Origin of the sequence: Rhodospirillum rubrum ATCC 11170 (assembly GCF_000013085.1) — a bacterium.
Classification (GTDB): Bacteria; Pseudomonadota; Alphaproteobacteria; order Rhodospirillales; family Rhodospirillaceae; genus Rhodospirillum; species Rhodospirillum rubrum.
The window spans coordinates 310,137-771,509 of the sequence record NC_007643.1 but is presented as its reverse complement, the minus strand read 5'-3'; the positions used below and the strand labels follow the sequence as shown (position 1 = coordinate 771,509).

Sequence of the window (461,373 nt, the reverse complement as noted above, 5' to 3'; positions counted from 1 at the left end):
GGCGCGGTCGACCATGGGGTGCGCCTGTTCGCCCATCCCGGCTGCCTGCACCGGCCCGAGGTGATCGGTGGGATGGCCGAAAGCGCCGCCGCCACCCTGCTTCGCGGCTTTTTCCAGGCCCTCCGATGATCCATAAAGCCCCATCCCGCCCCCCGCCCCTTTCCGTTGCCCGGCGGACGTGGCATTTTGGGCGAAGCCTTCCGTCAGCGAGGTCGTCCATGCGACGCATTGCGCCCGTTCTTGTCTCTCTCCTGGCCCTGACCCTGGCCGTCCCCCCGGTTCTGGCCGAAGAGGGGGCGCCGCCGAGTGAAGGCGCCGTCAAGAAAGACAAGATCGCCAAGCGGGCGCGCAATGACGCGGCGCTGACCGGCGGCGAGATCATCGAATTGGAAACCCTGTGGATTCCAACCGCCGGCAACCGTCAGCCCCGCCGCTATATCGGCGTGACCGCGCGGCTGGTCGCCAATACCACGCGGCTGGAGGAGGCCTGCTACACCGCGCCCTGGGTCAACGAGGCGCTGATCATCTATTTCAACGACCATCCCTTGGCCGGCACCGAAGGCGCCCTCGCCGTCCCGGCCCTGACCAAAGCCTTGAAGACGCTTGCCGATCAGGTTGCGGGCAAGGATGTGTTCAAGGTGGTGAAAATGATCGACGGCCCCGGCGACAAGCTGGCGCCGGCCGATGCGGAACTGACCCTGTCGTGCGGGTGACCCATGGACGAAGATGATCGGCGCGTCGCCGGCCTTTATGCCCAATTCCTGGCTGAAAACGGCCCGACCTACCGGGCGCTTGATTGGTCGAGCCCGCGCTCGCAGACCGATCGCTTCGCCCGCTTGGCGGCGGTGGGACTGGCCTCGGGCCATTCGGTTCTCGATGTCGGCTGCGGCCTTGGCGATCTGCTGCCCTGGCTCGACGCCGCCGGGCTGGCCGTCGATTACACCGGCCTCGACATGACGCCCGAGATGATCAGCCATTGCCGGGCGACCTATGATCACGGCCGTTTTCTTGAAGGCAATCTGCTTGACGCCAGCGCCGGCTTCGCCCCGCGCAGCTTCGATTGGGTGGTCGCCAGCGGCATCTTCGCCCACCGCAAGGAAAAGCCCTGGGAGTATATGACGGCGTTGATCAGGGCGATGGCCGATCTGGCCAAACGCGGCATCGCCTTCAACGCCCAGTCGCTCAGCGGCCCCAACCCGCAAACATGGCTGCTCTACCACGCCGATCCCGATGAAACGATCGCCTTTTGCGAGTCGTTGGGCTGGTCGGTCAGGCTGACCCACGACTGGCGCAAGACCGATTTCACCATATGCATGTGGCGCCCGGAAGACGAGGCCGCCGCCTCGGGAGGCTGAGCGGGAAGCAAATCGCCGTCACGCTCAGGTCCAAAGCGCCAGGGGATTTGCCCTAATCCCCGGCCAGCACGCTCGCGAAGCGGCCGGGATCGACATTGCCGCCCGAGAGCACGACGACGCTGAGGCGATCGGCGGTCTCGACCTTGCCGGCCAGGGCGGCGGCCAGGGCCACGGCGCCGCCGGGTTCGGCCACCAGCTTGAGATGAACGAAGGCTTGGCGCATGGCGTGGCGCACCATCGCCTCGTCCACGCTCACCGCCCCGGCCAGCAGATGGCGATTGAGCGAGAAGCTGAGGGTGCCCGGACACATCGCCTGCAAGGCGTCGCAGGCCGTGGCCGTCAGACCGTCATTGGCGACGATAGCACCGGCGGCCAGGGAGCGCTTGGTATCGTCCCAGCCCTCGGGCTCGACGGCGATCACCGGCACGCCGGGCAGCAGCCGGTCGATGGCCAGGGCCACCCCGGCGGTCAGACCGCCGCCGCCACAGCAGACCAGCACCTGATCGGGCACCACGCCGATGGCGGCGCATTGCTCGACGATTTCCAGGCCCACCGTCCCCTGGCCGGCGATGACGGCGGGGGTCTCATAGGGATGGATCACCACGGCGCCGCTTTCGCCGGCTAGCCGGGCCACCGTCTGCTCGCGGGCGTGGCGCGGACAGAAGACCACCTCGGCGCCATGGGCCCGGGTCAGCTCGATCTTGAGGGCGGGCGCGTCATCGGGCATCACCACGGTCGCCCGCAGGCCGAAGGCCCGGGCGGCCGAGGCCAAGGCCTGACCATGATTGCCCGACGAATGGGTGATGACGCCGCGCGCCCGCGCCGCGTCGTCCATCTGGGCCAGGGCGTTGGTCGCCCCGCGCATCTTGAACGATCCCGTCCGCTGCAGGCATTCGGCCTTGACCAGCAGCCGGCCACCGATGCTGGCGTTGAGCACCGGGCTTTCGACAAGCGGCGTGGTGACGACAAGACCCTTCAGGCGGTGGCCGGCATCGACCACGTCCTGGGCGCCGACCCCGGGAGTCTCGGGCAAGGGCCGGGTCATCGTCCGCCCTCCTCGCGGGCCAGGGCCCGCCACCCGATATCACGCCGGCAAAAGCCGCCCGGCCAGTCCAGGGCGTCGACCGCCTGATAGGCGCGGTCGCGGGCCTCGCGCACGCTGCCGCCCGTGCCCGTGACGCCCAGCACCCGGCCGCCGGCGGCCACCACCCGGCCCTCGCCATCGGCGCGGGTCCCGGCATGGAAGACGACGGCGCCGCGAACCTCCCCGGCCGCCGCCAGCCCGCCGATCACGTCGCCCTTGGCGTACTCGCCCGGGTAACCCTTGGCGGCCATGACCACGGTCAGCGCCGTTTCCGGCGACCAGACCAAGGGCGCGACCCTATCTAGACGCCCCTCGGCGGCGGCCAGCAGCACCGGCAGCAGGTCGCTTTCCAAGCGGGCCAGCAGCACCTGACATTCGGGATCGCCGAAGCGCACGTTGAATTCCAGAACCTTGGGGCCAGACGGAGTCACCATGATGCCGGCGAACAGCACGCCGGTGAAGGGCCGGCCCATGTCGGCCATCACCCGCAAGGTGGGGGCGATGACCTCGGCCATGACCTGGGCTTCCATCGCCTTATCGAAGACCGGAGCGGGCGAATAGGCGCCCATGCCGCCGGTATTGGGGCCGGTATCGCCCTCGCCCACCGCCTTGTGGTCCTGGGCGGCGCCAAAGGCGATCGCCCGGGTGCCGTCGCACAGCGCGAAGAAGCTGGCCTCCTCGCCGACAAGGAATTCCTCGATCACCACCTCGTCGCCGGCCTCGCCGAAGGCGCGCTCGCCCATCAGGAGATCGATGGCGGCGCCCCCCTCCTCAAGGGTTTGGCACAAGATCACGCCCTTGCCCGCCGCCAGACCATCGGTCTTGACGACGATCGGCGCGCCCTTTTCGCCAATGAAGGCCTTGGCCGCCCCGGCATCGGTGAAGCGCCCGTACCAGGCGGTGGGGACGCCGGCCCGGGCCAGCACATCCTTCATGAAGCCCTTGGAGCCTTCGAGCAGGGCGCCGGCCCGGCTTGGCCCGAACACGGCGATTCCCGCCTCGGCCAGCTTATCGGCCAGCCCCAGCACCAGCGGCGCCTCGGGACCGACGACCACCAGCCCGACCGCCTCGGCCTTGGCCAGGGCGACCAGGGCGTCGATCTCCTCGACCCCGACGGGCAGGCAGCGGGCCACATCGGCGATTCCGGCGTTCCCCGGCGCGCACAGCAGATCCGCACAGAGCGGCGAGGCGACGAGTTTCCGGCAGAGCGCATGCTCGCGCCCCCCCGATCCGACGACAAGAACCTTGATCGGCGTGGCTCCGGGCATCGGCGAGTCTCCGAGGTCTGGGGGAAGGATCGAAAAAACAAAAAAAGAAGGAAGCGCCCGCCAGCGGGGCGGGCGCCGCCGGTCGGCTTAGTTGAACAGGCTCGACACCGAGGCTTCCTGGCTGATCCGGCGCATGGCCTCGGCCATCAGCGGCGCGATGGAAATCTGGTGGACATTGCGCGCAAGGCGCATGGCTTCCGTCGCCTGAATGCTGTCGGTGATGCACAGGCTGTCGAGCGGCGAGCTGGTGACGCGGGCGACGGCGCCGCCCGAAAGCACGCCATGGGTCACATAGGCGGCCACCGAGGTGGCGCCGGCGTTCTTCAGGGCCACGGCGGCGTTGCACAGCGTGCCGGCGGAATCGACGATGTCATCGACCAGGATGCAATCGCGGCCGCGCACGTCGCCGATGATGTTCATCACCTCCGACACGCCGGCGCGCTCGCGCCGCTTGTCGATGATCGCCAGATCGGCCTCGATCCGCCGGGCCAGTTCACGGGCGCGGACCACGCCGCCGACATCGGGCGAAATGATCATCGGCCGCGTGCCCTTGAAGTTCTCGATGATGTGCTTGGAGAACACCGGGGCGGCGTAGAGATTATCCAAAGGAATATCGAAGAAGCCCTGGATCTGGCCGGAATGCAGATCCAGCGTCACCACGCGGTTGGCGCCGGCGCTGGTGATGAGATTGGCAACCAGCTTGGCGGTGATCGGGGTGCGCGGGCCGGTCTTGCGATCCTGACGGGCGTAGCCGAAATAGGGGATGACGGCGGTCACCCGACGCGCCGAACCGCGCTTGAGGGCATCAAGGGTGACCAGGGTCTCCATCAAATGGTCGTTGGCCGGATAGCTGGTCGACTGGACCACGAACACATCCTCGCCGCGCACATTTTCGAGGATCTCTACCCAGACCTCCATGTCGCTGAACCGCCTGACACTCGCATGGGTCAGCTCGAGGTTGAGATAGGTAGCGATCGCCTCGGCAAGCGGGCGATTGCTGTTGCAGGCCAGGATCTTCATACCGGGCTCTCCAGGAATACGGCGGCGGCGTCAGGGGCCGGGTCGATGGTGGTTGGACGGGAGGAAAAACGCGCCGGCTGTCAGGAGGCCCGGCGCGAACGGCCGGAGTCTTAGCAACATGTCATGGGTCTGTAAACCACAACGGGCCGCATCCCGTGCGCTAGAGTTAAGGCTTGCGGGGATTTTGCAACACATCGCCGATCCCTTCGAGGGCTCCCCGGGCGATGTCATAGGCCAGACGCCCCCATACCCCATCAAGCGCGCCCTTGGGCACCACGTTTTGCTGGCGCACCGTGCCAACCACGGCGCCGCTGCGCGGATCGGTGACCTCCCAGACCAGTTCGATCTTTTCCTTGCCCGCCGCCGCCGGGGTAGCGGTCACCCGGCCGAGGATGCCAAAGGTGGCGGTCTTGGGATTGGCCGTCAGGCTGACCCCGGCGGCCTGGATCAGGGTGGTCATCGCCTCGGTCAGGGCCTTGACGCCATCGCCGGGCGCGGCGGTGATCCGCGGCGCCAGCGCCGTCACCTTGGCCGCCTCGGCCGAGACCACCTCTTTGGCCAAAGGGGACTCGGGCAAGACCGGCTTTGGGGGAAGCGCCTTGGCCGGCTTGGCGGGCGGGGACGGCTCGGTTGGCGAAGCGGCCGACGCGGTCGCGGCCGGTGGGGCGGCGCCGGGGGGCGCCTCGCCGTTCCCGCCCGCCGCCTCTTGCTCAAGGGCGGCCCAGCCGCCGGTGCTCAGCGCCCGATTGACCCGGCCGACCACCGGGCCGCCAACGCGGCGCGCGGCTTCAGGCGCGGCGGTTTGCCACTCGCGGGCGTCAACGCTGACCCGGTCGATATCGCCCGCCAGCACGGTGCCGTCGTCGGCCGTCAGCCTCCATACCGTCTCGATCTCGAGTCGCCCCTGGTCCGTCGCCGCTCCGGGCGCGGCGCGCAGGCGCAAGCTGAGATGATGACCAAGGCTGTCGCCGCCGCCGATCTCGGCGGGAATGCCCTGGTCGCGGAGCATCTCGGCGGTTTCCAAAGCGACCAGCCGATCCCAGGGCGCGGCCACCCCGGCCGCCGGTTCCACCGTCACCCCGGTTCCCGAACTGAGCGCGCTCAGCGGGTTGGGCGCGGCCAAGCCATTGGCGTCGCGGGCGAAGGGCCGGGGCACCTCGCCACATCCGCCAAGGATAACGACCAAACCGAGCACGAGACCACGGGCGACGGACAGGGAGGGGGCGGGGGACGGGGAGGCCGTGGAGGACAAGGGGGGCGGGCGTGACAAGGGAAAGCTCAGCGTTCCAGGGCAATGGCCGAAAGCATGCGGCCGTAATCGCTTTCCCCGCGCAGAACCGAGCGGCGATAGCTGAAAAAGCGCGCCTCCTCGCGGAGGGTGTCGCAAGGGGTGGGCATGACATCGGTCACGCCGACGCGGACCAGACGCTTGGCGACATAGCCGGGCAGATCGAACAGGAAATGCCCCTCGCGCCGGGCAGGGGCGAAGAACATTTGATTGGCTTCGTCCTCGGCCAGGAAAACCGCCGGAAATTCCGGCCCGACCTCATAGGAACGCTGAACGATGCACGGACCGATGCCAGCCAGGATATCGCGCCGCCGCGCGCCAAGCTTCTCCATCGCCGCCACCGTGTTATCGAGCACGCCGCCCAGCGCCCCGCGCCAGCCGGCATGGGCGGCGCCGATCACCTTGGCCTTGGGATCGACCAGCAACACCGGGGCGCAATCGGCGGTCAGGATGCCCAGCACCAGCCGTGGCACCTTGGTCACCATGCCATCGGCGGTGGGCGCGTCGTCGGGACGCCAGACGCGGGTGACCTCGATCACATCGGCGGTATGGCGCTGATTGAGGGTGACCAGGGCCTCGGGCGGCATTTCGATCTCGGCCAGCGCCTTTTCACGGTTCTGCCGCACCGCCTCGGGCTTGTCGCCCGAGCCCCGGCCGCAATTGAGTGACTTGTAAATCCCCTCCGAGACGCCCCGGTTACGGGTAAAAAAGCCGTGCCGGACATTGGTCAGGGCGTTCAACGAGGAAACGGTGATCATCGGGGCAATTATCCCTTGAAACGGGTGTCAGAATCCCGGAAGGCGGGCCATGCTTGGAGACCGCAGTCCCAAGACCTTAAATAAAGTGCCCATTTCCGAAGAATCAATCAGGCGACGGACGGCAAATCGTATCTCGCGCTTTTGGTCGGTAGCCGCATTGGCCATCAGAACACCGGCCCGCGCCTCCAATCCGAGCGATTGCAAGAACGGCCCTTGCTGAACGATGCCGTCCACCGCCGCCCCGGCGGCGGCGGCCACCCGGGCCATCGCCTGGAAATCGACATGGGCGGTCAGATCGACCGCCCCGGGGTTTTCAAGAACGGCGGCGAAGCGGTGACGGCGCAGGGCCTGCAGGCTGTCGCCCGGGGCGCTATGGGCCGGACCATAATCCAGGAACAACCCGGCCCCGCCATCGGCGGCCAGCCGCGCCGCCACCTGGGCGACCACCGCCTGGGCTTGCGGACAAACCTCGATCTCCTCGCCGACCCGCGCCTGCAGATGGGCCGGTTGGGCCAAGGGCGGTGGGTCGCCCAGCAAAGGTCCCTGGGTAAACGTCAGGGCGGGCCCCTCCCCGGCCAAGCCGACCAGCCGCTCGCGCCAGCCCTCGGCGTCGCGCAGATACTGGCGGATGGGCAGGGCATCTAGGAATTCATTGGCGAGCACGATCATCGGCCCCGACGGCACGGTGTCGAGGCGCTCGTGCCAGAAAACCGTCACGCCGCTGGCGCGCAGCTTTTGCTTCTGGCGGGCGCGCAGGCCGGGGCTGGTCTCCACCAGATGGACCGACAGGGCGCGGCGAAAAGCCGGGACCGGCGCCAGGGCGCGCAGGGCATCGGCCATCAGCGTGCCGCGCCCGGGCCCCAGTTCGACCAGATTGATCCGCTCGGGGCTGCCCATCGCCTGCCAGACCACCGCCGACCACAGGCCAAGCAGTTCACCAAAGATCTGGGTGCATTCCGGGGCGGTGATGAAATCGCCGCCGGCGCCAAGCACATCGCCCCGGGCGTAATACTCGCCCAGACAGGCCGCCATCCAGTCTTCGACCGGCAGCGGCCCGCTGCGCAGGCGGGCGATCAGCGCCTCGACTGCGGCGCCCGGGGGCCGGGACGGCTCAGCGCCCACCGGGAACCGCCAGCGGCTTGGCGCGGCGGGCCACCACGAAAACCACGATACCGGCCAGGATCATCGGCAGCGACAGAATCTGGCCCATGGTCACGCCCAGGGCCAGAAAGCCGATCTGGGCGTCGGGCTCGCGGAAGAATTCGGCGGTGATCCGCGACAGTCCATAGCCGATCAGGAACAGGCCGATGATCTGGCCGGGCTTGCGCGACAACGCCGTGAAACGCCACAGCAGACCGAGCAGGCAAAACAGCACCAGCCCCTCCAGCGTCGCCTCGTAAAGCTGGCTGGGATGGCGCGGCAAAGGGCCGCCATGGGGAAAGACCATCGCCCAGGGCACATCGGGGGCCGGACGGCCGAACAACTCGCCATTGATGAAATTGGCCAACCGGCCGAAGAACAGGCCGAGCGGCGCCACCAGGGCGACCAGATCGCCCACCCGGGCGACCGACAGCCTGCGGCTGCGGCAAAACAGCACGGTGGCGGTGATGACGCCGACCAACCCGCCGTGGAAGCTCATCCCGCCATGCCAGAGCATGGGGATTTCCAGGGGATTGGCCAGGAAATGGGCGGCGTTGTAGAACACCACATAGCCCAGACGCCCGCCCAGGATGGTGCCCAGCGTCGCCCAGACCAGAAGATCGTCGACGTCGGCGTCGCTCATCACCGGCGGCCGCGAGCGCCGCGACAAAAAGCGCGTGTACCACCAGCCGCCAAGCAGACCGACGATATAGGCCAGCGCGTACCAGCGGATGGCAAAGGGGCCGATCTCGACGAGAACCGGATCGATGGCCGGAAAGGGAAGAGCGAAAAGCATCAGCCGGGCGTCCCTGCGGTGTTGGGCCTGTGCGGTGTTGGGTGGCGCCCCTTCTAGACCATTTCGCGGCGCAAGGAAATCCGCTCGCCACCCATCGCCCGGTCGCGACCGAGGCTCAGGCCTTCAATTTGTAGCCGGTGCGGAACATCTGCCAGCACACCGCCGCCAGCACCACATTGAACCCGCCCACCACCACCAGCCCGGTGATCGGCATCGCCTGATCATGGCCGATGAAGCCAAAGCGGAAGCCGTCGATCATGTAGAAGAAGGGGTTGAGATGGGCAAGGAAGCGCAGGCTCTCGGGCAGGCGGTCGATGGTATAGAAGGTGCCCGACAGGAAGGACAGCGGGGTGACGATGAAATTGGTCACCGACGCCATATGGTCGAATTTATCGGCCCAGATGCCGGCGATCATCCCCAGAAGCGACAGCATCAGCGAGGCGGCGAAGGCGTGATAGACGATAAAGAAAACGCTATGGATATGCAGGGTGACGAAGGCCATCATGCCCAGGGCCACGAAGATCCCGACCATCACCCCCCGGGTCACGCCGCCCAGGGCATAGGCCAGGGTTAGTTCGGTGGCGTTGAGCGGCGGCATCAGCACATCGACGATATTGCCCTGGACCTTGGCGATGATCAGCGAGCTTGAGGTATTGGCGAAGGCGTTCTGAACCATCGCCATCATGATCAGTCCGGGCGCCAGGAATTCCATGAATCCCAAGCCGCCCTGCGCCGTCTGCGGCCCAACCGACAACGCGAAGATCGCCAGAAAGATCAGGGTGGTGACCAGCGGCGCGGCCAAAGTTTGCAGGTAGACCTTGAGGAAGCGGCGCACTTCCTTCAGATAGAGTTCCCACAGGCCAAGCCAGTTGACCGCCCCGATATGACGGGGTTGGGGGATGGAAAAGCCAGCGCTGGCGTCCTTCACGGGGATCGTTCCTTCTTATTGCGGCTTGGATTTGGCGGGACCGCCGGCCGGGCTGAAAACCGGCCCCTGGCGCCATCGCGCCGATCGCGACCCTTCCATTAGGGGGCGCGGCGGCGAAAAGCAAGGGAGACACCTTTTTGGCTACAGACTATTCGCAAGGCCGTCCCGTCGCCAAACCGGTCACTCCGGCCCGTCTCGAACGCATCGCCCTGTTCTATCTGGAGCGTTTTCCCGCCAGCACGGAAGGTCTACGCCGGGTGCTGATGCGCCGGGTCGAGCGCTCGGTCCGCGCCCATGACACCGATCGCGCGCAAGCCGCCACCTGGGTCGAGGCGGTGCTGACCCGCCTCCAGGCCTCGGGATTGCTTGATGACCGGGTTTTCGCCGAGGGCAAGGCCCGGGCCCTGTTCCGTCGCGGCGATCCGCCCGGGCTGATCCGCCGCGCCCTGACCGCCCGGGGAGTCGGCACTGAGGCCATCGACGCCGCCCTGGCCGAAGTCCTTGAACACAGCGAGGACCCCGAACACGAGGCGGCCCTGGCCTATTGCCGGCGCCGGCGCCTGGGCCCCTTCCGCCTTGATCCGGCCAGCCGCCCGGCCAACCACCGCAAGGATTTGGCCGCCCTCGCCCGTCACGGCTTCTCGCGCGCCGTCGCCCTGCGCGTCCTCGACCTGGACGATGACGGCGCCGGCGGCGAGGGAGGCTTAACGATTACTCCATCTTTTTGGGCGTAGCCTGGACGGGACCGGGGATGCGACACGATCCACCCCTCCCCCCCTTTTCGGCAAATGGAAACAGGGCGTCAGCATGACCGATGACCTATCCAGAACCATTATACAGCTCGCGGGAACGGTGCGCCTGGGTGGATCGGCCATCGAGCGCAATATCTTGTCGAGCATCCATTCCGCCAGCCAGAAGACCGGGGTCAGTTTCGCCTTCATGCTGGCCAAGGCCCGGCGTGAAAGCAACTTCCAGGCCGATGCCAGCAATGCGTCAAGCTCGGCCCAGGGCCTGTACCAGTTCACCCATCAAACCTGGCTGGAGCAGGTCAAGCTCCACGGCGCCGACTATGGCCTAGGCGATCTGGCGGCGCATATCATCCGCACGCCAAGCGGCCGCTATGACGTGGACAGCCCCGAGGTGCGCAAGCAGATCCTAGCCCTTCGCCACGATCCCGACACCTCGGCGGCGATGGCGGCGGAATACGCCAGCGACAACCGCCGCCTGCTGGCGGGGGCCCTGGGGCGGCCGGTGACCGATACCGATCTCTATTTGTCGCATTTCTTCGGACCCGGCGGCGCCATCGAGTTCCTGCGGGCGATGGACAGCCAGCCCAATGCGACCGGGGCCGAGGTGCTGCCCAAGGCGGCGCGGACCAATCCCGACACCTTCTATGCCGCCGATGGCCGGGCCCGGCCGTTAACGGAAATCTATGCGATCGTCGGTCACGGCATCGACAGCTCGATGCGGCGCTTCGCCGGGGCGGCGACGGCGGCGGCGATGAGCGGCAAGGTTCCGCTGGCCCCCGAGGCCAAGCCCGAGGGATTCCAGGTCGCGACCCTCGCCGAAGACATGGCCGGCGAGACCGCCACCGCCTCGGCGGTTCTCGGCGCCCCCCTTCCCCTCGAGACCAAACCGGCGTCCCCGGCGGCCGAGGATATCGGGCGGACGCGCCAAATCGCCGAGGCCACTCCGCCAAGGCCGATGGTCTTCAAGCCACTGGCCGAGGATATGAGCCGCCAGCCCGTCGCGCCGACGCCACCGACGCCGCCGGCCGAGATCCTGGTCGCCGAGGCGACGGTTCCTTCGCCCGCGCCGCCCGCCGCGCCGCCCGCCGCGCCGGTCGGGTCGGCCTATCGGGTTTCCGCCGCCGCCCGTTCCGCCGCCCTCGCCCGTGCCCAGGCGGCTCAAAGCGATCGCACGGTCGCCGGAGCCCGCAGCGATCAGGTGACCCCGGCCGCCGAGCGGTTGGTCGCGAGCACGACCGTCGAGCGGCTGGTCGCGAGCACGACCGTCGACCGGTCGGTCGCCGCCAGCCGGGGCACTCCGGCGCCCGGAACGACCCTGATGGCCAGCGCCTTTCCCAGCGAGGAGGACCGCGCCCTGGCGACGCGGGTTCTGGTGGCGACCGAGCGCGCCGGCTTGCGCCGCGAGATGGCCACCGCCGACATGGCCCATAGCGCCGCCCGGGTTTTCGCCGCCCTGGCCGCCGCCGACCTGCCGCCGGGATCGGCGACCCCGATCAGCGACTCCCTGGGCGAGGACGCCCTCGCCCATCAGGCCGCCCCCTCGGGCAGCCTGCCCCATCCCGATATGCTGGCCGATCTGATGCTCGCCGACGCCGCGGACAAACCCGACGACGCGCCCCTCGTCACCGCCGAGGCCACGACCCAGGCCCGCGAGACCCTTCCCGATGAAAGCTTGCCCGGCATCGACGCGACCAAGCCGCTGCCCGCCGTCCCGCCCCTGGGCACCACCACCTATTCGGTGCTGGCGGTGGTGGAAAGCTTCGATCCCACCCGTCACCTGACCGAGATCAGCGGCCAGATGCCCGGTCTGACCACGGCGCCCCACGTTATCCCGGTCCGGACCACCCCCGCCCCGGAAGCGACCGGCCGGGCGACCACGGCCGCCCTCGCCCCGCCGCCCGCCGCCCCCGGCCAGACCACCCTGGCCGCCTCCGAAGGACCGATTCTGCGCTGGCTGCGCACCATGACCGGCTAACTCCGAAAAGGTGGCGATCGGCGGACCATCCCACCATCAAAACGTCCCAATCCGCCGTCAGGATTGCCCTTCACCCTACGTCTTTCCCATCACGTCCCCCGAAAGGGGAGAGGTTGACAGGCAGAGGGACGGACCGCAGGTAGAAGCCAATCGCCGGTCTGTCCGAGGCGTCCCCCGGGACCGTTTCGTTTTCCAAAGAGTCGAGAGAGGGATCTTCCTCAATGCAAACTTCCATTCGCCTGCTGGGCACCGCCGCGGTGCTGTCACTGCTCGCCGCCTGCGCCTCGCATACCCCCGTGATCGATTATCGGACATCGAACAAAACCCAGGCCGAATACGAACGCGATCTGGCCGAATGCCAGTCCTATGCCGAAGATCGCGGCTGGGCCGGTGACGCCGCCGTCGGCACCCTGGGCGGTGGCGCCCTGGGCGCGGCGCTGGGCGCGGCGACGGGCATGATCGTCGGATCGCCGGGCACGGGCGCGGCGATGGGCGCGGCGATCGGCGGCGTCGGCGGTGGCGCCGGCGCCGGCGGCAATGCCGCCTATGAGCAAAAGCGCATCATCAACACCTGTATGAGCCGACGCGGCTACAACGTTCTCGAGTAGCCGAAAAGGGGGAACACCCCCCTTCCGCGTCTTGTTTCTTGTCATGAAAAAGGGATGCCCCAGTCCGGGCGTCCCTTTTTTCATGGGCGGAGACGGAGCCCGCCAGGGGAGCGGCGGCGTTTCATGCAAACGCCTCAAATCATGGCGTTTCGTCACGAAGGGGACCTCCCCTCTCCCGGCTAGCTATCTGTTTTGCTAGGTCATTTCCCTCTATAGGGGAAATTTCTTCAAAAAAACGATTCCGCTGGCGTTTCCGTACGCGTAAGGTATCGTCATATCGCATACCAGCCATACCGCTGGCGCAAACTATCGCACGTCCTGAAGAAGCCGGTTTTTCAAGCCGGCCGCGGAGCGCCCCGGTAGTCGGATCAGAGTCTAGTAATTTAGTCAGGCAGAAATCTGCGGGAGGGTGATTTGTCTCGGAACGTCTATGACCGGGTTCGCGCGAATCCGAAATTCCATGAGCTTTGTGCGAAGCGCGGCCGCTTCGCCTGGAGCCTCGCCATCATCATGCTGGTGATCTACTACGGCTTCGTCGTGGTCGTCGCCTTCTGGCCGACGTGGTTGGGGACCCCGCTGAGCAGCGGATCGGTCACCACGATTGGCATTCCCATCGGCCTTGGCGTCATCCTCTCGGCTTTCCTGCTGACCGGCATCTATGTGCGCCGGGCCAATAGCGAGTTCGACGAATTGACCCGCCAAATTGTCGAGGAGTCGAAATAAGTGATGGATCGTTTGCGCCATTCCCGAGCGGCGGCCGCCGCCTTTCTTGCCCCTCTCGCCTTTCCGGCCCTCGCCCTCGCCGCGCCCGCCGTGGAAGGCCCGGTGGAAAAGCAGGCGGTGAACGTAACCGCCATCGCCATGTTCGTGGCTTTCGTCATCGGCACGCTTTTCATCACCTATTGGGCGGCGCGCCGCACCAAATCGGCCAAAGACTTCTATGCCGCCGGCGGCGGCATCACCGGCTTCCAGAACGGCCTCGCCATCGCCGGCGACTACATGTCGGCGGCCTCGTTCCTCGGCATCGCCGGTCTGGTGTTCACCTCGGGCTTCGACGGGCTGATCTATTCGATCGGCTTCCTGGTGGGCTGGCCGGTGATCATGTTCCTGGTGGCCGAACGCCTGCGCAACCTTGGCAAATACACCTTCGCCGACGTCGCCTCGTTCCGCTTGGGCCAGGGACCGATCCGCTCGATGGCGGCTTCGGGCACGCTGGTCGTGGTCATCTTGTACCTGATCGCCCAGATGGTCGGCGCCGGCAAGCTGATCGAACTGCTGTTCGGCCTGGATTACTCCACCGCCGTGGTGCTGGTCGGTGTGCTGATGGTCTCCTATGTGATGTTCGGCGGCATGCTGGCCACCACCTGGGTGCAGATCATCAAGGCCGTGCTGCTGCTCTCGGGCGCCTCGTTCATGGCCATCATGGTTTTGGTGTCTTTCGGCTTCTCGCCCGAGGCCCTGTTCGCCAAGGCCGTCGAGGTCCACGCCAAGAAGACCCTGTTGATGGCCCCGGGCGGTTTGGTGTCCGATCCGATCGACGCCATTTCGCTGGGTATCGCCCTGATGTTCGGCACCGCCGGCCTTCCCCACATCCTGATGCGCTTCTTCACGGTGTCCGACGCCAAGGAAGCCCGTAAATCGGTGTTCTATGCCACCGGCTTCATCGGCTACTTCTATATCCTGACCTTCATCATCGGCTTCGGCGCCATCGTCATGGTGCTGAACCAGCCCGAATTCATGGCGGCCGACGGCAAGGGTATCGCCGGCGGATCCAACATGGCGGCCATCCATCTCGCCCATGCCGTGGGCGGCAACATCTTCCTCGGCTTCATTTCGGCCGTGGCCTTCGCCACCATCCTGGCCGTGGTGTCGGGGCTGACCCTGTCGGGCGCCTCGGCGGTGTCCCACGACCTTTACGCCTCGGTCTGGCGCAAGGGCCGGGTCTCGGAACGCGACGAAATCCGCGTCTCCAAGATCACCACCGTCGGCCTGGGCGTCGTCGCCATCCTTCTTGGCATCGCCTTTGAAAGCCAGAACATCGCCTTCATGGTCGGATTGGCCTTCGCCATCGCCGCCTCGGCCAACTTCCCGATCCTGTTCATGTCGATGTTCTGGAAAGGCCTGACCACGCGGGGCGCTTTCATTGGCGGCTTCGCCGGGCTGATCAGCGCCACGGTGCTGGTGATCCTTGGTCCGCCGATCTGGAAGACCGTGCTCGGCCACCCCGAAGCGATCTTCCCCTATTCCAACCCGGCGATCTTCTCGATGCCGCTGGCCTTCCTGGTGACGTGGCTGGTGTCCAAGGCCGACTCGTCGATGGGCAGCCGGTCGGAAGCCATCGCCTTCGAAGATCAATACGTGCGCTCGCAGACCGGCCTGGGCGCCGAAGGCGCGGCCGACCACTAAACCGCGGCGCGGCGGCCGCCCTTCCCAAGCCGAAGGGCGGCCGCCCCCCGAAAAAAGGATCCCCGATCCAACGATACCTGCTGTTTCAGCCCCCCGACGCCAGGACGCGCCGGGGGGTTTTCTTCAAGAGCGGCCGGCGCCGCGACCCGCCGAGGGGAACACACCATGGGAACCTTCGATTTCACCATCTCGCCCTTCGATCTTCTCGCCCCCGCCGAGCGCGACAAACTGCAAGGCGGCGCCGATATCGCCTATTTCACCGCCGGCGAGCGCCTGACCGGACCGGACCGGCCGGGGGATGCGCTTTTCGTGGTGATGAAGGGGCTGGTCGCCGAACGCGAGGGTGATGACCTGCTGACCGTGCATGGCGCGGGCGATTGCGTCGGCGCCCTGGCCCTGATCCACGGCACGCCAGCGCTGATCTGCGAGGCCCAGGAGGAAACCATCGCCCATGTCATCCCGCGCCAGTTGGTTTTGGATCTCTGCCGGAGCAACGCCGCCTTTGAGCGCTTCTTCGCCACCTCGCTTGGCGATCGTCTGGCCAGCCACGCCCAAACCCGGCATCTGCGCGGGGTCGCCGGGTTCATGGTGGCCAAGGTTGGCGAGGCCTATCTCCACCCGCCGATTTTCGTGTCCGGCACGCTGGGCCTGCGCGACGCCGCCTTGCTGATGAAGCGGCATCGGGCGACCAGCCTGCTGGTCACCGGCGCCGACGGCCGGGTGGGGGTGCTGTCGGGATCGGACCTGCGGGAATGGGCGATCATCCGCGAGCAACCCCTGAGCACCCCGGTCGAGGCCTGCGCCACCTTTGACACCGTCTTTGTCGATGTCGATGACTTCCTGTTCAATGCCCAGGTGCTGATGACCCGCCACGGCATCCGCCGCTTGCCGGTGCGCCGCGACGGCGCGGTGATCGGCGTGCTCGAAATGATCGATCTGCTGGGCTATATGTCCAGCCACGCCCATCTGGTGGCGCTGCGCATCGACCGCGCCGACACCCTGGACGATCTGGCCCTCGCCGCCCAGGCCCTCGATCCGCTGATCCAGGGGATGGGCGGATCGGGGGTGCGCCTGCGCGACGTGGCGCGCATGGTTTCGGATCTGTCGCGCAAACTCCAGCGCAAGCTGTTCTCCCTGATCGCCGATCCCGAAATCGCCCAAAGCTGCTGTCTGGTGGTCATGGGATCGGAGGGGCGGGGCGAACAACTGGCCAAGACCGACCAGGACAACGCCCTGATCATCAAGGATGGCATCGATCCCGAAAGCTTGCGCGGGCTGTGCAACCGGTTCACCGAGGCGATGCTGACCTTTGGCTATCCGCCGTGTCCCGGCGGCATGATGGTGTCCAATCCGGCCTGGGCGAAAAGCGAAAGCGCCCTGCGCGACGATGTCTATGGCTGGATCACCAGCCCCAGCGAGATCGGTTTTCTCAATCTGGCCGCCTTCATCGATGCCGAGGCGGTGGCCGGCGATGGCGCCATGCTCGCCCGCCTCAAAACCCTGCTCTTTGCCCGCCTGCGCGGCAACAGCGCCTTCCTCAGCCTGTTCGCCCGGCCGATCCTCGCCTTCGACACCCCGCTTGGCTTCTTCCATCAGTTGCTGATCGACCATGGATCGGCCGGCGGCGGCCTTGATGTCAAAAAGGGCGGCATCTTCCCGATCGTTCACGGGGTGCGGGCCCTGGCCCTGGAACACGCCATCACCGAGACCAGCACCTTCGACCGCATCGAAGCCCTGCGCGGCCTTGGCGCGCTCGACGACGGCGTCGCCACCGATCTGGTCGAAGCCCTGCAGGCGCTGATGGCCCTGCGGCTCGAGGCCCGCCTTGGCCGCTCGCCCCAGGACGGAGCGGTGGCCGACACCCTGATCCGCGCCGGCAGCCTGACCCGCTCCCAGCATACGGCGCTGCGTGACGCCCTGCTGATCGTCAAACGCTTCAAGGCCCTGCTGACCCACCATTTCCATCTTGAGTCGTTTTAAGGGACGCCGCCATGCTCAGCCGATTGCGCCGCGCCCTCGCCCGCCGCCGTCTCAAGGACCCTGCCTATGATTTCCTCTTCCACCCCGCCCCCGAGGGCGAGGTAGTCAGCGTCGATTGCGAAACCACCGGCCTTGACCGCCACAACGACGACATCATCACCCTGGCCGCCGTGCGGGTGCGCGGCAATCGGGTTCTGACCAGCCAGAAGCTTGATCTGGTGGTCAAACCCAGCCGACCGATCCGCCGCGACGCGGTCTGCATCCACCATCTGCGCGAGCAGGACGTCGAACGCGGCCTGGCCCCGCGCGAGGCGGTCGCCCGCTTCTTGCGTTTCGCCGGCTCACGCCCCCTGATCGGCTATTACCTGGAATTCGATGTCGCCCTCATCGACCGTCTGGTGCGGCCCTGGCTGGGCATCGGCCTGCCCAACCCGCGCATCGAGGTGTCGGAGATGTTCTACGACTGGCGCACCCGGGGGCGGGAGGAGCTTTATACCGGCACCGTCGATCTGCGCTTCGCCACCATCCTCGAAGCCCTCGACATCCCCCCCCTTCACAACCATGACGCCTTCGAAGACGCGGTGATGACCTCCCTGGCTTATCTCAAACTCCGCGCCCGGGCCGGCCGCCAGTCGCGCTGACCCGGGCCGGGATCAGGCGCTGCGGCGCAGGGTGGGAGTGGCCTGCCGGCGGCGCACGAAATGGGCCAGTTCGGTGTCATAGATGCGGATATGGGTCTCCCACCAACTGCCAAGCAGGCCCATCAGTTCAACCGCCGCCGTATCGGCGCCCCGGCGATAGGCCTCGAACAAGGCGTCGCTGCGTCCCAGGAAATGCTGGTGCTGACGGCGATGGGTCTCGGCCTGGGGGAAATTCACCGTCGCCATGAAGGCTTCCTCTTCGGCGAAATGCTCGATCGAATAGCGCTTCAACTCGCCGAAGGACGCTTCGAGGGCCGCCCCGGCCTCGCCCTGTTTGACATGGCCATAGACCGAATTAACCAGGGCCATCAATTTCCGGTGATCCTCGTCGACATGGGCGTCACCGGTCGCCAGATCGTCGCTCCAGGTGACCAGGGCGTGGTCCTCGCCATCGCCAAGGCGAATACCTTGCAGGAATTCGGCGACCTCGCCCTTCAGAACCTCGGCCTGATGGCCAAGATCGCGGCTGGCGCGCTCCATATCGCCGGCTTCGGAATTGGCTTCCTCGGCGGCGGCGCGCACCCGGCCGATGGCCGAGGACACGCGGTTGGTTCCGGTGGCCGCCTCATCGACATTGCGGGCGATTTCGCGGGTCGCCGCCCCCTGTTCCTCGACCGCCGCCGAAATTGACGCCGAAATCTCGTGAATCTCGCCGATCACCTTGCTGACATCGCGAATGGCCTCCACGCTGCGCGTCGTCGCCTCTTCGACATCGGCGATTCGGCCGGTAATGTCCTTGGTCGCCTTCTGGGTCTGATTGGCGAGGTTTTTCACCTCCTCCGCCACCACGGCGAATCCCTTGCCGGCATCGCCGGCGCGGGCAGCCTCGATCGTCGCGTTCAGGGCCAGAAGATTGGTTTGGCTGGCGATGTCAGAGATCAGTTTCACGATATCGGTGATCTGACCAACCCGCTCTTCCAACTCGGCGATGCCCTTGGTCGCCTCTCCCGTCTCTTCCACGGCGCGACGGGCAACGCCCGAAGACTGCTCGACCTGACGGGCGATTTCCTGAATCGAGGCCGAAAGCTCCTCGGCGGCGGAGGCGACGGTCTCGACATTGGCCGAGGCGTGCTCGGCCGAAGCCGCCACCTCATTGGCCTCGCTCATGGTGTCGCGCGCTCCATCGACCAAGCGGGTCGTCGTGCTGCGCACCGATTGATCGGCGCTGACCAGACCATCGAGCAGGCGGACCACCGTCATCTCGAAGGCGCGGATCTGCTCGTCGACCTGCTGGCGACGGATGTGCTTTTGCTCCTCTTCGTGCCGATGCTCCTCGGCCAGTCGCTTGGCATCGCGCAGGGTTTCGCGGAAGACCACCAGGGCGCCGGCCATCTCGCCAACCTCGTCGCGCCGCTGATCGGCCGTGGCTTCCCCGGGGATGGCCGTTTCAAGATCGCCCGACGCCATCTTGCGCATCCGCCCGGTCATCGCCACCAGCGGGCCGGCGATCCCGCGCCCGATGACCAGCGACAAGCCCAGCAAGACCGCAACCACGGCGGCGACCACGGCGGCGAAGATCAAGGCCTGACGGGTGAAGGCGGCCTCGACGTCATCGATGTAGATCCCCGAGCCGATGACCCAGTCCCATTGGGGCAGTCTGCGCACATAGCTGATCTTGGGACTGGCCGTTCCCTGGGCGCCGCGCTGCCACTCGTAGGCGAAAAAGCCGCTGCCCTGGCTGACGGCGAGTCGGGCCATCTCGGCGAACATCGCCGTGCCTTTGGCGTCCTTCACCCCGCTCATGTCCTTGCCCTCCATCTCCGGGGCAAGGGGATGCATCACCGATCGGCCTTTCGTATCAATGATGAAAAGATACTCGCCGCCATCGTAGCGGGCGCGGCGCAAGATCTCGATCGCCCCGGCCTGCGCCGCCTCGGACGTGATCGCCCCGCGCGCGGCGCGATCGGCCAGATCGGCGGTCTGACTGAAAGCCAGATCGACGATCGCCCGCACCTTGGCCCGGCGGTCCTCCATCATGACATCATGGACCTGGGACAGGGCCAGAATGGCGGTGGCTCCGATCCCCAAAAGGGATACCAGAACCAATGCGAACAGCTTTCGCGATACCGGGAGACGGTCGAGGATCATGATCTTGTCCGAAATGACTTGAAAGGGATAAGGCAAGCGCTCCCGGAGGAGGGAGGGCTTTTTTCTACATACCAAAGACCACCATGTCTGTTGTCAGACATAATGCGCCCAATGGGGTTGTCATACTACTGAGGCTTTGGTCTAGAGCCCCAAGCGGAAATGAAAAAAATCCGGCTTTCCCCGCTATCGGCGCCTGGAAATATTGGATTTAGATAAAATTCGCCCGTTTTTTAGGGAACTTCCCTCGTCGTCGGGACTTTAATCGGGGTCCTTGGGACGAAACCTGTTGCGGTCCGTCCTTCTTAACACCCCTTTTTCGTCAATGCGAGCTTGGCTTGGGCGCTTTTAAGCGATAGCTCAAGCGATGGAGAAAACGGCGCGTCCCTTCCGCAGGGGCGATCCGCCGCCGCCCGCCGTTTCGCACAAGCTTTACCCCTATTGTTTCGGCTTTCTCCGAACGTATATAGCCACAGCGAATTTTCAGACGATCCGCCCTATAGGATATACCCGATGACCCTTGAGACGATCAGTTCCCTCCTGCCGATGTCCGCGGCGGGATTGGCAGCGGTCGTCTCCGCTCTCGCCGCCCTTGGTCTTGGCCTGGGGCTGTGGTGCGCCCGTCATCGCCTGCGTTTGCTGACGGCGGCGCTGGAGGCCTCGGGCTGCGGCCTGATCACCATCGAGGGGGGAACGCGGGTTTTCCAGGCGAACCGCCAGGCGGCCCGGCTTCTTGGTCGCCCCGAAGGACTCGCCCGCGACACCCAGGCGCGCAAGCTGTTTGGCGGCACCTTGACCGCCGCCGTGCAAGGCCCGGGCGATGGCCAACCGGTCCGCGGCACGGCCCACCGCCCCGATCATGGCTGGTTTCCGGCCACGCTTCAGTCCCTGGGCCCCTGCGGCGGCTTCGCCCGCCAGCGCCGCCTGTGGCTGTTGCGCGATCTGAGCGACGCCCAGGAACTTGAACGCCTGCGCGAAACCGAGGAACGGTTCAACGCCTCCCAACGCTTCGGCCGCATTGGGGTCTGGGACTGGAATACCGAGACCAACGAAGTCTTTTGGTCCGAAGAGGTCTTTCCGATGTTCGGCTTCACCCCGGCCGAGATCACCCCCACCTACGACCTATTCATCGCCATGGTCCATCCCGACGATTTTGTCGCCTTAACCGATTCGGAACGAGCCTGCCTGTCGGGAACGACCCTTCATGATCAGGAATACCGCGTGATCTGGCGCGACGGGTCGGTCCACTGGATCCGCGAGACCGCCGATGTCTTGCGCGAGTCCGACGGCACACCGCGCCGCATGGTCGGGGTTATCCGCGAGGTCACCGAAGAAAAGGAGGCCCAGCGCCAAGCGTTGCGCATCGCCATGCTTGATCCGCTGACCGGCCTGCCCAACCGCGCGACCTTCCTTGAGCGCCTGGAGGCCGACCTGGGTCAGGTCGATGAGACCGGCGTCGCCGTTCCCCTGGCCCTGGCCTTCATCGACCTCGATGATTTCAAGCCGATCAACGACACCTATGGCCACCTGATGGGCGACCGGGTGTTGATGACGATTGCCAAGCGTCTGAGCGAGGCGGTGCGCCCCCAGGACATGGTGGCCAGGGTCGGCGGCGACGAGTTCGTCGCCCTGTTGCGCGGCTGCCGGGATGGCGCCCGGGCGCGGACGGTGGCCGCCAGGTTGCTTGACGCGGTCACGGCGCCCGTCAGCATCGACACCGTGATCCACAGGGTCCGCGCCAGCATCGGCATCAGCCTTTACCCCTCGCTGGTTTCCACCGGCGACGACCTGATCGCCACCGCCGATCAGGCGATGTACGTGGCCAAACGCGCCGGCGGCGATCCCATCCGTCTTCACGGGGAATAAAACGGCGGCCCCGCCCAAGAAGGGGCTTCCCTCTCTTTTTAGCGCAGGCGCGAGTGACCGCCACGCCACCGCAGGGCCAGATCGCCAAGATGGGCGATCAGCCCAAGGCTCAGCCACAGGGCGGTTTCCGTCCAGGGCGCGCCGGTCAGCGCCGAGCGCAGGGCGATCATCAGCGCCGCCCCGGCGGCGATAACCCCCAGCAGCTGGCGCGGCGCGATCCCCCGGCCGGTCAGCCGATGCCAGAACACCAGGGCGACGACTTCGAGGATCATCAAAACGAGGATGGCGTCGATCACGCGCCCCGTCGCAAACAGGCTTTCCACAGCGGCGCTCCCTTGCTGCCGGACGAAGACCAGGACCCGGGCGACGGCCCAGCGGGCGCCGCGTCCCATCACACCGCGCGAAGCGGTCCCCTCAAGACTTGGCGATGCCGATCAGATGGGCGACATCCTTGAAGAAAATCCGCATGTAAGCCCCCATGTTGCCGCGCGCCAGATCCTTGGTCAGATAGGATTGCCAGACCAGACGCTGGACGTCGCGATCGGCGCAGATGGCAACGAAACTCTCGCGCCAGCGGTCGCTGCGGTACCAGAAGCGCTGGAGCAGGCCAAGCGACCAAAACGTCTTGCCATGGGCCTTGAGAAACCGGCGGCGAACCTGGGCCAGGGCGGCGGGACCGGCGCCGGCCAAAGCCTCGCCAAGCGCCTCGGCCGCCATCTTGCCGCTGGCCATGGCGTAATAGATCCCCTCGCCCGAAGCCGGGGCGACCACCCCGGCGGCATCGCCGATCAGCACGACATCGCGGCCGTTATCCCAGCGCTTGCGCGGCCGCAACGGAATGGGAGCGCCTTCGCGCCGCACCACCTCCAGTCCGTCCAATCCGGCTTCCCGGCGCAGCAGGGCGACAGCCTCGCGCAACGAGAAGCCTTTGACCGCCGTTCCCGACCCGATGCTTAACGTCTCGCCATGGGGAAAGATCCAGCCGTAGAAATCGGGCGAGATGTCGCCGCGATAAATCACATCGCAGCGCGCCGGGTCATAGGCCGGCCCCGCCGCCGTCGCGGGTGTCGGAGCACTGGCCGCGGGCGCGGCCGGGGCGCGGATGATTTCGTGATAGGCGGCGACGCAGGGCGGCGCGGCGCCGGCAACGGCGAGGGCAGCGACTTTCGAGCGCGCGCCATCGGCGCCAACCACATAGCGCGCCACGATCCTATTGGCCACCGCCGCCCCCTCGGGGCGCCAAAGCACCACCAGCGCGCCGTCCTCCTGGCGATCAAAGCCCTCGAAGCGGCCATGCAGGCGGCAGGCGCCGGCCTGATGGGCGCGGGCGCGCAGCCAGGGATCGAAAACGGCGCGATCGACCATCGACACCACCGCGCCGGTGATCGGCATATCGACCACCCGGCCCGAGGGCGCCAGGGCGCGGGCACCGCTGACCTGGGCGCAGGGCAGATCATCGGGGATGGCGAATTCGCTCATCAGCCGGGGGGGAATGGCGCCGCCACAGGGCTTGGGCCGGCCTTCGGGATCAAGCAGGGCGACACGCCGACCGGCCCGCGCCAGATCGGTCGCCGCCGTCGCCCCGGCCGGACCACCACCGACGACGACCACATCGAAGACCTCGGCCGGCGTTTGCGTGGCGACGACGGCGTCCATCACGGCCGCCCGGACTGGGGCAGCAGACGACCGCCGCTTTCATCCTCGCGCCGCGCCAGCCCCCGGCCAACCCGCGCCGCCAGCACCGCCGAAACGACGAACAGCACCGACTCGATGCCAAAGACGCTGGCATAGGCCACGGCCGGCGAGCCGAAGAGCGCGCGGGCCAGATCGGCCGCCGCCGTTCCCAGAAAACCGCCAAGACCGCCGGCGATCGCCTGGGCGGCGCCCCACAACCCCATGCGCAGGCCGGTGCGCCCCGGCGTTCCCTTGGCTGCCAGCCCCATCATCGAGCCGACGGCGGCGATGGCGAACAGACCGTTGGTCAGGCCAAGGGCGAAAACGGTTTCGCGCAGGGGCCAGTCGCCGCCAACCCGCGCCGCCACCACCAGGGCCGCCAGGGCCATGGCCGAGGTCAGGCAGCCGATGACGGTCCACAGCTTGAGCGAGCCGAAGATCGATCGCTTGCCCAAGGCCCCCATCACGCCGACGATCAACATGCCCAGGAACACCCCGCCATGCTGGATGCCGGCCAGACTGGTCGATTCGCCCGGCGTCAGGCCGAAGACCGCGCCGGCGAAGGGTTCAAGAATCAGGTCCTGGGCGCTATAGGCCAGCATCGAAACGAAGATGAAGATGGCGAACTGGCGGGTTTCCCCCTCGCCCCAGACCAGCCGCAGGGCGTCGCGGAAGGGCACCTTCACCCGCTCGGTCTGCGGGGCGGCTCCGGCCAGCAAGCGGCGCTCCACCCCCCAAAGGGCAAGCACGGTCACGAGAACGGCAAGGCCGGCGACCACCGCCGTCAGCCCGACCAGCCGGGTCGGCGTATAGGGATCAAGGAAAGGCCCGGCGGTTCCGGCGGTGATGGCGAAACCGGCGATCATCATCATCCAGACGATGGTCGCCGCCGGAGCGCGCCGACGATCGTCAACGCCGCCGGCGACCATCGCCAACAACGAGGTGCCGCAGGCGCCGACGCCAATGCCGATCAGCAGGAAGGCGGGAACGCAAAGGATCAGACCGGCGGTGGGATTGCTGCCGATCCAGGCGGTGGCGACGGCGGCCAGGATGCCGCCGGTGGCCAGAACAAGCATGCCGCCGATGATCCATGGCGTGCGCCGCCCCTGGCGATCCGATCCCCAGCCCCAGCGCGGCCGCAGAAACTGCAGGCTTTGATGGAAGGTGACCAGGGCCCCGGGAACCAGGGCGGGCAGCAGCAACTCGACCACCATGATGCGGTTCAGGGTCGAGGTGACAAGAACGACGATGGCGCCCAGCGCCGCCTGGACCAGCCCTAAGCGAACGATGCCCAGCCAGCTCAGACCCGGCGACGCCACGACCGCGCTCATGGGGCCGCCCCGATCAACGGCGCCAGTTCGACCGCCCCGATCAGCGGGGCGAGAGCAAAGGCGCTGACCATCATGCCGATGACATAGAGCGTGGTGCCGGTGGCGTTATACCAGGGGGCCAGTTCGCGCGGACGCTTGAGCAGGCGGGCCATCAGCACGAATTGGGCGAGCAGCAGCAGGCCGACGGCGCCAGCGTGATAGGGGCGGTCCCAGGAGGCGACCAGCCCGATCACCACCATCTGCGGCACGGCCATCACCGCACAGGCCAGACGGGCGGCGGGAGCGACGCCGAGCTGGACGGGCAGCGAGCGCACGCCCATGCGGATATCGCCTTCCACCGCCTTGAAATCATTAAGCGTCATGATGCCATGGGCACCGATGCTATAAAGCACGGCCAGCAGGACGATCCGCGTATCGGGCAGGGCGCCGGCGATCACGGCGGCGCCGGTGAACCACGGCAACCCCTCGTAGCACAGGCCGACGGCCGAATTGCCCCACCAGCCATTGCCCTTCAGGCGAAAGGGCGGCGCGCTATAGGCCCAGGCCAGGGCCAGCCCGAAGATCGCCGCGCCGAAAACCCAGGGACCAAGCACCCAGGCGACGGCCAGCGACAGCACCGTCCAACCGATGGCGATATAAAGACCGACCCGCCCGGGAATCCGTCCGGAGGGAATCGGCCGGTCGGGCTCGTTGATGGCGTCGACATGGCGGTCGAACCAGTCGTTGACCGCCTGACTGGTGCCGCAGACCAGCGGTCCGCAGAGCAGCACGCCAAGGGCGATCACCGGCCAACGGTCCCAGACCGGAAGACCCGAGGAAATCAGCCCGCAGCCGAACGCCCACATCGGAGCGAACCACGTAATCGGTTTAAGGAGCTGCACATAGGGCAGAACTGCGGTCCGTTGCATGGCTTGACCATAGGTTTGACAGAAAAGATCGTCAATTATAATTGACACTTAGGGATGAGGCGCGCGGGCCATCCCCCTCGGATTCACTCCTCGCGATCACCATCAAGATCGCCGATGCCGTGACGGCGCAGCTTGACGTAAAGGCTTTGCCGGCTCAAGCCCAGCATTTCGGCGGCCGAGGCCCGGTTGTCGCCGGTCAGTTCCAAGGCGGCCTGAATGCACAGGCGCTCGATGATGTCGTTGGTGTCGCGGATGATATCCTTCAGCGGCACCCGGCCCACCAGATCGGCCAGATGGTCGACCGAGCGGGTGAAATCGCCGCCGCCCTTCTGATCGGGGTCGTGGCGCTGGCTGACATCGCGGATGACGAAGCCCAGGCAGGGCTGCTCGGCCAGCGGCGCCGAAACCGCCGAAATCTCCACATCGGCCACCGATCCGTATTCCCCCTGCAAGGTGGTGTTCATCAGGGTGACCAGATCCATGTCGCGCAGATTGACCAGCAGGCTGTTGAACTCCATGCCGGCCCGCCCGAGGAAACGCCCGAGAAACTGGCCACGCGCCTGTTCCTGGGTGGCCAATTGGGCCAGATCGAGGAAACTGGCGTTGGCCGTCAGGATGCGTCCGTCGAGGTCGGTGACGACGAAACCATCGGGCATCGCCTCGACGGCGTCGAGCACCATGAACTTCGCCGGCGGCACGCCGTTGGTTTCGCGATCCCCGGCCTGGGGGGTCAGCCGCACCAGGAACTGGGTCGCCCGCTCCTGACGGAACAGGGCGGCGGAAACCAGCACCGCCCGGCTGCTCTCGGCCAGGGTGGCGACCACCGGATCGCCGGTGCCAATGGTCCGCACCCCGGCCAGCAGGGTTTCGATTTCCTGCGTGCTGGGCTGGGAGAAGCCAAAGGGGAAGGCCCGGCCAACGATATGGCGGGCGGTCTCGCCAAACAGCGACAGGGCGGCGGGATTGGCCTCGACCACCCGGCGGCTGGCGCCATCGATGAACAAAACCGCCTCGGTCGTCAGCTTGAACAGCAGCCGATAGCGGGTCTCCATGTGGCGCAGGCGGGCATAATGGCGCTCGAGCGAATGCTGGGCGTTGATCAGACGCTGCTGCAAGGTGGCGACCGAGCGCATGTCGCGGCCAAGGGCGACGATCTGTCCATGCCCGCCCGGACGCACGGTGGCATAGAGCACCGGAAACTCGACGCCGGTTTCGGTCAGGTGCATGACCTGCCGCCATTTCGTCGGATCGACGGCATCGGGCTTGCGCAGCATGGCCTCGACCTTGGGCCGGCTTTCCGCGCTGACCGTTTCGGCCCAAGGCCGGCCAAGCCAATCCTTGCGCCGAACCGGCAGACTGCCATCACCGCCCAGCGCGATATCCCGAATGACGCCCTCCTGGTCGATCACCAGGGTGACATCGGTCGCCGTTGTGACAAGGGTTACCGCAGTCTCGGGATCGAGACCTTCAAGGACGATTTCCGGGTCGCGCAACTGTTTCACAATATCAGTTCTAAGGAGTAAGGCCGGCGATGGACCGCGCGTCGAAAAGCGCTCGGCAACCGTCGCGTCGGCGTGTTTTCACCGGTGGAGGTGGTAAGGGGACCGTCTACACCCATTAAATCCCCCATCACAAGGATTGTCAGACCGCTTTTGTCGGAATTCCCGACCGGCGACCGAATGATGACAAATCAAAGCGCAAGCGCCGCGTTCGAATCGCTTCGAACAATCCCATAAAGATTGGTCTTCGTCTGGAAATCGCCCTCACGGGCGACGAATTCCCCTTTTGGCGGCCTCCCAGTTTTAGGAAACCACAAAATACACTCCGCTGCGGGGTACAAAGCCGCAGTGGTACCCTATTAATCCCCCGCGATGCCGGTCTCGGCGCCGGTCCCGGCCGCTGAGGACGCCCGCCACGACGGAACACCCTGGACCCGAACCCGCAACCGGAACGGGCCCAAGGCCCGTTCCTTCCGTGGTCGCTCGTCATCGTCTCGGGAAAAACCGACTGTCGCCCGCCCCCGCGGCCAACGGCTTTCCCCGAAAGCCTTATCCAAATCAAGCACCGCGGAGCCCCTCCGCGGCCTACCTGCAAAGACGGTCCCCCTTCCGGCGGACCCGGACGCCATCCCCTGGCGTCCCTCCCGGACGCCATCCCTCGGCGTCCCTCCCGGACAACGCCCGATCAGGCCCCCATAGACCGACGCATCGGGGCGGCGATCGCGGCGTCGCTGACCCGGCGGCGGGGCATCGTCCCGTCGTCGATCCAGCGTTTAATCTCACGCGCCACCAGTTGCACGTTCATCAGACCGATGGTGACGTCAACGAAGGCGATCTTATCGGCCGCGCCCATTTCCCGCAGACAGCGGGCGGCGGGCATCAGCAGGCGCTGATAGACCGAATCCAGCGGCATGCCCCGGAGAACCCGGCGCTCCACCTCGGACAGAACGGTGTCGATATCCTCGCCCAAAATCATCCGGGCAAAGACCTCGACATCGCGCGACTCCGCCGACGCCTCGGCTTCCTTGCGGGTATCCTGAACGGGAACCCCATGAAGCAAAAGAAGACGCGGAATAATCTCGTTCTCGATCACCTTGAACAGGGACTGACGACTATCGCCCCGTCCATCGCGCCCCCCCAGGCGCTGTTCTTTGGCCGGCGAAGCCACTTTTCCTGGCCGCCGGCGGGTCCATACCGACTCTGCTTCGACCAATTGCCCGGAGAAACTCATGCGCGATCTCCCATTCGACGCATAATAACCCGACCGACCGCTTAACCCGATCGGGCAAGGACGCCTCCCGCTGGAGCGCCAGACCCGAAGACCGCCTCCGTCCCGGATCATTGCGCCCAATTTGCTTCCCGGTCCCCGCCTCAGGGATCGACTGCAAACTTCCGAACCTTAAAAAAAGTGCGGGATTGAATTTACCGTACCGCGAGATCGACTCAGAGGCAAGCTTTGGACGCATCGCAGCAACAACCTCTCGGAACGGGAGAAACCGCCAGGGGAGGGTCGTCAATCCTGGTTTACGTCATGTTTGATTGACACATGGGAGCCTGCGGCCCTATGCTTCGGCCATAGGGCAAAGCGCAGGAGGAACGTGATGCGACACCTGGAATCCCAAGCGCTGGATAGGCACGCCTCCGCGGTTTCGGGTCGAAACGCCGACCCCGAGACGGGATTTGCCCTTACGCTGGGCCGGCTTGGCCGGCTTTTGGGTTCGCTCAACATCGACAGGATGATCGCCACGGTCGACGGATGTCCGTGGTCTGCCCATGCGGGAGTTCTTTGTGTGCACCGGCCCCATCTGACCCCCTCCGCGTCCCGTTCGCAAGCCGCACGGACTCCGTCCAAGGCCCTTTATACCGCCGAGGAGCGCGCGCGCCGCGACCGCTCGCCCTGGACCGTGGTCCAGGGCATTCTGGCGCCGGTGCAGTTCCTGGTGTTTCTGGTCAGCCTGTATTTCGTCTTGCGCTATCTGGCGACGGGCGCCGGCCTGGAGATCGCCAACGCCTCGGTGGTGGTGAAGACCCTGGTTCTCTATACGATCATGATCACCGGATCGATCTGGGAGAAGGTCGTCTTCGGCCGCTGGCTGTTCGCCCCCGTCTTCTTCTGGGAAGACGTGGTCAGCATGCTGGTTCTGGCCTTGCACACCAGCTATCTGGTCGCCCTGCTGGCCGGCGGACTCGCCCCCGCCCAGATGATGACGCTGGCTTTGGCCGCCTATGCCGCCTATGTCGTCAACGCCGCCCAATTCGTCATCAAGCTGCGCGCGGCGCGGCGTGGCGGCGTGGCCCTGGCCGAGGGCGCGCAATGACCTGCCGCCCCGCCCTGTCCGACTCCCACCCGCCCGAGCCGGGGACGCCTTCGTCCCCGAGCTTTGGTGTTTGCGGGGATCGTCCCTTGCTGCGCGAACGCGGCCAGCACGAGGTTTTCTGCGGCTTGGCCGGCATCATCTGGCTGCACCGCAAGATCCAGGACGCGTTCTTTCTGATCATCGGCTCGCGCACCTGCGCCCATCTGATGCAGTCGGCCGCCGGGGTGATGATCTTCGCCGAACCGCGATTCGCCACCGCCGTTCTTGAGGAGCAGGACCTCGCCGGTCTGGCCGACGCCCAGGACGAGATCGACCGCGTGGTCGCCCGCCTGCTCGAGCGCCGGCCCGACATCCGCCTGCTGTTCCTGGTGGGATCGTGCCCCTCGGAAGTCATCAAGATCGACCTGCAGCGCGCCGCCCTGCGCCTGAGCAAGGTCCACGGCGCCCGCACCCGCGTCGTCAGCTATTCGGGCAGCGGCCTGGAGACCACCTTCACCCAGGGTGAGGACGCCTGTCTGGCCGCCCTGGTGCCCGATCTGCCGAGCGCCGCCGCCGACGAGGCCCCCGATCTGCTGGTGGTCGGCACCCTGCCCGATGTCGTCGAGGATCAGTTCGGCCGCCTGTTCGCCGAAATGGGCATCGCCCGCACCGCCTTCTTGCCGCCCCGGCGCTCCACCGCCCTGCCGGCCATCGGCCCCAAGACCCGCTTCCTGCTCGCCCAGCCGTTCCTGGGCGACACGGCGCGCTGCCTGGAGGCCCGCGGCGCCCGCCGGCTCGCCGCCCCCTTCCCCTTCGGAGTCGAGGGCACCACCGGCTGGCTCGCCGCCGCCGCCCAGGCCTTCGGTGTCGATGACTTGACCTTCCGCCGGGTCACCGCCCCCGGCCGGGAACGCGCCGCCCGCGCCCTGGAACGCCAGCGGGCGACCCTGGAAGGCAAGCGCGTTTTCTTCTTCCCCGAGTCGCAGCTTGAAATCCCCCTGGCCCGCTTCCTGGTGCGCGAATTGGGCATGGAGGCCATCGAGATCGGCACCCCCTATCTGCACCGCGCCCATCTGGCCGAGGAACTGGCCCTGCTGCCGGCCACGGCCCTGCTGTCGGAGGGACAGGACGTCGATCGCCAACTCGATCGCTGCCGCGCCGCCCGCCCCGATCTGGTGGTTTGCGGCCTGGGTCTGGCCAATCCGCTCGAAGCCGAGGGGATCACCACCAAGTGGTCGATCGAACTGGTGTTCTCGCCGATCCACGGCTATGAGCAGGCCGGGGATCTCGCCGAGCTTTTCGCGCGCCCGTTGCTGCGCCGCGCGCTTTTGAAAGTTTAGGGCCATGCGCCTGACCGTCTGGACATATGAGGGTCCGCCCCAGGTGGGGGCGATGCGGGTCGCCACCGCCATGCGCGGCGTGCATTACGTCGTCCATGCGCCCCAGGGCGACAGCTACGCCGATTTGCTGTTCACGATGATCGAGCGGCGGCCCGGCCGGCCGGCCGTCAGCTACACCAGCTTCCAGGCCCGCGACCTGGGCACCGACACCGCCGCCCTGTTCAAGACCGCCGCCGCCGATGCCGTGGCCCGCTTCCAGCCCGAGGCGCTGCTCGTCGGCTCGTCGTGCACGGGCGAGCTGATCCAGGACGATCCCGGCGGTCTGGCCAAGGCGCTGGGGTTGTCGATCCCGGTCATCCCGCTGGAGCTGCCCTCTTATCAGCGCAAGGAAAACTGGGGCGCGGCCGAGACCTTCTATCGGCTGGTCCGCACCATGGCCGGCCCCGCCGCGCCGGCCCCGGGCACGCCCCGTGCGCCCCGCCCCGCCGGACAGCGGCCGCGATGTAATCTGTTGGGCCCGACGGCGCTTGGCTTTCGTCACCGCGACGATGTCCAGGCGGTGGTGGCCTTGCTGGGGCGCATGGGCGTCGATGTCGCCGTGGTCGCCCCGCTCGGCGCCAGCCCGGCCGATCTCGCCCGCCTGGGCGAGGCCGATTTCAACGTCGTGCTTTACCCGGAAATCGCCGATACGGCGGTGCGTTGGCTTGAGCGCGCCTTCGGCCAGCCCAGCGTGCGCACGGTGCCGATCGGCGTTGGCGCCACCCGCGCCTTCATCGCCGAGGTGGCGGCCGTCGCCGGCGTCGATCCGGCCCCGGCCCTGGCCGAAGAGTCCTTGCGCCTGCCCTGGTGGTCGCGCTCGGTCGATTCGACCTATCTGACGGGCAAGCGGGTTTTCATCTTCGGCGATGCCACCCATGCGGTGGCGGCGGCCCGGGTAGCGACCGAGGAGTTCGGCTTCGAGGTGGTCGGCCTGGGCACCTATGCCCGCGAATACGCCCGCGAGCTGCGCGCCTGCGCCGGCGCCCTCGGCCTCGAGGCGCTGATCACCGATGATTACCTCGATGTCGAGGCGGCGATCGCCGACGCCCATCCCGATCTGGTGCTGGGCACCCAGATGGAACGCCATATCGCCAAGCGCCTGGGCGTGCCCTGCGCGGTGATTTCGGCCCCCGTCCACGTTCAGGACTTTCCGGCCCGCACCGCGCCGCAGATGGGCTTCGACGGGGCGAACGTGCTGTTCGACACCTGGGTCCATCCCTTGATGATGGGCCTTGAGGAACATCTGCTGATGATGTTCCGCGACGATTTCGAATTCCACGGCGATGCCGCGCCCTCCCATCTCAGCGCCCATCGCCCCACCGGCGAAGCCGTCGGCGACGCCGTCGGCGAACCACCCGCCGCCCCCCGCGACCAGGCCGCCCCGGCGGCCACCCTTGACGGATCCGCCGCCCAAAGCGATCCGGCCAGGACGACGCCTCCGGGCGCCCCGTCCTGGGAAGACAGTGCCGAAAAGGAACTTCGCAAGGTCCCGTTCTTCGTCCGCGGCAAAGCCCGCCGTAACACGGAACGCTTCGCCGCCGAACGCGGCTTGGCCTCCATTTCAGTCGAAACGCTCTATGATGCAAAAGCACACTTCGGCCGCTGACACCCCCGTGAGGGTGGTGATCCTTACCCTGGACGGTCATCTGTCCAGCGCCGTTCACCGTGCGTGGCGCTCGCTGGATCGGGAGATGCCCGGGCTAACGCTGAGCCTGCACAGTGCCGTCGACTGGGTGAGCAACCCCGACGCCCTGGCGCGGTGCCTTGAGGACGTCGCCCGTGGCGACATCATCATCGTGACGATGCTCTTCATGGAGGAGCATATCCTGCCGGTGCTGCCGGCCCTTCAGGCGCGGCGCGACTCCTGCGACGCCATGGTCGGCTGCCTGGCCGCCGGCGAGATCATCCGCCTGACCCGCCTGGGCGGGTTCACCATGGATGGCGGCCAGCGCGGTCCCTTGGCCCTGCTCAAGCGCCTGCGCGGCGACAAGGGCAAGACGGCGAGCAGCGATTCGGGCGCCCAGCAGATGGCAATGCTGCGGCGGATCCCCAAGATCCTCAAGCTGATCCCGGGCAAGGCCCAGGATATCCGCGCCTATTTCCTGACTTTGCAATACTGGCTGGCCGGTTCGGACGAGAACGTCGCCAATATGGTGCGTCATCTGGTCGGCCGTTACGCCAGTGGTCCGCGCGCCGCTTTGCGCGGGCAGTTCAAGGCGGTCGCCGCCACCGAATATCCCGACATGGGGCTTTATCACCCGGACCTGCCCGGACGGGTGACCGAGCGCCTGGAACGCCTGCCCCGCCCGGTGAGCGCCGAGCGTGGCACGGTCGGGCTTCTGGTGATGCGCGCCTATATCCTGGCCGGCAACACCGCCCATTACGACGGGGTGATCCGCGCCATGGAGGCCAAGGGCCTGCGGGTGGTGCCGGCCTTCGCCTGCGGTCTCGACGCCCGTTCGGCGGTGGAGACCTATTTCATGCGCGACGGCCGGGCGAGCGTCGACGCCGTGGTTTCGCTGACCGGCTTCTCGCTGGTCGGCGGCCCGGCCTATAACGACGCCCATGCCGCCGAAGAGACCCTGGCCAAGCTCGATGTGCCCTATCTCACGACCATGGCCGTGGAATTCCAGACCCTTGAGGAATGGGAAGCCTCCGAGCGCGGCTTGATGCCGGTGGAAGCCACGATGATGGTGGCGATTCCCGAACTCGACGGGGCGACGGCGCCGATGGTCTTCGGCGGCCGCTCCGACGACGAGTCCTCGCCGAGCGGCGGACCCGGCGGACACGAAATGCGCGCCCATCCCGAACGGGTTCAGGCCCTGGCCGCCCGCGTCGCCCGACTGGTCGCCCTGCGCCGGGCCAAGCGGGCCGAGCGGCGGGTCGCCATCGTTTTGTTCAACTTCCCGCCCAATGCCGGGGCCACCGGCACCGCCGCCTATCTGTCGGTCTACGCCTCGCTGCTCAACACCCTGCGCGCCCTCAAGGCCGAGGGCTATACCCTGGACGTTCCCGAAGACGAGGATACCCTGCGCAAGGCGATCCTCGGCGGCAACGCCCAGCAGTTGGGCACGCCGGCCAATGTCCATGCCCGCATTCCGGTCGATGACCATGTGGCGCGCGAGACCCATCTCGCCGAGATCGAGGCGGCCTGGGGCCCGGCGCCGGGTCGCGAGCTGACCGATGGCGCCGATCTGTTCATCCTCGGCGTGCGTTTTGGCAATGTCTTCATCGGGATCCAGCCGGCCTTCGGCTATGAGGGCGACCCGATGCGGCTGCTGTTCGAACACGGCTTCGCCCCGACCCACGCCTTCAACGCCTTTTACCGCTGGCTGCGCGAGGATTTCTCCGCCCATGCCGTGGTTCATTTCGGCATGCACGGCGCGGTGGAATTCATGCCGGGCAAACAGGCCGGACTGTCGGCCGCCTGCTGGCCCGAGCGGTTGATCGGCGATCTGCCTAATCTTTATCTCTATGCCGCCAACAACCCCTCGGAGGGTCTGCTGGCCAAGCGCCGCTCGGCGGCGACCCTGATCACCTATCTGACGCCGCCGGTGACCCAGGCCGGACTGCACCGCGGCCTGCTCGACCTCAAGGCTTCGCTCGAACGCTGGCGCGCCCTGCCGCCCGACGACGACGAACGCCTGCGCATGATCGAAATCATCCAGGCCCAGGCCGCCGATCTCGATCTGGTCAGCGCCGAACCGGCCTGGAGCGTCGAGGCCGCCCCGGAAGAGGCCGCCAAGCTGACCGCCGCCGTGCTCGAGCTTGAATACACCCTGATCCCCCACGGCATGCACGTGATCGGCGAGCCGGTCTCGGTCGAGGCGCGGGTCGATCTGCTGGGCGCCATCGCCGAGGCCTCCCATGGCCAACGCCCCGCCCCCGCCGCCCTTGAAGCCCTGGTCGGCGGACGGCCCCTCGCCCAGATTCTGGCCGCCGGGGCGATGGACAATACCGAAGCCAACCGGGCGCTGATCACCGAACTGACGGCCATGGACGGCCATCTCAAGGTCGATAGCGAACTGCCGGCGCTAATCCGCGGGCTCGACGGCCGCTTCATCCGCCCCGCTCCCGGCGGTGATCTGCTGCGCACCCCGGCGATCTTGCCGACCGGGCGCAATCTGCACGGCTTCGATCCCTTCCGCATCCCCAGCGCCTTCGCCGTCGCCGATGGCGCCCGGCAGGCCGACCGCATCCTGGCGCGCCATTGCGCCGACGGGAACCCTCTGCCCGAAACCATCGCCATGGTGCTGTGGGGAACCGACAACCTGAAAAGCGAGGGCGGGCCGATCGCCCAGGCCCTGGCGCTGATGGGCGCCAAGCCGCGCTTCGACGGCTATGGCCGGCTGACCGGGGCGGCGCTGGTGCCGCTGGCCGATTTGGGCCGGCCGCGTGTCGATGTGGTCTTCACCCTTTCGGGCATCTTCCGCGATCTGCTGCCCTTGCAGACCAAGCTGCTGGCCGAGGCGGCCCAATTGGCCGCCGCCGCCGATGAGCCGCCCGAGATGAACTACGTCCGCAAGCACAGCCTCGCCTATATGAAGACCCACGACTGCGACCTGGAAACCGCCTCGCTGCGGGTGTTCAGCAATGCCGATGGCGCCTATGGCTCCAACGTCAATCAGTTGATCGACAGCGGGCGCTGGGAGGACGAGGACGAACTGGCCGAGATCTTCACCCGGCGCAAGTGCTTCGCCTATGGCCGCGACGGCAAGGCCGCCCCCCAGGCGGCGCTGATGCAATCGATGCTGGCCGATGTGCAGATGGCCTATCAGAACCTCGAATCGGTGGAATTGGGGGTGACCTCGATCGACCACTATTTCGATACCCTGGGCGGCATCAGCCGCGCCGTCGGCCGGGCCAAGGGCACGACGATACCGGTCTATATCGGCGACCAGACCAAGGGCGAGGGCAAGGTTCGCACCCTGGCCGAGCAGGTTTCCCTTGAAACCCGCACGCGCGCCTTGAACCCCAAGTGGTACGAGGGCATGCTGGCCCATGGTTATGAAGGCGTGCGCCAGATCGAGGCCCATGTCACCAACACCATGGGCTGGTCGGCGACCACCGGTCAGGTGGCGCCCTGGGTTTATAAGCAGATCACCGAGACCTTCCTGCTCGACGAGGAAATGCGCAATCGTCTGGCGGAGCTTAACCCCACCGCCTCGGCTCGGGTGGCCCACCGCCTGATCGAAGCCCACGAACGCCAGTACTGGACCCCCGACGCCGAAATGCTCGAACAACTGCGCCGCGTCGGCGAGGAACTGGAAGACCGGCTGGAAAACGTATCGGAAGGGGTCGCGGCCTAACGGCCGCGGTCTCTCGTGTCAGGGAGTACGTAGCGTGTTCGACGAAACCATGCGCCAGCCGCCCGACGGCGAAGGCAGCGTCCAGGTTGAAATGGACCCGGCGCTGCACATCGAGACGGCCAAGGTCTTCGCCATCTATGGCAAGGGCGGTATCGGCAAGTCGACCACCTCGTCCAATCTGTCGGCGGCTTTTTCCAAGCTGGGCAAGCGGGTGGTGCAGATCGGCTGCGATCCCAAGCATGATTCCACCTTCACCCTGACCAAGCGTCTGGTGCCCACCGTCATCGACGTCCTGCAGGCCGTGCATTTCCATACCGAGGAACTCCGCGTCGAGGATTTCGTCTACGAGGGCTACAACGGCGTGATGTGCGTGGAAGCCGGCGGTCCACCGGCGGGCACCGGCTGCGGCGGCTATGTCGTCGGCCAGACCGTCAAGCTGCTCAAGGAGCATCACATCCTGGAAGACGCCGATGTGGTGGTCTTCGATGTGCTGGGCGACGTGGTCTGTGGCGGCTTCGCCACCCCCTTGCAACATGCCGAGCGAGCCCTGGTGGTCGCCGCCAATGACTTCGATTCGATCTTCGCGGCCAACCGCATCGCCGCGGCGATCCAGGCCAAGGCGAAGAATTACGACGTGCGCCTGGGCGGCATCATCGCCAATCGCAGCGTCGCCACCGACCAGATCGAGCGGTTCAATGCCCGCTCGGGTATGCGGACCCTGGCCCATTTCCCCGATCTCGACGTCATCCGGCGCTCCCGGCTCTGCAAGTCGACCCTGTTCGAGATGGAGCCATCGCCCGAACTCGCCGCCGTCCAGCAGGAATACCTGCGCCTGGCCGAGGCTCTGTGGGAGGGGGTCGAGCCCCTGACCGCGACGCCGTTGATAGACCGGGAAATCTTTGACCTTCTGGGGTTCGACTGATGCCCACGATGTCCTATCACACCCGCCGCGGCCAGCTTGAAACCTACTTCGACCGCACGGCGGCCGACGCTTGGAAGCGTCTGACCTCGGATGCCCCGGTGGGCAAGATCCGCGCCACCGTGCGCGCCGGGCGCGATTCCATGCGCGAAACCCTGCTGTCCTGGCTGCCCGACGATCTGAGCGGAACCCGCCTTCTCGACGCCGGCTGCGGCACCGGCTCGTTCGCCGTGGAGGCGGCGCGGCGCGGCGCCTCGGTCGTCGCCATCGATATCTCGCCGACCCTGATCGATCTGGCCCGCGAACGCGCCGCCGAGGTGACGGGTCCGGGACGCATCGAGTTCCGCGTCGGCGACATGCTCGACCCGGCCCTGGGCGAGTTCGACCATGTCGTCGCCATGGATTCGCTGATCCACTATCAGGCGGCCGATACGGTCCAGGTTCTGGAACGGCTGGCGGCGCGCACCTCCAAGACCATGGTCTTCACCTTCGCCCCGCGCACGCCGATGCTGTCGGTGATGCATGCGGTGGGCAAGCTGTTCCCGCGCGGCGACCGCGCTCCGGCCATCCAGCCGCTTGGCGAGAAAAGCTTCCGCTGGAAGATCGTCGGCGAGGCCGGTCTGGCCGATTGGTCGTTGGGGCGGACGCAGCGGGTGAAGTGCGGCTTCTACATTTCCCAGGCGCTGGAGCTTGTCCGGGCATGCGCGGATTGAACGCTTCCCTGGCGCGGCGATGGCTAAGCGTCGCGCCCCGGTTTCTGCCCTTCGCCGATGCGGCAACCAAGGAATTGCCGCTGGGTCGTTTGCTGCGCCTGTCGCTGTTCCAGGTGACGGTGGGCATGGCCGGCGTGCTGCTGACCGGAACCCTGAACCGGGTGATGATCGTCGAGCTGGGGGTTCCCACCTGGCTGGTCGCCGTCATGGTCGCCTTGCCGATTTTGTTCGCCCCCTTCCGGGTGTTGATCGGCTTCCGCTCCGACACCCATCGCTCGGTGCTGGGCTGGCGACGGGTGCCTTATATCTGGATGGGCACGCTGCTGCAGTTCGGCGGCTTCGCGGTCATGCCCTTCGCCCTGTTCGTCCTGGCCGGGGACACCGCCGCGCCGCTGCCGCCCGTGGTTGGCGAGCTGTGCGCCGGCGTCGCCTTTTTGCTGGTCGGGGCGGGCATCCACACCACCCAGACCGCCGGTCTGGCCCTGGCCACCGATCTGGCCCCGGAAGCCAGCCGCCCGCGCGTCGTCGCCCTGCTCTACGTCATGCTGTTGATCGGCATGACGGTCAGCAGCTTCGGCCTGGGCGCCTTGCTTGAGGATTTCAGTCCGCTGCGGCTGATCCAGGTGGTCCAGGGGGCGGCCGCGCTCACCTTGGTGCTCAATCTGGTCGCGCTGTGGAAGCAGGAGGCCCGCCAGCCCGCGCTGACCCGGCCCGATGCCCCGCGCCCGTCGTTTTCCCAGCGCTGGGGGGCCTTTTCGACCCGGGGGCGGCCGGCCCGGCTGCTCTGCGTGGTCGGCCTGGGCACCGCCGGCTTCACCATGCAGGACATCCTGCTTGAACCCTATGGCGGCGAGATCCTTCATCTCAGCGTCGGGGCGACGACCATGCTGACGGCGATGATGGCCACGGGAACGCTCGTCGGCTTCGCCTTGGCGGCCCGCGCCCTTGGACGCGGCGCCGAACCCCACCGGCTGGCGGCTTACGGGCTGCTCGCCGGGATCGCCGCCTTTTGCGCGGTGATCTTCTCGGGCCCTTTGGGCTCTCCGGTGCTGTTTCGCGCCGGCAGTCTTCTTATCGGCTTCGGCAGCGGCCTGTTTTCGGTGGGCACGCTGACCGCGGCGATGGCGCTGGCCGATGAAACGGTCAGCGGAATGGCGCTCGGCGCTTGGGGCGCCGTGCAGGCCACCGCGACCGGCGCGGCCGTTGCCCTTGGCGGCGGCTTGCGCGATGGCGTTTCCTCGTTGGCGGCCCATGGCCTGCTCGGCGAGGCCTTAACCACGGCCCATACGGGCTATGGTTTCGTTTATCTGGTAGAAGTTGTTTTGTTATTTACAACCTTGGCCATCATCGGCCCGCTCGTTCGTACGGCCGGACACCGCGCGTCCCAGTCTTCGGAAGGACGTTTCGGTTTGGCCGAGTTCCCAGGATAGCACGTCACCCTCAGGAGGCCTTCTCATGAATAAAGGCGACATTACCGGCTACATGGACGTTGCCCAGGTCGTTCTTTACGCGTTCTGGATCTTCTTTGCCGGCTTGATCATCTATTTGCGCCGGGAAGACCGCCGCGAAGGATATCCGCTGGAAGATGCCATCAGCGGCAAGATCAACTCCCTGCAGGGATTGGGCTCCGTTTTCAGCATCGCCCGTCCCAAGATCTTCAAGCTGAAGACCGGCGCCACCTATGCGGCCCCGAACTTCAAGCGCGATGCCGTCGCGATCAAAGCCACGCGCACCGCGCCGACCGCCGGCGCTCCCTTCGAGCCCACCGGCAACCCGATGACCGACGCCGTCGGTCCGGCCGCTTACGCGCTGCGTGACGAGCTGCCCGATCTGACCCTCGGTGGTCAGCCGGCCATCGTTCCGCTGCGTGTGGCCCCGACCTTCTCGGTCGCCGCCGAAGACACCGATCCGCGCGGCCTGCCCGTCGTCGACCGCAAGGGCGCGGTCGCCGGCAAGGTCACCGACCTGTGGATCGACCGTGCCAGCATCGCCATCCGTTATCTGGAAGTCGAGCTGGCCGCCACCCCGGGCCGCAAGGTTCTGCTGCCCTTCGCCGCCACGCGCATCAACGCCAAGACCAAGTCCAAGACGGTCACGGTGCAGTCGATTCTGGCCCGTCATTTTGCTAACGTTCCGACGATCGCCAAGACCGACAGCATCACCCGTCGTGAAGAAGACAAGGTCATGGCCTATTATTCCAGCGGTTACCTGTATTCCGACCGCGTGTAATTGGGGGATTGCCACATGGATGAGTACGATTCCGAACCGATCCGTGGACTGCCTGCGGATCTGCCGCCGGGCGAATTCATCCTGTGGCAGGGCGCGCCGACACGGCGCGCCCTTGCCCTCCGGGTGTTTCACATTCGGCTGATCGCGCTTTATTTCGCGATTCTGGTGGCGTGGAACGTGGCCTCGGCTTTGTATGACGGCCATCCGCTGCCCATGGTTCTGACCGCCGGGGCGGTCCCGCTGATCCCCGGAGCGATCGTTCTCGGCTTGATCTGGCTTTATGCCCATCTGATCGCCAAAACGACGCTTTACACCATCACCAGCAAACGTCTGGTCTTCCGCTTCGGCGTCGCCCTGCCGCGCGCCGTCAATATTCCCTTCAAGGTCATCGCCGGGGCCGGTCTCAAGACCTACCGCGATGGCACCGGCGACCTGCCGCTGACCCTGGCGGGCAAGGATCGCATGGCCTATCTGCACATCTGGCCCCATGCCCGCCCCTGGAGGGTGAATAAGCCCGAGCCGATGTTGCGCGGCATCGCCGACGCCACCGAGGTCGCCGAGACCCTGGCCGGCGCCCTCAAGGCCTATATGACCGATCCCGACCCGGTGCGTTTGACCGAGGTTTCCGGGGCCGAGATTTCCGGGGCTCCGGCGCCGACCGCCGATCTGGCCGGCTCGCCGGCCCGATGACACCCCAGGCCCCTTTCCGTATCAGTCAGGATTTTTCTTCATGAGCGCCGGCCACCGTGACCCCATATTCCCCCGTGGGCTCAAGATCGCCACCTTGGGACTGGTTCTGCTGACCTTCGGTCTCATCGGGTTCAGCCGTCTGACCGATGTCGGTCATTCGACCCTGCCGGCGGCCACGGCCGAGGGCAGCGCCTGGATCTCCTTCCTGCCGCGCGAGAACGGTGATGTGGCGGTGGTCGAGCGCGACAGCGCCCGCGAAATCGCCATCCTGGCCAGCGGCGACAATAATTTCGCCGTCGGCATGTTGCGCGGGCTGGCCCGCCAGCGCGCGCGGATCGGCGTGGCGGCGACGGATCCTTATGAACTGACCCGTTGGACGGATGGCCGCTTGACCATGACCGATCCGGCGACCGGTCACATCATCGTCGCCAACGCCTTTGGCTCGAAAAGCGCCGCCCAGATGAATGGCTTCTATGACGCGGCGCAAGCGGCCCGGGACGGCCGCTAAGTCTCCTCTCCAGCGGCGGAACACTCGCGGAAAGCCAGCAATCGCGCTTTCCGCCCGCCGCCTGGGAGCCCTTTGCGTGAAAGCTTGTTCGCGCGAACGGACTCTTGGAGCCTGATCATCACGCAAATCGTCGTCGCGCTCTGAAACGGATCGCTAGGGGATTTGCTCCAAGCGCGCCTGCGGCGCAAGCCGCTCCCGCCGGAACTCCGGGGGAGCCACGAGTCAAGGGAGACTCCGGTGTCCGATATCGGCGTGCCGATGCTCTATACGCTGTTCGTCTGGTGGTTCGGCACCGGCGCGGTTCTGTTTCTCGATGGCCTGCCTCGCCATACCTTCAAATGGACGATGCTGGGGGCCACCGTGCTGTTTGGCGCCGGGCTCTGGGGGCTCCATGCCACCGCCGACAACACCTCGGTCGGCGCCACCTATTCGGCTTTCACCTGCGGCTTTCTGATCTGGGCTTGGCAAGAGGTCAGCTTCTATACGGGGTGGGTCACTGGCCCGCGCAAGGTGTGCTGTCCCCCCGGTTGTCGGGGTTGGAAGCATTTCCTCCATGCCCTTCACGCCAATCTCTGGCACGAATTATCGATGGCGCTCTCGGCCGCCCTCGTCGTCTGGCTCACCTGGGGCGCGCCCAATCAGGTCGGCACCTGGACCTTCATGGTCTTGTGGTGGATGCATGAAAGCGCCCGGCTCAACGTGCTGTTTGGCGTGCGCAATCTGAACGCCGAGTTCCTGCCCGAGCATCTGGCCCATATGAAGGGCTTCCTGACCCAGAAGCCGATCAATCTGTTGTTCCCGATCTCGGTCACCGCCTCGACCGTGGCCCTGGTGGTCATGGTGATGCAGGCCTCCGATCCGGCGACCAGCGGCCATCACACCGCCGGTCTGGCCATGCTCGGCGCCCTGCTCGGCCTCGCCATCATCGAGCATTGGTTTTTAATTTTGCCCCTGCCCTTCGCCGAATTATGGGGCTGGTACATGAGGTCGCGCGAGCGCTGGCGCACGACCGGCCCGACGCCGCCCGCCGCCCCGCCGCCGTCCTCTTTTGCCGGCGCCGCCGCGCCGGTCACACCCGGCCCTCGCGCCGCAGCCAAATGCCAGGTAAGCTCCGTCGAGTCCTGAGCGCTCCCCGTTCCCACCGCCCGAGGCTTCGTTCCGCCATGGATCCCTCCCCATCCGCCACCCCGATCCCCCCCCACGGCCGTATCGGGCCCAATGCCATCATCCGCGTCATTGACGCGCTGCGGACCACCATCGGCGAAACCGCCTGCGCCCGCATCGTCGAAGAGGCCGGGCTCGCCACCTATCTCGACCAGCCGCCCCAGGCCATGGTCGATGAAACCGAGGTCGCCAGATTGCACGGCGCCCTGCGCGCCAATCTTGACCGCGAGACCGCCGAGGCGGTCTGTCGCGACGCCGGCGAGGCCACCGCCGGCTATCTGCTGGCCAATCGCATCCCCGCCGCCGCGCAAAGCGTCATCAAGCTGTTGCCGCCGGGGCTGGGCAGCCGCGCCCTGCTCGCCGGCATCGGCCGTCACGCCTGGACCTTCGCCGGCAGCGGCCAGTTCACCATCCGCCATGGCACCCCCCTGGTGCTCTCGATCGCCCATTGCCCGCTGTGCCATGCCCTCGCCGGCCACGCCCCGGCCTGTTCCTATTACGCGGCGACCTTCGAGGGCCTCTACCGGGTTCTGATCAGCCCCCATGCCCGGGTGCGCGAAATCGCCTGCCAAGCCGCCGGCGCGCCGGCCTGCCAGTTCGCCGTCACCTGGACGCGGGCGGCGAGCGCGCCGTGAGTCCGGCAAAGGGCAGCAACCGGCCGCCCGACGCGCTGCGCGTCTCCCAGGCTGAACGACTGCGGCGCTCTTTCCCCCGATGACCCGCCGCCCGATTTTTTGTATTATTTCTAAAAAATCCCCCGCCTCCGCCTTTCCGCGTTGTTTTAGGTTTCCCCCGGGCAGGCCGCCGTTGACTTCCTGAGCCCGGGGATTTACCGGTGAGATAAAGACGCGGCGAAAACACCGCGGCAAAAAAAGCGAGCGGACGGGCGTGATCGCGCCACTGGGGGGGCAAAGATGAACGATCACGGCGCGGCGAAACCGGGATTTTCGGCTGATCCACGACCAACGGCATGCCCATGAAGCGCTGGGTCCTGGCTTTTCTTATCCTTGAACTTTTCGTCAGCTGCGTGCTTTTCCTTCAGTTCCGCGAGGAACGTCAGCGTCTTTTCGCCGCCCATGTCGATCGTACCCTGCTTGCCTGGGAGGCCGCCCGGGAAAGCCGCCTCGATCTGCAACGGATCATTCAGGGCGCCCTGCTCGCCGACGGGCGGATCGCCAGCCTGCTCTCCCAGGCGCTCGCCACGCCCGCCGATCGCCGCGCCCCCCTCCGCACCGCCTTGGCCGACCGTTTCGCGCCATCCCGGCCCGCGCTTCTGGCCCATGGCATCACCATGACCCAGGTTCTGCTGGCCGATGGCGCGACGTTCTTTCGCCTGAACAATCCCCAACGCTCGAACGCGGTCGAACCGATCCCGCGGCCGGCCCTGAGGGAAGTCCTGGCCTCGGCCCGCCCGGTCGCCGCGGTGGAAACAACCTCGCGCGCCACGGCGCTGCGCCTGATCTCGCCGGTCTTCCACGACGCCCGTCTGGTTGGCGTGCTGGAAACCGCCGTCCCCCTCGCGGAGATGCCCGCCCTCCTCGATCACCTGGACAAAACCCGCCGGCACAGCCTGCTCGGCCCCTTACCCGCCGGGGAAAGCGGCGGACGGCTGGCCCTGGCCCCGCTCCCCCCCGGGGCCGGCGCCGCTCCGGATCCCGAGACCGCCCGACTGGTCGCCGCTTTGGGCGATCTTGGCCAGCCTTTGGCCGACGGGCACCCCTTCGCCCGCTCCCTCGCCGGAGCCGATGCCGATCGGGTGATCACCATCGTGCCGATCAGCGATTACTCGGGGGAGAGCCACGGCTATCTCATGGCCAACGCCGTCGAGCCGGCCCTTGAGACAATTCGCCGCAGCCTGATCATCAGCGCCACCGTCACGGCGTTTTTGCTGCTCGCCGCCCTCTTGCTGCTCGCCCAGTTGGTCAACAGCCGACGCGCCCTGCTGCGCGAGCGCGAAGATATGCGCGCGATCACCGACACCATGGGCGAAGGGCTTTATATCCTTGATAACGAAGGGCTCATTGCCTTCGTCAACCGCTCGGCCGAAACCATGCTCGGCTATTCCCGCGAAGACCTGCTTGGCGCCAAGGCCCACAGCCTGTTTCATAGCCACGACGGCGACGGCCGGCCGCAAGACGCCGATGCCTGCGCCATACTCCGCGCCATGCGCGAGCGCCGCCATTTCACCAGCAGCGACGAGGCCTTCATCCGCAGCAATGGCACGCGCTTTCCCGTGGAGGTGCGCTGCGCACCGCTGACCGCCGATGACCCCCTGCTCAAGGCCCTGGCCCATCAGGCGCCCCCGGGCGGCCCCGGCGGCAGGCTGGCGGCCCGTCTGCGCGCGGCAATGGGCAACCGGCCCCGGCTCTCGGTCGCCCTCTCGCGGCTGTTCGGTCACGCCGACGCCTTGCTGCTGCCAACCAATCCCCGCGCCTCGGTCATCACCTTCGTCGACATCACCGAACGCAAGGCCAGCGAAGCAGCCCTGCGCAAGCTGTCGCGCGCCGTCGAGCAAAGCCCGGCCTCGGTGATCATCACCGATGCCCGGGGCACCATCGAATACGTCAATCCACAGTTCGAGAAATCCACCGGTTACCGCTCGTGGGAGGTCATTGGCGCCAATCCACGGATTTTGAAATCGGGCCATATCGCCGAGGCCACCTATGCCGAGATGTGGAAAACCCTGAACGAGGGCAGGGAATGGCGCGGCGAACTGCATAACCGGCGCAAGGATGGCACGCTCTATTGGGAATACGCCTCGCTGTCACCGGTCAAGGACCGCCGTGGGCGCACCACCCATCTGCTGGCGGTGAAAGAGGACATCACCGCCCGCAAGGAGACGGAAAACCGCCTGATCCGCCAAGCCAATTTCGATGAACTGACCGATTTGCCCAACCGCTCGCTGTGTTACAGCCGGCTTAAGGAGGCGATTGTCGAGGCCGAGGCCACCGCCAGCATCGTCGGCGTGCTGTTCATCGATCTCGATCACTTCAAGAACGTCAACGACAGCCTGGGGCATGCCGTTGGCGATAAACTGCTTACAGCGGTCGCCCAGCGTCTGCGCGAGGTGGCGAGACCGGGCGATACGCTGTCGCGCCAGGGCGGCGACGAATTCCTGATGCTGCTACCCGATCTGAACGGCTCCGAAGCCGGCCATGGGGTTGCCCAGGCCATCCTGACTGCCCTCGCCCCGCCCTTTTCCATCGATGGCCGGGAAATCTATATGGCGGCCAGCATCGGCATCACCTTTTTTCCGCGCGACGGGCGCAGCGCCGCCGAATTGCTGCGCAATGCCGATTCGGCGATGTACACGGCCAAGGAATCCGGTCGCAACGCCATCTGCTTCTTCTCGCCTGAAATGGAAATCCGCGCCGCCCAGCGGCTGGCGATCGAAGGGGCGCTGCGTCAGGCCCTGGCCCATGAGGAATTGCGCGTCGCCTACCAGCCGCTGGTGCGCACCTCCGATGCCCGGCCGATCGGCGCCGAAGCCCTGCTGCGCTGGACCAGCCCCACCCTGGGCGAGGTGTCGCCCACCGAGTTCATCAAGGTCGCCGAGGAAACCGGCCTGATCGTGCCGATCGGCGCCTGGGTTCTCGATCAGGCGGTGGCCGAGGCCGCCCGTCTGCGGGCCGAGGGCTACGGCGCCTTCCAAATCGCCGTCAATGTCTCGGTCCGTCAATTCCGCGGCGGCGATTTGGCCGGACTGGTCAGCGACACCCTCAAGCGCCACGATTTTCCCGCGGCCGGATTGGAGCTGGAACTGACCGAAAGCCTGCTGCTCGATGTCACTCCGGCGATCACCACCACCCTTCAATCGCTTTCGGCCCTTGGCGTGCGGCTGTCGCTTGATGATTTCGGAACGGGCTATTCGGCGCTCAGCTACTTGAAGACCTTTCCCTTCGATATTCTCAAGGTCGATCGTTCGTTCATCCGCGATATCTCAAGCGCCCCCGATAGCGGGGCCCTGGCGCGGGCGATCATTGCCATGGCCCGGGGTCTTGGCCTCGCCACCATCGTTGAAGGGGTGGAAACCGAAGAACAATGCGCCTTCGCCCGCGCCGAAGACTGCGACATCATGCAAGGGTTTCTGTTTGGCAAAGCGATGACGCCCGCTGATCTACGCCGAATGCTGGACGAGAAGGCGGCGGCGGAGTAGAAAGAACATGCCGATTCGGCGGTCTTTCGAGGAGTCGCTCCCCGGGTGCCGCGCCCCCGGATCCCACCTGCGGTGAAAGAGACCCTTTTGGCGCGGAGACGGTGATCTGGATCGAACAGATTAAAGTGGATCCCCGAGCGCTCTGGACCAGAGCGCGACGGAGATTTGCTTCCTTATCAAGATCCTAGAGCGGCGATCGCGCGGAAAACCGGTGTTCCTTTTTCCGCGCGCTGCTCCAGGGGTTCGTGAGTGATGGGTGGGGACTCCGTCATTCCGACCTGCTTCCACCGGAAGCATGGCGAACGGCAGCCGACGACCCCAAAGAAATGAACCACGTTCCCCCTTGCGGCCATGCCGGATGGGGGTATCCCCGTCGCTGATGGCCGAGTACCGTGAGGCAGCCCATGTCCAAAAAGATCGTCGTCCAGCCTGGCGACCGTTTCATCAAACACGGCAACCCACCCTCCACCTGGCTTGTCGACCAGACGCTGGAGTATCCCGATATCCCCCCGCACGTTCGCTTGATCGAACAGGGCGGCAATCACCGCACCGTCACGGTGGCGCTTTCGCGCCCTGCTTGACAACCGGTCTTACGTCCAGGCCCAGGGGGCGATGGACCCCTGACAAAAGGCGGGTTGCGCATGGCGTGGAGCGCTCCTAGATTTAATCTAAGATGCCGCTCCGCCGGAGCGGGGAACCGCCCCTTCCTGGGAGCGGTTGACCGGGGAGAAAACCATGACCGGGACCACCCTGTTCAACCTGTTCATTCTCGTCCTTGCCACGGGCGGCATTGCCCTTGCCGTACAGCAATCGGTCGAAGCCGCGCGCAAGGCCCGCTTGGTGCCCATTCCCATCCGGGCACGCCGCACGCGCCGCTAACCAACAGTTTTGGACCGGCGATCGGAAAGCCTCTGTTTTTTCCGATCGCCGCTCTGCCCTTCTTGTGAAAAATCGCCCGCTCCGGGCGTTTTTTTAGTGCCCCCAAAGCAAAAGGCGCCCTGTTCGGGCGCCTTTTTGGTAACAGACCACACGCCGCCTCAGGCGCGCAGATCTTACGCGCCTTAGGCGCGATCGTTCCAGGCCGGCCAGTCGGGAACGCCGCGCAGCACCCCGGGGGCGCCGGGCTGGGGGGCATTGCGCGAATCGCGGATCGGGATCATCTCGCTGGCGATCGCCCGCTGAATGGTCTCGAACGCCAGTTCCAGTTCTTCGATCTGTTCGCGCATCCAGCGCATTTCCTGGGCGTCGGCCCGGCTTGGCGGTTGGCGGTTGGTCGCCACCGCCAGGGACTGGCCAATATAGCGGGCCTTCAACTGACCCAGATTGCGCGCCATATCGATGATCTCGCCGGCCCCGACATCGCCGACATAGCGATCAAGGGCGCGGCGCGTCTGATCTTCGATCACCTGGGCGAGATGACGGCTGAACTGGGCGGCGGTCATGCTGGCGGCCAGATCGTCGCCGTCGGCCTGTCCATCGATCGACGGCGCTGCGGCGCGCTCGCGGCCGGCGACGCCCTCGAAGCGCGGTCCGGGTCGGCCGGCGGCGCGCAGGGCATCGCGCAGAGTGGCAACGGTCATGACAGTCTCCCTGGCTGGCGGGACGGAACCACCGACGGCCGGCGCTCCCCTTGGAATAGCCCTTCCCCTAGCAAAAGACAGGCCAAGCCCGAGCCGCCGGTAATCGGCCCCAAAAATCCCGCTTCGCCGTCGGCACCGGCCAGCACAGGGGATGGCGACGGGCAGCTTCTGCAGGGGATGGGGGCCATTTTTGCCGCCCCTCCTCCACGCAAGCGGGGTGATCTATTGGATGATGGTCGCATCCGAGGGAAGCTGGTTCATCTTGGCCAGAAGGTATTCAAGATCGTCGTGCTCGAATTCAACGCCAAGGTCGCCGTATTGGGTCAGGATGCGTTCGATCATCCGCCGGGCATAGCGGGCCCGATCGTTTTCGCGGCCGTCGTAGTCCATTTCATGGGCGACCGACAGCGCGGCATGGGTGGCGGGAAAAAGGGTTTCGGGCAGACTGGCCTTTTCGTAAATCCCCTTCAGTCCCAGCGGCCCGCCATCATGGATCAGCATGCGGGCGTTGATCACCGGGATCCCCGAGCGCACCGCCAGGGCGTATTCGAAGAATTTCAGATCCCCCATGCACAAGGAGCGCAGGATGATCGACGGAGTCAGGCGGTTGTTGACCGCCAGTTGCTCGACAAGGCGTTCGACCTCCTCCTCGGAACTGCCCAGGGAGTAGCTGAGCGTCGCCCGCTCGCGGCTTTGCAAGATCAGATCGGCGGCGAGTTCGGGCGACAAATCGTGACGGGAGGCCAAGGCGGCGCGCAAGTCTTCCGAAACCCGCGAAACCAGCTTTTCGGCGATGGCGGCGGGCAGATGGGGGCGGGCGACCAGCGGGCGCTGCACCGCCTCGCTATCGCCGAAGCGATCCACCACCCGTTCCATGGATTTATCGGAAATATGGGCGCCCTGATTGGCGACCAGGGTGGCGATGACGGCCTCGCCGCCCTCTTCGACCAGGGCCTCGGAAACCTCCTCGGAGACCTGGGAGCGCTTGGCGATGGCTTCCATCTTGGAGCCGCCATGACCGCGCACGATGTCGAGCAGATCGTGATCGTTGAGGACCGTCGAATACTCAAGAATGGGCAGGGACACCTCATCGACGTCGCCGGCCAGAGCCATGGCGATATCATGGGGAACGAAGGGGTTTTCCTTCAGATTGGTCGACAGGGCGCGGCGGACCTGGACTTCCACATCGCGGGCGAACAGGCGAAAAATCTCTTCGGCCAATTGGCGTTCCTGTTCGGTGAGCAGATGCTCATCGAACTGGCGGGCCAGTTTTCCGGCCGTGACCGCCCTGTTTTCCCCGGAAGGGTCACTCAGCAGCCGCTGGACATCGTCCGCCGTCAGTTTCGTCTCGGCCATCTTATGTCACCATTGCCCCATGGATGATGTTATTCCCCGAGCTGTGCCCAATCTTACATACAGCCAAATGGCGACGGCTCACAAGGGGTGTTCAGACAAACCCTTCGTCTATTCCCGAACGACCAGGACCGAACAGCTCGCGCGACGCACGACCCGCGCCGCATTCGGCCCAAGCAGGAAGTCCTTCAACTCGGGACGATGGGCGCCGATAACGATCAAATCGGCGGCGATCTGCCGACTGACACGAACGATGCTTTCATAGATCCGCCCTTCGCTTACCATATTCTGCACGGCCACGTCCTGCGGTACCGCCGAGGCGGTTCGGGCCTTGAGCGCCTCGAGCAGGCGCCCGGCAACGCCTTTCTCAACACCACCGGGAAAATACTCGCCAACGATGCTCGACCCGAAATCGGCCACCACCGTAATCACATGCAGTTTCGCCGAGCAGAACTGGGCCAGGGCGATCGCATGGGGCAAGGTATGATCCCAATCAAAGGTGCCACGCAAATCGACGGGCACCAGGATACGCTTATACATGAACAAACTCCCCGCCGGTGATCCTGACCCGGGTCCGGCCGCCCCCCAGACCCCGGTCCGTCCCCCGATCATCGGGCAGAACGGGGTTTTAGGGAATGGCCCGCGTGCGCTTGGCGGTGTATCGCGCCCGCTTGGGGGCCCGGGACTTTACCGTAAGCCGATTTCCTGGAAATAGCGTAAAGCCCCCGGGTGCACAGGCACCGTGGACTGAGCGGGCACCATGGACTCGCGGACCAGCCCGGCGAAGGCGGGATGGAGCTTGCGGAAATCGTCGAAGTTCTCCATCACCGCCTTGACCAGGGCATAGGCCACGTCATCGGGCAAGGCGGCGGTGGCGACCAAGGTGGCATGGACGCCGAAGGTCGGCGTATCGGCGGGGTTTCCCCGGTACAGCTTGGCCGGGATGACGGTCTTGGCATAGAAGGGGTTCTCGGCGATCAGGCTGGCGGTCCCGGCGTTGTCGACGGCGACGAAGCCGGCATCGCACGAGGTGGTTGCCTCGATGATCGCCCCATTGGGATGGCCGACCACATAGATGATGGCATCGACCCGGTCATCGCAGAGCGCCGCCGATTGCTCGGCCGGCTTGACCTCGGGAACGGCGGAAAAATCCTTCAAGGTCCAGTCCATCGCCGCCAGCAACACCTCGGCCGTCGCCCGCTGTCCCGATCCGGTGATCCCCAGGCTGACCCGACGCCCCTTGAGATCGTCGAAGGTGCGAATGCCCGTCGCCTTGCGCGCGACCACGGTGAAGGATTCGGCATGGAGTTCAAGCAGGGTGCGCAGACCGGCAAACGCCGCCCGGTTCTGGTACTTGGCACCGCCTTCCCAGGCGTGATGAACCCAGTCCGCCTGGGCGATCCCCAGATCAAGGTCGCCGGCGCGCAAGGATTCGAGGTTTTCGACCGAGCCATCGGTCGCTTCCACCGCACAGCGGATGCCATGCTCGGCCCGATGCTTGTTGACCATGCGACAGATGGCGCCGCCGGCCGGGTAATAAACGCCGGTGACCCCGCCCGTACCGATGGTGACAATCCGCGGATCGGCCGCCAGCGCCGCCCCTCCGCCAAATCCCGCAGGCATCGCCGCCACCGTCAGGGCGAAGAGCACAGCGAACGCGAACCTCATGGGACCTCTCCTCCGGGGCCCAGGGGGCCGGGGGCCAAAAAGCGGACCACAACGGGACCGATGGCATCGGGATGGCTTTGAATGTGGAGCCATCCGCCGACCCTGACAACCCCCCCTTCGACAACGGCCCCAGGAACTCCGTGGATATTCAGGGTTTCGGCCCGCCCCCGGGGCGGTTAGGATCCGCTGCCGTCCCGTCGCCCCACCCGGAGAGTTCGATGAACCTTAAGGACCATATTCGTGAAGTCCCCGATTTTCCCAAGCCGGGGATTCTCTTTTACGATATCTCGACGTTGCTGGCCGATCCCGACGCCTGGCAGGTCACCATGGGGCGAATGGCCAAAGTGGTCGCCCCGCGCCTGCCCGATGTTCTGGCCGGCATCGAATCCCGCGGCTTCCTGGTCGCCGCCCCGCTCGCCCTCAAGCTTGGGCTGGGCTTCGTCATGGTCCGCAAGAAGGGCAAACTGCCCGGCGCCACCGTCCGCCACGAATACGCCCTGGAATATGGCACCGACACCGTCGAGGTCCAGGAAGGCGCCGTTCTGCCCGGCCAACGCGTGGTGATCCTCGATGACCTGCTGGCCACCGGCGGCACGCTCAACGCCGCCTCGGAATTGCTTGGCAAGATGGGCGCCAATGTCGTCGGCGCCGCCTGCATCATCGAGCTGAGTTTCCTCAAGGGCCGCGAGCGCACCAAGGTTCCCATCGACAGCCTCGTCGCCTACGACTCCTAACCCCCCCCTCCGGTGGCCCCTCTCCTGCCCTGGGGGGCCTACCGGCAGCCGATCATGGCCAGAAAGGCGTCCTCGGCCCGGCCATGGGCGCGATCGCCATGGCGCAGCGCCTGAAACCGTCGTTCGGGGAAGGCCAGCGGCAAAGCCACAAGGCTTCCGGCGCGCAACGACCGCCCAACCACCAGATCCGAGATCACCGTCGCCCCCGCCCCGGCTTCGACCGCGGCGCAGACCGCTTCGTTCGAGGGCAGTTCGAAAGCCACCTCCAAAGCGGCCATCGCCAAGCCATAGCCGGCCAGGGCCGCTTCGAAGACCTGACGGGTTCCCGATCCGCTTTCCCGGATGACCCAGGGGGTCGCGGTCAGATCCGTCGCCGCCAACGTCGTTCGAGCGGCCCAGGGATGGCCGGCGCCGACCACCAGCAGCAGGCGGTCGCCCGGAAGATCGGTGGGGGCGAGCAGCGGCTCGCTCACCGCGCCTTCGACGAAGCCGATATCGGCCCGGCCCTCGACCACCGCCCGGGCGACCGCCCGGCTGTTGCCGATGCCGATCCCCAGGGCGATCCGCGGGTAGCTCTGGTGAAAGCGATGGAGCAGCGGCGGCAGCCAGTGGTTGGCGATGGTCTGGCTGGCGTGCAGGCGCAGGCGGCCGCGACGCAGCCCCGACAACTCGCCCAACACCTCCTCGGCCCGGCCAACCCGATCAAGCACGGCCCGGGCCTCGCTCAGGAAGATCGCCCCGGCGGCGGTCAGTTCGATATGGCGGCCAACCCGGTTGAACAGCTTCTGGCCGCAGCGCTCCTCCAGCCTGGCGATCGAGGCGCTGGCCGCCGATTGGCTGATGCCAAGCTGGCGCGCCGCCGCCGTCACATGCAGGTGCTCGGCGACGGCGACAAAGGTGCGGAGTTGATCAAAGCTAAGCCGGGTCGCCGCCGTCGCCTCGCCCATCACGCCCCTCCGCCAGTGGTCAGGACCTTCACCAGCGCCAAGGCCCCCAGGCCGACGACCATCCACGATGCGGCCCCGAGCAGCAAGGGCCGCAGGCCGCGCGCGCGCAATTTGCCCAGGCTGGTTTCCAGCCCCATCGCCGCCAGGGCCACCGTCATCAGCACGCTGGTCAGGGTGGCCGCGCCCTGGCTGAGGGCGGCAGACGGATGGATAAGGCTGGAGACGCCGATCATGACGATGAACCCAACCACGAACCAGGGAATGGGCGGCCGCGCCCCTTTGGCCGACGTGTCCGCCCCTCGGCTCTTCCACAGGCCCATCGCCAGGACCAGAGGGGCGAGCAAGGCGATGCGGGCGAGCTTGGCCACGGTCGCCGCCTCGCCGGCCTGGGGACCGTGCTGGAAGCCGGCGGCCAGCACCTGGGCGATCTCGTGGATCGACGCCCCGGTCCACAGCCCATAGGCCGCAGGAGCCAAGCCAAGCGCTCCGGCAAGCAACGGATAGAGGATCATCGCCAGCGTCCCGAACACGGTGACGCAGGCGATGGCATAGGCCACGTCCTCGTCATCGGCCTGCGTCACCGTATTGGCCGCGACCACCGCCGAGGCGCCGCAGACCGCCGTGCCGACGGCGATCAATTCGGCCAAGCCCCGTTCGACACCGATCAGCCGCCCCAAAGCCTTGGTCAGCAAAAAGGTCAGAAGCAGGGTCAGGGCGACCACCGCCATCCCCGGGGCGCCCAACGCCCGCAGGTGATCAAAGGTGATCTGCAGCCCCAAAAGAACCACGGCCAGCCGAAGCAGGCGCCGCGACGCCACGCGCAGCCCCGGTTTGGCCCGCAGCGGCATCGCCCACAGGCTATTGACCGCCATGCCCAGGATGATCGACACGATCAGCGGGCTGATCCTGTCGAGCCCCGGCAGGCGATGGAGCAAAAACCCGCTCCCGGCCACGGCAAAGGCCAAGCCAAGGCCGGGAAGGGCGGCGAACATCCCCGCGATGACTCCGGCGGGGGGAACGGGCAAAACGGCGGCGGTGGAACGGAAACGCATCATCGGACCTTCTCCGGGGGGAACGGAGCGCGATCCTTGATCACTCTGACCAATCAGTCCAACAAATGGATCTGATAACTTCGATCACTGGAAGTTATCGATTCCTTTTTAAGCTCAGGCTTCGTCGGGGCGCGGTGCCAGGGGGCGGGCGGCGGCGGTCTCGGCGGCCAGAACGGCCGGGCCATGGGCGGTGCCGCGCTTCACGCGCGGCGCCTTGACGGGACCGGCCACGGCCTGGACCGCCTCCAGGGTTGCCAGATCGGGGCTGCTCCACAAGACGGTGACATGGGACATGGCGCGGACCCTCCTATTGGGAGAAGACGGGGTTGGTATCAAGCGCGTAGCCGGCGGCACGGACGGTGCGGATCAGATCGGTGCTGGCCTCGCCGTTGAGCGCCTTGCGCAGACGGCGGATATGAACATCAACGGTGCGGGGTTCGACGTAGATGTCGGGTCCCCAAACGGCGTTCAGCAGTTCTTCGCGGGAAAACACCGCGCCCGGGTTCTGCATCAGGAACTGCAGCAGACGGAACTCCGTCGGCCCGAGGTGGATATAGCGTCCCCCCCGGGTCACCCGATGGGCGCCCAGATCCATCACCACATCGGAATAGCTCAGCGTGCCCTTGGCGCTGGTCGGCTGGGCGCGGCGCAGCAGCGCTTTGACCCGGGCCAGCAGTTCGGGCATGGAAAACGGCTTGGACATATAGTCGTCGGCCCCGGTATTGAGGCCGCGAATGCGGTCACTTTCCTCGCCGCGCGCCGTCAGCATCAAAATCGGCAGATCGCGGGTGCGCGGCTTGCGCCGCAGCTGGCGGCAGACCTCGATCCCCGACAGCGACGGCAGCATCCAGTCAAGGATCACCACATCGGGCTGATCCTCGGCGACCAGGGTCATGGCTTCCTCGCCATCCATCGCCTCGGACACCCGGTAACCCTCTTTCTCAAGGTTATAGCGCAGCAAGGTCACCAGCGAGACTTCGTCTTCAACGATCAGCACATGGGATTTCATCGGTTCAGCTCTTGAATGTCATCAAGGGTGTCCCCGAACTCGCCCTGACCGCTTCCTTTGGGGCGGGCGGCGCGTAGCGGATTTCCCGAAACCAGGTAATGCACGGTCTCGGCGATATTGGTGGCGTGATCGCCGATCCGTTCGATGTTCTTGGCGATGAACATCAGGTGGGTACAAGCGGTGATGGTGCGCGGATCCTCCATCATGTAGGTGACGAGTTCGCGAAACAGCGAGGTGTAAAGCTCGTCGACCTCGTCATCGCGCGACCAGGCCATCACCGCCTTGTCGAGATCGCGCTCGACATAGGCGTCAAGCGTATCCTTGACCATGTCCTGGACCAGACGGGCCATGGTCGGAATGGTCGTGACCGGTTTGACCGGCGCCAGTTGGTTCAGCACAAGGGTGCGCTTCCCAACGTTCGAGGCGTAATCGCCGATCCGCTCCAGATCGCTGGAGATCTTCAAGGCGCCGACGATGCCGCGCAGATCGTCGGCCATCGGCTGGCGCAGGGCCAGCATGCGGATGGCGAAATCATTGATCTCCTGTTCGATGGCGTCGATGCGGCCATCGCCGGAAACCACCCGCCCGGCGAGATCGCTATCGCGCCGGACCAGGGCCTGAACCGCATTGGCAAGCTGGGCTTCGGCCAGCCCGCCCATGCGCAGCACGGTCTTGACGAGTGTTTTGAGTTCTTCGTCGAAGGACCGGACGGTGTGCTCGGTCGACATCCGTATTTCTCCTACCGGCCACCGAAAACAACCCGCTCCCCGGCAAGGGAGGGGCCGGCGGGGGATCAGCCGAAGCGGCCGGTGATATAACCCTGGGTCAAATTGTGCTGGGGATTGGTGAAAATCGTCTCCGTATCACCGCATTCGATCAGCCGGCCCAGGTGGAAGAACGCGGTGCGCTGGGAGACGCGGGCGGCCTGCTGCATGGAATGGGTGACGATGACGATGGTATAATTGGAGCGCAACTCGTCGATCAGCTCCTCGATCTTGGCCGTCGCGATCGGATCAAGCGCCGAACAGGGCTCGTCCATCAAGATCACCTCGGGCGAGACGGCGATGGCCCGGGCGATGCAAACGCGCTGCTGCTGACCACCCGACAAGCCGGTTCCCGGGCTCTCCAGGCGGTCCTTGACCTCTTCCCACAAGCCGGCGCGTTCGAGCGAGGATTGGACGATCTCGTCGAGTTCGGACTTGCCGCGCGCGATGCCATGGATGCGCGGCCCATAGGCGATGTTCTCGTAGATCGACTTGGGAAAGGGATTGGGCTTCTGGAAGACCATGCCGACGCGGGCGCGCAGTTCCACCACGTCGATATGGCGGTCATAGACATCCTCGCCATCCAGGCGGATGTCACCGGTCACCTTGCAGATGTCGATGGTGTCGTTCATCCGGTTCAGGCAGCGCAGGAAGGTCGATTTGCCGCAGCCCGAGGGGCCGATGAAGGCGGTGACCTCGCGGGCGACGATATCCAGACCGACGTTCTTGATCGCCTGCTTGGCGCCATAGAACACATTGACATCATTGACCGCCACCTTGACGTCCCGGTCGGGGATGCGGGGCTGGCCGGCGGTTCCCTCGAAGGGTGCGCTTTGGTTGGTCATTGGGGTCTCTACCATTTGCGTTCGAACTTTTTGCGAAGAAGCACGGCGCCGGCGTTCATCAGCACCAGGAAGGCGAGCAAGACGATGATCGCCGCCGAGGTGCGTTCGACGAAGGCCCGTTCCGGGCTGTCGGACCACAGGAAGATCTGGACCGGCAAAACGGTGGCCGGGGCCATCGGACCCGAGGGGATATCGGCGATGAAGGCGACCATGCCGATCATCAGCAGCGGCGCCGTCTCGCCCAGGGCCTGGGCCATGCCGATGATGGTGCCGGTCAACATGCCCGGCATCGCCAGCGGCAGCACATGGTGGGTGACCATCTGCATCTTCGAGGCCCCCACCCCGAGCGCCGCCTCGCGGATCGACGGCGGAACCGAGGTCAGGGCGGCGCGGCTGGCGATGATGATGGTCGGCAGGGTCATCAAGGTCAGCACCAGCCCGCCGACCACCGGCGCCGAACGGGGCATCCCGAAGACATTGAGGAAGACGGCGAGGCCGAGCAGACCGAAGACGATCGACGGCACCGCCGCGAGGTTGTTGATGTTCACCTCGATCAGATCGGTGAACCAATTGCGCGGGGCGTATTCCTCGAGATAGATGGCGGTCGCCACGCCGATGGGAAACGACAGCGCCAGCGTCACCAGCAGAACATAGACCGAGCCGACGACACCGCCCCAGATGCCGGCCAGTTCGGGCTGGCGGCTGTCGCCCTCGGTGAACAGGCCCGAGTTGAAGGTCTTGGTGATCAGGCCGCGCTCTTCCAGGCTGAGGAAATAGGTGATCTGGTTATCGGCGAGGCGGCGATCGCCCTCCAGGCTGTCGCGGTCGACCAGCCCCTTGGCCAGCATGTCGTAATCCGAGGAGACCGGCACGTTCAGGCGCACCGTCTGACCGATCAGCGAGGGATCGGCCATGACCTGGGCGCGCAGGCGGTAGGCCGCGCCATCGGACACGATGCCCATCAGCACCCGACGCTCGCGGCGGTCGGTAACCTCGGGGAACAGGGCGCTCATGGCGTCGGACACCAGCTTGCGATAATTCGCCGCCGACAGCACCGCCGGATCACGTGTTCCCTGGGGATCGACCTCGGCGGCGGTGACCGGCACGTCAAGCACCAGTTCGGTGGTGACGAACGCCGACACGCCGTTCGAGAAGATCGTCACGAACAAGGTGAGCAACATGGCCAAAGCCGTCAGGATCGCCGCCAGCCCCAGGCCGCGGAACCACCGCTCCTGGCGATAGCGCCGCTTCAATCCGGCCCGGACCAGCTCTGTGTTATGGGTAGCCATGCCTTATCCTCTCGCAACCCCGGCAAGGGGCACTAATCCCGAAGAACGCCGTCTCGTCGCCGTGATCGCCGTTAGTCGTATTGCTCGCGATATTTGCGGACCACGTGCAAGGCGATGATGTTGAGGATCAGGGTGACGAAGAACAGCACCAGGCCAAGGGCGAAGGCCGCCAGGGTCTTGGGGCTGTCGAATTCCTGATCGCCCACCAGCAAGGTCACGATCTGCACCGTCACCGTCGTCACCGCCTCGAAGGGATTGGCCGTGAGATTGGCGGCCAGTCCGGCGGCCATCACCACGATCATCGTCTCGCCAATCGCCCGCGACACCGCCAGCAAGATGCCGCCGACGATCCCGGGCAGGGCGGCGGGGAAGATCACCCGGCGGATGGTCTCGCTTTTGGTCGCCCCCAGGCCATAGGAGCCTTCGCGCATCGATTGGGGAACGGCGGTGATCACGTCGTCCGACAGCGACGATACGAAGGGGATGATCATGATCCCCATCACCAAACCGGCGGCGAGCGCGCTTTCCGACGAGACGTCAAGGCCGATCGACTCGCCCCAGCGGCGGATCGCCGGAGCGACGGTCAGGGCGGCGAAGAAGCCGTAAACCACGGTGGGGATGCCCGCCAGCACTTCCAGGGCGGGCTTGGCCCAGGCCCGGAAGCCGGGAGCGGCGTATTCGGACATATAGATCGCCGACATCAAGCCGATCGGCACGGCGACGACCATGGCGATGGCCGAGATCAACGCCGTTCCAACGAACAGCGGCACGGCGCCGAAAGCCCCCGACGAGCCCACCTGATCGGCGCGCATCGCCACCTGCGGGCTCCACTTCAAGCCGAACAGGAAATCAATCGGCGAGACCTGCTGGAAGAAGCGGAAGCTTTCGAAAACCAGCGACAGAACGATGCCGATGGTGGTGAGGATCGCCACCGTCGAACAGGCGATCATGAAAACCTTGACCACCTTCTCGACCGTGTTGCGGGCCCGCATCCGCGGGGCGATCGCCTTCAGCCCCCAGGCCGAACCGGCCACCGCCAGCGCCAGGGTCAGGGCGATCATGATCGCCCGGCCGGTCGATTGCAGGCTGGCCTGATAGGCGCCGGCCTGGGCGATCAAGGGATCGGTGCTCGACGAGATGTTTCCCGAGGCGATATTGGCGATATCGGTCATCAGCAGGCGAACCCGCTCGGGCGGCAGCGGCGTCCCGGCGGCGTCGAGCAGGGCCGAGGGCGGCAGCGAGGCCAGCACCAGGGAGTGGACAACGCTGGGCTCGAAGATCACCCAGGCGACCATCAGGAACAGCGCCGGCAGACCACACCACAGGGCCACGTAAAGGCCGTAGTAGCCGGGCAGCGAATGAAGGGTCTGAAGCTTGCCGCCCACCGCGCGCATCGACCGGCGCGTACCAGCCGCATAGGCGAAGGAGGACAGGGCAAGAACGGCCAGGACCAGCAGCAAGGAATTCATCGCGGCACGCCACCAAGAGAGGGCCTGGGAGACCCGGGGTCCCCGCAAGGCGAACGAAAGCGAAAGGAGACCGCCCTCAAGGACGGAATGCGGGCGGGGAATGACGAACCAGACCGCCAAGGGCCCGGAAAAGCCGATCCCGCGGCCGGAGGGTGGCCGGTCGCGGGACCCTGATCAACTCTCGGCGAAAGGTCTTACATGGTCAGCGGAGCAAAGGCATTGGCCTTTTTGGCGGCGTCGGCGCGGACGGCGTCGGGCAGCGGGATCAGGCCCTTTTCCGACAGGTAGCCCTCGGGGCCCCAGGCCTTCTCGGAGGTGAACTCGGCCACGTATTCCTTGATGCCGGGGACGGTGCCGACATGGGCGTTCTTGACGTAGAAGAACAGCGGACGCGAGACCTTGTACTTCGACGAGGCGATGTCTTCGAAGGTCGGAGCCACGCCTTCGATGTGCGAGCCCTGGATCTTGTCGCTGTTCTGGTCGAGGAAGGAGAAGCCGAAGATGCCCAGAGCGGTCGGGTTGCTCTGCAGCTTCTGAACGATCAGGTTGTCGTTCTCGCCGGCTTCGATGAAGCGGCCGTCTTCACGCAACGACGCGAACACCGAGGAGAACTTCTTCTCGTCGGCCTTCTTGAGGTCGGCGCAAGCGGGCAGTTCAAGGCAACCGGTTTCCATCACCAGCTCGACGAAGGCGTCACGGGTGCCCGAGGTCGGCGGCGGACCGAGAACCTCGATCTCCTCGTTCGGCAGCTTGGCGTCGATCTGCGACCAGTTGGAATAGGGATTGGCGACCCACTTGCCGTCGACCGGAACTTCCTTGGCCAGGGCCTGGAAGATCTGACCCTTGGTCAGATTGAAGGCCGGGGCGGTCTTGGTGTTGGCCAGAACGATGCCATCGAAGCCGATCTGAACTTCGGTGATTTCCTTCACGCCGTTCTTGGCGCAGGTCTCGACTTCCGACTTCTTGATGCGACGCGAGGCATTGGCGATATCGGGATGCTCGACACCGACGCCGGCGCAAAACAGCTTGAGACCGCCGCCCGAACCGGTGGACTCGATCACCGGGGTCTTGAACGACGAGGTCTTACCGAAATTCTCGGCCACGGTGGTGGCGAAGGGATAGACCGTGGAGGACCCGACGATGCGGATCTGGTCGCGGGCCTCGGCGGCGCCGGCGACGGCGACGGCCGCGAAGGCGGCCAGAGCGATGGTCTTCCTGATCAATGTAGCCTCCAATGAGCGCGAAAGGGCCCCTTGGACCCCCTAGGGTAGCTCGGCCGCCGGAGGTCCCGGCGACAGGAGGGACTCTAGTCAGGATCAGCGAAACGTTTGTGACAGAAGGATGAAGGTTCCGTGACATTCGCAAAATGCTAATTTATTGATTTTAAACTGTTTTTATCCTGTTGAAGCGCATTTATCCGCTCTTGGATCCGCCACATTACCGCCCTTCCCGTCACATTGGACCGCCACCCTATCCTTTCGGACTAAGGGATAATCACCCACGAAAAAGCCCCGCGAAGCGGTTTTGGGGTCTGGCGGAATACCCTGCGGTGAGGATCTGGGGGGCTGGAGAAGGATGGGAGTGGCCTGACGGGCATCGGCTCGGCGAAGCCTGACGTCACGGGGTGGGGGCTGGCTTGCGTTGCAGCATGTCCAGCACGTGAACCTGATGATTCGCCCTGACCCAGTTGGCGGTCAGCCGCGAGCGATAATCGATTAGGTTCATTATCCTCTGAAAATCGTCCTTAAGGGATCTCGTGAAGATCGGCTCATGATGTGCAATCCGGTTACGGAGCGTCCGGATTTCTTCAAGATCATCATAAATAGCTTTTCGCAGGTCACTGACCGATTTCGAAGGATCCAAGCCCGGTAGGACACGCAAGAGATGGGGATCCCAAACACGCGCATCGTGACGACTGGTGAACATGCGCTGCCAAAAGACAAATTTCAGCTCAGGAATGACTTTTCCCACCGTGTGCGCATTACGGCGAGCGTTGAAAAGATCTTGGCGAGGACTATAGGCGACCGATGGCGAAGGGAGACTTTGCTCAAAACCTGGCGACCACGGCCATCGGCTCCCATATTTGGCCTCTATCGCATCCGCGACGGCGTTGCGTACGACGACCTCGCAGATATGCAACGGCGCGAGGAATCCGCCGGAAACTTGCGCGTTCCATAGGTAGAGGTCGAGAGCTGACGAATCATCGTCGCCCCGCGTGTTCGCGGCAGCCTCGTAGGTGCTCAGGCGCGCAGCCGACAACGAGGCTTTGATAGCCAGGATTTGCTCACTCATTGACGCCCCCCCTAAAGAAACCTATCTTCACAAGATGAGCCTTGGGCTTTGTTGGCGCGAGCCTCCCCCCGAGGACAGACGATCGTTGAATGAAAAGCCCCGCCTTGTGCGGAGTTTTTCTATTCTCTCATCCTTTCCTTGGAGAGCAAATCCCCCGCACTCTGGACCAGAGTGCGACGACGCTTTGGCTTCACGCCCATGCCCATGAAAAAGCCCCGCCGGATCGGGCGGGGCTGTGTTGGCGGCGGCAGGACCGCGCCAGGGTGGTACTGGCCGGGTGTTACTGGCCAGGAGACTACTGAATGGTCGGGTCCAGGCTGCCGCTGGCGTAGCGCTTGGCCATGTCGGCCAGGGCGATCGGGCGGATCTTCGAGGCATTGCCGGCGGCGCCGAACTGCTCGAAGCGCTCGACGCAAACCTTCTCCATCGCCGTCATCGACGGCTTCAGGTACTTGCGCGGATCGAATTCGGCCTTGTTCTCGGCGAAAACCTTGCGGATGGCGCCGGTGATCGCCATGCGGCAATCGGTGTCGATATTGACCTTGCGCACGCCGTGCTTGATGCCTTCGACGATTTCCTCGACCGGCACACCATAGGTCTGGGGCATTTCGCCGCCATACTGGTTGATGATGTCCTGAAGGTCCTGGGGCACGCTTGACGACCCGTGCATCACCAGATGGGTATTGGGCAGGCGCTCGTGGATCTTCTTGACCACGCCCATCGCCAGGATGTCGCCCGTCGGCTTGCGGGTGAACTTATAGGCGCCGTGGCTGGTGCCGATGGCGACGGCCAGGGCGTCGACCTTGGTGCGCTTGACGAAATCGGCGGCCTGATCGGGGTCGGTCAGCAGCTGGGAATGATCGAGCGTGCCTTCGAAGCCGTGGCCGTCCTCTTTTTCGCCGGCGCCGGTTTCCAGCGAGCCCAGGCAACCCAGTTCGCCTTCCACCGACACGCCGACCAGATGGGCGCATTCGGCGACCTTGCCGGTGACCTCGTAGTTGTACTCATAGGTGGCCGGGGTCTTGGCGTCGGCTTCGAGCGAGCCGTCCATCATCACCGAGGTGAAGCTGGCGGAAATCGCCGACAGACAGGTGCCCAGCGAATTACCGTGGTCCTGGTGCATGCACACGGGGATATCGGGATACATCTCGGCCACCGCCATGATCATGTGCTTGATCATGATATCGCCGGCATAGCCGCGCGCGCCGCGGCTGGCCTGGAGGATCACCGGGCTGTCGGTCTTCTTGGCGGCGTCCATGATCGCCAAGACCTGTTCCATGTTGTTCACATTGAACGCCGGCATGCCATAGCCGTTTTCGGCGGCGTGGTCGAGAAGCTGGCGTAGGGAAATCGTAGCCATCGAAGGCGTCTCCTTACCTATAATCGGGCTTGTTGACCAAGGCCCTATGAAACCGGTTCCCGGCACTCTGCCGAACGATACAGCGTCCGCGCGGCGCGACCGAGCCCTTAAAACGAAAGCCCGGCCGCGCCACCATCGCGATGTCAGCCCTCGGCCCGGGCCTTGGCGACGCGGGCGACGGCTTCGGCGGTGATGCCGAAGTGCTCATAAAGATCGCCGATCGGACCCGAGGCACCGAAGCCCGGCATGCCGACCACGGCGGTCTTGTCTTCAACCCACCGCTCCCAGCCGAAGGCCGAGGCGGCTTCGACCGCCACCCGGCGGGCGCGCGGGCCCAGCACCGCCTCGCGGTACTCGGCCGACTGGGCCTCGAACAGCTCCCAACTCGGCATGGAGACGACGGCGGCGGCCAGGCCATCGGCGGCCAGCAGCTCGCGCGCCGCCATGGCGATGGTCACTTCCGAGCCGGTGGCGATCAGGGTGACGTCGCGCGGCCCCTCGCCGGCCACGACATAGGCGCCCTTGGCCGAGAGGTTTTCCTCGCCATAGGCCTCGCGCAGGGTCGGCAGATCCTGACGCGACAGGGCGAGCAGGCTCGGGCCATCGCTGCGACCGACGGCCAGGGCCCAGCATTCCAGGGTTTCCACCGCATCGGCCGGGCGGAAGGTCCACAGGTTGGGAATGGCGCGCAACGAGGCCAGATGCTCGACCGGCTGATGGGTCGGGCCGTCTTCGCCCAGACCGATGGAATCATGGGTCAGCACATAAATGGCGCGCAGGCCCATCAGGGCGGCCATGCGGATGGCCGGGCGCATGTAATCGGCGAAGACCAGGAAGGTGCCGCCATAGGGGATGACCCCGCCATGCAGGGCCAAACCGTTCATCAGCGAGCCCATGCCATGCTCGCGCACGCCATAGTGGATGTAATGGCCGCCATAGGAGCCGGGCAGGATATCGGCCTGACCCTTGACCTGGGTGAGGTTGGAGCCCGTCAAGTCGGCCGAGCCGCCGACCAGTTCGGGGATCTGCGGCACCAGAACCTCGAGCGCCATCTGCGAGGCCTTGCGCGAGGCGACCTTGGGCCGGGTCTCGATCAGGGCGCGCTTGGCGGCGAGGACGGCGTCTTCCCAGCCCGCCGGCAGATCACCGGCCAGGGCGCGGATGAGGGTGGCGCGCTCGTCGCCGGGCAGCGAGGCCAGACGGTCTTCCCAGGCAACGCGGGCAACCCCGCCGCGGGCGCCGGCGGTCCGCCAAGCCGACAAGATGGGCTCGGGCACCTCGAAGGGGGCATGGGGCCAGCCGAGCGCGGCGCGGGCGCCGGCGATCTCGGCATCGCCCAGCGGCGAGCCATGGGTCTTGGCGGTGCCCTGAAGGGTGGGCGCGCCCTTGCCGATGATGGTGCGGCAGGCGATCAGCGTCGGCCGGTCCGAGGTCTGGGCCTCGGTCAGGGCCCGGGTAATATCCTGGGGGTCATGGCCGTCGCAGGCCAGGGTGCGCCAGCCGCTGGCCTGGAAGCGGGCGGGAACGTCGTCGCTCGACGCCAGACCGACATCGCCGTCGATGCAGATGCGGTTGTCGTCCCACAACACGATCAGCCGTTCGAGCTTCATGTGCCCGGCCAGCGAGATGGCCTCCTGGCTGATGCCTTCCATCAGGCAGCCGTCGCCGGCGATCACATAGGTGCGGTGGTTGACCACGGCCTCGCCGAAGCGGGCGGCGGTCATGCGCTCGGCCAGGGCCATGCCCACGGCGTTGGCCAGCCCCTGGCCCAGCGGCCCGGTGGTGGTCTCGGCGCCGGCCACATGGCCGTATTCCGGGTGGCCGGCGGTACGCGCGCCAAGCTGGCGGAACGACTTGATCTGATCAAGATCGATATCGGCATAGCCGGTGAGGTAAAGCAGGCTGTAGAGCAGCATCGAGCCATGGCCGGCCGACAGCACGAAGCGGTCGCGGTCGGGCCAGCGCGGCGCCGCCGGATCAAAGGTCAGGAACCGGGTGAACAGAACCGTCGCCACATCGGCCATGCCCATGGGCATGCCGGGGTGGCCGGATTTGGCCTTTTGAACCGCATCGGCGGACAGAAAGCGGATGGCGTTGGCGAGATCGGCGTGGGGGACGGCGGACATGGGCGGAAACCTCATATCGATCAGGGGCACCGCGTTCGAGAGGACATTCCGGCCGCGCGCGGCTTAAGCGGGTTGTGAGCCAAAACGCCCGTAAAAGCAAGCCCCTGACCGTCAAGGTCTGGTTAAACCGCAGCCCCCGCCGCCCTGGGGCGCCGCCGCCCTAGGATGGGGCGCGACCGCTCCGGCGGCGGCGCACCGCCGGCACAAGGCGGACGGCCAGCAGCAGCCCCAAAATGCCGGCGAAGATCAGCGGCTCGCTCAGATCGGCTTTGACCATCAGCATGTAATGCAAAACGCCCAGGACGGCGGCCGGATAGACAAGGCGATGGAGGGCGATCCAGCGCTTGCCCCCCAACCGCCGCACCATCCCCCGCGTCGAGGTCACGGCCAGCGGCACCAGCAGCAGGAGCGCCGCCATGCCGACGGTGATATAGGTGCGCTTGACGATATCGGCCCAGATCGCCCCCCAGTCGAAGAACTGATCAAGGCCGATGTAAGACAGCAGGTGCAGGCAGACATAGAAAAAAGCGAAGAGCCCGACCATGCGGCGGCGGCGCAGCGGAAAGGTCCAGCCCCACAGCAGCCGCGCCGGGGTGGCGGCCAGCGACGCCAGCAGAAAAATCAGCCCCCATTCGCCAAGCTTGCGGGTGAAGGCCTCGATCGGATTGGCTCCGAGATCGCCACCAACGAAGCGCGCCCCATACCAGACAAGCGGCAGCAGGCAGGCGACGAAGACGGCGATCCGCCCCAGGCGGTCGCGGTCCTTCAAAACCGAGCCGCCCGTCATCAGTAATTGGTCCGCAGATCCATGCCGGCATAGAGGCTTGCGACCTCTTCGCCGTAGCCATTGAACATCACGGTGTCGCGGCGGCGGAATTCACCGATGCGGCGCTCGCGCGCCTGACTCCAGCGCGGATGGTCGACCTCGGGGTTGACGTTGGAATAAAAGCCGTATTCCCGGGGGTTAAGGGCGCTCCAGGTGGTTGGCGGCTGGTCGCGGACCAGGGTGATGCGGGTGATCGATTTGATCGACTTGAAGCCGTATTTCCACGGCACCACCAAACGCAGCGGCGCGCCGTTCTGATTGGGCAAAGCCTCGCCATACATGCCGCTGGCCAGGAAGGTCAGTGGATGGACCGCCTCGTCCAGGCGCAACCCTTCCCGATAGGGCCAGTCGAGCAAGCGGGTGCGTTGGCCGGGCATTTCGCTGGGGCGCAAAACCGTCTCGAAGGCGACGTATTTCGCCGAGGCCAAGGGAGCGGCGCGGGCGAGGACCTTGGCCAGCGGAATGCCCATCCACGGGATGACCATCGACCAGCCTTCGACGCAGCGCAGGCGATAGATGCGTTCTTCCAAGGCCGAGACCGCCAGCAGATCCTCCAGGCCGATCGTCTGCGGGTGCTCGACCTCGCCATCGATGGTGACCGCCCAAGGCGTCGGGCGGAAGGCGCCGCTATAGCGGGCGGGATCGCCCTTGTCGGAGCCGAATTCATAGAAATTGTTATAGGTGGTGGCGTCCTCGCGCGGGGTCGTCTCGTCGGCGGGGACGGCGGCCCGCGCGGAAGGGGCGGCAAGGCCCACCCCGGCGGAGAGGGCTAGGGCGCCGGCCACGAAACTCCGGCGACCCAGCACCAGGGACGAGGGGGTAACGGCGTTCTCGGAAAGCTGCCAGCGGCGGGGGCGTCGAAGGGGCATGTCACGGTTCCGCACCAGAAAAAGGAGATTCCGATATGGGGAGGAAAACCGGCGAATGCGCCCCTTTCCTTCGCTATACGTCCCCCCTTTCGCGACGCCCCTACCCCACTACCTTTGGTCGCGTTCCCCCTTGCCAAGATCTCGCCGATGCGATCACAGTCCCAGGCTGCAACCGACCGCCGCCGCGCCCGCGCGTTGGACGGGCACGGACCACAAGATCCTTTCATCAGGGGAGAAAACGACAGATGAGCGATCAGACGAAACGGACTCCACAGGGCAAACCCGGTTTTGGCGCGCTGGGCCGCGCCTTGGCCTTTGGGCTGGGATTGGCGGTTGTCGGCGGCGCGGCGGGCCCCTGGGCCCCGGCGGCCCAGGCGGCGGGCGTGCTACGCATCGGCAATGACGGCGAGCCGCAATCGATGGATCCGCATTTCGTCTCGACGGTTCAGACCTCGCGCCTGCTTGACGATATGTATCTGGCGCTGGTCACCTTCGGCGCCAAGGGCGAGGCGATCCCCGGCGCGGCGGAACGCTGGACGATTTCGCCCGATGGCCTGACCTATACCTTCACCCTGCGCGACCACACGTGGTCGGATGGCACCCCGGTCACCGCCGAGGATTTCGTCTATTCCTGGCGCCGCGTTCTCGATCCGGCGATGGGCGCCGAATACGCGTCGCTGGCCTATATCATCAAGGGGGCCGAGGCCTATAACAGCGGCCAGGGCAAGGTCGAGGATGTCGCGGCCAAGGCGCTTGACGCCAAAACCCTGGAAGTCACCCTGACCAGCCCGGCGCCCTATTTCCTGGCCCAGTTGACCCATCAGGTCTTCATGCCCGTGCCCAAGCATGTGGTGGAGAAATACGGCCGCGACTGGACCAAGCCCGAGACCTTCGTCGTCAACGGTGCCTATAAACTGGCAAGCTGGCTGCCCAACGTCGAAGCCAAGCTGGTCAAGAACGAAAACTTCTATGACGCCAAGGATGTCTTCTTCGACGAAGTGATCTATTACACTTACGAAGACCGTACGGCGATGCAGAAGCGCTATCGCGCCGGCGAGCTTGATATCTGCCGCGAGATCGCGTCCGAACAGATCACTTGGCTGCGCGACAATCTGGCCGATTCCTTGCGCATCGCCCCCTACGCCGGGATCTATGACTACGCCTTCAACACCACGCAAAAGCCCTTTGACGATCTTCGCGTCCGTCAGGCCCTGACCATGGCGGTCGATGTCGAGGCGATTTCCGAAAAGGTCCTGCGCACCGGCGAATTACCCGCTTGGTCCTTCGTGCCGCCGGGGGTCGAGAATTACACCACCCCGGCCACCGTCGCCTGGAAGGACGTGCCGTTCAAGGAGCGCCAGGAAAAGGCCCGCGCCCTGCTCGCCGAAGCCGGTTTCAGCAAGGACAAGCCGCTGACCTTCACCCTGCGCTACAACACCTCGGAAAATCACAAGCGCGTCGCCGTCGCCATCGCCTCGATGTGGAAGCAGATCGGCGTCTCGGTCGAGCTGTTCAACACCGATGGCAAGATCCACTACGCCGACCTCAAGCAAAAGGCCTTCCAGGTCGCCCGCGAAGGCTGGATCGCCGATTACAACGACCCGCAGAGCTTCCTGTTCAAGATGGAAGGCAAGACCGGACCGCTGAATTATTCCGGCTATGACAACCCGGAATACAACGCGCTGATGGACGAGGGCGCCCTGACCATCGATCTGGCCAAGCGCGCCGAGATCCTGAAGAAAGCCGAAGCCCTGGCCATGCGCGATGTGCCGGTTATGCCGATTTACTACTACGTCTCCAAGCAGTTGGTCTCGCCCAAGCTGGTCGGTTGGCACGACAACGCGCTCGACAAGCATGTCACGCGCTTCCTGTCGCTGAAGTAAAAGCTAGATCACCGTCTTTGGGGAAGGCCCAGGAGCGAACCGCGTTGAAAGGGCCCCCCTTTTGCGCGGAGTGTTCGCTCCGGGGTCGATGAGAGAGAGCGGCGATCGCCCGGACAACCGGTATCGCCTTTTCCGCTCAAAGCTCTCGCCTCCCCGAAGCGAAGCCGGGGCGTTGAGCCATGCTACGTTTTATCCTCAAGCGGCTGATGATCGCCGTACCCACCTTGCTGGTCATCATCACCGTCGCCTTTTTCATGATGCGCATCGCGCCAGGCGGTCCTTTCGATTCCGAACGCGCCCTGCCGCCCGAAATCGAAAAGAACATCCTGGCCGCCTATAATCTCGACAAGCCACTGATCGACCAATACGCCCTTTACCTGGGCGGCATTCTTCACGGCGATTTCGGTCCCTCGTTCAAGATCCGTGATTTTTCGGTCAGCGAGTTGATCCTGGCCGGGGCGCCGGCCTCGATCCAACTGGGGCTGGCGGCGCTGATCCTGGCCTTAAGCGTCGGCGTGACCCTGGGCACCCTAGCCGCCCTCCATCAGAACGAGGCCGGCGATTTCGCGGTGATGGGGGTGGCGATGGTCGGCATCGTCATTCCCAATTTCGTCATGGCGCCGCTGTTGTCGCTGGTGCTTGGCGTCTATTGGGGGATCTTGCCGACCTCGGGCTGGGGCGATGGCGCCTTACGCTACAAGATCCTGCCGATCTTCGCCCTCGCCCTGCCGCAGATCGCCTATATCGCCCGGTTGACCCGGGGATCGATGGTCGAGGTGCTACGCTCGAACTTCGTGCGCACGGCGCGGGCCAAGGGCCTGGGCGAGCGGCTGGTGGTGATGCGTCACACCCTGAAAGCCGGGCTGCTGCCCGTGGTGTCCTATCTGGGACCGGCGGCGGCGGCGGTGACCACCGGCTCGGTGGTGGTGGAGACGATCTTCGCCGTCCCGGGCATCGGCACCTATTTCGTCAATGCCGCGCTCAACCGCGACTATCCGGTGGTGATGGGGGTGGTGATCGTTTACGCCAGCCTGATCATCTTGCTCAATCTCGCCGTCGATCTGCTGTATGGCCTGATCGACCCCAAGCTGCGGAGAGCGCGATGATCGGGTTCCGCGCCCGGGCGGCCAACGCCCTTCTGCCCGCCGATCCCAGCCTGCCGCCGCCGCGTAGCCTGTGGAAGAACGCCCGCCGGCGCTTCTATGGCAATCGGGCGGCGATGACCTCGCTGGTCATCCTGATCGCCATCCTCGCCCTAGCGGTGGTCGGCCCGTTGCTGTCGCCCCATCCCTATGACGAGATCTATTGGGAGGCCATCCAGATGCCGCCCGATTTCGCCAATGGCTTCTGGTTCGGCACCGATGGCAACGGCCGCGACCTGTTCGTGCGCACGCTTTACGGCGCCCGGGTCTCGCTGGCCGTCGGCGTGATCGCCACCACGGTCAGTCTGGTCATCGGCGTCGTCTATGGCGCTATCGCCGGCTATTTCGGCGGGCGCGTCGACATGCTGATGATGCGCTTCGTCGATGTGCTGTATTCCCTGCCCTTCATGTTCTTCGTCATCATGTTGATGGTGGTTTTCGGCCGCAACATCTTCCTGATCTTCGTCGCCCTGGGCGCGGTGGAATGGCTGACCATGGCCCGCATCGTCCGCGGTCAGACCATGGCGGTCACCCGCAAGGAATTCATCGAGGCCGCCCACGCCATCGGCGTCTCCGACGCCACGATCATCCGCCGCCACGTCATTCCCAACATCCTGGGGCCGGTGATCGTCTATGCCACCCTGACCATTCCCCAGGTGGTGCTGACCGAAAGCTTCCTGTCGTTCCTTGGCCTTGGCGTGCAAGAGCCGCTGACCAGCTGGGGCGTGCTGATTTCGGAAGGGGCGAGGGTTCTGGAGGTCTCGCCGTGGATGCTGCTGTTCCCGGCCTTTTTCCTGGCGCTCACCTTGTTGTGCTTCAATTTCATTGGCGACGGCTTGCGCGACGCTCTCGATCCGAAGGATCGGTAATGACTGAGACCCCCTCACCCATCCTCGAAGTGACCCACCTCGACACCCGCTTTTCCACGCCCGATGGCGAGGTCAAGGCGGTCAACGACCTGTCGTTCACCCTCAATCGCGGCGAGACCCTGGCGGTGGTCGGCGAATCGGGCTCGGGCAAGACCCAGATCTTCCTGTCGCTGATGGGCCTGCTCGCCCGCAATGGTCAGGTGTCGGGCCGGGCGCTGTTTTGCGGGCAAGACCTGTTAAAGCTCAGCCGGCGCGAGCTGAATGCCATTCGCGGCAGTCGCATGGCGATGATCTTTCAAGACCCGATGACCGCGCTCAATCCCTTCCTGACGGTCGAGCGCCAGATGACCGAGGTGCTGATCGAACACAAGGGCCTGGGCCGGGCCGAGGCGCGGGCGCACTCGATCGGGATGCTGGAAAAGGTCGGCATCCCCGAGGCCGCCCGCCGCATCGGCCTTTATCCCCATGAATTCTCGGGCGGCATGCGCCAAAGGGTGATGATCGCCATCGCCCTGCTCTGCTCGCCCGAGGTGCTGATCGCCGACGAGCCGACGACGGCGCTTGATGTCACGGTCCAGGCCCAGATCCTCGCCCTGCTCAACACCCTGAAGGCGGAAATCGACACCGCCATCGTGCTGATCACCCATGATCTGGGGGTGGTCGCCGGGCTGGCCGACCGGGTTCTGGTGCTATATGGCGGACGGATCGCCGAAACCGGCACGGTCGATCAGGTGTTCTACGACGCCCGCCATCCCTATACCCATGGGCTGTTGCGCTCGATGCCGCGCCTGGACGGGGTGCCGGGGGAAACCCTTTACGCCATCCCCGGCCAGCCGCCCAATCTGCAGAACCTGCCGGCGGGCTGCGCCTTCCAGGACCGCTGTTCCAACCGCATGGCCCAATGCGCCGAGGCGCCGCCGCCGCCGATGCCGATCGGTGCGGGCCGGCTGTGCGCCTGTTACTTTCCCCATGACGGAGGGAGCGCGCGATGAGCGGGCCTTCGACAAGCACGTCCCCGATCCTCTCGGTCCGCGACCTGCGCGTCACCTTCTCCCTGCCGCCGCGCCGGCTGTTTGGCGGACCGGTCGCCTTGAAGGCGGTCGATGGCGTCAGCTTCGATGTGGCTGCGGGCGAGACCCTGGGCATCGTCGGCGAATCGGGCTGCGGCAAATCGACGCTGGGCCGCGCCCTCTTGCAATTGATCCCGCCGACCAGCGGCGAGGTGGTGTGGCTGGGGCGCGATATCGCCGGTCTGCGCTCGCGCGCCATGCGGCCCTTGCGCCGCGATCTTCAGATCATCTTCCAAGATCCCTTGGCCAGCCTTGATCCGCGCATGACCATCGGCGACATCATCGCCGAACCGCTGATCACCCATCACCCCGAGATGACGGCCGAGACCCTGCGCCAGCGGGTGCGGGCGATGATGGACGAGGTCGGCCTGCTGCCGCAGATGCTCAACCGCTATCCCCACGAGTTCTCCGGCGGGCAGTGCCAGCGCATCGGCATCGCCCGGGCGATGATCCTCGAACCCAAGCTGATCGTCTGTGATGAACCGGTCTCGGCGCTCGACGTGTCGATCCAGGCGCAGATCGTCAATCTGCTTCAGGATCTGCAAAAGCGCTTCGGCCTGTCCTTGCTGTTCATCAGCCATGACCTATCGGTGGTCCGCCATATCAGCCACCGCATCCTGGTGCTTTACCTGGGGCGGGTGATGGAGATCGCCGATCGTGACGGGCTGTATGACCGGCCCCGCCATCCCTATACCCGGGCGTTGATTTCGGCGGTGCCGATCGCCGACCCGCGCAAGGAGCGCGAGAAGCCCCGGCTGATCCTCGGCGGCGACCTGCCCAGTCCGATCGATCCGCCCTCGGGCTGCGTCTTTCGCACCCGCTGCCCCTTCGCCCGGGCGCGCTGCGCCAACGAGGTCCCCGTGCTGCGCCCCACCGGCCCCGGCCATCAGGCGGCCTGTCACTTCTTCGAGGATCTGACCGCAACCGCCGCTTAGATCAGGATGATTTCAGGTCTGATCGACCTGAAATCTGAATCCTGATCTAAATCTATATGTTAGAGCGGGATTTTAGGCGAAAACCGCGCACACTTTTCGCCATCCCGCTCTAGAGCTTGATAGTCAAGCAAATCGTCGTCGCAATCTGGTTCAGATCGCTTGGGATTTGCTCTGATCCCCCCCCTCACAATGGAAAAGGGCCGCCTCCTTGCGGAGACGGCCCTTTCCTTTGGCGCTTGGCGAGAGGCGGTTGGGCTTAGAAGCCCATGCCGCCCATGCCACCCATGCCACCCATATCGGGCGACGGCATGGCGTCCTTCTTCTCGGGGATCTCGGCGACCATCGCTTCGGTGGTGATCAGCAGACCGGCGATGGAGGCGGCGCCCTGAAGGGCAGCGCGGACCACCTTGGTCGGATCGATCACGCCGGCCGTGACCAGGTTCTCGTAGATGCCGGTCTGGGCGTTGTAGCCGAAATCGGTGTCGCTGTTCTCGAGCAGCTTGCCGGCGACCACGGCGCCGTCAACGCCGGCGTTCTCGGCGATCTGACGCACCGGAGCCTGCAGGGCGCGGCGAACGATCTCGATACCGACGTTCTGATCGGGGTTGGCACCCTTCACGGAGTCGAGCGAGCGGATGGCGTGCAGAAGAGCGACACCGCCACCGGCGACGACACCCTCTTCGACGGCGGCACGGGTGGCGTGCATCGCGTCGTCCACGCGGTCCTTCTTTTCCTTCACTTCGGTCTCGGTGGCACCGCCGACCTTGATCACCGCGACACCGCCGGCGAGCTTCGCCAGACGCTCCTGCAGCTTCTCACGATCGTAATCGCTGCTGGTGTCTTCGATGTTGGCGCGGATCTGCGAGCAACGGGCCTCGATGTCCTTCTTGTCGCCGGCGCCGTCGACCAGGGTGGTCTCTTCCTTGGTGATCGTCACCTTCTTGGCGGTGCCAAGCATGTCGATGGTGACGTTCTCAAGCTTGATACCCAGGTCTTCGCTGATCACCTGACCACCGGTCAGGATGGCGATGTCCTCGAGCATCGCCTTGCGACGATCGCCAAAGCCCGGGGCCTTGACGGCGGCGACCTTCAGGCCACCACGCAGCTTGTTGACGACCAGGGTGGCCAGGGCCTCGCCCTCGACGTCCTCGGCGATGATCAGCAGCGGGCGCGACGACTGAACGACGGCCTCGAGCACCGGCAGCAGAGCCTGAAGACCCGACAGCTTCTTCTCGTGAAGAAGGATGTAGGGGTTCTCGAGATCGGCGACCATCTTCTCGGCGTTGGTCACGAAGTAGGGCGACAGGTAGCCGCGGTCGAACTGCATGCCCTCGACGACGTCGAGTTCGGTGTCCAGACCCTTGGCTTCCTCGACGGTGATGACACCCTCGTTGCCGACCTTTTCCATCGCCGTGGCGATGATCTTGCCGACTTCCTCGTCGCCATTGGCCGAGATGGTGCCGACCTGGGCGACTTCGGCCGAGGTCTTGATCTTCTTCGAGCGCTTCTTGACGTCCTCGACGACGGCGAGAACGGCGAGATCGATGCCGCGCTTGAGGTCCATCGGGTTCATGCCGGCGGCAACCGACTTCACGCCCTCGCGGACGATGGCCTGGGCCAGCACGGTGGCGGTGGTGGTGCCGTCGCCGGCGACGTCAGCGGACTTGGAAGCGACTTCCTTGACCATCTGCGCGCCCATGTTCTCGAACTTGTCCTTAAGTTCGATTTCCTTGGCGACGGAGACGCCGTCCTTGGTGATGCGCGGGGCGCCGTAGCTCTTGTCGAGCACGACATTGCGACCCTTGGGGCCAAGCGTCACCTTGACCGCATTGGCCAGGATGTCGACGCCGCGCAGCAAACGGTCACGGGCATCGGTGGAGAATTTAACGTCCTTGGCAGCCATGTGCAGAAATTCCTCTGTAACGTCGTCGTCTATGTCCGGTCTTCACTAAGCCGGAGATCGGGCGGACAGGCTTCGTCAGTTAGGCGACGATGCCCATGATGTCCGATTCCTTCATGATCAGGAAATCGGTGCCATCGATCTTGACTTCGGTACCGGACCACTTGCCGAACAGGATGCGGTCACCGGCCTTCACGTCCAAAGCAACCACCTTGCCGTCGTCGCCGCGGGCGCCGGACCCAACCGCCACAACTTCGCCCTCCATGGGCTTTTCCTTGGCGGTGTCGGGGATGATGATGCCACCAGCGGTCTTCTCTTCGCCTTCAAGGCGCTTGACGAGGACGCGGTCGTGCAGCGGGCGGAACTTCATGGAATAGCCTCCGTCGGATTTGCAAATCTTGGATCTGCCGATAAAATGCGTCGTCGGCGGGGGCCTGTTAGCACTCCCACCCGGCGAGTGCTAAATACCTAGGCCTCTGGGGCCGTTTTGTCAAGTCGGCTGATCCGGATCCGACGGATTGCTATCGCCCGCACTCTCGCCCAGATAGACCGACCGCACCCGGGAATCGGCGCGAATCCGCTCTGGCGGGCCATCGGCGATCAACCGGCCGTGGTGGAGCACCATCACCCGGCGGGCGTGGCCGAACACCACATCCATGTCGTGTTCGGTGAACAACACCGTCACCCCCTCCTCGGCGGCGAGGGCGCCAACCAGCTCCATCAGGGCCCGGCGTTCGGCCGGGGCCATGCCGGCGGCCGGTTCGTCCATCAGCAGCAGCCGGCAGCGTCCGGCCAGGGCGATCGCCAATTCCAGCCGCTTGATATCGCCATAGGAAAGTGTCGCTACCGTGGCGTCGGCCAGACCGGTCAATCCCAGGCGGGCAATCAGATCGCCGGCCCGGCGGTCGGCCTCGGCCCGGGGCAGGCCGACCCGCGCCGCCGTGCGCGCCGCCTCGAAAACCCCCAGCGACGAAAAGGCCCGGGCGATCTGGAAGGTGCGGCCGATGCCATAGCCGGCCAGGGCATGGGCTGGGCGGCCGGTCAGCAGGCGCCCCTCCATCCGCACCGTCCCGGCATCGGGGCGTCGCTGGCAGGCGATCAGCGAAAACAGCGTCGATTTGCCCGCGCCATTGGGGCCGATCAGCGCCGCGCTCTCGCCCGCCCGCAAAACGAACGACACGCCATCGACGGCGCGCACCCCGCCAAAGGCCTTGACCAGCCCGTCGACCACCAGCAGCGGCGGCGCCCCCGTTGGCGCGGGCGGGATCATTGGGGCCGTCCCCGGCGCGCCAATCGCCCGGCGGCGCCGGCCACCCCTTGCGGGAAGACCAGCACCAGCCCGAGCACCACCAGCCCGACCACCAATTGCCAAAGATCGGTACGCGCCGCGACCACCGATTCCAGGCCCAAATACAAGAAGGCGCCGACCAGCGGTCCGGCCAGGGCATGCAGGCCACCCAGCAGCACCATCACCAGGGCGTCGACACTGGTTGGAATGGCGGTGATCGCCGGAAAGACGCTGCCCTTGAGGAAGGCGAACAGCCCGCCGGCCAACCCGGCGCCGGCGCCGACGATGGCGAAGGTGAGCGCGTGCAGGCGGGCGGCGGCAATGCCGCTGGCCTCGGCCCGGCTGCGGGCATCGCGCAGGGCCCGCAGGCGGCGGCCGAATTCGCCAAGGGCCAGGGCGCGCAGACCAAACAGCGCGGGCAGGCAGATCGCCATCACCAACCAGGCAAACACGGCGGGATCACCGGCCCAGGGCGGCGGCCAGACGCCGATCAGGCCATTGTCGCCGCCGGTCACCCCAACCGCCTGAATGGCCAGGGCATGGATGATTTCGGCGAAGGCCAGGGTCAGCATCGCCAGATAAACCCCCGACAGCCTGCTGATCAGCCAACCGACCAGCAGCCCGCCCAGCCCCCCGGCCAAGGGCGCGCAGGCCAGGGCGATGGGCAGAGACAGCCCGCCCTGAACCACCGCCACCGCCGTTCCGTAAGCCCCCAGGCCAAAGAACGCCCCATGGCCGAAGCTGACCATGCCGCCGGTCCCCATCAGCAGCTGCAAGGCGCTGGCCGACAGCGCCAGGATCAGCGCCTCGCACAGCAGCGACAGGCCATAGGCATCGAGAAACCGTGGCGCGGCGAGCACCAGGACCACGCCCAGGCCCCACAGCAGCCGGCCTTTGCCGCTCGCCGGACGCAGCCGGGGCCCCGGTCCCACGGCGGAAACGCCGCCCTCGCTTTCGATCCGGCCAAGAAGGCCGCGCGGACGCACGATCAGCACCGCCCCCATCACCAGCCCCATGGTCACCAGCGTGCCCTGGGGAAAGAAGGCGACACCGAAGGCGTTGACCAGCCCCAGCAGCACGGCGGCCAGATAGGCGCCGGGCACGCTGCCCATGCCGCCGACGACGACAACGACGAAAGCCTGAACGATCACCCCGGCGTCCATGCCATGGCCGATGGCCTCGCGCGGCAGGGCCAGGGCACCGCCCAGGCCGGCCAGCAGCGCGCCAAGAGCGAAGACCCCGGTGAACAGCCAGCGCTGATCGGTGCCGAGCGCCGCCACCATCTCGCGGTCCTCGGTCGCCGCGCGCACCAGCAGGCCCCAGCGGGTGCGGGTGAACACCAGCCACAGGGCGCCCAGAACCAGGGGTCCCAGGGCGATTAGGAACAGATCATACTCGGGAACCGCCCGGCCCATCACGCTTACGGCGCCGCCCAGGCCCGGGGCGCGCGGCCCCAACAGGTCCTCCGGCCCCCAGATCATCGGCACCACGTCGCTAGCGATCAGCACCAGGGCGAAGGTGGCGACCAGTTGGAAAAGCTCGGGGGCGCGATAGATCCGCCGCAGCAGGCCGATCTCGATCAGGGCGCCCAGGCCGCCGACGGCCAGCGGCGCCAGCAGCAGGGCCGGCCAGAAGCCAAGGCCCAGGGTCTCGGCCAGGGTATAGGCCAGATAGGCGCCGATCATGAACAGCGTGCCATGGGCGAAATTCACCACCCGGGTCACGCCAAAAATGATCGACAGCCCGGCGGCGACCAGGAACAGCGACGAGGCGCTGGCCAGCCCGCCCAGAAACTGAACGATAAGGAAATCGACCGACAAACCGCGCAAGCCCCAGGGTGGTTGAGCGCCCTTTTTACGCGCTCACCCGCTCGCGGTCCACGCGAACGTCGCGCCGCCCCCCGGCCACGGCTTCCCAGACATCAAGCAGATCGTGCTCGTAGATGTCGGTCCACAGGTGGCGGGTCCCCTCGACCGAGGCGCGGGCGGCGCGGCGTTTGGCCTCGCCATCGCCACTGAGCACCTCGACCAGGGCGCGACGCCAAGCCTCGACCACATTGCCGCCGCGGTCATCGACCACCCGGCCATTGGCGCCATCGGCGCCGACGAAACCGGCGCAACCGCCCGGCCGTCCGGAAACCACCACCGGCAAGCCCGAGGCCAGGGCTTCGAGCACCACATTGCCCGCCGTCTCGGACACGCTGGGAAAAACAAAAAGATCGCCGCAGGCCATCAGTCGGGCCAAGTCGTCCTGGGGCACGACGCCCGGGGCGACCAGCCGCGGCCCAAGCAGGGCCCGGGCCGGTTCAAGATCTTCCCCCGTTCCCGCCAGCAGCAGCCCCACGTCGTGGCCGGCCTCGATCAGGGTGCGCGCCGCCCGCACCGCGACCATCGCCCGCTTGCTGGCGTCGACCCGTCCGGCGAAGACCAGCAGCTTGCGGCTGGGCGGCACCCCATGGGCGCGCTCCAGCCAAAGGCGGTCGCGCAGGGCCGGATCGAAACGCTTGGTATCGACGCCGCGGCGCAGGAAGGAGACCGGCATCTCGGGACAGACCTTATGCACCCGTTCGGCATCAAGGGGGCGCGAGACGATGATATGGCGGCAGGCCGCCCAATGCTGGTGCAGGCGCCGCTCGATCCCCCCGGCGAAACGCCGCCCCAGGTGATAGTGCTTGACGATCCAGCCGCCCAGACGCTGGCCCAGCGCCCGGGTGACGATCCTCGGGCCGTAGATCTCGGTGAAATGGACGACATCGGTATGAACGGAATGGACCAAAGGAATGCCCGCCGAGGCGCAGACTCGTTCGGCGGTCCGCCCGAACGAAAACACGTCGGTCGACATCACCACATCGTAATCGGTCAATTCCCCGCCCAACCGGGGCAGGAATCCCGATAGATCCGTGTGACCGGCGCCTTGAGAGAGCAAGGGGATGCGGTCGGTGCCCAGGCGGGCGGGCAACAGGCGGAAGCGGGCCGCCCGATTGCGCACCACCGTCTGATCGGTGGGTCCCAGAAAATAAACGGTGAGCGACGCCCGGTCGGCGAAAGGCTCGGCGGCTTCGGCGAAACGCTCCCAGACCTTGACATGCCCCCCGGCATCCGCCGTCCAAGGAAGGGTAACAAGCACGGCGACCTTGATCATCGTCCAAAGAGCCTTTTACGACGGGAGGCGGCCCAGGATCAGACGGTCGATCAGGGCTTCGAAAGCCAGTGGTTCATCGAATACCACCCGCACCCCCACCACGTCCACCTGTGGGCGCTGATCGGGGGGAAGACGCACCGCGTCCTTCGAGGTCGTCACCGGCACCGCCCCCAGGCCATAGGCCTCGTCAAGGATCGGCTGAATATCGGCTTCGGCGTAAGGGTAATGGTCGGCGAAGGGGTGGCGGGCGACCACCCGGGCCCCCAAAGCCGTCAGGGTGGCGAAGAACTTTTCGGGACGGCCGATGCCGGCGAAGGCCACCACCTTGCGCCCGACCAGCCGCGCCGCCTCGGGGCCCGGTTCCAGGCGGGCGGTGAGCAGCGGCACCCCGGCCTTGAGGTGGGGCGGGATGCGCGCCGCCAGATTTTCGCTATCGGACCCGATCAGGATCACCGCCCCGGCCCGCGCCAGCCCGGCCTCGATCGATTCGCGCAAGGGACCGGCGGGGATATAGCGGCCATTGCCAAAGCCATAACCGCCGTCAACGACAACCAGCGACAGATCCTTGGCCAGGGAGGGGTTCTGATGGCCATCATCCATCACCACTGCCTGGGCCCCGGCCCCTTCGGCGACCAATCCGCCGCTCGCCCGGTTGCGCGAGACCCAGCAGGGCGCGCTATTGGCCAGCAGCAGCGGTTCGTCGCCGACATCTTCCGGGCCATGGCCCACCGGATCGACGGCGACGGGCCCTTCCATCTTGCCGCCATAGCCGCGCGACAGGAAATGCCCGACCACGCCGCGCCGGCGCAAGGCGTCCATCACCGCCAGGGCCACCGGAGTCTTGCCCGCTCCGCCGGCGGTCAGATTGCCGACGCAGACGACGGGAATCCCCAGGCGCACCCCGGGCGGACGGGCCACCCGGTGGCGGGTCAGCGCCGCATAGACCAGCCCGACCGGTTCGAGCAGGCGGGCGGCGAAGCCGTCCTTATGCCAGAACTCAGGGGCGCGCACCGCCGGCCTCGCGCAGGGAGGGGGTGGGGGCAAGCGGCGTCAGGACGTCGAGGAACGGGGCAAGGCAGCCAAGGACGCGGTCGAGAACCGCCCTTTCGCCCTCGGCCCACAGCCGGGCGGCGCGGGCCATGCGGCGACGGGCGACGGCATCGGTGAGCAGCAGCGACACCTTTTCCCCAAGCTCGGCCTCGTCGGCGACACTAAGGGCGGCGCCCACGGCCTGCATGCGGGCGGCGATCTCGGCGAAATTGGTCATTCCCGGCCCCCACAAAACGGCGGACTCCAGCAAGGCCGGCTCCAGGGGATTTTGTCCCCCGGTCTTGGCCAGGGTCTTGCCCATGAAAACCACCGGGGCCAAGCGCAGGTAAAGCCCCATCTCGCCCATGGTGTCGCCAAGCAGCACATCATCGGTGCTCGCCGGCCAGCCCTCGCTGCGCCGACGCACGCCCAGCCCCAAGGCGGTCAGTTCGGCGGCGACCTCGGCGGCGCGATGGGGATGGCGGGGAACGACGATGGTCAGCAAGCCCGGATGCTTGGCCTTCAGGCTTTTGTGCAAACGCCCGGCGATCCCCTCCTCGCCGGGATGGGTGCTGGCGGCGATCCAGCGCGGCCGGTCATCAAGGGCGGCCAGGGCAGCGGCCAGGGCGCGGGGCTCGGCCGGATCGGCGGGGTTGGCGAATTTCAGATTGCCCACGCAGCCGGTATGGGCGGCCCCCAAGTCGGCCAGACGGCGGGCGTCCTCCTCGGTCTGGCCCAGGCACAGGGCGAAGCCATCAAGCATGCGCCCGATCAGCCGGCGGTGGCGCCGCCACGAATCGTAGGAGCGGTCCGAGACCCGGCCGTTGAGCAGCACCATGGGGATCTGGCGCGCCCCGGCTTCGACCATCAGATTGGGCCAGAAATCGGACTCGCTCCACAGCATCAGATCGGGGGCCCAATGGTCGAGGAAGCGGCGGATGGCGCCGGGCTTGTCGACGGGCAGATACTGGTGAATGGCGCCGCGCGGCAGATGGTCGCCGACCACCCGGGCCGAGGTCACGGTGCCGGTGGTCAACAGCACGCCAAGACGCGGCCGCTCGGCGCGCAGCCGGGTAATCAGCGGCACGAGGGCCTTGGCCTCGCCCACACTCGCCCCATGCAGCCAGACCAGCGGCCCGACCGGCCGCGCCAGACCCGGTTCGCCCAGTCTTTCGCCCAGACGATCAACATCCTCCTTGCCGCGCGACCGTCGGTAGCGCAGCAAAAGATCGATACCGGGACCGCCGAGAACGGTTAGAAGCCGGTAAAAACTGTAAAGCGACATGATCGGGCCATTCTTGCCTGGGCGCGAGGCGATGTAGCACGCCCGCGAGCGAAGGGCAAAGGAAGAGCCCGCCAGCGGCCTTTCCCACCCCACCGGCAAAAGCATTCGGGCACACTGTGGTGGCACGATGGCCGACCACGGTGTGCCCGTCAAAAAATGGACCTGGGGGTCGCTTAGATCAATGTCGCCTTCAAAGTGATCTCGGGGACGGCGGCCAAAGCCTTCGACAGCGGGCATTCGGCCTTGGCGGTCGCCGCGATCGCCTGGAAGGTCGCGTCGTCGATGCCCGGCACGCTGGCCGACAGCGTCAGATCGATACGCTCGATGACGAAACCCTCGCCCTGTTTGGCCAGGGCGACACTGGCGGTGGTATCGACATGGGTGGTGGCCAGACCGGCCTTATCGCAGGCGAAGGAAAACGCCATGGTGAAACAGGCGGCATGGGCGGCGCCCAGGATCTCCTCGGGGTTGGTGCCCTGGCGATCGTCCTCGAAGCGGCTGGCGAAGCCATAGGGATAATTCGTCAGCGCCCCGGTTTCCGTGCTGATCTGACCCTGGCCGTGCTTGCCCTGGCCTTCCCAATGAACGCTGGCGGTCTTCTTGATCATGGTCTCGCTCCTCGGTGATCGGACCTTGACAGGGGGCGGACACCAGGGGGGCGGCCGCCGGTCAAGGCCCTTCGGCTCCTATAAGAACCGCTTAAGGGGCGCCGCGTTCCATGGCCGTTTCAAGGGGGGCCGTATCGGAGGGAAAGAAGTCCGCTGGCGGGAAGGGGTGGACATTGGCCAGGAACTGATCGACCGAGGTCTCCCACGACCGCGCCTGGGCGAAGGCCCGGCAGGCGGCCGGATCGATGGTCAGCGCCCGCAGGGCCGCCGCCTTGAGATCCTCGTCCAGGGCGCCGACCGGCGCATCGCCGATCACATCAAGGGGCCCGGGCACCGGATAGGCCGCCACCGGCAAACCCGAAGCCAGGGCTTCGAGCAAAACAAGGCCGAAGGTATCGGTGCGGCTGGGAAAGACGAAGGCGTCGCCGACCGAGAAATAGGTCGCCAGTTCCTCGCCCAGGCGTTCCCCGGCGAAATGAACCTTGGGATGACGGGCGCGCAGGGACTCGAGTTGCGGACCGCCGCCGACGACGATCTTGGTTCCGGGCAGATCCAGATCGAGAAAGGCGCCGATGTTCTTTTCCACCGCCACCCGCCCGACATAAACGAACCACGGCCGCGGTCCGGTGATCACGCCATCGAGCGAGTCCTTGGGGCGCGGGCGGAACAGCTCGGTATCAACGCCGCGCGTCCAGCGGCGGATATGGGAAAACCCCCAGCGCAGCAATTCGTCCTCGATGCCCTGGGTGGCGACCATGATGGTTTTGGACGGCCCATGGAACCAGCGCATGCCCTTGTAGCCCCAGCTGACCGGCACCCGGAAGCGGGCGTGGAGGTATTCGGGGAATTTGGTGTGGAAGGCGGTGGTGAAGGGCACGCCGCGCTTCAGGCAATAGCGCCGGGCGCTTAAGCCCAGGGGGCCTTCGGTGGCGATATGGATGACGCAGGGCTGAAAGGTCTCGATGGCGCGCGCCATCGTCCGCCCGGGCAGCACCGCCAGCCGGATCTCGCTATAGGTCGGGCAGGGAATGGTGCGGAAGCTTTGCGGGGTGACATAGATCAGATCATGCCCGCGCTCCTCCAACCGCGCCTTCAGGGTATCGAGGGTGCGAACCACCCCGTTGACCTGGGGGAACCAGGCATCCGTGACCACCAGGATACGCATGGGGTGTCCTCGACCTTGGTAAAGGGATCATCAGGGAAAGACATCGTCACTGGGCTGTTTCGGGCGCGCGGGCCGGAGGACCAACAGCCGCCTCGGCCCCCTCGTCCTCAAGACCGCCGCCACCGCCCGCCCGGGCATCGGCATAGGCCTGGAACATCGAGAAGCGCCGTTCCTCGGACCAGTGGATCAGTTCCATCCGGCCATCGAAATGCTCGACCAGGGCCGTACAGCTTTCCACCCAATCGCCATCGTTGCAGTAGAGGACATCCCCCATCGGCCGGATCTCGGCATGGTGGATATGGCCGCAGACGATGCCGTCCATCCCGCGCAGGCGGGCAACCTCGGCCATCGAGGTCTCGAAGTCGTCGATGTATTTGACGGCGTTCTTGACCTTGTGCTTGAGGTACTTCGACAGCGACCAATAGGGCAGGCCGATGCGGTGGCGCACGACGTTGAACCAGTGATTAGCCTCCAGCAGCCAGACGTAGGCCCAGTCGCCCACCTTGGCCAGCCACTTGGCGTATTTGACCACGCCATCGAATTCGTCGCCGTGAATGATCAGATAGCGCTTGCCGTCGGCGGCCTGATGGACGGCCTCGCGCATCAGCTTGATATCGCCGAAATCCGCATCGCAGTAACTGCGGGCGAATTCATCGTGGTTGCCCGGGATGAACACCACCCGGGCCCCCTTGCGCGCCTTGCGCAGCAGCTTCTGGACCACGTCGTTGTGCGATTGCGGCCAGTTCCAATGCTTGCGCAGGCGCCAGCCGTCAACGATGTCGCCGACCAGATACAGGGTCTCGGACTCGGTTTGCCTGAGGAAATCAAGCAGGATGTCCGCCTTGCACCCCCGCGTGCCCAAGTGAATATCGGACAGGAAGATGGCGCGATATCGCCGGGAGGAGTCCGTCATGGCCGTCAGTGCGCGTCCGTGTTCCATGCTCGCCGATCGACGATGGAGAGGGGCGGCGCCCGCCGGACTTGAGGGACCGGGCCACCCCTTGAGCGGGACCGCCCCGAGCATGACCACCCCCTAGACATCGCGTTCACCGCAGCGGGTTTTAGCCTTCCCCCCGCCCCGCGACCACCCTCATTCGGCCGGGAAACAAATAATTCACCCCCTTGTCTTTAAAGTGAAACATTACTTTGACTCGACAGTCCGTCTTTTTTCCTTCATGGACACCCTTGACGGCGGAGCTTACCCACCCCTTTTCTCCTATCCGCCCCGTTGATCCCTTGACAAGGTCCCCCCTCCCCGATGCGTGTCCTGCCGTTTGCGCCTGCCAACCCCGCTCCGGCCCCCGCCCAGCGGCGGGTGATGATTATCGCCAACCCGGCTGCGGGTTCCCTGAAGCAGCGGCGCTTGAACCGCACCCTGCTTGGCCTGGAGAAACTGGGCTGCACGGTGGGCTTGCGCGAAACCGCCAAGCCCGGCGACGCCACGCTGATGGCCCGCGAGGCGGCCCTGGCCGGTAATGTCGATGTGGTGGTCGCCGCCGGCGGTGACGGCACGATCAACGAGGTTGCCAATGGTTTGGCCGGAAGCGGCGTGGCCCTGGGGGTGATTCCGCTGGGCACCGCCAATGTGCTGGCGATCGAGGCCGGGATCCCCCGCGATCCGGGCAAGGCCGCCCAGGTCATCGCCACCGGCGTTCTCCGCAAGCTGTATCTGGGCGAGGTGCGGGCCAGCGCCGAAACGCCGTTGGCCGGTCCCCGCCGCTTCGTGATGATGGCCGGCGCCGGCTTCGACGCCCATGTCGTCGATACCGTCGATCTCGCCCTCAAGCGCAAGACCGGCAAGCTGGCCTATGTCTGGTGTACGGTTCAGCGAGCCTTCAGCTATGATTTCCCGCTTTGCGCCGTCGATATCGACACCCCCGACGGCCGGACGATCCATGCCGATGTCGCCACCGCCGTGGTCTGCAACGGCAAATATTACGGCGGGCCGTTCATCGCCGCGCCCTTGGCCGACATCTCGCACCCGACCTTTCAGGTGATCTTGCTCAAAAGCCCGGGCCTGCGCCATGTGGCGCGCTATGCCCTGGCCCTGGCCATGGGCCGCCTGCCCCGCCTGCCCGATGTCGAGATCATCGAGGCGACGCGCGTGCGCATCGCCCTGCAGGGCGCCCAGCCGCTGCAAGCCGATGGCGATACGGTCGCCCATATGCCCGTCGATATCGTCATGGCCGCCGAGCCGGTATCCCTGATCGTCCCCGCCCCCGCCGCCTAGACGGGAACGCGACGCCCAAGACCTCAGCCGGCGCGCAGCGAGCCGACGAAGGCGTCGACGGTCTTGCCAAGCTCGCCGACCCGCTGGTGCAGATCGGCGACATCGCGGCCCATGGCGCGGGCCGCCTCGCCGCCCTCGGCCGAGCGGGCGGCGACCCCCCGGGCGGTTTCACTTAAGCTGCCGGCGCCGCTGACCGTGGCGACGACGATCTGGCCGATCCCGGCCACGGCTTGCCCCTGATCACCGATGGCCTGGGCGACCTGGGCGTTGAGATCGCCGATGGCGCCGATCACCCCGGCGACGCTTTCGATCTCGCGGGCGGCATCGGCGGTTTCGCGCTGGATGGCCGCCACCTGTTCGGCGATCTGTTCGGTAGCCCGCGCCGTTTGATTGGCCAGGGTCTTGACCTCGCCGGCGACCACGGCGAAGCCCTTGCCGGCATCACCGGCCCGTGCCGCCTCGATCGTCGCGTTCAAGGCCAGCAGGTTGGTCTGGCTGGCGATGGTGGTGATCAGGGTGACGACATCGCCGATGCGATCGGCCGCGCCGACCAGGGCCGAGACCCGGCCGACGGCGGCGCGGGCGGAACTGCCGCCCTCGACGGCGATGGCATTGGCCCGCGTCACCCGCTCGCCGATGCCGGTCACGGCGCGCGCCATCTCCTCCACGGCTTCGGCGACCCGGCCGATATCGGCGGCCATTTCCTCGGCGGTCCGCGCCGCCTGATCGGAATAAAGGGCATTGGCCTCGGTGCGCTCGACCGACCGGCCGGCCCCCTTGGTCATCTGGTCGACGGCGGTCCCCACCAGGGTGACCAGCCCTTCGATCTCACGCTCGAAGCGGTCGGCCAGGGTGGCCAGATCGGCGCGGCGGCGCTCCTCGGCCTGACGTTTGGCCCTCTCGCCCTCCTCCTCCAGCGCGATCTTGGCCAGGGCGTTGTCCTTGAAGGTCTGAAGCGCCTTGGCCATCTCGCCGAATTCGTCGCCGCGTTCGGTTCCCGTCACCACCACGCCGGTATCGCCCGCCGCTAGCCGGTGCATCAGCGCCGTCATGCGGGTGATCGGCCCGACCAGCCGCCCCGAAAGCAGCCACAAGCCGATCAGCGACAGGGCGAGCACGCCCAGGCCGGCGAAGATCAGCCGGTTGCGGGTTTCGATCGCCCCGGCCATCACGGCGGATTCGGGAACGCTGAGGATAAAGGCCCAGGTTTCCGGCGCCCCCGAAAAGGCGATCGGCACCGCCACCCGCAGCAAAGGCTCGCCGGTCTGCGGATCGGACACCGTGTCTTGCAGGGCACGACCGGCGGCGGTGGCGGCGAGGATCTCGCCCACTTCGGCGTGATCGGCCGGCCGGCCGAGGCGGGCCGTGTCGGGATGGGCGACCCATTGGCCATCGGCCGACAAGACGGCGGCGAAGCCGGCGCCGAAGGGATGGATATCGGCGATTTGGCGTTGGATGGTTTCGAGCGCCATATCCAAGGTGGCCACGGCGACCGCCTTGCCCTCCTTGCCGATGATCGGCGCCGAGGCGGTGGTCATCAGCACCTCCACCCCGTTGACCGGGTAAAGATAGGGCGGCGTGACCGTCGGCCGGCCCTCGCGCAAGGGAAAGCCGTACCAGGACTCGGTGGATTGCACATCGTCCATGACCAGCGGCTCGAAGCCAATCTGACCATCGGCTTGGCGATAGAAATAGGGAACGAAGCGGCCCTTGGCGTCGGAGAAGGCCTTGCCCGGGAACGACGCGTCGGCCCCGTCGAAGCCATCGGCCGCCCAGCCGGTGCCGCCGCCGACCACGGCGGGGTTGATGCGCACCGTCTCGCGCACCAGCCGCCCCACGACCTCGCGGTCGCGCAGGTCATCGCCGACCAGACCGCTGATCGCCCCGGCCATGGTCCGCGTCGCCGTCAACACCTCGCCGACGAATTCGCCGGCGATCCGCGACTGGGCGCGGGCCTCCAGATCCAGTTCGGCGCGCCCGGTCCGTTCGGCCTCGTCGCGTTGGGTGATCCAGGCGATGCCGACCAGAATCCCGTAACCGATAAAGAATCCGACCAGAACGGTCGTCAGAGTCTTTGATCGCAATGACATCAGCCAAGCCCCCCAGGCCTTGTGGTCCCTGGGGAGTCTTGTAACGGGTCTTCCGCCCTCCGTCGCTGGCGGTTTTATGACACCCCCGGCAGCGGCCGGGGGCGGCCGGGCTCAGCCGCCGGCGATGGTCATCGCCGCCAGACGCACGGTCGGCGCGTCGGTGCCGTAGCGCAAATCGAGGTCATTGGCCGGGGTCAGCCCGGCGAACATCTCGATCAGATTGCCGGCAATGGTGATCTCGTTGACCGGCGTGGTCAGCACGCCCTTTTCGATGCGGAAGCCGGCCGCTCCCCGGCTGTAATCACCGGTCAGGCCGTTCACCCCCTGGCCGACCAGATCGGTGACATACAAACCATCCTCGATATCGGCCATCAGGTCCTGGGGGCTGAGCGGTCCGGCTTCGAGCCAGACATTGGTGGTCGACGGGCTGGGCGCCGAGCCGGTGCCGCGACTGGCGTGGCCGGTGCTTTCCAGACCCAACTGGCGGGCCGAGCGCAGATCGAGGATCCAACTGGTCAATCGGCCATCTTCGACCAGGGTGCGGCGGCGATTGGCCAACCCCTCGGCGTCGCAGGGCTTGGAGCGCAGGCCGCGCGGGCGGTGGGGATCTTCGATGATGCGAATGCCCGGGGCGAAGACCGCCTCGCCCAAACGATCCTTAAGGAACGAGGTGCCGCGCGCGATGCCGCCGCCATTGATGGCGCCAAGCAAGTGGCCGACCAGCCCGCGCGACACCCGGGGATCGAAAACCACCGGCAGGCGGCCGGTCGCCAGCCGTTTGGCGCCAAGCCGGCGGGTGGCGCGCCGCCCGGCTTCGCGGCCGACTTCGAGCGGATCGCGCAGATCGGCGAAATAAACGGCGGTCGAATAATCGTAATCGCCTTCCATGCCGGTCTCGTTGGTTCCGGCGACCACGGAAACGCTCATGCCCGAATGGCTGGCGTGATAGGCATGGGAGAAGCCGTTGGAGCCGACCAGGGCAACGGTTGACAGCCCCCAACTGGCCTCGGCCCCTTCGGAATTCGTCACGCCGGGAACGCTGCGTGCCTCGTCCTCCAGGGCGCGCACCAGTTCGGTCAGCGCCTCGGCCGAGGGTTCGGTCGGATCGAAGTTGTCGATGGCGGGCAGGTCGCGGGCAAGCTGGCCGGGCTCGGCCAAGCCGGCGAAGGGATCTTCGGGCACGGTGCGCGCCATCGCCACGGCGCGCTCGACCAGGGCGGCCAGGGCATCGGGGCGGCGATCGGCCGACGACACGATGGCCTGACGGCCGCCGATCAGCACCCGCAATCCGATATCGCCGCCTTCCGAGCGCTCCAGCTTCTCAAGCTTGCCCAAGCGATGGGTGACGGCCAGCGAGGCGCCATCGACCAGCACCGCGTCGGCCGCCGTCGCTCCGGCGGCCACCGCCTTGGCCACCAGATCCTCGAGCAGGCCCAGGGCATTGGCGGCGGTCTTGGCTAGATCGGTCATGGGAGCACTCCGAAAGGGAAACGAAAGACGCACGGGCGCGGCCGGGACGTCGCGCCCGTGCCCTTAGTTAGGTGGGCCGCGCGCTGGCCGGCGGCAATCGGAAAACTATGGCGCCAGGACGGACTACTTCCAGATCGGCTTGCCACTGCCGGGCAGGCCGTAATCGGTCCATTTGCGGGTGACGGTCTCGATGATCTCGTCGCTCATCCGCAGCTTGCGGCCCCATTCGCGGTGGGTTTCCGGGGCCATCTTGTCGGTGGCGTCCAGGCCGATCTTGCCGCCCAAACCGCTTTCCGGGCTGGCGAAATCCAGGTAATCGATGGGGGTGCCGGTCACCACGGTGATATCGCGCGCCGGATCCATGCGGGTGGAAATCGCCCACATCACGTCTTTCCAATCGCGGGCGTTAATGTCGTCATCCACGACGATGACGAATTTCGTGTACATGAACTGGCGCAGGAACGACCACACCCCCATCATCACCCGCTTGGCATGGCCCGGATAGGCCTTGCGCATGCTGACCACGGCGATGCGATAGCTACAACCCTCGGGCGGCAGCCAGAAATCGACGATCTCGGGGAATTGCTGGGTGAGCAGCGGAATGAACACCTCGTTCAAAGCCTCGCCCAGCACCGAAGGTTCGTCGGGCGGCCGGCCGGTGAAGGTCGACAGGTAGATCGGATCCTTGCGCATGGTGATCGCCGAAATGCGAAACACCGGAAAGGATTCGACGGCGTTGTAATAGCCGGTGTGATCGCCGTAGGGGCCCTCGTCGCCGTATTCGTCAAGCATGACGTGGCCTTCAAGCACGATCTCGGCGGTGGCGGGCACCTTCAGCGGCACGCTGACGCAATCGACCAGCTCGACCTTGCGCCCGCGCAGCAGGCCGGCGAACTGGTATTCCGACAGGGTATCGGGAACGGGGGTGACGGCGGCCAGGATGGTGCCGGGATCGGCGCCGATGACCACGGCGGCGGGCAGCGGCTCGGCGTGGTCGCGCTTCCAGCGCTGCCAATGCTGGGCGCCGCCGCGATGCTTGAGCCAGCGCATCAAGGCGGTATCGCGCCCGGTCACCTGCATGCGGTAGATGCCCAGGTTGAAGGCGTCCTCGCGGCGCGCCCCCTTGCCGCTGGCTTGCGGTCCCTGGGTCACCACCACCGGCCAGGTGATCAGCGGCGCCGGTTCGCCCGGCCAGCAGCTTTGGATCGGCAGCAGGCCAAGATCGATGTCCTTGCCCTTGAGCACCACCTGCTGGCAGGGCGCCTTCGACACGGTGCGCGGCTTCATCGCCAGCACGGTCTTGAGCAAGGGCAGCATCTCCAGGGCTTCGCGCCAGCCGCCGGGGGGTTCGGGCTGCTTGAGGAAGGCCAGCATCTCGCCGACCTCGCGCAATTGCGCCGGGGTGCGGTCCATCCCCAGGGCGACGCGCTCGACGGTGCCGAACATATTGACCAGCATCGGCATGGCATAGGCGCTGCCATCGGGGCGGCGGACGTTTTCGAACAAAACGGCCGGCCCTTTTTCGTCGAGCAGACGGGTCTGGATCTCGGTCATTTCCAGAACCGGCGAGACCGGCGCCCGCACGCGCACCAGATTATGCTCGCGCTCGAGCAGGGCCATGAAATCGCGCAGGCTGTCGAACGGCATGATCGCACCTCCAGGGCGGCTCGAAAACGAAGGGGCACTTAACCGACCCCCCTTCCCAGCGTCAAGCCATATGCCTGGATTTCCCGCGCAAAGCCGCCCGGCGCCGCCTCAGGGCAGCAAAGCGTAGACGGTGGTGCTGCGGATATCGCGGTCTTCCAGATCGCGGCTGACCGGCACCTCGTAGGTGGCAAGCGCGCTCAGCCCCGTTCCCGGCAGATAGGCCCGCCCCGGATCGGCCAGCAGCACCTTGGTGCCCCGCCCGGCCAAGGCGCGCAGCCAAGGGATCACCCGGTCGGCCATCGGCCGCTCGTAACAGACATCGCCGGCCAGCACCACGTCCCAGCCGCGATCGAGCGCGCCGATGACATCGCCATCAAGGGAAGTGACCGCCACCTTGTTGAGCGTGGCGTTAAGGGCGATCGCCGCCAGGGCGAAGGAATCGATCTCGGCGGCGTCCACCGCCTTCGCCCCGGCCAGGGCGGAGGCGATGGCGCAAACCCCACAGCCGGCGGCGAAATCAAGCACCCTGCGGCCGCGCACGATCTCGGGATGGTCGATCAGATGGCGGGCCAGGGCCTGCCCGCCAGCCCAGCAGAAGGCCCAATAGGGCGGCGGCACGCCGTGCCGCTCCAGGGCGACCTCGGTCGCCTCCCACAGCGGGGTGACCTCGGTCGCCAGATACAGGCTCATCTCGGGGAGGAGCGGCGGGGTGGTGATGGCGGTTCCGGCCAGAACGAAGGCGTTGGGGTCAGACGCCACCGGGCGCCCGCCCGGCGACGATCGCCGCCAGCAGGAGCCATCCGACGAACCGGTTGCTCTTGAAGATCATAAGGCAGACGGGCGAGTCATGAATATCGACCCGCCAGATCTGCCAAGCCAGATGGGCGGCGGGCAGACCCAGCAGCGCCCAGAACGGCCAGGACAAGCCGGCCTGCCAGCCGGCGGCGGCGACCAGCGCCATCATCAGGGTGGAAAACACCACCAGGGCCGGACGGGTGTTCGACCCCAGGGCCAGGGCCGAGGATTTCACCCCGACCAGCAGGTCGTCTTCTTTGTCCTGATGGGCATAGATGGTGTCGTAATGCAGGGTCCAGAAGAAGCAGGCGGCATAGAGCAGCAAGGGCGCCGGATCAAGCGATCCGCGCACCGCCGCCCAGCCCATCAGCGCCCCATAGGTGAAGGTCAGCCCCAGCCACGCCTGCGGCCAGTAGGTGATGCGCTTCATGAAGGGATAACCAAAGACCAAGATCAACGAGGCGACGCCCAGCCAGATCGAAAAGCCGTTGAGGCTGAGCAGCACCGCCAGCCCGACCAGCAACTGCGCGCCCAGAAAGACCACCGCCTTTTTGCGACTGACGGCGCCGCTGGGAATCGGCCGGGCGGCGGTGCGCGCCACCTGGGCATCGAAATCCCGGTCGACGATATCGTTGAAGGTGCAGCCCGCGCCGCGCATGACCAAAGCGCCGGCGGCGAACAGGGCGGCCAGCCACAGATCGGGCCAGCCCTGCGCGGCCATCGACTGGCTCCACCAGCAGGGAAACAACAGCAGCCACGTGCCGATCGGCCGATCAAGCCGCATCAGTTTCAGATAAGGCCGGATCACCCCCGGAGCCATCCGGTCGACCCAGCCATCCCGCGGCATATCGCCGATCAGCGTGTCGCTCGCGCCCATGCTCGTTCCGTCCGTTGTTTTTTCATCGCCTTGTCTGGCTAGAGCAGCTCTCAGCCCAGACTTGCCCCTTATAGCCGGTACAGTATGGTGTCCGCCACCCAGGAACAAGACCAAGAAAGCCGCTCGCCCCATGATTGCCCAACCCCCGCGCCACCGCCTGTATGTCGACGCCCCCCTGGCCGCCGGCCTTGATGTCCGCCTGGATGGCGCCCAGGCCCACTACCTGCGCGATGTGATGCGCCTGGGCCCCGGGGCGGCTGTCGCCCTGTTCAACGGCCGTGATGGCGAATGGCTGGCGACCCTCGACACCCTGGGCAAGGCCGGCGCCCAGGCGGTGGCGCAAACCCTTTTGCGCCCCCAGGGCGACGAGGACGGCCCGTGGCTGCTGTTCGCCCCGCTCAAGAAGGAAGCCACCGATTACCTTGTCGAAAAGGCGGTGGAACTGGGCTGCGGAGCCTTGCTGCCGGTGATGACCCGGCGCACCCAGTCGCAGAAGGTGCGCACCGACCGCCTGCGCGCCCAGGTGATCGGCGCCGCCGAGCAATGCGAGCGCCTGACTCTGCCCGCCGTCTTCGAGCCGCGCCCTTTGGCGAAGGTATTGGAGGACTGGCCGGCCGAGCGCCGGTTGTTCGTGCTGGCCGAGCGCCGCGACGCCCTTCCCGCCGCCCGGGCTTTCGCGGGCGCCCGCGCTCTAAAGGCCGCCCTTCTCGTCGGGCCGGAAGGTGGGCTTGATGACAAGGACCTTGACGCGCTGTTGGCCCTGCCCTCATCTACGCCCGTCGGCCTCGGCCCGCGCATCCTGCGCGCCGAGACGGCGGCGGCGGCGGCGCTCGCCGTCTGGCAGGCGGTCGCAGGGGATTGGGAGACCCGCTAAGGGGGCATGACCCCGCCGGCCTCCGCAGCCCGACCGATGCAAGACGGCCCGAGGGCCTCGCGCGCGAATGACCTCTGGAACGGAAGCCTGCCATGTCCTCCTTGACCGATGCCTCGATCCTTTCGGCGCCTTTGACCCGGGACGATCTGGTCGCCCATATGGCGGGCGGCAGCCGCCCAAAGGCCGATTGGCGCATCGGCACCGAACACGAGAAATACGCCTTCACCATCGCCGATGGCCGGCCCCTGACCTATGAGGGACCCCATGGCGTGCGCGCCCTGCTCGAGGGACTGACCCGCTTCGGCTGGAGCCCGGTCTATGAGGGCGAGACGGTGATCGCGCTGACCTGCCCGACCATGGGCTCGGTGACCCTGGAGCCCGGCGGTCAGATCGAGCTCTCGGGAGCGCAGCTGGAAACCGTGCATGGCACCTGCTGCGAGGTGACGACCCACCACCGCAACCTCAAGATCGTCGGCGGCGAGTTGGGCATCGGCTTCCTGGGTATCGGCTTCAATCCGAAATGGCGGCGCGAGGATATCTCGCTGATGCCCAAGGGCCGCTACAAGCTGATGTCGGAGTACATGCCCAAGGTCGGCTCGCTCGGCCTCGACATGATGCTGCGCACCTGCACGGTGCAAACCAATCTGGACTTCGGCAGCGAGGCCGACATGGTGCGGAAGTTCCGCGTCTCGCTCGCCCTTCAGCCGATCGCCACGGCGCTGTGGGCCAACAGCCCCTTCACCGAGGGCAAGCCCAACGGCTTTCTGTCCTATCGCAGCCATATCTGGACCGATACGGACCCGGCGCGCACCGGTATCTTGCCCTTCGTCTTCGAAGACGGCATGGGCTTCGAGCGGTATGTCGATTATCTGCTCGATGTGCCGATGTACTTCGTCTACCGCGAGGGCCGCTATATCGACGCCACCGGCCAGTCGTTCCGCGATTTCATGGCCGGCCGCCTGGCCGCCCTGCCCGGCGAGCGGCCGACGATCGCCGATTGGACCGACCATATGACCGTCGCCTTCCCCGAGGTGCGCCTCAAGCGCTATCTGGAAATGCGCGGCGCCGATGGCGGGCCGTGGCTGCGCCTGTGCGCCCTGCCCGCGTTCTGGGTCGGCCTGCTCTATGAAACCGCCTCGCTTGATGCCGCCTGGGATCTGGTCAAGGATTGGACGGCCGAGGAACACGCCCAATTGCGCGCCCAGGTGCCGCGACTGGCCCTCAAAACGCCGTTCCGCAAGGGCACCTTGCAAGACGTCGCCCTGCGCGCCCTGGAGATTTCCCAGGCCGGACTGGCGGCGCGCGGTCGCCTGAACAGCAAGGGCCGCGACGAGACCGGCTTCCTTGATCCCTTGTGGACCATCGCGCGCAGCGGCCGCACCCAGGCCGAAGACCTGCTCGAGTCCTTCCTGACCCGATGGAATGGCGAGATCGACCCCGTTTTCACCGAATGCGCCTATTAAGTCAGGCGCTGGCCGCGGCCTTACCGTCCGCCCGTCCGTAACCAGCCGGAGTTTTTCCCGTGACCCGACCCAACACCGTTTCCTCCTATCCCGCGGCCAAGACCGCGCGCCGCTGCGCCGATATGAGCGAAATTCGCACCGAGATCGACCGCCTCGACCGGCTGATCGTCCCTTTGCTCGCCGAGCGGCTGAACTACGTCGGTCAGGCCGCCGCCTATAAGCCAAACCGGGCCGAGGTCGTCGTCCATTGGCGGATCGAGGACGTGGTGACCAAGGTCCGCGCCCTGGCGGTAACCGAGAACGCCGACCCCGATACAGTCGAAAGAATCTACCGTGGATTGATCGACGCCTCCATCGCCTGGGAGGGCCGAAATTACGACCGGACCCGGAACGACCACCGCTGAGCGATCGCATAAACATCGGATAAAGGACGTTTTATCCGGGTGATCCCCGGGATGTCTGGATCTTGGGGTCGCAGTCTTGTAATGTCCTTCCTTAAGGTTCGCTGAGGGGAGCGATCGCCGAGACCACAGCCATCAAATCAGGTCGGGGAAAAGATACCACCTCAGGTCGTGAGAAAGGCCTTTATCCGAAAGACTGTAGCGCCGGCTTCCTACGCTCCCCCATAACAAAGACCGCCCCGGGACAGACGTCGGAAACGCGAATGCTCAAGAACATTTCGATCAAGGTTCGTCTATACGCCGGTTTTTTTCTCGTCCTGGCCCTGATGGGGGGCGTCGGACTGGTGTCTTATTCAATCTTCACCAGTTCGAACGACAAATTCGACGAGTTCTCCGAAGCATCGGAAGTGGCGCTCTCGGCCCTTCAATTGAACCGCTTGGTTCAATCCTTCGACACCGACGTATCGAAATATCTCGATACGGCCTCGTCCGAGGCCGCGGCGCGCTTGCACCAGGATCAGATCACCGTCCAGCAAGCCATCTCGGCCTTTGGCGCCCTCGTTGCCGGCACGCCCCAGCAGGAGGCGGCCGAACGCATCGCCGAGGCGTATCGCAAACATGAAGACGCCCTGAAGCCGGCGATCGGACTGGTCGGCCAGCGCGTCGATCTAATCTCGACCTCGCTGCTGCCCGCCGCCGAAGGTCTGGTGGAGTGGGCCGTCGATGTCCGCGACAAGGCCTTCGAGGCCGGCGACGCCCCCACCGCCCAACATGCGTCCAAGGTCATCGAGAACATGTTGCGCGCCCGGGTGGCGGCCGACGGCTATCTGTCGGACGGCTCGGAAGAGCAGTTCAACGCCATCTGGGAAGCGCTGTTCGCCGTCACCGAAAACCTTGATGGCATCCCCACCGCCGCCCAGGTCCAGGACCTTTATGGGCAGTACGAGGAGGCGCTGAATACCCTTTCGGGGATTCTGGGCGAAATCACCACGATGGAAACCGCCCTGCGCGACGCCGGGGCGGCGATCACCCGCGAGGGCGAGAACGTCAAGGACGCGGCGCTGGCCCGCCAGCAGATCATCCGCGACGCCACCCGCAGCCAGCTTGGCAACGCCAGTTCGCTGGTCGTCTGGTCCAATCTGGTGATCTTGCTGCTTGGTCTGGCCCTGGCCGGCTTTATCGGCCGCGGCATCAGCAAGCCGCTGGGCGCAATGACCGCCGCCCTCAAGAAGCTTTCCGAGGGGGATAGCGAGACCACCATCCCCGGCCTTGGCCGGGGCGACGAATTGGGCGCCATGGCCCATGCCGCCCAGGTGTTCAAGGAATACAACCACAAGATGGAGGCCCTGCGCCGCGATCAGGTCGAGGCGCAGAAACAGGCCGAGGCCGACCGCCATAGCGCCATCCGCAAGCTGGCCGACGACCTGGAAAACACCGTCTCGGGCGTCATCGGCGTCATCGGCGCCTCGGCCGGCCAGATGGAAGCCTCGGCCCGCTCGATGTCGGTCACCGCCGAGGATACGGCGCGACGGGCCGGTGACGTGTCGACCATCACCGATTCCGCCACCCACGATGTCGAGGAGGTCGCCGCCAGCGCCGAGGAGCTCAACGCCTCGATCAGCGAGATCAGCCGACAGGTCCACCATTCCTCGACGATTTCGCGCGATGCCGTCGAGCGAGCGTCGAAGGCCAGCCATCGGGTCTCCGACCTCAAGGACGCCGCCGAGCGCATCGGCGAGGTGGTGGCCCTGATCACCGATATCGCCGATCAGACCAACCTTCTGGCGCTCAACGCCACCATCGAAGCCGCCCGCGCCGGCGATGCCGGCAAGGGCTTCGCCGTGGTCGCCAATGAGGTCAAAAGCCTTGCCAACCAGACCTCGCGGGCGACCGACGAGATCGGCAAGCAGATCGGCGCCGTCCAGCTCGCCACCAACGAAGCGGTGGCGGCGATTTCGGGGATCGTCACGGTGATCGGCGAAATGGATCAGGTCTCGGCCGCCGTCGCCGCCGCCATCGAGGAACAGGACGCCGCGACCCGGACCATCGCCCAAAGCACCCAGCGCGCCGCGTCGGGCACCCAGCAGGCCAGCTCGACCATGGGCAATGTCACCCAGGCCGCCGCCAATACGGGCACCGCGGCGACGGAAGTGCTGGCCGCCGCCGGCGAGCTGACTCGTCAGGCCAGCGAACTGCGCACCCAGGTCGCCCGCTTCCTCGCCCATATCCGCAAGGGCGGCGAATCGGCGTAAGCCACCCGCGCCAACACCCTTCAAGGGGACGCTCACGCGCGTCCCCTTGGAACTATCCCGCTCTTTGAGGGGGGAGGCTCAGCCCCCCCTTCCCTCAGGCGGCGACCGCCGTGCCGCCGACCGTCAGGCTGTCGACCTTCAGGGTCGGCTGACCGACGCCGACGGGCACGCCCTGGCCTTCCTTGCCACAGGTGCCGATGCCGGGATCAAGGGCCAGATCATTGCCGACCATCGACACCCGGGTCAGAACATCGGGACCATTGCCGATCAGCGTCGCTCCCTTGACCGGGGCGCCGATGCGGCCGTTTTCGATCAGATAGGCTTCCGACGCGCTGAAGACGAACTTGCCGGAAGTGGTGTCGACCTGTCCGCCACCGAAGTTCACCGCATAAAGCCCGCGCTTGACCGAGCCGAGGATCGCCGCCGGATCATCGGCGCCGGCCAGCATGAAGGTATTGGTCATGCGCGGCAGCGGGTGGTGGGCATAGGACTGGCGCCGGCCGTTGCCCGTCGGCTTCATCCCCATCAACCGGGCGTTCAGGCGGTCTTGCAGATAGCCCGTCAGGATGCCGTCTTCGATGATCACCGTGCGCGCCGTCGGCGTGCCCTCGTCATCGATCGACAGCGAGCCGCGACGATCGGCGATGGTGCCGTCATCGACGATGGTCACGCCGGGCGCGGCCACCCGCTTGCCCAACCCTTCGGAAAAGGCCGAGGTACCCTTGCGGTTGCCGTCGCCTTCAAGCCCATGGCCGATGGCTTCGTGTAACAGGATGCCCGGCCAGCCCGGCCCGAGAACCACCGGCATCTCGCCGGCCGGGGCATCGATGGACTCGAGATTGACCAGGGCCTGACGCAGGGCCTCCTCGACGGCGGCCTTCCAGGTGCTCTCCTCAAGCAGGCCGTCATAGCCGACCCGGCCGCCCAGGCCGTGCGAGCCGGTCTCGCGCCGGCCGTTGGCGCCTTCGACCACCACCGAGACATTGAGACGGACCAGCGGCCGCAGATCCGAGACGTCACGCCCGCCCGCCCCCAGAATGCGCACGGCCTGCCACGAGCCGGTCAGCGAGGCCATGACCTGCACCACCTTGGGATCGCGCGAGCGGGCATGGGCGTCGATGGCCGACAGGGTTTCGACCTTGGTGGTGAAATCGATGCGATCAAGCGGGTTGTCGGGGGTGTAGAGCGCCCGGTTGGTGGCGGCGGGCGGCAGGGCCACCGTTCCCGAGGCGCCGCCGCGCACGGCGCGCACGGTCTCCACCGCCCGCTTCAAGGCGCCCTGATCAAGGGTGCTGGCATGGGCGAAGCCCACCGCCTCGCCGCTGACGGCGCGCAGGCCGAACCCCTGGGTGGTATCGAAGCTGGCGCCGCGAATGCGGCCGTCATCGAGGGAAAAGCTTTCGCTCTGGCGATATTCCAGGAACAATTCGCCGTCATCGCTGCCATCAAGGGCGTGATCGACCATGCGGGCGGTTTCCGCCCGGTCAAGCCCGCCCGCCCCAAAGAACAAGGCGTCGGTGGTGATGGTATCGGACATTGGAAACTCCCTGGCGGAACGGCGGACGGAGCGGCGGGCCGACTCCTTGACGATGCTGATTAGATTTGGTCTCGATCGCCCGGGTCAAGGGAAAGCGCCCAATCGGCGCCCTTTCGCTCAAAAACGCCGAAGCCTGGAATCTCCACAACTTTCCAGGGTTCTTTCTGTCGACGCCCGCGCCCGCCAGGGGGTAGAGTGAGGGCAATCGAGGTCGGAAACGCGACCCAGAACGGCTCCGCGCGACCGACCTGTCATCAGGGTAAGGACAGGACCCGGCCATGCGCGCGACTCCCGACGACACAGGCACCCCCCCCAGCCTTGCCACGCCGATCGGCCTGGGCTTCACCTTCGCCGATCTCTATGCGGACGACGGGCTTGAACGGATCGACGCCGCCTTCCTTGCCGATCTGGAGGCCTCCAGCCCCGCCCTGGCCCAGGAACTGGAAGACGCCCGCTCGGTCCCCGACGCCCTGACCACGGCGGCCGAGAGCGCCTTGATCACCGCCCTGGCCCCGGCCCTTGACGCCTTCGTCGGCAAGCTGTTCGCCATCAGCCCGGCCCTCGACGACAGCGCCGCCCGCCACCGGGCGCTTGAGCCCTTGTTTTCGTGCAAGCGCCTGTTCGTCCAGCGCATCGCCTGTAAGCGCCACCGCGCCGCCGAGGCCGAGACCTTCGACGGCGAAGCCCTGATCGAGGCCCTGACGCCCCTGCTTGGCGCCTCGCCGCGCGATGAAGACACCTTCGCCCGTCGCGTGACGGGCTGGCTTACGGACGAGGCGGCCAATGCCGCCGCCCTTGATCTCGCCGCCCGTTTCGCCGCCTGGGCCGCCCAGACCCAAGCCGGCCACGAGGCCTTTGGCGGCGGGATCTTGTTCCACCAGCCCCCCACCCACGACTACGCCCACCTTGTGCCCTTGGCCGCCGAAACCACCGAGGGGGTCACCCACCTAGCCCTGGCCGGCGAAGAGCGGCGCGAGCGGGCCGGGTTTGATCTGACCGATCGCGGCTGCGATCTGGCCCATGGCCTGGACGAGGCCCATTACTGCATCTACTGCCATCACCAGGGCAATGACAGCTGCGCCCACGGTCTGCGCGAGCGCAAGACCGGGGCCTTGCTCACCAATCCGCTGGGCCGCGAGATGCTGGGCTGCCCCTTGTGCGAACGCATCTCGGAAATGAACGAGATCAAGGCCAAGGGATTGCCGATCGGCGCCCTGGCCATCATCACCCTTGATAACCCGCTGTGCGCGGGCACCGGCCACCGGATCTGCAACGACTGCATGGTGGCCTGCATCTATCAGAAGCAGCAGCACAAGCCCGTCGATATCCCCGAGATCGAAACCCGCGGCCTCAAGGATGTTCTCGCCCTGCCCTGGGGCTTCGAGATCTATGGCCTGCTCACCCGCTGGAACCCGCTTAATCTGCAACGCCCCCTGCCGTTGCCCGACAGCGGCCGCAAGGTGCTGGTCGTCGGCCTGGGCCCGGCCGGCTACAGCCTATCCCACCACCTGCTCAACGAGGGTCACTGGGTTCTGGCGGTCGACGGCCTGAAGATCGAACCGCTCGATCCCGAACTCTCGGGCGTCGACGCCCTGGGCAATGCGGTGCCCTTCCATCCGATCCGCGATATCAACCAGATCCGCGAGCGCCTGGGCAATCGGGTGATGGGCGGCTTCGGCGGTGTGGCCGAATACGGCATCACCGTGCGCTGGGACAAGAACTTCCTGACCATCATCCGCCTGCTGCTTGAACGCCGCCGCAATTTTTCGATGATCGGCGGCGTGCGCCTGGGTGGCACCCTGACCCCCGATGACGCCTTCGCGCTGGGCTTCGACCATGTCGCCCTGTGCATGGGGGCGGGCAAGCCAACCATCGTGCCGATGCGCAACGGTTTGGCCCGTGGCGTCCGTCAGGCCTCGGATTTCCTGATGGGCCTGCAGCTGACCGGCGCGGCGCGCGGCGATTCGGTGGCCAATCTGCAGCTGCGCCTGCCGGTGGCGGTGATCGGCGGCGGGCTGACCGCCGTTGACGCCTGTACCGAGGCCCTGGCTTATTACCCGGTCCAGGTCGAGAAGTTCCTGGCGCGCTACGAGACCCTGGTCGCCGAGCGCGGCGAAGCCGCCGTGCGCGCCGGCTGGAGCGCCGAGGATCACGAGGTGGCGAGCGAATTCCTCGACCACGCCCGCCAGATCCGCGCCGAACGGGCCCTGGCCGAGGGCGAGGGCCGGCCGGCCCGCGTCCTTGACCTGCTGCGCCAATGGGGTGGCGCCAGCCTCTATTACCGCCGGGGCCTGACCGACTCTCCGGCCTATCGCAACAACCACGAGGAGGTGGCGAAGGCCCTGGAAGAGGGCATTACCATCGCCGAGCACCTCTCCCCGCTCGAGGTCGAGCTCGACGCCTATGGCCATGCCCGGGCCCTGCGCCTGCGCCACGGCCAGACAGGGGCCGAGGTCAGCGTGGCCGCCCGCGCCGTCATCGTCGCCGCCGGCACGGTTCCCAATACGGTGCTGGCCCGCGAGACCGGGGCCATCGTTCTCGACGGCAAGTATTTCCGCGCCGTCGATGCCAACGGCCGGCCGGTCTCCCCCGAGCGCCGCCCCAAGCCCAACGAGCCCCAGGTGCTGCTGGACGCCCGCGCCGATGGCACCGGCATCAGCTTCTTTGGCGATCTCCATCCGTCCTATGCCGGCAATGTCGTGACCGCCATGGCCTCGGCCAAACAGGGTTACCCGGTGATCGGCGCCCTGATGGAAAACCGCCCGCCGCCCAAGGGCGATGGCGCGGCCCTGCTGGCGGCGATGAACGCCACGCTGCGCCCCACCGTCCATGCCATCACCCGCCATACCCCGACGATCGTCGAAATCACCTTGCACGCCCCCCAGGCGGCAAGGCGCTTCCGCCCCGGGCAGTTCTACCGCCTGCAGAACTTCGAGCGCCAAGCCGCGCGCGTCGATGGCACCACCCTGGCGATGGAGGGACTGGCGCTGACCGGGGCCTGGGTCGACCGCGAGGCCGGCTTGCTGTCGGTGATCGTGCTGGAAATGGGCGGATCCTCCGATCTCTGCGCCCATCTGCGCCTGGGCGAGCCGGTGGTGCTGATGGGGCCGACCGGATCGCCCACCGAAATCGGCGCCGGCGAAACCGTGCTGCTGGCCGGTGGCGGGCTGGGCAACGCCGTGCTGTTCTCGATCGGCAAGGCGATGCGGGCGGAGGGGTGCAAGGTTCTGTATTTCGCCGGCTACAAGGGGCTGGCCGACCGCTACCGCATCGACGATATCCATGCCGCCGCCGACACCATCGTTTGGTGCTGCGACGAGACGCCGGGCTTCGTGCCCGAGCGCCCCGGTGATTTCACCGTCACCGGCACCATCGTCGACGCCATGGTCGCCTATGCCGAGGGCCGGTTGGGAACGCCGCCGATCGCCCTGTCCGAGGTCGACCGGGTGATCGCCATCGGCTCGGACCGCATGATGCGGGCCATCGCCGAAGCCCGCCATGGCGTGCTGGCCCCCCACCTCAATTCCCGCCACGTCGCCATCGGCTCGATCAATTCGCCGATGCAATGCATGATGAAGGAAATCTGCGGCCAGTGCCTTCAGCCGCTCACCGATCCGCAAACCGGCGAGACCCGCATCGTCTTCACCTGCTTCAACCAGGACTTGCCTTTGGACGAGGTCGATTTCCCGGCCCTGGCCCAGCGCCTGGGGCAAAACAGCCTTGCCGAGAAGCTGACCCGCGCCTGGATCGACCGATGTTTGCGCCACCTGGGCAAACGCGGCGCCCCCCCGGACGCCCCGCCCCCCCAGGCCCGGCGCGAACCCGCCGGCGTCGCCTGAAACCGCTTGCAGCGCAGACGCCCGGCGAAAGCGGCCGGGCGTCTGCGCCTTAAATCCCGCACCGTTTCGCCCCGGAAAAGACACACCCCTGGATTTTCAGGAACGGAAATCACCCTTTAAGGGTTAAGGACCCGGGTCTGTTTCGACAAGACCCATCCTTGACCCTCATCTCGGAGATTTCCCCCATGGTCCACAAAACGTTAGCCGCCCTCGGCCTGACCACCGCCCTGCTCGTGGTTCCCGCTCTGGCCCAGGACTCGGGAGGCGGCTCCTCGTCCGACATGAAGTCCGACAAACTCGCCGCCTGGGAGGCCCTGCCGGTCTTCGATCAGGCGGGCAAGAAAATCGGCACGGTCACCAGGGCCAATGCCGATGGCGTCGGCAAGATCACCGATATCATCGTGCAGACCGACGCCGGTCCCAGCCTGATGGTCGGCAACGAGCAGTTCGACCACGGCACCTCGGGCGTGACCCTCAAGGTTCCCCAAAGCCAGCTTATGGCCGCGCCCCAGTCGAAATAAGACCTCTCCAAAACGACGGCGGGCGGAGCCGGCCCCCCGACCCTCTCCGCTCGCCGCTGGTGGACGGTCACACCAGAATCGAGACCGTCGGCAAGGCCGCCGCGGCGCTCACATCGGGGGGCATGTCGACAGCGGCGACATCCTCGGCCGCGCCGTCAGCCTCGGCCATCCCCTCTCCTTCGCCCGCCTCTCCTTCGCCCGCCTCTCCTTCGGTAGACCCGCCCGCATCGGCGCCACTTGGCGACGCCACTTGCGCCAGCGCCGCCTCGACATCGAATCCGGCCTGCCGCATATCCTTATCGGTTTGGGCGAAGTCCTGTTCGCTGGCCCCCCGGCGCTGGGCCAGACGCTTGGCCAATGCGTAAAGGGCCTTCAACTCGCGCATCAGCCGCTTCACTTCGTCCTTGAACGACGGGTCGCCGCTTTTGTCGCTTTGGCCCAACGACGCCGTCGCCGCCTTGGCCTCGGCCTTGCCCGGCGCGGCCTTCTCCCCCGTGTCCTCGCCCGCCGCAGCCTCGCTCTTGTCGGCGCTCTCCGCCTGACCGGCGCTGGCCGGGGCCGGAGCGACGACGGCTGCGGAGGCGGGCGCCTCGGCCGCTTGCGCCTTCGCCGCCTCGGCCGCCTTGTCGGAGGTCGCGTTCGCCGCCTCCGATCCGGCGGAGGCGATGGCCGAAGGCGTGGAAGCGCCACCAGAGAGGGCGCCTTCGCCCGCGCCGCCGCCGCCGGCCGAGGAATACTCCTTGGCCGCCGAAGCCAGTTCCCGGGCAAGCTGGGCGACGCGCTTGGCCGTGCCCTTGGGATCGGCGGCAGCCAGGGCGCGCAGGGTCTGCAATTGCTGCTTGATCTGGCGGATGCGTTCCTTGGCCGCCTCTTTGCGATTATTGGCCAGCGACGCGCGGGTCGCCTTGGCCTGACGGGTCACCTCTTCGATGCCCTCCAACAGCTTGCGGCCGGCCTCCTTGGCCTTTTCCAGGCGCTCAAGCGCCGCCCGCTCGGCGATAAGCCGTCCCTGGGCATCATAGGCGCTTTGGATTTTGCTGGAGGCCGACTCGACGCGATCGCCTTGGGCGGATTTGCGCTGGTCGGCGGCCTGTTTGGCCTCTTTGGCGGCGGCGGCGAGAAGGGCCTTGAACTTGTCCGCCGCGCGCGCCGACACCCGGGCCGAAGCGGCCCCGTCAATGGACATCGTCATGGTTCAGTTTCCTCCGAACACCCGAGCGTAGATTACTTCAGCCATTCTGGCTTACCGCCTATGGTAGCGGTTCGCGGCCGCTTCAGCCAATCTTCTTTTGCGCGCGACCACCCCGCCAGCCTTGACAGTCCCCAACCAAGTGGAAATAGTCATTTTGAGCATTTCTTGATGGGCGGGGAAAACCGATCATGAACAAGCAGCCAGCCGCGCGGACGGCTTTGAAAAAACCGGCCTCCGGGGTGGGGCGACGGGCCTTTCTCGCCGGATCGGCCGCCGGCATTCTGGGGCTGGCCGCGCCGGCGATCCGCCGGGCCCAGGCCGCCGAGGCGATTCGCATCGGCGAGATCAACAGCTACAGCCAGATTCCGGCCTTCACCCTGCCCTATCGCAACGGCTGGCAACTGGCGGTGGAGCAGATCAACGCCGCCGGCGGGTTGCTGGGCGGCCGGCCGCTGGAGGTCATCAGCCGCGACGACGGCGGCGATCCGGGCAAGGCGGTGACCGCCGCCCAGGAGTTGCTGACCCGCCACGGCGTCCACGCCCTGGCCGGCACCTTCCTGTCCCATGTCGGTCTGGCGGTGTCGGATTTCGCCCGCCAGCGCAAGGTGTTGTTCATGGCCTCCGAGCCCTTGACCGACGCCCTGACCTGGGAAAAGGGCAACCGCTATACCTATCGCCTGCGGCCGAGCACCTATATGCAGGCGGCGATGCTGGCGGCCGAAGCGGCGAAGCTACCGATCACCCGGTGGGCGACCATCGCCCCCAATTACGAATATGGCCAGTCGGCGGTGGCCCGCTTCAAGGAACTGCTGCTGGCCGCCCGCCCCGAGGTGACCTTCGTCGCCGAGCAATGGCCCGCCCTTTACAAGCTTGACGCCGGCCCCACCGTTCAGGCCCTGCAGCAGGCCGAACCCGAGGGCCTCTTCAATGTGCTGTTTGGCGCCGATCTGCCGAAATTCGTGCGCGAGGGACGGGTGCGCGGGTTGTTCGCCGGCCGTCAGGTGGTCAGCATGCTGACCGGCGAGCCGGAATATCTCAACCCGCTCAAGGACGAGGCGCCCGAGGGCTGGATCGTCACCGGTTATCCCTGGTACGATATCGACACCGCGCCGCACCGCGCCTTCGTCGAGGCCTATCGCGCCCGCTGGAAGGAAGATCCCTTCGTCGGCTCGCTGGTGGGCTATAACACCCTAACGGCGATGGCCGTCGCCTTTGAAAAGGCCGGCGGCACCGAAAGTGAAACCCTGGTCGAGACCCTTAAGGACATGGCGTTTTCCACCCCGATGGGGCCGCTTTCCTTCCGCGCCAGCGATCACCAGTCGACCATGGGCGCCTGGGTCGGCCGCACGGCCCTGCGCGATGGCAAAGGGGTGATGGTCGATTGGCGCTATGTGGATGGCGGCTCCGTTCTGCCGCCGCCCGAAGTGGTCAGCGCGTGGCGCCCCGCCGGCTGATCGCCCCCCTGGTCCGGCCGCTGCTTCTCGCCCTGGCTTTTGGCCTTATCGGCGGAGCGGCGGCGGCCCAATCGGCGCGCGATCTGCCCGCCGAAAGCGACGCCGCCCTGCGCGCCCGCCTCAAGCCCGGCATCAAGGGCGCCGATGACCGCCGCGCCGTCGACGCCTTTTCCTGGCCATGGTCGGCGATCGGGCGGGTCAACCGCTCCGACGGCGCCTTTTGCACCGGCAGCCTGATCGGCCGGGCCGAGGTTCTGACCGCCGCCCATTGCCTGTGGAACACGCGAACCGGGGCCTGGATGCCGGCCTCTGGGCTGACCTTCGCCGCTGGCTACCAGCGCGGCGACTGGCGCTCGTTCTCCGCCGTCACCACGATCCGCCGCGCCCCCGGCTCGCGCCCGGGCGAGACCACCGGCGACTGGGCGGTGCTCGGCCTGGAAACCCCGCTGGGCCTCAGCGAGGGCTGGCTGGGAACCCAGGCGATCGCCGCCGCGCCCGCCGGACTGATCCAGGTGGGCTATGGCTTCGATCACCGCCATATCCAGACCGCCAATCTTGGCTGCGCGCTGACCGGCGCCCTGGCCAATGGCACCGTGCTCCATGATTGCGACGTGGTTCAGGGCGATTCGGGCTCGCCGATCCTGGCTTGGACGACCGCCGGACCGATGGTGGTGGCCCTGCATGTCTCGAGCGCCACCCTGGCCTCGGGCAAGGCGGTGGGGCTGGCCGTGCCGATCGCCGCGATCACCGACAAGGCCTATCCCCCCGGTCGCGGCACCCGCCCGCTGGACGCCCTCGCCGCCAAGACCCTGGAACGCCTTGTCGCCAGCTTGGCCGGGCAGCCCGTTCAGCCCGTCGACAGCACCCAGCGCAGAACCGCGGCAACCAGCCCCAAGGCGGCCAGCGATCCGCCGTAAAGGGCGACGAACCACAAAAGCCGCCGCCCGCGCCCGCCTTCGGGGGGCAAGGAGTTCCCGCTCAATGGCCGTACCCCTCGTGTCCGGTCTTGCCGCGGAACACCCAATAGGCATAGGCGGTGTAGCCCAGAATGATCGGGATCAGCACCAGGGCCCCGGGCAGCAGGAAGGCCAGGGCGGCCTCATCGGCGGCGGCGGCGCGGAAGGTGACGTGATCGGGGATGATATAGGGATACTTCGACAGGGCGAAGCCGATGTAGCAGGTGGCGAACAGCCCCAATCCCGAGAGGAACAGCGTCAGCTCGCGCCGGCGGGCGATGGCGCGCAGCAACACGGCGCCCAGCACCACCACGGCGATCGGTGCCGGGGCGTGCCACAGCATCTGCGGACCGAACCAGCGTTCGGCGGCAAGCGGCGCGACCAGCGGCGTCAGCGCCGAAACGGCGACGATGGCCACTAGGGTAACGACTCCGGCAAGCCGGGCGATGCGAAAGGCGAAATCGGCCAAGGGCCCATCGGTCTTGATCGCCAGCCAGCCGGCGCCCAGCAAGCTATAGCCGCAGACCACCGCCGCGCCCGTCAGCAGCGAGAAGGGGCTGAACCAGTCGAACCAGCCCCCGGCATAGCGCCCGTCCTCAAAGGCGATGCCCTGAACGAAGGCCCCCAGCATCATCCCCTGGCACAAGGCGGCCATCAGCGATCCGGCGAAGAAGCCGGCCGTCCAAAAGCGCTTGCCGCGTTTGGCCATGAAGCGGAATTCAAAGGCGACGCCGCGAAACACCAGAGCCAGCAGCATGGCGATGACCGGGGCGTAAAAGGCGGTCATCAGCACCGAATAAGCTTCGGGAAAGGCGGCGAACAGGCCGCCGCCGCCAAGAACCAGCCAAGTTTCATTGCCGTCCCACACCGGGGCGATCGAATTCATCGCCCGATTACGCTCGTCCTCGCCTCCCAGAAAGGGAAACAGGATGCCGATGCCCAGGTCGAAGCCATCGAGCACCACATAGGCGAAGACGGCAAAAGCGATCAGCATCCCCCAGATCAAAGGCAGGTCAATCGACATGGCGAGCCTCCTCGGCCGGACCCGGGGTGATGCCGGCGGCGCGGGTGAAGGGGACGGGATCATCCTTGGAGCGGGCCACCGGCTGGGCCATCATCTTGAGCAGATAGCGGATGCCCACCCCGAAGACGGCGAAATACACGACGATGAAGGCCAGCAGCGATGCCGCCACCCCGGGGGCGCCGATCGGCGAGACCATATCGCTTGTACGCATCAGCCCATAGACGACAAAGGGCTGGCGACCGACCTCGGTCGTCACCCAGCCGGCGAGAACGGCGATGAAACCGGCCGGTCCCATCAGCAGGGCGAAGCGATACAGCGCCGGGCTGTCGTAAAGCCTACCGCGCAGCCGGGCCCAAACGGCCAGGGCGCCCAGGGCGATCATCAGCAGGCCCAAGCCGACCATCACCCGGAATGACCAGAAGGGAATGACCACCGGCGGGCGATCGGCCTCGGGAAAGGCCTTGAGCCCCTGAAGCGCGCCGTCCAGGGAATGGGTCAGGATCAACGAGCCGAGATAGGGGATCTCGACGGCGTAGCGCGTCGTCTCGGCCTCGGCGTCGGGCAGGCCAAACAAGATCAGCGGCGCCGGGGAGATGGTTTCCTGCCAATGGCCTTCCATGGCCGCGATCTTGGCCGGCTGATGCTCCAAGGTGTTGAGGCCATGCAGATCGCCGAGAAAGGCCTGAAGCGGCGCGGTCAGGGCGATCATGCCCATGGCCATGGCGAAAGCCAGCCGCGAGGCCTCGCCCTTGCCCGGATCGTTACGGCCTTCGCCGCTTTTGCGCAGCAGCAGCAAACGCCGCGCCGCCGCCGCCCCCACCACCAGGGCCGTGGTCAGATAGGCCGCCGTGACCATATGGACCAGACGATAGGGGAAACTGGGATTGAAGACGATCTCCATCCAGTCGCCGGGTCGGAAGATGCCGTTTTCCAGGATATGGCCGGTCGGGGTATGCATCCAGGAATTGGCCGCCAGGATCCAGAAGGCCGAGATCAGCGTGCCGACGGCGACCATCAGGGTGGCGAAGAAATGCAGGCGGGGGCCAACCCGCGTCAGCCCGAACAGCATCACGCCAAGGAACCCCGCCTCCAGGAAAAAGGCGGTCAGCACCTCATAGCCCATCAAGGGCCCCAGGATCGAGCCGGTGGCCTTGGCGAAGGGCCCCCAGTTGGTGCCGAACTGATAGCTCATCACCAGCCCGGACACCACGCCCATGCCAAAGGTCAGGGCGAAGACGCGAACCCAGTGCTTATAGAGATCGAGAAACACCCGGCGCTTGGTGATCAGCCACGTCGCCTCGAGCACCGCCAGATAGCTGGCAAGGCCGATGGTGAAGGCCGGAAAGATGATGTGAAAGGAAACCGTGAAAGCGAACTGGATCCGTGCCAGCAGCGTCGCGTCGGGCCAGCCATCAAGCATGCCATCCTCCAAGCCGTGCGGGTGCCCCTCCTAGATAGGGACCATCCTCGCTATGGCAACGATCGGTTTTGGCCGGGGATGCGCGCGGAACTGGCAAAGCTCTGGCGGGAAAGAGGCCATGCGCCCATATTGAACCCCCCGCGCCCCCGCGCTCGCACCCACAAAATTCAGGAGAGCAGGTCCATGCATCTCGAAGTCTTGCGGGTCCCGCCAACCACCGCCGATCCGGAGATGGCCGACCGGCCACCGCTGGTTTTCGTCCATGGCGCCTTTGCCGGCGCCTGGTGCTGGCGGGAAACCTTCATGCCCTGGTTCGCCGCGCGGGGATGGGATACCCATGCCTTGTCGTTGCGCGGCCATGGCGCCAGCGACGGCGCCGAGCGGCTCGACAGCACCCGCCTTGCCGATTACGCCGACGATCTGCGCCGGGTCATCGACGAATTGGACCGCCCCCCGGTGCTGATTGGTCATTCGATGGGCGGAATGGTCGTTCAGAAGGTGCTGGAAGATACCCAGGCCGCCGCCGCCGTGCTGCTCGCCTCGGTTCCCCCCACCGGCTTGTTCAGCGGCAGCGTGCTGATGGCGCTGCGCCATCCGTTGCTGTGCATGGCGTTATGGCGCATTCAAACCTTCGGACCGGAAGAAGCCAGCCTGCGCATGGTCGAAGCCGGACTGTTCAGCACCCCCTTGGATGCGCGCGAGGCCGAACGCTACACCGCCCTGCTGCAAAACGAATCCTCGCGGGTGGTTCTTGATATGACGTGGTTCGACGTGCCGCGCCGCCGCTGCCCCCAGGAACTGCCCCTGCTCGTGCTCGGCGCCGAGGATGACGCCTTCGTGCCACCGATCGAGGTTCTGGCGACCGCCGCCTTCCATGGCACCACCGCCCAGCTGTTGCCCGATATCGGCCACGCCATGATGCTCGATCGCGGATGGGAAAAAACCGCATCGGTCATGGAGGAATGGTTGCGTTGCAGCGCATTTTAATTAAATTCCACCAATAAGGGATCGGCGCCGCCATAAAAGAGCGATAAGAGAATTTTTCATCGACCGGGGGCCGTGCCGTTAACCATGTCCGCCAGCCCGCAAGCCCCCACCCCGCCCGATCGTTCGTCGCCCTCCGTCTCCTCGAACCTTGGGGCGGAGGGCGCGGGCGGGCGTCGTCTATGCGGTTCGGTGGTCTTGTCGGCGGGGAAAATCCTCTCCGTCGATAAGACCCTCTGGCAAGCCCTAGGGCTTTCGGCCGAGTCGCTCAGCGGCTTGCCCTTCCTCTCGTTCCTTGAGGACCCCTCGCGCGAGGTGTTGGCCGCGCGCCTGCGTCTGGCCGGACCGCCCTGGGACCTGCGCACGGCGCTAAGGGTCGATGGCCGGGCCATTCCCGTCGTGCTACGCGGCGACGGAGCGGCCGATAGAACGACGGATACCCCCCTTCAGGTGATCCTCATCACCCTCGCCCCCCAAGAGGGAGAGGTCGAGCCCGTTTCCCAATCGGCGCTGTTTGACCATATCCCCCTGGGCGTGATGCTCAGCGATGGCCTTGGCCGGATCGCCTATGCCAATCCGGCCTTCCTGGCCGAGGACATCGCCGCCGTGCGCGCCCTTCTGGGGGCGACTCCCCAGGCCCTGGCCACGGGATACCTTCATGAGGGACTGGCGCGCACCCTGTGGGAGGATTTGCTCTGCGGGCGGGTCTGGCGAAACGACGTGGACCTGCCGACCGCGGACGGCCAGCGCACCCACAGCCGTCTGACCATCATCCCGCTGCGTCGCGATGACGGCGCGGTCGATCGCCTGATGACGGTGATCGAACCCCGCTCGCCGGCGACCGACAGCCAAGCCTGGCAGCAGGTCAACCACGACACCCTGACCGGCCTGCCCAACCGGGTTCTGTTCCAGGACCGTCTGCTCACCGCCCTGGCTTCGGCCCGCCGCCGCAACGATCAACTCGCCGTGCTCTTTGTCGATCTCGACCATTTCAAGACGGTCAACGACTCGCTTGGCCATTCCTTCGGCGATCAGTTGCTTCAACAGGTGGCCACGCGCTTGTCGCAGTGCCTGCGCGACAGCGACACCCTGGCGCGCATGGGCGGCGATGAATTCACCATCGCCCTGACCGGCGACGGCCACCAGCGCGACTATGCGATGATCGCCAACCGCATCCTTGAAACCCTGCGCCGGCCCTTCACCCTGGAGGGCGGGCACGAGGTGCTGATCGGCAGTTCGATCGGCATCACCCTTTTTCCCAATGACGCCGAAGACGTCGATACCTTGTTGCGCAACGCTGATACGGCGATGTATCGGGCCAAGGCCTCGGGGCGGAACGCCTTTCAGTTCTTCACCGAGGAAATGAACCGGGAAATCCAAAGCCATCTCGACCTGGAAAACGCCCTGCGCCGGGCCGTGCGGGCGATGGATTTGACCATCCATTACCAACCGGTGGTCGACAGCGCGACCCTGGCGGTGGTCTCGGCCGAAGCCCTGGTGCGCTGGCCCTTGGCCGACAAGGGGTTCATCCCGCCCTCGCGGTTCATTCCGGTGGCCGAGGAACTGGGGCTGATCGACGAGATCGGCGGCTGGGTGCTGTGGAACGCCTGCACCCAGGCCAAGGTCTGGCAGGCTCAGGGGGCGAAGGCCTTTCGCGTTTCGGTCAATGTGTCCTGGCGCCAGTTGCGCAATCCCGATTTCGCCCTGCGCGTCCGCGAGGCGCTAGAGGGAACCGGCCTTGGCGCGGCGTTCCTCGAGCTGGAAATCACCGAGGGGATGGTGCTGCGCGATCCCCAGGGCATCGCCCCGGCGCTGATGGCCTTATCCGAGATGGGGGTGGCCCTGGCGATCGACAATTTCGGCTCGGGCCACAGCTCGATCAAATGCCTGCGCCAGTTTCCCTTTTCCATCCTCAAGCTCGACCGCTCCTGCGTGGCCGATGTGCTGACCAGCCACGAGGATGCCGTTCTTGTGGAAACCGCCGCGATCATGGCCCGGCGCCTCGGCCTAACCGTCGTAGCCGAAGGCGTGGAAACCCACGCGCAACTAGAATTTCTGCGCGAGCACTATTGCGATCTGATCCAGGGTTATCTGTTCGGCCGGCCGCTGCCGCCCGAGGACTTCGCCCGTATGCTGTGAGCGGAGCCGGGCTCTCAGGCGCCGGCGCCCCGCGCCTTGCAGGCCTCCAGGGTATTGGCCAGCAAACAGGCGATGGTCATCGGCCCAACGCCGCCCGGCACCGGGGTGATCGCCCCGGCCACGGCGGCGGCCGAGGCATAATCGACATCGCCGACCAACTTCCCCTTCTCGGCCCCCGGGGCCGCGGGCAAGCGGTTCATCCCGACATCGATCACCACGGCGCCCGGCTTCAGCCAGTCGCCCTTGACCATCTCGGGCCGGCCGACGGCGGCGACGACGATATCCATGCGCCGGCAGAGATCGGGCAGATCGCGGCTGCGCGAATGGGCGAGGGTGACGGTGCAATTGGCCGACAGCAGCAATTGGGCCATCGGCTTGCCCACGATATTGGAGCGGCCGATGACAAGGGCGGTCTTGCCGGTCAAATCGCCGAGCACGCCCTTGAGCAGCATCAGGCAGCCCTTGGGGGTGCAGGGCACCATGCCGTGCTCGCCATTCGACTGGCCGATCGACAGCCGCCCGACATTGACCGGATGGAAGCCATCGACATCCTTGTCGGGATCGATGGCGAGCAGGATCTTGTCCTCGTCGATATGGGCGGGCAGCGGCAATTGCACCAAGATACCGTCGATCGTCGGATCGGCGTTGAGCGCCTCCACTTTGGCCAGCACCTCGGCCTCCGAGGTCGTGGCCGCCAGGCGGCAGACCACCGAATGCATGCCGACGGCGACGGCCATCTTCTCTTTCGAGCCGACATAGACCTGACTGGCGGCATCCTCGCCGACCAGCACCACCGCCAAGCCGGGCACCAAGCCGCGATGGGCCTTCAAATCGGCGACCTCCTGGGCGATGCGCTCGCGAAGCTGCTGGGCGATGGCCTTACCATCGATCAAATGCGCACCCATCGGCGGTCTCCCTGCTCGGCCAAAACGGCCCATTTTCGGAAAGGGGCGCACGATACTCCGCAAGTCGGGCCCGGTAAAGCCGCGCAAAGTCCACCCCGCACTGGACGAACACCCGTTACGGGAGGTACACACCCAAGCTTGCTTCGTCAGGACGAGAGATCATGTTACAGCCGCAGACACCACCGCCGCCCACCGATCCCCGCAAGGCGATTATTCTGACCATCACCTGCCCGGACGGTTTCGGTCTGGTGGCGGCGGTCTCGGGGTTTCTCAACAGCCAGGGCGCCTTCATCATCGAGGCGGCCTATTACAGCGATCCCGATACCGGGCGCTTCTTCATGCGCACGGTTTTCCGCTCCGACACCGCCGGTTTGCCGTCGCTCGGCGCGCTGCGCGAATGCTTCGCCCCCGTCGCCGAACGCTTCGAGATGACCTGGGATCTGGTGTCGGCCGAGCGCAAGCCCAAGGTGGTCATCGCCGTCTCGCGCTTTGGCCATTGCCTGTACGACCTGCTGCACCGCTGGCAGGCCGGCCAGCTTCATGTCGAGATCCCCGCCATCGTCTCCAACCACAAGGATCTGGCGCGACTCGCCGAATGGCACGGCATTCCTTTCCACCATCTGCCGGTGACCACCGGTGGCAAGGAAGCCCAGGAAGAGGCGATCTTGAAGGTGATCGATGACTCCAGCGCCGATCTGGTGGTGCTGGCGCGCTACATGCAAATTCTCAGCCCGGCGATGAGTTCGGCGCTGTCGGGACGGTGCATCAATATCCACCATTCCTTCCTGCCCAGCTTCAAGGGCGCCAAGCCCTATCATCAGGCCCATGCCCGCGGCGTCAAGATCATCGGCGCCACCGCCCATTACGTCACCGACGCCCTGGACGAAGGCCCGATCATCGAACAGGAAGTCGCCCGCGTCGATCACAAGTACCGGGTCGACGATCTGGTCGCCGCCGGTCGCGATCTGGAAACCGTGGTTCTGGCCCGCGCCGTCCGCTGGCATGTCGAACGCCGGGTGATGATCAACGGCACGAAGACCGTGGTCCTGCGCTAGCGGGACCACATCTTTTCGAGACTCCGGTCCTGCGCTAGCGGGACCACATCTTTTCGAGACTCCGGTCCTGCGCTAGCGGGGCCAAACTTTTTGAGACTCCGGTCCCGCTCAGGCGGGACCTCGTCCTTGCAGACCGACAAGAAACCGGCGGGCGGCGACGCCCAGGGGGATTTCCGAAGTCATCAGGCAACCGAACCGATCCGATTGGGGGAGGCACTCATGAAGCTGATCATGGCCATCATCAAGCCTTTCAAGCTCGACGAAGTTTGCGAGGCACTGACATCGCTTGACGTCCACGGACTGACCGTTTCCGAAGTGAAGGGATTCGGCCGCCAGAAGGGCCAGACGGAAATCTACCGGGGCGCCGAATATCAGGTGAACTTCCTGCCCAAGGTGAAGATCGAGGTGGCGGTGAGCGACGGACTTGCCGACCTCGCGGTCGAAGCCATCTGCAACGCCGCCCGGACCGACAGAATCGGCGATGGCAAGGTCTTCGTCTACGACCTGGACAAGATCGTGCGCATCCGCACCGGCGAAATCGACGCCGACGCTCTCTGAGGAGGATTTCTCCCATGACCAACCCCGCCCGCGCGCGGACCCTGCCAGCCGGTGCGTCCTTGCCCGCCCTGGCCCTGCTTGTTCTCGCCGGCCTCGGTCTCGGCGCCCCCGCCATCGCCCAGGAAAGCCTGGCTTCTCCTTTGCCCGGCCCGCTCACCGATCCCGCCCTGTGGCCGGTCCCGCTGCCTTTGCTCATGCAGGGCCTGCTGGTGATGGGGCTGCTCGCCGGGCTGACGCTGTTCCAAAGCGGGCTGGTACGCCCGGGGGCGAGCGGCGCCCAGGCCATCAAGGGCATCTGCGGCAGCGCCCTGGCCGTTCTCGCCTTCTTCTTCATCGGCAGCAATGTTCTGATGGTCGGAGTCAACGGCGGCTTTCACGGCACCTTCGCCTTTTTCCCGCTTCCGGTCGAAGGGGCGACACCGGACGCCATGGCCGAATGGTTCCTGCGCGCCCCCTTCGCCGCCTTGCCGGTGCTGATCGTCGCCGGAGCCCTGGCCGAGCGCTTGCGCCTATGGCCCTTCATGATCTTCGCCGTGGTGCTGGCGGCGGTTCTCGGGCCCATCGCCGGCTCGTGGAGCTGGGGCGGCGGCTGGCTTGATCGCCTTGGCTTCGTCGACATCGGCGGGGCCACCGTCTTGCATTCGGCCGCCGGCTGGGCCGCCCTGGTCGGGGCGGTGCTGCTGGGCGCGCGCAAGGGCAAATTCACCTCGAACGGCGCCATCCATGCCCTGCCCACCAATAGCTTGGCCTTGGCCACCTTCGGCACCTTCGCCGGCTGGATCGGCTGGTTTGGCCTGACCGGCGGGGCGGTGCTGCTGGCCGTGCCCGAAGCCGGTCCGGCGATCTTGGTGCCCACTTACGTCAACACCCTGCTCGCCGGCGCGGCCGGGCTGGCCGTCGCCCTGATCGTGTCGCTGATCGTCGGTCGCAACGGCGTGATGGCCCGGGGCCTGCAGGGCGCCCTGGCCGGTCTGGTCTCGATCTCGGCCGCCCCCCACCTGCCCATGCCCCTGGTCGCCCTGGCCATCGGCGCCATCGGTGGCTTGCTGGTGGTCATCGCCGTGCCGTTGATCGAGCGCCTGCGCATCGATGACGCGACCGGCGCGATCTCGGTGCATCTGATCTGCGGCCTGTGGGCCACCCTGGTGGTGTCGGTCATCGATCCGACCGTGCCGTTGACCACCCAGGCCCTGGGCGCGGCCGCCGTCGGCGGAGCGATGGTCCTTGCCAGCTTCGTCGTCTGGCTGGCGATCAAGCTGACCCTTGGCCTGCGCATCGCCTTTGAAGACGAATCGGGCGCGCAAGAGCACCGCGATCTGGGCCTGGACGTCTAGGCGTCGTTCGAAATCGAACAGCCCTGTCTTCCTAGCGGAAGGCAGGGCCGGCGTTTCCCGGGCGGGAGACGGCCTCTTGCACCCTTTGTTGTGTTTTTATTTTCAAACGCGCACACTTCGCTAACGGTACACTCCTGCGGAGAAGGTCCGCCCGGACGGGCACAGGCATGGCCAGATGAACGATCCCATCGGCGACCCCGATCTTCTCCTCGTCGAAGATGACCTTCCCGGAGAAGACCGCGTTTCCTCCCCGGCATCGGACCTGGGGTGGAAGGTTTTGATCGTTGACGATGATCTGGAAGTTCATCTGATCACGCGGACGGTTCTGGCCAACGTCACCTTCAAGAATCGCCCCTTGCTGCTGCTCTCGGCCCATTCGGCCGAGGAAGCCCGGACCGTTCTGGCAAACGAAACCGATATCGCCGCCATCTTGCTTGACGTCGTCATGGAATCCGACGACGCCGGCTTGCGGCTGGTCCGCCATATCCGCGAGGACCTGGGAAACCGGGCGATCCGCATCATCTTGCGAACCGGCCAGCCCGGTCAGGCGCCCGAGCGCGAGGTGATCGTCGCGTACGACATCAACGACTACAAGGCCAAGACCGAGCTGACCTCGCAGAAGCTGTTCACCACCATCGTCGCCGCCCTGCGCGCCTATTGCGATATCATCGAACTGGAAAACGGCCGCAAGCAGCTTGAGCGGGCCAATTCCATCCTTGAGCAACGGGTCGCCGATCGCACCGCCGCCCTCGCCCGCTCCAACGCCGAGCTTGAAAGCTTCGCCTACGGCATCTCCCATGACCTGCAAGAACCCTTGCGAATGGTGCGGGGCTATCTGCAGCTCATCCGCCGCCGCTTGGGGCCGGGGTTGGACAGCGAAACCCGCGACTATATGGCCTTCGCCGAAGACGGCGCGACGCGCATGGGAACGATGATCAACGACCTGCTCGATTATTCGCGCATCACCACCCAGCCAGCCCACTTCGAACCCATCGACTTGCGCCATCCCCTGACCCTCGCCCTGGGAAACCTGACCCTGGCGATCGCGGAAAGCGGCGCCGCCCTGACCCTTCCCGACGAGCCGGCCCTGATTTCGGGCGACGAGGGGCAGCTTGCCCGGCTTTTCCAGAACCTGATCGGCAACGCTCTGAAGTACCGCCACCCCGACCGCCGCCCCGCCATCGGCGTGGCGATCGAAGCCCTAGCCTTTGATCAGCGGCCGGGCTGGAAGATCACCGTCACCGACAATGGCCGGGGGATCGCCCCCAAGGACTTCGACACCGTCTTCAACTTGTTCCGACGGCTCGACAGCGGCGGTCCAGGCGGCGTGGCCGGATCGGGCGTCGGGCTGGCGCTCTGCCGGCGCATCGTCGAACGCCATGGCGGCCGCATCTGGGTGGACTCGGTGATCGACGAGGGATCGTCCTTCCGGGTTCATCTTCCCGCCGGCCTGGAAAACTCCGCCCCCCCGCCCGAGGCCGGCGACCCTCCGGTCTGAGCGCCCGCCGCCCGCCACCGTCGCCTCGGATCGCTTGACGGCGAAGGAAGGCTCACGGATTGTCTTTTTGTGGAAGAGATCGGGCTGGAAAAGATCGGGACGCGGCGAAAGGGGTGGCCCCAGGAGAGCAAATCCCGAGCGATCTAAACCAGACCGCGACGACGATTTGCTTCAATATCAGGATCTTGGAGCGGCGGACGGGGATCAGGATTCCCGCAAGCGGCTTTTAAGAGGCCTCCTTGACCGTGAAACGGATCCGGCCCGATGACGATGACGCCTGCCGCGGTGCCCGAATTTTCCCCGCCCGAATTTGCCCCAATCGAATGGCCTTTGACCGGTCGCCCCGGGCGGGCGACGGATCTGCCCTTCATTTTGCGCCAGGAAGCGCGCCCCGATTACGCCCCGTTCATCCTGCCCTGGCCGCGCGAACGCCATGGTCACGCCATGACGGAGTCCGATCACCAATATATCCTGTTCCAGGATTCGGGGGCGCGGCCGGTGGGCTTCGTCATCCTCGCCGGGCTGACCAATCCCCATCACGCGGTCGAACTGGTGCGGATGATCGCCGTGCGGCCAGGCTTGGGGATCGGCAAGGCGATGATGGAGGCGGTGATCGATCACGCCTTCTCCGGCCTCGGCGCCAATCGCCTGTGGCTGGACGTGTTTTCCGATAACACCCGCGCCCGTCAGGTTTACGCCGACATGGGCTTTGTTCACGAGGGCGACCTGCGCGAGGGGGTTCTCGGCGCCAACGGCTACCGTACCCTGGCCATCATGTCGATTCTGGCCCGCGAGTATCGGTCCCGCGCCGCAAGCCGGCCAGCAGAGCCGCCGCACGCGCCACCGGCGCCCGCCAGTCCCCGAGGCGTTCCTGGCGCAACAAGCGCAGGCTAGGATACCACGGGCTGGTCTCGCGGCCGATGCCCCAGCGCCAGTCGCAATGGGCCGCCAGTAGCAGCAGGCAGGGCCGGCCCAAGGCCCCGGCCAGATGGGCGACGCTGGTATCGGTGGTCACCACCATATCAAGCCGCGCCATCGCCGCCGCCGTCGCCGCGTAATCGACCAGCCACGGATCGAGATCGATGACCGGCAGGCCGCTCGCCGCCAGCTCGGCCACGGCCGGGCCCTTTTGCAGGCTGAAGAAGGTCAGCCCCTCGACGGCGGTCAAAGGGGCGAAGGCGGCCAGCGGCGCCGCGCGTACGGCGTTTTCGGTGAAATCGGGATTGCCCGACCAGCACAGGCCGACGCACGGGCCTTGGCCCCCCGGCGGCAGCGCTGGCGGCGTCGGCGTGCGAGGGGGAACGCGCAAGTAGGGCCCGGCGGTGGCCGCCAGATCGGCAAAGCGCAGGCCCAGCCGATAGGGCAGGCTGAAGGCGCGGATATGACACGTCGCCCGCGCCGCCGCCCACGCCCCGGGCGCCACCACCGACTCGACGCCATCGACGGTCGCCAGTAGACCGGCCAGGGCGTCGGGCGCCTCAACGATGACCCTGGCCCCGCGCCCGGCCAGAACCGGCAGGAAGCGCGCCGCCTGGATCATGTCGCCGGCGCCTTGCTCGAGGCCGACCAACAGCCGCCGACCGGCCAGATCCTCGCCCCGCCATTCGGCCAAAGGCGGATCGACCAGCCGCCACGGCGCGCGGCGCTTGCGCCATTCATAGCGGGCGAAGCCTTCGTCATAATCGTCCAGGGCCAGCAGCAGATTGGCAAGGTTCCACTGGGCGTCGGCCAGATCGGGGTCAAGAGCCACGGCCCGCCGCTGGCAGGCCAAAGCGCCGGCGGCATCGCCCAAGCGCCGCAGCACGATGCCCAGATTGGTCTGGATGCGGGCATCGTGCGGAGTGACACTCGCCGCCTTGCCCAGAACCTCGGCCGCCTGGGCGAGGGCGCCGCGCCGCGCCAGAAGGTTCCCCAGATTATAGGCGGCGTCGCTGGCCGCCGGATCGGCCAGACAGGCCCGCCGATACAGCGCCAAGGCCTCCTCGCCCCGGCCCTGGTCGTCGCGCAGGCGGGCCAGATTGAACAAGGTGGCGAAGCGCTGGGGGCAGCCCCTCAGAACCCCTTCCCAGGCGGCGGCCGCCGCATCGATCAGCCCGGCGCCGCGCAGGGCAACCCCCAGGTTATGGAGCATCAGCGGATCATCGCCACAGCGCGCCATCGCCCGGCGAAACAGCCCGGCCGCCGCCGCCGAGCGGCCTTCGGCTTGCTCAAAGGCGCCAAGAACGGCCAGCAGGCGGGGATGGCCGTCATCCTGGCCAAGCCCCAGGCGGGCCAGAGTCATCGCCCTGTGCCGGTCCCCCCGGCTCCAGGCGGCTTCGGCGCGCTCGGCGATCAGATCCAGGGGTCCGTCGGTGCTGTCCATGGCGGCAAGGTGACATGGCCGCCCGAGGGGGGGCAAGCGCGGGCTTGCCTCAATCGCCCGGGCAAGCGAGGCTGACCGGGTGGCGGCAGGAGCCAGAAGCGGTTTTCGCCCGTGGCCGCCGCGCTCTTGCCTGAACCAGGGTCCCCCTTTGCCGGAGCCGCGATGTCGCCGCCCCCCGCCCCGAACCCGATCCGCGATAGCCTGATCGCCCGCGCCGATGCCCTGCGCGAGGGCGGCGCCCCGGCCGAAGCCCGCGATCTCTATCGTCTGGTGCTCGACCGCCACCCCGGCCACGGACCGGCCCTGGCCGGTCTTGGCCGCATTCTGCTTGGCCTTGGCCAACCGACGGCGGCCCTTGAAAGCCTGGGCGCGGCGGTGGCTGCCGATCCGACGCGGCTGGACTGGCTGGCCGATCTGGCCGTCGCCCTGGCCGGGGCGCGCCGTCCGGCCGAAGCCCTGAGCGCCGCCGAGGGTCTTCCCGCCACCGCCGGCGCCTTGGGCTTTCGCGCCGACCGCCTGGAGGAGCTTGGCCGGCGCGACCAAGCCATCGCCCTGCTCGACGACGCCCTTCGCCGTCACCCCGACGAGGCGGAATTGCACCGCCGCCAGGGGGTGCTGCTGCGCCGGGCCGGCCGCGCCGCCCAGGCCATCGCTCCTTGGCGGGCGCTGGTGGCGCTTCGCCCCGGGGATGCCGCGGCGTGGTCGAGCCTGGGGGCCGGCCTGGGCGAGAGCGGCCTTGACGAAGAAGCCGAGAAGGCCTTGCGCCGGGCCGTCGCCCTGGCCGCCGACGAACCCGATTGGACCTATAACCTCGCCCATTTCCTGATCGAGCGCGACCGGCTGGAAGACGCCCTGCCCTTGCTGGACGCCGCCGTCGCCCGCGCCCCCGAACGGGCCCATTATCACACCAACCTTGGGGTTTGCCGGCTGGGATTGGGCGATATCAAGGGGGCGATCGCCGCCCACCGCCAAGCCCTAGCCCTTGATCCCGACGAGCCGGAGGCCCGCTATGATCTGGCCTGGGCCCTGCTGCTAGCCGGCGCCTGGGAGGAAGGCTGGGCCGCCCATGAGGCGCGCTGGCGGATGGGCCGCTTCACCGGACGCCGCGCCGCCGGCCCCGCGCCGACCGACTGGCCGATGCCGCTGTGGGATGGCCAACCGTTGGGCCCCGGGCGCACCTTGTTGCTCCATGCCGAACAGGGCTTCGGCGATAGCCTGATGATGAGCCGGCTGATCATCCCCGCCCTGGCCCGCGCCGGCGACGCGCAAGGCATTATCGAGTGCCCGCCGTCTTTGGTCGGCCTGCTCGCGCAATCCTTGGGACCGGCCCTGGGACCGGCGGTGCGAGTCGTCGCCCAGGCCGAGTCTCCCCCCGCCGCCGATGCCCATCTGCCCTTGATGTCGCTGCCCCACCGCTTAGGCGTCGACAGCGAGACCATCCCTGGCCCCGACCGCTGGCTCCGGGCCGAGCCGGCACCGCGCCCGCCCTCCTCCCCCCCCCGGGTGGGACTGGTCTGGGCCGGCGATCCGGGCAATCGCATGGACAGGCTGCGCAGTTGTCCGGCGACCGCGCTGCGCCCCTTGTTCGATCGGGTCAAAGACGCCGGGTTGGATATCGCCTGGACGGGACTACAACTCGGCCCGCCAGCCGCCGATCTGCCCGATTTGCCCGCGGCGCTAGCGCCGGGCGGCGATTTCGCCGCCACCGCCCGCGTCGTCGCCGCCCTTGATCTGGTGATCGGCGTCGATACCGCCGTGATCCATCTCGCCGGCGGCCTGGGCGTGGAAACCTGGGTGATGCTGGCCTATGTGCCCGATTACCGCTGGATGATGGACCGCGACGACAGCCCCTGGTACCCCTCGGCGCGGTTGTTCCGCCAATCCCGTCGCGGCGACTGGCGGGGAGTCATCGCCCAAGTGGCCGCGGCCTTGACCAAGCGTTTCGGATAAGCCTTGGCCGCTTTCGCGCGCCCATGTTATACTTTGGTCTCTGCACCTCCGTCTCGGCCAGGAAAGGCCCTGCGGAGAGGCTTTGTTATTTCGATCCGTGCCCGCCATCCCGCACCCGGCAGAACGCCGGCAGGAGGACGTCATGATCACCGCCTTGACCTCGGACAACAGCCTATCTTTCGGCTCCTACGAGCAGATCGCGCTCGATAACATGCAATCGCGCGCCGCCCAAGCCATCCAAAAGAAGCAGACCGCGCTTAACGAGACCTTCCAAGCCAAATCCAACTCGATCGACAAAGCGTCCGACCGCCTGATCAAAACCTCATCGGGCATCAAGACCGCCGAGATCGCCGTTGATAACAGCAGGGAAAGCCTCGACACGATCACCGAGAAGCTGAGCGCCATGCGCGCGGCCCTGGGCGAACTCGAGCGCAGCGACTATAAGTCCGACTACTGGCGCAACCAGTATGACGAAAACCTGCGCAGCCTGAATGTCGCGGCCGATCTTTACTCCCCCGCGTATAATCTGGTCGGCAAGGTCCGCGACCGCGCGACCTGGGCGCCCAACGAGATCAGCTACAACAGCGGGATCGGCAGTTCCCAGGCCACCCTGCGCGGCGCCTATGTCGGGTCGGATTTCCGCATTGAAATGGCTGACGGCACCGTCTGGGTTCCCGATCTGGGATCGCAGTCGATCAGCGAATACACCTCGTATAATACCGAAAAACCCAGCGACAGCGACGCCACGGGCCGAACGACCTCGCTGACCACCGGCATCACCAGCGTCACCGACAACGGCGATGGAACGATGACTTTCGCCATGATCCTTGATGGCGGGGTTTCCACCAATGTGACCGGCAAGTTGGTCACCGGCGGCCTTGGCGTGACCGGAAGCTGGAATCACAATTCCACCGGCGCCACGCCGCTGTCGACCGCCGAGGACGTGGCCGGCGCCCTAGCCGAATTGGACAAGGCCGACGCGGTGCTCACCGGCGCCAAAGCCCTGATGGCGGGAAACGCCAACACGGTGAAAGGCCACGAGGCCAATCTCAATCAGCAGATGAAGGACCTGACCACCCAGAAAAAAACCGCGATGCAAGACAACCTGACCGCGCAGCTCAAGCTTCAGCAGGAATTCGCCAATCAGGTGGAGGTCATGCAGCGCAACCTGGAGTCCATGTCCCAGCAGCAGCAGTCCTATCTCACCGTCTTCGCCAGCACGATCTCAGGCATGGACAACAACCCGCTTTTCGTCGACCAGATGGCCTGATCCCTTTCTTCCTTGGCCCGGGGGGTGGGAAGTTTTTTCCCCCGCTCGGGCAAAAGGGCTGCAGACTCCTCCCCCGCCCCGTCTCCCCCGCCCGATCCTCCGCGCGCTTCGCCTTCTCCATCAAGGCATTGCCCCCAACAGGGCCCTTGGCCCGGTCCTTGCATTTCACTCCTTAGCCGAGCCCCGTTCATCGTGGCCCCGGCCTCCGCTGTCGGCGCCTTGTCGTGGGGCGCGGAATCCAAGGGATGAAGACGCCATGGACGTGAACTCGGTCTCTCGCAAAAACCAGACCGGCTTCCCACTGGTCCCCGAAACCACCTCGGGCAAGACCACCGAGGGAACCGACGTCGCCGCGGAATTCGCCCGCCTACTCAAGACCTCCTCGGTCCAGTTGAACTCGGGCACCGTCTCGTCCGAGATGTCGCGCTCGTTGCTCAGAAATCTTGGTTCCAAGGCCAGCGGCCCGTCCGAAACCGAGACCACGGCCATCCCCAAATCCGAGCGCGAGAAGGGCACGACCCCCCGCGAGACCAAGACCGATACGCGCGATGACGCCGACCGTCCCACCCAGGTCGACTCGACGGCGCGCGATGACGAGGACGACAACGACAAGGCCCGCGCCGCCGCGGAAGCCGCCGCCGCCGCCGCCTCGCAGCCCCTGACTCCGCCGCCAACCACGCCGATCGCCCTCGCCTCGACCCCGGCTCTGGCCACCGCCGCCGCCGCCGCCGTGACCGGTCTTGTGGCCGAGACGGCCGCGACCGGTCTGCCGACCCAGGGCGAGGTCCCCCCCCTGGCGGCGACGGCCGGTGCCGCCCAGGCCAAAGCCGCCGAAGCCCCGCCGTCCACCGGGCCGACCGAGGCCCAAAGCGCGGCGATCGCCGCCGCCGCCGCCCTCAAGGCCGGGGAAGACGCTCCCGCTGCCCCGTCGGCCGCGGATATCGCCCAGGCGAGCGCCGCCCGAGCCGGCGCCTCGCGCGCCACCGCCGACAACGCCACGCCCCAGGCGCAGACCGCGATCACCGCGACTCCGGTGGCCGCCCAGGATCAGGCCGCCCAGATGGCCAAGAGCCTTGGTCCCGATACCGCGCTTGATGTGCGGGTGCGCGGCGCCACCCAGGCCTCCCAGGATCCAAAAGCCGCCCAGGCCCAACAGGCCGGGGCCCAGGGCGCCCAAAGCGTGACCGGCCAGGAAACCCTGGCGCAGAATACTAGCCAGGATGGCGGCACCGGCGCCCAGGCCCGCCAGCAAAACGCCACACCGGCGCCAGCCCAGCCGACGCCGACGGCATCCCAGACCCTTGATGCCCAAAGAAACGCCCCGGCCGCCCAAGCCCAGGTCGATTTTGAAAAGCAGGTGATCGAGCAGCAGCTCGCCGCCCGCCAGACCGGCCAGAGCGAAGCCCTTGGCCGGACCGATGCCCGCCAGACGGCGCAGCAGGCGGTCGCCCAGGCCGCCGCCGCCGCACCGGCCGCGACAGCGACGACCGCCACCACCGCCACCCAGGCCACCACCCTGCGCGGTGGAGCCGAGGCGATCGGCGCGACGGCGGCCACCACGGCGCCCCAGACCACCCAGAGCACCCGCGCCGCCGAGGCGGCCCCGCGCTCGGCGCGGACGCCGACCCAGGCCGAAAAGGTGGTCGATCAGGTCAAGGTGACGCTGGGCAAGGCCCTTGATCGCGGCATCGATCGCATCAGCGTTCAGCTGACGCCCAAGGAGCTCGGGCGGATCGAAGTGAAGATGGAGGTCAGCAAGGACGGGCAAGTCAGCGCCACCATCGTCGCCGACCGCCCGGAGACTCTCGATATGCTGCGCAACGACGCCCGGGGCCTGGAACGCGCCCTGCAAGACGCCGGGCTGAAAGCCGATTCGGGGAGCCTCGCCTTCAACCTGCGCGGCGATCCCAATGCCCAGACCGCCAACGGCGGCGAGGGCGGCACGGGCCGAAACACGCGCGGCGGCGCGACGGGTCAGGACGATCCGACCGCCGGCGATGGAAGCAACGATCCGGCGGCGCTTGATGCGGCGCGCGGCCAGCGGGCCAGCGCCCGCGGCGGCGTCGATATCCGCGTCTGACCCCGCTCGAACCCCAAGGGAGAATCCCATGGCCGATCTAACCGCCGAAGCATCGACCGCAGCGGGCGCCGCCGCGGCCACCAAGGCTGGAAAGTCGCGCGGCAAGCTGACCAGCGATATGAACACCTTCCTGACGCTGCTGACCTCGCAGCTCAAGAACCAGGATCCGCTGTCGCCGATGGACAGCACCGAGTTTACCAATCAGCTGGTGCAGTTCGCCCAGGTCGAACAGCAGATCAACACCAACGACAACATGGAAAAGCTGCTCGCCGTCTCGGGCAACAGCCAGGCGGCCATGGCGGTCGGCTATCTCGGCAAATATGTCGAAGCCGAATCCACCGTCGTCGCCCTGCAGGATGGTCAGGCGGTGTTCACCTATGGTCTGACCGCCGCCGCCGATAACGTCACCATCGCCCTTTACGACGAGAAGGACAATCTGGTGCGGGCCTTCCAAGGCGATCTGACCCAGGGGCTGCACAAGATCACCTGGAACGGCAAGGATTCCTACGGTGAGAAGCTCGACGACGGCACCTACCGTATCGCCGTCACCGCCACATCCAAGAAGGACGGCTCGATCGAGACCTGGTCGACGACCATCGGCAAGGTGACCGGCATCGCTTCGGATGGCAAAGGCGGAACCTTGCTGGGCCTGGGGTCGACCAGCGTCGATCTGACCAAGGTGCTGGGCGTGTTCAATACCCTGCCCAGCGACGAGCAATTGGCCGACACCCCGCCGGCGACCGACGAGAACAAAGCCTCGACCTGATGCCGGGGCTTCGGCTTTTAGGGCGGCGTGGGTGACACTTGGTCCCCGCCACCGCTCTAAACGACGGATATTGAAGCGAATCGTCGTCGCGATCGGCTCTGGATCGCTCGGGATTTGCCCTCGCTCCATACAGAAGACACATTGGCGACCCAAGGGCTTGAACCGGGCGCCCCTACCGCGAAAAAGGAGTCGATCATGTCCCTCTACGGTGCTCTTTTCTCGGGCGTCTCGGGGTTGCAGGCCCAGTCCAGCGCACTTGGCGCCATCGCCGACAACGTCACCAACGTCAATACGGTCGGCTACAAGGGCACCAAGGTGAATTTCCAGACCCTGGTCACCCAGCAGGTCTCGCTCACCGCCTATTCCCCCGGTGGCGTGCAGTCCAAGCCGCGCACCGGCGTCGATGTCCAGGGCCTGCTGCAGGCGACCACCTCCTCGACCGACATCGGCATTTCCGGCCAAGGCTTCTTCGTCGTCTCCGGTCAGGCGATCGACCCCACCGGCTACGCCTATAGCCGCGCCGGATCGTTCAAGGTCGATAAGGACGGCTATCTGATGAATTCGGGTGGCTATTACATGCAGGGCTGGCCGCTGGACAACTGGGACGGCACCGCCGCCGCCTCGACCGTCACCAAGAACGGCAATGTCTATATGAAGTCTTACAAAACCGGCAGCGGCGACACCTATTACATCAATCCCAATGCCGTCGATAACACCAATATGCGGCCGATCAACCTCAACACCATCGGCGGCACGGCCCGCGCCACCTCGACCCTGTCGATCGGCGCCAATCTGCCCTCGGCCGCTAATATCGGCAGCACGTCGAAAACCAACGCGCTGATCTTCGATAGCCTCGGCACCCCCCATAACATGAACTACACCTGGACCAAGCGGGCCCAGAACGTTTGGGACGCCGAAGTCACCCCGCCCCAAGGGGCGCGCCAAGTCGATATGCTGTCGCAGAACGGCGAGACCTATTTCGCCGCCGGTCGCCTGGATTTCACCAGCGTGCCCGATGCCGGGACCTCGGTGACGATCAACATGTCGGGCACCGCCTATACCTTCAATTTCGTGGCGGGCGCCGATTCGGCCAGCACAACCCTGGCCGCCGCCGGCGCGGCCTCGCCCTTCGATATCAGCGTCGCCGGTCGCACGCTGTCGCAGGTGCTCGACAAGCTGGGCGACGCGGTCGAAAACGCCAGCCGCAACGCCTATGCGGCCGAATATACCATACCGGCGCCTCCTGCCGATGGCTTGGTAGGAACCATCACCGGCAAGACCTTCCCGACGCGCTGGGCCGAGCGGGTGTCGGGCGAAAACGCCATCCTCTTCCGCCAGGGCTCGGAATCCGACACCATGACGGTGGATACCAGCTTGCTGAAAACCGGCAGCCAGCCCGCCGTCATCCAGACCAACCCCATCGATTCGGCCGGGCTGCCCCAGCCGTGGACGGTGCGGAAACTGGACGGGCCAGATGTGCTGGCTGCAGGCTTGCCGATGACCTCGCCGGCCCAATGGCGCGGCTCGTGGGTGAATTCCAACAGGGTCTCGGCCTCCGCCCGCGATTATCCCTCGGCCATCACCTTCAACGGCGACGGCACCCCCGATACCATGTTCGGCTATGACGAGATCGGTGCGGCCTCAGCCCGCAGCGAGGTCCGTCTGGATTGGGGCAACGGCGCGCTGAATATGGACGGATCCTCCGCCCCGCCGGGCAGCCCGGCGATCAGCCAGTTCTGGGGCAATTACAATTCGGGCGATGGCATCACCCAGCGTGATTCGGCCTATCAGCTCAACTACATCAGCCAGAACGGCAATAAGTTCGGCAATTATTCCGGCGTGTCGATCGGCGAGGATGGCGTGGTCACCGCCCTGTTCGACAACGGCGTGACCACCCCGATCTTCATGATCCCGATCGCCACCTTCGTGAATCCCAACGGCATGAATTCACTGTCGGGCAATGTTTTCCAGGAAACCGACAACTCGGGCCTACCCACCGTGCGCGCCGCCGGCGAAGCCAGCGCCGGAACGGTCAATCAGGCGACCCTGGAAGCCTCGACCGTCGATCTCGGCAGCGAGTTCACCAATATGATCACCACCCAGCGGGCCTATTCGGCGGCGGCCAAGATCATCACCACCGCCGACGACATGCTTGACGAGCTGATCCGCATCAAGCGGTAAGCCCTTCAACCGGGCACGGTTTGTTTTTCGCATCCCACCCCTCCGGTTTTCTGGCCGGAGGGGTTTTTTGTTATAGCCTTAAGATTATATAGGCGATGGACCGGAGCCCCGCGATCGTCCCCCTTGCGCATACCCGGATAATCGCCTTGGCAATGATTACTTGGCGTCTCTTCAACCTAAAATGGTTGATATCGAGAAATCGGCGGGCGCCGCGAAGTCCAGAAGGGCGCCCCCTCATAAAAAATGCGCGATTCGAGCAAAATGGCCTGAATTGTGTGGATATCGCGTAAAATTTTATCTATTCCGTAGGCGATCTCATTCCCCAGGATTGCCCGCCAGGGTCGGCAAACGCCACAGGGTACCGTAAGACCCCCTTCCCTGTTCACGGTGGGCAAATCTTGCCCATGCGTTAAGAGTCTTTTCATCCACCCTATCCTAAGGTCGGCAAAGTTGGGGACACAGCTACGGCGGACAAGGCCTGGGCCAGGGGACCGACACCACTAAGCCGAACGAGACCGGCCAAAAAAGGCGGGCGCAACGGGTCGACCAATCAGGCGACCGGTTCTTTTCGATGGATGGGGCACCGTGAACTCTTTCGTTCAGACCATGCGCAATCTGGGGCCTGTCCGCCTGGCCGCCTTGGCCGGCGTCGCCATCGCCCTGATCGGCTTCGTCATCTACGTCGCCTCGCGTTTGTCGGGGACGTCGATGGAACTGCTTTATGGGGATCTGGCTCCGGCCGACGCCAAGCAAATCATCGCCCAGCTCGAAGAGCGGAATATCCCCTATCAAATGGCCAATGACGGACGGTCGGTTTTGGTTCCGTCCGATCAGGTTTTAAAGCTGCGGGTTCAGATGGCCGAATCGGCCCTGCCCAGCGGCGCCACCGTCGGCTACGAGATTTTTGACAGCGCCTCGGCCCTGGGATCGACCCAGTTCACCCAGAATATCAATATGGTCCGCGCCCTGGAGGGCGAGTTGGCGCGCACCGTGCGCACCATCCAGGGGGTGGAGGGCGCCCGCGTCCACCTTGTCTTGCCCAAGCGCGAACCCTTCACCCGCGATCAGGTCGCCCCCAGCGCCTCGGTGGTGCTGTTGATGAAGGGACGGCGCCTGCAGCCCGAACAGGTCGTGGCGGTGCAGAACCTCGTCGCCGCCGCCGTGCCGGGCATGAAACCCGGTCAGGTGTCGATCATCGACGAGCGTGGCACGCTGCTGACGCGCGGCATGGGCGAGGAAGGGGCGCTGATCGCCCAGAACCAGGACGAGTTGCGCAAGGCCGAGGAACGCCGCCTCGCCCAATCGATCGAACAGCTTCTTGAACGCACCATCGGCGTTGGCAAGGTCCGCGCCGAGGTGGTCGCCGATATGGATTTCAACCGTATCGTCACCAGCCGCGAAAGCTTCGACCCCAATGGTCAGGTGGTGCGCTCGACGACGACGGTGGACGAACAGAACAAATCCTCCGACGCCGTCTCCAACGTCTCGGTCCAGCAGAACCTGCCCGAGGCCCAGTTCGCCGGCAACGGCGGGGCGCCGACCTCGCAGACCAGCGAAAATCGCACCGAGGAAACCGTCAACTACGAGATCACCAAGATCGTGACCAACGAGGTCAAGGAAGCCGGGGTGGTCAAGCGCCTGTCGGTCGCCGTGATGGTCGATGGTACCTCCACCACCAATGACGCCGGCGTCACCACTTGGCAGCCGCGCTCCGACGATGAAATGCAGAAAATCACTTCGCTGGTTCGCTCGGCGATGGGCTACGATCAGGCCCGTGGCGACCAGATCGAAGTGGTGAACATGCAGTTCATCGATCCGGGCGCCCTGTTCGACGATGCCGCCGCCTGGGAATTCCTGGGCTTCACCAAGGCCGAGGTCATGAAGATGGCCGAGGGTCTGGGCGTGGCGGTGGTCGCCATCTTGATCATCTTGCTGGTGGTACGGCCTTTGGTGCAGCGCGCCTTCGAGAATTTGCCCAGTGGCGCGGACCAGGGCGGCGCCGGCCTGTTGACGGCGGAGATGCAGAGCCATCCCCAGTTGACCGGTCCGGGGGGCGGGTCGATCCCCGCGGGCATGCTCGGCATGCCCGACGAGATGGACGACGCCGAAGAACTGATCGATATCGACAAGGTGGAAGGCCGGGTCAAGGCGTCAAGCCTGCGCAAGATCGGCGAGATCGTCGACAAGCACCCCGAAGAAGCGCTTTCCATCATCCGCAACTGGCTCTATCAGGAGTCCTGATGTCCATGCCCGGTGTCCTTTTCCTTTCCTCCACGACGCCCTGACCGGGAGATCTGATCCGTGTCGCGCATCAAGGAAGACTATCGCAGCCTGACCGGCCCGCAGAAGGCAGCTATCATGATGCTGTCCTTGGGCGAGGACCATTCGGCCAAGCTGTTTGCGATGATGGACGACGAAGAGATTCGCGAACTGTCGCAGATCATGGCCAACCTCGGCACCATCGGCTCGACGCTGGTGGAGCGGCTGTTCGTCGATTTCGCCGATGCCATTTCCAATACCGGTTCGCTGGTCGGGTCCTATGACACCACCGAGCGCCTGTTGATGCGCTCGCTGCCCAAGGACCGCGTCGACCTGATCATGGAGGAAATCCGCGGTCCGGCCGGTCGCACCATGTGGGACAAGCTCGGCAATGTGAACGAGCAGGTTCTGGCCAACTACCTGAAGAACGAATACCCGCAGACCGTCGCCGTGGTGCTGTCCAAGATCAAGCCCGACCATGCCAGCCGGGTGCTGTCGCTGCTGCCCGAGAACTTCGCCATGGAAGTCATCATGCGCATGCTCCACATGGAGGCTGTGCAGAAAGAGGTTCTCGACGGCGTGGAAAAGACGCTGCGCACCGAATTCATGTCGAACCTCGCCCGCACCGCCAAGCGCGACGCCCACGAGATGATGGCCGAGATCTTCAACAACCTCGACCGCAATACGGAAAGCCGCTTCATCACCGCCCTGGAAGAGCGCTCGCGCGAATCGGCCGAGAAGATCAAGCAGCTGATGTTCACCTTCGAGGACCTCAAGCGGCTCGACGCCCAGGGCGTTCAAACCCTGCTGCGCCACGTCGAAAAAGACAAACTGGGTCTGGCCCTCAAAGGCGCCTCCGATCCGGTCAAGGAAATGTTCTTCGGCAATATGTCCGAGCGCGCCGGCAAGATGCTGCGCGAAGACATGGAGGCCATGGGGCCGGTGCGCCTGCGTGAAGTCGACGAAGCCCAAAACTCGATCGTCACCCTTGCCAAGGAACTGTCCAATAGCGGCCAGATCGTTATTTCCGAGGGCAAGGAGGACGACGAGTTGGTCTATTAACCGGAAGCAGATGCGCCATGGGCACAATCGAGAAATTCCTGTTCGACCGGCGCTTCGACCAGATCTATGGGCTGGATGGCGAAGCCATCCCGGTCAGTTCATCGACCCTCGCCGTCGAACCCGAACCCGAGGAGCCGCCACCGCCGCCACCGCCGATGTTCACCACCGCCCAGGTGGAGGCCGCCCGCGAGGAAGGCTACATCGGCGGGCATACGGCGGCCCTGGACGAGGCGGCCAATGCCACCGAGCGCATGGCCGCCCTCGCCCTGGCCGAGATGGGCCGCCGCCTGGGCGAGCTTCAGCACCGTCACGACGCCGCCATCGATGATATCGCCCGCGACGCCGCCCGGCTGATCCTCGGCGTCTGCCGCAAGGTCCTGCCCGCCACCGCCGAGGATGGCGCGGTGGCCGAGGTGACCGCCCTGGTCAGCGAATTGCTGCCCAGCGTCTTCACCGAGCCCCGGCTGATCGTGCGCGTCCACCCCGCCATCGCCGATACCTTGCGCGAGCGTCTGGATGCGGTCGCCGCCGAAAGCGGCTATGAGGGAAAGCTGACGGTTTCGGCCGACCCCCGGGTTCCCCCCACCGATTGCAAGGTCGAATGGGGCGAAGGCGGGGTCGAGCGCGACAGCGCCCGGCAATGGGCCGAGATCGAAGCGCTCATCGACCGCCATCTGGCCGGCGCCGCCGCGCCGGTTTCCGACGCCCCCGAAGCGGACGAGCCGGCCGCTCCGACGACGACCGATCCTTAAAGGAACCAACCCATGGCCGACGAGGACTTCAACCTGACCGATCTCAAGAGCGGGGGCGCCGACGGCATGTCGGATGATTTTTCGCCTCCCGAAATTCCCGACAAGCCCCGCTCGGCGGCCGATCTGGAAGCCGTTTACGACATTCCGGTGCAGGTTTCCGCCGTTCTTGGCAAAGCCCATATGCAGGTCAACCAGTTGCTGAAACTGGGCCGCGGCGCGGTGGTCGAACTCGACCGCAAGGTTGGCGAGGCCATCGACATCTACGTCAACAATCGCCTGGTCGCCCGTGGCGAAGTGGTGGTGGTCGATGATCGCCTGGGCGTGACGATGACGGAAATCATCAAATCCGATCGCGGCTAAGCCGGCGGGCCGCCGGTCCCGCAGCGGGGCCGGGCTTGCCCCGGGCGACAGCGGGTCGTAAAAGGCCTTGAAACCGCGCGTCAGGTCCGGCGCGGGATCGCGATTGGTCGCAAAAGGGCCGACCGTTCGGAAAGGGCCGACCGTTCGGACTGGCCGCTCCCTTTTGTGGACTTCGCTTTGGGCCCGTTGAAAAAGGACGATCCTGTCTCATGGCCGATTCACGCGACATCGAAGGACCGGGGCCTTCGCGCAAGCTTCCCGATCTGGCGACCGTGGCCGGCATCGGCGGCGCCCTGGCGCTGATCGTCACCGCTCTCGTTCTGGGCGGTTCCCCCCGGGCCTTTTTCGATCTGCCCTCGATCCTGATCGTCGTGCTCGGCACCCTGGCGGTGACCGTCGCCTCGTTCACCGTCAAGGATATCGGGGTGACGGTGGCGATGTTGCGCCCGGCCCTGACCCAATCGACAAGGCCGCCCCGCGCCGCCGCCCTGAAGATCCTCGCCCTGGCCGACTTCTGCCGCAAAAGCGGCATCCTCAAGATTCAGGGGCCGATCCTCGAGTCGCTGCGCGACGAGCCGTTCTTGCACAAGGGCATGGGTCTGGTGGTCGACGGCCTGCCCGAACCCGATGTCGAAGCCATCCTCGCCCAGGATATCCACGCCACCCAGCAGCGGCTGGCCCGCGCCACCTCGGTGCTGCGCCGCGCCGCCGAAGTGGCCCCGGCGATGGGGCTGATCGGCACGCTGATCGGTCTGGTGCAGATGCTGGGCAACCTCAACAATCCGGCGGTCATCGGGCCGAGCATGGCCGTGGCCCTGCTCACCACCTTCTATGGCGCCATCATGGGCAACGTGGTGTTCCTGCCGCTGGCGGGCAAGCTCGAGCGCAACGGCGCCGATGACACCCTGGTGCGACGGATTTATCTGGTGGGCATCTTGTCGGTCGCCCGCAAGGAGAACCCCCGGCGGCTTGAAATGCTGCTCAACAGCGCGCTGCCGCCGGCCCAGCGCGTGGACTACTACGGATGAGAAGGCTTTCCCCCGTGCCAGACCCGGTCGCTACGAAAAGGATTCCGTCATGCGCTTGCTGATCGTCGGCTCGCTCGATGGACAGGTGGGCGAGGCCAGCCGCATGGCGATGGACCGGGGCGCCCAGGTCAGTCAGGTCGGCGGCATCGATCAGGCTTTGGCCTTCTTGCGCGACGGCAAGGGCGCCGATCTGGTGATGATCGACGTGCGTCTCGACGTCAATCGCCTGATGGTCGGGATGACCGAGGAGCGCATGGCGACGCCGGTGGTCGCCTATGGGGTGGGCACCGATACCCAGGCCGCCGTGCGGGCGATCAAGGCCGGGGCCCGCGAATACATCCCCCTTCCCCCCGACCCCGAGCTGATCGCCGCCGTGCTGGAGGCGGTGACCGAGGAAAGCCACGCCCTGGTCTATAAGGACCCGGCGATGGGCGCCCTGGTGCGCATGGCCGAACAGATCGCGCCCTCGGATGCCAGCGTGCTGATCGTTGGCGAATCGGGCACCGGCAAGGAAATCATCGCCCGCCACATCCACCGCAAAAGCCGGCGCGCCCAGGGCCGCTTCATCGCCGTCAACTGCGCGGCGATCCCCGAGGCCCTGTTGGAATCGGAACTGTTCGGCCACGAGAAGGGCGCCTTCACCGGCGCCGTCGCCCGCCGGCTGGGCAAATTCGAAGAGGCCAATGGCGGCACCTTGCTGCTTGACGAGATCAGCGAGATGGACGTGCGGCTGCAGGCCAAGCTGCTGCGCGTGCTGCAGGAACGCGAGATCGACCGCGTTGGCGGCCGCCAGCCGATCAAGGTCGACGTGCGCATCCTCGCCACCTCCAACCGCGATATGGAAGCCGAGGTGCGCGCCGGCCATTTCCGCGAAGACCTGTTCTTCCGCCTCAACGTCATCACCCTGGCCCTGCCGCCCTTGCGCAAGCGCCCGGCCGATATCGATCTGCTGGCGGACCATTTCGCCCGCAAGTTCGCCGATCTGAACGGCGTGCCCTACCGCCCGCTCGCCGACGAGACCCGGCAGAGCCTGCGCGGCCATTCCTGGCGCGGCAATGTCCGCGAGTTGGAAAACACCCTGCACCGCGCCGTCTTGCTGTCCTCGGGCCCGCGTATCCTGCCCGAGGCGATCTTGTTGACCGGGGGCGATACCGCCAACGCCCCGGCGGGCGAAAGCACCCTGACCGGCTCGCTGGTCGGGCGCACTGTCGCCGATGTCGAACGCGATCTGATTATCGACACCCTGCGCCACACCCTGGGCAATCGCACCCACGCCGCCACCATTCTTGGCATCTCGATCCGCACGCTGCGCAACAAGCTCAAGCAGTACACGGAAGAGGGCATTCCCGTTCCCGCCCCGGGCGAGGGCGAGGCGACCCATCCCTGACCGCCGATGACGGAGCGCTAAGAGCATGGCCGAGGATCTGAACCAGGGCAGGCTGACGCCGCTTCCCGTCAATGGCCCCGGCACGCCCGACGGACCGCCGCCCTTCGCCTTTGGCGCCTGGGCCCGCCGCATGCGCGAGCTGGTGGTCACCGGCGAATTCGCCCTGCCGTTTGGCCTGATCGCCATTCTGGTCGTGCTGATCCTGCCGATGCCGACTTGGCTGCTCGACATCATGCTGGCGATGTCGCTGACGCTGTCGGTGCTGATCTTGATGACCGTGGTCTTCATCCGCAAGGCGCTGGAATTCAGTACCTTTCCCATGGTCTTGCTGATCACGACGATGCTGCGTCTGGCGCTCAACCTCGCCTCGACCCGCTTGATCCTGGCCCAGGGCCACGAAGGCACGGCGGCGGCCGGCCATGTGATCGAAGCCTTCGGCGGCTTCATCATGGGCGGCAATTTCGTTATCGGCGTCATCGTCTTCTCGATCCTGGTGCTGGTCAATTTCATGGTCATCACCAAGGGCGCCACCCGTATCGCCGAGGTCACGGCGCGCTTCACCCTGGACGCCATGCCCGGCAAGCAGATGGCGATCGACGCCGATCTCAGTTCCGGCCTGATCGACGAGACCGAGGCGCGCCGCCGCCGCGAGGAGATGCAGAAGGAAAGCGACTTCTTCGGCGCCATGGACGGCGCCTCGAAGTTCGTGCGCGGCGACGCCATCGCCGGCATCATCATCACCTTCATCAACGTCATCGGCGGCATGATCATCGGCATCGCCCAGAATGATCTGACCTTCAGCGAAGCCGCCAACACCTATACCGCGCTGACCGTCGGCGACGGGCTGGTCAGCCAGATTCCGGCGCTGATCATCTCGGTGGCCGCCGGCGTCATGGTGTCGAAGGGCGGGCTGACGACCACCGCCGAAACCGCCCTGATCGGCCAGTTCACCGCCTATCCCAAGGCCCTGGGCATGAGCGCCTTCCTGGCCGGAGCGCTGGCCCTGGTGCCCGGCACCCCGGCCCTGCCCTTCCTGCTGCTCGCCGGTTTGACCGGGGGCGCGGCTTGGTGGCTTAATCGCAAGGCCTCCAACATCAAACGCGACGAGGCCGAGCACGCCCAGGAACTGGCCACCCAGGAAATTCCGGTGGCCGAGGAGCCGATCTCGACGGCGCTCAAGATCGACCTCGTGCGCCTGGAACTGGGCTATGGCCTGCTGTCGCTGATCAACACCGCCCACAACCAGCGCCTGACCGACCAGATCAAGGCGCTGCGCCGGGCCCTGGCCACCGATATGGGCTTCGTCATGCCGCCGGTGCGCATCCAAGACAACATGCAGCTCGCCGCCAATACCTATCGCATCTACATCAAGGAGGTCGAAGCCGGACACGGCGACCTGCGGCCGACCATGTTGCTGGTGATGGATCCGCGCGGCGACGAAATCACCCTGGCCGGCGAGAAAACCCACGAACCGACCTTTGGCCTGCCCGCCGTCTGGGTCGATCTGTCCAATCGCGAAGAGGCGATGTTCCGCGGCTATACGGTGGTCGATCCGCCAACGGTGATCACCACCCATATCACCGAGGTGGTGAAGGACCATATGGCCGAGCTTTTGTCCTACGCCGAGACCCAGAAGCTGCTCGACGATCTCGACAAGGAACAGCAAAAGCTGATCGCCGACATGATCCCCACCCAGATTTCCACCTCGGGCGTCCAGCGCGTCTTGCAGAACCTGCTGGCCGAACGCGTCTCGATCCGCGATCTGCCGACCATCCTCGAAGGCGTGGCCGAGGCCTGCGGCGCCACCCGCAACATCATGATGATCACCGAGCACGTCCGCACCCGCATCGCCCGCCAGCTGTCGGACGCCAATGTCAACGAGGACGGCATCGTTCCGCTGGTCACCTTGTCCCCGCAATGGGAAACCGCCTTCGCCGAGGCGCTGATCGGCCAGGGCGAGGATCGCCAATTGTCGATGGCGCCCTCGAAGCTGCAGGAATTCATCGTCGGCGTCCGCCAGACCTTCGAACGCTTCGCCATGCAAGGCGAATCGCCGGTCCTGCTGACCAGCCCGATGATCCGCCCCTATGTCCGCTCGATCATCGAACGCTTCCGGCCGATGACCGTGGTGATGAGCCAGAACGAGATCCACCCCAAGGCCAAGATCAAGACCCTGGGGCAGATTTAGGCGCAGAGAAAATCCCTCGCCCTCTGAACCAGAGCGCGACGAGGATTCGCTCCCCTATCAAGATCCTGGAGCGGTGTGGGGGGGACCAGATTTCCCGCATATCGCTCTGGACCTTCCGTCCTTTCTCGGCGCAGCGCTTGCGGCCCCTGCGCCAAATCACTTCGTATTAAATCCGGCACTTCTAAAAAAATCAAAATCCTTCATACATTTGATCCCGAAGTATGCGCATACGTCCGGAATTTTCCTGTTCGCCCTTTTCTTTCCAGGCCTTGAAACTTCTTTTGTGACGACGATTCTATCCTTCGCCGCCAAAGCATAGGCGATAAGGAACGGATCGCGGCCCATTTTCTCAAGCTCACTATCATCAAGATCAGGGGCATACCCCTCCCTCAGAACCCGATCGACGCAAGCCCCCTTCACCTCTTCATCCAGGATCAAGCGTTCTTTTGTCGTCTCCAGCTTGATCCAGGCGCTCAGCGGACCGGTGGAAACGGCGATTTCGTCATGGATCTCGAAGGGCATCTTGACGAGTCCAGCCTCGGCGACCGTCAGCAGCCAAATCCAGAACTGCGGCACCTGATCGATTCCGTAGTAGTCTTCGTGGGCGCGAATAAGAACATTGGCATCAATCAGGTAAAGCACGCCATCACCCCCGCGAATCGGGCAGAAAGACACCTTTTGTTTTCTCGAAATTTCGGATGAGAGGATCGACCGAACCGGGTTTCACACCCAGAACTTTCGCCGCTTTGGTATGGGTGATCAGGTTATCCCGAAGTGTTCGACGCACGACATCGACCAGGGCATCCCCCAGTTTGAACCGCTTCACCACGTAGTAACTCGGACCGCCTTCCTTTTTGTTCTCCTCAGCCCGGTCCTTGCGCGCCTGCCAGCGGGCGGCGAAGTCAGCCGCTAGATCCTGATACAGGGCGCCGCCGATCCAGCCTATCCGAGCAAGCTTATAAGCCATCATCGACTCGCTCACGCTCCACGTCCGCGCGAGATCGCTGACGACCCGATGGGCGGCGTCCTTGGTGGCGGCCTCAAGCATCTCGGGCCGGTCTTTAAATGCGGCGCTGGGAAGCAGGAATTCCCCGGCGACATCATTGCAAAATCGCTCGATCACCCCGACCCTCGAGGAAATCTCCGCCGTCTCCACCGCGCCGCTGACCCCGGTTTGCCCCAGCCACAGATGAGCAAGTTCGTGAAGCAGCGTAAAGGAGCGGGCCGCGCGGGCATCGCGATCATTGATGATGACAAAGGGCGCGATCTTGTCGGCGATCGTGAAACCACGAAAAACCGCCTCGCTGATCGTCGAGTGGCGAGATCCGAGGTCGCCCATCAGAAGAACGAAAATTCCGACCCCCTCGGCGCGGGTCCTCAGATCCTTAAACAGATCATCGACACCGGTACCCCGCCGGCCGCGCGGTTGCGCATCGGGATCATAGCCAAGGGTTTTGGCGATGGCGTTTACAACCGCCCCCACGCCATCCTCACGCTTGGCCGAGCCGACGAAAGGAAGCGGCCGCGCCTCTTCTTCATCTTCCAGCAGGCTTTTCACCATCTCTTGACGGGCGCGAACATCCCTCAGCAGGGCATCAAGAACGGCATTCTCCCTGCCTGAGACCGGTGTGGACAGCGTTCTAAAATCCTCGCCGCGCAGACCTTTGCGAGGCGGCTCCTTCATATAGAAGGTGATGAGCGGACGGCGATAAACGGCCGAAAACTTGCTGAGCAGAGCACGGGTGGGAAAGGTCTGTCCGGCCTCGATCTCTCGCAGCTTTTCCACAGCGGTCTTTCGCTGGCTTGACGGGATGCCAAGCCGATGCGCCGCCTCCTCCAGACCCAGCCCGGCCGACTCCCGCGCCCAGACAAGAATCCCGGGATTGATGTTTTCAGCTCTCGCCATTCACGCCGCGCCCGCTCTTCGCCCGTCTTCTCTACAGGCGCCATGGTATCATGACGAAGGGCCCAAAGATCGGGTTCTTAGAAAAGCAGATACCGGTTTTCCGCGCCACCCTCTCTCTAATCCCTTGATTTTAAAGAAATACATCAGAAACCAGACCACCGCCCTCCCGGGCGTAACGCCCGGGCGTCTGGCCGGTGGCTTGGCGGAAGCGGGCGGTGAAGTGGCTTTGGCTGGCAAAGCCGCAAAGCAGGGCGATTTCGGCCAAAGGCAGGCGATCGGCGCGCAGAAGGGTCTTGGCGCGCTCGATCCGCCGGCTTTGCACATAGGCATGGGGCGGCTCGCCCAGGGTGGCCTTGAAGGCGCGGGCGAAGTGGAAGGGGCTGAGATCGGCCACCGCGGCCAGATCGTCGATGCTCAGCGCCCGCTCGAGATTGGCTTCGATGAAGGCGCGCAGGCGGGCGACCACCCGGGGCGTCAGCCCGCCCATCGCCGGCAAGGCCCGCGCCCCGCGATCGGTCAGCCGCGCCGCCATATAGGCGATCAGCGCCCGCCCGGCATGGGTCAGCGCCACCCGCTCGGCCGGATCGTTCCACGACAGCGCCAGCATCGCCGAGCGGATCATGCCTTCAAGCACCGGGTCGCGCAGGAAGCTTTCATCGCGCAGGCTGACCCGGGCGGGATCGAGATCCAGGGTTTCAACCACCGCCCGGTTGAAGACGACGCGCGGGATATAAAAATGAAACAGGCGGACCGGACCGTCGACCGACCAGTCCGACGTCACCTCGGCGGGCATGACGCACAGGCTGCCCGGGCCGGCGTGATCGCCAATGCGCAAGCGCTCGCCCGCCAAGCGGCGAATCCCGGTTCCACCGTCGACATAAAGGCTCAGCGTATGGTGGTCGGGGGTTTCGTAGCGCTGAAACACATGCTCGTCGCGCTCCCATAAGGCGGCGGCCACGCCGTCGCCAAAGCGCGCCGAAGCCCGCAGCGGAACGCCGGCGCTGTGCAGATGCTCAAAAATCTTGAAGTCGTCCAGATCGGCCATGACCCGCGCCTCAGGCTCGAACGAAAACCCAGCTAAGCACTTTGGATCGCCTTGCCGCAAGGCCGCGATACGCCAAGCAAGGCGGTGACAGACCAGGGCGCCCGGGGGGTGCTAGGAAAGGTCCCCCTTCCCCCCATGATCTGGGCTGTCTCCACCATGTCCGTCATCTTATTTTGTGTCGTCGTTCTGTGCTGGGGGTTCACGTGGTTTGGCATCCACCTTCAGCTGGGAACCATCGCGCCCGAGGTGTCGATCCTCTGGCGTTTCCTGCTCGCAGCGATCGTCCTGGCTTTTGGTCTGGCGGCGAGCGGCCGGTTCAAGCCGGCGCCCTTGGCCCATCACCCCTGGTTCGCCCTGCTCGGGCTCTGCCTGTTCAGCACCAATTTCGTGCTGATGTATTCGGCCACCCAATACATCGCCAGCGGCATCGTCTCGGTGGTCTTCTGCATGGCCACCGTCTTCAACGCCGCCAATCAGTGGCTTTTCCTCAAGCGCGTTCCGGCGGTCCGGACGGTGGGCGGCGCCCTGATCGGCATCGCCGGGATCGCCTTGCTGTTTGGCGAGTCCTTTCTCCATGTCGAAGCCAGCGCCGACACCGCCCTGGGCGTCGCCCTGGCTTTGGGCGGCACCTATGTCTTCTCGCTGGGCAATCTGGTCTCGCTGCGCGCCACCGCCTCGGGAACCGACCTGCCCAACGCCGTGGTCCGCGCCATGGCCTGGGGCTCGGTCTTCCTCGCCCTCTTCGTTCTGGCGCGCGGGGTGCCTTTCGCCATGGACTGGTCGGCGCGCTATGTCGGCAGCTTGCTGTATCTGGCGATCCCCGGCTCGGTCATCGGCTTCACCGCCTATCTCTCGCTGGTCTCGCGCATCGGACCCGATCGGGCGGCCTATTCGGCCGTGCTGTTTCCGGTGGTGGCGCTGACGGTATCGACCCTATTCGAGGGCTACCAGTGGAGCGCCTGGGCAATGGCCGGGCTGCCGTTGATCCTGATTGGCAATCTGGTGATCTTCGCCCGCCTGCCCGCCCGCTGGCGCCGCGCGGCGGCGTAAAGGGCTGGCGCCGCTTGGCGGCGTAAAGGAAACGACAGAAAGAGGACACCGTAAAGGCGGGGGGGTGGGCCGCCCACCGCCTCAGGGCCCGTAACCTCAGCCCGTAACCTCAGGGAGTGGGCTGAACCAAGCCCTGGGCGACCGCCAGCACCGCCATCGGCGAGCCCCCCGACAAGCTGGCGATCTCCAAGGCGGTGGCCTGGGACGACGGCAGTCGCCAGCCGCGCGCCTCCAGGGCATTGACCAGAACCTGCGGATCGGCGCCCACCACCTGGGCGACCACCGGCAGGGGGGCGGCCATCAGCGAGCCGATCAGCGCCTTGGGCGAGCCCTGTTTGCCATCGGTCGAGGCCGTGGCCATCACCACGACCACGGCCAAAGCCGTGGCCCCGGCGAATCCCCAGCGCGGCAAAGGGCGCTTGAGGGCGGCGGCGACGGACTTGCGATGGGTCCAGAGATGCCAGCAGGCTACACCGATAAACCCCATACCCAGCCATTCGTGGGCATCCTTCACGAGGTGTTCGCCCTGATGCCAAAACAACATTATTCCGCTGATGGCGATCACCAGGAACAAGATGGCGGTAACGGGCGTTAACAAATCGCGCCGCACGAGGCGAGGCAGATCGCGTAAAGTCATCGGACCGGGTCCTTATCTTGGGGAGGGCTGCTCATCGCCGCCGTAAAAAGACCTTAAGTCCATGGCGGATATATCTCAATTTACCAATCCGTCATGATTCGGACAGGCTTTGGTAACATGATAAGCTAGGCGGACCGGCCCCCATGACCGACCCGTGAAAACACCTCCCGTTCGGTCTTGACCGGGTCTACGGTAAGGGGGAATTAACGCACCCGCCCTATGGTGGTCTGTCCTTTTCACCGAACCCATGCCCCGGGTCGCCCTCCGGCATGCCGTCCCAACTGGAAACCACGCCAACCCATGCGGCTTAAATGCTATACCGCTGACAGCATGGCAGATGCCATGGCCGCGATTCGCGCCGAGTTGGGCGATGACGCCATCATCGTGTCCACTCAGCGCGCATCCGATGGCAATGGCGTGCGCATCACCGCCGCCCTTGAAGGCGATCTGGTCGAGGACGATATCCACACCGCCCTGCATGGCACCCACCGCACCCCGGTGGGCGAGGCGGTGCGCGAGGCCCTGGAATTCCACGGCGCTCCGGCCCGCCTGACCGAGCTTTTGGTCAATCTGGCGGCGGTGACGCCGGCCCGCGACGCCATAAGCGCCTGCGCCAGCGCCCTTGATCAGGTCTTCCGCTTCGCCCCGATGCCCCAGACCGCCGCGCCCCGGCCGATCCTGCTGGTCGGCCCGCCGGGCACCGGCAAGACCATCGCCGTTGCCAAACTGGCCGCCCGCGCCCGGCTTTCCGGCCGGGCCGTTGGCGTCATCACCGCGGATTCGGTGCGCGCCGGCGCCCAAGAGCAATTGGCGGCCTTCACCCGCATCCTGGAGATCGACCTTAAAAAAGCCCGGGGTCCCGATGGCCTCGCCACACTCGTGCCCAATATGCAGCAGCAATTTGGGGTTATTTTCATCGATAGCCCCGGCCTCAACCCCTTTTCCCAGGACGACATGGACTACCTGCGGGCTCTTATCTCGGCCGTCCCCATGGATGCGGCGCTTGTGTTGAATGCCGGAACCGACCCGATGGAGGCCATGGAGATCGCCGAGGCCTTTGCCGAGGTCGGCGCCTCGCGCATCCTGGCCACCCGGCTCGACATGGCCCGCCGGCTTGGCGGCATCCTGGCCGCCGCCGAGGCCGGATCCCTGGCTTTCGGCGATGTTTCCATCAATCCCCATGTTGCCAACGGTCTTTGCCCGATCACGCCGCTGTCCCTGGCGCGGCTGATCCTGCCCTTGGAGGAGGAGTCGGCGATTGGCGCCTCCTCGGCAGGCGGCGCTTATCCCGATGATGACGATACGCCGTATTCGGAGGCCCTGTGACCGGCATGACCAGCGACGCACCCAGCTCCGAATCCCCCTTCCCGACGATGGCGCCCCGGGCCACCGGGCTGATGGCGCGCACCCGCAATATCATCGCCATCGCCTCGGGCAAGGGCGGGGTCGGCAAAACGTGGTTTTCGATCACCCTCGCCCATGCCCTGGCCAAGCGCGGCTGCCGGGCCTTGCTGTTTGACGGTGACCTGGGGCTGGCCAATGTCGATATCCAGCTTGGCCTGATGCCCAATCACGATCTGGGCAGCGTGATGTCGGGCAAGAAAACCCTCAATCAGGCGGCGACCGCCTATCCGGCGGGCAATTTCGATGTGATCGCCGGACGCTCGGGGTCGGGCAGCCTCGCCAATATCCCGCCCGGCCGTCTGCAGATCCTGGTCGAGGATCTGATGCTGATGTCGCAAAGCTACGACAAGGTCATCATCGACCTTGGCGCCGGGGTCGATAAATCGGTGCGGCTGCTCTCGCGCGCCGCCGGGTCGATGCTGGTGGTGACCAGCGATGAACCGACCTCTCTGACCGATGCCTATGCCCTGATCAAGATCACCGCCATGGAACGGCGCGACCTGGATATCCGGGTGGTGGTCAATGCCTGCAATTCGACGCGCGAGGGCGAACGCACCTATCAAACCCTGCTCAAGGCCTGCCAGGGCTTCCTCAAGATCAGCCCGCCGCTGGCCGGCATCGTCCGGCGCGATACCCGGGTGCGCGAGTCGATCCGCAATCAAACCCCGATCCTCACCCGCTTCCCCAGCAGCGAGGCGGCGATGGATGTCGAGGCGATCGCCGAGCGCCTGCTGCAGGGCTAAGACGGTCTTTCAGACGCTGTGACCGGCCGCGCCGCGCCCCCCGCAGGCGGCGCCGGGCGTCGTTCACAGCCCCGCAAGCGGAGATCGCCGGCATGAGCAGCGCCGTCCCCCCCTCCCTGCCGCCGACGCCGCCGGTCGTCCCCCCGCCGGCGCCGACCACCGCCGTGGTCACCGCCCCGCCCGCCGCCGTCGTCGCCCTGCCCCCGGGCAGCCAGATCGACGCCGTTGTTCAGGCGCTTGCCGGCCGGGGCGAGGTGACGCTGTCCTCGTCCTTTGGTGAACTCACCCTCAAAACACCGCTCGACCTGCCCGCCGGCAGCACGCTCAGCCTGACCCTGATCGGCCAGAACCGGGGGCAGACCCTGGTGAGGATTTCGGCGCTCAACGGCCGGCCGCCGCTTGCCGGCTTGAGCGGCGGAGCCGCCGGCGCGGCCAACCCGACGGCTGGCGCCTTGCCCGGATCCCTGGGGGGCGTGACCGGCGGACCGATCAATGGAGCGGGCCTGCGCCCGGGCGGAATGCTTGCCGGGCTTGTGGCCGGGGGCGACCGGGTCAGCCTGGGATCGGCCGGCGCCGGCCCGGCGGGCGGCGGGCTATCCGCCCTGCTGGTGCGCGGCCCGGCGGACGGCGCCCCGCCCACCGGCCTTGGCGGCCTGGAGATCGGCAGCCGATTGACGGTGCGTCTGGTCAGCGTCGGTCCGCCCGCCGGGGGGTTGACGGGCCCTGGCGGCGCGAGCCCGGGGGCCTTCCCCACCCCCCCGGGGATCCCCCCCCTTGCCGCTCCGGGCGGCGTGGCGGGGAGCGCGGGGGGCGCGGGACTGCCCGGCTCGCCGCCGATACCCTCGCCCACGGCGGCGCCGGCCCTGCCACCGGGTGTCGCCGCCAGCCCGATCCCGCCGGTTTCCGGCGGCGGGCTTGCCCCGTCGCCCGCCGCGCCGGGGCTGGCCGGGCAAACGCTGACCGGCACGGTGGTCACCCCGGGAGGCGCCGCTCAGTCGATGGTCGATACCGGGATCGGCCGTTTGGCGGTGAGCGGCCGCCTTGACGCCCCGGCGGGAAGCTCCGTCGTCCTTCAGGTGGTCGGGCGGCCCCTGCCGCCAGTGACCCAGGTTCCCCCGCCGATCCCACCGCTGACGGGAAGCGGCGCCGGCGCCAGCGGCTGGCCGGCCCTGGCCGAGGCGATCGCCCTGCTTGATCGGAACGCCAGCGAGGCGGAGGCGGCGGGCAATCCTTTGGTGGCGAGCACCCCCCGCCCCGGACCGATGTTGGCGGCGACCCTGACCTCGTTCGTCGGCGCGCTGCGCGCCGGCGGTGACGCGGCGAAATGGCCGGGCGAGGCCACCTTGCGCAGCCTGGAGAAGATGGGCCGTCGCGGCGTCGAACTGGCCGACAAACTGCGGGCGGACCTGGGCGATATGGCCGAACGCCCGACGACCGAGAAGCCGACGGCCGGGGAATGGCGCGTCCATACGGTGCCCTTCCTCAACGGCGCGACGATCGAACCGGTGCGCATCATCCTGCGCCGCCCGCCCACCGAGGATGGCGAGGGCGAAGAGGCCGGCAAGCGCCGGGAACGCGGCGAGCGCTTCCTGGTCGAGGTGGATCTGTCGCGGCTCGGCTTTTTGCAGTTCGACGGGCTGTATCGGCGCGGCGGACGCATGCTCGACATGGTGGTGCGCAGCCGCGAGGCGCTGACCCCGACCATGCGCGGCGATATCACCGTGTTGTTCAACACCGCCCTGGTCACCCTTGGCCTGGGCGGTCAGGTGATGTTCGAAGCCGGCGGTCCCTTTGTCCGCCCGCCCCCCGAAAGCCTCGCCCCGCCGCTGGCCGGCCCGCCGGGCGGCCTGATCGCCTAAACTCTTGCGCGCCTTAACCCATTTTTTTCATATGGTATTTACCAAGCAAGCCGCATGCCCTACATGCTGTAAAGGCATGTCTATGGGCGGCGTTTCGCTTTGCCTGAGCGCGGCGAATCGGCTATAGCCAACCATAATGATCGGATTTAATTCCCCGGAGTAGAACGCGCGATCGGCGGCATTTCGGGGACGGCAGAGGGATAGACAAGACCATCATGAGCACCCTGTTGAAGGAAACCGTTACCGAGGTTCATCATTGGACGGAGACGCTTTTCAGCTTCAAGACCACCCGTGACCAGGGCTTTCGCTTCGATAACGGCCAGTTCACCATGGTCGGCATCGAGGTGGAGGGGCGGCCCCTGCTGCGCGCCTATTCGATGGTCAGCGCCAATCACGAGGAGAACCTGGAATTCTTCAGCATCAAGGTGCCCAACGGCCCCTTGACCTCGCGCCTGCAAAACATCCAGGTCGGCGACACCATCTTGATCAGCCGCAAGCCGACCGGCACCCTGGTCGTTGACAACCTGTTGCCGGGGAAGATCCTCTGGCTGCTCGGCACCGGCACCGGCCTCGCCCCTTTCTTGTCGATCATCAAGGATCCGGCGGTCTATGAGGGCTTCGACAAGGTCGTTCTGGTCCACGGCTGCCGCTTCATCGCCGAATTGGCCTATGAGGAGGAAATCACCCATCTGTTGCCCGATAACGAATTCCTTGGCGACATGGTGCGCGAGAAGCTGATCTATTACCCGACCGTGACCCGCGAACCGTTCCGCAATCAGGGCCGCATCACCACGCTGATGGAAACCGCCAAGATCACGGCCGACCTGGGCCTGCCGGCGATGAGCACCGAACGCGACCGGGTGATGATGTGCGGCAGCCCGGCCATGCTGGCCGACATGAAGGCTTGGCTGGAGGCCCATGACTTCCGCGAGGGCAACACCGGCGAGCCTGGTCATTTCGTCATCGAAAAGGCCTTTGTGGAAAAATAGGTCCACCCGAAAAACTCCGGGAAAAAACCGGGCGATCCTCGCGCCATTAACCCTTTGCTCAGCCCTTGCGGATCATGGTTTGATCATAAGTCTGTAAGAGAGAGAAAGCGGCGCGAGGAGCTGTCGATGGATCCGCTTGCCCGCCGGGATGGGTTGCTTACCCGCCCCAATCCGGCGCCGCGTCATGACTATCTGGTCATCCTCGATGGCCGCCCCAGGGTCGACCTACCGGGATTGACCGATCCGCTGCTTGTCGTGCGTCTGGTGCCCGACCGCCTGCTGATCGATGGCCCGGCCTTCGCCGGCTATATCGCCGGGCTTGGTCGCTGGTCCTGGCCGGGACCCGAGGACCTGACCCTGGCCGTTCTTGACGACATCAACAACGAGGTGGTGCCGCGCTGGGTCCAGGTCGAAGTCCGGGCAAGCCAGACGGCGGGGCGGAGCGATGACCATGACCAGCCGGCGAACCGGGTGGCCGGGCTGCCCCATCGGGTGATCGCCGAGGATCGCCAGCCGCTGTGGCGCGGCCGGCCGCCGCTCTCGATCGGAGAGTCGTGAGCCCGCAAGCATGAGTATTCCCACCCAGGATCCCAAGGGCTATTACCGCATTCTCGGCCTCGCCCTTGATGCCGACGAGACGGCGATCAAGCAGGCCTATCGCCGCAAGGCCTTCGAGTTGCATCCCGATCGCAACCCCAGCCCCAATGCGGTCGCCGAGTTCCAGCGGATCAACGACGCCTATCACACGCTGTCCGATCCGCGCAGCCGCGCCCTTTATGCCACCCTGACCACCGCCCGCCCGGCCCCGCCTCCTGCGTCGACGGCGACAAGCGCCGCCCGCCCGGCCGCCGCCAGCGGCCCCAGGGCCTGCTCCTCCTGCGGTCAGGTGACCGCCCAGCCCCGCTACATCATTTTCGAGAAGGTCACCGGCCGGCTGTGGCGGACCGAGCGCACGCCGATCAGCGGTGTCTTTTGCCGGCGTTGCGCCGAACGCCTGGGCTTCGCCGCCAGCTTGCACTGCTGGCTGAAGGGCTGGTGGGCCTTCCCCCTCGGCCCGCCCCATACCCTGTCGGCGCTTTGGGTCAATCTGCGCGGCGGGGTCAAGCCCGATCGCGAAAACAGCGCCCTGCTCCTTCAGCAGGCCCGGGCCTTTCTCGGCCGGGGCGACCGTTCGCTGGCCCATGGGCTGGCGACCCAGGCCCTGGCCCTGGCCCCGGCGGAAGGCCGCGACCGCGATAACGCCGAACGCATGCTCAATGCCCTGGGCGCCGAACCGGGGCGACGCCTGCGCAATGTCTGGATGGGGCCGGGGATCGGTTTCTGGCTGCAGCTTCTGCCGCCGGCCGGTCTGGGGCTGGTGTTCGCCCTGGTCGCCCTGCCCTGGCTGCGCGAGCCGCCCCCCACCGCCCCCGGCTTGCCCGCCCTCAGCCCGCCGCCAGCGCCGCTGGCCCGCGACGGCGCCACCGGCGCCCTGCCCTCGGGCCGGGTGCATACGGTGGTCGCGCCAACGGTTGCCCTGCGCACCGGCCCGGGCAACCATTACGACGCCGCCGCCATCATCCGTCGCGGGACCTTCCTGGTGGTGCTCGACGTCGACCCCCGTCAGGTCTGGGCCCGGGCGATGACCGCCCAGGGACTGATCGGCTTCGTACGCCTCGATCTGCTGCGCCCGGTCGGGGTCACCGGCGCCCATGCGCCCCTCGCCGACGAGGCGGAGCCGACGAGCGCCCCCCTCGCCCCGCCGACGGCCTCGCCAAGCGCGGCCCCGGCGCCGCTCACTCCTCGGAGCGCCGATCCTCGGCCTTCCGCCGACGATAGAGAGTGAGACCGATTTCATCCAAGGCGGCCTGATCGCGGCGATCGCGTTCCTCGCGCTCGCGCGCGTCGCGCTGATCACGGGTGATCTCCAGGGTCTTCACCACCCGGAAAGCCTCGGCCAGGGCTTCGCGCGCCTCTTCGATGGCGAGGTCGAGCAAGCGCTTCTGCTCGGCCAGGGCGGCCTTGCGCGCCAGATAATGGGCCACGAAATTGCCCAGGGTAAAGCCAATGCCCGGGATCATCACCCCGGGATCGCGGGCGAAGGCCTCTTCCCGCGACCGCTCGGCCTCCAGCGCCGCGACACGCGCCTCCAGTTCGGCCTCGGCGGCGAACAACTCGCCCAGGGCCCGGCGGCATTCATCAACCTCGAACTTACGCAAACGGATCAGTGTTTGCAGGCTTTTGGCCAAGATCCCCCCCTATCGCCAAAGACCCCTCGCCGGCCTGGAATCTTGATAGTCAAACAAATCATCATCGCAATCCCCTTTAGATCGCTCGGAGATCTGCTCTAGTCGCGCTTGCGCGGCGGCGCGGGCGAGCGCGACGGCTGGAAACTGCGCGAGGGCGCCGGGAAGCCCTTGGCCGCCATCGGCGGCGGGCTCATCTCGATCTGCGGCGCCAGGGCGGCCTCAAGCATGGCATAGCCGGTGGCCAGATCGGTCCCTTCGGTTTTGGCCTGGGTCAAAAAGGCGTCGAGCGCCGGATGATAATGGATGGCGGTATCGGTCTCGGGGTCGGACCCCTTGCGATAGGCGCCTAGGCGGATCAACTCGGCCATATTCTCATAGGCTGCCATCAGCCGCCGCCCCTTGGCGACCAGGGCATTTTCCGCCGGACTGTTACAGCCGGGCATGGTTCGCGAGACGCTGCGCAAGATATTGATCGCCGGATAGCGCCCGCGTTCGGCGATGGCGCGATCAAGCACGATATGCCCATCGAGGATACCGCGCACCGCGTCGGAGATTGGCTCGTTGTGATCATCGCCTTCGACCAGAACGGTGAACAATCCGGTGATGGAGCCCGATCCCTCGACCCCCGGACCGGCCCGTTCGAGCAGCTTGGGCAGTTCGGCGAAAACCGTTGGCGTATAGCCCTTCGACGCCGGCGGCTCGCCGGCCGACAGGCTGATTTCGCGCTGGGCCATGGCGAAGCGCGTCACGCTGTCCATCAGGCACAGCACGTCCAGCCCCTGATCGCGGAAGTATTCGGCGACGGCCAGGGTCATATAGGCCGCCTGACGGCGCATCAGCGGACTTTCATCGCTGGTCGCCACCACGGTGACCGCCCGTTTCAGGCCCTCTTCGCCCAGATCGTCCTCGATGAATTCCCGCGCCTCGCGCCCGCGCTCGCCCACCAGCCCCATGACGATGACATCGGCGTTGGTATTGCGGATGAACATCGACATGACCGAGCTTTTACCCACGCCCGATCCGGCGAAGATGCCCATGCGCTGCCCCCGGCAGCAAGTGAGGAAGGTGTTGATCGCCCGCACGCCCAGATCCAGCTTGCCGCCGACGCGTTGGCGGGAATGGGCGCTGGGCGGCCGGCCGCGAATGGCTACGGCGCGTTCGCCGGCGGGCAGCGCCCCCTTGCCGTCGACCGCCTCGCCCATGGCGTTGATCACCCGCCCCAGCCAGTCGCGGGTCGGATAGATCGCCGGCACCCCCTCGATCACCTCGGCCCGGCAGCCCAGGCCGACTCCGTCCAGAACCGAGAAGGGCATGAGCAGGGCGCGGGCGGCGCGGAAACCGATGACCTCGCAGGTGATCGGCCGGCCGTCGCGGGCGATCACGGCGCAGCGATCGCCGACCGACAAATTGGTTTGGGCGCCGCCGATTTCCACCAGCATGCCCTGGACGCCGACCACCCGGCCGAAAATCCGCCGCTCGGGCAGCTTCGCCAGATCGTTCAGCAAATTGGAGAAAATCGCGCTCATCGGCCGGTCCGCCAGAATTAGGAGAGGGTCACAGTGCCCGAGCGGCCTTAACGGGCGATGAATCGGCGGCGACGCACAGCCGGACACAACCTTCCATGAAGCTAGAAGATCTACATGGAAGCATCAGATTTTTAACACGTATTCATTTTGTCGCTTGCGTGGCGACCCCTGCCCTTTTATCGTTAATGGAGGTTAACACTCCAGCAATTCTATCGGGATTGCCCCAGGATTGGAGACACGACCATGCGTGTTCTCGTCATTGAGGACGATGCCGCCACCGCCCGCAGCATCGATCTGGTGCTGAAGAAGGAGGGGTGGGTCGTCGATACCACCGACTCCGGCGAAGATGGGCTGGAGATCGGCAAGCTTTACGACTACGACATCCTGATCGTCGACCTGATGCTTCCCGATATGGATGGCATCGAGGTGATCCGTCACCTGCGCGCCTCGCGCATCAACACCCCGGTGCTGATTTTGTCGGGGCTGAACGAAAGCGATCGCAAGGTCAAAGGCCTGGGCGTCGGCGCCGACGATTATCTGACCAAGCCCTTTGATAAATCCGAACTGATCGCCCGTCTGCAGGCCATCGTGCGCCGCTCGATGGGCCACTCGCAATCGGTGGTCACCGTCGGCCAGATGGAAGTCAATCTCGATGCCCGCACCGTCTCGGTGGCCGGGGATCCGGTCCATCTGACCGGCAAGGAATACGGCATCCTTGAACTGCTGACCCTGCGCAAGGGCTCGACCCTGACCAAGGAACAGTTCCTCAACCATCTCTACGGCGGGATGGACGAGCCAGAACTGAAGATCATCGACGTTTTCATCTGCAAACTGCGCAAGAAACTGGCCCAGGCGACCGGCGGCACCAATTACATCGAAACCGTCTGGGGTCGGGGCTATGTGCTCCGCGACCCCGACGACACCCTGCCCAAGGACGGCGGCGTCAAACAGACCGCCTCGTGATCCCCGCCCGGCCCTTGCCGCTTGGCCGGGCGCTCAGGCTTCGGCGCCCAGGGATTTGACGTTTTCGCCCTTGGCCACCGCGTAGACGCCGCGTTGGCCGGGGATCGGCCGAAAGGCATTGGTGATCCCCAAAACGGTTTCCGCCCCACCCAGATAGAGAACCCCGTCCTCGGGCATCAGGGCGGCCGCTGCGTCCAGAACCTTGGTCTTGGTCGGCTGGTCGAAATAAATCAGAACATTTCGACAATAGACCACATCGAACTGACCAAGCGGACGCAGATCCTCAAGCAGGTTCCATTCCTTGTATTGAACCATCGCCCGGATACCGGCGTCGATTTCCCACATCTCGTCTTTCTTCTTAAAGTATTTGACGAGAAGGTTCATCGGCATGCCGCGCTGAACCTCGAACTGGGAATAGAGCCCCGAGCGCGCCTTCTTCAGGATATCGGTCGACAGATCGGTGCCGACGATTTCCACGCGCCAGCCGGCAAGGCGGGCGGCCTCTTCCTTGAGGATCATCGCCAGGGAATAGGGTTCCTGGCCGCTGGAAGCCGCCGCGCACCAAATCCGAAAGGACTTCTTGCTGGCCCGCGCCTTGAGGATATTGGGCAGGACCACCTGGCGGAACTGATCGAAGGGCTTGCTGTCGCGAAAGAAGAACGACTCGTTCGTCGTCATCGCTTCGGTAATCTCGCGCTCCAGCGCCAGATCGCGGCGCCGAAGTTGACCGATGAGTTCGTCCAATCCCTTGAAGCCGCGCTTCCGGGCCAGGGGCATCAGGCGGCTTTCGATAAGGTAGGACTTGTCCTTGGTCAGAACGAGCCCGGATTTATCTTTCAGCAGCTTGGAGATGAAGTCGAAATCTTCCGGTTTCATGCCATCAGCGCTTGTTCGCGGATCGGAGAACGTAGGCCGCAATGTCCTTGAGGGGAAGAACGGCGGAACAGGCCCCGATCTGGGCCGTCGCTCCGGGCATTCCCCACACCACACTGCTGGGCTCGTCCTGGGCGATCACGGTGCCCCCAGACTCTGCGATGATCTTGCCTCCCTTGGAGCCGTCGGCGCCCATGCCGGTCAGCACCACTGCCAGCACCCGCCGGCCATAGGCCTTGGCGACGGAGCGGAACAGCGGATCGACGGCGGGACGACAAAAGCTTTCCGGTGGGTCCTGGTTCAATCGCAGGATTTTTTCCGTCCCCCGGGTTTCCACGACCATGTGATAGTCGCCCGGCGCGATGTAGATATGGCCGCCGCGAATGGGATCGCCATCCTTGGCCTCGGCCGTCGGCACCCCCGCCACCCGTTCGATATGTCCGGCCAGAATGGTGGTGAAGGTCGCGGGCATATGCTGGGTGACGACGATCGGCTGACTGGGCCAACCGCCCTTGCGCATATCGCCAAAAACCGTGAACAGCGCCTGGGGACCGCCGGTCGAACTGCCGATGGCGATGATATCGGGGCGCTCCTCGGCCGCCGGACGCAGGGAGATCGGCTGCTGGGCGCGCTGGGCCATCAGCGAGGGCAGAGCCCCGACCTTGCGCTCGACCACGGCCCCGCCGGCCCGCGCCGTCGGCGCCGCCCGTCCCAGGGCGCGGCGCCGCGCCCCGCCCAAAGCCTTGACCTTCTCCACCAGATCGTGCCGGAAATCCGTCCCCCCCGAAATCTCGCGCGACGTCGTCGGCTTGGCCAGACATTCCGAGGCTCCCATCTGCAGGGCCTTGAGCGTGACCTCGGCGTTGCGCAGGGTCAGGGTCGAGGCCATGATCACCTTGAGATTGGGCGACTTTCGCAATAACTCGGGCAAGGCGGTCAACCCGTCCATCACTGGCATCTCGATATCGAGGATCACCACCTCGATGTCGTGCCGGTCGAGCGCTTGCACCGCCATCTGACCATTGCCCACCGAAGCGACGACCTGGATGGCCGGATCCTCTTCGAGCATGCGGGTTTCCAGCCCCCGCACCACGGCGGAATCATCAACGACCATGACCCGGATCGGTCCGCCGAGGGTATGGCTGGTCGCTTCGGACGTCGTTATCGTCACGCTTTGCTCTTTCCCACTGTTCCGAAAACGCTCATGCGTCCAGAAGACCGACCTGCTGGAATTTGGCCTGAAGGATCTCGCTGTCGAAAGGTTTCATAATATATTCGTTCGCCCCGTGGGCGATCGCTTCCTGGATGTGATCAATATCGTTTTCAGTGGTGCAGAACACCACGATCACCTGATCCCCCCCCGGCAACTTGCGTAACCTTTGGAGAAACTCGAGACCATTCATGACCGGCATATTCCAGTCGAGAAGAACGGCCGTTGGCAAAGCCTTCAGACAGGCGTCCAGAGCGACCTGGCCGTCCTCGGCTTCCAGCGTTTCGAACTGGAGTTCCTGCAGGATCTTTTTGGCAACCATGCGGATGACTTTCGAATCATCCACGATCAGACAGGATTTCATGAGTACTCCTTGCCCTTTTCAGAGAGGGCCCATCCGGGCGCGACACCCGCCAAGCGACGATAGACGTCATCTGGCGGGCAGCCGGGCCCCCACCCAACAAGGGAGGGCAGCCCGACGAGACGAACGCGAGGACACCGGCGAAGAGCCTTGGAAAGAAGCTTCCCCGATGAGCAGGACACTCAGCCCTCCTGGGCCACCAGAGCGGGCTGTCCGCCAACCAGTTGCCCGAGGACCTCAAGCAGGCTGTCCCGGTCGAACTTGGCGACATAGTCATCGAAGCCGGCTTCCCGGCCGCGCTGAAGATCGCGCTCGGTGGCGTGGCTCGACAGGGCGATCAGCGGCAGATTGCCCCACCGGCCATCGGCGCGGATGGCGGCGGCGAAGGAGAAGCCATCCATGCCGGCCATCTCGATATCGCTGATGATGGCTTCGAAGGAATGGCCCTTTTCACGCAGTTCCAGGGCCTTTTCAGCGGATTCGACGGCGGTCACCGCATAGCCCGAAACCGACAGCAGCGGCGTCAGCAGATTGCGGAAGAACGGGCTGTCGTCGACCAGAAGAACCCGGATCGCGCTCTTTTGCTCGCCGAAGGCATCGCTCTTCATCGTGCCGAACCAATCGCCGAAGGCCTTGGTCAGATAATACCCGGTATCGATGATATCGGTGGCCTTGCCGTTGACCACCGCCGTTCCGACGACGCCGCGCAGATCGGCGCGCAATTCCACCTTCAAGTGGTCTTCGACGATATCAACGATTTCATCGACGACCAGACCCATGGTGCGGTCACGGTCCGAGAAGACCAGAACCGGCTGGCGGCCTTCGCCGGCAAGGGTGAATTCATCGTGGATGCCGACCAGCGGCATCAACTGGCCCCGGTACTGAACCACCGGCTTGCCGAAGGAATGCTCGATCTTGTCGGTCTCGATTTCCTCGAGGCGGGCGACCAGGGCCAGCGGCACGGCCTTGAGATCCTTGCCCCCGGCGCGGAAGACCAGCAGCGAGGTGCGATCCTCGCCGACGAACTCGTGGGACTGGGCGGCTTCGGTGGTCCCCGACGCCGACCCCATGGTCACCTCGCCGGTGGCGCTGGCGATGCCGTTGGGATCAAGGATCATGATCACGCTGCCGTCGCCCAGGATGGTGTTGCCTGAGAACATCGACACATGGCGCAGGATCGGAGCGACCGGCTTGACGACGATTTCCTCGGTGTCGAAGACGCGGTCGACGATGATGCCGAAGGTATAGGTGCCAACCTGACTGACGACGATGAAGGTTTCATCGCGCCGTCCGGCCGTGGCGTCGGCGGTCTTGCCCAGTTCCTCGTCATCGCCGTCATCCAGGCGCAACAGGGCCGAAAGCGACACCAGCGGCATCAGGCGATCGCGCAGGCGCAAGACCGGCGCGGTGTTGATCTGCTCGATGGTGGTTTCCGAATTGGCCGTCACCCGCACCAGTTCAAGCACCGAGATCTGCGGGATGGCGAAGCGCTCGCCCGAGGCCTCGACGATCAGGGCGGAGACGATGGCCAGGGTCAGCGGAATCTTGATGACGAAGCGCGAGCCCTTGCCCGGCCAAGTCTTCAGCTCGACCGTGCCGCCGATCTTTTCGATATTGGTCTTGACCACGTCCATGCCGACGCCGCGGCCCGATACGGCCGTGACCTTTTCGGCGGTGGAAAGCCCGGCGCGGAAGATGTACTGGGCGATCTGCTGATCGGTCATATTCTCCAGTTCGGCCTCGGTGGCGAGGCCGTTGGAGAGCGCCTTGGCGCGGATGCGTTCAAGATTGAGGCCGCGCCCATCATCGCTAATCTCGATGATGATGTGGCCGCCCTCGTGATAGGCGTTGAGCTTGATGACGCCGGTCTCGGGCTTGCCCGCCGCCGCCCGCTCGTCGGGGAATTCCAGGCCGTGATCGCCGGAATTGCGCACCATGTGGGTCAGCGGGTCCTTGATCATCTCGAGAACCTGACGGTCAAGTTCCGTATCGGCCCCGTACATCTGCAGATCGATCTTCTTGTGCATTTCGATCGACAGATCGCGCACGATGCGCGGCAGCTTGGCCCAGGCGTTGCCGATCGGCTGCATGCGGGTTTTCATCACCCCTTCCTGAAGGTCGGTGGTGATATGGGAAAGCCGCTGGAGCGGCGCGACGAATTCCGAATCGTCGCTGCCGCGTACCATCTGGAGCAACTGGTTGCGCGTCAGCACCAGTTCAGACACCAGGGTCATCAGGTTTTCAAGCAGTTCCACATTGACGCGGATCGACTGCGAGGCGACCGAGCCTTCCTTCTGCTCGCCGCCACCACCGCCGTTGGGGCCGTTGGTGTCATGGGCGGCGGTCACCGCCGGCGGCTTGGCCGGCTGGACCACCGGAGTCGCGGCCTTGACCTCGGGAATGACTTCGGGAACGGGCGCGGCGACCGCCTGTTCGGCTTTCTCCGCCGCCGCCAGTTCGGCCGCCAGCTCGGCGGCCAACTCGGCCTCGGTCGCGGCGCGCTTGCCCTTGGCGACGGCCTCGCTCACCTCGGCCAGCAGCTCGGCGGCGACCGGATAGCCGCCTTCCGAAATCGCCGGACCCGAGCCCGCGGCGCGGGCCGGGGCCGGGGCCATCGCCGCCACGCTCGGCTGCTTGCCCTCGGCGAAGGCGTTCAGATGGGCTTTCAAATCCTTGTCGTCGCCCTCGGGCTCGACCTCATTGGCTTCCAGATGACCCAGGATTTCCTTGATGCGGTCGATGGTGTGCAAAATCACCGTCACCGCCGCCGGGGTCACTTCAAGATCGCCGTCACGGAACTTGCCTAGCACGTTCTCGCCGGCATGGGCCAAGCTTTCAAGGCGGGGCAGCCCAAGGAAACCACAGGTTCCCTTGATGGTGTGGACCAGACGGAAAATGTTCGAAAGGATACCCTTGTCGTTTGGATTCCGCTCCAAATTCACGAGTTCCACGTCAAGCGTGGCAATGCTTTCCGAGGTTTCCGTGAGGAACTCGCTGAGCAGATCGTCCATACTTGGACCTCCTTGGCGTTTTTCGGAAAAACGGCTCGCTCGAGACCGCTTCCGTCAAGACACACGCGCGTTAAAACACAGGTCCGATGCCCCGGAAGCGGTGCGATCGGTGTGACCCTTGACGTCTTTGCACGTTCCCCGTCCCGCCATCTGGCCGACCTTCCGGCCCTGATGGCGCCACAACCCATCTTTACCAGCAAGTGCGATGGGGCGAAAGGGCCAAGTCCACATACCTTAAGGCACGTATGCCCCCCTGGCCGAAAGTCAAGAGGCCGGGGCCTTACCGGCGTGTCAACAGCAGCGTTCCGGCCTGCGAGGACGGGATGAGGATCGCCATTCCCAAGCGGGCCGCCAGCCGTTTGGTCAACCACGCCTGAACCGTGCGCGGATCGGGGACGTCGTCCCCCCCGGCCAGGGCTTGATCCCAGGAGGCGCTTGGCGGACCGGCGGCGCCGCGCGCCCACACCCCATAGCCGTCCTCGGTCGCGCCCAGGGTGATCTCGGCGGCCTTGGGCCAAACATCGGCGGCCACCATCGCCAGATTGACCAGAAGCTGGACCGTCGGCGCGCCGGGGTCGCCCATGGCGGGGTCGCCAAGGGCGAAGCGACGGCCCGAGGCGGCCAGCAGGCCGCCCAGCCCCTCTGCCGCTTCGGCCAGAGTGGGTTGACGACCGCGAACCAGCCCCATCGCCATGCGCAGCACCTTCAGCCGCAAGGCGGCGCCACGGGCGCTGTCGGCGAGCAGGGCGAGGGTTTCGGGATCGAAGGCCTCGCCTTCTTCTTCCAGCAGTTCGGCCCCGGTATTGACCGCGCCGATCGATCCGGCAAGATCGTGGCATAGACGCGTACATAACATCAGGGCCAGATCAAGGTCTTCGGCCGCGCCCTCGGCCCGATCCGGCACGGACGGGGCGGAGGCGGCAAAGGAATGGGGCGAAAAAGGCGTCTCGCTCACGGTCGAGCTCCATCGACAGGAAAGGGACGGGCGGCGGGCGAAGGTCCGGCCGCAAGGCCAGGGGCTGGACCCGACGGTGCGTAAAGCCGATCTTGCAAGTAGTGTTACCAGCCACCCCGCTCGCCGACAAGGCGCCACCACAGCGGACCGCCTTGTCCGCCAAGACCTTAAGGAGGAAACCCCATGGCTTTCGGCATGGTTCCCGGCGCCTGGGTGCGCTTGCCCGGCCGCCCCGACTGGGGCGTCGGTCAAATCCAATCGGCGGTCGACAATCGGGTGACGGTGATGTTCGAGCATGGCGGCAAACAACTGATCCGCACCGATGTCGTCAACCTGGAGGCGACCGAGCCGCCAACCTCCCCCGGCGCCTAAAACCGCCGCGCCCGGGATCCTATTGCGGGGGCGCGCGCAGCCCCCACATGAAGGCCATGACCCGATCCTTCCCCCCCTTGCCCCAGGCCGCCGCCCGTCCCCTGGCCGAAGGCCCGCGACCGCAGGTCGAACCGCCGCGACCGCTGGTCGACGCCTTCGGCCGCACCGTGACCTATCTGCGGCTGTCGGTCACCGACCGCTGCGATCTGCGCTGCGCCTATTGCATGGCCGAGGACATGGTCTTCCTGCCCAAGCGTGATCTGCTGAGCCTGGAAGAGCTTGAAACCGTGGCGCTGGCCTTCATCCGCCGCGGGGTGCGCAAGATCCGCATCACCGGCGGCGAACCGTTGCACCGCCGCGGGCTGATGGGGCTGATCGAGAACCTGGGTCGGACGCTGCGCCCGGCCGAAAGGGAATGCGGCCTGGATGAACTCACGCTGACCACCAACGCCACCCGGCTGGCCGAGGTCGCCGGCGATTTGGCGGCAAGAGGCGTCCGGCGCATCAATGTTTCGCTTGATACCTTGCGCCCCGAGCGCTTCCGGGCGATCACCCGGCGCGGCGATCTCGACCGGGTGATGGCCGGGCTGGCGGCGGCCGACCGCGCCGGCCTTGCCGTGAAGATCAACACCGTCGCCCTGCGCGGGGTGAACGAGGACGAGATCGACGCCCTGCTGGCCTGGTGCGGGACGCGCGGCTATGACCTGACCTTCATCGAAACCATGCCGCTGGGCGACACCGGAACCGACCGCATCGACCAGTATCTGCCGTTGACCGAGGTCCAGGCCCGGCTGAAGCGCCATTGGACCTTGAGCGAAAGCGCCCATCGCACCGGCGGTCCGGCCCGCTATTGGGACTGCCGGGAAACCGGCACCCGCCTGGGCTTCATCACCCCCTTGACCCATAACTTCTGCGAGGGCTGCAACCGGGTACGGCTGACCTGCACCGGCATGCTTTACCTCTGCCTGGGTCAGGACGACAGCCTCGACCTGCGCGCCGTGTTGCGCGACGGCGGCGGCGCCGCCGCCCTGGACGAGGCCTTGGACCGGGCGATGACCAAGAAGCCCAAGGGCCATGACTTCATCATCGACCGTACCAGCCGCGCCCCGGCGGTCAGCCGCCACATGAGCACCACCGGTGGATAATCCCCCAGGCGGCACCGCGCGAAACTTTCCTTTTTCTTCATCCGCCGGCCTTGGCGGAGCCTTATAGTGGCCCCTCCCCTCCCGGCAGGCCGGACCGCTCTGACCATGCATTCCGTCGATAACATCGCCTTCGTCGCCTCCCAAACCCCCGAGGCCCAGGAGGCCCTGGAGCGCTTGAAGCAACGCTATCCCCATGTGCCGCCGGCCACCGCCGACGTGATCGTCGCCCTGGGCGGCGATGGCTTCATGCTTGAAACCCTGCACGCCACCATCAACCGCCGACCGGCGATCTATGGCATGAACCGGGGAACCGTTGGCTTCCTGATGAACGCCTATCGCGAGGATGGCCTGATCGAGCGCCTACGCGACGCTTCCCCGGTGCGCCTGCATCCCTTGCGCATGCGCGCGACCACGGCCAATGGCGCCACCGTCGAGGCCCTGGCGATCAACGAGGTCGCCCTGCTGCGCCAAAGCCGGCAGGCGGCCAAGCTGCGCATCAGCGTCGATGGCAAGGTGCGGCTTGAGGAAATGATCTGCGACGGCGTGCTCGTCTGCTCCTCGGCCGGCAGCACCGCCTATAACGCCTCGGCCCATGGCCCGATCCTGCCGATCGGCGCCAATGTCATGGCCGTCACCCCGATCAGCGCCTTCCGCCCCCGGCGCTGGCGCGGCGCCGTTCTGCCCGATACCGCCGAAGTGGTGATCGAGGTCAATGAAACCGACAAGCGCCCGGTCTCGGTCGCCGCCGATTTCACCGAGGTCCGCGATGTCGTGCGCGTCGAGGTCAAGGAACGCCGCCGCATTTCCCTGACCTTGCTGTTCGACCCCGAGCACAACCTCGAGGAACGCATCCTCAACGAACAGTTCTCGCCCTAAAGCAAGCAGCGCATCGCGCAGCGGCGGTCCCTTGGCAGGCCGGCTTCGACCTCCTTGGCAAGAAGGCCGCGCAACGCCTCGGTCAAATCCCCGGCGCTCAGGCTCACAAAGCCGAGCGAGCGATAAAACGGCTCATTCCAGGCGACCTCGCGGAAGGTGGTCAGGGTGAGGGCCGGGTAGCCTCGGGCGATCGCCCAGCCCTTGGCCACTTCAACCAGGGCGCGGCCAAGACCCCGGCCTTGGTGGTCGTGATCAACGGACAGTTCCCACAGATGCAAGGCGCTTTCGAGCCTCTGCGCGCTCAGGAAGCCGATCGGCGCATCGGTCGTATCGACCGCGACCCAGACCGCGCCCTCCTCAATCATCTGACGATGGCGGTCTTCCGATTGGACGGGCCCCTCGACGATCCAGGCGAGATCGGGGATCTGGCGAAACAGCACCGCCGCCGAGCGTTCAATCTGGGGAAGAAACGGCGCATCCCCGGGCCGCGCCGCTCTGATCAGGGTCATCGGATCTCTCCCAAACCGTCGACTCCGTCGGGCCGAAGGTCTTTGGCAGGGCCCCTACCAGACGAAGGCCGGAATGGCCATTTTCGGGGTCAGGGCGTGGGCGTCCAGCAGGGCGCGGACCTTGGCTTGGTCGGGCGCCTCGCCATGACGGATACCCAAAAGCTCGGCGTTCAAGCCTCCGGTGACGAAGACGGCGTCGACCCCGGCGGCCCGGGCGCCGGGCATATCCGTATGCACCCCGTCGCCGATCGCCGCCACCCGGGCGCCGGCCGGCAGATCCAGCCGCTCGAGGGCAAGGCGATAGATCGCCGGATCGGGCTTGCCGCGCGACACCACGGTTTGACCCAGCCCGGCATAGAAATCGGCCAGGGCGCCGGCGCAGATCACCGTCTTGCCCTCGCGCACCACCGCCCGGTCGGGATTGGCGCAGACCATCGGCAGTCCCTGGGCGGCGCAGGCTTCAAGCAGGGCAGCGTAATCGGCGACGCTTTCGTCGAACGACACCGGGCCGGTACACAAAACGAAGCCGGCCTTGGCCGGATCGGTGACAAGGGCGACGCCAGTATCGGTCAGAACATTGGTATCGCGCTCGGGGCCGACGAACAGGCAAGCCTGGCCGAGACCTTGGAAGAACGGATCATCGCGGCGCAGCAGTTCGGCGTTGACCGCATCGCCCGAGGTCATCACCGCATCATAGAGCGCGCGGCCCAGACCAAGTCCCTCCATCTGGGCGATCACCGATCCCGAAAGCCGGGGCGCGTTGGTCAACAGCACCGTGCGCTTGCCCTGGGCCTTCAGCGCGGCGAGCGCCGCGGCGGCGCCGGGATAGGCCTGGGTGCCGTCGTGGATCACCCCCCACAGATCGATGATGAAGGCGTCATACTCCTTGGCGAAAGCGGACAAACCAGGGGCGAAAAACGGCGCGGCGACGGGGGAGGTCATCGGTACGGGGTCCTTATGGAGCAAATCCCCGACGCTCTGGAGCAGAGCGCGACGACGATTTGCTTGACGATCAACAGCCTAGAGGGGCGAGCGGGGAGCAAGCTTCCCGCTTGCCCCCTTAGGATCGCGGTGGTCGGCGCCCACCGCTTCGGCGACGCTGGCGAAGCCATCGGCGCGCAGGCGTTGGGCGAGATCGCGCTTGATGCGGCCGACCAGCCCCGGCCCCTCATAGACCAGGGCGGAATAGATCTGGATCAGGCTGGCGCCGGCGCGGATGCGGGCATAGGCCTCGGCGCCGTCGCCGATGCCGCCCACGCCGATCAACGGCAGGGCGCCCTTGGTCAGACCATAAAGCCGGGCGATCACCTGACGGGCGCGGTAGCGCAGGGGCAATCCCGAAAGCCCGCCGGTTTCCCCGGCATGGTCGCTGACCAGACTCTTGGGACGGGCGATGGTGGTATTGGTGCAGATCAGCCCATCCAGGCCGCCCCCCAGGGCGACCTCGGCGATATCGGCCATATCCTCGTCGGTCAGATCGGGGGCGACCTTGAGCAGCAGCGGCGGCCGCAGCCCCGGACAGGCGGCATCGAGGGCGGCGCGGGCGCGGGCGATCAGCAGGGACAGCGGCTCGCGCCCCTGCAGGGCGCGCAGCCCCGGGGTATTGGGCGAAGACACATTGATCACGAGGTAATCGGCCAAGGGCGCCAGCTTGGCGATCCCCGCCTCATAGTCGCCGGCGGCATCCTCGGTGGTCTTGTTCTTACCCAGGTTGATCCCCAGAACGCCGCGCGGCCGGGCGCGGACGAACCGCGCCGCCATCGCCTCCATGCCCTGGTTGTTGAAGCCCATGCGGTTGATCACCGCCCGGTCCTGGGTCAGCCGGAACAGGCGCGGGCGCGGATTGCCCGCCTGCGGGCGCGGCGTGACCGTGCCGACCTCGACGAAGCCGAACCCCAGATCGAACAGGGCGTCGGCGACCTCGCCGTTCTTGTCGAAACCGGCGGCGAGGCCCAGGGGATTGGCGAAGCGCCGCCCCCACAGCGAGCAGGCGAGCACCGGATCATCGGCGGCGCGATCGTGCCCGGCCAGACCAAGGGCCAGGGCGCGAATCGCCAGATGGTGGGCGCGTTCGGGATCAAGGCCGCAGATCAGCGGCCAAGCGAGGCGATACCAATCAGCCATGGCGAAGCTCCGGCAAGCCGGGGGCCGGGGCGTGAAAGAGCCGCCGGCCCCGCTCGATCACCCCGCGGTAAGGGGCCTCGGCCAACACGAAGGCCGTGATCGAGAGTGAAGGGATAAGAGCGGCGAAGTCACGGAGACCCGGCATCGCCTGTTTCACGGGCCGCTCTCGCGGGATCTAGAATCTTGATAGTGAAGCAAATCGTCGTCGCACTCTGTTCCAGATCGCAAGGGGATTTGCTCTAAAGGGGGGTGTCGTCGGTGACCGACAGCCGGAACAGACCATCGCGGTCGGGCTGCCACGTCTCGGCGCTCAGAACGGCTTCGAGCGGGAGAACACCATAGACATGGGGGAAAAGCTCGCCGTCGCGGCTCGCGGCGGCTTCCCAGCGCAGATCTCCGTCGATCCGCGCCGGATTGATGGTCAGAAGCACCAGATCGGTCCGCCCGGCGAAAAAGCGATTGGCGGTCGCCTCGACCTGTTCAAGGGTCGAGCAATGGATGAAGCCATCCGACCGATCAAGGGCCGAACCCTCGTAACGGCCCTGGCTGGCGGCGGCCCGCCAAGCGTCACGGGCGCACAAATGATAAAGGCGTTGTTTGCTCATCCCTCACCTCTACACCAGGACCGCCGCTTTTTCCAGGGGGGCGAGAAGGGGGAGCGGTCGCAGTTGCTCAAAAAATTGTAGACGCGGCCATTCTAAAATCTTAGATTGACTTAATTAACCTATCACGTGGGGGATGGGTTGGGAGGTGGGGGCCCTTCTGTCGAAGATTACTGCAACTGATCTAGCGTCGACGCTGACTGGAGACCCGGAAGCCCTCCATGTCCACCTCACATTGGTTGCGCGCGATGTCTCCATCAAGGGCCATACCGTTAAGATCCATTGTCACTGCCTGACAGTGGATGGCAATGGACGAGTCCAGCCGCATCGACTTGCCGAATTCATGCGCAACGCTGTTGTCGACTATGCGATCCCCCGGTCGAAAGTAGCCGACGCCAAGGCTCGGGATCTGAAATATAACAGCACCGAGGCTACAACAGAGTTGGTCGAAAGGGCCAAACGCTCCTTCACCGACCTCGCAAATACCGGAGAAGGGGGCGAAATGCTGCTCTTCCTGTTAGCAGAGCGCTTCCTCAAGCTACCCCAAATACTGTGCAAAATGGACCTCAAGACTGACACCCGCATGCATTATCATGGTGCCGATGGAGTCTATGCGGGGGTCACCCCAAGCGGCACGCTCAAGCTCTATTGGGGCGAGTCCAAGATATACAAAAAGGTGGGTGACGCGATCCGCGACTGCCTTGCATCGCTGGCGCCATTCCTGATCGAGCCGGAACATGAGGATGCCGAACGCGAGCGCGATCTGATCCTTCTGAGTGACAAGGCCGATCTCACAAATTCGGAACTGACCGGCGCGCTCAAGCGCTATTTCGACCGCTCCTCAGAGATGTCGACGCGTGTCCAATATTGCGGGGTGGCCCTCGTCGGGTTCGACGCGCCTTTCTACCCAGCCAGCGATGTAAAGGTACTCGCCGACCAGATTGTAGATGGCTCCCGCCGGGCGCTTTCCGACTGGAGTGACAAGATTGGAGCACGGCTCGCTGCGGAAAAGCTCAGCGACATGGAAATCCAGCTCTTTTGCATCCCTCTTCCATCTGCGGACGGGTTCCGAGCTGCCTTTCTCAAGGCCATGGGGATCAAGGGCGGATGAGCCTCGCCGACCTGCAGTCCTGGCTGCGCGAAGAGGGCATCCGCGAGGATCTGGATGCGATCACACGTATGACAGTCCGCACCGAGATCGACAATCTTCAGCCGGATCCGATCCACCTTGAGATCGACTGGTCGCGCCTGCTGCTGGCAGGCAGCATATTGGCGCGTTCCGATCAACGGACCGACCAGGAGGCTGCACTTCGGATCGCGACAGGGGCGATCGCGCTAACAGACAAACAGGCCATCAGGGATGCCGGCGCCGTCCTCCTCGGCAAGCTATCCAATTTTCGCGCCGTCGCGCTAGCCAGCAAGCGCCACCTGCTTGCAGAAGATCTCGAAGGCCGATTGGGCGTGACATTGCGCCTAGAAGCGCAGCGTCGCGAGATGGAGCGCTCGATCCTAGTGGAGTCGAGCGGCACTTGGCTTCAGGTCAATGATTTCCAGCAGCGCTTCTGGACCAATGCCAACATGCCAAATTGGCTTTCGGCCTCCGCCCCGACCGCTTCGGGGAAGACCTTCCTTGTCCTCCAATGGCTGGTCGACCAAATGGTAGTGGGCGCGGCGACCATTGCCGTGTACCTCGCACCAACACGCGCCCTTGTCTCGGAGATTGAAGCTAATCTTCAGGCGCTACTCGGCAAAGGTGGACCGATCGAAATCTCCTGCCTTCCCCTGCGCGAAAAATATGACGCGGCACGAGCCGGTAGCCGTCGGCTGGTTCTAGTATTCACCCAGGAGCGCCTGCACCTTCTTGCCAATGTGCTCGGCAAGGATTTTTTAATTGATCTGCTCATCGTCGACGAGGCTCACAAGATCGGTGACAATCAGCGCGGCGTGATCCTCCAAGACGCTATCGAGCGAGCGACCCGAGCTAATCAGAAGCTCAAAATCGTCTTCATCAGCCCTGGTACGCAAAATCCCGAAGAGCTCTTGTCGGATGCGCCTGAAGGTGTGGAAACCGTCGCTGTCAACAGCGACGCCCCGACCGTCCTCCAAAATCTGATCGTGGCAGACCAAGTGCCACGCAAACCGAAGCTCTGGAACTTAGCTGTCCGGCAACAAGATGTACTGCTCCCGATCGGCACGCTCGAGCTTTCGAGTACACCAGAGGGGTCGCGCAAGCGGCTCGCCTTCATCGCGGCAGCCGCAGGACAGAGGGGCGGAACGCTAGTATATGCCAATACTGCGGGAGAATCGGAAAAAGTTGCTGATCTGATCAGCCAGTTGCTGCCGGCACCCGACGAGATTGATACCGAACTAGCTGCGTTGGCCGACCTCGCCCGCAAGGGCGTGCATCCCAATTTCCGGCTGGCACCGCTCGTCGAGCGCGGCGTTGCCTTTCACTTTGGCAATATGCCCTCGCTGATCCGCATCGAGATCGAAAGGCTCTTCCGATCGGGCAAGATCCGCTTCCTCGTATGCACCTCCACCCTGATTGAGGGTGTGAACCTCTCATGTCGCACTATCGTGCTGCGTGGCCCCCGCAAAGGAATCGGCCGTCCGATGGAGCCGCATGACTTCTGGAACCTAGCCGGCCGCGCGGGGCGCTGGGGCGATGAGTTTCAGGGTAATATCATCTGCATCAATCCACATGACAAGACCGCTTGGCCGACCGGGGTCCCCCAACGTGCACGATACCCCATCAAGCGCGAAAGCGATGCAGTTCTCGAACTCGGTGACGAGTTGGCTGACTATCTCTCCGGACGCGATAGCCATGACCTGTCGGCACTCGGCCCATCCGATAAGTTCGAGCCGGTGGGAGCATATCTGCTCACCACCTATATGCGCCTTGGTACGATTACGGCCGCAAACCTAGCCAAACGCCATGACGACGCATCGCTCGTAAAGCTCGACAAGGCGCTTGAGCGTCTGGCCACACAGATCGACATTGATGTCGACCTTGCCGCACGCCATCCCGGCGTGAGCGCGATGGGGCTACAGCGTCTCCTCGAAACGTTCCGCGCTTATTCAGGTGACGTGGAGAATTTGTTGCCGGCCGAGGTAGCAAGCATGGATAGCTACGATCGGTTTGTCGCCATCATGGGGAGAATCAACACACATCTCTTCCCTGCTTTTGGTCCTGAAAATTTTAACCGGCTCTACGCGCTCGTGGTCGTGAACTGGCTTCAAGGCCTCTCGCTGGCGACCATGATCCGCAGAAACATCGAATGGCATCAGAAGGTTGGCAAAGAGTTTCGGCTTCCCGCATTGATACGCGATACGATGGATCTCGTTGAGCAGATCGCAAGATTCAAGGCGCCGAAATATATCTCAGCCTATATGGACGTCCTCTATATGCATCTGCGTCAGATCAAGCGTGATGACCTGATTGATCATGATCTTGATATCGGAACTCAGCTCGAGTTCGGCGTTTCGTCCCGAACCTTACTGTCGCTCATGGAACTCGGCCTGTCCCGTATGAGCGCCGTCGCTTTGTATGAGAGGATCGCGAAAGACAATCTAAGCAAAGAAACGTGCATCGAGTGGGTAGCTGAGCGCCGTGATCGCCTAGAAGAGATGGATATACCGACGATCATCGTCCGCGAGTTGCGCGAGCGCCTTCTGCCACCAGATGATCAAGACATCCCCGTACAAAGCCGAGAATGAGGAGGAGCTTTTATGCCCGCAAAGCCCATTGACCTGGGACCCATGCATTTCGAGAAGAAAGAGGATGCGGTGGCCTATCTCCACAAAATGCTCCATCGTTATGATCTCGGCGACAAAGTGAGTGACGACGATGCCATTATCCTGCGGGCAGCACTTGCTCATCATCGGGATGCCGAAGTGAAGGTGGGTTGCGGCATCACTTATTTCAGCGTGCGAACCGCAGATTTTGGCACTCGATGCTTTTGGCTCAACCGAAATGATGGAACAACAGAAAAATTCTCTCACAAGACGTGCATCTACAGCACTTAAGAGAGCGTTTCTACACCCGATAGCCGTCACCCCTCGCCCATTCCCGATGCAAAACCGCATGCCCCAGTTCATGGGCGATCGTAAAGGTCTGACGAAGGGGAAATTCGTGCTTATTGACGTAAATTGTATTGTCTTCCGGATCATAGAATCCCGAAATCTTCGAATGTTCCCCCGTAAATTCAACGAAACGCACATCGATCCCAAGACCTTCGGCTATTTCGGCGGGATTGACCGGCGGATCTTCAATTGAAAACTGATCATGAATTTTGGAAACTTCGCGTTTCACCAAAGAATAGTTTGGCTTGAAGTTCTCCGGCTTCAGCAAGGCGTTCATATCCACCTCCCCTTTGCAGCCTTCCACGCTTGCGGGAAGATACCACACTCATAAACGCATCGACCTATCCCTAATATGGCGGCTCTCCCCCGGGGCGGCGAGGGGAAAACCGGACCCCCGCCAGCCTCGGCGCTTTCTCATCTCTCTGCCGGGGGCCTCTGCCGGTGGACAGATCCCCCGGCGGACGGCTACTCTCCTAGTCTTGCGATCCTTGCGGAAACCCGCAAGGTCAGCCAATTGGAAAAAATATCGGGAGAACGGACCATGGCAGCCCATCATGGCGCCCAGGCCCAAAGGCGGTCGTTGGTATATGGACAAGGGGATTGGCGCGAGGGCAATCCGGCCCTGATCGGCCCGGCCACCCATGGCCTATGGATGGCCTCCACCGTCTTTGACGGCGCGCGCTATTTCGAGGGCGTCGCCCCCGATCTTCTGGCCCATTGCGAACGCGTCATCCATTCGGCCCGCCTGATGGGGCTGGAACCCTGCCTGACCGGCGCCGAAATCGCCGATTTCGCCTGGGAGGGGATCTCCCGCTTCAAGGACCATTACGAAGACGCCGGCGATCTGTACATCTGCCCGATGATCTATGGTGAAACCGGCTTCATCATGCCCGACGCCGAGAGCGCCCAGTTCGTTTTGTGCCTGTGGGAAACGCCGATGCCCGAACCGGTGGGCTTCAGCGCCTGCCTAACGCCGTTCCGCCGCCCCGCCCGCGACATGGCGCCCACCGAAGCCAAGGCCAGTTGCCTGTACCCCAATGTCGGGCGGGCGGTGCGCGCGGCGAAAGAGCGCGGTTTTGAGACCGCCGTCATGCTCGATCCGGCGGGCAATGTGGCCGAGTTCTCCTATACCAACCTGTTTTTCGCCAAGGGCTCGCAGGTGATCACCCCCGCCCCCAACGGCACCTTCCTCAACGGCCTGACCCGTCAGAGGATCATCCGCCTGTTGCGCGACGACGGCGTCGATGTGGTCGAACGCGCCGTCGATTTCGCCGAAGTGCTCGATGCCGATGAAGTCTTCGCCACCGGCAATTACTTCAAGGTCGGCACCTGCGTGAAGATCGAGGATCGCACCTTCGAGCCCGGTCCCTATTACCGGAAGGCCCGGGCCCTTTATTGGGAATTCGCCCGCACCACCAACCAATAAGCTCAAAGCAACTCGCCGAGCACTCTGGAGCCGAGTGCGATGACGATTTGCTTGGCTATCAAGATCCTAGCGCGGCGGGCCTGAAGCAGATTTCAGGCAAGCCGCTCTAGCCCAGCAGCACCGCCACCGGCAGCCGGGCGAACAGCGTGGCGCAGGAGGGGAGATCGGCCAGCCGATCTCCCGACAGGCAATCCGTCCAGCCTTCCAGCGGCAGGCGGTCGGGCAGGACCAGGGTGGTATCGCCCCAGGCCTTGGCCACGGAAGCCCCCTCGCCGGAGAGCGTCATCGTCAGCCGGGGCACGGCGACAAGCAGCGTGGCCTCGCCGTGACGGCGCAGAAAGGCCACCACATGCCCGGCGGCCTTGCCGGTGACGGTCAAAGGCTCGTAGCCGCCTTCAAGGAACAGATCGGGCAGCCGTCGGCGCAAGGCGAGCAGGCGGGTCAGAACCAGCATCTTCGCCGCGCCCGCCGGATCGGCCAGCAGTTTTTCAACGGCGGCCCCGCCAACCCCGGCCAGATCGGCGGCCTTTTCCCGGCGCAGGGCGAAATCCACCGGCCGCCGGTTATCGGGATCGACCAGCGAATCATCCCAAAGCTCGGTCCCCTGATAGGTATCGGGCACCCCGGGAATGGTCAGGCGCAGGGTAAGCTGGGCAAGCGCGGTGGTCCGCCCCGGTCCCTCCAGGTGGGTGACCAGCTCGGCCACCTCGCGGCGGATCTTGGGCGCCGGCTCGCCGGTCAGCGCCCCCACCCCATAAGCCTCCAGCGCCGCTTCATAGTCCTCGTCGGGATCGGTCCACGAGGTATGGGTCTTGGCCTCGCGCGCGGCTTTTCGCATATAGGCCCGCAAACGGTCGAGCAGGGTCGGCGGCACCGGCGCCGTGGCGTCCAACCCCGCCGGCCAGATGCCAACCAGGGTTTGCAAGAACAAGATCTGATCGGCCGGGCTTGGCCAAACCTCGCCTTCGACCGTTTGGCAGAGCGGGGCCAGGATCTCGCGCCAGGCGCTTAGCCGCTCCGCCCATCGCTCGGGACATTCGCTCAGCCCATGCAGACGCGCCCGCACGTCTTCGCCGCGCTTGGTATCGTGGGTCGCCGTCGCCACCAGGGCGCGGGGCAGAAAGCGCTGGCGCTCGGCCATCCCCTGATGGAAGGCCGCCCCATCCAGGGGGGTGAGACCGGGACCACCGCCGACCTCGTTCAAGGAAACCAGCGGCATCACCCGGTAAAAGGTGGTGTCCTCCATGCCCTTGGCCATCACCGGGCCGGTATATTGCTGAACCTTGCGCGCCAGATGCAAGACCGCCACCCGGGGCCGTCCGCCCACTCCCTTGCCCCATTGGCCGGTCAGCACCTCGTCCAGCACGTCATAGAGCGCCCCATGGCTGACGGCGCGGGCCCGCCGCGCCCGGCGGATGGCGGTGGCGATCACCGCGCGGTCCTCGGGCGTCGCCCCCTTGGGCCCGATATAGCTGCGATAGACCGGGAACTGGGCGACGATCTCGCGCAGCGCCCGATTGATGCCGGCGCGGCTGAAATCGCGGGTCTGCGGATCGCGCTTGAGCAGACGGGTGCACTGATCGGTCAGCACCTCGAGCTCGGAGGCCAGTTCCTCGTCCATCACCTGACGCTTGGCTCTCACCGCCACCCGCACCGGATCGGCCGCCTCGTCGCCGACCTCGCGCCGCCACAGGGCGCGCAGGGTTTCCAGCCCGGGGGCGGCAACGAACAGCGTCGAGATTTCGTTCAGGGCGTCATAGCCGGTGGTGCCGGCGGTCGGCCAGTCGCGGCGCAGGGCTTCGCCGTGCTCCAGGATCTTTTCCACATAGACCGGAAAGGCCCCCGGCCGGAACCCCAGGGTCTCGGCAAAGGGCGCGACAAGGCCTTGAAGGCGATCAAGATACTGATGGGGGTCAAGCAGGCCGTCGATATGATCAACCCGCACCCCATGCACCCGGCCGCTGCCGACAAGGTCGCCGATCAGGGCGTGCGAGGCGTCGAAGACCTCCTTCTCCTCGACCCGCAAGCCGGCCAGATCATTGATCTGAAAGAAGCGGCGGTAATTGATCTCATGGCCGGCGATCCGCCAGAACGAGGGCCGGTAATGCTGGTTTTCGAGCAGGGCGTGCAGACGGGTCAGCCCCTTGCCGTCAGTGGCGGCCGGTCCGAACAGCGTGGTCACCGAGGCCAGGGCTGCGGCCAGGGCCGGGGTGGCGGCCGCCTCGCGCAGGCTGCGCTTGAAGGTCTCGCCCCGGGTGCGCTGGGCTTTGCGGCGAATATCGGAGCGCGGGGTGCCGCGCAGCCGCCGGGCCTCGGTCATCAGGGCCGCCGCCTCGGGCAGGGCGACCTCTTTCAGACACAGATCCAGAATAGTGGCATAGGTCGCCGGGCAGACCGGAAAGCGATGCTCGTGGTACCAGATGCTGAACGAGCCGTCGGCGTCATCGAAGCGCGCCACCAGATCGCCGGCATCGAGCACCCGGCCATAGAGATCGCCCAGCACCGGCAGCACCACCTTTTCGCGCAAGCCCGGGGTGGCGGGAAACCAGTCGATATCGAAATAGCCGGCGTAGCGTCCGCCGCGCCCCCATTCCAGCACGTCCAGCCACCAGCCGTTATCAGCCGCACCAATGCCCATGTGATTGGGCACGATGTCGATGATCAACCCCAGGCCGGCGCCGGCCAGCGCCTCGGATAACTGGGCGAAGCCGCGCTCGCCGCCCAGTTCGGGATTGAGCGCGCCATGGTCGATGATGTCATAGCCATGGGTCGATCCCGGCCGCGCCTTGAGAATGGGCGAGGCGTAAAGATGGCTGACCCCCAGATCGCGCAGATAGCCAACCTGGGCGGCGGCATCGGTGAAGGTGAACCCGGCATGGAACTGCAGCCGATAGGTGGCGGTCGGCGCATAGAGATCGGCGGTCATCGGCTCGTCTCCGGCACCAGGGCGAAAAGCACGCTCCACGGACCAAGGGGCGCTTCGGCCCGCTCGCCGCCGTCGCTGCGATAGATCAAATCGGCCTGCGGCGGGGCGCCGGGCAATGATCCGGCCTCGGCAAGCTGGGCCAGCATCAGCAGATCGCGCCCGTCGTCGATCCCCCAGCGCACCGCCAGACCGCCCTCGCCGATGCGCTCGCAGCGTCCGCCCCCCGGCCGCAGCCGGCCCAGCAAGGGCACAATCTTGGCAAAGCGCAGCTCCAGCAGGTGTTTGTGATGGGCCAGCACCGCCGCGCCCGTCGGCTGATCGCGCTCGGACCAGTCGAGCACGCAGGCCCGGGCGGTTTCCGGGGCATTGGGATCGGGAATGCGATCGCGGGTTTCCGGGGTGGAGAATTGGGGGAAGGCGGCGAATTCCCGCCGACGCCCCTCGCGCACCGCCTCGGCCAGATCGCCGTGGAAATCGCAAAAGAACAGGAAGGGCCGCGAGCTCGACCATTCCTCGCCCATGAACAGCATCGGGATCTGCGGCCCGAGCAGCAAGATCGTGCGCAGGGCGCGCAACCGGTCGGGCGCGGCCAGGGTGCTTAATCTTTCCCCCAAAGCCCGATTGCCGATCTGATCGTGGTTCTGCAGAAAGGCGACGAAGGCCGTCGGCGGCAGCGCCGTCGTCGGCTCGCCGCGCGCCATGCCGCCGCGATGGGCCGAGGACTCGCCTTGATAGGCGAAGCCTTCGGCCAGACAACGACCAAGATGGGCCAGCGGCTGGGCGGCGTAATCGGCGTAATAGCCGCCGGTCTCGCCGGTGGCCACCACATGGAAGGCGTGGTGGATATCATCGTTCCACTGGGCGTCATAACGCCCGCGCACCGCCACCACGTCGGTTCCGCCGATCAGCCGGCGGGCTTCATTGGCATCGTTTTCCAGCACCAGATGGACGTGGCGGTCCGCCGGCAAGGCCTCGCGGACGGCCACGGCGATCTCGCCCAGGATATGGCGTTCCTCGGCATCGAGGATGGCGTGGACGGCATCGAAGCGCAGGCCGTCGAAGCGATACTCCTCCAGCCATTGCAAAGCATTGGCCACGAAGAAATCGCGCACCTCGGGCCGTTCGAAATCGATGGCCGCCCCCCAGGGGGTCTGGTGGGCCTGGGTGAAGAAGCTTGGCGCATAGCGCCCCAGCCAATTGCCCTCGGGGCCGAAGTGATTATAGACGACATCAAGAAAAACCATCAGCCCCAGGCCGTGGGCGGCGTCGATCAACGCCTTCAACTGCTCGGGCGTGCCATAGACGCTGTCGGGGGCGAAGGGCAACACGCCGTCATACCCCCAATTGCGTTGACCGACGAAATCGGCCAGCGGCATCAATTCGATGGCGCTAACCCCCAGATCGACCAGATCCCCCAGGCGGGCCCGCGCCCCCTCATAGGTTCCCTTACGGCTGAAGGTGCCCAGATGCAGTTCGTAAAGCACCGTCTCCGCCCAGGGACGGCCTTTCCAGCCGTCGGTCTTCCAGGCATAGCCGCTCGCATCGACCACCTGACTGGGGCCGCCCACGTCCCGGGGCTGGAAGCGCGAGGCTGGATCGGGCACCAGATCGGCGCCATCAATGCGGAAGCGATAAAGCGCCCCGGCGCCGATGCCGCCGACCATGGCGCCAAACCAGCCCTCGCCGCCGGGCACCATGGCGACGGGGCGCGATTCGGCCGCGCCTTCGATAACCACCTCAACCCGTTCGGCGGCGGGGGCCCAGAGCGAAAACCGCACGCCATCGCCCTCGACCCGGGCGCCAAACCGTCTTGTCATGCCGATCTCCCATGGGCGGCGCGGCAGCGCAGCACCTGAAGGCTGCGCCCGGGCAGGGCGCGGATGGTCCCGCCATCCGCTTTGGGCAGACTCGACTGGCCATCCTCGTCCATGGTGTCGATAACGGTTTCCCAACGTCCGCCTTCGGGCAGGGTGAAGACGACCTCGGTGTGGCTGGCGTTGAGCACCAGCAGGAAGGTATCGTCGGTTTGCTGACGGCCCCGGCGATCCAGGTGGGTCAGGCCGGCTTCGCCCGAAAGACGGATGGCCAGGGCCTGACTGACCGAATTGCCCCAATCGGCCTCGGTCATCTCCTCGCCGTCCGGGCGCAACCAGACGACATCCTTGACCTCGGTTCCCGGAATCACCGAGCCGGTAAAGAAGCGGGTGCGGTGGAAGACCACATGTTCGCGGCGCAGGCGCAGCAGGCTGGTCACGAAGGCGATCTGCGAGCGCGCCTTTTCGTCGATGCCGTCCCAGTCCAGCCAGCTTAGGGCGTTGTCCTGGCAATAGGCGTTGTTGTTGCCATTCTGGCTATTGGCGAATTCGTCGCCGGCCAGCAGCATCGGCGTGCCCTGGGAGAGCAAAAGGGTGGCCAGCATGTTGCGCATCTGGCGGCGGCGCAGGGTATTGATCTCCTCGTCGTCGGTCGGCCCCTCGGCGCCGCAGTTCCACGAGTTGTTGTCGTCCGAGCCGTCGCGATTGTCCTCGCCGTTGGCCTCGTTGTGCTTGCCGTTGTAGGAAACCAGATCGGCCAGGGTGAAGCCGTCGTGGGCGGTGATGAAATTGACGCTGGCCCAAGGCCGACGGCCCCGGCGGTTGAAGACATCCGAGGAGGCCGAAAACCGCCCGGCCATCGTCGGCAACAGGCCGTCATCGCCCTTCCAAAACTTGCGAATGGTATTGCGATACTGGTCGTTCCATTCCGCCCACCCCGGCGGAAAGGCGCCGACCTGATAGCCGCCCAGGCCCGTATCCCAGGGCTCGGCGATCAGCTTGACGTGGCTGAGCACGGGGTCCTGGGCCACGGCGTCCAGAAAACCGGCGTGTTCGGTGAAGGGCCCTTCGACCCGGGCCAGGGTGGTCGCCAGATCGAAGCGAAAACCATCGACCCCCATCGCCGTCGCCCAATAGCGCAGCGAGTCCATCACCATGCCCAGAACGCGCGGGTGGCGCAGTTCCAAGGCGTTGCCGGTGCCGGTGAAGTTGTTGTAATGGCGGAGGTCTTCGCCCATCAGATAATAATACGAGCGGTTGTCGATGCCCTTGAACGACAGGGTCGGCCCCAGATGATTGCCCTCGGCGGTGTGGTTGTAGACCACATCAAGGATCACCTCGAGCCCGGCGTCGTGCATCTTCTGGACGAAGGCCTTGAAGGCGGAGGCGGTGCGGCCATGGCCAAGATAGGTGGCATGGGGGGCGAGGAAACCGATCGAATTATAGCCCCAGTAATTGGTCAGCCCGCGATCGATCAGGTGGCGATCTTGCACATAGGCATGGACGGGCAATAGTTCGATGGCGGTCACCCCCAGATCGGTCAGGTAATCGGTGACGCGACGGTGGGCGAGGCCGTCGAAGGTGCCGCGCAGCTCTTCGGGCACCCCCGGGTGGAGCATGGTGAAGCCGCGCGGATGCATTTCGTAGATCACCGTCTCATGCCAGGGATGCGGCTCCATCGACCGCCCCCAGGTAAAGGCCGGATCGACCACCTCGCATTTGGGCATATGGCGGGCCGAGTCGCGGCGATCGAAGGTCAGATCGCCATCGGGATGGCCGAGCTTGTAGGCGAACAGCGCGTCATGCCACAGGATCTCGCCCTTGAGCGATTTGGCGTAGGGGTCGATCAGCAGCTTATTGGCGTTGAAGCGGTGGCCGGCATTGGGATCATAGGGTCCATAAACCCGATAGCCGTACATCTGGCCGGGGCGGATGTCGGGCAGATAACCGTGCCAAATCTCGTCGGTATATTCGGGCAGAACGATGCGGGCGGTTTCCTTGCGGCCCGCCCGGTCGAACAGACAGAGCTCGACCTTTTCGGCATGGGCCGAGAACAAGGCGAAGTTGGTCCCCGATCCATCCCAGGTCGCACCCAGGGGAAAGGGCTGACCCGGCCAAACCAGGGGCGTCGACGGCGCGCTCATCGGGCACCTCGGCGACGGCCAGGGACACACAAGGCGATGCTTTGTGGAAAATTCGTCACGGTGGCCCCCTCGGATTGTTTGCGCGCCACCAACGCGTTTGGCGGTGCGGCGATCCGAAGAGTTGGCTATTTTTGATGAATTTTCCGAAAGGGAAAGGCTGGCGGCCTAATCCGAGCGGGCGGTGCGGAAGGGCAAGGCGATGGTGGGCTGGCGCGGATCGACCTGCCGGCCGTCCACGAACACCTCGTAATAAAGGTGCGGCCCGGTCGCCAGACCGGTTTCCCCGACATAGCCGATGATCTGGCCTTTTCTCACCCGGCTGCCCGGTCGTGCATCCTTGGCATAGCCATCGAGATGGGCATAGGCGGTGGTGACATGGGCGTTATGTTGAACGGTCACCAGCTTGCCGTAGTTGCCCTGATAGCCGGTGGAGAGCACCCAGCCATCGGCCGCGGCCAGCACCGGCGTGCCGGTGGGGGCGCCGAAATCGACGCCTTTGTGGAATTGCGGACGGTTGAGCACCGGATGGATCCGCCAGCCCCAGGTCGAGGTGATGCGCGCCCCGGGCAAAGGCGCGGCCAAAGCCATGGTATTGCCGGTATAGGACGGAGTGGCGCGTTCCGGGGCGAGGGCGGGGGCGGGCTTATGCGCCGGCGCCGGCAGGCCACCCCGGGCCACCACCTGGGTCAGCTTCAGGCGGCCGAAGGACGAATTGGCCGACACGAAGCGATGGAGGGTATCCTTGGGCGGCGCCGGACGGGGGGCGATCACGGCGGCGGTACGGGTGGCGTCGGCCAGCGAAGGGGCGGCGGCCACCGGGGACGGACGGGGCGGCGGCGGTGGCGGGGCGGCGGTCGCCGCCATCATCCTGGCCGGCTTGCCGGCGGCGGGCGGCACCACCGGGGCGGCGGCTAGGGCGGCGGGCTGGGCGGCGGGTTGGGGCGTCGGCATCGCCAAGGCCGGCGACGAGGCGGCGCGACTGGCCTTGAAGCGGCCGGTCTTATCCAGAACCAGGGTCAGCGGTTTCTGGCCGGCGCAGATCACCTTGGCCATCAGCAGCCGGGGCTTGGCCTCCTTTGACCATGTCAGGCTGACGGTATCGTCGCGATCAAGGCGCGGGCGGTCTTTTTGGGCATTGAAGCTATCGACCAGGGCGGCGCGGTCGTTGTTGTCGACCCCGGCCCGGGTGACCAGATCCCAAAAGTTATCGCCGGGGCGGACCACGAAATCCTTCTGGGTCGCCACATCCTTGACCGCCAGAGTCTTGACCACCGGCCCCTTTTTGAGCGGCGCCGGTTCGACGCCGACACCCTTGGCCGTGGGAGTCGATGGCGGAAGCGGCGGCACCTTGGCCGCGGCCGAAGCCAGCGTCGGGACAACAAGGGCGGCGGCAAGGGCGAGGCCCAGCAGAGGCGAAGAGGTCATGAGCGGCCCGGTGGTTGGATTCTGGGGGAAAACACGCGGAAGGCGCTACGGCAGGACTGACCCGCCAACCATACCCTTCCGCTTGGCCCCTGTCGACCGGGATGCACCCCCATCAAGACGGATATTCGACCAGAGCGCGTGGATGAAATCCAAGGGGAACAGGATTTTCCGGTCTTTCCTTCGCCAGATGGATGAAAGCCGCCCTCGCCTCGCCGATACCGGGCTGAAAACGCGAAAAAGGCCGGATTTCGGCGTCCGGCCTTTTTGCACTGATACTTAGGAGGAGGATAGCAGCTACGAAACGCTCAGTTTTGGCTCCCCCATGACATCGGAACCCGAAATGGCCTTGTCAAGGAGGTCCAGCATTTCTTCGATGCCAAAAAGTGCGATGAAACTTCCCATGCGCGGTCCCTGGTCCTGACCAAGCAGCACCTGATAGAGAACCTGGAACCAGGCCTTGAGATCGCCCAGCCCCTCGTGGCGCTTGCCCACCTCGTAAACGGCGGTCTGCGCCGCCTCGGCCTCGACCGGCCTGGGCAGGGCGGTGAGTACGGCCCGCAGATCGACAAGCGCGGTGATCTCTTCGGCCGTCGCCTTGCGATAGGCCTTCTGGGGCAGCACGAAATCCCGGTAATAGGTGATGGCGCGTTCGACCAGCACCGCCAGCATCGGAGCGCTTTCGGGCGTGGCGCCAGGCGCATAGCGGCTGATGTAATGCCAGAGCACCGCCGGATTGTCCGAATTGCAGACACTGACCAGATTGAGCAGGATCGAATAGGACAGATGGGCCTTTTCCACCGGCGGCCGGCCGCCGTGGATATGCCAAGCCGGGCTGGACAACTGGGTCTTCTCGTCCTGCCCGGGGAATTTCTCGACGAAGGTCAGATACTCGTCGACGGCGCGCGGGATCACGTCGAAGTGCAGGCGCTTGGCGGTCTGGGGCTTCTGGTACATGAACAGGGCCAGACTTTCGGGATTGGCGTAGCGCAGCCAATCCTCGACCGACAGGCCGTTGCCCTTGGACTTGGAAATCTTCTGCCCCTGACCATCCAGGAACAATTCATAGGTCAGGCTTTGCGGCGGCTCGCCACCCAGAATACGGCAGATGCGGCTCGACAGCTTGACGCTGTCGATCAGATCCTTGCCCGACATTTCGTAATCGACGCCCAGGGCATACCAGCGCGTGCCCCAATCGGCCTTCCATTGCAGCTTGCAGGCGCCGCCGGTGACCTTGGTCTCGATCTCCTTGCCGTCCTCGCGCCGGTAAACCAGCGTTCCGGCCTTCACGTCGGTCGACACCACCGGAACCTGAAGAACCACCCCGGTCTCGGGGCAGATCGGCAGGAAGGGCGAATAGGTGGCGCGGCGTTCCTCGCCCAGCGTCGGCAGCACCACGTCGCGGATGGCGTCGTGGCATTCCAGCACGCGCAGCAGGGCGCCATCGAAACGGCCCGAGGTATACCAGTCGGTGGCCGATTGGAATTCATACTCGAAGCCGAAAGAATCAAGGAAGGCGCGCAGCCGGGCGTTGTTGTGCTGGCCGAAGCTGGGATGGGTGCCGAAGGGATCGGGAATGCGGGTCAGCGGCTTGCCGAGATGGGGGCGCACGACCTCCTTATTGGGGATGTTGTCGGGAACCTTGCGCAGACCGTCCATATCGTCGGAAAAAGTGAACAGCCGGGCCGGCATCTCGGGGGCGATCACCCGAAAGGCGTTGCGAACCATGGTGGTGCGCACAACCTCGCCAAAGGTGCCGATATGGGGCAGCCCCGAGGGGCCATAGCCGGTTTCGAACAGAACATAGCCCTTTTCCGGCAAGGTCCCCTTCAACCGTTTTTCCAGCAACGCGCGCGCCTCCTGGAACGGCCAGGCGGAGGAGGACAGCGCCAGGGCGCGGTCCTGGGCGGGCGGAACAAGAGACATCATCGGCATGAAGGCGGTCCGCAAGTTCGAGAAAAGGGGCTGTAGAGGCTAGGGCTCGGCCGGCCAAGCGTCAAGGACCGGCGCGCGATCGCGGCGAATCGACATCACCCACGCCGTCCAGGCACGGGCCCAAACCCGGCTCACCGGCCGGGGCACAGAATTTCGCATAGTCTCGGCATACGCTCGTGGAGCCCGATCCCCACTCTGTTTGCGTAGCCGTTCGACACCGTTCGAGATCGTTTCGACATAGATCTCGAACAGAGGTGGCATCACATTGATGAGCTTGGGCAACTCGAAAATGCGATGTTTGATTAGATTCTGCAAAGCCAGATCTCGTGCCGGTCCGCTGACCCACGCAACTGTCGCGAGGGAGGCTGTAAAATGGAATTCGTCGGGTTGATCTAGAGCCATGTGTCCAATCGCTCGACGACGCCCTCTATGATCCGCCACATCGGAAGATATCGGACATTGCGTCTCTCACAATTGGCCGCGTCGAGGTGTCCGAATGGCAATGGAGCTGCGATGCTGCCAGCTCGAGTGATATTGAGGACGGCGACGATTTCGAGGTGAAAAATACAACAAAAAAGTGTACTCTTCATAGTGTGATATTTAGAAATATTTGATGAAAACCTCGGGGGCGGAAATGGCGCATAATATTGCAGACATGACTCTCGATGAGGTGGTGCTAGATCTGATCGGGGGAAAGGTCTTGCATATTGCTGGGGGAGAGGAATTTTCCCTACCGTTAAACGACAGCCGCGCCATCCTCGCCTTCTACAACAAAGACCGCAAAGCGTATTGGAATCCGGACAAGGACACTTCGATTCAGGACGGCGAAGTGGACCGTGTACTTGCCGCGCTAGATATTGTGCCTAAGGTCGTAGTCGAGCCAGCCAAGGCAGCGCCAATTTTTCAGAAATGGAAACTCGTAAGGATCGATGCACACCGCTTCCGCGGTCTGCATCGGCACTGTGCCGAAGGAGGCATAGATCCAAAGCCGTTCGAGCTTGAGCTTTCGGCACCTGCCACCCTGTTTCGAGGGTTTAATGGGGCAGGCAAGACCTCTCTCGTGAGTGCGGTTTGTTGGTGCCTGACGGGATTGGGGCACCGTTCGCAGGGGCTGCCGGCTCCGTTGCACGAATGCATTGCGGTGCAAGTCGCGAGTGACGACGACGAAGCGGAGAAGATCGGCTTCGACATCCCGACGATCGTGCCAATTCCGACAGAGCAAGAGCTGGTGGCTGTCGATGGCGTACCAAAGGTCGATACATGGGTTCGGCTCTCTCTCCGATCGCTAATCGATGGGCGGGAAGTCACTGTTGAGCGCCACCTACAGCGGGATGGGAAAAAAGCGTTCAAGACGGTCGCGGTAGGTTTGGAGAAATTGGGTTTGCCAGACTTAGCGCTTCAGGTCGGGACCCTGATGCCTGGAATTGCCGCTGCGACCCGTTTCGACGACAAGACCACGCTATCACAGGCTGTCTCGACGCTGACCGGTTTGCGGCCTTTGGCGCATTTCGGAACGCGTAGCGGGCGTCTGCACGATCGACTAACTGATAAGTATCAAAAGTTGGCAAAGCAGGAAAAAGAAACCAGCGAGACGGCGACTGAAGCGCAGAAGCGGACCCTCGACGATCTTCTTAAGAAAGGCGAAGATTTGCCGAATCTCGATTGCGTCGTCCTCCCTAACGACAGCGATCCTGAGGCTTGGGCGACCGGCCTCCAAGAAGCCGAAAAGCGTCTGAAGGCTGTTGAGGACAAGGCGGCCGAAGAGGCAGCGTTGATCCTGGGGACATTGCCGCCGCTAACATCAGATGCGGAGATCAAGCGGTTTGGTGACGCACTGACAGCCGCTAAAAACTGTTTCAGCGGTCCCGCCTTAAAGGGATTACCATCAATTCAGCTGGTCGCGAAGCTTGGTGAGCTTCAGGAAGCGGATCTCAGCGCAGCTGCAAGCGTGCTGGAAGGCGTTGAGAGTGAGGCGAAGAAACTGGTCGAGCGTCTATCTGACGCCGATCGCTCGGATCGGCTGCGTCTCTACGGTCTCGTGGCTAAATGGCATGAAACAGTGCATCCGGGGCACGCTTTTTCCGCGTGTCCGGTCTGCGATCGTGATCTCACCCAACCCGGGGCGATTCCAAGGGACGCCTTGCTCGACCAGTCCGTAGCGGACGCCTTAGAACAGGCGCGGAAAGCGGATACCGCGCTTATAAAGACTGCATCCGAATGGGAGCGAGACGCCATGCGCGCACTCCGCGGACAATTGCCTGCAGGTTTGCAGCCTTTTGTGTCCGACAACGTGCCGGATGATCTTTCGACGATCTATATGACTGGGCTCTCGAAAGAGATATTCGATCAACCAGATTTCCCTTCTGTCCTTCGCAGCATGGCTCCGAGCATTGCCGAACTGTGTCGTGTTGCTTGGGCGAAAGCCCCTGAGCGAGCACCGCTGCCGAATGCAGCGATACCGCCAGAGATTCCCGACAACGAAGGCCTACGAAACGCCATCAAGAAGGTCCGACGCGCTATAAACCTCGCCATGTATCGCGCCGCGAACGCGGATTTCGCAAAGTCGGCTGTCAGGGGCGTCATCCTCTCAGAGGTGCAAGAGACAGGAATCCAAGCCAATCAGCGTTCGGTGGTGGGACAGCTAAGCGTTCTCAAGGCTTACCTTGACGCGGCGACTGTTTTCGCCAGCGTGCGCCGTCAGCTTGACCAGATCAAGCTGACGTGCGGGAAGTGGAAGTCAGCTTGTGATCGGATCGAAAAGCTTGATCGAGCTGCGAAGGCGGTTGAGCCGTTCAAGCGTTTTCCGGCCCTTGTTCATGATCAGGTCTCCGGACTTATTCTCAGTCTCGATTCACAGGCGACCGCTTGGTCGCAACGGATGTACAAGGCGCAGTTTCTGCAGGCGCCAGCCTACGCTGGCTTGGATCCCGCCAAGAGCGATGGCTTCACGTTCCTGGCGGCACAGGGCAAGCATTTGGTAGAGGCGCATCATGTGATGAACGCCTCAGCTCTTCGAGCTTACCTATCGGCATTTGTGCTCGCGTTGTGGCAGCAGGTCTGGGCGAGATATGGAGGGATTTCGACAGTTTTGATGGATGATCCGCAGGATTTGCTCGATCCGGGCAATGTCGCCAATCTGGCCGCGACCATCCCGCACCTCATTGCGGCGGAAATGAACCCGCTTGTCTTGAGCAATGATTTTGGTTTTATCCCCGCCATTGAGGCATTTGTCTCCGCGAATGCTACAGTCGGCCAGAAGAAACGTACTGAGGTGTGGGAGTTTTCTGCGATATCGACTTCGAAATGCACCGTAAGTCTTGCGCCCGTTGCGGATGAAGCCCGGCTGCGCTGCGAGCACTGGCAGAAGACCGACGTGAACGATGTTACGCTTGCACGAGCATTCGTTCACCTCGTCCGTGTCCGCATTGAGATCAAGCTCTGGGATCTCCTGGCGTCAGATCCCGCGACCCTGAAAGATCCGACGCTGAACGATCTCCTCAGTAAGATCGCCAATGCGCGGAACCGAGGCGAACGGCCTTTCAATGAAGAGCCGTTCCGAAAGCTTATTAATCTACCTCAACTGAAGGCTGGTGCACCATTTCGAGATGCGATCAATAAGGCTCATCACGGCAAGGCGGATCAACTCACGCCAGTCGATGCGGATGTCGTCCGCCAAGGCTACGAGGATGTCTTTGCCGCAATTGACGCCTGTTGGCTTGCCTATGCCAGGTTCATGGGCCGTTTGCCGCCAGATCAAGCAGTGGCGGAGGCTACGAAAGCTCCTACCGGACCGAGCATCGTCCCTTTTTCGATCGCGCCTCTATCCGTTATTGGACGGCTTGCTGCTCACGAGAGCGGGGCACCGCTCACAAGCATCGAGGACGCAAAGGACAAGTTCGATCTTGCAGGAATGGGTGACGTTTCGCTTTTCACGCTTCGAGCGCCGACGCTGGGCCTGGTGGCTTTTCCCGGACAGACGTTAATCGTGTCGCTGACCGCTGATGTCCGCAACGGTGACTTCGCGGTTGTTCAAACTCCTGGCAAGACTTATGCGCGCCGAATCGGCATGGACAAGGCAGATCCGTCGAGGATTGCCTTGGAAAGCATGCCATCGACCAATTCGCGAGTGCCACAGACACACTTCGTTCAGAGGAGCAGCGCGACGCTGAACAAGATCGTCGGTGTCTTGTTCGACGAAACGGTACCGGCAAAATCCCAGGACGAAGCGATCCCGGCGACGACGTCCGCCATCCTCTCCCAAGTGATTGCTGCTGCGGTCGTTGCAGGCGATAGCGCCTTCCCGGTAGCGCCGGACAAAGGACATGTGCTGCTTGGACGGGCGCCTGAGATCTCCCAGTTGGCGGGACGAATTTTGGCTGTCGTAACGCGACAGGACGTTCATGCGTCGGAACACTTCGCCTATCTCAAACGGCTCGGGAAACAGATGCCGGGAAATTCCTCGGTCTACTACTTGGAGAATGTTGGTCAGACTGGTGAGGGCGAATTTGTGCAATTTCCGGGGTCGGGCGGCGGGGTCGTCGGCGTCTCCATTGTCGACGATATGTGGAAGGTGCATGGGACAATTTTCTGAAAATCGGGCCTTTTCCTGATTAATTAGTCGAGTGTTTTCGGCCTGTTTGGACAAACGGATGAAAGGCCGCGCACCGAGCGATTTGTTCGGCAAAGACGGCATTCTTTCGGCATTGACGAAAGCTCTGGACGAGGAGCGCGCAGTCCCATCCGATGACGGCGCCAGCCAAAAAACCGTGATAACCGACAGCGGTAAGGTGGTTCTGGACATCCCGCAGGATCGCAACGGCCCATTCGATCCCTTGTTGATCGGCAAGTATCAGCGGCGGCCATCCTGCCCGACGGGACGCGCGACGGTCTGGGCCTGTGGTTTCAGGCCAACGAAGGGGCGAAGTTCTGGGCCAAGGTGTTGAACGATCTGAGAAACCGGGGCGTCCAAGATATCTTGATCGCTGTCGTCGATGGGCTCATGGGCTTCCCCCAGGCCATCAAGGCGGCGTTTCCTCAAACCCAGATCCAGACCTGCGTGCTCCACCTCCTGCGCCATTCTCCATGAGTTTTGCCAGCGACAAGGACCGCAAGGCCGTCGCTGCGGCCCTCAAGGCCGGTCTACACCGCCGTCGACGCCGAGGCCACAGGGGCTGCCCTAGCAGCGCGCGGGAGCATTTTCCCAGCGATGACGCCGCCGCGAAGTTGATCTATCTGGCGCTCAATGCGACCAGCACCGAGTGGAAGCGAGCGGTCCTCGAGTGGCACGCCGTCAAAAGCTAGTTCGTCATCATGTTCGAAGATCGCTTACCGATGGCGTAACCGTCACGCCGGGGCACAGAATTCCGCACAGTCTCGGGGCAAGGGATCGCCGGTCATACCTTGCGCTCAAAGAGCGGATGAGCGAGTCGGCAAGAAGACGCGGCCCCTTGGAAACAAAACTGTCATATTTCACGGCCAAACCCGAGAGAGATCGGCACCTTTCTCAAAAGTGGTAAAACTACATTGACTTTACCGCTTTTTAGGCTTGGACTACGCCCGCCATCCTTACCATGCCACCGACGCCTTCCTTCCAGACTTCGACGACATATTCGTGACACTTGGGAGAAACACGCATGTTTCTGAAATATGTGCTGCGTTCAACGGTCGCGGTTCTTGCGCTGACCGCGGCGACGCAGGCCGCCTCGGCCCAGACCCCTGAGGCCCTGGTCGCCGCCGCCAAGAAGGAAGGCCAACTGACGGTCATCGCCCTGCCCCGCGACTGGTGCGGCTATGGCGCGCTGATCGACGGCTTCAAGGCCAAATACGGCCTTACGGTCAATGAACTCAATCCCGACGCCGGATCGGGCGACGAACTCGAGGCCATCCGCGCCAACAAGGGCAATACGGGCGCCCAGGCCCCCGATGTCATCGACGTCGGCCTGTCCTTCGGTCCGGCGGCCAAGGCCGAAGGCCTGCTCCAGCCCCATAAGGTCGCGACCTGGGACAGCATTCCCGATAGCGCCAAGGATGGCGAAGGCTTCTGGTATGGCGATTACTACGGCGTGCTGGCCTTCCAGGTGAACAAGGACCTGATCGAAAAGAGTCCGACCGACTGGAAGGACCTGCTTGATCCGGCCTATGCCAATTCCGTGGCTCTGGCCGGCGATCCGCGGGCGTCCAATCAGGCGATCCAGGCGGTCTATGCCGCCGGCGTCGAGGCCGGCGGCGGCGATGCGGTCAAGACCGCCGAGGAAGGGCTGAAGTTCTTCGCCGCTCTGCACAAGACGGGCAATTTCGTGCCGGTGATCGGCAAGGCCGCCTCGCTGGCCCAGGGCTCGACCCCGATCATCCTGCGCTGGGATTATACCGCCCTGGCCGATCGCGACACCTTGAAGGGCAATCCGCCCGTCGATGTGGTGATCCCGCAAAGCGGCGTGGTCGCCGGCGTCTATGTCCAGGCGATCAGCGCCTATGCCCCCCACCCCAATGCCGCCAAGCTGTGGATGGAATACCTTTATTCCGACGAAGGCCAAGTGGGCTGGCTGAAGGGCTATTGCCACCCCATCCGCTTCAACGCCCTGGCCAAGGCCGACAAGATCCCCGCCGATCTTCTGGCCAAGCTGCCCCCGGCCTCGGCCTATGAAAAGGCCATCTTCCCCAGCCTCGACGATCAGAACGCCTCGAAGGCGGTGATCACCGAAAAATGGGACAGCGTCGTCGGCGCCTCCGTGAAATAATCCCGTCTTGCGGGTGTCGGCCAGACACGACCTTCGCGGCCCCCGTGGCCTTGCGGTTGGTCTGGCCGACCCCGTTGGTCCTTGTCGTTCCTTTCCGGCGGTCCGCCCGATATGTCCGATCCCGCCACCAAAGCCCGCCAGGGATTGCGCTTCCTGGGCGTGGTCCCCTTCTTCGCCTATGCCGCCCTGTTCTTGTTGGCGCCCACCGCCTTTCTGGTGATCGGCGCCTTCCAGAACCAGGAGGGCGGCTTCACGCTGGACAACCTGTTCAACCTCGCCAATCCGACCATCGTCGCCGCCTATTGGATCAGCATCAAGGTCAGCGCCGCCTCGGCGATCGGCGGCGCGGTGATCGGCCTACTGATCGCCCAGGCCGCCGTCAATGGCGGGCTTCCCGGCTGGATCCGCCCGACCCTGTTCACCTTTTCCGGGGTGGCCTCGAACTTCGCCGGCATTCCCCTGGCCTTCGCCTTTCTCGCCACCCTTGGCCGCACCGGCCTAGTCACCGCCCTGCTCAAAAGCTGGTTTGGCGTCAACCTTTATGCCAGCGGCTTCAATCTGCTGGGCTTCTGGGGGCTGACGTTGACCTATCTCTATTTCCAGATCCCGCTGATGGTGCTGATCATCAGCCCGGCCCTGGAAGGCCTGCGCCGCGAATGGCGCGAGGCGGCGGCGACCCTGGGGGCGGGGGATATCGAATACTGGCGGCGCATCGCCTTGCCGATCCTGTGGCCGAGCGTTTTGGGGGCGACGCTTTTGCTGTTCGCCAACGCCTTCGGCGCCATCGCCACCGCCTATGCGCTGACCGGCAGTTCGCTCAATATCGTCACCATCTTGCTGTACGCCCAGATTCGCGGCGATGTTCTGCACGACAAGAACCTGGGCTATGCCCTGGCCCTGGGCATGATCTTCATCACCGGGCTGTCGAACGTGCTCTATATCTGGCTGCGCGGGCGAGGCGAACGCTGGTTGCGCCGCTCATGAAAAAGATCTGGCCCTGGCTCGCCATCGTCTTTGGCGCCTCGTATTTCATCTTGCCGCTGGTCTCGACCATCGAGTTTTCGCTGCGCATGCGCCGGGGGGAATATTCCTTCGATGCCTATCGGGTTATTTTCGACGATCCGCTGTTCATCGCCAGCTTCGGCTATTCCACCCTGCTCGGGCTGGCGGCCATCGGCGTCGGCGTCGGGCTTTGCCTGCCCACGGCCTATTGGGTTCAGCTCAAGCTGCCGCGCCTGCGGCCGATCGTCGAGTTCATCACGCTGATGCCGCTGGTCATTCCGGCGATCGTCATCGTCTTTGGCTATCTGCGCGTCTACAACAGCTCGTCGCTGATCCCCTTCACCGCCAGCGATCGCGGCACCGATATCCTGCTCGCCTTCGCCTATGTCACCCTGGCCCTGCCCTATATGTACCGGGCCATCGACACCGGGCTGCGCAGCATCGACATCCGCACCCTGACCGAGGCGGCCGAAAGCCTGGGGGCGAGCCGGCTCACCATCTTGCTGCGCGTCATCTTGCCCAATATCCGCACGGCGATCCTCAGCGGTTCCTTCGTCACCTTCGCCATCGTCATCGGCGAATTCACCGTGGCCAGTCTTCTCAATCGCCCGGGCTTCGGCCCTTATTTGCAGCTTATCGGCGCCAATCGCGCCTATGAACCCGCCGCCCTGGCGATGATCGCCTTCGCCGCGACCTGGGCGGCGATGGGGCTGATGCAATGGGTCGGCCGGCCGCCGCGGGCGAAAAAATCCAGCCCCTGAAAACCCCGACCGCCCTACCATACTGAGATTGAAGCAAATCGTCGTCGCAGTCTGATGCAGAATGCTCGGGATTTGCTCTAGCGGAGCCTCGACGAACAGCATGGCCTATCTCGATCTCAAGGACCTTCACAAAGCCTTCGGCGCCGCCCGGGTGGTTTCCGACTTCACCTTGGCGGTGGAGCGGGGCGAGTTCGTCTCGTTCCTTGGCCCCTCGGGCTGCGGCAAGACCACGGTCTTGCGGATGATCGGCGGCTTTGAAACGCCGTCCTCGGGCAGGATCCTAATCGACGGACAGGATGTCACCGCCCTGACCCCGGCGCGGCGCAAGGTCGGCATGGTCTTCCAGGCCTATGCGCTGTTTCCCAATCTGACGGTGGCCGAGAACGTCGCCTTCGGTCTGAAAGTGGCGCGCGAACCCGCCAGTCAGACCGCCCGGCGGGTCGATGAAATGCTGGAGCTGATCAAACTGCCCCAGCTCAAGGACCGCTATCCCTATCAGCTGTCGGGCGGTCAACAGCAGCGCGTCGCCCTGGCCCGGGCCCTGGCCGTGCGCCCGAAGATCTTGCTGCTCGATGAGCCGCTTTCGGCGCTCGACGCCAAGATCCGCGTGTCGTTGCGCGAGGAGATCCGGGCGGTTCAGCGCGAATTGGGGATCACCACGGTTTTCGTCACCCATGACCAGGAGGAGGCCCTGTCGATGTCGGACCGGGTGGTGGTCATGCACAACGGCCGGGCCGATCAGGTCGGCGCCCCCTTCGAGATCTACAACGCCCCGAAAACCCGCTTCGTCGCGTCGTTCGTCGGCACCTTGAACCTGCTCGAGGGCGTTGCCCTCGCCCCCGACCGCCTGACCATCGAAGGCCAGGGCATCACGACGACGCGCGGGCTGGCGGGCGCGGCGGTGGGGGCGACGGTCAGCCTCGCCCTGCGCCCCGAGGCCATCGGCCCGCTGCCCACGCCCGAGCGCACCAACAAGCTGGAGGCGACGGTGGTCGATGTCGGGTTTCAAGGGGCCCTGGTGCGGGTCAAGGTGGCGGTGGGGCGCCAGAGCCTAACCTATGTGACCTTCAACGCCCCCAACAGCCCGCCGCCCGAACGCGGCACGGCGCTGACTCTGTGGTTCGGTCCCGATGATGTTCTAGTGCTCGCCGACGAGGCATAGACCTGAGAGGCCAGCACATCGTCGTCGCGTTCTGGCTTTGGGCGCCTATTCGGCGCGGTTGGCCATGTCCTGGGCCAGGGTGCGCAAGCGATGGGCCATCTGGCGCATGACGCGGGCGATCACCGGGCTGGCCGATTTCAACTGGGCGCGGAAGGCCTCGTTGGAGACGCGCACCAGGGTCGCCTCCATCGCCACCCGCGCCGTCGCCATGCGCGGATGACCATCGATCAGCGCCATTTCGCCAAAGACCTCTCCGGCGCCGACGGTTCCGATCACCGCTTCGCTACCGTCGGGGCGGCGGACGATCATGTCGACAAGGCCCGATTCAACCAGATAGACGCCATCGGCGGCGTCGCCTTCGCGAAACACCACGGCGCCTTCGGGAAATTCGGCGCGATTGGGCCCGGGAACCTGGACCCCTTCGGATTGGGACAAGACTCGACCTCCGGGCTTGCGGGAGCGGCAGGCGAAAAGAGGATAGCGGTTTTCCGCGCCATCGCCGCTCTAAAATAAGGCCTCCGGGTTAAAGGGGCCCCCTTCAACACGGTTCGACCCAGGCTTTCTACTTGCGGTTTTTGGCGATGATCAGCAAATCAAGCGCCCGATTCAAGTGCCGGGGAAACTGCCACCACGCCGGCGGACCGCTCGGCGCTTCGTTCGTCGAAGGCCGATGCAGCGTATAAAGCTGCCATAGACACAAACCGATAACGCCGCCAAAGAACAAGACGAGTTCAATAATGATAAGGATATCCATTTTCTGGATCCTCTTGTTGCAAGGGAGAACGTCAGCCTGGGCGCCCGTTACACCACGTCCGGGGATACGATCGCATCCCGCGCCATCACGGCTCTCTCTGATAGATTTTGCTCTAGACCAAATTTCACAATAAGCGGGCGCCAAAAGTCTTCACAAACGCTGATGACGACTTTCAAGGGCGATCAAAAGATCGATCACCCAGGTCCAGCGTTCGCCGAAGTGCCACCAGGGAACCAGCGGCGAGCTTCGGGCCGGGGCCCATTGGCGGAGCGAGGCTTCGACCAGGAACCGGGTTTCGTCCAAGGGCGGGGCGTAATCAAGGGTCCGCCCCAGCAAGGTTCCACCCAGCGAGCGGCCGACCACCCTGACCTTGCGCACCGGGGGGACGACGGCGCGGCGCGAGATCGAGTCGAATTTGGCGCGTTCAACCTCGCGGCCGATCTCGGCATACAGATCGCACGCGGCGCGGATCGCCGGCCGACAGCTTGCCGGCAGGCCGCTGATGCCGGTGATCGCCCGCCGATACAACTGATCGGCCTCGTCGAGCAGGCGACGCACTACCCCGGCCAGTTCCGGGGTGAAACGCGGATCGGCCAACCAGATCGCCGGATCGATGCCGGCCTCGCGCAGCCAGTCGTGGGGCAGATAAAGCCGGCCGTTGCGGGCGTCCTCGCCGACGTCGCGGGCGATGTTGGTGAACTGCATGGCCACGCCCAGATCGCAGGCGCGGGCCAGAACCGCCGGCTCGCGCACGCCCATCAGCACCGTCATCATGGCGCCGACCGTGCCGGCCACCCGGGCCGAATAGGCCTGCAGATCCGACAGGCTTGGGCATTGCCGCCCTTCCAGATCCCATTCCATCCCTTCAAGCAGGGCTTCGGGCAGGGCGCGGGGAATCGAAAACCGCGACACCGTATCGGCGAAGGCGCGATCGCAAGGCAGCGGCAAGGGCCGGCCGGCATAGGCGCGGTCCAGGCGGTCGGTCAGAACGGCGATGGCGTTGCGATGGGCATCGGGAGCGTCCACCGCGTCGTCGGAGACCCGACAAAAGGCGTAAAGCGCATAGGCCGGATCGCGCAATTTCGCCGGCAACAGCAGCGAGGCGGCGTGAAACGTCCGCGAGCCGGTGCGGATAAGCTTGCGACAATACTCATAGTCGTCGGCGCTCGCCGCCAGCAACGAATTAGACCAGGACCGAGGCATCGGGCACCACCGTATCGAGGATTTTTGCCGAAGACAGGACGCCGGGCAGGCCGGCTCCGGGATGGGTTCCGGCCCCAACCAGATAAAGCCGGTCGATCTCTTCGCTTTTATTGTGGGGGCGGAACCAGGCGCTTTGGGTAAAGGCCGGTTCCAGACCGAAGGCCGCGCCGTTCAGGCTGGACAGTCCGTCGCGGAAATCAACGGGGGTCACCACCTTCGAGGTGACGATCTTGGCCCCCAGGCCGGGCAGAACGGTGCGTTCGAGTTCGGCCAGGATCGCCTTGCGATAGGGTTCTGCTTCAAGCGCCCAATCCTGACCGCCACCCAGATGGGGCACGGGCGACAGCACGTAAAAGGAATCGCAGCCTTCGGGCGCCATCGACGGGTCGGTGGCGGTGGGGCGATAGAGATAGAGGCTGAAATCCTTGGCCAGGGTCTTGGCCTGGAAGATATCGGCGATCAGCGTGTGATAGCGCGGCCCCATCAGAATGGTGTGATGGGCGACATCGGGATAGGTGCCCTTGGTGCCGAAATGCCAGATGAACAGGCTCATCGAATAGCGCGACCACGCCAGCCGCCGGTCGCTCCACCAGCGGCGATGGGCGGCGGGCAGCAGGTTTTTATAGGTGGCGGCGGAATCGGCGTTGGAGACGACGATATCGGCGGCGATCTCCTCGCCGGTCTCCAGCCGCACGCCGCAGGCCCGGTCGTTCTTCACCAAGATCTCGGCGACGCCGGCGTTATAGCGCAGGTGATTGCCCTGGCCTTCGATCAGCCCGACCAGCCCTTTGACCAAGCTATGGGTGCCGCCCATGGCGAAATGCACGCCCCAGCGCCGTTCAAGAAAGGCGATCATCGAATAGATCGAGGTCACGCTCAGCGGGTTACCGCCGATGAACAGCGGATGGAAACTCAGCGCGATGCGCAGGCGCGGATCGGCGACATGCTTGGCGACATGGCCCCAGACCGAGCGCAGGGCGCCCAGCTTGAGCATCTGGGGCACCACCTTCAGCATGTCGGTGATCGACGAGAACGGCTTGTCGGCCATCTGCTCGAAGCCGACCTTATAGATATCCTCGCTTTCGGCGATGAAGCGCTCGTAGCCCTCGACATCGCCGGGCGACAAGCGGGCGACCTCGGCGCGCATGGCCTCGGGATCGGATTGGGCGCGGAAGGTCTCGCCGTCGTTGAAGCGAATCGTATAAAAAGGTGTCAACGGCCGCAGGTCGACATCGTCGGACATCTGGCGTCCGCACAGGGTCCACAGCTCTTCGAACAGGCTGGGCAAGGTGACGATGGTCGGACCGGCATCGAAGGTGAAGCCGTCTTGCTTGAACACCCCGCCGCGACCGCCCGGTCCCCCCAGCTTTTCCAGAACGGTCACCCTGTACCCCCGGGCTCCCAAACGCACCGCGGCGGCAAGCCCGCCGAACCCGCTTCCGATCACGACCGCATGGGGCCGACGGTCTTGTGTCGGCACGGTAGGCGCTGGGTGGAGTTTCATGGGAAAGGACTACCTGGACAGAAAAGGTTTACAGTCGATACTGTAACAGCCGACTGACAGGGCGGCAATGCGGAAGCGACCACCGCTTCTCCGTCATCCCCCCGCCCCTCCCCTCTTCCGCTCTGGTTTTGGCGTTTTCATGACCTTCACCGTCGACTGCCGCCCGCCCCTGCTGGTCGCCCGTTTTGCGCGGCCCCAGCGCATGATCGGCTGGGCAATCAACCGCCCGGGACTGTGCCATGCCTCGGCCGTGGCCTGGGTTCAGGTCGACAATGGCGATCTTCCCTGTGGTATCGAGCCCCGCGCCGTTTTGGACGCGCGCCTTGAAGCCGCCGGGCTGGGCGACGCCGTCGGTCTGCTAACGGCGCGCACCATCACCCGTTACCATCAGGCGCGGCGCGACGTGGGCGGGGCCAGCGCCCAGGTGCTGATGACCCTGGGGCTGGGCAATGCCGAACGCATCGGCGCCCCCCCGGCCTTGGGCCGGCCGCCCGATGCCCCCCACCCGCCGGGTACGGTCAATATCCTGTGCCACGTCTCCACCCGACTCGACGACGGCGCCCTGCTTGAAGCCCTGTCGATCGCCACCCAGGCGCGCACGGCGGCGATCATCGAAGGCTGCCTGATCCGCGCCGGGCAAAGCCGCCCGGTCACCGGCACCGGCACCGACTGCCTGATCCTCGCCTGCCCGCCGGAGGGCCCGGCCAGCCCCTATGCCGGCCTGCATACCGGAGTCGGCCAAGCGATCGGCGCCGCCGTCTATGACGCCACCCGCGAGGCGATGGACCTGTGGATCAACGAAGGCGGGATTCTGGTGTAAGGCGATTGGCCACACGCCCGGTTGGCGTGACCAGCAGCCCGCCGGCGTCGCTGCGGATATCGGCCTCCACCCCATAGACCCGGGCCAGGGTTTGGGCGGTCACCACCGTGGCCGGCGGACCATCGGCGACCAGCCGCCCCCGATCAAGCAGCAGCAGGCGCGTACACCAGCGCGCCGCCAGCCCCAGGTCATGGAGCGACACCAGCACCGCCCGCCCCTCTCCGGCCAGGGCGGCGAAGGTTTCCATCAGGGCGATCTGATGGGCGGGATCCAGACCGGCAGCCGGTTCATCGGCCAGCAGCAGCGGCGCCTGCTGGGCCAGCACCCGGGCCAGCAGAACCCGCGCCCGCTCGCCGCCCGACAGGCTGGCGACCGGGCGCTTGCGCATCTCGGTCAGATCCATCCGCGCCAGGGCGCCCTGGATGGCGGCGGCGTCGTTCAGCCGTCCCCCCGTCGCGCCACCGCGATGGGGCAGACGGCCCAGGGCGACCAGGGTTTCCACGCTGACCGGCCAGACGATCTCGCGGTCCTGGGGCAGATAGGCGAGTTGGCGCGCCCGGGACGGGGGCGAAAGGGTGGCCGCGTCGCGCTCGGCCAGGGCGATGCGTCCGCCATGCCCCAAACGTCCGGCGATGGCGCGCATCAGGCTGGTCTTGCCCGCGCCATTGGGACCGATCAGACCAACGCATTCCCCCGGTTCGACGGTGAACGACGCGTCGCTCACCACCGGGCGCCCGCCCAGAACCACGCTGACCCTGGCGCAGCGCAGCAGGCTCATAACGCGTCCTTGCGCATCCGCGCCAGCAGCCACAGGAAAAACGGCGCGCCGACCAGGGCGGTGACGACGCCAAGCTTGAGATCGCGCTCGGGGGCGATCAGCCGCACCGCCAAATCCGTCACCAGCAGCATCGCCGCCCCGCCCAGGGTGCTGGCCGCCAGCAGGCGCGAGGGCCGGCCGCCGACCAGCGGCCGCAGCAGATGGGGAACCACCAGCCCGATGAAGCCGACGGCGCCGGCCACCGCCGTCGCCGCCCCCACCGCCGAAGCGGTGCCGAGCACGACCAGGGCCCGCGTCCGCCCCAGGGAGATTCCCAAGGTGGCGGCCGCCTCCTCGCCCAGGGTCAGGGCGTCAAGCGCCGGCCCCAGGCGGGCGAGCAATACCCAGCCCAAGGCGATGAACGGCCCGGCCAGCAGCACATGGCTCATCGAGCGGTTTTCAAGCGAGCCCAACATCCAGAACACGATCTCCATCGCCGCGAAGGGATTGGTCGACAGATTGAGCGCCAGCGAGGTCAGGGCGGTGGCCAAACTGGAGACGGCGATGCCGGCCAGGATCAGGGTCAGGGGATGGGCGGCCCGTCCGGCCAGGACGCCGACCAGAACCACGGCGATCAGGGCTCCGGCCAGGGCGCAAAGCGGCAGGGCCAGGGCGAAGCCGGCGGCCAGACCGCTATAGATCGCCACCACCGCCCCCAGGCTGGCGCTGGCGCCGACGCCAAGCAATCCGGGCTCGGCCAAAGGATTGCGCAAATAGCCCTGCAACGCCGCCCCCGACAGCCCAAGCGACCCGCCCACCAGCAGGGCGAGCAGGGCGCGCGGCAAACGGATCTCGCGCATCACCAGGGCGGCGGGGCTGGCGTCGCCGCTGATCAGGGCGACCAGGGCGGCGCGCGGCGCCAATCCCGCCGGCCCGACCAGCAGGGCGACGGCGAACAAGGCCACGACCAGCAGGCCGAGTCCGGCGAGAAGGGCTGCGAAGGCGCGATCACCGCCCATCGTCGGCTCCGGCCACCGCACCCAGGGCAAGGCGGGATGGCGGACGGGCGGCGGCCAGCCGGGCGACGGCCTCGACCACCATCGGTGTGCCGCAGAGCGCCAGCCGTGACTCGAGCGGCACGCGCACGGCGCCACGGCGTTCCAGACCGGCAAGGGCGGGATGGATCAGCACGCTTTCGGCCAGACTGCTGCCGGCGGCGCGCGCCAGGGTCGATCCGCCCTCCGGCTCCGCGCCGGGCAGGCGACGCCCGGTCACCACCATTTGCGGATCGGCCATCACCAGGGCTTCAAGCGACAGGGCGATCATGCCGCTGTGGCCCAGGCGGGTCGCCAGATTATCCAGGCCGGCCGCCCGCACCGCCTCGTCAAGCAAGGTGCCACTGCCAAAGGTATAGCCATTGGCTTCAATCACCGCGGCGCGCGGCCGCGCCGGCGACAGGGCTTTGGTGATCTCGGCAAGGTGGCGATCGAAGGCGCCGATCAGCGCCTCGGCCCGGGCGCTCCGGCCAAGCAGTTTGCCCATCCGGCGCAGGTCCTTGCGGATATCGTCAAAGGAGGTGGCCGGCGGGAAGACCTCGACCGCCATCCCCAAGCCGCGCAGCATCGTCACCGCGTTGCCGGCGCCAAAGGATCCGGCCAGCACCAGATCGGGCGCCATCAGAAAGATCTCCTCGGCCGCGCCATGGTTGGCCGGGATGGCGCGCGCTCGATCGGCCAGCATCGACAGCTCGGGCTTCGCCGCCAGCGGCGAGACCGAGCGCACCTGACCGGGGGCGGCCAACAACAGGGCCAGTTGATCGGTGCACAGATTGATCGACACCACCCGGCGCGGCGGAGGGTCGGCCGCCAGCGCCGCCGGCGGACCAAGAAGGGCGGCGATCACCGCCGCCCCCCCCAGAAGCCGCCGCAGCAGCCGATGAGGACGGCCGATCACCCCGATGCCCCCTAGAACCGGGCCCGCAGGCCGAAATAGCCGGTCACGCCCTGGGTGGCGTAGCCGTCCAGATCGGCATATTGGGTATCAAGGGCGTTCTCGATCCGGCCATAGACCTCGACGGCCTCGGTCACCTTGTAGCGTCCCCCCAGATTGAGCAGGGCATAATCATCAAGCCGCAGCCGGGCGCTCCCCATGCTCGCCGCCCGGTAATCGAAATCGTAATTGCCCGCCGCATAGACCACCTCGGCGTTCACGCCGGCGCGGTTGTCAAGGAAGCGGTAGTCGGCGGCCAGAGTGGCGCGGTGGCGCGGACGGCGGACCTCGATCTTGTCGTCGGGATCATAGGCGTCGGTCCAGGTGTAATTGCCCGTCAGGGTCAAAGCCTCGGTCGGCCGCGCCGTTAGCGTCAGTTCGATCCCCTGGCGGCGGCTGTCGCCATTCTCGTTGACCGCCGTCCCCAGGTAGCTGGGCGCCTTATAGACGGTGACGATCTCATCGGTCAGGGTTTCATGGAAATAAGTGGCGTCCAGGGTCAATTGATCGCCGAGGATGCGCTGCTCGATGCCGGCGTCCCAGCCGAAGTTCTTCTCGGGATCGAGGTTGGCGTTGCCGATGAACTGGCTGGGGATGAAGCCGAATTGCTCATAAAAGGTCGGATTGGTCACGCCGGTGCCAACCGAGGCGTGCAGACGCGACTGGGTTGGCCGCACCTCATAGGACGCGCTGGTGCTAAAGGTCGTCGAATCGGCGAAGCTGTCGTTGATGTCGTGACGGAGGGCTGCCTGCAGATCAAGATCTTGAAACAGCGTGCCGCGATATTCGGCGACCAGCCCGTAAAGATCGCGCTGCTGGCCTTCCACCTGCGAGGGATCGGAAACCAGATCGGCATCGGTGTTGCGGAAAGTCTCGCGCTGCCAATCCACCGCCGCCGTCAGCCGGTGATTGGCGCTGGTTAGCGTCGGCGCATCAAGCGCCAGCGTCGTCTGATAAGTCCCCTTGAAGCGCTGCCCCAGGGATTTGGCGGTGGACAGCCCATCAAGCAGGGTCTGGATATCGACCCGCGTATAGTCAAAACGCGCCTGATGGCTCAGCCTGCCGCCCAGGCTATCGACATCGACATGGCCCGATACCGCGACATCGCGCTGATCGGTGGCATAATCCCCGTCATAGACCAGATCGGAGCGCTTGGGGGCGCCAAAGGCGAAGCCGTCGTAATCGGAGCGGCGGTCGGCCATCCGCGCCGTGGCGCCAAAGCGCAGCCAGTCGCTGGCGTCGTAATTGATCTTGCCGTTCAGGGTGATGTTGCGGTCGCGGTCGATATCGCCGCCGGGATCGGCCGAGACATCCAGCCCGCCGGCCCGCAAGCCCGCCAGCGACAGGGCGGCGTCGAGATCCTCGGTGCCCGCCCCCATGGCGACCGATCCGCCGAAGGTGCCATCGCTGCCGCCGTCCAGGCTCACCTCGCCGCCGCTCTGGTTGCGCGTGCCGCGCCGGGTAACGATGCTGATGACGCCGGCGGTGGCGTTGGAGCCCCAAAGTGCTGATTGCGGCCCGCGCAGCACCTCGATGCGCTCGATATCGCTGGCCACCAGACCGGCGAAATCGTATTCGCCCGAAGCCGGCGACGATACGGCCACGCCATCGATCAGCACCAGAACATGGTTGGCCTCGGCGCCGCGAAGGCGCACCTGGGTCACGCCGCCGGGCCCGCCGGCCCGACTGACGGCGACGCCGGGCAATTGGCGCAGGGCGTCGGACACATAGCGCACGCCGCGTTCGCGCAAGTCCTCGCCGGTAAGGACGCTGACCGAGCGCCCGAGATCCTTCGCCGCCACCGGGGTCCGGCTGGCCGAAACGATCAGCCCTTCGGTGGTTTCCGGCTCGTCGGCCCAAGCGGCGGCCCCGCTGGCGCCGACCACCCCCGCCATCACGGCGGCGACGGCCACCCCAAACACTCCCATCCCCGCGCGCCACGCGCGATCAGGCGATCCATAACCCATGACACGTCCCCCCAACGCGGCTTCCCGATCCGGGAACGCCGCGCAGCCGATGACCATGGCCGTCCCGAATCCGGGCAGACCAGCGGATATGTGCCACCATTGCGGAGAAAAACCGCCCCATGGCGCGCCCCGCGCACAGGGTTAGGTGACGACCAGCCGGCAGGTCTCCTGACTCGTGGGTCCTGACCCTGATCTCCGCCTTCCCGGGACGACGCGCGCGAGCGCTGGTCCTAGTGGCCGAATGGAGAGGGGCTCACCACTCACAGTTGCGGGGGCAGTCACGGATTGGGCCCGCAAGGGGCCGCACCGTGTTCCCGTTTTAATCCAGCCGGGGCGTTATGCCCGGCCTGGAACCGGCAGTCCCCTTCGCTCTACTTCGGGCTGTGGGATCTGTCAAGACAGCGGGGGAAGCAAAGCGACCTCGCGGGCCGCCTGTTCGATCAGCCCGACCACCAGATCGGGCTGCTCCTCGTGGACGAGATGGCCGCCGCCGGGCACGACGTGCAAGGTCGCGGTGGCGACGCGGGTCGCCAAGCGCTTGGCTTCATCGGGCGAGACCGCCTTGTCCTCCTCGCCGACGATCAGATGCAAGGGGATGGTCAGCCGCCGCATGTCGCGATTGAGCGGCGCCAGATCCCAATGGGCCATCATCGACAAGGCGCTGCTGACATGGGCGGGCGAACGCATCAAGCGGCCGTAATAGGTCATGCCGGGCTTGTCGAGCAGCGAGCCGGTATCGCGGATGAGCCGTTCGACCCGCTGCTGATCGGCCGCCCCCCACGACATCATGTAAGGGGTCAAAGGATTGCAAAACAACACGCGGGCCATATAGGGAAACAGCGTGCCGGCCATGCCGGGAAAGGGCATGAAGGCGCCGTTGATCGACACCAGCATGCGCGGCGTCACGCTGCCATCCAGCACCATCCGCGCCAGAATCGCCGCCCCGGCCGAATGGCCGACCACCCCATCGGGGCTCAGGCCCTCGGCGGCCAGCAGCGCGCTCAGCGCCTTGGCCATGCTGGGCAGGGTCGGGCGAAAGCTGAAGGGCGCCCGGGTGAAGCCGTGGCCGGGCAGATCGATGGCGACCACCCGGAAGGATCGGGCCAAGGGCCCCATCAGATCGCGCCAGGAATGGGTGGTGGCCGCCGTGCCATGGACCAGCAAAAGAAGCGGCGCGTCGCCGCCTTTCCCATTGCCGCCGGCGGTGGGTCCCATGCTCTGGACATGCCAGTGGAAGCCGCCGACGGTCACGAAACGGCTGCAGTCCCGATGCGGCCAGGTCTTGCCCTCGCGCTCCCAAATCATTTTGCCACCCACACACATCATGCCACACACACCCTAGATGTCCCCCAAGGGTCGTCGGCGTGACCTGCTCAGGTCATCGCCGCACGAACGCCTTGCGATATAGCCATCGCATCGGCGTGGGGCAAGGCGAGGTAGCAAGCGTCAAGCTCTTCGGCCAGTTTGCGGGCGCGCGGATCGGGACGCGGCGCGGTATCGACCAACAGCACCCCCAGCCCCATGGCGCGCAGGGCGCGGGCCGCCGATTGGGCATCGGCTTCGGCCTTGGCCCGGCCGCCGGTGCCATCGCGCCCGACATTGGCCCGCCCATCGGTCAGCACCACCAGAACCGGGGTTTCCCCGCGCCGCTGGCACAATTCGGCCAGGGCGGTCGCGGCGTCGAGGCCCGAGGCCAGGGGGGTGCCGCCGCCGCCGGGCAGCCGCTGCAAACTGCGCTTGGCGCGCACCAGCGAGCGCGTCGGCGGCAGCAAGACATCGGCCCGCGCCCCGCGGAAGGCGACCAGGGCCACCTGATCGCGGCGCACATAGCAATCGGCCAGCAGCAGTTCCACCGCGCCCTTGGCCTCGGCCAAGCGGTGCAGGGCCGAGGATCCCGAGGCGTCGACGACAAAGATCGTCGTCGTCTGGGCCCGCTGGCGCAGGCGCGTCACCCGGAAATCATCGGGGCGGACCAGCACACGCGGACCGGCGGGGCCGCCCTCGGCTGGCGGAACACCCTCGTCGCCCAGGCGCGCGGCCTCCTCGTCGCGGCGCACCCGCTGCCAGGGGGCGGCGGCGCGCAGGGTATCGATGACCGAAAGCCGGGCGCCCGGTCCAGGCGCGCCTGGGCGGGTTCCGGCCGGACGGCCCCGGGTCTTGGCGGCCTTGAGCGCCCCGGCCTTGCCCGGTGGCGTGACCTTGCGGCGCAAGCCGCCGGCGGCGCGCAGGCGGGCCAGCATGCCCGCCGGCATGATGGCGGCGGCGGCGGCGACGGCCATTTCCTCAAGCGTCGGACCGCCCTGATCGTCCTGGTCCTTTTTCTGTTCGGGCTCGGACTCGGGGGGCTCCTCGGGCGGGGGCGGCGGGGGCGGCTGATCCTCGGCGTCGTCCTCGGGCGGCATCGGCAGCACCAGGGCGCGCGGCGCCAGCACCAGCCGCACCGCCGTCATGATATCGGCGTCCTCGACCGCCGTCCGCCCATCCAGGGCGGCGGCGGTGCGGGCCACCCGCAGCGCGAACAGCGGCACGCGCAGCGACAAAATGCCAAAGGCCGCCGCCGTGGCGCACAGCGTTTCGATCAAGGTCTCGGGAATGGTGACGGCGCCCAGGTTCTCGCGGGCGGCCTGAACCATATCGGCATCGGGCAGTTCGCCATCGTCGGACAGATCGCGCAAAGGTCCAAGATCAAGCGAGATCGCCAGACGATCGACCAGCGAGGCCAGGGGATGCTCGTCCTCCTCCAGTCCCTCGTCCAGCGCCACCACGCCGAGATGGGCGGGCGAGCGCAGGCCAAGGCCATCGCGTTCGGTGCGCACCTCGCCGCAATCGATCACCGAACACAGTTGGGCCACGGTGCCCACCGGGGCGCGCTCGGCCATCGCCAGCACGACGATGCCGTTATGGGCCTCGGCCAGCAGGCCGCGCTGGGCCACCGGCCGACCGGCGCGCAGGGTCGCGGCCAGATCCAGACCGCCGAGCAGGCGGTCGTCGGAGATATGCAGGGGCATCCGGCGCAAAGGCGCGTCGGCGGGCAGCAGCTCGCGCAGATAGGCCAGCCAGCGGTCGCGCGGCGGTCCGGGCAGGGCGCGGATCACCGCGCCGCCCAGGCCGACCGGATCGACGGCGACCATGGCCGCGGCGCGGGCCGCCTCGTCCCAGGTCAGCGGGTTAAAGGCGGCCGGCGCGGTCATGATCCGAGAACGGCCTCGATCCCGCGCTGAACGCGAATGGTAGAGCCGGCCTCGTCCAAAGGATCGCGCCGCAGGCGGTGACGCAGGGCCGAGGGGGCGACCCGCTTCAGATGGTCCAGGGTCACGGCCTTGTCGCCCTGCAGGGCGGCCAGGGCGCGGGCGGCGCGGACCAGGGTCAGTTCGCCGCGCAGACCATCGGTGCCCAGCTTCAGGCACAGCTCGGCGCATTTCTCGACGATATCATCGCTGACGCTGATCGATTTCAAACCCTCGCGCGCCGCGCTGATGCGGTTGCGCTCATCGCCATCGGCGGCTTGCCATTCGGCGACGAAGGCGTCGGGATCGCTTTCATAGGAATCCCGGCGGCGGACCACCAGAACCCGGGTCGCCAACTGATCGGGGGTGCGCACCTCGACCGACAGACCGAAGCGGTCAAGAAGCTGCGGCCGCAATTCGCCCTCTTCGGGGTTGCCGCTGCCCACCAGCACGAAACGGGCGGGATGGCGGATCGACAGCCCTTCGCGCTCGACGACATTGACGCCCGAGGCGGCGACATCGAGCAGCAGATCGACCAGATGGTCTTCGAGCAGGTTCACTTCGTCGATATACAGGAAGCCGCGATTGGCCCGGGCCAGCAGCCCCGGCTCATAGGCTTTTTCACCGCGCGCCAGGGCGCGTTCCAGATCGAGCGCCCCGACCACGCGGTCTTCGGTGGCGCCCAAAGGCAAATCGATCACCGGCACCGGCCGGCTTTCGGCCTGGGCGCCGCCCGGCCCATGGCGCGGACAATCGGGAACGCAGGTCTTGGCATCGGCCTCGGGGTCGCAGCCATAGGGGCAGCCGACCGTGGCTTGCATCGGCGGCAGCAGAGCGGCCAGGGCGCGCACGGCGGTGGATTTACCCGTACCGCGATCGCCAAACACCATGACACCGCCCACCGACGGATCAACGGCGGCGATCAGCAGCGCCAGCTTCATCTCATCCTGGCCGACGATGGCCGAAAACGGGAAAACCGCCATGATCAGATCACCCCGACCATCTGGAAACGGTGGGGATAGGCACGAAACGCAAACGAGGGAGCCATGGACACACCTGACTTGTTGACACACTGGACTGTCAAACGACCAAGACAGATCAAGTATGACGGTCCCCCTCCGGCCATGCAAGGGTGATACGGCCACGATCGATCAAGGGGCGAGGGGCGAGCTGTCCTCACCCCAAAGGCGACGGCGGCGCGGCGACGGAATTTTTCTGGCGCTCCCGGCCTTGGGGATGTTCTATGACCTGTGGACGAGGCGACCCCGACCGAATGGCCGGGTCTTAGGCCCTTGCGCCCGTCAAGACCGCTCAACCATATTGTCAGCAATTGGGAGTGCCGGTCTCGCGCGGGATCAGGCGACGAAGCCCCCAAAGGCTTGGAACCGCCCCTAGGGACGCCCGCCTTTTTTTGATCCTTGCCCCTTCGGGTTCCCCCGATCGCGGACAAGGCCCGAGGCCACCAAGGAGAGCGCAAGGTGCCGATCGAACCGTTCCGAAGCCGTCTTTTCCCGGGACAGGCGCGCCCCGGTCCATCGCAGTCCCGTCGGAGTGGTCGTTTCGCATGAAAACCAAGGAGTTCGCTTGGCCGGCCATCGGCCTTGTCGCCGTGGCCTTCTCGCTGTGGCTGCTTTACAAGGAACTGCGCGGCATCTCGCTTGACGACGTCATCGACAGCCTGAACGCCATTCCCTACAGCCATTGGGGCCTAGCCGCCGGCAGCGCCGTCATCGCCTATATGGCCCTGGCCGGCTATGACCGGATCGCCCTGCTCCACCTGGGAAAACGCCTGCCCTGGAGCTTCATCGCCCTCTGTTCGTTCACCACCTATGCGCTGTCGCACAATATCGGCGCCTCGGTGTTTTCGGGCGCCGTCGTCCGCTACCGGGCCTATACCTCGCGCGGCTTGTCGGGGGGCGAGGTCGGCCTGCTGGTCGCCTTCTGCTCGTTCACCTTCCTGCTCGGCGCCCTGCTGCTGGGCGGCGCGGTCTTGCTGTTCGAACCCGAATTGATGGCGCGCTATTTCCCCGACCTGCCCATTGGCGGGCCGATCGCCATGGGAGCGATCATGCTGCTGGTCGTGGCGCTTTATATTTTCGGCAGCGTCATGGGCTTCAAGCCCCGGCGGATCGGCCGCTTCCCGCTGGCCTATCCGCGGTTCTCGGTGGTGCTCCAGCAGCTCGCCATGGGGCCGATCGAACTGATCGGCGCCGCCGCCATCATCTATTTCGCCCTGCCCGAGGTCGGCAATCCGGGCTTCATGGTGGTGCTCGGCATCTTCCTCGCCTCGTTCTCGGTGGCCCTGCTCTCCCATGCCCCGGGCGGCCTGGGCGTGCTGGAAGTGCTGTTCCTAACCGGCCTGCCCGATATCAATCAGGCCGACGTGCTAGCCGCCCTGGTGGTCTTTCGCATGTTCTACCTGCTGATCCCCTTCGCCCTGTCGCTGGTGGTCATCTTGTTGTTCGAGCGCGCGCAGTTCCTGAACTGGGCCAAGCGCAAGGCCGAAGCGTCGGTGCTGGCCGCCCGGTCATCGCGGCAGCGCCCGCCGCCCGGCCCCTGAGCCGCCCTTGGCCGATGGCGCGCGGCCGAAAACACCGCGCGCCACAATTTACAGTATTGATCGCCCCGACCGGCCGTCCCACCTAAGAGAACGAGAGATTTTTCTCGAACGGTCAAAGGCGATCATCATGTCCTTCAAAGATTTTTCGGTGGCCAGCAAGAAAACCGCCGAAGCCCATCCCACGGACAAACCCCGAGAACCTTCGGATTCCGCCAAGCCGCTTCCAGAACCCGCTACCGCCGCCAAAGCCGCCCCCCCGAAGCACTAACCGCTATTTGACGTCTCGGCCCGGGACAATGGCGATCCCCGGCCCGGGCCCCCAAGCAAAGGGCCCTGAAAGCCGACCGCGTTAAAGGAAATCCCTTTAACGCGGGGACTTTCCTTCAAAGCCAATAAGATGGAGCGGCGCCGTCCCGACGGACGGTGGACTCCCTCGTCGTCACCCGCCCTAACGCCCCGTCGATCCCAGCCACCCTCGAAGCGCTTTGGGTCTATACGCGGTGGTTTCCCATCATGACGGCGCGGAACGTCCGATCCCGCGGGCGCGATCGCAAAGGCCAGCAAAGACAACTCCCAGACTCGCCCCGCATTATGGGCCCGGCTGCGCCAGCGGAGCGTCCTGTATGTCCGGGGTTTCCCATTGCATTATTGATCCCGATCTCAAACCACGCCCTTGTAATCGGATGACCGATATCGATCTGGGAAGCCTGAGGGAGGTCAGCGCATTGGAAATCTGGAACGCCGAGGCGATCGGCGCCCTCCTCACCCGTGACGAGCCGATATGCCCCAGGCCTGCCATGGCCGATCACGAGAGCGCTTACGCCGCGCCGCCGACTCTCGGCGGCTTGCCCATGGCCTTCATGACGAAAGGCGCCCAGGACATGCCCACCCCTACCAGCCTGCCGGGTCTGACCGGCCTCACCCTCGCCCTCTGCCTCGCCGCCGCGCCCCAGGCGCGGGCCCAGGAATGCGCCGCGCCGCAGACCCAGGCCGAGATGACGCTGTGCGCCGATCAGGCGCTTCGCCGCACCGATGGCGAGCTTAATCAGCTTTACAAGGATCTTGGCGGCCGCTTGAAAAACGATCCCGACACCAAGGCCCGCCTGGTCGGCGCCCAGAAAGCCTGGCTCGCCTTCCGCGATGGCGAATGCGCCTTCGCTACCTCGGGCGTCGAGGGCGGTAGCGCTTATCCGATGGCGCTGGCGACTTGCCGGGAGGGCTTGACCCAAAAGCGCGTCAAGGAGCTGAGAAGCTACCTTCGCTGCGCCGAGGGCGATCTGACCTGCCCGGTCCCCGCGCCATAGGGTCTCCCGAGCCTTCAGGAACTCCCTTCCCCATCCCCTTTTCCGCCACCCCGACCGGCGCTCCGCCGCAAGCCCGGGCCGGCGCCCCATGGCCGCCAAGAGCGCTTAAAACGCGAAAATAAATATTTTAAGTCGCCTTGGTTTTGTCGATGGCAAAATCCCTTAAAGGACGTATCGTTAAAGCTTAACCCCTTTAGGGGGCATACCCTTGACCCCCCTTCGGGCGTAGTGGAGGAGGATCGTCATGTCGCAGACCTATCACATCACCCCCTATCCGGATCCGATCGGAGAGCGCCCGCCAACCACCCCGGTTTTGGGGGTCTGCTTCTCGGGCGGCGGCTCGCGCTCGTTAAGCTGCACCTTGGGGCAGCTTTCGGCGCTTCTCACCCTTGCCGACCCGTTGACGCCAAGCCAGCCCCTGATCAAGCGGGTGGCTTATGTCTCGTCCGTATCGGGGGGAAGCTGGGCTGCGGTGCCCTTCACCTATCTGCCGCCGTCGATTGGCGGAAAGCCGGTCGCCGATACGGATATCCTGATCTCGCCGCAACCGCCCAATGCGCTGATCAGCGGCTCGCCCTCTTCCGCCTCGCCGGCCAATGTGTCCTATCTCGCGCCGCTCAGCCTGGGGCGGGTTCCGGGAAACTTCAATGATTTCAACATTGCCAAATTCGCCTGGACCTGGATGGTCCATTATCATCTGGACTGGTCCTGGCTGTGGATCACCGCGGTTGGCGAGTTCGTTCTCAAGGGCTTCGGTCTGTATCAGGCGGGAACCCAGACCCGTCTGACCCCAAGCACCTATTTCAGCCTGTCGGATGATTACATCGCCGCCCATATCCTGCCGGCCAATCCCTCGCTGACGACCTCGGATTTTTATAAGCCGCGCGCCGGCCGGCCGACGCTGATCGTCAATTTCAATCTGCTTCAGGACAAGGCGGAAGCGCCCCAGGTTCCGGTCCAGGCCACGCCCGTTTCGACCGGCTTGCCCGGGGCCAGCCCCGATGGCGCCCTTGTCGGCGGCGGGGCCTGCGAGTCGCTGGGCTTCGGAACGACGCTCGCCGGCGACGCCACCGCCAATCCGCTGAGCGTTACCCAGGCGGGGCGGTATTCGCTGTGCGATATCACCGGCTGCTCCAGCGCCTTTTTCGCCCAATGGCTCCAGCAACATCTAAGCCCGCATTTCCGGGCGATGGAAGACGAGTTGGCGGTATCGCCCGAAAAGCTCGCCGTCGCGCCGGCCGATATCGCCCAAACCAAAATCCGCCTGCGTTCGCTGATCGAGCAGGCGGACGCCCCCCGGGCGCGGGCCTTGGCCGACTCCTCCCTTCCCAGCCCCAAGACCAAGGCCGAGGTTTATGCCCTGGCGGCAAGGAACGCGCCGTTTCCGGTTATCCCCCAATACGATTATTGGCCGATCGCCCCCAAGGGGCAGCCTTCCTCGACCCAAAACTATGGCTTCACCGACGGCGGCACCTTCGACAATACGGGCCTGCTCGGCCTGCTGGCCCGTACGCTGGGCGACATCAAGGCCATCGCCTTCGTCAACTGTGAACAGCCCCTCGCCTTCACCCCAGGCAACACCGACCTCATCGTCGATGAACAACTCGCCCTGCTGTTTGGCTATGGCGCCTACGACAGCGCCAAGAACACCTATCCGTCCTATGGCGGCATGTCGCCAACCCAACCGATGAGCTATGTCCAGATCTTTGACGATTCGCAAGGCGGCGGCTTCAGCGGGCTGCGTCAGGCGTTGCGGCAGGCCAGTTGCGCCGGCGGATCGACCCTGGGCGCCGATATCGCCTGGGCCCGGCAATCTCTGGTTACGGTGGCCAATCCCGTGGCCGCCCTCGACGCCGGCCGCAAGGTCGATGTGCTGTGGGTCTATAATAACCGGGTCGACCGCTGGCAGAGCCAGATCCTGGACCGCACCCTCAAGGCCGACCTGAAATCCGGTCAAGCCTCTGATCCGTCAGGACCTTTGGCCAACTTCCCCAATTACTCCACGGCCTCCCAGTTAAGCCTCGATGCCGAGGCGGTGAACATGCTGGCCCAGCTTTCGGCCTGGACCGTCGGCCAGCTCTCGAACGAGATCGCCGCCCTTATGAACGCCTGACGCAAATTTCCCTAAACAGATAAGTAAGTTTAGGTTGATAAACGACATACAATCTAAGTATGGTTATTGTGCTCGAAGGCACGTCATGGTGGCGTCCCTTCGATGTAACCGGAGGGCTGTACAATGAGTTTGGAAAAGAGGCCGGCCTCCCAACAGGAAGCCGAGAAACTGGTTCACGAAATCCAGGAACTCATCAAAGCCAAGGGGCTGAAGGTCGACTTGGTGCCCAAGGAAGGCTTCAGGATCGTCACTCCTGAACTGGCCGACGGCTGTACGGGCTGCACGATCTGTCCGTGTATGATCTGCTGGTAATCTCTCAGAAGGCGATGCCGTCGCGCATATTCGCGACGGCATCGTCCTAAAACAGGGGGTGCTCATGGGTCAGGAGTTCACCATCGCGGCCGAGCAATTCGCCGCCCTTAGACGGGAATTCGTCTTCAAGATCGATGGCGACCGGCCGATTCTCTATCCGCTCGATTACATCAATACCCATATTCACATCCTCCAGCCGATCCAGGGCTTCGTTCTGTCGCTGCTTGATGGCCGCACGCGATTTTCCGACCTGGACCGCATGTTCCGCGCGCTGTTCCCCGAAAGCCCCCTGCCCTTGCTCGACCTTCTGGCCTCGGTCGACACCCTGGTCCGCAACAAGGTGTCGATGGCCGGCATCGGCCGCGATGGACTGATCGAGGTATCCGATGCGCCGATCCCCCACGCGCCACGCTTCGATTCCCGGCACTTCGTTGTCGGCGGGGACGATTTCAGGACGGTGATGGGCGATGTGAAGCAGCGCTTCCGCCTGCGCGCCCCGATCAACGTTTATACGGTGACCACCCACCGCTGCCATACCGACTGCCTGTATTGCTATGCCGACCGCAAGAAGCTGCCCGAGATGGCGCTGTCGCGCTGGCAGGAGATCCTGGCCGAGATGGCCGGCCTCGGCGTGCGGCTGTGCTCCCCCGACAACGGCGATACCTTCGCCCGCAAGGACGGGGTCGACATCATCGAAAGCATGTTGCGCAACGACATGCATTTCCTGCTTTCGACCAAGATCTTCCTGTCGAAGCCGACCATCGGCCGCTTGATGGAGGCCGGCCTTGGCGAGAAGGTCAACGGCGTCATCGACCGCCCGGTGCAATTGAGCATCGATTCCGTCGACGAGGCCCTGGGCATGCGCCTGCTTAACGTCACCAAACCGCGTCACCAGAAAAACGTCGAGACCTTCAATAATTTCATGAGCTTCGGCATCATGCCGATCGTCAAATGCGTAGTGACCGGGCTGAACGCCAACCAGCCGCTGCCCATCGTTGAACAGTTCTACGCGCTGGGCGGCCGCCGCTTCAGCTTCGTGCGCTATACCCGCTCGCTCCACCGCCATACCGACGATCTGTTCCTTGGCCCCCAGCACGCCGAAACCCTGACTCGACAGTTCGCCGAGATCCGCGAGCGTTTTCCCGACATCGTCCTCAATGAAAACGTCTCGCTTTCCGCCGGCGGGCCGATCGTTCTGACCGCCGAGCTCAAGCAAAGGCTGTGGGATGGGCGGATCGGCTGCGGCGGCGGCTGGCATTCGCTGGGCATCGGCCCCGACGGCAAGGCCTTCCTGTGCGAACAGATGGCCTATGAGGAGCCGTATTTCGTCGGCGACGCCAGCCGGCAAACCATCGCCGAGATCTGGAACAGTGACGCGATGATGGCCTTCATCCACCCCTCGCGCGACCAGTTCGCCGGTACGACCTGCGAGACCTGCCCGGGCTTTGAAAGCTGCATGTGGGAAAAGGGCCGCTGCTACCGCGACGCCTATTACTCCTACGGCACCATCTTCACCGCCCCGCCGCTCTGCCCCAACAACGAACGCCCCGGCGTCCGTTTGGGGTAGCCCCGCCCGGGGCACGGGCGTGACGCAAAGGACCCGGCGCGGGCGTGATGAAAAAGGGCCCGGCGTAAGCCTAAAGAAAGAGGATCGTCCCATGTTCGATGCCCGAGAGTGGAAACCCTCCGCCTTCAACCTTCTTTTGGAAGGCAAGGATGGACAGATTCTGTTCAACAGCGTCACCGGCCATGCGCTGTGGCTTGACGAGGGCCGCCGGGCGGCGATCGATCAATGCCTGACCGGCCTGGGGGGCGACGCAACCGCCTTGCCCGATCTGGCCGAGGCCCTGGCCAAGCTCGGCTTCGCCGTGCCGGCCCAGGCCGATGAATACGCCCTGGAAAAGGCCCGCTACCTTGCCCATCGCGATGATCCGCGCCGGCTTTATCTGACCCTGGCGCCGACAATGCAGTGCAACATGAAATGCAGCTACTGCTTCCAGCAGAACGTCGAGCACTCACGGGCCATGACCCCGGCGATCGCCAAGGGCGTGGTGGAGTTCGCCCGGCGCAAGGCCGAAACCGCCCAAGGCATGGTCGTGCAATGGTTCGGCGGCGAACCGCTGATGGCCTGGACCACCATCCAGACGATGAGCGCCCAACTGCAGGCCATCTGCGCGGCCAGAGGCATCGGCTATTACGCCGAGATGCTGACCAATGGCTTGCTGATGACGCCCGAGATCGTCGCCGCCCTGCCCAAAATGGCCGTGCGCGCCTTACAGATCTCGCTTGATGGCGCGGTGACGACCTATGCCGAGCGCCGCCGCGTGCCCCTGGACCGGGCCGAGGCCTATTACCGCTTCCTGATGGCGCATATGCCCGCCCTGATCGAAGGAACGGGCAGCGTCACCATCCGCATCAATGTCGACCGCCAGAACATCACCGAGGCCAAAGACGTAGTCAGGATGTTCAAGCGCCACGCCATCCTGGATCCCCGCCTGGATTTCCGCCTGGGCTTCATCAATACCAGCCGCGGCATCATCGACTGCATTCCCCACGACTGCTTCTCCAACTCGGAATTCGCCGATGAGGAAGACGACTTCCGCCGCTTCCTCAAAGACCAGGGCTATATGGTCTATGGCATGCCCCAGCCGGTGAACCATCCCTGCACCGCCACCTTGAGCAACGGCTTCACCATCGATCCCCAGGGCCGTATCGGCAAATGCGTGCCGGCGGTGGGCACCGACCAGTCGGTTTTCGCCCGCATCCACCCCGACGACATCGACCGCACCCTGGCCGAGGTCGAGAGCGCGACCATCCCCTATGGCGATTTCGACCCCTTCACCAGCGCCGGCTGCGCCGGTTGCACCCTGCTGCCGGTCTGCCTGGGTTCCTGCCCGAAACTGCACGAGGCCGGTCAGTTGCTGTCGTGCAGCATGAAGGAGGGCCTGGAAGACAAAATGGCCTTCTACGGCGCCTTCCACCACGAACGCGCCACGGCGCCGTGATCGATGCAATCAGCCGAATCGCAAAAAACCCAGCCGGTTAAGGCTGGGTTTTTTGAATTCTGTGCCAGAAAATATAATTAAATAAATTCAATTATTAACAAAAAAGATGAAGCTTTCCCAAAAAAACAGCGCGTATATTAGTTTTTTAATTTTTTGATTGTGAAATTAGTTGAGTCCATGCATAGGGAATCTTACGATAGTTAAAGGTAGATTCCACATTTTTCTCGGCTATTATATTAAGGCCAGCTTCAATATCATGAGAAAGGATATCTGAGTTAATCCATTTTGGATTGCATTGCCATAAAACATAATCGGCAATTGCCTTTCGACTTCTAGTTTTCCCTAATTTTTTAAAAGGCATAACTTCAAGCATAAGATAGCCAAAAAAATCTTCCAAATTATTTTCATCAATAATTTTTGATAAATTATTATCTTTTGCAAAACAGTAAAGAACATTTACAAGAGCCATTTCCAAGCACTTATTTTCGTCTTTTCCTTCACTCTGACCTCTTCGCCATCCTTCATCAAAATTCGAAAATGCCCTAGCACGAAAAACATAGGGAGCCTGTCCTTCGTTGCATATTAAGTAACGCCACTCTAATTCGTCATCAACACGTTTTGCTTGCTCGTGAGCTTTAAGACTTTCTTCTGTTCCCAGAGTCAGCGTTCGGATATACCGAGCGTGAAGACGCTGCTCCCTTTCCAATTGCTCCACTGTCTTTTTAGTGGGATCTTTACCCAATTTAGTACCGAACATAACAAACAGCAAAACCGCAAACCCAACGCCAATAGCGACCAGCACCATATCCATCAGATCGCCCCTCTTCGACTTAAATAACATGCAAAGATTAAAATACCCCCATAGAGAGAAAAAATAAATACAAAAGAAGCTCAGATAGAAAGGCGCCACGCCCCCTCTAATCGGCGAAAGCGCCCCGAATCGCAAAAAACCCAGCCGGTTAAGGCTGGGTTTTTTGAATTTGGTGGGCGCAGTAGGATTCGAACCTACGACCCGCTGATTAAGAGTCAGCTGCTCTACCAACTGAGCTATACGCCCTTAGGGTACTTTCTTCTCTCTCGACGCCGGGGCCGGTGCGCGGCCACATCGTCGGGAGGCGCGGTTTCTAACATCGGGTTCACGGGATGGGAAGCGTTTTTTTCATCCACCGGCGATTTTTTCCCGAGATCGCCGTTTTTCAGGGAAATTGTATTGCGCACGATAAAATAGCACACCACCTGTTAGGCCATCCCCCTGGCGGCCCACCCCGGCCCGCCCCCATCACCCAGGAGAGACCGATGACCATCGCCTACCGCACCAAAGCTACCGCCGTTGGCGGCCGGGAAGGCCGCGCCACCAGCGAAGATGGCCTGCTCGACGTTGCCCTCGCCCTGCCCAAGGAACTGGGTGGGCCGGGCAAGGCGACCAATCCCGAGCAGTTGTTCGCCGCCGGCTATGCCGCCTGCTTCGAAAGCGCCCTGCGTCACGTGGCGCGGGGTCGCAAGCTGGCCTTGGCCTCGACCACCGTCACCGCCGAGGTCGGCATCGGCCCGCGCGCCGATAAGGGTTTCTCGTTAGAGGTCGCCCTTGATATCACCCTGGGCGGCGTCGATCAGGCGACGGCCGAGGATGTGGTGGCCGAGGCCCATGAGGTCTGCCCCTACTCCCATGCCACCCGAGGCAATATCCCGGTCACTCTACAGGTTCATACCGCCTGAGGCTTGGCGGCTGCGCAGCGCCCGAGGCTTGCGACCAAGGGAAGCGGGGGGATATGCATTGACCCGGAGGCTGGCCACGCCCATCTGTTCGCCGGTCCCTTTGTCATGATCAGGGGGTGTTTCCCGGGGGCCCGATACCGTGGCCCCGGCGATCCTTGCTGACCCCCCACCCCCTTCGGCACGAAAGACAGTTCATGTCCAGCCCTTTCCCCCATCTTTTCGACCCCTTGGCGCTTGGCGATCTCCACCTTCCCAATCGCATCGTTCTCGCCCCGCTGACCCGCAGCCGCGCCCTGCCCGGCGAGGTCGCCGGCGCTTTGACCGCCCGCTATTACGCCCAGCGCGCCAGCGGTGGCCTGTTAATCAGCGAAGGAACCCAGATCTCGCCAAGCGGCCGGGGTTATCCGCGCACCCCGGGCATCCATTCCCCCGAGCAGATCGCCGGCTGGAAGGGCGTGACCGAGGCGGTCCATGCCGCCGGCGGGCGGATCTTCGCCCAGCTTTGGCATGTCGGGCGCATCTCGCACCGCTCGCTCCAGCCCGGCGGCGTTTTGCCCGTCGCCCCCAGCGCCATCCGCCCCAAGACCAAAATCTTCACCGAAAGCGGCTTGGTCGCCCTGGAAACCCCGCGCGCCCTGGACACCGCCGAAATGGCGGATATCGTCGCCAGCTTCCGCGCCGCCGCCGAGAACGCCCGCGCCGCCGGCTTCGATGGCGTCGAGATCCACGCCGCCAATGGCTATCTGCTCGACCAGTTCCTGCGCGATGGCACCAATCACCGCGACGACGCCTATGGCGGGTCGATCGACAACCGCCTGCGCCTGGTGCTCGAGGTTGTCGAGGCGGTGCTCGGCGTCTGGGACAAAGCCCGCGTCGGCCTGCGGCTGTCGCCGGCCAATCCCTTCAACGACATCCTTGATTCGACCCCCCAGGCCACTTTCGAGGCGGTGGTCAGCGCCCTTGATGGCTTCGGCCTGGGTTATCTGCATATGGTCGAAGGCAGCCTGGGCAGCGGCGAAGGCGCGCCCGAGATCGATTTCGCCGCGCTCCGCCGCCTGTGGCAGGGGGTCTATATGGCCAATGGCGGCTATGACGGCCCGCGCGCCGAAGCCGCCCTCGCCTCGGGCCATGCCCAATTGGTGTCCTTCGGCACCGCCTATCTGGCCAATCCCGATCTGCCCGAGCGCCTGCGCACCAACGCGCCGCTGAATACCCCCGATTCCACCACGTTCTACCAGGGCGAGGACAAGGGGTATGTTGATTACCCCACGCTCGCCGATGGCGCCGCCTAAGGACTCGCACGATGGCTCAAAGCCTTGCCGAAAATCGCCGGATCGTGCTTGCCCGCCGCCCGCAGGGGGCGCCGGTCGCCGAAGACTTCCGCCTGGAAACCGCCCCGCGCCCCATCGCTGGCGACGGCCAGATGCTGCTGCGCTCCCTGTGGCTGTCGCTGGATCCCTATATGCGCGGCCGCATGGACGATGGCCCCTCCTATGCCGCCCCGGTCGCCCTGGGCGCGGTGATGGTCGGCGGCACCGTCTGCCGGGTCGAGGATTCCCGGCTCGATGGATTCCTGCCGGGCGATCTGGTGCTGGCCTATAGCGGCTGGCAGGATTACGCCCTGTCCGATGGCACCGGCGTCGAACGCCTGGAACCCCATCTCGACAGGCCGTCCCTGGCCCTGGGGGCGCTGGGCATGCCGGGCCTGACCGCCTATGTCGGCCTGCTCGATATCGGCAAGCCCCAGCCCGGCGAAACCGTCGTCGTGGCGGCGGCCACCGGCGCCGTCGGCGCCACCGTCGTCCAGATCGCCAAGCTCAAGGGTGCGCGGGTGGTCGCCATCGCCGGTGGTGCTGAAAAGACCGCCTATGCCCGCGAGACCCTGGGGGCCGATGTCGCCATCGACCACCACGACCCGGCCTTCGCCCAGACCCTGGCCACCGCCTGCCCCAAGGGCATCGACGTTTATTTCGAAAATGTCGGGGGCAAGGTGTTCGACGCGGTGCTGCCGTTGCTCAACACCGGGGCCCGCGTTCCGCTCTGCGGCCTGATCGCCACCTATAACGGCGCCGGACCGGACAATGCCAAGCGCCTGCCCGAGCTGATGCGCAGCCTGCTCGTCCGGCGGATCACCCTACGCGGCTTCATCATCGGCGATCACCGCGACCGGATACCGGCCTTTCAGAAGGATATGGCCGGCTGGCTGGCCTCTGGCCAGATCATCGCGCGCGAAGACGTGGTCGACGGCCTGGAACGGGCTCCCGCCGCCTTCATCAGCCTGCTCAAGGGCGGCAATTTCGGCAAGCTGGTCGTCGCCGTCGGCTGATTTGCGGGCGGGAGAGCGAGCGAAGCTTTCGCCCTCCCCCCTACCCGTCGATCTCCTCGCTGCCCGGGGTCTCTTCGGAGTCTTCGGGCAGGCCGTCGGGGGGGAGCGGCGGGCCCATCGGCGTCGCCGCGGCATGGGCCTGGGCGACCAGGGCGCGGGCGGCGGGCGGCAGGTCGGCCATCTTGATCTCTTCGCCCGGGCGCTTGCGCGCCGGATCCAGGCGCAGGGTTTCCAGCATGATATCGCGCGCGATCGGGCCGGCGGCGCTCGATCCGCCGCCGCCATGCTCGACGCACAGCGCCACGGCGTAGCGCGGCGCGTCTTCCGGGGCGTAGCAGACGAACAGGGCGTGGTTGCGCAGTTCCCAGGGCAGTTGATCCTCGCGGCGGATGCCGGTTTCGCGTTCGCGCATGGAAATGCGCCGCACCTGGGTGGTGCCGGTCTTGCCGCTCATCTCCCAGCCGGCGACCGGGATGCCCGCCGCCCGCCGCGCCGTGCCACGATCGCCGTTCACCACCGCCCACATCCCCCGGCGCACGGCGTCGAGATGGGCCTTGGCGACCCCCAGAGGCGGCACCGCGGGCACTTCCTGGGCCGAGGCGGCCAGGAAGCCCGGGGAGTCGGGCTTGGCGGCGAAACGCGACAGCCGGGGCATGATCTTCAGCCCGCCATTGGCGATCCGCGCCGTCATCACCGCCAGCTGCAGGGGCGTGGTCAGAACATAGCCCTGACCGATGCCCGCCAGCAGGGTCTCGCCCTGGTGCCAGCCTTCGCCCAGGGTGGCGGCCTTCCAGGCGCGGGTGGGCATCAGGCCGCTGCGCTCGCCGGGCAGGCCGACATCGAGGATCTCGCCGATCCCGAAGCGCCGGGCCATTTCGGCGATGCGATCGATGCCGCAGCGCCGCGCCAGCTCATAGAAATACACGTCGCAGGATTCGGCCAGGGCGCCGACAAGGTTGAGCGACCCGTGTCCGCCCTTTTTCCAGCAGTGGAAGCGATGACCGCCCAGTTCCATATGGCCGGGGCAAAACACCGTCTGATCGGCCTTGATCACCCCGCCTTCCAGGGCGGCCAGGGCCACCACCATCTTGAAGGTCGATCCGGGGGAATACTGACCGGCGATCGCCTTGTTGGTCAGCGGCGAGCGCGGATTGCGCACCAGATCCTGCCATTCGGCGCTGGACAGCCCCCGGGTGAAGGCATTGGGATCATAGGCCGGCATCGACACCATCGACAGGATATCGCCCGTATGGATGTCGATGATCACCGCCGAGGCGCTTTCGCTGGCCAACCGGCGCGAGGCGAAGGATTGCAGCCGCATGTCGATGGTCAGCGGCAGCTCGGCGCCGGCGCTGGCGTCCTCGGTGGTCTGCTCGTCCATCACCCGGCCAAGGGCGTTGACCTCGACCCGGCTGGTGCCCCCGTGCCCGCGCAGGGCCAGATCATAAACCTTCTCCACCCCCTGCTTGCCGATGCGGAACCCCGGCAATTCCAGCAAGGGATCGCCGGTCACCTCTTCTTCGGACACGCTTGAAACATAGCCCAGAAGATGGGCGGCGAGATCGCCATAGGGATAATGGCGGCTCAGCCCCTCGTCGATGGTGATGCCGGGCAGATCGAGCTTGTGAACCTCGATCGCCGCCATCTCCTCCCAGGTCAGATTTTCGCGAATGGTCACCGGCACGAAACTGCGCCGACGCTTCATGTCGCGGAGCACCCGAGTCCGGTCGTAATCGCTCAAAGGCACGATCTTGCCGAGCGCATCAAGGGTGGCATCGATCGCCAACTGGCGTTCCTCGGCGGTGCGCACCTGCCGCAGGATATCCTCGGCGATGATGCTCACCCGGTAATTCTGGCGATTGACCGCCAGTTGGTCGCCGAAGCGGTCGACGATATGGCCGCGCGGCGGCGGCAGCAGACGCAGATTGAAGCGGTTTTCCTCGGCCAAGGTCAGATAGCGATCGGACTCGATCACCTGAAGATAGTACATGCGGGCGGCCAAGGCGCCGACCAGCCCGGCCTGGGCGCCGCCCAGCAGCACGGCCCTGCGGGTGAAAAGCTTCGCGCGGTCCACATCCCGACGCATGTCTATGCCTCGCGGAACAGCATGTGGTGAACCCGGCCGAACAGCCAGGCGAAAGGAGGATAGACCGCGACGGTGAACAAGGTGCTGAAGACCAGCGCCGTTCCATCGACAAAAGTGCCGTAGATCGCCGAAACCGCCAACCACTTCACCACGGCGGCGACGCCCGCGACCAGGGCGAAGGCCCACCATGTCACCAGGAACGGCTTATTGAGAAAGAACTTGTACTGGGTGGCGACCACCGCCTGGGTCAGCAGCAAGACCAGGGCCCCCACCCCCAGCGGCGCCCCGGTCAGGCTGTCTTCCACCAGCCCAAGGACGAAGGCGCTGCCATAGCCCATGACCTCGGGCCGGCAGACCGCCCAGTAATAGATGCTGATCAGGGCGATCATCGGCGCGATGTGGACGAAGCCGGGAAGCCGCGATGGCGCCACGCTCATCAGCAGCAAGAGCAGGGTCAACCCGACGGGAACCAGCCGTCGGGCAAGCCAGTCCAACCGCTGCCACAGGGTTGGCTGGGTTGGATCATAGGTGCTTTTGAGGCCGCCGCGCCGTGCCATGAAACCCGGGGTTCCCCCTGTGTTGGTCGCGCCTGGGGCGCGCTATGGAGTATCGCGCCCGGGGCGCGCTGTAATGTGTCGCGCCGGAAGCGCGCTCTAGAGTGTCGCGCCTGGGGCGCGCTGTCGATCGCCTCGCTGGACGCGCCGGCTTGATCCTGGGCTTTCGTCCCCCCGGATCACGCGGGATTTGCTCTAATCGGCCCCTTCGGAAAGCGGGTTGGGGATGCCGAAATTGGCGATGCGCACCACTTCCAGGCGGTCTTGTTCAACGAACAAATCAACCCGGATGCCCTTTTTCTCGTCAACGCTGGCGACCACGCCGATCGGAATGCCCGGCGGGAAAATGCGGGCGTCGCCGCTGGTCACCACCCGGTCTCCGGGCTGAACGGCGATGCGGTCGCGCAAGAAGCGCAATTGCGGCCGATCCTGATTATCGCCGGCGAGAATGGCGCGAACGCGGCTGTCTTCAAGCAGAACCGGAATCCGGCTGTTGATATCGGTCAGCAAAAGCACCCGGGACGACCGCTGGCCGGCCTCGGCCACCGTTCCGGCCAATCCTTCGCCCGAAATGACCGCCTGCCCCTTGTTGACGCCATGGATGGTGCCGGCGAGCACGACCAGGGAGCGGGCGAAGGTGCCGCCGGTATCGGCGACCACCCGGGCCGTCACATAGGAGGCCTTGGGCTCGGGCACATAGGTGAGCAGGCCGCGCAGCGCCTCGTTTTCGGCTTCCAGATGGCGGGCGGCGGCCTGCCAGCGCATCAAGCGGTCATTCTCGGTCGCCAGCCGGTCGTTCTCGGCGCGAATCGAAGTGAGCTGGCGCAGATTGGCGAAGATCGCCGCGACGTTTTCCGCCGGGGTCGACATGAAGTCGAGCACCGGGGCGGCGGCATCGATCACCGTCGCCCGCACCCGTTCAACCAGAACCGTATCGGCCTTGCCCAGCAGCATGAAGGCGAAAGCCAGCCCCGCCAAAGCCACGAAGGCCGATTTCTGGACGAAAACCCGCAAGGCGGTCAGCCGCGCGGTTTGTCCCGTCGGTTGCTTCACGGAAGCGTTCTCCCTCCCTGGAGAAACCGGAGCCTCATGGAATGACCACGGCGGGGCGATCAAGCCCCGCTGTCGGCACCCATACCCGGGGACCCCGCGTCGCCCGCCCCATGCCTGTCGCGGCGCCCCATCGATGCGATAGGGGCCGGGATCAATACATCGTGGTCAGGACGTTGCGCAGACGCTTCATTTCCTCAAGCGCCCGACCGGTCCCCATGGCCACGCAGGACAACGGATCATCGGCGATCGAGACCGGCAGGCCGGTGGAGGCGCGCAAGACGTAATCGAGATTGGTCAGCAAGGCGCCGCCGCCGGTCAGAACGATACCCTTGTCGACGATATCGGCGGCCAATTCGGGGGCGGTGTGCTCGAGCGCCACCTTGACGGCCTCGATAATGGCGCTGACCGGCTCGGCCAGGCTTTCGGCGATCTGCGCCTCGCTGATCACCAATTCCTTGGGCACGCCGTTCATCAGGTCGCGGCCCTTGATCTCGATGGTGCGGTTCGACCCGTCCTCGGGCGGACAGGCGCAGCCGATTTCTTTTTTGATGCGCTCGGCCGAGCCTTCGCCGACCAGCAGATTATGATTGCGACGGATATAGGCGATGATCGCCTCGTCCATCTTATCGCCGCCGACGCGCACCGAGCGGGCATAGACGATGCCGCCCAGCGACAGCACGGCCACTTCGGTGGTGCCGCCGCCGATATCGACGACCATCGATCCGGTCGGTTCGGTCACCGGCAAGCCGGCGCCGATGGCCGCGGCCATCGGTTCCTCGATCAGGAACACCCGGCGGGCCCCGGCCGCCTCGGCCGATTCCTGGATGGCGCGGCGTTCCACGGCGGTCGAGCCCGAGGGAACGCAGATGATCACCATCGGGCTGGCGAAGCTGCGCCGATTATGAACCTTGCGGATGAAATGCTTGATCATTTCCTCCGCCACTTCGAAATCGGCGATGACGCCGTCACGCAAGGGGCGGATGGCCTGGATATTGCCAGGAGTGCGGCCAAGCATCTGCTTGGCTTCATCACCAACGGCGAGGACCTGTTTCTTGCCCTTCACGTCGGCGATCGCGACGACGGACGGCTCGTTGAGAACGATCCCCCTGCCCTTCACATAGACCAGCGTGTTGGCCGTGCCGAGGTCGATGGCCATATCCGCCGAAAGCAGGCCGGTCATTCTGGAAAACATTGTTGCTCGCTCGCCCTTGTCAAACCACGCCTCGGGATCCCATCACCCCAACCATCACGGGCGCGGCGCCAGTTCCACGTCGTTCGCTTAAGGAAGCCCGACGGAACCAATTCGCCCGAATTGACCCCTGTGCCTCCCCCACTTTTTTCAGACCCCACCCCCGCCTGCGGCAGACCGCCGCGCGCGAGGTGTCGGGCCTTGAAACAGCCTCTCCAAGCCGTTCCCTTCCCCGCATCCGCCGGATCGACCGGGCGCGGAACCCCGCGACCAACCGATGGCCCCCGACGACGGGCGCGGCCACCACAATGCAAACGAGGCCGAGGACCGGCCCCGACCTTACCATCCGCCTGTTCTCACAGGACGATCGTCGATGCCCGATAACCCGGGCCCCTGCCTCCAGGCCTTCGGCCCAAGCTCATGGCTTGATTTCCGGCCCGGATTCCGAAGGAGGAGCGTCGACGAGGGAGGCACACCGCTTAGCGGCCACGCGTCCAATCGCATTGCTGCGGGCGCGCGGTTCGACAATGAAGCTTTGATCGCCCCCGCTTGTCAACGTCCAAGAGAGACCCAGGCCGCCCTTTCTGCGCCGAGCCCAGAAACAACCGACCAAAGGTGCACTTTGTGCCCAAAATGACCACCCCCCCGGAAGGGTCACTTCCGGAGGGGTGGGTCGCACGCCCCTGGGGGCGATCAATCACGCGCCCCTTTGGGGCGACCTATGACGCGCCCCTTTGGGGCGATGGATCACACGCCCCTTTGGGGCGACGGATCAGTTCTTGTCCTTGTCGACCAGCCGGTTGGCGGCGATCCACGGCATCATGGCGCGCAGCCGGCCGCCAACCTCTTCGATCTGGTGCTCGGCGTTGCGGCGGCGGGTGGCCTTGAACGACGGCTGACCGGCCTTGCATTCGATCATCCAGTCGCGGACGAAGCGGCCGGACTGGATGTCATCGAGCACGCGCTTCATCTCGGCCTTGGTTTCCGGGGTGACGATGCGCGGACCGGTGACGTAATCGCCATATTCGGCGGTGTTGGAGATCGAGTAGCGCATATTGGCCATGCCGCCCTCGTACATCAGGTCGACGATCAGCTTGACCTCGTGCAGGCACTCGAAATAGGCCATCTCGGGGGCGTAGCCGGCTTCGACCAGGGTCTCGAAGCCGTTCTTGATCAGCTCGGTCAGGCCGCCGCACAGCACCGCCTGCTCGCCGAACAGATCGGTCTCGCATTCCTCGCGGAAGGTGGTCTCGATGATGCCCGAGCGCCCGCCGCCGATCGCCGAGGCATAGGACAGGGCGATCTCCATGGCGTTGCCGCTGGCGTCCTGGGCCACGGCGACCAGACAGGGCACGCCGCCGCCGCGCACGTATTCGCTGCGCACGGTGTGACCGGGGCCCTTGGGGGCGATCATGAACACATCAAGATCGGGGCGCGGCTCGATCAGGGCGAAATGGATGTTCAGGCCATGGGCGAAGGCCAGGGCGGCGCCCTGCTTCATATTGGCGTGCAGGTGATCCTTATAGAGATCGCCCTGCAGCTCGTCGGGGGTGAGGATCATCACCACATCGGCCCAGGCGGCGGCCTCGGCCGGAGTCTTGACGACGAGGCCCTGGCCGGTCGCCTTCTTGGCCGAGGGCGAGCCCTCGCGCAGGGCCACGCACACCTCGGTAACGCCGGAATCGCGCAGATTAAGGACATGGGCATGCCCCTGGGAGCCATAGCCGACCACGGCAACCTTCTTGCCCTTGATCAGGTTCACGTCGGCGTCACGGTCGTAATAAACACGCATGGTCTGTTCCTTCAGTGAAACAAAGGGGTGGCTTTCTTGAAACGGCCGCCTCCGCGGCTTCGTCTTCGCCGATCCCTTAAGGGCGCCGGCTACCGCCCGGCATCCAAAGGGATCCTGTTTAGAGCGTTAAAACGGCTGACCGCCGCGGGCGATGGCGGCAACGCCGGTGCGCGCGACGTCGATCAGCCCGAGCGGCTCCATCAAACCGATGAAGGCGTTGATCTTTTCGGTCTTGCCGACGATCTCGAAAACGAACGACTCGTTGGAGCTGTCGACAACCCGGGCGCGGAAGATATCGGCGATGCGCAGGGACTCGACGCGCTTCTCGCCGGTGCCCGCCACCTTGATCAGCGCCAATTCGCGCGACACATGCGGGCCTTCCACCGTCAGGTCCGAGACCTTGTGAACGGGCACCAGCCGGCCAAGCTGGGCCTTGATCTGTTCGATGATCATCGGCGTGCCGCTGGTCACCAGGGTGATGCGCGACAGTTGCTCGTCGACATCGACCTCGGCCACGGTCAGGCTTTCGATGTTATAGCCGCGACCGGAAAACAGGCCGATGACCCGGGCCAGAACGCCCGACTCGTTGTCGACCAGAACGGCGATGGTATGGGTGGCGATCTCCGGTTCGCTGGCCGCATTCAGATTGGGCACGGGGAACACTCCCTTTGGATGGCTGGGAGGCCGCGCCCCGCCGCCGATCAACCGGCGCCGGGGGGCTCCCTTGGGATAACAGGGTGGGAAAAGGCTGGACGACACCCCCGGAGCGGGGGCGCGGGATCTAGACGAGGATCGCCCCCTCCTTGGAAATCGGCTGACCCAGGCTGTCTTCGGGGCCGAGCAGCATCTGGTTGTGGGGCGCGCCCGAGGGGATCATCGGAAAGACGTTTTCCGAAGGATCGACCGCCACATCGACCAGCACCGGCCGATCGACGGCGATCATCTCGGCGATCACGTCATCAAGATCGGCGGGCTTTTCCGACCGCAAGCCGACGGCGCCGAAGGCCTCGGCCAGCTTGACGAAATCGGGCAGGCATTCGGAATAGCTTTCCGAATAACGCCCGCCATGGAGCAGTTCCTGCCACTGGCGAACCATGCCCATGTACCGGTTATTGAGGATGAACACCTTGACCGGCAGGCGATACTGCACGGCCGTGGCCAGTTCCTGCATGTTCATCATGAACGACGCCTCGCCCGAGATATCGACGACCAGGGCGCCGGGATGGGCCATCTGAACGCCGATCGCCGCCGGGAAACCATAGCCCATGGTGCCGAGCCCGCCCGAGGTCATCCACTGATTGGGCTTGTCGAATTTGAAGTACTGGGCCGCCCACATCTGATGCTGGCCGACCTCGGTGGTGATGAAGGTCTCGCGGTCGCGGGTCAGGGCGTAGAGGCGCTCGATGGCGTATTGGGGCTTGGTAACCTCGTCGGAGGGCTGATAGTGCAGGCAGTCGCGGCGCTGCCAATCGGCGATCCGCCCCCACCAGTTTTTCAGGGCGGCGACATCGGGGTGATACTGCCGGGCCTTCCACACCTTGATCATGTCTTCAAGGACATGACCGACATCGCCGACGATCCCCAGATCGACCGCCACGTTCTTGTTGATCGAACTGGGATCGATGTCGATCTGGATCTTGGTCGAATTGGGCGAGAAGGCGTCAAGCCGGCCGGTCACCCGGTCGTCGAACCGCGCCCCGATCGCCACCATCACGTCGCAGTCATGCATGGCGTGATTGGCCTCGAAGGTGCCATGCATGCCCAGCATGCCCAGATATTGCGGATCGCTGGCCGGATAGATGCCCAGCCCCATCAGGGTCAGGGTAATCGGATAGCCGGTCATCTTCACGAACTGGGTCAGCAACTGGCTGGCCTGGGGCCCGGAATTGACGACGCCGCCGCCGCAATAGAAAATCGGCCGCTTGGCCTTGGCGATGATCTCGACCGCCTTTTCAATGGCGGTGATATCGCCCTTGAGCTGGGGACGGTAGCTTTTGTGCTTGACCCGCGACGGGGCGACATAGGGCGCCGGTCCCATCAGGATATCCTTGGGCAGATCGATGACCACCGGGCCGGGCCGGCCGCTGCCGGCGACCTGGAAGGCCTCGTGGATCACCCGGGCCAGATCCTCGCCCTTTTTCACCAGATAATTGTGCTTGGTGCACTGGCGGGTGATGCCGGTGGTGTCGGCCTCCTGAAAGGCATCGTTGCCGATCAGATGGGTCGGCACCTGACCGGTCAGGCAGACCACGGGAATGGAATCGAGCATGGCGTCGGTCAGGCCGGTCACCGCATTGGTGGCGCCCGGGCCGCTGGTCACCAGGACCACGCCGGTCTTGCCGGTCGAGCGGGCATAGCCTTCGGCGGCGTGGACGGCGGCCTGTTCGTGACGGACCAGCACGTGACGGATCTGATTTTGCTTGAAGATCTCGTCATAGAGCGGAAGGACGGCGCCGCCCGGATAGCCGAAGATTACCTCCACACCCTGATCGGCAAGAGCCTTAAGGACGATCTCCGCACCGGACTTCTGCTGGTCAGCCATGGTCACACCTGTGTCAGACGATGTTCTTTCCCCCCGCGTCCCCCCGCGGTTGCCCGGGGAGCGGCCAGGGATCGGGAAACGGCCTTCCATCCAAGGACGGAAGGGAGGGCAGCCTAGTCCGTCAAGATGCGCCGGTCAATAAAAAGGCATACAGAAAATTATCAATGTCCGTTAGCTGGCTTTCCGATAATTGCGTGACCAGGGATTCCGAAAGAACCCGGTCCGGCCTGAGCTGGGTACGGATCCAGGTGCCCTGACGCTTGGCATAGCGCCGGGTCGCGCCCTGCGCCCGCTCCACCGCCTCGGCCAGACCGACCTCGCCGCGCAGGGTCCGGGCCAGTTCGGGAACCCCGACCGCCCGCATCACCGGCAGGGCCGGATCAAGCCGGCGCGCCAGCAGAAGCGCCAGTTCGTCCAGCGCCCCGGCGGCGACCATCGCCAAAAGCCGCGCGTCACAGGCCGCCCGCTGCGCGGCGCGCGGCGGATCGATCACCAGCAGCAACGGCCGTCCGGGCAGGGCCGGGGTGGCGACCGGATCGCTCCACCAGTCCATCAGCGAACGCCCGGTGCCGCGCACCACCTCATAGGCCCGGGCGATGCGCTGGGCGTCGCTGGGCCGCAGGCGCTCGGCCATCGCCCGATCCAGCTCGGCCAGTTTGGCATGCAAGGCCGCCGGCCCCAGGGCCGCCAGCAGCTCGCGGGCCTCGGCGCGAACCTCGGGCGCCACCTCGGGCACGCTGGCCAGCCCCTCAAGCGCCGCCTTCAGATAAAGCCCGGTTCCCCCGCAGAGGATCGGCAGACGCCCGGCGGCCCGCGCCGCCGCCACGGCGCCGTCGGCCAGGGCCAGCCAGCGGCCGACCGAACAAACCTCCGCCCCATCAAGCACGCCATAAAGGGCATGGGGAGCGGCCGCCTCGTCTTCGACACTGGGACGGGCGCTGAGGATCCGCAGGTCGCGGTAGACCTGCATGCTGTCGGCATTGATGACAACGCCGTTGAAGCGCCGCGCCACCCGCAGGGCCAAAGCCGACTTGCCCGAGGCGGTCGGTCCAGCGATGACGATCAAGGGGGCGGAGCCCGGGGAAGCGAGGGGGTCGATCATGGCCTTAAGCTAACGGTTCGCCTCGCCAAGCCAAAGCCCCTTGTCCCTGCCCCCCCGAACCGGCTAGGAAGGCGCGGCATCATCCTGGGGGAGCAACGCCATCATGGACGTCGTCGTCACCGTCCTGTCCAGTCCCGCCGTCGGCGGTTTGGACGAGGAAGCTCTTGCGGCGGCCCGCGCGGCCCTTGATACCCTGGGCGGCGAAACCGCCCGTCCGCGCTGGCTGGAAAGCGGGGTGGCCGCCGATATCCGCGTCGACGCCCTGTCGGTCGGCCAGGCCGGATCGGCCGTGCGCCACGCCCTGGCCGATGTCGCCTGCGATGTCGTCGCCCAACGCGAGGACGGCCGGCGCAAGGGGTTGCTGATCGCCGATATGGACTCGACCATGGTCATCGGCGAAACCCTCGATGATCTGGCCGCCCATGCCGGGCTCAAGGACAAGATCGCCGCCATCACCGCCCGCGCCATGAACGGCGAGATCGATTTCGAGGCGGCCTTGCGCGAACGCGTCGGCATGCTGGCCGGATTGAGCGCCAGCGCCCTGGAGGAGACCTGGGCGGCGACCGCCCTGACCCCGGGCGGGCGCACCCTGGTGCGCACCATGGCCGCCAATGGGGCGCGCTGCGTGCTGGTCTCGGGGGGATTTTCGGTCTTCACCGCCAAGGTCGCCAAAGCTTGCGGCTTCCACGACCACGTCGCCAACCGCCTTGAGATCATCGACGGCGCCTTGAGCGGCAAGGTCATCGATCCGGTGGTCGACCGCGCGGTCAAGCTGGCGACGCTCAAGGCCGAAGCCGCCAAATTGGGGCTACCGCTCAGCGCCTGCGCCGCCGTTGGCGATGGCGCCAACGACCTGCCGATGGTGATGGCCGCCGGTCTGGGCGTGGCCTTCCACGCCAAACCGGTGGTCGCCGCCCAGACCCGCGCCCGCATCGATCACGGCGATCTGACCGCCCTGCTTTTCCTCCAGGGCTATCGCCGCGAAGAGTTCATCGAGGACTAACGAGCGCCAGCCGCATCCTTGAAGCGGCTCGCCCGCCGCCGATCAGTTGGTCAGATAGATCTCGTCCACCTGATGCATCTTCATCGAGCCGCCCTGACGGCCCATGTCGAGCGAGACATTGGTTTCGCTCCAGGCGGGCAGGCCGGTGGCGCGATCGATGAAGGCGGTGAAATCGACCGAGCCGGCGGCGCCATTGGCCGCGCTGATCGGCCCGCCGCCATTGATCACCACATAGTCGCGCCCGCCGGCGCTGGCCCGGCCGGTCACCTTGCCCGTTACCGAAACGGTTACGCGCTGGTCGGGGGCGCCAACCCCCAGGTCATCGCCGGTATAGGTCAGGATGGTTTCCCCCTGGCGCACGGTGCGGCCGCCGAAGAAGGCCTTGGCCATCACCCGGGCGAATTGCTCCAGGCTGGTGCCGACGGGGCCGAGCAGGGCGGTGCCCTTGGCCTGGACGGTGACCTTGCCGGTGCGCTTGTCGGCGGTGGCCAGCACCTCGGTCTGACGGATGATGGCCTGCATCTCCTCGGCGGGCAGCGGCGGCAGGCCGGGCATCTGCATCGACAGATCATCGCCGCGCATGCGCAGCGACAAGGTATCCCCGCGGGAGGCCTTCGAGACGAAGGATGAGAAGCGCACCTCCATATGGCCGCCCGGTCCGCCGCCCTGGCTGAAATCGGTCACGGCGCGCAGCAGACGCGGCGCGTCGCTGACCGGGGCGTCGCCGATGCTGACCGAGCCGCTGATCGGCACCACCGGATCGGCCGGCGGCAGCGGCGAGGGCGTGGGAACCTCGGCCCAGGCAAGGAACGGCGCGGCGGCCAGTCCAAGGGAAAGCAGCAGGCGGGTGGGCAGGCGACGCATGGGCGGATCTCCGTTACGCTCGAAAAGAGGGGATGGCGCCCCGGAGATCTGGGCCCGTCACAGAACCCGTCCCCGCGCGACCACCGCCGTTTGTCCCAGGTAACGGCCGCCCCGCGTCAAATGTATGGCGTCCATCATGTTTGTCACCACGCAGGCGTGATTGGGCACGATCGCCAGACGATCGCCGACGCGCAGCCCGATCGGCCCTTGGCAAACCAGCCGCCCATGTTCCTCCGACAACTGGTCGATGGCGAGATCGGGGCGGCCGAGAACGGCGCCAAAGCCGCTCAATCCGAACAGATCCGAGGTCAGAACCTTGGAACCGGCATCGATGATCGCCCGGTTCTCGCTAGGCACCGAAACCACGGTGGCGATCACCCGCAGGGCGCAATCGCCCCAGCCGGCCACCCCGCGCGCCACCAGCGAGCGGTCCATATAGATGTAGGTGCCGGCCCGATATTCCGTGACCACGCCACCGGCCCCCGCCGCCATCATGTCGGGCGATCCGCCCGAGGACAGAATCTCGACCCCCAAGCCGGCTTCTTCGATCAACGCCTTGGCCTCGGCCAGGAAGCGATCGGCCGCTTCCGCGCCGCCGGTCGGCGGATAGGTCATCAACCCGCGAAAGCGCAAGCCCGCGCTGGCATGGATGCTTTGGGCCAGGGCAAGGGCGGCGGCGGGGCTTGCCACGCCACAGCGCCCGGCCCCGGTATCGCATTCGACCAGGACGCCAAGGGGCGTCGTGGAATCGGCGAAGGCGGCGCCCAGCCCGTCGATCACCGCCAGACTATCGGCAACCACCGACAGCCGGCAGCGCCCGTCCAGGGCGCGCAACCGGGCCAGCTTGGCCGCGCCCAGGATGTTATAGGTGATCAGCAGATCAAGCGGCTGATCGAGCAGCCCGACCAAGCCATCGACCATCGCCTCGGCTTCCGAGACCTTCTGACAGGTGATGCCCACCGCTCCGGCCTGGATCTGGCGGAGCGCCAGCAGCGGCAGCTTGTGGGTTTTGATATGCGGCCGGTTGTCCAGCCCCCGGGCGGCGCACTGGGCTTGGTGGCGGGCGATATTACGCTCGGCGACATCAAGATCGACAAGAACGGCCGGGGTATCGACGGGAAAATCCATGGGGAGCCTGTCAGAAAGGAAACGCCCGGGGGGCGGACACGGGCCAAGGCGGGCCGATCGACCGATGCGATCGGCCCGACCCAAGGGTCTTGCCGTGATAAGTCCGATCAGGCGGCGCCGCAACCCTTGGCTAGCGCGGCGCCTGATCGGTCAGGCGGCGGCGTCGATCAGGGCGACGCGGACCAGCTTCTTGTTGACGAATTCCTGGATGCCCAGGCCCGATAGTTCCCGGCCATAGCCCGAGATGTTGATGCCGCCAAAGGGCAGATCGGGGGCCGTCCAGGTCGGCTGGTTGATGAAGACCATGCCGGTTTCGATGCGCTCGGCCACGCGTTTGCCGCGCGCGACATCCTGGGTGAACACCGATCCCCCCAGGCCGAAATCGGAGTCATTGGCCAAGGCCACCGCCTCGTCCTCGTCTTTGACGCGGAAGAACAGGGCGACGGGGCCGAAGAATTCCTCGCGGAAGGCGGCGGTATCGGGGGCGATATCGGTCAGGATGGTCGGCTCCATGAAAAACCCCGGGCGATCCAGGCGCTTGCCGCCCATCACCAGGGTCGCCCCGTCCGAAACCGCCTTGTCGACCTGCTCGACCAGCTTGGTCAGCGCCCCTTCTGTCGACAGCGGCGCCAGCGTCGTCGCCCGGTCCATCGGATCGCCGGCCTTCAAGCCGGCCAAGGCGGCCTGGAACTTTTCAAGGAAGCGATCGGCCAGGGAGTCGACGACCAGGAAGCGCTTGGCCGCCACGCAACACTGGCCCATGTTGTTCATCTTGCCCCAGACCGCCCATTCGACCGTTTTATCAAGATCGGCGTCTTCCAGAACGATGAAGGCATCGCTGCCGCCCAGTTCCATGGTGGATTTCTTCAGGTTCTGCCCGGCGCGGGCGGCGACGCTTTTGCCAGCATCAGCGCTGCCGGTCAGGGCCACGCCCTTGATCCGCGGATCGTCGATCACCGCGTTGACCTGATCATAAGAGATCACAAGGTTGGTATAGGCCCCCGCCGGGGCCCCGGCATCGCGCCACAGCTTTTCAAAGGCCTGGGCGCATTGGGGAACGCAGCCGGCATGCTTGACCATCACCACATTGCCCGCCATCAGGTTCGGCGCGGCGAAGCGGGCCAGCTGGTAATAGGGAAAGTTCCACGGCTGAACGCCAAACAGCACGCCGAGCGGGCTGCTTTCGATCACCGCCTCGCCCGACTCTGGCTTCAACGGCTGAGGCTTAAGGAAGGCTTCGGCATGATCGGCATAGTAATCGATGATATCGGCGCTCAGCGCCACCTCGCCCTCGGCTTCTTCGATGCGTTTGCCCATTTCCAGGGTGATCAGCCGGGCATAGTCGCCCGATTGCTCGCGCAACAGGCCGGCCGCCTTATGGGCGATGGCGGCGCGCTCGGCGAAGCTGGTCTGGCGCCAGCCTGCGAAACAGTCGGCGGCGCTATCCAGGGCGCTTGCCAGCTCGCTATCGGAGAATTCCTGGAAGGTTTGCACGACGGAACCGTCAAAGGGATTGATGGTCTGATAGGCCATGAAGGGCGCTCCTGCGATCGCGATCGCCTCGGCCAGCACCGCCCGCGCCTGGAAAAGGCGGGATCGGCCGGCATGATCGGCGGGGGGATGGGTCGGCAAGACCCGGCGCCGGCGACCCGCGCCCGCCAGACCGACCCACGACGTTGGATTGCCCAAGAAACGCCGCCACGAGCGCGAAGTTCCCCGCCTGCCGATCAACCGGGATAACCCGCCGTTTCCCTCTCCTAGCGCGGGCCGAATTCCTCGACCACGGCGTCCACGAAGCTGCGCAGCTTGACGGTTGGTCGGCGGCCGGCGGGATAAAGCACATGCATCGGCCGGGCCGGACCCTGGTAGTCGGGCAGCACCCGCACCAGCCGCCCGGCGGCCACCTCGTCGGCCAGAACGCTTTCCGGCCCCAGGGTGATGCCAAACCCCGCCGTCGCCGCATGCAGCAAAGCCTTCCAATCGGTGCTGCGAAACCGGCCGTTGGCCCGCACCTCGTGGCTTTGACCCTCGCGGGTGAAGACCCAGGGGCAGGGAATGCTGGGCGACCAATAGGCATAGACCAGACAGTCGTGGCCTTGCAGATCGGCCGGCTCCTTCGGCGTGCCGCGCGCCGCCAGATAGCTAGGCGCGGCGCAAGCGATCAGCCGATAGGGCGCCAAGGGATGGGCGATCAGCGCCGTATCGGCGATCTCGCCAATACGCACCATCACCTCGACCCCGTCTTCCAGCGGATCGACGAAACGATCGTTCAGGGTAAGGTCGACCCGCATCTCGGGATAACGCGTCAAATAGCGGGTGACGAAGGGCGCCAAGGTGAAGGCGCCAAAGGTCATCGGCGCGTTCACCCGCAAAACGCCCTGGGGCCGGCTGCGCATGTCATGGGCCAGGGCCTCGGCGGCCTCGGCTTCCGACAGCACCAGCTTGCAGCGATCGTAATAGGCCCGCCCAACATCGGTCAGGCTTTGGCGGCGCGTCGTGCGGTTGAGCAGGGCGGTGCCCAGGCGGTCTTCCAGAAACACCACATGCTTGGCCACCATCTGCGGCGACATCGCCAAAGCCTCGGCCGCCGCGGCGAAAGACCCAAGATCGGCGGCCTTGATGAAAACGCCCATGCTGGTCAAGCGGTCCATGATTCCCTCCTGTTGGTTGGGAGTGTCAAGATATCATGGGAATTTATCACCATACGATGGCGAATTATCCTCTCTCCGGTCAGTCCTCACACGGAGAGAGAAACGATGAAGATCGGACTTATCGGGGCGGGGGTCGTCGGCCGCGCCATCGCCACCTTGGCGGTTCGGGCCGGCCATCAAGTGATGCTGAGCAATTCGCGCGGCCCCCATACCCTGTTCAGCCTGCGCGCCGCCGTTGGCTGCGCCATCGGCACCGTTGACGAGGCGGCGGCCTTTGGCGATATCGGGGTGGTCGCCGTTCCGCTGGCGGCCTATCGCGCCGTTCCCGCCGCGGCATTGGCCGGCAAAGTGGTGATCGACACCAATAATTATTACCCCGAGCGCGACGGCGCCATCGCCGAGCTTGACGACAAGCGGACGACGACCAGCGAGTTGCTGGCCCGCCACCTTCCGGCCTCGCGCATCGTCAAGGCCTTCAACGCCATCACCATGACCGATCTGGACCGCGATGGCCGCCCGGCCGGCTCCCCCAACCGCCGCGCCCTGCCCGTCGCCGGCGACGATGCCAAGGGCAAGGCGATCGCCATCGCCCTGCTCGACGCCTTCGGCTTCGATGCCCTGGACGCCGGCCCGCTGTCGCAAGGCTGGCGCTTCGAACGCGGCACCCCGGCCTATTGCGTGGCCTTGACCCGCGACGCCCTGGAAAAAACCCTGGCGGCGACGACGCGATAAGGGCCTCGGCCTGAGGCTGGGCGTGCTGTGGGGAAAAACCATTGAGGGTGCGACTGCTTTGGTCGCACCCTTACCCCTATTGGATTTTCACCGGGAAAAATCGGCTGCGGAGGTTATACCCTTAGGCCGTCATCGCCTCTTTGCTCTTCGGTGTTTTACTCCTTGCGTGCTCAATCAAAGCGTCGAAGATCAGGACATCATCCTTCAGTTCGTCGAGCGACTGCACGAGTGGCTTCAAGATCGCCGCCCAATCGGCGTTCTTGCTTTCCCAAGCATCAATAATCAGCGCTGCCGACAGAACAAAGGGACGAAAGAATATGCCTTTTCCTTCGTAAAACCAGCCCCGCTCGCTGAGGCGCTGAGCGATATCATCAATGGTCTTGCAGGACTCATTCCAGGCAGATTCGCCTCCGAACCAATAGTGGCCGACACGAAAACGGAATCCGAACTCGGTCTGTCCGACACCCATTAAATCCGCAATTTGGTGGGAGTCTCTATGATGATTATCTCGCCGCTCCAACTGAAACCAGGCATACCAATCCTTATCTTTAGCATGCCATTGAGGAGGAGCGACCCACAGCTCTTCTAAGTTCGCCTTGTCACTGTTCTTTTTTGTTTCGCAATCCCAATACCATTCGGCAGACTCTGCCAAGCGCTGGAACTCACCCTTAACTTTGAAAAACAGGTCTTTATGAATTTTTTCTTTCATAAAGATCGTCGCTTCATTGAACAGCTTTAGGTCTCTCAGAATGAGCGAACCTGCCTTTCGATCATCATCGCCATCATTCATGATATCCATTTTAAAACTCCAAAATATGATCAGCAAAGGTCCTCGCCAAGTGGCGTGCCGCCGCCTTGTCGGCGTCCCGGCAAACAACTGGAGAAAGCGTGCGAAGCCAGGAAGCGATGGTCGACCATGCCAAAGGCACAACCTTCGCCGCTTGGTCACCAGCGGTGTCGGAGTTCTTGCCTTGCGGCGTAAGGAAGACCACAGCCCAAGGCCGACCGTCACAAGCCCGGGCCCGTGCAACGTCACAGTAGCGTTCTACTTGCTTGTTTTGTTCGATTGCGTCGATTTTCACTTCAATCACAAGGAAATACTGTCCGGGATCGTCAATAGTGATGTCCACGCGGTTTCCCTGCGCCCCGTCTGGACACTCCTCCACCGTAAGAAAACAAGCCGGAGATGGGGTCTTCGGGAAAGACGGGGTTCGTTTTTTTACTTCTGAAAGCAGTTCTTGGAGCAGTAAGTCTCCGAACCCATGATCGCCTTTGGGGTTAAGGAACCAAGCCAGAACAGAGGAATTTCTGAGTTCGCCCCGCCGAAGGCTGGCGACACTCCATGGGTTGCCAATTGTCTTAACGCCAGCCATCGGAGCCCTCAGATCCGATAACATTGCCGCGAGAGCGACAGGATCGGGACAAAGGGCAGGCCGCTCCGATTCAAGCCAGCCACCCTCTCGGTTAGCTGCCATTTTTTCTCTATCTTCGGGCTCTTGGGATTCCATTTTCGCTCCGATCGTTTGTTTCCAGCACCATAGCCGGATACCAGAACGACGACAACCTGAGCGTTTTCATGCAACCCAAAGGATGGAATCTCGCTGGGGCGGGGCGCCACAGCAAAAGCGGGTAAATGCGGATTCCCCGGCACCGAAGCTCACGAGTTGACGCCCTACAGAAGAGCGCCGTTTCAGTTAGGTTCGGGAATTACCCGTTGGGGTGGTCAGACGGGTCGCAGGCAAGACCATCGCCAAAGGGCCGGAATGCAACCGGGGCGCGGAAGAGATCCTCCGCGCCCCGGACACGAAAACGGATGCCCCTCGCCGATCAGGCCGGTTCGTACAGGCGGCGCTCAAGCAGGGCGCTGCCCTTGCCGCGGTTGAGCAGCTTGGCCACCGCGAGAACGGCCAGATCAACCAGCGGCTCGACGATGATGACCAGCATATAGGCCCCGCCGAACGAGGTGATGGCCGCCGCGTTCTCGGTGGAGAAGCCCTGGCCGTAGAAGGCCCAGAAAGCCACCCAGGCGACGATGCCGGCCTGATAGGCCGTCGACAGCGCCAGGGCCTGACGGTACTTCAGCTCAACATAGGCCGTATTCGGCGCGATAACCCGGCGGGCCAAAGCGGTCAGACCGAACAGCGGCACCAGCAGCGTGGTGACGTTCATTCCGAATTGCGGCAGATCGAAAGGCGCGAAGAACAGGCCCTGAACCAGCAGGCCGAGGGTTAGGCCGATCGCCGCCGGAGCGGCCCCGAAAATCAGGAACAGGGTCGAGCCCAGGATAAGGTGGACTTCGGACACCCCCACCGGATAGTGGGGCAGGACCTCGAAAAAGGAGAAGACCAGCGCGCTGGTGGCCAAGCTGCGCACCACCAACGACACGGGCCCGCGCTCGCGCAGGGTGTCCCAGGCGAGCTTCAGGGTATAGCCCCCGGCGCCGGCGGCGGTAACGTAGCTCAGCCAGATCTTCCCGCTGTCCACAAGACCAGGTTCGATATGCATGAATGCCTCCATAAGCCGTCTCACCCGACGGCCCGAGATTGAACACCGATGCGCAGGGCCGGTCTCCTGACTCGCGGGTCGTCGCGATCCTCCGCCTTCCCAGATCGTGCCTTTCCGGCGTGATCCAGTGGCATGGGAGAGGTCACTCGCCGCTCACAGTCGCGGGGGCGGTCGGGGCTTCGGGCGAAAAACGCCCTTCCCCGTTCCCATATCCCTCCCGGCGCGTCCTGGCGCCGGCAAGAAAAACCCTGTGCCCGGGTAGCAGCGGACAATCGGAGGTCGCTGTCAAGGGGAGAAGGAAAGCGCCGCCGCCAAGCCGGCTTGAAGCCCGGGCGACTGTCGTTTATAAACGACAGATGATCGAGCTAAAGCAAACCGAGACCTTTCGCAAATGGCGGACGCGCCTCAAAGACGTCCGAGCCAGGGCGATCATCGCCGCCCGTCTCGACCGGCTTTCCCAAGGTCACACCGGCGATAGTGAACCGGTGGGCGATGGGATCAGCGAGCTGCGCATTCATTATGGTCCCGGCTATCGCCTCTCTTTCCAGAAGCGGGGACAGACGATCGTCGTTCTGCTGTGCGGTGGGGACAAGAGCACCCAGGCCAAAGACATCCAAACGGCGAAACGCTTGGCCGAGATAGGGAAAGAGTGAGATGACCGAAACGCTGACGCCTTATGATCCGGCCGAGGACTTGGTTTCCGACGAGGCGGTTGCCGTCTTCATGACGGAAGCCTTCAAAACCGAGGACGCCGCTTATATCGCCCATGCCCTTGGGGTCGTCGCCCGCGCCAAGGGCATGACGCAGATCGCCAAGGATACGGGGCTTTCCCGCGAGCAGCTTTACCGCTCCTTCAGCGAAAATGGCAATCCAACGCTGAAAACGACGCTCGCCGTCATGAAATCGCTCGGCATCGAATTGACGGTGAAACCCCAGGCCTGAGCCGCCCCCCTCACAACCCGGGGGCGGGCTTGGGAAGCAGGCGGAGCCAGGGGGCCGGGGGGGTATCGAGGGCCGTTGGCCACAGGTCGGCCAGGGCGCGGCGGTGGCCGGCGAAGGGCATCAGGGCCAGCACCCCGGCGCGGTCGCACCATTGGAAGGCGTCGGCCTCGTGGTTCAGGGTGATCGGCGGATCGTCATCGACCACGGCCAGGAAGGCCGGCACCAGTTCGATGCATTCATCGGCCGGATTATAGAAGCTGTCGGTGAAATCGGCGGAATAGAGGGCGCGGGCGATCAGGCCGGTTTCCTCGGCCAATTCGCGCTCGGCCGCCCGCCATGCCCGCTCGCCGGGCTCGATGGTGCCCGTCACCATGTACCAATGGCCCTGGAACACCCCGCGCGCCCGGTGCAGCATCAGCATGCGCGGCTCGCCGTCGATCCGCGCGAAGGGATAGACGGCGATGAAGCGCGAGCGGATCGCCGGGCCGATACGTGAGGCGGCCGGCCCGGCGGGTTGGGAAATCATGCGATGACCCCGGTCTTATCGGGTTGCGCGGGCGCGCTTACTTGCCCGCCTCCTCAAAGGTCTCGGCGACATAGGCGTCAAGCAGGCGCACGCCAAAACCGGTGCCGCCCTTGGGAACGATGCCCGCATCCTTCTTCGACCAGGTCACCCCGGCGATATCGATATGGGCCCAGGGGGTCTCGCCGACGAAGCGCTTGAGGAACTGGGCGGCGGTGATCGATCCGCCCTCGCGCCCGGTGGAATTGCGCATATCGGCGATGTCGGAGTTGATCTGCTTGTCATAGGCGTCGCCCAGGGGCAGGCGCCACACCTTCTCGCCGGTGGCCTTGCCGGCCTTGGCCAGACCCTCGGCCAGGGCGTCGTCATTGCTGAACACCCCGGCGTGTTCGGTGCCCAGGGCGATGATGATGGCGCCGGTCAGGGTGGCGAGGTCGATCATCTGGCGCGGCTTGAAGCGGTCGTTGCAGTAATGCAGCACGTCGGCCAGAACCAAGCGGCCCTCGGCATCGGTGTTGATCACCTCGATCGTCTGACCGCTCATCGAGGTCACCACGTCACCCGGACGCTGGGCGGTGCCGCTCGGCATGTTCTCGACCAAGCCCATCAGGCCAACGGCGTTGACCTTGGCCTTGCGCCCGGCCAGGGCCTTGAACAGCCCGGCCACCACGCCGGCGCCGCCCATGTCCCACTTCATGTCTTCCATATTGGCCGCCGGCTTGATCGAAATGCCGCCGGAATCAAAGCACACGCCCTTGCCGATGAAGGCCACCGGCTGGTCGCCCTTCTTGCCGCCGTGATAGCTGAGCACCACCAGCTTGGGCTCGCGGGCGCTGCCCTGGGCCACGCCCAGCAGGGCGCCCATGCCCAGCTTGCGCATCTCCTTTTCGCCCAGAACCTCGACCTCGATACCCAGCTTCTTCAGATCCTCGCACTGGGCGGCGAAGCTTTCGGGATAAAGGACATTGGCCGGCTCGCTGACCAGATCGCGGGTCAGGAACACGCCCTTGGCCAGGGCGCGCAGCGGCGCATAGGCGGCCTCGGCCGCCGCCGGATCCTCGACCGCCACGGTCAAGGTGGCAAGCTGGGGCTTCTCGTCGTCCTTTTGGGTGGTGTGGTATTTGTCGAAGCGATAGCTGCGCAACCGCGCCCCCAGGGCGACCCGGGCGGCGGCCTCGCCAAGGTCGAAACCGCCCAGCAGCGCGGCTTCGATCACCACCACGCCTTCACTGTCGCCCGTATGGTTGAGCGTGGATTGAACGCTGGCGCCAAAGGTTTCAAGCCCGCTGGCGCTCAGGCCATCGGCCTTGCCCAGACCGATCAGCAGCACGCGCGAGGCGGTCAGGCCATGGGGCGCGGCCAGCGACAGCGACTGCCCGGCCTCGCCCTTGAAGCGGGGATAGGCGGCGATCGCCCGGGTAAGCGCACCGTCGGTCTGCGTGTCGACCTCGCGTCCGAGCGGCGAAAGCTGCGCCCCTTCAAGAACACCGAGAACGAGCGCGCCCTGAGCGGGAATTTCCGGCTTGGCGAACGAGACTTTCATGGACGAGGAATCCTCTATGGATGATGCGCGGGCAGGAGCAAGGGCGCGAGCCCGGTGACGGACCCGGCGAACCCAACGGCGCACCCGCGCCGCCGCCTGTCCCGCGATGATACCGCGACACGATGATTTAGGAAGGGAAAGCCGGCGGGGCAATCGGAAAGAGTGGAGCAGACGCCCTAACCGCCCCATTGCGCCGTCTGAATGGCAGGATTACCCTCTTACCCTTTTTAGGGGAGGCGCCGTACCCATGCGACCCATCGAGCCCTGGATTCTCGGCCTTGATATCGGCACCGACAGCCTTGGCTGGGCGGTCTTCTCCTGCGAGGAAAAGGGGCCGCCGACGGCCAAGGAGCTTCTTGGCGGCGGGGTGCGACTGTTCGACAGTGGCCGTGACGCCAAGGATCACACCTCGCGCCAGGCCGAGCGCGGCGCCTTTCGCCGGGCGCGGCGGCAAACGCGGACTTGGCCCTGGCGGCGCGACCGGCTGATCGCCCTGTTCCAGGCCGCCGGGCTTACCCCCCCTGCCGCGGAAACCCGCCAGATCGCCCTGGCCCTGCGCCGCGAGGCGGTAAGCCGCCCCCTGGCGCCCGACGCCCTGTGGGCGGCGCTTTTGCACCTCGCCCACCACCGGGGCTTTCGCAGCAACCGCATCGACAAACGCGAGCGCGCCGCCGCCAAGGCCTTGGCGAAGGCCAAGCCGGCAAAGGCGACGGCCAAGGCGACCGCCCCGGCCAAGGAGGCCGACGACGAAGCCGGCTTTTGGGAGGGGGCGGAAGCGGCGCTGCGCCAGCGCATGGCGGCCAGCGGCGCCCCCACCGTTGGCGCCCTGCTGGCCGATGACCTGGATCGCGGCCAACCGGTGCGCATGCGCTATAACCAAAGCGACCGCGACGGCGTGGTCGCCCCCACCCGCGCCCTGATCGCCGAGGAACTGGCCGAAATCGTCGCCCGGCAAAGCTCCGCCTACCCCGGCCTGGATTGGCCGGCCGTGACCCGTCTGGTGCTCGACCAGCGGCCCTTGCGCAGCAAGGGGGCGGGCCCTTGCGCCTTCCTGCCCGGCGAAGACCGCGCCTTGCGCGCCCTGCCGACGGTGCAGGATTTCATCATCCGCCAGACGCTGGCCAACCTGCGCCTGCCTAGCACCTCCGCCGATGAGCCGCGCCCCTTGACGGACGAGGAGCACGCCAAGGCTTTGGCCCTGCTGTCGACGGCGCGGTTCGTAGAATGGCCCGCCCTGCGCCGCGCCCTCGGCCTGAAGCGCGGCGTGAAATTCACCGCCGAAACCGAACGCAATGGCGCCAAACAGGCCGCGCGCGGCACGGCGGGCAATCTGACCGAAGCCATTCTCGCCCCCTTGATCCCGGGTTGGTCGGGGTGGGATCTTGATCGCAAAGACCGGGTTTTTTCCGATCTTTGGGCGGCGCGCCAGGATCGTTCGGCCCTGCTGGCGCTGATTGGCGATCCCCGGGGACCAACTCGGGTGACGGAGGACGAGACCGCCGAAGCGGTGGCCGATGCCATCCAGATCGTTCTGCCGACCGGTCGGGCCAGCCTGTCGGCCAAGGCCGCCCGGGCGATCGCCCAGGCCATGGCCCCGGGGATCGGTTATGACGAGGCGGTAACCCTGGCCCTGGGGCTTCACCATTCCCACCGTCCGCGCCAGGAGCGTTTGGCGCGCCTGCCCTATTACGCCGCCGCCCTGCCCGATGTCGGGCTTGATGGCGATCCCGTCGGCCCGCCGCCAGCCGAAGACGACGGGGCGGCCGCCGAGGCCTATTACGGCCGCATCGGCAATATCTCGGTCCACATCGCCCTCAACGAAACCCGCAAGATCGTCAACGCCCTGCTCCATCGCCATGGCCCCATCCTGCGGCTGGTCATGGTGGAAACCACCCGCGAGTTGAAGGCCGGCGCCGACGAGCGCAAGCGGATGATCGCCGAACAGGCCGAGCGCGAACGCGAAAACGCCGAGATCGACGTGGAACTGCGCAAAAGCGATCGGTGGATGGCGAATGCCCGCGAACGCCGCCAGCGCGTCCGCTTGGCCCGGCGCCAAAACAACCTCTGCCCCTATACCTCCACCCCCATCGGCCACGCCGATCTGCTTGGCGACGCCTATGACATCGACCATGTCATCCCGCTGGCCCGGGGTGGGCGCGATAGCCTTGACAATATGGTGCTGTGCCAATCCGACGCGAACAAGACCAAGGGCGACAAAACCCCCTGGGAGGCCTTCCACGACAAACCGGGCTGGATCGCCCAGCGCGATGATTTCCTGGCGCGCCTGGATCCGCAAACGGCCAAGGCCCTGGCATGGCGCTTCGCCGATGACGCCGGCGAACGGGTCGCCCGCAAGAGCGCCGAAGACGAGGACCAGGGCTTTTTACCCCGGCAATTGACCGATACCGGGTATATCGCCCGCGTCGCCCTGCGCTACCTGAGCCTTGTCACCAATGAGCCCAACGCCGTGGTCGCCACCAATGGCCGCCTGACCGGTCTGCTGCGCTTGGCCTGGGACATCACCCCCGGACCGGCGCCCCGCGACCTGTTGCCCACGCCGCGCGACGCCCTGCGCGACGATACCGCCGCCCGCCGTTTCCTTGACGGCCTGACCCCGCCGCCTCTCGCCAAGGCGGTTGAAGGGGCGGTGCAGGCGCGCCTTGCCGCCCTGGGCCGTAGCCGGGTGGCCGATGCGGGTTTGGCCGACGCGCTGGGCCTGACCCTGGCCAGCCTGGGCGGCGGTGGCAAGAACCGCGCCGACCATCGCCATCATTTCATCGATGCCGCGATGATCGCCGTCACCACCCGCGGCCTTATCAATCAGATCAATCAGGCAAGCGGGGCGGGCCGCATTCTCGATCTGCGGAAATGGCCCCGCACCAATTTCGAACCCCCTTACCCGACCTTCCGCGCCGAGGTCATGAAACAGTGGGATCATATCCACCCGTCGATCCGCCCCGCCCATCGCGATGGCGGTTCGCTGCACGCCGCCACGGTTTTCGGCGTCCGTAACCGACCCGACGCCCGCGTTCTGGTTCAGCGCAAACCGGTGGAAAAGCTGTTTCTTGACGCCAACGCCAAGCCCTTGCCCGCCGACAAGATCGCGGAAATCATCGACGGCTTCGCCTCGCCGCGCATGGCCAAACGGTTCAAGGCCTTGCTGGCCCGCTATCAGGCGGCCCACCCCGAGGTTCCCCCGGCCCTGGCCGCCCTGGCCGTTGCCCGCGACCCGGCTTTCGGCCCGCGCGGCATGACCGCCAATACGGTGATCGCCGGCCGCTCGGACGGAGACGGCGAGGACGCCGGCCTGATCACCCCCTTTCGCGCCAACCCGAAAGCCGCCGTGCGCACCATGGGCAATGCCGTTTACGAGGTGTGGGAAATCCAGGTGAAGGGCCGGCCCCGGTGGACCCACCGGGTTCTGACTCGCTTCGACAGGACCCAACCCGCCCCGCCGCCGCCGCCGGAGAACGCCCGTTTGGTGATGCGCCTGCGCCGGGGCGATCTGGTCTATTGGCCCCTGGAGAGCGGGGACAGGCTGTTCCTGGTGAAAAAGATGGCCGTGGATGGCCGCCTCGCCCTGTGGCCCGCCCGATTAGCCACCGGAAAAGCGACGGCTCTTTATGCACAACTGTCTTGTCCAAACATCAACTTGAATGGCGACCAGGGGTATTGCGTTCAAAGTGCCGAGGGCATCCGAAAGGAAAAAATCCGAACAACCTCATGCACCGCCCTGGGCCGACTCAGACTTTCCAAAAAAGCGACATAGATCTTGATTTTCCCTTTATTTTAAGATTATCAAGAGGTAGCGGAGACGATGCTTGTTATGTTGTTCCATGGCCCCGTCCCACACGCCATGATAGAGCGTTGCCTCCGCTTCCAAACCGCTATTTTTCCTAGCCGCATCACCCGCCTTGAGGCGTTGAGGGTCAAGGATTGGAATGGGCGGTGACCATGGTCCCGTCCCACACCGCCATGGTAGAGTCGTGCGGGTGATCGGCATCGCCCTGGTGACGTTCCATGGCCCCGTCCCACACCGCCATGGTAGAGTCCCAGGCCGGGATGGGCGATGACTGGATCAGTTCCATGGCCCCGTCCCACACCGCCATGGTAGAGTGGATTTGCTCATCTGGGCATTCCTTTCATGGTTCCATGGCCCCGTCCCACACCGCCATGGTAGAGTTGGGGGGAGGACCGGTGCGCACGGCTCGCCGTTCCATGGCCCCGTCCCACACCGCCATGGTAGAGTATCCGAGAACCGATTGCGCCTATCTACCCGGTTCCATGGCCCCGTCCCACACCGCCATGGTAGAGTCCATGACGTAGCCGGTCGAAAGCGCCAGCCGTTCCATGGCCCCGTCCCACACCGCCATGGTAGAGTAGCTCGAATGCCGCATTGGTCGCCGCCACGGTTCCATGGCCCCGTCCCACACCGCCATGGTAGAGTTGTACCGCCCGGATCCTCTTGATTTTCTTGAGGATTCGGGCGTTTTTTCGTGCAGGGGCCAGGACGTTCAGAAGAGTTGATACTGGGCTGGGGGCACGAACTCGGCATTTTCCGGGGCTCGGTAGTTGCCACGGATCCATTTGCGCATGCCGACCATCTGGCGATCGGTCAATTTCAATAAATTGACATGCCCGACGGCGGGCAAGGCCTGTTCCACCCGTCGTTCATAGGTGGCGGCGCGTTCCATCGATCCGCAATAGCGGGCATAGATCGAGTAGTGCATGCGCTCGAAGCCATCGGCGAGCAGGAATTTGTGAAACCGCACCGCCGCCAGCCGTTGCTCCGGGCTGACCACCGGCAGATCATAAAACACCAGCACTCCCATCTTCCGCCACCCGTCCGGCATCCTTGAGGCTCCCGATCCGCTCGGGCAGAGCCAAAGCAAATCCCGAGCGATCTGAAGCAGATCGCGACGACGATTTGCTTCAATATCAGGATATTAGAGGGGTGAGCGTGAACCATGGTTCACGCTCACCCCTCTAATCTGGCCGGCCCGCCTTCGACCACCGTCCGCAACGAAAGCGCCACCCGCGCCACCGCCGTGCGCAAGCGCACCCATTCTCCTCCCATCGCCACCGGCCAATCCGCCACCTCGGCCAACCGGCGGCGGGCCTGTTGGTCCATGGGGGCCGCCTCGGCAACAATCCGCAGAACCAAACGGTCGACGGCCGGGCGGAAGGGTTCAAGCAGGTCATCGGCCAGATTGCCGTCGTTTTCGGCATTGTCGTGATGCAGGCCAAGCGAGCGGTGCAACCCCGCCCCATGCAGACAACGGCCGACCACGGCGCGAAGCACCGCATAGCCAAAATCAAGCATGGTATCGGCCTCGTTTCCCCCATGGCGGCGAAAGGCCGCGCCTAGATCAAACTGCGTTAAATGGGATCCATTTAACGCAGAAACTTTGATCTCGATTCAATAAGTTAGAGCGGCGATGGCGCGAAAAAGCGGTACCCACTTTTCCGCTCGCCGCTCTAGCAGAACCGGCCAATAGGCCCGGGCGGCCTGGGCCTCGATATTGGCGGGATCGTCGATATCGATGGTGGCGGCCAGCCGGCGCAATCGTTCGGCCGGTCCGCCGATTTCCTCAAGCACCCGGGCTTGCTCCATCACCTTGGCCCGCACGATTTGCCGCCACAAGGCGCCGCGACGGCGCGGCGTCATCGCCGCTTGGCCCCGCAGCAACCGCGCCGACACCACCGCTCGGCCGCAAATCGGCGTCAGCGTGGCCAGCGGCCGGCGGCGCTCGTCGCAAACGATCACCTCGATCCCTTCCCGCCCCAAAAGCGCCAAGGCATCGCCGGTGAGGGTCACCGCCGGGACCTGGGCGATCAGCAGATCAATCTCGTCGGCGGGAATTAGGGTGTCGCCGATCGACAGAACCCGATCGCAGACCGATACCAGGGTTCCGCGCGTGGCGATCTCGATCACGGCCATGCCTGCCCCCTTTACAGATCAAAGAGGTGTGCCCCTTTACAAATCAAAGAGGTGTGATAGGGTGATCGCACTCTACCATGGCCGTGTGGGACGGTTCTCCCGTTTTTCCTAAAAGCGGGACATCCATGGAATAAAACGTAAGTGACAGTTGGAGCGATTACGCTCTTTCTCGCCCAGGGGGCCCGAGGCATCGGGTCCCCTGAGTGCGTTTTCGCCCCCGGCGATGGGGAATCCCCCGCGCCCTAACCGCTTGCCACCCCCGGCACGGGCAGGCGGCGGGGGCCCCAGGTGCCTGGGGGGCCTTCGATCACCCCGGCCAAGGCCCGGCCGCAGCCCAGGCAATGGCCGCTGTCGTCCAGCGCCCAGCCGGTGATGGCATAGCCGCGCCGGCCGATCAGCGGCGCGCCGCAGCCGACGCAAAGGGTGGTCTCGCCGTCTTCCGCCCCGCCCAAGGCGCCGGCGGGCAGATTGCCCAGATAGACATGGGCGAGGCCGGCGGCGCGGGCGATTTCGCGGGCGCGCAGCAAGGTGGCCGCCGGGGTGGCCGGCAGCGCGCTCAGCCGGTGGTCGGGGTGGAAGGCGGTGAAGTGCAAGGGCACCTCGCGCCCCAGATCCGCCGCGACAAAGGCCACGAGATCGGCCAGTTCCTCGTCGCCGTCATTGCGGCCGGGGATCAGCAGGGTGGTGATTTCCAGCCACACGGCGGCTTCTCCGGCCAGAAAGCGCAAGGTCTCCAGCACCGGGCCAAGGTGGGCCGAGGTCAGCTTGCGGTAGCCGTCTTCGCGAAAGGCCTTGAGATCGACATTGGCGGCGTCCATCACCGCGAAGAAATCCCGCGCCGGAGCGGGGTCGATATAGCCCGCCGTCACCGCCACCGTGCGCAGCCCGCGATCGCGGCAGGCCAGGGCCACGTCGATCACCTCTTCGCAGGCAATCACCGGATCATTATAGGTGAAGGCCACCGAGCGGCAGCCCAGGCCAAGGGCCAGATCGGCGATGGCCCGCGGGCTGGTGGTCCCCCCCAGCCGATCCATCGAACGCGCCCGCGACAGGCGCCAATTCTGGCAGCCCGCACAGGTCAGATTGCACCCCGCCCCGCCGAACGACAGCACCGGCGTGCCGGGCAGGAAATGGGCGAGCGGCTTCTTCTCGATCGGATCGACACAAAACCCCGAGGAGCGCCCGGCCCCCGTCAGCACCATAACCCCCTCGATATTGGCGCGGACGAAACATAGCCCGCGCTGTCCGGGGCCCAGGCGGCAATGGCGCGGGCACAGATCGCACACCGCATGATCGGCGCCTTGCCGATGCCAGTAGCGAGCCGGACGGATAGCGTCGCCCCAATCCTTGTCCACCGTGGTTTAATCCTTTTGATCACGCTGGGATAGACCCACCCCGGTGCTGTTTTGTTCGCGTTCCCGGGGAATTCATCGTTGATATCTTCTCTTCTCGCCAACTGTGCTACAGTTGTGGCGCCCGGGTCCGATGCTGGAAAGAAAGCGTGACCGATGTGCGAAACCACAACGCCCGCAGAAGCGCCTAGCCGACCCCAGGATGGCCCCGGGGATCCCTTGGGCCAATCCCCCTCGGCCCCAACGCGCGGCCCGCTTCTGGCCGATCGGCCGATGGCGGTGGCCGGTCGTTTCTATCCCGGCGACCCGGCCCAGCTTGCCCAAGAGGTGGACAGCCTGCTGGCCGGCGTCAAGGCGTCGCCCGCCCCGCTGCGGCCCAAGGCGGTGGTCGCCCCCCACGCCGGGCTGGCCTATTCGGGACCGACCGCCGCCCATGCCTTCGCCCCCCTGGCCCGTCACCGCGACGCCATCCACCGCGTGGTGGTGCTGGGACCCTCGCACCGCTTGGCCTTTCGCGGTCTGGCGCTAAGCGGAACCCGCGCCTATGACAGCCCGCTCGGCCCCGTCCCCGTGGATCATTCCTGGCAAGACCGCCTAAGCGACCTCGCTTTCGTCGGCCGCCTGGAACAGGCCCATGGCCCCGAACACGCCCTGGAAGTGGAACTGCCCTTTCTTCAGCGGATTCTCGGTCCCTTTTCGATCGTGCCGATCGTCTGTGGCGAGGCCGCCGCCGAAGAGGTCGCCCAGGCCCTGGAACGGGTGTGGGGAGGGCCCGAAACCCTGATCGTCGTTTCCAGCGACCTGAGCCACTACCTTGAATACGAGGATGCCCGACGCCAGGATGGGCGGACCGCCACCGCCATCGCCCGCCTGGACGGCGCCCCCATCGGCCCGCGCGAGGCTTGCGGCCATGTGCCGCTTGGCGGCCTGCTTTGCTTGGCGCGGGCGGCCGGGATGACGACCCGCTGCCTGGATCTGCGCAATTCCGGCGATACGGCCGGTCCGCGCGACCGGGTGGTCGGCTATGGCGCCTGGGCGTTTTACGATCCCACCAATCTTTTGGGATAGGGGACCGCGATGATGCCCAAGCACTCCACCCCGCTGTCGGAGGGGAGTCCCGCCGACCCCGAGAACACCGACCCCGAGGGCGCGCCCCGTGACGACGCGGCGAAAAACGCCATCCCGGCCGACCCCGGCGGCGAAACCGACGACGGGGCCGACGGTGGGGCAGAAGGTGGGGAGGATCTGGCGATCCGCGCCACCCGCGACCATGGCGCCCGGCTTCTGACCCTGGCCGCCGAGGGGATCGGCCGCAGCTTGCGCGAAGGCGCCCTGACCGCCCCCCGGCTGGACGCCGAGCCCCCGCCCTTGCGTGAAAACGGCGCGTCCTTCGTGACGCTCAGCCGCGCCGGCGCCCTGCGCGGCTGCATCGGCTCGCCCGCCGCCTATCGCCCGCTGGCCGTCGATGTGATCGCCAACGCCTGGGCGGCGGCGACCCGCGATCCGCGTTTTTCCCGGATCACCCCGTCGGAACTGCCCGCCCTCGCCCTGTCGGTGGCGGTGCTCACCCGCCCCCACCGCATGCGAGTGATCGACGAGGACGATCTGATCGCCCAACTCACCCCCGGAGTCGACGGGCTGATCCTGTCGGACCGCGGGCGGCGCGGGCTGTTCCTGCCCCAGGTTTGGGAAAGCCTTGCCGATCCGCGCGATTTCGTGGCCCATCTTAAGCGTAAGGCCGGCTTTCCCCCCGATTACTGGAGCCCGACCCTGACGCTTGACCGCTTCACCGCCCGCTCGGTCGCCCGCCCCTTCACCGAGCCACGCCCCCCTTTTGCTTGAAGGAGACCTTTTCATGATCCGGCCCGCGCCATCACTCGGTCTGTGGCTGTTGTTGGTGGCCTCTTCGCTGTGCCTTGCCGCCCCGGCCCGGGCCCAATCCGAGCCGCCCGCGCCCAAGGAGGAGCCCGAGTCCAGCCTCGGGCGGCTGATCTGGCACGATGACGCCCCCGAAAACATGAAGGGGGTTTGGGCGGTCAGCGGGCGCTGCAAGGCCGACACCGCCGAGATGCTGATCTTTTCCAACGGCGGCTATCGCTGGCGCAAATCCGATGGCAGTTGGGGCTTCGCCCGCGGCAAATTCTCCTATGCCTCGCCCAAATCCTACCGGGTTCTGTTCAAGGTCAGCCATCTCTTCCCCACCGAAGGCTATGACGCCATCGTCACCATTTCGGGCAATACCCTGACCAAGACCAACCTCAAATCCAATTCCCGGGAAAGCTATCGCCGCTGCCAGAACTGAAGGCCGCCGCAAACCAAAAGGCCGAGCGACCGCTCGGCGAAAAAGACATTTGCCGGCAACAGCGCTTGACAGCGCCCGGTCCGGGGTTCGACCTTTGGCCGGCGTCGGCCCGTCCCCGGTTTTCGTCACCCGGGGCCTGCCGGGTCGGGCGCGGCTCCTTTTCACCTGACGGCAAGCGGCCTTTCCATGATCGACATCGATGCTCCGCTAGACCTTGTCCAGGCTCTGATCCCCATCGCCGAAAAGGCGGGCGAGGAGATCCTGGCGGTCTACACCACGCCCTTCGCCGTTGAAAGCAAGGCCGACCATTCCCCGGTTACCGAGGCCGACCGCCGGGCGGAAGCGGTGATCATCGAGGCCTTGACCCGGCTGACCCCGGCCATTCCGATCGTCGCCGAGGAAGCCGTCGCCGCCGGCCATATCCCGGTGGTCGGCGATCAGCCGTTCTGGCTGGTCGACCCGCTGGACGGCACCAAGGAATTCGTCAAGCGCAACGGCGAGTTCACGGTCAATATCGGCCTTGTCGTCGGCGGCGTGCCGGTGCTGGGCGTCGTGCATTGCCCGGCCCTGGAGATCACCTATTGGGGGGCCGGCCTCGGCCATGCGGTCATGCGCAGCCGCCACAGCACGCGGACGATCACCTGCCGCCCGGAGCCCGAGGACGGATTGACCGTTCTGGCCAGCCGCAGCCATGGCTCGGACGACGAGATGACGACCTTTCTCGCCGCCTTTCCGGTCAAGGCCCGCATCGCCGCCGGCAGCAGCCTGAAGTTCTGCCGCATCGCCGAGGGAACCGCCGATCTGTATCCCCGGCTTGGCCCGACCTATGAATGGGACACCTGCGCCGCCCATGCGGTGCTGCGCGCCGCCGGCGGTGGCGTCTTCACCCTGGACGGCCAGCCTTTGGCCTATGCCAAGCGCGGCGATTTCCTCAATCCGCCCTTCGTCGCCCGGGGATTGCCGGCGTGACCAGTCCGCTTCCGCCCGAGGGCGCGGCGCTCGCCCAGGCGGCAAGGATCCTGGCGGCGGGCGGCCTTGTCGCCTTTCCCACCGAAACCGTCTATGGCCTGGGGGCCAACGCCCTGGACGACACGGCGGTGGCCTCGATCTATGCCGCCAAGGGCCGCCCCAGCTTCAACCCGCTGATCGTCCACCTCCCCGACCTTGACGCCGCCCGCGCCCATGTGGCGGTCGATGGCCGGGCCGAGCGTCTGGCCGCCGCCTTTTGGCCCGGACCGCTGACCCTGGTGCTGCCGCGCCGCGCCGGGTGCCGCTTGTCGCTGCTGGTCAGCGCCGGCCTTGACACCGCCGCCATCCGCTGCCCCGACCACCCCCTGGCCCTGGAGTTGCTGCGCGCCTGCGCCCTGCCGCTGGCCGCCCCCAGCGCCAATCCATCGGGCGCCGTCAGCCCGACGACGGCGGCCCATGTGCGCGAGGGATTGGGCGGGCGCGTCGATCTGGTGCTCGACGGCGGGGCCTGCGGCGTCGGCCTGGAAAGCACCGTCCTTGACCTGTCGACCCCGCGCGCCCTGCTGTTGCGCCCGGGCGCCATCAGCCGGGCGATGCTGGCCGAGGTGCTGGGCGAGCCGGTGGATCGCCCGTCGGCGACGCCTAGCGATCCGACCGCGCCGCGCTCGCCCGGCCAGTTGCTCAGCCACTACGCCCCCACCGCCCGCGTGCGCCTGAACGCCAGCGCCATCGGTCCGGGCGAGGTGCTGCTCGGCTTTGGCCCGGTGGCCGGGGCGACGCTGTCGCTTTCGCCCAGCGGCGACCTGCGCGAGGCCGCGGCCAATCTGTTTTCCATGCTGCGCGCCCTGGATGCCGACCATCCGGCCACCATCGCCGTCTCGCCGATTCCCGAAACCGACCCCGGCGACGGCCTAGCCGCCGCCATCAACGACCGCCTGCGCCGCGCCGCCGCGCCGCGCGGTTGAAGGTATCCTTTGGAGTTCGCCAACCCTGCGGCCCGGTGTTTCGCAGAGCCAAAATTTCATTGACCTTCTCTCGGCCTGATCCATATTGGGACCATTGAGACCCCTCGCTCCGACGCCTTCGAATGCGGAAGCGAGCATTGAGACCCCAGGGGCGCCTTGTGCGCCCCTGTATTGTTTCCGGTACCGCAGTCCGCTACTCTTCCTTGTGAAACCCAGGGAGAGAGCCATGCACGATCCGGTCGAGACGAGCGGTCCTTTCCGATATCGCTGCATGATCTTCGTCGATTTCTGGAATTTCACCCTGTCGATGAAAACGGTCGAGGAGGCTTTTCCCTGCGATTGGAAAGCCCTTCCCTATGTTCTCACAAAGGAAGCCGGTTATCAGGTGGATCCCTCGGCTTCGACGGAATATAGGGGGATGCGCGTCTATGGATCCTTCGATGGCAAGGGCGATGCCAATCTGCGCAAATGGGTTAAAACCAAGCTTGAAACATTTCCAGGCGTAAGCATCAAATTTGTCGATCGGCAAAAAAAGATGTCCGGACCGAAGTGTCCTATTTGTTATAAAGTTATTGGAAAATGCCCATACTGCGGAAACGACATGCGTGGTACGGAGGAAAAGGGAGTTGATACGGCCATCGTCACCGATATGATCTCTCTTGCCTGGGAAAATGCATTTGATATTGCCGTTCTTGTTTCCGCAGACAGAGATTTCGTCCCAGTTGCCGAGTATTTACACACAAAAGGCATAAAGGTTATTCACGCCGCCTTCCCCCCAAAAGGGGCCCTCCTATCCCAGAAATGCTGGGGTTCCATTGATGTCGGATTATCCCGCGACAGATTTCGCAGATCGTGACCTCGATAGCCCACCGAGGTCCGAAAAAACGACCTATCCTCGTCGTCCATAAGCCAGAGCCCCTTCCCCCCGCCTTTTGAAGGATGTCCGCTTGTGCCCTTGCCTATCGCCCTGCTTGATCGTTTGGCCGCCGTTCTTGGGCCCCATGGCCTGCTGACCGATCCTTCGGATCTCGGCCCCTATCTGGCCGAGCAGCGCGGTCTGTTCCAGGGGACGGCCCAGGCGGTGGCGAGGCCCCTTGATACCGCCCAGGTCGCCCAGGTCGTTGGGCTTTGCGCCGAGGCCGGCGTCGCCATCGTGCCCCAGGGCGGCAATACCGGGCTGGTCGGCGGCGGCGTCGCCAGCGGCGATGACTTGGTGGTCTCCCTGGGGCGGATGAACCGCTTGCGCTGGATCGACGCCGAGAACTACCGGATCGCCGTGGACGCCGGCTGCGTGCTGGCCGAGGTGCAGCGCGCCGCGCGCGAGGCTGGGTGCCTGTTCCCGCTGTCGCTGGCCGCCGAGGGCAGTTGCCAGATCGGCGGCAATCTGTCGTCCAACGCCGGCGGCGTCGGCGTGCTGCGCTATGGCAACGCCCGCGAGTTGTGCCTGGGGCTGGAGGTCGTTCTCGCCGACGGCCGCGTCTGGAACGGCATGACCGCCCTGGCCAAGGACAACACCGGTTACGCCCTGCGTCAGATGTTCATCGGCGCCGAGGGCACGCTGGGCATCATCACCGGCGCCGTGCTCAAGCTGTTTCCGGCGCCGCGCGAAAGCGCCACCGCGCTCTGCGCCCTGTCCGACCTGGGGGCGGCCCCCCGTCTGCTCAGTCTGGCGCGCAAGCGCAGCGGCGACAGCGTCACCGCCTTCGAACTGATCCCCCGCCTGGGGCTGGAGATGGCCGTCCGCCATATGCCGGGCTGCCGCGATCCCTTGGCCGATCCCGCCCCCTGGTATGCCCTGATCGAGCTCAGTTCCTCGCGCGAGGCCGGCGACAACGACGAGAGCGGCCTGGGCGCGACCCTGGAAGGCCTGCTGGCCGGCGCCTTTGACGAGGGCATTATCAGCGATGCCGTGCTGGCGGGCAGCCTGGAGCAACAAGCCGCCCTCTGGCGCCTGCGCGAGGGGCTTTCGGAGGCGCAGAAGTTTGAAGGCGCCTCGATCAAGCACGACGTCAGCGTGCCGATCTCGCGCGTCGTCGAATTCATCACCGAAGCTTCGGCGGCGGTGGAACGGGCCCTGCCCGGCATCCGTCCCTGCCCCTTCGGCCATATCGGCGATGGCAATATCCACTTCAATCTCACCCAGCCGCCGGGCATGGACCGCGCGGCCTTCCTGGCGCTCTGGGCGCCGATGAACCGCATCGTCCACGATATCGTCGACGCCATGGAGGGATCGATCAGCGCCGAGCATGGCATCGGCCAGCTCAAGACCGCCGAACTGGCCCGCTACAAGGCTCCGGTCGAGCTTGAGATGATGCGCGCGATCAAGGCCGCCTTCGATCCGCGCAACCTGATGAACCCGGGCAAGGTGCTGCCGCCCGCGCCCTAACCCCCCTTCTCACGCGCCGAGACTACACGCTCTGAACCTCGGCCAGGAAACCGCCAACCTCGGCGTGCAGCCCGCCCGATTGCTCGGTCAGGGCGGCGGCGGCGGCGCGGACATCGGCGGCGGCGCGGCGCGCCTGTTCGGCGGCGTCACGCACCCGATCGATGCCGCCGTCAACCTGCCGGGTGCCCATCGCCGCCTCGTCCACATTGCGCCCGATCTCGGCCGTGGCGGCACGCTGGGCGTCGACGGCGGCGGTGATCGCCACCGAGACGGCGCGGATGCCGGCGAAGCTTTCGCCAACCCGGGCGATGGCGTCCAGGGCGGCGGCGGTCGCCCGTTGCACCTCGGCGACCTGGGCGGCGATGTCGCCGGTCGCCCGACCGGTCTGCGTCGCCAGGGTCTTGACCTCGCCGGCGACCACGGCGAAGCCCTTGCCGGCTTCGCCCGCCCGCGCCGCCTCGATCGTGGCGTTAAGCGCCAGAAGATTGGTTTGGCTGGCGATATCGGCGATCAGCGTCACCACCTCGCCGATGCGCCCGGCCGAAGCCGACAGGCCCTCCATCAGGGCATTGGCCTGATCCATGCGGCTTTCCGCCCGTTCGGCCTCCGTCGACTGGCGGTCCATCTGGGCGGCGACCTCGCTGATCGACGCGCCCAGGGCGGCGGCGGCCTCGGCCACGGTCCGCACATTGGCCGAGGCCTGGGCCGAGGCGCTCGCCACCGCCCGGGAGTGATCGGCCACGGTTTCGGCCGCGCCCTGCATGGCCTTGCCGGTTCCGTCCATCCCCGCCAAAGCGTCATCGACCGCCCCCAGACGGCCGCCCACCGACTGCTCGAAACGCCGGGTCAGGGCGGCGAGACGTTCGGCCCGCTCCCCCCGGGCGCGCTCTTGGGCGGCCTGTTCCTGGGCCAGGGCCTCGGCGGCGACCATGGCGTCCTTGAAGGTCGCCACCGCCCGGGCCATGGCGCCGATCTCGTTGCGCCGGTCGGTCTCGGGAATGGCCCGGGCGCGATCGCCGCCGGCCAGGGCGGTCATCGCCGCGGTGATCGCCGCCAGCGGCGCCTGGATACGCCGCGCCAGGGCCAGGCCGGCCAGAACCACCAGCAACGGCGCGCCGATCATCGCGCCCAGCATCAGCCGACCGGTTTCGACGCCGGCGCGGCGCGCCGCCGCCTCGGCCTCGCCCCGTCGCGCCTCCAGGGCTTGGGCAAGTTCGCGCACCTGGGGATCAAGCCGCTCGTAGAGCGCCGCCTGCCGGGCGATCTCGCCCTCCAGTTCCTGGCGACTCCGCGCCAGCTCGGCGAAATCGGCGGAATAGGTGGTGATCAGCGCCCGCGCCCGAGGCACCTGATCGGCGGGCAGGTTCGACCATTCAAGCAGGGCCAGAACCTTGTCGCGGGCCTTGGCGAACTCATCGATGAAGCCGGGTCGCAGCGACAGCAGAAAATCCTTTTCCGCCCGCCGCATGGTCAGCAGCGGCACCATCAGGTTATCGTCGGCGTATTCCTCCACCGCCGCCTCGACCGCCCGCACCGATTGGCCCAACCGCAGACGCAGGCCGCCCTCGTCGGAAAAGCCGACCTTGCGCAGGAGCGCGACCAATCGGCCAAATCCCTCGCCCCCCTCGCCCACGCCCTGGCGCACCGCGCTCATCCGCCCGGCCTCGGCCCGCCCGGCCAAAGCCCGATCAAGCGCCGTCAAGGCCTCCGCCGCCTTGGTCAACATGGCGCCATGGGCGGTGATCTCGGCCTCGGCGGGGCGGAGCAGGAACAACCCTTCGCGTTTGCGGGCCTCGACCAGGGCGGCGCTCAGATCGGCGGTCAGATCGGCCGCCACCGCCGCCGCGCCGGCTTCTTGCCGATAGCGCTCAAGGCGCGTTTGATTGGCGAAAAATACCGCGCCAACGGCCAGGAAGCCGACCACCGCCACCACCGCGACCAAAGTGATCTGGAACGCGATGCCCGCGCGGTGAAAGACCCCCATGACGCCATCCCCTCTGCCCTGTCTGCCCGATCGCCATCATAGAGGGCGATCACCAGGGGTTGCATAAAAAAAGACCCTTCTAACAAAGAGGTCTCTTCGGGGTCGTTCGCCGCGCCCGACCGGCTTATGATCGCCTTCTCCCCTCTCCTCTTCATCCGAGTTTCCTGGTCATGCCCCATTCCGTCGCGCCCGTTGTTTCCCAGCCCGCCGCCCTGTCCCCTACTCCGCCCAAGGCGACCATCGGCTTCACCCTGGCCGAAGGCGATCTTGACCGTCTGGACCGGCAGTTGGGGCGCATCGCCACTTTGGGCGCCGATGGCGTGGAATTGAATCTGACGGCGCTCGGCTGCCTTGTCGGCGGTCGGATCATCGGCCCGCGACTCGATGCCATCCGTCGACTGGTCGCCCGCCGCCAATTGGCCGTCACCGTCCACGGCGTCTTGTCGATGTCATTCATGGATACCGACCATGCGTCGGCGCACCACGCCGTGGCCAAGGCCTCGGTCGATGTCGCCACCGCCCTGGGCGCCCGCACCCTGGTCGTTCATACGGCCTGGATCGAGACCGCCCGCTTCGCCGCGCGGCGCGATGACCTGATGGCTTTGGAACAAGAGGGCCTGCGCCGCATGGCCGAGGCGGCCGAAGCCCACGGGCTCATCGTCGCCCTGGAGAATATGCCGCCGACCCTTGAGTCGCTGAGCGGCGGCATGACCAACCACGGCCTCGATCCGCTCTCGATCGCCGCCCAGGTGCGGGCCGTCGATCATCCGGCCTTGCGCGCCACCATCGACTTCAGCCACGCCCATATCGCCGCGCGCCATTTCGGCTGGGATCTGACCGACCGTCTGGCCGCCCTGGCGCCGCTGACCGCCCACCTGCATCTCCATGACAGCCTGGGGCGGGTCCAGACCATGAGCGGACTGTTCCCCGGCGAGGCCAGGGTGTTTGGCGAGGGCGATCTTCACCTGCCTTTGGGCTGGGGCGACGCCCCCTTCGAAACCGTGCTTCCCCGCCTGCCGCTGGCCGGGGCGATCACCGTCGCCCTGGAAATCGGCTTGGAAAAGCACGACGACGCGACGGCGGCCGACAGCCTGCTCCGGGCCCGCGCCTATTGCGCCAGCGCCGCCCGCGCGGTGAATTAGAAGCAGGCGCGGGAAATTAGAAAAACGGCGGGGCGACCATCAACCCGCCGTCGCGCCGCAGGGCATTGGGCCCGCGCTCAAGCTTCAGAGGGCTGCCCTGGCCCAGATTGCGGTCGAAGACCTCGCCGTAGGTGCCGACCTGACTGACAATCCGGCGGACCCAGGCGTCGTCCAGACCAAGGGGCGCCCCCACTCCGGGATCAAGCCCCAGAAAGCGGCGCAGCTCCGGATCCTGGGTGCTTTCAAGCACCGCGGGCAGGCGATCGTGGCTTAACCCCTCTTCCTCGGCCTTGATCAGGGCGAACAGGGTCCAGCGGGCGATGTCGAACCAATTGGCATCGCCGTCGCGCACCGCCGGCCCCAGCGGCTCAACGGCCAACAGATCGGGCAACAGGCGCAGGGCGTCGGGGCGCGGCGCCTCGAAGGTCGCCAGCGAGGCCAGCGCCGTGCGATCGGCGACATAACCGTCGCAGGCCCGGGTGAACAAGGCCATGCGCGCCTCTTCCAGCGAGCGAAAGGGCAGAATGGTAAAAGACAAACCGGCGGCGGCCATGCGGGCGGGAAGCACCCGGGCCGCCGTCGCCGCGCTTTGGACGCAGAGACGGGCCGTCGGCGGCAGCGAGGCCAGATCGTCGCCGGGAAGATCCTTCCAGGCGAGCAGCCCCGGTCCATCGAATAAACTGACGCCAACGAACGAGATGCCTTGGCCGGCATCGCGCTCCAACGTCCAGGTGGTGTTGCGCGACAGCAGATCGACCTCGCCGCTGGTCAGGGCCAGCAGGCGCGAACGGATATCCAGGGGAACGAATCGGACCCGTCCGCTGTCGCCAAGGGCGGCCGCCGCCACCGCCCGGCAATAATCGATGTCAAAGCCGCGCCACACCCCGTCGGGGTCGACGGATCCCAAGCCGGTCAGCCGGGCATTGACGCCGCAGGTCAGATACCCCCGTTCGCGCACCTGCCTAAGGGTGTCCCCCTCCGCTGCGGAGATCGGGGACGCCGGTGCTTGCTCGGCGCGACCGGCCAGCGGCGACAGCAGAGCGAAACCGATGGCCAGAACCACCGCGAGGCCACGACACAGAGCGCGAGAGGTCAGAACCGAATCCTCCATGGGTCGCCGCTCCGGGGTGAGCGGACGAGCCGAGAAGGGCTGCTTACCACAGGGTACGCGGGCCGACAAACCGCCGCTGCCACCAAACCGCGCAAGCGTGATGATTCGGGCGTTGGCCGCCCCGGCGGGGCAGACTATCTTCGCTTTTCCCGGGGAGGACTCAGGGCCCCCGGGGCCCAGGTTGGGCGTGTCTTTGAAGGGATTTCCAGACGGTGGCTTGGCGCCTTAGCGTGCGCATGCGTCTCCTGGCGGTTTTTGGCGTGGCGGCCCTGTTCGCCGTCATCGCCAGCGCCATGGGATTGCTGGCCTTCGGCTCGGTGGAACGGGCCCAGAAATCGTTTCTTGAAAGCCGTCTGCCGACCGTTGAGCTGGCCCAGTCCCTGGCCCATCGCGCCCAGGCCGTGGCCGCCGCCGCGCCGCAAATGGTGATCGCCTCGACCCAGGCCGGAAGGGACTCGGCCGGGGCGCAGATCTCGACCCAGATCGCCAACCTCGATAGGCTGCTCGTCGCCTTGCGCCCGCGCGTTTCCGACCGGTCCTTTCTTGAGCAACTCGAGGCCCAGAAGGCCGATCTGACCGAAGCCCTCAAGGCCCTTGATCATTGGGTCGGCCGGCGCATCGGCCTTCGCCGCAAACTGGACGAGCGCCTGAGCGAAGCCCGCGACCGCCTGAACGAGGCCCGCGCTCTTTTGGCCCATCGCCTTGCCAAGAGTTCCCCGGCCGACGACCAGCCCGTGCGGTTGGCGATGGCGCTGGTTTCCATCGAACGCGCCGCCACCCTCCTCGAGGCCCTTCCCCTGGCCGCCGCCGGGCGATTGGCTTGGCTGGAAAGCGCCTTTGGCGCCGAGTTGACCATGGCCGCCAGAGACAGTGAGGGCGATGGTTCCTGGGAGGGGGCGGGCGAGGTGCGAGGCGCGCTCGCCGCCGCCGAGGCCCTGGCTCGGGGCCCCGAGGGCCTGTTCGCCACCCGCGACGGGCTGGAGGAGGCCGAGCGGCGATGCGAGGCGCTGCTTGTGGCCTATTCCCAATTCGCCAATCGTCTCGTCTATTCCGCCGATACCCTGGCGGCGGAAACCGCCGCCGTCATGAATGCCGACGGGCGGTCGCTGACCGCCACCCTTGGCCTCATCAGCCTGATCCTCTTGGCCATCGCCGCCCTCGCCGTCGGCGGCGCGCTGGTTATGGCGCTGTTTGCCGACCGGACGATCTCGGGACGGCTGGCGACCTTGCGCCAAAGCATGGCCGCCCATGTGGCGGGACTGGACGCCCCCCTGCCCGACCTTGGTCGCGACGAGATCGGCGAGATGGCGCAGGCGTTGAAAATCTTCGTCGCCACCATCGCCGATCGGGAAGGCGCCCTGAAGGCCAGCCAGGACTATCTGCGCGCCGTTCTTGACGCCGTGCCCGAGGGAATCCTGACCATCACGGATACGGGCGAAGTGGTCGGCGCCAGCCGCTCGGCCGAGTCGCTATTCGGCCCGGGCCCCGGCCTCATTGGCAAGGAGTTGAGCCTTCTGATCAGCGACGCCGAGGGCGGCCGCCTGTCGCTTGAGGGCGCGGAAAGCGCCGGCGCCCCCCAGGCGGTGATCGCCCACCGCGCCGATGGCGACAGTTTTCCCGGGGAAATCACCGTGGCGGGGATTCTCCGCGACGATCGCCAGATCCATGTGCTCAGCCTTCGCGACATTTCCGAACGTCAGCGAATCGAGGCCGAACGCCAACGCTTCGTCGCCCTGCTCGCCGCCGCCCAGGAGGCCACGGCCGATGGCTTGATGGTCATCGATCTGGACGGCGCGATCATCACCTGCAATCAGAAATACTATGATACCGTCGGCATCAGTCCCGACGCGTTCGTCCCGCGGTCGCGCGATGAAAGGCTGGCCCTGCTTGCCGGGCTGATGGCCGAGCCCCAGTATTTCATCGACCGTATCGAGGAAATGGAGGCCGACCCCGATCTGACGGCCTATGACATACTCCATCTGGCCGATGGCCGGCTGATCGAGCGCTATTCGTCACCCTTCAAGGTCGGCGGAATCCTCGCCGGCCGACTGTGGAGCGTGCGCGACATCACCGAGCGCGAAAAGGCGCGCGCCGAGTTGACCGAAGCCAAGGAAGCGGCCGAACGGGCCCTGAGCGACCTCAAGGACGCCCAGCGCAATCTGGTCGAGGCCGAGAAGATGGCGGCCCTTGGCCAGTTGGTGGCGGGCATCGCCCATGAGATCAACACCCCCGTCGGCATCACCGTCACCGCCGCCTCGTTCATCGCCGACGAGGCCAAGGCGATCGGCGCCTTGATCGACGCCGGAACCTTGCGACGCTCGCGCTTCGCCGGTTTCCTCGAGTCCCTGCGCGAGTCGTCGACCCTTTTGCTCTCCAACGCCAATCGGGCGGCCGAACTGATCCAAAGCTTCAAGCAAGTTGCCGTGGACCAGACCAGCGACGAGCGGCGGACCTTCGATCTTGGCCACTACGTCACCGAGGTGCTGATCAGCCTGGGCCCGAGTCTGCGCAAGCTTCCCCATCGCGTGACGGTCGATATCCCGCCCGGCATCATTCTGGACAGCTATCCCGGCGCCCTGGCCCAGATCCTGGCCAATATCGTGCTCAATGCCCTCTCTCACGCCTTCCTTCCGCAAAGAGCCGGGCAGATCACTGTGACGGCGCGCGAAACCGAGGAGGAGGTGGTGGAGCTTCGGATCGCCGATAACGGCCGGGGCATGAGCCCCGAGGTCCGCGATCAGGTGTTCGAGCCGTTTTTCACCACCACCCGTGGCGCCGGCGGATCCGGCCTTGGCCTGCATATCGCCTATAATCTGGCCAATCGCACCCTTGGCGGACGTATCGGCGTTGACAGCGCACCGGGAGAAGGGACGACATTCATCGTGATCATCCCCCGAGTCGCCCCCCCCGCGCCGCGGGCCCTTCGCTCAAGCGGTACCGTGATCCACGGACAATAAAGGAGGACGGCAAACTTTCGCGCCAAGGGATTGGCGCGTTTGCTCGTTGCGGACCCAACACAGTGTTGCCGCCGGAGCACAGGCAGTGAAAAATCCCCACTCATGGCCTTGGATAGCCTTGCGCTTCGCCGCCAGCATTAGGATTCTATGAGGCAACGCGGCCCGCTTCGAATGTCTCCATCGGTAGGAGGCGATCTGTGATTGCTCCAAATACGGGTGGAACGGGCTTTCGGTGAAACTTTGGGCATATGGGAATCGATTGCCATGACCAAGACTTTTAAAATCGCCGCTTTGGCAAGCGCCGCGGCATTCTTGCCCGTCGTGGCCCAGGCGCAGACGCCGGAAGGCGCCTATGTCGCCTTGCACGGTGGCGTGAACTTCAACGTCGACCAGGAACTGTCCATTCCGGGCGCCAAGGGCGACGCCAAGACCGACACCGGCTATGCCGCTGGCGGCGCGGCCGGTTACGCCTTCGGCGGCGGCCCCCGCCTGGAATTGGAAGGCACCTGGCGCAGCAACGATCTTTATAAGATCGGCAACCTGGGTACCAAGGGCAATCTCGATTCCGCCAGCTTGATGGTCAACGCCATCTATGACATCCCGACCGGGACCGATTTCTACCCGTATTTGGGTGTCGGCGCCGGCGCGTCGTGGGTCTTTGCCGAAGCCAAGAATTCCGGCGCCGGCTTCAAGGCCTATGACGACGACATCGCCTTCGCTTATCAGGGCATCGCCGGTGTCGGCTACAACGTCGATCAGAATATCGGCGTGACCTTGGACTACCGCTTCCTCGGCACCACCGGTCTTGATTTCAAGACCAGCGCCGGCAAGGCCGATTACGACGCCTATTACAACCACACCGTTTTGGTTGGCCTGCGTTACTCCTTCTCCAAGCCGTCGGCTCCGCCGCCGCCCGCCCCGGTGCAGGAAGTCGTTCAGCAGAGCGTTGTTGAGGTTCCCGAGTCCTATCTCGTGTTCTTCGACTTCGACAGCACCTCGATCACCCCGGAAGCCGGTGGCATCATCAACACCGCCGCGACCAACGCCAAGTCGACCGGGTCGTCGACCATCGAAGTGACCGGCCACGCCGACCGCTCCGGTGGCGACGCCTACAACTTGGCTCTGTCGAAGCGTCGCGCCGAGGCCGTTGTCGGCGAACTCGAGCGCAATGGCATCTCGCGCTCGCAGATCGCCGTCTACGCCAAGGGCGAGGCCGATCCGCTGGTCCCGACTCCCGATGGCGTGCGCGAGCCGCAGAACCGCCGCGTGGTTGTCGTCCTGAAGTAATCCTTCCGGACTCGACACCTCTCGGATTTGGAACCGGCGCCTTTATGGCGCCGGTTTCTTTTTGGGCCATCACTCGAGGAGTCCGATAGGGGAGCGAATCGTCGTCGCTCTTTGGTTCGGCTGGCCCGGGATTGGCCCTAAGACGAGCGCATAAAAAACCGCCCGCCTCCATCAAGGAAGCGGGCGGTTTTTTTACCGCGCGAAAAAAGAAGCGGTTACTGCTTCTGCGCCGTGCGGGTGGCGCAAGCGTCGTTCTGGATCGAGAAGGGCGATTGGTCGGAAATGAAGGAAACCAGATTGCCCTTGGGCATCGCCGACAGGGTCTGGAAGACGCCCTGGCTTTCCTGACAGAACGCCTTGCGGTTGGCCATCGACCGCCGCGAGGCCTCATTGGCCATGCGCGTCACATAGGCGTTCAGTTCCTTACGCGCCGCCCCGCCATACTGGCGGTTAAAATACGAGGTCAGGGATTTGCCCTGGGTCACCAGTTCGCTTTCGAACTGGCTGACAAACTGGTTGTACTGCGCCGACTGACCGCAAGACAGACCGGCGACCATCAGGTGGCTCTGCAGGGTGCGGACCTGAAGGGCCGCGGTATCCTTGGCCGGCGTACAGTTCGACGCCATGGCCGGAGCCCCCGTCAGCATCATTGCCAGGGCAGTGGCGGCAACGATACCGAAGGCTGAACCGCTCTTCCTAGGCATCGGCCGATCGCCCTTACCGTGACTGGCCATGGGTTGGCATCCTCCAAGCTGGTTGATTATCCCGTTCCCTAGCACATCCAAGCAGGCGATGACCACCCCGCATTTGCACAAAAGAGAGCCACCCTGGCCAAAGGGGTATCTCCTCACCTTGCGCCCCGGGCGTGTGGACCTCGCGCGTCGACGCTGTTTGGCTGTTGCACAGTTCGGTGTCATTAGGCAGGCTGGACACGTCCCGGTTTTCCCAAGAAGACCGGGAGACAACGAAGGATGGCGCCGGATCCCCCGGAAAGCCGCCCCCGACCAAGGGAGGTAAGCGTTTCATGCCGAGCTACCGTGCGCCGATTGCCGACATCATGCTGGCGCTGCGCGCCACCGGCCTTGCCGAAGTCCTCACCCTGCCCGGGGCCGAGGACGTTTGCGAGGATCTGGTCGAGGCCGTGCTGTCCGAGGCGGGAAAGTTGGCAGCCGATGTTCTGGCGCCGCTCAACGCCCCGGGCGACCGTCAGGGCAGCCGCCTTGAAAACGGCACCGTCCGCACCCCCGACGGCTTCGCCGAGGCCTATGGCCATTTCGTTGACGGCGGATGGACGGGCGTTCCCTTCGATCCCGAGTATGGCGGCCAGGGACTGCCCTGGATGGTGGGAACGGCCCTGAACGAGATCTGGCAGGCCGCCAACATGTCTTTCGGCCTCGCCCCCCTGCTGAGCGCCGGAGCCATCGAATTGCTCGACAGCCATGGCTCGGCCGAGCAGAAGGCCCAGTGGTTGCCCAAGCTGATCAGCGGCGAATGGACGGGCACGATGAACCTGACCGAACCCCAGGCCGGTTCCGATCTGGCGGCGGTGCGGACCAAGGCGGTCGCCGCCCCCGATCTGGGCGATGGGGTCTACAGGATCTTCGGGTCGAAGATCTTCATCACCTATGGCGACCACGACTTGGCCCCCAACATCGTCCACATGGTGCTGGCCCGCATCAGCGACGCCCCCCCCGGCATCAAGGGCATCTCGTTGTTCATCGTGCCCAAGACCCTGCCCACCGCCGAGGGCGGGCTGGGCGCGGCCAACGACCTGCGCTGTGTCTCGCTTGAAGACAAGCTGGGCATCCATGCCAGCCCAACCTGCGTGATGGCCTTTGGCGACCAGGGTGGCGCCGTGGGCTATCTGGTGGGCGCGGCCAATCACGGCATCGAATATATGTTCACGATGATGAACAACGCCCGGCTGGGCGTCGGCGTGCAAGGCGTCGGTCAAGCCGAACGCGCCACCCAGGCGGCGGTCGAATACGCCCGCGCCCGGGTGCAGGGTGGTGACGCCTCGGTGCGCGGCGGTCCGTCCGTCAGCATCATCCACCACCCCGATGTGCGGCGCATGCTGATGACCATGCGCGCCCGCACCCAGGCCGCCCGGCTGATCACCTATCTGACCGCGGCCGCCCTGGATACGGCCAAGCGCCATGCCGACGCCGCCCTTCGCGCCGAAGCCGCGACGCGGGCGGCGCTGCTGACCCCGATCGCCAAGGCCTGGAGCACCGAGGCCGGCATCGACGTGGCCAATCTGGGGATCCAGGTCCATGGCGGTCAGGGCTATATCGAAGACGCCGGCGCCGCCCAGTTCCTGCGCGACGCCCGCATCGCCTCGATCTACGAGGGGACCAACGGCATCCAGGCGATTGATCTGGTCGGCCGCAAGGTGCTGCGCGACGGCGGCGTGGCCGCCCGCGCCCTAGCAAGCGAGCTTGCCGCCATCGCCGAGCGCTCGGCCGCGACCCTGCCCGGCTTGCAAGCCCCGCTGGCGGACGGACTCGCCGATCTGGAGGCCGCCCTGGAGTGGGTTCTTAGCCATCCCGACGCCGTGTCCGCCCAGGCGGCCGCCACGCCGTTCCTGACCCTGTTCGGTCTGGTTCTCGGCGGCGGCCTGCTGGTCGAGCAGGCCGTGATCGCCACCGCCGAGGCCGAGAAAGCGGCCGCCGCCACCACCGCCGGCTTCTTCCTGCGCCACCTGTTGCCGGCCACCGCCGGGCATCTGGCGACGATCCGCGCCGGGGCGGCCGATCTGGTCGCTTTGCACGAGGACGCTTTCGTCGCGGCCTGAAACCGATTACCCATGGCCTTTCCGGCGACGGCCCCACTATAATCCCGCCGCCTTTTGTATGCGGGAGCACCGATTAGCCGATGACGTCCGGCCCTGTCCTTGACGCCACGCGCCGCCATGCCGGCCTTGCCTTCGCCGGTTGGCGCTCCGGTTTCCCGCGCGTGACCTCCCCTGGATCACCGTTCCCGGGAGTCGCCCCCATGGGCGCTTCCGGAACGGCTCTGCTTATGCCGGTCGTTCTTGGCTTGCTGGTGGTTCCCGGGCTGATCGTCGGATTGGGGGCCGGCCCGGCCCGGGCCCAGGACGCGGGCGCCATCCGCATCACCAATGGCGCCACCGCCCAAGGGGTGGGGATGACCGTGCTGGGCGGCCTGGATTCCGCCCCGAGCGACAACTCCTCCAGCGCGGTGGCCCTGGCGCCTTTGGCCTATGGCCGCACCGATACCGGCATCGCCCTGGTCGGGGCGCTCGGCAGCGCCGCCGCCAGCGCCCAGCCGGGCGACATCCGCCTTCAGCCCATCGACACCAACCGCCTGATCGCGCCCAGCCCTTCCGCCAGACCCGCGCCGGCGGTTCTCGCCGCCCCCGCCCCCGCCCCCTCTCCGCAAACGCCGGCCGCCGCTGCCGCCCCGGTGGGCCTTGAAGGGCCCGATGTCTATGGCGGCGCCTTCACCGGTGGGGTCTTCGCCGGGCTGGCGTCCCCCCCAAAGACGGCCACCCCGGCGCCCTCCCAACCGGCCGGACCGGCCGAGGACCACACCCTGGTCACCGCCGATGACATGTCCCAGGATTCCGACCTGGGCACGGTAACGGCGCGGGGGAACGTCAGCGTGGTGTCGGGCGGGCAGACCCTGCGGGCCGATGTGGTGACCTTCAACACCGCCCAGAACATGGTCACCGCCTCGGGCAACGTCTCGATCACCAAGCTTGGCGAGGGGCCGGCCGATACCACCTTCGCCCAGTACATGGAATTGACCGGTGATCTGAAGGACGGCTTCGTGCGCGGAGTCCAGACCCTGATGACGAACGGCGGGCGGATGAGCGCGTTGTATGGCGAACGCGACAGCAAGGCCCAAACCAAGGAATTCTCGCGCGGCGTCTATACGGTGTGCAAATCCTGTCCAGGGGCCGACTATCCCCTGCCAACCGTCACCGGCAACCGCGAGGGCACCCGGCAGCCGCCGCCGATCTGGCAGCTCAAGGCGGCGCGCATTACCCATGACGAAGCCGCCAAGGACATCATCTATCGGGACGCCTGGGTCGAGGTCATGGGGATCCCGATCCTCTATACGCCCTATATCAGCCAGCCCGACCCCACGGTTTACCGGCGCTCGGGCTTTCTTCCCCCCTTGACCGGCACCTCGAGCAATCTCGGCGCCTCGATCAAGATCCCTTATTACGTCGCCTGGGATGACCAGTCGGATTCGAACCTCGCCTTGCAGTACTCCGACAAACAGAATGTCATCCTCTGGGGATCCTATGATCGGATTTTGCGCGATGGCGCCTTCGAGTTCGATGGGTCGCTCAACCCCTTCGACGAAGACAACAGCCTGCAGGGCCATTACGAAAGCGCCGGCGCCTACCATCTGAACAGCACTTGGCGCGCCGGTTTCGAAAGCGCCCTGGCTTCCAAGGCCGGCTATCTGCGGCGCATGTCGCTCAAGCCGCAGAACAATTCCGATTATCTGACCACCAACGCCTATCTGGAAAACTTTTCGGACCGCAGCCATGGGCTGGTCCAGGGTTATTATTTCCAGGACACCACCCTCGACATCGATCAGGCCACCGTTCCCTACGTGCCGCTGATGGCCGAATACCAGTTCGTCAGCAATCCGCTGTGGGCCGATGGCCATGCCGAGGTCGATCTGCACGGCATGACCCTGCGCCGGACCGAGGGCACCGACAGCAGCCGCATGATCGGCCGGGTGGGGTACGAACTGCCGTTCCAAGATGGCCTGGGCAGCGCCTTTGTCGCGAGGACCTCCCTGCGCGGCGACTTCTATAACGCCGAGGACCTCGAACTCGACGACGGCACCATCCATTCGGGAAACGAAGGCCGCTTCGTGCCCCAGGGCAGCCTGATCTGGCGCTATCCGCTGGTCCGTCCGGGCAAAACCTACCGTCAGGTGATCGAACCCAAGGTCGGCGTGTTCGCCGCCCTACCATCGAACAATCCCGACAAGATCCCCAACGAGGATAGCGAGACCATCAATCTCGATATCGCCAATCTGTTCGAACCTTCGCGCCTGCCCGGCTATGACCGGGTCGAAGGCGGCGAATGGGTGGCCTATTCGCTGCGCTATGGCCTGTATGGCCCCACCGACGACACCTTGGAATTCGAAGTCGGCCAAAGCTATCGCGCCCAGCGCGACAACGACCTGTTCCCCAAAGGGTCGGGGCTGTCGGATAATCTCTCCGACGTCGTCGCCCGCTTGCGCTATGCTCCCTCGTCGCTGCTAGCGCTCCAGTACAGCACCCAGATCAACAGCGAAACCTTCGAGCCGCGCCGCCACGAGGTCGAAGCCTCGGCGGGAACCTCGCTCGTGCGCGGATCGCTGGGATATCTTTATGCCCAGTCGAGCAGCACCGCCGCTGGCGAAGATATCGCGTCCCGCAAGCAGATCTGGGGCGGCCTATCCTACCGGTTATCGCAAAACTGGTTCCTGACCGGCACGCACACTTACGATCTGACCCGGGGCGCGACATTGGCAACCAAAGCCTCGGTCAGTTATGAAGATGAGTGTCTGATTCTCGCGACGACCTTCGAAGAAGACAATACCGATGCCTATGGGGTGGACGGCGGCACCACCCTGATGTTCACGGTGACGCTGAAAACCCTGGGATCCTATTCCCTGGAATGATCCGTTTCCGGCGTGGCCTTAACAAACCGAGGGTAGCCCCGTGTTGAACCGTATGATCGCTTTTCGGCCCCTGTCCCAACCCGCCCCCGGCGCGACCCCGGCTTGTACGGCGCGCGCCCTTGGCCGGCTGCTGGGGATCGCCCTTCTGGCGTGGGTGGCGGTCCTGGGCTGCGGCTGGCCCGTCCACACCGCCCAGGCGGCGGTGCCCACCCAGCGCATCGCCGCGGTGGTCAACGAGGACGCCGTTTCCCTTTACGACCTCAATGCCCGCATCGACATCGTCATGGCGACTGGCGGCATGCCCAATTCGCCGGAGGTTCGCCAGCGTCTCGCCCCGCAGATCCTGCGGGCGCTGATCGATGAGACCCTGAAGATCCAGGAAGCCAAGCGCGCCAACGTCACCGTCTCGACCGAGGATATCAACGGCGGCATCGAACGCCTCGAGCGCCAGAACAAGCTGCCGCCGGGCGGGCTGGAGAAGGCCTTCAAGGCCGCCGGCCTCGACCAGCAGAGTCTGATCCATCAGATTCGCGCCGAACTGGGATGGATCAAGGCCGTTCAATCGACCCTTGGACCGCGCGTCAACGTCTCGGAAGACGAGATCAGCCTCTATCAGCAAAATCTTCAGCGCAATCTCGGCAAGCCCGAATATCTGGTGGCCGATATTTTCCTGCCCGTCGATAACGCCGCCCAGGATGCCGAAGTACTGACGGCGGCCCAGCGCATGATCGAGCAGATGCGCCTGGGGGCGAATTTCGCCGCCCTCGCCCAGCAGTTCTCGCGCGGTCCCGCCGCCCAGCGCGGCGGCGATCTGGGGTGGGTCGGCCCCGGCGAGATCGATGCCGAGGTGCTTCAAGCCCTTGGCGCGATGGCGCCGGGCAATCTGTCCCAGCCGATCCGCACCTTCGGCGGTTATCACATCTTGTTGCTGCGCGACCAGCGCATCGCCAGCGGCGGCGCCTCGTCGTTGCTCAAGATGTCGCGCATCGTCATTCCCTTGCGCGGCCCGCGCATGCCCACGCCCGAGCGTCTGGCCGATCTGCGCCAGCGCATCGCCGCCACCCGGTCGTGCGAGGCCTTTGACGCCCTGGCCGGCGAAGTCGGCCCGCCGTCGGGATCGATGGGCTCGATCGATCCGGCCCGCCTGCCGGCCGAGGCCCAGAACGTCATCCGCGACCTGCCCGCTGGTCAGCCCTCGACGCCTTTGACCATGGATAACGCCGAAATTCGCCTGATGATCTGTGATCGTCCGACCGGCGGCTTGCCCGGTCGCGACATTCTGCGCGAAAGGCTGATCGAACAGAAGCTGCAGAATTTGGCCCAGCGCCGTCTGCGCGACCTGCGTCAGCAGGCCATCATCGATATCCGGGTATGAGCCCCTCCCCCGCTCCCTCCGCCCCCCTGGTTCTGACCATGGGCGATCCGGCCGGCGTTGGCGGCGAAACCGCGCTGATGGCTTGGGCGGCGCGAACGGCGGGGCAAGGCCTGCCGCCTTTCGTGATGATCGGCGACGTCGATTGGCTGGCCGCCCTATCGCGGCGTCTGGGCCTGGGACCGGTGCGCGCCGTCGACAGCCTGGAAGAGGGTCCGGGCGTCTTCGATCAGGCCCTGCCGGTGCTGGTCGAACCCCTGGCGGTCCCGGCCCAGGCGGGCAAGGGCGACCCGGCCAATGGCAGGGCGGTGATCGCCGCCATCGAGCGCGCCGTCGCCCTGGTCGCCGCCGGTCGGGCGGCGGGCGTCGTCACCTTGCCGATCAACAAGCATGTGCTCAAGCAGGCCGGCTTCGGCCATCCCGGCCATACGGAATTCCTGGGAGCCCTGGCGGCGCGCCATTGGCCGGATTTGCCGGCGCACCCGGTGATGATGCTGGCCTGCCCGGATCTGAAGGTGGTGCCCGTCACCGTTCATCTGGCCTTGCGCGAGGCGATCGACACCCTCGACGAAGCCACCATCGTGGCTTGCGCGACGATCGTCGCCCAGGCCCTGACCCGGGATTTCGCCATCGCCGCGCCGCGTCTGGCGCTCGCCGGGCTGAACCCCCATGCCGGGGAAAGCGGCGCCATGGGCCGGGAAGACATCACCATCATCGCCCCGGCGGTGGCCCGCTTGCGGGCGGGTGGCATCGACGCCCGGGGCCCGCTGCCCGCCGATACGCTGTTCCATGCCGAGGCGCGGGCCGGCTATGACGTGGCGCTGGGCATGTACCACGATCAGGTGCTGATCCCGATCAAGACCCTGGATTTCCATGGGGGCGTCAATGTCACCCTGGGGCTGCCCTTCGTGCGCACCTCGCCCGACCATGGCACCGCCTTCGATATCGCCGGCCGCGGCCTCGCCCGTCCCGACAGCCTGATCGCCGCCCTGCGTCTGGCCGCCGGCATGGCCAGCCGGCGCTCCGCATCATGAGCGACCCCATCGATGTCGCCGCCGAGACCCCGGGCGATGGCCTGCCGCCGCTGCGCGAGGTTATCGCCACCCATGGTCTGGATGCCCGCCGCTCCCTGGGGCAAAATTTCCTGTTCGACCTCAACCTCACCGGCCGCATCGCCCGCGCCGGCGGCGAGATCGACCAGGGCACGGTGATCGAGATCGGCCCCGGTCCGGGCGGATTGACCCGGGCCCTGTTGGGCGCCGGAGCGCGGCGGGTGATCGCCATCGAACGCGACAGCCGCTGCCGGGGGGTTCTGGCCGAGATCGCCGCCGTCTGGCCCGGCCGCCTGGAGACGATCGAGGGCGACGCCCTGGACATCGACGTCGCCGCCCTGGGCGAGGCGCCGCGCCGGGTGATCGCCAATCTGCCCTATAACGTCGCCACGCCGTTGCTGATCGGCTGGCTGCGCCACGCCTCGGCTTTCGAGCGCTTCGTTCTGATGTTCCAGAAAGAGGTGGTCGACCGTCTGGCCGCCCGCCCCGGCACCAAGGATTACGGCCGGCTGTCGGTGATCACCCAATGGCTGTGCGAGGTCCGGCCGCTGTTTGACGTCAATCCCCGGGCCTTCACGCCGCCGCCCAAGGTGGTCTCCACGGTCGTCCGCATCGATCCCCGGCCCCAACCGCTGGCCCCGGCGCGGATGGAAACCCTGGAACGCGTCACCGCCGCCGCCTTTGGCCAGCGCCGCAAGATGCTGCGCGCCAGCCTGAAGGCCCTGGGGGATGCCGAGGGGCTCTGCGCCGCCGCCGGTCTTGATCCCACGGCGCGGGCGGAAACCATTCCGGTGGAGGGCTTCGCCGCCCTGGCCCGGGCGGTCGATGCCGCCGGGTCGGTTTAAGCCCGGGCGACGGCGGCCTTGGCCGCCGCCTGATCCTTCTTGATGCGCTCCATGCCGCGATCTTCAAGCTCGGCATTGATTTCCGCGCCCAGAAGAACCGCATAAGAGGCGAGGTAAAGCCACATCATCGCCACGACGACCCCGGCCAGGGTACCATAGGTCTGGTCGTAGCTGCTGACCAACCCGACATAGAGCGACAGCCCGCCCGAAGCCAGGATCCACAGCGTCGCCGCCGCCAGGGCGCCGGGGGTCACCCAGCGCCAGCGCGGATTCTCGCGGTCGGGGGCATAGCGAAACAGCACGGCCAACGCCCCAAGAACCAGGGCGAACAACAGCGGCCAGCGGGCCAGGGCCAAGGCCCAGCGGATTTCCAACGGCAAGGGCAGGCGATCGAACAAGGCGGGCAGGCCGACGATCAGCGGCAGGGCGATGGCGCTGACGACAAGCCCGGCCAGGGTCAGGCCGACCACCAGGATTGATTTGCGCAGAAAGCCCCGGCCATCGCCGACCTGATAGGCGATATCGACGCCATCGACCATGGCGCCCATGCCGCGCGAAGCGCTCCATATGGAAAAAAGCAGGCTGGTGATCGCCCCCAGACCCAGCGAGCCCGGCGACGCCTGGGCAAGGCGGGGCAGGTGCTCGGCCAGCAGGTCGTGAACGCCGCGCGGCAGGTAAACCCCCGCCTCGGCGATCTGGCGCACGGCTTCTTGCGGGCCGGTGAACAGGCCATAGAGGGTGATCAGCGTGACCAGGGCGGGAAAGCTGGCCAGCAGCGAAAAAAACGCCACCCCGGCGGCCAGCACCCCAACATGATCGCGGTCGCTGCGCCGGCTGACGGCGCGAATCACCGAAAACGGCTGATCGGCCATCAGTTGCGCCGGGCCGATCACCGCCCCCTTCAATAGTTTACGCGACGGCCGGGATTTTGCGTTCACGGTCGGCTTCCCTCGGTTGCCTCTGCCCCGTCAACGCTTTCGCCCCAGCCTTGTTGCCACGCGATCGCTAGGCGCGGCGCCTATTCCCCGGCGCCGCGCATGCGGTTGACGAATTCGGCCAGACCGATCCGGCGGGCGCGCTTCAGGCGCTCGGCCCGCAAGATGGCCCGCACATCGGCGATCGAGCGGTCGAGATCATCATTGACGATGATGTAATCGTATTCGAAGTAGTGGCTGATCTCGTCCATCGCCTTGGCCATGCGCGCCGCCACCACGGCATCGCTATCCTGGGCCCTGCCCTTCAGCCGGCGTTCGAGTTCCCCCACCGAGGGCGGCAGGATGAAGATGCTGACCAGATCGGTCCGCGCCTTTTCGGCCACCTGCTGGGTGCCCTGCCAATCGATATCGAACAAGACGTCACAGCCCCTGGCCAGGGCCGCCTCGACCGGCGCCCGGGGGGTACCGTAATAGTTTTCGAAAACCCGGGCGTGTTCAAGTAGGCCGTCGTCCTTGGTCAAGGCCATATAACGGGCGACGTCGATGAAATGGTAATGCTCGCCGTCGCGTTCACCGGGCCGCGGCGCCCGGGTGGTGACGCTCACCGACATCTCCAATCCGTCCTCTTCGGCCAGAAGAGCGCGGGAAATAGTGGTCTTCCCCGCCCCGGAAGGCGAGGAGAGAACCAGCATCATACCGCGCCGGGGGATGAGGGCGGGGGCGGAGGAAGGGGCCGACATGGGAAAACCGTCCTATTCGATATTGAGGATTTGTTCGCGGAATTGGTCGATCACCGCCTTCATGTCCAACCCGATGCGGGTCAAGGCGACGTCGGAGGATTTCGAGCACAGGGTGTTGGCCTCGCGGTTCAGCTCCTGGGACAGGAACTCCAAGCGCCGGCCCATCGCCTCGCCGCGGGTAAGCAGCTCGCGCGCCCCTTCCAGGTGGGCGCCCAGGCGATCAAGCTCTTCGCGGATATCGGCCTTGACCGCCAGCAGGGCCAGTTCCTGGGCCAGCCGCTCCTCGGGCAGGGCATCGGGGGCGGCCTCAAGCAGGTCGGCCATCTGACGGCGCAGGCGGGCGCGCACCATGTCGGGGCGCAGGGCCTCGGCGTTGGCGGCCTGGGCGCGCAGGTCTTCCAAAACCTCGAGATGCCCCGCCAGCACCCCGGCCAGACGCCCGCCTTCCTCGCTGCGCGCCAGGGCCAGGGCGTCAAGGGTGGCTTCCAGGCTGCGCAGCTGGGCCGCCTCGCGGGCCTCGCGGACGCCCTCCTCTTCGGCTTGGCCAACCGGTTCAAGCACGCCGCGCAACCCGAGCAGGCCATCCATGCGCGGCCGGTCCACCCCGTCCATCGCCAACTCGCGGGTCACGGCCAGCAGCTTTTTGAGCAGCGGCTCATTGACCCGATAGGCCTGTTCCTGATCGTCGCTGGTCATGGTCAGGCCAAGCGAGATCGAACCGCGCTTGAAACGCTCGGCCACGGCGCGGCGGGCCGGCTGGTCAAGGGCGTCGCCGCCCGGTGGCAGGCGCAGGCGGATATCCAGACCCTTGCCATTGACGCTGCGCGCCTCCCAGACCCAGGTCTGCGGCCCCAGGGCCCCCTGGGTACGGGCAAAACCGGTCATGCTCGAAAGGGCCATGGTCGCTACTCCGGGGGAGGAAGCCGATCACCCCGCGCCCGATGAGGATCATCACGCGCAAGGACCGGGATTTGCTGGACTATCAGTCTCTTAGAGCGGCATGCGGGTCTTAGGTTTCACGCCTGCCGCTCTAAGACCTTGGGCCGACGAGATCGCCGGGACCCATTTCGCAGTGTGCGCTCAAAGCTCAAAGGTCGAAAAGCCGGGCTGTTATACTCATCCCTTCCCGTCAGGAGCAACCGACCATGAAATCTCCGCGAACGATCCTGATCACCGGCGCCTCCAGCGGCCTGGGGGCGGCGCTGGCGCGCGGCTATGCCCGCCCCGGCCGGCGGCTGGTTCTGGGCGCCCGCCGCGCCGAGGCCCTGGCGGCGATCGCCCAAGATTGCCGGGCCGCCGGCGCCATCGTTGAAACCGCCCTGGTCGATGTGACCGACCGCGCCGCCACCGCCGCCTGGGTCATCGCCGCCGACGAGGCCGGAGCCCTGGATCTGGTCATCGCCAATGCGGGAATTTCCGGGGGAACCGGCGGCGGCGGCGAGGCCGCCGAGCAAACCCGGGCGCTGTTCGCCGTCAATGTCGACGGCCTGTTCAACACCCTCTTGCCGATTATCCCGCGCTTTCGCGCCCGCAAGCGCGGCCAGATCGCCGTGATGGCCTCGCTCGCCAGCTTTCGCGGCACCCCGGGCGCCCCGGCCTATTGCGCGAGCAAGGCTGCGGTCAAGGTCTGGGGGGAAGGGATGCGCGGCGTTCTGGCCGACGACGGCGTCGAGCTCAGCGTCATCTGCCCGGGCTTCGTGCGCACGCCGATGACGGCGGTCAATGAGTTCCCCATGCCCTTCCTGATGGAGGCCGACAAGGCGGCCCGGCTGATCGCCCGCCGGCTGGAAGCCAATGCCGGGCGCATCGCCTTCCCCTGGCCGATGGCCTTCGGCGCCTGGATGATCGCCGCCCTGCCCGAGGCCCTGGCCGGCCGCCTGCTGGCGCGAACCCCGCGCAAACCCGCCGGTTTCTGACACGGCGCCCCGCCCCGAAAGGTGCCACCCTTCCCCTCCCCCCAAAAAAATAAACTGTACGGTTTAGTTTTTCGCTTGAAAGCCGCTGGCGAAGAATTATATGAACTGTACGGTTCAGTTTACCGCTTTAGAACGAACCTCGACGAGGATCTAACCCCCCGGTTGACCCCGCCTTTTCAGGTCCCGCCCCTTAAGGGGCAGCCCTATCGCTTTCGGCGACACGCTGTTTTTTTCGGGCGCCGTCGCCTTTTATCCTCGATCGGAGACGCCATCATGATCCGCAACACCCTTCTCGCCGCCGCCACCGCCCTTGTCGTCGCCGCGCCGCTGGCCTTCGCCGAAGAAAGCCGCGCCGACCGCGCCGCCGACTGGCTGGCCGCCCCGGTCTTTGATGCTCAGGGTGCCCTGGTCGGCACCGTCGCCAATATCGACCTGGGCCCGGGGAACTTCCCGGTGTCCGTTCGCATCGACACCCCCTCGGGCCGCGATGTGACCCTGGCCGCCAGCGACTTTTCGCTGGGCACCTATAAGGTCGTCACCACCCTCGACCGCAGCGTCATCGAACAGATGGCCAATGGTTCGGCTGGTGTGAATGCCGCCCGGCAGGCCAACTAACCCCGGACCTGCTTGGCTGCTTGGGAAGGGCGCGCCCCCCCGCGCTCTTCCCACCCCTTCCTACCGCGCCCGCATGTTTTTGCCGATCCGCCGCGCCCCTTACCGGGGCACGAACGCTGGATGTTATTCTTAATCGGAGATGACCTCGATGATCCGCAACACCTTCTTCGCCGCCGCCACCGCCGTCGCCATGACCTTCACCGCGCCGCTGGCCCTGGCCTTCGATGGTCCGTCCGACCGCGCCGACGCCTGGCAGTCCGCGCCGGTTTTCGATAGCCACGGCGCCCTGGTCGGCACCGTCGCCCACCTTGAAGTCAATGCCGGCAGCTTCCCGGTGTCGGTCCGCATCGACACCCCCTCGGGCCGTGATGTGACCCTGGCCGCCCGCGATTTCAGGCTGGGCACCTTCAAGGTCATCACCACCGTCGACCGCTCGGTTATCAATCAACTGGCCAATGGCGATCGCATCGGCGTGAACGCCGCCCAGCAGGCCAACTAAAGCCCGCTACGCCGGGTGGATCGGGAGGGGGCGTCCGCCACGGGGCGCCCCTCCCGCCCCGACACGGGTCCCGGGAGGGCCCCCTTCTCTTAACTTATCCATGAGCGAGGCAACCCAAGCGCGGCATCGGGCATTGATAGGGACATTACCCCCGTCCGCCCTTAGGAGGCCGCCGATGACCTTTACGATGAACATGGCGCTTCTCTCGCCTTTGATCGCTCTTCTCGCCGGCATCTTGATCCTTGTCATGCCCCGGCTTTTGAACTTCGTCGTGGCGATTTATCTGATCTTGATCGGGATCATCGGCTTGGCCGCCTATTTCTGATCCGCCCCTTCGCTCGGGAGCGCCCCCCATGCCCCATTCCGCGATGCCCTCGTCGTCTTATTCCTATCCCGATCCGGAGCCCGTTCCCCCGGTCCGTCTGGTCGCGCCGATTATCGGGGCGATTGTCGTGGCCGCCCTGCTCGGGGCTTTTCTGACTTTTTTGACCTTGGCCATCCGCCCCGCCCTGGCCGAGGACAGGAATTCGGCACGGCCGATGGAGGGACCGACGACGGTGCGAACACCGATTTCCCCCACCGTCGGCACGACGATCACCCCGACCGGTCCCCGCCCCTGGCCCTCGGCCGCGCCCCTGGAAACCCCGGCCTCGCGCGAACTGGGCCCGGCCACCACGCCGCGCCTGCGGGCCGTCGTCCCCTCCGACGGCGGCTCGGCGGCGCGTCAGCGTCTTTACACCTATCCGCCCTCGGACTGACGCCTGTTCCCCGCCCGCCCCGGTCCCCCCCTCTACGGGGGTTTTTTTATGCTTATGGCCCAGGGTTACCCGATACTTCGGCGCTCAACACAAGAACCGAATCGCCCACTCATAATAAATAATGAAACCTCTTGGGGATCATGACGTTGGTTGTGGAGAGCGATGGCAGAAAAGGCCGCCGCCCACCAAACAAAATCGCAGACTGAACAAAGGAATACCCCCATGATTCGCAAGACAATCCTGGCCACGACGGCCGCGCTTGTCCTCTCCTCTCCCCTCGCCTTTGCTGGCGAACAGAGTCTGAGCGACCAAAAAACCGAATGGACGCAGAAGGCTGTTTGGGACCACAACGGCTGGTATGTCGGCAAGGTCACCGACGTGACCCTCAAGCCCGGCGGTTTCGCCCGGGACATCACCGTCACCACCGAGCGGGGGCAGACCGTCGTCCTTGACGCCGGCTCCTTCGAGAACGGCACCGGGATCGTGGTGACCAAGGCCACCGAACCGGAAATCCAGGCCGAGGTGATCCAGCAGGCGGCCTCCCGCTAAGCTGAGCCCCGGCCCCTGCAAAAGGGGGCGGCGGCTCACAGGGCCATCCCCCCGCCCCTAACGCGCCATCCTTTCGATAACGCGGAGCCTTGCCCATGATCGCGAAGACGCTAAGCGCCGCAGCCCTTGCCGCGACCCTGCTGGCTACCCCGGTTGTCTCCTATGGTCAATCGGGCACGTCGACGGCGGATAAGACGGCGGAATGGACCTCGTTGCCGGTCTTCGATCAGGCCGGCAAGAAGATCGGCACGATTTCCGAAGCCCGGGCCGATGGGACCGGCCATGTCACCGACATCGTCGTCGACACCGACACCGGCCAGCAGATCATCGTCGCCAACGAGCAATTCGATCGCGGCACGGCGGGGGTGACCCTGTCGATGACCGAGGGGCAATTGCTCAAGGGCGCCGTGCCGATCAAATAAATCACGGCTATCGCCTTTCTTGGGCCCCGCATGGCATCATGCGGGGCCTTTGGCGCGTTTGCGCCGATATTCTGTCAGAGAGTCAATAAGATAGAGCGGCAGGTGGAACGCCCGCGCCCCTTTTTCCACCCGCTCTTCTGGAAGGAACCTTACCCATGGGTTGGATCGTCCGACGCGTTCTTCTTCCTTTTGGCACCGTCCTGGCCCTTGGCCTTGGCGGTCTTCCGGCCTGGGCGGATGGTCACCCGCGCGGCGCCGAGACGCTCGGCGAGGACGGGGTAACCACCCAGCATACCGTCGACGCCGCCCGTCTGGCCTGGATCGGCCTGCCCGTTGTCGCCCAGGATGGGGAGAAGATCGGCCGGGTCGCCGAAATCGAACCCGGCGACAGCGGGCAGATCATCGGCATCGATGTGGAAATGGGGGGATTTCTCGGCCTGGGCGGGCGGCGCATCCATCTTGGCAGCGAGGATCTGGTGCGCGAGGTCGACCGCGTCCTGGTGATCATGGACGCCAACCGTATCCGTCGCCTGCCGCCCACCGCCGAATAGAGGCCGGCGGCCGGGGGGTCACTCCCGCTTGGCCTGATCGCGCTGGATCTTGCGCCAGCGCGCGACATTGCGGTTATGCGCATCGAGGCTGGCGGCGAAGACATGCCCGCCGCTGCCATCGGCGACGAAATAAAGATCCCCGCCATCGGCCGGATTGAGCACGGCGGCCAGGGACTCGCGGCCCGGATTGCAGATCGGGCTGGGCGGCAGGCCGGGGATCACATAGGTGTTCCAGGCGTGGGGGGTCTCAAGATCCTTGCGGGTCAGGGCGCGGCCTAGGGTTCCCGTGCCAGCCGACAGGCCATAGATCACCGTCGGATCGGATTGCAGCGGCATGCCGATGCGCAGCCGGTTGATGAAAACCCCGGCCACCCGCGCCCGCTCCGCCGGAACGGCGGTTTCCTTCTCGACGATCGACGCCAGAACCACCGCCTGAGCCTTGGTGGTCACCGGCAGTCCGGGGGCGCGATGCTCCCACAGGCTGTCGATGGCCTCGCCCATGGCCGCGCCCATCCGCTTGACGACGGCGTCGCGGCTATCGCCGCGCAGATAATTATAGGTCTCGGGCAGAAGCGCGCCTTCGCCCGGCTCCAGCGAAATCTCGCCGACCAGGTCTTCCTGGGCGAGGACGATGTCGCGGACGACGCGGGTGGTCAGCCCCTCGGCCACGGTGAAGCGGTGAACCACCACCTGCCCGGAGACCAGCAGCCCCATCACCTGCTCGGCGCTCATGCCCGGGGTGAAGCGGTATTCGCCGGCCTTGAGCTGGCGGGCCGTTTCGGCCAGCCGCACGCCGATTTTGAAGATCAGGGGATCATTGATCACGCCCTCGCGGGCCAGGGTGGCGGCGATGCCGTCCACCCCGCTGCCCGGGGCCACCACCACCACGCGCTCCGCAGCCAACGGGCCCGCAGCGACGAAGCGATCGGTCACATACAGATAACCGCCAAAAACGGTCAGCGCCGCCAGAACCGCGACCAGGAAAACACCGAGAATGGCCCGCATGGACTTACCTGAAAAGAAGGAGCCCCTGGTTAGGGGGCTCCCCCGAAGATCAGCGAGGCATTGGTGCCGCCAAAGCCGAAGGAATTCGACAGCGCCTTGCGGATCGGCCGTTCCTTGGCCACCAGCGGCGCCAGATCGATGTCGCAGGCGTCGGACGGATCGTGCAGATTAAGCGTCGGCGGGGCGACCTGATCACGAATGGCCAGGATCGAATAAATCGCCTCGACGCTGCCTGCGGCGCCCAGCAGATGACCGATGGCCGATTTGGTCGACGACATGGTCAGCTTATAGGCGTGATCGCCAAACAGCCGCTTGACCGCGCCCAGTTCGATCTCGTCGCCCAGCGGCGTCGAGGTGCCATGGGCATTGACGTAATCGATGTCTTCGACGGTCAGCTTGGCATTGGCCAGGGCGGCCCGCATGGCGCGGAAGCCACCGTTGCCGTCTTCGGCCGGGGCGGTGATGTGGTAGGCGTCGCCCGACATGCCATAGCCGAGGATCTCGGCGTAGATATGGGCGCCGCGCGCCTTGGCGTGCTCGTATTCCTCAAGCACGACGATGCCCGCGCCCTCGCCCATGACGAAGCCGTCCCGGCCCTTGTCATAGGGGCGCGAGGCCTCTTCCGGGGTGTCGTTGTAATGGGTCGACAGCGCCCGGGCGGCGGCGAAACCGGCGATGCCGATCCGGCAGACCGCGGATTCGGCGCCACCGGCCACCATCACATCGGCATCGCCGTGAATGATCAGCCGGCTGGCGTCACCGATGGCATGGGCTCCGGTCGAACAGGCCGTCACCACCGCGTGGTTGGGACCCTTGAAGCCGTAGCGGATCGAGACATGGCCCGAGACCAGATTGATCAGCGCGCTGGGAATGAAGAAGGGGCTGACCTTGCGCGGCCCGTGCTCCTTGAGGATCAACGCCGTCTCGGCGATCGACGTCAAACCGCCGATGCCAGAGCCGATCATCACGCCGGTGCGCTCGCGGGACTCCTCGTCTTCGGGCATCCAGCCGCTGTCTTCCACCGCCTCTTTGGCGGCGGCCAGACCATAGACGATGAAATCGTCCATGCGGCGGCGGTCCTTGGAGGACACGACCGTATCGGGGTCAAAGCCGTGAGGCCCGTCGGCGGCCGTCGGGATTTGTCCGGCAACGCGGGCCGGCATGTCCGATACGTCGAATTTTTGAATGGGTCGAATGCCGGATTTGCCCTGGACGAGACTCGTCCAATTGGTTTTCACCCCGCATCCGAGGGGCGTGACCATGCCCAACCCGGTGACGACAACACGTCTCATGGCTTGCTACAAGTCCCCATTGTCCAGCCTTGGCGGGCCGGATCGGGCAGCGCGACACACTCGCGCGGCCGAGATCCTAAGCCCTTGCCCGGCGTTCCCGGAAATCCAAGATCATATAAGGATTCCCGGTACGGGGCGTCGCCGGACGTCGCGGCCGATCAGCCGTTGCTTTCGATGAAGTCGATGGCATCCTTGACGGTCAGGATCTTCTCGGCGGCGTCATCGGGGATTTCGCAACCGAATTCCTCCTCGAACGCCATAACCAATTCAACCGTATCCAGACTATCGGCGCCCAGGTCATCGATGAAGCTGGCGTTTTCAGTTACCTTGGCTTCTTCGACACCCAGATGCTCGACAACGATCTTCTTAACGCGGTCGGCGACGTCGCTCATTTTCGTCTATTCCTTGGAAGTCACTGATCATGTTGATGGCGCGGTCGACTTGATCGCCCCTGTAAAAGCAGCCGCCCGCCCTATGGAGCGCCTTGCCTAACATACTTGCCCAGGGATGACTAGCGCCCGCAACGGGCTCGGACCAACATTCCTTCGGTTCCGAGAGAAACTTTCCTCGGCGCAAACGCGCCGGTTCAAATCATCGCCATGCCGCCGTTGACATGCAAGGTCTGGCCGGTGACATAGGCCGCCTCTTCGCTCGCCAAATAAACGACGGCGGCGGCCACGTCCTCGGGCGCCCCCATGCGTCCGGCGGGGATATGGGGCAAGATGGCCTCTTTTTGCTTTTCGTTCAACTTATCGGTCATCGCCGTGGCGATGAAACCGGGCGCCACGCAATTGACGGTGATGTGGCGCGCCGCCACTTCGGCGGCCATCGACTTGCTCAGGCCGATCAGGCCGGCCTTGGAGGCGGCGTAATTGGCCTGACCGGGATTGCCGGTGACGCCGACGATCGAGGTGATATTGACGATGCGGCCCCAGCGCCGTTTCATCATGCCCTTCACCGCCGAGCGCGACAGGCGGAAGGCGGCGCTGAGGTTGACGGCGATCACCTGATCCCATTCCTCGTCCTTCATCCGCATCGACAGCATGTCGCGGGTCAATCCGGCGTTGTTGACCAGGATATCAAGACCCGAGAGGGCGGCTTCGGCCGCCGGGATCAGCCGCTCGACCGCAGCGGTGTCGGACAGGTCGCAGGGCAGGATGGGCACGTCCTTGCCCAGGAACACGGCGGTCTCGTTCAAGGCCGCCTCGCGGGTCCCCGACAGGGCGACGCTGGCGCCGCGATCGGCCAGAGCCTTGGCGATCGACGCACCCAGCCCACCAGACGCCCCGGTCACCAGGGCTTTCTTGCCGGTCAGATCGAACATCGGTGATCTCCTGATGGAAGGATCGGCCCAGCCGTCCTTTCTCATGATTTGCTTTATCTTTAGAATCCGGGGACCGGCGGATCCGGCCCCCCAGTGATAAACGGGACCTAAATCCCCTTGATGAAGGCGTCGATATCGGCCGGGCCCTGGATCGAGCGAGCGCCAAGATCGCCATGGATGCGCTTGGCCAGCCCGCCCAGCACCTTGCCGGCCCCCAGCTCGACCAATTCGCTCACCCCGGCGTCGACCATATAAAGCACGCTCTCGCGCCAGCGCACCGCGCCCGTCACCTGCTCGACCAGCAGTCGGCGGATTTCCAAGGGATCGCTGACCGCCGAGGCGGTCACATTGGCCACCAGCGGCACCGCCGGCGCCTTGAAGGTCACCCGCTCCAACGCCTCGGCCATGACCTCGGCCGCCGGCGCCATCAGGGCGCAATGGAACGGCGCGCTGACGGGCAGCGGCAGGGCGCGCTTGCAGCCCTTGGCCTTGGCCAGAACGATCGCCCGCTCGATGGCGGTGCGATGACCGCTGATCACCACCTGCCCGGGGGCGTTGTCGTTGGCGGCTTCGCAAATCTCGCCCTCGGCCGCCTCGGCGGCAACAGAGCGGGCGTCCTCAAGGCTCAGGCCGATCAGGGCGGCCATCGCCCCCAGGCCAACGGGCACGGCCTTTTGCATCGCTTCGCCGCGGATGCGCAGCAGGCGGGCGGTATCGGCCAGCCCCAGCGCCCCGGCGGCGGCCAGGGCCGAATATTCGCCCAGGGAATGCCCGGCGACCAGATCGGCATGGGCGGCCAGACGCACGCCGCCGGTTTCAAGCACGCGGACCACGGCCATCGAAACCGCCATCAGCGCCGGCTGGGCGTTCTGGGTCAGGGTTAGCTCGTCGGCCGGACCCTCGACCATCAAGGCGAAAAGCTTTTGCGACAGGGCGTCGTCGACTTCTTGGAAAACATCGCGGGCCGCCGGAAAGGCGTCGGCCAGTTCTTTGCCCATGCCGACGGCCTGGGACCCTTGACCGGGGAAGACGAAAGCGCGTGTCATGACCTGATCCGATAGCTGGGAGGACGCGGAGTCGGGGCCGAACGACCCGACCGCCCGCGCGCTTGGCGCGCAGCGATCACGGCCCGGACCGCCTGGAGTGCGCAAGGAAGACCGCGCCGGCGGCGGATTGTCAAGAAATTGCGTGCAGCGGGCCCTTGCACCGGCAAGGGGTTCGTGTATAGTCCCCGCCTTCCAAAACCCTTGCCGGATCGTCCCACAGGGAAGGCCGGCTATGCCTCGTTCCCTCCTTTCGGAATGGGAACATGGAAGAGAAAAGCCATAAGGGAACCATAGATGGCGCTTTACGAATGCGTGCTGATCGCACGCCAGGACATCTCCAATGCCCAGGTTGATACCATGGGTGACGAGGTCTCCGCGATCCTCTCCGAAGGGGGCGGGTCGGTGAGCAAGCGGGAATATTGGGGTCTGCGGACTCTGAATTTCCGCATCAAGAAAAACCGGAAGGGTCACTACCTTCTTCTCAACATCGACGCTCCGGCGCCGGCCGTCCACGAACTGGACCGCCGCCTGCGCCTGAACGAAGATGTCATCCGCCACATGACCGTCAAGGTCGAAGAGCTTGAAGAAGCTCCGTCGGCGATGATGCAGAAGAACGACCGTCCCGAGCGCGGCGGCCGTCGCGGCGATCGCTTTGGTGATCGTCCCGAGCGTGGCGATCGTCCCGACCGCGGTGATCGCGGTGGCGACCGTGGTGGTGATCGGGGCGACCGTGCCCCCCGGGGCGAGCGTCGCCCCTTGCGAGAAGGAGCTGAATGATGGCTGCTCCCCGCCGTCCGTTCTTCCGTCGTCGGAAGACCTGCCCGTTCTCCGGCGCCGGCGCGCCGAAGATCGACTACAAGGACATCAAGCTGCTGCTGCGCTTCGTGTCCGAGCGTGGCAAGATCGTTCCCAGCCGCATCACCGCCGTTTCCGCCAAGAAGCAGCGTGAGCTGGCCCGGGCGATCAAGCGCGCGCGGTTCCTGTCGCTTCTGCCCTACGTGCTGAAGTAAGGCGTCCCTGGCCGGAAGCGGGGTTTCCCCGCCTCCGGCCGCGCCCCTTGGGCCCGCGTCCACCGGAGAGCGCGATGAACAGGACCTTGCCGCAGTCTGCCCTCGCCGGTCTGGCGGGTGGATTGCTGTTCGCGGCATTCGTCTATGTGCCCGCGCTGGGCTTTCTGCTGTTGCAGATTTCGGTGGCGCCGCTTCTGGTCGCCGGTCTTCGCCATGGTCTGGCCGGGATTCTTCCGGCCGCCGGAGTCGCCTTGCTGGTGACTGCGGCCTTGATGCCCGGCGTGGTTCTTCCCGTCTATGCGGTGGTCGACCTTTTGCCGGCGGTGCTGGTTTCCGCCCTGGCGTTGCGGGTCGTCGCCGCGCCGGGGGGCGGATCGCCCCTGTGGTATCCGCCCGGCCGCATCCTCGCCTGGGTATCACTGCTCGGGCTGGCCTTGCTGGCCCTGTTCGCGCTGGGTATCCCAGCCGGTCAGGGAGGCATCGAGGCGGTGGTGTCCGGGGCGGTGCGCGAGGCGGTGGACGGGCTGTTGGTCGAAACATCGCCCGATCTGCGCGAGCAGATTTTGGCGGGGGTTCCGACCTACCTGCCCGGAACCTTCCTTGCCTCCTGGATCTCCCGGGTGGCACTCTGCGCGGTGCTCGCCCAGTGGTGGGTCACCAAACGGGGGGGAGCGGTGCGCCCGACGCCGGTTTATGGATCGCTTGATCTGCCGCCCTGGCTGGTCGGGGGATTCCTGATCTGCGCGGCGGGGGCCTTGGTTCTGGGGGGCGATGCCGGTTATATGGCCGTCAACGCCACCATGGGCCTGATGGTGCCGCTCGTCTTCATGGGTCTCGTGCTGGTGCATGCGGCCGCCCGCCAGCTTCCCCATCCGGGGATCGGGCTGATCGGGTTTTATATGCTCTTTGTCCTCGGATCCGCTGTGGCCATCGCCGCGGTGGCCTTCGCGGGACTTGTCGAATTCGCGATCAGACGGCGCCCATCACCCGGCGGCGCCTGAGGGTCAACAGGGTCCGCGTGACCCGGGAAGGATGATAAAATGATGGAAGTGATCCTGCTCGAGCGGATCGAGAACCTTGGTTTCATGGGCGATATCGTCAAGGTCAAGGATGGCTACGCCCGCAATTTCCTGCTGCCGCAGAAGAAGGCCCTGCGCAAGAGCAAGTCGAACCTCGAATACTTCAACGCCCAGAAGGTCGAGCTCGAAGCCCTGAACCTGAAGCGCAAGGGCGAGGCCGAGGCCGTCGCCGTCAAGCTTGACGGCCTGAACCTCGTGATGGTTCGCCAGGCCGGCGAAAGCGGTCAGCTGTATGGATCGGTGTCGGCCCGCGACATCACCGACTCGCTGAAGGCCGAGGGCTTCGTCATCGCCCGCTCGCAGGTTCTTCTCAACCACCCGATCAAGGATCTGGGCCGCTACGAGACCCGCGTCTCGCTGCACCCCGAAGTGATCGTCACCATCACCGTCGTCGTCGCCCGCAGCGAGGCCGAGGCCCAGGCTTCCGCCGCCGCCGCCGCCGCCCTGCTCGAGCGTCCCGAGGACGCCGAAGAGGCCGTGGCCAACGAGGAGGAGGCCGAGGCCGCCTTGCTCGACGACGAGGACGCCGACGAGTACGAGCAGGGCTGAGGCCCGGCCGGCTCGACCGTTCGCTGACAGGGGCCGTCCCCATCCCTTGCCGCCGCCTTGTGCCGGTGGTACGGGGGTGGGGACGTCCGCTTTTTCCCGGCCCGCTTCCCCGGGTCGCTTTCCCGGAGGACATCCGCGTTCGCCGGGCATCCGGTGCCGATAGGATGTCGCGATGACCGGACACTTCCTCGCCGCCCAGAATGATCCCTCCGCAGGCCCCGCCGCCGAGGCGACCCGCCTGCCGCCCGCCAATATCGAGGCCGAGCAGGCCCTGCTTGGCGCCATCCTGACCAACAACCGGGTTCTCGAGAAGGTCGGCGATTTTCTGCGCCCGGCCCATTTCTCCCATCCCGCCCATGGCGCCATCTACGAAGCCTGCGTCACCCTGACCGAGCGCGGCCATCTGGCCAATCCGGTCACCCTCGCCCCCTATCTCGACCACCGCACCGAACTGGAAGAGGTCGGCGGCGCCCGCTATCTGGCGCAGTTGGTCAATGCGGTGGTGACCATCATCAATGCCGAGGATTACGGCACCCTCGTCCACGACCTGTTCTTGCGGCGCGAACTGATCGCCCTGGGCAGCGATCTGGTCAATGACGCCTTCGAGGCCGATCTCGACAGCTCCGCCGTCGATCAGATCGAGGGCGCCGAGCGCAAGCTGTTCGATCTCGCCACCACCGGCCAGACCGAAGGCGGGCTGAAGTCCTTCAAGGACTCGCTGATCGGCGCCATCGACATGGCCGAGAAGGCCCATAAGCGCGAGGGCCAGTTGGCCGGCGTGCCCAGCCTGCTCGTCGATCTCGACAAAAAGCTGGGCGGCCTGCACGACAGCGATCTTCTGATCCTGGCCGGCCGCCCGTCGATGGGCAAAACGGCGCTGGCCACCACCATCGCCTTCAACGCCGCGACGTTTTTCCGCCAGGAGGCCCAGGCCGGCGAGCCCTCGAAGGCGGTGGCCTTCTTCTCGCTGGAAATGTCGGCCGAACAGCTGGCCACGCGTATCTTGTCGGAGCGCGCCGAGGTGTCGTCGCACCGCCTGCGCACCGGCGAGCTGGCCAATGAGGATTTCGACCGGGTGCTGCAGGTGGCGACCCAGCTCCACAGCATTCCGCTGTTCATCGACGATACCCCCGCCCTGTCGGTGGGGGCGATGCGCACGCGCTGCCGGCGCCTGGCGCGCAGCCACGGCGGTGGCGGCAACGGCCTGGGGTTGATCGTCGTCGACTATCTGCAGCTTCTGCAAGGCGGCAAGGGCGAGCGCTCGGAAAACCGCGTGCAGGAGGTTTCGGCGATCACCCGCGGGCTGAAGGCCCTGGCCAAGGAGCTGAACGTGCCGGTGATGGCGCTGTCCCAGCTGTCGCGTCAGGTCGAAAGCCGCGACGACAAGCGCCCCCAGCTTTCCGATCTGCGCGAATCGGGCTCGATCGAACAGGACGCCGACGTGGTGATGTTCGTCTTTCGCGAACAATACTATCTCGAACGCGCCGAGCCGCTGCGCAAACCCGACGAGACCGACGACCGCTATCAGGAACGCCACCTGAGCTGGATCAAGCGCTGCGAGGACGCCTATAACAAGGCCGAGGTGATCATCGCCAAGCAGCGCCATGGGCCGATCGGCTCGGTCAGCCTGTTCTTCGATGGCAATTACACCCGCTTTGGCAATCTGCAAGGCGGCGAACCGCCGCCAGACCTGTAGGCTCCGACGAATCGCCGCCGGGCCTATAAAGCTCCGACGACTCGCGCCGGAGCCCTTTCCTTTGCCGCAGACGTATTTTCGGAGACGTTTCCATGGGTCATGAGGACCGGGCGACGGCCCTTCTTACCGTCGATCTTGATGCCATCGCCGATAACTGGCTGGCCCTGCGCGGCCGGCTGCGCCCCGGGGCGTCGTGCGCCGGGGTGGTCAAGGCCAATGCCTATGGCCTGGGGGCGCGCAAGGTCGTTCCCGCCTTGCTGGCCGCCGGCTGCCGCGATTTCGTCGTCGCCCAGATCGACGAGGGCCTGGATATCCTCGATCTGCTGCCCGCCGACGCCCGCCTGTTCGTGCTCTCGGGCCCGCCCGAGGGGGCCGAGGACGAGGTGCTCGACAGCGCGCTGATCCCGGTGCTCAACAGTCCCGATCAAATCGACCGTTGGGCCAAGGCCTGCGCGCGGGCCGGGCGCAAGGCGCCAGCCGCCCTTCATGTCGATACCGGCATGCGCCGCCTGGGGCTGACGCCGCTGGAACTCGACGCCCTGCTCGCCGATCCCCGCCCGCTCGCCGCCTTCACCCCAGTGCTGGTGATGACCCATCTCGCCTGCGCCGACGAGCCCGATCATCCGCTCAACGCCGAGCAGCGCGCCCTGTTCGCCGCCGCCGCCGCCCGCTTCCCCGGCCTGCGCGCCAGCCTTGCCAATACCTCGGGCATTTTCCTGGGCCCCGAGTGGCATTTTGATCTGGCGCGCCCGGGAATTGGTCTTTATGGCGGAAATCCGACCGTCGGTACAGCCAACCCCATGCGGCAAGTGGTTAAATTACAAGGAAAAATCCTGCAAGTTCGCCGCATTGACACCCCCTTGAGCGTTGGCTATGGTGCAACGCATACGGCCCCGGCGGGAAGCACGATCGCAACCGTCGGTGTCGGATATGCCGACGGATTTCCGCGTTCGGCGGGCAACCGGGCCATGGGGCTTCTGGCCGGTCGATCCGTTCCGGTCGTTGGTCGTGTGTCCATGGATCTGCTGACCTTCGACGTATCGGATGTTCCCGAAAACTTGGCGAGACCCGGTGCCATGATCGACCTTCTTGGACCCGATCTGAGTGTGGACGCCCTGGCCGATCGCGCCGATACGGTGTCCTACGAAATTCTCACGCGACTAGGCGCGCGCTACCCGCGCCGCTACGGCGGGGTGAGGGAGGGGAGCGGCCAATGAATTTCCTGGCCATTATTGGACGGGTTTTTCTTACCTTTTTGCGCCATGTCGGACGGCTGTCGGTCTTTACCGGCACGGCGCTGTCCCATTGCGTGCGCCCGCCGTTCTTCCCCCGGCTGATCGGCCGCCAATTGGTCGAGATCGGCTATTATTCCCTGCCGGTGGTCGGGCTGACGGCGATCTTCACCGGCATGGTCCTCAGCTTGCAAAGCCATTCCGGCTTCGCCCGCTTCTCGGCCGAGGGGGCGACGGCGACGGTGGTGGTGCTGTCGATGACCCGCGAACTGGGGCCGGTCCTGGCCGGGCTGATGGTGGCCGGACGGATCGGCGCCGCCATGGCCGCCGAGATCGGCACCATGAAGGTGACCGAGCAGATCGACGCCCTGACGACGCTGGCGACCAATCCCTATAAGTATCTGGTGGTGCCGCGCCTGATCGCCGGCGTCACCATGCTGCCGATCCTGGTGCTGACGGCCGATATCATCGGCGTCTTCGGCGGCTATCTGATCGGCGTCTACAAGCTGGGCTTCAACCCCAGCAACTATATCGCCAGCACCTGGGAATTCCTCGAGCCGATGGACGTCATCAGCGGCTTGGTCAAGGCCTCGGTCTTTGGCTTTATCATCGCCTTGATGGGCTGTTACCATGGCAGCCAGTCGAAGGGGGGAGCCCAGGGGGTGGGGGCGGCCACGACCAATGCGGTGGTCAGCGCCTCAATCTTGATCCTGGTCTGCAACTACATGATCACCGAACTGTTCTTCGCCCAATGACCGACACTCCCAAAATCGAACTGCGCGGCCTGAAAAAGGCCTTTGGCCCGAAAGTCGTGCTTGATGGCGTCGACCTGACGGTCGGCGCCGGCGAATCGGTGGTGATCATCGGCGGCTCGGGAACGGGCAAATCCGTGGCCTTGAAATGCATTCTCGGCCTGCTGCGCCCCGACAGCGGATCGATCCTGATCGATGGTCAGGAGACCGTTGGCCTGCGCGGCCAGGATCGCGACAAGGTCATGGCCAAATTCGGCATGTTGTTCCAGGGCGCGGCGTTGTTTGACAGCCTGCCGGTCTGGCAGAACGTCGCCTTCGGCCTGTTGCAGGGCCAGCGCATGCCGCGCCGTCAGGCCAAGGAGATCGCCATCACCACCCTGGCCGAGGTCGGGCTTGGCGCCGATGTCGCCGATCTCAGCCCGTCTGAGCTATCGGGCGGCATGCAAAAGCGCGTCGGGCTGGCGCGGGCGATCGCCACCAATCCCGAGATCATCTTTTTCGACGAACCGACCACCGGCCTTGATCCGATCATGGCCGATGTCATCAACGACCTGATCCGCACCAGCGTCCGCCACCTGGGCGCCACCGCCTTGACGATCACCCACGACATGGCCAGCGCCAGCAAGATCGCCGACCGCATCGCCATGCTCTATCAGGGAAAGCTGATCTGGGTCGGCCCGGCGAGCGAGGTCTATGACTCGGGCAATCCGTACGTCGACCAGTTCGTACATGGCCGGGCCGAGGGCCCGATCCGCGCCGGACTGCGCGATTAGGCGCGCCGCCGCCGTTCCCTTTGACCGCCCTCCCCCGCGAGGAAATCCCATGGCGAAAAACGCCCCCCGCTTCGTCTGTCAGGCTTGCGGCGCGGTCTATCCGCGTTGGATGGGCCGCTGCGAGGCCTGCGGTGAATGGAACTCGATCGCCGAGGAGGCCCCGGCCGAGGCCCTGCCCAAGGGTCAGACCGGCGGCCGCGGCGGCCAGCGGCTCTCCTTCGTCAGCCTGGAAGGGGTGGGCGCGCCGCCCCCCCGGCTGCTGACCGGCATCCCCGAGCTTGACCGGGTGGCCGGCGGCGGTCTGGTCGCCGGCTCGGCCCTGCTGATCGGCGGCGATCCGGGCATCGGCAAATCAACCCTGTTGTTGCAGGCGGTGGCCGGTCTGGCGCGCGGCGGGGCGCGCTCGGTTTATATCTCGGGCGAAGAGGCGATCGATCAGGTCCGGCTGCGCGCCCTGCGCCTGGGCTTGGAAAAGGCCCCGGTTGATCTGGCGGCGGCGACCAGCGTGCGCGACATCGTCGCCACCCTTGATAGCGGCGAGCCCCCCGATGTCGTGGTCATCGATTCGATCCAGACCATGTATCTCGATACCCTCGACTCGGCGCCGGGCACGGTCGCCCAGGTCCGCGCCGGGTCCCATGAATTGATCCGTCTGGCCAAGCGCCGGGGCTTCGTGCTGTTTCTCGTTGGTCATGTCACCAAGGAAGGCCAGATGGCCGGTCCCCGGGTGATGGAGCATATGGTCGACGCCGTCATCTATTTCGAAGGCGAGCGCGGCCATCCCTTCCGCATTTTGCGCGCGGTGAAGAACCGCTTCGGCGCCACCGACGAGATCGGCGTTTTCGAGATGTCCGACGCCGGATTGTCGGAGGTTCCCAATCCCTCGGCGCTGTTCCTGGCCGAGCGGCGGGGCAATGTGACGGGGTCTTGCGTGTTCGCCGGCATGGAGGGCACGCGGCCGATGCTGGTCGAGATCCAGGCCCTGGTCGGCCCCTCGGCCCCCGGATCGGCGCGGCGCGCCGTCGTCGGCTGGGATGGCGGCCGTCTGGCGATGGTGATGGCCGTGCTTGAAACCCGCTGTGGTCTTGCGCTGGGCGGCAATGACGTTTATTTGAACGTTGCCGGCGGCCTGCGCATCGGCGAGCCGGCCGCCGATCTGGCGGTGGCGGCGGCGCTGGTTTCGTCGTTCTCCGGGGTTCCCGTGCCGCCCGATATGGTGGTTTTCGGCGAGATCGGGCTTTCGGGGGAGATCAGGGCGGTGGCCCATGGCGATACGCGGCTCAAGGAAGCCGCCAAACTCGGTTTCGATCAGGCCTTGATGCCGGCCCGGCCGCGCGATAGCGGCAAACGGGGCGGCCCTGGCGTGAAGGAAGGATTACGAATGCGCGAAATCGGCCATTTGCAGGATCTGGTGGCGCTGCTGGCGCCCCCGGAAAATGCCGGCCAGGGGCAGCGGTGATGAGCGGTTGGCCGATCAATCCGTTGGACATCCTCGTCCTTGCCGTTCTGCTGATTTCCGCCGCCCTCGCCTTCTTCCGTGGCTTCGTCCACGAGACCCTGGCGGTGGGCGCCTGGGCCGGGGCGATCGTGTCGGCGGTTTATGGCATGCCGCTGGTCTCGCCGTTGTTTCTTGATCTGATGCCGCGCTTCCCCTGGGCGGCCGACATCGCCGCCGCCGCCACTATTTTCCTGGTGATGCTGCTTGGGCTGTCGATCCTGACCACCATGGTGGCCAAGCAGGTGCAAAAAAGCGCGCTCAACACCCTGGACCGCTCCTTGGGCTTCCTGTTTGGGCTGCTGCGCGGCGGCGTGCTGCTGATCGCCGGCTATGTGGCGGTGTCCTGGCTGCTGCCCGTCGACCGCCAGCCCGATTGGATGCGCACGGCGCGCAGCATGCCGATGATCGAGAACGGGGCGAGTTCGGCCCTGGCGCTGCTGCCGGCCAATCTTCAGGCCCGCGAGCGCGCCTTGCGCAGCGATACCGCCACCGTCAAACAAGACGCCGAAACCCTGCTCGACACCGGCCGCAGCGTCCGGGACGCCCAGCGCAGTTTCGACCGGCTGAACAGTCCGCGGCCCGAGGCGCCGCGCGCTCCCACCGACTCGCCAACCGGCTATGATTCGGGCGAGCGGCAGGAAATGAACCGCCTCTTCGAGAGCACCCAGTAACCCTCGCGCGACGGCTCCCCTTCGCGGGACCTAGGAAACACGGCCATGGCCCCCACGGACATCGATTTCTCCACCGATCCGTTCGATGACGACAAGCTGCGCGAGGAATGCGGCGTGTTCGGCGTCTTCGCCGATCCCAATGCCGCCTCCCATACCGCGCTTGGCCTGCACGCCTTGCAGCATCGCGGCCAAGAGGCGGCGGGGATCGTCACCTTCGATGGCACCCAGTTCCATTCGGTCAAGGGTCCCGGCCATGTGTCGGAGAACTTCAAATCCGAGACGGTGATCTCCCAGCTCGTCGGATCCTCGGCCATCGGCCATGTCCGCTATTCGACCACCGGCGGCGCGGTGATGCGCAATATCCAGCCGCTGTTCGCCGAATTCGCCTTCGGCGGCCTCGCCATCGCCCATAACGGCAATCTGACCAACGCCATGACCTTGCGCGAACGGCTGGTCCAGCGCGGCTGCCTGTTCCAATCGACCAGCGACACCGAGGTCATCGTCCATCTGATCGCCATTTCGATCTGCTCGTCGGTGGAAGACCGCATCATCGACGCCCTGCGTCAGGTTCAGGGCGCCTATTCGATCGTCGCCCTGACCAACAACGCCCTGATCGGCGTGCGCGACCCGATGGGCATCCGGCCGCTGGTTCTCGGCCAGCTCGATGGCGCCTATATCTTCGCCTCCGAAACCTGCGCGCTTGATATCATCGGCGCCGATTACATCCGCGATGTCGAACCGGGCGAGCTGATCATCATCACCGGCAAGGAAGTGCGCTCGCTGCGCCCCTTCCCGCAGACCCCCTCGCATTTCTGCGTTTTCGAATACATCTACTTCGCCCGCCCCGACAGCATCGTCGAGGAGCGCAGCGTCTACGAGGTGCGCAAGGCCATCGGCCGCGAACTGGCCCGCGAAAGCGCCGTCGAGGCCGATGTGGTGGTGCCGGTGCCCGATTCCGGCGTGCCCAGCGCGCTCGGCTATGCCGCCGAGGCCGGATTGCCCTTTGAATACGGCATCATCCGCAATCACTATGTCGGCCGCACCTTCATCCAGCCCACCGACAAGACCCGCAACCTCGGGGTCAAGCGCAAGCACAACCCCAACCGCAGCCAGCTTGAAGGCAAGCGGGTCATCCTGGTCGATGACAGCATCGTGCGCGGCACCACCTCGACCAAGATCGTCGAAATGGTCCGTCAGGCCGGGGCGCGCGAGGTGCATATGCGCATCTCCAGCCCGCCGACCGCCTATCCCTGCTTCTACGGCATCGACACCCCCGAGCGCGAGAAGCTGCTGGCGGCCAATTATTCGGTCGAGGACATGGCCAAGCTGCTTGGCGTCGACAGTCTGGCCTTCGTCTCGCTCGACGGGCTGTATCGGGCGGCCGGGGTGGAGTCGCGCAATGCCGAGCGCCCGCAGTTCTGCGATGCCTGCTTCTCGGGCCATTATCCGGTGCCCAATCAGGACCGGGCGCAGAAAAGCCATCCTTTGCAGCTGGCGCTGCTCAACGATTAGAGCAAATCCCGAGCATCGGGTTTCCCGTAGGCCGCGGCAAGTCCCCCCGGGCTTGCCCGGCCGCGTTGCGAGATGTCATGGACCGGGCCCCCCAGCGGGCCCATAAGCCGCTCCTGCGAGTCCCTTCTTTACCGCCCCATCCGAGGAGATCCCCATGTCCGGCCGACTTCAAGACCGTCACTGCTTCATCACCGGCGCCTCGCGCGGGATCGGCAAGGCGGTGGCCAAGCTTTTCGCGGCGGAAGGCGCCCATGTCATCGCCCTGGCCCGCACCCAGGGCGGGCTTGAGGAACTCGACGACGAGATCCGCAGCGCCGGCGGCACCCCGCCGACCCTGATCACCGAGGATCTGACCAATTTCGACGCCATCGACCAGATCGGCGCCGCCCTGTTCGAGCGCTTCGGCAAGATCGACGTGCTGGTGGCCAATGGCGGCATCCTGGGCAGCCTGACCCCGGTCAGCCACATCAAGCCCAAGGAATGGGACGAGGTGATCGCCACCAATCTGACGGCGAGCTACCGGCTGATCCGCTCGTTCGAACCGCTGCTCCGCCAGTCCGACGCCGGCCGGGCGATCTTCGTCACCTCGGGCGCCGCCGATGGCGCGCGGCCTTACTGGGCGACCTATGGCATCAGCAAGGGCGCCCTTGAGGTGATGGTCAAAACCTGGTCCCAGGAAATCCTCAAGACCAAGATCAAGGCCAATCTGCTCAACCCCGGACGCACGCGCACGCCGATGCGGGCCAAGGCCTTCCCCGGCGAAGACCCGGCCACCCTGCCCACCCCCGAAGACATCGCCAAGGCCTTCCTCCCCCTCGCCCTGCCCGACTGCACCCGCCACGGCGAAGTGGTCAACGCCCAGGAATAAGGTTTGCGGGGCGGCGCGGTCTTTTGCCAACCATCACAGAAGAGCGATGCGGTAGCGATCCAGAACCGGCGCGATTTCCGGGCAGGCCGACAGCGGACGCCGCGGCCCTGCGCTCAGCTTGGGAATCGCCCGATCATAGACCGCTATAACGTCGTCCCCATTCAGCCGGGATGGGTAGCACAGACCATCCGGTTGCAAGGGATGATCGTATAGGACGCGACTGAGGCGCTGACCAAGCCGATGGGATCGCGCCCGCACGGCATCGGTTGGAACTCCCATCACGATCGGATTTCCTCCCCGAAGGTCAACCAGTGTAAGGGGAGCCGCCACCAAGACCGGGACATGCACAAAGGCCTCAAGCTCGGCAGCGGACACGAGCAGAAGGCCGGGGTTCAGGTTCTTTCTGTCGCGGACAAGCGTCTCAAGGACGGCACTCTCAAAACTCCCCCCGGCATAATAAACACCAAAGCGCGTTTGCACGGTCTTCCGGGGGTCGGAGAATCGACTGGGCGCGGTTCCAAAGCCCAATGGATCGGGATAAAGGCCCTGAAACACATGGTGCCAGACACGCCCGACGGCGAAGGTCGTGGTCACCAGGGGGGCCGAGGACAGGGGATGAGGGGAACTGGTCACGGGATCAGGAGAAGCCGCCCGTGGCGACGGTCTTGGCGGTCTCCAGCACGGCCTCGACCCGCCCGCCCGTCAGGGCATCCAGAGCGCGCTCCCCACCCAGGTCGCAATGGGATTGCAGCAAGAACCGATACACCGCCCAAGGGTCACGCCCCAAAATGCCGAAGAGGGTGGGCAGGGCGGGCAGAAGGTGGCCGTTTTCAAGAATTTGCCACCCCGGATAGCGGAGGCCGCGTTTGGCGAAATCGAGCCCCAGCACCTCGTGGCGCTTGCGCTTCAAGCGAATCCCCTCGCCCGACATACCCAAACGCGCCGCCATCTCGGCGGTGGTCAACAAGGCCGGGTCGGCCAGAAGGGTCCGCTTAAGAACCTCCCCCCGCGCCCTGGCCTCATGCAAGGCGCGCGTCAAAGCCTGCCCGGGGGCCTCGTTTACTGGATCGTCGGCCAGGAGGGTCGCCTGGATTGACGCGGCGCCCCCTTCGGCAATGCGTCGCGCGTCCCCGTGGCTCAACCAGACCCTGGCAAGCCGCATCCCCGTGACACCCTCCGCCTCGAGAAGCTTCGCCACCCGTTCCATATCCCCCGGGCTCAAGGCGTGCGGGGCGACCAGCACCGTCCCCTCAACTTCCGCCCCGTCTTCGCCGCGCGCAAAGGAAGGGGAGGCTTGCCCCGATCGTTTCCCGGCCGTCCGCTCCATGGCGATCTCCCTTACTTCTGACAACTTAGCCCATTTCGCCAAGTTCGCCAAGGATCGCCGCGCCTTTTCCTGTCCGGGCCCCTTCACCCATGCTGGAGGCATGGCCTGGGGCTGCCCCCCGCCCCCTTATCCCACAAGGGCCCAGAACGCCGTCTTGCGGCCGTGCTCCCGGCGCAGTCTGGCGACATAGGCCTCATGGGGTTCGACGGCGCCGTCCTTGGGGATCGAGGCCGCGAGGCTCGCACAGTCGCACAGGTGGCGGGCCGCATGTTTGTAGCGGGTGGCGCGGCCTTTGGTGAGCGACTCGTCGATCAGGGCCCGCAGGATCAAGGTCGAGGCCAGGGGAAATTTGGCCGCGAGCGCGTCGGCGGCATGGGGCAGAAAGTCGTATTGGTTGCCATCCAGATCCTCGGAGCGGGCGACAACCAGGGAGGCCGCACGGGTCAAAGCTGGCCAAGCCACCAGGAAGGCCAGCGCCCGGATCATCGACGGTGCTGCCTGGACATGATCAAGGGCCCTTTCCTCGACCTCCACGTCCTCGAAATCGGGAAGCCGCTTCAGGTAGTCGCGCAGATGAGGCGCCGACAAGGAGCGCTGGAAGCACTCCCAGCGCACGGCCTGGGCCTCATCGGTTCGCCCCAAGTCCTCCAGCACGGCGATCTGCGCATCCTCCCAAGAAAAGTCGGGCCAGTCCCGGGACGCGGGCGCGGGGCGGGCCACCTCCAGCCTCTGAAGGGCTTCCTCGGCGCGGCCGGCCGCCAGCAAACGCGACGCGATGTCGGCGGCGATCCCGGGAACCTTGCGGGTCTCCTCGTCGAACTGGGCGATGAAGGCGTCGGCATCGCCCAGGACATCGGCGATTTCCTGCAGGGCGTATCGCGCGATCCTCACGCGTCTGCTTTCGACGACATCGACGGCATGGGTCGACGCCAACGAGGACCTGCCGATGTCCCCGCGTTTCTTCTGAGCGGGGCGGTCGATCGGTCGCTGGGACAACGCCACCATAAGCCGCTTCAAGCGCTCCAGGCCGGAGGCCTCCAGAACGGGGGCCAGGGTGCGGATCAGCCCGTCAAACTGCCCATAATCATCGCTGACCAAAGCCCCATAGACCCGGTCCGCCAGGGCAAGCGGGTTGGGCCGGGCGCGGGCGGCAAGGGGTCCAAGATCGCCGCCGGCCTCGTCAAAAACCGAGCCGATCATCCCGTTGCTCTCGCCGCACCGCTCATAGACCGAGGGCGCCAGATCCAGGAGCAGCCACAGAAGATCGAGCGCCTCCTTGGGATCGGCCACAGCCACGGTTTCGACGATCGCCCGACGCTGGGTCTCGAGATCGGCCGCAAGGGCGCGAACCCCCTGCCAATCGACGAAGGATCGGGACCGGGCCAGGGTCGCCAGTCGCTTGCGAACCTCGCGAGCCACCTCCTTCGGACTTGTCTCCCCCGCCAGTTCAAGCCGCAGACGGCGCCGGGCGACCGCATTGCCCTTGGTGATGTCTATCATCAAGGCGGCCAGACGCGGCGCGCCGAGGGCTTCAAGATTCTGAGCGTTGACGGTCCTCTTCGAGGCCATGAGAAGGCATCCCCCAAGTATCCTTGTCGTCATAAGATAACCGGACCAGGATAACGGAGCCAAGGTAACCGGGCCGGGGGATCGACCGGCCCAAGCCTCCCGCCGGCTTTTTCTTGCCCCCCGGAGAGGGGACGGCTAAACGAGGGGCATGACCCAGCTATCATCCTCGCCGCCCGCCAGCGCCCTGCTGGCTTTGACCGCCCGTTTGCGCCGCCATATCGCGTGGTGTCGGCGTCGGCCGCTGCTGGCGCCGTTCCTCTATCTTTGCGGGCTTTGTCCGCTGGCGATGCTGGTCCTCGACAAGCCGCTGGCCCTGGCGATCAAGCGCGGCGTCGATCCCGATCTGTTCGGCTTTTTCCAGACCATCACCCCGCTCGGCCTGTCGGGCGGATGGTTCGCCCTGTCGGGGATCGCCACGCTCGGCTGCCTGATCTTATGGAAGCGGGCGCTGGGCATTCCGGCCCGCGAGCGGTTCCTGGCCCTGGCTTGGTCCTGGGGGTTCTTCCTGGCCGCCCAGGCGTCTTCGGGGCTGTTCGTCATGGTCGTCAAACGCGTGATCGGCCGCCTGCGTCCGCGCCTGCTGTTCAACGACGGTCTTTACGGCTTCAAGCCGCTCAGCTTCGCCTCGGGGGCCGAATCCTTCCCCTCGGGGCATTCGCAAACCGTCTGGGCGGCGATGACGGCGCTGATGGTGCTGTTTCCCCGCCATTGGCCGTGGTTTCTGGGCACGGCGGTGCTAGTGACGCTCAGCCGCGTCGTCATCACCGTCCATTATCTCAGCGATACCCTGATGGGCGCCTATATCGGCCTCTTCGCCGTCGTCGTTCTGCGTCCCTGGTTCGAGCGCGGCCGGCCCGGCGCCCTGCGCATCGGCAAACCCCTATAGGGGCAGGCTGTCGCCCGCCTCGTCGGCCAGGGCGGTCAGCAGGGCGAGAACGGCCGGAGAATCCCAATCAAGCATACCCTCGTGGCGGGCGGCCTCGCGGCCCAGGGCATCGATCACCAGCGTCGTGGGCAAGCCGCGCAAGCCCAGGGCCCGGCCGGTCTTCATCTGCGGATCGAGCAGGATCGGCAGATGGGTCAGGCCGGCGCGCTCGTAAAACGCCCGCACGGGGGCTTCGCCGCCCCGGTCCTGCGACAGGGTCAGCACGGCGATGGCGCCCCCCGCCGTCTGGGCGGCCAGAGACTCAAGGGCCGGCATTTCCTTGACGCAGGGGCCGCACCACGTCGCCCACAGGTTCAGCACCACCACCTTGCCCCGGTAGTCCGACAAATGAAGGGGGCGGCCGGCGCCGTCGCTGAACGCCAGATCGGGCAGGCTCGCCCGGGCGGCCGCCGGGTGGATGTCAAGGCCGCGGTCGGCGGCGACCGGCGCGGCGAAAGCCGGGGTGGCAACGGGCGACGGCGACGGCGCCAACGACGGGGGCACCGTCTGCGCCCTTGCATCGCCGGCCGAAATGGTCAAGATCACGGCGATGGCGGCGGCTGCCGCATGACCAATTCCCAGCCCCGGTCCCCGGGCGATTTTTCGGAAAAACGGCTTCAGCATCATGTCCTCCAGCACTCCGACGACCCCTTCCATCGAGCGGACCGCCAGCACCATCTGGGGTGGGCGCTTCGACAGCGGCCCCTCGGCGGTGATGGAGGCGATCAATGCCTCGATCGGCTTTGACAAACGGCTTTACCGTCAGGATATAGCGGGCTCGAAGGCCCATTGCACCATGCTGGTCGCCACCGGCATCCTGAGCAAAGCCGATGGCGAGGCGATCCTCGGCGGCCTCGATCGCATTCTGGCGGAAATCGAAGCCGGAGACTTCCCCTTCAGCGTCGCGCTGGAGGATATCCACATGAATATCGAAAGCCGCCTGAAGGACCTGATCGGCGAGGCCGCCGGCCGCCTGCACACCGCGCGCTCGCGCAATGATCAGGTGGCGACCGACTTCCGCCTGTGGGTGCGCGACGCCATCGACGGCGTCGAGGGCGCCCTTGCCCGCCTGCAAGACGTGCTGATCACCCGGGCCGAGGAACACGCCGATACGGTGATGCCCGGCTTCACCCATCTGCAGGCCGCCCAGCCGGTGACCTTCGGCCACCATCTGCTGGCCTATGTGGAAATGATCGGCCGCGACCGGGGCCGCTTCCACGATGCCCGCGTCCGCCTCAACGAAAGCCCGCTGGGCTCGGCCGCCCTGGCCGGCACCTCCTTCCCCATCGACCGGGCGATGACCGCCCAAATCCTCGGCTTCGACCGTCCCTGCGCCAATTCGCTCGATGGCGTATCGGACCGCGATTTCGCCCTGGAATTCCTGGCCGCCGCCAGCATCGCCAGCATCCATCTGTCGCGACTGGCCGAGGAACTGGTGATCTGGACCAGCGCCCAGTTCGGCTTCGTCCGCCTGCCCGACGCCTATTCGACGGGCAGTTCGATCATGCCGCAAAAGCGCAACCCCGACGCCGCCGAACTGGTGCGCGCCAAGGCCGGCCGGGTGATCGGCGATCTCGCCAGCCTGCTGATCGTCATGAAGGGGCTGCCGCTGGCCTATTCCAAGGACATGCAAGACGACAAGGAGCCGGTGTTCGAGGCCGCCGATACCCTGGAACTGTGCATCGCGGCGATGACCGGCATGATGGAAACCATCACCCCCAAGGTCGATCGCCTGCGCACCGCCGCCGGTCAGGGCTTCACCACCGCCACCGATCTCGCCGACTGGCTGGTCCGCGCCCTCGGCACCCCCTTCCGCCATGCCCACGAGGTCTCGGGCGCCCTGGTCAAGATGGCCGAGAAAAAGGGCGTGGGCCTGGAAGACCTCAGCCTCGCCGAGATGCGAACCATCGAACCGCGCCTGACCGACGAGGCGATCAAGGTTCTGTCGGTGGATTGGTCGGTGCGCAGCCGCACCAGCTTCGGCGGCACCGCGCCCGACAACGTCCGCGCCGCCTGCGCCGCGGCGCGCGCCCGCTACGCCGCCAAGGCGCCGCCGCGATGACCGGCCGCGCCCTGCTGGTGATCGCCGTCGGCGTTGTGCTGCTGGCGGGCTGCGGCAAGATCGCGCCCAACAAGCCCCATCCCGACGGCGTGGCCACCCGTTACCCTTACGAGCCGGCCGATCTGTACAACCCGACCTATCCGGCCTCGGCCGAGGAGCGGGACTTGGCCCGCGCCCAGCGCGCCCAACAGGCGCCGGCCCAGACCGAGGTGATCGTCCGTCAGCGCGTCGAGATCGCCCCCGGTCAGGTGCAGACCGCGCCCAGCGGCGCCGTTCTGCGCGCCACCGACGGCGCGGCGAGCCAGCCGACCGCCCCCGCCCCCGCCCCCGCCCGCGCGGCCTCTCCGGCGCGCGCCCCCGCCAGCACCGGCGTGGCCTACCCCGACGGCTATCAGCCCCTTTAGGGAAGACTCCGCAGAGATGGATTATTTCTCTTACCGCAACGGCCAACTCCACGCCGAGGATGTCGCCCTCGCCGCCATCGCCGAGGCCGTCGGCACGCCCTTCTATGTGTATTCGGCCGCCACGCTCGAACGCCATTTCCGGGTGTTCTCGGACGCCTTCGCCGGCCAGCCGATAACCCTGTGCTTCGCCACCAAGACCAATGGCAACAAGGCGGTGCTCGCCCTGCTTGCCGGCCTGGGCGCCGGCGCCGACGTGGTCAGCCAGGGCGAGATGGAACACGCCCTGGCGGCGGGCGTCCCGGCCGGGCGCATCGTCTTTTCCGGGGTCGCCAAAACCAAGGCCGAAATGGCCGCCGCGCTTGAGGCCGGCATCTTCCAGATCAACGTCGAATCCGAGCCCGAGCTCGAGGCGCTGTCCGAGGTCGCCCAGGCCCTGGGCAAGACCGCGCCGGTCGCCCTGCGCATCAATCCCGATGTCGCCGCCGCCACCCACGACAAGATCGCCACCGGGCGCAAGGAAAACAAATTCGGCATCGACTGGACCGTCGCCCCCGCCATCTTCGCCAAGGCCGCCGGCCTGCCCGGCATCGCCGTCAAGGGGGTCGCCGTCCATATCGGCTCGCAGATCCTCGATCTTGATCCCTTCCGCCGCGCTTTTGAGCGCCTGCGCGAGCTGGTGCTGGCCCTGCGCGCCGACGGCATCGCCCTCGAGCGTGTCGATCTTGGCGGCGGCTTGGGCATCCCCTATCACCGCGACGATCCGGCAAGCCCGCCGCCGGCCGAGTACGCCGCCCTCGCCCGCCGCATCTTCGGCGACCTGGGCGTGCATCTGGTGGCCGAACCCGGGCGGCTGATCGCCGGCAACGCCGGGATGCTGGTCTCCCGCGTCGTCTATCGCAAACAGGGCGAAACGCGGACCTTCCTGATCCTCGATGCCGGCTTCAACGACCTGATCCGTCCGGCGATGTATGACGCCTTCCACGATATCCTGCCAGTCACGGCCGCCGCCGAGAACGCCGTGCTGACCCCGGTCGATGTGGTCGGGCCGATCTGCGAATCGGGCGATATCTTCGCCCGCCAGCGCCCGCTGCCGCCGATCGCCGCGGGGGATCTGGTGGCCTTCGCCACCGCCGGCGCCTATGGCGCCTCGATGTCGTCCACCTACAACGGCCGGCCGCTGGTGCCCGAGGTGATGGTGTCGGGGGATCGCTTCGCCGTAGTCCGCCGCCGCCCCAGCGTCGCCGAAATGACCGCTTTGGAATCGGTGCCGCCGTGGCTGGCCAAGCAAGCATAGTTTTGCCATGGAAATAACACGGCTTCGACCCAGTGCCGCCCTTGAGTCCGGCCTATGGTTGTGGTGATCTTGCGCGTGGTCGCGGAACCGGCAGCGGGGCGCCTTGTGGCGCGTCCAACCATCCTGCCGGTCGGACGGCGCAGAAACGCTTAAGACAAGGAACAGCTCGAATGATGTCACCCCGCGCGCGCCGTCTGGCCCTGGCCGGCGTTCTTGCCCTCCCATTGTTTGCCGGTCCCGCCCTGGCGGCGGACCCGGACCCGGTGGTGGCCGTGGTCAATGGCGCGGACGTTCATCTGTCCGCCGTGCAGGAGCGTTTCGCCGAGCTTCAGGCGAGCCAGCCCCAGTTGGGTGGCCTGCCTTTGGCGATGGTCTATGAGCAGCTTCTGAATTCGGTTGTCGAAGCCGAGCTGGTGACCGAAGCCGGGCGCAAGGCCGGCCTGGCCAACGACCCCGAGGTCAAGCATCGCCTCGACCGCCTGCTCGATCGGCTGATCGCCGGGGCCTATATGCAGAAGGTCGTCGATGAAGACGTGACCGACGCCGCCGTCAAGGCCCGCTATAACGAAATGAAGGCCGAGTTCAAGCCCGAGAAGGAAGTCCACGCCCGCCACATCCTGCTTGAAACCGAGGATGCGGCCAAGGACGCCATCAAGAAGATCGAAGGTGGCGCGGATTTCACCAAGCTGGCCAGCGAACTGTCGACCGGCCCCTCGGCCCAGACCGGCGGCGATCTTGGCTTCTTCACCAAGGACCGCATGGTCGCCCCCTTCGCCGAAGCCGCCTTCGCCATGAAGGTCGGCGAGGTCTCCAAGGCCCCGACCAAGACCGAATTCGGCTGGCATGTGATCAAGATCGAGGAAGTGCGCGACACCACCTTCCCGCCGGTCGAGGAAATGGAAAGCCACATCCGCGACGAACTGGCCAATGCCGCCGTCGAGAAGAATGTCGCCGGTCTTAAGGAAAGCGCCAAGGTGAAGCTGTTCGCCGCCGACGGCAAGACCACCCTGGAAGAGGCCAAGGCCGCCGCCGAGAAGCAGCGCGCCGAACAGGAAAAGGCCGGAGCCAAGGACGCCGCCCCGGCGGCCAAGCCCTGATCGGCCGCCGGGGGCGCCTTTGGCGCTTCCCGCCCGCCTGACATCCCGGGGGGTGCCGCAAGGCGCCCCCCGCTTTGTTTTCCCCCGCCCCGTCCCGGCGCGGCGTGACGCGGACCGCTTTGGGATCCCCGCCCGGGGAGGGCGTCGTCGTCGCAATCTGTTCCAGATCGCCGGGGATTTGCTCTATGATCGTCACCCCTTCCCTGCCCTGATCGTTTTTCGTGGAGCTTCGCTTCGTCCATGACCCACGCCGTTTCGCCCCTCGCCCCCGCCGCCTTCCCGGCCCTGCCGGCCATCGCCGGGGTTGATCTCGCCACCCATAACACCGGCCTGCGCTATCAGGGCCGCCCCGACCTGCTGGTCGTGCGGCTGGCCGCGGGCAGCACCGGGGCTGGCGTTTTCACCCGCTCCAAGACCCGCTCGGCCCCCGTTGACTGGTGCCGCCGGGCCTTGGCCGCCGGCGGCGGCGCGGCCCGGGGGCTGGTGGTCAATTCCGGCAACGCCAATGCCTTCACCGGCAGTCGCGGCATCGCCAGCGTCGAACGCACCATCGCCAGCGCCGCCATGGCTTTGAGCTGCCCGCCCGAGGAGGTGTTCATCGCCTCGACCGGTACCATCGGCGTGCCCCTGGACGACGCCAAGATCACCACCTTGATCGATGCCATCGCCCCCAGCCTGGGCACGGCCAGTTGGTTCGACGCGGCGACGGCGATCAGCACCACCGACACCTACCCCAAGGGCGCCACCCGCACCGCCACCATCGACGGCGTGAGCGTGACCCTGAGCGGCATCGCCAAGGGATCGGGGATGATCGCCCCGGATATGGCGACCATGCTGGCCTATGTCTTCACCGACGCCGCCCTGCCCGCCGGCGTGCTGCAAGACCTGCTGACCCAGGGCGTGGAGCGGTCGTTCAACGCCATCACCGTCGACGGCGACACCTCGACCTCCGACAGCCTGATGCTGTTCGCCACCGGCAAGGCCGGCAACGCCCCGGTGCAAACGGCGCTCGACCGCCGGCTGAGCGGCTTCCGCAAGGCCCTGTTCGCCCTGCTGACCGATCTCGCCCATCAGGTGGTTCGCGATGGCGAGGGGGCGACCAAATTCGTCACCGTCACCGTCACCGGCGCCAAATCGCCGCGCGCGGCCAAGCGCATCGGCTTGGCCATCGCCAATTCGCCGCTGGTCAAAACGGCGATCGCCGGCGAGGACGCCAATTGGGGCCGCATCGTCATGGCGGTGGGCAAATCGGGCGAGGAGGCCGACCGCGACAGGCTGGAAATCCGCATCGGCGGCCATCTGATCGCCGCCGAGGGTCAGGCCGTGGCCGATTACGACGAAGGCCCGGTGGCCACCCATATGAAGGGAACCGATGTCGACATCGCCGTCGATCTCGGCCTTGGCCGGGGCAAGGCCACCGTCTGGACCTGCGATCTGACCCATGGCTACATCGATATCAATGCCGATTACCGCACCTGAGGGCCGGCCCGTGGTTGACGATGACGACGACGGCTGCCGACAGGCCGACCGGCGGGTCCCTTTGGGCCTGCCGATCCTGCTGGTCACCGCCGCCGCCCTGATCGACCCCGACGGCCGGGTGCTGCTCGCCCAACGCCCGCCGGGGAAATCCCTGGCCGGGCTGTGGGAGTTTCCCGGCGGCAAACTTGAACCGGGGGAAACCCCGGAAGCCGCCCTGGTGCGCGAACTGGCCGAGGAACTGGGGGTCGATACCCGGGCAAGCTGCCTGGCCCCCCTGGCCTTCGCCTCGCACAGCTATGACACCTTCCACCTGTTGATGCCGCTTTACGCCTGCCGAAGCTGGCGGGGCCGGGCGACGGCGCGCGAGGGCCAGACCCTGGCCTGGGTGCGCGCCGAACGCCTGCGCGAGTATCCCATGCCGCCGGCCGATCTGCCGTTGATCCCGATCCTTCAGGATTGGCTGTAAAGGACACCTTGCCCGTGAGCACCCCCGCCTCACCGCCGACCGCGGCCATCCTCGTCATCGGCAACGAGATCCTTTCGGGACGCACCCAGGATGCCAATTCCGGCTGGCTGGCCGCCCGGCTGGCCGAGATCGGCATTCCCGTGCGCGAGATCCGGGTGATCCCCGACAACGAAGCCGTCATCGTCGAAGCGGTGAACGCGCTGCGCGCCCAAGCCCGCTATGTCTTCACCACCGGCGGCATCGGCCCCACCCATGACGACATCACCAGCGCCAGCATCGCCGCCGCCTTCGGCGTTCGGTTGCTGCGCCACCCCGAGGCCGAACGCCGCCTGCGCGCCCATTACCAGGCGGTGGGCAGCGCCATCAACGCCGCGCGGCTGCGCATGGCCGAGATCCCCGAAGGCGCGACCCTGATCGACAATCCGGTCAGCGTCGCCCCGGGCTTCCGCCTGGACAATGTCCATGTGCTGGCCGGCGTGCCGTCGATCATGCGCGCCATGTGGGACAGCCTGCGCCCCGGGCTGATCGGCGGGCCGCCGGTGCGGTCGCTTTCGGTGACCGCCTTCGTGCGCGAGGGCGACATGGCGGCCGGACTTGGCGCCTTGCAAAACGCCCATCCCGGCGTTGATATCGGCAGCTATCCCTTCATGACCGATGGCCGGATCGGCGCCAGCATCGTCGTGCGCGGAACCGACGAGACCCTGGTGGCGTTGGTCGGCGATAAGGTCGCCGATCTCCTGCGCGCGCTTGGCGCCGACCCCGAGATCACCCCCGGCGCCTGACCCCCGGCGTCTCAAGGAGACCCGCCGATGCCCCTGCTTCCCCACAACCGGACGGCCCTTGGCTTTCTGCTGCGCCATCTCATCGCCGGTCTGACCGGGGGGTTGGTTTTCGGCGGGCTGATCCTGGCGCTGGATATCAGCGGCCTGCGCTCCATGCTGATGGCCTCGCAAGACGGGTTGCTTTACACCCTTTTGCTGTTCTTCGGCCTCAGCGTGACCTTCGGCGGCGTCGCCATGGGCGTGGGCGTGATGAGCCTGGGCGAAGACAAAAACTAGGCTTCCCCTTGCCCCCCCTTGCACCACCCCGGCCGACTGACTAGGCTGTGCGGTGCTCTGGTCCCATGGGGCCCCTTGCCGTCGCGGACGTGGCGGAACCGGTAGACGCAGCAGACTTAAAATCTGCTTCTCTTCGAGAGTGCGGGTTCGAGTCCCGCCGTCCGCACCAAATCCCCCTCAAGAAATCCCCCGAATGATCCGAGGGGCTTTGCCAGCCCGCTTATTTCCAGGGGGCTGGGGCGCCCTGATGGCTCCGTCCTCGACGGGGCGATCGAAGACGCCGCTCAGGGCGCTTCCAGAACTTTGGCGCGATGGGCCCGCACGATCAGGGTATCGATAAAATCCCGATCGGGTTCATCGGGCAATGTCGAGGTGGCGGCGGCGGTTTCAACGGCGGTCAGCAAGTGCTCAATCGTCGCCGCCACCGTCTCATAGGGCTGTTCGCCACGTTTGATGGCCAGGATGTCGGCCGCATTGGGCAAGGGAAAGGTGATCTTGCCGGTCCCCAACAGCTCCAAAGCCTGATGGCCGACGCGCACGGCATGGGAAAGCGCCTTCCAGTCGACGCCGTCGTTGCGCTCGGCCTGAAGGGCGCGCTGACCGTAGTCGTCCACCAACCGCCGCGCCGTCTCGCGGGCATTCCTGATCGAGGCGGTGAAGGGCATCTGCTTGCCGCAAACTTCCAGATGCCGCAAGGGTTTGTCCTCCGAGGAAGGCACCTCCACTAGGGCAGCGTGGTCCTGCGCCCCAACAAAGGCCCTAAGCTCGGCTTCGGCCTCGCCCAGTCTGGCCGCCGGACCATAGGTGGCCTCGGCCGTGGTCAAAACGGCAAGGGCTTGCCTAGCCGTCGCCACCCGGGAGCCTTTGATGCCGTATTTATTCGCCTGCCGGCGGCAATAGCGCACAACGATCGCCGACCGGCGCGTTACCAGACAAGGGGCATTGGCCTGGATCTCCCGCCACAGCGGACTGGGCGGCCGGGTCATCGCCGCATCGGGGGCGAACAGCATATCAAGGGCCACGGTCTGACCTTCGGCCAGCATGTCCAGATAGTGTTGCAGGCTGTAGGTGTCGCGATCGACATCCCCCGGGCGGTTCTTCTCGCCGGGGGCCTTCTCGACCTTCTCGGTGATCGTGCCACGCACGCGGTGCAGCAAGATATCGCGCGCCGCCGGTAAATAGACCGCCTTGTAGTCAAGATCGGATGAGGGGGTTTGCGTCCCATACAAATGCGAGCCAAAGCGCATGTCGACAATCAGATCCACCCTCTCCCCCCCATCGCCCGCCACGCGGCCCCAAGGTCGCGGCTCCGGCCGGGCGCCGTGTCGATCGCCAGCGGCTTTTTAGATAGCGGCAAAACAGACCCGGATCCGCAATTTTTCTTTTGCCTATAAAATCGGTCGGCTATTTTCACCCCCACATCCGCCGTCGCCCCGCCTTAAGGACATGCCCCATGCTTAAAGTCATCGCCCAGGATTTCATCAAACCGGAAGCTATTGACATCGTTCTGCCGCTCTATCGCGAGTTGGTCGAAAAGACCCGGCAAGAACCCCTGTGCCTCGCCTATGATCTGTTCGTCGATCAGAAGGATCCCGGTCACTTTGTTTTCATCGAAGAATGGCCCGATCGCGCCGCCCTCGACATCCATTGCGCCACCGAGCATTTCACCCGCTTGGTTCCCTTGATCAACGCCCATCAACGCCAGGACGGAACCGTCGTTCTGATGGATGCCGTCCCCGCCTGATCGCGGCGCCTTCCGCCGGCTTTCGCCCAGGAAGGGTCATGGCGATGACCCCGGCGACAACGCAGCCCAGGCCAAGCCAAGCCGTCGCGCTGAGATCCTCCCCCAGGACCACGACGCCGATGGCGACGCCGATCGGCACCCGCAGATAGGCTTGGGCGGTTGTTCCGATCGATCCGAGGGTCTGGATCAGGCGGAAATAAAGGGCGAAAGCCAGCGCCGTCGAAAAGACCGAAAGCGCCAGCAGCGCCAGCAGGGAGCGCCCGCTGGGGGCAAGGGTCCAGGGATGATCGACGACAAGGCTGAGCGGAACAAGGAGCGCCGCGCCGCAGATCAGCGAGCCGGCCGCCGGCATCATCGGGTCCAGACCCTTGAAGGTCTTGCCGAAGATCGCCGCGGCGGCGTAGCACAGCGTGGCGGCGACAATGGCCAGTTGGGCCCAAAGCTCCCGCCCCAGGCCGCCCAGCGCCTGAACGCCGACGATCAGGCCAATGCCGGCCAAACCGGCGATGACGCCCAAAAGCTTGCGCCCGCTCACCGCCTCGTGGCGGGTGATCAGCGCCGTCATCAGGAAGGCGAAAACCGGGGTGGTGGCGTTCAGGATCGCCGCCAATCCGGCGTCGGTCGTTTGTTCGGCCCAGGCGATCAAGGTGAAGGGGATGGCGCTGTTGAGGCAGGCTTGAACCAGAAACCGCGCCCAGGTCCCCCGGTCGTTTGGCAAACGCAGCCCGCGCCCGCCGATGATAGCCGCCAGAAGGGTCCCGGCGATCAGCGTGCGCAGGGCGATCAGGGTCAGCGGCGGGATGGTTTCAACGCCGATCTTGATGAAGGTGTAAGACGCCCCCCACAGGGTGGCGAGCATCAGAAGAAGGGCCAATTCCTTGGCCATTATGACTTTGCCGACCATCGTGGCCTTCTCTCCGCGCAAGAAGGGCTCGCGCCCCTCTCCTCTTTTTTACAAAGGCGTGTCGTTCGTTGAGCCTAAGGCTCGAACGGATTGGCCAGCCCAAGGCTGGCGGTTGGATCATGTGGGGCGCGGCCGCTGCCGTCATCGGGGGCTTGATGACGATCCTTTAGGCCATAATCGCGAAGAACCGCCGCGACCCGCAGGCGGTAATCGGCGAAAAGACCCTTGCGGCCGGCGGCCTGGGCTTGGCGATGGGCGGTAAGGCCGCGCCACGCCCTCACCGCCTCCTCGTCGCGAAAATACGACAGTGACAGAAGTTTTCCGGGATCGGACAGGCTTTGGAAGCGCTCGACCGAAAGGAAACCGTCGATCTTTCGCAGATCGTCTTTCAATTGGGCGGCGATCGACAAATAGCTGTCCATCGCCCCTTCGGCGGGCCAAACCTCGAAAATGACCGCGATCAAAACAGGGACCTCCTTTTCTTGAAGCCCCTGTCGTAAGCCATTGATGGTGTGAAATGCTTCGGCTAGAACCGAAGTATGAAGGAAGGACCCGATATCTCACAGGTCGCCACGCTGATCGGCGATCCGGCGCGCGCCAATATGCTGACGGCCTTGATGGCGGGCAAGGCGCTGACGGCCGGAGAACTGGCGGGCGAGGCGGGCATAACCCTGCCGACCGCCTCGGGGCATTTACGCAAGCTGGAAACGGGCGGCCTGATCCTTGCCCGCAAGCAGGGCCGGCACAAATACTTCACCCTGGCTGGCCCCGAGATCGCCCATCTTCTCGAGGTCCTCATGGGCTTCGCCTCGGCGCGGGGCCATTTGCGCACCCGCACGGGCCCACGCGATGGGGCGCTGCGCGGCGCGCGGGTATGCTACAACCATCTGGCCGGGGAAGCCGGCGTTCAGATGTTCGATGCCATGATGGCGCGGGAGTATCTGGGGCTTGCCGCCCAGGGGCTGACCGTGACCGACAGCGGCCGCCGCTTCGTGACTGATCTGGGGATCGACCTGGACGGCCTTCAGGCCAAGCGCCGTCCGCTGTGCCGGGAATGCCTGGATTGGAGCGAGCGGCGCTCCCACCTTGCCGGAAGCCTGGGCCGGGGATTGTTTGAGCTGATGCTCCGCGAGAACTGGCTTGAGAAAACGCCGGGCACGCGGATCGTCACCTTCCGCCCGAGCGGGCTGAAGCGCTTCACCGACCTGTTCGGCCCGCCCCCGCCCCTCTGACTTCGCGGAAAAGCGCCCGCCGGCCCCTCTCAAAGGGCCGGGGGGCCGATCGAACGCTCAATAGCCCACCGTCGCCGCATCCGGGTCGCGCGGGTCCGAGGCGCCATAGACGGCGCCGCTCGCGCCATCGCGCATGATCGATTGCGTCGACCCCATCGCCGGTTTTAGGGCGATCGTATGGCCCTTGGCCTGCAGGATGCGGATCGTATCCAGGCTGATCCCCTCCTCGATGCGCAGTTCATCGGGCAGCCACTGATGATGGGCCCGGGGGGCGGTCGAGGCCTCCGCCACGTTCATCTTGTGATCGATCATGTTCATGATCACCTGCAGCACGGTGGTGATGATCCGCGCCCCGCCGGGCGAGCCGGTGACAAGCCAGACCTTGCCATCCTTGAGCACGATCGTCGGCGTCATCGACGACAGCGGCCGCTTGCCCGCCTGAACCGCGTTGGCGTCGCCGCCGACCAGCCCGAAGGCGTTGGGCACACCGGGTTTGGCCGAGAAATCATCCATTTCGTTGTTCATCAAAACACCCGTCCCCTCGGCCACCAGACCCGAGCCATAGCTCAGGTTGAGGGTATAGGTGTTGGCAACCGCGCTCCCGTTCTTGTCGATGATGGAAAAATGCGTGGTCTGGTCCGATTCATAGGGCGTCAGATCGCCGGGCCCGATGGTGGCCGAGGGACGGGCGAAATCGGCGCTGATCGTCTCGCGCATGGCCGCCGCGTAATCCTTGCTCGTCAGCGCCGCCACCGGCACCGCCGTGAAATCCGGATCGCCCAGATAATGCGCGCGGTCGGCGTAAGCCAGCTTCATGGTTTCGGCCATCAGATGAAGGGTCTGTCCCGTGTTCTGGCCAAGGGCGCCGATCGGATAGCCCTCTAGCGCATTGAGGATCTGGACCAGATGCACGCCCCCCGAGGAGGGCGGCGGCATGGAGACGATCTCATAGCCGCGATAGCCGCCGCGCACCGGCTCGCGCATCACGACCGTGTAATCGGCCATATCCTGGGGGGTGATAAGCCCACCCGCCGCCTGTACGGCGGCCGAGATTTTTTCGGCGACCGCGCCCTTGTAAAAGCCGTCGGGGCCTTCGGCGGCGATCGTCTTCAGCGTTGCCGCCAGATCGGCCTGCACCAGCCTATCGCCGGGGCGATAATCGGCCCCGCCCTCTTTCAAAAAGATGCGGGCGGACGACGGAAACGCCTCAAGCTGCTTGCGGGCGTCCTTCAGGCTGTCGGCCAGCTTGGGCGTGACGACGATGCCGCCTTCGGCCAAACGGATGGCCGGGGCGATGACCTCGGCCCAGTCCATCGAGCCGAAAGCATCGAGCGCCGCCTTCATCCCGGCGACCGTGCCCGGGACGCCCGAGGCCGCGCCGCTGTAGAGCGACTTTCCGCTGTCGGCATTCCCCTGGGCATCAAGGAACATGTCGCGGCTGGCGCCGGCGGGGGCCTTTTCGCGATAGTCGATGGCGACGGTTTTGCCGGTTGGGCCGTCATGGACGATCATGAAGCCGCCGCCGCCGATATTGCCGGCCTGGGGCAGCGTCACCGCCAGGGCGAAGGCGACGGCGACGCCGGCGTCAACGGCGTTGCCGCCCTTGGCCAGAATGTCGCGGCCGATTTCAGCGGCCAGCCGTTCTTGGGCGGCGACCATGCCATGCTCGGCCCACACCGGATGGATGCGGTCCATCGGGTCGAAGATGGCTTTTTCCTGGGCCATGCTCGGCAAGGTCAGCGCCGCGAAGGCCAGACCCGTGGTGACGACGACCTTCAACACCCCCATTCCAACCCCCTGCCCGTCTTCGACCCAAACGCCAAGACCGCGACGCCCTTAAGCGCGCCTGCACTCTGCGAAAAGATCACAAGTTTCCCGCGAGTAAGAAGGGAGATGGTCAGGGCCGAAACACTTTACAAGGGAATGCTCTCCAGAAGGGAGCGTCCGCCGTAAAGCGCGCCGACAAAACGGGGTCTGACCCCTTTTCACTTTTTACTTTTTAAGACGGTGAAGCCGGCGACGGCGCGGGCCTCAAGGACGACGACGAGGGCGCCCCCGCCGTTTCCGCGCCCGCGAGCGCGGCGGACCGGGGATCACGTCATCGTCAGGATGATTTTACCTTGGATGCCGCCGGCGGCCGCGCGCTCATGGGCCCGCGACGCCTCGGCCAAGGGGTAGGAGCTATCCACGACCACCCGGACGCTTCCGTTATCAAGCAGAGGCGCGGCCTCGGCCAATTGCCTGCCGTTCGAGCGGACCTGGGTCGACGAGACCGTGATCCCCCTTTTCTCCGCCTCCTTGTGGGCGGTGAAGCCCAGCGGGTTGACCAGGAACAGCGCTCCCCCCCGCTTCAGGGGGCGGAGAAGGCGATCCATCTGCGGGCCGCCGACCGTATCGAGAACAAGGTCCACGTCATGGACAACCTCGTCGGCCGCCGCCCGGGTATAATCGATGAACCGATAGACGCCGAGGGCCCCCATCAAGGCCTCGTTCTTGCCCGACGCCACGGCAATGACGCGCGCCCCCTTCCCCTTCGCCAATTGAACCGACAAATGCCCGACGCCGCCGCCGGCGCCGTTGACGAGAACCGTTTTGCCTTCAAGCGGCACCGGCCGATGCCGGACTGATTGGAAGGGGTTCGGTTCATCATGGCCCAGATCGATCAGGAACTGCCACGCCGTGAGCAGCGACATGGGCGCCCCGGCCGCATGACAATGATCGATCCCCGCCGGTTTCAGCGCCAGATCCGATACCGGCACCTTGATGTATTGGGCATAGGCGTTGCTGCCGGTCATCACCTTTTCGGGGAAGCGCACCATCGCGTAAACCTCGTCGCCGACGCTGAAGTCCCCCCCGTCATCGCCGACCGCCTCGACGACACCCGACACGTCCGTACCCAAAATCAGCGGAAAGGCGGGATCGGGCCGCCACTCCGCGGGCAACGCCCGGTACCCGTCGCGCAAATACCAGTCGGGCGGATTGAGGCCGGCCGCATGGACACGGACCAGCACCTCGCCAGAAGCCGCGACAGGTCGGGGCGCGTCTTCGTAGCGCAACACCTCGGGGCCGCCGAACGCGTGCAAGCGAACGGCTTTCATCATCGCAGAGGACATGATTTTCTTCCCGGTTTCAGATGCGGCACCTAAGCGGGGCACCTCTGCGCATATGCGGAGCCGGGATCCGTTTGTCAAAAAAGAGAGGAAACAGATAGTAAATAGGGTCTGACCCCTTTTTACTATTTTGCTAAGCGCCGCGCACTTCTAGGCTTTCCAGGGGCACCCATCCCGTGGCGCCGTCGGATGCGCGTGTCGCCCAGAGCCAGCCGTTTAATGAGCGGTTGCCACGCAGTCTTTCTCCTTTGGCAACACTCAGTTCCCTATTGGTGAAATCCTCCAGCACCGTACCGCTGCCGTCCGCATGACGATCAAGGATTTGCCGGGGCACAAAGCCAGCTTCTTGCCCCGGGGCCGAACAGAGATACCAGTCTGGCCAGTCTTCGGGACCATCATAGCGCTCGCCAATCGAAACCCGATCCCCACTTCTCAAGGTCAGTGGTTTAGGAAATTCGCTGACATGGGACTGGATCACCACATAGGTCAGGTCAGTCATTTTTTCTCCGCAATTTTTCTTCGCAGCTTATCTCTATCAAGGCAGAAAACACCGGCAAAGAAGTCCCATTAGAAAGAAGTGATACCATCAAACTTTGGCGTTTTCCCTAGGAAAAATCCGTGCGCTTATTTTTACTTAGGCGTCCACTCCTGATTTTTTCTCTTTTAATACGCTCTTTTTTCCAACCCCTTTCCTGGCGCGGAGCTTGCCGTGCTTGCCGGCAAGCTCCACCAAGCGCCTGAAGGTAGGACATTCCATGTGCGAGGGGGCGCGGCACTCGGCGACGTGGCGCAGGGTATCGCGCAAAGCCGTCAGGTCGCGGATTTGTCGATCCAGCGCGTCGGCCTTTTCATGGAGCATGGCGCGCGGCAGGTCTGGCGCGCCGGTTTTGCCAAACATCGCGGAAATCTCGTCGAGCGAGAATCCGGCGGTTTTTCCCAGCGCGATCAGCTTCAACTGCACCAGCACCTCGGGGGCGAACTGCCGGCGCAGGCCATGGCGGGCGATCGAGGAAATCAGGCCGACCTCCTCGTAATAGCGAAGGGCCGAGGCGGGGAACCCCGTTTGCGCGGAGACCTCGCCGATATCGAGGACTTTCATGCTTGACCTCAAGTTGACTTGATTTCGTAGCCTGCCCCATCAAGACGTTTCCAGCAAGAGGGCGAGGATATGAAACCACCAGGATCATCGGTGCCGGTCGCGGCGAACCGGGGTGTTACGACGACGTTGGCGCTGTCGATGCTGCTGGCAGCTTTGGGCACCAGCATCGCCAATATCGCCCTGCCAAGGCTGGCCGAGGCCTTTTCGGCGCCGTTCCACCATGTCCAAGGGGTGGTCATCGCCTATCTCGGGACTTTGACCGTTTCGGTGCTGATCGTCGGGCGGCTGGGCGATCTCCATGGACTAAGGCGCATGCATCTTGTCGGCCTCGGGCTGTTCGCCGTCGCCTCGTTGCTCTGCGCCCTGGCGCCCACCCTTTGGCTTCTGATCGGCGCCAGAGCGCTCCAGGGCCTGGGCGCCGCCTTTCTGATGAGCTTGTCGATGGCGCTTATGCGCGAGACGACAAGCCCGGAGCGCATGGGGCGGGCCATGGGTCTGCTCGGCACGATGTCAGCCCTTGGAACGGCGCTTGGCCCTTCGCTCGGCGGGGCGCTGCTCTCGGCCAGCGGCTGGCGGGGGATTTTTCTGGTCCAATGCCCCTTGGCGGTCTTGGCCTTGATCCTCGCCTTCGTGTCGTTGCCGAGCCCGGCGGGCAAGGAGAGCGGCCCGCCGACGCGCGTCCGGGCGATGGTGAAAGTCGCCATGCTGCCCGCGCTTCTGATCAATCTTCTTGTCGCGGCGGTGATGATGACGACGCTGGTGGTCGGCCCCTTCTATCTTGGTCGGGGGCTCGGTTTGGCGGAAACGGCGGTCGGCCTGGTGATGGCGGTCGGTCCGGCGCTGGCCATCGTCAGCGGCCTGCCCTCCGGGCGGCTCGTCGACGCCTGGGGCGCGCGGCGGGTTGTCGGCATCGGGCTGGCCATGCTGGCCGCCGGGGCCTTCTTGTTGTCGGTCCTGCCCAACAGCCTTGGCGTTGGCGGTTATGTCCTGGCGATCCTCGTCCTGACGCCGGGCTACCAGCTTTTTCAGGCCGCGAACAACACCGCCACCCTGGCCGACAGTCCCAAGGAGGGGCGCGGCGTGGTCTCCGGGCTTTTGGGTTTGTCGCGCAATATCGGCTTGATCCTGGGCGCTTCGGTCATGGGCGCCCTCTTCGCCTTCGCCGTGGGCAGCGAAGACGTCGGCCGGGCCTCCGCCCTGGCGATCGCCAAGGGCATGCAACTGACCTTCCTGGTCGCCGCCGGCCTGATGGTCGGCGGGCTGTGGATCGCTTGGCTGACCGCCCGCCGTCATGGGGAAGCGCAGGGGCGGTGACCGGCCATCGTCCTTAACGCGGGAAGGTTGGTGGCCTCAAGGCTACCGCTCCGACCATACGGCCAGTTCATAGCCATCGGGATCGTGGAAGTGGAAGCGGCGGCCGCCGGGAAAGGCGAAGATCGGTTTGACGATCGGCGCGCCGGCGGCTTCAAGGCGGCTTTGGATGACGCTCAGATCGTCGGCATAGATGATTACCAGCGGCCCGCCGGGGCGAACGGCGCCGTCGGTGGTGAAGCCGCCCGTCAACCGGCCGTCGGTGAATTCGCAATAGCTTGGCCCGTAGTCGGTGAAGGTCCAGCCGAAAACCGCGCCATAGAACGCCTTGGTCCGCTCAAGCGCGCCAACGGTGAATTCGATATTATCGATCCGCCGATCCCGCCCCGTGGTGTCGTCCATCGTCCATCATCCCTTGCCTGGTCGAGAATCGGCGCGCCCGGGGGACGGATCAAGGTCCCTCCCTCGGGCGCCGGCGTTATTTCAGGTGGTCCACCCAGGCGGCGATGCGTTTGCCCGTCAACGAGGACTGGTTGTCCTCGTCAAGGGCCAAACCAACGAATTGGCCGTCGCGCTCGGCCAGCGAGTAGCTATAGTCATAGCCCTGGGTGGCGGTGAAGCCGACCACCGTCGCCCCCAGGGCGACCACCCGATCATAAAGGATCCCCATGGCATCGACAAAGCTGTCGGGATAGCCGATCTGATCGCCGGTGCCAAACAAGGCCACCCTTTTGCCAGTCAGCTTGGCCGAGTCCAGCACGCCAATCCTGCTCTCCCAATCGCATTGCAGATCGCCCAGGCCATAGGTCGGGGCGCCCAGGATCAGCAGATCACAGCCTTCCAGATCATCGGTGGTCGCCACCTTGATATCGACCACCTTGGCCTGCAACGGACTGGCGATGCGTTTGGCCACGCCCTGGGTGGTGCCGCCATCCGAACCGTAAATGACCGTAGTGCCCATTCGTCTCTCCCATTGATAAGTCCGCGCCCCGGCCGGACCAGCGGTCCACCCGGGCGTCGCGGAAAATCACGGTAGCGAGAATGAGAAGCGGGCGCAATTTGATTGGACCGGCCACCCCAGGCTTTGGTTTCCAAGGGTTCCCAAGGCGCTCAGTGCCCGGGGCCGCCCGGGCCGGGTCCCGGCTGGAAGCCCGGCGAGCGGCCTTGTCCGCCGCCCGGCCCCCTCCCCGGCCCGCCTTGGCCGCGGTCATCACGTCTTTGCGGCGAGGCTGGCCGCTCCGGGGGCGGTTGGGGGGCGGGCGCCGCCTGTGCCGGACCCCTTGGCCGCCATTGCTCCTGGCGCGCGTAAAACGGCTTCTCGCGGTAATGATCGGCCCAATAGACCGGGAAATCGAAGACGACGACCGGCGGTGGCGGTCCCTGGATCAGCGGAACCGGGATGCCCCGGGGTCTGGCCCGCAGATAGTTGCCCGAGACCCAGCCGCGGTTGGCCCCCCAGATGACATCACACCACGTATAACCGGCCAGACAGCCGATGATATCCAGGCCGACGGCGGCGGGAACCACCACCACGGCGGGGAAATCGGTTCCGGGACCGGCGCGCATGCGCACCGCCGAGGCCGACCAACCGGGGTCGGCCAGGGCGGGAGCGGCGGCGACCAGGGCGCTGCCCAGCAGCGCGGTAGCCAAAGTCAGCTTCATCTTCGTCTTCCTTGCCGGGCCTGGGGGTCCTTGACGCGCGCCGCCGCGCGGCGTGCTGGGCACCCCCCAAAGGCGGCTTCCCTTATAAGGGGGGAAACCGTCGGAAAGAAGACGATCGGGCGGCGAAAAACAGTGGCGGCGCGGACGGCGGCCCCTGGCGATCGCTTTGCCGCCCCGACAGGTCTCAAAGCGAGCAAGACCTGCGATCAATCCTCTCAAAGTGGCACTTTTCCCCCCACCCCCCTGACTGCGGGGAACGCGAAAGGGACCCCGCCGCGCACAAGGCGGATTTTTCGTGCGCGCAAGAGTGGTCGGGTAGACTTTCTGCTGTTACAAATCCGGGAGCCGCCGGTATCGGCAGCGGACTCGCGCCCGGGGATGGGGGCGGATCGTTTGACGACAGACTGCCCAGGACCTCTCGAGCCGTGGACGGACACATCGGTGAAGCGCGACGCCATCAACGAAAAAGTACTGAAGCTGCTCGCCCGTTTCGGCTCCATCGACATGCGGGCCCTGGTGGAGGAGGTCTCGCGGGTCGACGCCGGGGCGATCTTGCAATCGGGCGTGCTGGTCGACACCCAGGGCAAGGTCCAACTGGGACAGGTCGGCGTGATGGAGGCGCTGCTGGTGATGGCGCTCGGCGGCAAGCCCTCGATCACCATGCCGCGCTCGATCGAACCGGTGCGCGACGCGCTGATCTTGTTCCTCAAGCTCAATAACACCGATCGCTTCGGCTATCGCACCGACGACCGGCCCGAGCGCTGGGCCTTCCGCATTCTCGATCAGCTTTTCAGCGATTTCGCCCAGCGCAAGACCCTGTCGGTCAAGGACCGGCTGGTCTTGCTCCATGTCTCGGAGAACCCGCTGTGGCACGCCGCCTTCGCCTATGCCCTGCAGCTGTATCTTCAGGTGATGTCGCGGGGCAACGCCTTCATCCAGGCGACCGACAAGCCGGCGATGATCGCCACCGCCACCGCCTTCCGCACCGCCGTCGAGGTGCGCCGCGCCAAGATCCCCAAGCTCAAGTATGGCAATCCGCTGGCCGGCTTCAAAGAGATCACCGAATACGCCATCGGTCAGTATTTCGACGGCCAGGATCTGAACGACGCCATGAACCAAACCCTGGTGCAAACCCAGCTCGGCACCGGCGGCGAGGGCGGCCAGGAACGCTTCAAGGCGTTCCTTGATCAGAACCGCATCACCATGGAGATGTTTCCCACCACCGCCAGCCAGCTTTATTCCCAGGTCGGCTCGTCGATCCAGTTCAAGCACACGGAGGAGGAGGTTTCCAACGTGCTTTATCTGTTCGCCAAGCAGATCAACCAGCAAAAGCAGATCGAGGCGATGTTCGCCAATTTCGCCGAGGCGGCCTTTCCGGTGGCGGCGAAATGCAGCAAGCTGATGTCGTTCCAGGGGCTGCAGGTCAATGACGCCGCCAATCTGCTGGCGCGCTGGATGCGCGAATCGGGCGCCCTGGACGATATCCGCAGCGCCGATCCGCGAACCCGGGTTGAAGCGGTGCTGGAAACCATCGGTAAGGATGAACTGACCAATCTGATGGCCTTTCGCGGCGGTCGCACGACCACCGGCGATCTGACGCCCGCCGCCGTCAGCCAGTATGTGCAAGGCCATGTGCGCATGCTGACGCTGAACGCCGTTAATCAAAAGATGCAGCGGGTTCAAACGGCCTTGAGCAGCCAGATGGAGGCCGCCGAGGCTTTCGTCGCCCGCCCGGGGTCGGCGATCCTCAAGGATATGACCTTTGGCGTCGACGAGTTCTTCCGCACCTTGCGCTCGGTCTTTCGCGATATTTTCGAAGCCGCCGACAGCAATCGCCAGATGCAGACGCGCAGCCTCGACGAGTTCAAACGCAAATACGGGCCGCTGTCGACGATCAGCGTGCTGGTGCCGCGCGATCCGCAGATGGCGACCGGCGCCTGGATCACCCATGCCCGCAAGGAGATCGGTCAGGTTTCCAATTACGTTTTCGAAAAACGCATGCAGCGGAGCTGAGCCGGGGGACGGCCAGTCCTTGGGGCCTTGGGGCTTTGCGCCGATCGCCCCCCTGGCCCAATCCGTTCGCGCGCGCTATGGTCCGAAAGTACGGGTGGAATACGGAAGGACGCCCCGCCCATGACCATCGGACCGCTCGCCCTCGTCATCTCGCTGTCCCAGCAGATGTGCGTTTATCTGGTCGTGGCCTATCTGCTCAGCAAGACGCCGCTGTTCATCCCCTTGGTCCATGTGACCATCCGCCTGCCGCATAAGGCGGCCTGCTACGCCATTTTCTCGTTGTTTTGCATCATGGGCACCTATTTCGGCCTGCGCATCGATGATTCGATCGCCAATACCCGGGCGATCGGCGCGGTGCTCGGCGGAATGCTGGGCGGGCCCTCGGTCGGGCTGGCGGTCGGGCTGACCGGCGGCCTGCACCGTTATTCGATGGGCGGCTTCACGGCCTTGGCCTGCGCCATTTCGACAACGGCCGAAGGGCTGATCGGCGGCCTCGTCCACCGCTATCTGGTCAGTCGCGGCCAGACCGGCAAGCTGTTCCAGCCGCTGGTGGTCGGGCTGGTGACGCTGTTCGCCGAGGTCTGCCAGATGCTGATCATCATTCTGGTCGCCCGGCCGGCGGTCAACGCCGTGCATCTGGTGGAAACCATCGCCCTGCCGATGCTGGTGGCCAATTCGGTGGGGGCGGCGATGTTCATGACCATCCTGCTTGACCGCCGGACGATGTTTGAAACCCAATCGAGCGTGTTCTCGGCCAAGGCGCTGAAGATCGCCGCCCGCGCCGAAGGAGCGCTGCGTAGCGGCTTCAACCGCGAAAACTCCATGCGCGTCGCCCGCATCATCTATGAGGAGACCGGCGTCGGCGCCGTGGCGATCACCGATCGCGACAAGATCCTGGCCTTCATCGGCATCGGCGACGACCACCATAAGCCCGGCATGGCGGTTACCTCGCTGCAGACCCTGGAATCAATCCGCGAGAACCGGGTGATGTATGCCGATGGCAATGAGGTGGCCTATCAATGCTCGATCAGCCCGACCTGCCCCTTGGGCGCCGCCCTGGTCATCCCGCTGGTTGACGAGGGCGAGCAGGTGATCGGCACCATCAAGCTTTACGAGCCCAAAACCCGGCTGTTTTCGACGATCAATCGCACCTTGGGCGAGGGCGTGGCCCGGTTGCTGTCGACGCAGATCCTGGCCGGGCGCTATGAGCAGCAGCGCCAGTTGCTTGCCCAATCCGAAATCAAGCTGCTCCACGCCCAGGTCAATCCGCATTTCCTGTTCAACGCCCTCAACACGCTTTCGGCGGTGATCCGCCTTGATCCCGACCATGCCCGCCATCTGGTGCAAAGCCTGTCGACCTTCTTTCGCAAGAACCTCAAGCGGACCAGCGAACAGGTGACGCTCAACGACGAGGTCGAGCAGGTCAGCGCCTATCTGGAAATCGAACTGGCGCGCTTTGGCGATCGGCTGTCGGTGGATTTCAATGTGCCCGCCGATTTGGGAACCGCCACCTTGCCCACCTTTTCGCTTCAGCCGCTGGTCGAAAACGCCATCAAGCATGGCACCGCCCAATTGCTGGGCGATGGACGGATCGGCGTTTCGGCCGAGCGCCAGGGCGGCGATCTGGTGGTGCGGGTGGAAGACAACGCCGGGCTTTATGAACGGCGGCCCGGCGGCGACGGCCTGGGGATGAATTTGGTCGACCGGCGGATCCGGGCGCGCTATGGCCAGGGCTATGGTCTGAGCGTTGAGTGCGAGCGCGATGTGGTCACCCGCGTCATCTTGCGTGTGCCGTTTGACCCAAGCCCCGCCGGGGTCGCTAGCCCCGCTTTCGAAAAGGTCGGCCCGTGAAGATCCTGATCGTCGATGACGAACAGCTTGCCCGTGACGAATTGCGCTGCCTGCTGGACGGGGTTGGGGATCTGACCATCGTCGGCGAATGCGCCAATGCCATCGAGGCGATCGCCGCCATCAACCGGCTGTCTCCCGATGTGGTGTTTCTAGATATCCAGATGCCGCGGGTCAGCGGCCTGGAAATGCTGAGCATGCTTGATCCCGAGCGCATGCCGCGCATCGTTTTCCTGACCGCCTATGATGAATACGCCGTGCGCGCCTTCGAAGAGCACGCCTTTGATTACCTGCTCAAACCCACCGATGCCGCCCGCCTGGAGAAAACCCTCCAGCGCCTGCGCCGCGACCATACCCCCCAGGACCTCAAGCCGCTGGAGAAAACCCGGCCGCTGACCCATATCCCTTGCCTGGGCCATAACCGCATCACCTTGCTCAAGGTCGGTGATGTCGAGATGGTCACCTCCAAGCCCAGCGGCGTCTATGTCATCGGTCCCGACGGCGAGGAGCGCTTCACCGAGCTGACCCTGCGCACGCTCGAGGAGAAAACCAAGCTGGTGCGCTGTCACCGCCAGTATCTGGTCAATCCCGAGCGCATCAAGGATATCGCCTTCGCCGACAACGGTCTGGCCGAGATCGTGACGATCGCCGGGCAGACCGTGCCGGTCAGCCGCCGTTTCCTGGCGGCGCTGAAGGAGCATTTGGGGATCGGCTAAGCCCGTCCTTGGCGTCGCTTCCGGGGTTTAGGCCACGTCGGCGATCACCACTTCGGTTTCTTCCAGGGCCGTCAGGGTGATCTCGGCCTCGTCCCAGATCGCCACGCCGTCGCGGGCCCGGGCGGTGTGATCGCCGACGCGCAAGGCCCCGGTGGTCGGCACGATATAGAGCTTCCGGCCCTTGCTCGGCAGGGTCAGGGTCTGCCCCGGGGTCAGCACGCCGCCGAGGATCGCCGCGTCCTGATGGAGCGGCAGGGCCCCGGCGTGATCGGGCAGATCGCGGCCCGAGGCGAGAGCGATCACTTGGCCCGGTTCCTTGGGAAAGGCCCGGGCTTCCCAGCCCGGAGCGATGCCCGGCCGGGCGGTTTCGATCCAGATCTGGAACAGCAAGGTATCTTCGCTTTCGCGGTTGTATTCGGCATGGGTGATGCCGCTGCCCGCCCACATCACCTGAACATCGCCGGCCGCCGTGCGGCCCTTGTTGCCCAGGTTGTCCTCGTGGGTGATCGCGCCCTTGCGGACATAGGTGATGATTTCCATGTCGCGGTGGCTATGGGGCTCGAAGCCGGTGCCGGCGCGCACTTGATCGTCGTTCCACACCCGCAAGCTGCCCAGCCCCATGCGGGCGGGATCGTAATAACGCGAAAAGCTGAAATGATAGCGGGCGGTGAGCCAGTCGATATCCAGGGTGCCAAGGCTGGCGAAGGGGCGAAGCTCGATCATCGCAAGATCTCCTATAGCAAATCCCGAGCGCTCTGGAACAGAGTGCGACGACGATTTGCTTCAATATCAAGATATTAGAGCGGCATGCGGGAACAAAGGTTCACGCTTGCCGCTCTAACCCCGTCCGTGAGGGGCGGTGAAGTCGATATCGGGCCCAAGGGGAACGATACCGGTGGGGTTTATGGTGCGGTGGCTGGCGTAATAATGGGTCTTGATGTGGTCGAACCGCACCGTTTGGGCGATGCCGGGGACCTGATAGAGATCGCGCAGATAGGCAAACAGCACCGGCGAGTCGCTGATCCGGCGGAGCGCGCATTTGAAATGGCCGACATAGACGCAATCAAAACGGATCAGCGTCGTGAACAGCCGCCAATCGGCCTCGGTCGGCTGATCGCCGACCAGGAAGCGCCGCTCGCTCAAGATCGCCTCCACCCGGGCCAGGGCGGCGAACAGCGCGGTCACCGCCTCCTCATAGGCGGCCTGGGTGGTGGCGAAGCCGGCCTTATAGACGCCGTTGTTGATGGCGTCATAGACCCAGGCGTTGATCGCGTCGATCTCCTCGCGCTTGTCCTCGGGATAGAGCGAAGGGCCGCTGGCCAAGGCCCCAAAGGCGCTGTCGATCATCCGTAAGATCTCGGCCGATTCATTGTTGACGATGGTCGCCGTCTGGCTGTCCCACAGCACCGGCACGCTCACCCGGCCGCTGTAATCGGCCTTGGCCCGGGTATAGAGCTGATGAAGGAAGCGCGCGCCCTCCAGCGGATCGGCGCCTTCGGCCAGTTCCCAGCCGTTTTCCAGCATCAGGGGTTCGACCACCGTAACCGGCAGGGCGTCTTCAAGGCCTTTGAGCGCGCGGGCGATCAGCGTGCGGTGGGCCCAGGGGCAGGCATAGGACACGTAAAGCCGGTAGCGGCCGGCCTCGGCCGGAAAGCCCCGATCCCCCACCTTGTCGCGGAAGGCGCTTGGCTGGCGCTCGAACCGTCCGCCGCTGGCGGCGGTGTCGTACCAGTGGTCATGCCATTGGCCATCGATCAGCAAACCCATGTCGGAGCCTCCGAAAAAAGCGGGTGGGGGAGCCTGGACCAGACCAGGGTCAGCCCTTGAGCTTCTTGGCGACGCCGGCGAAATGGCGCCCCTGGAAGCGGGCGATGGTCCGTTCCTTGTCGCTGGGCTGGCGCGAGCCGTCGCCGCCGGCCAGGGTGGCGGCGCCGTAAGGACCGCCGGCCCGGGCTTCGCTGGTGTCGAACATCTCGGGCGTTCCATAGGGCACGCCAACCACCACCATGCCGTGGTGCAGGAAGTTGGTGTAGACCGACAGCAAGGTGGTCTCGGCCCCGCCGCCCGTCGCCGTCGAGGTGAAGGCGCCGCCGGCCTTGCCCACCAGCTTGCCCTTGGCCCACAGCCCCCCCGTCTGATCGAGGAAATTGCGCATCTGGCCGGCCATATTGCCAAAGCGCGTCGGCGTGCCGATCAGGATGCCGTCGTAATCGGCCAGTTCGTCGACGCTGGCGATGGGGGTGTCGAAATCGGTGCGGGCGTGGATCGTGCTCAGCAGCTCGGCGCTCATATGCTCGGGCACGCGCTTGAGGGCGACCTCAACCCCATCGACCTCGGCGACGCCAGCGGCGATCTCCTTGGCCAGGGTGTCGATGTGGCCATACATCGAATAATAAAGAACCAGAACCTTGGTGGTGTCGCTCATCGGGTGGTCTCCATTCCCGGGATGTCTCTTCGCCTTAAGAAGGTAAGAGTTTCCCTGGGTGAAACCATCCCGCGGAATGGAATATCATTGTCTCTGAAACAGAGACAATGATCGCAGAAGACAGGGCCCGGTCAGCGCCCCTCGCGGCCCCAAGCCAGAACCAGCCCGCCGAGGATCAGCGCCAGGGCCAGGGGAACCGGCAACAGCGGCGTCAGCGTCACCCCGGTCACCACATGACCGCCATTGGCGCGCAGGCCGATCCAATCGGAGCCGCTGGCGCTTTGCCCGGCGCCGACCCGGCGCAGGCTGGGCAGGCCGTCCTCCAGCCAATGGACGCCGCCGCCGTTGGCCTTGGCGATCGGCGCCAGGATCTCGGCCGTCGGGGTGACGCGGGTGGTTTCCAAGGGATTGGGCGGGCCCGAGACCGCCAGGGCGCGGCGGCCGTCGGCGGTGGTGGCGGTATAAACGCCGGGCAGCGGCGCCGGCAGGGCGGCCTCGGCCCGCCCCGGCGTCGTCGCCGTCAACGGCCAGACCCGTGTCGCGCCATCGGGGCCGGTGACCTCGACCAGCCCGGGCAAGGGACCCAGCGAGCGGGCGGAGACGGCCAGCTTGTCGTCCTCGATGCGGGCGCGCAGGGTTTCCTCCTCAAGCTCGGGCTCCTTCATCAGCCAATGGGCAAGGCGGCGCAGCAGCTCGGCCTGGGGACCGCCGCCTTCCCAACCCTTCGACCACAGCCAGATGGTATCGCTGGCCAGCAGGGCGACCCGCCCCTCGCCGACCCGGTCAAGGGTCAGCAGCGGCAAACCGTCCTCGCCGGTCATCAAGGTGGCGCCGCGCGGCGAGTCGAGCACCACTTGGCGCAACCAGGGTCCCCAGGTCGGGCGCTCGCCGCCCTGGGGCAGATCGGCGGTCACCGGATGGCGGATGCCCAAGGCCGACAGCCGCGGCAGGAAGCGTTCCTGGCGGATCTCGCCGGTGGGAATGGCCGGCAGAACCGAGGCCAGGGCGCTGTCGGCGATGCCCATCGATTGGGTGTATTCGGGCCCGACCGCCAGCAGCACGGCGCCGCCGCGTTCCACATAGCGCGCGACATTGGCCAGATAGCTTTCGGGCATCAACCCGCGCTGGGCATAGCGATCGAAGATGACCAGATCGAAATCGCCCAGCTTTTCCTCGAACAGCTCCTGGGTGGGAAAGGCGATCAGCGCCAGTTCGGACAGCGGCGTGAAATCCTCCTTGTTGGGCGGGCGCAAGATGGTGAAATGCACCAGATCCACCCCGGGATCGGCCTTAAGCAGGCTGCGCCAGATGCGTTCACCGGCATGGGGCTGGCCCGAGATCAGCAGCACGCGCAGGCGGTCGCGCACGCCGTTGATCGACAGCGCCACCCGGTTGTTCAGCACGCTCGCCTCGTTTTCACGGGTCGCCACCGCCATTTCGACGACATTGGCCCCGGCGTGATCGACGGGCAGCGCCAAGGGGACGGCGCGGTTGGCCGGAACGACGCGCTCTTCGGGCGCGCCGCCGTCGCGGCGCAGGGTCAGGGTGACGGGAGTTCCCTCGGCCAGGGTCGGGTCCTCGATGGTGACGGGCAGCGACAGCGGCCGGCCGACCAGCCCGAAACCGGGCGCTTCGCCGACCAGCAGCAGGCGGTCGGTCTGCGCCCGGGGGCCGGTCAGCAGGGCATGGACGGGGGTTCCTAGATCATGGGCCACGCCGGCGTCGTGAACCTGACCATCGGTGATCACCACCACCCCGGCCCGGCGCTCGCGCGGCACATCGGCCAGGGCGTCCCGGGTGGCGGTCATCAGCGCCGTTCCCGCATCCTCGCGGCCGCCCTGGCGGCCCTCGGCGCGACCATCAACGCGGATCACCCGGGTTTCCAGCCCGGGTTGGGCGGCCAGACCGGCGCCCAGGGCCGCCGCCGCCGCCTCGGCTTCGCCCTCGCGCCCGGTCAGGGTCTGCGACAGGGTGTGGTCGATAACGACCAGGGCGATGTCATTCTGGGGATCGCGGCGCTCGCTGACGCTTTGCGGATTGACCAGCACCGCGATCAGGGCGGCCAGCGGGATCAACCGAAAGACAGCCCCCCGCGCCCGGCGCGCCAACCCGTAGCCGACGGCGATCAGTCCCAGGGCCGCCAGGGTCCAGATCAGCGGCGCGGGCAGCAGGGGGGCAAACGAGATACCGGTAAAACTCTCCACGCCCAGGCTCCTCAAGCGGTTTCACGGCGAAAGCCCCTTGTGGGGGGGGCGCTTAATTGGTCAGGCGTTCCAGGATGGCGGGCAGATGAACCTGATCGCCTTTGTAACTGCCAGTCAGGGCGTACATCACCAGATTGACGCCAAAGCGATAGGCCATTTCGCGCTGGCGCTCGCCACCGGGGGTGACGGCGAACAGATAGCCCTCGCCGGGCTGGTTAGCCCAGGCCGCCGCCCAGTCGTTGCCACCGATGACCACCGGCGAGACGCCATCCGTATCCCCGCCATCGGCGGCGACCCAGGTGGCATTGCCCGCCACCCGCCCGGGAAAATCGCCCAGCAGATAGAAGCTGCGGCCCAAAACGTGATCGGGACCGGCTTCGCGCAGCGGCGGAATCTCCAATCCCTCGGCCAGGGCCCGGGCATCGCCGCCGTCGCGGGTATCGATCACCAAAAGCCCGCCATAGCGCATATAGGCGTTGACCCGCTCGCGCGCCCGGGTCGACAGCGGGGGCTGGCTGCCGCTGACCGGCCAATAGAGCAAGGGAAAGACCCGGGGGTCCTGGCTTTCCAGGGCGATGCCAAGGGGCGGAGCAAGGGCGGCCGAGGTGCGGCGGCCCAGCACCTCGGTCAGGGCGCCCAGGCCGGCGGCGCTGACCTGATCGACGGCGGGATCGCCGGTGAGCACATAGGCCAGCCGGGTTTGCAAGGCGGCCTCGCGCACCAGGGTCTCGGCATCCTCGGGCGGGCCGGGCTGCTGGGCCCGCGCCAGGGGCGGGGCGGCCAGCCACAGACCGGCGATCACCACAACCATCGTCGACAGGCCCGGACGGCGGCGCGGCGGAACCAACAGCCCGCGCAGGGCCAGGGTGGCAATCAGATCGACCACGGCCAGGGCCAGGGCCGTCGCCAGCAGCCAGGGCATCAGGTCGCGATCGCGGGCCAAGCCGCCCAGCGACTGCCTTTGCGTGGCCGGGGGCCACTTGGTTTGCGCGCTCACCGGGGCCAGCGACGGCGCGAGGTTAAGGGCCCGGGTCGCGCTGTCATCACCATAGAGGCCGGGGGGGTGATCGGCGCCGACGGCGACGGCCGGGCCGTCGAGCGGCCGAACCTCGGGACCGGGCGTTGCCAACCGGCCAAAGCCGTCAAGCACCCGCCAGGGCGCCAGCGGACGGGAGCGGTCGGCCCCGCCCGCCATTAGGCCGGGGGTGGCGGTGATCACCCGCTCAAGCATGCGCACGAAGACTCCCGAAAGCGGCAACGACGACCAGCGCGGATCGGCGGTCACATGGAACAGCACGATCCGGCCCCGGCCCCGGCTCTGGGCGGTGACCAGCGGCGTGCCATCGGTCAGCCGCGCCCAGGTGCGCGCCTCCAGCCCCGGTTCGGGCTCGGCCAGAACCTGACTGGCGATGGTGACATCGGCGGGCGGTTCCAGGCCGGCGAAGGGGCCATGATCGGGGAAAGGGGCAAGGCGGGCGGGCTCGCTCCAGCTCAAGGCGCCGCCCAATTGGCGGTCGCCGCCGCGCAGGCGAACCGGCAAAAATCCGTCAAGCCCGGCCTCGCCGCGCGGACCGGCAAAGCGGATCAACGTGCCGCCCTGGCGGATCCAGGCATCCAGGGCGCCGGCCTCGTCCGCCGGAACCGGGGTCAGATCGGGCAAGACGATCATCGCCGGCGGGGCGGCAAGCAGGCTGGCCAGCGCGCCGCGCCGCAGATCGGCCTGGGGGGCCAGGGCCTTTTCCACATAGTGCAAGGGATCGAGCAGCGGCACCGCCGCCGCCTCGTCGCGCGGCACCAGCCCGACCGGGCGGCGTCGCCAGCTATCATCAAGCAGAACGACCGCCCCGGCCCCGGCCAAAGCCGTCGCCCCGTCGCGCGAAAGCTCGATGCGGGCGGGCGGCGACTGGCCGCCGCCCGGCGGGGTGAGCACGACGGCGCTTTCGAAGGCGCCGGCGGCGAACACCGCCTCGCTGCGGGCGATCAACCGCCCCTGGCCATCAAGCAACCGCACCCACAGCCGGTCGGCCGGGCCGGGGATCTCTCCCCCCCGGGGGCGGGTCAGGGTCAGGGCGAGGCCGTCGCCGGCCCGCGTCGGCGGGGAAAGCACCAGGGGGGCGCTGGCCATCGCGCCGGCCTCGGCGGTCAGAACGGTCAGCGGTCCCAGACCGCCCAGGGCCTCGGCCAGATCCCGCGAGGCCGTGTCATCGGCCCGCGGCGGCGCCCCTGGGGTGGAGGGGGGGGCGGTATCGGCGATGCCGTCGTGGATCCACGTCACGGTGGCCGGGGGCGTGATCGACGCTTGGGCCAGCCGCAGGGCGGCGGCGCGGCGGTCGGTGCCCCAGGGGTGGGGGGCCATCGCCTGAAGATCGCCGCGCACGGCGCCGGCCGGGCGGGCTTCCAGCGGCGGGGCCGGGGCATCGGCCGGCCGCGCCGCCGTGGTCAGCACGATCACCGGCCGCTCATCGCGCTCGGCGCGCTCGAGTAGCAGATCGGCCGCCGCCAGCCGGTCGCGCCAATCGGGGCCGGCGGCCCAACCATCGTCGATGACCAGCACCAGGGGCGTTCCGGGCGCCGGGCCGCCGGTCGCCTTATACAGCGGATGGGAGAGGCCGATGATGACCAGGGCGGCGACCAGCAGGCGCAGCGCCAGCAACCACCAGGGCGTATGGGCGCTGACCCTGTCCTCGGTGCGCAGGCCGGCCAGCAGGCGCAGAGCGGGGAAAACCACCCGGCGCGGTGCCGGCGGCGTCGCCCGCAACAGCCACCACAGCAACGGCAAGGTGGCGAGCAAGGGCAACACATAGGGCAGCGCGATGGTAAAGGGTCCCAGGATCATCGCCGGCCCTCGCGCAAGGGGGGCGCCACGGCGAGCGCCTGATAAAGCCCGAGAAGGGCCGCCTGGGGGGAGCCGTCGGTGTGGTGGACGGCGAAGGTCCAGCCGGCGCGGCGCGCGATCAGGCCGACGGTCTCGCGGTGGGCCTGCAGGCGCTGGCGATAGCGGGCGCGCAGATCCTCGACGCGGTCGGCGAGCAGCGGGGCCTCGCCCTCCAGCCCCTCGAAGCGCACCCGCCCTTCGAAAGGCAGGGTTTCCTCGGCCGGATCAAGGACCTGAAGAAGATGGCCGGTCACGCCATTGGCCGTCATCCGCCCCAGTCCCGCCCGCAGATCCTCGACCGGGTCGAGCAGATCGCCGATGATCACGGCGCGGGCGTGGCGGGCCAGCGGCGCCGACCACGGCGAAGGCGGCGGAGCAGCCCCCTCGCCCGCCGCCGCCCCGCGTTCCAGGGCCAAAGCCATGCGCGACAACGCCGGCCGCCCCTGGCCGGGACGGCTGTCGTGGCCGGCCAGGGCGACGCGTTCGCCGCCGCGCGCCAGCAGCACGGCCAAGGCCAGGGTCAGTTCTCGGGCCCGCAAGGCCTTGGTCGGCAGATCGTTCCGGCTGGCATAGTCCATCGAGGCGCTGAGATCGCAGCCCAGCCAGACCGCCTGGGCGGCTTCCCATTCGTATTCGCGCACGAAGACCGGATCGGATTTGGCGCTGCGCCGCCAATCGATGACGGCGGGCGAATCGCCTTGCTGATAGCGGCGGAATTGCCAGAACGCCTCGCCCGGCCCGGCGCGGCGCCGGCCGTGGATGCCGTGGATCACCGAACTGGCGACCCGTTCGGCGGCGACCAGCAGGGGCGGCAGCCGCGCCCCCGCCGCCTCGGCCCGGTCAAGGAGCGAGGCCGGCCTGGGGGCGGCGGGACGGGGGGGGCGGAGCGGGGCCATACCGGTCAGGCGATCTTGTCGATCAGCCGGTCGACGACCCGGCCCAGGGTGACGCCATCAGCCCGCGCCCCGAAGGACAAGGCCATGCGGTGGCGCAAGATCGGATGGGCCAAAGCGATCACGTCCTCGATGCTGGGGGCGAATCGGCCATCGAGCAGGGCGCGGGCGCGCACCGCCAGGGTCAGGGCTTGGCTGGCGCGCGGCCCCGGCCCCCAGGCCACCCAGTCACGCACCTCGGGCAGCGGCGAGGACTCGGGGCGACCGGCGCGGACCAGCGACAAGATGGCGTCGACGACGCTGTCGCCGACCGGCACCCGGCGGACCAGGGCCTGGGCCGCCTGCAGCTCGGCCGGGGTCATCACCGCCCTCGCCTCGGGCTGGTGAACCCCGGTGGTCGCCGCCAACATGCGCCGTTCGGCCGCCTCGTCGGGATAGCCGACATCGACCTGCATCAGGAAGCGGTCGAGCTGGGCTTCGGGCAAGGGATAGGTGCCTTCCTGCTCAATTGGGTTCTGAGTCGCTAGAACATGGAAGGGAGCGGGCAGATCGTGGTAATGACCCGCGACGCTGACGCGGTGCTCCTGCATCGCCTGCAGCAGGGCGGACTGGGTGCGGGGGGAGGCGCGATTGATTTCATCGGCCATCAGCAATTGGCAAAACACCGGGCCGGGCAGGAAGCGGAAACCGCGCTGCCCCGCCGCGTCCTCTTCGAGCACTTCCGAGCCCAGGATATCGGCGGGCATTAGGTCGGGGGTGAACTGCACCCGCTTGTCGCGAAGCCCGACAACCGTGCCCAGCGTCTGCACCAGTTTGGTCTTGGCCAGCCCGGGAAGACCGATGAGCAGGGCATGGCCTCCGGCCAGCAAAGTGACGAGAACCTCGTCGACAACGGCCTCCTGTCCGAAGATCACCTCGCCGACGGCGGCGCGCGCCTCCTTGATTCGGCCCATCAGCCTTTCTACGTCTTGGATGTCTTTTAGATCCGTGACGGCGGTTGGTGAGAATGTGGCGCTCAAGGATGCCTCCGCGGTTTCTGGGTCCCGATGAAAGGTAATGTAAGTCTCGTGATGCACGAACGCACCACCCCGGCGAAAAGCCCCCTCCCCAAGGACCAGCCCCCGGCCGGCATGCCCGCGTTCGATTGCGAGCAGATCGAGCCGATCGTCTGCGGCGAGATTCCGATTCGTATCGATCGTGACGGCGTCTGGCATTACCGAGGATCGCCGATCCAGCGCAAGGAGATGGTTTGTCTTTTCGCCTCGGTCCTACGGCGCATGGCCGATGGAAGCTTCTGGTTGATAACGCCTTGCGAGCGGGGAAGCATCGAGGTCGAGGATGCGCCTTTCCTGGCCGTCGAGCTGTTCCGTTCGGGGTGCTGTGAAAATCAGGTGCTGAGTTTCCGCACCAATGTGGACGAAATCGTGACGGTGGATGGCGATCATCCGCTGCGCGTTGAAATCGACCCGGTGAGCGGCGAGCCTTCGCCCTATGTCCAGGTGCGTCCGGGTCTCGATGCCCGGCTGACGCGGGCGGTCTATTACGATCTGGTCGCCCGCGGCGTCGAACGCGACGGCCCCGATGGTCGCGATTACGGGGTATGGAGCGACGGGCTGTTCTTTTCGTTGGGCAGCCTTCAGGAGTAAGCGCAGGCCTTGGGCCGCGGGTTGGGGACGGGATGGAAAACGGCGAAGGAACGGCGGATCGGGGCGCGGGGCTTTCCCGATCCGCCGCCCAGGGGCCCGATCGGCCGTGGTCCTCCGGGCTGCTTGATCGCGCCCTGTTACGCCGGAAGCTGGCGGCGGGCAAGGGCCTGGGCAAGCGCTCGGACTGGGCGGTATCGGGAGACTTGGGCGGCACGGCGCCTTCGGGCTTTCAACGCCCCCCCGAGGGCTGCCGGCCGGCCGCCGTTCTGGTGCCGCTGGTCGATCACCCGGGCGCGCCCAGCCTGCTGCTCACCCGTCGCACCGCCCATTTGGCCAATCACGCCGGACAGATCGCCTTTCCCGGGGGACGGAGCGAGCCCGAGGACGCCAGCGCCGAGGCCACGGCCCTGCGCGAAGCGACCGAGGAGATCGGCCTACCGGCCTCGCTGGTGGACATTCTTGGCCGGCTTGACGATTATGTGACGGTGACCGGCTTTCGCGTGACGCCGATCGTTGGCGTCGTCAGCCCGCCCTTTCGCCTGATCCCCGATCCCTTCGAGGTCGAGGACGCCTTTGAAGTGCCGCTGGCCTTCGTTCTCGATGGCGCCAATCACCGCCGCGAGACCCGGCAGGTCAAAGGCGAGCGGCGGGCCTTCTATGCGATGCCCTATCGCGAACATTATATCTGGGGAGCGACGGCGGCCATGTTGATGAACCTCCACGCCGTGCTTGGCAGAACCGAGGGCGAAGGCGAGGTCGGATGATCCAGGCCCTCAGCGCCCTGCTGCTGCCCGTCGTCATCCCTTTTGTGGTCTGGTTGATCTGGACGCGCTGGTACCGGGCCAAGCGCCTGCGCGAGGGGCTTGATCCCGATGTGCGGCCGGTGGTTCCGCTGGGCGGAGTGCTGGCCGCCATCGGCCTGCTGCTGATGCTGGCCTTCGGACTGCTATGGTTCTATGCCGGTCAGGGCGACCCGCCGGGAACGGTCTATACTCCCCAGCGCGCCACCCTTCCCGGCCAATCCCCGCCAGCGGCGTCGCCAGCCGCTCCGGCGCCCCCTTCTTCCAAAGGCGACGCAGGATATGGATCCCCGCCTCCCCATTGAGGGTCGTCCCGACCGGCACCTGGGCGCCATGCTGGCCGGCGAGCGGCCGCCGGTGGGTCAGCTCGGCCCCCTGGACTGGCTGGTCGATCCGCGCACGGTGGCGGTGATGACGGCCTTGACCGCCGAGGGCGGCGAGGCCCGCTTCGTTGGCGGCTGCGTCCGCGACAGCCTGCTGCGGCGCGACCCCTTGCGGCCGATGGATATCGATATCGCCACCACCGAGCGGCCCGAGCGGGTGATCGCCCTGATCGAAGCCGCCGGCCTGAAGGCCGTGCCCACCGGGCTTGCCCATGGCACGCTGACCGTGGTGGCCGGCGGCAAGCCTTTCGAGGTGACGACGCTGCGCCGCGATACCGCCTGCGATGGCCGCCATGCCGAGGTGGCGTTCACCACCAGTTTCCGTGAAGACGCCGGCCGGCGCGATTTCACCATCAACGCCCTGTCGGCCGACCGCGAGGGCCGGGTTTTTGATTATTTCGACGGCATCAGCGATCTGCATGCCGGATGGGTGCGCTTCATCGGCCGGCCGATGGACCGCATCGCCGAGGATTATTTGCGAATCCTGCGGTTCTTCCGCTTCCACGCCCGGTTTGGCCGCCCCCCCGCCGATCCCGACGCGCTGTCGGCCTGTGCCGCCCAGGCCGCCGGACTCGACCGGCTGTCGGCCGAACGGGTGCGCAGCGAACTGCTGAAGATCCTCGACACCGCTGATCCCGCCGGGGTGCTGATGGCGATGCGCGGCGTTCACGTGCTGGAACGGGTTCTGCCCGAAGCCGGCGACGTCACCAATTTGCGCATGCTGACCCTGCTGGAAACCCGGGGCTTGATGCTGCCCGGCCTGGGCGCCGATCCCTTGCGCCGGTTGGCCTGCGTCGTCGGTCCCCCGGCGCTGTCCGCCGGTTCCGGTCCCCCGGCGCTATCCGCCGTCGCCGGTTCTGACCCAAGCCGGGACTCGGGCGCGGCCCTGGGCGCCCGCTTGCGCCTGTCGCGGGCCGAGACCGCCCGGCTTACCGGCATGCTCGACGCCCCGGCCGGGCGCTGGCCCGATCCCGATGCCGGCGAGGGCGCCCTGCGCCGCCTGCTTGATGGCGAGGGCAAGGATCTGGTGATCGACAGGGCCTTGCTGCGCTGGGCGGCCGAGCGCGGCAAGGGCCCTTATCCCCGGGCCGAACGCACCGCGCGCTGGCGGGCCTTGATCGAGACCGCCCTGGGCTGGACGGCGCCGACCTTTCCCTTGGGCGGGCGCGACGCCCTGGCCTGCGGGCTGAAGGGGCCGGCCGTCGGCGAAGCCCTGGCGGCCCTGCGCGGACGCTGGCTTGAGGGCGGCTGCCAGGCCGGGCGGGACGAGATGCTGGCCTGGCTCGCCACTTGGCGGGACGGGGCCGCCGACGAACCGCCCGCCCCGATCAAGGGCGTGGAACCGCTATAGATCAGACCGCCCCTCCCCGGGAGGCGTCTTGCGGCCAGCTTGCGGTCTGGCGCAGGGCCTCGCCGAGCACCAGGGCGGCGGTGACGGCGATGTTGAGCGAGCGCACGCCGGGAACCATCGGAACCCGGATGCGCAGGTCGGCGCGCTCGTGGACCTCGGGGGGAACGCCCGCGCTCTCTCGGCCCAACAACAACACGTCGTTGGGCTGAAAGATAGTTTCGGCATGAAACGCGCTCGCTTGCGTTGTCAGCAAGATCAGGCGGGCTTCGTCGGCCAGCCCAGAGACGAAATTCGACCAGGACGAATGACGCACAAGAGCGGCGCGTTCGAGATAGTCCATTCCGGCGCGGCGTAGGCGACGATCGTCTAGGACAAAGCCGCAAGGCTCTATGAGATCGACCTCGACCCCTAAACAGGCGCCCAACCTTAATATGGTGCCGGCATTTTGTGGAATATCGGGCTGGTAGAGAGCTAGTCGGACCATCGTTTGACCTTCGTCATTGCCAAGGCGTGCCAGAGCGCGCAAAACATCTTTGTTCTTTTCAGAACCAGGGATTTGCTTTATATCCGCGCCCGTCCCGCCGCAATGGTCCGTGCTTGCCAGCACGGGGTATCGGAGGGCCGTTTCGGGGGCTCCGTCCCGAGTGTCAAAGGGGCGGACTGGAACGGAATATGGCGGTCGCGGCCCGGTTGATCGTGGGGGATTATCGGAGTCGACTCGGCATCCAGGGCGGGGCAGCCCCTCATATCACAGGGGGGGCGTCCTATACCTAATTTCTTGCCGCGGTTGTCTCCGAGGGGTCGAGACTTGTCCTCTAGGCGAAGGCAAGAGAGAGGAAACCAGGATGGCTGAAGCCGAACACACCGCCTCGACACCGGGCGGAGAGTCATCACGCCGCGACTTCCTGATTTATGGCACGACCGCCGTGGGCGCCGTTGGCGTCGCCCTGGCCGTTTGGCCGTTCATCGATTTCATGAATCCCGCCGCTGACACGCTGGCTCTCGCCTCCACGGAAGTGGATGTGTCGGCCATTGCCGAAGGTCAGGCGATTACCGTTACCTGGCGCGGCAAACCGGTTTTCGTCCGCCACCGCACCCAAAAGGAAATCGACGAGGCGCGCGCGGTCGATCCCGCGACGCTGCGCGATCCGCAAACCGACGAGGCCCGGGTGCAACAGGCCCAATGGTTGGTCATGGTCGGCGTCTGCACGCATCTGGGCTGCATTCCGCTGGGCCAGAAGGCGGGCGACCCCAAAGGCGACTTCGATGGGTGGTTCTGCCCCTGCCATGGGTCGCATTACGATTCCGCCGGCCGTATCCGCAAGGGTCCCGCCCCCCTGAACCTCCCGGTGCCGCCGTATGCTTTCACGGACGACACCACGGTTCTGATCGGTTAGGAGCTGCCCGACGATGTATACCCCTCCGCGTTGGAACAACAAGGCCCTCAAGTGGTTCGATGAGCGGCTTCCGGTCTTGACCGTGGCGCACAAGGAACTGGTCGTCTACCCGGCTCCGCGCAACCTCAATTACTTTTGGAATTTCGGCTCGCTGGCCGGTATCGCCATGATCATCATGATCGCCACGGGTATTTTCCTGGCGATGAGCTATACCGCCCATGTCGACCACGCCTTCGATTCCGTCGAGCGCATCATGCGCGACGTGAATTACGGCTGGCTGATGCGCTACATGCACGCCAATGGCGCTTCGATGTTCTTCATCGTCGTCTATGTGCACATGTTCCGCGGCCTCTATTACGGATCCTACAAGCCGCCCCGCGAAGTTCTGTGGTGGCTGGGTCTGGTCATTCTGCTGCTGATGATGGCGACCGCCTTCATGGGCTATGTCTTGCCCTGGGGCCAGATGTCGTTCTGGGGCGCCACGGTGATCACCAATCTGTTCTCGGCGATTCCCGTCGTCGGCGACGACATCGTGACCTTGCTCTGGGGTGGCTTCAGCGTTGATAACCCGACGCTCAACCGCTTCTTCTCGCTGCACTATCTGTTCCCGATGCTGTTGTTCGCGGTCGTGTTCCTGCACATGTGGGCGCTGCACGTGAAGAAGTCGAACAACCCCCTGGGCATCGACGCCAAGGGTCCGTTCGATACCATCCCCTTCCACCCGTACTACACGGTGAAGGATGCCTTCGGTCTTGGCATCTTCCTGATGGTATTCTGCTTCTTTGTCTTCTTCGCCCCCAATTTCTTTGGCGAACCCGACAACTACATCCCGGCCAACCCGATGGTGACGCCGACCCACATCGTTCCGGAATGGTACTTCCTGCCGTTCTACGCCATCTTGCGGGCCGTTCCCGACAAGCTGGGCGGCGTGCTGGCGATGTTCGGGGCCATCTTGATCTTGTTCGTGCTGCCCTGGCTCGATACCTCGAAAGTGCGCTCCGCGACCTTCCGTCCGGTGTTCAAGGGCTTCTTCTGGGTCTTCCTGGCCGACTGCCTGCTGCTCGGTTACCTGGGCGCCATGCCCGCCGAGGAGCCCTATGTGACCATCACCCAGCTCGCGACCATCTATTATTTCCTGCACTTCCTGGTCATCACCCCGCTGGTGGGTTGGTTCGAGAAGCCCAAGCCGCTGCCGGTGAGCATCAGCTCCCCGGTGACGACCCAGGCCTGACGGCAGCACGAGAGGATCGACGAGAGATGACTACGATCGTCAAACGGGCCCTAGTGGCCGCCGGCATGGTCCTGGCCATCGGCGGCGCGGCCCAGGCCAACGAAGGCGGGGTTTCCCTGCACAAGCAGGATTGGAGCTGGAAGGGCATCTTCGGACGCTATGACCAGCCCCAGCTTCAGCGCGGCTTCCAGGTTTTCCATGAGGTCTGCAGCACCTGCCATGGCATGAAGCGCGTGGCCTATCGCAACCTGAGCGCCCTTGGTTTCTCCGAGGACCGCATCAAGGAGCTGGCCGCCGAGAAGGAATTCCCGGCCGGTCCCGACGACAACGGCGATATGTTCACCCGTCCGGGCACCCCGGCCGACCATATCCCCTCGCCCTTCGCCAACGACAAGGCCGCCGCCGCGGCCAATGGCGGGGCGGCGCCGCCCGACCTGTCGCTGCTTGCCAAGGCCCGCCCCGGCGGTCCGAACTACATCTACAGCCTGCTTGAAGGCTATGCGTCCGACAGCCCGGGCGAGCCGGCCGAATGGTGGGTCAAGCAGCAGCAGGAGAAGGGTCTCGAGGTCGCCTTCAACGAGGCGAAGTACTTCAACGACTACTTCCCCGGCCACGCCATCTCGATGCCGCCGCCGCTGATGGACGACCTCATCACCTATGAGGACGGCACCGCCGCCACCAAGGATCAGATGGCTCAGGACGTCGTCGCCTATCTGAACTGGGCGGCCGAGCCGGAACTCGATGCCCGCAAGTCGCTGGGTCTCAAGGTTCTGCTGTTCCTGGGCGTTCTGACCGCCATGTTGCTGGCGCTGAAGCTGGCGATCTGGCGCGACGTCAAGCATTAAGAAACCGCTTTAACCGCCATCCTGCGCTAAACGGCCGCCGGCCCCCACCGGCGGCCGTTTTTTATTCGCCGCCCCTCCCCGCGACGGGCTCCCTCGCCTTGGTGGCTTTTCATCCGGGGGGGTGGCGCGCTAAGGTGCCCCACCCGCAAAAGGGTGAGCCAGCCAGGAAGAGGGGAAGACATGTCCGAGGCGTATCGGCAGCCGGTGCTTGGGGTCATCGGCGGATCGGGGGTTTATGATATCGACGGTCTGGAAGGGGCGCGTTGGCAAACGGTGGAAAGCCCGTTCGGCGACGTTTCCGATCAGATCCTGCGCGGCACCCTGGATGGGCTGGAGATGGCCTTTCTGCCCCGCCATGGCCGTGGCCATGTGCTCGCCCCCTCCGATGTGAACTACCGCGCCAATATCGACGCCCTGAAGCGGGCGGGCGTGACCGAGATCTTGTCGGTCTCCGCCGTCGGTTCTCTGGCCGAGGACCTGCCGCCGGGCACCTTCGTCATCGCCGATCAGTTCATCGACCGCACCTTCGCCCGCGAGAAGAGCTTTTTCGGCAAGGGTCTGGTCGCCCATGTCAGCATGGCCCATCCGGTCAGCGCCTGGCTGGGCGATCGCGTCGAAGAGGTTCTGGCCGATCTGGCCATTCCCCATCGCCGGGGCGGCACCTATCTGTGCATGGAGGGGCCGCAGTTCTCGACCCTGGCCGAAAGCAATCTCTATCGGCAATGGGGCTGCCACGTCATCGGCATGACCAACATGCCCGAGGCCAAGCTGGCCCGCGAAGCCGAGATCGCCTATTGCACCGTGGCCATGGTCACCGATTTCGACTGCTGGCACCCCGATCACGACCACGTCAGCGTCGAGGCGGTGGTTCGCGTGCTGCTGCAAAACGCCGATAAGGCCCGCTCCCTGGTCAAGGCGATGCCCGCCAAGCTCAAGGACCGGCCCTATCCCTTGCCCGATGGCAGCCACCGCAGCCTGGACAACGCCATCATCACCCATCCCGATCGCCGCAACCCCGGGATGGCGCGCAAATTGAGCGCCGTCGCCGGTCGGGTGCTGGGCTAATCCACCCCGCTTGGGGGCGGTTTTTACAAGGATGATCGGCCGATGAACGTCAAAGGCACTCCTACCCGTACGATCTGGCCGGCCCGCGAAGGCGGGGCGGTGTGGATCATCGATCAAACCCGGCTTCCCCACGAGTTCGTCACCCAGCGCCTGAACGACCTGGGCGCCGTGGCCCATGCCATCCGCGCCATGCTGGTGCGCGGCGCCCCGCTGATCGGGGCGACCGCTGCCTATGGCGTGGCCTTAGGCATGGCCGAGGACCCGAGCGACGAGGGGTTGACCCGGGCTTGTCAAACCCTGCTCGCCACCCGGCCGACGGCGGTCAATCTGCGCTGGGCGATCGAGGCGATGGCCGAGTCTCTGGCGGCCGTGCCCCCCGACCAGCGGGCGCAAGCGGCCTGGGCCAAGGCCGGGGCGATCTGTGACGAGGACGTGGCGCTGAACGAGGCCATCGGCGACCATGGCCTGGGGATCATTAAGGATCTGGCCCGGACCAAGGGCGTGGAAAAGGGCGGCGAGGGCCCGATCAATATCCTGACCCATTGCAACGCCGGCTGGCTAGCCACCGTCGATTGGGGCACGGCCCTGGCGCCGCTGTACAAGGCCCATGACGCCGGCCTCCCCATCCATGTCTGGGTCGACGAGACGCGGCCGCGCAATCAGGGCGCCAGCCTGACCGCCTGGGAACTCAACAGCCACGGCGTGCCCCATACGGTGATCGCCGATAACACCGGCGGCCATCTGATGCAGCACGGGCTGGTCGATATGGTCATCGTCGGCACCGACCGCACCACGGCGACGGGCGATGTCTGCAACAAGATCGGCACCTATCTGAAGGCGCTGGCCGCTTTCGACAACGCCGTGCCCTTCTATGTGGCGCTGCCCGGGCCGACCATCGACTGGACGGTGAACGACGGCCTGCGCGAGATCCCGATCGAGCAGCGCGACGCCGCCGAGGTCACCCGGGTTTGGGGGCGGACCGCCGCTGGCGCCCTGGAATGGGTGACCATCACCCCCACCGGCTCGCCCGCCGCCAATTACGCCTTCGATGTCACCCCGGCCCGTCTGATCACCGGCTTGATCACCGAACGCGGCGTTTGCGCCGCTTCGGCCGCCGGCTTGGCCGGACTGTATCCCGAGCGGGCGCCCGCCCCGGTTCCGGCCGGCTCCGCCGCGGGCAAAGGTGCGGCGGCGACCGCCGACGGGGCGCTCTGATGCCCGGATCGCGGATCGCCCTGCGTCATGGTTTGATCGATGCCGCCCGGCAGGTGACGACCCTCGGCCTCAACAAGGGAACGGCGGGCAATCTGTCGGTGCGGGCCGGAGATGGCCTGCTGATCACCCCCTCGGGTCTCCAGGCCGCCGATCTGCGGCCCAATGATATCGTTTTCATCGATAGCGAGGGGGAATGGCGCGGCCCGCGCAAGCCTTCAAGCGAATGGCGCTTTCACCATGACATCCTAGCCGAGCGCCCCGATGTCGGGGCGGTCGTCCATACCCATGCCCCCTTCAGCACCGTTCTCGCCTGTCTGGGGCGGCCGATCCCGGCTTTCCACTACATGGTGGCGATGGCCGGCGGCAACGACATCCGCATTGGCGCCTATGCCACCTTCGGAACCGCCGAGTTGTCGCGGCACGCCCTGGCGGCGATGGAGGGGCGCAAGGCCTGCCTGCTCGCCCATCACGGCATGATCGCCACCGGCCGCACCTTGAAAGCCGCCATCAAGCTGGCGGTCGAGGTCGAGGAACTGGCCGAACAATATTGGCGCTGCCTGCAGATCGCCGAACCCGAGATTCTCCCGGCCGACGAGATGGAGCGGGTGCTCGAAAAGTTCAAAACCTATGGGGATAACGCCCAGCTCCCCTCCCCGCCCGCCTGACGCCTGCCCAAGCCCGAGGCTTGCCAAGGCCTCGGGCTTTCCAAGGAGACTCCCCCATGAGCCCGTCCGTCGAAACGGCGCCGCCTCGTTTCCCGACCGGGTCGGCGGTCGCCGTCCTGCGTGAGGAAACCCGCGACCGCCACGAGGGTCTGCACCGCCATCCGCTGTTGGCGCCTTTGGTCGACGGCGATGTCGAGGCCGAGGCCTATGGCCGGCTGCTCGGCTGTTTCCTGGCCTTCCACCGGGCGGCCGAGCGGCTGGTTCTCGCCCCCGCCGACGCCGCGTTCCAGACTTTCGGCCTGGAGCGCGCCCCGCGCCTCGCCCTGATCGAGGCCGATCTGGCCAGTTTGGCCGCGGCCGGCGTCAGGGTGTCGCCCGAACCCGACGGGGCCGAGGCCTGGTTGCCCGACGCCCCCGGGCTGGCCGAGGCGGTGGGGGTGCTTTACGTGCTGGAGGGCTCGCGCCTGGGCGGACAGGGGCTGGCGAACACGCTCTCGCGCTCGGATGATCCGCGCATCGCCGCGGCGACGGCGTTTCTCGGGTCGCGCGACCGCGCCGTCGGGCCGTTGTGGCGGGCGATCACGGCGATGATCGAAACCATTGGCGCCGATCCCGCCGATCGCCAGCGCGTGACCGCCGCCGCCAAGGCGACTTTCGACGCTTTGCGACGCTGGCTTGATACGGCGCTGGTTGCCAAGCGCTCGTCCCAGGGTTAAGTCAGGAGCCCGCCGTTTCGCTTTTCCGACCCGCCGCCTTGTCCTCTGGCCCGCCGCCTTGTGCTCCTGGAAGGTCTCCCCGATGTCGCGCCTGCGTTCGATCTGCGTTTTTTGCGGTTCCTCTCCCGGATCCGATCCCGCCTATCTCGCCGCCGCCCGCGCCCTGGGCGCGGCGATGGGACGCGCCGGGCTGACCCTGGTTTTCGGGGCGGGCAATGTCGGGCTGATGGGCGCCACCGCCACCGCCGCCATCGCCGAGGGCGGCCGGGTGGTCGGGGTCATCCCCGAGCATCTGACCCGGGTGGAAACGCCGCACGGCGAGCTGATGGAACTCCATGTGGTCGAGTCGATGCATGTGCGCAAGCGCTTGATGTTCGAGCGCTCCGACGCCATCTGCGTGCTGCCCGGCGGCCTGGGGACGCTCGACGAGACCTTCGAGATCCTGACCTGGAAGCAGTTGGGCCTGCATGAAAAGCCGGTGATTTTCTTGAATATCAACGGCTATTGGGACCCGCTGCTCGGCCTGATCGACGCCATCGTCGCCCAGGGCTTCGCCCGCCCCTCGGTGCGCGATCTCTATACGGTGGTCGACGGCGTCGAGGCGATCATCCCGGCGGCCCGTCAAGGCCTGCCCGAGGGCGATCTGCACCCGGAAAGCCCGACGTCCGAACGCTTTTAGAGCAAATCCCCGAGCATTCTGCTCCAGAATGCGACGACGATTTGCTTCAAGATAAGTATGGTGGCGTGGTGGGCGCGAAACAGGTTTCACGCCCACCGCTCCACCCATCAGATCCCTTGCGCCGAACGATGTCGGTGCTATGGTCTGCGCGTCCGTGACGGCCCTTTTCTGCCGCGCGATACGATTGCTCGGGGCACACCCCGCCGGACGCCTTGAAGACGTGAAACCTCTCCGGGGAAACGACATGAGCAAGATCACGGTAAAGAATCCCATCGTCGAACTCGACGGCGATGAAATGACTCGTATCATTTGGCAGTTCATTAAAGAAAAGCTGATCCTTCCCTATCTCGACGTCGATCTTCTTTATTACGACCTGGGGGTCGAGAAGCGCGACGAGACCGAAGACCGCATCACCATCGAAGCCGCCAATGCCATCAAAAAGCATCATGTCGGCGTGAAATGCGCGACCATCACCCCCGACGAGGCCCGCGTCGAGGAGTTCGGCCTGAAGAAGATGTGGAAGTCGCCCAATGGCACCATCCGCAATATTCTCGATGGCACCGTCTTCCGCGAGCCGATCATCTGCAAGAACGTGCCGCGTCTGGTGCCCGGCTGGACCCAGCCCATCGTCATCGGCCGTCACGCCTTTGGCGACCAGTACAAGGCGACGGATTTCATCGTTCCCGGCGCCGGCACCCTGACGATGAGCTTCAAGCCCGAGGACGGCGGTCCGGCCCAGGAGTACGAGGTGTTCAAATTCCCGGGCGCCGGCGTGGCCATGGGCATGTACAACCTCGACGACTCGATCCGCGGCTTCGCCCGCGCCTGCCTGAACTACGGCATCCTGCGCAACTGGCCGGTCTATCTGTCGACCAAGAACACCATCCTCAAAGCCTATGACGGCCGCTTCAAGGATCTGTTCCAGGAGGTCTTCGACGCCGAATTCGCCGAGCGCTTCAAGGCCAAGGGCATCACCTATGAGCATCGCCTGATCGATGACATGGTCGCCTGCTGCATGAAGTGGTCGGGCGGCTTCGTCTGGGCTTGCAAGAACTATGACGGCGACGTGCAGTCCGACACCGTGGCCCAGGGCTTCGGCTCGCTTGGCCTGATGACCTCGGTGCTGATGACCCCCGATGGCGAGACGGTGGAGGCCGAGGCCGCCCACGGCACGGTGACCCGCCATTACCGCCTGCACCAGAAGGGCAAGGAGACCTCGACCAATCCCATCGCCTCGATCTTCGCCTGGACGCGCGGATTGAAGTTCCGCGGCGAGTTCGACGGCACCCCCGATGTGGTGCAATTCGCCGAGGCCCTGGAGCGGGTTTGCGTGGAAACCGTGGAAGCCGGCTTCATGACCAAGGATCTGGCGATCCTGATCGGGCCCGACCAGCCCTGGCTGACCACCACCCAGTTCCTTGACAAGCTCGACGCCACCTTGAAGGCGGAAATGAAGAGCTGAGCCCGCTTCGAGGACGATTTTCCTGGAAAAGGACCCCGATCGGGGTCCTTTTTCGTTTCCCAGCCGCCGCGGACCCCTGGAAGCACGGCCGCGCTTGCGGTAAGGTCCGCCCTCCCCGCTCCGCTTTCGCGCCCCTCAGGTGAATGGCAGGTTCCATGACCGACCGCACTTCCGTTTCCGCCACCGACCGCATCCTGATTATCGATTTCGGCTCGCAGGTCACCCAGTTGATCGCCCGGCGGGTTCGCGAAAGCGGCGTCTATAGCGAGATCCAGCCCTTCAATACGGTGACGGCGGCGTCGATCGCGGCTTTCGCGCCCAAGGGCGTGATCTTGTCGGGCGGACCGGCCTCGGTGACGGCGGCCGATACGCCGCGCGCGCCGATCGAGCTGTTCACCATGGGTCTGCCGGTTCTGGGGATCTGCTATGGCCAGCAGACCATGGTCGCCCAATTGGGCGGCCGGGTGGAGGCCCCCGATCACCGCGAGTTCGGCCGCGCCTTCGTCGAGGTCACCGCCGGCTGCGCGCTGTTTGACGGCGTGTGGACGCCGGGCGAGCGTGATCAGGTGTGGATGAGCCACGGCGACCGCGTTGACGCCATCCCCGAAGGGTTTTCGGTGGTGGCGGTCAGCGAGGGCGCGCCCTATGCCGCCATCGCCGATGAGGCCCGCCATTTCTATGGCGTGCAGTTCCACCCCGAGGTGGTTCACACCCCCAAGGGCGCGGCGCTGTTGCGCAATTTCACCCATGGCATCTGCGGCTGTGGCGGCGATTGGACGATGGCCGCCTTCAAGGATCAGGCGATCGCCCGGGTGCGCGAGCAGGTGGGGAGCGGCCGGGTGATCTGCGGGTTGTCGGGCGGCGTCGACAGCTCGGTGGTGGCGGCGCTGATCCACGAGGCGATCGGCGAGCAGCTGGTCTGCGTGCTGGTCGATCACGGCATGATGCGCCAGGGCGAGACCGAGCAGGTGGTGCGCGTTTTCCGCGACCGCTTCAACATCACCCTGGTTCATCGCGACGCCAGCGAGTTGTTCCTGGGCAAGCTTGACGGCGTGGTCGACCCCGAGGCCAAGCGCAAGATCATCGGCGCCACCTTCATTGATGTCTTCGACGAGGAGGCGCGCAAGGTGGGCGGCGCCGATTTCCTGGCCCAGGGCACGCTCTATCCCGATGTGATCGAAAGCGTGTCGTTCACCGGCGGCCCGAGCGTGACGATCAAAAGCCACCATAATGTCGGCGGCCTGCCCGAGCGCATGAAGATGGCGCTGGTCGAACCCCTGCGCGAGCTGTTCAAGGACGAGGTGCGCGATCTGGGGCGCGAATTGGGCCTGCCCGACGAGATGGTCGGCCGCCACCCCTTCCCCGGCCCCGGCCTGGCCATCCGCATTCCCGGCCAGCCGCTGACCCGCGAGAAGCTTGATATCCTGCGCCGGGCCGACGCCATCTATCTGGAAGAGATCCGCAACGCCGGGCTTTACGACGTCATCTGGCAGGCCTTCGCCGTGCTGCTGCCGGTGCGCACCGTTGGGGTGATGGGCGACGCCCGCTCCTATGACTTCGCCCTGGCCCTGCGCGCCGTCACCTCGACCGACGGCATGACCGCCGACTACTACCCCTTCGACCACACCTTCCTCGGCCGCGTCGCCAACCGCATCATCAACGAGGTCAAAGGCGTCAACCGCGTGGTCTACGACATCACCAGCAAGCCGCCCGGGACGATCGAGTGGGAATGATCCCGCGTCTGGTATAGACCGGCACCAAGTGGCACGAAAACACATCTAAGCCCGCGTAAATGCGGGCTTTTTTGTGATTGCGTCCGGCACTCTCTGGCAACCTTTGGCATCGCCAAGCACCATTTTTTCATGGCATGATAGATGGTATTGAGTGCGCCCATATCATGAAATGCCGCTGATACCATGTACGCCCCGGCAGGAATTCATGGTATGAATTATCCATAATTCAATGATTTTATTGAATTTTATGAGATAAATTGCAGGCGCTCGGATCATGGTATTTAGACTGGCCTAGGGCGAAAACCATGCTGACCGACACCAAGCTGCGCAACCTCAAGCCGAGGGATAAGCTCTACAAGGTGAATGACCGCGATGGCCTCTATGTAGCCGTCACGGTCTCTGGCTCAATCTCGTTCCGCTACAACTACGCGATCCACGGCCGGCAGGAGACCATCACCTTCGGTCGCTACGGTGTTGGTGGCATCACCCTGGCGGAAGCCCGCGAGCGGTTGGGCGAGGCCAAGAAGATGATCGCGGCAGGGAAGTCTCCGGCCAAGGAAAAGGCGCGGGACAAGGCCCGCGTCAAGGATGCGGAGACATTCGGAGCCTGGGCGGAAAAGTGGCTGCGCGGCTACCAGATGGCCGAATCCACCCGCGACATGCGTCGCTCAATCTACTTTCGCGAGCTTAAGTCGAAATTCGGCAATCAGAAGCTGGTCGAGATCACCCACGAGGACTTGCGCGCACTGACCGATGCCATCGTGGAGCGCGGCGCGCCGGCAACGGCGGTGCACGTCCGCGAGGTGGTGTTTCAGGTCTATCGGTGGGCGATTGAGCGCGGCCAGAAGGTCGAGAATCCCGCGGAGCTGGTGCGCCCGACCACCATCGCCAGGTTCGAGCCGCGCGACCGCGCTCTGACACCGGATGAAATCGGTTTGATGTACCAATATGTCGAGCGCGTCGGAACAGCTCCGTCATTTCGGGCGGCGGCAAAGCTCTTGCTGCTGACGATGGTGCGCAAGAGCGAACTGACGAAAGCGACCTGGAGCGAGGTCAATTTCAGCGAGGCGCTTTGGACGATCCCGAAAGAGCGAATGAAGCGGCGCAACCCGCATCTGGTGTTCCTTTCCAGACAGGCGCTCGACATCTTCATCGCTCTCAAGACCTTCGCGGGCGGCTCGGATTATGTGCTGCCATCGCGTTACGATTCCGATGCCCCGATGAGTAGCGCCACGCTCAATCAGGTGCTGACGCTGACCTACAAACTGGCGCAAAAGGAAGGAAAGCCACTCGCCAAGTTTGGCCCGCATGACTTGCGGCGCACGGCAAGCACGCTGTTGCACGAGGCGGGTTACAATACCGATTGGATCGAGAAATGCCTTGCCCATGAGCAGCGTGGCGTGCGCGCGGTCTATAACAAGGCCGAGTACCGCGATCAGCGAGTGGAAATGATGCAGGATTGGGCGGACATGATCGACGAGTGGACGCAGAAATGCCGGGCCGTCAGCGTGTAGCGCGTTTCTGCGCGCGGCGCTTTATGGCAGCGGAAACGGCTTGACGCGACACGTCGAGCTTGCGCGCTATCTCGGTCTGTTTCATGCCTTGGGCCAGCAAATCGTCGATCATGCTGATCGGTGCCCTGGGTGCCTTCAGCGCCTGAAGCTGGCGATAGGCTTCTCTCCTGACATCCGCGTGAGCCTCGATATCCCATGAGGGAAGAACGGCACTATTTATGCCCTTCCGCCAGATTTGTTCGATCAGCTCCTCATACTTGCCAGCAAACCGTCTATCCCGCTGATAAGCACGACGCGCATCATCGCCGCGCCGTGGATTGTGCGCTTCGCAGTAAAGTTTGCTGGGCTTCGCCACCCCATCAGACTGACCAGGAAGGCGATTGGACCCGAGCAACTCTCCGTGCCGTGCCCATTCGCGATAAAGCATTATCCTTTCGACACGATCCCGGAAGCCAGACACGGATTGGTCGCCGCGCATTTCGAATGCGTCATAGTAAGCGCCCCACATGCGGGCGGCACCAAATCGGCCGAACTTCCCTGCAAGTGCCTGCTCGTAGCGTGCCACTACGTCATCGGCCTTCGTCTGTGCTGCTGAGCGTATTGCGTCAGTGAGTGGCACGGCCTTCGCGTTCCCGCCTGCCAAACGCTTTATGACGGCAGGTGCCTCCAAAATGGTCGAATACTCTGTGGGTCGCCAGCAGAGTTCGCAGAAGCACCACATATAGTGATGATCCAGCTTGGCTCGTATGCGGGCTGACGACGTATCGCGCTCCCTCACCAACCGTTCAAGATACGGATCAAAGGCGTTTCGTGCTGTCTTGGCCATGGCTCCACGATAGCCCAACTGTCAACGACATTCTAACTTTTTCGCCGCAGCCCGCTGGCACCGAACGGTATCGTCAAGCATCTGACTGATACCGAAGGACGCCGGCATGGAGATCAAGACACTCATCAACCGCAAGAAACTCCATGCCATGATCCCGCTGGCCGAGCGGACGATTTACAACATGGAGCAGCGCGGGGAGTTTCCCCGCCGCATCGCCCTCACAAGCCGGAGTGTCGCGTGGGATTTGGCCGAGATCGAAGAATGGATTGAGGCGCGCAGGTCGTCAGGCGCTCAAGCCGCGCGCCCCGGCGCCTGAGCCGCAATATATTGGCCCGCTGCCCAGCCTCTGGAAACTAAGTCGTGGCACGCGACGGGCTGGCCGCCCTTCTCGATCAACAGCGGAGAGCCTCCCAGGTTGGGCGGGGCGAACGCATCGGGCGTGAAAGAACGTCCCGCCTTGCGCCAGATCGTACGGCGCAGGGCGATTTTTTCGTAGCCGACATTCTGGATGCCGTCCCCAAGGGTGACATGGCCAGCATGGAGCATCCGCTATTCGCGCTGAAAGCTGGCGACAGCCGCGTTAGAACTTACGAGCGCAACGGCTTCACCGTCACCGTGAAGCCGGGTCACGACGGCTGCGCCACGATCCACGACAAGGATTTGTGGATTTACTGCGTCAGCCAGATGGTCGAGGCCAGGAACGCGGGGCAGGAAGTCTTTCGCGTCGTGCGCTTCAAGGCGTACGACTTCCTTCGTGCCACAAATCGCGACACGAGCGGCCGAGCCTATATCCGAATGGGCGAGATGCTCGCACGGCTCACCGGCACGCGGATAGAGACAAACATCGAGACGGCGGGCAAGCGCGAGCGCGGGTTTTTTGGACTTGTGGACTCGGCCAAGGTCGTCGAGCACGATCGAAGAAACCGAATGGTTGCCGTCGAGGTGACGTTGCCCTACTGGTTGTATCGGTCCGTCGAAGCCATGCACGTGTTGGCCTTGAGCCGTGACTATTTCCGCCTTCGCAAGCCGCTGGAAAGGCGCATCTACGAATTGGCGCGAAAGCACTGCGGCACACAACCGAGCTGGCTGATTTCACTGGCGGTGCTTCACAAGAAGAGCGGCAGCGCATCGCCGCTGCGCAACTTTCGCGAAGACGTGCGGGCGCTGGTTCAGTCCGGGCATTTGCCGGATTATCTGATGTCCTACGATCCGGCGCGGGACATGGTTACGTTCTACGCCTTTGGCCCGACAGGTCGGGTGGCTGAAGCCAAGGACATGCTGGCTGGACGCCCCCACGCGCCGTTGGTCGCGCATGAGAAAGCTCACGCACGGAAAGCAGGAAAGCGCCCGCGCTCCGCCAATCGCTGACGCGAATAGCCGGCGGCGAGCTGCCACCGTTCTCAGGTGCTGAGGGATTTCGCGTGTGCGGTCTTGCCTTGCGCGCGCCGCTTGGCGAGCTTGGCCATGCGGGTGTGGATTTCGTCAGGGCTGATGTCGGCGGGGTCGAAAGGTCGGCCGTACCATTCGAGCATGGATTTGCGAGCTGAATGGCGCGGTTTCGCCACGGCGTCGAGAAACTCTTCGAAGCCGGGAAGGCCACCGACATCTTCAGGCGGCGCGCGGCGCTCGCCATCGACGAACCGAGGATAGTCAGTCTCGGATTCGGCGGGGAAGACGCCTTCGATCTCGACGCTGTGTCGCCAGTCGTCACCGAAGTCATAGGTGTAGATAAACGTGGTGACGCCGCGCTCGATGAGCTTGCCGAGGCGGATGTTAGCGGCATCACGCGTCGGCGGGCCCATCCAGTCGTCATCGAGCGGAATGCCATAGCTGGCCTCGCCGACATCGAAGCGGAACAGGTGGTAGTTCTCGAACAGCATGACGGCCTGGATTGCTAGGTGCAGGGTCCTGAGGCTATTGGAGGCCGGCAGTTCGACCCGGCGCCAGATGGCCGGCTGCATGTCGTCGAGCGTGATGCGGATACGGACGATCTGATCGGTCATGCCGCCATGCTGACGGGCGTCCCGTTGGCTGTCCAGCCCCAGGGCGTGAGTTCGACCTCCCAGACCTAGGTTCGCTATATCGCCTTCGGCTACCGCCCTGTGGATAACTTTTCCCGAGCCGCAAATCGTTTCGTGCTTTTAGGTGCACTTGGCCGCGTATGGCACGTGCTTTTAGGTGCACCCCATTTCGTGCTTTTAGGTGCAGGGCGATTCCGTAAGCAATTGCGCTATAATGATAATTTGGGAGTTTTTGAGAGTGTAACGCGCGCGCGCGTTTTAACTCTATATATTTAACTTAGAGCCGGCTGCGTCACCGCACCCGGCTAGGCGCTCCGCGCCCTGCGCCATCATCCCCAGGCACACGCTGTTACACCACTCGGGGGGACGTGACCCAAGCCAACGAAAGCGTCCGCTTTCTGTCCGCATTTCTCTACCGTCCGCAAACTCATCGCAGACCAGTGGAAAACGGACACGTTGCTGGGGTCCGCCAAACGGTCGTTTGACGGACAAGAATGATGACATCACAAGCGACCTCACCGGATCGTGGCGAACGGCAATTTCAGATAAGGTCGTCTCGTTCGTTTCCGCTGTTGGGATTGTGCTGAAAACCGTTTTCTTTTTTTGGTGCTTTCGAGATCTTCGGCACCGGGGATGGCGACTGATCTTGTGCCGGTATTGCCGGTGCTGGCGGGGGCATCTCATCTCGAACATTCGAGCCTTGAATGCCTCGCTTGCTGGGAGGACGGATATGCTTGCCAACGTATCGGGCGAATTGGCTGTAGCTTAATCCGGTGCTCGCTCCGCCATAGTTTTCGTAAATAACCGTCAACGGCCAGCCAGCGTTCACATGCTCCCGGAATTTTTCGAGTTGCGCCAAGAACGCGACGCGTCCCGCGCCCGTCAGCTTCCCTTTTAGTGCCATGATCGTCGAAATCTCCACTTGCGCATTGTTGCGCAAATATGCGCATAAATTTTCGGCGCAGCAACGATTTACGACGATTAGAGATGACTAATCATGCGTAGATATGCGTAAAGATGGCTATTGTACCGGGTTCGCGGAGTTGCGCATGATTGCGCACACAAAGGTGACGGCAAAGGTGACGGCAAAGGTGACGGCAAGATGTGTGTTTGTAGCTACACGGCGAAGCCGAGCAGCAACGAAACCCCGGCCTTACTCACCTTCGGTTCGACGTAACTTGCTCTGCGAGGCATACAATCGCTGCCGCGACAATCGGGCGATGAAGGGTTTCGACGATGGAACAAAGCACCAAAAGTCAGTCGGCGAAGCGCGACCGAACAATGCGTTTTCGGGCGACGGAGGAAGAGGCGCGCGAGATCGAGCAGCGCGCCGCCAGCACTGGCATGGGCGTGTCGGGTTATGTGCGAGCAGCGGCGCTCAATCACCCGGTTCGGTCGGTCTATGATTTGAAAGCCGTCGCCGAGCTGGGCCGTATCAACGGCGATCTCGGCCGGGTCGCCGGCTTGCTGAAATTATGGCTTGCCGAACGGCGCGGACACGGCGCGCCGGCGACTGATGTGGAACGCATGATGGGTGAGTTTCGCACGTTGCAGACCGACCTATCGCGAATGATGCGGCAGGCGCTGAAATGACAGCGAGTAGATGGAACGATTTCCTTGTCATCGCTTACAAGGAGATGCGGGCCATCGAGGCCGAGATCGCGCGCCTCGCCCTCATCATCGCCGAATACCAGGCGGACGTGCTGTACCGCGGACAGAAGCTGGCGCTGGCCGAGTTCCTGCCACTGAACAAGGAAAACTGGATAACTTGCGGCAACGCCCTGCGGCTCGATTGGCTGTCTATCAGAGTGGTCCGAATGCTGGTCTATCCCCACGAGTGCGGGGGAACCAATCGCAATGCACGAAATGAACTTCCCGCCGAGGGTCTATCCCCACGAGTGCGGGGGAACCAGCGGCTCGAACCGCGAGCCAGATGATTGGATGGGTCTATCCCCACGAGTGCGGGGGAACCCGCGCCAAGCCGGGGTCTTGCGGCATTACGGCGGGTCTATCCCCACGGGTGTGGGGGAACCGGCACCGCAAGTGAGCGGGAATTCCGGGGGCTGGGTCTATCCCCACGGGTGTGGGGGAACCACGATCTGGTCCGCCTATCAGAACAAGGGCGGGGGTCTATCCCCACGGGTGTGGGGGAACCCGCTTCTCGGCGCGATCCTGACGAACAGCAACGGGTCTATCCCCACGGGTGTGGGGGAACCGCGGCGGGGCCGCTTATGTGCTGTCCTGGCCGGGGTCTATCCCCACGGGTGTGGGGGAACCGCAATCGCGGCGGAAATCGCGGGTTTTTGAAGGGGTCTATCCCCACGGGTGTGGGGGAACCAGCAGAGGGCGGTGTTTTGTCCGTTCACACACGGGTCTATCCCCACGGGTGTGGGGGAACCCTGAGCAATAAGGCGATCCTGGAGATTCATCACGGTCTATCCCCACGGGTGTGGGGGAACCGCAACATGCTTTGCCGCCCAGATGAGAAGGCTGGGTCTATCCCCACGGGTGTGGGGGAACCCCGCAGCCGCCCGGGCAAGCGCCTCGGTGTGCTCGGGTCTATCCCCACGGGTGTGGGGGAACCGGGCGGCCAGTTCCCGCTGTGCGGGCGACATGGGGTCTATCCCCACGGGTGTGGGGGAACCTGAAATCGATAATGAAGGGAGGACCGCGCGGTGGGTCTATCCCCACGGGTGTGGGGGAACCTCACCTCGGCCTCGCGCCTCAGGCGGTCGGCAGGGTCTATCCCCACGGGTGTGGGGGAACCTCACTGCCGAGATCGCATCGATCGAGCACGGCGGGTCTATCCCCACGAGTGCGGGGGAACCTTCTGCTCCACCCAAGGTATGGCGGAGAGCACGGGTCTATCCCCACGAGTGCGGGGGAACCCGACCGCCAGGGGGGCGCCGCATTCGCGGCAAGGGTCTATCCCCACGAGTGCGGGGGAACCGCGATTACGACACCTTGGAGCCAGACGGAACATGGTCTATCCCCACGAGTGCGGGGGAACCTGGTCGCCGAACTGGCGCAAAGACCCGATCGTGGGTCTATCCCCACGAGTGCGGGGGAACCTGATCGCGCACCCACCCCATGTTGTCGCGCACGGGTCTATCCCCACGAGTGCGGGGGAACCCAGGAGGCGGAGCATCGGGAATTCCCCGTGGTGGGTCTATCCCCACGAGTGCGGGGGAACCGGACAGGGGGAGGGGCGGGCAACATTCGGCCGGGGTCTATCCCCACGAGTGCGGGGGAACCGGTGAAGTCAGCCTTCACAGCGAGATTACCCGGGGTCTATCCCCACGAGTGCGGGGGAACCGTGGCCGTCGTCGGCGGAGGCGTGTCGATGTCGGGTCTATCCCCACGAGTGCGGGGGAACCGTACGCGTGAGCACTGCGTACCGGGGCCTAGAGGGTCTATCCCCACGAGTGCGGGGGAACCCTCGGCATAAAGCGCCTCGGTCATGCAGTCATGGGTCTATCCCCACGAGTGCGGGGGAACCTTTGCGGCGTCGTCCACCAAAAGGCGTCCGGGGGGTCTATCCCCACGAGTGCGGGGGAACCGTCATGGTATGCTCTCCATAAACCCCGGGCTTGGGTCTATCCCCACGAGTGCGGGGGAACCGCCCTAATCCAGCAAGGAACGCAGCTTACGCAGGGTCTATCCCCACGAGTGCGGGGGAACCTCGATGCCAGGATGATCCCGCTGTCGTCTGTTGGGTCTATCCCCACGAGTGCGGGGGAACCCATTCCAGCCTCCCCCTGAGATCGGGGATTAAGGGTCTATCCCCACGAGTGCGGGGGAACCGCTTATCCAATATCGCCTGTCGGGCGTAGTAGGGGTCTATCCCCACGAGTGCGGGGGAACCGCTCCGGCGACGTGATCCCTCGCATTGCCGAGGGGTCTATCCCCACGAGTGCGGGGGAACCTTGTAGATCGCCTGCGCCCCGGTCCCGGCGGCGGGTCTATCCCCACGAGTGCGGGGGAACCCAGGGCGCCTTCAGCGCGAAACGCCGCCGCCAGGGTCTATCCCCACGAGTGCGGGGGAACCGCCAGGGCTTCGGTCAGGACGTTCGCGGCGTCGGGTCTATCCCCACGAGTGCGGGGGAACCATAGCGCCTTGGACCATGGGGTATTCGCCAAACGGTCTATCCCCACGAGTGCGGGGGAACCGCTATGGTGTGCGGGGCAGATGATGCCCGCGCGGGTCTATCCCCACGAGTGCGGGGGAACCCGCACCCGGATAATGCGGGGCTCGGTGTAGTAAGGTCTATCCCCACGAGTGCGGGGGAACCTCTGACCTTTAACGCCTTCTAAAATATACACACTGTCAAAGAGCAGAAGGAAAAAAGTCAGTCACTGGGCTTCTTTTCGATTGCCGGCAGGGCCCGGCGGACGAGCAGGATGCCGTCGTGGGCAACGATATCCTTGGGGGGTTCACCCAGGGTGGCGAGGCCAAGGCCGCCATTGGCTAGGCTGTCGGCCCAGGTCATAACGATGCTGCCCTGGCGCAGGTGCCCATACCATTGGGCAAGCACCTCCCAAATCCGCTGGCGGACGCCGGCGTTCATCCGGGGCTGCGCATAGACGCCGGGCGCCAGTTCAAGCATGGCCGAGCCCAGGAACCCCCGGTAGCGCGCCTCGACATTGCGGGTAACGACCACAACCATCGGCATCAAGCGATCTCCTCGGTCTCGGCCCCAAGACCCAGAAGCGTTTTGATCCTGTCGATCATCGAGGGAATAACGCCGCGTTGGCGAAACAGCTTGGCCGCCCGCTGGCGGGTGAGTCGCTCAAGGGGATCACCGGATTTTTCCGCCTCCTTAACGGCGCCAAAGGCGATATCCAGGGTGATATCGTGGCGATAAAGATCGGCGATATCGAGAACGAAGGACTGGCCGGAATCCTCGTGGACGAACCCCAGTTGGGGGATCGCCCCCACCGCCGCCACGGCGACCGAGGCGGCGGCGGTCATGGCCGTTGCGGCGTGGTTGATCGCCTGATTGGCCTCATCCCCGGCCTCGGGATCGGCCCGATCATAGCTTCGCCCCCGCCAGGGTATGCCATAGCGTTCCGCCGCCAGCTGGTAGCTTCGCTTGATGCGGGCGCCTTCCTGCCCGCGCAGAACCTCGATGTCGCGCGTTCGCACGATCTCGCCAAAGCGCATGGCATACATGGCGCGCGCCACCTCCATGCGGGTCTTCGGATCGGCCCAAAGCGTTACCTGCGCCCGCGCCAGGGCGGAACTGTCGGGCATCAGGGGCGGCGCGGTATAAAACCGTACGGCCCCCTGGCCAATGGCGGCCAAGGCGCAGCCATGGCGGGCCAGCAGCCGCAGCGCATCATGGGTAACGCTTGACCCCGGCCCCAGCAGGATGATCGATACCGCCTGATGGGGGATCTGATAATCCCCCGCCGCCAGTTCACCGCCACCGGCGGTCACAAAGCGCAGACAGCCGTCTTCGACCTCCAGACGGCCGCGATCAAGCCAGACCAGCCCATGGCGGTCGGCATGGGGAATGCGCGCTTTTTCAAGTCCCAGCCTTCCGCTCAGCATGATCCGTCCCCTATCGCGCCGGACGCAGAAGCATCATGCCATAGCCGTAAGCGGTATGTCGGCCAAGGCCAGACGCCAGATGCCCGGCGAATTTCGCCCCGTCAAGGATGACCAGTTCCCCATGGAAGACCGCATCCGGGCCTTCGATGGATTTACTGCCACGCAGAACGGCGCGGCGCTCGAAGCGGGCCAGCCGTACCTCCTCCACCCGGGCCGCGCCGGACAGACGCTCGGCCAGCCATTGGAAATAGACCCCTTCGCGCGTGATCGGCGCGCCGGCCACCCCCTCGGCGGGCCGCCCCTCGGGAAAACGGCGGAGGGCCTCAAGCAGGAAGGCATCCACTTCCGCCCCCTTGGGGAAAACCCCGGCCGGTTTCAAAAGCCGGCGAACCGGCCGCGCCCGCAGGTCAAAGGCCAGACGGCGTCCCTCGCGCCAGTCCTCGGGCATGGCCTTGGCGGCCAGCCGGGCGGGATCGCAAACGGCCAAGGCGTCGGGCAGACCAAAGTCCCGCGTCGTCTGAACAAGCGCCGTCCTATCGGCGCGGGTATAGGCGTAAAGCGTGCCGGTGGCGCCATTGGGCGCCACCATCAAGCGGAACGGCTGAAGGACACCCTTGCCGAAGCTCTCGCCAAGCAGGTGATGCAAGGCGCGCCCTTCATCGGTGCCGATGCCGCGCTGGCCGGCCCAGCGATGAAAGGACACCATGTCCAAAGGCAGGCTGATCAGATAAAGCGGGGTCATAGGCCGGCCCCTTGCGCCACGACGACGCCTTCAACGATCGGGCGCGTTCCACCGTGCAGGCCTGTGCGCCAGTTCCGCAGGTCGGGCAGGTCATGGATGCGATGAACCGCCGGCCCGTCGACAGGCCCTTCCCCCACCGGCCAGACCGCGCGCCGCTCGGCGGCAGCCCCATCCCTTTGGCGATCGTTCCCATCGGAGCGCAGCGCCTGAAGCGCCTGATAGGCGGTGGCGGCGACAACGAACTCCTTGCCGCGCAAAGGGCGGGACGGCACGCAGGATTTGCGTCCGATGAACAGCGGCCGGGCCGGGCGGTCCAAGGCGGCGGCGAGGTCGTCAAGAGCGGGTTCTTCGGCCGCATCCAACCGCAAAGCCACGACGACCGAGGCATCGCCATGATAATCCCGGCGGCGGCGATGGGGCGCGCCGTAACTGGCCCCATCGCGCCCCTCGGGCTCGCCCCAGGTCGTCCATCCCCTTTCGGTCTTGGACAATTTCGCGTTCTGGGTATCGGTCAGAACGCCGGTCGGATTTTCGCGCTCGCGGCGGGCGGCGAAGATCAGGCGGTCTTGCAGGCGCTGGTGGCGCTCCCACTCGGTCCGCCGCCAGCCAAGCGCATTGGCGAACAAGCCCGTCAGCATCGATGCGGCGGGAAAATCGCGGGTCACGCCCACGTTATCGATGGCCACCCCACCGAAAGCCAGCAACGGCGCTTCCAGATGCACGATCAGCCAGCGATGCTCAGGCATCGGGAGCCTCCTTCACCCGGCTCGCCGTCCAGTCCGCCAGGGCCTTGAGCGACAGCTTTTCCAAGCCGCTGGTCGCCGGTCCGGTCAAGGGCGTTTCGGCCAGCGACAGATAGCGCCGGGCCTCCCCCGTCTCATAGGTGGCATCAAGCTTGGCCAAACAGCCGTCCAGAGCCGCCACCGCCTGTTCGCGATCAGGGGCGATCGCCTTGCGATAGGCCGTCGCCAGACTGCGGGGCTGGCGGTCGCCCGCTTCGATCAGCATCAGATCGGCGCGGCCATAGGGCGCGGTGGAGCCCAGCTTGGCGCCCGGGGAAACTTCGGCGATGAGATAGACAAGATTATTCACCACTTGGGCGGCGATCTCCTTGTCACCGCCGCAATTACCGATCAGGCCGGGCAGATCGATCACCACATAGCCATAGAACAGGCCCGAGGTTAGTTCGGTTTCCTGGATCGTATCGGCGCCGCTATCGCTCTCGTCTTTTTTCAGATCATCAACGGCGGTGAAGTAATCGCCCTCCGCCTCTTCGGCATGAACGGTGAAGGCATGGGCGACATGCACCGGCGCGTCGATATTGGCCGCCGGATCGGATGTCACCATGCGGCCGAACAAGGCGGCGACAAGACCGCCGGGCAGCGCCGCGTTCTCGCTCATCGCCTTGAAATTCGCGTCTTTCCGCCAATCGGCGACGGCCTTTTGCAAGGCTTTCGCATCGTTTGCCCCGGCGGCGAGTTCTTCCGCCCGCCGGGCCAGCCACGCCAGTTCGGGCTGTCCCAACAACAGGGTCTGGCGGCTTTTCTTGCCCTTGTCCGCCTTGTCCCCATAAACCAGTTTCTGAAACTCCGGCTCCAGGACATCAAGGATGTCCTGGGGATAACGCCCCTCAAGCGGCTTGATCACCAGATCCGTAACCAATTCGCGCGAGCGGAACGAGCCAACGTATCCCCCCAGGGTCTGCAGGGCATGGGGGTCGTGCTCGGCCATCCGCCAGTGACGCTTCAGGCATTGCGAGGAAATGCGGGTGCGGTTTGATCCGCCATAGGTCAGCCGCTTGGCCAGACCGGAATCATCCCGGTTCAAAAGCGCCGCCGTATAGGAATGCAAACTGTGGATTTGCAGAAAACGGGACGGGGTCATTCGTCGGCTTCCTTATGTCTTGTCGGTGCGTAAAGCGGAATCAAGCCGCCGGTAATAGCTGGTCGCCAGGGCTTGGGCGGAGGTTTTGCTTTCTGGAAACAGCAGCAAAGCGGCGATATCGGCGCAATTGAGGCCCCGGTCGATCACCCGGCGGTTTGCCAGGGCGCGCGCGATGCGCTCCAAGGCCTCGCCATGGTGGTCTGGCGGTTGGGACAAAAACCGGGCCAGCCGCGTTTCCGATACAAAGGGCCGCGTCGCATCCTTCCAGCCAGGATCGCCGCCATCACACAGCACGCCGCCCAGTCGGTATCTATCGTCGTGCAGAGGGATCCCCTTGGCCCGCTCTCCCTTGGGCGTCAAAATCGCCATGATTTTGATGATCCGCATCCACGGCGTGATCGGCGCCGCGTCGATCACCCCCCCGGCGCTGGCCAGATGCCAGAAGGCGGAACATCCCGGCCCCCCAACCTCCATCCGCCGCAGTTGGGCCAGATCCCCGGTGCCAAGGCGGCACATCTTTGCCGCGATCTCGCCGACCGCGACCTTATAATCAAACCTTTCTCCCTCAGGCGGCATCGTTCGCATCCTTGTGGTGGGGCTGGAAGAGGTCCGGGTAATCGCGCCGGATCCGGCCAGTGAAGGCCGATCGCGCCCGGGCTTCGGCGCGGGGGCGGAAAATGCCGGCGCAGGGGATGGTGGGAAGCGCCGCTTTGAAAAAGCCCTCGGCCGCCGAAAACAGCTCCTTGGCGAAGTTCATCTCGATCGCCAGCAGCGCCTCTGGTCCCTGGTCGCGCATAGCGAACCGGGCCCACAGAAAGGGGAAAAAGCGGCTATCGGCCACCCGGTCAAAGCCGTCCCGGGCGTCCCGCGAATAGGCGTAATGCTCTTTTTTGATTTTTTCCCGCTCGCCGCCGACCGCGGCCAGGGCCAGGGCAAATCCAAGCGCTTTGTCGAAGGTTTCGATCGTCGTCATCTGCGCCTTGGCAAGGTCGTAATTTTTTCCCGCTCGCCGCCGACCGCGGCCAGGGCCAGGGCAAATCCAAGCGCTTTGTCGAAGGTTTCGATCGTCGTCATCTGCGCCTTGGCAAGGTCGTACAGCTCGGCGCGCTTGGGACCAAGGCTCAGGGCTCGGGAGATCTTGCCGCCCACGGGCAGGATGCGCGTCTTGAAGCCATAGGTCTTGCTATTGCCCCGGGCCAAGGCGGCGCAGACCAGGGCGAGCGTTTCGCCTTCAGGCTCGAACGACGCGGGCCGGGCCAAAAGGGGCAGGTCCCAATTTCCAGACAGGATAAGTTCGGTGAGAACCCTATAGTCAAAATCACGGTCATTAAGGGTAAAGCTTTTGTTTTCAACCTTATCGACAGGGGCGAAGGGGTCACCCAAAGCGCCCTTCAAAGGCTTGGCATTGATCCGCGTCGCTTTCGATGTTCCCTTTCTGCCGATAAGCCGCCCCGACTCCTCCGACAGCCGGACACGGCGGCAGACTTCAATGAACCAGATATCCAAGTCCTTGGTTTGAAGCTGTTCGTCTTCCGGCCAAAGGGCAAGCCATGTCAGGCCAAGCCCCCCGGTTTCGCGATACCCGAGAGGCTCGTAATGTGCCATCTCGCTCTCGCGCGTCTCCAGCAGCACGGCCACATCCCTGCGAAACCAAGCCCCCGGCCGGGGGGCCATGGCTTTTTCCGACTTCGGCGGCAAGGGCGCCAGGGACACCAACGGGCGCGAGGACGCGCCGCCATTCATCCGGGCGATGCCCTGATTACCCGCCCCGCCATAGCCCTCTCCGGTCTGCAACGAGATCAAGGCGAAGACCCAATCCTGGGCCGTTCCACGATAGGCCACCGACTGCTTTAAATCGTGGTTGCGCGAGGTGATCAGCAGGTCAAGCCCATCCGGGGTCGCAACCGGATTGCCAAGCTGGAGACCCGGCGGGATCGGCGGCTGAAGAAAGGCGGGTTTGCCCGGATCATCGACCACCAGACACCAGGGCTCATCGGCCTTAAAGCCTGGTGTCAGGCCGCGCAGAAGACGCGCCCAGTCCTCTTCCACCGTCGGAACGGTCTTTTCCCCCGCCTTTTGCAGGGCGAGGGCCGCCAGTTGAACCAGAAACATATGCCAAGCCGGCGCTTGATGGGGTCTTAGGGAAGGAAACGAGCCCACCTCATCGCGGGCCAAGGCCGCCATCACCCCGGGCAATGTCAAAACCCCACAGGGCGTGACATCGATCAGCGGCTGGAGGAGGAGATTGACCATCCTACCCCTCCAGCCGACCGAGAGAGCCCCGCGAGTGCGGGGAAGTCAGCCGATCACAACCGTCGGTCAGATCATACAGGGGGCTATCCCAGGAGTTTTCCAGGGCCCCGTCGGCTTTTGTCGAGACGACAGCAGCCTGAAGGCGGAAAGCGACAGAAAATCGCGGCAACCGGAAGACCGTCTCGACACACGTGAACATACCGAACCCCATGATTGGAACTCCATGCAAAAGTGGCATCGAACACGATATGGGATCCGCTCAGGATATTTCAAGTAACCTGTAAGATCTAACCGTACCGCGGCGTCCGTACTCGAATTTGGTCCCTCCGGCTTGGAAATGCAACACCCCATCCAAAGCGATCGGCGCCACCACCGTCCCGCCGTCGATCCCATGGGACCAGGGGGGCGGCAGGGTCACGCCACTGATCTCGACTCCGAAGGGGCCGCAGACCGGGCCGGAAAAAAGAATCCGGGCTCCCTCCGCCCCCAGTCTCGTGCGGATTCTCTCTTCCTTGTCGGGGTCTGGGTACCTCATGTCGGCGAAGGGCGTGCCGATCGGCAGGGCGATGTTTCTGGCCGCGCCGGCATCGGCGATGTCCTTGCCACATACATTGGCCCAATAGGTTTCCCAGGGCCGCCCCAGTTCCCTATGCAGCGCCTCGATGCGCTCGGGATGGGTTGCGCTTTCGACCAGAAACCGGTTCATCGCCGGGATGCGCCATTCGGGGTAAGCCGCGATCAGGCGCCGGGTCAGTTCAAGCACGGAGAGGTCGCGGTAGATGCCGTTCAGAACACCCCGCTCGTCCCATCCCCCCAGCCCGTTCTCGAAAAAGGGAGGCAGAAATATCTCCAATCCCTGCTCGGGCATCAGAACCCGACAGTGGGGGACCTCGAAGCCGGACGGCCGGCTCAGGGCATGGCGATGCAACCGCCCGATGCGTTGCAGCAGCACATCGACGGGACACAGGTCCGTGATCAGAAAGTCGGCATCGATATCAAGGCTTTGTTCGAGCGTTTGCGTTCCGATGACGATCCGCCCGCCCGGTGTGCGCGTTGCCTGATCAACAGACAAGGCCGCCTCCACCGCCCCATCAAGCAGGGCGCGATCCTCGGGGGCGAACCGGCCGTGATGCAAAGCCGGACCCTTGGCCACCGTCAGCAACAAATCCTCGCCGCCGGCTTGCCGGACCCGGTCGAAGGTTGAAATCGCCGCCCGCACGGTGTTGCGCACGACAAGCACCCGCGCCCCGGAGCGCGCCGCGTCGATCGCCAGGGCCGCCGCCGTTTCCGCCGTCCACGACGGAACAAGCCCGATGGCGACGGATTTCTCCCCGCCCTTGCCGATCCCCCCGCGCGGCGCGACCTCTCCCTTGCCCCAAACGGCCGGATAGGGCGTGGCCACCGCCTCCTCAAAAGACGGGGAAGTCTTGCGCCCCAGCCACTTCGTCCGTGCCAGCGATCCCAGCGTCGCCGACATCAGCATGGCCTGACCACCGTGCCCGAGATGCATGGCGAGCAGATGGGTCTGTACTTCAACCATATAGCGATCAGAGGCATGAACTTCGTCTATTACTAGCAGGCTGCGCGAAAGGGCGGCCCCCCGGAGATGGGCATGCTTGACCTGCAAAGCGGCGAGCATGGCCTGATCGACGGTTCCAACGGCGATGGTCGCCGCCAGATGGCGTTTGGCGCTTTCCGCCGCCCACCGGGCCAGAAGGCGGCTCTCGTCAAGACCGCCATCGTCATCCCAGCGCACCCCCCAGTCAGGCAGGGCATGCCCGCCAACCACCCCGGATTTCAGATAGCCGGGAACCGCGAGAACGGCCTCCGGCGCATCGGCGCCAAAGACCCGCGCCATCGCCTTGTTCACCCGGGCGTGGAGTTGGATGGCCGCGGCGCGCGTGGGGAGGGCGAAATAGAGGCTGTCCACCTTTCCCGCCGCAAACAGCAGGACGAAACGCCACAACGCGGCTTCCGTCTTGCCCGATCCGGTTTCGGCTTCAAGAATGACAAGGGGTTCGGCAAGGGGAAACGCGCCGACCAGCTGTTGCTGGGGCCGTGGGGTGTCTATGCCGGTAAGGGTGGCGAAATCGGCCCGCCCCGCCGCCTTACGCTGGAGGGCGCGGGGATCGAGGCCAATGGCCGCCACCGCAGCGCCGGCTTTTTTGCGGGCCTTCTCCATGTAATCGACATCAAGCTCGGCCTTGAACGGGAAGACCGCCCTTGTCGACCCCAACCAGTCGGCAAGCGAGACAAAGCCACAAAACAGATGGGCAAACCCCACCATCGAGGGAAGCGGCCGACCGTCTTGGACAAAGGCGCCGGCAAACCAACGGGGGATGAGACCGCCGACTTCAGCCGAAGCCGCACCAGGGTCATAGCCGGCTTTCGCCACGGCCCGCCAACAAGGGGGGCGTCCTCCTTCCATGGAAACCGGACGACCATGGTGGGCAAGGACGGAGAAAAGCAGATTCCAATCGACACCCCACTCGATCAGCTTTTCCAGATGCAGGCTGCGGACAATGTCCGGGGGGGCTTGGTGCTGGAAAATCTCCACGCCTTCCCGCATATGTCCGTGCCGGGGCCCCGTCCATAAGCCCTCCGGCCAAGCCTTCGCTTGAAACCCCGGATGCAGCTTGCCTATGTCGTGAAGGAAAACCAGAACGGCAAGGCGGGCGATATCGACCTCGGAAAGGGGACCGCCTGCGGCCCGTTCCAATCGGCTCCGCACTCCGGGCAGCGCGGCCATGGCCTCGAAGCAGGCTGCCACATCGGCGCAGTGATGGGCCAGATGATGGCTTTCCCCGTCCCTCGATTTTCCCCAAGGCGCGCCATAAAGCCCCTTGCGGCTTTCTTGGTTTTGCTCTGCCGCCGAACCGGTGACATCGTTCAAAGCCCAGCCCCCAATACCGCGCATCCTTCGCGCTCATCTTTCCCCTGAAGCAAGAGCAGACCACATTGTGGCTATCCGCAATAGCTTCGACCATAGGGTGGCATTCCTTGCTGGGGTCGAGTTTGACGTGCGCGCTGACGCCAAGGTCGCGGGCGCAACCGCAACGGAATAAAAATTGTTCAGAATGGTATTCTGAATGGTATCTCTGAATGTTTATTTTTTATCTATTTGTTTTTTAAATGTTTTTTGTAAAAAAAATAATCGAGTGGGAATAATTCGGGCCCATCCGAGGGCATCCGAAGCCACGCCACGACACGATATAAGACGCTGAATTATATAAATAAATTCACCGTCCCGTTTCAGTATCGATCGCCGGGCTAGCCTGCCGAATGACGCTATGATGCATCTTGTCTCAGCCCAAAATCGCCTATCCCGTCAGAAGCACGAGAGCTTCTGACGGGATAATTGGGCGCTCTCCGACATTGTTTGACCGATCGGGAGAAGCCCCCCAGAACGGAGGCGGCCCCTATTTGGTCCTGACCCTGCGGCCGGAGTCTCCGGTCAGGGTCATCGTCACCTGGGGCCAGCCCGCCGCTGATCCCGTCGGGCATATCGTGCCGATGCCCGCGCGAGTCATCGCCATGGATCGCCGTTTTCCCCTAAAGCGGTGAGCGGGGAATCCGCTCATCGCTCTCAGATCTTGATCGCCCAGCACATCATCGCCGCACTCTGGCTGAGAGTGCTCGGGATGTGCCGGGGGCGCGGCGCTCGGCGGGGGACCCTTTTTGCGATGGGCCTAAACAAAGGTCCGTCAAACGGTCGGCACCGTTCCGCCATCGATGACGAACTCCGTGCCCGTCACCGCGCCGGCGCGCGGGGAGACGACGAAGGCGACCAGATCGGCGACCTCGGTCGGCTTGGCCGGTCGGCCGAGCGGGATGCCGCCGAGCGCCTTCATGATGATCTGCTTGCCGCCCGCGTAGTCGGTGCCGGCCTGTTCGGCCAGCCGCTCAGCCATGGCAACCGCCGCCTCGGTCTCTACCCAGCCCGGAGAAACCCGCACCACACGGATGCCCTTCGCGGCGACCTCCTTCGACAGGCTCTTGCTGTAGGAGGCAAGCGCCGCCTTGGCGGCGGCATAGGCCGTCGTCGATTCTGGAAGCGGCAGACGGGTCTGGATCGAGGTGATATGCACGATCACCCCCGCGCCCCGCGCGATCATTCCCGGCAGAAGCGCACGGTCAAGACGGACGGCCGGCATCAGGTTCCAGTTCAGGGCCCTCGACCATTCGGCATCGTCCAGGGCGGCGAACCCGCCGGCGGGGGCCGACGAACCGCCGACCACATGCACGATAATGTCCACGCCGCCGAGACGATCGATCGCGTATTTCGCTACCGCGTCACAGCCCTCGGCGGTGGTCATGTCGGCGGCGAGGCAGTGGACAGGGTTCGCCGGGTCCGCCGGGTTGGCCGGCACACGGCGCGCGGTGGTGACCACGCGCACGCCCGCATCGCGCAGCGCACCGACCACGGCCGCACCGATCCCCTTCGTTCCACCCGTCACCAGGGCGCGGGCGCCGCTCAAACCGAGATCGAAGCTCATCCCGTGATCTCCAAGCGGGCGATCTTGTCGCCGTCCACAACGAACGCATAGCGCAGATCGACCGGGCTACCGGGGAAATCCCCCGCGACACGGCCGCTTACCACGGTGCGCCCGCCTTCCTCGCTAACTGCAAAAGGATCAACGGTGTAGCTGACTTTCGCCGAGGCTTCCGCCTGCCATGCGCGGATGGCATCGCGGCCCGTATGGGTCTGGCGCTCATCGACCACGACGGCGTTCTCCGTGAAGCATAAGGCGACGAGATCGCCATCATTGTGGTCGGCGGCGAAATAGGCCGCGACCGGCCCTGGCAGAGGGATCGGCATGACAGGTCTCCGGTTTGTGTTGTCCCGGGGCATAAATCGCCTTAGCCTGAGCAAATGACAAGAACAGACAAAAAAGTAAGGTACTCACCCGAAGGTAAGGGCTCCGGCTACACGCGCGAGACGGCGGCCGAAGGCGTCGAGACTGTGCTGAAGCTGCTTGAAGGCCGCTGGAAGCTGATCATCTTGTTCCACCTGTTCGGCGGCGCTGTCCTGCGATTTTCCGACCTTGAGCGCGCCATCCCGGCCGTGTCGCAAAAGATGCTGATTCAGCAGCTTCGCCAGATGGAGAGGGACGGTATCGTGCGCCGCATCGTTCACCATCAGGTGCCGCCGAAGGTCGAATACTGCCTGACGGACTGGGGACAGGCGCTTTGCCCGGCCCTTGACGCGCTTTTGTCATGGGCGGCGCTCCGCGAGGACAGGGCGAAATCCTCCCCGTGACTCCCTAGCTTGAGCATCAAGGGGGGGGCGCCAGCGCACAGGCGCGGAGCACAACCGCGCCCCGAGAGGGCATCCCCGGCCTTCCGTCCCGAGAAAAAAAGAAAAAGGGGGGCAGACCCGCTTTTGCTGTTCTGATGCTGTTTCAGGGGCCGTGCTGTTACAAAGCGGGCGCTTGGCGCAGGGTTCCGCCGATCGACAAGGCCAAGGGCGTCTTCCCCTGCCCGTCTTTCATGCGAAACAGGCGGTCTGGCCCCTTCTCCATGCCTTTGTATATTTCCCAGGGCAACGCATCGTGCTCGTTCACGAAGTCGATGCTGATCCCGGCCTGGATCAGGGCGTTCAGGATATCGGAAACGGAATGCTGCCATTCATAGGTGCGGGCGTTTTTTATTAGCGCTTCCGAGCCGTCATAGCTTGTTTCGTCATCAAAGATCAGCGGGCTTTCCGGGGGCGTTTCGTAGTCGAAGACCTGACGCAAGGCCCCATTCTCCCCGGCCTCCATCATCAGCGCAAAGGGATGCGTATCGGCGAAATAAAGCCGGCCGCCGACGCGCAGCACGCCGGCGATGGCGCGCGCCCATTTGCCAAGGTCGTCCAGCCAGCAAATCGTGCCCCAACTGGTGAAGACCAGATCAAAGCCGCCGCCCAGCAAAGACGGCGCATCATAGACAGAGCCCTCGACAAACGCGGCATCCAGACCGGCGCGCTTCGCCAGATCCCGGGCATGGCCGAGCGCGGCCGGCGAAAAATCAAGCCCGACAACCTCGGCGGCCCCCATCCGCTTCACCGAAAGGGTGTCGGTGCCGATGTGGCACTGGAAATGGGCGACGCGGAGCCCGCCGACATCGCCAAGCTCGCTGATTTCAATCGGCGTCAGAGCGTTGGCCCCGGCGACCAACGCGTCGATGCCATAGAACTGGGTCTCGTCCCGGATATGGATAGCGGCCCGATCATCCCAATTCATCCGGTTGGCCGAAAAAAACGCCTGAGTTTCCGTCATTTTGGCTTTCCTAGGCGTTCTTTAGTCCGGTCTTCCTGGCATTAAAGACGGGAAAACGGCACACAAGCCGCCACAGGCAAGGGCGGCCTAGCGCCGCTTTTGCCTGTCAAAAATCAAAAATAATGAGGAAAAACAAGGCACTGGCGGAGTAGGAGGGATTCGAACCCTCGATACCGGTTTCCCAGTATGGCGGTTTAGCAAACCGCTGGTTTCAGCCACTCACCCACCACTCCGGTGCCAGTCATCGCGGGGCGGCTAGCCCCCGCGCGAGGGAGGAGGAAATAGCAGTCCGCAACGGCGCCGTCAAGGGATCGACAGCCGATAATTACGGGTTTTTCGCAATCCGCGCGTCAACCACCCCGCCGGTCAGCCGCGCCAGTTCGTCAAGGGTGGTTGGGAAAACGCAATGGGGGTGGCCGGCGGCGGCGAAAACCGTAGGAAAGCGGCCAAGCGAGGCATCCAAGGCGATGGGCAGCGCGGCGGGATGGCCAAGCGGGGCGACACCGCCGATGGCAAAGCCGGTGGCGGCGCGCACCACTTCGGCATCGGCGCGTTTGCAGCGCCCCTCCAGCCCGAGACAACCGGGCAGGGCCGCGGTATCGGCCTGACGATCGCCGGCCACCAGGGCCATCACCGGTTGGTCACCGATCACGAAAACCAGCGATTTGACGATGGCGCCAAGCTCGGTTCCCAGGGCCTGGGCGGCGTCTTGGGCGCTGCGCGCCGTATCGGTCAAAGCCACCACCCGGGTATTTGACCCGCCGGCGGCCAGGGCATCGATCACCCGGCGCACCGAACTATTGGACAAGGGGCCATTGGCCAGGTCGTCATTCGCCGTCGACAACGCGGATTGGGGAACGCTCACCGGGCTTACTCCTCGTCGGTCTTGAGTTCGTCGGTCTTGATAAGCTCCTCGGGCCCGATCAACTTTGCCCCCATCGCCGCCGCCGATCAATCACCGATCAACAAGGCGGCGCAAGCCCCCCTCCCCCGTCGGCTTGGCTTTCCGCAGCCTACGCCTCCTTTGCCTCCTTCCTTTGACCGGCCAATTGCCGACCGGCATCACTGAGGGCGCCGGTGATCGCCGTGCCGATGGCATCGGCGAGCAGGCGGTAATCGCGCGAGCGCGGCGAGGCCGGCCGCCACAGCAGGGCCAGGGTGCGCGCCGCCCGCGCCCCGGTGATCGGCCGCACCACCACGCCCGATCCCGGGCGGGCCTCCACCGGCACGGCGATGCTGGGCATCAAGGTGACGCCCACGCCGCCGGCGACCATCTGCACCAGGGTCGACAGGCTGGTCGCCTGAAAGGCCTCGTTGCCGCGCGAACGCGTCAGGTGGCAGGCCTCCATCGCATGCTCACGCAGGCAATGGCCGTCTTCGAGCATCAGCATGGTCTCGGACTCGAGCTTTTCCACCGCGATGTCATCAAAGGCCGCCAAGGGGTGGTTTTCCGGCATCGCCAGAACCACCTCTTCGGTCGCCAGTTCAACGCGCGGCAGATCGCCCACCGCATAGGGCAAGGCCATCAGCGCCGCGTCGATCCGCCCGGCGTTGAGCAGGCTGAGCAGGTTGGCCGATTGCTCCTCGCGCAGGAACAGCCGCAAGCCGCCATAGGCTTCGCGCAGGGCGGGAACCAGACGCGGCAACACATAAGGACCGATGGTCGGAATCACCCCCAAATGAAGGTCTCCGACCAAAGGCAGGGATCCGGCCTGGGCGGCATCGACCAGAGCCTCGGCATCGGCCAGAACGGCGCGGGCGCGCTCGACGATTTCCTCGCCCAATGGCGTGAACACCACCTGACGCCGGCTGCGCCGTTCGATCAGCCGGGTGCCCAGCAGACCCTCAAGCTCCTGAACCCCCGCCGAGAGGGTGGATTGGGTTACGGCGCAGATCTCGGCCGCCCTGCCGAAATGCCGGGTTTCGCTGACCGTCACCAGATAGCGGAGCTGTCTGAGGGTCGGAAGATTTTTCATGGCATTTTCCGATCAGAAGTAGCGAAACATCCAATTAGAATGATTGGCCGCAGAAAGCCATAGTCTTGGTGTTGGTACAACGCTCCACGGGCCGTCCGGCTCCGCCGTTCGGCGCACACCACCCCTCTTGGCCTTCCGCCCCGTTTCCTGTCGCCAAACGCCTCCTTCGAAAAGGATCGGCCCCCATGATGACCATCGGTAACGCCTTCCCCGCTCCCGGCCTGACGCCGATGCCCGGGGCGTTGCCTGCCAAGGCCCTCATCGCCGATCCCGCCCTTTTAAAAAAACACGCCCCGCCGGGATGGTCAGCGAAATATCGGTTGGCGCCCCCCGCCCGGCCCTCCTTATATTCCCCCATGACGGTTGCGGCCTTTCTCCCCGGCTCCGCCGCCATCCCAACGACCTTCGATCCACCGGACACCGTCGCTCGCGGCCGCGCCCGAGGATCCTCATCAGAGATCAAGGAGTGATCACAATGGATGGTTTGAGCATCGATATCGGCATTGCCGACGACAAGCGTCAGGCGATCGCCGAAGGGCTGTCGCGCCTTCTGGCCGACACCTATACCCTTTACCTCAAGACCCACAACTACCACTGGAACGTCACCGGCCCGATGTTCAACACGCTGCATCTCATGTTCGAGCAGCAGTACATCGAGCTTTCCACGGCCGTGGACGTGATCGCCGAGCGGATCCGGGCGCTGGGCTATCCCGCGCCGGGCAGCTATGCCCAATACGCCAAGCTGACGGTGATCAAGGAAGGCTCGGGCGTGCCCACGGCCGAGGAGATGATCCGCGATCTGGCCCGCGATCAGGAAGCCGTGACCCGCACCGCGCGCAGCATCTTCCCGGTGGCCGACGAGGCCGCCGACGAACCGACCGCCGACCTGCTGACCCAGCGCATGCAGATCCACGAGAAGACCGCCTGGATGCTGCGTAGCATGGCCGCCTGATCGCAACAGCGATCGAAGCACCGCGTGTCAAAGCCCCGGGCCGGTGGATCTCCTCCACCGGCCCGGGGTCGTTTCCGCCAAAAGGGCGGGCGTCGGCCCCGGTCAGCGGGCCTTGATCAACGGACCTTGATCAACGGGCCTTGATCAACGGGCCTTGATCAACGGGCCTTCTGGCCAAACAGCACGGCCCGCGCCTCGGGCGTGGTATTGGCATTGGCTTCGCGCAGGTCCGCCCCCAGCGCCATGCCGCGTTGCACCGCCGGCCGGGCGCCGATGGCGTCGAACCAGCGCTTGAGGTTGGGGAAGTCGTCGAGCGACTGCCCCTGATTGGCATGGGACACCACCCAGGGCCAGGACGCCATATCGGCGATCGAATAGGCCCCGGCCAGATAGTCGCGATCGGCCAAGCGCTTGTTCATCACCCCATAAAGACGGTTGACCTCGTTGGTATAGCGCTCGATGGCGTAAGGGACCGGTTCGGGAGCGTATTGGCGGAAATGGTGGGCCTGACCGGCCATCGGCCCCAGGCCGCCGACCTGCCAGAACAACCAGACCATGGTTTCGGTGCGGCCGCGGATATCGCTGGGCAGGAAGGCGCCATGCTTGGTCGCCAGATACTCCAAGATCGCCCCGGATTCGAACAGCGCGATCGCCGCCCCCCCGTCGCTTGGCGCATGGTCGACCAGGGCCGGCATGCGATTGTTCGGGCTGATCGCCAGGAACTCGGGGGCGAACTGCTCGCCCTTGGCGATATTGACCGGCTTCAGGGTATAGGGCTGCCCCAGTTCTTCAAGCAGGATGGAAATCTTGAAGCCATTGGGTGTCGGCCAGTAATACAGATCATACATCGGGGCGGCTCCTGGAGCGGAAACGGACAAGAGGGAACGCGCCCGATATTTGGTGGCCTGCGCCGCCAATCAAGCCTCGGCCCGCCGGCCGCGCCTAAGCAAACGCAGCAACGGCCGATCCACCCCCTGCAAAGCCCCCACCCCGGCCATGACCACGGCGAAGCCAATCAGTTGAAGCGGCGTCAAGGTCTCGTCCAGCAGCACCCAGGCCATGGCGATGGTCAAAGCCGGCCCCGACAGCGTCATCAGCCCGGTTTTCTCCGCCCCCCAGCGGCGGATGCCCTCAAATAGCAGGAAAAACGGCAAGACGGTGCAGACGGTGGCGATCACCACCGCCCAGATCAGCGCCGTCGTATTGGGAATGGTCAGATCTCCGCCCATCGCCAGGGCGAAGGGCACGATCATCAGCATGGTCACGGTGTTGGAGATGGCGGTGAAGCGCGCCGATCCCAGGCGGCCGGTCAGACTTTGCGAATACACCAGAAACGATCCGTAAGTCACCGAAGACAGCAGCGACATCGCCACCCCCTCCAGCATCACGTCGACCGCGACCAGCCCGACCGAGGGCACGATGATGATCAGCAGCCCCAGATAGGTGATGGCGAAGGCCAGCATCTGCCGGCGGGCCGGCCAGGTGCGCCGCGAAAAGGCGCCGATGATCAGAATGACCGCCGGATAGGTGAACAAGATCACCCGCGACAACCCGGCCCCGATCAACTGGACCGACGAGAAATCGCTATAGGTCGCCACGCTGAACAACACCCCGGCCAAAATGCACGGGCGGATCTCGGCCCAGCCCAGCGGCAACCGGGGCCGGCCGGCGCCAAGTAGGCGCTCGCCGACCCAGAAGAATGGCGCGGCCAGAACGAAGCGCAAGATCAGCACCATCCCCACCCCCATCCCGGCATCATAGGCGTATTTGGCCGAAATCCCCTTGAACGACAGGGCGATGGTCGAGATCAGCACCATCCACGGCGCCCAGTCGACGGGCGCCTTGGGCGAGCGCGGGGCGGAAAAGCCGGAAGCGGGGGCTGACATGGCGAAGGTGTCCTGGGAAAAGGGAACCGCGGTTTGGCGGAGCGGCCAAAGGGGGTGTCGGCTGATTTAGCGGCGCGCCATCCGATAAGGCAATTCGATTTCCCGATTATCAGATATCAGCCTTTGTTATATCATCGAGCCATGGATCTTCGTCAGCTTCGCGCCTTTCTCGCCATTGTCGACAGCGGCGGCTTCAGCAGCGCCGCCGAACGGCTGCATCTGACCCAACCGGCGCTGTCGCGCCAGATGCGGCTGCTTGAGGAGGATCTGGGCGAGCGGCTGTTGCGGCGCACCGGGCGCGGCGCCGAAGCCACCGCCGCCGGGCTGGTGCTGGCCGAACGCGCCCGCCGCATCCTTGGCGAGGTGGAAGGGGCGCGCCGGGCCCTGGCGGCGCGCGGCGGTCAGGTGAGCGGCCGGGTGAGCCTGGGCCTGCCGCCCAGCGTCGGCGTACGGCTGACCGCCGGGGTGGTCACCCGCCTGCGCGCCGCCCATCCCTTGTTGGGATTGACCATCGTCGAGGAGCTGTCCGGGGTGGTGCAGGACGGCCTGGGATCGGGCTGGATCGATATCGGCCTGCTGTATGCCGGGGCGGTGGGGCCGGCCCTGGTGCAAGAGCCGCTGCTGACCGAGGATCTGGCGCTGATCGGCCGCCCCGATCTTTTACCGGCCGCCGACCTGTCGGCCCACGGCGCCCCCCTGGCCCTGCATCGGCTGGCCGATTTGCCGTTGTTGCTGCCCGGGCGCCGCCACGGCCTGCGCGCCCTGGTCGATCAGGCGGTCTTCCGCCTGGGCATCACCCTGGATGTGGCGATCGAGGCGGATTCGCTGCGCGTGCTCGGCGATCTGGCGATGCGCGGCCTGGGGCTGGTCGTCCATGCCCCCTCGGCCTTCGCCGGCGACTTGGCGGCGGGCTTGCTGGCCGCCCGACCGCTGGGCGATCCGCCGCTGACCCGGTCGATCGTGCTGGCCTGGCCGCGCGACCGCGCCGCTTCGCGCGCCGTTCTCGCCGTGGCCGAGGCCGTGCGGAGCGAGGTGGCGGCGCTCGCCGGGGAGCCCCCGCTCTGAGAGCGTCATGGTCAAGCCAATCATCGTCGCCCTCTGGTCCACAGGGCGCGGGATTGACTCTAAACCAGCGTGCTCAAGGCCCCGATCAGGCCCAGCGATACCGCCCCGACCAACAGCAAAAGAACCGGCTTGACCAGACCAGAGCCGAGCATCGCGGTCTGGCGTTCGGCGATCAGCGAATTGAGGGATGTCATGATGCCATCTCCGGGAGCGGACGGGATCGTTCGCCACGACCAACAGTAGACCCGGCCAATCGGGCGGCTCTGTGACCGAACAGCCGGCAATTGCGGCGTTTTCGCGACTCTTTCGCGCCGCCGACCCCACGGCGCTGCCCAAATGCAATGCAAAAGACAAGAGCTTCGCGGAACGCAACGGCAAGGGGCGATGGCCCGCAGCGGAGACTGGCGGAAATCGGACCGGACGGACCGGCCCCGGCTTTGGCACGCCAGATGCAATTAGAGAAGCGATCTCTCCTCCTAAGGGTCAATGTGGTTGTAGAAGGCGACCGGTTCGGGGAGATCAAAGGGCCTTCCGGCGGTTCCAAACCGCACACCTCCCCGCCGCCAGCCGGGGGCCCCCCAGACAAGCCGGACCGGTGGTCTTCAAAAACGGGGCGCGATCCATGTTGGACCGCGCCCCGTACTCTTTTATGCCGTCTTGCAGACGGGGCGGCGCGAGCCATGTCCGACCGCGCCCCGTAGTTTTTTATGCCGTCTTGCAGACGGCCGGCGCGAGCCATGTCGGACCGCGCCCCGTACTCTTTTATGCCGCGTCGTGTTACGGCGCTATTTGGCGCTGGCCATCCAGGCGGCGAAGCCAAGGAAGCTGGCGCCGGTGATCTTGTTGATCCAATCCCTCATCCCGGCAAGCAGGCCCGTACGCCCAAGCCCGGCGCCAACCAGCCCATAGCCCCACAGCACGATGTATTCACAGACCAGGAACACCGCGCCCATGGTCAGGAAGCGTTCGGTGAAGTTCTCGGCCGGGCCGATGAACTGGGGAAAGGCGGCGGTAAAATACAAGATCGCCTTGGGATTGGCGATGGCGGTGGTGAATTCCATGCGCAGCAGCGCCCGCAAGGTTCCTTGCGGCCGCGCGGCTCCCGCCACCAAGCGCAAGGCCTCGACATCGGGCGCCGGCGTGCGCCAGATGCGGATGCCAAGCCACGCCAGATAGGCGATGCCGAACCACTTGATGCCGATCAGCAACCACGCCGCCGAAGACAGCATCGCCCCCAGACCGAAAGCGGTAATGCCGATCAAAAGCCCAAAGGCGACGATGCGCGCCACCCCGGCCAAACCGGCGGGCACCGGCCCATAGCGCAGACCATTGGAAAAAACCAAAAAGTTGCTCGGACCAAAGGGCACGGCCATCAACAGGCCGACGGGGATGAACAGCAAGATTTCGTGAAACGTCATGGCCGACCTCCAAAGCGCGCCCCACCTTAGATCCCGCCCGCCCAGGGGGCAACCACGCCCGTTCTCAATCCCTCACGCCGCTGGCGTGAAATCGGCTCCCCGCACACCGCTCCGGGATCGCGACAGCAAGCCAATCATCGTCGCACTCTGGTTCAAAGCGCCAAGGCGGCCCGGTCGTGAAGGGGCCGGTTCAAGGTTTGGCCTCGACCGGCGGCCGTTGCGGCGGCAGAACGCGGGCGGCGGGCAGGGTTACGCTGACCCGGGTGCCCTGTCCAGGCTGGCTGTCCAGGCGCAGCGCGCCCTCGTGCTTTTCGACCAGGGCCTTGGCCAGCGGCAGGCCCAGGCCGGTTCCCTCGTGGCTGCGGGTTTCCACCTCGCCCACCTGATAGAAAGGCTCGAGCACCAGGGCCAGATGCTCGGCGGGAATGCCCGGACCGGTGTCGCCCACCACCAGAACCATGCCGCCGCCCTCGTTCAACCCCAGGGAAACGGTGATCCGCCCGCCCTCGGGGGTGAATTTGACCGCATTGGACAGCAGATTGAGCAGCACCTGCTGCATGGCCCGCTCATCGGCCATCACCCAGGCCTCGCCATCGACGCAGACCGTATCCATTACCAGCCCTTTTTCGCGGACGCGGGGGCCCAGCATGCGCTCGGCGGCGCGGATGATCGCGGCCAGATTGCACGGCCGCTCGTGCAGCAGGTACCCTCCGGATTCGATCTTGGCGACATCCAAGATGTCGTTGATCAGATCGAGCAGGTGAAGGGCCGACAGATTGATATCGCGGGCATAGTCTTGCTGACGATCGGCCAAGGCGCCGTGAATGCCGTTCGCCAGCATGTCGGAAAAGCCGATGATGGCGTTCAACGGCGTGCGCAATTCATGGCTCATATTGGCCAGGAACAGCGTTTTGGCGCGATTGGCCTCCTCGCTTGAGCGCCGGGCGGCGACCAGGGCGGCTTCGCGGTTCGACAGGGCGACGATCAAGCCGTTGAGATGGCGGATCTGGCGATGGACCTTCAGCACCAGGGCCAGGATAACCAGGATGATGCAGGCGATCGCCCCCAGGTGATAGGGCAGGACCTGCCACCAGGAGCGCAGCAGCCCGTCATAAGAGGCCGACACCGTGACCAGAAGCGGCGATCCCGGAACCGTCGCCCAGGTGAAGAACAGCCCGGCCTCTCCGCCCTCCAGGCGATAGACCGATTCTTCGGTCGAGCCCGCGACCCGGATGGATCCGCTGGGAGCCGCGGCCAGGACATCGCGGAAAAAGGACTGGTGCCCGCGGGCCGCCCCCATGAAGCGTTCGAAATCGGGCAGATGCAGCAGCACCCGCCCGTCGTCGCGCAGCACCTCCAACTCTCCCCCCGCGCCGGGCAGAAACGGCGAAAAGACGGTCCCCAGGGCCACCGGATCGACCACCGCGGTAACCACCCCCTTGAAGGCGCCCTGCTGGTCGGTGAAGCGCCGGCTCATGCTGATGAACCACCGGCCCGAGGTGCGCCCGCGCACCGGTTCGCCGATGTAAAGGCCGCTTTGCGGATCGGCCCGCAAGGCCCGCACATAATCGCGGTCGGACAGGTCCATATTCGCCGGAATCGCCGCCTCGCTATCATGGGTCAGCCGCCCGGCCTCATTGGTGACGATGATCCCGCGCACCATCGGCAGCAGGGCCCTTTGGCGCACCAGCAGGGCATGAATGCCCGCATCGCCCCAGCGCTCGACCTCGGGACGCAACGCCAACCCCTCGGTCAGGCCCGAGAGCAGAAGATCGATTCGCGAGACCGCCGCAGCGGCCTGTTCGCGCGCGCCATCGCGCAGCGCCAGAACCTGGGCCTCGCCGCGCTCCACGCCGTCGCGATAAAGGAAAACCAGATTGGCCCCTAGCCCCAGAGTGAGCATGACAAGGACGACGGCGGCCAGCAGGCCCAAGACGGTGGGGGCCCTGGCTTTGGCCGATAACGACCGCCCCGTCGCTCCTTCGCGGGGCGGCGGGGGTAAGGGCGGCACCCCGCCTGGTGTTTGGAACGAGCCTGCACCCACCATCATCATGCTCTGCAACTCCCGTCGGCCCCTTTGCGGGATTTCCGACGACGCCGAGCACTTCCCCTTTTCCGCCTGTGCGAAACGGTATCACAGCAGGGGAAGGTGTTGCCACGATTGTTGGCGGCCGCTAGCGCCCCCCCTCACGCGCGGTGATCGACCTCCTTGGGCGAGATGCCAAGGCGGCGCATCCGCGACAGCAAGGTGGTCCGCTTCATTCCGAGATGGGCCGCCGCGCCGCGCGGACCACCGACGATGCCATTGGTTTCGCGCAATACTCGCAAGATCTGGTCGCGCTCGATCGCCTCGCCGGCGAGATCGCCGGGATTGGGGGACGACCCGGCCGGGGGCGGGAGCGGATCGGGCGCGCTCGCGGCGGAGGGCAGCACCGCGGCGCGGAGAGGAATCACCGCGTCTTCGGACGGCAGGGCGGCGCTGGGCGCCAGATGATGGCGCAGTTCGGTGGCGGGCAGATGCAGCACCGGCCCCTTGGTCAGGATGACCGCGCGCTCGATGACGTTTTGCAGCTCGCGCACATTGCCCGGCCACGGCAAGTTAAGCAGCATATCCATGGTTTCGGCCGAGAAGGCCTCGATCGCCCGGTTCATCTTGCGCGCCGTCTTGCGCATGAAATAATCCGCCATCAGCGGAATATCCTCGCGGCGCTCGCGCAAAGGCGGGATCAGAATCGGAAAGACGTTCAGGCGATAATACAGATCGCCCCGGAACAGCCGCTTCTCGACCATGCCCGTCAGGTCGCGGTTGGTGGCGGCGATCATCCGCACATCCACTGGGATCGGCTGATGTCCGCCGACCCGCTCGATTTCGCGCTCCTGCAAGGCGCGCAGCAGTTTGGGCTGCAGATCGATGGGGATGTCGCCGACCTCGTCAAGAAACAGCGTGCCGCGATCGGCCAGTTCGAAGCGGCCGGACTTCTGGGCGATGGCGCCGGTGAAGGCGCCTTTTTCATGGCCGAACAGATCGCTTTCCAGCAGGGCCGAGGGAATGGCCGCGCAGTTCACCTTGATCATCGTGCGCTTCTTGCGCTGGCTCAGCATATGGATGGCGCGCGCGATCAGTTCCTTGCCCGTGCCCGTCTCGCCGAGGATCAGCACCGTGCTGTCGCTGTCGGCGACCAGCTCCACCTGTTCGAGAACGCCGCGAATGGCCGGGCTGATGCCGATGATATCGCCGAAATCCTCGGTGCGGCGGATTTCCTCTTCCAGGTAATAGCGTTCCTTGGCCAGTTGCTTGTTCTCGCGCGACAACTGGTCCTTGAGCCGGGAAATCTCGCCGTAAGCCAGGGCGTTTTCCACGGCGATGCAAATGCGCGAGGCGACCTCGCCCAGCAAGCCGATATTGTAATCGGTGAACTTGTCGCGCTCGCGGCTGGCCAGGGTCAGCACCCCCAGAACATGCCCCGCCGAAAGCAACGGGATACCGCAAGCCACTTGGAAACCGGCGTTGGTCAGCAAGGTCATCTGATCATGGCCGCGCGCCAGGGCCCCCAGATCGGCGCGGGCCAGGATGCGCGGCGCCTTGGTCTCGAACAAGGGTGCCATCGGCGAGGCGCCAAGCGGCCCCTGGGCCGAGCCCCAGACCGGCCCCAACCCCTTCTGGAAATAGACCGAGCGCGATTTGATGGTGGCGGTGGCCGGATCGACCAGATCGAGGGAGACGAAATCGACGCCGAAAAACCGGTGAATGGAGCGCGACACCTCGTCGACCAGATCCTCCAGCTTCAGCTTGGAAATCACCGCATTGGTCACCTCGACCAGAATGTGGTTGTGATCGCGTTCGCCGCGCAGACGCTCCTCCTCCATCTGGCGCATTTCGCCGATCAGGGCGTTTTCAACCGAAATGGCGATGACCGAGGCGACCCGGCGCAGGAAGGTCAGATCATCCTCGTCATAGGTAGTGGGGCGTGAACTGATGAATTCCACCCCGCCCAGCCGGCGCTGGCTGGTGGTCAGCGGCATCTGACAATACAGTCCGACCCGCTGGTTGCGGCGCAGAGCGGCGATCTTCAGGAAATGCCGGCGGTATTCCTCGCCGCTGCACACGAAGGGACGTTGACGGGCCCAGACCACCTGCCCCGGTCCCTCGGTCGGGGCGAGACCGTCGATCCGCGCATAGCCGCCGCCGACATCGCCCTGCGAAAACAACGTCATCGTATCGGTGGGCGCGTCATAGAGCAGCAGATTGACATAATCGAACAGACCAATGCTGGCCGGCAGGTCGCAAAGCGCGCCGAGCAGCGAATTTAGATCGCGGTTCAGCTCGAGAATCTCCGACACATCGAGCAACAGTTCGTAGCGTTCCGCCAGACTGTGCGCCTCACCCATGTCCAAACGATCCTTCGCCGATGGCTATTCGGCTAACCAGAGATATTTTAGGGTTATTTTCCCCATTACACCCCGTATGGTTGCCCCACTCCCAGTCAAAATGATTAGCCATCCGACTCTTTCCCCCAAACGAATACTCTGCCCCGTTGTATAGACGCGCTTTACGCACGCATTTCGTTTCGGGGTCGATTTGTATTTTCTCGTGTTCGCCGGCGCGAGTCGACGCGGAACTTAGCGGGTATTAGCACCCCTTTCAAACAGAGTCACACTCAGCCTCCCGTAACACTCATATGGCGCCCCAGGCTCACTCTTCCATGCTCGATCAGGGTGTTAAAGCCATGGCCCCGGGGCTTGGCGCGCAGTCCTTCGTCGATCGCCCGCTCGAGCGGACCGTTGGACTCGCCCGCGCGCAAGGCCGCCCGCAGATCGGCGGTCGCTCCGCCATCAAGGCAGGGGTGGAGCGCGCCGGTGCAGGTAACGCGCACCCGGTTGCAGCCGTCGCAGAAGCAGCCGCTGATCGGCGCGATGAAGCCAAGGCGACCGCCGGTCTGGGCGACCCGCACATAGCGCGCCGGTCCACCGGTGGCGTGATCGCAGGCCTCGAAAGACCAGCGTTCGGCCAAACGTCGGCGCAAGCCCTCCAGGAACGACCGATGGCCGTCGCCCAGCCCGGCCATGCCGCCAAAGGGCATGGCTTCGATCAGGGTCAGATCGTGACCCTGGGCGCCGCACCAGGCGATCAGGGCGTCGATATCGCCTTCGGGACCGCCCTCGAACACCACGGCGTTGATCTTGACCGCCAGACCCTGGGCCTTGGCGGCGGCGATGCCGGCCAGAACCGTCTCGAGATCGCCCAGGCGGGTCAGTTGGCGAAAGCGGTCACCGTCCAGGGTATCGAGCGAGACATTGACCCGGCGCACTCCGGCCAGGACCAGCCCCGGCGCGAAGGCCGCCAAGCGGGCGCCGTTGGTGGTCAGGGTCAGTTCGTCAAGCCGCCCGGCGGCCACATGCTCGCCCAGGTGACCGATCAGGGTTTCGACCCCGCGCCGCACCAACGGCTCCCCTCCGGTCAGCCGCAGCTTGCGCACCCCGAGCCCGATGAAGGCGGCGCACAGCCGGTCGAGTTCCTCGATGGTCAGCAGATCTCTCATGGGCAGGAAGGTGATGTCCTCGCCCATGCAATAGACGCAGCGAAAATTGCAGCGGTCGGTCACCGAGAGACGCAGATAGGTGATCGCGCGACCGAAGCGGTCAACCAGACGACCGGTCGCCCCCATGGCTCATCTCCTTAAGGAAAGAAACGACCCTCGGCGCCCGCCGGAAGGGCCCGGATCCTGGAAGGCGGCCAGGACCCGGGCTCCCCGGTTAACGCCTAAGGCCGGCGGGAGAAGACGCCTTAGGCGACGGCGTTCGCCAGATCGGCCTTGAGCTGGCTATAGACCTCCTGGACGTGGTTTTCGGCCCAGGCCTGATCGGCGATGGCCTCGACCTTGACGGCGGAATACTTGTATTCCGGGGTCTTGGAGATCGGATCGAGGTGCTCGGCGGTCAGTTCGTTGCAGGCGCCAACCCACCACTGGTAGGTCATGTAAACGGCGCCTTCGTTGATGCGGTCGTCGATATCGGCACGGGCGATGATCTTGCCGCGACGCGATGAGATCGACACCAGATGCTGGTCACTGATGCCCAGCGCCTTGGCGTCCTTGCTGTGCATGCTGATATAGCCCGGCTCGTCGGCCAGGGTCTGCAGGGCGTGACAGTTGCCCGTCATCGTCCGGCAGGAATAGTGACCGACCTCGCGCACCGTGCTGAGAATCAGCGGATAGGCGGCATCGACCTTTTCCATCGGCGGGCGCCACTCGCAGGCGAACAGCAATCCCTTGCCCGAAGGCGTCTGGAACTTCTTGTCCGCATAGAGATAAGGCGTGCCGGGATGGTCGAGATCGGGGCAAGGCCACTGGATATAGCCCAGGCCGGCCATCTTCTCGTAGGTCGCTCCGTAATAGATCGGGCAAAGCTCGCGCAGCTCGTCCCAGATCTCCTGGGTATTGCTGTACTTCATGGGATAGCCCATGGCCGTCGCCATCAGCGAGATGATCTCCCAGTCGGGCTTGACGTCGCCCTGCGGTTCGATCGCCTTGTAGAAGCGCTGGAAGCCACGGTCGCAGCTGGAATAGACGCCCTCGTGCTCGCCCCACGAGGTGGCCGGGAAGACCACGTCGGCCATCATCGCCGTCTTGGTCATGAAGATTTCCTGGCAGATGACGAATTCCAGATCGCGCATGGATTCACGAACTTCATGCAGATCGGGATCGGTCTGGGCGGGGTCTTCGCCGAAGATGTAATAGGCCTTGAGCTTGCCGGCCTTAACCATCTTGGGCACTTCGGTCAGGCAGACGCCGGGCTTGTCGGGAAGATTGCTCACCCCCCAGGCCTTCTCGAACTTGGCCCGCGCCGCCGCATCGGTCACCGGCTGATAGCCCGGCAGCATGTTGGGCAGCGCGCCATGATCGCAGGCGCCCTGGACGTTGTTTTGTCCGCGCACCGGGGCGACGCCACACGACGGCTTGCCCAGATTGCCCGTCAGCAAGGCCAGACCCGACAGCCCCTTGACCACATCGACGGCCTGGGACCACTGGGTGACGCCCATGCCCCACATGACGGTCGCCGTCTCGGCCCCGGCGTACATCCGCATGGCTTCGCGGATCTGCTGGGCGGGAACGCCGGTGATCTTTTCGGCGTATTCCGGGGTGTATTTGGCCACCGTCGCCTTGTAGTCATCCAGGCCTTCGGTGTACTTCGCCACGAAATCCTTGTCGTAAAGGTTTTCTTCAAGCAGCACATGGGCGAAGGCGTTGACCAGGGCCATGTTGGTGCCGTTCTTCAGCGGCAACCACAGATCGGCGATGCGCGCGGTCTCGATGAAGCGCGGGTCACAGACGATGATCTTGGCGCCCTTCTCCTTGGCCTTGAGGATGCGGCGGGCGACGATCGGATGGGAAACGGCGGCGTTATAGCCGAAGACGAAAACGCATTTGGTGTTTTCGATCTCCTCGACCGAATTGCTCATGGCGCCATTGCCCAGGGTCACCTGCAGACCGGCGACGCTGGGGCCGTGGCAGACGCGGGCGCAATGGTCGATGTTGTTGGTTCCGACCACGGCGCGGGCGAACTTCTGCATCACGTAGTTGGCTTCGTTGCCCGGCCCCCGGGCCGAACCGGTCAGCATGATCGAATCCGGGCCGTACTTATGCTTGATCTCTTGCAAGCGGGTGGCGGCGAAGTTGATCGCCTCGTACCACGACACCTCCTCGAAGGCCGAGTCACGGGTCCGGCGGATCAGCGGCTTGCGCAGGCGCGGGGTCAGCAGCTTGGGATCATTCAGGAAGTCCCAGCCGTAATAGCCTTTAAGGCACAATTCGCCCTGGTTGGTCACGCCCTGGGCCGGTTCAGCGCCAATCACCTGATCGTTCTCGACGAGCAGGTTGATCTTGCACCCCGAGCCGCAATACGGGCAGACGGTCAAAACCTTTTCCATCTTCTCTACTCCTTTAGGCGATGGATGTGCTTGTCGCGCTCAGAGGGACATGCCCGAGGCGTCGAGGGCGGCCTGGAGCTGGCGCTTGCGCAGCACCTCCTGAACCCGCTCGCGATCGACAAGATGAAGGGATTTGGTCGGACAGGCGTCGATACAGGCCGGACCGGCGGCGCGCTCGATGCACAGGTCGCACTTATGGGCCTCGACCCGGCGGCTATCGCCGTCGTTGCCATGGGCCGACGCCTTCACCACCTGCATGGCGCCGAAGGGGCAGGCCATGACGCAGTTCTTGCAGCCCATGCAGCGGGCCTGATTGACCTGCACGGAGTCATGCGAATAAACGATCGCACCGTTCGGGCAGGCGTTGAGGCAGGGAGCGTCGTCGCAGTGGTGGCACTGGATCGGCGTGGTCACGGTGGCGGTCTTGATCACCCGCAGCCGGGGAGAAAAGCTCTCCTCCGACATCGAATTGGCGCCACCCTTGCCGTTGGAATGGGCGACGACGCAGGCGACTTCGCAGGTGCGACACCCAATGCATTTCTTGGGGTCGGCGATGACGAACTTGTTCACGGTTGCCCTCCAGTTAGCGCCCTTTGGTTTGCGCTCGTCATTTCAAAAGCTCCTTGAGTAGGTCAGACAGGGAGGCCAGCGTCCGGCTCACGGCCGCGCTCATTGGCGTCCCCAAGGAGATGGATTGAGGCTGAATGCCCAGGACCACGATCTCGCCCCCGCCGCTTTCACGGAGGTACTGGAAGAAAAGGGTCAGCGGCAGCTGATGCGTTCCGGCATGGCCAGCCGCGATGGTCTCTTCCTCCAGGAGCGCGAAGTCCCCCGGCTGGGCGCCGAAGTCCGCCGCATCGACGAAAAGGATGGTGTCGGCCCGGGTCTCGAGAATTCGTCGGGTATAGGCTTCCGGTATCTCCCCCACATCCAAGAGCGCCGCGTTGACTTTCCCGGTCAGCATCTCGACCAGGCGCGGTCCGGCGCCGTCATCACCGCGCAAGGGGTTGCCCGCTCCCACGACCAGAACCCGGCCCTTCAGGCGCCCGCCCAGGTCATCGAAGATCGTCATGGCCCGCCCCTACTCGGCCGTTTCGCGCGGGGGCTCGGCCGCCGGCTTGCGCACGGGGATCGGCAGGGCGTGTTCCTGGCGGTAGCTGTAGGGCTGGGCCTTGGCCTCGACCAACCCCATGGCCACCGCCACCCCCCACAGGATGGCTTCGGGGCGGGGCGGACAGCCGGGGATGTAGAAGTCGACGGGCACCACTTTGTCGGCGCCGCCCAACACGTGGTAGCTGTCAAACCACATGCCGCCGCCCACGGCGCAGGACCCGCAGGCGATCACCACCTTGGGGTTGGGGGTCTGCTCATAAAGCCGGCGCAATCGGGGTTCGGCGGTGCGGGTGACCGGCCCCGAGATCAGCAGCACATCGGCGTGGCGGGGCGAGCCAACCAGCTTCAGGCCGAAGCGCTCGGCGTCGTAATAGGGGGTGAAGGCGTTGACCTCTTCGATGTCGCAGCCGTTGCAAGCTCCGGCGTTCGCATGAAAGACCCACAGCGAGCGCTTGAAGACCTTGCGCATGATGAAATCATAAAGGGACATGGCCGTTTCTCCGGGCGCGCTAGCGCAGCAGCACGCCGACCGATAGGTCGATGAGACGGTTGAAGACACTGAGGTTGAGACCGGTGACGACGACCAGAACGGTCATCGTGACAACGACGCCGATCATCATCACCGGATAGCCCTGGTGGGGAACCCGACCGCCCACAGCCAGGACGGCGGAGCCGTCAAAAGCCGGGGTGCCGGCGGAGCCGTCAAAAGTCGGAGTTGCGGCGCCATCGCCAAACGCCAGGGCGGCGTCGCCGGAAACGTCGGTGGAACCGTGGTCGTGGTCGGTGTTGCGCAGGAAGATCAGATAGCCCGCGCGCACCAGCACGGCGATGGTGATCAGGCTGGTGAGCAGCGCCACGCCCAGAGCCCACCACAGATGGGCCTCGGCGGCGGCGGTGTAGATGGCGAATTTGCTCCAGAAGCCGTTGAGCGGCGGCACGCCGCTGATCGCCAGGGCGCCGATGAAGAAGCAGAGGGCGACCAGCGGCGAATGCTTGCGCTTGCCCAATTCCTCGATCGAGGTGGTGCCGCAGGAATAGAGCAGCAGGCCGGTGCACAGGAACAGCATGGCCTTATCAAGGGCGTGGTTCATCAGGTGATAAACCGCGCCGTAAAAGCCCAGGTACGAGCCGATGCCCAGGCCCATGATGATATAGCCGACCTGACTGACCGAGCTGTAGGCGAGCAGGCGTTTCAAGTCGGTCTGGCTGAAGGCGGCGATGATGCCGCCCAGCATGGTGATCGCGCCAAGGACGATGCAAAAGACGCCCAAAGCACCGTGACCGGCATAGAACAGGCTGGCGATGCGGGCGATGGCGTAAATGGCGACCTTCAGGGTCACCCCCGACAGCAGGGCGCTGACCGGGCTTGGCGATTGGGAATGGGCGTCGGGCAGCCAGGCGTGGAAGGGGATCAGACCGGCCTTGGAGCCAAAGCCGATGATGATCAGCACGCAGCCGACGACCACGGCGGTCGGCGGCAATTGGTCGGCGACGGTGGCCAGTTCGCTGATCTGCATCGCCCGGTGGCCGCCGAGCAGCGGCACCGCCGCCGAATACAGAATGACGCAGCCCAGCAGGCCCATGGTGATGCCGACCGAGCACAGAAGCAGGTACTTATAGCCCGCTTCCCAGGCACCCGGCTTGCGGTAGTAGGTGACCAGCAGGGCCGAGGCCAGGGTCGTCGCCTCGACCACCACATACATCATGATGACGTTGTTGGTGACGGTGACCGCCGCCATGGTGGCGATGAACACCGAGTTCAGCACGAAATAGACCGGCAGCCGCGTTTGGGAATACTGCCCGGCCTCGACCTCGTGGCGCAGGTAGCCGATCGAGAACAAGGTGGCGGCCAAGCCGACGAAGGTGACGACGATCGCCACCACCGCCGACAGGGCATCGGCATGGAACCAGCCGCCCAGGGCGAAGAGGTCGCCGCTTTCGGCGATACGGAAGGCCATGGTCACGGCGACGGCGAAGGCGCCAAGCGCCCCGGCCACCGAAGGCGCGCCGGCCAGGGCCGAGCGGGCGCGGCCCAAGGGATATTCCACGACCGCCCCCAGGGCGGGAATCAGGAATAACAGAAGTAGTAAGGATGAATTCGCCATTGTCCCGGCTCCCTCAGCCATTCAGCTGCGAAATATTGGTGGTGTCGGTGGAGCCGACGGCGCCGTAGATCGAGCGGACGACGTAAAGCATCATCCACACCGAGATCACGACATCGGTGACCACCCCGATCATCGCCGTCTCGGCGATGGTCGGCGCCAGGCTGGCGAGGCTCAGGTGGACGGCGTTTTCCAGAAGGCACAGACCGATGACGATCTTGAAGGCGTCGCGGCGGGTGAGCAGGGCGTAGAAGCCGATCACCAGAACCACCGCCGCCACCGCCAGATTGAGCCGGTAGGGCTCGCCGATCAGCTCGGCGGTGATGACCAGATCGTCGTGGTGGTTGAAGGTCCACCAGAAGGCCAGGGCGGCGACGACCACGGCGAGGATGAACGACAGCGCCGCCCCCATCATCGGCCGGGTCTCCTCGGCGCCGACCTTGTTCACGTATTGGCGCAGCAGCCAGGGAATGATCACCCCCTTGCTGACCAGCGCGGTGCCGGCCCAATAATAAAGGGCGTGGTTATCAAGCGCCGTGCCGTAGAGAACGAACATCAGGGCCATCAGCACCGACTGGCACTGATAGGTGAAGATCGCCCCTTTCAGATAACGCCATTCGACAACGACAAACGAGGTTACGATAAGAAGAAGACTTATATAGATCGTCGCGCCGCTAGCCATTTTTGATGCTCCCTTCGATCACGGAGCCGGTCTTGTCAAGCCGGCATTGCGGGCACTGCCAAAGCCACTTGGGAACATCGATCTTCTTGTTCATCCACGGCGGACAGAACTCGGTCAGCATCTTGTCGAGCATGCGCTTGGTCATGAAGGCCTTGCCGCAGGTCTCGCAGTGGACCATGTCGAGCTGGACCGAGACCGTCAGGTTCTTGCGGTCGGCCGTCGCCATCTCGAAGTCCTCGGTGCAGGTCATCGCCCCGGTCGGGCAGATTTCCTGGCACCGCGCGCAATAGGTGCAGCGCGAATAGTTCAACTCGACCGTGCGGGTGCTCGCCGCGTCGTTGACCTCGATCAGCCGGGGCGGACAGACCTCGGCGCAGGCGCCGCAGCCGATGCATTTGGCGCCATCGATGGTCGGCCGGCCGCGAAAGCGCGGCGGGGCCTTCAGCGGCACGAAGGGATAAGGAAGGGTGACGCGCCCGGCCCGCAGGCAGATCAGGGCTTCTTTGATTTTGCTCAGCATGATGCCCCCTACAGACCCATGACCGCCAAGACCAGACCCCCGACCGAGAAAGCGACCACCGCGTAGAAATAGCGGATGCTTTGATGGATTTTGAAACGGGGAAAGATCTGGGCGATGACTTCAATAATAACGGCGACGATCACGACCTTGATCAGGGTGGCAAGGATGTCGAGCGGCACGAAATTCATGTGCGGCCACGGCAGGAACCATTCGACGAACAGGGTGATCAGCACGATTTGCTTGGCGTAAAACGACCATTTGAACAGCGCCAGCTTGCGGCCCGAATATTCGATCAGCGGCCCTTCCATGATCTCGGTCTCGGCCTCCGCCTGATCGAAGGGAACCTTCGACAGCTCGGCGGGCAGGATCAGGAAGAAGGCGATGGTGGCGATGATCATCGACAGCGCCGGGGCGCCGGCGGCATAGGCGTTGACGCAATCGGCGAGATTGAGCGAATGGGCGCGGATCCCCGAGGTGATCAGGCAGATCGCCACCACCGGCTCGACCGCCATTAGGGTCATGATCTCGCGGTTGGCCCCGGCATAGGCATAGGGGCTGCCCGAGGCCATGCCGCCTAAGCACATGCACAGCGGCGCCATGGTCAGCACATACAAGAAGACGATGGCGTCGCCCGAGAAGCCCAGCGGCGAGAGACCGGCCATCGGCACGAACAGCGCCGAGAGGATGACCGAGGCCATGCAGACCACCGGGGCCCAGGCGAACAACAGCTGATTGACGCCGCGCTGGTCCTCCTTGACCAGCAGCTTGGCCAGATCGAAGTAGGTCTGCAGAATCGGCGGCCCCTGGCGGGAATGGATGCGGGCCTTGACCTGACGCAGAACGCCATCAAGCAGCGGCGCGGCGCAGACCACCAAAAGAACGTTGAAGATCGCGAGTCCGACGTTTTCCACGATTACCTGCCCCCCGCCCGACGGGTCAGCGCCAGCAGGTCTTTTTCGGTGTAGGTGCGGATGGCTTTGCTTTTCGTATCGACCGTGAGCACGCGTTCGGTGCACGAGAAGCAGGGATCGATGCTGCCGATGATGATCGGGAAATCACCGATGCTCATGCCCTTGAGCATCAAGGGCACCGCCTGAAGCTGCGGATAGGTCGCCGCGCGCACCCGCCAGCGGTAGGGACGGTTGTCCTTGCCGGTCTGGACGTAATGGACGCATTCGCCGCGCGGCGCCTCGGCGATGCCATAGCCCTCGCGCCAGGCCGGGATCGGGCCGAAGCCGGCCATGATCTCGCCCTCGGGCAGCTTGGTGATCATCTGCTTGATCAGATCGACCGAGGAGCGCACCTCGTCGACCCGCACCAGGGTTCTGGCCCAGATGTCGCCGCCCTCGTGGAACGACGGCTTGAAATCGAGATCGGGGAAGGCGGCATAGGGGTAATCGGCGCGGGCGTCGATATGGACGCCCGAGGCGCGGGCGGTCGGGCCGACCACGCAGATGCCGCGCGCGTCCTCGTGGCTGAGCACGCCGACCTTGACCATGCGCATCTTCAGCGACTCATCGCCGGCCACCGCCGAGATCAGCTCTTCGCATTCGATGCCGATCTTGGTGACGGCGGCCATGATCTTGTCGCAGATGGCGCTATCAAGATCGCGGCGCACGCCGCCCACCAGATTCATGCCATAGGTCTTGCGGTTGCCGGTGATCTCCTCGACCAGCCACATGATCGGCTCGCGGATGCGCCACGACTGCATGAGCACCGTGTCGAAGCCCAGGTAATGGCCGGCAAGCCCCAGCCACAGCAGATGGCTGTGCAGGCGCTCCAGTTCCATCATGATCGAGCGGATGTATTTGGCGCGCGGCGGGATCTCGATGCCGGCGGCGTCTTCCACCGCCATGCAATAGCAGGCGCTGTGAACGAAGCCGCAGATGCCGCAGACCCGCTCGGCCATGAACGGCACCTGATTATAATCAAGGACCGTATCGCTGAGCTTTTCGATGCCGCGGTGCGAGAAGAACCCCCGGTAATCCGAGCCGATGATCTCCTCGCCCTCGCAGAACAGGCGGAAATAGGCCGGCTCATCCAGGGTGGGAAAGAACGGGCCGACGCTGATGATCGTCGCCTTGCTTTCGTTGCCCAACGGGTCGCGCAAAGGCGTGGTGATCTTCTCGGCCTTGGGCGGCTTGAAGTCGTGGGGGAAGTCCTTGCGCATCGGAAACAGGTCTTCGGGCCAGTCTTCCGACAGCAGCAGGCGGCGCGGATTGGGATGGCCTTCGGCGACCACGCCCAGCATGTCGTAGTTCTCGCGCTCGTGCCAATCGGCGCCCGGGATCAGATCGGTCAGGGTCGGGACCTTGGGATCCTTGGGGTCGGTCGGCTCGGTGAGGGTGAGAAGGATGCCCTCGGCGTCCAACGAGAAGGCATAGATGATGTCGTACTCGCCGGTCACCGGCCCCATGTCGGTGCAAACCCCGGTGACCAGCCGGCCTTTGAGGTCGTTGAACACATAGGCGGCGAGCGTCCGGATGTGCTCGGTGGTCGTGCGCAGATAAAGCCGGTCGGGCTGGGGGGCGAGGCCGCGGGTCACGCATCCGGGAAAGCGGGCGTTGATGTCGTCGAGAATGGTTTGTGGCGTCGTCATGGTTTTCAAGACCTCACATCAGCCAGAGGGCGAAGACGATGGCCAGGGCGCCACCCGCCACCTGCCAGGACAGGTAGAGCTGGGGAACACCCGTATGGGCCCGGCTGATCGCCTTGCTGGATTTGCGAAAAAGCGCGCCGATCGGGAAATAGAGCCACTTGTCGAGATCGAGGAGCCGGGGCAGCAGCGCCGGCAGCGACAGGGTGGGGAACGGGTGCTGGCGATAGACCGGGGCGATCAGCTTCTTAAACGGGCTGTAGAAGCTTGAAGCGCGGTAGCGCACCAGTTCGTCGTCGATCTCCTCGCCGCAGTTCCAGATCTGCGCCGGGCGCGAGGGCACCTTGACCGCGCCGTGGATCAGCGCCGACAGGGCGAAGCTGACGGCCAGTCCACCGATCACCACCAGCGGCGCGAAGACGGTGAGGGTCGTGCCCGAGGCCGAGGTGACCGACAGCCCCGACCACGGCAGGGCGCTCAGCACGCTGGGGCCAAGATCGACGCCGGCGCCGGCGAAGGCCGGATCCAGCACGCCAAGCAAGGTGGCGACCACCGGGCCGGGGAAAACGCCCATCACCAGACAGACCACGGCCAGGAACACCTCGACCGCCTCCATCGACCGCGGGCAGCCAAAGCCGCTGCCGACGAAGCGCTTGGGCAAGGTGCCAAGATAGGCGGTGCCCATGTATTTGACGAAGGAGGCCAGGGTGACGGTGCCGATGAAAATGGCGACGACGGCGGCCAGGATGTAAACGGGGGTGCTGACGTCGCCGAAGATAGCGCTTTGATAAAGCAGCCACTTGCTGACGAAGCCGTTGAACGGCGGGGTGCCGGCGATCGACAGGGCGCCGACCAGGGCGCAGCCGGCGGTCAGCGGCATCACCGCCGACAGGCCACCCAGCGAATCAAGGTCGCGGGTGCCGGCGCGGTAGAGGATCGAGCCGGTGTTGAAAAACAGCAGCGACTTGAAGCAGGCGTGGTTGATCAGATGATAGAGGCAGCCAAGAAAGCCAAGCGCGGCGAACAGCGGATTGCTGCCAAGGAAGGTCAGACCCAGGCCGAGGCCAAGCAGCACATAGCCCATCTGGCCGATGGAATGCTGGGCCAGCAGGCGCTTGCAATCGTGTTCGCCCAGGGCGCGCAGGGTGCCGACCAGCATCGACAGCACGCCAAACAGGGTGATCACCATGCCCCAGACATGGGTGGCCTCGCCCAGCGGCAGGGCCCACAGGAAGATGCGCAGCATGCCGTAGATGCCAAGCTTGATCATCACGCCCGACAGCAGCGCCGACACGCTGGCCGGGGCGGCCGGATGGGCCTTGGGCAGCCAGATGCCCAGCGGGAACATGCCGGCCTTGGTGGCGAAGCCGATGAAGAACAGGCTAAGCAGCCCGTAAAGGGCGACCGGATTCTCGGCCTGAAGGGCGCCCAGGGTCTTGGCGACGGCGGCGAAGGAGGTCGACCCGCCCCAGGTGCCCAGCACGATGATAGCCAACATCAGCCCCATCGAGGTGAGCTGGGTCATGAAGAAATAGATGAAGCCCGCCGACAGGTTCTCCTTATCCCGGTTCTCGAACGTCACCAGGAAATAGGAAACCAGGGTCATGAACTCCCAGCCGAAGAAGAAACAAAACCAGTCCGAGGTCGTCGCCACCATCAGCATGCCGGCGATGAACAGCGGGAAAGGCACGTAATAGCGCCGGGCGTCCTCATCGGGGTAATGGGCGATATAGCCCACCGAATAGAGGGCCGAGGCGGTGCCGAGCACGGAAATCAAGATGACGAAGATCGCGCTCAGGCCGTCGATGGTGAAGGCGAGGCTCGAGGTCAGGCCAAACAGCGGCACGGTTCCCAGATCGAAGGCGATCGGCCCTACGGTCAGAGCGGTGACGGCCAGCCCGAGCATGGCGAGGCAGGCGACACCGACGCCGACCAGCGTGATCGACCCCGCCAGGGACTTGCGGTTTCCGGCCAGCAGGGTGAGGACCGGAAGGGCGGCGAGGACGGCGAAGGCGCCGAGGAAAACTTGCGTTGTGCTCATGATGATCTCACCCCCCGAACGACTGTTGGATCATGGGCAGCGCGAAAACGGTGGAGAGCACGCTGAAGGCCATCAGGACGATGAGGGGGATCAGCATGGCCGCGCCGGGGTCGCGCGCATTCTCGGCGGTCGGGGAGACGGGGCCGAAGAAGACCTTGTGGACGATGTGCAAGAACCAGGCGAAGCCGGCGACGCTCTCGGCCAGGGTGAGGACGGCCAGCGTCCAGCCCCAGGTCGAGCTGAGCTCGATGGCGCCCGAAACGATCAGGTATTTGGACCAGAACATGTTGAAGGGCGGCATGCCGCTGATCGCCATGGCGCCCAGCACGAAGGCCAGCGCGGTGACCGGCATCTTGCGGCCCAGACCGCTGAGCAGGCCGATCTTGCGGGTGCCGGTGGCGTAGGAAATGGCGCCGACGGCGAGGAACAGCAGGCTTTTGGTGAAGGAATGGCCAACGAGATGAAGCATCCCGCCTTCCAGCGCCGTCCGCGAGCCCATGGCGCCCATGGCGATGCCCAGAACCATGTAGCCAAGATTGGCGATGGTCGAGAAGGCGAGCAGCCGCTTCAGATCATCTTGCGGGAAATAAAGGACGACGGCCAGACACATGGTGACGATGGCGATGACGCTGAGCGCCAGCCCGAGTTCGGGCGGGAAGGCGTCGACGCTGAGCGCCAGCCGCGCCAGCAGATAGATGCCGGCCTTCACCATCGCCGCGGCGTGGAGATAGGAACTGGCCGGGGTCGGGGCGGCCATGGCGGTGGGCAGCCAGGTGAAGAAGGGGAATTGGGCGGCCTTGGCCAGGGCGGCGATGCCCATGAAGGCGATCACCAGACTTTTCAGGCCCGGGGTCAGCAGATTGATCGCGTCGAACGCGAAAGAGCCGGTCTCGACATAGATCAGCACCACGGCCGCGGCGAGGAACAGCCCGGCGCCATGGGTGATGAGCAGCGCCTTATAGGCCGACTTCAGGGCCTCGGCATCGCCATAGAACGAGATCAGCCCCCAGGAACACAGCGTCGTCAGTTCCCAGAACAGGAAAAGCTGGAAGTAATTGGGCGACGACACCAGCCCGACCATCGCCGTGATGAACAGGCAAACAAAGAAGTAATAGCGCGCCAGATTGGCGTCGGAGGGGTGCTCGACGTTGCCCAGGCTCATGTAACCGCCCGAGTAGAGCACCACCAGGAAGCCGCAGAGCGTGATCACCACCAGCATCAGGCACGACAGCGGATCAAGCGCCAGCCCGAACAGGGCCTGATCGCTGGCAAGCCAGGGCAGACGCCCCAGGCCGAGGGTCCAGGGACCGGGGAAAACGGCCAGAATGGCGGCGATAGCGCCGGCCAGGGCCAGCCCCGAGAAGATAAGCGAGGCCAGGAAAATCACGCCATTGGCACCGGCCCGGGGGGAAGCCGGCCGATGGCCCGCCCCGTTCCAGCGGGGCACGGCGCCCGGCCCATGGCCCGAACCAGGGACGGCGGCGCCGCCCGCGGGCAGGACCCGGGTCACAACATCATCAAGCATTTTGGTGTCCCCCGATGGACAGGATGGTCGAAGCGGTGGCGGGGATCCCGGTGGCGGTCCGCAGCAGGCGGGCCAGGGTGTCGGCGTCGCAGACAAAGCCGGTCAGCGGGCACAGACCGGCGGCCTCGGCCACCGCCGGCAAGGGATCGTCCGAAGACGGCGCTATATCGGGCACCACCAGATAGCCGCCGACGGCGTACCCACCGTGGCGGGGCGGCGGGGCGGCCTCGGCGTTGGGCGGCGGAGCGATGAAGGCCGGGCGCTCGCCCGCCGCCATCGCCTTCACCGCAAGCGCCGCGTCCTCGTCGCCCAGCCCGGCCAGACCCTGACGGGTCGGGCCATAGGCCAATCCGTGATCGACGATGAAGCGGTAGTCGCCCAGCCGCGCGGCGCGGGCGCCGGGCAAGGCCTCGGCATTGAGCGCCATCGTCTGGCGGGCGCCCGAACGCGCGGTGAAGGTGGCGAAGGATAAGGTGGCGCCGACGCAGCCCATCGGCCGGCCGGGGGCGCGCCCAGCGGGCGCGGCGGTGGTGGCGGCGCTGGCGACCAGCATCACGTCGTCGATCGGATCCCCCGACAGCGCCAGGGGCGCGGCGATGACCTGGGCGCGGGCGGCCAGGGCGGCTTCGACGAAGCCATGGGTATCGGCGACGCGGAACCCCCGGGTGCCGCGAACGGCGATGCCTTTCAGGTTTTTGGCGCCAAGAACCGCGCCCATATCCAACCCGGCGCCGATCCCCTGATCATCGACGATCACCGCCCCGGCGACGGCGTTCTCGCCGGCCGGGCCGATGCCGCAGAAGCGGGCCTCGGGATGGGTGGCGGCGCGCACGGCGCGCAGGGTGGGGATAACCGTTTCGCCCCACAGCCCCTTGGCCGGGCGCAGTTCGACCACGTCATCCTTGATCCACAGATACAGCGGTTCGGCCGAGCGGCCTTCGATGACGATGGCGTCATAGCCGGCGTATTTCAGTTCCGGGCCGAAGCCGCTGGCAAAGCTGGCGACGGCCGGGCGGCCTTGCGGCGGCACGGCGGTGACCACGGCGTGCTGGCCGCTGTTGGGGGCCAGGGTGCCGGTCAACGGGCCGGTGACGAAGACCACCCGGTTGGCGCCGCTAAACGGATCAATCGTCTCGCCGTTTGCCGCCCCGAACAGGTGAAGACCAAGGGCGCCGGCGCCCAGATGGGCTTTCGCCGCGCCGTCCTCGAGCGCCTCCTTGCGGATCGCGCCGGTACTCAGATCGACGCGAAGCAGGTGTCCACACCAGCCAAACATCAGCCGCGCCCTCCTTTTGAAAAGACTTTCATCTTGCGCGCGGCGACCAGCCGCTTGGCCGCATTGGCGGTCGCCGCCTCGCCGCTGACGATGGCGCCCGACGGGCAGGCCTTGGCGCAGAGGGGATCGCCGTCACAGAGGTCGCATTTCAGCATCTTGCGGCTGCGCTCATCCTGGAACGTCGCCCCGAAGGCGCAGATCTGCATGCACATCGTGCATTTGATGCAGCGGGTTTCGTTGATCAGCCGGGCGCCGGTGACGACATCGTCGGTGATGGCATGGGCCGGGCAGACGGCCATGCATCCGGCGTCGTCGCATTGCAGGCAGGTGACCGGAACGGCCTTTTCGCCGGCGGTGCGGGCGAGCACCCTGACCCGGGAGCGCGAGGGATTGAATTCCTCCTCGTGCGCCATCGAACAGGCGACCTCGCAGGCACGGCAATTCGTGCATTTCTCAGGTGTGATCAGTAAGACGGCCATCGTTTTTTTCCTGAAGTCGGATCGGTGCCGAACGCCGCGCCCACAAGCCCCGCACTGGGACCGCCGGGGGGAAGCCGCCCCCCGGCGGCTGGACCTATTCGGCTGCGCTCAGGGAGCCTTTCGAACCGGCGAGGGTGGTGGCGGGGCAAGCGGCGATCACCGGGCACTTGGCGACGGAGAAGGGGACGGTGGCGGCGGGCGCCGGCGTCGGCTTCTGGCCGCGCAGATAGGTGAACCAGTAGAACGAGCCGACGAAAAGAGCGCCGCCAACAATGTTGCCAAGCGTCACCGGCACCAGATTGTTGACGATGAAATTCGACCAGGTCAGCAGATCGAGCTTGTCGCCAAGATGACTGGCTTCGACGGCGGCGATATTGGCTTTGGCGAAGATCGCGGCGGGGATGTAGTACATATTCGCCACGCAGTGCTCGAAATTGCTCAGCACGAACAGCGTGATCGGGAACAAGATGGCCAGGACCTTGCCGGCGGTATCCTTGGCCGAATAGGCCATCCACACGCCCAGGCAGACCATCCAGTTACAGAAGATGCCGCGAACGAAGGCCTCGGTGTAGGTCAGCGACAGCTTGCCGACGGCGGTCTTGAGCACATAGGCGCCGACATGGGCCTCGTTGGTGTTCCACAGCCCCGACAGGTCCATCATGGAGGCGACGACCACGGCGCCGGCGAAATTGGACAGCCAGACCAGCGTCCAATTGCGCAGCATGGCGTTGACGCCGACCTTGCGCTCCAGGAAGTCCATCCAGATCAGGACATTGCCGGTGAACAACTCGGCCCCGGCGATCATCACCATCATCAGGCCGGTCGAGAACACCAGCCCGCTGATCAGCCGGCCGATGCCAACGCCCGAAGCGTCATGGGCGGCCAGGGTGGCGGCCTCGGCGCCCAGCGCGATGAAGCCGCCGGCCAGGAAGCCCAGGGCCAGGATTTTGGAGGCCGGCATGGCGGCCTTCAGGCCGTAGGTCTTGACGGCGTTTTCCGCGATTTCCTTGGGAGTGTAGTAACTCATCGTTCGCCTCAATCGGTCTTATCGTTGCAACACCGTGGGGTCCGCGCCCCAAGCGACGGGGCGCGGCGAGGGAGGGAGTTAGGGGGCGGCCGCAGGTTCGGCGTATTGGGTGTGGAGACGGCGGTTCGACTTGTCGCCGATGGCCTTGCCGAAGTAGCCGCCATAGAGGGCGACGATCGACGGATGGCCGGGAAGCCGGCTCCACGCCTCGGGCGCCGCCGGCGGCAGGTTCTCGATCCGGGCGCGGTAGCGCGCCGGTTTCTCGGTTTCCAGCAGCACCTTGGGCAACCCCGCCCCCGAGGCGCAGCCCTGGGGACAAGACGCGATCTCCAGGAACTGGAAGGCATTGCGCCCGGCCTTGATCGCTTCAAGATAGGGAACGGCCTTGTCGAAGCCGGCCACCGTCAGCGCCTGAAGCGTGCCGCCGGGATAGGCCAGCCGGGTCAGCCGGGTGGCCTCGTCAAGCACCTCGACGGTTTCGCCCGCCGGCGCGCCGACGCCTTCGCCCTGGCCCAGGAACCAGCGCCCGGCGCCCAGCACCGCCCGCGACACATCGCCGGGAGCGCAATAAAGGGTGTCGAGGCCTTCGATCTCGGGAAAATCGTTGTCGAATTCGCCATCGCCCAGCAAAGGCACGTCGATGCCGGCGTCCTTGATCAGGATGGCGAGCTCGCGGGCGGTCAGCACCGTATCGATATCCGGGCAGCCGCAGGTCATCATCTCGGGACGTTCGGCCTCGGCCTTATGGGACAGGCAGGCGACGACCGAGACCTTGTGAATATTCGCCGGGGCGAGATTGGCGGCATCGGCGAGATAGGAGTTGTAGAGGGCGCCGGCGATCTGATGGGGGGACTTCACCGTCGACAGGTAATGCAAAAGCTCGGGATAGCGCCGTTCCAGGAAGGCCACCACCGCCGGACACGACGAATTGATCACCGGCAGATTGCCGCCATTGGCCAGACGGGCCGCCATCTCGTGGGCGGTTTCCAACACCGCCAGACCGGCGGGGAAACTGGTGCGGTACACCCGATCGAAGCCCAGCTGGCGGGCGGCGCTGGCGATCTTGAGCGGCGACAGGCTGCCCGGGGGCAGGCCGAAATCCTCGGCCAGGGCGACGCAGGCCATGGTGTCGACCTGCATCACCGTCATCCGCTTGGGGGTGGCGAAGGCCTTGCGCACCGCCTCGATCCGGCTGGGATCATGGGCGGCGAACAACGGCTCCTTCAGCGAACCGGGAAGGCCGCGCCGTTTCAGGCGGACCGGGCGCGGCGTCGGGAAGGCGTCGAAAATCGAATCAAAGGCGGCGCAGGTGGCGACGCACCGCCCGCAGGACACGCAAGCCGCCGCCTCGATCTCATGGGCCTTGCCCCGGCTGCCGGCGATCGCCTGAACCGGACAGGTTTCAACACACCGCCCACATCCGGTACACAGCTCGGGATCGATGGTTACGGTCGGTTGGATCGACATGCTCATATCCCTCTGGCTCACAGACCGGAGAATTTCATGCTGGACACCAGATCCTCGACGGCGCCCAGGGCGCGCCGCGCCACTTCGGCGGCGGGATCGACGATCGACAGGACGTTCTGGGGACAGGCGTTGACGCAGGCCGGGCCATCGGCGAGGCCGCTGCACAGGTCGCATTTATTGGCTTTGTAACGGACCTTGACGGCGCGGCTCGGCCGGCCATCGGCCGGGGTGATATAGACGGGCGCGGCATCGGCGGGCTGGGGGACGAATTCGGTGGCGCCGAAGGGGCAAGCCATCAGGCACAACCGGCAGCCGACGCAGCGCTCGGCATCGACCAGGACCTTGCCGTCAACCCGCGAGATCGCCGCCATCTTGCAGACCGAGGCGCAAGGGGCATCCTCGCAGTGACGACAGATCACCGGCACCGTCACGTCGTCGGTGACGACGACGAACAGCCGGGGCACCAAAGGACCGTCCAGAGCGCCCACCGTTTCGGGCTTGTCTTCCGAATGAGTAACGGCGCAGGCAATTTCACACATCCGACAGCCAATACATTTGTCGCTATCGGCAAGAATGAAGTAATTCAGCGAATCGGGTTTCAACAGTCGGACCTCCAGACAGCATCCACCAGCCACGGCCGAGGACGGACGCACCATTTTAGTCTTGACGAAGGATGTATTGCTTAGGGGGGAAAGGACCTTAAGTTTAGGCAGGCCTCATTGGTCACGGGAACGGCTTAGCTGGTCCCTTAAATGCATTCCCCATGCCAAAACCGCTCTCTGGATATGGGTATTTTACAAACCCGCGGATTTCCGGGGTTTCTTGGGGTCGGACCCGCCCTCTTTCGTTTCGACTCGCTTTTTGTCAGCCCGCTGACACACCGTCACCGGTGTCGAGAAGCGGGGCGACTTCGTCACCAGTGACGAAGGGGGAGTCGATATCGTCACTTTTGAAGATTTTGCGAACGCGTCTCAAATTCTAATTGCCCTTGACTTGTTCAAATCCCGCGTCGACTTTATCTGCCGGTTGTTCGACAGGCCCAAGGACGCCACGGGTCTATAGCGCCAAGATGAATACTGTCGCCGCCCCTCCCGTGCCGGGCGCCGGCCGCTCTTTTCCTCACCCCCGCCTTGGATGTCCCGATCCCGATGGGCCCGATCACGATGGGATTATCGCCCGATCTTCCTGGTTCCTCCCCCGCCCCGGCCACGCGGCTGCGGCTGTCGGTGCGCGGCCTTGTTCAGGGCGTGGGCTTCCGGCCGACGGTTTATCGTCTGGCGACCGGCCTCGGCCTTCGCGGCTTCGTGCTCAACACCGGCGCCGGCGTGGTGATCGAGGTCGAGGGCGCCCGGGCCGGGGAGTTCGCCGAGATCCTGCGCCACGGGGCGCCGCCGCGCGCCCATATCGAAGCGCTGGAGACACACCGTCTCGCCGCCAGCGGCCGGGACGAGGGCTTCCGCATCATCGACAGCGACACCGCCGCCCCGGGAACCACCCGCATCGGTCCCGACACCGCCCCTTGCCCATCCTGCCTGAGCGAGTTGTTCGATCCGGCCGACCGCCGCTACCGCCATCCCTTCATCGCCTGCTGCGATTGCGGCCCGCGCCATACCATCGCCGGCGCCCTGCCCTATGACCGCGCCCGCACGGCGATGGGCGGCTTCGCGCTTTGCGCCGCCTGCGCCGCCGATTACGCCGATCCGGCCAGCCGACGCTTCCACGCCGAATTGACCGCCTGCCCGGACTGCGGCCCGCGACTGACCCTGGACCCGGCCGATATCTTGCGTGAGATCCGCGCCGGCGCCATCGTCGCCCTCAAGGGCCTGGGCGGCTTTCAACTGATCTGCGACGCCAGCCAACCCGCCCCGGTCGAGCGCCTGCGCCGGGGCAAGCGCCGCGACGCCAAACCTTTCGCCCTGCTCGTCGCCTCGCTGACGGACGCCCGGGCGCTGTGTGACGTAAGATCGGCCGAAGCCGAAGCCCTCACCAGCCCGGAACGCCCGATCGTGCTGCTTCATCGCCGCGCCGACGCCCGGCCTCCTTTGGCCGCAGCCATCGCCCCCGGGCTTGATACCCTGGGGGTGATGCTGCCGGTCACGCCTTTGCAGTACCTGATCTTTCACGAGGCGGCCGGACGGCCCGCCGGAACCGCTTGGCTTGATCAGCCGACGCCGCTGGTTCTGGTCGCCACCAGCGCCAACCGCGCCGGCGCGCCGCTGATCCTCGAGGGGGCCGAGGTCGCGGCCGAGTTGGGCGCCGATGTCGATGTCCTTGCCGACCACGACCGGCCGATCCTCGCCCGCGCCGATGATGGCGTGGTGCGGGTGCTGGGCGATCAGGCGCGCTCGGTGCGGCGCGGGCGCGGCCAGACGCCCGAGCCGATCGTTCTCGGCCGCGCCCTGCCCCCGGTGTTGGCCTTGGGGGCCCAGTGGAAGAACAGCGTCTGCGTCACCCGGGGCGACCGCGCCTTCCTCTCCCAGCATATCGGCGATCTTGACTCGCGGGCCACCCTCGCCTTCCAACGCGCCGCCATCGATCAATTGATGCGCTTCGTCGATACCCGGCCGGTGGTGGTCGCCCATGATCTCCACCCGGATTTCGCCTCCAGCCGTCTGGCCGAGGCGATGGGTCTGCCGACCATCGCCATCCAGCACCACCATGCCCATCTCGCCGCCGTGGCCGCCGAACACCATATCGACGGACCGCTGGTTGGTCTGGCCCTCGACGGCTTTGGTTTGGGCGACGATGGCGGCGCCTGGGGCGGCGAATTGCTGCGCCTTGACGGCGACGGCTTCGTCCGCCTGGGTCATCTGGCGCCGCTCGCCCTGCCCGGGGGCGATGCCGCCGCCCGCCAACCCTGGCGGATGGCCGCCAGCGCCCTGGCCCGCCTGGGGCGGGGCGACGAGATCGTCCGCCGCTTCGCCCATCGCCCGGAAGCCGGCCAAATCGCCGCCCTACTCGCCCGGCCCGATACCCTGGGACAGACGACCTCGTGCGGCCGCTGGTTCGATGCCGCCGCCGGACTGCTTGGCCTTTGCGACGAGGTCCGCTACGAAGGGGAAGCGGCGATGCGGCTGGAAGCCCTGGCCGCCTCCCCGCGCATCGCCGCCGAGGGCTGGCGCATCAGCCAGGGCGTGCTCGACCTGCTGCCCTTGCTTGATCGGCTTTCCCGGCTGGACGCGGGCGCGGGCGCGGGGCTTTTTCACGGCACCCTGGTCGCCGCCCTGGTCGACTGGGCCCTGCCCGCCATCCACGCCTGCCCCGGCGCCCGGGTCGCCCTGGCCGGCGGATGTCTGATCAACCGATCCCTGGCCGAAGGCCTTATCACGACCTTCGCCGCCCGGGGCATCACCGCCCTGCTGCCGCGCCAGAGCCCCGCCAATGATGGCGGCCTGGCGTTGGGACAGGCCTATCTCGCGGGTTTACGCTGGCTGCGGCTGGCCAAGGAGGCATAGATGTGCTTGGCAATTCCGGCCCAGATCCTGGAGATCGGCGCCGACAACATGGCGGTGCTCGATAGCCGGGGCTGCCGGCTCAACGCCTCGCTGGTGCTACTGCCCGGCTGCGCCGTTGGCGACTGGGTGATCGTCCATGTCGGCTTCGCCCTATCGCGCATCGACGCCGAGGAGGCCCGCGTCACCCTGGCCCTGCTCGACGGCGTCTTCCCCGAGGAAGCCAGCGCATGACGACACCCGAGGACGGCGCGGCTTTTCAGGACCCCGAGCGGGTGCGCGCCCTGGCCACGGCCATCGCCCAGGCGGTGAGGCCGGGCAAACGCTATCGCTTCATGGAATTCTGCGGCGGCCATACCCACGCCATCGGCCGCTATGGGCTGGCCGGGCTGCTGCCCGAAGCCGTCACCCTGATCCATGGGCCGGGCTGCCCGGTCTGCGTGCTGCCCGCCGGCCGCATCGACGCCGCCCTGGCTTTGGCCGCCCGGCCCGAGGTGATCTTGTGCAGCTATGGCGATCTGTTCCGCGTGCCCGGTTCGGCGCGGCGCAGCATGATCTCGGCCCGGGCCGAGGGCGCCGATATCCGCATGGTCACCTCGCCGTTGCAAGCGGTGACCATCGCCAGGGACAATCCCCAACGCGCCGTGGTGTTCTTCGCCATCGGCTTTGAAACCACCGCCCCGGCCTCGGCGGCGGCGATCAAGGCCTCCCTGGCCGCCGGTCTGACCAACTTCCATGAACTGGTCTGCCATGTGCTGACGCCGCCGGCGATGGCCGCCATCCTGGCCGAGGAGGCCACCGCCGCGACCGATGTCCGGCCGCGTCTGGATGGGCTGATCGGCCCCGGCCATGTGGCTTTGATCACCGGCATGGCGCCCTTCGACCGCTTCGCCCAAAGCAACGGCCGGCCGATCGCCGTGGCCGGTTTTGAGCCCACCGATCTGCTGCAAGCCGTGCTCGCCCTGGTGACTTTGACCAACGAGGGGGCGGCGCGCGCCGTCAACCGCTATACCCGGGCGGTGACCGAGGCCGGCAACACCACCGCCCAGGCCCTGCTTAACGAGGTTTTCGAGGTCAAGGCCAGCGCGGAATGGCGCGGGCTTGGCATGGTCGCCGACAGCGCCCTGGCCTTGCGTCCGGCCTATGCCCGCTTCGACGCCGAGAAACGCTTTCCGTGCGATCTGCCGCCCCCCCAGGTCAATCGCGCCTGCCGCTGCCCCGATATCCTGCGCGGCCTGATCGCCCCCGAGGACTGCGCGCTGTTTGGCCGAAGCTGCACGCCTAGCGATCCGGTCGGTGCCTGCATGGTTTCGTCCGAGGGCGCCTGCGCCGCGGCTTACGCCTATGGCGGTCGCCGCGCCGCCACGCCTTTACGGAGACCCCAGCCATGAGCCGCCTTGATCTGACCACCGGCCGCATCGACATGACCCATGGCGCTGGCGGCCGCGCCATGCAGGGCTTGATCGAACGGCTGTTCCACGCCGCCTTCGACGATCCCGTGCTGGTCCGCGCCGATGACGCCGCCGTGCTGCCCGCCGCCGATGGCCCTTTGGTGATGAGCACCGATGGCTTCGTCGTCTCGCCGCTGTTCTTCCCGGGCGGCGATATCGGCAGTCTGGCCGTTCACGGCACCGTCAATGACCTGTCGATGATGGGGGCGCGGCCGCTTTACCTGTCCTCGGCCTTTATCATCGAGGAAGGCTTCGCCTTGGCCGATCTGGAACGCATCGTCGCCTCGATGGCGGCGGCAGCCCGGGCGGCCGGGGTGCGCATCGTGACCGGCGACACCAAGGTGGTGGACCGCGGCAAGGCCGATGGCCTGTTCATCACCACCGCCGGCATCGGCGTTGGCCGCGTAGGGGTTCATCCCGCCGCCGACCGTGCCCGCGCCGGTGATCGCATTCTAGTCAACGGACCGCTGGGCGACCACGGCGTGGCCGTGCTGTCGGCGCGCGGCCAGATCGGCCTGAACGTCCCCGTCCACTCCGATAGCGCCGCCCTCAATGGGCTGGTCGAGGCGATGATCGCCGTCGACGCCGATCTTCACTGTCTACGCGACGCGACGCGCGGCGGGGTGGCGGCCGTTCTCAATGAACTTTGCGACCGTTCCCGCGTCGGCATGACCATCGAGGAAAGCGCCCTGCCCGTCCGCCCCGCCGTTCAAGGTGCCTGCGAGGCCCTGGGCCTTGATCCGCTTGATCTGGCCAATGAGGGCAAGCTGGTGGCGGTTGTCGACGCCGCCTCGGCCCAGGCGGTGCTGGCGGCGATGCGCGCCCATCCACTGGGCCGCGACGCCGCCCTGATCGGCACGGTGGTCGACGACCCCGACCATCTGGTTGAAATGACCACCCGCTTTGGCGGCCGCCGCCTGATCCAATGGCGCGCCGGCGAGGCCCTGCCGCGAATCTGCTGAGAAAGGCGACCTCTTTTCGAGTAAACTCTCCCCATCCGAGGAGAGACATCATGGCCAGCTCTAAAATTCTTATCGGGATGCGTCAGGCCGTCGCCTACGCCCGGGGCGAGGCCGTCGGCGTTCGGGAAACCACCGTCAAAACGCCCGCGTCTGTGGATGTGAAGGCGATCCGGGAAGGCCTTGGCCTGAGCCAGAGCGAATTCGCCCGTCAGTTCGGCTTCTCCACCAGTTCGATCCGCAATTGGGAACAAGGCCACCGCTATCCCGAGGGACCAGCCCGCGTATTGCTCAAGGTGATCGAAATCGATCCCGAAGTGGTCCGCAAGGCTCTCTCCGCATAGCAGTCTACGGAAAACAATCTCTAGTATGGCGGATTTCCTATTTTGCTCGTGAGCTTGATAGTTTCATTAAAATCACAAAGAAAACAAATAATTAATACACTACCAATCGGCTTACTGTCCTTACCCAGCTCCGGCGTCAGCTATAATCTCGTCGATAAAGCCTGCAAGTCGACATCCAAGTATAGAGGTTCGGCTCTGAGGGTGGTGCGTAAGCGTCACATGGAGTGGAGTGGTAGCTTGCGTCTGTGTCTTGTTCTGGAAAAATTTGGCTGGAAGGGAGATGGTTGCTCCCTGAAATATGTCTCAAAAGCTCACTGGCGTGTAGAGAACCGACTTACCGAAGAAAATCTTCAACTCGCAGCAAAACCGTTAGATGGTGATCATGGAGAAGGTCATTTCCACATGGACAATCATCGGGATGGGGCATCCTAACCCAGTGGTTTTTTTCATCGATTGTATAACGCCAACCGTTCGTAATTCCAGAATTGACCATGACAGTTCCTGGATGCTCAACGATCAAATCACTGACAATTATTGAAAGATCATCTTGCATAACAAGGAATAAACCTTTTGAATATATACTGCCAACTTTCCAGTCTGGAATTCTAATCAATCCATTAATTTCTATGCCGACGCGCCCATGCTTTGCGACAAGCGCCACAATAATTGGAGTGCTTATTTCCTCACCGTCAACACGACGACCGAACATTACGAAATCTGGGACCGTCAAAATAAATGCATTGACAAGCGTCTCATCAATGATGCGACTCGCTTCCCCTATTCTGCTACCTGCATAGAAGGCGTGACAATCATCATGGACCTTCGATGGCTGATAATGATAATTTGGTATTTCGAGATGGCGGACAAATAATTTTATGTGATCTTTATTTGATTTCGGATGCACAATACACGGAATAGAAAGCAGAAGCTTGAGGCACGGATCTTCCATACTGTCAGGAAACATCGACTGCGTGCTATCAAAACCACTATCTCTCGCGTACTCTCTGAGTATTTCGGCAGGGGACTCTATTCTAGCAATGACGCATTTTGCGGGAATTCCCTTGGGAACAGGCCCAAGCATCCATGCATGTTGCGCATTAAATCTGTAGCGGTAGCCATCATCAGAGCCTCCCGACAGGCACACTAACGGTACCTTGGATTCTACTAATGCCTCTTTGTTAAGAACATACAAAAAGCCGATACCATCGTGATCCGTGTAGGTGGCAGCGTTATTGAGAAAGAAGATGCCAACTTCATGACAATCCTCCGTCATTTCTAATATATTCTTTTGAGAATATCTCTTTGCCGCAAACCATGCTGAGACGGCAGGGTTACAGGAAGCATCGACAAAAAATGACCGCCATCCATAGTGCTGAGATACAGCCTGATAGATCATATTTTTAGAATTAGAATTTACATTATCCATTCCTATAGAAAAAAAACGCCGGAAAATTCGTTCCGCATAAAAAGACCATTTTACCATGGTTTCTGGATGACATTTATTCCGATAAAATGATGTTTTGAAAATTATTTCATCATGACCAACATTGTATTCCTCGACCTGCCCTCTAAACAAACAATCTCGATAGCTATCTAGAACGGCAACCAGGTCTCCTTTGTGTCGGACAACGTGGTTTTCCATTGTATGATCACTCCCGAGCCGTCCAGCCTAGCAGACTGCGGAAATTCACTGCCAGTATAGCGAATTTTCTATTTCGCTCATGGGTTTAATCACTGCATTGCCATCCAATGGGCGACATAAGGCAGCTTCCGCTCCGAGATACATCCTCAAGCCATTCCCAAGATTTTCGGAAATCGAGTGAGGTTATAGGTGGCGACGCGAAGGGTGAACATTCATCTGACGAGTTCCGATGCCCGATGTTTTTTACCGAAAGCCACTGGCTGCTTTCATCCAGCCGAACGGCTCTTCGATCCGCACCGTCAAGAAGCCTGTTGCGGTTATTGGTAAACACCGTGAGGTCCCAAACCGAAGCATCCATCGTATAGCCCGATGAACCAGCGGCGCGCGGACCCCTCGATCCCGGGTTTCCGCGCGCCTCCCCGTCTTAGTGACCCGCGCTCAGGCGACGGCTGGCTTGCGGGCGGCGTGTTCGGCCATCAGCCAGCCGATCCAGTCATCCATGCCCGGACCGCGTTTGGACGAAACCACGCAAACCGGCACCGGTCCGGCGACGCCGGCGATCGAGGCGCGGGCGCGCTCGACGTCGAATTCCTCGATATGGGGCAAAAGATCGGCCTTGGTGATCAGCACCCGGTCGGCGGCGCGCATGATCACCGGATATTTCGCCGGCTTGTCATCGCCTTCGGTCACCGACAGCAGCACGACATTGCGGTGCTGGCCGATATCGAAGGTCGCCGGGCAGACCAGATTGCCGACATTCTCGATGAAGACGATATCGATGCCGTCAAGATCCAGGTGGTGCAGGGCATCATGGATCATATGGGCATCAAGGTGGCAGGCGGTGCCGGTGGTGATCTGAACCGCCGGCACGCCATGGCGGCGGATGCGCTCGGCATCGTTCTCGGTTTCCAGATCGCCCTCGATCACCGCCACCCGCACCCCGGCGGGCAGCGCCTGGATGGTGGCTTCAAGCAAGCTGGTCTTGCCGCTGCCCGGCGAGGACATCAGGTTGACCGCCAGAATGCCCCGGGCGTCGAAATGGGCGCGCACATGGGCCGCCTGATGGTCGTTCTTGGCCAAAAGGTCTTCAAGAACGATGACCGTCCGCGTCCCCTCCGAGGCGGAACCGTGGGAATGGGAATGCCCGTGGTCGTGGTCGTGGGAATGGGAATGACCATGCCCGTGATCGTGATCGTGGTCGTGGGAATGGCCATGCCCATGGTCGTGGGCGTGATCATGGGTGTGGCCGTCGCCGTGGGAATGGCTGTGGGCGTGGTCGCCGTGAACATGATGGGGGCCGGTGCCGGCGCAACCGCAGGTCTCGCACATGGGAAGATCCTCGGGGGAAAACGGTCTGGGGGGGACGCCCCGTCCTTCGGCCCGGCCGCGAAAGGGGCGCGAGGGCGGGCCAGCCAACCCTACTCCGAAGCGGTGGATGCCGACCACAAAAACATCGGGGAGAACCGACGCCGCCGGCTCTCCCCAAGGGTCTTTCGCGCTATTTGCCGTCGACCAGAAACGCCTCGTCCACCGGGATCTGCATGGCGGTGACCAGGGCGTTGGTCTGGGCGGCCAGACCGATGATCGCCAGCACCTCGGCATGCTGGGCCGGGGTCATGCCCTTGGCCCTGGCCGCCGCCGTATGCGAATGGGCGCAATACGAACAGCTATTGGCCGTCGAGACCGCCAGATAGATCATCTCGCGGGTCAAGGGATCGAGCGCCCCTTCGCCGACCATCACGGTCTTGACCTGCTCCCAGGTCCGCTTGAGGAGCGCCGGATCATTGGCCAGACCGCGCCAGATGTTATTGACGAAGTCGCTACCCCGGGTCGCGCGGATGTCGTCGAACACCGCCTTGACCTCGGGCAGGGTTGAAATCTCGGCGTCATCAAGCAAGCGCACGGTGGCCATCGGCGGATCTCCGGTTCGGGATTTTCTTCACTATCAGTCTGTTGGGGTGGTGTGGGGGGACTATCTTTCCCGCCCGCAGCCCTAACGGTGGGCCCACTCCCAGTAAAGGGCGCGGGCCTTGCGGGCCAGCGGACCATAGGCGAAGGCCTTGTCGTCGAAGCCGATCACCGGCACCACCTTCGAGATATTGCCCGTCGAGAAGATCTCGTCAGCTTCCCGGAAATCATCGACGCTCAGCGTCATCTCGTGGACGGTGACCCCGGCCTCGCGCAGCAGGCCGATGATCCGCGAGCGGGTGATGCCGGCCAGGAAGGTGCCGTTGGCCACCGAGGTGAACACCTCGCCGCCGCGCGCCAGGAACACATTGGCCGTCGCCAGTTCGGCGACATTGCCCAGCATGTCGCAGACCAGGGCGTTGTGGAAGCCGCGGGCGCGGGCCTCGCGCAGCATGCGGGCGTTATTGGCGTAAAGGCAGGCGGCCTTGGCGTTGACCGGCATCACCTCCAGGCTGGGGCGGCGGAAGCGGGTGGTGGTGATGGTGAAGCCCGTGGGCTCGGTCATCGGGTGCTCTTCCAGGCAGAGCGCGAAATCGGTGGAGTCGGGATCGGGGCCGACCACGCTGGAATCGCTGTCCTCGGCCCAATACATCGGCCGGATATAGACGGCGGCGTCGCGATCGAACTTCGCCAGACCGTCGTGGGTCAGGCCGATGATGGTCTCGGCGTCAAGGGTCGGCTTGAGCAACAGGGCGCGCGCCGACTCGTTGATCCGCGCCGAATGGCGGTCGAGATCGGGGGTCACCCCTTCGAAGGCGCGGGCGCCGTCGAAAACCAGCGATCCCAGCCAAGTGGCATGGGAGGCCGCGCCAAGGATGCGAATATCGCCCTCGTGCCAATCGCCCTTATAATATGTCCAGGTCTTACGCGGTGTGCTCATTGCTCTATCCGTCGGAGGGGTAAAAAAAGCGCCTATTTCTCTGCGATGAAACGGCGCAGCGCGTCGGCGATGGTCAGCGCGTCGGCGGTCAGGCCGCCGCCCTCCATCGCCGCCAGGGCTTGGCCGGCGCGGTCCGCCGGCAAGGTGTCGCCGCCATAAAGGGCAAGCAGGTCCCGCTCGAAATCGCGGGTGAATTCGGGGTGGCCCTGGAAGCTGATCGCCGCCTTGCCATAGACCAGGGCGGCATTGGGACAGTGGGGCGCGGTGGCCAGCAGGCGGGCCCCCGGCGGCACGACGCTGACATGGTCTTGGTGAATGGCGTTGAGCCCGATCGTCGGCCCTAGACCGGCCAGCCAGTCGGGGGCATCGACCACCCGGTAGTCCTGAAGGCCCAATTGCCAGCCGAAGGGCGAGGGTTCGACCCGTCCGCCCAGGGCCTTGGCCAGGATCTGATGGCCAAAGCACAGCCCGATCACCGGCCGCCCGGCGGCCACCGCCTCGCGCAGCAGGGCTTCCAGGCGCAGCATCCAGGGGGCTTCCTCGGTGGCGCTATGGCGCGAACCGGTCACCACCCAGGCATCACAACGGGTGGCGGAGTCGGGGAACTCGCCGTCGATCACGGCGAAGCGGGCGACCTCGGGCAGGGGCGTCGGCGCGCCCGCCGCAAGCAGGCCGGCGGCCATCTCGACATAATCGCCATGGCGACTGGCAAGCGCGGGCGCGGGGCGGCCGGTTTCAAGAATACCGATGGACATGGCGACGACGACTGCCTTGGCTGGGGGGATGCCCGGGTGCGAAACCGGTCGGGGGCTGGGAGGGGCCAAGGTTCGCCCAACCAAGGCGCCCCGTCAACGCCCTGGCATCCGCCCCTTTCACGGGACCTGCCCCGCTCCTCGCGCGGGACTTGTCCGTTCCGGGGCATTGACCGCTAGCGGGGGATGTGGTGGCCTTTAACCCTTCGCGCCGCCTTTCCCCGGTGTTCCCGCCCCTGGGCCCGATCCATCAGGAACTCTTCGATGACCCAAGCCGCCCCCCCGATCGACTGGACCGCCCGCGCCCGGGCCCTGCGGTTGCCCAACCACGCCCTCATCGACGGCGCCCCGGCAAGCGCGGGCGATGGCGCCACCTTCGATTGCGTCAGCCCGATCGATGGCAGGGTGCTGACCCGGGTCGCCGCCTGTGGCGCGGCCGATGTCGACCGCGCCGTGGCCGCCGGTCGCGCCGCCTTTGAAGACCGCCGCTGGTGCGGCCTGTCCCCGGCGGCGCGCAAAAAGATCCTGCTGGCCTTCGCCGAGCGGATCGAGGCTCATCGCGACGAATTGGCGCTGCTGGAAACCCTCGACATGGGCAAGCCGATCGCCGACAGCCTCGCCGTCGACGTGCCGGCCACGGCGCGCTGTCTGCGCTGGTATGCCGAGGCGCTCGACAAGGTTTATGGCGAAGTGGCGCCGACCGGCGACGACGTGCTGGCGACGATCACCCGCGAGCCTTTGGGCGTCGTCGGCGTCGTCGTGCCGTGGAACTTCCCGATGATCATGGCCGCCTGGAAGATCGCCCCGGCCTTGGCGGCGGGCAATTCGGTGGTGCTGAAGCCGGCCGAGCAAAGCCCGCTGACCGCCATCCGTCTGGGCGAACTGGCCCTGGAGGCCGGGTTACCGGCCGGCGTGCTCAACGTCGTGCCCGGCCTGGGGCCGGTGACCGGGCGGGCCATCGGCCTGCATCCCGATATCGACGGCGCCTTCTTCACCGGCTCGACGGCGGTGGGCAAGCTGTTCCTCAGCTATTCCAGCCAGTCGAACATGAAGCGCCTTGGCCTCGAATGCGGCGGCAAAAGCGCCCATATCGTGCTGGCCTCGTGCAAGAACACCACGGCGGCCGCCCAGGCGGCGGCCTCGGCGATCTTCTTTAATCAGGGCGAGATGTGCACGGCGGGCTCCCGGCTGATCGTCGAGCGCGCCATCGCCGACGAGGTGATCGAAAAAGTCGTGGCCGAAGCCGCCTTCTGGCGCCCCGGCCCGCCGCTTGACCCCGCGACCCGCATGGGCGCCCTGGTCGATGCCGAGCAGACCGAGCGGGTGCTTGGCTATATCGCCCTTGGCCAAGACGAGGGCGCGCGGCTGGCGACCGGCGGCAGCCGGGCCATGGCCGAAAGCGGCGGCTGCTATGTGGAGCCGACGATTTTCACCGGGGTCGCCCCGACCATGCGCATCGCCCGCGAGGAGATCTTCGGACCGGTGCTTTCGGTGATCACCGTCGAGTCGGCCGATGAGGCGGTGCGAGTCGCCAATGACAGCGACTATGGCCTGGCGGCGGCGGTATGGAGCGACGATGTGACGACCCTTCACCGCGTCGCCAAACGCCTGCGCGCCGGCATGGTCTATGCCAATTGCTATGACGCCGACGATATCACCGTACCCTTCGGCGGCTTCAAGCAATCGGGCATCGGCCGCGACAAGTCCTTGCATGCCATCGACAAATATACGGAGCTGAAAACAACATGGTTGCGCCTGGGGTAAGTCGAACCAACGCGGGCGCCCCTTTGGCGGGTCGCGGAGGACAACTGCCCGGCTAACACGCCGGCTCTTTTCTCTATCTTGAGGCATTCGTCTCGGCCAGGATACCGGCCATCCCCCACTTTCCATAGACGAGCCGATGAAAAAACTTCTTGTTGGCGCCTTGATGTTGGCCGGATTTCTCGCCGGCCAAGCCCATGCCGGACAGCTTTCCCGACAGGTTTTCGACAGCCCGGCGTTGAATGGCCAGATCCCGGCGATGGTCTATGTTCCCGAAGGACCGGCCCCGGCCGCCGGCTGGCCGGTGCTTTACCTCCTGCACGGCCATGACGGCAACGAACGCTCGTGGACCGACCTTGGCCATATCCAAACCACGCTCGATGGGCTGATCGCGCGCGGCGAGATCGCCAAGCTGATGGTGGTGATGCCCGGCGGCGGCAATGGCTGGTATGTGGACTCGGAAGACGTGGGCGGTCCGGGCGATTTCGAAACCGCCATCACCCGCGATCTGGTGCGCGCCATCGAGGCGGCCTATCCGGTGCGCCGCGATCGCGGCGGGCGGTCGATCGCCGGGTTGTCGATGGGCGGCTTCGGCGCCCTGCGTCTGGCCTTAGGCCATCCCGAGCGCTATGTGTCGGTCGCCAGCCTGTCGGGCGCCATCTGGCAGAACATCCCGGCCGAGGAGTTCGGCGCCACGCCCGAGCGCATCGCCGAATTCGAACGCGCCGAGTATTTCCACCGGGTCGATCCGCAAACGGTGACGGTCGGGCGTATTTTACCCTCGGTGATCAGCCATTTCGGCGGCGCCTTCGGCCGGCCCTTCGATCCCCGGCGCTTCAACCAGCAAAACATCTTCACGCTTCTGGAAAAGCAGCGTCAGGCCGGGGCGACCCTGCCGGCGATGTATATCACCTGCGGCGATGACGACAGCCTGAACCTGTGGCAGGGCGCCATCTCGTTTTACAACACCGCCAAGGCCGACCGGATCAAGGACGTGCAATTGCGCATCACCGATGGCGGCCATGTCTGGTCGCTGTGGGCGGCCGAGATCGTCGATGTGCTGCACTTCGTCGATGGCAAATGGACGACTCCGCCGGCCAAGCCGGTGATGGAGCCGGCGCCGCCGATGGCCGAACGCGATCAGCCGCGCCGCAGCTCGCCGCTCTAAAGAAAAAACCCGCCGCGGGATCCCGCGACGGGTTTTTAAGAACTGGTGGAGCAGAGGGGAATCGAACCCCTGACCTCTTGAATGCCATTCAAGCGCTCTCCCAACTGAGCTACAGCCCCATCTGGGTCGCCCCCGTTCTTGGCGGGGACTTTGGGATCTCGAAGGAAGGGCGCGGAGCGTGCCGGTTCTTTCCGCCGAGGCCCGGGGTTGTAGCGTTGTGCGCGCCTCCGGGCAAGAGAAAATCGGCGGTTTTTTCTTTTTTATCGGGCGCTTGGTAAAGAAAAAACCCGCCGCGGGATCCCGCGACGGGTTTTTAAGAACTGGTGGAGCAGAGGGGAATCGAACCCCTGACCTCTTGAATGCCATTCAAGCGCTCTCCCAACTGAGCTACAGCCCCATCTGGGTCGCCCCCGGTTCTTATCGGGGACTTTGGGATATCGAAGGAAGGTTGCGGAGCGTGCCGGTTCTTTCCGTCGAGGCCCGGGGTTTTAGCGTTGTCCGCGCCGCCGGGCAAGAGAAAAATCACCGTATCTTCTTCTTTTTTTCCCGGGGGCGGCGCCCCGGTTGGCCAGCGGCCCGCCGGCCGTTCCTTCGCCAGGAAACGGCCGGCGGGCCAGACGCTTACTCGTCCTCGTCGAGATCGAGATGCTCCTTGACCTCTTCGAGGTCGTCGTCGTCCTCGCCAAGATCGGAGGGATCTTCGATCAGATCGGTATCTTCCTCTTCGTCTTCGACCTCCAGATCGGCATCGACCTCGTCGTCTTCGACAACCGCCACCGGCGCGACCTTCACCGCCTCTTTCTTGCGCTCGGTGCGGCGCGGTTTGACCGGCGCGTCGAGTTCAAGAACGGTTTCGCACTTGGGGCAGAGGATCGGCGTCTGCTGCAAGTCGTAGAAGCGGGCACCGCAATTCGTGCAGGTGCGCTTCGTCCCCCATTCCGGCTTGGCCACGGTTGGTAACTCCCTTCGAAATAACGCAAGAGGGCCAGACCGCCCGAAAGCGGCGGGCCGGCGGGGCGCCAGGGCGCCGACACGGGAAAAGCGCTATTGCCATTTTCCCACCGGTTTTGTCAAAACCTAAAGAGCCTCATTTCACTAAGGGGGCGAATCGACCGACCGCCAGCGGGCTACCCCCCCGCCAAACGGTGTGTTAAACAGCCTTTCCCTCCCTCGCCGGTCCGCGCCTTCGCGGGCGGTTGGCGGGCGGGATTCATCCCTTTTCCGATCCATTTCGCCCAGGCAGGATGCAATGGTCCCACCAATTCCCCCGCGTCCCCTTCGCGCCCATCGCTCGACCCCGCTTTCGGGCCGGATCCGGGTGCCCGGCGATAAGTCGATTTCCCATCGCGCCCTCATGCTGGGCGGTCTGGCCGTCGGCCGCACCGAGATCCGCGGCCTGCTTGAAGGCGAAGACGTCATCGCCACCGCCCATGCCATGGAGGCGATGGGCGCCCGTATCGACCGTCAGGAAACCGCTGACGGCGCCGGGGTGTGGACGGTCGATGGCGTCGGCGTCGGCGGCCTTGCCGAACCGGCCGATGTTTTGGACATGGGGAACGCCGGAACCGGCGCCCGGTTGCTGATGGGATTGCTCGCCACCCATGATCTCACCGCCATCCTGACCGGCGACGCCAGTTTGCGTGGCCGGCCGATGAAGCGGGTCACCGATCCGCTGGCCCTGTTTGGCGCCAGCTTCGTTGGCCGCAGCGGCGGACGGCTGCCGATGGCGGTGCGCGGCACGGCGACGCCGCTGCCCGTCAGCTACCGGGTTCCCGTCCCCAGCGCCCAGGTCAAATCGGCGGTGTTGCTGGCCGGCTTGAACACCCCGGGCGAGACCACGGTGATCGAACCGGTGGCGACGCGCGATCATACCGAACGCATGCTCGGCCATTTCGGCGCCGCCCTGCGCCTGGGCCGCGATGACCAGGGCGCCACCACCATCACCCTGACCGGCCAGCCCGAATTGCGCGCCGCCCCGGTCGAGGTGCCCGCCGATCCGTCCTCGGCCGCCTTCCCGCTGGTCGCCGCCGTCCTCGTTCCCGAAAGCCATGTCACCCTGGCCGGCGTCGGCATGAACCCCCAGCGCATCGGCCTGATCGACACCCTGCGCGAGATGGGCGCCGACATCCTGATCCGCGATCCGCGCATCGAGGCCGGCGAACCGGTCGCCGATCTCGAGGTTCGCGCCTCGGCCCTGACCGGCATCGAGGTTCCCGCCGCCCGGGCGCCGTCGATGATCGACGAATATCCCATCCTCGCCGTCGCCGCCGCCTGCGCCCGGGGCACCACCCGCATGCATGGCCTGGGCGAACTGCGGGTCAAGGAAAGCGACCGCCTGAGCGCCGTCGCCACCGGCCTTGCCGCCTGCGGCGTCGATGTCACGGTCGATGGCGATACCCTGATCGTTCACGGCAAGGGTACGGTGCCCAAGGGCGGGGCGACGGTGGCGGTCAATCTCGATCACCGCATCGGCATGGCCTTCCTGGTTCTCGGGCTGGTCAGCGCCGAGGCCGTCACCATCGACGACGGCCGGGCCATCGACACCAGTTTCCCCGGCTTCGTCACCCTGATGACCGGCCTGGGCGCCCCGATCAGCCTGATTTGACCTGAAGCCCGGGCCCCAGGCGGGACCGGGCGCCCCCCTTGGCCTCCAAGGGGGGATTTCGACGCTTTCAAGGAACCATGCCATGATTATCGCCATCGACGGCCCCGCCGCCTCGGGCAAGGGAACGTTGGCGCGCCGGCTCGCCACGCAGTTGCGCTTCGCCTATCTCGACACCGGTAAACTCTACCGCGCCGTCGGCATGGCGGTGATCAAGGGCGGGGCCGATCCCCACGATGCAAAAGCCGCCCTTGCCGCCGCCCGGGCGCTTGATCCCGCCACCCTTGGCGACCGGCTGCTGTCGACCGACACGGCGGGCAAGGCCGCTTCGGTGGTTGGCGCCATTCCCGAGGTCCGCGCCGCCCTGCTTGATCTGCAGCGCGATTTCGCCACCCACCCGCCGCAGGGCGCGCCGGGCGCCGTGCTTGATGGCCGTGACATCGGCACCGTCGTCTGCCCCGAGGCCGAGGTGAAGATCTTCGTGACCGCCAGCGTCGAGGTTCGGGCGCACCGACGGCTTCAGGAGTTGCGAAGCGGCGGACACGATGTTAAGGAAGACGACGTATTGCGCGACATGCGGGAGCGCGATGCCCGTGACAGCGGGCGGGCGGTGGCGCCTATGGCGATTGCCGCCGATGCCGTTGTTCTCGACACCTCCCGTATGACGGCCGAGCAGGCTTTGACCGCCGCGCTCGACATCCTGGCCCACAAGTCCCAAAAGACCTGAACGGCGCCTTTGGCGCTGGCGCGGGTTGACCGGGCGGCGCGGGCCACTTACGAGTCCGCCCACACCCGACTCGTCCTCGGAACCCGGTTCGCGGCGTCTGCCCTTTTGGGAAAGACTGGCGGATCGTCTTGGCGTTCCGGTGTCCGCTCATCCGCCCCGGCGGAGGGAGCGAACGCCCGAGCGCTTGTTTGCGTAACGACTCCGGCCGCTCCCGCCGTTTATCGAAAGGGGCGGACGACAGACCACAAAGCCATGGCCGTGACCATGGCGACTCGACCCGGCCCCGGTGGGGTACGGATTTTTTCGTTTTCAAGACCGCCGGAACCAACCGGCAGGCCGGAAAACACGACGCCTACGAAAGGATAAATCAACACATGGCTGATTCAGCCCAGGATCTGGCCTTCACGGCCGAGAATTTCGAGTCGTTGCTGAACGAGCAGCTCGGTGAATCGGGCGGCCTCGAGGGTTCGGTGCTCACCGGCACCGTCATTGGTGTTTCGGGCGATTTCGCCGTGGTCGACGTCGGGCTCAAGTCCGAAGGCCGCGTGCCGCTCAAGGAATTCTCCCGTGGTGGCGACGACGCCGAGATCAAGATCGGCGATACCGTCGACGTGTTCGTCGAGCGCTACGAGGACAAGGACGGCCTGATCGTCCTGTCGCGCGACAAGGCGCGGCGCGAAGAGGCTTGGAACGAGCTCGAGAAGGCCTTCAACGACAACCAGCGGGTTCGCGGCCTGATCCACAGCCGGGTCAAGGGCGGCTTCACCGTCGATTTGTCGGGTGCCATCGCCTTCCTGCCGGGCAGCCAGGTTGATATCCGCCCCGTCCGCGACATCGGCCCGCTTCTCGGCCAGCCCCAGGTCTTCCAGATCCTCAAGATGGACCGGGCCCGTGGCAACATCGTCGTGTCGCGCCGCGCCGTTCTCGAAGAGACCCGCGCCGAGGAACGCTCCAAGCTCATGGAGACCCTGCGCGAGGGCGAGATCCTCGAAGGCGTCGTCAAGAACATCACCGATTACGGCGCGTTCGTCGATCTGGGCGGTGTGGACGGCCTGCTGCACGTCACCGACATCTCCTGGAAGCGTATCAACCACCCGACGGAAGCCCTGTCGATCGGCCAGACCGTCAAGGTCCAGGTCATCCGCTTCAACGCCGAAACCCAGCGCATCAGCCTGGGCATGAAGCAGCTTGAAGCCGATCCGTGGGAAGGCGTCGCCGCCAAGTACCCCGTCGGCACCAAGTTCGTTGGCCGCGTGACCAACATCACCGATTACGGCGCGTTCGTCGAACTCGAGCCCGGCGTCGAAGGCCTGGTTCACGTTTCCGAAATGTCCTGGACCAAGAAGAACGTCCACCCGGGCAAGATCGTCTCCACCAGCCAGGAAGTCGAGGTGATGATCCTCGACGTCGATCCCGACAAGCGTCGGATCAGCCTGGGCCTGAAGCAGACGATGGCCAACCCGTGGTCCGAGTTCCTCGAAGGCCACCCGATCGGCACCGAAGTCGAAGGCGAGATCAAGAACATCACCGAATTCGGTCTGTTCATCGGTCTGACTGGCGACATCGACGGCATGATCCACCTGTCCGACCTGGACTGGAACCGCAGCGGCGACGAGGCGGTGAAGGACTACAAGAAGGGCGACGTGGTGCAGGCCAAGGTTCTCGACGTCGACGTCGAGAAGGAGCGCATCAGCCTGGGCGTCAAGCAGCTGGGCGAGGATCCCTACCGGGAGGCCACCGCCGACCTGCGCAAGAACCAGATCGTCACCTGCGTCATCACCATGGTGCAGGAGAACGGCATCGAGGTTGACGTCAACGGCGCCATCGGCTTCATCCGCAAGTCCGATCTGGCCCGCGAGCGCGCCGATCAGCGGCCCGAGCGTTTCGCCGTCGGCGAAAAGGTCGATGCCAAGGTCATCAACATGGACAAGTCCAACCGTCGCATGACCCTGTCGATCAAGGCCCGCGAGATGGACGAGGAAAAGCAGGCGATGGCCGAATACGGCTCCGCCGACTCGGGCGCCTCGCTCGGCGATATCCTTGGCGCCGCCCTCAAGCAGGCCCAGGAAAAGGCCCGCACCGGCGACGACGAGTAAGTCTTCCTCTTTCCCGCAAGGGACGCGAGGGGCGCCGCCGGATCTCCGGCGGCGCCTTTTTTGTGCGCCGCGACACCAGTTGTCGAATATTTCGATGAAAATCCTGTCATATGAGCAGCTTGCTTGACGGCGGGCCCGGCCTCTGGCAGGCTTTGTCCCACCCTTTTTAAGGGGTTTGCGGGCGGAAGGGCTGCCACCACGATGACCAAGTCGGAATTGATCGCACGCATTGCCGAGCGAAACCCCCATCTTTATCAAAGGGATGTGGAACGGATCGTTTCGACCATCTTCGACGAGATCGCCGACGCCCTGGCGCGCGGCGACAGGGTCGAATTGCGCGGCTTTGGCGCTTTTTCCGTGAAACGACGCGACGCCCGCATGGGCCGCAATCCACGCACTGGCGAAACCGTGGATGTTGACGCGAAGGTCGCCCCCTATTTCAAGACCGGGAAGCAGTTGCGCGAACTGCTCAACGGCGGCGAGTCCGAGTCCGACGACGACTGACCCGTTCCGGGGCGCCGCGCGGGAATGGGGAACGGCTTCCGCGCCTTTGTCCCGGTATTGCGATCCATGAATGTCCGTCCGGTCCCGCGCGGCCGACGGATCGCTCGCCCAAGAGGGGACCGAGCCCAGGCCGGAGGTGTGAGCTTTGAGGAAGATCGTGTTCTGGCTGATTGGCGTGCCGTTGGCGATTATCGCCGCGGTCTTCGCCGTCAACAACCGGGGAACGGCGGGGGTCAGTCTGTGGCCGACGCCATTCACCGTCGACTTGCCGCTCTATCTGCTGGGCTTGGGCGGACTCGCCATCGGTCTGGTGGTGGGCGCCCTGTTCACCTGGATCGGCGCGGCCAAATATCGGGTCCGCCTGCGCGACCGCGAATTGGAAGTGCGCGACCTGAAGCGTGATCTCGAACACAAGACCCTGGAATATCAGGTTCTGGTCGAGCAGGTCGAGCAGCGCAAGGCCCTGCCCCCCGCCGCCTGATCGGCGGTTGGAAAGAGGTCTGGATCAACCATCCCACCGCCTCGGCGGTCAGGGCCGGGGGGCGCTTTCGAGCGGCCCCCGGCTTTTTCATGCCCGCGCTCCCCTTGTCCGCGCGCCATCACATATCGGCCATCGCCCCCCACAACAGCAACGGCATGGTCAGAACGCTCAAGCCGGTCGAAACGATCACCAGCCCGGCCACCTCTTCGGGGCGCTGGTTGTAGCGGGCGGCGAACAGATAGTTGAAGACGGCCGGCGGCATCGCCGATTGGATCAGCACCACGCCCCGCGCCGCGCCGTGCAGATCAAGGGCCAGCACCGTGGCATAGCCCAAGGCCACCCCCAGGGCGATCTTCACCGCGCCCAGCAGCAAGGCGACGCCTAGGCCGGCGACCTTCAGCCGGGCCAGCGACACCCCCAGGGCCAGCAGCATCACCGGAATGCACATGCCCCCGACCATATGGGCGGTATCGGCCAGCCAGCCGGGCAAGGCGATGCCACCGGCCTTGAGGGTGCCGACGACCAGCAGGGTCCAGATCACCGGATTGCGCAAGATCACCGGAACCGGCCGCTCGCCCGACGAAATCAGCGCCGTCGCCGAGAACTGGATGACGATGACCACGGTGAAATAGCCGATCGACAGCGCCAGCCCCTCGTCGCCAAAGGCGAAAAGACACAGCGGCAGGGCGATATTGCCCGTATTTCCAAAGATCATGCTGGGCAGGAACACCGCCTGGGGAAGCTTGAGCAGCCGCAGGGTCAGGGCGCCGCCCACCGCCATGCCGGCCAGGGTCAGCAAGGCGGCCAACCCCATCGCCGCCAGGGCGTCGGCGGCGATATTGGCGCTCATCAGCACATCGGTCAGCAGGAAGGGCGTTCCCAGGCCCAGACCAAGGGCGGAAACCGTCGCCGTATCGAAAGGCCGGCCGGCCCGCGCCCAGCCGAAGCCCACCGCGACCACGATCAAAACCGGGGCGATGACGGGAAAGACGATAGAAAACATGGGGGAGGCTCTCGGAGGAGGGGGAAGGATCGGCCACCATAGGCCCATCCCATCCCGGCGTCTTGCGCCTTGCACAACGGCGGGCTTGGGCTTATCTGGGGAGCGACAGCTTGCGCCATCGCCCGCGGCCCTTGGCGGTCCGCTCCCGCGCCAAGCCTGGTCCTTTGAGCTTTTTTCGCGCGAGACCGATCCCCGTCGTCCTTGCCCCTGCGGCGCGCGCCCCTTTTTCTCTGGTGCGGTGGAACACCCATGGCCCAAACGGGCATTTCCGACATCGTCTATACCGGGGCCCGCCACGATCGGGTCTCCACCGGCACCCTTGATGACAAGGCCCTGGAGGCGCTTGGCTGGCGGCCCGAGGCGCGCTGGCTGGTGTTCTGGCGCGGCCGCATCGCCTTTCCCGCCACCGGCCCAACCCCCGATCCCACCCGCGAGCCGGAACCGCTGTCGCCGCTTCTGCTCGACGGGCCGACGGTCCGGGGGCTGATCGCCGGGCGGACGACGATCCCGCCGACGCCGGCCGACACCCCGCCCGCCCTTGCGGAACTGGTCGCGGCCGGGGGCGACGGCTTGGCCGATCTGACCCTGGCGCCCCCCGCCCCGCCGCCGGTAACCGGCCCGTCCCACCCCACGCTTCACCTCGGCCTGCTTGACGGCGCCGCCCTCCAGGTGATCGATCTTTCGGCCTTGCCCGAACGGCCGCCCACCGACGCTGGCGAGGCCGGCGAAAGCGATCTGGCCCCCGATCTGCGTCTCGCCGATGGCAGCGCCCCGGTTTTTCGCGAGTTGCGCGGCGTGGCGCTCGCTGTCGAGGACGCCATGGCCGGGGCGATGGCCCATGCCCAGGCTTTGCTCAATTGGCACGCCAGCCACCCGCTCTGCCCACGCTGCGGCGCCGTCACCCGCATCGCCGCCGGTGGCCGTCATCGCCATTGCGCCAATCCCGCCTGTGGCGCCGACCATTTCCCGCGCACCGACCCGGTGGTCATCATGCTGGTCGAGGACCCGGAGGGGGAGCGCTGCCTGCTCGCCCGCCAAAGCCGCTTCCCCGCCGGAATGTATTCGGCCCTGGCTGGCTTCGTCGAACCGGGGGAAACCCTGGAGGCCGCCGTCGCCCGCGAGGTCCGCGAGGAAGCCGGCCTGGATGTCGGCGATATCCGCTATGTCGCCAGCCAACCCTGGCCCTGGCCCTCGAATCTGATGATCGGCTTCATCGCCCGGGCCAGGGCGACGGCGCTCAGCCTGGATGACAACGAACTTGAAGACGCCCGCTGGTTCACCCGCGCCGAGGTCGCCGCCATGGGCGAGGTTGGCGACGAGGGCGAGGGCTTCCGGATCCCACGGCGCGACGCCATCGCCCGCCATCTGGTCGAAGGCTGGCGCGACCGCCGGTTTTAGGAGTCTGAAAGCGCAGCAAAGCGTCGTCGCCCCCTGAAACAGGGCGCTCGGGATTTGCTCAAGGGTCTTGATAACGAAGCAAATCGTCGTCGCGCCCTGAAACAGGGCGCTCGGGATTTGCTCAAGGGTCAGGGTTATCGTCTTTTTCTTTTTCCGTTCGGAGGGTCCCATGCACCGTGTTTCCGCAAACGGCATTGCCATTCCCGCCCTGGGCTTTGGCACCTGGCAGATCGAGGGCGATGACGCCCGCGTCGCGGTGGCCGAGGCCCTGGCGCTGGGCTATCGTCATATCGACACCGCCCGCGCCTATGGGAACGAAGCCCAGGTCGGCGCCGGCATCGCCCAATCCGGGGTGCCACGCGGCGATATTTTCCTGACCACCAAAATCTGGACCAGCGAGTTCAAACCCGAGGCGCTGACCGCCGCCCTGGCCGATTCGCTCGCCAAGCTGGGCACCGATTACGTCGATCTGACCTTGCTGCACTGGCCCAATCCCGAGGTTCCCTTGGCCGACAGCCTGGGCGCCCTGGCCGCCTTGCAGCAAGAAGGACTGACGCTGGCCATCGGCGTGTCGAATTTCCCCGTCGCCCTGGTCGAAGAGGCGGTGGCGGTGTGCGGCCGGCCCCTGGCGGTCAATCAGGTCGAATACCATCCCTTCCTTGACCAGAGCAAAGTCATCGAGGCCTGCCGCCGCCACGGCATGGCGGTCGAGGCCTATAGTCCGCTGGCCCGCGGCAAGGTCATGGAAGACGCCACCCTGCGCCGCATCGCCGAGATTTACGGCCGCACGCCCGGTCAGGTGGCGCTGCGCTGGCTCATCCAGCAAGACGGCGTGATCGCCCTGCCCAAAGCCGTGCGCCCCGAGCACGCCAAAGCCAATCTCGGGGCGCTGGATTTCGCCTTGAGCCAAAGCGAAATGGCCGAGATCAGCGCCCTCGCCCGTCCCGATGGCCGGCTGATCAACCCGTCCTGGGCCCCGGCCTGGGACGACTGAGGGCACCGCGAACCGCGGCCGCCTACCTTTTCTTGGGCGGCACGGCGGGCAATAGGCGCAGCACGGCCTCGGCGCAGGTTCGCGCCAATTCCCCCTCGCTCTCGCCGGCCTCGATCAACAGCGAGGTCGCCCGCCGCCAATGGGCGAGCGCCTCGTTGGGGCGCTCGCGCCCCTCTTCCAGCCGGCCGAGATCGGCGCTGATCGCCCCGGCCGCGCCAAGATTGCCCAAGCTTTCCTCCAGGGCCAGGGCCTCGCCCAGCACATCTTCGGCGCCCTGCCAGTCTTCCCGGTACAAGGCCACCGCCCCCAGCCGCCCGAGCAGGCGGGCCTCCTCGACCCGGTTTCCCATTTCCGTCACCAGGGTCAGGCCGTAACGCCAATAGGCCTCGGCACCCTCGGGGTCATCGGCCCGGGCATGGATCATCGCCAGAAGATCGCAGGTCGCCACCACGCCGTCGTGGTCGTCCATCCCCTCGTAAAGATCAAGGGCGGCCAGATAGGCGCCATGGGCGGCTTCGGGATCGCCCTGGATTTCGCGCAAGCGCCCGCCAAGCGCTTGGCTGCGCGCCAGCCCCGGGCGATCGGCCAGGGTCGCCGCCAGGGTCGCCGCCCGGGCCAGCGCCGCGTCGATGGCCGGATCATCCCCGCCGCCATCAAGCAGCGCGTCAAGGCCATCCAGGGCGCGGGCCAGGGCGGCGATGGCCGCCGGGTGGTGGGCCTCGGCCGCCAGACCATCGGCGTGATCGAGCCACAAACCGGGCGCGGCGCCCTCGCCTTCCGCCGGACCCCGCGCCAGGGCCTCGGCGACCCCGGGGGCCGGCTCGGCACGCTTGGGAGCGGCAGGGGCCGGGGGAGCGGCGGGAGCCGGGGGAGCCGGTTCGATCGGCTCGACCACGGGGGGGGCCGCTTCGACCGGTTCCGCCGCCGGGGGGGGAACGGCCGGGGCAAGGGGCCCCCCGTCCGCCACCGCCACCGCCTCGGCGGGGTGGCGTCCCCGCCACAACCGGGCGATCCCATAGCCGAAAAGCCCGCCCAGCACGGCACCGACAGGGATGATCCAGGGACCAAGAAAAACGCTGATATCAAGGGTTTCAAGCACGGCGGACCTTCGGGGGGCACAGCGGAGGCGCCAGGGGAGCCCGACCGCCGGGGAACGCCGACAGGGGCGCAGGGAGGGCATCATAGGGGGCCCTTACGCCTTTCGTCCATGCCCGATCAAGCCGATCCGGGCTTAAGCGGCCGCCCGATCACCCGCCCAGGGCTTGAGCGGCACCCGGCAAAGCGCCAGGATCTGGCGAAAGGCTCGGCGACGCGGGGTTTCATCGGAGCTCAGCGCCCGGGCCAACCCCCGATGGGCCTCGCCATCGCCGAGGCTGGGCAAGCGCGCCTCCAGGCTCGCCCCGCATTGTTCAAGGTGGACGCCGCAAGCGACCACCACGCCCTGGCCAAGGCTGGCCTGGACGACGGCGGGGGGGCATCCCGGAACATCGCCAAAGCGCGCCAGCACCGTGATCGCCGCCCCCGGATCGATCTCGAAGCGCGGACCGCCGTGGTAATGGCCGCGAAAGACGCCCAGCCCCGGCCAATCCAGGCGAACCGCCGCCGCGCTGGCCAGCGTCCGGTCATAGGGCGGAGCCAGAGCGCTCAGCGAGCCAATGGCGCGCGCGGCGAGCAAGGACAAATCGCGCCGGCCGACCACGGCGTCGGCGCGCCCGGCGTGAAAGGCGATCTCGCGGCAGGCGTAATAGGCGCCGGCGCAGATCCCCAGATAGCCACCACCCCCGGCGACGAAGGCGCGGATGCGGTCATTGCCCTCGCCGTTCAGGGCGGCGCAATAGGGGCTGTCGGCGCCGCCCGGGACGATCAGACTGAGCGTGCGTTCCCAAGGGTTGCCGGCGGCCAGGATATCCTCGGCCAGGATCGGGCGCAGGCGGGCCCGGTCATGGTCCATCTCGCGGGCGATCTCGCGCAGCAGATCCTCAAAGACGGCGCCCTCGTCGATATACACCGCGACCTGATCGCGCTCCATCATTCCCGCCTCCTATAGCTCGAAGCTCACCCCCTGGGCCAAAGGCAGGGCGCCGGAATAGTTCACCGTATTGGTGGCGCGGCGCATATAGCCCTTCCAGGCATCCGAGCCCGATTCACGACCGCCGCCGGTATCCTTCTCGCCACCGAAGGCGCCGCCGATCTCGGCGCCGCTCGGGCCGATATTGACATTGGCGATGCCGCAATCGCTGCCCGCCGCCGACAAGAAGGTCTCGGCCTCGCGCAGATCATTGGTGAAGATCGACGACGACAATCCTTGGGGCACGGCGTTCTGCAGGGCGATCGCCTCCTCCAGGCTGCGATAGGTCACGGCATAGAGGATGGGGGCGAAGGTCTCCTCGGCGACCACGGCGGTTTGGGCGGGCATTTCGACCAGGGCGGGGCGGACATAGCAGCCGCCCTCGCTTCCCGGAAGCATCACCCGCTCGCCGCCATGAACGATCCCGCCATCGGCTTTCGCCCGCGCCAAAGCCGTTTCCATGGCCTCCTGGGCGGCGCCATGGATCAGCGGCCCGACCAGGGTGCCGGCCTCCAGGGGATTGCCCACCCGGATGCTGGCATAGGCCGCCGCCAGCCGGCCGATCAGATCGGCGGCGATGCTTTCGTGGACGATCACCCGGCGCAAGGTGGTGCAGCGCTGGCCGGCGGTGCCGATGGCGGCGAAGGCGATGGCGCGAACGGCAAGATCGAGATCGGCGCTCGGGCAGACGATGCCGGCGTTATTGCCGCCCAGTTCAAGGATGGTCCGCCCCAGACGGGCCGCCACCTTGGGGGCGACCAGCCGGCCCATGCGGGTCGACCCGGTGGCGCTGATCAAAGGCACCTGGGGATGGTCGACCAACGCCTCGCCCAAAGCGCTGGCGCCGATCAGCAGGACGCTGAGATCGGTCGGGTAATCGTCGCCGAAGCGCTGGGCGGCCTTGGCCAGCAGGGCGCCGCAGGCCAGGGCGGTCAGGGGGGTGATCTCGGAGGGCTTCCACACCACCGCATCGCCGCAGACCAGGGCGAGGGCGGAATTCCACGCCCAGACGGCGACCGGGAAGTTGAAGGCGCTGATGACGCCGACGACGCCGAGCGGATGCCACGTCTCGCGCATGGCATGGCCGGGACGCTCGCTGGCGATGGTCAGGCCGTGAAGCTGGCGCGACAGGCCCACGGCGAAATCGCAGATATCGATCATCTCCTGAACCTCGCCCAGACCCTCCGATAGGATCTTGCCGTTCTCCAGGGTGACCAACCGGCCGAGGTCGGCTTTATGGGCGCGCAGTTCCTCGCCAAACAGCCGCACCAACTCGCCCCGTCGCGGCCCGGGGATCTGACGCCAGGCCAGATGGGCCCGATGGGCGCGCTCGATCAGCGGCGCCACCTCGGCAAGCGGCGTGGCGTGAACGGCGCCGATCGTCCCGCCATCGATCGGCGAATGAACCGTGATGTCGCCCCCGGTGAAAGCGCTCTCGGGCACGCCCAAATGGACCAGCAGATCGTGAACGGCGACGGCATAGGCGGAAGCCATGGGCAAAGTCTCCGGGTCGAGCCCCGACGCGGGCCGGGGGCGGATGGGGAGGAACGGACGAAGGGGTAGCAGACGATCAGGCGCTGGTGGCCAAGGCCTTTTCCCGCAGGGCGGTCAAGCTGACGCGGTGGCTGATCGCCTCGGGGTCTTGATGGATCTCGATCAACACCGGACGGCCGGCGACCAGGGCCTGATCAAAAGCCGGGCCGAATTCGGCCGTGCGGCGCACGCGCAAGCCCAGGGCGCCATAGGCCTGGGCGAGGGCGACGAAATCCGGGTTGGTCAGGCTGGTGCCGCTGACCCGGCCGGGATAGGCCTTCTCCTGATGCATGCGGATGGTGCCATACATGCCGTTGTTGATGACGATGATGATGGGATCAAGCCCCTGGTCGACGGCGGTCGCCAGTTCCTGACCGTTCATCAGGAAACAACCGTCGCCGGCGAAGGCCACCACCACCCGCCGGGGGGCGACGACCTTGGCGGCGATGGCGGCGGGCAGGCCATAGCCCATCGACCCGTTGCCCGGCGCCAACTGGCTGGGGAAGTGGCGATAGCGATGGAAGCGGTGGACCCAGCCCGAATAATTGCCCGCGCCATTGGTGATCACCGCGTCCTCGGGCAAGCGGGCCTCGATCTCGGCCATCACCTGGGCCATGTCCACGCTACCCGGGCAGGGGTCGGCGCGCAGATTGGCGGCGTAGTCTGCCCGCCCCTGGGCCAGCCAGCCGGCCCAATGACGGCCATCGACCGGGCTCAGCATCTCGGCGAAGGGCTCCATCGCCGAAACAATCCCCAGATCGGTGGCATAGACCCGGCCGATTTCACCGGCATCGGGGAAAATATGGATCAGGCTTTGGCTGGGGACCGGCGACTCGATCAGGCTATAGCCCTGGGTCGTGACCTCGCCCAGTCGATCGCCGACGCAAACGATCAGATCGGCGGCCTTGATGCGGGCGTTAAGGCGCGGGCTGGCCGAAAAGCCCAGTTCGCCGATATAGACCGGGCTGAGGTTGTCGACCACGTCCTGGCGGCGGAAGGCGGCGACCACCGGCAGGCCGCTGGCCTCGGCCCAGGTGGTGACCAGCTTGGCCGCGCGCGGCGTCCAGGTGCCGCCGCCGACGATGACCAGCGGCCGCTCGGCCGCCGCCAACCGGCTTGCCAGATCGGCCATATCGGCCGCGCGCGGCGCCGGACGCGCCGGGGGACGGGGAAGCGGATCGCGGGCAAAGGCCATCTCGGCCAGAACATCCTCGGGCAAGGCCACCACCGCCGGTCCCGGTCGCCCCGAGGTCGCCGCCGCCCAGGCCCGCGCCACCAGCTCGGGCAGGCGGGCGGCGCTGTCGGCGGTGGCGCTGAATTTGGCCAAGGGCGCGAAAAACGCCGTCATATCGACTTCCTGAAAGGCTTCGCGGCCGATCATCGGCCGGTCGACCTGACCGATGAACAGCAGCATCGGCGTGCAATCTTGAAAGGCGGTATGAACGCCGATCGCCGCATTGCAGGCGCCGGGCCCCCGGGTGACGAAGCACACCCCGGGCTTGCCGGTCATCTTGGCATGGGCATCGGCCATATAGGACGCCCCGCCCTCCTGCCGGCAGACCACCAGCCGCAAGGCGTCGGTGCGGTCGTGAACGGCATCGAGGAAGGGCAGGAAGCTTTCGCCGGGCACGCAATAGACCGTATCGGCGCCGAGGGCGATCAACGAGTCGGCAAGCAAGGCACCGCCCGTACGCGATGCAACGGAAGACTGGACCACGGCGCACACTCCCCGACTGTGTTTTTGAATATTGGATCCAATACTTCCCATTCCCCGGCCCCGCGGTCAAGGGGGCTGGCGGTCTCAGGCCGTGGGGTGGGAGGATACTTTGCGGCGGCGGCGGGCTCCGCGCCCGGCCAGGGCAAAGGGCGCCTTGAGGATCTCATAGATCACCAGGGCCAGGACCACGCCGCTCAAGGTGAACACAAGGCTTTCGGTGCTGAGCGGCAGGGCCGGCTCGAAGGCCCGCGCCGTCGCCTCGGCGATCGACCAATCGGCATGGCGCAGGAAGACCAGCGGCTGGGTCCAGACATCGGCCGTGGCGATCGCCCGATAGGCGCTTTCCAGCTCGGCCAGCCGCGCCTGACCTTGCAGGCGCAGCCCCTCGATCACCATGCGGGCGCCGGCGTCGCCGGGATCGACCAGCCCCAAGGCGCGGTCCAGCGACAAGCGCGCCTCGTCAAGATGGCCGCCCAGGCGCTGAAGATATTGGGTGATGAAGGCCCGGGTTTGCGACAAGGCCATGCCGGCGGCGCTGGCCAGCACCGCCCCTGTCAGCATGTCGATCTTGCGCACGATCCAGGACATGACCTCATTCAACCCGCAAGCCCCCTCCGGCGCAAGGGCGATCGCCTTTCTTGACAATCCTCCGACCTCATCTATAACCGTCAGACACCCGACCTTTGGGGAGTAGCCGCCCTTCCGGCTTGCGGAAGGGACCTCGCGTCAACATGCTCCGGCCCGTTCGCCGGTGGTGCGGGGAGCGCCGGATTTTCCGGCAGCCAGGCGAGACCAGGGGCGTGACCCGATCCCAGGCCAGGGATCCGTCGCGCCACTCGTCTTTACCTCTGGCCCCGGTTTTCCCGCCATGAGTCTTGCCACCCTGACCGTTCTCGGCTTCAGCCTGTCGGCCGACGCCTTCGCCGCCGCCCTTGGCAAGGGAGCCGGCGCCCGGCGCCCCGATCTGCTGGAGGCCTTTCGCGTCGGCGCCTATTTCGGCGCCTTCGAAGCGGCGGCGCCGCTGATCGGCTGGGCGCTTGGCCTGACCTTCGCCGCCCGCATCGCCGCCTTCGATCACTGGGTCGCCTTCACCCTGCTGGCCGGGGTTGGCGGTCACATGGTGATCGCCGCCCTGCGCGCCCCCAAAGCCGAGACGGCCGAGGCCTCAAAGGCGCGCCAGAAACGCGCGCTGTCGCCCCTGCGGCTGGCGCTCGCCGCCCTGGCCACCAGCATCGACGCCACCGCCGTCGGCATCGGCTTGGCGGTGACCGAGGTCAATATCCTGATGGCCTGCGCCCTGATCGGCGCGATCACCACCGTGGTCGCCGCCGGCGGCGTGCTCTTGGGCCGCGGCGCCGGACCGCTGCTCGGCCGCAAGGCCGAGGTTCTGGGCGGCCTCGCCCTGATCGGCATCGGCCTCAAGATCCTGATCGAGCATCTCTCGGCCTGACCGGCCCGATACCCCCCGCCGACGGACCGATGTCCCCTCGTCCGCCGGAAAACGCCGGCGGATATGGGTTTTCCCTTTTGCCGCCGGTAAGGGATTGGTAAAGCACCCCCACCTGGAAAGACCAGGAAAACCGCCCCCCTTCTCCGGGGGCCAGAAAACGACCTTGAAATTCATGCGCGTCGACCTTTTCGATTTCGATCTTCCCCGCGATCTCATCGCCGTCCGCCCGGCCGTTCCCCGCGACTCGGCCCGCCTTTTGCTGGTCGAGGGCGAGAGCCGCCGCGACCTGGGGGTGGGCGATCTTCCCGGGCTGCTTGATCCCGGCGATATCCTGGTGTTCAACGATACCCGGGTGATTCCCGCCCGCCTCAAGGGCCGCATCGGCGACGGCGGGGTCGAGGTGACCTTGCACAAGCGCGTCGGCCCCGATGCCTGGGACTGCTTCGCCCGCCCGGCGCGCAAGCTCAAGCCCGGGGTTGTGATCCTGTTTGCCGAGGGCTTCACCGCCACCGTCGCCGCCCGGGGCGAGGACGGCGAGGCGACCTTGCGCTTCGATCGCGCCGGCGCGGCGCTGATGGCCGCCCTGGAAGCCTATGGCCATATTCCGCTGCCGCCCTATATCAAGCGCCCCGACGACGCCCGCGACCGCGCCGATTATCAAACCATTTACGCCCGCGAAGATGGCGCCGTCGCCGCGCCCACCGCCGGCTTACACTTCACCCCGGCCCTGCTCGCCGCCCTGGAGGCGCGCGGCGTCAGCCGGGCGATGGTCACCTTGCATGTGGGAGCGGGCACCTTTTTGCCGGTCAAGGTCGAGGATACCGACGATCACCGCATGCATGCCGAAACCGGCACGCTGACGGCGCAAACCGCCGAGGCGATCAACGCGGCGCGGGCGGCGGGCGGCAAGGTGGTGGCGGTGGGCACCACGGCGATGCGGCTGCTGGAAAGCGCCACGGGCGCTGACAAGGTGATCCGCCCCTTCCACGGCGACACTTCGATCTTCATCACCCCGGGATACCGCTTCAACGCCGTTGACCGGCTGATGACCAATTTTCACCTGCCGCGCTCGACGCTGTTCATGCTGGTCTCGGCCTTCGCCGGCGCCAGCCGGATGCGAAACGCCTATGCCCACGCCATATCACAGGGCTACCGCTTCTATTCCTACGGGGATTCGAGCCTGTTGAGCCATGCCGAGGACCCCCGATGACCGCTCTTTCGTTCACCGTCAAAGCCACCGAAGGCAAGGCCCGCCTGGGCCGCATCGAGACCGCCCATGGGCCGGCCGATACGCCGATCTTCATGCCCGTGGGCACCGCCGCCACGGTCAAGGCGATGACCCCCGACTCGGTGCGCGCCACCGGGGCGCAGATCGTGCTGGGCAATACCTATCACCTGATGCTGCGGCCCTCGGCCGAGCGCATCGCCCGGCTGGGCGGGCTGCACCGCTTCATGGGCTGGTCGGGGCCGATCCTGACCGATTCGGGCGGCTATCAGGTGATGTCGCTGTCCAAGCTGCGCAAGCTGACCGAGGAGGGCGTGACCTTCCAGTCCCATATCGACGGCAGCCGCCACCTACTGACGCCCGAACGCTCGATGGAGATCCAGGATCTGCTGGATGCCACCATCACCATGGCGTTTGATGAATGCACCCCCTATCCGGCCGAGCGCCAGACGGTGGCCGAGAGCATGCGGATGTCGATGCGCTGGGCCGAACGCTCGCGCGCCGCCTTCCGTCCGCGCCCGGGCTATGGCCTGTTTGGCATCTGCCAGGGCGGGGTGCACGGCGATCTGCGGGCCGAAAGCGTCGCCGCCCTGACCGCCATCGGCTTTGAAGGCTATGCGGTGGGCGGTCTGGCGGTGGGCGAGCCCCAAGACGAGATGTTCCGCGTGCTTGACGAGACCTGTCCGCTGCTGCCCGCCGATCGGCCGCGCTATCTGATGGGGGTGGGCAAGCCCGAGGATATCGTCGGCGCCGTGCTGCGCGGCATCGACATGTTCGACTGCGTCATGCCCACCCGCTCGGGCCGCACCGCCCAGGGCTTCACCCGGCGCGGCGAGGTCAATCTGCGCAACGCCCGCCACCGCGACGATCCGCGCCCGCTTGACAGTGCCTGCTCCTGCCCGGCCTGCACTAGCTTCAGCCGGGCCTATCTTCACCATCTGGTGCGCGCCGAGGAAATCCTGGGGGCGATGCTGCTGACGTGGCACAACATCCAGTATTATCAAGATCTGATGGCCGGGCTGCGCGCGGCGATCGGCGAGCAGCGGCTGGCCGCCTTCGTCACTGATTTCCACACCACCCGGGGCTTGGGTGATATCGAACCGGTTTAGAACGATATGCGGGAAATCTGATTCCCGCACATCGTTCTAAGATCTTGATCGTCAAGCAAATCGTCGTCGCACTCTGGTCCAGAGTGCTCGGGATTTGCTGTAGGGAGCCCATGGCCAAGGCGAAACCAACCCCGGCGGAGATCAAGGACGCCATCCGCGCCAAGGCCGTCGAGCTGGGGTTTTCGGCCTGCGCCTTCGCCCGCGCCGAATTGCCCGATCGCGTGCGCGCCGATCTCAACGCCTTCCTGGACGCCGGCCACCACGGGTCGATGGCTTGGCTCTCGGAGACGGCCGAGCGCCGGGGCGATCCCAAGGTGCTGTGGCCCAGCGCGGTCAGCGTCATCGCCCTGGCCGTCAATTACGCCAGCGGCGGCGATCCCAAGGCCCTGGCCGCCCAGGCCGATCGCGGGGTGATCAGCGTTTATGCCCATAACCGCGATTATCACGATGTCGCCAAGGGCCGGGCCAAGATGCTGGGGCAATGGATGGCCGCCCGCCTGGGCGGGGCGATCAAGGTTTTCGTCGATACCGCCCCGGTGATGGAAAAGCCCCTTGCCCATGCCGCCGGCCTGGGCTGGCAGGGCAAGCATACCAATCTGGTCAGCCGCGCCCATGGCTCGTGGCTGTTCCTGGCCGAGGTGTTCTCCACCCTCGACCTGCCCGCCGACGAAGCGGAAGCCGACCACTGCGGCAGCTGTCGGCGGTGCCTGGACATCTGCCCGACCGCCGCCCTGCCCGCGCCCTATCGCATCGACGCCCGGCGCTGCATTTCCTATCTGACGATCGAGCACGCCGGACCGATCCCGCGCGACCTGCGGCCGTTGATGGGCAATCACATCTATGGCTGCGACGACTGTCTGGCGATCTGCCCGTGGAACCGCTTCGCCGTGCCCACCCGCGAACAGGCATTTTATCCGCGCGTCGAATTGACCGCGCCCAGGCTGGCCGATCTGGCGGGGCTTGATGACGCGACGTTTCGGGGGATCTTTTCGGGCTCGCCGATCAAGCGCATCGGCCGCGACCGCTTCGTGCGCAATGTGCTGATCGCCCTTGGCAACAGCGCGGACGGCGCTTTGCTGCCCGCCGTCGCCGCCCGCCTGGACGATCCTTCGCCGCTGGTGCGCGGCGCGGGCGCCTGGGCGTTTCGCCGGCTGGCCGGCGCGGAGGACCAGAGGCGCGAAAAAAACCGCCGTCTGGCCATCGAGGACGACCCGCAGGTGCGGGCCGAATGGGATTAAGCGGCGGCGTTTGTCAGGCCCGAGGGGCCTGACAGCCGTGCCCGTTATCAGGTCAGGCGCGCTGAGCCTGACATTCCTCGATCACCTCGACGACGCTGACCTGGGCGGCAAGCGCGCGGGCCAACTGGCTGAGGGCCTCCTGGTGACGCTCGTTCTGGATCATCGCGAAGTTGCGCGCGAGTTCCAGGCACATCCGCTGACGCGGCGACAGCGTTTCGCTGGCTTCGTCATCAAGACCATCGAAGAAATAGTTCACCGGAACATGCAGAACCTGGGCGATCTCGAACAGCCGGCCGGCGGAGATCCGGTTGATGCCGCGTTCGTACTTATGCGCCTGCTGATAGGTAACGCCGATCATGTCGGCCATCTGCTGCTGGGACAGCCCCAGCATCACCCGGCGTTCGCGAATCCGCTTTCCCACATGGCGATCAGCCTCGCTCGCCCGATTGGTCGGCCCGCCAACGCGGGTAAACACACTCACCGTATCCATAATGTCTTGCTTTCCCCCTGCCACGATCCGGGATCGCCCGCTCGCCCTGCTCCCGTTCGCCGGTGGGATCCTGCCGGCATGGCGTCCCCCGCCGCCTGTTCCTTGAAGGAAGGGCGCCGGCCGGAACCGAAAAACCGTGGATCGCGGGTTGAGCCAGGCACCCCGTCTCTCTCGTCGAAGGGTTACTGCGAAACCGACACCCGGACAACCCCCTCCCCTGCGGGAATCCCCGTATTGTGGCAAAAAAGTGACACTCGCTTGCCACACTTCGGACTCACGCTGAAGAACGCGGAGAATCAGGCCTCGAGATCGATCCCCTCGGGAAAGCGATCGCCCAGGATTATGATCCCGGAGTCGTTTCGCCCCCGGCGCCCGGCCAGGGCGTCGCGGACGAAACCATAGAAGCGGATGGCGACTTCGCGGGCCAGGGCGCCCACCGAGGAGACGGCCTCGCCGGCATCAAGCACATCCTGGGCCAGACTTTGGGTCAGAAAGGGCGCGCTGTTGAGCGGCACAAGCCCCTGGTCGTCCCCCCCTCGATCGCCCTTGGCCACGCCGTCATCAGCGGCGGCGGGGTCGGCGCTGGCTTGGGAGGGGCCGGAGTGCCAGGCGGTGGGCCGACGGGCGCCACGTTTGGCGCGCTCGGCCTCGGCGGCCTTGGGGCGATCGGCGCCGACGGTGAAGCGTCCGGCCACCGAGGCGGTGGTGGTCGGCGATTCGCTGGTCACCAAAAACGTCACGCGAACCGGCGGGACGACGGGCGGACTCCGCGTCACACTTCCGGGGCCAACGAGTTCTCCCATGGACCCATCTCTCCGCGCGGCAGAGCTTTCTGCCCTGGAAGGGGGGGCGGACCTGACCGCTTCCCGTCTCCGCGACCTGCCGGCCCCGGACTCGCCCTATCCCTATAATGTTGTATTACGGTACGGTGAATGCAACCTCGTCGGCAAGCCGGAAGGCCCGGTTTCGAAGAGGCGCTATTTCTCTTTATCTTCCATCATCTTATCAAGCTTTTGCTGCATCGCCGAAATCTTCTTTTTCAAGGCGTCGACATCCTGTTCGGACGCTGGCGGATCGGACTCGGCGGTCGATTTCGTCCGGGCATCCTCGCCCTTGAACGGATTGAACAGACTCATGGCGTTTTCATAGAAAGCCAGATTCTGCTTGTTCAGTTCATCGAACTTGCTGAAGGGGAACAGGCCATCCAGGGTGTTTTTCATCACCCCGCGCATCTGCTCCTCGTTGCGGGCGAAGGATTGCATGGAATACTCAAGGTATTGGGGCACCATGCCACCCAGGCTGTCACCGTAGAAGCCGATCAGCTGACGCAAAAATCCGATGGGCAGCAGATTCTGGCCCTTCGATTCTTCTTCGACGATGATCTGGGTCAGCACCGAGCGGGTAATGTCTTCGCCGGTCTTGGCGTCATAGACGACAAAGTCCGAATTGTCTTTGACCATGTGCGCCAAATGATCAAGCGTGACGTAGCTGCTGGTCGCCGTGTTGTAAAGACGACGATTGGCGTACTTCTTGATGATGATCGGCGCATCGGCGCCGCCGGCCCGCGATCCTTTGGACGTCATGCAGCCTTATCCCTTTTCGGCAAGGATCCGCGAAACGCGGCCCATCTAACCAATGTGTCATGCGGTGTGGTGCCTTGCACCATAAGAATAGCTCACCACCACCCGGGCAAGCCAGGGGAAATGCCCGTCAGGCAGGTGCTCCTGGCGGGAACCCCCTAAAACCGCTACCATAAGGCCATGAGCAACCCAACCGACCCACCGCCCGAGCCCCCCCCCGACCTCGCCGCCCTGGCCGGACGGTATCTGGCCTTGTGGCAAAAACAGGTCTCGGCCATGGCCGCCGACCCCACCCTGGCCGCCGCGTTATCCAAAACCGTGGCCTTCGTGACCGAGGCCGCAGAGCGTGTCAACGCCGGTGCCCCCGATGACCCAGCCGCCGCCCCCGCCGCCTCGCCTGGGCCCGCGCCCCCTGGCCCTTCACCTGATCCTTCAGGTCCTGACCTGGGGGGGCTGGCCCTGCGGCTTGATGCCCTGGAACGGCGGATGGCTCTCGTTGAAGGAGCGCTCAGCGGCCTGCTGGCCGGCGGCGGATCTTCTCGCCAGCCTTAAGGGCGATCCCGGCGCCCTGACCGCTTTCCTCGCCGCCGCCGATGGCGAGGCCCGCCGCCATCTCGACGCCTTTTTGCGCGGGGTCGAGGCTTATCACGCCCATCCCTATCACCGCCCGCTGGTCGATCCGCCGCCCTGCTGGTCGGCGGGAACCACGCTGCTGCGCGATTACGGCGGCTTTCGAGGGGCGGCGCCGATCGTGCTCATCCCCTCGCTGGTCAACAGGGCGCAGATCCTTGATCTGGCCCCCGGGCGCAGCCTGTGCCGCTTTCTGGTCGAAGCCGGGTACCGGCCCTTCCTTGTCGATTGGGACCAGCCGGGCGAGGAGGAGGCCGGCTTCGATATCGGCGCCTATGTCAGCCAACGCCTGGAGCCGGCCCTGGCGGCGGTCGTCGAGCGCACCGGCGTGCGCCCCGTCGTTCTTGGCTATTGCATGGGCGGCCTGCTCGCCCTCGCCCTGGCCAGCCGCCAGCCCGGCCTCGTCCGCGGCCTCGCCCTGCTCGCCACCCCCTTTGACTTCGCCGCCGGCGACGACGCGCTGGCCGATCTGACCCGGGCCTTCGCCCCCTTGGCCAATATCCGACGGGCCCGCAACCGGCCGCTGCCCGTCGATCTCGTGCAATTGCCCTTCGCCCTGCTCGATCCCTTGGCGATCAGCGCCAAATTCGAAGCCTTCGCCCGCCTCGATCCCGCCTCGCCCAGGGCCCGGGACTTCGTCGCCGTCGAAGACTGGCTCAACGACGGCATCGCCCTCGCCGCGCCGGTGGCGGCCGAGGTGGCGCGGGTCTGGTATGGCGACAACGCCCCGGCCCAAGGGACTTGGTGGGTCGCCGGCACCCCGGTGATCGCCGGCGCCCTGGAAACGCCCAGCCTTGTCGTTTTGCCCGCCCGCGACCGCATCGTGCCGGCCGAAAGCGCCTCGGCCCTGGCCCGCGCCCTGCCCTCGGCTACGGTGCTTGATCTGGCTTTGGGGCATGTCGGCATGGTCGCCGGGCGGCAGGCCGAAGCCCGTCTTTATGGCCCCCTCGTGCACTGGCTCGATGGTCTGGCGGGACGATAGGCCGCCGATGGCGAGGCCCGCCACCCGTAGTCCGGGGAATTCCCGTTCGTTTGCCCGCAGGGATGTTTGCCAAGCCGTCGCCGGTTGCCTAGAGTGAGTTCCAGAAGAAAGCGTGGGCGGAGCAACCGCCCCGTGAATTGTCAGGGAAGACCGGGCGATCGCGTATCCCCCGCTTCAGCAACCAACGGAGTGAGAACGACATGACCGATATCGTCATTGCCGGCGCTACGCGTACGCCTGTCGGAACCTTTAACGGTGGATTAAGCGGCCTACCCGCCCACGCCTTGGGCGAAATCGTCATCCGCGAGGTGTTGCGCCGGGCCAAGGTCGAAGCCGGCGAAGTCGATGAAGTGGTGCTCGGCCAGATCCTGACCGCCGGCCAGGGTCAGAACCCGGCCCGTCAGGCCGCCGTCAACGCCGGAATTCCGGTGGAAAAAACCGCTTATGGCATCAATCAACTGTGCGGATCAGGGCTGCGCACGGTGGCCTTGGGCTTCCAGGCCATCACCCTCGGCGATGCCGATATCGTGGTGGCCGGTGGCCAGGAAAGCATGAGCATGGCCCCCCATGCCACCTATCTGCGCTCCGGCATCAAGATGGGGACGACCGAACTGGTCGACACCATGCTCAAGGACGGCCTGTGGGATGCCTTCCACGGCTATCACATGGGCACCACCGCCGAGAACATCGCCGGCAAATGGCAGATCAGCCGCGAGGATCAGGACCTCTTCTCCGCCGGTTCGCAGAACAAGGCCGAAGCCGCGATCGCAGCGGGCCGCTTCAAGGACGAGATCGTTCCCGTCACCGTCAAAGGCCGCAAGGGCGATATCGTCATCGATACCGACGAGCACCCCAAGGCCGGGGTGACGCCCGAGAGTCTGGCCAAGCTGCGGCCGGCCTTTTCCAAGGACGGCACGGTGACCGCCGGCAACGCCTCGGGCATCAACGACGGCGCCGCCGCCCTGGTGCTGATGAGCGAGGCCAATGCCGCCAAGCGCGGCGTCGCCCCGCTCGCCCGCATCGTGTCGTGGGCCACGGCCGGCGTCGATCCGGCGATCATGGGCACCGGCCCGATCCCCGCTACCCGCAAGGCCCTGGAAAAGGCCGGCTGGAGCATCGACGACCTGGATCTGATCGAAGCCAACGAGGCTTTCGCCGCCCAGGCGCTGGCGGTCAACAAGGACCTCGGCTGGGATCCGGCCAAGATCAACGTCAACGGCGGCGCCATCGCCCTCGGTCACCCGGTCGGTGCCTCGGGCGCGCGCATTCTGGTCACCTTGCTCCACGAGATGATCAAGCGCGACGCCAAGAAGGGTCTGGCGACGCTGTGCATCGGTGGCGGCATGGGCATCGCGCTCTGCGTCGAGCGCTAAGCCGCCTCACGGACATCCCAATTCCTGCGGGGGGACGACGGGCGCGGCCTGTGCAGCCAAGCCTTCCTCCCGCAGGGGAATCCCGCATACACTGCGTTCAAGGCCCCCAGTCAAACAAGGGGCCAAAGGTCCGATGTGAAAATCGGCGAGTCCTTTTAAAAAACCTTCAGGAGGGTGGAAGCAATGACGAAAGGGCGTGTCGCTCTGGTTACCGGTGGAACGCGTGGCATTGGAGCGGCGATCAGCCTCGCGTTGCGGGACGCGGGATATCGGGTTGCGGCGAATTACTATGGCAATGACGCCGCCGCCGAGCGGTTTACGGAAGAAAACAAGATCCCCGCCTTCAAGTTCGATGTGGCCGAATATGCCGCCGTCCAGGAAGGCGTGAAGCAGATCACCGCCGAATTGGGCCCGATCGAGGTGCTGGTCAACAACGCCGGCATCACCCGTGACGGCACCATGCACCGCATGACCCCGGAACAGTGGGAAGAGGTTATTCACACCAACCTCTCCTCGTGCTTCAACCTCGCCCGAGGGGTGATCGATTCGATGCGCGATCGCGGCTTCGGCCGCATCGTCAATATCGGCTCGATCAACGGTCAGGCCGGGCAATACGGACAGGTCAATTACGCCGCGGCGAAGTCGGGCATCCATGGCTTCACCAAGGCCCTGGCCCAGGAAGCCGCGGCCAAGGGGATCACGGTCAACGCCATCGCCCCGGGCTATGTCGATACCGACATGGTGCGCGCCGTCCCCTATCACGTGCTTGAAAAGATCATCGCCAAGATCCCGATGGGCCGCCTTGGCCGGGCCGAGGACATCGCGCGCGGCGTGCTGTTCCTGGTCGCCGATGACGCCGATTACATCACCGGCGCCACGCTGTCGATCAACGGCGGCCAGCACATGTATTAAGGATCCCGGGGCGAAAGCTCCGATCCCACCGGCAAAGGGGGCCCGCGAAGGCCCCCTTTTTTTATCGCCTCAGCCGATCTTCAAGCCGATGAGCCCGACGATGATCAGACCGAGCGAGGCCAGTTTGACCACGCTGACCGCCTCGCCAAACAGCGCCATGCCGGCGACCGCCGCCCCGACGGTGCCGATCCCCACCCAGATGCCGTAGCCGACACCCAAAGGCAGGCTGCGCAGGGCCAATCCCAGCAGCCCCAGGCTGGCGATCATCGCCAAAGCCGTGAGCAGCGAGGGAACCAACCGGGTGAACCCCTCGGTCATCTTCAAACCGACCGCCCACCCCACTTCGCATAAACCGGCGAGAACCAGAAAAACCCAAGCCATGGATGCCTCCCTCTGGATCCATGGCGGGGTCGTCCCCGCCTGAAAAACACCTCCAGCGGGGTCGTCCCCGCCTGACGAACACAAGTCTCGCCTCAGAGGCCGAAACCGCCTTCGCGGGTTTGACCGATCAGGTGGAGGAACTCGCGGCGGGTGTCGGAGTTCGTGCGGAAGGCGCCGAGCATGCGGCTGGTCACCATGGTGACGCCGGGCTTGTGAACGCCGCGCGTCGTCATGCACTGGTGGGCGGCCTCGACCACCACGGCCACGCCGCGCGGTTCGAGCACGGCGTTGATGGCATTGGCGATCTGGGCGGTCATCTTTTCCTGGATCTGCAGCCGCTTGGCATAGACCTCGGCAACGCGGGCCAGCTTGGAAATGCCCACAACCCGCCGATTGGGCAGATAGCCGATGTGCACCTTGCCGATGATCGGCACCATATGGTGTTCGCAATGGCTTTCGATGCGGATATCGCGCAGCAGCACCACCTCGTCGTAGCCCTCGACCTCTTCGAAGGTGCGGCGCAGCAGGTCCTCGGGATCGGCGCCATAGCCGGAAAACAATTCCTCGTAGGATCGCGCCACCCGCGCCGGGGTGTCGATCAGGCCTTCGCGATTGGGATCATCGCCGGCCCAGCGGATCAGGGTCCGCACCGCCGCCTCGGCTTCGGCCCGCGAGGGCTTTGTGGTGGGCCAAAGGCCGTCCGCCACGACAGGCGTCGCCGGGATCCCTTCTTCGCCATCGGCGCGGAAGGCGCAAAGGCTTGCTTCGGCGGTGTCAGCCGGGAGATTGGTCGTCACGATAGGGGGATCCTTTCCATGCCCGCGTCAGGGAACGGTCCGATGCCGACGCGCCACGCGCCCGCCGCCTCGGGACCGCCTTACCCCGCAGGGTCCTACATGGAGATTTCACCCGGGGGACGCAAGCATTGCCTCTTTCCTTGCCCCCCGCCAGCCGAAACCGGGGTGGCGATCAGTGCAGATGCCCCGCCGATTCCGGGCTGTTGAGGCTGAAGGTGGGAATGGCGACGGTCAACTCGCGGCCGGTGTCGTCGCGCATCAGATAGCTGCCGCCCATGAATCCCGAGGGCGTGGGCAGCGGCGTGCCCGAGGTGTAATCAAACTGCGCCCCGGGCGCGAGAATCGGCTGCTCGCCGACCACGCCTTCGCCTTCCACTTCCTGAACCCGGCCGAAGGCGTCGGTCACGATCCAGTGTCGGCGCATCAGTTGCACGGTCCGCGCCCCGCGGTTGACGATCAGAACCTGATAGGCCCACAGATAATGGCCGCGCTCGGGCTCGGATTGCTCGTCGAGGAAGATTGGAAGCACGCGCACGGTGATCCCTTCGGTCGTTCGCTCATAGACGGTTTCGTCGGTCATGCCTAAGGCGCTCCGTTCAAGGGACGGGCCGAGGGGGGGGCCAAGGGGCGGAGATGACCCCGAAGTACCGGGCCTATCCCCCATATTGGGCAGCTTATCACCCGTGCCAAGGTCCCTCCACCCCAAGCCCGATCACGGAGGATCGCCGGCCGGGGCCGCGCCGTCAGTCGCCTTTCGCCATTAACGTGGCGCCAACCACCGTTTCATCGCTCGACGGTCCATTGGCCACGGCGGCATCTTCGATGATCATCTCCACCCGGCGTTCCCGCGTGGCGGCGAGGGCGTCCTCGGCGTCGCTGCCCGTTTGCGTCGGCGGATCAACGCTGACCCGGGCCGAGAGAATGACATCGCCGGCGCTCACCCCTTCTTGTTGCAGGCTCCAGGCCACGGCGCGGGCCCGCTCCATCGCCAGATCGACGGCCTGGGGCGTGTTCCCCGAAAGTTCCCCGGGATCGGCATAGCCGGTCACGCGCACCCGCAGATTACCCGATTGAAGGGTATGGGCGACCGAGGAGACCAGGGATCGGGCGGTCGGATCGCCCAGCCCGCTCTCGCCGGGCTCGAAGAAGACCATCACCAACTGACCATCGCCCAGGGACTCCGGGCCGGCCGTCGCCCTCAGCCGCTCGAGGGCGGCGTTGACGTCAAGGCGGCACTCCTGGGCAGCGCTTCCGCCGCCGGCCCAGCACGAGCGGCGGTCTTCCGCCCAGGCGACCAGGGGGGCAGCGTCGCGGTTGCCGGGATCAACCGACAGATCGCGCAATTCCAGGCGCGCCTGCTCGGGCGTGGCGGGATCAAGACCATGCTCGATCAACCGGGCCGTGGGCGAGGACAGCGCGCCTTCCATGGCGCCGGCGGCGGGGGGGCCCGCCATGACGGTCAATCCAGCCACGCTCAGGGCGGCGCCGATCATCAGCAGGCGTCGAAGCGGGGTGGTCGTCCGACGCGCCGAAATCCGCGAAGCCGACCGGCCCAGGTCGTAACCCGGGGTAGTCGTGCCAAAGGAGAGGGGGCGTCGTGTAACCAAACCGGGATGCTTTGCCATGTTTTCGTCCTCCGTCCGAATGCCGAACAATTTATTAACGCCAAAGCACGGACACGGTTCCGTCGAGCGAAAACAAGAAGAAGACAAACAACCCCGGGGACGAGAGCAAGCACAACCCTTGCTAGACAATACGCCTTGTCAGAATAGGGGCAAATGAACGGATAGAAAGCTTTAGGTTTTTTCCATTACCCTTTGTCGGAAAACGGAAAGTTGCCTTCGAGCCAGGAGATCGACGCTCAACACCCCAGGGCGAAGCGGCAGGGAAGGTACGCCTTTTTCGCCGCTCCACCCTGGGGCGGGCGGATTTAATGATCGGCCGGCGCCATATGCTCCATCAGCCGGGGCATCATTTCCACGAAGTTGCAGGGCTGATAGCGGCTGTCGAGCTGCCAGACCAGGATGCCGTCCCAGCCGTCCTTGCAGGCCCCGGTCGATCCGGGCAGGGCGAACAGATAGGTGCCGCGCACTACCCCGGCGGTCGCCCGCGACTGGATGGTCGAGGTGCCGATCTTGGGATAGGACAAGAAGCGGAACAACTCGCCAAAGCCGGGGATTTCCTTCTCGTAAAGCCCTTGAAAGGCTTCGGGGGTGACATCGCGCCCGGTCACGCCGGTGCCGCCGGTGGAAATCACCACGTCGACCTCGGGATCGGCGATCCAGCGTTCCAGCCGGGCGCGAATCGCCGCCACGTCGTCCTTGACGATCGCCCGGTCGGCCAGCACATGGCCCGCCCCCTCAAGCCGGGCGACCAGCGTCGCCCCGGAGGTGTCGTTCTCAAGGGTCCGGGTGTCGGAAACCGTCAAAATGGCGATGCGCACGGGCAGGAAAGGCTTGGACTCGTCGATACCGGCCATGGGGGAAGGTCCTTACAGACGGGGGAGAAGAAGGGGAACTCAGCGCGCCGGCTTGGCGGCCTGATAGCGCGGCCAGTCCCCGGCGGCGACCGCGTCAAGCGAGGAAAGCGATTGATCAAGACGCGAGCGGTAGGCCCAATAATTGGTCAGAACCCGTTCGATGAACAGTCTGGTTTCTCGGCTGCCGATGCTTTCGATGAACAGCAGCGGATCCTCGTCATAGCGCCCTTCGCGCAGCCAGCCGGCCAAGCGACCCGGACCGCTGTTATAGGCGGTGGCTAGAAAGAAAAGATTGCCCCGGATTTGCGAACTGGCCAGAAGCTCGGCCAGATAGGCCTGCCCCAAACTGAGATTGACCGTCGGCTGGAACAAAACCTCGCCGCCTTCGGCATCGGCCAAAGCCCGGTCGCCGGCGACATGCGAGGCGGTGGCCGGCATCAACTGCATCAGCCCCAAGGCCCCGGCCGGACTGACCGCCTGGGGATCGAAGGCGCTTTCCTGGCGGGCGAAGGCATAGATCAGCGCCCGGTCAAGCGACCAGCCGACATCGGGCGACCAGGGCGGCAGGGGAAAGCGCGCGACATCGCCGGCCCGGGGATCGGTGCGGCCGATGTCGAGCGCCAGAGTGGGCAGGCCCAGGGCCAGGGTGGCCCCCAACAGGGCATCGCGCAGTTCGGGACCGGCGGCGGCGTAAAGCGGGGTCAGTTCCTCGGCCGCCTCGCGCGATCGGCCGATCTGCACCAGGGCCATCGCCCGCCGCGCCCCGGGCAACCGCTCCAGCCGCTCCCAGGCGCGCTCCGAAAGCTTTGGGGCGTTCCAGGAAAACGGCATCGGCCGGCCAAGGGCGCGCAGCGCCACCAGCCCATAGAACGTGCGCGGCTCGGCCGCCGCCCGTTCAAGCAAAAGGCTGACCCGCTCGGGATGGCGGGCCCGCAGGGCGCTGCGCGCCGCCCAGAAGGCTCCGGCCGAGCGTAGCCAGGGGGACGCCCCGGGGGCGCGGATCACCTCTTCGAAATGGCCCAGGGCCTCGGCCGGCTTGCCGCTCCGCCACAGCGCCAGACCGCCGGCCCAATGGGCGATCGGCAAACGCTTGCCCGAACGGGCGATCGCCTCGCGCGCCCACGCGATCGCCCACTCATCGCGGCCCTCGACGAAATAGGCGAAGGCCAGCGCCGCCTTCATGCGGTCCTGGTCGATATCGGCGAGCACGCCATTGCGCGCCCCGGTGATCAGCTCCTTCATCCGCAGGGTCTGCCCCGCCCCCAGGGCTTGCAGGAAAATCTCCCAGCGCTCCTGGGCGGTGGGGCGTTGGCCCGGCGGATAGACGCCCTCCAAACCCCAGCCCGGCCCGTCGCCCACCTCTCCGCTGCCCAGATCGCCAAACAGCGGGGCATCGGGATCGATCGGCGGCGCCACGCCCCGGCGCTGGGCCAGCCGCAACAGCCGTTGACCGCAGGGATGGTCGACATAGGTCGCCAGCCATGTCCGCAACTCGTCGGCATTGGCCCGATAGGCGGTGGGATGCATCAGGCGCTGATAGCGGACATGCCCCATCAGCAGCGGATCCTCAAGCCCAAGGATCTCGCGGTCGGCATCCGACCACAGCCCCTTGTCCTGAAGGGCGAAGATGGTGCGATAGCGCGCCACATCGGCTTGGCCGAGCACCGCCCCCGGCGGCTTGGCGGCGGCCGATCCGGCGCCCGCCATCAGGCAGCAGCCCAAAGCCACGGTCCGAACCCAGCGGCCGACCGGAAACATCCCCATGAGGTAAAGCCCCTTCGCCCCTGAAATCCCCGCAGCGGTTTATAGCCGTCCCCCGGCCCCAAGTCAGCCCCGGGACGCGGGCCTTGTCCTTATGACAGGCTGGGCAGGCTATCGAGCCGCTGGCGCAGCGCCAGCAGGTCGCGCCAAGCCAAGCGCTTTTGCGCCGGGGTGCGCAGCAGATAGGCAGGGTGGAAGGTGGCGAGGACGGGCACCGACCGGTCAAGCCCGGGGCCCTCATAGTCATGCCAGTGGCCGCGTAGGCGGGTGATGCCCTCGCTCCGCCCAAACAGCGCCTGGGCGGCCAGCCCGCCCACCGCCAGGATCAGCCGGGGGCGGACCAGGGCGATATGGCGTTCGAGAAAGGGCAGGCACAGCGCCACCTCGTCGGCGGTGGGCTTGCGGTTGCCGGGCGGGCGCCAGGGCACGACGTTGGTGATGTAGCAACTGTCGGCGCGATCAAGACCGATCGAGCCCAGCATGGCATCAAGCAGCTTGCCCGAGACGCCGACGAAGGGTCGTCCCAGCCGATCCTCGTCGGCCCCGGGGGCCTCGCCGATGATCATCATCCCCGATTGGGGACAACCGTCGGCAAAGACCGTTTGCGTCGCGGTGCGGCGCAGGGCGCAGGAGCGGAAGGAATCGAGCGCGGTTCGCAGGTCCTCGAGCGAGCCCGCCTGGGCGGCGAGAAACGACGCGGCCCTTTGGCTTTCGGCCTGGGTCGGCGGTTCGTCATTGGGGCCACCATCCTCGATCCGCGGTCCGCCCGGGGTTCGCCCGGTTGGACGCGAAGCCGCTGGCGTCGGCGGGCGGGCGGCGGGCGGCGCAACCCGGGGGACGGGGGCGCGTTCGCTCAGGGCATAGCGGTCAAGCGGGCTGTCACCCACCGCCAGATCCACCCCGGCTTCAAGATACCAGCCAAGAAGCCCGGCGAGATCAAAGCCATGCCCCTCTTCGCCCCCCTGGCCGAGGAACGAACCGGGAGCGGAAAGCGGGCCGGCCTGTCGGGCCGGCGGCGGGGGAAGGGCGTCGGTGCTCATGGCCAAATATTCTTATCATGGCGCTGTGCCATGCAGCATTTTTTTAACGGAAGGAGGGTTTATGCTATCACCGTCTAACGACCGCGCCGAAGCTCTTCGGGCGGAGGGGCCTGCTTGTGGCAAAACGGCGAGAAACGGGGGACAGGGGCGATGAGCGAGCGCGAGGCGATGGAATTCGACGTGGTCATCGTTGGCGGTGGTCCCTCGGGGCTGGCGGCGGCGATCCGGCTACGTCAACTCGCCGAGCAGACCGGCACCCCCTGCTCGGTCTGCGTTCTTGAGAAGGGCTCGGAGATCGGCGCCCATATCCTGTCGGGCGCCGTCATCGAAACCCGCGCCCTGGATGAGCTGATCCCCGATTGGAAGGCCAAGGGGGCGCCGCTCAACGTCGCGGCCACCGAGGATCGCTTCTGGTTCCTGACCGAACCCAACCACATCCGCATGCCGCTGCCGCCGACGATGAACAATCACGGCAATTACATCGTCAGCCTGGGCAATGTCTGCCGCTGGCTGGCCGAACAGGCCGAAGCCGCCGGGGTCGAGGTCTACGCCGGCTTCGCCGCCGCCGAAGTGCTTTATGACGAACAGGGCGCCGTGCGCGGCGTCGCCACCGGCGACATGGGCATCGGCAAGGATGGCCAGCCGACGCCGGCCCATACCCCCGGGGTGGAGTTGCTGGCCCGCGTCACCATCTTCGCCGAGGGCTGTCGCGGCTCGCTGACCAAGGGGCTGCTCGCCCGCTACGACCTGACCAAAGACGCCCAGCCCCAGACCTATGGCATCGGACTGAAGGAGCTGTGGGAGGTTCCGCCCGAGAACCACCACCAGGGCCATATCCTGCACACCATCGGCTGGCCCCTGCCCACCAACACCTACGGTGGGTCGTTCCTTTATCATCTGGACAACAATCAGATCGCCGTCGGCTTCGTCGTCGGCCTTGATTACCCCAATCCCTGGCTGTCGCCCTTCGAGGAATTCCAGCGCTTCAAGACCCATCCCAGCCTGCGCGGGATGTTCGAGGGCGGGCGACGCATCGCCTATGGCGCCCGCGCCCTGGCCGAGGGCGGCCTCCAATCGCTGCCCAAGCTGACCTTCCCCGGCGGCGTTCTGGTCGGCGACACGGCCGGCTTCCTCAATGTTCCCAAGATCAAGGGCACCCATACGGCGATGAAGTCGGGGATGGTCGCCGCCGAAGCGGTGTTCGATCACCTGCGGCGCGGCACGGCGGGCGAGGTTCCCGATTACACCGCCCGGCTTCAAGATAGTTGGCTGTGGAGCGAGTTGCGCGGCGTGCGCAACATCCGCCCGGCCTTCCGCCATGGCCTGTGGGCCGGTCTGGCCCTGGCCGGCCTGGACGCCCTGGTGCTGCGCGGCCATGCGCCGTGGACGCTGTCCCACCATGGCGCCGATCACGACTCTTTGAAGAAGGCCGAGGCCTGCGAGAAGATCACCTATCCCAAGCCCGACGGCAAACTGAGCTTCGATCGCCTGTCTTCGGTGTTCCTCTCCAATACCAATCACGAGGAAAACCAGCCCTGCCATCTGACGCTGAAGGATGCCACGGTGCCGGTGGCGGTCAATCTGGCGCTGTATGGCGGGCCCGAAGCCCGTTATTGCCCGGCCGGGGTTTATGAATTCATCGACGACGCCGCCGCTGGCGGCCAACGGCTGCAGATCAACGCCCAGAACTGCGTGCATTGCAAAACCTGCGACATCAAAGATCCGACGCAAAATATCAATTGGGTAGTGCCCCAAGGCGGCGACGGCCCCAATTATCCCAATATGTAGGGACATCCCCCTCGGATGGGGGAGCCCGGTTCGACCCGGCGACGGCGGCTGACAAGCCCCCCGTCGCCCCCCCTTAGCGGCCGACGCTGCTGTCTGGCCCCGGTGAAGTGGAGCGCGAAATGGCGATCATGCGGCATGGTCTCGCCGCCTCGGTGATGGGCACGGCCCTGGCAATGGTGGTCGCGGTGCTGCCTGCGGGGTGCGCCAACGGTCAGGTTGGCGAGGCCAATCGACCCGGGACCACGCCGCCTTCGGAAATCGCCCTCGCCCCCTCGGGCCTGGGCAGCTATCTGGCGGCGCGCCACGCCGAAGCCGAAGGCGATACCGAAGCGGCGGCGGCCTTTTATCTGACCGCGCTCGCCGACGATCCCGATAATCTCAATCTGCTGCGCCGGGCCTATTTCTTCAATGCGGTCGAAGGCAAGGTCGGCGAGGCGGCCGAACTGGCCTCGCGGCTGATGGTTAGCGATCCGACCGCCACCATCGCCCCCTTGGTCATCAGCGCCGATCTGGCCAAACGCGGCCAGATGCGCGAGGCGGCGACCCTGATCAACGGCCAGAACCGCCAGGGGCTGAACAGCTTTCTGGTTCCCGTCGCCCTGGCCTGGGCCCGGGCCGGCGCCGGTGATGCCGGCGGAGCGATGACCGCCCTTGACGAGCTTTCCAAAAACGCCGGCTATGCCACCCTGCGCGCCTTGCATGGCGCCCTTCTTCAGGAGCAATTGGGCAATAAGGCCAAGGCCGGCGAGCTTTACGAAGCCTATGTGAAGGGCGGCGAGCGGCCGTCGCTGCGCGGGGTGCAATTGGCCGGCGGCTTCTTCGTCCGCACCGGTCAGGCCGCCCGCGCCCGCGCCCTGGCCGCCGATTACAGCCAGCGCTTCCCCGACAGCCTGTTGCTTGACAACGCCGTGGCCGGTTTCGCCGAAGGCGGAACGCCGCCCGCTCCCGAAGTGGGCACCGCCAAGGATGGCATGGCCGAGCTTTATTACGGCACCGCCTCGCTGCTCGCCGACAATGATTTACAGACGGCGACGATGTTCAATCGGCTGGCCCTGCACCTGCGACCCGACTTCCCGCTTGCCCAATTACTTCTTGGCCAGCTTCTCGCCGGCCAGAACCGCCACGACGACGCCATCGCCGCCTATCGCGGGATCGAGAGCCACGACACCTTGATGCTGGCCGCCGGGCTGGCCGAGGCCGAAAGCCTGCGCGCCCAGGGCAAGATCGACGACGCCGTGGTCGAATTCGACAAGCTGGCGGCCCATTTCCCCAGCCGACCCGACCCGCTGATCGAAAAGGGTGATTTGCTGCGCCAGGATCAGCGCTTCGCCGAGGCCGCTACCGCCTATTCCGCCGCCATCGCCCGCATGGGGGCGCCCGATCCCCGGCATTGGGCGGTTTATTTCGGCCGGGGCGTGGCTTATGAACGCACCGACCGCTGGCCCTTGGCCGAGCAGGATTTCCAGACGGCCCTGCGCCTCAACCCCGATCAGCCCTTCGTGCTCAACTATCTGGGCTATTCCTGGCTCGACAACGGCATCAATGTCGATCAGGCCAAGCAGTTGATCGAACGGGCGGTGGCCCAGCGGCCCAAGGATGGCTACATCATCGACAGCCTGGGCTGGGCCCATTTCCGTTTGGGCGAATACGCCGAAGCAGTGGGCATTCTGGAACGGGCCATCCATGAAACCCCCGACGACGCCACCATCAACGATCACCTGGGCGACGCCTATTGGATGGTCGGCCGCCGGCTTGAGGCGCGCTATCAATGGGAACGCGCCCTGTCGCTTGCCGACGATGCCGACCTCAGCGCCAGCATTCAAAAGAAGCTTGATACCGGGCTTTCCCCCCCCAGCCCGGTGGTTCCCCGCTCCGCCGGCCGCCCGGCCGAGCGCCAGCCGACCTCCGCCACCCCTTAAGGCGCGGCGCCTTCGGCCCCGTCCCCGTGACCGGGCCGATCGCCGCCCTTTAGGATCCTTTGCCGTTCCAGCGGACACCTTCCCGATGACAGCAGTCTTTCCCGCCGCCGACAGCGTGATCGAAGCGGCCTGCGCCAAGGTCAATCTGACCCTTCACGTGACCGGGCGGCGCGCCAATGGCTATCACGACCTCGACAGTCTGGTGGTTTTCAGCGGCGCCCACGACACGCTGATCGCCTGCCCGGCCGAAGGGCTGTCGCTTGCCATGACCGGCCCCACCGCCGCCCTGCTCGACGCCGAAGACGACAACATCATTCTGCGGGCGGCGCGGCGGCTGGCCGAGCGCGCCGGTCACCGGCCCGATGCCCGGTTAACCCTGATCAAGCGCCTACCGGTCGCCGCCGGCATCGGTGGCGGCTCGGCCGATGGCGCGGCGACCCTGCGGGCGCTGTCGCGCTTGTGGAAGATCGCCCTGCCGCAAGCCGAGATGCTGACCCTAGCCGCCGAGCTGGGCGCCGATGTGCCGGTGTGCCTGGTCGGCAAGGCCGTGACCATGGCCGGCATCGGCGACCATCTGACCCCCGCCCCGCCCCTGCCCGAAGCTTGGCTGCTGCTGGTCAATCCGCGTCGGGCGGTGCCCACGCCCCAGGTGTTCAAGGCCCGCCAGGGCGGCTTTTCCGCCGCCAACCCGTTGACGGAAAGCCCGGCCAGCGCCCAGGCCCTGGCCGAGGCGCTCAAACGGCGGACCAACGACCTCGCCGAACCGGCCCGTCGGATCGAGCCGGTGATCGACGAGGTCTTGCGCACCCTCGCGGCTCTGCCGGGTTGCCTGCTCGCCCGCATGTCGGGCAGCGGCGCCACCTGCTTTGGTCTGTTCGCCGACCAGACCTCCGCCGATTTCGGCATGGCTTCATTGCGTGAAACGCATGGGTCATGGTGGGCCTCGGCCGACCGCCTGATCGGCGATACCGCCCGGGTTCCCGCCGCGCTTGCGGTTTGACGGACCGATCCGTCTTTTTTAAAAGGCCGTGAAATCAACGAGCCGGATGGCTTTCACCCTGTGAGGCGCCCCGCCTGAGGGCGCCATCCGCAGCGCTTTCCCGGCACCTCCACCGGGCAAGGCCCGCCGAAGACGGTCAGCCCCCCCGAAGAGCCGACGGTCATTAACTCATCGGTAAAACCATCGAAAAACCCTAAAGAGATGTATTTTTAAGGTTCTATTTTGGCGCGCGTCCCCGGAAACCGGTTCAGCCGGGGAAGACGCCGGCAAACCTGCGGGACTCCGCCAACGACTCGAGCGGCGGCCTATGACGGAGCGGACGGGCGGAGCGTTTCCTCCCTCGTCCTCCTTCGTGCCCCGGCCCCCCGGATAATCCCCCTTTTCCAGTCGGATATGCGTTTTGGAATGCCCCTTGCGGATTTCGTTGCCGCTTGCCTCGCTGAATGAAAAACCAGCCGCCGAAAATGTCTTTTAGGCATGAAAAACCACGGATCTTCGCTTCAAAGACATAACTCCGGCCGAGAGCGCCGGTCGGGCGCCCTCATTTTTTTCCCGGTTGTTCCGCCCCGGCCATAAGCGCTTCCTAAGCGAACCGGCAGCGCCAAAGACCGCGGAGATCCAAGAATGTACATGCCGAATCCGACCCTGTCCCTCCTCAAGGCCGACGCCCGGTTGACCGAGGATCTAAACGAGATCCACCCCTTGATGGTCTCGATGATCGATGACCTTCTGGGCGAATTTTATGACACCGTCTCGCGCACCCCCGAGCTTTACGCGATGTTCGGCTCCGCCCAATCCGTCGAACGCGCCCGTCTGGCCCAACGCCGCCATTGGGTCGAGGTGCTGTTCAAGGGCGACTGGAAAGCCCATGCCTCGCAGGCCCAGCGCATCGGCAAGGCCCACGTCGATCGCGGCATCACCCCGTCGATCTATTTCGCCGCCTATTCCCATGTGCTCTGCGGCCTGACCGGGCGCATGGCCCAGGCCAAGGGGCTGCGCTCCGAGGCTCTGGCCCGGGGATTGCGGGCGGCGATCCGCGCCGTCTACATCGACATGCTGGCCGTCCTCGACGTGTATTTCGCCGAAGAGCGCGACCGCGCCAGCATCAAGATCACCGGCCATGCCAATTCGTTCCAGGACACGGTTCTGACCCTGACCGGCGAGGTCGCCGAGGCCGGGACCACCCTTGATCAGACCGCCGGCGCCATGGCCAGGGATGCCGAAACCCTGGAAGCCCGCCTGCACGATCTGGAGCAGAACGCCACGGAAACCGCGATGGCGATGAACACCGTGGCCGGCGCCACCGAGGAAATCTCGGCATCGATGGGCGAAATCGCCCGCCAGAACAGTCTGGCCGCCGAGATCGCCAGCGAGGCCAGCGAGCGCACCGGCGCCCTGGCTGGCGTCGTCGCCAAGCTGACCGAGGCGGCCAAGGGCATCTCGGACGCCACCCGCTTCATCGACACCATCTCGCGCCAAACCCATCTGCTGGCGCTGAACGCCACCATCGAGGCCGCCCGCGCCGGGGAAGCCGGTCGGGGCTTCGCCGTGGTCGCCGGCGAGGTCAAGACCCTGGCCCAGCAGACCGCCGGCGGTACCGCCCAGGTCGAGGAAAAGGTCGCCAATATCCAAAAAACCGTCGCCGAGGCGGCGCTTTCGATCGGCGAGATCATCGGCACCGTCCAAAAACTTGATCTGGTGACCGAACAGGTCGCCGCCGCCGTGACCGAACAGCAGGCCGCCCAGGGCGAAATCATGCGCAACATCGGTCAGGTCGCCACCAGTGTCGATGCCATCTCCCAGGCCACCGCCGATGTCCGCGCCCTGTCGCGCACCAGTTCGGCCTCGGTCGGGCTGATGAGCCGGGCCACGACAAGTCTGGTCGAACGGATCGGCAGTTTGCGTGCCAATGCCGGATGTTTCCTCTCGGCCGTCCTCGCCGCGGCCAAATAGACAACGCTCGGGACGACCAGGGCAAAATCACCTGCACGCGGGGCCTTTCAGACACTTGCCCAGCGCCGAGATTGCCAGTATGGTCCCGCTCGTCCGGTTGGGGCGTGGCCAAGCGGTAAGGCAGCGGCTTTTGGTGCCGCCATTCGCAGGTTCGATCCCTGCCGCCCCAGCCAACACATCGACGGGTTCCGCAGCCGCCCCCCATAAGGGCCGACCGGCGCGGACCCGCGATCCGGACCCCCTTTTTTCCCTTCTTTAATTTCGCTGCTGTCTTGGCTCCGGCACCGGTTTTTGGATTTTTGCCGTAGGACCTGCTTTTGTTGGGTCAGGAGTTAAAGCCTCTGTCAACCCGAGCATACTGCTCTTAGTGACAAGGACGCCCTCTAGCGGAAGAAACTTACCAAAGTTGCTTTTAAAAACGTTTGAACAACAAAAATCACATTAATAAAAAAAGAGGGATTGGAAATGAGTTGCGGGAACAACTTTTCTTTTCCGAATAAAATATACCATTACTGCTCTTTATCATCTTTCTTGAAGATTATTGATAGCAAAGAAATATGGCTATCAGACGCTTGCTACATGAACGATTCAAAAGAGATATTTTGGTCATACGATAAAATTGAAGATGCAATTTCTAATTTCAAGATAAATTCAGAGGAAGAAATCTCTCTAATAAATCGATTAAAATATATTTTAGAAAAAAATAAAATCATTCGACAAGACGTAAAAACAAATGATTCTGAAAATCAATTTGCTACACTTGGAAAGCCCAGTGTTTCTTCTTGTTTTATTGGATGTTTTTCATCCGGAGGCGACATCCTTTCTCAATGGCGCGCATACGCCGATGATGGCCAAGGAGTTGCCATCGGCTTCGATCCAGTAAGCTTTGGCCTTGACCTTCGACCTGGGCACCAAAGTCGAGATGAAAAATCAGCAATAGGTCTTTGCCCTGTAGTCTACGACAGAGATCAACAAATACAATTAATAAATGAAAAAATAAAAAAACTCATCGACGACAATAGCGATAATGATATGGATCAAAAATGCGCAGAATGCGCAGAAATGTTATTGTCTATAGGCACCTCATTCAAAAACAATGCATTTTCTGAAGAAAAAGAATGGAGGATTATCCATAGGCCTGTGCGGTTATTAGAAGGAAAATTTGAAGGAAACATAGCCGATATTCAGTACAGAGCTAGTGCAAAAAGCGTCATTCCCTACATCCCTTTTTCTTTTAATTTACGCAAAACCCCTCCTATCCTGGAAATCATACTTGGGCCGAAAAACGATTCAGAGTACCTAATCATGAAAGATTTTTTAAATAAAAGTGGATTTACTGGTGTAAAAATTAAAAAATCAAAAGCGTCTTATCGATGAATTTCGCGCGCCCTATCGCCGTGCCCGCATGCGAAAACCGCCGGGCGCGGATGTCTCCGGGCCCGGCGGTCTTTTGGTCGCGGCGTGCCTTGGGCGGCGCGCCTTAGCAGCAGCGCGTCACGCCGTCGCCGCCGCCATAGCGGCTTTCCTGTCGGTCCCGGAAGAATTCCTCATAGGTCATGATCGGCTTATCGGGGTGGTAGGCCTGCCGATGGGCGACATAGGTGTCGTAATCGGGCATGCCCACCAGCATCCGGCCGGCGTGCTTGACCTGGAATACCAGGGCCTTCAGTTCAAGCATGCGTTCTAACCTCCGTTGGGCCGCCAACCTCCAGGGCCGTCGGCCGGCTCGTCGCCTGCGCCTTGCGGATGGCGATCACCGCGTAGACCAGGGTCGCCGCCACGACAAGGACGAAGGCGAAGGCCAGGGCGGCGTCGAGATAGTTATTGAACATCACCTGACGCATATGGTCCACCGTCTTGGCGGGGCCAAGGATCTTGCCCTCGTCCAGGGCCGTCGAAAAGCGCTGGGCCTGGGCCCAGAAGCCGATCTTCGGATCGGGCGAGAACACCTTGAGCAGCCCGGCATAGGTGGTGCAGATGAGCAGCCAGGTGGCCGGGATGATCGAGACCCAGGCGTGACGCTGACGCTTCATCTTGAACAAAATGACGGTGATCATGATCAGCGCCATGCCCGCCAGCATCTGGTTGGAGATGCCAAACAACGGCCACAGGCTGTTGATGCCGCCAAAGGGATCGGTAACGCCCGTATAGAGGATATAGCCCCACAGCGACACCGAGATGCCCGTGGCGAGCAGATTATTGCCCCACGACCGGGTGGCCTTGAAGGCGGGAACGACGCTGCCGATCATGTCTTGAACCATGAAGCGGCAGGCCCGCGTGCCGGCGTCGACGGCGGTCAGGATGAACAGGGCCTCGAACAAGATGGCGAAGTGGTACCAAAAGCCCATCATCGCCTTGCCGCCGATGACCGCCGAGAAGATATGGGCCATGCCCACGGCCAGGGTCGGCGCGCCGCCGGCCCGCGACAGGATCGAGGATTCGCCGACGTCGGCGGCGGTCTGGGTGAGGATGTCGGGGGTCACGGCGAAGCCCCACGACGAGATCACCGCCGCGGCGTTGACCGCATCGGTGCCGATCAGCGCCGCCGGGCTGTTCATGGCGAAATAGACGCCGGGATCGATGACGCAGGCGGCGACCATGGCCATGATCGCCACGAAGCTTTCCATCAACATGCCGCCATAGCCGATGAAGGCGACCTGATTCTCGTTCTCGATCATCTTGGGCGTGGTGCCCGAGGAGATCAGGGCGTGGAAGCCGGAAACGGCGCCGCAGGCGATGGTGATGAACAGGAACGGGAACAGCGCGCCGCTGAACACCGGGCCGGTGCCATCGATGAATTTGGTCACCGCCGGCATCTTCATGTCGGGCATGACGATGACGATGCCGATGGCCAAGCCGACGATGACGCCGATCTTGAGGAAGGTCGACAGATAGTCACGCGGCGCCAGCAGCAGCCAGACCGGCAAGACCGAGGCGACGAAGCCATAGCCGATGATGATCAGCGCCAGTTCGGTGCCCGTATAGGTGAACAACGGGGCCAGGGTCGGGCTTTCGGCCACCGACTGGCCATAGACCAAAGCCAGCATCAGCAGCACGAAGCCGATCCCGCTCATCTCGGCGATGCGGCCGGGCCGGATGAAGCGCGAATAGACGCCCATGATCAGGGCGATGGGAATAGTTGAGAAGACCGTGAAGGTACCCCAAGGGCTGCCCGCCAAAGCCTTGACCACCACCAAAGCCAGAATGGCCAGGATGATGATCATGATCAGCAGCACGCCGACCAGACCGATGGCGCCGGCCACCGGACCCATTTCGGTACGGATCATGTCGCCCAGCGACCGACCGTCGCGCCGGGTCGAGCAGAACAGCACCATCGAGTCCTGGACGGCGCCGGCGAAGACCACGCCGGCCAGGATCCACAAGGTTCCGGGCATATAGCCCATCTGCGCGGCAAGCACCGGACCAACCAGCGGACCGGCGCCGGCAATGGCGGCGAAATGGTGGCCAAACAACACGTAGCGGTTCGTCGGCACGTAATCCAGGCCGTCGTTGCGGCGGACGGCGGGCGTCTGACGATTGGCGTCAACGCCCAAAACACGCTTGGCGATGAACAGTCCGTAGAAGCGATAGGCGATGAAGTAGGTACAGACGGCGGCGATCACCAGCCAAATGGCGTTGATGCTTTCCCCCCGCTGCAAAGCAACGACGCCGAGGGCGATCGCTCCCAGAACAGCGGTTGCCAGCCAGCCCAGCATGGACACGGGCTTCCCCATTGAAACGTCCTCCGATGTGGTTTTTATTCGTCCCAATAAACACAAGAACGCCACAAGCCTTAATAAAAGTCCAACGCCACGACAAGGACTCTCAGCGGGTGGGTTCGTTAATGTCGCGGATGCGCTCGTTGAGCGGGGGATGGCTGGCCAACCAGCCGCCGCGCGTGCAAGTCGCGCCGCACAAGTCGGCAAGACGAGCCAAAGCACGGGCCAGGGAGGCGGGGTCGCCGCCGCTGCGGGTCAGCAGGGCGATGGCGTAGGAATCGGCTTCGCGCTCGAAGCTCCGGCTATAACCGCGATCAAGCAGCAAGACCGGATAGGCCGCGGCTTCGCTGACCAGATCGCCCATATCGCCAACGGCAAGCGTCGCGATCATCGTCAATCCGGCGGCCCGGATCAGGCGCTTCACCCCGTGACGGCCGACCAGATGGCCGATTTCATGGGCGAGGACACCGACCACCGCCTCGTCGTCGCCCTCGCCGGCCAGCGCCAGAAGTTCGTCGGTCACCACCACCGGCCCCCCGGGCAGGGCGATGGCGTTGGCGCCAAAGGGTCCTCCCTGGCGGAATTCCAGGGCGACGCCGGCGGACAGGCCGGCCGCTTTGGTCAGATCGGCGAAGCGGGCGCGCAGGCGGTCCTGACGGACCGCCGCCACCGTGGTCGGCTCCAAGACGGAGCCATCAAGCACGGCGAAGGCCTGGGCGCCGATCAGGCGCTCGACCGAAGCGGGAACCAAAGACGCCGCGGCATCGGCGGCCAGCGGCACCCCCCAGCGCAGCGACAGGACCACGACCACCAGCACGACGGCGAGAAGGCCGATCAGCCGGGGGTGAAGCCGTTCGAGGGCGGCGATCCAGCCCCCCGGCGGCCGGACGCCCACGGCGCGCAGCAGCGCCGTGACCGCCGCGTTATCGGGGCTGATGAACACCCGCCCATCCTCAAGCACCAGCCGCCGGGGAACCCCGGCCAAGGGCGGGCTGGCCGTCAGGCTGTGGGCGGCGATGGTTTCCACCACCCCGTCCCGGCACAGGCGCAGCAGACCGGCCGCCGGCGCCATCCCCGCCACAGGTTCCAAGGTGGCCGCCGCGCCGCGCGAGCGTCCGGCCTCGATCAGGGTGCCGTGAACGACCGGGGCCGCCCCGGGGGTCACAGCCCGACCTCGAAGCCTTCAAGATCGGAGAATTCCGAGGCGATGACATTCCCCTCGGCCTGACGGGCCTCGATGAAGGCGTCCAGCGGTCCGGCCGGGATCACCGTCAGGCAGGCGCATTGATAGCGCCACAGGCGGATCGCCGCCCAGGGATGGGCCAGACCAAGGCTGAGCACGGTCACCACCATGTTCGACAACACGATCCAGGCGAAGCGCGGCGCCGACAGGGTCGAGCGGAAGCGGTGACCGCCCTCAAGCGTCATCGCGCCAAGAACGGTGTTGCGCAGCCGGGCGCGGTACAAGGCGCCGGCGAAAAGGAAAGCCGGGAAGATCACCAGCAGCCCGACCAAGGGCAGGGTGTTGAGGGCGAGCCCCGTTTCGCCCGGGGCCAGGGCCAGCGCCAGGGCGCCCCCCCACACCGCGCCGCCGGCCAAAGCCGTCATCCCCATGAAAACCGCCAAAGCCAGACCCAGGGCACGGTACAGCGGCGCCAAAGGGGGAGCGCTGGAAAACGCCGCCGCTCCCAGGCGATGGCCATTGACCCAGAAGGTCGCCGTCCGCCGGGTACTGACCGGCAGCAGCAGGCCAAGCGAGATCAGCGCCAGGAACGGCATGGCGATGGCGGCGACGAAGCCATCCCACCAGCGCGCCCGAAAGCCGAAGCGCACGGCGCACCATTGGGTGTTGCGGGCGTTGAAGGCCAGGGAGCGCACGATCAGCCAGGGCAGGACGACGACGTAGCCAAGACCAAGCAGCCACGAAACGCGCGGCTCGATGGCCTGGAGCCCGGCGTAAAGCGCCAGGGCGGCGACCACGATCAAGCGCCCCTTGAGTAGGGTCAGCCCGGTGGCCAGATACTCGAAGGTCGCGCCGCCAACCTGGGTGTTGCCCAGGAAATAGCGCCGCCGCCGCACCTTGGCCCAGGCCGACCAGATGCCGATCGTCGCTAGGCTCAGCAGCAGATTGACCAACCAGATGCGAAAATAAGCGCGCGCCGTGCCGGTGAAAACCACCGGAAGCGGCGCGCCGGACGGAGCGGGAGGGACCGGGCCGGGTCCGGCGAAATCCTTCATGGGAGCGTCCTTGGCGGGATGGCGGAAGGCGCCATCATAGCCTTTCGGCTCATCCCACGGGAAGCGGGGCTTACAGCCGCCGCACCATCGGCAAGGCGATGCCGCGATAGCTGGCCAGTTTGGCCCGCAACGCGGCGTCGATCGGCTGATCGGTGAAGCCATGGCGCCGCCACACGCCATCGGCCCCGCCCACGGCGGTCAGGGCCAGGGCGCCCAGGCCGTGGTCGCGGGCGAGATCGGCCAAAGCGCCCAGCAAAAGGCCGACCAACCCTTGCCCACGCGCTTCGCGCCGCAGGCAGACATCATGGATATAAAGGCAATCCGCCCCGGCGGGCAGGCCGCCCAGCAAACTGTCAAGGGCGGGGGGCCGGCCGCTCACCCCGGGATGGCTGATGCAATAGCCCAAAAGCGTCCCTTTCGCGTCCTCGGCCACCCGGCAGCCGGCGGGAAACAGCGCCAAGCGCTCGGGCTGGACTGCGGGGCTTTCGGGAAAGCCGCTGTGGATCTCTTCGCCCAAGGGATAGGTCAGGGCGAGATCCTGGGCCGTCATCGCCCGCCAGGGATTGGGCGCGATCACTTCGTGCGCTCCAACCGGATTTCCGGCGCGACGATCGATTTGCTTTCCACGGCGTCTCCCGCCCAGTCCTTGGCCAGCAGATCGCTTGATTGCCAGGTGAACACCAGCAAAGCCGTCCATTTCGTCTTGTGGGAAAAGCCAAAGCGCGGACCGGTGGCCCCGGTCAGGGCGCCGCTTTGCCGATCGAAGCTGGCCGCCGTCAAGCGGGTCATGCCCTGCATCGTTTCCTTTTTGAAGAGGGCGACTTCGGGGGTTTCCAGGGCGCCGGCCAAGGGAACCGGGGCGCTCAGCCCGGGAACGCCAAACAGCAGATCGCTCCCCTCCACCGCCATGGCGCCGGTGCGCACCTCGATCACCCGATCGGCCTGGGCGCGGTCACTCGCCAGCCGCATGCCGCGCCGCGCCAGGGATTCGCGAATGGCGCCAATGGCGTATTTGCCTTCGACGCCTTCGAAATTGATCGGATCGATGAAGACCGCCCCCTGATCGGGCAAGGCGCGGGCCAGGGCCTCGGCCGCCCGGTCGCTGGCCACGGCGATCAGAAGCTGTTCCTCGGCCGATTTCGCCGACAGGCTTTGGTGTTCGCTTGAACAGGCGGCGAGGGGCAGGGCCAGAAGCGCCGCCATTCCGCCAGACTTCCGCAAAAAACCCACTTAAAAAACGTCCTTGGTCAAAAAAAACCGCTAGATCAGGATGATTTCAGGTCTGATCGACCTGAAATCTGAATCCTGATCTAAATCTAAATGTTAGAGCGGGATTTTAGGCGAAAACCGCGCACACTTTTCGCCATCCCGCTCTGGGAACCCTTATTGACGCAGCCGCTCGGCGTTGTCGAGGAACCAGCGATAGGTGGCGGCGATGCCGCTGCGCAGGTCGGTCGCCGGTCGCCAGCCCAAGGCGGCAAGGCGGCCGCTGTCCATCAACTTACGCGGCGTGCCATCGGGCATGGTGGTATCGAAAACGAACCGCCCCTCATAGCCCACCACCCCAGCGATGGTCTCGGCCAGGGCCTTGATGGTGATTTCCTCGCCGCTGCCGACGTTGATGTGATCATCGGCCGAATACGCCTTGAGCAGGAAGACCAGGGCATCGGCCAGATCATCGACATAGAGGAATTCGCGCAAGGGGGCGCCGCTGCCCCACAGCACCACCTCGCCCCGGCCCTCGACCTTGGCTTCGTGGATCTTGCGCAGCAGCGCGGGCAGCACATGCCCGCCATCAAGATCGAAGTTGTCGCCCGGACCATAAAGATTGGTCGGCATCGCCGAGATGTAATCGCAGCCATATTGGCGGCGATAGGCCTGGGCCATGCGGATGCCGGCGATCTTGGCGATGGCGTACCACTGGTTGGTCGGTTCGAGCGGCCCGCTGAGCAGGGCGTCCTCGCGCATCGGCTGGGCGACATCGCGCGGATAGATGCACGACGATCCCAGGAACAGAACCTTGCCCACGCCGGCTTGCCAAGCGGCATGGATGATATTGGTCTGAACCGCCAGATTCTGGTGGATGAATTCGGCCGAGCGCCGATCATTGGCCTTGATGCCGCCAACCAGGGCGGCGGCCATCACCACCGCATCGGGCCGATTGGCCTCCATCCACGCCTCGACCGCCTGTTGGCGGGTTAGATCGAGGTCCTCGCGACCGACGCAGAGCACCGCGCAGTCCTCGCGCGCCAAACGGCGCACGACCGCGCCGCCCACCAGTCCCCGATGACCGGCGACCCAAACGCGCTTGCCCGTCAAATCGAAGGGCTGGCCGAGGGGGCGTGAAGTGGGCGCGGGGCGGGGCTCAGTCATTGGTGATCAGACTCTCCTGGGTGCGTTTGAGCACGGCGAGATCGGCGGCGACCATTTCAGCGACCAACTCGGCAAGCGGGGTTTCGGCGACCCAGCCCAGACGCTCGCGGGCCTTGGTCGGATCGCCTTGCAGGAACTCGACCTCGGTCGGCCGGAAATAACGGGGATCGATGGCCACCAGTTTGGCGCCGCTGGCGCTGTCGATCCCGATCTCGTCGACCCCCTCGCCCTGCCATGTCACGCGGCGCCCCAGCTTGGAAAAAGCCATTTCCACGAAGGCGCGAACCGAATGGACCACCCCCGTCGCCAAGACATAGTCATCGGGGCGGGGTTGTTGAAGCATCGCCCACATGCCTTTCACATAGTCGCGCGCATGGCCCCAGTCACGCCAGCTGTCGAGATTGCCCAGATAAAGCACGTCTTGCAGTCCAAGATGAATGGCCGCCACCGCCCGGGTGATCTTGCGGGTCACGAAGGTTTCGCCGCGCAGCGGGCTTTCATGATTGAAAAGAATGCCGTTCGAGGCGTGAATGCCATAGGCCTCGCGGTAGTTCACCGTGATCCAATAGGCGTAAAGCTTGGCCGCCGCATAGGGGCTGCGCGGATAAAACGGCGTGGTTTCACTTTGCGGCGTCTCGCGCACCTTGCCGTAAAGCTCGGAAGTCGAGGCCTGATAGAACCGCGTCTTGTCGGTCAGCCCAAGCAAACGGATCGCCTCGAGCAGGCGCAAGGTGCCGACCGCATCGGCATTGGCGGTGTATTCGGGGATCTCGAAACTGACCTGGACATGGCTTTGCGCGGCGAGATTATAGATCTCGTCGGGCTGAATGGCCTGAACCAGCCCGATCAGATTGGCGCTGTCGGTCATGTCGCCGTAATGCAGGAAGAACGTGCGGTCGGGATCGTGGGGATCTTGATAAAGCGGATCGATCCGCCCGGTGTTGAGCGACGACGACCGCCGCTTGATGCCGTGGACCTCATAGCCCTTGCCCAGCAGGAATTCCGCCAGATAGGCGCCGTCCTGCCCCGTCACCCCGGTAATAAGCGCAACCTTCGCCGCCATCGTCCGCTCCTTTGCCGTTCTGGCCTGCGCACACCACGTGCCGCGAACGATCCTAGCCGAGCAAGCCGGCCTTTGGGAAACGGCGCGTTTTCCCTCCCCGCCGGCCCTCTGACGCTCCCAGCGATCGCCAAAGCGGATCGGGCTTGACCGCTCGCGCCGCGATCGGGCCTCATGTAAAATTTTGCACACTGAATCAAAAATATGGCGTAGCCCCGATCCCGCCCGGGTTCCACACTTCGCAAAACACCTGCGGGCCAGAGCGTCTCTGCCCGCTGAAATCACATTCCTTGGAGGGAATGCCATGAAAGTGACGGGCGTTGTTCTCGAGCGTCAGGGTGCGCTCTCGCTTAGGGATATTGATATTCCCGGCACATTGGCGCCCGGGGCCAATGAGGTCCGCATTGCCATCAAATCCGTGGGGATTTGCGGCAGCGATGTCCACTATTTCAAGCATGGCCGCATTGGCGACTTCATCGTCACCGAGCCGATGATCCTGGGGCATGAAGCCTCGGGCGTCGTAGAGGAAATCGGCTCGGCGGTGACCCATCTGCGCGTTGGCGACCGGGTGTGCATGGAGCCGGGCGTTCCCGACTTCTCGTCGATCGAAACCCTGCGCGGCATGTACAATCTTGATCCCTCGGTGCGCTTCTGGGCGACGCCGCCCTATCATGGCTGCTTGACCGCCGAGGTCGTCCACCCCGCCTCGCTCACCTATCGCCTGCCCGACTCCGTCAGCTTCGCCGAAGGCGCCATGGTCGAACCGCTGGCCATCGGCGTCTATGCCGCCGCCAAGGCGCAGATCCGCCCGGGCGACATCGCCGTCGTCACCGGCGCGGGCACCATCGGCATGATGGTGGTCTTCGCCGCGCTGGCCGCCGGCTGCGCCGAGGTCATCGTCAGCGATGTGGCGGCCGAGAAGCTGGCCCTTTTGGCCAGCCATCCCGAGGTCACCACCGTTGACCTCACCCGCGAAAGCCTGGCCGACGCCGTGGCGGCGCGGACCGATGGCCGTGGCGTCGACGTGTTCTTCGAAGCCAGCGGCAGCACCCGCCCCTATGAGACGATGATCGATCTGATCGGCCGGGGCGGCCGCATCGTCCTCGTCGGCATGCCCCAGGAAAAGCCCCAGTTGGATGTAGTCGCCCTGCAGGTCAAGGAAATCAGCCTGACGGGCACCTTCCGCTACGCCAATGTCTGGGACCGGACCTTGAAGCTGCTTGGCAGCGGCAAGATCGACCTCAAACCGTTGATTTCGGCCACCTTCCCCTTCAGTGACTCGGTCCGTGCCTTCGACCGCGCCGCCCAGCACCTGCCATCCGACGTCAAGATCCAGATCTCCCTGTGATCGGTCGCAAGCGGATAAGCGTTTCGTTCCCCATCGTGGGCTTCTCCGTTCGCGTCCCATAAAAACAGAATCGCCCAGGGAGGATAGGGCGCGCGACGGGGGACCCTCCATCCCCCGGCCTCGCCGTTTCCTCCCCAGAGCGTCCCAGGGAGGATTGGGTCATGCAGAAGAAGCCGCTAAGGGAGGTGATCGCCGCCCCGCTGGACCGGGCGTTCCGGGTCTACAGCCATGGCTATCCCTTCCAGTTTTCCGGCTGGCACTACCACCCGGAATATGAACTTCACGCCATCCGCCGCAGTTCAGGCCTGTGCTACATCGGCACCTACGCCGGTCCGTTCGAGACCGGCAATCTTATTCTGACCGGACCCAATCTGCCCCATGTCTGGGTGACCGACGCCGATGGCTATGGCGACGGCCGCCAGGGGGATTTCATCCCCGACCGCGATTTGGTCATGCAGTTCAGCGGCGCCTTCGCCGAAAAATGCCTGGAGAGCTTCGCCGATTGCGCCGATTTGCGGGTGTTGCTGGCCCAGGCCTCGGCGGGGATCTTGTTTTCCGAGGCCGTCGGCGAACCGGTCGCCCGCATGATGGAGGACCTGCGCGAGCGCAGCGGCCCCGGCCGGCTGGCCCTGTTCTTCGACATCCTCGATCGCCTGCTCGCCGACAAGGCCCGCCAGCCGCTGTCGGTGGAATGGCAGAGCTATCAGTGCCTTCAGCCCAAGCGGCTGGACAATATCTTGAAATTCATCGCCGAGAACTACAACCGCGCCGATTTGACCTGCGGCGAGGTGGCGCGGCGCGAGGCGATGGAGCTTTCAGCCTTTTCGCGGTTCTTCGAGCGCCACATCAGTTGCACCTGCATCGAATACATCAACCGGCTGCGCATCTACAAAGCCTGCCAGTTGCTGATCGAGACGGAGAACCGCATCACCATGGTGGCCTATGAGGTCGGCTACGACACGCTGTCGACCTTCAATCGCAATTTCCAGCGCTATATCGGCTCCTCGCCCTCGGCCTTCCGGGCCCACCGGCGCTATGGGCTGATGCGCTCGGCCCATCAGATCAAAAAAGCCAGCGCGGGGGGCGCGTGACCATGTTTCTTGGCATCGACTGCGGAACCCAGGGCACCAAGGCCCTGATCCTTGACGACAGCGGCGCCATCCGCGGCGTCGGCCATGCCGCGCACCGCTTGATCGAGCGCGAAAGCGGGGCGCGCGAACAAGATCCGGCGTGGTGGGTGCAAGCCGCCATCGGCGCGGTCAAGGGCGCCCTGGCCGAGGCCGGGATCGACGGATCGGCGGTGCGCGCCCTGGCCTTTTCCGGCCAGCAGCACGGGCTGGTGGTTCTGGGCAAGGACGGCCAGCCGCTGCGCCCGGCCAAGCTGTGGAACGATACGGAAACGGCGGCGCAGAACGCCGTCCTGGTCGAGCGCCTGGGCGGCGCCGAGGCCTGGGGCGAGCGGCTGGGCATCGTGCCGCTGACCGGCTATACGGTTTCCAAGCTGTTGTGGCTGAAGGACAACGAGCCCGAGGCCTTCGCCCGGATCGACGCCATCCTGCTGCCCCATGATTACCTGAATTTCTGGGCGACCGGTCGGCGGGTCGCCGAAGCCGGCGACGCCTCGGGCACGGCGTTCTTCGATATCCGCGCCCGCCGCTGGTCCGAAGAGGTGTTGGCCCTGATCGATGGCGGCAGCGGCCATCTGGCCCGCGCCCTGCCCGAGTTGATCGGTCCCGACGCCATCGTCGGCCCGCTGCGCCCCGAAGCCGCCACCGCCCTTGGTCTGTCCCCCACCTGTCTGGTGGCGGCGGGGGGCGGCGACAACATGATGGGCGCCATCGGCACCGGCAACGTCCGCGAAGGCGTGGTGACGCTGAGCATCGGCACCTCGGCCGCCGTCTATTCCTATAGTGACACCCCCGTCGTCGACCCGCGCGGCCGGGTCGCGGCGTTTTGTTCAAGCAGCGGCGGCTGGTTGCCGCTGGTCTGCACCATGAACGCCACCAATGTCACCGGTCGCGCCGCCACCTTGGTCGGCGACGATGTCGGAGCGATCGACCGCGCCCTGGCCGACAGCCCGCCGGGCGCCGAGGGCATCACCGTTCTGCCCTTCCTCAATGGCGAGCGCACCCCCGATCTGCCCGCCGCGCGCGGCAGCGTGCTTGGTCTGTCGGTCACCAACATGACCGCACCCAATCTGCTGCGCGCCATGACCGAGGGCGTCAGCTTCGGCATGTTGGCCGGGCTGAAGCTGGTGCTAGCCGGCCGCCAGCCCGAGCGGGTCTTCGTCATCGGCGGCGGGGCGCGCAGCGGCGAATGGCGCAAGATGATCGCCGATGCCAGCGGCGCGGAAATCGTCGTGCCGATGACCGAAGAGGCCGGCAGCCTTGGCGCGGCGATCCAGGCCCAATGGGCGTGGAGCGGCGAGAGCGGCGCGCCGATCGCCCTTGGCGATCTGACCGACAGGGCGGTGCGCGTTGACGAGACCAAGGGCGCCCTGCCCCGTCCCGAGCGCCGCGCCGCCTATGACGAGGCCTTCGGCCGCTACCGGGAAAGCCTGATGCGCTTGCATGGCGTCGACGCCCTTTGACGGAGTAGGTCCATGTCCTCCCCTCTTCTGACGATGCGCGGTATCCGCAAGAGCTATGCCGGGGTTCATGCCCTGGTCGATGGCAATCTCGACCTGGAACGCGGGCAGATCCATGCGCTTTGCGGTGGCAATGGCGCGGGGAAATCGACCATCCTCGGCATCTTGATGGGCTTCACCCGCCCCGATTGCGGCGAGATCCGCATCGAGGGCAAGCCGGTCAGCTTCGCCAATCCGACCCAGGCCCTGCAGGCCGGCATCGCCATCGTCCAGCAGGAACTGAGCGGCGTCCCCCACCTGACGGTGGCCGAGAACATCTATCTCGGCGCCGAACCGCGCCGCCGCGGCTTCGTCGACTTCCCGCAATTGAACCGTCAGGCCGAGGAGCTGCTGGCCTCGCTTGGCTTCGACATCGATCCCCGCGTCCCCTTGGCCTCGCTCAGCATCGCCTCGCAGCAGTTGATCGAGATCGCCAAGGCTTTATCGCGGCGCGATGCCGATATCCTCATCTTCGACGAACCGACCTCGGCCATCGGCGAGAAGGACACCCTGCGCCTGTTCGAGGTGCTGCGCGATCTGGCGGCGGCGGGCAAGGGCATCATCTATGTCACCCACCGTCTGGCCGAGGTCTTCACCATCGCCGACAGCTATACGGTGTTCAAGGACGGGGCGCGGATCGAAACCGGCCGGGTCGCCGACATCACCCGCGAAAAGCTGATCGAATCGATGATCGGCGGCGCCATCGAAGGCGAATACGTCAAAGAGAACGTGCCCAGCGACCGGCCTTTGCTCGATGTGCGCGGCCTCAGCC

The 461,373-nt window shown here is 65.6% G+C and carries 405 protein-coding genes, 6 tRNA genes, 4 pseudogenes, 2 CRISPR repeat arrays and 3 riboswitches (2 of these 420 running past the window's edge); of the genes and pseudogenes, 201 read left to right on the top strand and 214 right to left on the bottom strand.

Annotated features, from left to right (window positions below):
- From RRU_RS03385 to RRU_RS03375, 3 genes are all read left to right on the top strand, one after another.
- Positions 1-129: the 3' end of a nucleoside deaminase gene (locus RRU_RS03385; RefSeq protein ID WP_011388408.1), read on the top strand. It extends 351 nt beyond the left edge of the window; only the last 129 of its 480 coding nucleotides appear in the window; its start codon lies beyond the left edge, outside the window; its stop codon occupies positions 127-129.
- An 89-nt stretch (positions 130-218) separates the two neighbouring features.
- Positions 219-713 carry a hypothetical protein gene (locus tag RRU_RS03380; protein WP_011388407.1) on the top strand — a complete coding sequence of 165 codons (495 nt, stop codon included), beginning with the start codon at positions 219-221 and terminating at the stop codon, positions 711-713.
- A 3-nt stretch (positions 714-716) separates the two neighbouring features.
- Positions 717-1,355 (top strand): class I SAM-dependent methyltransferase, encoded by a 639-nt coding sequence (locus tag RRU_RS03375; protein WP_011388406.1) that lies wholly within the window; start codon positions 717-719, stop codon positions 1,353-1,355.
- Between the two features lie 52 nt (positions 1,356-1,407).
- Here RRU_RS03375 and RRU_RS03370 read toward each other — a convergent pair whose 3' ends face one another.
- The 8 genes from RRU_RS03370 to RRU_RS03335 form a co-directional block, all read right to left on the bottom strand.
- Entirely contained in the window at positions 1,408-2,400 is a 993-nt protein-coding gene (locus RRU_RS03370; protein ID WP_011388405.1) for a threonine ammonia-lyase, read from the bottom strand.
- Complete coding sequence (purD, locus tag RRU_RS03365; protein WP_011388404.1) at positions 2,397-3,707, bottom strand: phosphoribosylamine--glycine ligase; 1,311 nt, start codon at positions 3,705-3,707, stop codon at positions 2,397-2,399. Before purD ends, RRU_RS03370 begins: the two co-directional genes overlap by 4 nt.
- Positions 3,708-3,794: 87 nt before the next feature.
- Positions 3,795-4,727, bottom strand: a complete 933-nt coding sequence (locus RRU_RS03360; RefSeq protein ID WP_011388403.1) for a ribose-phosphate pyrophosphokinase — start codon at positions 4,725-4,727, stop codon at positions 3,795-3,797.
- A gap of 166 nt (positions 4,728-4,893) precedes the next feature.
- A complete protein-coding gene (locus tag RRU_RS03355; RefSeq protein ID WP_014625984.1) occupies positions 4,894-5,883 on the bottom strand; it encodes a hypothetical protein in 990 nt (329 codons plus the stop codon).
- A 122-nt stretch (positions 5,884-6,005) separates the two neighbouring features.
- Positions 6,006-6,773 carry a peptidoglycan editing factor PgeF gene (gene pgeF, locus RRU_RS03350; protein WP_011388401.1) on the bottom strand — a complete coding sequence of 256 codons (768 nt, stop codon included), beginning with the start codon at positions 6,771-6,773 and terminating at the stop codon, positions 6,006-6,008.
- A 27-nt stretch (positions 6,774-6,800) separates the two neighbouring features.
- On the bottom strand, positions 6,801-7,895 hold the full coding sequence (locus RRU_RS03345) for a class I SAM-dependent methyltransferase (protein ID WP_011388400.1): 1,095 nt from the start codon (positions 7,893-7,895) through the stop codon (positions 6,801-6,803).
- Positions 7,885-8,709, bottom strand: a complete 825-nt coding sequence (lgt, locus tag RRU_RS03340; protein ID WP_011388399.1) for a prolipoprotein diacylglyceryl transferase — start codon at positions 8,707-8,709, stop codon at positions 7,885-7,887. Before lgt ends, RRU_RS03345 begins: the two co-directional genes overlap by 11 nt.
- A gap of 115 nt (positions 8,710-8,824) precedes the next feature.
- Positions 8,825-9,637 carry an ABC transporter permease gene (locus RRU_RS03335; RefSeq protein ID WP_011388398.1) on the bottom strand — a complete coding sequence of 271 codons (813 nt, stop codon included), beginning with the start codon at positions 9,635-9,637 and terminating at the stop codon, positions 8,825-8,827.
- A gap of 137 nt (positions 9,638-9,774) precedes the next feature.
- On the opposite strand from RRU_RS03335, the gene RRU_RS03330 reads away from it, so the two are divergent.
- From RRU_RS03330 to RRU_RS03300, 7 genes are all read left to right on the top strand, one after another.
- Positions 9,775-10,371 (top strand): regulatory protein RecX, encoded by a 597-nt coding sequence (locus RRU_RS03330; protein WP_011388397.1) that lies wholly within the window; start codon positions 9,775-9,777, stop codon positions 10,369-10,371.
- Positions 10,372-10,444: 73 nt separating this feature from the next.
- The gene (locus RRU_RS03325; RefSeq protein ID WP_011388396.1) at positions 10,445-12,361 is read left to right on the top strand and encodes a hypothetical protein; all 1,917 of its coding nucleotides are present in this window, start codon (positions 10,445-10,447) and stop codon (positions 12,359-12,361) included.
- Positions 12,362-12,582: 221 nt separating this feature from the next.
- Positions 12,583-12,969, top strand: coding sequence for a hypothetical protein (locus tag RRU_RS03320; protein ID WP_011388395.1), 387 nt, complete (start codon positions 12,583-12,585; stop codon positions 12,967-12,969).
- A gap of 414 nt (positions 12,970-13,383) precedes the next feature.
- Positions 13,384-13,692, top strand: coding sequence for a DUF485 domain-containing protein (locus tag RRU_RS03315; RefSeq protein ID WP_011388394.1), 309 nt, complete (start codon positions 13,384-13,386; stop codon positions 13,690-13,692).
- Positions 13,693-13,695: 3 nt separating this feature from the next.
- Positions 13,696-15,375 carry a cation acetate symporter gene (locus RRU_RS03310; RefSeq protein WP_011388393.1) on the top strand — a complete coding sequence of 560 codons (1,680 nt, stop codon included), beginning with the start codon at positions 13,696-13,698 and terminating at the stop codon, positions 15,373-15,375.
- A 165-nt stretch (positions 15,376-15,540) separates the two neighbouring features.
- Entirely contained in the window at positions 15,541-17,355 is a 1,815-nt protein-coding gene (locus tag RRU_RS03305) for a DUF294 nucleotidyltransferase-like domain-containing protein (RefSeq protein WP_011388392.1), read from the top strand.
- An 11-nt stretch (positions 17,356-17,366) separates the two neighbouring features.
- Positions 17,367-17,996: a 3'-5' exonuclease gene (locus tag RRU_RS03300; RefSeq protein ID WP_011388391.1), complete on the top strand. Its 630-nt coding sequence runs from the start codon at positions 17,367-17,369 to the stop codon at positions 17,994-17,996.
- Positions 17,997-18,008: 12 nt separating this feature from the next.
- Here RRU_RS03300 and RRU_RS03295 read toward each other — a convergent pair whose 3' ends face one another.
- On the bottom strand, positions 18,009-20,144 hold the full coding sequence (locus RRU_RS03295) for a bacteriohemerythrin (protein WP_162470599.1): 2,136 nt from the start codon (positions 20,142-20,144) through the stop codon (positions 18,009-18,011).
- Positions 20,145-20,654: 510 nt separating this feature from the next.
- Here RRU_RS03295 and RRU_RS03290 point away from each other — a divergent pair.
- Positions 20,655-22,007 (top strand): diguanylate cyclase domain-containing protein, encoded by a 1,353-nt coding sequence (locus tag RRU_RS03290; RefSeq protein ID WP_011388389.1) that lies wholly within the window; start codon positions 20,655-20,657, stop codon positions 22,005-22,007.
- Between the two features lie 38 nt (positions 22,008-22,045).
- Here RRU_RS03290 and RRU_RS03285 read toward each other — a convergent pair whose 3' ends face one another.
- The 6 genes from RRU_RS03285 to RRU_RS03260 form a co-directional block, all read right to left on the bottom strand.
- Entirely contained in the window at positions 22,046-22,330 is a 285-nt protein-coding gene (locus RRU_RS03285; RefSeq protein ID WP_237703827.1) for a hypothetical protein, read from the bottom strand.
- Positions 22,331-22,421: 91 nt separating this feature from the next.
- Complete coding sequence (locus tag RRU_RS03280) at positions 22,422-23,663, bottom strand: geranylgeranyl diphosphate reductase (RefSeq protein WP_011388387.1); 1,242 nt, start codon at positions 23,661-23,663, stop codon at positions 22,422-22,424.
- Positions 23,663-25,012 (bottom strand): BCD family MFS transporter, encoded by a 1,350-nt coding sequence (locus RRU_RS03275; RefSeq protein ID WP_011388386.1) that lies wholly within the window; start codon positions 25,010-25,012, stop codon positions 23,663-23,665. The genes RRU_RS03280 and RRU_RS03275 overlap by 1 nt, the downstream gene beginning before the upstream one ends.
- Complete coding sequence (gene chlG, locus RRU_RS03270; RefSeq protein WP_011388385.1) at positions 25,009-25,920, bottom strand: chlorophyll synthase ChlG; 912 nt, start codon at positions 25,918-25,920, stop codon at positions 25,009-25,011. Before chlG ends, RRU_RS03275 begins: the two co-directional genes overlap by 4 nt.
- 83 nt (positions 25,921-26,003) lie before the next feature.
- Positions 26,004-27,422 carry a transcriptional regulator PpsR gene (gene ppsR, locus RRU_RS03265; protein ID WP_011388384.1) on the bottom strand — a complete coding sequence of 473 codons (1,419 nt, stop codon included), beginning with the start codon at positions 27,420-27,422 and terminating at the stop codon, positions 26,004-26,006.
- 682 nt (positions 27,423-28,104) lie between these two features.
- Positions 28,105-28,650: a hypothetical protein gene (locus tag RRU_RS03260; protein WP_011388383.1), complete on the bottom strand. Its 546-nt coding sequence runs from the start codon at positions 28,648-28,650 to the stop codon at positions 28,105-28,107.
- Positions 28,651-29,209: 559 nt separating this feature from the next.
- Here RRU_RS03260 and bchF point away from each other — a divergent pair.
- The 15 genes from bchF to RRU_RS03190 all read left to right on the top strand — a co-directional run bounded on the left by bchF (position 29,210) and on the right by RRU_RS03190 (position 47,662).
- Positions 29,210-29,737: a 2-vinyl bacteriochlorophyllide hydratase gene (gene bchF / locus RRU_RS03255; RefSeq protein ID WP_014625978.1), complete on the top strand. Its 528-nt coding sequence runs from the start codon at positions 29,210-29,212 to the stop codon at positions 29,735-29,737.
- The gene (locus tag RRU_RS03250; protein ID WP_011388381.1) at positions 29,734-31,056 is read left to right on the top strand and encodes a ferredoxin:protochlorophyllide reductase (ATP-dependent) subunit N; all 1,323 of its coding nucleotides are present in this window, start codon (positions 29,734-29,736) and stop codon (positions 31,054-31,056) included. The genes bchF and RRU_RS03250 overlap by 4 nt, the downstream gene beginning before the upstream one ends.
- Positions 31,057-31,060: 4 nt before the next feature.
- Positions 31,061-32,701, top strand: coding sequence for a ferredoxin:protochlorophyllide reductase (ATP-dependent) subunit B (gene bchB / locus RRU_RS03245; protein ID WP_011388380.1), 1,641 nt, complete (start codon positions 31,061-31,063; stop codon positions 32,699-32,701).
- Positions 32,676-36,404 carry a magnesium chelatase subunit H gene (locus RRU_RS03240; protein ID WP_011388379.1) on the top strand — a complete coding sequence of 1,243 codons (3,729 nt, stop codon included), beginning with the start codon at positions 32,676-32,678 and terminating at the stop codon, positions 36,402-36,404. The genes bchB and RRU_RS03240 overlap by 26 nt, the downstream gene beginning before the upstream one ends.
- Before the next feature lie 34 nt (positions 36,405-36,438).
- The gene (bchL, locus tag RRU_RS03235; protein ID WP_011388378.1) at positions 36,439-37,326 is read left to right on the top strand and encodes a ferredoxin:protochlorophyllide reductase (ATP-dependent) iron-sulfur ATP-binding protein; all 888 of its coding nucleotides are present in this window, start codon (positions 36,439-36,441) and stop codon (positions 37,324-37,326) included.
- Positions 37,326-38,036, top strand: coding sequence for a magnesium protoporphyrin IX methyltransferase (gene bchM, locus RRU_RS03230; RefSeq protein ID WP_011388377.1), 711 nt, complete (start codon positions 37,326-37,328; stop codon positions 38,034-38,036). The genes bchL and bchM overlap by 1 nt, the downstream gene beginning before the upstream one ends.
- Positions 38,024-39,466, top strand: a complete 1,443-nt coding sequence (locus RRU_RS03225; protein ID WP_011388376.1) for a BCD family MFS transporter — start codon at positions 38,024-38,026, stop codon at positions 39,464-39,466. Before bchM ends, RRU_RS03225 begins: the two co-directional genes overlap by 13 nt.
- Before the next feature lie 25 nt (positions 39,467-39,491).
- Positions 39,492-40,265: a photosynthetic reaction center subunit H gene (gene puhA / locus RRU_RS03220; protein ID WP_011388375.1), complete on the top strand. Its 774-nt coding sequence runs from the start codon at positions 39,492-39,494 to the stop codon at positions 40,263-40,265.
- Between the two features lie 15 nt (positions 40,266-40,280).
- Positions 40,281-40,955 carry a photosynthetic complex putative assembly protein PuhB gene (gene puhB, locus RRU_RS03215; protein WP_011388374.1) on the top strand — a complete coding sequence of 225 codons (675 nt, stop codon included), beginning with the start codon at positions 40,281-40,283 and terminating at the stop codon, positions 40,953-40,955.
- Positions 40,956-40,995: 40 nt separating this feature from the next.
- Positions 40,996-41,463, top strand: coding sequence for a photosynthetic complex assembly protein PuhC (gene puhC / locus RRU_RS03210; protein WP_011388373.1), 468 nt, complete (start codon positions 40,996-40,998; stop codon positions 41,461-41,463).
- 237 nt (positions 41,464-41,700) lie between these two features.
- Positions 41,701-42,588 carry a putative photosynthetic complex assembly protein PuhE gene (gene puhE, locus RRU_RS03205; protein ID WP_011388372.1) on the top strand — a complete coding sequence of 296 codons (888 nt, stop codon included), beginning with the start codon at positions 41,701-41,703 and terminating at the stop codon, positions 42,586-42,588.
- Positions 42,589-42,626: 38 nt separating this feature from the next.
- The gene (bchJ, locus tag RRU_RS03200; protein WP_011388371.1) at positions 42,627-43,262 is read left to right on the top strand and encodes a bacteriochlorophyll 4-vinyl reductase; all 636 of its coding nucleotides are present in this window, start codon (positions 42,627-42,629) and stop codon (positions 43,260-43,262) included.
- Positions 43,263-43,603: 341 nt separating this feature from the next.
- Complete coding sequence (locus RRU_RS03195) at positions 43,604-46,783, top strand: EAL domain-containing protein (protein WP_237703826.1); 3,180 nt, start codon at positions 43,604-43,606, stop codon at positions 46,781-46,783.
- A gap of 404 nt (positions 46,784-47,187) precedes the next feature.
- The gene (locus RRU_RS19855; protein WP_165444493.1) at positions 47,188-47,364 is read left to right on the top strand and encodes a hypothetical protein; all 177 of its coding nucleotides are present in this window, start codon (positions 47,188-47,190) and stop codon (positions 47,362-47,364) included.
- Positions 47,365-47,518: 154 nt separating this feature from the next.
- Complete coding sequence (locus tag RRU_RS03190; protein WP_014625975.1) at positions 47,519-47,662, top strand: hypothetical protein; 144 nt, start codon at positions 47,519-47,521, stop codon at positions 47,660-47,662.
- Between the two features lie 182 nt (positions 47,663-47,844).
- Here the strand turns inward: RRU_RS03190 and RRU_RS03185 are convergent, their stop codons facing one another.
- The 4 genes from RRU_RS03185 to RRU_RS03170 all read right to left on the bottom strand — a co-directional run bounded on the left by RRU_RS03185 (position 47,845) and on the right by RRU_RS03170 (position 51,384).
- On the bottom strand, positions 47,845-48,363 hold the full coding sequence (locus RRU_RS03185) for a hypothetical protein (protein ID WP_011388369.1): 519 nt from the start codon (positions 48,361-48,363) through the stop codon (positions 47,845-47,847).
- Positions 48,364-48,585: 222 nt separating this feature from the next.
- Positions 48,586-49,719 carry a DUF2336 domain-containing protein gene (locus RRU_RS03180; protein WP_011388368.1) on the bottom strand — a complete coding sequence of 378 codons (1,134 nt, stop codon included), beginning with the start codon at positions 49,717-49,719 and terminating at the stop codon, positions 48,586-48,588.
- A 108-nt stretch (positions 49,720-49,827) separates the two neighbouring features.
- Positions 49,828-50,256, bottom strand: coding sequence for a universal stress protein (locus RRU_RS03175; protein WP_011388367.1), 429 nt, complete (start codon positions 50,254-50,256; stop codon positions 49,828-49,830).
- Between the two features lie 147 nt (positions 50,257-50,403).
- On the bottom strand, positions 50,404-51,384 hold the full coding sequence (locus RRU_RS03170; RefSeq protein ID WP_011388366.1) for a TAXI family TRAP transporter solute-binding subunit: 981 nt from the start codon (positions 51,382-51,384) through the stop codon (positions 50,404-50,406).
- A 218-nt stretch (positions 51,385-51,602) separates the two neighbouring features.
- Between RRU_RS03170 and RRU_RS03165 the strand changes: the two genes are divergently transcribed.
- Entirely contained in the window at positions 51,603-52,118 is a 516-nt protein-coding gene (locus RRU_RS03165) for an adenine phosphoribosyltransferase (protein WP_011388365.1), read from the top strand.
- Between the two features lie 38 nt (positions 52,119-52,156).
- On the opposite strand, the gene RRU_RS03160 is transcribed toward RRU_RS03165, so the two are convergent.
- The 14 genes from RRU_RS03160 to msrP form a co-directional block, all read right to left on the bottom strand.
- A complete protein-coding gene (locus tag RRU_RS03160) occupies positions 52,157-53,065 on the bottom strand; it encodes a LysR family transcriptional regulator (protein WP_011388364.1) in 909 nt (302 codons plus the stop codon).
- Positions 53,065-54,120: a YeiH family protein gene (locus tag RRU_RS03155; protein WP_011388363.1), complete on the bottom strand. Its 1,056-nt coding sequence runs from the start codon at positions 54,118-54,120 to the stop codon at positions 53,065-53,067. The genes RRU_RS03160 and RRU_RS03155 overlap by 1 nt, the downstream gene beginning before the upstream one ends.
- 111 nt (positions 54,121-54,231) lie before the next feature.
- Positions 54,232-54,411, bottom strand: coding sequence for a hypothetical protein (locus tag RRU_RS03150; RefSeq protein ID WP_011388362.1), 180 nt, complete (start codon positions 54,409-54,411; stop codon positions 54,232-54,234).
- 13 nt (positions 54,412-54,424) lie between these two features.
- Positions 54,425-55,126, bottom strand: coding sequence for a phosphate regulon transcriptional regulator PhoB (phoB, locus tag RRU_RS03145; protein ID WP_011388361.1), 702 nt, complete (start codon positions 55,124-55,126; stop codon positions 54,425-54,427).
- The gene (phoU, locus tag RRU_RS03140) at positions 55,123-55,854 is read right to left on the bottom strand and encodes a phosphate signaling complex protein PhoU (protein ID WP_011388360.1); all 732 of its coding nucleotides are present in this window, start codon (positions 55,852-55,854) and stop codon (positions 55,123-55,125) included. Before phoU ends, phoB begins: the two co-directional genes overlap by 4 nt.
- 65 nt (positions 55,855-55,919) lie before the next feature.
- On the bottom strand, positions 55,920-56,735 hold the full coding sequence (gene pstB, locus RRU_RS03135; RefSeq protein ID WP_014625974.1) for a phosphate ABC transporter ATP-binding protein PstB: 816 nt from the start codon (positions 56,733-56,735) through the stop codon (positions 55,920-55,922).
- Positions 56,736-56,743: 8 nt separating this feature from the next.
- Complete coding sequence (pstA, locus tag RRU_RS03130) at positions 56,744-58,024, bottom strand: phosphate ABC transporter permease PstA (RefSeq protein ID WP_011388358.1); 1,281 nt, start codon at positions 58,022-58,024, stop codon at positions 56,744-56,746.
- A gap of 71 nt (positions 58,025-58,095) precedes the next feature.
- Positions 58,096-59,493 (bottom strand): phosphate ABC transporter permease subunit PstC, encoded by a 1,398-nt coding sequence (pstC, locus tag RRU_RS03125; protein WP_011388357.1) that lies wholly within the window; start codon positions 59,491-59,493, stop codon positions 58,096-58,098.
- Between the two features lie 194 nt (positions 59,494-59,687).
- Complete coding sequence (locus RRU_RS03120; protein ID WP_011388356.1) at positions 59,688-60,716, bottom strand: PstS family phosphate ABC transporter substrate-binding protein; 1,029 nt, start codon at positions 60,714-60,716, stop codon at positions 59,688-59,690.
- A gap of 394 nt (positions 60,717-61,110) precedes the next feature.
- Positions 61,111-61,785 carry a hypothetical protein gene (locus RRU_RS03115; RefSeq protein WP_011388355.1) on the bottom strand — a complete coding sequence of 225 codons (675 nt, stop codon included), beginning with the start codon at positions 61,783-61,785 and terminating at the stop codon, positions 61,111-61,113.
- A gap of 295 nt (positions 61,786-62,080) precedes the next feature.
- Positions 62,081-63,145, bottom strand: coding sequence for a class II fructose-bisphosphate aldolase (gene fba / locus RRU_RS03110; RefSeq protein WP_011388354.1), 1,065 nt, complete (start codon positions 63,143-63,145; stop codon positions 62,081-62,083).
- 143 nt (positions 63,146-63,288) lie between these two features.
- Complete coding sequence (gene tkt, locus RRU_RS03105) at positions 63,289-65,271, bottom strand: transketolase (RefSeq protein ID WP_011388353.1); 1,983 nt, start codon at positions 65,269-65,271, stop codon at positions 63,289-63,291.
- A 160-nt stretch (positions 65,272-65,431) separates the two neighbouring features.
- A complete protein-coding gene (locus RRU_RS03100) occupies positions 65,432-66,058 on the bottom strand; it encodes a sulfite oxidase heme-binding subunit YedZ (protein WP_011388352.1) in 627 nt (208 codons plus the stop codon).
- Positions 66,058-66,966, bottom strand: coding sequence for a protein-methionine-sulfoxide reductase catalytic subunit MsrP (gene msrP / locus RRU_RS03095; RefSeq protein WP_011388351.1), 909 nt, complete (start codon positions 66,964-66,966; stop codon positions 66,058-66,060). The genes RRU_RS03100 and msrP overlap by 1 nt, the downstream gene beginning before the upstream one ends.
- Before the next feature lie 245 nt (positions 66,967-67,211).
- Between msrP and RRU_RS03090 the strand changes: the two genes are divergently transcribed.
- From RRU_RS03090 to RRU_RS03070, 5 genes are all read left to right on the top strand, one after another.
- Positions 67,212-68,849: a peptide ABC transporter substrate-binding protein gene (locus tag RRU_RS03090; RefSeq protein WP_011388350.1), complete on the top strand. Its 1,638-nt coding sequence runs from the start codon at positions 67,212-67,214 to the stop codon at positions 68,847-68,849.
- 179 nt (positions 68,850-69,028) lie between these two features.
- Positions 69,029-69,955 (top strand): oligopeptide ABC transporter permease OppB, encoded by a 927-nt coding sequence (gene oppB, locus RRU_RS03085; RefSeq protein ID WP_011388349.1) that lies wholly within the window; start codon positions 69,029-69,031, stop codon positions 69,953-69,955.
- Entirely contained in the window at positions 69,952-70,860 is a 909-nt protein-coding gene (locus RRU_RS03080) for an ABC transporter permease subunit (RefSeq protein WP_011388348.1), read from the top strand. The genes oppB and RRU_RS03080 overlap by 4 nt, the downstream gene beginning before the upstream one ends.
- The gene (locus RRU_RS03075; protein ID WP_011388347.1) at positions 70,860-71,852 is read left to right on the top strand and encodes an ABC transporter ATP-binding protein; all 993 of its coding nucleotides are present in this window, start codon (positions 70,860-70,862) and stop codon (positions 71,850-71,852) included. The genes RRU_RS03080 and RRU_RS03075 overlap by 1 nt, the downstream gene beginning before the upstream one ends.
- Complete coding sequence (locus tag RRU_RS03070) at positions 71,849-72,865, top strand: ABC transporter ATP-binding protein (protein WP_011388346.1); 1,017 nt, start codon at positions 71,849-71,851, stop codon at positions 72,863-72,865. Before RRU_RS03075 ends, RRU_RS03070 begins: the two co-directional genes overlap by 4 nt.
- A 256-nt stretch (positions 72,866-73,121) precedes the next feature.
- Here the strand turns inward: RRU_RS03070 and groL are convergent, their stop codons facing one another.
- The 10 genes from groL to RRU_RS03020 form a co-directional block, all read right to left on the bottom strand.
- On the bottom strand, positions 73,122-74,768 hold the full coding sequence (gene groL / locus RRU_RS03065; RefSeq protein WP_011388345.1) for a chaperonin GroEL: 1,647 nt from the start codon (positions 74,766-74,768) through the stop codon (positions 73,122-73,124).
- 79 nt (positions 74,769-74,847) lie between these two features.
- A complete protein-coding gene (groES, locus tag RRU_RS03060; protein ID WP_011388344.1) occupies positions 74,848-75,135 on the bottom strand; it encodes a co-chaperone GroES in 288 nt (95 codons plus the stop codon).
- A gap of 120 nt (positions 75,136-75,255) precedes the next feature.
- Entirely contained in the window at positions 75,256-76,035 is a 780-nt protein-coding gene (locus RRU_RS03055; RefSeq protein ID WP_011388343.1) for an ABC transporter ATP-binding protein, read from the bottom strand.
- Positions 76,032-77,873 (bottom strand): ABC transporter permease, encoded by a 1,842-nt coding sequence (locus tag RRU_RS03050; RefSeq protein WP_011388342.1) that lies wholly within the window; start codon positions 77,871-77,873, stop codon positions 76,032-76,034. Before RRU_RS03050 ends, RRU_RS03055 begins: the two co-directional genes overlap by 4 nt.
- A gap of 34 nt (positions 77,874-77,907) precedes the next feature.
- Entirely contained in the window at positions 77,908-79,194 is a 1,287-nt protein-coding gene (locus RRU_RS03045) for a glycosyltransferase (protein ID WP_011388341.1), read from the bottom strand.
- A 15-nt stretch (positions 79,195-79,209) separates the two neighbouring features.
- On the bottom strand, positions 79,210-80,205 hold the full coding sequence (gene lpxK, locus RRU_RS03040) for a tetraacyldisaccharide 4'-kinase (RefSeq protein ID WP_011388340.1): 996 nt from the start codon (positions 80,203-80,205) through the stop codon (positions 79,210-79,212).
- Positions 80,192-81,508, bottom strand: coding sequence for a 3-deoxy-D-manno-octulosonic acid transferase (locus RRU_RS03035; RefSeq protein WP_011388339.1), 1,317 nt, complete (start codon positions 81,506-81,508; stop codon positions 80,192-80,194). The genes lpxK and RRU_RS03035 overlap by 14 nt, the downstream gene beginning before the upstream one ends.
- A 173-nt stretch (positions 81,509-81,681) precedes the next feature.
- Positions 81,682-82,116, bottom strand: coding sequence for an OsmC family protein (locus tag RRU_RS03030; RefSeq protein WP_011388338.1), 435 nt, complete (start codon positions 82,114-82,116; stop codon positions 81,682-81,684).
- Positions 82,117-82,207: 91 nt separating this feature from the next.
- The gene (locus RRU_RS03025; protein ID WP_011388337.1) at positions 82,208-83,281 is read right to left on the bottom strand and encodes a glycosyltransferase family 4 protein; all 1,074 of its coding nucleotides are present in this window, start codon (positions 83,279-83,281) and stop codon (positions 82,208-82,210) included.
- 46 nt (positions 83,282-83,327) lie between these two features.
- Positions 83,328-84,194: a UDP-2,3-diacylglucosamine diphosphatase gene (locus tag RRU_RS03020; RefSeq protein WP_014625970.1), complete on the bottom strand. Its 867-nt coding sequence runs from the start codon at positions 84,192-84,194 to the stop codon at positions 83,328-83,330.
- Between the two features lie 345 nt (positions 84,195-84,539).
- Between RRU_RS03020 and RRU_RS03015 the strand changes: the two genes are divergently transcribed.
- Positions 84,540-85,511, top strand: coding sequence for a diacylglycerol/lipid kinase family protein (locus RRU_RS03015; RefSeq protein ID WP_011388335.1), 972 nt, complete (start codon positions 84,540-84,542; stop codon positions 85,509-85,511).
- A gap of 23 nt (positions 85,512-85,534) precedes the next feature.
- Here RRU_RS03015 and RRU_RS03010 read toward each other — a convergent pair whose 3' ends face one another.
- From RRU_RS03010 to ubiA, 5 genes are all read right to left on the bottom strand, one after another.
- Positions 85,535-87,601 carry a methyl-accepting chemotaxis protein gene (locus RRU_RS03010; RefSeq protein ID WP_011388334.1) on the bottom strand — a complete coding sequence of 689 codons (2,067 nt, stop codon included), beginning with the start codon at positions 87,599-87,601 and terminating at the stop codon, positions 85,535-85,537.
- A 111-nt stretch (positions 87,602-87,712) separates the two neighbouring features.
- Positions 87,713-89,071: a TldD/PmbA family protein gene (locus RRU_RS03005; RefSeq protein ID WP_011388333.1), complete on the bottom strand. Its 1,359-nt coding sequence runs from the start codon at positions 89,069-89,071 to the stop codon at positions 87,713-87,715.
- A 123-nt stretch (positions 89,072-89,194) separates the two neighbouring features.
- Positions 89,195-90,718, bottom strand: a complete 1,524-nt coding sequence (locus tag RRU_RS03000) for a UbiD family decarboxylase (RefSeq protein ID WP_011388332.1) — start codon at positions 90,716-90,718, stop codon at positions 89,195-89,197.
- A 108-nt stretch (positions 90,719-90,826) separates the two neighbouring features.
- On the bottom strand, positions 90,827-91,477 hold the full coding sequence (locus tag RRU_RS02995; protein ID WP_011388331.1) for a class I SAM-dependent methyltransferase: 651 nt from the start codon (positions 91,475-91,477) through the stop codon (positions 90,827-90,829).
- Entirely contained in the window at positions 91,467-92,390 is a 924-nt protein-coding gene (gene ubiA, locus RRU_RS02990) for a 4-hydroxybenzoate octaprenyltransferase (protein WP_011388330.1), read from the bottom strand. Before ubiA ends, RRU_RS02995 begins: the two co-directional genes overlap by 11 nt.
- A 130-nt stretch (positions 92,391-92,520) precedes the next feature.
- On the opposite strand from ubiA, the gene RRU_RS02985 reads away from it, so the two are divergent.
- The 4 genes from RRU_RS02985 (at position 92,521) to RRU_RS02970 (ending at position 97,380) form a co-directional block, all read left to right on the top strand.
- A complete protein-coding gene (locus RRU_RS02985; RefSeq protein ID WP_011388329.1) occupies positions 92,521-93,264 on the top strand; it encodes a 16S rRNA (uracil(1498)-N(3))-methyltransferase in 744 nt (247 codons plus the stop codon).
- Between the two features lie 92 nt (positions 93,265-93,356).
- Positions 93,357-94,727 carry a glutamate--cysteine ligase gene (locus tag RRU_RS02980; RefSeq protein ID WP_011388328.1) on the top strand — a complete coding sequence of 457 codons (1,371 nt, stop codon included), beginning with the start codon at positions 93,357-93,359 and terminating at the stop codon, positions 94,725-94,727.
- A gap of 59 nt (positions 94,728-94,786) precedes the next feature.
- Positions 94,787-95,131, top strand: coding sequence for a chorismate mutase (locus RRU_RS02975; RefSeq protein WP_011388327.1), 345 nt, complete (start codon positions 94,787-94,789; stop codon positions 95,129-95,131).
- Positions 95,132-95,391: 260 nt separating this feature from the next.
- Positions 95,392-97,380, top strand: coding sequence for a HAMP domain-containing methyl-accepting chemotaxis protein (locus tag RRU_RS02970; RefSeq protein ID WP_011388326.1), 1,989 nt, complete (start codon positions 95,392-95,394; stop codon positions 97,378-97,380).
- A 94-nt stretch (positions 97,381-97,474) separates the two neighbouring features.
- Here the strand turns inward: RRU_RS02970 and tldD are convergent, their stop codons facing one another.
- The gene (gene tldD / locus RRU_RS02965) at positions 97,475-98,917 is read right to left on the bottom strand and encodes a metalloprotease TldD (protein ID WP_011388325.1); all 1,443 of its coding nucleotides are present in this window, start codon (positions 98,915-98,917) and stop codon (positions 97,475-97,477) included.
- 278 nt (positions 98,918-99,195) lie between these two features.
- Between tldD and RRU_RS02960 the strand changes: the two genes are divergently transcribed.
- Both RRU_RS02960 and RRU_RS02955 read left to right on the top strand, forming a co-directional pair.
- On the top strand, positions 99,196-102,756 hold the full coding sequence (locus RRU_RS02960; protein WP_011388324.1) for an FAD-dependent oxidoreductase: 3,561 nt from the start codon (positions 99,196-99,198) through the stop codon (positions 102,754-102,756).
- Between the two features lie 185 nt (positions 102,757-102,941).
- Positions 102,942-103,277, top strand: a complete 336-nt coding sequence (locus RRU_RS02955) for a hypothetical protein (protein WP_011388323.1) — start codon at positions 102,942-102,944, stop codon at positions 103,275-103,277.
- A gap of 67 nt (positions 103,278-103,344) precedes the next feature.
- On the opposite strand, the gene RRU_RS02950 is transcribed toward RRU_RS02955, so the two are convergent.
- Entirely contained in the window at positions 103,345-104,469 is a 1,125-nt protein-coding gene (locus RRU_RS02950) for a hypothetical protein (RefSeq protein ID WP_011388322.1), read from the bottom strand.
- Between the two features lie 188 nt (positions 104,470-104,657).
- On the opposite strand from RRU_RS02950, the gene RRU_RS02945 reads away from it, so the two are divergent.
- A complete protein-coding gene (locus RRU_RS02945; protein WP_011388321.1) occupies positions 104,658-105,923 on the top strand; it encodes an ABC transporter substrate-binding protein in 1,266 nt (421 codons plus the stop codon).
- A complete protein-coding gene (locus RRU_RS02940; RefSeq protein WP_014625968.1) occupies positions 105,905-106,840 on the top strand; it encodes a trypsin-like serine peptidase in 936 nt (311 codons plus the stop codon). The genes RRU_RS02945 and RRU_RS02940 overlap by 19 nt, the downstream gene beginning before the upstream one ends.
- Positions 106,841-106,901: 61 nt before the next feature.
- Here the strand turns inward: RRU_RS02940 and cydB are convergent, their stop codons facing one another.
- Positions 106,902-107,903 (bottom strand): cytochrome d ubiquinol oxidase subunit II, encoded by a 1,002-nt coding sequence (cydB, locus tag RRU_RS02930; RefSeq protein WP_011388319.1) that lies wholly within the window; start codon positions 107,901-107,903, stop codon positions 106,902-106,904.
- Positions 107,893-109,323, bottom strand: a complete 1,431-nt coding sequence (locus RRU_RS02925) for a cytochrome ubiquinol oxidase subunit I (protein WP_011388318.1) — start codon at positions 109,321-109,323, stop codon at positions 107,893-107,895. The genes cydB and RRU_RS02925 overlap by 11 nt, the downstream gene beginning before the upstream one ends.
- Before the next feature lie 183 nt (positions 109,324-109,506).
- Between RRU_RS02925 and RRU_RS02920 the strand changes: the two genes are divergently transcribed.
- Together RRU_RS02920 and RRU_RS02915 are read left to right on the top strand one after the other, a co-directional pair.
- Positions 109,507-110,310, top strand: a complete 804-nt coding sequence (locus tag RRU_RS02920) for an alpha/beta hydrolase (RefSeq protein ID WP_011388317.1) — start codon at positions 109,507-109,509, stop codon at positions 110,308-110,310.
- An 84-nt stretch (positions 110,311-110,394) separates the two neighbouring features.
- Positions 110,395-112,446, top strand: coding sequence for a putative bifunctional diguanylate cyclase/phosphodiesterase (locus RRU_RS02915; protein WP_011388316.1), 2,052 nt, complete (start codon positions 110,395-110,397; stop codon positions 112,444-112,446).
- A gap of 14 nt (positions 112,447-112,460) precedes the next feature.
- Here RRU_RS02915 and folD read toward each other — a convergent pair whose 3' ends face one another.
- The gene (folD, locus tag RRU_RS02910; protein ID WP_011388315.1) at positions 112,461-113,351 is read right to left on the bottom strand and encodes a bifunctional methylenetetrahydrofolate dehydrogenase/methenyltetrahydrofolate cyclohydrolase FolD; all 891 of its coding nucleotides are present in this window, start codon (positions 113,349-113,351) and stop codon (positions 112,461-112,463) included.
- Positions 113,352-113,512: 161 nt separating this feature from the next.
- Between folD and purU the strand changes: the two genes are divergently transcribed.
- The 5 genes and pseudogenes from purU to RRU_RS19955 all read left to right on the top strand — a co-directional run.
- The gene (purU, locus tag RRU_RS02905) at positions 113,513-114,406 is read left to right on the top strand and encodes a formyltetrahydrofolate deformylase (protein ID WP_011388314.1); all 894 of its coding nucleotides are present in this window, start codon (positions 113,513-113,515) and stop codon (positions 114,404-114,406) included.
- A 219-nt stretch (positions 114,407-114,625) separates the two neighbouring features.
- Positions 114,626-114,964, top strand: a complete 339-nt coding sequence (locus tag RRU_RS02900; RefSeq protein ID WP_011388313.1) for a P-II family nitrogen regulator — start codon at positions 114,626-114,628, stop codon at positions 114,962-114,964.
- Positions 114,965-114,978: 14 nt separating this feature from the next.
- Positions 114,979-116,298 (top strand): Rh/ammonium transporter, encoded by a 1,320-nt coding sequence (locus RRU_RS02895; protein WP_011388312.1) that lies wholly within the window; start codon positions 114,979-114,981, stop codon positions 116,296-116,298.
- A gap of 175 nt (positions 116,299-116,473) precedes the next feature.
- Complete coding sequence (locus tag RRU_RS02890) at positions 116,474-117,796, top strand: sensor histidine kinase (protein WP_011388311.1); 1,323 nt, start codon at positions 116,474-116,476, stop codon at positions 117,794-117,796.
- A gap of 264 nt (positions 117,797-118,060) precedes the next feature.
- A pseudogene (locus RRU_RS19955) lies at positions 118,061-118,498 on the top strand (GNAT family N-acetyltransferase); the annotation flags it as partial.
- 70 nt (positions 118,499-118,568) lie between these two features.
- On the opposite strand, the gene RRU_RS20170 reads toward RRU_RS19955, so the two are convergent.
- Positions 118,569-120,158 carry a tetratricopeptide repeat protein gene (locus RRU_RS20170; protein ID WP_014625965.1) on the bottom strand — a complete coding sequence of 530 codons (1,590 nt, stop codon included), beginning with the start codon at positions 120,156-120,158 and terminating at the stop codon, positions 118,569-118,571.
- A gap of 162 nt (positions 120,159-120,320) precedes the next feature.
- On the opposite strand from RRU_RS20170, the gene RRU_RS02875 reads away from it, so the two are divergent.
- The 12 genes from RRU_RS02875 (at position 120,321) to flhA (ending at position 137,441) form a co-directional block, all read left to right on the top strand.
- Complete coding sequence (locus RRU_RS02875; protein WP_011388308.1) at positions 120,321-122,108, top strand: tetratricopeptide repeat protein; 1,788 nt, start codon at positions 120,321-120,323, stop codon at positions 122,106-122,108.
- Between the two features lie 142 nt (positions 122,109-122,250).
- On the top strand, positions 122,251-123,378 hold the full coding sequence (locus RRU_RS02870) for a hypothetical protein (RefSeq protein ID WP_011388307.1): 1,128 nt from the start codon (positions 122,251-122,253) through the stop codon (positions 123,376-123,378).
- A 256-nt stretch (positions 123,379-123,634) separates the two neighbouring features.
- Positions 123,635-125,458 (top strand): flagellar hook-length control protein FliK, encoded by a 1,824-nt coding sequence (locus tag RRU_RS02865; protein WP_011388306.1) that lies wholly within the window; start codon positions 123,635-123,637, stop codon positions 125,456-125,458.
- Between the two features lie 28 nt (positions 125,459-125,486).
- Positions 125,487-126,224 carry a flagellar hook assembly protein FlgD gene (locus RRU_RS02860; protein ID WP_011388305.1) on the top strand — a complete coding sequence of 246 codons (738 nt, stop codon included), beginning with the start codon at positions 125,487-125,489 and terminating at the stop codon, positions 126,222-126,224.
- A gap of 195 nt (positions 126,225-126,419) precedes the next feature.
- The gene (locus tag RRU_RS02855) at positions 126,420-128,405 is read left to right on the top strand and encodes a flagellar hook-basal body complex protein (RefSeq protein ID WP_011388304.1); all 1,986 of its coding nucleotides are present in this window, start codon (positions 126,420-126,422) and stop codon (positions 128,403-128,405) included.
- Positions 128,406-128,990: 585 nt separating this feature from the next.
- Complete coding sequence (gene fliF, locus RRU_RS02850) at positions 128,991-130,646, top strand: flagellar basal-body MS-ring/collar protein FliF (protein ID WP_011388303.1); 1,656 nt, start codon at positions 128,991-128,993, stop codon at positions 130,644-130,646.
- A 60-nt stretch (positions 130,647-130,706) separates the two neighbouring features.
- Entirely contained in the window at positions 130,707-131,726 is a 1,020-nt protein-coding gene (gene fliG / locus RRU_RS02845; RefSeq protein ID WP_011388302.1) for a flagellar motor switch protein FliG, read from the top strand.
- A 17-nt stretch (positions 131,727-131,743) separates the two neighbouring features.
- The gene (locus RRU_RS02840) at positions 131,744-132,478 is read left to right on the top strand and encodes a FliH/SctL family protein (protein WP_011388301.1); all 735 of its coding nucleotides are present in this window, start codon (positions 131,744-131,746) and stop codon (positions 132,476-132,478) included.
- 12 nt (positions 132,479-132,490) lie between these two features.
- Entirely contained in the window at positions 132,491-132,838 is a 348-nt protein-coding gene (gene fliN / locus RRU_RS02835) for a flagellar motor switch protein FliN (protein WP_011388300.1), read from the top strand.
- Positions 132,839-133,047: 209 nt separating this feature from the next.
- Positions 133,048-133,866, top strand: coding sequence for a motility protein A (locus RRU_RS02830; RefSeq protein ID WP_011388299.1), 819 nt, complete (start codon positions 133,048-133,050; stop codon positions 133,864-133,866).
- Between the two features lie 49 nt (positions 133,867-133,915).
- Positions 133,916-135,253: a sigma-54-dependent transcriptional regulator FlbD gene (locus tag RRU_RS02825; RefSeq protein WP_011388298.1), complete on the top strand. Its 1,338-nt coding sequence runs from the start codon at positions 133,916-133,918 to the stop codon at positions 135,251-135,253.
- Positions 135,254-135,278: 25 nt separating this feature from the next.
- On the top strand, positions 135,279-137,441 hold the full coding sequence (gene flhA / locus RRU_RS02820; RefSeq protein WP_011388297.1) for a flagellar biosynthesis protein FlhA: 2,163 nt from the start codon (positions 135,279-135,281) through the stop codon (positions 137,439-137,441).
- A gap of 156 nt (positions 137,442-137,597) precedes the next feature.
- On the opposite strand, the gene RRU_RS02815 is transcribed toward flhA, so the two are convergent.
- The 3 genes from RRU_RS02815 to RRU_RS02805 form a co-directional block, all read right to left on the bottom strand.
- Positions 137,598-138,083, bottom strand: a complete 486-nt coding sequence (locus tag RRU_RS02815; protein WP_011388296.1) for a DUF4411 family protein — start codon at positions 138,081-138,083, stop codon at positions 137,598-137,600.
- Positions 138,084-138,087: 4 nt separating this feature from the next.
- Positions 138,088-139,347, bottom strand: a complete 1,260-nt coding sequence (locus RRU_RS02810) for an ImmA/IrrE family metallo-endopeptidase (RefSeq protein ID WP_011388295.1) — start codon at positions 139,345-139,347, stop codon at positions 138,088-138,090.
- Positions 139,348-139,477: 130 nt separating this feature from the next.
- Positions 139,478-140,392: a helix-turn-helix domain-containing protein gene (locus RRU_RS02805; RefSeq protein ID WP_011388294.1), complete on the bottom strand. Its 915-nt coding sequence runs from the start codon at positions 140,390-140,392 to the stop codon at positions 139,478-139,480.
- A gap of 156 nt (positions 140,393-140,548) precedes the next feature.
- On the opposite strand from RRU_RS02805, the gene RRU_RS02800 reads away from it, so the two are divergent.
- Positions 140,549-141,442 (top strand): DMT family transporter, encoded by an 894-nt coding sequence (locus RRU_RS02800; protein ID WP_201215802.1) that lies wholly within the window; start codon positions 140,549-140,551, stop codon positions 141,440-141,442.
- Positions 141,443-141,551: 109 nt separating this feature from the next.
- On the opposite strand, the gene RRU_RS02795 is transcribed toward RRU_RS02800, so the two are convergent.
- Positions 141,552-142,079, bottom strand: coding sequence for a DUF4405 domain-containing protein (locus tag RRU_RS02795; RefSeq protein ID WP_011388292.1), 528 nt, complete (start codon positions 142,077-142,079; stop codon positions 141,552-141,554).
- A gap of 342 nt (positions 142,080-142,421) precedes the next feature.
- On the opposite strand from RRU_RS02795, the gene RRU_RS02790 reads away from it, so the two are divergent.
- The 6 genes from RRU_RS02790 to RRU_RS02765 all read left to right on the top strand — a co-directional run bounded on the left by RRU_RS02790 (position 142,422) and on the right by RRU_RS02765 (position 148,899).
- Positions 142,422-143,405: an AAA family ATPase gene (locus RRU_RS02790; RefSeq protein ID WP_014625961.1), complete on the top strand. Its 984-nt coding sequence runs from the start codon at positions 142,422-142,424 to the stop codon at positions 143,403-143,405.
- A gap of 47 nt (positions 143,406-143,452) precedes the next feature.
- On the top strand, positions 143,453-144,226 hold the full coding sequence (locus RRU_RS02785; RefSeq protein WP_011388290.1) for a MinD/ParA family protein: 774 nt from the start codon (positions 143,453-143,455) through the stop codon (positions 144,224-144,226).
- 92 nt (positions 144,227-144,318) lie between these two features.
- Positions 144,319-146,085, top strand: a complete 1,767-nt coding sequence (locus RRU_RS02780; protein ID WP_011388289.1) for a hypothetical protein — start codon at positions 144,319-144,321, stop codon at positions 146,083-146,085.
- Between the two features lie 215 nt (positions 146,086-146,300).
- On the top strand, positions 146,301-147,074 hold the full coding sequence (locus RRU_RS02775; RefSeq protein ID WP_011388288.1) for a ferredoxin--NADP reductase: 774 nt from the start codon (positions 146,301-146,303) through the stop codon (positions 147,072-147,074).
- 126 nt (positions 147,075-147,200) lie between these two features.
- Positions 147,201-147,632, top strand: a complete 432-nt coding sequence (locus RRU_RS02770; protein WP_011388287.1) for a hypothetical protein — start codon at positions 147,201-147,203, stop codon at positions 147,630-147,632.
- 10 nt (positions 147,633-147,642) lie between these two features.
- Positions 147,643-148,899 (top strand): DnaJ domain-containing protein, encoded by a 1,257-nt coding sequence (locus tag RRU_RS02765; protein WP_011388286.1) that lies wholly within the window; start codon positions 147,643-147,645, stop codon positions 148,897-148,899.
- Here RRU_RS02765 and fliJ read toward each other — a convergent pair.
- Positions 148,850-149,302 (bottom strand): flagellar export protein FliJ, encoded by a 453-nt coding sequence (gene fliJ, locus RRU_RS02760; protein WP_011388285.1) that lies wholly within the window; start codon positions 149,300-149,302, stop codon positions 148,850-148,852. The genes RRU_RS02765 and fliJ overlap by 50 nt on opposite strands.
- 98 nt (positions 149,303-149,400) lie before the next feature.
- Positions 149,401-150,828, bottom strand: a complete 1,428-nt coding sequence (gene fliI / locus RRU_RS02755) for a flagellar protein export ATPase FliI (protein ID WP_011388284.1) — start codon at positions 150,826-150,828, stop codon at positions 149,401-149,403.
- Between the two features lie 243 nt (positions 150,829-151,071).
- On the opposite strand from fliI, the gene ctrA reads away from it, so the two are divergent.
- Positions 151,072-151,791, top strand: coding sequence for a response regulator transcription factor CtrA (ctrA, locus tag RRU_RS02750; protein WP_011388283.1), 720 nt, complete (start codon positions 151,072-151,074; stop codon positions 151,789-151,791).
- Between the two features lie 33 nt (positions 151,792-151,824).
- On the opposite strand, the gene RRU_RS02745 is transcribed toward ctrA, so the two are convergent.
- From RRU_RS02745 to RRU_RS02725, 5 genes are all read right to left on the bottom strand, one after another.
- Positions 151,825-152,667 (bottom strand): CheR family methyltransferase, encoded by an 843-nt coding sequence (locus RRU_RS02745; RefSeq protein WP_011388282.1) that lies wholly within the window; start codon positions 152,665-152,667, stop codon positions 151,825-151,827.
- A gap of 4 nt (positions 152,668-152,671) precedes the next feature.
- Positions 152,672-153,835 carry a protein-glutamate methylesterase/protein-glutamine glutaminase gene (locus tag RRU_RS02740; protein WP_011388281.1) on the bottom strand — a complete coding sequence of 388 codons (1,164 nt, stop codon included), beginning with the start codon at positions 153,833-153,835 and terminating at the stop codon, positions 152,672-152,674.
- 31 nt (positions 153,836-153,866) lie between these two features.
- Positions 153,867-154,238: a response regulator gene (locus RRU_RS02735; protein WP_011388280.1), complete on the bottom strand. Its 372-nt coding sequence runs from the start codon at positions 154,236-154,238 to the stop codon at positions 153,867-153,869.
- A 179-nt stretch (positions 154,239-154,417) separates the two neighbouring features.
- The gene (locus RRU_RS02730; RefSeq protein ID WP_011388279.1) at positions 154,418-157,246 is read right to left on the bottom strand and encodes a hybrid sensor histidine kinase/response regulator; all 2,829 of its coding nucleotides are present in this window, start codon (positions 157,244-157,246) and stop codon (positions 154,418-154,420) included.
- 280 nt (positions 157,247-157,526) lie between these two features.
- On the bottom strand, positions 157,527-158,201 hold the full coding sequence (locus tag RRU_RS02725) for a histidine phosphotransferase family protein (RefSeq protein WP_011388278.1): 675 nt from the start codon (positions 158,199-158,201) through the stop codon (positions 157,527-157,529).
- A 183-nt stretch (positions 158,202-158,384) separates the two neighbouring features.
- Here RRU_RS02725 and RRU_RS02720 point away from each other — a divergent pair, with 183 nt between their 5' ends.
- The 3 genes from RRU_RS02720 to RRU_RS02710 all read left to right on the top strand — a co-directional run bounded on the left by RRU_RS02720 (position 158,385) and on the right by RRU_RS02710 (position 160,594).
- Positions 158,385-158,573: a DUF3553 domain-containing protein gene (locus tag RRU_RS02720; protein WP_011388277.1), complete on the top strand. Its 189-nt coding sequence runs from the start codon at positions 158,385-158,387 to the stop codon at positions 158,571-158,573.
- A 47-nt stretch (positions 158,574-158,620) separates the two neighbouring features.
- Positions 158,621-159,718, top strand: a complete 1,098-nt coding sequence (gene moaA / locus RRU_RS02715; protein WP_011388276.1) for a GTP 3',8-cyclase MoaA — start codon at positions 158,621-158,623, stop codon at positions 159,716-159,718.
- Between the two features lie 105 nt (positions 159,719-159,823).
- Positions 159,824-160,594 carry an NAD kinase gene (locus RRU_RS02710; protein WP_014625959.1) on the top strand — a complete coding sequence of 257 codons (771 nt, stop codon included), beginning with the start codon at positions 159,824-159,826 and terminating at the stop codon, positions 160,592-160,594.
- On the opposite strand, the gene RRU_RS02705 is transcribed toward RRU_RS02710, so the two are convergent.
- The 4 genes from RRU_RS02705 to RRU_RS02690 form a co-directional block, all read right to left on the bottom strand.
- Positions 160,591-161,103 (bottom strand): GNAT family N-acetyltransferase, encoded by a 513-nt coding sequence (locus RRU_RS02705; protein WP_011388274.1) that lies wholly within the window; start codon positions 161,101-161,103, stop codon positions 160,591-160,593. The two genes, RRU_RS02710 and RRU_RS02705, sit on opposite strands and share 4 nt — an antisense overlap.
- Before the next feature lie 54 nt (positions 161,104-161,157).
- Positions 161,158-162,045, bottom strand: a complete 888-nt coding sequence (locus RRU_RS02700) for a TIGR01459 family HAD-type hydrolase (protein ID WP_011388273.1) — start codon at positions 162,043-162,045, stop codon at positions 161,158-161,160.
- A 78-nt stretch (positions 162,046-162,123) separates the two neighbouring features.
- A complete protein-coding gene (locus RRU_RS02695) occupies positions 162,124-163,227 on the bottom strand; it encodes a quinone-dependent dihydroorotate dehydrogenase (protein WP_011388272.1) in 1,104 nt (367 codons plus the stop codon).
- A gap of 239 nt (positions 163,228-163,466) precedes the next feature.
- On the bottom strand, positions 163,467-163,832 hold the full coding sequence (locus RRU_RS02690; RefSeq protein ID WP_011388271.1) for a DUF952 domain-containing protein: 366 nt from the start codon (positions 163,830-163,832) through the stop codon (positions 163,467-163,469).
- A gap of 145 nt (positions 163,833-163,977) precedes the next feature.
- On the opposite strand from RRU_RS02690, the gene RRU_RS02685 reads away from it, so the two are divergent.
- Genes RRU_RS02685 through RRU_RS02675 form a run of 3 tightly spaced genes read left to right on the top strand, consistent with a single transcriptional unit; the run spans position 163,978 to position 167,855 of the window.
- Positions 163,978-164,940, top strand: coding sequence for a HamA C-terminal domain-containing protein (locus tag RRU_RS02685; protein ID WP_011388270.1), 963 nt, complete (start codon positions 163,978-163,980; stop codon positions 164,938-164,940).
- On the top strand, positions 164,937-167,546 hold the full coding sequence (locus RRU_RS02680; RefSeq protein WP_011388269.1) for a DEAD/DEAH box helicase: 2,610 nt from the start codon (positions 164,937-164,939) through the stop codon (positions 167,544-167,546). The genes RRU_RS02685 and RRU_RS02680 overlap by 4 nt, the downstream gene beginning before the upstream one ends.
- A 42-nt stretch (positions 167,547-167,588) precedes the next feature.
- Complete coding sequence (locus RRU_RS02675; protein WP_242519962.1) at positions 167,589-167,855, top strand: DCL family protein; 267 nt, start codon at positions 167,589-167,591, stop codon at positions 167,853-167,855.
- A 10-nt stretch (positions 167,856-167,865) separates the two neighbouring features.
- Here the strand turns inward: RRU_RS02675 and RRU_RS02670 are convergent, their stop codons facing one another.
- Positions 167,866-168,189 carry an ImmA/IrrE family metallo-endopeptidase gene (locus RRU_RS02670; protein ID WP_011388267.1) on the bottom strand — a complete coding sequence of 108 codons (324 nt, stop codon included), beginning with the start codon at positions 168,187-168,189 and terminating at the stop codon, positions 167,866-167,868.
- A 264-nt stretch (positions 168,190-168,453) separates the two neighbouring features.
- Here RRU_RS02670 and RRU_RS02665 point away from each other — a divergent pair, with 264 nt between their 5' ends.
- Positions 168,454-169,338: a branched-chain amino acid aminotransferase gene (locus tag RRU_RS02665; protein ID WP_011388266.1), complete on the top strand. Its 885-nt coding sequence runs from the start codon at positions 168,454-168,456 to the stop codon at positions 169,336-169,338.
- A gap of 106 nt (positions 169,339-169,444) precedes the next feature.
- Here RRU_RS02665 and treY read toward each other — a convergent pair whose 3' ends face one another.
- The 5 genes from treY to RRU_RS02640 form a co-directional block, all read right to left on the bottom strand.
- Positions 169,445-172,264 carry a malto-oligosyltrehalose synthase gene (gene treY, locus RRU_RS02660; RefSeq protein WP_011388265.1) on the bottom strand — a complete coding sequence of 940 codons (2,820 nt, stop codon included), beginning with the start codon at positions 172,262-172,264 and terminating at the stop codon, positions 169,445-169,447.
- A complete protein-coding gene (gene treZ, locus RRU_RS02655) occupies positions 172,261-174,081 on the bottom strand; it encodes a malto-oligosyltrehalose trehalohydrolase (protein ID WP_011388264.1) in 1,821 nt (606 codons plus the stop codon). The genes treY and treZ overlap by 4 nt, the downstream gene beginning before the upstream one ends.
- Positions 174,078-176,222 carry a glycogen debranching protein GlgX gene (glgX, locus tag RRU_RS02650; protein ID WP_011388263.1) on the bottom strand — a complete coding sequence of 715 codons (2,145 nt, stop codon included), beginning with the start codon at positions 176,220-176,222 and terminating at the stop codon, positions 174,078-174,080. The genes treZ and glgX overlap by 4 nt, the downstream gene beginning before the upstream one ends.
- A 165-nt stretch (positions 176,223-176,387) precedes the next feature.
- Positions 176,388-177,647 carry a M23 family metallopeptidase gene (locus tag RRU_RS02645; RefSeq protein WP_011388262.1) on the bottom strand — a complete coding sequence of 420 codons (1,260 nt, stop codon included), beginning with the start codon at positions 177,645-177,647 and terminating at the stop codon, positions 176,388-176,390.
- A gap of 294 nt (positions 177,648-177,941) precedes the next feature.
- Positions 177,942-179,579, bottom strand: a complete 1,638-nt coding sequence (locus RRU_RS02640) for a lysine--tRNA ligase (protein WP_014625957.1) — start codon at positions 179,577-179,579, stop codon at positions 177,942-177,944.
- A gap of 613 nt (positions 179,580-180,192) precedes the next feature.
- Here RRU_RS02640 and RRU_RS02635 point away from each other — a divergent pair.
- From RRU_RS02635 to RRU_RS02610, 6 genes and pseudogenes are all read left to right on the top strand, one after another.
- The gene (locus tag RRU_RS02635) at positions 180,193-184,170 is read left to right on the top strand and encodes an AAA family ATPase (RefSeq protein WP_011388260.1); all 3,978 of its coding nucleotides are present in this window, start codon (positions 180,193-180,195) and stop codon (positions 184,168-184,170) included.
- Between the two features lie 58 nt (positions 184,171-184,228).
- Positions 184,229-184,880, top strand: a pseudogene (locus RRU_RS02630) (transposase).
- A 332-nt stretch (positions 184,881-185,212) separates the two neighbouring features.
- Positions 185,213-186,316, top strand: a complete 1,104-nt coding sequence (locus tag RRU_RS02625) for an ABC transporter substrate-binding protein (protein ID WP_011388259.1) — start codon at positions 185,213-185,215, stop codon at positions 186,314-186,316.
- Positions 186,317-186,427: 111 nt separating this feature from the next.
- Complete coding sequence (locus RRU_RS02620; RefSeq protein WP_011388258.1) at positions 186,428-187,300, top strand: ABC transporter permease; 873 nt, start codon at positions 186,428-186,430, stop codon at positions 187,298-187,300.
- Positions 187,297-188,079, top strand: a complete 783-nt coding sequence (locus RRU_RS02615) for an ABC transporter permease (protein WP_011388257.1) — start codon at positions 187,297-187,299, stop codon at positions 188,077-188,079. The genes RRU_RS02620 and RRU_RS02615 overlap by 4 nt, the downstream gene beginning before the upstream one ends.
- A gap of 100 nt (positions 188,080-188,179) precedes the next feature.
- A complete protein-coding gene (locus RRU_RS02610) occupies positions 188,180-189,241 on the top strand; it encodes an ABC transporter ATP-binding protein (RefSeq protein WP_014625955.1) in 1,062 nt (353 codons plus the stop codon).
- A gap of 45 nt (positions 189,242-189,286) precedes the next feature.
- Here RRU_RS02610 and RRU_RS02605 read toward each other — a convergent pair whose 3' ends face one another.
- From RRU_RS02605 to RRU_RS02590, 4 genes are all read right to left on the bottom strand, one after another.
- Positions 189,287-189,676, bottom strand: coding sequence for a Crp/Fnr family transcriptional regulator (locus RRU_RS02605; protein WP_011388255.1), 390 nt, complete (start codon positions 189,674-189,676; stop codon positions 189,287-189,289).
- Between the two features lie 127 nt (positions 189,677-189,803).
- Positions 189,804-189,995, bottom strand: coding sequence for a hypothetical protein (locus RRU_RS02600; protein ID WP_014625954.1), 192 nt, complete (start codon positions 189,993-189,995; stop codon positions 189,804-189,806).
- Positions 189,996-190,145: 150 nt separating this feature from the next.
- On the bottom strand, positions 190,146-191,198 hold the full coding sequence (locus tag RRU_RS02595) for a phytoene/squalene synthase family protein (protein ID WP_042440027.1): 1,053 nt from the start codon (positions 191,196-191,198) through the stop codon (positions 190,146-190,148).
- A complete protein-coding gene (locus tag RRU_RS02590) occupies positions 191,179-192,702 on the bottom strand; it encodes a phytoene desaturase (protein ID WP_011388252.1) in 1,524 nt (507 codons plus the stop codon). The genes RRU_RS02595 and RRU_RS02590 overlap by 20 nt, the downstream gene beginning before the upstream one ends.
- A gap of 139 nt (positions 192,703-192,841) precedes the next feature.
- On the opposite strand from RRU_RS02590, the gene RRU_RS02585 reads away from it, so the two are divergent.
- On the top strand, positions 192,842-193,522 hold the full coding sequence (locus tag RRU_RS02585; protein WP_014625952.1) for an adenosylcobinamide amidohydrolase: 681 nt from the start codon (positions 192,842-192,844) through the stop codon (positions 193,520-193,522).
- Here RRU_RS02585 and RRU_RS02580 read toward each other — a convergent pair.
- The 7 genes from RRU_RS02580 to bchI all read right to left on the bottom strand — a co-directional run bounded on the left by RRU_RS02580 (position 193,497) and on the right by bchI (position 202,445).
- Complete coding sequence (locus RRU_RS02580) at positions 193,497-194,300, bottom strand: ABC transporter ATP-binding protein (RefSeq protein ID WP_011388250.1); 804 nt, start codon at positions 194,298-194,300, stop codon at positions 193,497-193,499. The genes RRU_RS02585 and RRU_RS02580 overlap by 26 nt on opposite strands.
- On the bottom strand, positions 194,297-195,298 hold the full coding sequence (locus RRU_RS02575; RefSeq protein WP_011388249.1) for a FecCD family ABC transporter permease: 1,002 nt from the start codon (positions 195,296-195,298) through the stop codon (positions 194,297-194,299). The genes RRU_RS02580 and RRU_RS02575 overlap by 4 nt, the downstream gene beginning before the upstream one ends.
- On the bottom strand, positions 195,288-196,232 hold the full coding sequence (locus tag RRU_RS02570; protein ID WP_011388248.1) for an ABC transporter substrate-binding protein: 945 nt from the start codon (positions 196,230-196,232) through the stop codon (positions 195,288-195,290). Before RRU_RS02570 ends, RRU_RS02575 begins: the two co-directional genes overlap by 11 nt.
- 11 nt (positions 196,233-196,243) lie before the next feature.
- Positions 196,244-198,181, bottom strand: a complete 1,938-nt coding sequence (locus RRU_RS02565) for a TonB-dependent receptor plug domain-containing protein (protein ID WP_162470598.1) — start codon at positions 198,179-198,181, stop codon at positions 196,244-196,246.
- Positions 198,182-198,375: 194 nt separating this feature from the next.
- Positions 198,376-198,608: riboswitch (cobalamin riboswitch) on the bottom strand.
- A 20-nt stretch (positions 198,609-198,628) separates the two neighbouring features.
- Entirely contained in the window at positions 198,629-199,540 is a 912-nt protein-coding gene (gene bchO, locus RRU_RS02560) for an alpha/beta fold hydrolase BchO (RefSeq protein WP_237703825.1), read from the bottom strand.
- A 68-nt stretch (positions 199,541-199,608) separates the two neighbouring features.
- Complete coding sequence (locus RRU_RS02555) at positions 199,609-201,426, bottom strand: magnesium chelatase subunit D (RefSeq protein WP_011388245.1); 1,818 nt, start codon at positions 201,424-201,426, stop codon at positions 199,609-199,611.
- The gene (gene bchI / locus RRU_RS02550; protein WP_014625950.1) at positions 201,423-202,445 is read right to left on the bottom strand and encodes a magnesium chelatase ATPase subunit I; all 1,023 of its coding nucleotides are present in this window, start codon (positions 202,443-202,445) and stop codon (positions 201,423-201,425) included. Before bchI ends, RRU_RS02555 begins: the two co-directional genes overlap by 4 nt.
- 581 nt (positions 202,446-203,026) lie before the next feature.
- On the opposite strand from bchI, the gene RRU_RS02545 reads away from it, so the two are divergent.
- The 6 genes from RRU_RS02545 (at position 203,027) to RRU_RS02520 (ending at position 210,756) form a co-directional block, all read left to right on the top strand.
- Positions 203,027-204,022: a lysylphosphatidylglycerol synthase transmembrane domain-containing protein gene (locus tag RRU_RS02545; protein ID WP_011388243.1), complete on the top strand. Its 996-nt coding sequence runs from the start codon at positions 203,027-203,029 to the stop codon at positions 204,020-204,022.
- 623 nt (positions 204,023-204,645) lie between these two features.
- The gene (locus tag RRU_RS19885; RefSeq protein WP_011388241.1) at positions 204,646-205,326 is read left to right on the top strand and encodes a lysozyme inhibitor LprI family protein; all 681 of its coding nucleotides are present in this window, start codon (positions 204,646-204,648) and stop codon (positions 205,324-205,326) included.
- A gap of 244 nt (positions 205,327-205,570) precedes the next feature.
- Entirely contained in the window at positions 205,571-207,439 is a 1,869-nt protein-coding gene (locus RRU_RS02535; protein ID WP_011388240.1) for a hypothetical protein, read from the top strand.
- A gap of 123 nt (positions 207,440-207,562) precedes the next feature.
- The gene (locus RRU_RS02530) at positions 207,563-207,751 is read left to right on the top strand and encodes a hypothetical protein (protein ID WP_011388239.1); all 189 of its coding nucleotides are present in this window, start codon (positions 207,563-207,565) and stop codon (positions 207,749-207,751) included.
- Between the two features lie 64 nt (positions 207,752-207,815).
- Positions 207,816-209,318: a radical SAM protein gene (locus tag RRU_RS02525; protein WP_011388238.1), complete on the top strand. Its 1,503-nt coding sequence runs from the start codon at positions 207,816-207,818 to the stop codon at positions 209,316-209,318.
- Positions 209,319-209,409: 91 nt separating this feature from the next.
- Complete coding sequence (locus RRU_RS02520) at positions 209,410-210,756, top strand: radical SAM/SPASM domain-containing protein (protein WP_011388237.1); 1,347 nt, start codon at positions 209,410-209,412, stop codon at positions 210,754-210,756.
- 145 nt (positions 210,757-210,901) lie between these two features.
- Here RRU_RS02520 and RRU_RS02515 read toward each other — a convergent pair whose 3' ends face one another.
- Together RRU_RS02515 and RRU_RS02510 are read right to left on the bottom strand one after the other, a co-directional pair.
- Positions 210,902-211,567 carry a hypothetical protein gene (locus RRU_RS02515; RefSeq protein WP_162470597.1) on the bottom strand — a complete coding sequence of 222 codons (666 nt, stop codon included), beginning with the start codon at positions 211,565-211,567 and terminating at the stop codon, positions 210,902-210,904.
- Between the two features lie 170 nt (positions 211,568-211,737).
- Positions 211,738-211,813 (bottom strand) — tRNA-Lys (locus RRU_RS02510).
- A gap of 239 nt (positions 211,814-212,052) precedes the next feature.
- Here RRU_RS02510 and RRU_RS02505 point away from each other — a divergent pair.
- The 3 genes from RRU_RS02505 to RRU_RS02495 all read left to right on the top strand — a co-directional run bounded on the left by RRU_RS02505 (position 212,053) and on the right by RRU_RS02495 (position 214,798).
- A complete protein-coding gene (locus tag RRU_RS02505; RefSeq protein WP_014625946.1) occupies positions 212,053-212,472 on the top strand; it encodes an organic hydroperoxide resistance protein in 420 nt (139 codons plus the stop codon).
- Positions 212,473-212,666: 194 nt separating this feature from the next.
- Positions 212,667-213,764 (top strand): alkene reductase, encoded by a 1,098-nt coding sequence (locus tag RRU_RS02500; RefSeq protein WP_011388234.1) that lies wholly within the window; start codon positions 212,667-212,669, stop codon positions 213,762-213,764.
- An 11-nt stretch (positions 213,765-213,775) separates the two neighbouring features.
- A complete protein-coding gene (locus RRU_RS02495) occupies positions 213,776-214,798 on the top strand; it encodes an NADP-dependent oxidoreductase (protein WP_011388233.1) in 1,023 nt (340 codons plus the stop codon).
- A gap of 40 nt (positions 214,799-214,838) precedes the next feature.
- On the opposite strand, the gene mrdA is transcribed toward RRU_RS02495, so the two are convergent.
- From mrdA to miaA, 8 genes are all read right to left on the bottom strand, one after another.
- Complete coding sequence (mrdA, locus tag RRU_RS02490) at positions 214,839-216,884, bottom strand: penicillin-binding protein 2 (protein ID WP_011388232.1); 2,046 nt, start codon at positions 216,882-216,884, stop codon at positions 214,839-214,841.
- Positions 216,885-216,886: 2 nt separating this feature from the next.
- Entirely contained in the window at positions 216,887-217,441 is a 555-nt protein-coding gene (gene mreD, locus RRU_RS02485; protein ID WP_011388231.1) for a rod shape-determining protein MreD, read from the bottom strand.
- Between the two features lie 192 nt (positions 217,442-217,633).
- Entirely contained in the window at positions 217,634-218,491 is an 858-nt protein-coding gene (gene mreC, locus RRU_RS02480; RefSeq protein ID WP_011388230.1) for a rod shape-determining protein MreC, read from the bottom strand.
- A 151-nt stretch (positions 218,492-218,642) separates the two neighbouring features.
- Positions 218,643-219,683, bottom strand: a complete 1,041-nt coding sequence (locus RRU_RS02475) for a rod shape-determining protein (RefSeq protein ID WP_014625945.1) — start codon at positions 219,681-219,683, stop codon at positions 218,643-218,645.
- A gap of 769 nt (positions 219,684-220,452) precedes the next feature.
- Positions 220,453-221,472, bottom strand: a complete 1,020-nt coding sequence (gene ilvC / locus RRU_RS02470; RefSeq protein ID WP_011388228.1) for a ketol-acid reductoisomerase — start codon at positions 221,470-221,472, stop codon at positions 220,453-220,455.
- Positions 221,473-221,598: 126 nt separating this feature from the next.
- On the bottom strand, positions 221,599-222,126 hold the full coding sequence (gene ilvN, locus RRU_RS02465; protein ID WP_011388227.1) for an acetolactate synthase small subunit: 528 nt from the start codon (positions 222,124-222,126) through the stop codon (positions 221,599-221,601).
- Positions 222,127-222,253: 127 nt separating this feature from the next.
- Positions 222,254-224,014, bottom strand: a complete 1,761-nt coding sequence (locus RRU_RS02460) for an acetolactate synthase 3 large subunit (RefSeq protein ID WP_011388226.1) — start codon at positions 224,012-224,014, stop codon at positions 222,254-222,256.
- A gap of 121 nt (positions 224,015-224,135) precedes the next feature.
- A complete protein-coding gene (gene miaA, locus RRU_RS02455) occupies positions 224,136-225,116 on the bottom strand; it encodes a tRNA (adenosine(37)-N6)-dimethylallyltransferase MiaA (RefSeq protein WP_011388225.1) in 981 nt (326 codons plus the stop codon).
- A gap of 103 nt (positions 225,117-225,219) precedes the next feature.
- Between miaA and serB the strand changes: the two genes are divergently transcribed.
- Positions 225,220-226,119 carry a phosphoserine phosphatase SerB gene (serB, locus tag RRU_RS02450; protein WP_011388224.1) on the top strand — a complete coding sequence of 300 codons (900 nt, stop codon included), beginning with the start codon at positions 225,220-225,222 and terminating at the stop codon, positions 226,117-226,119.
- A gap of 42 nt (positions 226,120-226,161) precedes the next feature.
- On the opposite strand, the gene RRU_RS02445 is transcribed toward serB, so the two are convergent.
- The 4 genes from RRU_RS02445 to RRU_RS02430 form a co-directional block, all read right to left on the bottom strand.
- Positions 226,162-226,983 carry a hypothetical protein gene (locus RRU_RS02445; protein ID WP_011388223.1) on the bottom strand — a complete coding sequence of 274 codons (822 nt, stop codon included), beginning with the start codon at positions 226,981-226,983 and terminating at the stop codon, positions 226,162-226,164.
- A gap of 57 nt (positions 226,984-227,040) precedes the next feature.
- Entirely contained in the window at positions 227,041-228,111 is a 1,071-nt protein-coding gene (locus tag RRU_RS02440) for an alanine racemase (RefSeq protein WP_011388222.1), read from the bottom strand.
- Between the two features lie 150 nt (positions 228,112-228,261).
- Positions 228,262-229,743, bottom strand: coding sequence for an NAD-dependent succinate-semialdehyde dehydrogenase (locus RRU_RS02435; RefSeq protein WP_414153049.1), 1,482 nt, complete (start codon positions 229,741-229,743; stop codon positions 228,262-228,264).
- 125 nt (positions 229,744-229,868) lie between these two features.
- Positions 229,869-230,762, bottom strand: a complete 894-nt coding sequence (locus RRU_RS02430) for a LysR substrate-binding domain-containing protein (RefSeq protein WP_011388220.1) — start codon at positions 230,760-230,762, stop codon at positions 229,869-229,871.
- A 105-nt stretch (positions 230,763-230,867) separates the two neighbouring features.
- Between RRU_RS02430 and RRU_RS02425 the strand changes: the two genes are divergently transcribed.
- A complete protein-coding gene (locus RRU_RS02425; RefSeq protein WP_011388219.1) occupies positions 230,868-231,494 on the top strand; it encodes an NADPH-dependent F420 reductase in 627 nt (208 codons plus the stop codon).
- Between the two features lie 121 nt (positions 231,495-231,615).
- Here the strand turns inward: RRU_RS02425 and RRU_RS02420 are convergent, their stop codons facing one another.
- From RRU_RS02420 to RRU_RS02410, 3 genes are all read right to left on the bottom strand, one after another.
- Positions 231,616-232,293, bottom strand: a complete 678-nt coding sequence (locus RRU_RS02420; RefSeq protein WP_014625944.1) for a hypothetical protein — start codon at positions 232,291-232,293, stop codon at positions 231,616-231,618.
- Position 232,294: 1 nt separating this feature from the next.
- Entirely contained in the window at positions 232,295-233,002 is a 708-nt protein-coding gene (locus RRU_RS02415; RefSeq protein ID WP_081467687.1) for a PD-(D/E)XK nuclease family protein, read from the bottom strand.
- A gap of 319 nt (positions 233,003-233,321) precedes the next feature.
- Positions 233,322-233,999, bottom strand: a complete 678-nt coding sequence (locus tag RRU_RS02410) for an energy-coupling factor ABC transporter permease (protein WP_011388217.1) — start codon at positions 233,997-233,999, stop codon at positions 233,322-233,324.
- A 38-nt stretch (positions 234,000-234,037) separates the two neighbouring features.
- Positions 234,038-234,244, bottom strand: a riboswitch (cobalamin riboswitch).
- Between the two features lie 111 nt (positions 234,245-234,355).
- Between RRU_RS02410 and RRU_RS02405 the strand changes: the two genes are divergently transcribed.
- Positions 234,356-234,652 (top strand): type II toxin-antitoxin system RelE/ParE family toxin, encoded by a 297-nt coding sequence (locus RRU_RS02405; RefSeq protein WP_011388216.1) that lies wholly within the window; start codon positions 234,356-234,358, stop codon positions 234,650-234,652.
- Position 234,653: 1 nt separating this feature from the next.
- Positions 234,654-234,941, top strand: coding sequence for an addiction module antidote protein (locus RRU_RS02400; protein ID WP_011388215.1), 288 nt, complete (start codon positions 234,654-234,656; stop codon positions 234,939-234,941).
- A 10-nt stretch (positions 234,942-234,951) separates the two neighbouring features.
- Here the strand turns inward: RRU_RS02400 and RRU_RS02395 are convergent, their stop codons facing one another.
- Together RRU_RS02395 and RRU_RS02390 are read right to left on the bottom strand one after the other, a co-directional pair.
- Positions 234,952-235,467 carry an NUDIX hydrolase gene (locus RRU_RS02395; protein WP_011388214.1) on the bottom strand — a complete coding sequence of 172 codons (516 nt, stop codon included), beginning with the start codon at positions 235,465-235,467 and terminating at the stop codon, positions 234,952-234,954.
- A 37-nt stretch (positions 235,468-235,504) separates the two neighbouring features.
- Positions 235,505-237,007: a leucyl aminopeptidase gene (locus RRU_RS02390; RefSeq protein WP_011388213.1), complete on the bottom strand. Its 1,503-nt coding sequence runs from the start codon at positions 237,005-237,007 to the stop codon at positions 235,505-235,507.
- 247 nt (positions 237,008-237,254) lie between these two features.
- Here RRU_RS02390 and cas9 point away from each other — a divergent pair, with 247 nt between their 5' ends.
- Positions 237,255-240,776: a type II CRISPR RNA-guided endonuclease Cas9 gene (gene cas9, locus RRU_RS02385; protein WP_011388212.1), complete on the top strand. Its 3,522-nt coding sequence runs from the start codon at positions 237,255-237,257 to the stop codon at positions 240,774-240,776.
- A gap of 180 nt (positions 240,777-240,956) precedes the next feature.
- A CRISPR array of direct repeats spans positions 240,957-241,454; the repeat unit is 36 nt; unit sequence GTTCCATGGCCCCGTCCCACACCGCCATGGTAGAGT.
- A gap of 67 nt (positions 241,455-241,521) precedes the next feature.
- Here the strand turns inward: cas9 and cas2 are convergent.
- From cas2 to amrS, 3 genes and pseudogenes are all read right to left on the bottom strand, one after another.
- Positions 241,522-241,839 carry a CRISPR-associated endonuclease Cas2 gene (gene cas2, locus RRU_RS02375; protein WP_014625940.1) on the bottom strand — a complete coding sequence of 106 codons (318 nt, stop codon included), beginning with the start codon at positions 241,837-241,839 and terminating at the stop codon, positions 241,522-241,524.
- A gap of 146 nt (positions 241,840-241,985) precedes the next feature.
- Positions 241,986-242,948: pseudogene (locus RRU_RS19945) on the bottom strand (CRISPR-associated endonuclease Cas1).
- 242 nt (positions 242,949-243,190) lie between these two features.
- Entirely contained in the window at positions 243,191-244,303 is a 1,113-nt protein-coding gene (gene amrS / locus RRU_RS02360; protein ID WP_011388208.1) for an AmmeMemoRadiSam system radical SAM enzyme, read from the bottom strand.
- A gap of 216 nt (positions 244,304-244,519) precedes the next feature.
- On the opposite strand from amrS, the gene amrB reads away from it, so the two are divergent.
- The 7 genes from amrB to RRU_RS02325 all read left to right on the top strand — a co-directional run bounded on the left by amrB (position 244,520) and on the right by RRU_RS02325 (position 250,922).
- Complete coding sequence (gene amrB, locus RRU_RS02355) at positions 244,520-245,368, top strand: AmmeMemoRadiSam system protein B (RefSeq protein WP_011388207.1); 849 nt, start codon at positions 244,520-244,522, stop codon at positions 245,366-245,368.
- 9 nt (positions 245,369-245,377) lie between these two features.
- Complete coding sequence (gene amrA, locus RRU_RS02350; protein ID WP_011388206.1) at positions 245,378-246,142, top strand: AmmeMemoRadiSam system protein A; 765 nt, start codon at positions 245,378-245,380, stop codon at positions 246,140-246,142.
- A gap of 13 nt (positions 246,143-246,155) precedes the next feature.
- Positions 246,156-246,602 (top strand): hypothetical protein, encoded by a 447-nt coding sequence (locus tag RRU_RS02345; protein ID WP_011388205.1) that lies wholly within the window; start codon positions 246,156-246,158, stop codon positions 246,600-246,602.
- Positions 246,603-246,788: 186 nt separating this feature from the next.
- Positions 246,789-247,571, top strand: a complete 783-nt coding sequence (gene cysQ, locus RRU_RS02340) for a 3'(2'),5'-bisphosphate nucleotidase CysQ (RefSeq protein ID WP_011388204.1) — start codon at positions 246,789-246,791, stop codon at positions 247,569-247,571.
- A complete protein-coding gene (locus RRU_RS02335) occupies positions 247,568-248,536 on the top strand; it encodes an L-threonylcarbamoyladenylate synthase (RefSeq protein WP_011388203.1) in 969 nt (322 codons plus the stop codon). Before cysQ ends, RRU_RS02335 begins: the two co-directional genes overlap by 4 nt.
- 226 nt (positions 248,537-248,762) lie before the next feature.
- Entirely contained in the window at positions 248,763-249,392 is a 630-nt protein-coding gene (locus tag RRU_RS02330) for an NYN domain-containing protein (protein ID WP_207187359.1), read from the top strand.
- 93 nt (positions 249,393-249,485) lie between these two features.
- Positions 249,486-250,922 (top strand): FAD-binding oxidoreductase, encoded by a 1,437-nt coding sequence (locus RRU_RS02325; RefSeq protein ID WP_011388201.1) that lies wholly within the window; start codon positions 249,486-249,488, stop codon positions 250,920-250,922.
- 22 nt (positions 250,923-250,944) lie between these two features.
- On the opposite strand, the gene RRU_RS02320 is transcribed toward RRU_RS02325, so the two are convergent.
- The gene (locus RRU_RS02320) at positions 250,945-252,906 is read right to left on the bottom strand and encodes a methyl-accepting chemotaxis protein (protein WP_011388200.1); all 1,962 of its coding nucleotides are present in this window, start codon (positions 252,904-252,906) and stop codon (positions 250,945-250,947) included.
- A gap of 170 nt (positions 252,907-253,076) precedes the next feature.
- On the opposite strand from RRU_RS02320, the gene RRU_RS02315 reads away from it, so the two are divergent.
- Positions 253,077-254,048: a sugar phosphate isomerase/epimerase family protein gene (locus RRU_RS02315; RefSeq protein WP_011388199.1), complete on the top strand. Its 972-nt coding sequence runs from the start codon at positions 253,077-253,079 to the stop codon at positions 254,046-254,048.
- Positions 254,049-254,064: 16 nt separating this feature from the next.
- Here RRU_RS02315 and RRU_RS02310 read toward each other — a convergent pair whose 3' ends face one another.
- On the bottom strand, positions 254,065-255,159 hold the full coding sequence (locus tag RRU_RS02310; protein ID WP_011388198.1) for an amino acid ABC transporter substrate-binding protein: 1,095 nt from the start codon (positions 255,157-255,159) through the stop codon (positions 254,065-254,067).
- A gap of 212 nt (positions 255,160-255,371) precedes the next feature.
- Here RRU_RS02310 and RRU_RS02305 point away from each other — a divergent pair, with 212 nt between their 5' ends.
- Positions 255,372-258,116 carry an ATP-binding protein gene (locus RRU_RS02305; protein ID WP_011388197.1) on the top strand — a complete coding sequence of 915 codons (2,745 nt, stop codon included), beginning with the start codon at positions 255,372-255,374 and terminating at the stop codon, positions 258,114-258,116.
- Between the two features lie 264 nt (positions 258,117-258,380).
- Positions 258,381-259,403: an OmpA family protein gene (locus RRU_RS02300; protein ID WP_011388196.1), complete on the top strand. Its 1,023-nt coding sequence runs from the start codon at positions 258,381-258,383 to the stop codon at positions 259,401-259,403.
- A 215-nt stretch (positions 259,404-259,618) separates the two neighbouring features.
- On the opposite strand, the gene RRU_RS02295 is transcribed toward RRU_RS02300, so the two are convergent.
- The gene (locus RRU_RS02295; protein WP_164922573.1) at positions 259,619-260,107 is read right to left on the bottom strand and encodes a hypothetical protein; all 489 of its coding nucleotides are present in this window, start codon (positions 260,105-260,107) and stop codon (positions 259,619-259,621) included.
- 320 nt (positions 260,108-260,427) lie between these two features.
- Here RRU_RS02295 and RRU_RS02290 point away from each other — a divergent pair, with 320 nt between their 5' ends.
- The 5 genes from RRU_RS02290 (at position 260,428) to rsmA (ending at position 268,327) form a co-directional block, all read left to right on the top strand.
- Positions 260,428-262,197 carry an acyl-CoA dehydrogenase gene (locus tag RRU_RS02290; RefSeq protein WP_011388194.1) on the top strand — a complete coding sequence of 590 codons (1,770 nt, stop codon included), beginning with the start codon at positions 260,428-260,430 and terminating at the stop codon, positions 262,195-262,197.
- Positions 262,198-262,397: 200 nt separating this feature from the next.
- Complete coding sequence (locus tag RRU_RS02285; protein WP_011388193.1) at positions 262,398-265,058, top strand: LPS-assembly protein LptD; 2,661 nt, start codon at positions 262,398-262,400, stop codon at positions 265,056-265,058.
- Positions 265,059-265,110: 52 nt separating this feature from the next.
- Entirely contained in the window at positions 265,111-266,433 is a 1,323-nt protein-coding gene (locus RRU_RS02280) for a peptidylprolyl isomerase (protein ID WP_014625938.1), read from the top strand.
- Positions 266,430-267,464: a 4-hydroxythreonine-4-phosphate dehydrogenase PdxA gene (pdxA, locus tag RRU_RS02275; RefSeq protein WP_011388191.1), complete on the top strand. Its 1,035-nt coding sequence runs from the start codon at positions 266,430-266,432 to the stop codon at positions 267,462-267,464. The genes RRU_RS02280 and pdxA overlap by 4 nt, the downstream gene beginning before the upstream one ends.
- Positions 267,461-268,327, top strand: coding sequence for a 16S rRNA (adenine(1518)-N(6)/adenine(1519)-N(6))-dimethyltransferase RsmA (gene rsmA / locus RRU_RS02270; protein ID WP_011388190.1), 867 nt, complete (start codon positions 267,461-267,463; stop codon positions 268,325-268,327). Before pdxA ends, rsmA begins: the two co-directional genes overlap by 4 nt.
- Here the strand turns inward: rsmA and RRU_RS02265 are convergent.
- The 3 genes from RRU_RS02265 to RRU_RS02255 form a co-directional block, all read right to left on the bottom strand.
- Positions 268,324-269,265 (bottom strand): YihY/virulence factor BrkB family protein, encoded by a 942-nt coding sequence (locus RRU_RS02265; RefSeq protein WP_011388189.1) that lies wholly within the window; start codon positions 269,263-269,265, stop codon positions 268,324-268,326. The genes rsmA and RRU_RS02265 overlap by 4 nt on opposite strands.
- 80 nt (positions 269,266-269,345) lie before the next feature.
- Positions 269,346-270,002, bottom strand: coding sequence for a guanylate kinase (gene gmk, locus RRU_RS02260; protein ID WP_011388188.1), 657 nt, complete (start codon positions 270,000-270,002; stop codon positions 269,346-269,348).
- A 12-nt stretch (positions 270,003-270,014) separates the two neighbouring features.
- The gene (locus tag RRU_RS02255) at positions 270,015-270,902 is read right to left on the bottom strand and encodes a YicC/YloC family endoribonuclease (RefSeq protein ID WP_011388187.1); all 888 of its coding nucleotides are present in this window, start codon (positions 270,900-270,902) and stop codon (positions 270,015-270,017) included.
- Positions 270,903-271,147: 245 nt separating this feature from the next.
- On the opposite strand from RRU_RS02255, the gene RRU_RS02250 reads away from it, so the two are divergent.
- The 8 genes from RRU_RS02250 to RRU_RS02215 all read left to right on the top strand — a co-directional run bounded on the left by RRU_RS02250 (position 271,148) and on the right by RRU_RS02215 (position 275,312).
- Positions 271,148-271,918: an SDR family NAD(P)-dependent oxidoreductase gene (locus tag RRU_RS02250; RefSeq protein WP_011388186.1), complete on the top strand. Its 771-nt coding sequence runs from the start codon at positions 271,148-271,150 to the stop codon at positions 271,916-271,918.
- 273 nt (positions 271,919-272,191) lie between these two features.
- Positions 272,192-272,533, top strand: a complete 342-nt coding sequence (locus tag RRU_RS02245) for a hypothetical protein (protein WP_011388185.1) — start codon at positions 272,192-272,194, stop codon at positions 272,531-272,533.
- A 139-nt stretch (positions 272,534-272,672) separates the two neighbouring features.
- Positions 272,673-273,032, top strand: a complete 360-nt coding sequence (locus tag RRU_RS02240; protein WP_237703824.1) for a hypothetical protein — start codon at positions 272,673-272,675, stop codon at positions 273,030-273,032.
- A gap of 175 nt (positions 273,033-273,207) precedes the next feature.
- Positions 273,208-273,357, top strand: coding sequence for a DUF3096 domain-containing protein (locus tag RRU_RS02235; protein ID WP_014625936.1), 150 nt, complete (start codon positions 273,208-273,210; stop codon positions 273,355-273,357).
- A gap of 28 nt (positions 273,358-273,385) precedes the next feature.
- Positions 273,386-273,790 (top strand): hypothetical protein, encoded by a 405-nt coding sequence (locus RRU_RS02230; RefSeq protein WP_011388182.1) that lies wholly within the window; start codon positions 273,386-273,388, stop codon positions 273,788-273,790.
- A gap of 222 nt (positions 273,791-274,012) precedes the next feature.
- Positions 274,013-274,339 carry a hypothetical protein gene (locus RRU_RS02225; RefSeq protein ID WP_014625935.1) on the top strand — a complete coding sequence of 109 codons (327 nt, stop codon included), beginning with the start codon at positions 274,013-274,015 and terminating at the stop codon, positions 274,337-274,339.
- A gap of 95 nt (positions 274,340-274,434) precedes the next feature.
- Entirely contained in the window at positions 274,435-274,761 is a 327-nt protein-coding gene (locus RRU_RS02220) for a hypothetical protein (protein WP_011388180.1), read from the top strand.
- Positions 274,762-274,916: 155 nt separating this feature from the next.
- Positions 274,917-275,312 (top strand): PRC-barrel domain-containing protein, encoded by a 396-nt coding sequence (locus tag RRU_RS02215; RefSeq protein ID WP_011388179.1) that lies wholly within the window; start codon positions 274,917-274,919, stop codon positions 275,310-275,312.
- An 18-nt stretch (positions 275,313-275,330) separates the two neighbouring features.
- On the opposite strand, the gene mltG is transcribed toward RRU_RS02215, so the two are convergent.
- The 5 genes from mltG to fabD all read right to left on the bottom strand — a co-directional run bounded on the left by mltG (position 275,331) and on the right by fabD (position 279,979).
- Positions 275,331-276,317 (bottom strand): endolytic transglycosylase MltG, encoded by a 987-nt coding sequence (gene mltG / locus RRU_RS02210; RefSeq protein ID WP_011388178.1) that lies wholly within the window; start codon positions 276,315-276,317, stop codon positions 275,331-275,333.
- Positions 276,318-276,346: 29 nt separating this feature from the next.
- Positions 276,347-277,609: a beta-ketoacyl-ACP synthase II gene (gene fabF / locus RRU_RS02205; RefSeq protein WP_011388177.1), complete on the bottom strand. Its 1,263-nt coding sequence runs from the start codon at positions 277,607-277,609 to the stop codon at positions 276,347-276,349.
- Positions 277,610-277,767: 158 nt separating this feature from the next.
- Positions 277,768-278,001, bottom strand: a complete 234-nt coding sequence (locus RRU_RS02200) for an acyl carrier protein (RefSeq protein ID WP_011388176.1) — start codon at positions 277,999-278,001, stop codon at positions 277,768-277,770.
- Positions 278,002-278,195: 194 nt separating this feature from the next.
- Entirely contained in the window at positions 278,196-278,933 is a 738-nt protein-coding gene (fabG, locus tag RRU_RS02195) for a 3-oxoacyl-[acyl-carrier-protein] reductase (protein WP_011388175.1), read from the bottom strand.
- A 107-nt stretch (positions 278,934-279,040) separates the two neighbouring features.
- Positions 279,041-279,979 (bottom strand): ACP S-malonyltransferase, encoded by a 939-nt coding sequence (fabD, locus tag RRU_RS02190; RefSeq protein ID WP_011388174.1) that lies wholly within the window; start codon positions 279,977-279,979, stop codon positions 279,041-279,043.
- Between the two features lie 294 nt (positions 279,980-280,273).
- Between fabD and rpsF the strand changes: the two genes are divergently transcribed.
- The 12 genes from rpsF (at position 280,274) to RRU_RS02130 (ending at position 291,619) form a co-directional block, all read left to right on the top strand.
- Positions 280,274-280,756: a 30S ribosomal protein S6 gene (gene rpsF / locus RRU_RS02185; RefSeq protein ID WP_011388173.1), complete on the top strand. Its 483-nt coding sequence runs from the start codon at positions 280,274-280,276 to the stop codon at positions 280,754-280,756.
- On the top strand, positions 280,753-280,989 hold the full coding sequence (gene rpsR / locus RRU_RS02180) for a 30S ribosomal protein S18 (RefSeq protein WP_011388172.1): 237 nt from the start codon (positions 280,753-280,755) through the stop codon (positions 280,987-280,989). Before rpsF ends, rpsR begins: the two co-directional genes overlap by 4 nt.
- A gap of 74 nt (positions 280,990-281,063) precedes the next feature.
- Positions 281,064-281,990: a hypothetical protein gene (locus RRU_RS02175; protein WP_011388171.1), complete on the top strand. Its 927-nt coding sequence runs from the start codon at positions 281,064-281,066 to the stop codon at positions 281,988-281,990.
- Between the two features lie 42 nt (positions 281,991-282,032).
- Complete coding sequence (gene rplI / locus RRU_RS02170; RefSeq protein WP_014625933.1) at positions 282,033-282,617, top strand: 50S ribosomal protein L9; 585 nt, start codon at positions 282,033-282,035, stop codon at positions 282,615-282,617.
- 172 nt (positions 282,618-282,789) lie between these two features.
- Positions 282,790-284,313: a replicative DNA helicase gene (locus RRU_RS02165; RefSeq protein ID WP_011388169.1), complete on the top strand. Its 1,524-nt coding sequence runs from the start codon at positions 282,790-282,792 to the stop codon at positions 284,311-284,313.
- Between the two features lie 92 nt (positions 284,314-284,405).
- A complete protein-coding gene (gene alr, locus RRU_RS02160) occupies positions 284,406-285,530 on the top strand; it encodes an alanine racemase (RefSeq protein ID WP_011388168.1) in 1,125 nt (374 codons plus the stop codon).
- Positions 285,527-286,300 (top strand): MlaE family ABC transporter permease, encoded by a 774-nt coding sequence (locus RRU_RS02155; protein ID WP_011388167.1) that lies wholly within the window; start codon positions 285,527-285,529, stop codon positions 286,298-286,300. The genes alr and RRU_RS02155 overlap by 4 nt, the downstream gene beginning before the upstream one ends.
- A complete protein-coding gene (locus tag RRU_RS02150; RefSeq protein WP_011388166.1) occupies positions 286,297-287,070 on the top strand; it encodes an ABC transporter ATP-binding protein in 774 nt (257 codons plus the stop codon). The genes RRU_RS02155 and RRU_RS02150 overlap by 4 nt, the downstream gene beginning before the upstream one ends.
- 49 nt (positions 287,071-287,119) lie before the next feature.
- Entirely contained in the window at positions 287,120-288,529 is a 1,410-nt protein-coding gene (gene radA, locus RRU_RS02145) for a DNA repair protein RadA (RefSeq protein ID WP_011388165.1), read from the top strand.
- The gene (locus RRU_RS02140) at positions 288,529-289,239 is read left to right on the top strand and encodes a CvpA family protein (protein ID WP_011388164.1); all 711 of its coding nucleotides are present in this window, start codon (positions 288,529-288,531) and stop codon (positions 289,237-289,239) included. Before radA ends, RRU_RS02140 begins: the two co-directional genes overlap by 1 nt.
- Before the next feature lie 45 nt (positions 289,240-289,284).
- Positions 289,285-290,751 carry an amidophosphoribosyltransferase gene (gene purF / locus RRU_RS02135; protein WP_011388163.1) on the top strand — a complete coding sequence of 489 codons (1,467 nt, stop codon included), beginning with the start codon at positions 289,285-289,287 and terminating at the stop codon, positions 290,749-290,751.
- 154 nt (positions 290,752-290,905) lie between these two features.
- The gene (locus RRU_RS02130) at positions 290,906-291,619 is read left to right on the top strand and encodes an SDR family NAD(P)-dependent oxidoreductase (protein ID WP_011388162.1); all 714 of its coding nucleotides are present in this window, start codon (positions 290,906-290,908) and stop codon (positions 291,617-291,619) included.
- Between the two features lie 33 nt (positions 291,620-291,652).
- Here RRU_RS02130 and RRU_RS02125 read toward each other — a convergent pair whose 3' ends face one another.
- From RRU_RS02125 to RRU_RS02115, 3 genes are all read right to left on the bottom strand, one after another.
- Positions 291,653-292,213 carry an RES family NAD+ phosphorylase gene (locus tag RRU_RS02125; protein ID WP_237703823.1) on the bottom strand — a complete coding sequence of 187 codons (561 nt, stop codon included), beginning with the start codon at positions 292,211-292,213 and terminating at the stop codon, positions 291,653-291,655.
- A 43-nt stretch (positions 292,214-292,256) separates the two neighbouring features.
- Positions 292,257-292,946: a hypothetical protein gene (locus tag RRU_RS02120; RefSeq protein ID WP_011388160.1), complete on the bottom strand. Its 690-nt coding sequence runs from the start codon at positions 292,944-292,946 to the stop codon at positions 292,257-292,259.
- A 126-nt stretch (positions 292,947-293,072) separates the two neighbouring features.
- Positions 293,073-294,515, bottom strand: coding sequence for a DUF6880 family protein (locus RRU_RS02115; RefSeq protein WP_011388159.1), 1,443 nt, complete (start codon positions 294,513-294,515; stop codon positions 293,073-293,075).
- Positions 294,516-294,663: 148 nt separating this feature from the next.
- Here RRU_RS02115 and RRU_RS02110 point away from each other — a divergent pair, with 148 nt between their 5' ends.
- The gene (locus tag RRU_RS02110) at positions 294,664-295,401 is read left to right on the top strand and encodes a phosphatase PAP2 family protein (protein WP_011388158.1); all 738 of its coding nucleotides are present in this window, start codon (positions 294,664-294,666) and stop codon (positions 295,399-295,401) included.
- On the opposite strand, the gene RRU_RS02105 is transcribed toward RRU_RS02110, so the two are convergent.
- Positions 295,396-296,079 carry a TlpA disulfide reductase family protein gene (locus tag RRU_RS02105; RefSeq protein ID WP_237703822.1) on the bottom strand — a complete coding sequence of 228 codons (684 nt, stop codon included), beginning with the start codon at positions 296,077-296,079 and terminating at the stop codon, positions 295,396-295,398. The genes RRU_RS02110 and RRU_RS02105 overlap by 6 nt on opposite strands.
- Between RRU_RS02105 and argH the strand changes: the two genes are divergently transcribed.
- The 9 genes from argH to RRU_RS02060 all read left to right on the top strand — a co-directional run bounded on the left by argH (position 296,066) and on the right by RRU_RS02060 (position 303,469).
- Positions 296,066-297,502, top strand: a complete 1,437-nt coding sequence (gene argH / locus RRU_RS02100) for an argininosuccinate lyase (RefSeq protein WP_011388156.1) — start codon at positions 296,066-296,068, stop codon at positions 297,500-297,502. The genes RRU_RS02105 and argH overlap by 14 nt on opposite strands.
- The gene (locus RRU_RS02095; protein WP_014625932.1) at positions 297,499-297,906 is read left to right on the top strand and encodes a hypothetical protein; all 408 of its coding nucleotides are present in this window, start codon (positions 297,499-297,501) and stop codon (positions 297,904-297,906) included. Before argH ends, RRU_RS02095 begins: the two co-directional genes overlap by 4 nt.
- Before the next feature lie 16 nt (positions 297,907-297,922).
- The gene (gene lysA, locus RRU_RS02090) at positions 297,923-299,200 is read left to right on the top strand and encodes a diaminopimelate decarboxylase (RefSeq protein ID WP_011388155.1); all 1,278 of its coding nucleotides are present in this window, start codon (positions 297,923-297,925) and stop codon (positions 299,198-299,200) included.
- A 170-nt stretch (positions 299,201-299,370) separates the two neighbouring features.
- A complete protein-coding gene (locus tag RRU_RS02085; RefSeq protein WP_011388154.1) occupies positions 299,371-300,297 on the top strand; it encodes a peptidylprolyl isomerase in 927 nt (308 codons plus the stop codon).
- A gap of 240 nt (positions 300,298-300,537) precedes the next feature.
- On the top strand, positions 300,538-301,776 hold the full coding sequence (argJ, locus tag RRU_RS02080; RefSeq protein ID WP_011388153.1) for a bifunctional glutamate N-acetyltransferase/amino-acid acetyltransferase ArgJ: 1,239 nt from the start codon (positions 300,538-300,540) through the stop codon (positions 301,774-301,776).
- A 10-nt stretch (positions 301,777-301,786) separates the two neighbouring features.
- Positions 301,787-302,242, top strand: coding sequence for a (deoxy)nucleoside triphosphate pyrophosphohydrolase (locus tag RRU_RS02075; protein WP_011388152.1), 456 nt, complete (start codon positions 301,787-301,789; stop codon positions 302,240-302,242).
- 14 nt (positions 302,243-302,256) lie between these two features.
- Positions 302,257-303,024, top strand: coding sequence for a competence/damage-inducible protein A (locus RRU_RS02070; RefSeq protein ID WP_011388151.1), 768 nt, complete (start codon positions 302,257-302,259; stop codon positions 303,022-303,024).
- Positions 303,025-303,051: 27 nt separating this feature from the next.
- The gene (locus RRU_RS02065; RefSeq protein WP_011388150.1) at positions 303,052-303,300 is read left to right on the top strand and encodes a hypothetical protein; all 249 of its coding nucleotides are present in this window, start codon (positions 303,052-303,054) and stop codon (positions 303,298-303,300) included.
- An 83-nt stretch (positions 303,301-303,383) separates the two neighbouring features.
- Positions 303,384-303,469, top strand: a tRNA-Leu gene (locus RRU_RS02060).
- A 115-nt stretch (positions 303,470-303,584) separates the two neighbouring features.
- On the opposite strand, the gene RRU_RS02055 is transcribed toward RRU_RS02060, so the two are convergent.
- On the bottom strand, positions 303,585-304,565 hold the full coding sequence (locus RRU_RS02055; RefSeq protein WP_011388149.1) for a DNA polymerase beta superfamily protein: 981 nt from the start codon (positions 304,563-304,565) through the stop codon (positions 303,585-303,587).
- A gap of 188 nt (positions 304,566-304,753) precedes the next feature.
- On the opposite strand from RRU_RS02055, the gene RRU_RS02050 reads away from it, so the two are divergent.
- Positions 304,754-305,044, top strand: coding sequence for a putative quinol monooxygenase (locus RRU_RS02050; RefSeq protein ID WP_011388148.1), 291 nt, complete (start codon positions 304,754-304,756; stop codon positions 305,042-305,044).
- On the opposite strand, the gene RRU_RS02045 is transcribed toward RRU_RS02050, so the two are convergent.
- Both RRU_RS02045 and RRU_RS02040 read right to left on the bottom strand, forming a co-directional pair.
- Positions 304,986-305,948, bottom strand: coding sequence for a DMT family transporter (locus RRU_RS02045; protein WP_011388147.1), 963 nt, complete (start codon positions 305,946-305,948; stop codon positions 304,986-304,988). The genes RRU_RS02050 and RRU_RS02045 overlap by 59 nt on opposite strands.
- Positions 305,949-306,022: 74 nt before the next feature.
- A complete protein-coding gene (locus tag RRU_RS02040; protein ID WP_011388146.1) occupies positions 306,023-306,412 on the bottom strand; it encodes an antibiotic biosynthesis monooxygenase family protein in 390 nt (129 codons plus the stop codon).
- Positions 306,413-306,487: 75 nt separating this feature from the next.
- Between RRU_RS02040 and RRU_RS02035 the strand changes: the two genes are divergently transcribed.
- The gene (locus RRU_RS02035) at positions 306,488-307,180 is read left to right on the top strand and encodes an ArsR/SmtB family transcription factor (RefSeq protein WP_011388139.1); all 693 of its coding nucleotides are present in this window, start codon (positions 306,488-306,490) and stop codon (positions 307,178-307,180) included.
- A gap of 57 nt (positions 307,181-307,237) precedes the next feature.
- On the opposite strand, the gene ggt is transcribed toward RRU_RS02035, so the two are convergent.
- The 4 genes from ggt to RRU_RS02015 form a co-directional block, all read right to left on the bottom strand.
- On the bottom strand, positions 307,238-308,968 hold the full coding sequence (gene ggt, locus RRU_RS02030; RefSeq protein WP_011388138.1) for a gamma-glutamyltransferase: 1,731 nt from the start codon (positions 308,966-308,968) through the stop codon (positions 307,238-307,240).
- Positions 308,969-309,273: 305 nt separating this feature from the next.
- Positions 309,274-310,293 carry an NADP-dependent oxidoreductase gene (locus tag RRU_RS02025; RefSeq protein ID WP_011388137.1) on the bottom strand — a complete coding sequence of 340 codons (1,020 nt, stop codon included), beginning with the start codon at positions 310,291-310,293 and terminating at the stop codon, positions 309,274-309,276.
- Positions 310,294-310,423: 130 nt separating this feature from the next.
- Positions 310,424-310,789: an SH3 domain-containing protein gene (locus RRU_RS02020; RefSeq protein ID WP_011388136.1), complete on the bottom strand. Its 366-nt coding sequence runs from the start codon at positions 310,787-310,789 to the stop codon at positions 310,424-310,426.
- A gap of 135 nt (positions 310,790-310,924) precedes the next feature.
- Positions 310,925-311,389: a helix-turn-helix domain-containing protein gene (locus RRU_RS02015; protein ID WP_011388135.1), complete on the bottom strand. Its 465-nt coding sequence runs from the start codon at positions 311,387-311,389 to the stop codon at positions 310,925-310,927.
- 90 nt (positions 311,390-311,479) lie between these two features.
- On the opposite strand from RRU_RS02015, the gene RRU_RS02010 reads away from it, so the two are divergent.
- Complete coding sequence (locus RRU_RS02010; protein WP_237703821.1) at positions 311,480-312,703, top strand: MFS transporter; 1,224 nt, start codon at positions 311,480-311,482, stop codon at positions 312,701-312,703.
- Between the two features lie 42 nt (positions 312,704-312,745).
- Here RRU_RS02010 and RRU_RS02005 read toward each other — a convergent pair whose 3' ends face one another.
- The 3 genes from RRU_RS02005 to RRU_RS01995 form a co-directional block, all read right to left on the bottom strand.
- A complete protein-coding gene (locus RRU_RS02005; RefSeq protein WP_011388133.1) occupies positions 312,746-313,102 on the bottom strand; it encodes a VOC family protein in 357 nt (118 codons plus the stop codon).
- A gap of 76 nt (positions 313,103-313,178) precedes the next feature.
- Positions 313,179-313,661, bottom strand: a complete 483-nt coding sequence (fldA, locus tag RRU_RS02000) for a flavodoxin FldA (protein WP_011388132.1) — start codon at positions 313,659-313,661, stop codon at positions 313,179-313,181.
- Between the two features lie 149 nt (positions 313,662-313,810).
- Positions 313,811-314,362, bottom strand: a complete 552-nt coding sequence (locus RRU_RS01995) for an SH3 domain-containing protein (protein WP_014625929.1) — start codon at positions 314,360-314,362, stop codon at positions 313,811-313,813.
- A gap of 441 nt (positions 314,363-314,803) precedes the next feature.
- Here RRU_RS01995 and RRU_RS01990 point away from each other — a divergent pair, with 441 nt between their 5' ends.
- From RRU_RS01990 to btsR, 3 genes are all read left to right on the top strand, one after another.
- The gene (locus RRU_RS01990) at positions 314,804-316,375 is read left to right on the top strand and encodes a hypothetical protein (protein WP_014625928.1); all 1,572 of its coding nucleotides are present in this window, start codon (positions 314,804-314,806) and stop codon (positions 316,373-316,375) included.
- 120 nt (positions 316,376-316,495) lie between these two features.
- Positions 316,496-318,226 (top strand): sensor histidine kinase, encoded by a 1,731-nt coding sequence (locus RRU_RS01985; protein WP_011388130.1) that lies wholly within the window; start codon positions 316,496-316,498, stop codon positions 318,224-318,226.
- The gene (gene btsR / locus RRU_RS01980) at positions 318,223-318,939 is read left to right on the top strand and encodes a two-component system response regulator BtsR (protein ID WP_011388129.1); all 717 of its coding nucleotides are present in this window, start codon (positions 318,223-318,225) and stop codon (positions 318,937-318,939) included. Before RRU_RS01985 ends, btsR begins: the two co-directional genes overlap by 4 nt.
- A 27-nt stretch (positions 318,940-318,966) precedes the next feature.
- Here btsR and RRU_RS01975 read toward each other — a convergent pair whose 3' ends face one another.
- From RRU_RS01975 to RRU_RS01945, 7 genes are all read right to left on the bottom strand, one after another.
- On the bottom strand, positions 318,967-319,662 hold the full coding sequence (locus tag RRU_RS01975; protein ID WP_011388128.1) for a pirin family protein: 696 nt from the start codon (positions 319,660-319,662) through the stop codon (positions 318,967-318,969).
- Positions 319,663-319,776: 114 nt separating this feature from the next.
- The gene (locus RRU_RS01970) at positions 319,777-320,706 is read right to left on the bottom strand and encodes a glutathione S-transferase family protein (protein WP_011388127.1); all 930 of its coding nucleotides are present in this window, start codon (positions 320,704-320,706) and stop codon (positions 319,777-319,779) included.
- Positions 320,707-320,755: 49 nt separating this feature from the next.
- On the bottom strand, positions 320,756-321,364 hold the full coding sequence (gene wrbA, locus RRU_RS01965) for an NAD(P)H:quinone oxidoreductase (protein ID WP_011388126.1): 609 nt from the start codon (positions 321,362-321,364) through the stop codon (positions 320,756-320,758).
- 131 nt (positions 321,365-321,495) lie between these two features.
- On the bottom strand, positions 321,496-323,568 hold the full coding sequence (locus RRU_RS01960; RefSeq protein WP_011388125.1) for a hypothetical protein: 2,073 nt from the start codon (positions 323,566-323,568) through the stop codon (positions 321,496-321,498).
- Positions 323,569-323,620: 52 nt separating this feature from the next.
- Positions 323,621-326,404, bottom strand: coding sequence for a DUF4159 domain-containing protein (locus RRU_RS01955; RefSeq protein ID WP_011388124.1), 2,784 nt, complete (start codon positions 326,402-326,404; stop codon positions 323,621-323,623).
- On the bottom strand, positions 326,401-327,339 hold the full coding sequence (locus tag RRU_RS01950; protein WP_011388123.1) for a DUF58 domain-containing protein: 939 nt from the start codon (positions 327,337-327,339) through the stop codon (positions 326,401-326,403). The genes RRU_RS01955 and RRU_RS01950 overlap by 4 nt, the downstream gene beginning before the upstream one ends.
- Before the next feature lie 5 nt (positions 327,340-327,344).
- Entirely contained in the window at positions 327,345-328,289 is a 945-nt protein-coding gene (locus RRU_RS01945) for an AAA family ATPase (RefSeq protein WP_014625927.1), read from the bottom strand.
- A gap of 117 nt (positions 328,290-328,406) precedes the next feature.
- Here RRU_RS01945 and RRU_RS01940 point away from each other — a divergent pair, with 117 nt between their 5' ends.
- The 4 genes from RRU_RS01940 to RRU_RS01925 are packed head-to-tail and all read left to right on the top strand — an operon-like array spanning position 328,407 to position 331,516.
- Positions 328,407-328,982, top strand: a complete 576-nt coding sequence (locus tag RRU_RS01940) for a DUF1285 domain-containing protein (RefSeq protein WP_014625926.1) — start codon at positions 328,407-328,409, stop codon at positions 328,980-328,982.
- A gap of 32 nt (positions 328,983-329,014) precedes the next feature.
- The gene (locus RRU_RS01935; protein ID WP_011388120.1) at positions 329,015-329,746 is read left to right on the top strand and encodes a CoA pyrophosphatase; all 732 of its coding nucleotides are present in this window, start codon (positions 329,015-329,017) and stop codon (positions 329,744-329,746) included.
- Positions 329,743-330,087 (top strand): hypothetical protein, encoded by a 345-nt coding sequence (locus RRU_RS01930; protein WP_014625925.1) that lies wholly within the window; start codon positions 329,743-329,745, stop codon positions 330,085-330,087. The genes RRU_RS01935 and RRU_RS01930 overlap by 4 nt, the downstream gene beginning before the upstream one ends.
- On the top strand, positions 330,065-331,516 hold the full coding sequence (locus RRU_RS01925) for a CCA tRNA nucleotidyltransferase (RefSeq protein ID WP_014625924.1): 1,452 nt from the start codon (positions 330,065-330,067) through the stop codon (positions 331,514-331,516). The genes RRU_RS01930 and RRU_RS01925 overlap by 23 nt, the downstream gene beginning before the upstream one ends.
- Before the next feature lies 1 nt (position 331,517).
- On the opposite strand, the gene RRU_RS01920 is transcribed toward RRU_RS01925, so the two are convergent.
- Positions 331,518-332,000: a tRNA (cytidine(34)-2'-O)-methyltransferase gene (locus RRU_RS01920; RefSeq protein ID WP_011388118.1), complete on the bottom strand. Its 483-nt coding sequence runs from the start codon at positions 331,998-332,000 to the stop codon at positions 331,518-331,520.
- A 361-nt stretch (positions 332,001-332,361) separates the two neighbouring features.
- On the opposite strand from RRU_RS01920, the gene petA reads away from it, so the two are divergent.
- From petA to RRU_RS01865, 11 genes are all read left to right on the top strand, one after another.
- Positions 332,362-332,913: a ubiquinol-cytochrome c reductase iron-sulfur subunit gene (gene petA, locus RRU_RS01915; protein ID WP_011388117.1), complete on the top strand. Its 552-nt coding sequence runs from the start codon at positions 332,362-332,364 to the stop codon at positions 332,911-332,913.
- A gap of 13 nt (positions 332,914-332,926) precedes the next feature.
- Entirely contained in the window at positions 332,927-334,144 is a 1,218-nt protein-coding gene (locus tag RRU_RS01910; protein WP_011388116.1) for a cytochrome b, read from the top strand.
- Between the two features lie 26 nt (positions 334,145-334,170).
- The gene (locus RRU_RS01905; RefSeq protein WP_011388115.1) at positions 334,171-334,989 is read left to right on the top strand and encodes a cytochrome c1; all 819 of its coding nucleotides are present in this window, start codon (positions 334,171-334,173) and stop codon (positions 334,987-334,989) included.
- 180 nt (positions 334,990-335,169) lie between these two features.
- Positions 335,170-336,054, top strand: a complete 885-nt coding sequence (locus tag RRU_RS01900; protein WP_011388114.1) for an S-methyl-5'-thioadenosine phosphorylase — start codon at positions 335,170-335,172, stop codon at positions 336,052-336,054.
- Between the two features lie 42 nt (positions 336,055-336,096).
- Complete coding sequence (gene mtnA / locus RRU_RS01895) at positions 336,097-337,269, top strand: S-methyl-5-thioribose-1-phosphate isomerase (RefSeq protein WP_011388113.1); 1,173 nt, start codon at positions 336,097-336,099, stop codon at positions 337,267-337,269.
- Positions 337,269-337,934 (top strand): bifunctional 5-methylthioribulose-1-phosphate/5-deoxyribulose-1-phosphate aldolase, encoded by a 666-nt coding sequence (gene ald2 / locus RRU_RS01890; protein WP_011388112.1) that lies wholly within the window; start codon positions 337,269-337,271, stop codon positions 337,932-337,934. Before mtnA ends, ald2 begins: the two co-directional genes overlap by 1 nt.
- 56 nt (positions 337,935-337,990) lie before the next feature.
- Positions 337,991-338,650: a biliverdin-producing heme oxygenase gene (locus tag RRU_RS01885; RefSeq protein WP_011388111.1), complete on the top strand. Its 660-nt coding sequence runs from the start codon at positions 337,991-337,993 to the stop codon at positions 338,648-338,650.
- Between the two features lie 82 nt (positions 338,651-338,732).
- Positions 338,733-339,329, top strand: coding sequence for a TIGR00730 family Rossman fold protein (locus RRU_RS01880; protein WP_011388110.1), 597 nt, complete (start codon positions 338,733-338,735; stop codon positions 339,327-339,329).
- Between the two features lie 244 nt (positions 339,330-339,573).
- Complete coding sequence (locus RRU_RS01875) at positions 339,574-340,791, top strand: NADP-dependent isocitrate dehydrogenase (protein WP_011388109.1); 1,218 nt, start codon at positions 339,574-339,576, stop codon at positions 340,789-340,791.
- A 155-nt stretch (positions 340,792-340,946) separates the two neighbouring features.
- On the top strand, positions 340,947-342,524 hold the full coding sequence (gene guaA, locus RRU_RS01870; protein WP_011388108.1) for a glutamine-hydrolyzing GMP synthase: 1,578 nt from the start codon (positions 340,947-340,949) through the stop codon (positions 342,522-342,524).
- Between the two features lie 305 nt (positions 342,525-342,829).
- Positions 342,830-344,038 carry a tyrosine-type recombinase/integrase gene (locus RRU_RS01865; protein ID WP_011388107.1) on the top strand — a complete coding sequence of 403 codons (1,209 nt, stop codon included), beginning with the start codon at positions 342,830-342,832 and terminating at the stop codon, positions 344,036-344,038.
- Here RRU_RS01865 and RRU_RS01860 read toward each other — a convergent pair.
- Positions 344,028-344,864 (bottom strand): hypothetical protein, encoded by an 837-nt coding sequence (locus RRU_RS01860; protein WP_042440018.1) that lies wholly within the window; start codon positions 344,862-344,864, stop codon positions 344,028-344,030. The genes RRU_RS01865 and RRU_RS01860 overlap by 11 nt on opposite strands.
- A 106-nt stretch (positions 344,865-344,970) precedes the next feature.
- Here RRU_RS01860 and RRU_RS01855 point away from each other — a divergent pair, with 106 nt between their 5' ends.
- Both RRU_RS01855 and RRU_RS01850 read left to right on the top strand, forming a co-directional pair.
- Entirely contained in the window at positions 344,971-345,180 is a 210-nt protein-coding gene (locus RRU_RS01855; RefSeq protein ID WP_011388106.1) for a helix-turn-helix transcriptional regulator, read from the top strand.
- Positions 345,181-345,224: 44 nt separating this feature from the next.
- Entirely contained in the window at positions 345,225-346,232 is a 1,008-nt protein-coding gene (locus RRU_RS01850) for a replication initiator protein A (RefSeq protein ID WP_014625921.1), read from the top strand.
- 32 nt (positions 346,233-346,264) lie between these two features.
- Here the strand turns inward: RRU_RS01850 and RRU_RS01845 are convergent, their stop codons facing one another.
- Both RRU_RS01845 and RRU_RS01840 read right to left on the bottom strand, forming a co-directional pair.
- Complete coding sequence (locus RRU_RS01845; RefSeq protein WP_011388104.1) at positions 346,265-346,867, bottom strand: plasmid pRiA4b ORF-3 family protein; 603 nt, start codon at positions 346,865-346,867, stop codon at positions 346,265-346,267.
- Positions 346,868-347,426: 559 nt separating this feature from the next.
- Positions 347,427-347,807 (bottom strand): TraK family protein, encoded by a 381-nt coding sequence (locus tag RRU_RS01840; RefSeq protein ID WP_237703820.1) that lies wholly within the window; start codon positions 347,805-347,807, stop codon positions 347,427-347,429.
- Positions 347,808-348,121: 314 nt separating this feature from the next.
- Between RRU_RS01840 and RRU_RS01835 the strand changes: the two genes are divergently transcribed.
- On the top strand, positions 348,122-348,478 hold the full coding sequence (locus RRU_RS01835; RefSeq protein WP_011388103.1) for a plasmid mobilization protein: 357 nt from the start codon (positions 348,122-348,124) through the stop codon (positions 348,476-348,478).
- A gap of 17 nt (positions 348,479-348,495) precedes the next feature.
- A pseudogene (locus RRU_RS19940) lies at positions 348,496-348,690 on the top strand (DNA methyltransferase); the annotation flags it as partial.
- 16 nt (positions 348,691-348,706) lie between these two features.
- Positions 348,707-351,177: a CRISPR direct-repeat array (repeat unit 29 nt; unit sequence GGGTCTATCCCCACGAGTGCGGGGGAACC).
- A gap of 57 nt (positions 351,178-351,234) precedes the next feature.
- Here RRU_RS19940 and cas2e read toward each other — a convergent pair.
- From cas2e to RRU_RS01775, 11 genes are all read right to left on the bottom strand, one after another.
- Positions 351,235-351,558, bottom strand: a complete 324-nt coding sequence (gene cas2e / locus RRU_RS01825) for a type I-E CRISPR-associated endoribonuclease Cas2e (RefSeq protein ID WP_011388101.1) — start codon at positions 351,556-351,558, stop codon at positions 351,235-351,237.
- Positions 351,558-352,439 (bottom strand): type I-E CRISPR-associated endonuclease Cas1e, encoded by an 882-nt coding sequence (gene cas1e, locus RRU_RS01820; RefSeq protein ID WP_011388100.1) that lies wholly within the window; start codon positions 352,437-352,439, stop codon positions 351,558-351,560. The genes cas2e and cas1e overlap by 1 nt, the downstream gene beginning before the upstream one ends.
- A gap of 10 nt (positions 352,440-352,449) precedes the next feature.
- Entirely contained in the window at positions 352,450-353,181 is a 732-nt protein-coding gene (locus tag RRU_RS01815; protein WP_011388099.1) for a type I-E CRISPR-associated protein Cas6/Cse3/CasE, read from the bottom strand.
- Complete coding sequence (cas5e, locus tag RRU_RS01810; RefSeq protein ID WP_011388098.1) at positions 353,178-353,927, bottom strand: type I-E CRISPR-associated protein Cas5/CasD; 750 nt, start codon at positions 353,925-353,927, stop codon at positions 353,178-353,180. Before cas5e ends, RRU_RS01815 begins: the two co-directional genes overlap by 4 nt.
- A complete protein-coding gene (cas7e, locus tag RRU_RS01805) occupies positions 353,920-355,065 on the bottom strand; it encodes a type I-E CRISPR-associated protein Cas7/Cse4/CasC (RefSeq protein WP_011388097.1) in 1,146 nt (381 codons plus the stop codon). The genes cas5e and cas7e overlap by 8 nt, the downstream gene beginning before the upstream one ends.
- 12 nt (positions 355,066-355,077) lie before the next feature.
- The gene (locus RRU_RS01800; protein WP_011388096.1) at positions 355,078-355,641 is read right to left on the bottom strand and encodes a hypothetical protein; all 564 of its coding nucleotides are present in this window, start codon (positions 355,639-355,641) and stop codon (positions 355,078-355,080) included.
- A complete protein-coding gene (locus RRU_RS01795; protein ID WP_011388095.1) occupies positions 355,631-356,038 on the bottom strand; it encodes a hypothetical protein in 408 nt (135 codons plus the stop codon). The genes RRU_RS01800 and RRU_RS01795 overlap by 11 nt, the downstream gene beginning before the upstream one ends.
- Entirely contained in the window at positions 356,035-357,318 is a 1,284-nt protein-coding gene (locus RRU_RS01790; RefSeq protein WP_011388094.1) for a CRISPR-associated protein Cse1, read from the bottom strand. The genes RRU_RS01795 and RRU_RS01790 overlap by 4 nt, the downstream gene beginning before the upstream one ends.
- Before the next feature lie 259 nt (positions 357,319-357,577).
- Entirely contained in the window at positions 357,578-360,235 is a 2,658-nt protein-coding gene (locus tag RRU_RS01785) for a CRISPR-associated helicase/endonuclease Cas3 (protein ID WP_011388093.1), read from the bottom strand.
- A 787-nt stretch (positions 360,236-361,022) separates the two neighbouring features.
- Positions 361,023-361,814, bottom strand: coding sequence for an SDR family oxidoreductase (locus RRU_RS01780; protein ID WP_011388092.1), 792 nt, complete (start codon positions 361,812-361,814; stop codon positions 361,023-361,025).
- On the bottom strand, positions 361,811-362,137 hold the full coding sequence (locus RRU_RS01775; protein ID WP_011388091.1) for a nuclear transport factor 2 family protein: 327 nt from the start codon (positions 362,135-362,137) through the stop codon (positions 361,811-361,813). The genes RRU_RS01780 and RRU_RS01775 overlap by 4 nt, the downstream gene beginning before the upstream one ends.
- Before the next feature lie 144 nt (positions 362,138-362,281).
- On the opposite strand from RRU_RS01775, the gene RRU_RS01770 reads away from it, so the two are divergent.
- Positions 362,282-362,578 carry a winged helix-turn-helix transcriptional regulator gene (locus tag RRU_RS01770; protein ID WP_014625918.1) on the top strand — a complete coding sequence of 99 codons (297 nt, stop codon included), beginning with the start codon at positions 362,282-362,284 and terminating at the stop codon, positions 362,576-362,578.
- Between the two features lie 157 nt (positions 362,579-362,735).
- Here the strand turns inward: RRU_RS01770 and RRU_RS01765 are convergent, their stop codons facing one another.
- The 4 genes from RRU_RS01765 to RRU_RS01750 form a co-directional block, all read right to left on the bottom strand.
- Complete coding sequence (locus tag RRU_RS01765) at positions 362,736-363,578, bottom strand: class I SAM-dependent methyltransferase (protein ID WP_011388089.1); 843 nt, start codon at positions 363,576-363,578, stop codon at positions 362,736-362,738.
- Positions 363,579-363,719: 141 nt separating this feature from the next.
- Positions 363,720-363,811, bottom strand: a tRNA-Ser gene (locus RRU_RS01760).
- A 92-nt stretch (positions 363,812-363,903) separates the two neighbouring features.
- Positions 363,904-364,443 carry a YbaK/EbsC family protein gene (locus RRU_RS01755; protein ID WP_011388088.1) on the bottom strand — a complete coding sequence of 180 codons (540 nt, stop codon included), beginning with the start codon at positions 364,441-364,443 and terminating at the stop codon, positions 363,904-363,906.
- Between the two features lie 148 nt (positions 364,444-364,591).
- A complete protein-coding gene (locus RRU_RS01750; RefSeq protein WP_011388087.1) occupies positions 364,592-365,554 on the bottom strand; it encodes a LysR substrate-binding domain-containing protein in 963 nt (320 codons plus the stop codon).
- 185 nt (positions 365,555-365,739) lie between these two features.
- On the opposite strand from RRU_RS01750, the gene RRU_RS01745 reads away from it, so the two are divergent.
- Both RRU_RS01745 and RRU_RS01740 read left to right on the top strand, forming a co-directional pair.
- The gene (locus tag RRU_RS01745; RefSeq protein ID WP_014625917.1) at positions 365,740-366,024 is read left to right on the top strand and encodes a hypothetical protein; all 285 of its coding nucleotides are present in this window, start codon (positions 365,740-365,742) and stop codon (positions 366,022-366,024) included.
- A 14-nt stretch (positions 366,025-366,038) separates the two neighbouring features.
- A complete protein-coding gene (locus RRU_RS01740) occupies positions 366,039-366,506 on the top strand; it encodes a Dps family protein (protein ID WP_014625916.1) in 468 nt (155 codons plus the stop codon).
- Positions 366,507-366,664: 158 nt separating this feature from the next.
- On the opposite strand, the gene RRU_RS01735 is transcribed toward RRU_RS01740, so the two are convergent.
- Both RRU_RS01735 and RRU_RS01730 read right to left on the bottom strand, forming a co-directional pair.
- A complete protein-coding gene (locus RRU_RS01735) occupies positions 366,665-367,354 on the bottom strand; it encodes a glutathione S-transferase N-terminal domain-containing protein (RefSeq protein WP_011388085.1) in 690 nt (229 codons plus the stop codon).
- A gap of 69 nt (positions 367,355-367,423) precedes the next feature.
- The gene (locus RRU_RS01730) at positions 367,424-368,392 is read right to left on the bottom strand and encodes a DMT family transporter (RefSeq protein WP_011388084.1); all 969 of its coding nucleotides are present in this window, start codon (positions 368,390-368,392) and stop codon (positions 367,424-367,426) included.
- Between the two features lie 141 nt (positions 368,393-368,533).
- Here RRU_RS01730 and RRU_RS01725 point away from each other — a divergent pair, with 141 nt between their 5' ends.
- Complete coding sequence (locus tag RRU_RS01725) at positions 368,534-369,457, top strand: LysR family transcriptional regulator (RefSeq protein WP_014625915.1); 924 nt, start codon at positions 368,534-368,536, stop codon at positions 369,455-369,457.
- 59 nt (positions 369,458-369,516) lie between these two features.
- On the opposite strand, the gene RRU_RS20120 is transcribed toward RRU_RS01725, so the two are convergent.
- From RRU_RS20120 to RRU_RS01625, 21 genes are all read right to left on the bottom strand, one after another.
- Positions 369,517-369,651, bottom strand: coding sequence for a hypothetical protein (locus tag RRU_RS20120; protein ID WP_014625914.1), 135 nt, complete (start codon positions 369,649-369,651; stop codon positions 369,517-369,519).
- A gap of 591 nt (positions 369,652-370,242) precedes the next feature.
- Complete coding sequence (locus RRU_RS01720; protein WP_011388081.1) at positions 370,243-370,875, bottom strand: LysE family translocator; 633 nt, start codon at positions 370,873-370,875, stop codon at positions 370,243-370,245.
- A 190-nt stretch (positions 370,876-371,065) separates the two neighbouring features.
- Positions 371,066-372,808: a sensor histidine kinase gene (locus RRU_RS01715; RefSeq protein ID WP_014625913.1), complete on the bottom strand. Its 1,743-nt coding sequence runs from the start codon at positions 372,806-372,808 to the stop codon at positions 371,066-371,068.
- Between the two features lie 254 nt (positions 372,809-373,062).
- Positions 373,063-375,264, bottom strand: coding sequence for a sigma 54-interacting transcriptional regulator (locus RRU_RS01710; RefSeq protein ID WP_011388079.1), 2,202 nt, complete (start codon positions 375,262-375,264; stop codon positions 373,063-373,065).
- Between the two features lie 269 nt (positions 375,265-375,533).
- A complete protein-coding gene (gene moaA / locus RRU_RS01705; protein WP_011388078.1) occupies positions 375,534-376,541 on the bottom strand; it encodes a GTP 3',8-cyclase MoaA in 1,008 nt (335 codons plus the stop codon).
- Between the two features lie 119 nt (positions 376,542-376,660).
- Positions 376,661-378,802: a formate dehydrogenase subunit alpha gene (gene fdhF / locus RRU_RS01700; RefSeq protein WP_011388077.1), complete on the bottom strand. Its 2,142-nt coding sequence runs from the start codon at positions 378,800-378,802 to the stop codon at positions 376,661-376,663.
- A 39-nt stretch (positions 378,803-378,841) separates the two neighbouring features.
- Positions 378,842-379,372, bottom strand: coding sequence for a 4Fe-4S dicluster domain-containing protein (locus RRU_RS01695; RefSeq protein ID WP_011388076.1), 531 nt, complete (start codon positions 379,370-379,372; stop codon positions 378,842-378,844).
- Between the two features lie 37 nt (positions 379,373-379,409).
- Positions 379,410-379,874: a hydrogenase 3 maturation endopeptidase HyCI gene (locus RRU_RS01690; RefSeq protein WP_011388075.1), complete on the bottom strand. Its 465-nt coding sequence runs from the start codon at positions 379,872-379,874 to the stop codon at positions 379,410-379,412.
- Positions 379,875-379,883: 9 nt separating this feature from the next.
- Positions 379,884-380,405 (bottom strand): NADH-quinone oxidoreductase subunit B family protein, encoded by a 522-nt coding sequence (locus RRU_RS01685; protein WP_011388074.1) that lies wholly within the window; start codon positions 380,403-380,405, stop codon positions 379,884-379,886.
- Between the two features lie 19 nt (positions 380,406-380,424).
- Positions 380,425-382,020, bottom strand: a complete 1,596-nt coding sequence (locus RRU_RS01680; RefSeq protein WP_011388073.1) for a complex I subunit 5 family protein — start codon at positions 382,018-382,020, stop codon at positions 380,425-380,427.
- 13 nt (positions 382,021-382,033) lie between these two features.
- Complete coding sequence (locus RRU_RS01675; RefSeq protein ID WP_011388072.1) at positions 382,034-382,699, bottom strand: hydrogenase 4 membrane subunit; 666 nt, start codon at positions 382,697-382,699, stop codon at positions 382,034-382,036.
- Entirely contained in the window at positions 382,692-383,219 is a 528-nt protein-coding gene (locus tag RRU_RS01670) for a 4Fe-4S binding protein (RefSeq protein ID WP_011388071.1), read from the bottom strand. Before RRU_RS01670 ends, RRU_RS01675 begins: the two co-directional genes overlap by 8 nt.
- 8 nt (positions 383,220-383,227) lie before the next feature.
- A complete protein-coding gene (locus tag RRU_RS01665) occupies positions 383,228-384,130 on the bottom strand; it encodes a respiratory chain complex I subunit 1 family protein (protein WP_011388070.1) in 903 nt (300 codons plus the stop codon).
- Between the two features lie 2 nt (positions 384,131-384,132).
- A complete protein-coding gene (locus RRU_RS01660) occupies positions 384,133-385,818 on the bottom strand; it encodes an NADH-quinone oxidoreductase subunit C (protein WP_011388069.1) in 1,686 nt (561 codons plus the stop codon).
- Between the two features lie 13 nt (positions 385,819-385,831).
- Positions 385,832-387,856, bottom strand: a complete 2,025-nt coding sequence (locus RRU_RS01655; protein ID WP_011388068.1) for a proton-conducting transporter membrane subunit — start codon at positions 387,854-387,856, stop codon at positions 385,832-385,834.
- A 7-nt stretch (positions 387,857-387,863) separates the two neighbouring features.
- Positions 387,864-389,381 carry a hydrogenase 4 subunit D gene (locus tag RRU_RS01650; RefSeq protein WP_011388067.1) on the bottom strand — a complete coding sequence of 506 codons (1,518 nt, stop codon included), beginning with the start codon at positions 389,379-389,381 and terminating at the stop codon, positions 387,864-387,866.
- Entirely contained in the window at positions 389,374-390,657 is a 1,284-nt protein-coding gene (locus RRU_RS01645) for an aldehyde ferredoxin oxidoreductase N-terminal domain-containing protein (protein ID WP_011388066.1), read from the bottom strand. Before RRU_RS01645 ends, RRU_RS01650 begins: the two co-directional genes overlap by 8 nt.
- Positions 390,657-391,070, bottom strand: a complete 414-nt coding sequence (locus RRU_RS01640) for a 4Fe-4S dicluster domain-containing protein (RefSeq protein WP_011388065.1) — start codon at positions 391,068-391,070, stop codon at positions 390,657-390,659. Before RRU_RS01640 ends, RRU_RS01645 begins: the two co-directional genes overlap by 1 nt.
- 160 nt (positions 391,071-391,230) lie before the next feature.
- Positions 391,231-392,163, bottom strand: a complete 933-nt coding sequence (locus tag RRU_RS01635; RefSeq protein ID WP_011388064.1) for a formate/nitrite transporter family protein — start codon at positions 392,161-392,163, stop codon at positions 391,231-391,233.
- A 78-nt stretch (positions 392,164-392,241) separates the two neighbouring features.
- A complete protein-coding gene (locus tag RRU_RS01630) occupies positions 392,242-393,630 on the bottom strand; it encodes a [Fe-Fe] hydrogenase large subunit C-terminal domain-containing protein (RefSeq protein ID WP_011388063.1) in 1,389 nt (462 codons plus the stop codon).
- Between the two features lie 17 nt (positions 393,631-393,647).
- Positions 393,648-394,232, bottom strand: a complete 585-nt coding sequence (locus RRU_RS01625; protein ID WP_014625912.1) for a 4Fe-4S dicluster domain-containing protein — start codon at positions 394,230-394,232, stop codon at positions 393,648-393,650.
- Positions 394,233-394,778: 546 nt separating this feature from the next.
- On the opposite strand from RRU_RS01625, the gene hypF reads away from it, so the two are divergent.
- Genes hypF through RRU_RS01600 form a run of 5 tightly spaced genes read left to right on the top strand, consistent with a single transcriptional unit; the run spans position 394,779 to position 399,836 of the window.
- Positions 394,779-397,085 carry a carbamoyltransferase HypF gene (hypF, locus tag RRU_RS01620; RefSeq protein ID WP_011388061.1) on the top strand — a complete coding sequence of 769 codons (2,307 nt, stop codon included), beginning with the start codon at positions 394,779-394,781 and terminating at the stop codon, positions 397,083-397,085.
- Positions 397,086-397,316 (top strand): HypC/HybG/HupF family hydrogenase formation chaperone, encoded by a 231-nt coding sequence (locus RRU_RS01615; RefSeq protein WP_011388060.1) that lies wholly within the window; start codon positions 397,086-397,088, stop codon positions 397,314-397,316.
- Positions 397,313-398,473 carry a hydrogenase formation protein HypD gene (gene hypD, locus RRU_RS01610; RefSeq protein WP_011388059.1) on the top strand — a complete coding sequence of 387 codons (1,161 nt, stop codon included), beginning with the start codon at positions 397,313-397,315 and terminating at the stop codon, positions 398,471-398,473. The genes RRU_RS01615 and hypD overlap by 4 nt, the downstream gene beginning before the upstream one ends.
- Complete coding sequence (hypE, locus tag RRU_RS01605) at positions 398,470-399,495, top strand: hydrogenase expression/formation protein HypE (RefSeq protein ID WP_011388058.1); 1,026 nt, start codon at positions 398,470-398,472, stop codon at positions 399,493-399,495. Before hypD ends, hypE begins: the two co-directional genes overlap by 4 nt.
- Before the next feature lie 50 nt (positions 399,496-399,545).
- On the top strand, positions 399,546-399,836 hold the full coding sequence (locus RRU_RS01600; protein ID WP_011388057.1) for a helix-turn-helix domain-containing protein: 291 nt from the start codon (positions 399,546-399,548) through the stop codon (positions 399,834-399,836).
- A gap of 334 nt (positions 399,837-400,170) precedes the next feature.
- Here the strand turns inward: RRU_RS01600 and RRU_RS01595 are convergent, their stop codons facing one another.
- The 5 genes from RRU_RS01595 to RRU_RS01575 all read right to left on the bottom strand — a co-directional run bounded on the left by RRU_RS01595 (position 400,171) and on the right by RRU_RS01575 (position 405,081).
- Positions 400,171-401,478, bottom strand: a complete 1,308-nt coding sequence (locus RRU_RS01595) for an FRG domain-containing protein (RefSeq protein WP_011388056.1) — start codon at positions 401,476-401,478, stop codon at positions 400,171-400,173.
- Between the two features lie 438 nt (positions 401,479-401,916).
- Positions 401,917-402,807 carry a hydrogenase nickel incorporation protein HypB gene (gene hypB, locus RRU_RS01590; RefSeq protein ID WP_011388055.1) on the bottom strand — a complete coding sequence of 297 codons (891 nt, stop codon included), beginning with the start codon at positions 402,805-402,807 and terminating at the stop codon, positions 401,917-401,919.
- Between the two features lie 169 nt (positions 402,808-402,976).
- The gene (locus RRU_RS01585) at positions 402,977-403,390 is read right to left on the bottom strand and encodes a carboxymuconolactone decarboxylase family protein (RefSeq protein ID WP_011388054.1); all 414 of its coding nucleotides are present in this window, start codon (positions 403,388-403,390) and stop codon (positions 402,977-402,979) included.
- A gap of 81 nt (positions 403,391-403,471) precedes the next feature.
- The gene (locus RRU_RS01580) at positions 403,472-404,326 is read right to left on the bottom strand and encodes a branched-chain amino acid aminotransferase (protein ID WP_011388053.1); all 855 of its coding nucleotides are present in this window, start codon (positions 404,324-404,326) and stop codon (positions 403,472-403,474) included.
- Between the two features lie 32 nt (positions 404,327-404,358).
- Entirely contained in the window at positions 404,359-405,081 is a 723-nt protein-coding gene (locus tag RRU_RS01575) for a type 1 glutamine amidotransferase (RefSeq protein WP_011388052.1), read from the bottom strand.
- A gap of 261 nt (positions 405,082-405,342) precedes the next feature.
- Here RRU_RS01575 and RRU_RS01570 point away from each other — a divergent pair, with 261 nt between their 5' ends.
- Positions 405,343-406,842 (top strand): aldehyde dehydrogenase, encoded by a 1,500-nt coding sequence (locus RRU_RS01570; RefSeq protein WP_011388051.1) that lies wholly within the window; start codon positions 405,343-405,345, stop codon positions 406,840-406,842.
- 136 nt (positions 406,843-406,978) lie between these two features.
- The gene (locus RRU_RS01565; protein ID WP_011388050.1) at positions 406,979-408,007 is read left to right on the top strand and encodes an alpha/beta hydrolase; all 1,029 of its coding nucleotides are present in this window, start codon (positions 406,979-406,981) and stop codon (positions 408,005-408,007) included.
- A gap of 43 nt (positions 408,008-408,050) precedes the next feature.
- On the opposite strand, the gene RRU_RS01560 is transcribed toward RRU_RS01565, so the two are convergent.
- The 3 genes from RRU_RS01560 to RRU_RS01550 form a co-directional block, all read right to left on the bottom strand.
- Positions 408,051-408,126, bottom strand: a tRNA-Ala gene (locus RRU_RS01560).
- 202 nt (positions 408,127-408,328) lie between these two features.
- Positions 408,329-408,404 (bottom strand) — tRNA-Ala (locus tag RRU_RS01555).
- A 224-nt stretch (positions 408,405-408,628) separates the two neighbouring features.
- Positions 408,629-408,958 carry a TIGR02300 family protein gene (locus RRU_RS01550; protein WP_011388049.1) on the bottom strand — a complete coding sequence of 110 codons (330 nt, stop codon included), beginning with the start codon at positions 408,956-408,958 and terminating at the stop codon, positions 408,629-408,631.
- 298 nt (positions 408,959-409,256) lie between these two features.
- On the opposite strand from RRU_RS01550, the gene aroA reads away from it, so the two are divergent.
- From aroA to RRU_RS01525, 5 genes are all read left to right on the top strand, one after another.
- Positions 409,257-410,612, top strand: coding sequence for a 3-phosphoshikimate 1-carboxyvinyltransferase (gene aroA / locus RRU_RS01545; protein ID WP_011388048.1), 1,356 nt, complete (start codon positions 409,257-409,259; stop codon positions 410,610-410,612).
- An 82-nt stretch (positions 410,613-410,694) separates the two neighbouring features.
- Positions 410,695-411,336 carry a (d)CMP kinase gene (gene cmk, locus RRU_RS01540; protein ID WP_011388047.1) on the top strand — a complete coding sequence of 214 codons (642 nt, stop codon included), beginning with the start codon at positions 410,695-410,697 and terminating at the stop codon, positions 411,334-411,336.
- 128 nt (positions 411,337-411,464) lie between these two features.
- A complete protein-coding gene (rpsA, locus tag RRU_RS01535; RefSeq protein ID WP_313387853.1) occupies positions 411,465-413,432 on the top strand; it encodes a 30S ribosomal protein S1 in 1,968 nt (655 codons plus the stop codon).
- A gap of 201 nt (positions 413,433-413,633) precedes the next feature.
- Positions 413,634-413,936, top strand: a complete 303-nt coding sequence (gene ihfB / locus RRU_RS01530) for an integration host factor subunit beta (RefSeq protein WP_011388045.1) — start codon at positions 413,634-413,636, stop codon at positions 413,934-413,936.
- Positions 413,937-414,081: 145 nt separating this feature from the next.
- Positions 414,082-414,417, top strand: coding sequence for a lipopolysaccharide assembly protein LapA domain-containing protein (locus RRU_RS01525; RefSeq protein WP_011388044.1), 336 nt, complete (start codon positions 414,082-414,084; stop codon positions 414,415-414,417).
- Positions 414,418-414,535: 118 nt separating this feature from the next.
- On the opposite strand, the gene RRU_RS01520 is transcribed toward RRU_RS01525, so the two are convergent.
- On the bottom strand, positions 414,536-415,420 hold the full coding sequence (locus tag RRU_RS01520; protein ID WP_011388043.1) for an AEC family transporter: 885 nt from the start codon (positions 415,418-415,420) through the stop codon (positions 414,536-414,538).
- 249 nt (positions 415,421-415,669) lie between these two features.
- On the opposite strand from RRU_RS01520, the gene nudC reads away from it, so the two are divergent.
- Positions 415,670-416,818: an NAD(+) diphosphatase gene (nudC, locus tag RRU_RS01515; protein WP_011388042.1), complete on the top strand. Its 1,149-nt coding sequence runs from the start codon at positions 415,670-415,672 to the stop codon at positions 416,816-416,818.
- Between the two features lie 169 nt (positions 416,819-416,987).
- Positions 416,988-417,812, top strand: a complete 825-nt coding sequence (locus RRU_RS01510; protein ID WP_011388041.1) for an aldo/keto reductase — start codon at positions 416,988-416,990, stop codon at positions 417,810-417,812.
- 22 nt (positions 417,813-417,834) lie between these two features.
- Here RRU_RS01510 and RRU_RS01505 read toward each other — a convergent pair whose 3' ends face one another.
- The 5 genes from RRU_RS01505 to RRU_RS01485 all read right to left on the bottom strand — a co-directional run bounded on the left by RRU_RS01505 (position 417,835) and on the right by RRU_RS01485 (position 423,718).
- On the bottom strand, positions 417,835-418,911 hold the full coding sequence (locus tag RRU_RS01505; protein WP_014625909.1) for a hypothetical protein: 1,077 nt from the start codon (positions 418,909-418,911) through the stop codon (positions 417,835-417,837).
- Positions 418,912-419,043: 132 nt separating this feature from the next.
- Positions 419,044-419,844, bottom strand: coding sequence for a BPL-N domain-containing protein (locus RRU_RS01500; protein WP_011388039.1), 801 nt, complete (start codon positions 419,842-419,844; stop codon positions 419,044-419,046).
- A 9-nt stretch (positions 419,845-419,853) separates the two neighbouring features.
- Positions 419,854-421,374 carry an L-piperidine-6-carboxylate dehydrogenase gene (locus RRU_RS01495; RefSeq protein ID WP_011388038.1) on the bottom strand — a complete coding sequence of 507 codons (1,521 nt, stop codon included), beginning with the start codon at positions 421,372-421,374 and terminating at the stop codon, positions 419,854-419,856.
- 76 nt (positions 421,375-421,450) lie between these two features.
- On the bottom strand, positions 421,451-423,181 hold the full coding sequence (locus RRU_RS01490) for a thiamine pyrophosphate-binding protein (protein WP_011388037.1): 1,731 nt from the start codon (positions 423,179-423,181) through the stop codon (positions 421,451-421,453).
- Positions 423,182-423,214: 33 nt separating this feature from the next.
- The gene (locus tag RRU_RS01485; protein WP_011388036.1) at positions 423,215-423,718 is read right to left on the bottom strand and encodes a DUF2937 family protein; all 504 of its coding nucleotides are present in this window, start codon (positions 423,716-423,718) and stop codon (positions 423,215-423,217) included.
- Positions 423,719-423,803: 85 nt separating this feature from the next.
- Positions 423,804-423,914, top strand: a riboswitch (yybP-ykoY riboswitch).
- 84 nt (positions 423,915-423,998) lie between these two features.
- On the opposite strand from RRU_RS01485, the gene RRU_RS01480 reads away from it, so the two are divergent.
- From RRU_RS01480 to queG, 4 genes are all read left to right on the top strand, one after another.
- The gene (locus RRU_RS01480; RefSeq protein WP_011388035.1) at positions 423,999-424,580 is read left to right on the top strand and encodes a manganese efflux pump MntP; all 582 of its coding nucleotides are present in this window, start codon (positions 423,999-424,001) and stop codon (positions 424,578-424,580) included.
- A gap of 172 nt (positions 424,581-424,752) precedes the next feature.
- On the top strand, positions 424,753-425,790 hold the full coding sequence (gene queA / locus RRU_RS01475) for a tRNA preQ1(34) S-adenosylmethionine ribosyltransferase-isomerase QueA (protein ID WP_011388034.1): 1,038 nt from the start codon (positions 424,753-424,755) through the stop codon (positions 425,788-425,790).
- Positions 425,787-426,914: a tRNA guanosine(34) transglycosylase Tgt gene (gene tgt, locus RRU_RS01470; protein ID WP_011388033.1), complete on the top strand. Its 1,128-nt coding sequence runs from the start codon at positions 425,787-425,789 to the stop codon at positions 426,912-426,914. The genes queA and tgt overlap by 4 nt, the downstream gene beginning before the upstream one ends.
- 110 nt (positions 426,915-427,024) lie before the next feature.
- Positions 427,025-428,152 (top strand): tRNA epoxyqueuosine(34) reductase QueG, encoded by a 1,128-nt coding sequence (gene queG, locus RRU_RS01465; RefSeq protein ID WP_011388032.1) that lies wholly within the window; start codon positions 427,025-427,027, stop codon positions 428,150-428,152.
- 52 nt (positions 428,153-428,204) lie between these two features.
- On the opposite strand, the gene RRU_RS01460 is transcribed toward queG, so the two are convergent.
- The 3 genes from RRU_RS01460 to phaR form a co-directional block, all read right to left on the bottom strand.
- Positions 428,205-428,642 (bottom strand): helix-turn-helix domain-containing protein, encoded by a 438-nt coding sequence (locus RRU_RS01460; protein WP_011388031.1) that lies wholly within the window; start codon positions 428,640-428,642, stop codon positions 428,205-428,207.
- Between the two features lie 296 nt (positions 428,643-428,938).
- Positions 428,939-429,370: a hypothetical protein gene (locus RRU_RS01455; RefSeq protein WP_242601295.1), complete on the bottom strand. Its 432-nt coding sequence runs from the start codon at positions 429,368-429,370 to the stop codon at positions 428,939-428,941.
- Positions 429,371-429,619: 249 nt separating this feature from the next.
- Positions 429,620-430,225 carry a polyhydroxyalkanoate synthesis repressor PhaR gene (phaR, locus tag RRU_RS01450; RefSeq protein WP_011388029.1) on the bottom strand — a complete coding sequence of 202 codons (606 nt, stop codon included), beginning with the start codon at positions 430,223-430,225 and terminating at the stop codon, positions 429,620-429,622.
- Positions 430,226-430,589: 364 nt separating this feature from the next.
- Here phaR and RRU_RS01445 point away from each other — a divergent pair, with 364 nt between their 5' ends.
- The 3 genes from RRU_RS01445 to phbB all read left to right on the top strand — a co-directional run bounded on the left by RRU_RS01445 (position 430,590) and on the right by phbB (position 434,119).
- Entirely contained in the window at positions 430,590-431,834 is a 1,245-nt protein-coding gene (locus tag RRU_RS01445) for an alpha/beta fold hydrolase (RefSeq protein ID WP_011388028.1), read from the top strand.
- Between the two features lie 200 nt (positions 431,835-432,034).
- Complete coding sequence (locus RRU_RS01440; protein ID WP_011388027.1) at positions 432,035-433,207, top strand: acetyl-CoA C-acetyltransferase; 1,173 nt, start codon at positions 432,035-432,037, stop codon at positions 433,205-433,207.
- A 183-nt stretch (positions 433,208-433,390) separates the two neighbouring features.
- Positions 433,391-434,119 (top strand): acetoacetyl-CoA reductase, encoded by a 729-nt coding sequence (phbB, locus tag RRU_RS01435; RefSeq protein WP_011388026.1) that lies wholly within the window; start codon positions 433,391-433,393, stop codon positions 434,117-434,119.
- A gap of 69 nt (positions 434,120-434,188) precedes the next feature.
- Here the strand turns inward: phbB and RRU_RS01430 are convergent, their stop codons facing one another.
- From RRU_RS01430 to RRU_RS01400, 7 genes are all read right to left on the bottom strand, one after another.
- Positions 434,189-434,500 carry an SMR family transporter gene (locus tag RRU_RS01430; RefSeq protein WP_011388025.1) on the bottom strand — a complete coding sequence of 104 codons (312 nt, stop codon included), beginning with the start codon at positions 434,498-434,500 and terminating at the stop codon, positions 434,189-434,191.
- 92 nt (positions 434,501-434,592) lie between these two features.
- A complete protein-coding gene (folE, locus tag RRU_RS01425) occupies positions 434,593-435,297 on the bottom strand; it encodes a GTP cyclohydrolase I FolE (RefSeq protein WP_011388024.1) in 705 nt (234 codons plus the stop codon).
- A 172-nt stretch (positions 435,298-435,469) separates the two neighbouring features.
- Positions 435,470-435,877, bottom strand: a complete 408-nt coding sequence (gene apaG / locus RRU_RS01420; protein ID WP_011388023.1) for a Co2+/Mg2+ efflux protein ApaG — start codon at positions 435,875-435,877, stop codon at positions 435,470-435,472.
- 163 nt (positions 435,878-436,040) lie between these two features.
- A complete protein-coding gene (locus RRU_RS01415; RefSeq protein WP_011388022.1) occupies positions 436,041-436,922 on the bottom strand; it encodes an OmpA family protein in 882 nt (293 codons plus the stop codon).
- 305 nt (positions 436,923-437,227) lie between these two features.
- The gene (gene moaB, locus RRU_RS01410; protein WP_011388021.1) at positions 437,228-437,776 is read right to left on the bottom strand and encodes a molybdenum cofactor biosynthesis protein B; all 549 of its coding nucleotides are present in this window, start codon (positions 437,774-437,776) and stop codon (positions 437,228-437,230) included.
- Between the two features lie 39 nt (positions 437,777-437,815).
- Positions 437,816-439,540 (bottom strand): lytic transglycosylase domain-containing protein, encoded by a 1,725-nt coding sequence (locus RRU_RS01405; protein WP_011388020.1) that lies wholly within the window; start codon positions 439,538-439,540, stop codon positions 437,816-437,818.
- 89 nt (positions 439,541-439,629) lie between these two features.
- Positions 439,630-440,577, bottom strand: coding sequence for a uracil-DNA glycosylase (locus tag RRU_RS01400; RefSeq protein WP_011388019.1), 948 nt, complete (start codon positions 440,575-440,577; stop codon positions 439,630-439,632).
- A 150-nt stretch (positions 440,578-440,727) separates the two neighbouring features.
- On the opposite strand from RRU_RS01400, the gene RRU_RS01395 reads away from it, so the two are divergent.
- From RRU_RS01395 to RRU_RS01370, 6 genes are all read left to right on the top strand, one after another.
- Positions 440,728-442,365 carry an electron transfer flavoprotein-ubiquinone oxidoreductase gene (locus tag RRU_RS01395; protein WP_011388018.1) on the top strand — a complete coding sequence of 546 codons (1,638 nt, stop codon included), beginning with the start codon at positions 440,728-440,730 and terminating at the stop codon, positions 442,363-442,365.
- Positions 442,366-442,484: 119 nt separating this feature from the next.
- Positions 442,485-444,284 carry a tetratricopeptide repeat protein gene (locus tag RRU_RS01390; RefSeq protein WP_011388017.1) on the top strand — a complete coding sequence of 600 codons (1,800 nt, stop codon included), beginning with the start codon at positions 442,485-442,487 and terminating at the stop codon, positions 444,282-444,284.
- Positions 444,285-444,369: 85 nt separating this feature from the next.
- Positions 444,370-445,284, top strand: a complete 915-nt coding sequence (locus RRU_RS01385) for a 4-(cytidine 5'-diphospho)-2-C-methyl-D-erythritol kinase (RefSeq protein WP_011388016.1) — start codon at positions 444,370-444,372, stop codon at positions 445,282-445,284.
- Positions 445,285-445,914: 630 nt separating this feature from the next.
- Positions 445,915-447,237 carry a globin-coupled sensor protein gene (locus tag RRU_RS01380; protein WP_237703819.1) on the top strand — a complete coding sequence of 441 codons (1,323 nt, stop codon included), beginning with the start codon at positions 445,915-445,917 and terminating at the stop codon, positions 447,235-447,237.
- 98 nt (positions 447,238-447,335) lie between these two features.
- Positions 447,336-447,410 (top strand) — tRNA-Gln (locus tag RRU_RS01375).
- Positions 447,411-447,816: 406 nt separating this feature from the next.
- Positions 447,817-448,614, top strand: coding sequence for a DUF2971 domain-containing protein (locus RRU_RS01370; protein ID WP_162470596.1), 798 nt, complete (start codon positions 447,817-447,819; stop codon positions 448,612-448,614).
- A 103-nt stretch (positions 448,615-448,717) separates the two neighbouring features.
- On the opposite strand, the gene RRU_RS01365 is transcribed toward RRU_RS01370, so the two are convergent.
- The 8 genes from RRU_RS01365 to gmd form a co-directional block, all read right to left on the bottom strand.
- The gene (locus tag RRU_RS01365; protein WP_011388013.1) at positions 448,718-448,915 is read right to left on the bottom strand and encodes a YbdD/YjiX family protein; all 198 of its coding nucleotides are present in this window, start codon (positions 448,913-448,915) and stop codon (positions 448,718-448,720) included.
- Positions 448,908-450,971 carry a carbon starvation CstA family protein gene (locus tag RRU_RS01360; RefSeq protein ID WP_237703818.1) on the bottom strand — a complete coding sequence of 688 codons (2,064 nt, stop codon included), beginning with the start codon at positions 450,969-450,971 and terminating at the stop codon, positions 448,908-448,910. Before RRU_RS01360 ends, RRU_RS01365 begins: the two co-directional genes overlap by 8 nt.
- Before the next feature lie 91 nt (positions 450,972-451,062).
- Entirely contained in the window at positions 451,063-452,121 is a 1,059-nt protein-coding gene (locus tag RRU_RS01355; RefSeq protein WP_011388011.1) for a M48 family metallopeptidase, read from the bottom strand.
- Entirely contained in the window at positions 452,118-453,194 is a 1,077-nt protein-coding gene (locus tag RRU_RS01350; protein WP_011388010.1) for a YjgN family protein, read from the bottom strand. The genes RRU_RS01355 and RRU_RS01350 overlap by 4 nt, the downstream gene beginning before the upstream one ends.
- A 70-nt stretch (positions 453,195-453,264) precedes the next feature.
- Positions 453,265-453,771, bottom strand: coding sequence for a GNAT family N-acetyltransferase (locus tag RRU_RS01345; RefSeq protein WP_011388009.1), 507 nt, complete (start codon positions 453,769-453,771; stop codon positions 453,265-453,267).
- Positions 453,768-454,397: a DUF6655 family protein gene (locus RRU_RS01340; RefSeq protein WP_014625904.1), complete on the bottom strand. Its 630-nt coding sequence runs from the start codon at positions 454,395-454,397 to the stop codon at positions 453,768-453,770. Before RRU_RS01340 ends, RRU_RS01345 begins: the two co-directional genes overlap by 4 nt.
- Before the next feature lie 180 nt (positions 454,398-454,577).
- Positions 454,578-455,567: a GDP-L-fucose synthase family protein gene (locus RRU_RS01335; protein WP_011388007.1), complete on the bottom strand. Its 990-nt coding sequence runs from the start codon at positions 455,565-455,567 to the stop codon at positions 454,578-454,580.
- Complete coding sequence (gene gmd, locus RRU_RS01330) at positions 455,560-456,630, bottom strand: GDP-mannose 4,6-dehydratase (protein ID WP_011388006.1); 1,071 nt, start codon at positions 456,628-456,630, stop codon at positions 455,560-455,562. Before gmd ends, RRU_RS01335 begins: the two co-directional genes overlap by 8 nt.
- A 301-nt stretch (positions 456,631-456,931) precedes the next feature.
- Here gmd and RRU_RS01325 point away from each other — a divergent pair, with 301 nt between their 5' ends.
- The 4 genes from RRU_RS01325 to RRU_RS01310 form a co-directional block, all read left to right on the top strand.
- A complete protein-coding gene (locus tag RRU_RS01325; RefSeq protein WP_011388005.1) occupies positions 456,932-457,975 on the top strand; it encodes an NAD(P)-dependent alcohol dehydrogenase in 1,044 nt (347 codons plus the stop codon).
- Between the two features lie 161 nt (positions 457,976-458,136).
- Entirely contained in the window at positions 458,137-459,066 is a 930-nt protein-coding gene (locus tag RRU_RS01320; protein ID WP_011388004.1) for an AraC family transcriptional regulator, read from the top strand.
- A gap of 2 nt (positions 459,067-459,068) precedes the next feature.
- Complete coding sequence (gene xylB, locus RRU_RS01315; RefSeq protein ID WP_011388003.1) at positions 459,069-460,565, top strand: xylulokinase; 1,497 nt, start codon at positions 459,069-459,071, stop codon at positions 460,563-460,565.
- 12 nt (positions 460,566-460,577) lie between these two features.
- On the top strand, positions 460,578-461,373 hold the 5' portion of the coding sequence (locus RRU_RS01310; RefSeq protein ID WP_011388002.1) for a sugar ABC transporter ATP-binding protein. 686 nt of this gene lie beyond the right edge of the window; only the first 796 of its 1,482 coding nucleotides appear in the window; it begins with the start codon at positions 460,578-460,580; the stop codon falls past the right edge of the window.

Bases quoted from the DNA above. Each gene is read 5' to 3' on its own strand.
- RRU_RS03380 (WP_011388407.1), top strand. From the start codon at position 219: ATGCGACGCATTGCGCCCGTTCTTGTCTCTCTCCTGGCCCTGACCCTG.
- RRU_RS03375 (WP_011388406.1), top strand. From the start codon at position 717: ATGGACGAAGATGATCGGCGCGTCGCCGGCCTTTATGCCCAATTCCTG.
- RRU_RS03370 (WP_011388405.1), bottom strand. From the start codon at position 2,400: ATGACCCGGCCCTTGCCCGAGACTCCCGGGGTCGGCGCCCAGGACGTG.
- purD (WP_011388404.1), bottom strand. From the start codon at position 3,707: ATGCCCGGAGCCACGCCGATCAAGGTTCTTGTCGTCGGATCGGGGGGG.
- RRU_RS03360 (WP_011388403.1), bottom strand. From the start codon at position 4,727: ATGAAGATCCTGGCCTGCAACAGCAATCGCCCGCTTGCCGAGGCGATC.
- pgeF (WP_011388401.1), bottom strand. From the start codon at position 6,773: ATGATCACCGTTTCCTCGTTGAACGCCCTGACCAATGTCCGGCACGGC.
- lgt (WP_011388399.1), bottom strand. From the start codon at position 8,709: ATGCTTTTCGCTCTTCCCTTTCCGGCCATCGATCCGGTTCTCGTCGAG.
- RRU_RS03325 (WP_011388396.1), top strand. From the start codon at position 10,445: ATGACCGATGACCTATCCAGAACCATTATACAGCTCGCGGGAACGGTG.
- RRU_RS03320 (WP_011388395.1), top strand. From the start codon at position 12,583: ATGCAAACTTCCATTCGCCTGCTGGGCACCGCCGCGGTGCTGTCACTG.
- RRU_RS03310 (WP_011388393.1), top strand. From the start codon at position 13,696: ATGGATCGTTTGCGCCATTCCCGAGCGGCGGCCGCCGCCTTTCTTGCC.
- RRU_RS03305 (WP_011388392.1), top strand. From the start codon at position 15,541: ATGGGAACCTTCGATTTCACCATCTCGCCCTTCGATCTTCTCGCCCCC.
- RRU_RS03300 (WP_011388391.1), top strand. From the start codon at position 17,367: ATGCTCAGCCGATTGCGCCGCGCCCTCGCCCGCCGCCGTCTCAAGGAC.
- RRU_RS03295 (WP_162470599.1), bottom strand. From the start codon at position 20,144: ATGATCCTCGACCGTCTCCCGGTATCGCGAAAGCTGTTCGCATTGGTT.
- RRU_RS03290 (WP_011388389.1), top strand. From the start codon at position 20,655: ATGACCCTTGAGACGATCAGTTCCCTCCTGCCGATGTCCGCGGCGGGA.
- RRU_RS03280 (WP_011388387.1), bottom strand. From the start codon at position 23,663: ATGGACGCCGTCGTCGCCACGCAAACGCCGGCCGAGGTCTTCGATGTG.
- RRU_RS03275 (WP_011388386.1), bottom strand. From the start codon at position 25,012: ATGAGCGCGGTCGTGGCGTCGCCGGGTCTGAGCTGGCTGGGCATCGTT.
- chlG (WP_011388385.1), bottom strand. From the start codon at position 25,920: ATGCAACGGACCGCAGTTCTGCCCTATGTGCAGCTCCTTAAACCGATT.
- RRU_RS03260 (WP_011388383.1), bottom strand. From the start codon at position 28,650: ATGAGTTTCTCCGGGCAATTGGTCGAAGCAGAGTCGGTATGGACCCGC.
- RRU_RS03250 (WP_011388381.1), top strand. From the start codon at position 29,734: ATGACCTGCCGCCCCGCCCTGTCCGACTCCCACCCGCCCGAGCCGGGG.
- bchB (WP_011388380.1), top strand. From the start codon at position 31,061: ATGCGCCTGACCGTCTGGACATATGAGGGTCCGCCCCAGGTGGGGGCG.
- RRU_RS03240 (WP_011388379.1), top strand. From the start codon at position 32,676: ATGCAAAAGCACACTTCGGCCGCTGACACCCCCGTGAGGGTGGTGATC.
- bchM (WP_011388377.1), top strand. From the start codon at position 37,326: ATGCCCACGATGTCCTATCACACCCGCCGCGGCCAGCTTGAAACCTAC.
- RRU_RS03225 (WP_011388376.1), top strand. From the start codon at position 38,024: ATGCGCGGATTGAACGCTTCCCTGGCGCGGCGATGGCTAAGCGTCGCG.
- puhA (WP_011388375.1), top strand. From the start codon at position 39,492: ATGAATAAAGGCGACATTACCGGCTACATGGACGTTGCCCAGGTCGTT.
- puhB (WP_011388374.1), top strand. From the start codon at position 40,281: ATGGATGAGTACGATTCCGAACCGATCCGTGGACTGCCTGCGGATCTG.
- puhC (WP_011388373.1), top strand. From the start codon at position 40,996: ATGAGCGCCGGCCACCGTGACCCCATATTCCCCCGTGGGCTCAAGATC.
- bchJ (WP_011388371.1), top strand. From the start codon at position 42,627: ATGGATCCCTCCCCATCCGCCACCCCGATCCCCCCCCACGGCCGTATC.
- RRU_RS03195 (WP_237703826.1), top strand. From the start codon at position 43,604: ATGAAGCGCTGGGTCCTGGCTTTTCTTATCCTTGAACTTTTCGTCAGC.
- RRU_RS19855 (WP_165444493.1), top strand. From the start codon at position 47,188: ATGTCCAAAAAGATCGTCGTCCAGCCTGGCGACCGTTTCATCAAACAC.
- RRU_RS03190 (WP_014625975.1), top strand. From the start codon at position 47,519: ATGACCGGGACCACCCTGTTCAACCTGTTCATTCTCGTCCTTGCCACG.
- RRU_RS03185 (WP_011388369.1), bottom strand. From the start codon at position 48,363: ATGACCGTTGCCACTCTGCGCGATGCCCTGCGCGCCGCCGGCCGACCC.
- RRU_RS03180 (WP_011388368.1), bottom strand. From the start codon at position 49,719: ATGGCCGAGACGAAACTGACGGCGGACGATGTCCAGCGGCTGCTGAGT.
- RRU_RS03175 (WP_011388367.1), bottom strand. From the start codon at position 50,256: ATGTATAAGCGTATCCTGGTGCCCGTCGATTTGCGTGGCACCTTTGAT.
- RRU_RS03170 (WP_011388366.1), bottom strand. From the start codon at position 51,384: ATGAGGTTCGCGTTCGCTGTGCTCTTCGCCCTGACGGTGGCGGCGATG.
- RRU_RS03165 (WP_011388365.1), top strand. From the start codon at position 51,603: ATGAACCTTAAGGACCATATTCGTGAAGTCCCCGATTTTCCCAAGCCG.
- RRU_RS03160 (WP_011388364.1), bottom strand. From the start codon at position 53,065: ATGGGCGAGGCGACGGCGGCGACCCGGCTTAGCTTTGATCAACTCCGC.
- RRU_RS03155 (WP_011388363.1), bottom strand. From the start codon at position 54,120: ATGATGCGTTTCCGTTCCACCGCCGCCGTTTTGCCCGTTCCCCCCGCC.
- RRU_RS03150 (WP_011388362.1), bottom strand. From the start codon at position 54,411: ATGTCCCATGTCACCGTCTTGTGGAGCAGCCCCGATCTGGCAACCCTG.
- phoB (WP_011388361.1), bottom strand. From the start codon at position 55,126: ATGAAATCCCATGTGCTGATCGTTGAAGACGAAGTCTCGCTGGTGACC.
- phoU (WP_011388360.1), bottom strand. From the start codon at position 55,854: ATGTCGACCGAGCACACCGTCCGGTCCTTCGACGAAGAACTCAAAACA.
- pstB (WP_014625974.1), bottom strand. From the start codon at position 56,735: ATGACCAACCAAAGCGCACCCTTCGAGGGAACCGCCGGCCAGCCCCGC.
- pstA (WP_011388358.1), bottom strand. From the start codon at position 58,024: ATGGCTACCCATAACACAGAGCTGGTCCGGGCCGGATTGAAGCGGCGC.
- pstC (WP_011388357.1), bottom strand. From the start codon at position 59,493: ATGAATTCCTTGCTGCTGGTCCTGGCCGTTCTTGCCCTGTCCTCCTTC.
- RRU_RS03115 (WP_011388355.1), bottom strand. From the start codon at position 61,785: ATGAGTGAGCAAATCCTGGCTATCAAAGCCTCGTTGTCGGCTGCGCGC.
- fba (WP_011388354.1), bottom strand. From the start codon at position 63,145: ATGGCTACGATTTCCCTACGCCAGCTTCTCGACCACGCCGCCGAAAAC.
- tkt (WP_011388353.1), bottom strand. From the start codon at position 65,271: ATGTCCGCCGTCCCCCACGCCGATCTCGCCAACGCCATCCGCTTTCTG.
- RRU_RS03100 (WP_011388352.1), bottom strand. From the start codon at position 66,058: ATGACGGGCGGCTCGGTTTTGAAGGACCGCGACCGCCTGGGGCGGATC.
- msrP (WP_011388351.1), bottom strand. From the start codon at position 66,966: ATGCCCCTTCGACGCCCCCGCCGCTGGCAGCTTTCCGAGAACGCCGTT.
- RRU_RS03090 (WP_011388350.1), top strand. From the start codon at position 67,212: ATGAGCGATCAGACGAAACGGACTCCACAGGGCAAACCCGGTTTTGGC.
- oppB (WP_011388349.1), top strand. From the start codon at position 69,029: ATGCTACGTTTTATCCTCAAGCGGCTGATGATCGCCGTACCCACCTTG.
- RRU_RS03080 (WP_011388348.1), top strand. From the start codon at position 69,952: ATGATCGGGTTCCGCGCCCGGGCGGCCAACGCCCTTCTGCCCGCCGAT.
- RRU_RS03075 (WP_011388347.1), top strand. From the start codon at position 70,860: ATGACTGAGACCCCCTCACCCATCCTCGAAGTGACCCACCTCGACACC.
- RRU_RS03070 (WP_011388346.1), top strand. From the start codon at position 71,849: ATGAGCGGGCCTTCGACAAGCACGTCCCCGATCCTCTCGGTCCGCGAC.
- groL (WP_011388345.1), bottom strand. From the start codon at position 74,768: ATGGCTGCCAAGGACGTTAAATTCTCCACCGATGCCCGTGACCGTTTG.
- groES (WP_011388344.1), bottom strand. From the start codon at position 75,135: ATGAAGTTCCGCCCGCTGCACGACCGCGTCCTCGTCAAGCGCCTTGAA.
- RRU_RS03055 (WP_011388343.1), bottom strand. From the start codon at position 76,035: ATGATCCCGCCCGCGCCAACGGGGGCGCCGCCGCTGCTGGTGGTCGAC.
- RRU_RS03045 (WP_011388341.1), bottom strand. From the start codon at position 79,194: ATGATCAAGGTCGCCGTGCTTGTTACCCTTCCTTGGACGGCGGATGCC.
- RRU_RS03035 (WP_011388339.1), bottom strand. From the start codon at position 81,508: ATGTCGCTTTACAGTTTTTACCGGCTTCTAACCGTTCTCGGCGGTCCC.
- RRU_RS03030 (WP_011388338.1), bottom strand. From the start codon at position 82,116: ATGATCAAGAAGACCGCCAGCGTTCATTGGGAAGGCCAGGGCAAGCAC.
- RRU_RS03025 (WP_011388337.1), bottom strand. From the start codon at position 83,281: ATGCGTATCCTGGTGGTCACGGATGCCTGGTTCCCCCAGGTCAACGGG.
- RRU_RS03020 (WP_014625970.1), bottom strand. From the start codon at position 84,194: ATGACGGACTCCTCCCGGCGATATCGCGCCATCTTCCTGTCCGATATT.
- RRU_RS03015 (WP_011388335.1), top strand. From the start codon at position 84,540: ATGCGTGTCCTGCCGTTTGCGCCTGCCAACCCCGCTCCGGCCCCCGCC.
- RRU_RS03010 (WP_011388334.1), bottom strand. From the start codon at position 87,601: ATGTCATTGCGATCAAAGACTCTGACGACCGTTCTGGTCGGATTCTTT.
- RRU_RS03005 (WP_011388333.1), bottom strand. From the start codon at position 89,071: ATGACCGATCTAGCCAAGACCGCCGCCAATGCCCTGGGCCTGCTCGAG.
- RRU_RS03000 (WP_011388332.1), bottom strand. From the start codon at position 90,718: ATGCCGTTCGACAGCCTGCGCGATTTCATGGCCCTGCTCGAGCGCGAG.
- ubiA (WP_011388330.1), bottom strand. From the start codon at position 92,390: ATGGGCGCGAGCGACACGCTGATCGGCGATATGCCGCGGGATGGCTGG.
- RRU_RS02985 (WP_011388329.1), top strand. From the start codon at position 92,521: ATGATTGCCCAACCCCCGCGCCACCGCCTGTATGTCGACGCCCCCCTG.
- RRU_RS02980 (WP_011388328.1), top strand. From the start codon at position 93,357: ATGTCCTCCTTGACCGATGCCTCGATCCTTTCGGCGCCTTTGACCCGG.
- RRU_RS02970 (WP_011388326.1), top strand. From the start codon at position 95,392: ATGCTCAAGAACATTTCGATCAAGGTTCGTCTATACGCCGGTTTTTTT.
- tldD (WP_011388325.1), bottom strand. From the start codon at position 98,917: ATGTCCGATACCATCACCACCGACGCCTTGTTCTTTGGGGCGGGCGGG.
- RRU_RS02960 (WP_011388324.1), top strand. From the start codon at position 99,196: ATGCGCGCGACTCCCGACGACACAGGCACCCCCCCCAGCCTTGCCACG.
- RRU_RS02955 (WP_011388323.1), top strand. From the start codon at position 102,942: ATGGTCCACAAAACGTTAGCCGCCCTCGGCCTGACCACCGCCCTGCTC.
- RRU_RS02950 (WP_011388322.1), bottom strand. From the start codon at position 104,469: ATGACGATGTCCATTGACGGGGCCGCTTCGGCCCGGGTGTCGGCGCGC.
- RRU_RS02945 (WP_011388321.1), top strand. From the start codon at position 104,658: ATGAACAAGCAGCCAGCCGCGCGGACGGCTTTGAAAAAACCGGCCTCC.
- cydB (WP_011388319.1), bottom strand. From the start codon at position 107,903: ATGTCGATTGACCTGCCTTTGATCTGGGGGATGCTGATCGCTTTTGCC.
- RRU_RS02925 (WP_011388318.1), bottom strand. From the start codon at position 109,323: ATGCTTGATGGCTGGCCCGACGCGACGCTGCTGGCACGGATCCAGTTC.
- RRU_RS02920 (WP_011388317.1), top strand. From the start codon at position 109,507: ATGCATCTCGAAGTCTTGCGGGTCCCGCCAACCACCGCCGATCCGGAG.
- RRU_RS02915 (WP_011388316.1), top strand. From the start codon at position 110,395: ATGTCCGCCAGCCCGCAAGCCCCCACCCCGCCCGATCGTTCGTCGCCC.
- folD (WP_011388315.1), bottom strand. From the start codon at position 113,351: ATGGGTGCGCATTTGATCGATGGTAAGGCCATCGCCCAGCAGCTTCGC.
- purU (WP_011388314.1), top strand. From the start codon at position 113,513: ATGTTACAGCCGCAGACACCACCGCCGCCCACCGATCCCCGCAAGGCG.
- RRU_RS02900 (WP_011388313.1), top strand. From the start codon at position 114,626: ATGAAGCTGATCATGGCCATCATCAAGCCTTTCAAGCTCGACGAAGTT.
- RRU_RS02895 (WP_011388312.1), top strand. From the start codon at position 114,979: ATGACCAACCCCGCCCGCGCGCGGACCCTGCCAGCCGGTGCGTCCTTG.
- RRU_RS02890 (WP_011388311.1), top strand. From the start codon at position 116,474: ATGAACGATCCCATCGGCGACCCCGATCTTCTCCTCGTCGAAGATGAC.
- RRU_RS20170 (WP_014625965.1), bottom strand. From the start codon at position 120,158: ATGGACAGCACCGACGGACCCCTGGATCTGATCGCCGAGCGCGCCGAA.
- RRU_RS02875 (WP_011388308.1), top strand. From the start codon at position 120,321: ATGTCGCCGCCCCCCGCCCCGAACCCGATCCGCGATAGCCTGATCGCC.
- RRU_RS02870 (WP_011388307.1), top strand. From the start codon at position 122,251: ATGATCACCGCCTTGACCTCGGACAACAGCCTATCTTTCGGCTCCTAC.
- RRU_RS02865 (WP_011388306.1), top strand. From the start codon at position 123,635: ATGGACGTGAACTCGGTCTCTCGCAAAAACCAGACCGGCTTCCCACTG.
- RRU_RS02860 (WP_011388305.1), top strand. From the start codon at position 125,487: ATGGCCGATCTAACCGCCGAAGCATCGACCGCAGCGGGCGCCGCCGCG.
- RRU_RS02855 (WP_011388304.1), top strand. From the start codon at position 126,420: ATGTCCCTCTACGGTGCTCTTTTCTCGGGCGTCTCGGGGTTGCAGGCC.
- RRU_RS02840 (WP_011388301.1), top strand. From the start codon at position 131,744: ATGGGCACAATCGAGAAATTCCTGTTCGACCGGCGCTTCGACCAGATC.
- fliN (WP_011388300.1), top strand. From the start codon at position 132,491: ATGGCCGACGAGGACTTCAACCTGACCGATCTCAAGAGCGGGGGCGCC.
- RRU_RS02830 (WP_011388299.1), top strand. From the start codon at position 133,048: ATGGCCGATTCACGCGACATCGAAGGACCGGGGCCTTCGCGCAAGCTT.
- RRU_RS02825 (WP_011388298.1), top strand. From the start codon at position 133,916: ATGCGCTTGCTGATCGTCGGCTCGCTCGATGGACAGGTGGGCGAGGCC.
- flhA (WP_011388297.1), top strand. From the start codon at position 135,279: ATGGCCGAGGATCTGAACCAGGGCAGGCTGACGCCGCTTCCCGTCAAT.
- RRU_RS02810 (WP_011388295.1), bottom strand. From the start codon at position 139,347: ATGGCGAGAGCTGAAAACATCAATCCCGGGATTCTTGTCTGGGCGCGG.
- RRU_RS02805 (WP_011388294.1), bottom strand. From the start codon at position 140,392: ATGGCCGATCTGGACGACTTCAAGATTTTTGAGCATCTGCACAGCGCC.
- RRU_RS02800 (WP_201215802.1), top strand. From the start codon at position 140,549: ATGTCCGTCATCTTATTTTGTGTCGTCGTTCTGTGCTGGGGGTTCACG.
- RRU_RS02795 (WP_011388292.1), bottom strand. From the start codon at position 142,079: ATGACTTTACGCGATCTGCCTCGCCTCGTGCGGCGCGATTTGTTAACG.
- RRU_RS02790 (WP_014625961.1), top strand. From the start codon at position 142,422: ATGGCCGCGATTCGCGCCGAGTTGGGCGATGACGCCATCATCGTGTCC.
- RRU_RS02785 (WP_011388290.1), top strand. From the start codon at position 143,453: ATGGCGCCCCGGGCCACCGGGCTGATGGCGCGCACCCGCAATATCATC.
- RRU_RS02780 (WP_011388289.1), top strand. From the start codon at position 144,319: ATGAGCAGCGCCGTCCCCCCCTCCCTGCCGCCGACGCCGCCGGTCGTC.
- RRU_RS02775 (WP_011388288.1), top strand. From the start codon at position 146,301: ATGAGCACCCTGTTGAAGGAAACCGTTACCGAGGTTCATCATTGGACG.
- RRU_RS02770 (WP_011388287.1), top strand. From the start codon at position 147,201: ATGGATCCGCTTGCCCGCCGGGATGGGTTGCTTACCCGCCCCAATCCG.
- RRU_RS02765 (WP_011388286.1), top strand. From the start codon at position 147,643: ATGAGTATTCCCACCCAGGATCCCAAGGGCTATTACCGCATTCTCGGC.
- fliI (WP_011388284.1), bottom strand. From the start codon at position 150,828: ATGAGCGCGATTTTCTCCAATTTGCTGAACGATCTGGCGAAGCTGCCC.
- ctrA (WP_011388283.1), top strand. From the start codon at position 151,072: ATGCGTGTTCTCGTCATTGAGGACGATGCCGCCACCGCCCGCAGCATC.
- RRU_RS02745 (WP_011388282.1), bottom strand. From the start codon at position 152,667: ATGAAACCGGAAGATTTCGACTTCATCTCCAAGCTGCTGAAAGATAAA.
- RRU_RS02735 (WP_011388280.1), bottom strand. From the start codon at position 154,238: ATGAAATCCTGTCTGATCGTGGATGATTCGAAAGTCATCCGCATGGTT.
- RRU_RS02730 (WP_011388279.1), bottom strand. From the start codon at position 157,246: ATGGACGATCTGCTCAGCGAGTTCCTCACGGAAACCTCGGAAAGCATT.
- RRU_RS02720 (WP_011388277.1), top strand. From the start codon at position 158,385: ATGGCTTTCGGCATGGTTCCCGGCGCCTGGGTGCGCTTGCCCGGCCGC.
- moaA (WP_011388276.1), top strand. From the start codon at position 158,621: ATGAAGGCCATGACCCGATCCTTCCCCCCCTTGCCCCAGGCCGCCGCC.
- RRU_RS02710 (WP_014625959.1), top strand. From the start codon at position 159,824: ATGCATTCCGTCGATAACATCGCCTTCGTCGCCTCCCAAACCCCCGAG.
- RRU_RS02705 (WP_011388274.1), bottom strand. From the start codon at position 161,103: ATGACCCTGATCAGAGCGGCGCGGCCCGGGGATGCGCCGTTTCTTCCC.
- RRU_RS02700 (WP_011388273.1), bottom strand. From the start codon at position 162,045: ATGACCTCCCCCGTCGCCGCGCCGTTTTTCGCCCCTGGTTTGTCCGCT.
- RRU_RS02695 (WP_011388272.1), bottom strand. From the start codon at position 163,227: ATGGCTGATTGGTATCGCCTCGCTTGGCCGCTGATCTGCGGCCTTGAT.
- RRU_RS02690 (WP_011388271.1), bottom strand. From the start codon at position 163,832: ATGAGCAAACAACGCCTTTATCATTTGTGCGCCCGTGACGCTTGGCGG.
- RRU_RS02680 (WP_011388269.1), top strand. From the start codon at position 164,937: ATGAGCCTCGCCGACCTGCAGTCCTGGCTGCGCGAAGAGGGCATCCGC.
- RRU_RS02675 (WP_242519962.1), top strand. From the start codon at position 167,589: ATGCATTTCGAGAAGAAAGAGGATGCGGTGGCCTATCTCCACAAAATG.
- RRU_RS02670 (WP_011388267.1), bottom strand. From the start codon at position 168,189: ATGAACGCCTTGCTGAAGCCGGAGAACTTCAAGCCAAACTATTCTTTG.
- RRU_RS02665 (WP_011388266.1), top strand. From the start codon at position 168,454: ATGGCAGCCCATCATGGCGCCCAGGCCCAAAGGCGGTCGTTGGTATAT.
- treY (WP_011388265.1), bottom strand. From the start codon at position 172,264: ATGACCGCCGATCTCTATGCGCCGACCGCCACCTATCGGCTGCAGTTC.
- treZ (WP_011388264.1), bottom strand. From the start codon at position 174,081: ATGACAAGACGGTTTGGCGCCCGGGTCGAGGGCGATGGCGTGCGGTTT.
- glgX (WP_011388263.1), bottom strand. From the start codon at position 176,222: ATGAGCGCGCCGTCGACGCCCCTGGTTTGGCCGGGTCAGCCCTTTCCC.
- RRU_RS02645 (WP_011388262.1), bottom strand. From the start codon at position 177,647: ATGACCTCTTCGCCTCTGCTGGGCCTCGCCCTTGCCGCCGCCCTTGTT.
- RRU_RS02640 (WP_014625957.1), bottom strand. From the start codon at position 179,579: ATGCCGATGATGTCTCTTGTTCCGCCCGCCCAGGACCGCGCCCTGGCG.
- RRU_RS02635 (WP_011388260.1), top strand. From the start codon at position 180,193: ATGAAAACCTCGGGGGCGGAAATGGCGCATAATATTGCAGACATGACT.
- RRU_RS02625 (WP_011388259.1), top strand. From the start codon at position 185,213: ATGTTTCTGAAATATGTGCTGCGTTCAACGGTCGCGGTTCTTGCGCTG.
- RRU_RS02620 (WP_011388258.1), top strand. From the start codon at position 186,428: ATGTCCGATCCCGCCACCAAAGCCCGCCAGGGATTGCGCTTCCTGGGC.
- RRU_RS02615 (WP_011388257.1), top strand. From the start codon at position 187,297: ATGAAAAAGATCTGGCCCTGGCTCGCCATCGTCTTTGGCGCCTCGTAT.
- RRU_RS02610 (WP_014625955.1), top strand. From the start codon at position 188,180: ATGGCCTATCTCGATCTCAAGGACCTTCACAAAGCCTTCGGCGCCGCC.
- RRU_RS02600 (WP_014625954.1), bottom strand. From the start codon at position 189,995: ATGGATATCCTTATCATTATTGAACTCGTCTTGTTCTTTGGCGGCGTT.
- RRU_RS02595 (WP_042440027.1), bottom strand. From the start codon at position 191,198: ATGCCTCGGTCCTGGTCTAATTCGTTGCTGGCGGCGAGCGCCGACGAC.
- RRU_RS02590 (WP_011388252.1), bottom strand. From the start codon at position 192,702: ATGAAACTCCACCCAGCGCCTACCGTGCCGACACAAGACCGTCGGCCC.
- RRU_RS02585 (WP_014625952.1), top strand. From the start codon at position 192,842: ATGACCTTCACCGTCGACTGCCGCCCGCCCCTGCTGGTCGCCCGTTTT.
- RRU_RS02580 (WP_011388250.1), bottom strand. From the start codon at position 194,300: ATGAGCCTGCTGCGCTGCGCCAGGGTCAGCGTGGTTCTGGGCGGGCGC.
- RRU_RS02575 (WP_011388249.1), bottom strand. From the start codon at position 195,298: ATGGGCGGTGATCGCGCCTTCGCAGCCCTTCTCGCCGGACTCGGCCTG.
- bchO (WP_237703825.1), bottom strand. From the start codon at position 199,540: ATGATTTGGGAGCGCGAGGGCAAGACCTGGCCGCATCGGGACTGCAGC.
- RRU_RS02555 (WP_011388245.1), bottom strand. From the start codon at position 201,426: ATGACCGCGCCGGCCGCCTTTAACCCGCTGACCTGGGACGAGGCGGCC.
- bchI (WP_014625950.1), bottom strand. From the start codon at position 202,445: ATGGCGGTTTTCCCGTTTTCGGCCATCGTCGGCCAGGATGAGATGAAG.
- RRU_RS02545 (WP_011388243.1), top strand. From the start codon at position 203,027: ATGAAAACCAAGGAGTTCGCTTGGCCGGCCATCGGCCTTGTCGCCGTG.
- RRU_RS19885 (WP_011388241.1), top strand. From the start codon at position 204,646: ATGTCCGGGGTTTCCCATTGCATTATTGATCCCGATCTCAAACCACGC.
- RRU_RS02535 (WP_011388240.1), top strand. From the start codon at position 205,571: ATGTCGCAGACCTATCACATCACCCCCTATCCGGATCCGATCGGAGAG.
- RRU_RS02530 (WP_011388239.1), top strand. From the start codon at position 207,563: ATGAGTTTGGAAAAGAGGCCGGCCTCCCAACAGGAAGCCGAGAAACTG.
- RRU_RS02525 (WP_011388238.1), top strand. From the start codon at position 207,816: ATGGGTCAGGAGTTCACCATCGCGGCCGAGCAATTCGCCGCCCTTAGA.
- RRU_RS02520 (WP_011388237.1), top strand. From the start codon at position 209,410: ATGTTCGATGCCCGAGAGTGGAAACCCTCCGCCTTCAACCTTCTTTTG.
- RRU_RS02515 (WP_162470597.1), bottom strand. From the start codon at position 211,567: ATGGATATGGTGCTGGTCGCTATTGGCGTTGGGTTTGCGGTTTTGCTG.
- RRU_RS02505 (WP_014625946.1), top strand. From the start codon at position 212,053: ATGACCATCGCCTACCGCACCAAAGCTACCGCCGTTGGCGGCCGGGAA.
- RRU_RS02500 (WP_011388234.1), top strand. From the start codon at position 212,667: ATGTCCAGCCCTTTCCCCCATCTTTTCGACCCCTTGGCGCTTGGCGAT.
- RRU_RS02495 (WP_011388233.1), top strand. From the start codon at position 213,776: ATGGCTCAAAGCCTTGCCGAAAATCGCCGGATCGTGCTTGCCCGCCGC.
- mrdA (WP_011388232.1), bottom strand. From the start codon at position 216,884: ATGCGTCGGGATGTGGACCGCGCGAAGCTTTTCACCCGCAGGGCCGTG.
- mreD (WP_011388231.1), bottom strand. From the start codon at position 217,441: ATGGCACGGCGCGGCGGCCTCAAAAGCACCTATGATCCAACCCAGCCA.
- RRU_RS02475 (WP_014625945.1), bottom strand. From the start codon at position 219,683: ATGTTTTCCAGAATGACCGGCCTGCTTTCGGCGGATATGGCCATCGAC.
- ilvC (WP_011388228.1), bottom strand. From the start codon at position 221,472: ATGCGTGTTTATTACGACCGTGACGCCGACGTGAACCTGATCAAGGGC.
- RRU_RS02460 (WP_011388226.1), bottom strand. From the start codon at position 224,014: ATGGCTGACCAGCAGAAGTCCGGTGCGGAGATCGTCCTTAAGGCTCTT.
- miaA (WP_011388225.1), bottom strand. From the start codon at position 225,116: ATGATCGACCCCCTCGCTTCCCCGGGCTCCGCCCCCTTGATCGTCATC.
- serB (WP_011388224.1), top strand. From the start codon at position 225,220: ATGGACGTCGTCGTCACCGTCCTGTCCAGTCCCGCCGTCGGCGGTTTG.
- RRU_RS02445 (WP_011388223.1), bottom strand. From the start codon at position 226,983: ATGCGTCGCCTGCCCACCCGCCTGCTGCTTTCCCTTGGACTGGCCGCC.
- RRU_RS02440 (WP_011388222.1), bottom strand. From the start codon at position 228,111: ATGGATTTTCCCGTCGATACCCCGGCCGTTCTTGTCGATCTTGATGTC.
- RRU_RS02430 (WP_011388220.1), bottom strand. From the start codon at position 230,762: ATGGACCGCTTGACCAGCATGGGCGTTTTCATCAAGGCCGCCGATCTT.
- RRU_RS02425 (WP_011388219.1), top strand. From the start codon at position 230,868: ATGAAGATCGGACTTATCGGGGCGGGGGTCGTCGGCCGCGCCATCGCC.
- RRU_RS02420 (WP_014625944.1), bottom strand. From the start codon at position 232,293: ATGGATATCATGAATGATGGCGATGATGATCGAAAGGCAGGTTCGCTC.
- RRU_RS02415 (WP_081467687.1), bottom strand. From the start codon at position 233,002: ATGGAATCCCAAGAGCCCGAAGATAGAGAAAAAATGGCAGCTAACCGA.
- RRU_RS02410 (WP_011388217.1), bottom strand. From the start codon at position 233,999: ATGCATATCGAACCTGGTCTTGTGGACAGCGGGAAGATCTGGCTGAGC.
- RRU_RS02405 (WP_011388216.1), top strand. From the start codon at position 234,356: ATGATCGAGCTAAAGCAAACCGAGACCTTTCGCAAATGGCGGACGCGC.
- RRU_RS02400 (WP_011388215.1), top strand. From the start codon at position 234,654: ATGACCGAAACGCTGACGCCTTATGATCCGGCCGAGGACTTGGTTTCC.
- RRU_RS02395 (WP_011388214.1), bottom strand. From the start codon at position 235,467: ATGATTTCCCAACCCGCCGGGCCGGCCGCCTCACGTATCGGCCCGGCG.
- RRU_RS02390 (WP_011388213.1), bottom strand. From the start codon at position 237,007: ATGAAAGTCTCGTTCGCCAAGCCGGAAATTCCCGCTCAGGGCGCGCTC.
- cas9 (WP_011388212.1), top strand. From the start codon at position 237,255: ATGCGACCCATCGAGCCCTGGATTCTCGGCCTTGATATCGGCACCGAC.
- cas2 (WP_014625940.1), bottom strand. From the start codon at position 241,839: ATGGGAGTGCTGGTGTTTTATGATCTGCCGGTGGTCAGCCCGGAGCAA.
- amrA (WP_011388206.1), top strand. From the start codon at position 245,378: ATGATGCCCAAGCACTCCACCCCGCTGTCGGAGGGGAGTCCCGCCGAC.
- RRU_RS02345 (WP_011388205.1), top strand. From the start codon at position 246,156: ATGATCCGGCCCGCGCCATCACTCGGTCTGTGGCTGTTGTTGGTGGCC.
- cysQ (WP_011388204.1), top strand. From the start codon at position 246,789: ATGATCGACATCGATGCTCCGCTAGACCTTGTCCAGGCTCTGATCCCC.
- RRU_RS02330 (WP_207187359.1), top strand. From the start codon at position 248,763: ATGCACGATCCGGTCGAGACGAGCGGTCCTTTCCGATATCGCTGCATG.
- RRU_RS02320 (WP_011388200.1), bottom strand. From the start codon at position 252,906: ATGGGGGTCTTTCACCGCGCGGGCATCGCGTTCCAGATCACTTTGGTC.
- RRU_RS02315 (WP_011388199.1), top strand. From the start codon at position 253,077: ATGCCCCATTCCGTCGCGCCCGTTGTTTCCCAGCCCGCCGCCCTGTCC.
- RRU_RS02310 (WP_011388198.1), bottom strand. From the start codon at position 255,159: ATGGAGGATTCGGTTCTGACCTCTCGCGCTCTGTGTCGTGGCCTCGCG.
- RRU_RS02300 (WP_011388196.1), top strand. From the start codon at position 258,381: ATGACCAAGACTTTTAAAATCGCCGCTTTGGCAAGCGCCGCGGCATTC.
- RRU_RS02295 (WP_164922573.1), bottom strand. From the start codon at position 260,107: ATGCCTAGGAAGAGCGGTTCAGCCTTCGGTATCGTTGCCGCCACTGCC.
- RRU_RS02290 (WP_011388194.1), top strand. From the start codon at position 260,428: ATGCCGAGCTACCGTGCGCCGATTGCCGACATCATGCTGGCGCTGCGC.
- RRU_RS02285 (WP_011388193.1), top strand. From the start codon at position 262,398: ATGGGCGCTTCCGGAACGGCTCTGCTTATGCCGGTCGTTCTTGGCTTG.
- RRU_RS02280 (WP_014625938.1), top strand. From the start codon at position 265,111: ATGATCGCTTTTCGGCCCCTGTCCCAACCCGCCCCCGGCGCGACCCCG.
- pdxA (WP_011388191.1), top strand. From the start codon at position 266,430: ATGAGCCCCTCCCCCGCTCCCTCCGCCCCCCTGGTTCTGACCATGGGC.
- rsmA (WP_011388190.1), top strand. From the start codon at position 267,461: ATGAGCGACCCCATCGATGTCGCCGCCGAGACCCCGGGCGATGGCCTG.
- gmk (WP_011388188.1), bottom strand. From the start codon at position 270,002: ATGTCGGCCCCTTCCTCCGCCCCCGCCCTCATCCCCCGGCGCGGTATG.
- RRU_RS02255 (WP_011388187.1), bottom strand. From the start codon at position 270,902: ATGGCCCTTTCGAGCATGACCGGTTTTGCCCGTACCCAGGGGGCCCTG.
- RRU_RS02250 (WP_011388186.1), top strand. From the start codon at position 271,148: ATGAAATCTCCGCGAACGATCCTGATCACCGGCGCCTCCAGCGGCCTG.
- RRU_RS02245 (WP_011388185.1), top strand. From the start codon at position 272,192: ATGATCCGCAACACCCTTCTCGCCGCCGCCACCGCCCTTGTCGTCGCC.
- RRU_RS02240 (WP_237703824.1), top strand. From the start codon at position 272,673: ATGACCTCGATGATCCGCAACACCTTCTTCGCCGCCGCCACCGCCGTC.
- RRU_RS02235 (WP_014625936.1), top strand. From the start codon at position 273,208: ATGACCTTTACGATGAACATGGCGCTTCTCTCGCCTTTGATCGCTCTT.
- RRU_RS02230 (WP_011388182.1), top strand. From the start codon at position 273,386: ATGCCCCATTCCGCGATGCCCTCGTCGTCTTATTCCTATCCCGATCCG.
- RRU_RS02225 (WP_014625935.1), top strand. From the start codon at position 274,013: ATGATTCGCAAGACAATCCTGGCCACGACGGCCGCGCTTGTCCTCTCC.
- RRU_RS02220 (WP_011388180.1), top strand. From the start codon at position 274,435: ATGATCGCGAAGACGCTAAGCGCCGCAGCCCTTGCCGCGACCCTGCTG.
- RRU_RS02215 (WP_011388179.1), top strand. From the start codon at position 274,917: ATGGGTTGGATCGTCCGACGCGTTCTTCTTCCTTTTGGCACCGTCCTG.
- mltG (WP_011388178.1), bottom strand. From the start codon at position 276,317: ATGCGGGCCATTCTCGGTGTTTTCCTGGTCGCGGTTCTGGCGGCGCTG.
- fabF (WP_011388177.1), bottom strand. From the start codon at position 277,609: ATGAGACGTGTTGTCGTCACCGGGTTGGGCATGGTCACGCCCCTCGGA.
- RRU_RS02200 (WP_011388176.1), bottom strand. From the start codon at position 278,001: ATGAGCGACGTCGCCGACCGCGTTAAGAAGATCGTTGTCGAGCATCTG.
- fabG (WP_011388175.1), bottom strand. From the start codon at position 278,933: ATGTTCGATCTGACCGGCAAGAAAGCCCTGGTGACCGGGGCGTCTGGT.
- fabD (WP_011388174.1), bottom strand. From the start codon at position 279,979: ATGACACGCGCTTTCGTCTTCCCCGGTCAAGGGTCCCAGGCCGTCGGC.
- rpsF (WP_011388173.1), top strand. From the start codon at position 280,274: ATGGCGCTTTACGAATGCGTGCTGATCGCACGCCAGGACATCTCCAAT.
- rpsR (WP_011388172.1), top strand. From the start codon at position 280,753: ATGATGGCTGCTCCCCGCCGTCCGTTCTTCCGTCGTCGGAAGACCTGC.
- RRU_RS02175 (WP_011388171.1), top strand. From the start codon at position 281,064: ATGAACAGGACCTTGCCGCAGTCTGCCCTCGCCGGTCTGGCGGGTGGA.
- rplI (WP_014625933.1), top strand. From the start codon at position 282,033: ATGGAAGTGATCCTGCTCGAGCGGATCGAGAACCTTGGTTTCATGGGC.
- RRU_RS02165 (WP_011388169.1), top strand. From the start codon at position 282,790: ATGACCGGACACTTCCTCGCCGCCCAGAATGATCCCTCCGCAGGCCCC.
- alr (WP_011388168.1), top strand. From the start codon at position 284,406: ATGGGTCATGAGGACCGGGCGACGGCCCTTCTTACCGTCGATCTTGAT.
- RRU_RS02155 (WP_011388167.1), top strand. From the start codon at position 285,527: ATGAATTTCCTGGCCATTATTGGACGGGTTTTTCTTACCTTTTTGCGC.
- RRU_RS02150 (WP_011388166.1), top strand. From the start codon at position 286,297: ATGACCGACACTCCCAAAATCGAACTGCGCGGCCTGAAAAAGGCCTTT.
- radA (WP_011388165.1), top strand. From the start codon at position 287,120: ATGGCGAAAAACGCCCCCCGCTTCGTCTGTCAGGCTTGCGGCGCGGTC.
- RRU_RS02140 (WP_011388164.1), top strand. From the start codon at position 288,529: ATGAGCGGTTGGCCGATCAATCCGTTGGACATCCTCGTCCTTGCCGTT.
- purF (WP_011388163.1), top strand. From the start codon at position 289,285: ATGGCCCCCACGGACATCGATTTCTCCACCGATCCGTTCGATGACGAC.
- RRU_RS02130 (WP_011388162.1), top strand. From the start codon at position 290,906: ATGTCCGGCCGACTTCAAGACCGTCACTGCTTCATCACCGGCGCCTCG.
- RRU_RS02120 (WP_011388160.1), bottom strand. From the start codon at position 292,946: ATGGAGCGGACGGCCGGGAAACGATCGGGGCAAGCCTCCCCTTCCTTT.
- RRU_RS02115 (WP_011388159.1), bottom strand. From the start codon at position 294,515: ATGGCCTCGAAGAGGACCGTCAACGCTCAGAATCTTGAAGCCCTCGGC.
- RRU_RS02110 (WP_011388158.1), top strand. From the start codon at position 294,664: ATGACCCAGCTATCATCCTCGCCGCCCGCCAGCGCCCTGCTGGCTTTG.
- argH (WP_011388156.1), top strand. From the start codon at position 296,066: ATGTCCTCCAGCACTCCGACGACCCCTTCCATCGAGCGGACCGCCAGC.
- RRU_RS02095 (WP_014625932.1), top strand. From the start codon at position 297,499: ATGACCGGCCGCGCCCTGCTGGTGATCGCCGTCGGCGTTGTGCTGCTG.
- lysA (WP_011388155.1), top strand. From the start codon at position 297,923: ATGGATTATTTCTCTTACCGCAACGGCCAACTCCACGCCGAGGATGTC.
- RRU_RS02085 (WP_011388154.1), top strand. From the start codon at position 299,371: ATGATGTCACCCCGCGCGCGCCGTCTGGCCCTGGCCGGCGTTCTTGCC.
- argJ (WP_011388153.1), top strand. From the start codon at position 300,538: ATGACCCACGCCGTTTCGCCCCTCGCCCCCGCCGCCTTCCCGGCCCTG.
- RRU_RS02065 (WP_011388150.1), top strand. From the start codon at position 303,052: ATGCCCCTGCTTCCCCACAACCGGACGGCCCTTGGCTTTCTGCTGCGC.
- RRU_RS02050 (WP_011388148.1), top strand. From the start codon at position 304,754: ATGCTTAAAGTCATCGCCCAGGATTTCATCAAACCGGAAGCTATTGAC.
- RRU_RS02045 (WP_011388147.1), bottom strand. From the start codon at position 305,948: ATGGTCGGCAAAGTCATAATGGCCAAGGAATTGGCCCTTCTTCTGATG.
- RRU_RS02035 (WP_011388139.1), top strand. From the start codon at position 306,488: ATGAAGGAAGGACCCGATATCTCACAGGTCGCCACGCTGATCGGCGAT.
- ggt (WP_011388138.1), bottom strand. From the start codon at position 308,968: ATGGGGGTGTTGAAGGTCGTCGTCACCACGGGTCTGGCCTTCGCGGCG.
- RRU_RS02025 (WP_011388137.1), bottom strand. From the start codon at position 310,293: ATGTCCTCTGCGATGATGAAAGCCGTTCGCTTGCACGCGTTCGGCGGC.
- RRU_RS02020 (WP_011388136.1), bottom strand. From the start codon at position 310,789: ATGACTGACCTGACCTATGTGGTGATCCAGTCCCATGTCAGCGAATTT.
- RRU_RS02015 (WP_011388135.1), bottom strand. From the start codon at position 311,389: ATGAAAGTCCTCGATATCGGCGAGGTCTCCGCGCAAACGGGGTTCCCC.
- RRU_RS02005 (WP_011388133.1), bottom strand. From the start codon at position 313,102: ATGGACGACACCACGGGGCGGGATCGGCGGATCGATAATATCGAATTC.
- fldA (WP_011388132.1), bottom strand. From the start codon at position 313,661: ATGGGCACTACGGTCATTTACGGTTCGGATGGCGGCACCACCCAGGGC.
- RRU_RS01995 (WP_014625929.1), bottom strand. From the start codon at position 314,362: ATGAAGCTGACTTTGGCTACCGCGCTGCTGGGCAGCGCCCTGGTCGCC.
- RRU_RS01985 (WP_011388130.1), top strand. From the start codon at position 316,496: ATGACCATCGGACCGCTCGCCCTCGTCATCTCGCTGTCCCAGCAGATG.
- RRU_RS01975 (WP_011388128.1), bottom strand. From the start codon at position 319,662: ATGATCGAGCTTCGCCCCTTCGCCAGCCTTGGCACCCTGGATATCGAC.
- RRU_RS01970 (WP_011388127.1), bottom strand. From the start codon at position 320,706: ATGGGTTTGCTGATCGATGGCCAATGGCATGACCACTGGTACGACACC.
- wrbA (WP_011388126.1), bottom strand. From the start codon at position 321,364: ATGAGCGACACCACCAAGGTTCTGGTTCTTTATTATTCGATGTATGGC.
- RRU_RS01955 (WP_011388124.1), bottom strand. From the start codon at position 326,404: ATGATCCTGGGACCCTTTACCATCGCGCTGCCCTATGTGTTGCCCTTG.
- RRU_RS01950 (WP_011388123.1), bottom strand. From the start codon at position 327,339: ATGGCCCCGCTCCGCCCCCCCCGTCCCGCCGCCCCCAGGCCGGCCTCG.
- RRU_RS01945 (WP_014625927.1), bottom strand. From the start codon at position 328,289: ATGGGCCGAATCAAGGAGGCGCGCGCCGCCGTCGGCGAGGTGATCTTC.
- RRU_RS01940 (WP_014625926.1), top strand. From the start codon at position 328,407: ATGCACGAACGCACCACCCCGGCGAAAAGCCCCCTCCCCAAGGACCAG.
- RRU_RS01935 (WP_011388120.1), top strand. From the start codon at position 329,015: ATGGAAAACGGCGAAGGAACGGCGGATCGGGGCGCGGGGCTTTCCCGA.
- RRU_RS01930 (WP_014625925.1), top strand. From the start codon at position 329,743: ATGATCCAGGCCCTCAGCGCCCTGCTGCTGCCCGTCGTCATCCCTTTT.
- RRU_RS01925 (WP_014625924.1), top strand. From the start codon at position 330,065: ATGGATCCCCGCCTCCCCATTGAGGGTCGTCCCGACCGGCACCTGGGC.
- RRU_RS01920 (WP_011388118.1), bottom strand. From the start codon at position 332,000: ATGGTCCGACTAGCTCTCTACCAGCCCGATATTCCACAAAATGCCGGC.
- petA (WP_011388117.1), top strand. From the start codon at position 332,362: ATGGCTGAAGCCGAACACACCGCCTCGACACCGGGCGGAGAGTCATCA.
- RRU_RS01910 (WP_011388116.1), top strand. From the start codon at position 332,927: ATGTATACCCCTCCGCGTTGGAACAACAAGGCCCTCAAGTGGTTCGAT.
- RRU_RS01905 (WP_011388115.1), top strand. From the start codon at position 334,171: ATGACTACGATCGTCAAACGGGCCCTAGTGGCCGCCGGCATGGTCCTG.
- RRU_RS01900 (WP_011388114.1), top strand. From the start codon at position 335,170: ATGTCCGAGGCGTATCGGCAGCCGGTGCTTGGGGTCATCGGCGGATCG.
- mtnA (WP_011388113.1), top strand. From the start codon at position 336,097: ATGAACGTCAAAGGCACTCCTACCCGTACGATCTGGCCGGCCCGCGAA.
- ald2 (WP_011388112.1), top strand. From the start codon at position 337,269: ATGCCCGGATCGCGGATCGCCCTGCGTCATGGTTTGATCGATGCCGCC.
- RRU_RS01885 (WP_011388111.1), top strand. From the start codon at position 337,991: ATGAGCCCGTCCGTCGAAACGGCGCCGCCTCGTTTCCCGACCGGGTCG.
- RRU_RS01880 (WP_011388110.1), top strand. From the start codon at position 338,733: ATGTCGCGCCTGCGTTCGATCTGCGTTTTTTGCGGTTCCTCTCCCGGA.
- RRU_RS01875 (WP_011388109.1), top strand. From the start codon at position 339,574: ATGAGCAAGATCACGGTAAAGAATCCCATCGTCGAACTCGACGGCGAT.
- guaA (WP_011388108.1), top strand. From the start codon at position 340,947: ATGACCGACCGCACTTCCGTTTCCGCCACCGACCGCATCCTGATTATC.
- RRU_RS01865 (WP_011388107.1), top strand. From the start codon at position 342,830: ATGCTGACCGACACCAAGCTGCGCAACCTCAAGCCGAGGGATAAGCTC.
- RRU_RS01860 (WP_042440018.1), bottom strand. From the start codon at position 344,864: ATGGCCAAGACAGCACGAAACGCCTTTGATCCGTATCTTGAACGGTTG.
- RRU_RS01855 (WP_011388106.1), top strand. From the start codon at position 344,971: ATGGAGATCAAGACACTCATCAACCGCAAGAAACTCCATGCCATGATC.
- RRU_RS01845 (WP_011388104.1), bottom strand. From the start codon at position 346,867: ATGACCGATCAGATCGTCCGTATCCGCATCACGCTCGACGACATGCAG.
- RRU_RS01835 (WP_011388103.1), top strand. From the start codon at position 348,122: ATGGAACAAAGCACCAAAAGTCAGTCGGCGAAGCGCGACCGAACAATG.
- cas2e (WP_011388101.1), bottom strand. From the start codon at position 351,558: ATGCCGATGGTTGTGGTCGTTACCCGCAATGTCGAGGCGCGCTACCGG.
- cas1e (WP_011388100.1), bottom strand. From the start codon at position 352,439: ATGCTGAGCGGAAGGCTGGGACTTGAAAAAGCGCGCATTCCCCATGCC.
- RRU_RS01815 (WP_011388099.1), bottom strand. From the start codon at position 353,181: ATGACCCCGCTTTATCTGATCAGCCTGCCTTTGGACATGGTGTCCTTT.
- cas5e (WP_011388098.1), bottom strand. From the start codon at position 353,927: ATGCCTGAGCATCGCTGGCTGATCGTGCATCTGGAAGCGCCGTTGCTG.
- cas7e (WP_011388097.1), bottom strand. From the start codon at position 355,065: ATGACCCCGTCCCGTTTTCTGCAAATCCACAGTTTGCATTCCTATACG.
- RRU_RS01800 (WP_011388096.1), bottom strand. From the start codon at position 355,641: ATGCCGCCTGAGGGAGAAAGGTTTGATTATAAGGTCGCGGTCGGCGAG.
- RRU_RS01795 (WP_011388095.1), bottom strand. From the start codon at position 356,038: ATGACGACGATCGAAACCTTCGACAAAGCGCTTGGATTTGCCCTGGCC.
- RRU_RS01790 (WP_011388094.1), bottom strand. From the start codon at position 357,318: ATGGTCAATCTCCTCCTCCAGCCGCTGATCGATGTCACGCCCTGTGGG.
- RRU_RS01785 (WP_011388093.1), bottom strand. From the start codon at position 360,235: ATGCGCGGTATTGGGGGCTGGGCTTTGAACGATGTCACCGGTTCGGCG.
- RRU_RS01780 (WP_011388092.1), bottom strand. From the start codon at position 361,814: ATGAGCTTCGATCTCGGTTTGAGCGGCGCCCGCGCCCTGGTGACGGGT.
- RRU_RS01775 (WP_011388091.1), bottom strand. From the start codon at position 362,137: ATGCCGATCCCTCTGCCAGGGCCGGTCGCGGCCTATTTCGCCGCCGAC.
- RRU_RS01765 (WP_011388089.1), bottom strand. From the start codon at position 363,578: ATGACGGAAACTCAGGCGTTTTTTTCGGCCAACCGGATGAATTGGGAT.
- RRU_RS01750 (WP_011388087.1), bottom strand. From the start codon at position 365,554: ATGAAAAATCTTCCGACCCTCAGACAGCTCCGCTATCTGGTGACGGTC.
- RRU_RS01745 (WP_014625917.1), top strand. From the start codon at position 365,740: ATGATGACCATCGGTAACGCCTTCCCCGCTCCCGGCCTGACGCCGATG.
- RRU_RS01735 (WP_011388085.1), bottom strand. From the start codon at position 367,354: ATGTATGATCTGTATTACTGGCCGACACCCAATGGCTTCAAGATTTCC.
- RRU_RS01730 (WP_011388084.1), bottom strand. From the start codon at position 368,392: ATGTCAGCCCCCGCTTCCGGCTTTTCCGCCCCGCGCTCGCCCAAGGCG.
- RRU_RS01725 (WP_014625915.1), top strand. From the start codon at position 368,534: ATGGATCTTCGTCAGCTTCGCGCCTTTCTCGCCATTGTCGACAGCGGC.
- RRU_RS20120 (WP_014625914.1), bottom strand. From the start codon at position 369,651: ATGACATCCCTCAATTCGCTGATCGCCGAACGCCAGACCGCGATGCTC.
- RRU_RS01720 (WP_011388081.1), bottom strand. From the start codon at position 370,875: ATGACGTTTCACGAAATCTTGCTGTTCATCCCCGTCGGCCTGTTGATG.
- RRU_RS01710 (WP_011388079.1), bottom strand. From the start codon at position 375,264: ATGGGTGAGGCGCACAGTCTGGCGGAACGCTACGAACTGTTGCTCGAT.
- moaA (WP_011388078.1), bottom strand. From the start codon at position 376,541: ATGGGGGCGACCGGTCGTCTGGTTGACCGCTTCGGTCGCGCGATCACC.
- fdhF (WP_011388077.1), bottom strand. From the start codon at position 378,802: ATGGAAAAGGTTTTGACCGTCTGCCCGTATTGCGGCTCGGGGTGCAAG.
- RRU_RS01690 (WP_011388075.1), bottom strand. From the start codon at position 379,874: ATGACGATCTTCGATGACCTGGGCGGGCGCCTGAAGGGCCGGGTTCTG.
- RRU_RS01685 (WP_011388074.1), bottom strand. From the start codon at position 380,405: ATGTCCCTTTATGATTTCATCATGCGCAAGGTCTTCAAGCGCTCGCTG.
- RRU_RS01680 (WP_011388073.1), bottom strand. From the start codon at position 382,020: ATGGCGAATTCATCCTTACTACTTCTGTTATTCCTGATTCCCGCCCTG.
- RRU_RS01675 (WP_011388072.1), bottom strand. From the start codon at position 382,699: ATGGCTAGCGGCGCGACGATCTATATAAGTCTTCTTCTTATCGTAACC.
- RRU_RS01670 (WP_011388071.1), bottom strand. From the start codon at position 383,219: ATGCTGAGCAAAATCAAAGAAGCCCTGATCTGCCTGCGGGCCGGGCGC.
- RRU_RS01660 (WP_011388069.1), bottom strand. From the start codon at position 385,818: ATGACGACGCCACAAACCATTCTCGACGACATCAACGCCCGCTTTCCC.
- RRU_RS01655 (WP_011388068.1), bottom strand. From the start codon at position 387,856: ATGAGCACAACGCAAGTTTTCCTCGGCGCCTTCGCCGTCCTCGCCGCC.
- RRU_RS01650 (WP_011388067.1), bottom strand. From the start codon at position 389,381: ATGCTTGATGATGTTGTGACCCGGGTCCTGCCCGCGGGCGGCGCCGCC.
- RRU_RS01645 (WP_011388066.1), bottom strand. From the start codon at position 390,657: ATGTTTGGCTGGTGTGGACACCTGCTTCGCGTCGATCTGAGTACCGGC.
- RRU_RS01640 (WP_011388065.1), bottom strand. From the start codon at position 391,070: ATGGCGCACGAGGAGGAATTCAATCCCTCGCGCTCCCGGGTCAGGGTG.
- RRU_RS01635 (WP_011388064.1), bottom strand. From the start codon at position 392,163: ATGAGTTACTACACTCCCAAGGAAATCGCGGAAAACGCCGTCAAGACC.
- RRU_RS01630 (WP_011388063.1), bottom strand. From the start codon at position 393,630: ATGTCGATCCAACCGACCGTAACCATCGATCCCGAGCTGTGTACCGGA.
- hypF (WP_011388061.1), top strand. From the start codon at position 394,779: ATGGGCCCGATCACGATGGGATTATCGCCCGATCTTCCTGGTTCCTCC.
- RRU_RS01615 (WP_011388060.1), top strand. From the start codon at position 397,086: ATGTGCTTGGCAATTCCGGCCCAGATCCTGGAGATCGGCGCCGACAAC.
- hypD (WP_011388059.1), top strand. From the start codon at position 397,313: ATGACGACACCCGAGGACGGCGCGGCTTTTCAGGACCCCGAGCGGGTG.
- hypE (WP_011388058.1), top strand. From the start codon at position 398,470: ATGAGCCGCCTTGATCTGACCACCGGCCGCATCGACATGACCCATGGC.
- RRU_RS01600 (WP_011388057.1), top strand. From the start codon at position 399,546: ATGGCCAGCTCTAAAATTCTTATCGGGATGCGTCAGGCCGTCGCCTAC.
- RRU_RS01595 (WP_011388056.1), bottom strand. From the start codon at position 401,478: ATGGAAAACCACGTTGTCCGACACAAAGGAGACCTGGTTGCCGTTCTA.
- hypB (WP_011388055.1), bottom strand. From the start codon at position 402,807: ATGTGCGAGACCTGCGGTTGCGCCGGCACCGGCCCCCATCATGTTCAC.
- RRU_RS01585 (WP_011388054.1), bottom strand. From the start codon at position 403,390: ATGGCCACCGTGCGCTTGCTTGATGACGCCGAGATTTCAACCCTGCCC.
- RRU_RS01580 (WP_011388053.1), bottom strand. From the start codon at position 404,326: ATGAGCACACCGCGTAAGACCTGGACATATTATAAGGGCGATTGGCAC.
- RRU_RS01575 (WP_011388052.1), bottom strand. From the start codon at position 405,081: ATGTCCATCGGTATTCTTGAAACCGGCCGCCCCGCGCCCGCGCTTGCC.
- RRU_RS01570 (WP_011388051.1), top strand. From the start codon at position 405,343: ATGACCCAAGCCGCCCCCCCGATCGACTGGACCGCCCGCGCCCGGGCC.
- RRU_RS01565 (WP_011388050.1), top strand. From the start codon at position 406,979: ATGAAAAAACTTCTTGTTGGCGCCTTGATGTTGGCCGGATTTCTCGCC.
- aroA (WP_011388048.1), top strand. From the start codon at position 409,257: ATGGTCCCACCAATTCCCCCGCGTCCCCTTCGCGCCCATCGCTCGACC.
- cmk (WP_011388047.1), top strand. From the start codon at position 410,695: ATGATTATCGCCATCGACGGCCCCGCCGCCTCGGGCAAGGGAACGTTG.
- ihfB (WP_011388045.1), top strand. From the start codon at position 413,634: ATGACCAAGTCGGAATTGATCGCACGCATTGCCGAGCGAAACCCCCAT.
- RRU_RS01520 (WP_011388043.1), bottom strand. From the start codon at position 415,420: ATGTTTTCTATCGTCTTTCCCGTCATCGCCCCGGTTTTGATCGTGGTC.
- nudC (WP_011388042.1), top strand. From the start codon at position 415,670: ATGGCCCAAACGGGCATTTCCGACATCGTCTATACCGGGGCCCGCCAC.
- RRU_RS01510 (WP_011388041.1), top strand. From the start codon at position 416,988: ATGCACCGTGTTTCCGCAAACGGCATTGCCATTCCCGCCCTGGGCTTT.
- RRU_RS01500 (WP_011388039.1), bottom strand. From the start codon at position 419,844: ATGATGGAGCGCGATCAGGTCGCGGTGTATATCGACGAGGGCGCCGTC.
- RRU_RS01495 (WP_011388038.1), bottom strand. From the start codon at position 421,374: ATGGCTTCCGCCTATGCCGTCGCCGTTCACGATCTGCTGGTCCATTTG.
- RRU_RS01490 (WP_011388037.1), bottom strand. From the start codon at position 423,181: ATGGGAAGTATTGGATCCAATATTCAAAAACACAGTCGGGGAGTGTGC.
- RRU_RS01485 (WP_011388036.1), bottom strand. From the start codon at position 423,718: ATGTCCTGGATCGTGCGCAAGATCGACATGCTGACAGGGGCGGTGCTG.
- RRU_RS01480 (WP_011388035.1), top strand. From the start codon at position 423,999: ATGAGTCTTGCCACCCTGACCGTTCTCGGCTTCAGCCTGTCGGCCGAC.
- queA (WP_011388034.1), top strand. From the start codon at position 424,753: ATGCGCGTCGACCTTTTCGATTTCGATCTTCCCCGCGATCTCATCGCC.
- tgt (WP_011388033.1), top strand. From the start codon at position 425,787: ATGACCGCTCTTTCGTTCACCGTCAAAGCCACCGAAGGCAAGGCCCGC.
- queG (WP_011388032.1), top strand. From the start codon at position 427,025: ATGGCCAAGGCGAAACCAACCCCGGCGGAGATCAAGGACGCCATCCGC.
- RRU_RS01460 (WP_011388031.1), bottom strand. From the start codon at position 428,642: ATGGATACGGTGAGTGTGTTTACCCGCGTTGGCGGGCCGACCAATCGG.
- phaR (WP_011388029.1), bottom strand. From the start codon at position 430,225: ATGACGTCCAAAGGATCGCGGGCCGGCGGCGCCGATGCGCCGATCATC.
- RRU_RS01445 (WP_011388028.1), top strand. From the start codon at position 430,590: ATGACCCAGCCGCCGCCCCCGCCGCCTCGCCTGGGCCCGCGCCCCCTG.
- RRU_RS01440 (WP_011388027.1), top strand. From the start codon at position 432,035: ATGACCGATATCGTCATTGCCGGCGCTACGCGTACGCCTGTCGGAACC.
- phbB (WP_011388026.1), top strand. From the start codon at position 433,391: ATGACGAAAGGGCGTGTCGCTCTGGTTACCGGTGGAACGCGTGGCATT.
- RRU_RS01430 (WP_011388025.1), bottom strand. From the start codon at position 434,500: ATGGCTTGGGTTTTTCTGGTTCTCGCCGGTTTATGCGAAGTGGGGTGG.
- apaG (WP_011388023.1), bottom strand. From the start codon at position 435,877: ATGACCGACGAAACCGTCTATGAGCGAACGACCGAAGGGATCACCGTG.
- RRU_RS01415 (WP_011388022.1), bottom strand. From the start codon at position 436,922: ATGGCAAAGCATCCCGGTTTGGTTACACGACGCCCCCTCTCCTTTGGC.
- moaB (WP_011388021.1), bottom strand. From the start codon at position 437,776: ATGGCCGGTATCGACGAGTCCAAGCCTTTCCTGCCCGTGCGCATCGCC.
- RRU_RS01405 (WP_011388020.1), bottom strand. From the start codon at position 439,540: ATGGGGATGTTTCCGGTCGGCCGCTGGGTTCGGACCGTGGCTTTGGGC.
- RRU_RS01400 (WP_011388019.1), bottom strand. From the start codon at position 440,577: ATGAGCACCGACGCCCTTCCCCCGCCGCCGGCCCGACAGGCCGGCCCG.
- RRU_RS01395 (WP_011388018.1), top strand. From the start codon at position 440,728: ATGAGCGAGCGCGAGGCGATGGAATTCGACGTGGTCATCGTTGGCGGT.
- RRU_RS01390 (WP_011388017.1), top strand. From the start codon at position 442,485: ATGGCGATCATGCGGCATGGTCTCGCCGCCTCGGTGATGGGCACGGCC.
- RRU_RS01385 (WP_011388016.1), top strand. From the start codon at position 444,370: ATGACAGCAGTCTTTCCCGCCGCCGACAGCGTGATCGAAGCGGCCTGC.
- RRU_RS01380 (WP_237703819.1), top strand. From the start codon at position 445,915: ATGCCGAATCCGACCCTGTCCCTCCTCAAGGCCGACGCCCGGTTGACC.
- RRU_RS01370 (WP_162470596.1), top strand. From the start codon at position 447,817: ATGAACGATTCAAAAGAGATATTTTGGTCATACGATAAAATTGAAGAT.
- RRU_RS01365 (WP_011388013.1), bottom strand. From the start codon at position 448,915: ATGCTTGAACTGAAGGCCCTGGTATTCCAGGTCAAGCACGCCGGCCGG.
- RRU_RS01360 (WP_237703818.1), bottom strand. From the start codon at position 450,971: ATGGGGAAGCCCGTGTCCATGCTGGGCTGGCTGGCAACCGCTGTTCTG.
- RRU_RS01350 (WP_011388010.1), bottom strand. From the start codon at position 453,194: ATGAAGGATTTCGCCGGACCCGGCCCGGTCCCTCCCGCTCCGTCCGGC.
- RRU_RS01340 (WP_014625904.1), bottom strand. From the start codon at position 454,397: ATGGCGGCGCTTCTGGCCCTGCCCCTCGCCGCCTGTTCAAGCGAACAC.
- RRU_RS01335 (WP_011388007.1), bottom strand. From the start codon at position 455,567: ATGACTGAGCCCCGCCCCGCGCCCACTTCACGCCCCCTCGGCCAGCCC.
- gmd (WP_011388006.1), bottom strand. From the start codon at position 456,630: ATGGCGGCGAAGGTTGCGCTTATTACCGGGGTGACGGGGCAGGACGGC.
- RRU_RS01325 (WP_011388005.1), top strand. From the start codon at position 456,932: ATGAAAGTGACGGGCGTTGTTCTCGAGCGTCAGGGTGCGCTCTCGCTT.
- RRU_RS01320 (WP_011388004.1), top strand. From the start codon at position 458,137: ATGCAGAAGAAGCCGCTAAGGGAGGTGATCGCCGCCCCGCTGGACCGG.
- xylB (WP_011388003.1), top strand. From the start codon at position 459,069: ATGTTTCTTGGCATCGACTGCGGAACCCAGGGCACCAAGGCCCTGATC.